This window comes from Streptomyces sp. NBC_00203, assembly GCF_045206325.1.
GTDB lineage: Bacteria > Actinomycetota > Actinomycetes > Streptomycetales > Streptomycetaceae > Streptomyces > Streptomyces lutosisoli.
Window position 1 is genome coordinate 4,583,632 of record NZ_CP108126.1, and the last position, 452,204, is coordinate 5,035,835.

Genomic DNA, 452,204 nt, shown 5'->3' on the forward strand with positions numbered 1-452,204 from the left:
TCGTCCTCCTGGAGGCTGGGTTTCTCCAGGAGGCCGGGAGTCATCCGCGTACTCCTTGCGCGGTCCACAGCACGCTCACGGTCAGCTCCGCGATGCGCCAGCCCCCGGGGGTGCGCTCGGCCCGTACGTCGTAGTGGGCGCCGCCGGTGAACAGCGGGGCGGAGTCGTCGAGCGGGATGTGTATGGCGTGGAGGTTGGCGTGTGCCGTGGCCCGGTCGCCGTCGACGTCGACGGCACAGTTGGTGGCGTAGTGCTGGTTGCCCGCGAAGAACGCCTTGGGGGCGGCCAGGAACTCGGGCAGACCGGTGATGCCCGCGTGGGTGCCGTTGGGCAGGTTCAGCCGGACCTGCTCGGTGAGCAGCGTGCGGTACCAGTCCTCGGTCAGCGGGCCCGGATTGTCGAGTCCGTGGACGAACCGGTCGACCAGAGCGGTCAGTTGGGCCTGGTCCTCCAGGGCGCTCAGCCGCTCCTCCAGTGCGGCGAGCCGGGTGGCCGACGCGGTGTCCGCGGCGGCCGGGAGCGGCGGGGCGGCCGCGGGAGTCGAGGTGAACGAAGCCATGGGGTCTCCTTGTCACGTCTTTTTCGGTCGTCTTCTACGTCTTCTCGGCTTCTCGGCTACGTCTTCTTGGCGCGGCCCGCGTCGGGCGTGCGGAGGGCGGGCGGGGCCGCGTCGCGGGCCAGCAGGCACTCCTCCAGGAAGCCCAGGACCCGCAGGTGGTAGGTGCGGGCCGCCCAGCCGAGGCTGATGTTGTGGCCGGCGTCGGGGAGTTGGTCGACCGTCACCTTCGGCGCGGCCAGCGGGCGGCGCAGCTCGGCGACGGCGGCCTCGTCGAAGCGCCACCACCGCTCCTGCTCGGCGAAGGTGAACCGGACCGGGACCCTGATCCGGGCGGCGAGCGACGGGTACGCGCGCGGCCAGGCCAGTGCCTCGCGCACCTCGGCGGCGGGCACGGCCGACACCAGCGCGCGGCCGAGCCGGAAGGCGTCCGGCGGATACAGCCGCAGGGCGCCCCAGTGCCGCCGCCAGTCGCCGTGTCCGGCGAGCCCGGGCAGCTGGTCGGCGGTGACGGCGAGCCGGGTGCCGATCCCGGAGACGTCCACCCCGAGCAGCTCGGTGCCGTCCTCGTGGGCGGCGGTGGCCAGCGCCAGTTTGCCGCCGTTGGAGTGGCCGACGACGAAGAACCCGGCGCCGACGGAATGGGTGCGGGCGAAGGCTGCCAGCGCGGCGTGCAGGACGCGCGCCTGCTCGGCCAGCGGAAGCCCCTCCGGCAGCCGGTCCGCCGACAGGCCGTAGCCGGGGCGGTCCACGGACAGCACGGTGTAGCCGAGCCCGGCCCCGGTGGCCAGCAGCGACAGCCCCGCGCAGGCCCGGCTGTCGAAGTAGCCGGCGCGCATACCGCTGCCGTGCACGGCGACCACCACGGCGCGCGGCGGGTGCCCCGCCGGCTCGGCGAGCAGCCCGGAGAGCTGGACGCCGTCGGCGTCGAGGACGATGTCGTGAACGGTGGGAGCGGCGACGGTGGAGTGCCGTTCGGGGACGAGCAGTTCACTCACGTCCGGCTCACAGCACCGGTGTGCCGTCCGGACCGGGTCCGTCGGCCCAGGTGAGGTGGAAGCCCCACTCGCGGATCCGCCAGCCCCGGGGGGTGCGGACGGCCTCGCCCTCGCCGTGGCCGCCGATCGCGAACAGCGCGCCGATCCGGTCCGGCGCCTCGGGCGAGGGGTGGTGCACATGCGTGGCGTGCATGTGGCAGCGCACCCGCGCCCGGTCGCCGTCCAGCCGGACCGCGTGGTTCGAGCTCAGGTGGATCGTGCGGTCGAACCGCAGCTTGGCCCGGTAGTGGAACTCGGCGACGCCCGGGATCCCTTCGTGGACGCCGATGGGGAAGTGCAGCCGTACGTCGTCGGTGAAGACGGAGGCCGGCCAGGTCCCGTCGAAGCCGTCCTCGTCCTGGGTGTCCAGCAGGACCGTGTAACGGCCGATCAGATCGCTGATCTCGGCGCGGTCGCGCAGGTCGCGCACCTCGCGGCGCAGGGCCGCGACCTCGTCGGCCAGCGCGTGCGCGGCGGTGGTGTCCTGCCCGGCCGCGGCGCCGGTCAGGACGGGGGTGGGGTGGTGCGGTGCCACGGTCGTCACGTCTTTCACTCCCTCACTCGGTTTCACAGACTGGGGCCGGCGACCGCCAGAAGGGCGGCCAGGGTGATGGCCGCCCAGGTGAGCCGGGCGACCGCGCCCGGCATCACGGGCGCCGCGCGGAGACGGCCGGGGCGGCGGGCGCGGGCGCGGCCCGCCAGCTGCGGGCGACCCGGTGGCCCGGCACCCGCCAGGGGGCCGTCGGGCAGTGCCCCGGTGTCTCCTCCTCGCCGGAGCCGCCGCACGAGCGGGCCATCAGCACCAGCGCGAGCGCGGCGAGTTCCTCGTCGGTGGGCACGCCGCGCTCGACGCGGATGGTGTCGGCGGGCCCGGTGCCGGCCGGGTCGGTGGCGGGGATGGTCACGGGCGGTGTCCTCACGGTGGTCACTGCGGGGGGTTGCCGTGCTTGCGCGACGGCAGGTCGGCGTGTTTGGCGCGGAGCATCTCCAGCGAGCGGATCAGCACCGAGCGGGTCTCGCGCGGGTCGATGACGTCGTCGACGAGTCCGCGTTCGGCCGCGTAGTAGGGGTGCATCAGCTCGGACTTGTACTCGGCGATGCGCTCGGCCCGTACCGCGTCCGGGTCGTCGGCCGCGTTGATCTCCCGCCGGAAGACGACGTTCGCGGCGCCCTCGGCGCCCATCACCGCGATCTCGTTGGTGGGCCAGGCGAGGGACAGGTCGGCGCCGATCGAACGGGAGTCCATGACGATGTACGCGCCGCCGTACGCCTTGCGCAGCACCAGGGAGATCCGCGGGACGGTCGCGTTGCAGTAGGCGAACAGCAGCTTGGCGCCGCGCCGGATGATGCCGTTGTGCTCCTGGTCCACACCCGGCAGGAAGCCCGGCACGTCGACCAGGGTGACCAGCGGAATGTTGAACGCGTCGCAGAACTGTACGAACCGGGCGGCCTTCTCGGACGCCTCGATGTCCAGTACGCCGGCCATGCTGGCGGGCTGGTTGGCGACGATGCCGGCCACCTGGCCGTCGAGCCGGGTCAGGGCGCAGACGATGTTGGTCGCCCAGGCCGGGTGTACCTCGAAGTACTCGCCGTCGTCGACGATCTCCTCGATCACCGCGCGGATGTCGTACGCCTGGCCCGGCTCGGTCGGAACCAGCTCCAGGAGCCGGTCGTTGAGCCGGTCCACGGGGTCGCCCGACCGCTCGACGGGCGCCAGTTCGCGGTTGTTGGAGGGCAGCAGCGACAGCAGGTAGCGCACGTCCTCCAGGCAGTGCTCCTCGTCGTCGTACGCGAAGTGGGCCACGCCCGAGGTGCTCGCGTGCACATCGGCGCCGCCCAGCCCGTTCTGGGTGATCTCCTCACCGGTGACCGCCTTGACGACGTCCGGCCCGGTGATGAACATCTGCGAGGTCTCGCGGACCATGAAGACGAAGTCGGTGAGGGCGGGCGAGTAGGCGGCGCCGCCCGCGCACGGGCCGAGCATCACCGAGATCTGCGGGATGACTCCCGAGGACTTGGTGTTGCGCCGGAAGATGCCGCCGTAGCCGGCGAGCGCGGTGACGCCCTCCTGGATACGGGCGCCCGCGCCGTCGTTGAGCGACACTAGGGGCGCGCCGGCCGCCTCGGCCAGATCCATGATCTTGTGGATCTTCTGGGCGTGCGCCTCGCCGAGCGCACCGCCGAACACCCGGAAGTCATGGGCGTAGACGAAGACCGTGCGGCCGTGGACGGTCCCCCAGCCGGTGACGACGCCGTCGCCGTACGGCTTCTTGTCCTCCAGGCCGAAGCCGGTCGCCCGGTGCCGGCGCAGCGACTCCACCTCGTTGAACGATCCCTTGTCCAGCAGCAGCGCGATCCGCTCGTGCGCGGTCAGCTTGCCCTTGGCGTGCTGGCGTTCGGTGGCGGCGGGGCTCGGGCCGTCCTGCGCGGTGCGCTTGCGGTCGGTCAGCTCGTCGATGCGGTTCCGTATGGTCTCGGTTGCGTCGGGCATGTGGTCCTCCACGGGGTTCAGACGGGGATGGCTGCGGGCGCCGCCGCCTCCAGGGCCAGGCGCAGCCCGGGGACGGTGCCGGTCACCTGGACGTCGGCGCCGGGGGCGAGACGGCGGATCGAGCCGTCCAGCACGGGTCCGGGGCCGGCTTCCACGAACCGCCTGGTGCCCAGGGCCAGGAGCCGCCGCACGGTGTCCGTCCACCGCACGGGTGCGGTGAGCTGGTCGCCCAGGGCCACGACGGCCCGGCCCGCGCTGGTCACCGGCCGGGCGGTGACGCTGGAGACGACGGGCACCTTCGGGTCGTGGAACTCGGTCTCCACGAGCGCCTCGGTGAACTCCGCCACGCAAGTGCCGAGCAGGCCGGAGTGGAACGGCCCGCCGACGGGCAGCCGGGCGGTGCGGGTGGCGCCGGCGGCCTCGGCGGCTCGCGCCAGCCGGTCCACGCCGGCCGCCTTGCCGGACACGACGGTGTGTCCGGGGCCGTTCTCGCAGGCGATCTCCACGAGCCGGCCGGCCGCCGTGGACTCGGCGCACAGCCGTGCCACCGTGGCCGCGTCGAGGCCCTCGACCGCGGCCATGGCGCCCGGCACCCGGTCGCCGGCCGTGGCCACGAGCTCGGCGTGCAGCCGCACCAGCACCAGCGCGTCGGGCCACTCCAGGACGCCCGCGGCGACCAGGGCGGTGTACTCGCCCAGGCCGTGCCCGGCGACGATGTCGGGCCGCACGCCCTCGGCGCGCAGCACCTCCAGGGCCGCGAGGCCGGTCACGAAGGCCGCCGGATGGGCGACCGCCGGGTCGGCGAAGTGGTGGGCGGGGCCCTCCCGGCACAGCCGGGTCAGCGGGATGCCGAGGAGGTCGTCGGCCGCGCGGAAGTACGTCGCGGCGAGGCCGGGCCGGTGCGCGAGCAGGGACTCCGCCATGCCCACGCGGTACGGGCCGAGGCCGGAGAAGACGAAGGCGGTACGGGTCATCCGATCGCGTCCTTTCCGTCGTTCGTGAGGCGGGCCGGGAGGACCGCCGGGGAGGTGACCGGAACCGCCGCGGCGAGGTTCACCCGCACCGCCTCCGGGGCGTCCTCCGTCAGCCAGGCGTCCGAGGCGTCCAGCCAGCGCTCCGGGACGCAGCGCACCCGGGCCTCGGCGGGCGCGGGACGGCGTACGGCGGCCGCGGCCGCGTGGGTCGGGAAGCAGGGAAGGTCGAGCACCGTCCACCCGGCCGGGTGCCTCTCGGCGCGCAGGCCCAGGTAGTCGGCGGCCAGACTGCGGCTCAGACCGGTCCCCAGGCCCTTGAGGTAGGCCTCCTTGCGGGTCCACAACCGGCCGAACCGGCCCTCGCGGTCGCCCGGTTGGGCCGCGGCGAGTTCGGCGCGCTCGTCCGGGTGCAGCGACTGCGCGCAGACGTCGGCCCGCTCCTTGCTCGGCAGTTTCTCCACGTCCACGCCGACGGGTACGGCGGCGACGCCCACCAGGGCCACGCCGGAGCTGTGGGAGAGCGAGAAGTGCAGGGGCGGCGGGTGGTCCGCCACGACGGGGCGGCCGTGCGGTCCGCCGCAGCCGGGGCACGGCTCGCACCCGAACCGCACGTCCTCGGGACGCCGGCCGGTGTAGCGGCCCAGCAGGCGGCGCAGCCCGATATGAGCACTCGCGTAGAGCAGCCCGTCGGCCGGGCGGAGGAAGGCCTCGGCCTTGGACCGCTCCGTGTCGTCGAGTTCGGACAGGTCGAGGGCGCTCACGTCACCGACGGCGGGGCTGCGGATCAGCCACAGGTCGAGCCGGTCGGACGAGACGGTGAACACCGGCGACGGCAGTGCCGTGCCGTACGGCGCCGGTGGAGCGGCCGGGGCCGTCATGCCGGTACCGCAGACCGCTGGTGGGCGCCGTCCGGGCCCAGGGCCGACACAGGCCCCAGCTGCCCCGCCAGGCAGTCGATCAGCTCGGCCGCGCTGTTGGCCCGCAACAGCCGTTGCAGGTCCACGGTGACGTGCAGGGCCGCCTCCAGACGGCACTGGAGTTCGAGCCCGGCGATCGACCCGATGCCGAGGCTGTACATGGTGCGGCCGGTGGTGTCGACGCGGTCGGCGGCGATGCCCAGGAGCCGGCCGATCTCGTCGCGGACGTACCGGTCGAGGCTCTGCCGCCGCTCCTCGGGGGCGAGTGCCGCGAGGCGGGCGGGGTCGGGCGGTTCGGCGGCGGCCGTCCCGTCGATGGTCGCTTCGAAGGTCATCTGGGGTCCTTGGAGTGAGGGTCCGGCTAGGCCCTGTCGTCAAATTCCCGTCGTCCGCCCGGAGGGCGGGCCGGGCGGCGTCTGGTGCGTGCTCTCGGCGTGCCGGGCGGAAGCCCTCGTACTGGACGTACTTGGGCTTTCGCCCGGTGCGGCGAGAGGGGGCACCTCCCACGCCCTTGAGGCAGTGGGGGAGCGTGCCAGGCGTCGCCCGGCAGACGGGAATTTGACGACAGGGCCTAGGTGCCGAAAAGGGGCCGGCCGCCCCCGACGGGGGGTGAAAGGGGCGGCCGGCCCGTCGGCGCGGGGGGAGACCTCGCGCCGACGCCGGGGGCGCGGGCGTGCCGCGCGGCTCAGCCGAGGAGGGTGCCGCCGGTGGCGTCCACGAAGGAGCCGGTGATCCAGCGGGCGTCCTCGGAGGCGAGGAAGGCGACCACGTCGGCGATGTCCTCGGGCTCGCCGACCCGGTTGAACGCGGACAACTGCGCCATCTGCTCGACCACTTCGGGGATGCCGAAGACCGGGTTGTCGTTGCGCGTGATGCCCGGCGCGACGCTGTTGACCGTGATCCCGCGCGGGCCGAGGTACTTGGCGAAGTGCAGGGTCAGCTGCTCGACGGCGCCCTTGGTCATCGCGTACGCGATCTCGTCCGGGTTCGCGACACGCGTCAGGCCGGAGGAGATGCTGATGATCCGGCCGCCGTCCGGCATGTTCTTCAGCGCGCGCTGGACGAGGAAGAACGGCGCCTTGGCGTTGACGGCGAACAGCTCGTCGAACTTCTCCGGCGTGGTGTCCTCCGGCTTGACCCCGCCCATCACTCCGGCGTTGTTGACCAGGATGTCGAGGGCGGTGCCGCCGGTGCGCTCCCGCAGGCCCTCTTCGAGCGCCAGGAACAGCTCGTGGACGTCGCCGGGGACGCCGAGGCGGGCCTGGACGGTGAAGGCACGGCCGCCGTCCTTCTCGATGCGCTCGACGACCTCCTCGGCGGCTTCCTTGCCGGTGGCGTAGTGGACGGCGACGAGCGCGCCCTCCTGTGCCAGGCGCAGGGCCGTGGCACGGCCCATGCCCCGGCTCGATCCCGTGACGAGCGCGGTCCTGCCGCTGAGCTTCGGCATGTCGGTCCTCCAGTTCTTCGGGGTTGCGGTGACGGTCACGGACGGGAGCACCGGTACCGCGGCCGTGGCAGTGACCGCCGGGCGTACGGACGCGGGGCGCGTGGCGGCGGACGGTTCGCCGAACCAGCGCCGCAGCGCGCCGGTGGCTCCCGATGCCGAGGTCCCGGCCCACGCGACATAGCCGTCGGGCCGTACGAGCAGGGCGTCGGTGTCCTCGGGGCCGCCGTCCGCGACGCGCACGAGCTGCGCCCAGGGCGCGGCGGCGGCGCGCAGCGCGGTGTCGCCGTGCGGCAGGACGAGCACGCCCTGCCCGGCGCGCAGCAGTTCGGCGGTGCCGACGGGTGTGCCGTCGACCGTGACGTCGCGGGGCGGCAGCCGGCGCCCGGCCTCGGGACGGTCGCCCGCGCCGGTGTCCGCGTCCGTGCCCGTGTCGTAGGCGATGTCGAGGCCGGAGATCATGCCGGCCAGCCGGGTGCGGACGTTCTCGAACGGGATCAGTTCGGCGAGCACCTCGCGCAGGGCGTTCACCTCGGTGCCGCCGAGCAGCAGCCGGGCCTGGGCGGCGATGTTGCCCAGGACCCGGGCGCCGACCGGGTGCCGTTCGGCGTGGTAGCTGTCCAGCAGGTCCCCGGGGGCGCGCCCGGTGACCTGGGCGGCCAGCTTCCAGCCGAGGTTGACGGCGTCCTGGAGCCCCAGGTTGAGGGCCTGGCCGCCGATCGGCATCTGCCGGTGGGCGGCGTCGCCGGCCAGCAGCAGGGGTCCGCTGCGGTAGGCGGTGGCCTGCCGCGCGGCGTCGCCGAAGGAGTTCACCCACAGCGGTGTGCCGCCGCCGATGTCCTCGCCGGTGACCCGCTTCCACGCGTCCACGACATCGGTGAACTCCGGCTGCCCGGGGCGCGGCCTGGCGCCGAACTCGTGCACCATCACCCGGGTCACGCCGTCGGGACGCCGGGCCGCGATGGCGAGTCCGGCCGGAAGCCGCTCGAACCGCCGGTTGGGTACGTCGATGCCGGCCACGTCGGCGCGCAGCAGCTCGCGTACGGCGTCGGTGCCGGGGAACGCGAAGCCGCCCAGCAGGCGTACGGCACTGTCCTCGCCGTCACAGCCCACCAGGTACGCGGCCCGGAAGAGCGCCGTCCGCCCGTCCGGGCCGCGCACCTCGGCGTCGACGCCTTCGTCGGTGACCGTGACACCGGTCAGCCGGTGGCCGCGCCGCACCTCGGCGCCGAGGCGGGCGGCCCACTCCCCGAGCAGTTCCTCCAGCCGGGTCTGCGGGACCTTCCACTGGCCGGGATACGGGCTGGGCAGGGTGAGGTCGAGCGGGAGGCCGCCGAAGTGGCCGCGCGGCTCGTCCGGGATCTCGCCCAGCGGGTCCAGCAGGCCCCGGCCGTCGAGGATCTCCATGGTGCGGGCGTGCAGGGTGGACGCCCGGGACTCCGTGGTCGGCGCGTCGAGCTGCTCCAGGACCACGACGTCCGCGCCGCCGAGCCGCAGCTCACCGGCGAGCATCAGCCCGACCGGACCCGCGCCGACCACGATCACCTGTGTGGTGATGCAGTCCTGAGCCATCGTCAGGCCCTGGCTTCCGCGTAGTCCTTGGCGTGGCCGAGGGTGGCGCGGCTGTTGGTGCTCAGGGCGTCCTGTACGAACGTCTTCGCGTCCTCGACGGTGGCGTCCGCACCGAGGATCTTCGCGATGTTCTCGGTGTTGATGGTGACGGTGTGCTGCGAGGAGGCGGCGACGCCGTCGGCCGTGTCGGCGAACGTCCAGTAGCCGGTGTGCAGGGTCATCAGCGCGGGCAGCGTGACCTGCTTGTAGGCGATCTTCTGGTGCGGGAAGGTCACCCGGTACGACTTGGTGGTGTGCGTCGAGCCGTCCTTCGCGCGGGTGTCCATCTCCAGCGACTGCAGGCCGGGGGTGTCCTCCTCCAGCCGTACGGTCGCCACGTGCGGCAGCCGCTCGGACCACAGGTGGGCGTCGTTGATGAAGTCGTAGACGTCCTTGGCCGAGCCGGCGATCGGCACGGTGTCCTCGAAGGAGAAGGTCAGGTCCTCGGCGGCGTGGGCGAGTTCGACGTTCGTCTTCAGGGCGGCGAGCTCGGAGCGGGAGTTGCGGTCGACGGCCTCGTCGATCCACTCCAGGCCCTTGGGGTCGTCGTCGACGGCGCGGTAGTCGTGCAGCAGCCGCACCCGGGACTCGGTCGCCGAGACGGGCTCGATGATCCAGGTGCCGCCCATCGCCGCGACCGGCGGGGTGCTGACCTCCTGGCGGAACTCGATGCGCAGCTTCCGCGGGTCCAGGACGCGGCGCGAGGTCCAGTTCTTGGCCTCGCCGTTGGCGGTGGCCCAGATGCGGATGCGCTCGGTGTTCCCGTCCTCCTCGACCTGGTCGACGTAGATGGTGGGCGGGAAGATCCGCGGCCAGTTGCGCACCTCGGCGATGAGACGGTAGACGGCCTCGGCCGGCGCCGAGACGGTGATCTCGTGCTCGACCTCACGGGTGGTCATCGTGAACTCTCCTTGGGCAGGGGGTGGGTCGGGGATCAGAAGTTGCCGAGGCCGCCGCAGACGTTCAGGGCCTGCGCGGTGATGGAGGCGGCGGTGTCGGAGGCCAGGTAGCCGACGAGGCCGGCGACCTCCTCCGGCGTCGAGTAGCGGCCGAGCGGGATCTTCGACTGGAACTTGGCGAGGATCTGCTCCTCGGTGCTGTCGTAGGCGGCGGCGTAGCCCTGGCGGACGCGCTGGGCCATGGGCGTCTCGACGTAGCCGGGGCAGACCGCGTTGACGGTGATGCCGGTCGGGGCGAGCTCGTTGCCGAGGGCCTTGGTGAAGCCGACGACGCCGTGCTTGGACGCCGAGTAGGGGGCGCCGAGCACCACACCCTGCTTGCCCGCGGTGGAGGCGATGTTGATGATGCGGCCGCGGTTCTTGTGACGCATGCCGCCGGTGTTGAGGACTTCCTGGGTCACGCGGAAGACGCTGTTGAGGTTGGTGTCGATGACGTCGTGCCACAGCTCGGCGGGGATGTCGGCGGTGACGCCGCCGCCGCTGCGGCCCGCGTTGTTGACCAGGACGTCGACGGTGCCGAAGCGGTCGACGGCGGCCTGCACGAAGGCCAGGACGCTGTCCTCGGAGCGCACGTCGAGGGTGGTGCCGTCGACGTCCAGGCCTTCGTCCTGGAGCTGCTTGACGGTCTCGGCGACGTTCTCGGCGTCGCGCGCGCCGATGAACACCTGGTGGCCCTGGGTGGCCAGGAGGCGGGCGGCGGCGAGGCCGATCCCGCTGGTGGCGCCGGTGACCAGGGCGACCCGCTTGTCCTGCTGCGACATGGGTGACTTCTCCAAAGGCTCGTGAAGGCGTGAAGGCGTGAGGGACGGAGGGGGAACTGCTGGGAGGGAAAGGGGACGCGGCCGCCGTGCGGGGGACACGGCGGCCGCGCGGGGAGGGGGCCGGGAGGCCCGGGGGCCGGGGGCGTCAGTTGGCGACGAGGGCTTCGAGCTGCGTGTTGATGGCGGTGACGAGCGTCCGCGGGGTGCGGTTGTCGGTGAAGACGTCGTCGTCCAGCGATATGCCGTACTCGCGCTCTATTCGGCCGCCGGTCTCCAGCAGAGCCAGCGATTCGTAGCCCAGCTCCTCGAACTCCGTGTCGAGGATGTCGCCGTCGAGGTCCACACCCTCCTCGGCACCGGCACCCTCCAGGAGGATGCGCTTGAGGTCCTCGATGGTGAACGTCCGCTCGGACATGGGTGTGCCTGCCTTTCTCGCGCCGATGGGCGCTCCGATGTGCTGCATGACGAGTGCCCGCCGCCGGTCGGCGACGGGCACTTCGTTGGAGGGGCGTCCGGCCGGCGGGCGGCCGGAGGTCAGTCGGTCTCGCGGACGACCACGGCGGAGTTGAAGCCGCCGTAGCCGCGGGCGAGGACGAGTGCCGTGCGCACCGACGCGGGACGCGGCTGCCCGACGACCAGGTCGATGTCGTAGGCGGGCGAGCACTCCACGTTGGTGGTGGGCGGGATGATGCCCTCGCGGATGGACAGCACCGCGGAGACCACGTCGACCGGGGCGGCACCGGAGTAGAGCCGGCCGATCATCGTCTTCGGCGCGGTGACCGGGACCCCGCCGGGGCCGAAGACCTTGGTGATCGCGTCCACTTCGGCACGGTCAAGGTCGGGTGTGCCGGCGCCGTCGGCGAAGACGACGTCCACGTCCTCGGCCGCCACGCCGGCGTCGGCCAGCGCCACCTCGATGGCGCGGCGCAGCGCCGGCTCGCGGTCGCTGCCCGGCTTCGGGTCGAACGTGGCGCCGTAGCCCGCGATCTCACCGTAGATGGTGCGGGCACCGCGCTCGCGGGCCGTCTGCTCGTTCTCCAGGATGAGCAGCGCCCCGCCCTCGCCCGGCACATAGCCGTTGGCGTCCGCGTCGAACGGGAGGTACGCGCGCTCGGGGTCGCTGCGGGTGGACAGCCGGCCGCCGGCGATCTGCGCGACCCAGCCCCAGGGGCAGATCGAGGCGTCGAAGCCGCCGGAGAAGATCAGCTTGCTGCCCTTGCGGATCTGCCGCCGCGCCTGCGCGATCGCGTCGAGGCCGCCCGCGTGGTCGCTGACGACGACACCGCTGGGGCCCCGCATGCCGTTGCGGATGGAGATCTGGCCGCTGTTGACCGCGTAGAACCAGGCGAAGGACTGGTACGCGCTCACGTACTGACTGCCCTGGCTCCACAGCTTCTTCAGCTCGTTCTGGCCGAACTCGAAGCCGCCGGACGTCGACGCGGTGACCACGCCCATGTCGAACTCGGGGATGTCCCCGGGCCGTACGTCGGCGTCCTCGAAGGCGCAGTCCGCGGCGACCAGCGCGAGCCGGGTCATCCGGTCGGTCTGCGGGAGGAGCCTGCTGGGCAGGTGGTCCTCGGCCGCGAAGCCGTTGATCTCCCCCGCGAGGCGCGCCGGGTAGGAGGACGCGTCGAAGCGGGTGACGGGACCGATCGCGTTCTTGCCCACGCGGGTCGCGGCCCAGAAGTCGTCCACACCGAGCCCGTTGGCGGTGGCGACGCCGATGCCGGTGATCACTGCCTTGGCAGTCATGCCGCACTCCTTTCCGGACGGGCCAGCACCATCGCGCTCTGGAACCCGCCGAAGCCGCTGCCGACCGTCAGCACCGCGTCGGTGCGGTGCTCGCGCGCGGTGAGCGGGACGTAGTCGAGGTCGCACTCCGGGTCGGGGGTGTGCAGGTTCGCGGTGGGCGGCACCACGTTGTTCTCCATCGCCAGCACCGACGCGGCGATCTCGATCGAGCCGATCGCGCCGAGCGAGTGCCCGACCATCGACTTGATCGAGCTGACCGGCGTGCGGTACGCGTGGTCGCCGAGGCTGAGCTTGAACGCCGCCGTCTCGTGGCGGTCGTTCTGCTTGGTGCCCGAGCCATGGGCGTTGATGTAGTCGATGGACTCGGGGTTCATCCGCGCCTCTCCCAGCGCCACCCGGATCGCCTCGGCCATCTCCCGGCCGTCGGGCCGCAGACCCGTCATGTGGAAGGCGTTGCAGCGGGAGGCGTACCCGGCGATCTCGGCGTAGATGTGGGCGCCGCGCTTCCTGGCGCTCTCCAGCTCCTCCAGCACGAACACGGCGGCGCCCTCACCGAGGACGAACCCGTTGCGGGTGCTGTCGAAGGGGCGCGAGGCGTGCTCGGGGTCGTCGTTGCGCGGCGTGGTTGCCTTGATCGCGTCGAAGCACGCCATCGTGATCGGCGAGATCGGGGCGTCGGTGGCGCCGGTGATCATGACGTCGGCGCTGCCCTCGCGGATCAGCTCGACGGCGTGGCCGACGGAGTCGAGACCGGAGGTGCAGCCGGTGGACACGACGGTGGCCGGGCCCTCGGCGCCGACCGCCCAGGCCACCTCGGCCGAGAAGGAGCTGGGCACGAAGTAGTTGTAGAGGTGCTGGGGCGCGTAGGTGTGGTCGACCAGGTCGAGCCGGCCGTCGTCGCTGACGACCCGGTACTCCTCGTCGAGTCCGGTGGTCGCGCCGACGGCGCTGCCGATGGTGACGCCGGTGCGGTGCGGGTCGAAGCCGGCCAGGGCCAGGCCGCTGTCGGCCAGCGCCTCCCGGGCGGCGACGACACCGAACTGGGCCGCCCGGTCCATCCGGCGTATCTCCTGCGGGGTGAGCCCGTGCAGCTCGGGGTCGAAGTCGGCCTCCGCCGCGACCTGCGAGCGGAACGAGGAGGGGTCGAAGAAGGTGATGCCCCTCGTCGCCGTGCGCCCCTCGCTGAGCAGACTCCAGAAGTTCTTGGCACCGATACCGCCCGGCGCCAGCACGCCGACCCCGGTGATGACAACGCGACGGCTCACTGGACGTGGCCTCCCTTCGTGTCGGTCGTCGGCGGCATCACTGAGCGGCCGACCAGTTGTAGAAGCGGGTGGCCATGGCGTCCTTCGGGGACCGCCAGGTCTCCGGGTCGTAGGCCTCGATGAACGGCTTGAGGTCCTGGCTGATCCCGACGAAGCGGGGATCGGTCTTGGCTTCCTCGATCAGCTCGCCGCCGTTGTCGGTGTCAAAGTCCTGAAGGTGGAAGTACAGGCCGTTGTACGCGAACAGCTGGCGGCGGCGGGTGCCCATGCGGTGCGGCATGTCCGTCCGGTCGAACTCGGCGAACAGGCGGCCCACTTCGGCGCTGGACGCCAGGTCCATGCGCGCCACGATGAGGGTGCTGTGCATGTCTTCTCTCTTCCGTTCTCGTCCGTTGTCACTCGTCCGGGCTGGGTGTGGTGCGGGCGTCATGGGGCGCGGGTCAGCGGCCCGCGTAGGGGCGGTAGAGGCGGATGAAGTCCTCGACGCCGGTGCTGATGAGCTGCTCCGTCTCGTACTCCGCGAGCGGAACGGCACCGTAGAAGGAGCGCGCGACCGCACCGCCGGCGACGAGCTGGATGAAGCGGCCGGCGGCGCAGTCGGCGTCGGCGATGTCGAGCAGTCCCTGGTCGGCGACGCGCTGGAAGCGGCGGGCCAGCTCCCGCTGGGCCTGCCGGGGCCCGGCGGTCTGCCACATCTCCAGCAGACCGGCGGGCAGCCGGGCCGCCTCGGCCTGGAGATGGCGCACGATGGCGAAGTGCTCGGGGAACGTGGCCAGCGGTGTCAGCCAGTCCCGGCCCAGCGCGACCAGGTCCTTCTCCAGGTCGGTGATCTCCGCCAGGTGGCTCTCCGCGATGACCGTCAGCGCGGCCGACAGCGAGGCGGCACTGTCCAGCAGGACGGACAGCAGCAGCTGTTCCTTGTCCTTGAAGTAGTGGCCCACGTCCTCGGTGTCGAGACCGGCCTGCGCCGCGACGGCCTCCAGGGTGGTGTGGATCCAGCCCTCGCGGGCGAAGACGGCGCGGGCCGCGTCCACGAGCGCTCGCCGGTCCTCCGCGGGACCGGCCTGGGCACGTACGAGGGTTGCTTCGGGCGTAGCCATGCGGTGCTCCTTCGTTAGGACGGGTGGGTCACGCGACGGGCGCGGACCGGGACCGGTGTTCGCGGGCGAGCCGCTCCAGAACCGGGACGATCTCGTTGGGGCCCGGCGTGCCGAGCGCCTCCTCGTACAGGTCGGCGGCACCGTCCTGGAACGACGGCTCGGTGAGGACCTGGAGGATCTGCTTCTTCAGCTCGTCCATGGTGGTCGTCTCGCGGTCCACCAGGACGCCCGCGCCGCGCTCGTCGACGTACCGGGCGTTGTCCAGGAAGTCGCCGAAGTGCTTGGGGATGACGATCTGCGGGACCTTGTGCGCGGCCGCGGCCGCGTAGGTGCCGCCGCCCCCGTGGTGGATGATCGCCGAGCAGGTCGGCAGCAGCTGGCCGAGCGGGATGTAGTCGACCGTACGGACGTTGGCGGGCACCGTGCCGGCCTTGTCGAGCTGTACGGAGTTGAAGGTGGCGACGACCTCGACGTCGAGGTCGCCGAGCATCTCCAGCAGCGCGGCGATCGAGATGCCGTGGTTCTCCTGGAAGAACGTGCGCCCGCTGGCGCCCAGGGTCAGGCAGATCCGGGGGCGCTCGGGCGGGGTGCTCAGCCAGTCGGGCACGGTGGCCGGACCGGCGTAGGGCACCCGGCGCAGATGGATGGTGCGCAGGCCGGTCGCCTCGGCCGCCGCCAGCCGGGGCGGCATGAGGTCGATGGTCCACTGCCCGGTCAGGAGCTCCTCGTCGAACTCGTGCCCGAGGCGGTCGAGCGTCGGCTGCATCACCTGCCGTATGAGGTCCTCGTCCAGGCCCGACGCCGGGTCGGCCAGCTGGTCCAGGAACCGCCGGCGCAGCCAGCCCATGCGGTCCAGGCCCCACAGCACCCGGGCGTGCGCGGCCCCGCAGGCGCGGGCCGCGATCGGCGACGCCAGCACGAGCGGGTCCCACAGCACCAGGTCGGGCTGCCAGGCGCGGGCGTGCGCGATGAGGTCGTCGGTGAAGGCCCGGCCGCCCGCGCCGACCGCCTCCTGGGAGTAGTAGAGGGTGAAGGCCGCGAGCACGAAGTTGCGGATGTGGCCGCGCTTGTCGGCGTCGTCGGGGCCCGTGCCGAGACCGAGGGCCTCGGTGATCCGCTCCAGCCGCTCGTCCTGGGCGGTGGCCTGGACGGCGGCCGGGATGTTCACGTTCTCGCCGGCCGGTACCGCGGTCAGCCCGGCCGAGGTGATGTGCTCGACCATGCTGGGGTGGCTCACCACCCGCACCTCGTGCCCGGCGTTGTGCAACGCCCAGGCGAGCGGCACGTTCGGGGTGAGATGGGTGGGCGCGGGCATGGTCGTGATCAGGACGCGCATCGGTTGGTCTCCGTGGTGTGAGGGGTTCAGACCCGGTAGGGGCGGCTCAGCCGGGCGTCGTGGAGCGAGGCCGCCCACCACTGCAACTGGTCGAGCATGACCTTGGCCGCTCCGCTGCAGCCGGGGCCGTCCTTGGGCAGTCCGTCGGGACCGAACTGGTCCCATACGTCCATGAAGCTGACCGAGTCCCGCAGCGTGACCGCGTGCAGCTCGGCGAAGACCGGGTGCAGCTGCTCGATCGCGCGCAGGCCTCCGGACCGCCCGCCGTAGGACACGAAGCCGATCGGCTTGGCGCGCCACTCGGCGACGTGCCAGTCGATCGCGCTCTTGAGGACGGCCGGGTAGGCGCGGTTGTACTCGGGGGTCACGACGACGAACGCGTCGGCGGCGGCCAGCCGCGGGGTGACGGACGACAGCTGCCGTTCCGCCGCCTCGTTCGGCGGCCGGGTGATCATGACGGGCAGCTCGGCCGTGGCCAGGTCGATCACGTCGACCGTGAAGTCGCCGTACTGCTCGGCCTCGCGGACGAACCACTGGGCGACCAGGGGACCGGACCTGCTGTCGTTGCCGCAGGTGGTGAGCACCGCGAGGCGCAAGGGCCGGGTGGGCATGGCGGACACCTTTCGGGAGAGGGCGGGAACGGTCATCGGGCGCTGAGCAGCGGCTCGGTGAACCGCATCGCGGCGGGCTCGAACCGCAGCGCCCCGTGGCCGGCGGCGACGCGGACGTCGCGCCAGACCCGGTTCAGCGGCTGCGTCTCGCGCTGGCCCCGGGTGCCGGCCTCGGCGAACACCCGCTCGACCGCGCCGGCCAGCAGGTCCACCGCGAGGGCACTGTCGAGGGAGGCGCGCCGCAGCCGGTCGTCGTCGTACAGCCCCAGGTCGGCGTTCTCGGCCACCCGGGTGAGCAACAGGGTCGCCGCCTCGATCTCACCGGCCGCGCGGGCGAAGCCGGTCCGGGCGGCGTCACGGGCCGGCAGGGTGCGGGCGGCGAGTTTCAGGGCGCCGCGGGCCGCGCCGAGGACGGGTGAGCCGAAGGTCAGCCCGTTCACGGCGAACAGCGGTGCGGTGTGGAACGGTTCGCGGGACACGGCGGGACGGCCGAGGAACATCTCGTCGCGGGGGAAGGACCGTTGGGCCGGGACGAAGACCTCGTCCAGGGTCAGCGAGTGGCTTCCGGTGGCCCGCATGCCGAGCGTGAACCATGACTCGGTGATGCCGTAGTCGGGTCGGGGCACGGCGAAGAAGCGCGCGCCGTCCCCGTCGTCGGCCAGCAGGAGCGCCCATTCGGAGAACTCGATCCCGCTGACGTAGGGCCAGTCGCCCGACAGGACCCAGCCGCCGTCCACCGCTCGCACGCTGCCCTGGGAGACGAACCCGACGACCACCAGGGTGTCGGGTCCCTTCGCCCACACCTCGGCCTGGCCCTCCGCGGGCAGATAGCCGGAGATGCGGGCGCCCTGCGCCATCAGCGAGGCGACCCATCCGGCGGAGGCGCAGCCCTCGGCGACCGTGGCCACCGACTCCATGAGCTCGGTGAAGCCGACGGGTGCGCCGCCGAGGTGCTCGGGCACGAAACGGCGGGCGAACCCGGCGGTGATCAGTGTCTCGACCACCTCGTCGGAGAGTCTGCGGTCGGTGTCGGCCGTGGCCGCGTGGCGGGCCGCGACCTCGGCGGCGGTCTCGGCCGCGGACAACAGGCCGGTCAGATCGGGCATCGGGCCATTACCTCCGGAGTTCGGATGCGGAAGAGCGGGGTGCGCCGGTCCGCGGCAGGCGGCGCGGGAGCAGTCCGGTGAGCGCGACGAGCAGCCCGAAGGCCGACAGCACGGCGACGAAACGCAGTGCCGCGCCGCCTCCGGACCGCTCGAAGAGAACCGCGGCCGAGGAGACGGCCACGGCGGCGCCCGTCTGGACCGCCGCCTGGAACACACCGCCGGCCATCGGCCGCAGCTCGGCCGGCACCCCGGACGCGGCCTGCATGTTCAGGGGGGCGAAGGCGAGCACGAAACCCGCCCCCACCAGCAGCAGCGTGGGCAGCACATCGACGGCGTACGACTGCGGCGGGTGCTCCCGTGGATAGACCAGGTAGCCGAGCAGTGCGAGGAACGCGCCGGCCGCGATCAGCGGCGGCCCGCCGAACCGGCGCACCATCCGCCCCGACGAGAGCGATGTCAGCGCCAGCGGCAGGCTCGCGGGCAGCAGGGCGAGCGCGGTCACCAGCGGCGACCAGCCCTGCCGGGCCTGCAACTGGAACGTGGCGACGAACAGCAGCCCCAGATAGGAGCCGTTGAACGCCGCGCCGCCGAGCGCGGACCTGATGAGCGGACCGCTGGTGACCGCGGCCGCTTTGACGAGCGGCCGCGGCGCGCGCCGTTCGATGGCCACGAACGCGGCCGCCAGCACCGCCAGGACGGCCAGCGCGATGCCCGTCCGGATCGCCGAGCCCGCCGAGACGATGGCGCAGACGAGCGCGACCAGCGCGCCCGCGAGGGCGGTCGCCCCCGCCGCGTCGAAGCGGCCCGGCTGCCGCGGGCCCGTGGCGGCCGGACCGGCCGGGATGAGCCGCAGACAGAAGGCGAACAGCACCAGGACGACCGGAGCCGGGAACGCCAGCGTCCAGCGCCAGCTCACCGCGGTGAGGACGCCGGACAGTACGAGGCCCGCGGTGAACCCGCAGGCCCCGAAGAAGGAGTAGACGGACACGGCCTTCTGGCGGGCCGGGCCCTCCTCGAAGGCGGTGCTGATGATGGCCAGCCCGGTGGGCGCGGTGAGCGCCACGCAGAAGCCCTTGACGAAGCGGGTCGCCGCCAGTAGCGCGGGGTCACCGGCGAAGGCCGCGACCACGGACGCGGCCGCGAACAGGAGCAGCCCCGCCAGATAGACCCGGCGCCGGCCGAGCAGCTCCACCAGCCGGGTGCCGAACAGCATCAGACCGCCGAAGCCCAGGGCGAAGGCGCTCATCGTCCACTGCACGGCCGTGGGCGACAGACGCAGGTCCGCCGCGATCGAGGGCATGGCCACGACCAGCGTCGACACCTCTAGCGCGTCGATGAGCATGTTGCCCGCCAGCACGATCAGCAGACCCTGCCGGCGGGCGTCCGTCGCAGTCGTCGTCATCCCGGCCTCAGCCAAGGAGGGTGCCGCCGGTGGCGTCCACGAAGGAGCCGGTGATCCAGCGGGCGTCGTCGGAGGCGAGGAAGGCGACCACGTCGGCGATGTCCTCGGGCTCGCCGACCCGGTTGAACGCGGACAACTGCGCCATCTGCTCGACGACTTCGGGGATGCCGAAGACCGGGTTGTCGTTGCGGGTGATGCCTGGCGCGACGCTGTTGACGGTGATCCCGCGCGGGCCGAGGTGCTTGGCGAAGTGCAGCGCGAGCTGCTCGACGGCGCCCTTGCTCATGGCGTACGCGATCTCGTCCGGGTTCGCGAAGTGCGTGAGCCCGGAGGTGATGTTGATGATCCGGCCGCCGTCCGGCATGTTCTTCAGCGCGCGCTGGATGAGGAAGAACGGCGCCTTGGCGTTGACGGCGAACAGCTCGTCGAACTTCTCCGGCGTGGTGTCCTCCGGCTTGACCCCGCCCATGATCCCGGCGTTGTTGACCAGGATGTTCAGCCCGGTCGAACCGGTGCGCTCGCGCAGGCCCTCCTCCAGCTCCAGGAACAGCTCGTGGACGTCGCCGGCCCCGCCGAGCTCGGCCCGCACCGCGAAGGCGCGGCCGCCGTCCTTCTCGATCGCGGCGACGACGTCCTGCGCCGCCTCCTTGTTGCTGCTGTAGTGGACGGCGACCAGTGCGCCGTCGGCCGCGAGCCGCCGGGCGGCCGCCCGGCCCATGCCGCGGCTGGAGCCCGTGACCAGCGCTGTCTTGCCCGTGAGTCCGCTCATGTCCTTCTTCCAAGTCGTGGGTGGGGATGGGGTGCCGATCCGCCGGCCGGGCTCATCGCCCGCGTTCGGCGTACCGCTTGGCGTGGGCGAGCACGGCCCGGCCGGCGCCGCCGAGCGCGTCGCGGACGTACGCGCGGGCGTCGGTGACGGTCGCGTCCGGGCCGAGGACCGCGGTGATGTTCGCGGTGTTCAGCACGACGGTGTGCCGGGCGGACGCGGCCACGCCCGCGGCGGTCTCCTCGAACGTCCAGGAGCCGGTGTGCAGGCTCAGCAGCGCGGGCAGGGTGACCTGCCGGTAGGCGATCCGGCGGTGCGGGAGGCAGACCCGGTGGGACCTGCTGAGGTGAGTCGAGCTGTCCGGGGCCCGGGTCACCGTCTCCAGTGTCTGCAGGCCGGGCTTGTCCTCGTCGAGCCGGACTTCTGTGACGTGCGGCAGGCGCTCGGCCCACAACTGGGCCTCGTTGACGAAGTCGTAGACGTCCTCGGCCGAGCCCGCGATCCGCTCGGTGTCCTCGAACGAGAAGGTGAACTCCTCGGCCAGGTAAGCCTCTTCGACGCTCTTCTTCAGATCGGCGAGTTCGGTACGGGAGTTGCGGTCGACGGCGCTGTCGATCCGTTTCAGTTCCCCGGGGTCGTTGTCGACGACACTGAACGCGTGCAGCAGCCGGACCCTCGACTCGGCCGGGGACAGCGGCTCGATGACCCAGCCGCCGTCCATCGACGCGAGGGGCGGGCCGAATCCGGTGGGCCGGAAGGTGATCCGCAGCCGCTCGGGGTCGAGGGTGCGCAGCGCCGTCCAGTGTTCGAACGACGCCTCGGTGGTGGCCCAGATGCGGACGAGTTCCTGCCCGTCGGCCTCCGGGACCTGCTCGGCGTAGACGGTCCGGGGATAGATCCGCGGCCAGTTGTCCACCTCGGCGATGAGGCGGTACACGGTGGCGGCGGGAGCCGAGACGGTGATCTCGTGCGCGACCTCGCGCAGGTCGGGCTGCGGCATACGGGAAAGCTCCTCGGGTTCCGGCGATCGGCCACCGGGCGGTCGGCGTACGGGCGTTGCTGTGCGCCGGCCGTCCGGTGGCGCGGCCGGCGCCGTGCGGGCGGGGTGCGGAGCGCGGCGGCTCAGCGTGCGGGGCCGAACCAGCGGTCCAGCGCCATCGGCAGGTCGCCGTGGCTGCCCGGTGCCGCCCAGGCGATGTAGCCGTCGGGACGGATCAGGACGGCCGACGTGCCGGCCAGCGCGCTGGTGTCGGCGACGGCGTGCGGCTCTGCGGTCACCGTGTCGACGCGGTCGGCCCAGCCGGCGGACCGGCGCCTGAGCGCCGCGTTGTCCGTCAGGTCGAGCAGGACGCCGCGGCCGCCGTGCAGCAGCTCGGTGCTGCTGGTCTTGAATCCGTCGCCGACCAGCTCCAGGTGCGGCATCCGGCGGCCGAGCAGCGGATGCCGGCCGCCGCCGACGTCGTAGCCGATCTCCAGACCGCTGACCATCGCGGCGAGGTGCTTGCTGACGTCGTCGTACTTGATCAGCTCGTTCAGTACGTCGCGCAGCGGCTGCACCTCGGAGCCGCTGAGGAACAGCAGGCCCTGGGCCTGGGTGTTCATCAGCAGCCGCTTGCCGACCGGGTGGCGCTCGTCGTGGTAGGTGTCCAGCAGGGCCTCGGGGGCCTTGCCGCGGATCACCGCGGCGAGCTTCCAGCCGAGGTTGACCGCGTCCTGGATGCTGGTGTTCATCCCCTGGCCGCCGGCGGGCAGATGGATGTGCGCGGCGTCCCCGGCGAGGAACACCCGGCCGCGGCGGTACTCGGTGGCCTGCCGGGTGGCGTCCCCGAAGGAGCTCACCCAGACCGCCTCGCCGTGCGAGATGTCCTGACCGGTGACCCGCTTCCAGCCCTCGACGACCTCGTCGAAACCGGGCGGGCTGGTACGGCGCTTCGGCGGGATGCCCCGCTCGCACAGGATCAGCCGGGTGACGCCACCCGGCAGCGGGCCGACCATGACCATGCCGCCGGGGTACGTCGTCCCGATCATGGACGGTTCGATTTCGAGGCCCTTGACGTCGGCGAGGAACATCTCCAGGGTCGCCGCGGTGCCGGGGAAGTCGAAGCCCGCCGTCTTGCGGACCAGGCTGCGGCCGCCGTCGCAGCCGACGAGGTAGCGGGCGCGCAGTGTCTGGCTGCCGTCGGGGCCCTTGACCTCGACCTCCACGGCGTCCGGGCCGTCGGTGAGCTCGACGACCTCGTGGCCGCGGCGCAGATCCGCGCCGAGCTCCTTCACCCAGGCTTCGAGGACCGCCTCGGTCTGCGACTGGGGCACGCTCTTGGCCGCCTGGTGCGCGCCCTCCAGCACAGCGAAGTCGACCGGCAGCCCGCCGAAGTGACCCACGTTGCTGGTGGTGATGTCGCCGAACCGGGACAGCAGCCCCCGCTGGTCGAAGACCTCCATCGTGCGGGCGGTGAAGCCCAGCCCGCGTGACTCCCCGGTGCGTTCCGGGAGGCGTTCGACGACGATGGTGTCGACCCCGGCGAGCCGTAGCTCACCGGCGAGCATCAGGCCGGCCGGGCCGGCTCCCACGACGATGACATCAGCGTCCATCGGTGTTGCCTCCAAGGGGTTGGTAGCTGCTCGCAGGAGAGTGCTCACGAGGGCGGTTTAACTCGATCGTGTGATCGTCGGCTCGCGGGCTTGCGGCGCTCTGGGCCGTTCGGGCTACGGTGAGAGTGCGATCTGGGACGCCGGGTACGGCGCCAGCGTGCGGGGCCCCTGCTCCACCGGAGTGATGGTTCAGGGCCTCCTCGTCGCCTCTGGCTGTACCCATATGGCCAGGTCGCGCAGGGAACTGGCCTCCCGGGATCGGACCACGCACAGGATGCGTGTCGCCGCCCCGGGGTTGAGTACGCCGGGGACCAGTGCGCCCAAGACCGTTCGGGGCGTGCGGCTGAGCGGACTCACTCATGCTCAGTCTCCAGGAACGGTTCGTCGGAAGGTCCCGAGTCCGGCACCGTGGCCTTGTTCGGGGACCGGGGAGTGCGCACACCGGCCCGGCCCGCCGCGTCGAGGTCCTCGCGCAGCCGGTCGGCCGGGTAACTCCAGCTGAGCAGCGGCCCGGTCATCGCCGTGGTGATCAGGGCCATGACGAGGAGCATCGCGTAGAGCTTGACGTCGAGCAGGCCCTGCTCCAGGCCCACCGAGAGGATGACGATCTCGGTCAGCCCGCGGGCGTTGACCAGGGACGCCACGACCGCCGAGCCCCGGGGCGGGATGCCGGAAAGACGGGCCGCCGCGTATCCGCCGCCGACCTTGCCGAAGATGGAGATCGCCAGAATCACGCCGAGGACGCCCAGTTGACTCAGGCGCAGCCCGGTCAGGTCGACGGTGAGCCCGGTGACCGCGAAGAACACCGGCAGCATCAGGTGAATCGCCGGCTCCAGCCGTTCCCTGAGGCGCTCCAGGAACGCCTCGGAGCGGGGCATCACCGCGCCGAACACGAACGCCCCGAAGATGTAGTGGATCTGCATCCACTCGGCCGCCCAGGCCGAGGCGAACAGGCCGATCAGCAGGTACGGCAGCGGCTCGGCGGCATCCGCGAGGCGCCGCAGCAGCGGCCGTACCAGACGGAACATCACCAGCACGTACACCGGGGCGAGCAGCAGCCGCCAGGACTCGTGGCCGGAGGCGGAGGCGAGGGCCACCGCCACGGCCAGCAGGGCGTAGGCGACGACATCGATCACGGCGGCCGCGGCGAGGGCGATCCCGCCGATCAGCGTGTGCTGCATACCGCGGTCGGTGAGGATGCGGGCCAGCACGGGGAACGCGGTGGCCGACACCGACACCCCGAAGAACAGCACGAAGGGCAGCGTGCCGCCCTCGGCGTACCGGGGAGCGAGCCAGAGGGCGAAGGAGCAGCCCAGCGCGAGCGGCAGCAGTGTGGCGCCCGCCGCGACCCCGGTGACGACGCGGCCCTTGCCCTGGATGAGGCGGTGGTCCAGCTCCATCCCGACCACGAACATGAACAGGACCAGGCCGACGGCGGCCAGGGTCTTCAGCGGCGGGATGACCGACGTGGGGAAGACCGCGTCGCCGGCCAGGTGGCCGAGCAGCGTCGGGCCGAGGACGATCCCCGCCGCGATCTCTCCGATCACCCTGGGCTGTTTCACGAAGACGGCCGCCGCCCCGAGGAGACGGGCGGCGGCCAGAATGATGACGATGTCGAGGAACAACAGATCTATGGGTGGCATCAGACTCCTTAAGTCGTCCTCCTGCGCCCTCAGTTGAAGATCTGGGCGATGTGTTCGGGTGCTGTCGTACGGCCCCACTTCTGGGCGAGTTCCACGAGTTCCGGAGTCGCCTCGAAGCACTTGTCGTCCCGGTTGCCCCGGTCGAAGGGCTCGGGCAGGCAGGGCGAGGTGGAGATCCGGGCGAAGACCCGCTCGGCGGCCTCGGCCGGGTCGAGCGTGCCCGCCTCGACGGCCTGGCAGGTCTCCCGGGTGAACGTCAGCAGCTCGTGGATGTCCTGGCCGACGGGGTCGGGCAGGCCCGGGTGCTGCCGCTTCTCCAGGTCGCGGAACACCTGGTCGTCGTGGCTGTCGAGGAACCGCCGGTAGGCCTGCTCCAGGGTCACCGTCGGCATGACGGTGGTCGCCTCCCAGACGCGGAGCACCGCGTTCCACAGGTCGTAGTGCCGGAAGCCGACGAAGGAGCTGTAGACGACGTCGTCGTGGACGTCGAACAGACCCTGCTGGAGCACGTCGATGAAGGCGAAGCGCTCGGTCGACCAGTCGCCGTCCTTGGACGCCTCGATCAGCCGCCAGGCGAGGGCGTTGACGACCTCCAGCGTGTTGGTCAGGCCGCGGGAGTACAGCGCGTCGATGAACCCGGCCGCGTGGGAGGTCAGGGTGAAGCGCTCGCCCACAGTGTCGTGGGCGGAGTACTGGAGCCGTCCGGTGCTGACCCAGGGCCGTACCGCCTTGGCCTTCTGGAACTGCTCGGCGATCTCCGGGTAGCGGCGCAGGAAGTCGTCGAACTCCTCCTGGGCGGTGAGGTCGGTCTTGGGGAAGACCCGCTCGTCCAGCGTCAGGCCGACGCTGCACAGCGGGTTGAGCGAGTCCTCCTCGTTGTCGAACGGGATGACCCACAGCCAGCCGCCGTCGAAGACGTGGTGCAGCGTGCCCTCGTGCCACGGGCTGCGGTGCTGGTGCGGCTGGGCAGCCTTCGCGTCGTCGAAGGGCGTCACCCCGACCATGTGGGTGAACATGGAGCGGGAGTGGTGGCGGGCCCGGGTGGGCACGTCACGCAGGCCGAACTTGTCGGCGACCGGCGAGCGGAAACCGCTGCCGTCCACGAGGTAGCGGGCGCGGAACTCCTCGCCCTTGTCCGAGCGCAGCGTGACGCCCTCGGCCGGGTCGACGTCGATGTCCTGGATGCGGGTGCCGCTGAGCGGCTCGACCCCGTAGGAGACCGCGAGGTGGAACAGGTAGGCGTCGACGTCCTGGCGGAACAGATGGCTCTCGGTCCGCTGCCAGGCGGGGATCACCATCTGGTTGATCTGCTCGGGATCGTGCGGGTGCCCCTCGCGGTGGTAGACGAAGCCGAAGTTCGCCTTCTTTCCGCACATCGGGGAGACCTTCTCGATGATCCCCTGGTGGCTGGCGAGCGGCTCCAGCTCGGGCACCGAGTAGCGCTCCGCGATGATCTTCGTGAGTACGGAGGTGTACGGAATCGTCGACTCGCCGACGGCGAACCGGGGATGGACGCCCGCGTCGATCAGCAGCACGCTGACGCCGTTGCGGGCGAGCACGGCCCCGAGCATGCCGCCGGCCATGCCCGAGCCGAGGATGGCTACGTCGTAAACGGTCTCACCCATGTTCAGGCCTTTCCTGAGGAGTGGGGATGTGCCGGTACCGGAGTCGGCCGGTTGCCGGAGCTCAGCGCCGCCCACAGCCCGAGGGTGCCGAGCAGGGCGGCGACGGCTGTGCCGAACTCCCACCACAGGGCGGTGTGGAAGGCGTGTTCGGCGCCTTCGGACAGGCCGCGGGCGACGATGACCGAGAACAGGGCCGCGCCCAGGGCGCCGCCGATCCGGACCAGGATGTTGATCTGCGCGGTGGCGTCGGGCAGCCGGTCCCGGGGGACGATGCCGAACGCGGCGACCATCATCGGGGTGGTGGCGAGGCCGGTTCCCATGCCGAGGCCGAACAGCAGGATCTGGACGAACACCTTGCCGGGGTGGTCGGCCAGCGCGAACGCGCCGGTGACCAGGGTGGTGAGGCCGGCGCCGAGCACGGCGACGGGACCTCCGGTGTACTTGTCGGTCAGCCGCCCGCCGAGCGGGAGCATGATCGCGGTGCCCAGGCCCAGCGGAAGCATCTGCAGTCCGGTGGCGACCACGCCGTCGGAGTGCAGCAGCTGGAAGTAGAGCGGGAACAGCAGCGCGCTGCCGAAGCCCAGCGCCCCGTTGAACATGAAGCCCGTACAGGCCGCCACATAGCCGGGGTCGCGGAACAGCCGCAGGTCCAGCAGCGGCTGCTCACGGCGGGTGGCGTGCCGGACGAAGGCGATCAGGCCCGCGACGCCGATCGCGAGCGGCAGCAGCACCCTGGTCCCGTCCGGGGAGCCCAGCTCGCCCCAGCTGGTGAGCCCGTACACGACCAGCGGCAGCCCGAGGCCGATGTAGCCGTAGCCGGTCCAGTCCGCCTTTGTGGTCGACGCCCCCTTGTCGAGCGGCAGATAGCGCCGCCCCAGCAGGATGGCGATCACGCCGAGCGGTACGTTGATCAGGAACAGCCAGCGCCAGGACAGCGAGTGCAGCATCAGGCCGCCGAGCGTGGGGCCCAGCGCCGGCGCGAGCGTGACGGCGATGCCGAGCCGGGCCATCACACGGCCGAGCCGGCCCGGTCCCACGGCCTGGCCGAGGATCGTCTGGCCGGTCGGGACGAGCAGGCCGGCGGTCAGACCCTGGAACACACGCAGGACGATCAGCGACTCGATGTTCGGGGCCAGTCCGCACAGCGCGGAGATCACCGTAAACGCGGCCAGCGCCCACAGGTACAGCCGGCCCGCACCGACCCGGCGGCCGAGCCAGGCGCAGATCGGCAGCGAGACGGCCAGCGCCAGCAGGTAGCCACTGGCGACCCACTGAGCCGTGCCGATGCCGGCATGGAACTCGCGCTGGATCGTCTCCAGCGCGATGTTGATGAGTGAGGTGTCCAGGCCGCCCGCGAACGCGCCAAGAGCGATCACCCCGGCGAGTCGCCAAATCGCCGGGGTGATCTCCTGAGGTGCTGCGGGCTCGGCCTCTACCCGGGTCACGCGCCCTCGCGCAGCGGCTTCAGCGCCTGCGCCCAGGAAACGGTCTCTTCCAGCATGGTGGTGAGGGTCTGCGCCTGGTGGGCGCCGGGGGTGAACTCGCCGGGCTCCGTCGGGTTGCTGATGGTGAAGTCACCGAAGAGGGACAGGCCGACCTGGGAGCGGACGGTGGCCACCTTCAGCTCGGACAGGATCAGCCGCAGGTGCTCGATGGCGCGGGCGCCGCCCTGGAGGCCGTAACCGACGAAGCCGGCGGCCTTGTTGTTCCACTCGGAGTAGACGAAGTCGAGCGCGTTCTTCAGGACGCCCGGGATCGAGCGGTTGTACTCGGGGGTCACGAACACGAAGCCGTCGTAGGAGCTGATGGCCTCAGCCCACTTCTGAGTGTGCTCCTTGCTGTACTTGCCGAACGCCGGCGGCTGCGGCTCGTCGAGGATCGGAAGGGCGAAGTCTGCGAGGTCGAGGACCTCGAAGACCGCGTCCGGGACCTGCTCGGTACCGACCTTGGCCACCCACTCGGCCACCATCTGGCCCCGGCGGCCCGGGCGGGTGCTGCCGAGGATGATTCCGATCTTGGTCATATGGTTCTGCCTCTTCTTCCGGTTCTGATCTGATCCGCGCGGGATCGACGAAAGGAAATAGATTCACACGGCGCGAATTAACGACAATTCAGCGACGATAGGTTCCATGTTCTTCGCTTCCGGCGACGCCCTCAACAGTTCCGGTTCAAGGATTCCGTCCACTTTTCCAGCGGAAGTACATGAGATACAAGGGAACGTCAGGCGAGGTACAGAGGAATGTCAAGTCCGGTCCGACCAGGCACACTTCGGACGGAGACGGCTGCCGCAGGAGGGGTTCCGCAAGGTTCCGCACCCCTGAAGTCAGTTCTCCGAAATTACTGAGTAGCTTCTTCGGATCTGCCGCCGGAGTCAATGGATTCCAGTTCAGGTGAACGTGAAACAACGTCAGGTGAACGAAAAGCCGCGTGCGGATTCCAGAAGAAGGTCAGGCCCTCCACAGGAGACCCCTCTCCGGGTTGCAGGGCAAATCTCCGTCGAACTAACTTTCCCGCCATGTGGACAACCACGAGTGGGGGATCAAGTGGGGAATGCACCGACAACTACTGAAGGAGCCCGCGCGACCGCCGTGCGGGCATGCGCGGGAGCGGGCTGTACCGGCCTCGAAGTGTCCGGACACGGCCGGCACCTCGCGGCCGCGGGCAGCCGGCTGTGCCCGGTCTGCCGGGAACGGCTCTCCGCGGAACTGGGCCGGCTGCCCGAGCTGTACGAGGCCTGCGGCCGCCGGCTGGCCGGCAGCACCAGCGACCCGGCCCGCCCCAAGACGTCCGGCGGCCCGCTGCCCGGCATGGCGTTCAACGCCGGGGCGGCCGAGGCGCGGACCGAGATCCTGGGCGTGCTCGGATCCTGGGCGGGCGCCGTGGTCAAGGAGCGCCGGGCGCCCGCACCGCGCCGGGCGGTGCTCCCGCTGGCCGCGTTCCTCGACCGGCACCTCGACTGGCTCGCCGGGCACGACGCCGCGGGCGAGTTCTCCGCCGAGGTGGCCCGGCTGGTACGGCGCGCCCGCCGGGTGGTGGATCCCGAAGTACGCCATCAGGTTCCGATCGGCGCGTGCGTGGAGCCCGGCTGCACGGGCTCACTGGCGGCAGTCGTCAGACCCCAGCAGCCACAACTCCCCGCCGTGATCCGCTGCGACCGCGACCCCGCGCACCTCTGGCTGGGCCACGAGTGGCTCCAGCTCAGGCGCCGTCTCAGCGGCATGGTCCCCGAGGCCGGGCCCCAAGACACGGCGGTCACGGCGGACGCGACCACCGAGCGCCCCGCTGCCACGGAGCCGGAACCCGTGCGATGGGTCACCGCGGCCGACATCGCCCGCCTCTGGTCCGTCCCGACCGGCAGCGTGTACCGCCACGCGAGCGAGTCCAAGTGGCGCCGCCGCAGCCGCCAAGGGCGTACGTACTACCACGGCGGCGACGTCATGGAAACGCTGAGGGGACGGGGGGCTGCCGCGTAGGGCCTGTGCTTCGGGTGGGTTCTTCGGGTGCGGGTGGGTGGGGGCGTGTCGCGCCCACGCGGCGGAGCCGCATATCGATACAGCCCCCCGCCCCTGAAGGCGCGGGGCTGCGCCCCTTCGCCCCCGGCCCGCCCCGGTCTTTTAGGGGCGCGGGGAACTGCGCGACAAGCCCCCACCGGCCCGCACCCGACACACAACCGAACGGGGTCGAAGGGGCGGAGCCCCTGGAGGATGGGACGGGTAGGGGCGGCGGGGGCGTCAGTCCTTGATTTCGCAGATCGCGGCGCCGGAGGTGACGGAGGCGCCGACTTCCGCGCTCAGGCCCTTGATGGTGCCGGAGCGGTGCGCGTTGAGGGGCTGTTCCATCTTCATGGCTTCCAGGACGACGATCAGGTCGCCTTCGTTGACTTCCTGGCCTTCCTCGACGGCGACCTTGACGATGGTGCCCTGCATCGGGGAGGCGAGGGTGTCACCGGAGGCGACCGGGCCCGACTTCTTCGCGGCGCGGCGCTTGGGCTTGGCACCGGCGGCAAGCCCGGTGCGGGCCAGCGACATACCCAGCGAAACGGGCAGGGAGACTTCCAGGCGCTTGCCGCCGACCTCGACGACCACCGTCTCGCGGCCCGGCTCCTCCTCGGCCTCCGTGTCGGTGGAGGTCGTGAAGGCGGGGATCTCGTTGACGAACTCGGTCTCGATCCAGCGGGTGTGGACCGTGAACGGCGCGTCCGAGCCGCCCAGTTCGGGGGCGAAGGCGGGGTCGGTGACGACCGCGCGGTGGAAGGGGATCGCGGTGGCCATGCCCTCGACCTGGAACTCCTCCAGGGCGCGGGCGGCGCGCTGAAGGGCCTGCTCGCGGGTCGCGCCGGTGACGATCAGCTTGGCCAGCAGCGAGTCCCAGGCCGGGCCGATCACACTGCCCGACTCCACACCCGCGTCCAAACGGACGCCCGGGCCCGACGGCGGGGCGAAGGTGGTGACGGTGCCGGGGGCGGGCAGGAAGCCGCGGCCGGGGTCTTCGCCGTTGATGCGGAACTCGAAGGAGTGGCCGCGCAGTTCGGGGTCGCCGTAGCCGAGAGCCTCGCCGTCGGCGATGCGGAACATTTCGCGGACCAGGTCGATTCCGGCGACTTCCTCGGTGACGGGGTGCTCGACCTGGAGACGGGTGTTGACCTCCAGGAAGGAGATCGTGCCGTCCATGCCGACGAGGAACTCCACGGTGCCGGCGCCGACGTAGCCGGCCTCCTTCAGGATGGCCTTGGAGGACGCGTACAGCTCCTCCACCTGCGCCTCGGAGAGGAACGGGGCGGGCGCCTCCTCGACCAGCTTCTGGTGACGGCGCTGCAACGAGCAGTCACGCGTCGACACGACCACCACATTGCCGTGGGAGTCGGCCAGACACTGGGTCTCCACGTGCCGGGGCTTGTCGAGGTAACGCTCGACGAAGCACTCGCCCCGCCCGAACGCGGCAACCGCCTCGCGGACCGCCGACTCATACAGCTCGGGGACCTCTTCGAGGGTGCGGGCGACCTTCAGACCGCGCCCGCCACCGCCGAACGCCGCCTTGATCGCGATGGGCAGGCCGTGCTGCTCGGCGAACGCGACGACTTCCTCCGCGCCGGAGACCGGGTCGGGGGTGCCGGCGACCAAAGGCGCGCCGGCGCGCTGGGCGATGTGCCGGGCGGCGACCTTGTCCCCCAGGTCACGGATGGCCTGCGGGGGCGGGCCGATCCAGATCAGTCCGGCGTCGAGAACGGCCTGGGCGAAGTCGGCGTTCTCGGACAGGAAGCCGTACCCGGGGTGGATGGCGTCCGCCCCCGCATCCTTGGCGGCCTGCAGCACCTTGGCGATGTCCAGGTAACTGGTGGCCGGGGTGTCACCGCCCAACGCGAACGCCTCGTCCGCCGCACGGACATGCGACGCGTCCCGGTCCGGTTCCGCATACACGGCAACGCTCGCGATCCCGGCATCCCGGCACGCCCGGGCCACGCGGACAGCGATTTCGCCACGGTTGGCGATGAGCACCTTGCGCACGATGAACTACTCCTCAGTTTCCGGCGGTTGTGTCCGGAGTTTCCGGCGGTGGAAGCGAGCGGCTCTTCAGGCCGCCTGCAGGGTCTTTCGGTACCAGTGCGCGGCGCCCTGGAACTCCTTGTCGAAACCGGCCCCGGGCTCACGGCCGAGGTCGGACCAGAGCGGGTCGCTGTCGAAGAAGTGATCGGTCGTCAGCATGTCCAGTACGGAGGACGACTGACCGTTCGCCGCGAGGATCGTGCGGGCCTGCTCGACCGTCAGCTCCCGTCCCGGCCAGGGAGTCGCCGTGCACTCGGCGACGGCCCGCAGGACGGCGTCCACCGTGACGGGCTCCGGGTGGGCCGCGTGGTAGACGGACGCGGTCAGGGCGGAGAGGGGTGCGAGGGCGGTGCCCACCATGAGCCGGGCCAGGTCCCTTACGCCGATGACGGACATCAGGGAGGGCCAGCCCCCTACCGTGCCGGGCAGGGTGCGCAGGATCCGGGTCAGGCCCGGGCCCACCCAGGTGTCGCCCTCCCCGTAGACCAGGTGGGGCCGCAGGACGATGCCGCCGGCCGAGAGGACGGCGTCCTCGGCGACGGCCCGGGTGCGGGACGTGGGTGATCCGGGATTGCGGGTCAGTTCCCCGGGCCGGCTGCCGCGGAAGACTCCGCGGCCGTAGACGGAAGCGGTGCTGAGATACACGATGCGGGAGACTCCCGCGCGGCGCGCCTCGTCGACGAGGGCGGTCGTACCACGGGCGTTGACGGCCTCGTTGGCCTCGACGGTTCCACCGATCTGCGAGGCGCAGTGGATCAGGACGTCGACGCCGTCGCACACCCCGCGCAGGCTCGCGGGGTCGGCCAGATCGCCGGGGACGACGCGGCGGCCGGAGTCCGGCACGGGCCGGCGGCGCGCCATGACCCGTACGCCGGCCTGCTGCTGCTCCGCTTCGCGGGTCACATGGCCGCCCACGAAGCCGGACGCGCCGGTGATCATGATGGTAGGCATTCGGCACTCTCCAATGAGGTACTCGGCTCGGCGGATGCTCGCTCAGCGGGTACGGCGGCTCAGCGGATGCTCGGCTCAGCGGGTACGGGGCTAGCGGGTACGGGAGCTCAGTGGGTGCGGGGGCTCAATATCATTTCGGCGCCGAAGACGGTCTCCTCCTGCTGCGTGCCGCGCACCCGCACCAGGACGTCGCCCGTGTCGCCGTGCCGCTCGGGGCGCGCCTCGATCCAGCACGGGGCGTCGAACTCGGCGTAGCGCGTGAAGTCGCTCTTCAGGTCGAGGAGGAGGGCGTCGGGCATCCCGGTCGAGGCGTGGGCGGCCTGCCGGGCGGCCTCCAGGAGCACCATCCCGGGAACGTGGTCCACCGGGTGGTCGAAGTAGGTCGGATGAGCGGTGTCGACCCGCAGTTCCCAGCGGTTCCCGGTGCCCGGCACCGGCTCGGCGAGCACGACGTGCCGGGTGCTGGTGTGCCCCACGGCGGCCGGATCGATCGCCGGCAGCGGTGTGCGGCCGGTGGTGGTGGGACGGCCGCCGCGCAGCCGCCGGTGGACGTCCGGGCTCACGCAACGGAAGCCGGCCCCGGCGGTGGCCAGCGCCCTTCCCTCCCGGAGCACCGTGACGTCGTACCGCATCCCGCAGAGCGAGCGGCCCCGGCGGACGATGTCGCGGCAGACCGTGCGCAGTTCGACCTCGGTGGGGACGGCGTCCGCGACGAGGAGTTCGGGTGCGGCGGCGAAGGAGATGTCCCCCATCAGGAACTGGTATCCGAAGGGCACCCCGAACTCGGCGTGGGCGAGGAGCGAGCCGACCTGACGGACGGACTCGACGACCAGCATGGGGTCCTGGTAGCCGCCCTCCCGGGCGAAGAGCGAGTGGCTGCGCGGCCATTGGGCCTTGACCACGAAGCCCTCCCGGCCGTCGGGGCCGTGGAGATCGTCGGCCTCCCAGCCGGTGAGGAGGACTTCGGAGACAGCGGCGCGATGGACGTACTCGCGCGGCACCGTGGTGGTCAGTCGGGGCAGAGTCTTCAGATCCCGCATGTGCAGCACTCCTGTCAGTTTCCGGGCAGGGGGTAGCACTCCGGACATCGGCACCCCCCTTGGCCGACGTCTTCTGCACCGCCAAGATACAGACAGGTCAGTTCGTTTTTTCAAGTAAAGATTTGCCCCTGTCACCCCATGCGACACTCCACTCCAGGCGAGTAGCGGCGAATTGCCCGATTCGTTCCGTCAGGCCTTCAAAACAGGCAGCTCAGTACGGTTGCGATGGAACTCCGCCACTGACGCAACCCGCCGACCCAGAAGTAACCCACCGTGCTTGACCTCGGCAGAAGCCCGGAAACACCGTGCTGTCACTGCTCACGACGCACCAGGTGAGCCCCGACACAGGGGCGCGGAGGCGGGCTAATCATGGTTGACAATCAGACAAGTCTGTTTGGTATCTTCGCTGCTGTGAGCGTTCAGCAGTCTGTGATGACGAGGCTGTGACTCAGGAGGGGCAATGAATCGGCAGGCCGTGGATGTACTCGAACCAACAACGGAGCACTACCAGCCACACCGACCCGCGATCGCCGCGGCCGGGGGGGCAGGGGCGACCGCCCCACAGGGCGCGAACCGGGAAGGGGTGCTGCGGGTACTGGTCGTGGAGAACGACGCACGGGCCGCCGACACACTCCTCAAGGGCCTGCTGCGCCAGGGCTACGCCGCCCAGAGCGTGGGTACGGGAGCCCAGGCGCTGCGGGCTCATCACGACGCCGACCTGGTGCTGCTCGACCTCGATCTGCCCGACCTGGACGGCCTTGAGGTGTGCCGCGGCATCCGCGCGGTGAGCAACACCCCGATCATCACCGTCACCGCGCGCGGCTCCGAACTCGACCGGGTGCTCGGCCTCCAGGCCGGCTCCGACGACTACCTGGTCAAGCCGTACGGCTTCCGCGAGTTGCTGGCCCGGATGGACGCGGTGATGCGCCGGGTGCGCTCGCAGCAGAGCTCCACCGCGCGGATCATCGACCACGGGCCGCTGCGCATCGACGCGGGCGCCCGGGTGGCCACGCTGGACGGGGAGCAGGTCGACCTGACCCGCAAGGAGTTCGACCTGCTGTACCTGCTGGCCTCGCAGCCCGACACCGTCGTCCCGCGGCGCCAGATCATGGCCCAGGTCTGGGACGACTCATGGTCCCCGCACGGCCGCACCGTCGACACCCACGTCAGCACCCTGCGCGGCAAGCTCGGCGCCAGCGAATGGATCACCACCGTCCGGGGCATCGGCTTCCGGCTCGGACACCCCTAGGCACCCTGGGCTCACCCGGGTCCCCGCCCCGGAGGCCGCGCCCCACCGAAGTGTCACCCTGCCGCCGCCGACATCCCGCACCGTCGCGGCAGTCGCGACAGCGCGATACAATACAGACTAGTCTGTTAATTCAGGGTGAGGATCTGGCATGGCTCAGCAGGAACGCGGTAAGCGGTCGCGGCAGTCGATCCTGGAGGCTGCTGCGCAGGTGTTCGACGAGTGCGGCTACGACGCCGCGAGCACCAACGACATCCTCGCCAGAACCGGCCTCACCCGCGGTTCGCTCTACCACCACTTCCCGTCCAAGGAAGCCATCGCGCTCGCCCTGGTGGCAGCGCACGGCGAAGCCCTGGCGGTTCCCGACCAGCCGGTGAAGCTCCAGGCCGTCATCGACCTGACCATGCAGTTCGCCAGGCAACTCCAGACCGACCCGGTCCTGCGCGCCAGTGTGCGCCTCGCGGTCGAACAAACGTCCTTCTCCGTCCCGCCGGAGACCGCCTACGAGCAGTCCAGCGTGGCCATTCTCGGCCTGCTGCAGGAAGCCGAGGAGCGGGGCGAGATCCTGCCCGGCGTGGATGTGCGCGAGGCCGCGTCGACCATCGTCGGCGCCTTCACCGGTCTCCAGATCATGTCCCAGGCGTACACCAAGCGGGAGGACCTGCCCGAACGGACCGGTGTGTTCTGGCGCTTCCTGCTGCCGGGCCTGGCCATCCCGGGCCTGATCGGCCGACTGCGTACGACTCCGCCGCCGGTCGACACCGAGAGCTGAGGACCGGCCGAGAGCCGAGGGCCGGCCGGGTGTTGCCGGCCGGCGCGCACGGCTGAGGCCAGGTCGCCGGTCGGCACCGAGGCCTGAAAGCCGCGGGCTGAGGGCTGAGAGCTGAAAGCCGCAGGCTGAGGGCCGAAGCCGCGGACTGCGGACTTACGGGTTGCGGTTCGGCCGCGACGGCTGCCTGCGCCCGGGGGTCGGGGGCCCGGGCCGGGCCGGAAGGCAGGAGCCGGACAGAGGGGGCCGGAGGCCAGCGGCCTGGGCCGAGGCCGGCCGCACTCAGTCCTGAGCCCCGCTACTCCCCGTCTGTGCTGTAGAGCGGCCGCAGCAATTCCCACAGCCGCCGCGAGGTCTTGGCGTCCCACCACACATCGTCGCTGTATCCCAGCGACTCCAGCCCGGCGGCCACCACCACGGCGAGATCGGCCAGATCGGTCAGTTCCTGCGCCGGTCGTACGACGTCCTGATAGGTGTCGGAGACGCGCTGGTGAACCATCGTCAGCAGATCGTCGCGCAGTCGTGGCGGCCCGGCCGACCCGTCCGCCGCGAGCCGCATCCCCGCCCGGACGACCTCCTCCGTGCGCAGGGCCTCGCCCAGAGCGGCGAGGAAACGCTCCGGGGCGTCCGCCGCCGGACCCTCGAACGCCTCCTCCGTCAACGCGACGACCCGGCTGCGCGCCTGCGCGTACACGGCGGCCGCCAGGGCCGCGGTGGAGGGAAAGTGGTGATAGAGGGCCCCTCGGCTCACGCCCGCCCGGTGGCAGATGTTGACCAGGCCCGCGTCGGAGGGCTGGCCGTCCGCGATCAGTTCCGCCGTGGCGCGGACGAGTGCCTCACGGGTGTGCTCGGACCGCGTCTGCATCGGCTGCACCCGCCCTCTCTTCTTCAAAGCACGAGCAATACATGGAAAACACGGAAAACACGAAAAACATGGACATCCCGAACACGCCGAACCGGCCCCCGCGGTGAAGCCAAATCATACAACCATGCCTGTTTCGGATGGCAGCCCTGCGACGCAACTCCTTTGAGCAGCCTCTGAGACTCCGTTAAGTACGACCACGGCGAGACACCCGCCCACGCAAGGCCCACCTGCTCGACAGTCCGCACCTCACACAATTCAGACTGGTCTGTTTGTTATGTGCTGGGTGGCGGCAGGCAGCGGAGGAAGGGTGTTTCGTGGGGCGCCCGAGGTCGGCACGGTGTGGTGGCCGGCCCGCAGTCCCCACCCTGACTTACTCGACAGCTGCCATCGCCCCAACCGCTACACTGTCGGCGGTGGCACGGCCGTTACATCAACCACGCCGCCACACAACTGGCGAGACCTCGTCTGCATCGATCCGCTCACCCGCGGACCAATTGCCAGACACGGTTTCCGACAGATCCCCGCCTTCGTAGCTCAGGGGATAGAGCACCGCTCTCCTAAAGCGGGTGTCGCAGGTTCGAATCCTGCCGGGGGCACAACGCATTGCCGGCCTGACCTGGGGTTTCTCCCCAGGGAGGGCTCCTACTCGGCCTCGGACTCCTCGTCCGGGGCCATTTGCGTGAGCGGTGCGTGAGCGGACGGAGAGTTGATCTCCGAAATTCCTCCCGACGGATCAGCATCATCTGGCACGGACTCCGGGCCGGGATACTCCGCGTCGTCGGGCTCGGCCTCCGCTTCGGAGGCGGGGTTTTCGGAGGTGGCGCGGGCGCGCGGAACGAGCCGGGCTGCGGCCTCGGCGATCGCCAGGTCCGCCTCGGGGAGCAGGCTCGTGTACGTGTCGGCCGTGATCGTGATCGAGGAGTGGCCGAGCATCTCCTGGATGTCCTTCAGGTCGGCCCCGGCCGCGTGGGCGAGGGTCGCGGCACCGTGGCGCAGGTCGTGGAGCCGGACCGGCGGGAGGTCAATCTCCTCGTACAGCTCGATGAACCGCCGTGTGACGTTGGCGGGGTGGAGCATCTCTCCGTTTTCCTTGGTGAAGACGCCTACGTTCCATCACGGTCTCCTCGTCGTCGGACAACCAACCGGCGGCTCGTTCCCTGACCGGCGGGCAGAACTTGTAGGTCGCGGCAGACCGCATCCCCTCACGAACCGGGCCGGGCATGGTCGCTGGCGCCGTGGCGTTCGTCCTCGTCCCTGGCCAGCATCGACAGCAGGCAGGCCACGGTCACGCCCTCCTCGGCCGGGTGGCGCAGCACCTTGTCCGGGTCGATCCTGTACAGATTGGAGCGGCCGTGGCGGGTGTGGGAGAGGTATCCGTCCTGCTCCAGGTCCGCGATGATCTTCTGGACGGCCCGTTCCGTGAGCCGGCATCGCGCCGCGATATCGCGGACCCGCGCGTGGTGGTTGTCGGCGATGCTGGCCAGCACGCGCGCGTGATTGGTCAGAAACGTCCACCCCGTGTGCGGCTCGGGCACTCCATGAACTTCCGTCACGACTCCATGTTACGACCACACGTTCACGCACCCAAAAACACGAAGATTAATTCGTGTAGGGGTTGACGTGTCACGCAGAGGCGGCTGAGCCTGGAGAAGAACAACCCGGAGGACCGGAGGAGGCGAGCATGACGACGCTACCGTCCCCGGACACACCGCTCGCCAGCGACGAAGCCGACCGCACACCGCCGTCCACCGGCGCGCTGCCGGTGCAGGCAGGGCCGGCCGGGATCCGCGTGACCGTCACCGTGAGCGGAGAGTTCTGCCTCGACAACTGCCAGAGCCTCCGGCACGCCCTGCGCGATGCAATCATGCGGTCGGCCGAGGGTGTGGACCTGGACCTCAGCGAACTTCACTTCGCGGACTGCTCTGGACTCAACGTGCTGCTGGCCGCTCGCCGCGACGCAGTCGCGGCGGGGAAGACGGTCACCGTCACCACGGCCAGCCCCGCCGTCGAACGACTGCTGACCTATACCGACACCCACAGCCTCTTCTCCCCCGCCCACGAGCATGCTGACCCGCCCGCCCGAAAGCCCGGGCCGCCGCGCGAAGAAACCGACGACGACCTCCTGCGGACCGAAGTCGTCCAGCTGAGGCACGCGCTGCGCACCCACCCGGACATCGACCTGGCACGCGGCATCTTCATGGCCTCTTTCGGTCTGAACCCCGACGAGGCGTGGCAGGTACTGGTCACAGCGTCCCAGAACACCGGCGGCGGACCGGCATTCGCTGTCAGGGAGGTTGGGGCCGGCGGGATCTGAGCTGCTGGGGTCGGTCTTGAGAGTCCGATGCTGAAGCCGGGCTTGCGTTCCGGATCTCATGCGTCGGCGCCTGCCGCAGGGAGAAGGCCCAAAGCCCGACTATGAAGCACCAATTAACACAAATTGGGAACACAGCGGATATCGCCCATCCATGAGGAGGTCGGTCAGATGTCTACCGGCATGCTTTTGGCGATCGTCATTCCCGTCGCAGTGGTCGTCGTACTGATTGCCGCGGCCTTGGCTCTTTTCCTGCGGCACCGGGCTCTGCGCCAGCGCTTCGGCCCCGAGTACGAACGGACCGTCGACGGCGCCGACAGCAGGCTCGCCGCCGAGCGGGAGCTCAGCGCACGCGAGAAACGGCACGACAAACTCGACATCAAGCCTCTGCCCGACCGTCTCCGCGAGCGCTACTCACTGGACTGGGACCACGTGCAGCACGAGTTCGTGGACCGGCCCGAGGACGCCGTACACGACGCGGACCATCTGGTGACCTCCCTGATGCAGGACCGCGGCTACCCCACCGAAAGCTACGACCAGCAGCTCAAGGATCTCTCCGTCGAGCACGGCCGCACCCTCGAGCACTACCGAGCCGCCCACGAGATCGACACACTCAGCGCGAGTCACAAGGCCACCACCGAGCAACTGCGCGGCGCCATGGTGCACTACCGGGCGCTGTTCGACGAACTTCTCTCCGACGGCGGCCAGACCCGCCACGCCCCGGCCTGACCTTCGGGCAGCCGGGACCGAACGGACACGGAGGAGACATGCAACGCGACGACACACCGCACACTCGTGACAGCGGGCTGTCCACAGAGGACCTCGCCCAGCCCGGCAAGGCCGACGCAACGTCGAACACGACTCCACCGCCCCCGGTCTACCCGAGCGAGGGCGACGACAGAACGGATGCGGCCGACGACCTCGCGTCCCGCGACGGGGCCACCCCCGCGGCGGACGAGGCGGCGGGCGCACGGACCACAGACGCCGACGAGATGCCGCAACTGCTGACATCGCAGGACGAGGAAGGCTTCCGTAAGGAGTGGGAGAACATCCAGGGTGCCTTCGTTGACGATCCTCGCCAGGCGGTACAGGCCGCGGACAACCTGGTCGCCAAGGTCATGCAGACGCTCGCCGCGACGTTCGACGAGCACAAGAAGGACCTCGAAGAGCAGTGGAGCCGAGGCGAGCAGGTCGACACCGAAGCTCTGCGCAGGGCCCTGCGCCACTATCGCTCGTTCTTCAACCGCCTGCTCACCACCTGACAAACACACCCGTGAGGCGAGGCGCAACGGGTCCAGGAAGTGAACGGCATCTCGCCTCACAGCGGCCGGCACACCGGCCAGAGAGAAAGAAGAACGCCGTGATCGCACTTGGCATCATCCTGCTCGTCGTCGGATTCGTCCTGAACATCGGCATCCTGTGGACAATCGGGATCATCCTGCTCCTCATCGGAGTCGTCCTGTTCCTCCTCGGCTCCCTCGGCCACGCGGTCGGCGGCCGACGCCACTACTGGTAGAGCACGCCTGTACAACTTCCCTTCCAGCGACGCCGGCCTGCCCCCGAGACACCGACGCGGTTCGTCAGGAGTTCGCATCCTGGGACTGTTCTGCACCGGCCTCCCAGCCTGGGTCAGCAGCGCATTGACGACGAGCGCGGCCGCTGGCGGACCTTCCGCCGCTGTTGCCACGGCGGTCTGGGACGAGCCGTCACACGCCTGTTCCTCCCCTGTACCGCGTGGCGCTGATCAGGAAGAACACCGCCACACGGCACGGCCAGGACCCCCCGATAAGGGTTCGATCCCACTCCTGAAGCGGGTGTCGCAGGTTCGAATCCTGCCGGGGGCACTGGCGTGACCAGGCACGATGCACCAGAAAGGCCCCTCGGAAGTGATCTCCGCGGGGCTTTTTGGCTTGCATGGGAACGAAGGGGAACGTGCCGTCACGCAGCGCACTGCGCGGGAACCCTGGGTGACTCCCCCGGTTTCGTCCCCCTCTCGCACGGCCGCCGCTGGCACGCCCCCGTCCGCATCGGCGCCCTCGAGCCCGACAAGGGCTCCGCGGTCGTCCTCTACAACGTCCTCTCCGAGCACCTGTCGGCGTCACACGCGCCGGCGTCCGCAACTGACGACCCGAGCCGACGACTTGGACCGTGTCCTACGTGGTGAGGCGGACGAGTCGCTTGTTGCAGCAGAGGGCGGCAGCGAGACCGAGAAAGGCCAGGTAGTTGCCGGGATTGCGTTCGTGGCGAGGGCTCAGCGCCGGTAGCCGGACAGCCAGGACATCGTTCGCTCGATGACCCGGCGGCGTCGCCCTGACCAGCCGCCGATAGCCGACATCGGCCTGTCCGGCTGGGCGAAGGATCGGTCGTCCAGGCTCGCGCCCGCCTTCTTGCCCCGATGGCCAGGCGCCAGACGCGGGCTGTCTCCTCGTCGGCGACGCCGGAGCGCAGGGCCGCTCGCAGGTTCGTCTCCTCGCGGGCGAAGAGGCAGGTGCGGACCTGGCCGTCGGCCGTGAGGCGGGTGCGGTCGCAGGCGGCGCAGAACGGACGGGTGACGGAGGCGATGACTCCTACGCGTTGCGGGCCGCCGTCCACCAGCGAGCGTTCGGCCGGGGCCGAGCCGCGTTCCCCCTCCCCCTCCGCGGTGAGGCCGAAACGGGTGCGCACGGAGGCCAGGATGTCCCCGTCCGCACCTTCACCCCGCTCCTCGGCGCGGAGATTCTCCTGGAGCCGCGAGCAGAACTGACCCTCACCGTCGACCCCGCCTTCGCACACGGCTTCCTGGTCGACACGGGCGAGGTCCACTTCGCCGACGCCCCCTGAAGCCCGCCGAACTGGGCCACCTGGAACCCGGCACCGCCCACCTGTCCAACTCGGGCGGGGCCATGGGGACATCGTGCGGGCCCGGGAGGAGTGGATGGGGGAGTTGGGCGGGCCTCGGGGCTGCCTCCGGTGCCTGAGCTGCCCGCCGTCACCGGCGTCCGCCGGGCCCTGGCGACAGTGAGCCGGGCGACTGCCGCACCCTCTGCATGGACAGAACCTACGCTTTGCGGTCCTGGTACCGACGGTGCCGGCCACCACCGCCGTCGCCGGTCTGCGGGTGGTGCGGTGGGCGGCTCTCCTGGCGCGTTGGCATAGGGCCGGTTGCCCAGGAATCTTCGGCCCCCTCGTCGAAACCAATCACCTCCTCGCCGTACAGATCCTGCAGCCAATTGGATTGGTAGACGGTGTCGAGATAGCGCTCGCCGAGGTCCGGGGAGATGGCCACCGCGGTGAGTTCACACTCGTCACCATGGTCGGCCAGCCAACGCATGGCGCCGCTGACGACCGTGCCGGTGGAGCCGCCGAACAGGAATCCGTGTCTGGCCAGACGATGGCAGGCACGGATGGTGTCCGTCTCCTCGACGTGTATCACCTCGTCCACGTAGGACTCGTCGAGCAGCGGCGGGCGCATGCTCATGCCGAGACCGGGAATCATGCGGCGGCCAGGCGCACCACCGAAGATCACCGAGCCTGCGCTGTCCACCGCGACGATCCGCACGGGCCGGTTCCACTGGCGGAAGTAGCGTGCGCAGCCCATCAGAGTCCCGGTGGTGCCGGCGCCGACGAACAGTACGTCCAGGCGCGGGAAGGCCTGGGCGATCTCCGGCGCCGTCCTGCGGTAGTGCGCCATCCAGTTGCCCGGATTGGTGTACTGGCTGAGCCACACATACCGGTCGTCGGCATCGCACAGCGCGCGGACGTGGTTGAGGCGTGCGCCCAGGAAGCCGCCGTTGGCGTCCAGGTCGGAGATGGTGAGCACCCGGCTGCCCAATGCCTCCATCAGAAGTCTGGTCGACAGGTTGCACCGGGAGTCCGTCACACACAGGAACCGGTAGCCCTTGCTCGCCGCGATCATGCTCAGCGCCACGCCGAGGTTGCCCGACGAGGACTCGACCAGGATCGAGTCCGGCTTGAGGACTCCGTTCCGTTCGGCGGTCTCCACCATCTCGGTCGCGGCCTTCAGCTTGATCGAACCGGCGAAGTTGAAGCCCTCGCACTTCAGGAACAGGGAGCGCCCGTAGATGGGCTCAAGGTCGACATAGAGCTGTCCTTCGTTGAAGGCATGGGGAGCGGATATGACGGGCACGGCGGCCTCCTCCTCATCTGCAGCAGGACCTTCTCCAGAGCTGAAAGCGCTCTCGGACGGTCATCCGTACCGGCGCATGTCATGGAAGAAGTCGTCGATGACGTGCAGCTCTCCGGAGCGGACCACCTCGTCGTAGACGTACTTGCCGACCGCGAGGTCGAGCACCCCGAGGCCGAAGGGCGAGAACACCACCGGCCGGCCCGCCGGCACCGCCACCCGGCCCGCCATCACGTCGTCCAACGTGCCCTGCAGGAAGTCCCGGTTGCCGGTGAGCTGCTCGGCCAGATGCGGCGAGGTGTCGGCCTTCAGACAGTGCTCGACGTCGTCGACGATGTTGGTCGAGGCGAGAACGATCTCCGGCGCGAGGTCGCGCAGCGACACGTGCAGCACCACGGGATTGTGCGAGAACCACGCAGGGTCGCTGACGTGCGGCTCACCGGCGACGGTGGCGAAGACCACCAGGTCGCTGCAGCGGATCAGCTCCTCGGCGTTGTCGTGCACCGTGATCCGGCCCGCGGTGCCCGACTGCTCGAGGTAGCAGCGGAACCCGGCCGCGCTGTCGGCGGACAGGTCGTGTACGCCGATCTCGTCGAACGACCAGCCGCTGCCTGCCAGGAACATGTGGATGTAGCGTGCGATCAGCCCCGTCCCGAAGAACCCGACGCGCGTGGGCCGCGGCCGGCCCCGGCTGAGCCGGTCCGCAGCCAACGCCGCCGACGCGGCCGTCCTGGTGGCGCTGATGATGGAACTCTCCAGGCAGGCGAACGGGTAGCCGGTGTCCTGGTCGTTGAGGATCAGCACGGCGGACGCCCTTGGGATGCCGGCCTGTACGTTCTCCGGGAAGCTGGAGATCCACTTCAGGCCGTCCACCCCTACGTGCCCGCCGATCGAAGCCGGCAGCGCGATGATCCGGGAGGACGGGCGGTCGGCGAAACGCAGGAAGTACGACGGCGGGTTCACCGAGTAACCCGCGCCGTGCAGCCGGTAGGTGGCCTCGACCAGGTCGACGATCTGCTTCTCGCGCCCCTCCAGCACCTGCTGGACCTGGGCACCGGAGATCACCGCGAAGGGTCGCACGGTGTGCTGCTCGGTTGTCGTGGACGCCGTCACGGCGGTGGTGACGGTGGTCGACAGTTGGTTGCCCGTCATCGGACGGTCACCTCGAAGTTCGGCGAGCAGTCGGACAGTCGTACCGAGTCGGCCATCGCGACGAGCACCTCGCGCGATCCCTCGAAGGGCTCCCGGCTGTGCGCGGTGCGGATGTTGTCGACGAGCATCAGGTCGCCGGCCTGCCACGGCTCGCGTGCGGTGTTGGCCTCGTAGACCTTGTTGAGCAGAGTCACCACGTCCTCGCCGATCGGGTCACCGCCTCCGAAACGGGTGTTGAACGGCAGCCCGTCGGCGCCGTAGACCTCGACGAGGTACTCGCGGACCTCGGAGGCCAGCGTCCACTCGTTGAGGAACGCGATCTGGTTGAACCAGCAGCGTCGGCCGGTGACCGGATGGCGCATCACGGCGCTGCGGCGCTGCCTGGTGCGCAGGCCCCCGTCGGGTTGCCAATCGAACTCGATCGCATTGGCGCGGCAGTAGCGTTCGACGGCGCCCCGGTCGTCGGTGCCGAAGACCTCGATGAGGGACGACCCGATCTCGTCGTTGTAGCTGCGGGTGAGCAGCCAGCCCTCCCGCTCGAACCGCTCGGCCAACTCGGTGGGCAGCTCCTCGAGCACGGTCGCCGCGTCGGCCACTCCGGTCGCCCCGCCCTCGGTGGGCGCGGTGAGGCAGGCGAAGAGCATCAGGCCGGGGAACTCCAGCGTGTAGCTGAGTTCGTGGTGCATGCACATCGGCTGGTTCGGCGGCCACTGCGCGGAGGAGTACACACCGTCGGCGTAGGTCCGCCGGGGCGCGAAGGCCTCCCGCTCCGTCATCAGCCCGGTGCTCAGCCGCTCGAAGACCGCACTGGTCCCGGCCACGTCGTGCAGTCCGAGGCCGCGGATCAGGACGCAGCCCTGTTCGGCGACGACGGCGCGCAGCGCGTCCCGGTGCTCGGCCGCCCAGCCCGGCGCGTCGCCGGGGGGCTCGGTCCGCAGTATCGGAGGCCGGCCGGGTTGGAGCTCGACGTCGTCGAGCAGCGACGCCGGGGATGTGGAGGACATCGTGGTTTCCTTTCGGTGTGCGGCTGTGTGCGGCTGTGCCGCTGTGTGCCGCTCAGGCAGAAGGCAGCAGTTCGGCGGTGCGCAGCACGGCCTGCGCTGCCTCGGTCGGACAGGTGCGGGGGAAGTAGTGGCCGCCCTCGGCGAGTTCGTGCAGGTCGACGCGGACCGCGAGGAGCTCCCAGTCGCGGTGGCGGTGCGGGTGACCGGTCGTGATCGGGTCGTCGGCGGCGACGACCACGGTGACCGGCGCGGACAGTTTCACCGCCGGGGGAGTGTTGAGGAGGCCGGTGAAATAGCGGTGTGCGGACACGCAGTCGTGCCGGTAGGCGGCACCGACATGCTCGGCACGCTGCGCATCCAGCTGATGGAGTCCGGTGTAGTCGCTGTCCGCGCTCAGTTTCGCGGCGATCGCGGCGTTGCTCTGTCCGGTCAGCTCGGTGACGGCGTTGCACCGGTCTGCGGCGTTGCCGAGCAACTGCGCGCCGACGAAGACCCGTTGGACATCCACCCCGCGCTCCTCCAGCTGTCTGGCCGTCTCCAGGGCGAAGGCCGCGCCCGAGGAGTGACCCCACAGCAGGACTCGGGGCAGGCCGCGTTCGGCGATCTCGGCGACGACCTGCGCGACCACGTCTGCCATCGGAGCGAAAGGCTCGCCCTCGGCGCCCACATCGTGACCGGGCAGCTCAACGGCGTAGACCGCGATCCCACTGCCCCGCAGCGCCTTGGCCATCGGCTGAAAGTTCACCGCGTTGCCGCCGGCGTAGGGAAAGCACACCAGGGCACCGGTCGGCGCACTCTCCGGTTCGTACAGAGACTGAAGAAGTTCGGAGGGTCGATCACACCTGCCGTCGACCAGCGCGGCCAGATCGGCGAGGACCGGATGGCGGGTCACGTCCTTGAGCGACACCGCGCGCTCCAGGGCGATGGCCAGCTTCACGGCCGACAACGATGTCCCGCCCCGGTCGAAGAAGTGGTCCCGTCGACCGATTCGGTCCTGCGGGATGCCGAGCACCTTCGCCCAGGCGCCCGCCAGCCATCGCTCGGTCGGCGTACCCGGAGCGTCGTGGTCTTCCTTGTGGCCTCCGAGGACATCGAGCTCTCCCGCGAGCACCGCCAGTGCCCTCTTGTCGGTCTTGCCGTTGGCGGTCAGCGGCAGGCTCTCCAGCCAGTGGAAGGCCGACGGCACCATGTACTCCGGCAGCGACCCACCCAGCCGGTCCCCCAGATCCCCGACCGAGAGCGACCCCGGGCCGGAGCAGAAGGCCACCAGGTGCGTGCTCCGGTCGGGCCGCTCCACGACCACCACCGCACCGTCGCGGACACCGGGCACCCGCAGCAGTGTGTTCTCGATCTCGCCGATCTCGATCCTGAAGCCACGGATCTTGACCTGGGTGTCGCGGCGCCCGAGGAACTCCAGCTTGCCCTCGGGCAGCCAGCGGCCGTGGTCGCCACTCCGGTAGAGCCGGGCGCCCTCGCGGTGCGGATCGGGCATGAAGGCCTGCTTGGTGCGGTCCGGATCGTTGACGTATCCGCGGCCCACGCAGATGCCGGAGAAGACGATTTCGCCGGGCGCGCCGAGCGGCACCGGTGACAGCTGCTCATCGACGACGTAGATGTGCACGTTGCTGATGGGGGGACCGAGCGGGACCCGTTCACGGGCCGGTACCCGGTCCATGACCTCGTGGTTGGTGTCGTCGGAGGTCTCGGTCAGGCCGTACGCGTTGACCAGCCTGATGTCGGGCTCGGCCGCGAACCAGCGCTGCGTGAGCTCCTTCTTCAACGCCTCACCGGTGACGGACACGCACCGCAGGTCAGGCAGTTCGCGCGGGTGTTGCTCCAGATAGGTCAGTACGACCTCGAGGTACGACGGCACGACCTGGAGCACGGCGACCCGGCTGCGGACGATCTTGTCGACGAACCGCTGGACGTCCAGGATCACCTCCTGCTCCACCAGCACGGTCCGCCCACCGACCAGGGGCGCGGACACCAGTTGCCACAGCGAGATGTCGAAGCACTGGGGGGCGGTCTGGGCCACCACCTGCCCCTCGTCGATTCCCAGGTCTTCGATCTTGGCGTAGAGGTGGTTGAGCATGCCCGCGTGCTCGCACATCGCGCCCTTGGGCTCTCCCGTGGAGCCGGAGGTGAAGTAGATGTAGGCGAGTTGGTCCGGCGCGACGGCGATGCCCAGGTCGTCGCCGCCGTGGCCCTCGTCGTACGCCGTGCCGACGAGGAGCTTCCGGACCCCCGGCAGCGAGCCCAAGGCCTGGTCGAGCGAGTCGGTGCTGCCAGGTTCGGTGAGTACGAGCCCGCACTCGGCGCGGGAGAGCATGGCCGCGATGCGGTCGGCAGGGAAGTGCGGCTCGACGGGCAGGTACACGCCTCCGGCCTTGAAAACCGCGAGGACCGCTGCCATCCAGTCCAGGTTTCTTCCGGTCACCACCGCGACGACACCTTCGCGCCGCAGTCCCCGCGTCAACAGGGCTCGTCCCAGCTGGTTGGCACGTGTGTTGAGTTCCCCGTAGGTCCACTGCCGGTCGCCGTGCACGGCGACCACGGCATCCGGACGTACCCTCACCTGCTGCTCGAACAGCTCGTGCATCCGGGCGTCCGGCAGGGCACGGGGCGGTCCGGACAGCCCTTCGAGCTGGAACCGGCGCTCCTCGGTGGACAGCAGGCTCTGTCGCGCGTGCTCCGCGTCCGGATCCGCGGCGATGAACGTGAGCGCGGCGAGGTGGTAGCCGGCGATCCTGGCGGCGTGGTCCGCGTCGAGTACGTCGGTCCGGTACCGCAGTCGCAGCACGGCCCGGCCACCGTGCTCCGAGAACCCCACCCACAGCACGGTGTTTCCGTCTCCGGCGAGATCGCCGCCGCCCGTCGGACGAAGACCGGAGGCCGGATGCGGATCGAAGACGGTCTCGATCGACGCTTCGGACAGGCCCAGTTCGCGCCTGAGTGCGTCGACCGGAAAGTCCTTGTGCGACAGCAGTTCCGACGCGACGCGATGGGCGTCGACCAGCAGTGCCCGCCACGACTCGGGTGCCGTCGTGAGCCGACAGGGCAACGGCCGGCCGCCCTCCTCGGCGACGTAGCCGGTCGTGACGTCGTGCTCGCCGGCCAGCGTGGCGACTACCTTGGCGTGCATGGCCAGCATCACGGAGCCGAGGGGCATGGTGAGGTCCTTGGCCAAACGGCGCAAGTCGTCCATGACGTGGTCCGGGATCGTGGCCTCGTGCTCATCGACGCCCGTCATCGGATGGAGCGTCCACCGCGGGATCGTGGTGGATCCACCGGCGACGAGTACACCACGCCAGAACTCCTGGTCCGTCTCCACTTGCGTTGCCATCGATCAGTCCCTCTTCACTCGCCGTGGCCGGCATGTCTGTCACCGCAGACCAGGGCGGCTCCACTGTCGTCGTTACCGGGCGCGGGGGCATCTCTCGTCTCCGTGGCCGGGTTTCCACCCCACCGCGCGTGCTGCGGGACTTCCTCGCCCTTCATGAGAAAGGAGTCGGGCGCAAGCACTGAGCCGTCACCCATCGTCACGCCGTAGTGGACGTGGGAGCCGACACCGAGGGTGCATCCGTCGCCGATCGTGCTGCGGTCGGACTTAAAAGTGCCGTCCTCCTGCGAGTGACACTGGATTTTGCTCCCCGCATTGAGGGTGCAGTCGTCACCGATGGTGGTGAGCATCCGCTCCGTCAGATAGCAGCCGTCATCGAAGACCCTGCTGCCGAGCCGAACACCCAGGAGCCGCCAGATCACGTTCTTGAAGGGGGTGCCATTGAAGACGTTGAGGTAATGGTCAGGCACCTTCCACAGACGCTCGTGCCACCAGAAGTACGGGTCGTAGATGGAGCACAACTGCGGTCGCAGTCCGCGGAAGGCAACGATGGCGCGCTCCACCAGCACGAAGTAGAGCGGGGTGAATACCAGCGTGAGCACCAGGAACACCACGATCGGTACATGTCCGAAGGAGTCGTACAGATCGATATTCGCGAGGGCGAGCAGGGTCAGCACGAAGAAGTACAACCACCGCACGAGCAGAAAGAGGATCATCGACCGGATGTTGTAGCGGTTCTTGGCGGCGAGATTGCGGCGCAACTCGCTTCCGGTCCGCATGTCGTCGAATCGGAGGTCGCGCTCCACCGACCGGGGAATCTCGAAGCACGGTGAGCCGAGCAGGCCCACTCCCTCGCGCACCTCGCCGTCGAGCGGAATCATCACCTTCGTCGCGAGGAGGCAGTTGTCGCCTGTCTTCGCACCGGACGGATACGCGATGTTGTTCCCGAGAAAGTTGTGCTGCCCGATCGTCGCCCGGGACACCCGGAATGACGTGCTCGAGAAGTCGGCGTTCACGATCGACAGGCCGTCGGCGACCATCGTGCCGCTGCCCACGGAGCAGAGGTACGGGTTTTCGTGCTGCACTTCGGTGCCGAAGTTCGACCCCGTCTGCTCCACCCGGGACAGGTCGTATCCAAGGCCACGCAGATAGTGGACGATGTAGGAGCTGTCGCCGAACAGCCAGGTGAAGAACTTCACGTTGGTGATGCGTGCGATCGCCCGGTGCGTCGAGTAGTGAAAGCCGTACAGCGGATAGACCCTGTCCGGCTTCACGACCCGGTTCAGCAGGCGCGGAACAGTGAACAGAACGGCGACGCCCACGACGACGAGGCCGAAGAACAGGACGCACGAGACGAGCAGCGCGTCGACGTAAAGCTCCGGCGACGCGATGCCTGCCGTGCCCGGCCCCAGCCGTTTGCTCAGCGCCGGGACCTCCGTCAGCAACATGTACAGTCCCCCGACGGCCAGCGGCACAAAGAGGAAGAACATCTGCCCCAAGGCGGCGAGGCCGAAGCCGGCCCGGCGCAGGGGGCCGCACCTGGCGGGCGGGATCCTCACGTAGTCGACCTCCGTGCGCTGCGCCGGAGATCCGTGCCACCGCTGGCCGTCCGGGACCGTTTGGCCGCTGTACAGCGAGGACGTATGACCGAGCTGCGCCCCGTCACCCATCGACGTGTCGATGTCGAGCACGGTCTTCTCACCGATGAACACATCTCTGCCGAGGGTTACCGGGCCCGTCTGGATACGGCCGGCGTGCGCCCGGTAGCAGGGGAAGAAAGAGTCCTTGCGGATCACCGTACCGGCGCCGATTGTGAGCAGGTCGGAGCAGACCGGAACGTTGCGGGAGAGGATCGTGACACCCCTGCCGATGCGTGCACCGAGTGCCCGCAGGTACAGCACGTAGAGGGGGTTGCCGATGAAGAAGACCATCGGGTTGGCATGGAGCAGCACCTTGACGGTCCAGAAGCGCAGATAGGTCAGGCCCCAGACCGGGAATGCGCGTGGTTTCCACCGGCCGACAAGGATCCATTTGGCCGCGATCGGGAAAGTGCACGCGCTGACGAAGGCGGCGCCGCCGAAGACGGCCGAGCGGATGTAGACGTCGACCAGGTTCGAGCCGGCGGATATCCATGCATAGCCGCGTGCGGTGAGCATTGCGACGAGGAAGGAATATCCCAGGAAGAGCAGGAACTGCAGCGTTCCGCAGAGCGTGTACTGCAGTGTGCCGGCCCGAGTCATTTCCTCCGACGACGCCGGAACCTGCGAGCTGACCGGGGCGGGTGTGGCACCGGTACCGGCACCGACTCCGGGATAGGTGTCGACGAGCGCCGTCGCCAGGCTGCGGATCGTCGGGTAACGGTAGATGTCTTTCATCGAAACCGATGGCAAGTCCGTTCGCTTCCTGACGCGTGCACAGAATTGAGCCATCACCAATGAATTTCCGCCGAGGTCATTGAAGAAGTTACTGTCGACCGACACCTGCTCGACGCACACGACCGCGGCGAGCACCTCGGCGAATTTCCTCTCGGTCTCCGTCGGCTGGATGTTTTCTGACTGCGAGGTGTTGTCCGTCGGACCTTTCTTTCTGTGCTCGGCGACCGAGGATTCATCCGGGGCGGACGTCAGGTAATCGGCAGACCTCTCCAGCATGCAAGCTCCTTGAGAAAAATCTGATCACCGTCGGCACGTTCGGCCGACGACCGGTTTCCTCGCGCCGAGTGCTGAGCGGACAAAACAATTCAGGCGCCGCGATCTCGTGAATTGGCGACTTCACGAAACCATCACGCCCTTAGTTTCCGTTGCCCACCGGCCGGGCGCCACTCGCCTCGATCGCGGCGGCACGACATCGGGACTCATCGGTGCCCGGGGGCCAGGTTCCATGGGCCCAGCGCCTGTCATGCAGGCCAGGTACGTGTTACTGCATACAGGTGGCGTGGACCTGGTCCGCGGGGGAGCTGAGCCGGTACTCAGCCGGGAGTTCAACGGATCACTCGTGATTCCTGCAGGTGGTGCGGAGCGGTGGCGCGTGGGTGAGAGCAGTGGGTTCGGCGTGCGGGACTTTTGCGTACACCTCTATGCGTTTTTTGTGGCCCTTGTACATGCCGCTCGATTGGCTTTTCTCAGCGAAGGGCAATGCACGGAATTCGATGCCCTCGTCCAGCTCGTCCGGCGTCATCATGATCTTCCGGTTCCTGCGCTGTGCTGCAGCCATGCGCGCCTCTCTTCGACTGACATCCGGCCCGGATCCGAGTGGCCGAGGCACTCGGCTCGGGCCTTGTTGGCTGGGCACAGTGACGTCACGGACGCCGCGGGGCCGGGGTGGGTAGCGTCGCTGTCGCACGAGCGCGACTACGTCGGCCGGTCCGAGATCGGCCTGAGCTATTGGGCTGGCAGATGAAGCTCAGGCCACACCTGTGCCCGGCGGCCCAGGCAGCGTGACCGCGCAGCTGACCGAGGACCCCGACACCCTGCTGCTCAGTACAGCAAAGCACCAGTTCAGGAGCCCTCCCGTCCAACGGACGGGAGGGCTCCAGTGCTTGCAGCACACATGCTCCGCCCCCTGAACCTGGCCGGCCGATCCGGTGACTCGGTCACGGCCTTCGTCCGCAACCCGGCGGCCCTGGGTGACCTGGCCGAGCGGGTCACGCCGGTCACCGGCGACGCCACCTCACAGCGCGACCTCGCAGCCGCCGCGATCGGGCACGACGCGATCGTCTCCGCGCTCGGCAGGGGCAATTCGGTGCGTGCCGACGGCCTCTTCACGCGCGCCTCGGCCGCAGTGATCGGCGCCGCAAAGGAAGTGGGTGTCTCCCGCCTGGTGTGGCTGTCGTCGTTCGGTGTCGGCGACACCTTCGACTGGTCGAGCACCCCGCAGAAACTGATCTACAGCACGCTGCTGCGGTCGATCTACGCCGACAAGGAGATCGCGGACGAGAGCATCCGCTCCAGCGGGCTGGACTGGACCGTGGTCTACCCCACCAGGCTGACCCACGGCCCCGCCATAGGCACCTACAGCGCGGGCGACCGGCTGCCGATGAAGGGCAACCCGACGATCAGCCGCGCGGACGTCGCCGCCTTTATGCACCAGGCAGCACACGGCAGTGAGTGGATCAACCGCACCGCGGTGATCTCCGACTGAGCGTCCACCGCCGCCGACCATGACAGTCGTTATAGAACGATGTAGCCTCAGCTTCTATAACGACTGTCATAGGAGGATGCCGTGACGATCATTACCGTGAACGCCCCCAAGGGACGCCTGGACCTGGAGCAGCGCCGCGAGCTGGCCGAGACGCTGACGGACGCGGTGCTGGTGCCCGAGGTGGGGCAACCGGCTCCGGCCGCCCGCGCCGGGTTCCAGGTGCACTTCGTCGAACGCGAGCGGGACATGATGGCGATCGGCGGACGGCTGCTTTCGGACGCCGGTCAGGAACTCGACGCGATGGTGATCGACATCGCGGTCATGGACGCCGCCTGGCAGTCGGACGTACGAGCCCAGGTCATCGAGCGCGTCCTGGCCGCACTGGCGGCGGCCTGCGGACTGGAGAAGCCGTCACCGACGTGGTGGGTCAACTTCCGCGTGATCGACGAGGGCAGCTGGGGCTCGTCCGGGGGTGTGCTGTCGATCCTGCCGCTTCTTGAGAGCGGGGTGTTCACGGAGGAGAGGGTCAAGGCCGTCCGCGCCGCACTGGGTACCTGACGTCGACTGCGACGCACTTCCGGGCATGCATCAAGCCCCCCTGCACGGTCAATCCTTGATCGCGGCGAGGATGAGCGCCTGCAACTGCTCCGCGGCGTGGTCCAAGGGCTGAGCGCTGCGCTTGGCGCGGCACATGGCCACGGTCCCCTCGACGGCCGCGACGACGAGGGTGGCGAGCTGGGCCGCCTGCTCGCGCTCGGCGCCGTGCTCGCGCAGCGAGTTGGCCAGCAGGCTTTCCCAGGTGCCGAAGACGTCAGCCGCGGCGAGCAGGGCGGCCGGCATCTCGTCAGTGGGCGGCTCCTCGATGGAGACGGCGAGAACCGGGCAGCCCGCCCGGAAGTCACTGTCGACGACGATCTTGCGCCACAGGGCGAGGAACGCCTGCAGCCCGGCGACCGGCCCGACCTCCAACTCCTTGCGCAGACGGCGCGCGACCCACTCGCCCGTGTAGCGGACGGCCTCGGAGGCCAACTGCTGTTTGCCTTCGGGGAAGTAGTGGTACGTCGAGCCGAGCGGCGCCCTGGCGTGCTTGGCCATCTCGCGGATGCTCGTCGCGTTCAGACCGCGCCGACTGATCATGTCGGCCGCGCCGGCCACGATCCGTTCGCGCGCCGCCGGGCTGGACTTGGTCACGTACAAGATCCCTTCTGGCCCCACTGGCTATAACAGCCGTCATAGTCTAACGTGACCGCCACTTATAACGACTGTCATAGACCTGTGTCGTCGACCCGAACGAAGACGAACGAAACAAGGAGAGGTATGCCATGCCGATGATCCGGCTCACGGCCCCGGCCGCCGCCCTGACCGAACAAGGCCGCCAGAGCATCCAGCGCGACCTCGCCGCGGTGCTGCTGCGCTGGGAGGGCGCACCCGACACGCCGTTCTTCCGCGCCCAGGCATGGAGCTACCTCACCGAACTGCCGGAAGGCGCCCAGATCACCGCCGAGGACGACGCGCCGCGCTTCCTGGTGGACGTCACCGTCCCGCAGGGGGCCTTGTCCGAGCGCCGTAAGGCCGGCCTGGTCGAGGAGGCGACTAAGACCGTCCTGGCCGCGGCCGGCCTCGGCCCGGACGACGCCCTGCGGGTGTGGGTGCTGGTGCACGAACAGCCCGAGGGCACCTGGGGCGCGGGCGGCTCCGTGATCCGCTACGCCGACCTGGTGGCACTGGCGAAGGGACAGCGCGCCGATGCGTGAACTGACCTATGTCGCCAAGCGCACCGTCGAGTGGCGCGAGGCACCCGACCCGAAACTCCAGTCCGACGGGGAGGCGATCGTCGCCCCGGTGGCCGCCACCTCCTGCGACGTCGACTCCTCCATCCTCGCCGGTCACGGCTTCATCGACCCGCCCTTCGCCCTCGGCCACGAGTGCGTCGCCCGGGTCGTCGAGACCGGCGACGCCGTCACCGCCGTAGCCCCCGGCGACCTCGTCGTCGTCCCCTGGTCCATCAACTGCGGCATCTGCGAGCGCTGCCGGGCCGGGCTGACCGCGCACTGCACCGCCGTCCCCTACATGGCGATGTACGGCGCACCGATCGGCGGCAGTTGGGGCGGACTCTTCTCCGACCTGGTCCGCGTGCCCTACGCCGACGCCATGCTCGTCCCGCTACCGGCCGGCCTCGACCCGGTCGCGATGGCCTCGGCCAGCGACAACTGGTCCCTGGCCTGGCGTCTGGTCGCTCCCCACCTCAAGGCCCGCCCCGGAGCACGCGTCCTGGTCGTCGCCCGCGGCAGCATCGGCCTGTACGTGTGCGACATAGCCCGCGCGCTCGGCGCCTCCGACGTGCTCTACGTCGACCCCGACCCCGAACACCGCACCCTGGCCCGCGCGTTCGGGGCCGCCACCGCCGAGACCCTGGACCCGATCCCCCAGGGCTACGACATCGCCGTCGAGGCCACCGGACGCGTTGACCAGCTCGCGCTGGCCGTCAAATCCCTGACTCCAGAAGGGATTTGCGAGTCGGCGGGCAACCATTTCCGTCCCGGTGAACTGCCACTGCTCGACATGTACCTCAACGGCGTCACCCTGCGCATCGCCCGCGACAACGTCCGTGCCCACATCCCCGACGCCCTCGAACTCGCCGCCTCCGGCAAGGTCACCCCCGAGAAAGTCGTCTCCCACGTCATCGACTGGGAGGACCTGCCGACCGCGCTGCCGGAGAAGCACCTCAAGCCCGTCTTCGTCCGGGCAGATGGCTGAAGACCGCACTCGGCCCGCACCCCACCAGCCCACCCCACCGAGAAACCCGATGCACACTTCCCTCACCGACCCGCCGCCCACTGGCACTGCCACCGACCCCACGCGAGCGACAGCCGAGGAAGAGGAACTGGAAGACCAGAAGGCGGCCATCACCCGCCTCGGCCACGAACTGCGCGCCCTGGTGGAAGCCACCGTCCGCACCGCCGCCTCCCCGGACACCCTCCACCGTGTGGCGGACGGCGTCCGCGCCATCACCAGCCAGCTGACGGGCCGACGGCGGTCGCGGGCGGAGATCCCCGAGGTGGACGAGTTCCCCACAGGGACACGTATCTACAGCCCTGTGACCGGGGCCGGGAGCCCGCTGGCCCCGCCCGTACAGGTGACGCCCACCGCCGACGGCCTGGTGGGTCACTGCACGCTCGGCATCGCCCACGAAGGGCCGCCCGGCTACGGCCACGGCGGCATGAGCGCCATGCTCCTGGACGAACTCATGGGCCGCGCCTGCGCAGCAGCCGGAACGCCCGGCCTGACCGTCTCCCTTCAGATGCGCTACCACCGCCCGGTCCCACTGGAAACGCCCCTGCGGATCCTCGCCCGCGTCACCGGCACGGACGACCGCAAGATCTTCGTGAGCGGGTCGATCACCACCCAGACAGACCCTGACGCGAACCTCGTCACGGCCGACGGGGTCTTCATTGCTCCCGACCTCCACCGCACTCGCACCCTGTTCCCGGGGCTGCAAGCCGAACGGTGACCAGCCGGGCATGCGGCGTATCCCCCGTCGGAAGTTGAGAACTACGGAGGGGAGTTGTCCCAGGCCAGACACCCAGCAGTCGGCGTTTCCACAGGTCACAGCCTTGTCCGGGGAAAACTCCTAAAGCGGGTGTCGCAGGTTCGAATCCTGCCGGGGGCACAGCGCATTACGCCGCTGACCTAGGGTTTCCTCCCCAGGGAGGCGCTCTGTTCGGCCTCGGACTCCTCGTCCGGGGCCGTTTGCGTGAGCGGTGCGTGAGCGGACGGGTTCCTCCTTCTCAGCGCAGTTGCTCGGCCAGTCCGACGATGATGCCCTCCGGGCCGCGGAGGTAGCAGAGCAGATAGCTGTCCTCGAACCGGGCGATCTCGCCGACGAGTTCGGCGCCGTGAGGGCGCAGGCGGGCAACGGTGTCCTTGAGGTCGTCGACGGCGAACATGACGCGGTGCGTGCCCAGAATGTTGTGCGGCCGGTTGCGCGGCCCGGCGCTGATCACCGCGGGGCTGCGGTACTTCGCCAGCTCGAGCCGGCTGTGACCGTCTGGGGTCCGGACCATCGCGATGTCACAGTGGACGCCGTCGAGTCCGGTGCACTGGTCGGCGACGGGGCCCTCGACCTCCGCCCTGCCCTCCAGCTCCATACCGAGTTCCACGAAGAACGCGATGGCGGCATCCATGTCCTCGACGACGATGCCGACGTTGTCCATCCGCTGAATCGCCATGCCGGTTTCTCCTTCTTCCTCGTGCGGCCGGTGGTGGCCGCTGATGTCCCTGGGACGGAGCCGGTGGCACGTTCTCGACATCCTCAGACCGCCGAACTCCGAAAAATCTGGATCGCGCCTCAGGTGAGATTCATCCGGATGTACCAGCCCACCGCCAGCAGTGGTTGCTGCGCTGTGCGAGGTATAGATCAGAGCAAGCATGCTCAGGGAAGTCCCCTGCCGAGACGGTCCTTTGGATGATCGCGAGCAGGCCTTCGGGGAAGACCTCACCTTCAAACGGCCAGGTCAGCTCAGGCTGTATAGATCCCGTGCGGGTGATTCTGACATCCACCGCTGCAATCACCGGCGCCGGACGGAGACGTACACCAGCGCCTCTGTCCGGCCGTCGCATCAGTCGACAGCAGCAGCCGGATCGGGCTCGGATCGAACTCCTAAAGCGGATGTCGCAGGTTCGAATCCTGCCGGGGGCACAGACAGAAGGGCCAGCTCAGGAGGGGTTTCCTCCCAGGCTGGCCCTTTGCCGTTTCCGGTGCCGTGCCACGTCGGTGTCCGTGTAGCTCGGGAAGAGTCGGGCGAGTCCGGCTTGGAGGGCTGCGGTGAAGTCCTTCGCGTACTGCCGGGGCACGAAGACATAGTCAGGGCAGAGGCAGACCTGGCCGCCGTTGAGCATCCGCGTACTGACGATGCGGTGTGCCGCCAGTACGAGATCGGCGCGCGCCGCCTCTGGGCGCGCTGCGTGCATGCGGGCAGAGGGGGGAAACCCCGCCGTGGCTGGGTGGGTCGGTGCTGTCACCAGCCCACCACAGACCCCAGCCCCAGGACCAAAAGCACGACTCCTGCGACCCCGAACTGCAGTCTCATGCGTTCAGGGCTCTTCCAGGGCGTCCCCCATCGGGTCCTGTAACGCGGCGCGAAGACCACGTCTGCCCGGTCCCATACCCACACGTCCACGCCGCGGTAGCCGCAGGCCACCCCGATGAGAGCGCTACCCGCGATCAGTGCGAGCACCCCACGAAGAACCACGCCGTTTCCTTCCCCTGCCCCCCACGACAAGCGTCATCCTCGCGTCCTTGTCGCAGGGGACGCCGAGGTGCCCCGCACGCGCGAAAGAGGCAGCACTTGGAGGCACCACCATTGGTGCCGTGATCGACCTGATAAGGATGAGGCCACAGGCTCAAATCCCATTGGCCCCACCCGCGGAAAGACCCCCGGTCCGGATGGGCCGGGGGTCCCTTTCATGTTCGGCTGACTCGGCCGCCGGAGACGGCCGCTGCTGTCAGCACACCAGGGTGTGTGCCCCGGCCGCCAGGAAGACGACTCCCGCGATGCCGAATTGGATCCGCGTGGTGGTAAGGCTCCACCAGGGCGTTCCGTACCGGGTCCGCCGCCTGAACACTACGTCCGCCCAATCCCACACCCACACGTCCACGCCGCGGTAGCCGCCGGCCACCACGACGAAAGCGCCGCCCACGATCAGTGCGAGCACCCCACGAAGCACCACGGCGTTTCCTTCGCCTCCCCACGACCAGCGTCGCCATCGCGGCATTGTCACAGGGGCGCCGAAGGTGCCCGCACCTGATGCGCTCCGTCGGCCGCTCCGTACAGTGCGCGGGGAGAGGGGCGACGCGACGTGGCTGATCAGAACTGGGACGATGACACCTAGTACCACCGGGCCGTGGGGCGGGCGTGGGTCATGGTGGTGGTCGCCTCGTGTTGCTCGTTGGTGGTGGTCGGGTTCAACCACGGTGGCGAACGGGCACCACGTCGCACAACGGCCCGCTGACCGCTCGGCCTGGTCAGGGGGCCGTCAACCTGTCGTCTTTCGCGAATTGAGCTGCTCCCGGTGTCTTCGCCCACGCTGCCGCCGCGCCACCGGAGTTCCTGCGCGATCAGCAACGGCAGCGGGGCGAAGACCGTTCCCGGCGCCCGTACGTGTGGATCAGGCCGCAAGGACCTTCTGCTTGGCCTGCTGGAACTCCTCCTCGGTGATCGCGCCCTTGTTCTTGAGGTCGGAGAGCTTCGCCAGCTCGTCCGCGTGGCCCGTACCTCCGGCGGTTTCCTTGATGTAGGAGTCGAACGATGCCCTCTGCGCCTTGGCATGCTCCTGCTCGCGCTTGCCCATGTCGCGTCCCCGGGCGATCAGGTACACGAAGATGCCGAGGAACGGCAGGAGGATCACGAAGAAGAGCCAGCCGGTCTTCCCCCAGCCACCCATCGAGTCGTCCCGGAAGATGTCGCCGATGACGCGGAACAGCAGGAACAGCCACAGGACCCACATGAAGATCCACAGCATGGTCCAGAACGCGCCCAGGAGTGGGTAGTCGTACGCCAGGATCAGGTTCTTGCTCATCGTTGTCCTCCTGCCTTGGTCGCGCCTCGCGACGCGACAGACATTTCCTGCCCCCTTGCCGACACCTACCAGCGCCGCGTCAGGCCGCCTGGAACGCCTCCGCGATATGACCCGCTGCCGACACGATCCGGGCGCTGCCCACCACGGGCGCGACCGCGACAAGTGCTCCCTGCACCTTCTCCAGCGGGACGCCGATCGCACCGGCCGCTCCGACATTGAGGAGGTAGGAGGCGGGTGCGGCGTCCATCGCCACGAGCGCGGCGATACGCAGGAGCAGATAGGTCTCCTCGTCCAGACCCGACCGCTCGAACGAGTCGGTCGTCATGTGGACCAGGGTCTCGAACACTGGCGCGTCGCCCGCGGCGAGCGCACCCAGGTTCTCTTCAGGGGTCCTGTTCTCGGTCATCGATGGTTCTCCCTGTCGCGTGGTGCCGACGCCGTGTCAGGCGACTTCGGCGAAGACCCGGCCAGTGCGGAGAAGCGGAAGGGAGAGACCGCGTCCGGCCGTAGCGGATGGGCACGAACTCCCGCAGGCGGTCGCCCGACTCGGCCTCGATGATGTCCAACGGGCCCGGTCGACGATTCGTCTGCGGCTGATACTCCGAGGGGCTCCTGCTGACCTGGTCGCTGCCATGCCACCTCCTGGACGGCGCGGCCCGGGGGGCGCCCGCGCCGTCCGGGCCCTGTTCCCGGCCTCCCTACACCGTTCCACACTCTGATCCGGCAGGCATCTCGGCCACCTGGATCACCGACGTCACCGCCCATCGGGGCAGGTGGTGGCCACTTGCCCCCTCCCGCCCGGAATCGCTCCACCCACCTCACGTCCGCCAATCAGTTGATCTCCATGGCGGGTCGCGGATCCATCCCACGAAGCCGCTGGGACCATTCGCCCATGGCACCCAGGACAGGCACTGCTGAGAGTTCGGCAACGGCGCGCATCGTCCTGGTGGCGCTCGCGGCCGGACAGTTCCTGATGGCGCTCGACAGCTCGGTCATGAACGTCTCGATCGCGACGGTGGCCGAAGACGTGGGTACGACGGTGACGGGGATCCAAGGCGCCATCACGGCCTACACCCTCGTCATGGCGATGTTCATGATCCCCGGCGGCAAGGTAGGGGCGCTGATCGGCCGCAAACGCGCGTTCATGATCGGCTGCTTCATCTACGGCTGCGGCTCCCTCACCACGGCACTCGCGCCGAACCTGCCCGTGCTGCTGCTCGGCTGGTCGTTCCTGGAGGGCATCGGGGCGGCACTCATCCTGCCCGCGATCGTGGCGCTCGTGGCGAGCAACTTCGCCATCGAACGCCGTCCCGCCGCCTACGGTCTCGTCACGGCCGCAGGGGCCGTGGCGATCGCGGTCGGGCCGCTCATCGGGGGTGTCGCGACGACGTACTTCTCCTGGCGGTGGGTCTTCGCCGGTGAGGTCGTGATGGTGTTCGGCATCCTGGTGCTCGCCCGCCGCATCGCTGACGCGCCGGTCGGCGAACGCCCGCGCATCGATCTCGTCGGCACCGTGCTGTCCGCGCTGGGGCTCGGGATCTTCGTCTACGGCGTACTCCGCTCGGACGAATGGGGCTGGTTCCAGCCGAAGCCCGACGCGCCCTCGTGGCTCGGGGTCTCGCTGGTCGTGTGGCTCATGCTGGCCGGTCTGCTTCTGGTCTGGCTCTTCCTCAGCTGGGAGACCCACATGGTGAAGCGGCGCAAGGAACCACTCATCGACCCGGCCATGCTGCACAACAAGCAGCTCAGCGGCGGACTGACGATGTTCTTCTTCCAGTACCTCGTTCAGATGGGCGTGTTCTTCGTCGTACCGCTCTATCTGTCGGTGGCCCTGGGCCTGTCCGCGCTCATGACCGGCGCCCGCATCCTGCCGCTCTCCGTGACGCTGATGGCGGCCGCCGTCCTGGTCCCCCGCTTCTTCCCGGACGTCTCGCCGCGGCGGGTGGTGCGGCTCGGGATCCTCGCGTTGCTCGCGGGCGCGGTGGCGCTGATGGCCGCGCTCGACGTGGACGCCGGTGCGGAAATCGTCACCATCCCCCTTCTGTTGATCGGGCTCGGCATGGGCGCGCTGGCGTCCCAGCTCGGGTCGGTCACCGTGTCCGCGGTGCCTGAAGCACAGAGCGCGGAAGTCGGCGGCGTCCAGAACGCCGTCACCAACCTCGGCGCCTCCATCGGTACGGCACTCGCCGGGTCCATCATGATCGCCGCGCTGACGACCTCCTTCCTCACCAGCGTGGACGAGAATCCGGCGATCCCGGCCGAGGTCAAGAACCAGGCGACTGTCGAACTCCAAAGCGGCGTACCGTTCTTGTCGGACGCTCAGCTCGAGTCCGCCCTCGACGAAGCGGGCACGAGCACCGAGGTGACTCAAGCGGCACTCGACGCGAACGCCGACGCCAGGATCGACGGTCTGCGCGCCGCACTCGCCATCCTCGCCTTCGCCGCTCTCCTCGCGATGTTCTTCACCTCACGGATCCCGGACACCCAGCCCCGTTCGACGAAGCCATAGCGCTGGCCGGCCGGCCTCACTTCTTCCCCTTGGAAACCAGCTTGCGGAGAGGATCGTCGGAGTCGGGCGGGATGTTGTCCCAGGACGTGGCCTTGGGGGCGTCCCGGACCGACCGCAGCGACAGATACGTCACGGCGCTGATGAGGTCACCGTTGTGGGTGCCGCCGAGAGCGGTGGTCTTCTCCTCCAGCGGCAGAGCGGTCTCCGGGTCGATGACGACGCGGCTGCGCACGTCGTCGAGGTCGTATTCGATGGCCACCCCGGCTCGCCCGGCGCTGTCGTGCACGGAACCGACGAGGCGGAGATAGGGAAGTCCGGCGAGTACGTCGTAGAGCGCTGAACGCAGTTCGGGGCTCACCGGGGCGGTGAGCAGGGTGACGATGCCGTTGAAGACCGCCTCCTGCTCGGGCGTGTCCGGGGTGCCGCTGTAGAGATACGCCTTGAGGGCGCGTGGTTCGGTCGGCAGCTTGCGGAGGTCGTCCCACGTGACCTGCCGGCCGGCGACCTGCCATGACATCTGCGCGTTGGGCTCCTTCCCCGCCGGAGTCATCGCGTACTGCCCGTTCCAGGCCCGGCTGATCATTCCCGACCGGCTGAACCAGACCGTGCTCGTGGCAGCGCCGCTCCGGGCCCCGACCACCTTCACGGGCGATCCCCAGCCCGTGGCCGCGCTGTTCTCGCCGGTGATCATCTTCCGGCGCACTTTCCAGTAGGGGGCATCGCTGGTGCGCGCGTCAGCGGCGGTGCTCGCGACCTCGTGAAGGAAGGACGCCGCGTCCGCACTGGCCGCGGGCCGCGTCCCGCCGAAGGGGATCGTCGGAACGGCGACCGCGCCGGCGACGACGGCCGCGACGGCGGCGGAGAGCAGGATGCGGCTGCGGCGCGTCCGGCCGAACCGCCGACGGGGCCGACCGGCGTCCAGGCGCGCGTCCGCGCTGTCGGCGACGGCAGCAAGACGCACCGCGGCCAGTGCGGCATCGACCACCGCGGCGTCGGGCGGGGCGACTTCACCGGCGGCGATCAGGGCGTCCACGCCGGGGAAGTCGAGAACCTCGTGCTCGTTCATGCCAAGTCTCCTGTCGAACGGAGTACGCGGGAGGGCGTGGAAGGTAAGGAGAGTGAGGAGGGCGAAGAGGGTGAGAAAGACGAAGAGGGTGAGGAAGACGAGGGAGATGACGAAGATGAGGAAGGTGAGGAAGGTGAGGCGGACAGGGCGATGCGTGAGTCCTGTCCGGGGCCGGGTTCGAGTGCCTCGCGCAGGCGGTTGCGGGCCCGGTGCAGCCGGGAGCGCGCCGTGCCCGCGGGTATTCCGAGCACGGCGGCGGCCTCGGTCGGGGTGAGCTGCTCCCAGGCGACCAGCAGCATCAGCTCTCGCTCCACGTGCGGGAGCCCGGCCAGAGTGCGGCGTACCAGCGGGGCGAGCGCGGCGGCGTCGAGCCGCTGGTCCACCGCGTGCCACGGGTCGGTCTCCGCCGCCCCACGCCCGGACAGTTCCGGCTCCGCCTCTGGTCGCTCCCGTGCGGTGTGCCGCCAGTGCGCGGCCAGGACGTTTCTGGCCACGCCGAACAGCCAGGTGCGGACGGTGCCGCGGGCGCTGTCGAAGGTCCGGCGGCTCGCGTAGGCCTGGAGCCAGACCTCGGAGAGCAGATCGTCGGCCACGGCGGGCGCCCGGCGCACCAGATATCCGTGGAGCGCCACCGAATGGCGGGCGACCAGCGCTTCGAACGCCGCCGGGTCGCGCGCCGAGCGGGCTAACAGATCGCCCTCGTGCAGATCACCCTCGTCCGGCACCTCGCCGTCCGACTCCGGTTGCCGTTCCGATTCCTGTTTCATGAGGCCCCTTCCGCGACCGCGCCACACGGTCACACCCTCTACTTGTCAGCCCAGGAACCAAGCGTTCGCGGCAACTCCGCCCCCGGCCGCCGGCGACCGGGCACGAAGTAGTCCTCATGCCACGGCGGGCGCGTCCAGCAAGTTGCTGGACGCGCCCGCCGTGACGTGATGGCCGGCCGTCAGGAGGACTTGGTGCCCGCGCGCCGGCGTACGGCCAGGATCAGGAGGGCGCCGAGTGCCGCGGCGACGGCTGCGGCGGCGGTGAGGAGCGGGGTGCCGTTCGAGCCCGTGCTCGCCAGGTTGCCGCCCGTGGAGCTGCCGGTGGAGCTGCTGGAACCGCCCGTGGAGCCGCCGGTCGAGGTGCCGGCCGAGGTGGAGCCCGTCGTGCCCGTGCCGCCGGCGGACTGCGGCTGGGGGTCGTTGTCGTCGCCGCCCGTGTCGGAGCCGCCGGTTGCCGAGCCGCCGCCGGTGGTGGTGCCTCCCGAGCCGGCCTCGCCGGGTACGTCGATGGTGAGGGGCGGCCGTGTCGTTGGCCGCGTTCTTGTCGAACGCCGGGTGGATGTCGTAGACGGAGGTCGCCCTCACCTCGCCCTTGGTGTCCTGCACGGTGTCCTTGAGCTTGAGCGTGAAGGAGTAGGTGAGCTCCTGGCCGACCTCGATGGTGTGGTCGGCGGGCGAGCAGACGTAGCGGGCCTTGCCCGGTTCCGACGGGCCGGTCGGGCCGTCGATCCCGAACGGCTCGCAGTCCTTGGGCACTTCGGTGGCGACGGTGCCGGGCGGGATCTGCACCATGAGTGCCGTCTGGTCGTCGCTCTCCTGGTTCTGGATCCAGCCGGGGCCGTCGTTGCGCAGCGTCGCCTTGACCGTCACGGTGCTGCCGGGAGCCGCCTCGGCCCGGTCACCGACGGCCACGAGGTCCGCCGAGCTGTCCGCGGTCAGGGCCAGGCGCTTGTAGCTGTCGCTGTACCCCTCGTCGGGGGTCTCACCGGTGGGCCCCGTGCCGTACTCGACGGCCTCCATCAGCGCCTTGGGCAGCGCCTTGAACCGTACGGGCGTGGTGACGGAGGCGCCGGGTTCGATGACCGTGTCGAGTTCACACAGCGCCTGCCTCACCTGGTCCTCGATGGTCGAATAGGTGCAGCCCTCGACGGTCTCGGGGAAGTCGAGGCCACGGGTCAGGCGGATACGGAAGGTGACGCCGTCCGCCGCCGTGCCCTTGTTGGTGAGGGTGACGGACTGGTCGTACGTCTCTCCGGGCTGGGGAGTGGCACTCGGCAGCGTCGAGATCACCAGCTCGGGCGTGCCCTCCTCGGCGTGCGCCACGGGGCGACGGCCACGGGGACGACGGCGGCGATCGCGGCAGCGGCCACGAGGTCTGCCGAGGGGCGGAGGTGCTGACGCACGGTTGGTCTCCTCGTCAGGGTCGGTCAGGGGTCGGGACGGCGACCGGGCCACCGTTGGCCACCCGGTCATGTCCTGGACCCCTGGAGGGCCCCTGGGGTTGTAGCGATCCGGGCTCCGAGGTGCCTCTCGCCCGGACCCGGTCAGCTCGGTGAGCTGCCCCCCGTAGTCGCGCGCTGGCGCTGGTCGGACCACTGGCGGAGTTCCTCGGCTCCTACGTTCTCGACGGCGGCGAGGAGGGTCTGGCGGGCCTCTTCGTCGCGGGCCGAGTCGGGGAGCAGCTGGTATCGGTTGATGGCTCTGCGCAGTGCCTCACGGGACTGGGCCGCCAGGACGTAGCGGGGGCCGTGGCCGAACACCTGGCGGAAGCCCGTGAAGAACAGGGCTCCCCCGGCTATGAGGGCCGTCAGCCACGCCGGTGCGCCCAGGCCCGCCGCCACCACCGTGCACGAGGACGTGGTCAGGGCTCCCAGCTCGGACAGGCGGTACCACCGTCGGGCCGAGTCGCGCACCTGCTCGTAGAAGGCCAGGTCGTCCAGGGCCAGGGCAAGGAGCGGATCCGGTGCGGAGGTCCAGCGCTCGGTCTCGCGCGATGGGGCCGGTGCCTGTGTCGGTGTCGGTGCCTGTGTCGGTGTCAGGGGCTGTCTGCGGCGCATGCGCACATCGTGTCCCGGGAACGCCCGGGACGGAACAGGCCGCTGTCGTCCAGCCATGCGGCCAAGGTGTACGGAACGCCCTTACGAGCGACCGAAGTTCACGAGCGTCCTGCCGGGCGCGGGCGCGAGGTCCTCGGCCGGCTCGCCCAGAGCCGCTCCAACACCGGGACGGCGGAAGGCCTGTTCATCTCGGAGAAGGCCGTCGCCAAGCACATCGGCGACATCCTCACCGAGTTGGGCCTTCCGCCGTCCGGCACCGACAACCGGCGCGTCCTCGCGGTCCTCGCGGTCCTCGCCTGTCTGGACCGCTAGCGGCCGGACATCACACGCTCGATCACCACATCACCGGGAGTCTCTCCGGGATGCGCTTCATGAAGCCCGTCCGCCAGACCAACTGCTCGATAGGAACCGCCAGTTGGATGTCGGGCATCCGCTCCAGCAGCACCTCCAGCGCGATCTCCGCGTGCCGCTTCCCCAGGGCCGTCGCCGGGCAGTAGTGGCGGCCGCCGCCGAAGGAGAGGTGCGCGGTGCTGTTGTCGCGGGTGAGGTCGAAGCGGTACGGGTCCGGGAACTGCGCCGGGTCGAAGTTGGCGCCCTCGACCAGCACCAGGACCAGTTCGCCCTTGCGGACCTCCACCTCGCCCAGCCGTACGTCCTCCAGGGCCAGGCGGGGCAGACCGTCGCCGATGGAGAGGTTGACGCGCAGGAGTTCGTCCACGGCGGCCGGGATGCGAGCGGGGTTCGCGGTCAATTCCCTTCCCAGCTCCGGGCGTTGGAGGAGCGACACGAGCGCCATCGCCAGGAAGCCCGAGGTCGATATGACGCCCGCGCCGAACATCGTCACCCCCACCGTCGCGAGCATCTCGTCGGTCAGGTGGGCGTACTCAGGGTCCTCGCGCAGGGCCGCCAGCTCGGACATCAGGCCCGTCGCCGACGGGTCGTCCAGGCGGGCGGTCATGTACGCGATGTCCCGGTCCCAGTTCAGCTTGGCGCCCGTGACCGGGCAGGCGGAGTTCATGAACGCGATGTCCAGGCTGCGCATCAGCCGGGGCGCGTCCGTCTGCGGGATGCCGAGGATGTGGCAGTGCATGGCCGCCGAGTACGGGTCCGTGAAGCCGCCGCGCAGATCCGCGGGGGCACCCTCGGCCAGCAGGCCGTCGACCAGCTCGGCGGCGTACGACCGCATCCAGTCCGTCAGGCCCTCGCTCTTCGGGTTGAGCGCCTTGAGGACGGCCTTGCGCAGCCCGGCACCCGTGATGTTGCCCATGTTGTTGACGACCTCGGGCGGGATCGTCAGGGCGTACTGGCGTGGCACGCCGGGCGCCGAGGTGTCCTTCAGGCTGAAGCGGTCGTCCTCCAGGACCTGCTTGCACAGGTCGTACGAGGAGACCAGCCAGGCCTCGTCGCCCGCGATGGTCCGCACCCGGCGCACCGGGGCCGATGACCGCAACTCCTCGACCTCGGAAGGAAGTTGGTCACCCCGCCACGAGAACGGGAAGTCGATCAGCGTCTCAGCGGTCGCCATCGGTGGCTCCTTCCGTGCCGGCGGGGGTGATGATCGCGTGGCCCTGGTTTCGGGACGCGCGCAGGCCCGAACCACGCGCGTAGAGGAGCTCGGCCATCGGCAGGAGCTGGTGGTAGCAGTTGAGGGAGGACGGGACGCCCAGGATGGCCGGGGTGTCCAGGAACAGCGGGGCCTCGGCGCAGACGTACTGAAGGCAGACCTCGCGCTGCCGCGCGGTGCCCTCCCGTCCGTCGAGGACCTTCGAGGAGAGGAACGCGTCCACGAGGGTGTCGCAGGTCCTGCGGAACTCCCCGTCGGTGTCGAGGAGTTCGCGGATGTGGTCGTGGATCCGCCGGTACGCCGGGTTGTCCACGAAGTCGGACATCGCGTACGCGGCGAGCCCCTCGGCGCCGAACTCCTCGGCGGCGGCGGTCACCTTGGCGCGTACGCCCCGGAGGTTCTTGACCGCCTTGCGGCGGGCGTCGTCGGCTGGGTAGCCCAACGCCTCGTACATGTCCGCCACATGGAGGTCCGTATAGACGAAGTCGACCCGGTCGAAGTGCTCGATCCCCCAGCGGGCCAGGTCGTTGATCCGGCGGGCCGAGAAGTAGCTGTTGCCCGGCGAGACACCGATCACGGCGTGGTCGCCCGCCGCGTGGATGACCTGGCAGTGGGGGGTGTAAGGCTGAACTCTGAAGAGGCCGGAGATCGTTGGCCTGGGAGTGACGTGCCGGCTCTCGGAAACAGTTGCAGTAGTCAACTGGAGAGTGTCCTTCGCGTCGCTAGTCCCAATGGAGCCTCGTGCTCCTGGTGTGGCGACGACGCCGTGAAGTTATCGGGCGGACACGGAGAGTGTCAACGGCGGGCCAGTGCGGGTGGGTGGGGGCTGGTCCAAAAGATTGCGCAGTTCCCCGCGCCCCTAAAAGGGGCGCGGGGAACTGCGCAATCTTTTAGCGGGGGTCTGGGGGCGCAGCCCCCAGGAACGGATGGGACGGGTAGGGGCGGCGGGGGCGAAAGAAACCGGCGGGCGGCCGCCTCAGTACTGGTACACCCTGTCGGTGCCCGGGCCGCCCGACAGGGAGTCGGTCCCCGCGCCCCCGTGCAGCAGGTCGTCGCCGCTGTTGCCGTACAGCTTGTCGTTGCCCGTGCCGCCGTACAGGGAGTCGTTGCCGCGGCCCCCCTGGAGGAGGTCGCCGCCCGCGTTGCCGTACAGCTTGTCCTTGCCGTCGTCGCCGAAGAGGGCGTTGCCGGAACTCGTGCCCGACAGGCTGTCGTTGCCCGTACCGCCGTGGCACTCGGCGTGGCACTTCACGAGCGTGTCGTTGCCCGCGCCGCCGTACGCGCCCTCGTCGTAGACCCCGCCCCCGCCGGCGAGGTGGTCGTTGCCGCCCTGCCCGTAGAGGACGTCCACGCCGTGGCCGGTCAGGGTGTCGTTGCCCGTGCCGCCGTAGATCCTCGTGTACCCGCCACTGGTGTCGCCGGTCGTCGCGGTGTCGTCGCCGTCGCCGAGGTCGACGATCAGGGAGTCGAGGTCGGATGCCGAGGTGTTGGGCTCGGTGACCGTGCAGACCGCCTTGGTGTCGTCGTCGGCGTCCGGGCGGACACAGCCGTCGCCGAGGGCGATCGTGACGGAGTCGTCGAAGGTGTAGATGAAGTCGGAGAGCTGGGACCCCGGGTCGAACGCGCCGAGCTTCCAGGTGATGCTCAGGTTGTTCTTCTGGCCCGCGGCCGCCGTGTAGTAGAGCTTCTGGCCCACGACATTCGCCGTCGCGCTCTTGGCCGACGCGCTCTTGGCGGTCGCGGCGTGGGCCGTCGCCGTCGGGACGGCGACCGCGGCGCACACGGCGACGAGCGCCAGTGCCTTCGGCAAGGCGGCGGCGGCTGCTGCTGTACGGCGGCTGCGGCGAGTGAACATGGTTACCCCTTGGTGTGCCCTGGTGTGTTTCTGCGCGCTCGTGTGCGCTTTTCGGTCACCTCCTTCGACCCTGGCGACCGTGGGGTGGTTGTGACCCGTGTCGCCCAACTCCGCTCAATTCAGGGAGAGTTCACTCTCGCTTGGCTCCCCCTTGGCGCGGACACCTCCCACCGTTGGCGCCAGCGTCAGCGTCACGGCGATCGAGGCGACCGCCATCACCGTCATCGCCGTACCGGGCGAGGTCAGTTGGGCCACTCCTCCCGCCAGCGCCGCACTCGCGCCCTGCATGGTGAGCATCCCCGCCGTGTGCAACCCGAGGGCGTGGCCGCTCAGTTCGTCGGGGATCAGGGCCACCAGACGTTCCTGCTGCATCAGACTCGAACCGAAGCCGATGGAAGCCACCGCTACGGCGGCCGCCGCGACAGCCACGCCCGGCCGGAGCACGAACACCAGATACGGCGTCGCGAGCAGCAGCAGGAACGGGATGCCGAGGCGTGCCCGCAACCGGGGCGGCAGAAGACGGCCCGTCGTCACGTCCCCCACGAACATCCCGAACGCCGCGAAGGCGAACAGCGCGCCCGCCCGGCTCGGCGCGTACGACACGAACAGCGACTCGCAGCCGACGATCAGGCCGTTGGGGATCCAGAGGAGGAGGTAGAGGGTGCGGCGCTCGCGCGAGGAGAACAGACGGGCGTTGGTGCGCCAGGTCGTCGCGATCGAGGGACGGCCCAAGGCGCGCGGGGCGCGGCGGGTCAGGCCGAGGCGGGCGACCACCGCGGCGGCCAGGTACAGCGCGGCCGCCGTGAGGAGCGTGACGCGAGGGGACAGCAGCGCGACCAGGACGCCTCCCGCCCCGTACCCGGTGATCTGCGCGATGCCATGCATCATGTTGAACACCGAACGCCCCAGCAAATAGCCGCTGTTGCCGCCATCTCCGCCATTGCCGCTGTTGGCGCTGTTGGCGTCTTTGGCGAGGATCTCGTTCAGCAGGCCCCACAGCACTCCGCCGCCAAAGGACTGGATCAGTCCGAGAAGCAGGAGCAGGGCGAAGATCGTCCAGACCGGGATACCGGGGATCGACATCACCGCCGTACCGGCCCCGAACGCGAGCGCGATGCCCGCCACGGTCGCCCTCGGCGGCAGCCGGTCCGCCGCCGACAGCATGGTCGTCGCGCCGACGACCTGCGCCAGCGACGGGCCGAACATGCTCAGCGCGGTGAGCAGCGGCGAGCCCGTCGCCCGGTACACGAGGGTGGCGAGCGCCAGACCGCTCACCGTCGAGGCGGCGGCCCTGAAACAGGAGGAGAGGAACAGCGGGGTGAACTCCCGCGTGCGGAAGAGATCCGAGTAGCTGCGCATGGGCGGAGTCTGCGAGGACGCGACGGGCGGCCGTTATTGTTTCGCGCGGACGCGAAACCAAGGGGCTTACGGAGGGCGGGCGGATGGGCTGGTGGCAGGTGAATGCCGACACCCTCGCCGACAGCCGCTTCGTCCTCTCCCCCCTCGCCGAGACCTTCGCGAGCCTGAAACTGCTGCACGCGGGCACCGCCACCCACCCCGGCGAGCGCACCTGGCTGAACGCCCACCTGCCCTCGTACCAAAGGCGCCTGGCCACCGATCCGGTCACCGAGCTGCTGATCCGGTCCGGCCTCGGCCGGGACTGGATCGCCGACTTCCTGACCCCGACCCCGTACGGCGACGAGTCCTTCGAGGCCGAAGTCGCCCGGGTGCGCGAGGCGAAGCCGGAGGCCGCCCGCGCCCACCTCACCCGCTCCGCGCGCGGCCCGCTCCCCGCCGACCTCGCGGACCGCGACGACCTGCCCGAACGCGCCGCCGGTCTCCTCACCTACGTATGGGAGGAATCCGTACGCCCCTACTGGGACCGTCGGCGGCGCATCCTGGAGGCGGACGTGGTCGCCCGGACGGCACACCTCAGTCAGGGCGGCTGGGCGGCGGCCCTGGACGCGCTGCGGCCGGGCACCCGGTGGCTCGGCGACAACCGGCTCCAGGTCAACCTGCACGAGTACCCGCCGCGCGAGATCTCCGGCGCCCAGCTCCTCTTCGTGCCCGTCACGCCGAAGGCCGGGTGGGTGAGCTGGGAGGAGCCGCACCGGTACGCCGTCGTCTACCCCTGCGCGGGCGCCCTGACCGACGTGGGCGGCGAGGCCGTCCCGGAGAGCCTCGGCGCGCTCCTCGGCCCCGCCCGCGCCGGCGTCCTCGTCCTCCTCGACTCCCCCATGTCCACAAGCCAGCTCGTCGCCGTGACCGGGCAGGCGCTGGGCTCGGTCGGACGCCATCTGAAGGTGCTGCTGGACGCTCGGCTGGTGGAGCGGCGGCGGGCGGGGCGGTCGGTGCTGTACTCGCGGACGGCGGCCGGTGAGGTGCTGGTGCGGGCCGCGCAAGGCGCCTGATGCGCGCAATGCAGGTGAGGCGCATGAGGATCAGACGCGCGGCGCTCCCGTCACCGACATCACCAGGGAGTACAGCGACGTGGACGCCGTGATGAACAGGCGGTTGTTCTTCGGGCCGCCGAACGCGATGTTGGAGACCGTCTCGGGCACGAGCAGCCGGCCGATGAGGTCGCCGTCGGGGGCGTAGCAGTGCACGCCGTCCGCCAGGGCGGCGGCCCACAGGCGGCCCTCGTCGTCGAAGCGGATGTTGTCGAAGTGGACGTCGTCCTTGGCCTCGGCGAAGACCTTGCCGTTCGTGAGGGTGCCGTCGTCGTGGACGTCGAAGACGTGGATGCGGGCGGCGCGGGAGTCGGAGACGTACAGCCGCTTCTCGTCGGGCGAGAGGATGACGCCGTTGGGCCCGTCGAAGCCGTCGGCGGCGAGCGTGACCTCGCCGGTCGCCGGGTCGATCCGGTACAGGTTGCGGGCGCCGATCTCGGAATCGGCGCGGTGGCCCTCGTAGTCGCTGGTGATGCCGAAGTCCGGGTCGGAGAACCAGATCGTGCCGTCGGAGCGGACGACCGCGTCGTTCGGGCTGTTGAGCCGCTTGCCGTCGTAGCGGTCGGCGAGGACGGTGACGCTGCCGTCAGGCTCGGTGCGGGTGACGCGGCGGTTGCCCTGCTCGCAGGTGACCAGGCGGCCCTGACGGTCGAGGGTGTTGCCGTTGCTGTGACCGGCCGGGGCGCGGAAAAGGCCGGTCGTGCCGGTGGCCTCGTCCCAGCGCAGGATGCGGTCGTTCGGGATGTCGCTCCAGATCAGCTGACGCCAGGCGGGCACGTAGAGCGGGCCCTCGGCCCAGCGGCAGCCGGAGTGGAGCACCTCCAGCCTGCTGTCGCCGTTGACACAGCGGCCGGTGCGGAAGCGGTCGTCCAGGATCTCGTACAGGCCTTTGACGATGTGGCCGGACATGGTTTCCCCTCAGCAGCATTGATCGGGATCTCATTCAACGTAGCACGCATGTCACCGAACCAGATATGGTCTTTCCATGAAACGAGTGGACGACATCGACCGTCGGCTGATCGCACTGCTTCAGCAGGACGCCACCCAGTCCTACGCCGTGCTGGGCAAGGCGGTCGGCCTGTCGGCGGGTGCCGCGCACGAGCGGGTGCGCAAGCTGCGTGAACAGGGGGTCATCCGGGCCACGACGGTCGACGTCGACCCCGCGGCGCTCGACCGCGGGGTCCTCGCCTTCGTGCTCGTCGACTCGAACATGTGGATGGGCGAGCGGGCCGACGCCTTCGCCGCCGTACCGGAGATCCAGGAGGCCCACGTCATCGCGGGCAGCGCCGCACTGCTGGTGAAGGTGCGCACCGCGACGACCGAGCAGCTCCAGGACGTACTGCGCCGCCTGTACGCGATCGACGGGGTCAGCGGAACGCAGGCGACGGTCGTCCTGGAGACCTTCTTCGAGCGGCCCGTGCACGCTGGTTAGCATCGCTGTATGACTACTGAGAATTCTGTACTTGACGTCGAAATCGGGGCACTCAAGGGCGGTTCGGCCGATCTCGGTCAGTACCGCGGCAAGGCCGTCCTCATCGTGAACGTGGCCTCCAAGTGCGGGCTGACCCCGCAGTATGCGGGCCTTGAGCGGCTCCAGGAGCGCTACGCCGACCAGGGCTTCACCGTCCTCGGCGTGCCCTGCAACCAGTTCCTCGGGCAGGAGCCCGGCACCTCCGAGGAGATCGCCGAGTTCTGCTCCGCCACGTACGGCGTGACCTTCCCGCTCACCGAGAAGGTCGAGGTGAACGGCGACGCGCGGCACGGGCTGTACGAGCGGCTGGTCGGCACCGAGGACGCCGAGGGCCACAGCGGGGACATCCGCTGGAACTTCGAGAAGTTCCTGATCGGCCGGGACGGCGCGGTCGTCGCCCGCTTCTCGCCGCAGACCGAGCCGGAGTCGGCCGAGGTCGTCGCGGCGGTGGAGAAGCAGCTCGCCGGTTGACCTTGCCCCTGGGGCAAGGCCGAGTCTCCATGTCACCGGGCGGAAGGAGCCCGGTGACGGAGGATGTGCTCGTGGACCAGGAACTGCTCACGATCGGTGCGTTCGCCGCGCGGGCCCGGCTCTCGCCGAAGGCCCTGCGGCTGTACGACCGGCTGGGGCTGCTGGCCCCGGCGCACGTCGACGAGGTCAGCGGTTACCGCTACTACCGCGCCGACCAGGCCGAGCGCGCCCGGCTCGTCGCGCTGCTGCGGCAGCTCGACATGCCGCTCGCGCGGATCGCGGAGGTGGTGGCGGCGGAGGGTTCCGCCGCCGCCGGCCTCCTCGACGCGTACTGGGCGGACACCGAGGCGCGGTTCGCCTCGCAGCGGACGCTGGCCGAGTACCTCCGTGGACGGCTGTCCGGGAGGAGTTCGGAGATGTACGGGAAGTTCGTGATCGAGACGGTCGAGGTGCCCGAGCGCGTGGTGCTGACCGAGAAGCGGCACACGCTCGCGGACGAGCTGCCGGTCTGGATCCCGGCCGCGCTGGGGCGACTGGAGGAGGGCGCCCGGGAGGCCGGGGGGATCGCCGGAGACCCCTTCGTCGTCTACTACGCCGAGGTCAGCAACGAGAGCGACGGGCCCGCCGAGTCGTGCGTACCGGTCGCCGATGCGGACGCCGCGCGGGCCTGGGCCGAGGGGCAGGCACGGGCCCGGGGAATCCAGGTCCGTGTCGAGCCCGCCCAGCGCCTCGCCTACGCCCGCATCACCAAGGCCCAGGTCGCCCACCCCCAGATCCTCGCCGCCTTCGAGGCCGTCGAGGCGTGGATCACCGAACAGGGGCTGTCGTACGACGGTCCCTGCCGTGAGATCTACTTCGCGGACTGGGATGCGGCGGGGCCGGAGGACGCGGTGTGCGATGTAGCGTTTCCGGTGAGGTGACGTCGTCGGGGCTGGTTTTCGCCCCCGCCGCCCCTACCCGTCCCATCCCTGGGGGCTGCGCCCCCAGACCCCCCTAAAAGATTGCGCAGTTCCCCGCGCCCCTTTTAGGGGCGCGGGGAACTGCGCAATCTTTTGGATCAGCCCCCACCCACCCGCAGCCAAAGCACAACCGCCAGGTGTCAGCGCAGCTCCTCCGGGCACGGTGTGCCCCGGGGGAGCTGGTAGGGCGCCGCCAGGCGGTAGGTGCCCGGCTTGGGGGCCAGGAGTTCGGTCCATTTGTCGCCCGCCGCGGTCTCCTCCGTGGGCATCAGGCAACCGTTGAGGTTGTCGAACGTCTTCGGCGTGCCGTCCTCACGGTTCTTGGACGCCTCCGTCTCCTGCGGCGGCTGCACACTCTTGCCCTTGGCGTCGACGATGCTGAGCCACGGGGAGTACGGGACGCGGATGAGGATGCGCCCCGCCTTCTCCACCTCGATGGTCAGCTCACCCTGTTCCGCGCTGTCGACGACGGCGTTGGGCTCGGCGAGCTGCGCGGGGTCCGTGACCGCGAAGAGCTGCCAGTTCGCGTCGCCCCAGATCTGCCGGAGGTAAGGCATACCGCGCTGGACGAGCTGGCGTTCGCGTTCGCCTCCGTCGCCGTCCGGTTCGCCCTTCGGCAGCACCACGTAGTGGACGGCCCAGCGCTGGAGCCACTCGTGGTAGTTCGCGGAGTTGAGGGTGTCGTCGTAGAAGAGCGGGTTGCGCTCCATGTCGGCCTGGCGGTTCCAGCCGCGGGCGAGGTTCACGTACGGGGCGAGGGCGGAGGCCTCCCGGTGGGAACGGGCGGGGACCACTTCCACGCGGCCCTTCTCGGCGCCCACCACCTGGAGCTGGTTGACGAGAGGGGCCAGCTCGCGTGCCCAGGACGCCGCCGGAGTCGTATGCACTATGTCGTCGACCGACTTGAAGCCGATCCACCCGTTGAGCCCGACGATGGCGACGACGAGGGTGTACCACTTGCGCGACTTCGGCACCGTGAAGGGCAGGGCCGCCAGCAGCGTGACGCCCCCGAACAGCATCGGGAGCCGGCTGATGTTGGTGCCGATCTGCGAGCTGATCAGCCAGACGAGGAGGACACCGAGGCCGTACACCGCCGCCGTGATCCGTACCGTCTTCCACTCCTTGGGGACCAGGGAGAAGACCAGGACCGCGTACAGGAACGGCAGGATGACCGAGTACCAGGCCATCGGCTGGGTGCCGGAGAACGGGAACAGCCAGGCCGACACGGCCACCACGAGCGTCGGCGCGATCCCGAGGGCGTACGCGCCGGGGCGGCGCTTCTGGAGGAACAGGGCCACCGCCACCAGGCCGACGAACAGTCCGGCCACCGGCGACGCGGCGGTCGCCAGCGCGGCGAGCGGCGCCGCGCACAGGGCCTTCGCCCAGCGTTTGTAGCGCCAGCGGTACGGCCAGCAGAAGACGATCGCCGTCGCACCGAGCGCGAACACGATGCCCAGGCCGTACGTCACCCGGCCAGAGATCGCGTTGCACAGCAGAGCGAAGACGCCCCCGAGAGCCGGCCACAGCGGGTTCTTCACCGCCCGGCTGCGGATCAGGATCATCGTCAGCAGGCCCGCCGAGATGGTCCCGGCGATCATCATCGTCGTACGGACGCCGAGCACCGACATCAGATACGGCGACACCACGCTGTACGACACCGGGTGCATCCCGCCGTACCAGGCGAGGTTGTACGCCGAGTCCGGGTGCCGCCCCACGAACTCCGCCCACGCGTCCTGCGCGGCGAGATCCCCGCCACTGTTCGCGAACGTGAAGAACCAGACGATGTGCAGTACGCCGGAGAGGGCGGTGGCGAGGGTGACGGGGTGCCGGAGGAACCGGCTCAGGCGGGTGCTGTGTGCCGCCTCGGACGCTTCGTCGCGCCCTCCTTCAGGTGCGCGGGCGCGCAGCGGTATTCGCGGGCCCGTTCCTGGTCCCGGATCGGCGTCGTCGGCGTGTGTCGGCTCCGCTGTCGCCACTGCAAGGCACTCCCACTGTCCCGTTTTCCGTTCGGCCGGGACCCGCGGCTCGCGACCAGCCCCGATCTCGCGACGCTAGCACGCACCCCGCTGGTGGGCGCCCGGGTGGGGCGGCATCGGCGGGGTGCGGTGCGTTCTTTCGTATATGTCGTACGTCACCGGTGCGCGGGTCGGTACATCACCGGTGCGTACGTCCGTTCCGTACACCTGTTCCGTACGACTGTTCCATACGGCCGTTCGTACGGAACAGTCGTACGGTCCGTTCAGCCGACGCGGGTCAGCTTGGCGCCGAGGGCGGGCTCGGCGAGGTCCGACTGGAGCGCGACGGGGATCTTCACGGCGTGACTGGAGCCGTCGCCGACCGTCAGCTGGCCGACGACCGTGCCGGCCTTGCCGCTGTGCGGAACCGCCTTGCCGTCGACCAGGCCGACCGACAGCTTGGTCTTCAGACCGGGCCAGCCGACCGCCGTCATGTTCTTGGTGGCGACGACGGGGGTCTGGCCGCCGAGCTGGTCGTCCACATAGCCGACGACCTGGCCCTTCTTCACGACCGTGGCGGAGATCAGGCTCTGCTGGACCTTGTCGATCAGCTTCTGGCTGTTGGTGAGCGCCAGCTGGAGGCTGTCCCAGACCTTGCCGGTGCCGGCGTTCTGGTTCAGGACGGCTCCGTAGACCGTCTGCGTCTTGCCGTTCACGGTCTTGGTGGCGGCCCACACCAGGTTGCCGCCCGCGGGCGTCGACGAGCCGGTCTTCAGGCCGATCACGCCGACCTGCTTCACCAGCAGGTCGTTGTTGTTGTAGATGGTGCTGTCGAGGCCGGGGATCTTGGCGCTGGCCATCCCGACGATGCCGCGGAACACCTCGTCCTGCATGACTGCCTTGGCCAGCTTGAGCTGGTCGGTGGCGGTGCTGACCGTCGTCTTCTCCAGACCGCTCGGGTCCGTGTACGTCGACTTCGTCATGCCGAGCTTCTTGGCCGCGGCGTTCATCTTGGCGACGAAGGTCTTGTTGTCGGAGTCCCAGCGGGCCAGCAGCCGTGCCGCGTTGTTGCCCGAGGGGATCATCAGCATCTGGAGCATCTGGCGCTCCGTGAACTGCTGGCCCTTCGACATCGCCGCCGTCGACTCGTCCGGCAGCTTCGACTCGTCCTCGGCCTGCTGGTCGACGGTGATCTTCTCGCCGCCCTCGTTCCCCTTCAGCGGGTGCTCCTGAAGGATCACGTACGCCGTCATGATCTTGGCGACGCTCGCGATGGGGGCGGGCGACTGCTTGCCCTCCGTGCCGAGGCTGCCGACGCCCTCGACCTCGATCGCCGACTGTCCCTGGCCCGGCCAGGGCAGGTCGAGCGTGCCGCCGTCGAAGGTGTACGTCTCGTCGGCGGTGAGCGTGAGGGCCGCGGCCGGGAGCGGGCGTACCGCCTGTACGACTGCAAAGATCACCGCGAGCAGCAGGACCAGCGGGGTCCAGATCTTGACCCGCCGCACGACCGTCCGGACCGGGGTCTGCGGGGGCGGCGGCGTGTTCGTCAGCTCGGCCAGCAGATCCAGCGGCGGCTTCGGCGGCAACGGCTGCTGGGTGGTGCGCTCGGGGCCGACCTGCGGGAGGGCGGCGGTCGCGTCGGCGGGGGTGCTCGCGGGCCCGGCCGGGGCCTTCGGCTTCGCGGGGGCCGCCGCGTCGAGCGGCTTGAGGGCGACGAACTTGCTGGTGCGCTCGGGGTCGGACGCGGGCTTGGCGGCGGGGGTGGGCTTGCTCGCGGGCTTGGCGGTGGACTCGCCTGCGGGCTTGGCGGTGGGCGGCTTGGTGGCACCGCCCAGCTTGAGCATGGTGGTGGGCTGATCCACGGCCGGGAGCCGAGGGGCCTTGAAGACGGCGGTGGGCTGGTCGACGGGGGGCTCGGGGGTGGAGTCCTTGGCGTCGGCCGGGGTCTTGGCCGCCGCGGAAGCCTTGGCGTCGGCCGGAGTCTTGGCGTCGGCCGCAGCCTTGGCCGCTGCGGAAGCCTTCGGGTCCCTGGAGCTCTTCGCGGCCACGGAGGCCCGCGGGTCGACCGGGCCCTTCGCGTCGGCAGAAGCCTTCTCGTCCTTCGAGTCCTTGGCGTCGGCCGGGGCCTTCGCCGCCGCGGCAGCCTTCGGGTCCGTGGAGGCCCGCAGGTCCACCGGGCCCTTCTCGTCGACAGAAGCCTTCTCGTCCTTCGAGTCCTTGGCGTCGGCCGGAGTCCCGGCAGATGCCGAGTCCTTGGCGGAAGCCGGGGCCTTCGAGTCCGCGGAGTCCTTGGAGGGCGCCGAGGTGGCCTTCGAGGGCTCCTGCGGGGAGTCCTCCGGAGACGCGTCGGAGGGCTCATTGGGCGAGCCGTCCGACGTGCCCTTCGGGCCGGGGGCGGCATCCTTGCCCGAAGTGCCGCCGTCCGCCTCGGGCTTCGGCTTGCCTGCGGGCGCGGAGGCGGCGTCGGAGGCGCTCTTCGCCTCGGGCTCCCCAGCGGCAGAAGCCTCGACGGAGGCAGAGTCCCGCTCCTCGCCGGAAACGCCGTCGGCATCGGCATCGGCATCGGCATCGGCAGGTGACGCCACGTCAGCCGCCCCCGAGTCACGGTCATCCTCGGCGTCGACCGCGGATGCGGCGCTGTCCGTAGCCGCGTCGGAGCCCCTGGAGCCGGAACCCCGTTCCCCGCGCGTCGGCTCGTCGCCGGACGCCGTCGCGTCACCGCCACCCTCGGCGTCCGCCGCGTTGGCGTCGGCGTCGACGTCGGCCGTCGGCTCGGCGGATTCCTCGTCGGCGGCGTCAGACGCGTCGTTGGTGTCCTCCGTGGCCGTGTCGGTCACGGGGCGCCCCGCGGCGGAGTCCCGGCCGTCGCGGCCGGCCGCCGCGGACTCGTCCCCGTCCGCCCCCGCCACCCACGCGGCCACAGCCGCGCGCAGCCGGGAGTCGCCCTCGGGGCCACCCGTGCCGGACTCGGAGGACGCGCCCCCGTCCGACGGGGCATCCTCCGGCGCGGAGGTCCCCTCGGCCTGCTTCAGCGATCCTTCCGCCGCCGCGAGGGCCTTCGTGGAGAACACCGCCGTAGCCTGATCCACCCCGATGGTGGACGCCCGTTCGCGGGCCACCGCCATACGGGGGTCAGCCGCGGCCGGAGCCGAAGCCGCGGCCGACGCGGCGCCCCGCGCCGGACTCGGAACCGCGGCCGGGGTCCCCGGCGTCGCTTCTGCCGACGACGCCGACGACTCGTGCTGCTTCGACCTGTCGGGGGACTCGCCCGCCACCGATGCCTCCTCCATGGGCCGCACACCCTCCGTGCGCCCAACCGAACCGTGAAAACCCGTGAACCGCCGCCCGGACACCGCTGTCCGAACCATGTACCAGTGTCCTGTGTGAGGGCTTAACCCCTGCGGTAGACGAGAACGACATATCTATCGGTTCCACTACGAACCGGTCACGCACCCTCGACAGACCAATGTGAGAGGGGTCACCCTGTCATTCATCCACGCGGGGAGGCATGGATGGGCAGGAGCCGCAGATCAATTCCGGAAGAGCTTCTACTGCTGGCGCTGGACCCGACCACGGGTACCACCGCACAGCCGCAGTCGCTCGACCTCGGTCTGGCCGGAGCACAGCTAGTAGAGCTGGCGCTGGCCGGACGGATAGCCCCAGACGGGGATCGTATCGCCGTGGTGCAGCCACGGCCGACTGGAGACCCAACGCTGGACTGTGCGTTGGAACTGCTTCGCCGACGCGGAGCACCCGTACGCGCGGTGAACTGGATTGGCGGACCCCGACTGGGGCTGCGCCAGACCTATCTCTCGCATCTGGAGAGGTGCGGCATGGTGCATGCCGTGGCCGGCCAGATGTGCGGGGTGCTTCCGACGACTCGCTACCAAGCGACGGACACGGAGATCAGCCGGGAGATCAGGTCCCGGCTGGACACTGCGATCCGCACCGGCGTACCGCCGGACCCGCGGACCGCCGCGCTCGCCGCGCTGGCCCATGCGGTCGGTCTCGGCAAGCACCTGTATCCGGGGAACGAGGGACGCTCGTCCCGCTCCCGGCTGCGGGACCTGATCAGGCATGACCCCATGGGCGGCCTCGTGGCCCACGCGGTCATGGACGTTCAGAACGGTGTGGCCGCACAGCCACGCCGTAACCCGGCACCGGCAGGCCGTCCGGCCAGCGCCGGAGTCAGGTCCGCTCCGGAACCCGCCCGCGGTGTTCCGATGCAACCGCGCCACGGTGCCATGGCGCGAGCTGTGGCCCACTGAGCCGTAGTCCCAGGGCCGCGCGAGCACGACCAGCACCGACGCATGACCGGTACCGACGTATGACCGGTACCACCGCACGATCAGTACCGACGGCACGATCAGGCGCCGCCAGTACCGAAGGCACCGCAGCACGATGAGCACCGCCATTTTCACCTCAGCGCCGCACCGCAGTCCCCAGGATCCGGTTCGGGAGCCGCTGGCTCGCGCGGGGCGATGAGGCCGTACGTCCGGACGACGACACGGCCCCACCGCCCCGCGCGGCCGCATGTGCGCGAGCGCCGACGAGGGACCGGGCAGGCGTACATACACGCCTATACACGCCGGATCCCTGAACTGGCGCGTACCCAGCGCATATCCGCTGTTTCCCAGCGGTAGAAAGCACCTTGGTGGCAGTCTGCTCAACAGCAGATACGCAAAGTAGAGGCCCGCAGCCGGAGGTGCACGTCCCGTGGCGTCCAATGTCAATCCCACCGTCCGGCGGCGCCGGCTGGGCCAGGAGCTGCGCCGGCTCCGTGAGCTCAAGGGCATGACGGCCGAAGAGGTCGCCGAGCGGCTCCTGGTCTCGCAGTCGAAGATCAGCCGTCTGGAGAACGGGCGGCGCAGTATCAGCCAGCGAGACGTCCGCGATCTGTGCGGGGTCTACGAGGTGGACGACCACCGGATCGTCGACTCCCTGATGCAGATGGCCAAGGACTCGCGCCAGCAAGGCTGGTGGCACTCCTTCGGCGACATCCCGTACAGCGTCTACATCGGACTGGAGACCGACGCCGCGTCACTGCGCGTCTACGACCCGCAGGTCGTCCCCGGACTCCTCCAGACCCGGCCGTACGCCGAGTCCCTGATCGCGGGAGCGCTGCCCGAGACCGCGCCCGGCGACATCGACAAGCGCGTCCAGGTACGGCTGAAGCGGCAGGAACGAATCTCCGCCCCGGACAACCCGCTGCGGCTGTGGACCGTCCTCGACGAGGCCGCACTGCGCCGCACCGTCGGCAACCGCTCCCTCATGCGCGACCAGCTGGAACACCTCGTCGAGCAGTCCCAACTGCCGCACGTCACCGTGCAGGTGATCCCCTTCGACATGGGCGCACACCCGGGGTTGAACGGCCAGTACGCGATCCTGGAGTTCCCCGACGCGGCCGATTCCAGCGTCGTCTACATCGAGGGCGTCACCAGCGACCTGTACCTGGAGAAGGCGAACGACGTCCAGAAGTACAGCGTGATGTACGAGCATCTGCGGGCGCAGGCCCTGAACGTGGAGCAGTCGCGTCAGTTCATCGCGGACATCGCGAAGGAGTACGCGCGCTGAGAGGCGTGGGGCGGCCCAACAGGGGTACCCGACGAGAAGGTGCCGGACAATACACCTTCGCCACGTCGGCGCGGAAGACCCCACTGGAATATGCCATCCAGTCGAGTGAATAGTCGCTTCGCCAGCCGATGTTGGCGAGTAGCGTCGATCACGCCACCGAACAACAACGTTGGCGCAATCCGAGCTGCGGGTTCCGGAACGAACCCGCAGCACGGTGACAGCGCGTCGACGGAGACCGGCGGCAGCCACTCACCGATGAACGACTGCTTACTGGAGCGATCATGGCAATTCAGCAGGGTGCCACCGACACGTGGACCAAGTCTTCCTACTCCACCGGCAACGGCGCCTGCGTCGAGGTCAAGTCCCCGGTCCTCGCGGCGATCGACGTACGGGACTCCAAGGTGACCCAGGGCCCCACACTGGCGTTCCCCGCCGACGCGTGGAACGCCTTCGTCGCCGAGGTGAGCCGGGGAGCTTAAGACCTCACCTGACTCATGACCCACCACAACTTCATAAGACTCACTGACAGAGCCCTCTCGACTGGCCCGCCGTCCCGGCCGAGGGGGCTCGGCATTGGCCTCGGCTACCGAAGCAGGTCCACGTACCGATCCGTCCCCGGTACGGTCGGGATGAATGGAGCCACCAACTCCACCCGCCCCAGGCCTGATTCGGCCACCTCCGCATCCAAGCCCGTGAAGAAGCCCTCCCAGCACTCCCGGGGGTCCGCCTCCAGGAACCACAGCAGGGTCAGCCGCGTATCCACACCCTCGACCTGCTTGACGTACGTCATGCGGTCGCCGGGGAGGGGGGTCGGGCGGAAAAGGGTGACCATGGCGGCAGGGGAACCCGCCAGGCGCTTCGGGAGGTGGCGGGAGCGCAGCCACTCCAGCAACTCGGCGCGCTGCTCGGCGGATTCGGCGTCGATGACCTGGACGACCAGGCCCGCGTACAGGTGGTCGAGGGCGTGGAAGTCGCGGGGGCCGGCGGCACCGTCGCGGTAGACGGTGGCCTCGTGGTCCTGGAAGGCCGTGAAGACGTGCGTACGGTCCTGGTAGACGCGGCCGTCGCGATTCAGCCGCTTGTTGATGCCGACGGTCCACTTCATGTGGTCGTCGTAGCGGCCGTCGGTGACCCAGTACGTGGAGATGTAGCAGCCCGCGGTGACGGGCTGGGCGACCGCCGACTTCTCCGGGTAGCGCAGGAGTTGGAGGTCGCGGGTCGCCACCCAGCGGCGCCCCGCGTACATCCAGGGCATCGCCATCGCACCGGCGTAGTAGTGGTCGTCCTCGTACCAGCGGTTGTACGCGTACTCGTGACCCGGGTGCGGTTCGACCATGGTGATCAGGGCGTGGCCCGGGTGGACGCCGTACGGGCCGAGGGCGGCCAGTTCCGCGTAGGTGTCACTGCGAGTCTCCTCCGACATGACGATCCCCTTCCTTCTTCCGCCGGACGCCCATACTCTGACGCTCCGTCAGACAATGCGCCAGACTCCGTACGGGACTCAGGGAGGCCGCCGATGTCACTGCTCGCTGGCAAGACCGTCGTGGTGTCGGGAGTGGGGGCCGGTCTCGGCCATCAGGTCGCGGCGGCCGTGGTGCGTGACGGGGGCAATGCGGTGCTCGGGGCGCGCACGGAGGCGAATCTGGCCAAGGCGGCGGCCGACATCGATCCGGACGGCGCGCACACGGCGTACCGGGCGACGGACATCACGGACGAGGGGCAGTGCGAGTCGCTGGCGGCGCTGGCCCTCGACCGCTTCGGGCGGATCGACGCGGTCGCCCATGTGGCCGCCTGGGACAGCTACTTCGGCGGCCTGGAAGACGCCGACTTCACCACCTGGCAGTCGGTCATCGACGTGAATCTGCTCGGCACCCTGCGGATGACCCGCGCCTGCCTGCCCGCGCTGAAGACACGCGGCGGCTCGGTCGTCATCATCGGCACCCAGTCGTCGGTGGCCGCGCCGAGCCAGGTGAGCCAGGCGGCCTACGCGGCGTCGAAGGGCGCGCTGACGAGCGCGATGTACTCCATGGCCCGGGAACTCGGCCCGCACCGGATCCGGGTCAACACCGTGCTGCCCGGCTGGATGTGGGGCCCGCCCGTCGAGGCGTACGTACAGTTCACCGCCCACACCGAGGGCGTACCGGAGGCGGACGTACTGAAGCGGCTCGCCGAGCGGATGGCCCTGCCCGAGCTGGCCACGGACGGGGATGTGGCGGACGCCGTGGCGTTCCTGGCGTCCGACCGGGCGCGGGCGATCACGGGGCAGTCGCTGCTCGTGAACGCCGGCGAACTCATGCGGTAGGTACGGGCGCGGCTCCCTTCCCAGGCGCACGGGACCCGCATCCCGTACGGCTGTCGGTCTGTCACTGCTGTGTCGTCGCTGCTGTGGGTAGGTCTGACGAAGTGCCCGCTCATCGTGTGTTCCACGTCACGAGCACGACAACAGCCGTACGGGTAAAGTAGAAGCAAAATCGTTCTGCTTTCTGATCTGTGTTCATATCTGTGACCGCAGGAGGTCTTGACCGGCTGGTCGGACCAGCGGTTCAATCCCCGAAGTCCCCGCTCCCGCAACGGGGGCGCCGCCCATGTGCGTACTGGCGAAGTGCCGTCCGGTATCTGCAAGTTCACAAGGCGGACCCCTGGAGGGGGCACATGAACGGTCTCGACTGGGCCGTCCTGGTCGCGTACTTCGGCGTCATGACCGCGATCGGTGTCTGGTCCCACAAGCGTGTGGACGATGTCAGCGACTTCTTCACCGCGGGCGGCAAGATGCCGTGGTGGCTGTCCGGCATCTCGCACCACATGTCGGGCTACAGCGCGGTGATGTTCACCGGATACGCCGGCATCGCGTACACGTACGGCATCACGTCGTACGTCACCTGGGCGCTGCCCATCGCCATCGGCGTGGCCATCGGCGCCAAGGCGTTCGCGCCCCGCCTCAACAGGCTGCGCTCGCGACTGCACGTCGCCTCACCCCTGGAGTACCTCAAGGACCGCTACAACGTGCCGACGCAGCAGGCGCTCGCCTGGTCCGGCATCCTGCTGAAGATCGTGGACGTCGGCGCGAAGTGGGCCGCGATCTCGACCCTGCTCACCGTCTTCACCGGGGTCACCCTCACCCAGGGCATCCTCATCACCGGCAGCATCACGGCCGTGTACTGCACGATCGGCGGACTGTGGGCCGACGCGCTCACCGAACTCGGCCAGTTCGTCATCCAGTTGCTGGCCGGTGTCTCGATGCTGGTCATCGCGCTGAACAAGATCTCCGACCAGGGCGGCCTGTCCAAGGCGCTGGACTCGCCGAAGCTGAACGGTCACGCGGACGGTTTCGCGGGCCCGTATCTGACGGTGTTCTTCATCGCCTATCTCTTCATCAAGCTGTTCGAGTACAACGGCGGCATGTGGAACCAGGCCCAGCGCTACATGGCGACGGGCAGTGCCAAGCAGGCCACGCGGTCCGCCTTCCTCTCCGCAGGGCTGTGGTTCGTATGGCCGGTGATCCTCTTCATCCCCATGTGGCTGTCGCCGCTTCTGGTGACGGCGAAGAAGCCCGACGGGTCGGACGCGTACGGCCTGATGACCGAACAGCTCCTCCCCCACGGCCTGTTGGGCCTGGTGGTCGTCGGCTTCTTCTCCCACACGATGGCCATGTGCTCCTCGGACGCCAACGCCATCGCGGCCGTCTTCACCCGGGACGTGGCGCCGGTGCTGTCGAAGGCCGCGCGAGCCTGGGACACCCGGGCCGGTCTGATCGCGGGGCGCGTCACGACGGTCGCCTTCCTCGGCTTCTCCATGGCGGTCGCGACGCAGGTCAACTCCCCGGCCTTCAAGGACATCATCACGGTCGTCATCAAGTGGGTGGCCGGCCTGATGGGCCCGATCGCGATCCCGTTCATCCTGGGCCTGCTCCGTCCGTTCCGTAAGTCCGGCCCGACGGCGGCCCTGACCAGCTGGGCCTGCGGCCTGCTCGCCTTCTTCTTCGTCAACTACAACCTGGACTTCTCCCAGCGCACCGATGTGAAGCTGGAGTACCAGGTCTCCGTCCCCATGGCCATCTCCCTCGTCCTGTACATCCTCATCGGCTTCCTGAAGCCCGAGGACACGCCGGAGCGGGACGCGATCATCGAGAAGATCAACACCGATGACGACGACGGGGCGATGGGGTTGGCGATCCCGACCCAGGCGGACGGGGCGGACACGGCGAGCCCGTCTGGCGTTTAAGTCGGCGGTGCGTAGGGGTTGTTCTTTGGCTGCGGGACGGTGGGGGCTGGTCGCGCAGTTCCCCGCGCCCCTAAAAGACTGCGCAGTTCCCCGCTCCCCTAAAAGGGCGCGGGGAACTGCGCGAACGGCCCCCACCGTCCCGCAGACGACACACAACCCAGGGGGGGTCTGGGGGCGCAGCCCCCAGGAACGGGATGGGACGGGTAGGGGCGGCGGGGGCGAGGAAGGTTGGGCGGATCGAACCCCATTGCGTCGGTGTGACGATTACAGTGGGCGGGTGCCTCAACTTCGCCTCGCCATGAACCAGATCGACTCGACGGTCGGCGACCTCGTCGGAAACGCGGAGTCGATCGTGCGCTGGACCCGGCACGCGGCCGAACGGGGAGCCCACCTGGTGGCGTTCCCCGAGATGGCGTTGACCGGCTTCCCCCTGGAGGACCTCGCACTGCGGTCCTCCTTCGTGGAAGCAAGCCGCACCGCACTGAACGCCCTCGCGGAGCGACTGGCCGACGAGGGGTACGGGGAACTCCCGGTCGTCGTGGGCTACGTAGACCGCAGCGAGGCACGCCCCGGCGCACCCCAGAACGCCGCCGCCGTCCTGCACCACGGCAAGGCCGTACTACGCCTCGCGAAGCACCACCTGCAGAACTACGGAGTCTTCGACGAGGTCCGGTACTTCGTGCCCGGCGACACGCTCCCCGTCGTACGCGTGCGCGGCATCGACGTCGCGCTGGCGATCTGTGAGGACCTGTGGCAGGACGGCGGCCGCGCGCCGGCCGCCCGGGCCGCCGGGGCAGGTCTGCTGCTCTCCATCAACGGCTCGCCGTACGAGACCGGCAAGCACGGCGACCGCCTGGAAGTGATCCGCAGGAGGGCCCGTGAGGCCGGCTGCACGGTGGCCTACCTGACGATGACGGGCGGCCAGGACGAACTGGTCTTCGACGGCGACTCCATCGTGGTGTCGGCGCACGGTGAAGTCATCGCCCGGGCACGGCAGTTCGAGGAGGGCTGCACGCTGGTCGACCTGGAGCTCCCCGCCGCCGCCGAGGAACCGCCGAGCGGTGCGGTCGGGGACGGGCTGATGATCGACCACCGTACGATCTCGGCCGAGCCGCTGCCGTCGTACGAGGTCGGGGTGCCCGGCCCCGGCGCGCACGTGGCGCGCCTCGATGACGACGAGGAGATGTACACGGCCCTGGTCGTGGGCCTGCGCGGGTATGTCGCCAAGAACGGCTTCCGCAGCGTGCTGATCGGGCTGTCCGGCGGTATCGACTCGGCCCTGGTCGCCGCCCTCGCCTGCGACGCCGTGGGGGCGGCCAACGTGCACGGGGTGGCCATGCCGTCGGCGTACTCCTCGGAGCACTCGGTCGCCGACGCGCAGGAACTGGCCCGGCTGACCGGGCTGAACCTCCGGACCATTCCGATCGCGCCGATGTTCGACGCGTACATGGGGTCGCTGGGGCTGACCGGCCTCGCCGAGGAGAACCTTCAGTCACGGCTGCGCGGCACGGTGCTCATGTCGCTGTCCAACCAGGAGGGGCACATCGTGCTCGCGCCCGGCAACAAGAGCGAGCTCGCGGTGGGTTACTCCACGCTGTACGGCGACTCGGTGGGCGCCTACGCGCCGATCAAGGACGTCTACAAGACCTCCGTCTTCGCCCTGGCCCGCTGGCGCAACCGGACCGCACGGGAACGCGGCCACACCCCGCCGATCCCGGAGAACTCCCTCAACAAGCCACCCAGCGCCGAGCTGCGGCCGGGTCAGGTCGACACCGACTCCCTGCCCGACTATGCGGTGCTGGACCCGATCCTGGCGCGCTACGTCGACCGCGACGAGGGGCGCGCGGCGATTGTGGCGGCGGGATACGACGTCGAGCTGGTCACCCGGATACTGCGGATGGTCGACGCCGCGGAGTACAAGCGACGGCAGTTTCCGCCGGGTACGAAGATCTCCCCCAAGGTCTTCGGCAAGGACCGCCGCCTCCCGATCACCAACCGGTGGCGCGAGTCCGCGTGACGCGGGGTCGGTTGGGTGGGGGTTGATTGTCGGCTGCGGGTGGGTGGGGGCTGGTCGCGCAGTTCCCCGCGCCCCTGGGGTGGGTGACCGTTGTTCTTTGACCGCGGGACGGTGGGGGTTGCTCGCGCAGTTCCCCGCGCCCCTGGGGTGGGTGACCGTTGTTCTTTGACCGCGGGACGGTGGGGGTTGCTCGCGCAGTTCCCCGCGCCCCTGGGGTGGGTGACCGTTGTTCTTTGACCGCGGGACGGTGGGGGTTGCTCGCGCAGTTCCCCGCGCCCCTGACGGCTCGGGGCTGCGCCCCGTCGCCCCCGGCCCGCCCCCGGTCGTTTGTCTTTTGTCTTTTAGGGGCGCGGGGAACTGCGCGACCAGCCCCCACCCACCCGCAGCCAAAGAACCCACCCACCCGGGGTCGAAGGGGCACCCCTCGGTGTCAGCCCCGTGGGTAGCGGGCCAGCCAGCCCGGTGAGGAGCCGCCCGGGCCGTGGAGGGCCGGGCCCTGGGTCATCTCCATCGCGAAGTCGTCGGCGAGGACGAGGATGGTGGGACGGCCCTCCAGCTCGGCCAGCCAGGCCGGTGGGAGGGCAGTCTCGCCGTGCAGAGCGCCCAGCAGCCCCCCGGTGAGCGCACCCGCCACACCGGAGGCCCCACCCTGGTTCACCGCGAGGCACAACCCGTGCCGGATGTCCTCCCCGACCAGCGCGCAGTACACCGCGACCGCCAGCACCCCCTCCGCCGTACCGTCCCCGGCGAGTTCCTCCACCCGCCCCGGCGACGGCATCCCCTGCCGCACGGCGCCCAGCGCGTGCTGGAGCGCGTCGGTGACGGGCTCGTGCCCCGGTCGCGCGGCAAGCACCGCCAGCGCCCGCTGCACGCCCCCGTCGAGGCTCTCGCCACGGGCCAGCGCGTGCACGATCACGGCGTACGCGCCCGCCGACAGGTACGCGGTGGGGTGCCCGTGGGTCTGCGCCGCGCACTCCACGGCGAGCTGCACCACGAGCTGCGGTTCCCAGCCGACGAGCAGCCCGAAGGGCGCGGAGCGGGCGGCGGCCTCGGGCCCGGGCTCGCCGGGGTTCTTGGGCGCGTCCGGCGTGCCCATGGTCTCGTCGCCGAGGCCGAGCAGACAGGACCGGGCAGGGTCGCGGCGGGCGTACAGCCATTCCTCGCGGGCCAGCCAGCCATCGTCCTTGCGGCGCTCGTCGGGCCCCCAGTCGCTCTGGGTGGCCGCCCAGCGGCGGTAGGCCCGGTGCAGGTCGGTCGGCGGATGCCAGGCGCCGGTGTCGCGGCGCACCTGGGCACGGATCAGCCCGTCGACGCTGAACAGCGTGAGCTGGGTGAGGTGCGTGACCGCGCCCCGTCTGCCGTATCCGAAGGCCAGGTCGGTGAGACCCTCCGCGCCGTGCGCCTCCCGGATCTCCTCCAGACTGAGCCCGTCGAGCGGCGCGCCCAGGGCATCACCGACGGCAGCCCCCAGCAGCGTTCCGCGCACCCGGCTGCGGAAGTCCTGCTGTTCGCCACGGCCCCAGACGGCACCGGCTGTCGCACCCACCGAGACCTCCCCAGGAACCGCCCGTACGTCCGACAGCTCAGCACTGTAATCGAACGAGAACGGTCCGTTCAGGGCCTGTAGAAGCCCGGGAAACGATCGGAAGGTCACTCACGCCACAACCGTTTCGTACACCCAGTGGTCAACATGAACGACCAACGTACCGAGGACCAACAACAGGAGTCACCTGTGTCCCACCCCACACACCGTCGTACCGCCGCGGGCTGCGCCCTGCTCGCCGCGCTGCTGACCGCCCCCGTGACCCTGGCCTCCCCGGCCGACGCGGTCACGGCCGCGAAGGCACCGATCGTCGATTTCAACGGCGACGGCTACGCCGACCTGGCGATCGGCGCGCCCGGCGCCACCGTGTCGGGGATCTCCGAGGCGGGCTACATCTCGGTCGTGTACGGCTCGACGGCGGGCGCCGACACCGCTCATCCGAAGCTGATCACCAGGGCCACCAACGGGGTGCCCGGTGGACTCGCGGAAGGGGACGCCTTCGGCGCCCGGACGGCCGCCCGCGACCTCGACGGGGACGGCTACACCGACCTCGTGGTCAGCGGCTACCAGCACCCCGTGGTGCTGTGGGGCTCCGCGCAGGGCCTGAGCGGCGGCGCCGCGTTCGCCGGCACCACGTACCAGGCCGCCCCCGGCGACATCGACGGCGACGGGCACGCCGACCTGGTCGCCAACATCGGCGGCGCCCTGGAGGTCCGCTTCGGCCCCTTCACCCGCGCCGGCGTCCCCGCCCGCACCGACACGCTCGTGTTCGACGACGAGGACGGCCCGCAGGACTTCACCGTGGGCGACATGAACGGCGACGGCAAGGACGACGTCCTCACCACCCACGGCTTCGAGGAGATGTCGTACAGCTCCCGCTACTGGCAGGGCACATCGACCGGCCTCAGCAAGACCGCCAAGCCCACCGGCTACATCACGGTCGGCGGGGTGATCGCCGACGTGAACCAGGACGGCTACGGCGACTTCATCGCCCGCCAGGTCGACCACGTGTCGGAGATGCGGGAGTACGACGCGGGTGCGATCCGCGTCGTCTACGGCTCCTCGGCCGGCCCCTCCACCCGTACCGCGCTGATCACCCAGGACACGGCGGGCGTGCCCGGAGTGGGCGAGGCCGGCGACAACGACCAGAACTACGGCGACCAGTTCGGCTACGCGCTGGCGGCGGGCGACGTGACCGGCGACGGCTACCCGGACGTCGCCGTGGGCGTGCCCGGCGAGGACATCGGCTCCATCCGCGAGGCGGGCTCGGTGGTCCTCCTCAAGGGCGGCGCCTCCGGCCTGACCGGCTCCGGCGCCCAGGCCTTCAACCAGTCCACGTCCGGCGTACCCGGCGTCTCCGAGTCCGGCGACACCTTCGGCGCCTCGGTCCTCCTCGCCGACGTCAACGCCAACAACCGCGCCGACCTCGCCCTCGGCGCCCCCCACGAGGACGGCACCTACCAGGACTCCGGCGCCGTATGGGTCTTCCGCGGCTCGAAGACCGGCCTCACGACCACCAACATCACGTCCTTCGGCCCCAGTTCACTGGGTGCCCCGCAGAAGGGATCCCTGTTCGGCCTGGGCTTCGCACACTGACGGACGACTGACCCACACCCACCTCATCCTGCCTCAGCCGTACCAGGTCACATTGCAGACGCAGACGCACTCGTGACGTGGGGTTCGCACGTCATTCCGCGTAGCGGGCCCGGACCGCGTCGCGCGCCGCGGTGACCTCGGCCAGGCGCGGGGTGAGGCGGGAGAGTTCGGCGCCGGGGCTCTGGAGCAGTTCGGTGAGGATGTCGGTCATGTCCGCCAAGTCGTCCCAGTCGGGGTCCATGGCCAGGACTTCGGCCAGTCCTTGGTCGGCGTCGGTCCAGTCGGCGAGGGCCCAGCCGACGATGCACCGCCCCAACAGGCGTGTCTCCTCCTCCGGTTCGCCCGTGTCCAGAAGGCGTGCCAGCTCACGCCACAGGGGTTCCGCGGCCTCCAGTCGCTCTGGGTGGCCGCCCAGCGGCGGTAGGCCCGGTGGAGGTCGGTCGGCGGATGCCAGGCGCCGGTGTCGCGGCGCACCTGGGCACGGATCAGCCCGTCGACGCTGAACAGCGTGAGCTGGGTGAGGTGCGTGACCGCGCCCCGTCTGCCGTATCCGAAGGCCAGGTCGGTGAGACCCTCCGCGCCGTACGCCTCCCGGATCTCCTCCAGACTGAGCCCGTCGAGCGGCGCGCCCAGGGCATCGCCGACGGCAGCCCCCAGCAGCGTTCCGCGCACCCTGCTGCGGAAGTCCTGCTGTTCGCCACGGCCCCAGACGGCACCGGCTGTCGCACCCACCGAGACCTCCCCAGGAACCGCCCGTACGTCCGACAGCTCAGCACTGCAATCGAACGAGAACGGGCGGTTGAGGGCCCGGAACGGTATGCGGGATGTGACCGGAGTGACCACAAGTGGTCAGGTATCAGCCGTACCAGGTGACATTGCAGAGGTAGACACATGCATGGCGGGGTACGGGCAGAAAGCTGATGAAGCCACGCCCGCCAAGGATGTCGAATTCGCGCAACCCACCCTCGCGGTCGAGGGGTCTGCCGACTTTCACGGAGTCATGGCCGAGCGCAGCCAGTTCGATGGCCAGCCGCTCCACCTCTGCCACCACGCCCGTTGGCAGTCCATCGGTGACGTACTCGACACTTGGGTTGTAGTCCCAGGCCCAGTCAGTCACAGTCCCGCCTCCGCCTCGGCCGCCTCGCGGATCGCGCGGATCTCCGTGATGGCCTCTGCCGGATCCTGCTCCCCCGCGTCCACGATGCGCTCGAGTGCACGGAGCCGGGCGGCGCGTTCCGGGTGGCGCTCGATCGCCACGAACACGGCCCAGGAGTGCACGAAGGCCCGCAGCGGCGCGAGGCTCTGCGTCTGCTGCGCGTTCGTCGTGGCTTCGAAGAGGTGCTGTGTGAGGGCCGGGATCCGGCTCGGCGCGATCCGCGCGACCGCTGCCCGCAGCGCGTCCGGCGTGAGTTCGGGCATGGGGATCAGCGGTCCGTACGGGCCGTCGGTCTGGGCACTCACGGTGACCTCCGGTGCGGATGGGGCGGTCTTCGTACCGTACCGGCGAATTCGGCGGTGAGGTGCTCGGGCAGCGCTCGTCATCGGGCTCACTTCCGGGATTTCGATGCTCGGGGTGTTTTCTACGCCGCCGCCCCGCACGACCGACAGTCGCGGCAGCGGCCAGGACCCGGGGCGCGAAAGGCCCGGTCGCACCCGTCGCAGGTCTGGAACGGGTCCGGACGAAGCGAGCCGTGAGGGGCCGTGCTCCGTGGATGTGGTGCGGCGGGCAGAGGCGGCGGAAGCAGAGCGACGAGGCGGTGGGCGAGGAAGCGCGCCGGATGCCGGATCGGCTCCTGGGGCAGGCCGGTCATCAGGGTTCGCTGCACGACGGTGGCGGGCACTCCTCGCTCCAGCCAGGCGGCGACGGCCGGCGCCAGGCGGTATACATCCCGTTCGGTCAGCAACAGGCGTGAGTCGTAGGCGCGCAGGCCGGAGAGGAGATCGACCGCCGGGCGATGGCTCGGAGGTGCGGCTCTCGGATCCAGGGCAACTGGCAGCGCTACGGGAGCGACGAGAGGACCGGGAGCTGCGGAAGTATCGGCCGTGGGAGCCGCAGCCGAAGGGGCCACGAGCCGTGGCCTGTTGTACGAGATCGTCCGGGTCACCACCCGTCCGGACGGCAGCCGCTCCTTGATGCGGGCCAGATACCCGTGCGCCTCCAACTCCCGCAGGGCGGCGGCGATCCGGATCTCACCCTCGGGGAACCGCGCGGCCAGGGCTTTGATCCCGACGGGGGTTCCCTTGGGCAGCGACTGAATGTGGATGGCCAGACCGATCGCCATGAGGGACAACTCGGGGTGCTGGGCGAGGTGGTTTCCGACCACGGTGAACTGCTCGTGGTGGCGTTCGGTGACGTGGACGATTCCGGGTCCGGAAGGGCCGGACCGGGCGCGCGGGGGCGCGCTAGGCTGCTGTGCAGTCATCGGGAAGGTTCTGCTTCCTTGGTGATGAGGCCCTCGCACTGGGATTGCCGTCCCGGCGGGGGCCGAATTCTTGTGTGCGCCTGCTGTGCGCTTGTTCTGCGGTTGTTTCGCCGACGCTGCACCACAACACGGCTTCCGCGCCAGCCGAGTTGGCGATGTTCACCCCTGCGGGTGATTGCCGGGGTCGGTGGGGCTGGGTTGGTTCTTTCCCCGGTTCTTATTTCTTTGGCGTCGCGCTCGACCGGGTCACGGATCCACGCGATCCGGCGCGAGTTCGGCCCAGACGGTCTTGCAGTGGGCCGGAGCCTCGTCAACGCCCCAACGGTCCGCGTACGCCGCCACCAGCAGCAGCCCCCGCCCCGATTCCGCGCACTCCTCAACCGGGTCCGGGAAACGCGGGACCCGGTCGCCCCGGGCGTCGGTCACGTCGATACGGAGGGTGCTGTGGGCGTCGAGCCGGAGCGTCAGTCTGAAGTCGCGGCCCGGGACGCGGCCGTGCAGGACGGCTTCACGGACCGGTCATGGGAGGCGTCTGTCGAGACCTACTCCGCGTAACGGGACTGGAAGACATCACGGGCTCCGACGACCCGGGCCAGGCGGGATCGGACGAGTGCCGTATCGACGCCGGGGCAACGCGCCAGAAGGCTGAGTGAGTCGGCCAGGTGAGCCAGGTCCTCCCAGTCGTGGTCCACGGCGAGCGCTGCGGAGAGCGACGTGTCGGCCCCGCTCCACTCTCCAAGTGCACAACTGGGCAGTATCCGCCGGGTGTCCGGCGCGTCCGCGTCCGCCGTGGCGGTCCGTGCCTCGCGCCACAGGGGTTCAGCGGCCTCCGCGCCCTCCGTCAGACCCACCGTCAAGGCCAGCCTGACCGCTCCGTCGGGATGGTTCGCGTACAGCCAGTCGGCGAGCTGCCGAGTCCGTTCCCACCGGCCGGTCATGACGTCGGCGGCCCACATGGCGTCGACGTACCAGTAAACGCCCATGGCGGCCATGTTGCCTTTAAGGTCGCCGGTCGAGTGGATGCCTTCCAGCAGTCGCACCGCGTCGTCGTACCGTCCCTGCATCAGCAGGACATCAACGGTTCTGCCGCGCGCCCACTCGGTCTCGTGGCCGCGCTCAACACACTGGCCAAGGTCGGCGAGTGCGGGCTCAAGCCGTCCGATGGCGATGCATGTATTCGCGCGGGCCGCGTACAGGCCCGCCTGGTCCGCGCGAAGGGAGACGGCTCTGTTCAGGTCCCGCAGTGACTCGGAGTACTGCCGCAAGCTCAGATGGTTCCTGCCTCTGGCCCCCAGCACTGCCCAGTCGTCGGGATCGTGCTCCAATATGCGGTCGAGCTGGGCACCCAATTCGGCGTGCTTGCCCAGCGCGGACAGGGCGATGCTCCTGAGGTCACGATGATCGACATTGTCGGGTTCCCGTTCCAGCGCGAGGTCTGCGTCGGCCAGCGCCTCCTCGAAACGGCCGGCCTTGAGGTGAGCAACACTTCGCTGGTGCAAGGCCCGACTACCCGATGATTCAGCCGCGACAGCCAGACCAAGATCGGCGAACCTGCCCTCTTCATCGCCCAGGTCTCCGCGCAGACGAGCACGGTTCAGCAGTGCCCACACGTAGGTGGGCTCAAGCTCGATCGCGCGGTCGAAGGCCGCGAGCGCCTCCTCGAGGCGGTTCAGACGGAGGAGCGCGTCTCCGCGGCCGGCATGTGCCGACGCGTACTCCGCGTTCAGCTCGCAGGCCCTCCCGAGTTCCTCGACAGCCTCCTCATACCGGCCCACCAATCGGTAGGCGTCTCCTCGTTCGGACGCGATCCACGCACTGTCCGGTGCTGCCCGTACAGCACAATCGAGGTCTGCGAACGACTCATCGAACCGCCCCTGGCGGCGGTATACCTCAGCTCTGTGGGCGAGAGCCCACAGATATTCGGCGTCGATCTCCAGTGCTCGGTCAAAGTCCGCGAGCGCCCCGTCGTCGTCCCCGAGGAAGTGCTTGCTGTACCCCCGGCTTGCCCATGCCAACCGATCTGCAGGATCGAAGGTCAGCACACGGTCGAAGGCCGCCACGGCCTCTTCATGACGGCCCAGGTGCTGCAGAACGATGCCCCGGTCAAAGATGATCCAGGCGGTGTCGGGGCGCAATGCGTCGGCACTGTCCAGGTCCGCCAAGGCTGCAGCAGGCTCACGCAGCAGCGCGTGAAAGAGGCCACGCTCGTGGTACGCCCTCGCGGACGTCGGAGCCAGAGCGACGGCCCGATCGAACTCCACGAGCGCCTTCTCGTCCTCTCCCGTCTGCCGCAGTTCCCGTCCCCGCACCATGTGCGCCACGGCCCGGGTCTCCGCGTCGAGGCCTGCCCGGTCCAGCAACAACCCGAGCCCGCTCAGTACAGTGCCCGACTCTCCCGAGACCGCCGCGAGAAGGTCACGCCCCCATGCGCGGAGCGCCTCCGCGTCTGCGTGCTCCCCCGCGTCGGCCAACGCCTGCGCGCAGCCACGCGCCGCGACCGCATCTGCGCGGCAGGCTCCGACGAAATCCGTGAGCACCTGCCTCAGTGCCGTCTGCGGCCGTGCGCACAACAGGTGGTACGACTCTTCAAGCCTCAGCTCACGCCATGGCTCGTCGAGCCACCACTCGTCCGGTTCCAGCCCCTCTTCCGCCCCGGCACGCCATTCCCCGAACACCTCCGCGAGCCGTGCGTGCCGCTCGGCCCACTGCCGCGGCGACCGCGTCCGCTGCAGCCGGAGCATGGCAGTACGCACGACATCGTGGTAGCGGACGCGGCCGACCCGCTCGCTCACGAAGGGCATCCCGCGCAGCCACTCGTACGACCCCTCGGTCTCCCCGTCGTCCACGGTGGCCCGGAACACGTCCTCGTCCAGCTGCCGCGGCAGAGCGCACATGAGTGCGGCCTCCCGCCGCGCCGGATCGCGCTCCCACTTGAGGAAGCGCTCCACTGCGGTGGCCGTGGGGTCGTCGACCACACCCGGATTCTCGGCGAGAGTCGACACAAGCACCGGAAGGCACCCGGACAACCGCAGCACTTCTCGTACGACGCCCTCGTCCACCACTCCTCTCGCCGCCAGGAGTTGGCGTGCCTCGGACTCCGTGAACGGCTCCAGGGCGATCTCGGTGACGAACCCGGCGTAGTCCGCCCAGCGGGCGGGGTCGGGGCCGTGCTGGCCCGCCAGCGTGACGACCACGTTCGCGGGCAGTGCGCCGTACCGGTCCGTGGTGATGAGGTCGAGCAGCCAGGGATCGAGGAAGCGGGCGGTTCGCTCGTAGGTGTCGAAGAACAGCGCGATCCAGGGCGCGTAGCCGGCCACCCGGTCCAGCTCCGAGACGAAGACCGGGGTCAGGGCATTCAGCGGCTCCAGGACCAACTGCACATCGTCGTGATTCCGGAAGCGCGCGCTGAGCGCCGCCCTCAACCGGTCTGTGCCATAGGCCACTTGGGCCGGGTCGATGGCTCCCGCGAATGCGCCCACGCCCGGCACCATGCCCAGTCCGATCACCCCCGCCTGGGCTACGGCCATGCTGCCCGCGGAGGGCGGCTGGGGCGCGCCAGGGTCCAGCACAGCCGACGCCGTCTCCGCCTCATGGCGGCGCTGCCGGTAGGCGGCGAGGAGTTTGTCGAGGGCCTTCAACTCCGCGCCCTGCTTGGCGAACTGCGCACTGATCGCCGCCAACACCTCCGGCACGCTGTTCACGGTCTCGTCCGTGCAGGCGGTGAGCGCCTTGCGCTGCGCAGCCAGGGCCTCCAGTTCACGGACCAGTGAGGACTTGCCGACTCCCGCCGTTCCGTGGACATGAAAGACGAAGCTGTGCCGCTCATCCTCCGGCGAGGTGTCGAAGTTGGCGCGGAAGAGGTCGAGCTCGTTGCGACGGCCGACGAAACCCGCGCGTTTACGGCGCCCGATCAGCTCCTGCATCGACGGTCGCGTCGGCCCCATCCGTCCCACCCCCGTAGCTGGTCCGACTGAATTCTCGCAGAGGGCCCGAGAGCCCGGACAGACACTCGACGATTGACTTCGGAATACGTTCCGAAGTACGGTGGGGCCATGTCCACTCCCACGGTCGCCTTCTCCGAGCTCTCGAAGAACTCGAAGCGTGTCGCGGACACGCTCGACCGGACTCAGCGTGTACACATCACACGCCGGGACGGCGAGGATCTCTACCTGACGACGGCACGCCATGACCAGCAGCGCGAGGAGACGGCGGACATCACGGCCCGCCTTCTGGCCGCCCTCGTGCGCAGCGATGCCGGTGAGCGGGCCATACTGCGGGCGCTTCCCTCAGTCTTTCCGTGGGTTCGTCATCTGTCGGCGGACGAGCTGAAGGAGTTCGTCGCTGAGCTCATCGACGCCACGTACGACGCGGCCCAGCTGGACGTCCATGGCAATCTCCACCGAGTCGTCGTCGAATGGCGCGCGACGGCACGTGTCCTCGCCGACCCCGAGCTCACCGCGCAGCTCACCCGTCGGCTGCCTGACGAGGACCACGGCGAGGTGACCGCGCCGTGAGCCCGAAGCGGGGCGACGACGTCGCCCCACCGCCGGTGGGCGGGGAATGGCGCCTGCGATTCGCGACGAACGAGGCGGCGAAGGGATGGGGCGAGCTGGGCGCGGAGGCGCCGGGCAACACCCGGCGCTGCTTCGAGGCGCTGCGCTGCGACCCGCTGTCCCGAGCGGATCCCGACCGTCAGCACCGGCTGCGCGGTCGTCTGGCCACGGGCAACCTTGGCGGCCAGGAGTATCCCCAGTGGGAGTACGAGGTGACGGCAGGCGGTCGCGTGCGCTATCTCGTCGACGAAACACGCCGCACCGTCCACCTCGTGTACGCGTCTACCCGCCACCCCAAGGACACCGAGTAGCCGTCCTCACGGAGACTCCAACACCGGCAACAGCTCCGGCAGATGCCCGTCGGAAGCCGCAGCCGCCCGCTGCCGCTCCCCCGCCACCTCCCCGTACAACGTCGTCCGCGGCTTCGCCGGACGCCCCGCCGCCTCCGCCACCGCGATGAGGTCCTTGACGGACTTGTAGGAGCCGTACGACGAGCCCGCCATCCGCGAGATGGTCTCCTCCATCAGCGTCCCGCCCAGGTCGTTCGCACCCGAGCGGAGCATCTCCGCCGCGCCTTCCGTCCCCAGCTTCACCCAGCTGGTCTGGATGTTGGGGATGTGGGGGTGGAGGAGGAGGCGGGCCATTGCCACGACCGCGCGGTTGTCGCGGGTCGTCGGGCCGGGGCGGGCGATGCCCGCCAGGTACACCGGGGCGTTGGTGTGGATGAAGGGCAGGGTCACGAACTCCGTGAAGCCGCCGGTGCGTTGCTGGATGTCCGCCAGGGTCCGGAAGTGGCCGAGCCAGTGGCGGGGCTGGTCGACATGGCCGTACATCATCGTCGAGGAGGAGCGGATGCCCAGTTCGTGGGCCGTCGTCACCACCTCGATCCAGGTCGCCGCCGGCAGTTTGCCCTTCGTCAGGATCCAGCGGACCTCGTCGTCCAGGATCTCCGCCGCCGTGCCCGGGATCGAGTCCAGGCCGGCTTCCTTGGCCGCCGAAAGCCACTCGCGGATCGACATGCCCGTGCGGGTCGCGCCGTTCACCACCTCCATGGGCGAGAACGCGTGCACATGCATGCCGGGGACCCTCTCCTTCACCGCCTTCGCGATGTCGAAGTACGCCGTGCCGGGCAGGTCGGGGTGGATGCCGCCCTGCATGCAGACCTCGACCGCGCCCACGTCCCAGGCCTGGGCGGCGCGGTCCGCCACCTGCTCCAGGGAGAGCGTGTACGCGTCGGCGTCCGTGCGGCGCTGGGCGAAGGCGCAGAAGCGGCAGCCGGTGTAGCAGACGTTGGTGAAGTTGATGTTCCTGGTGACGATGTAGGTGACGTCGTCGCCGACGGCCGACTTGCGCACGTCGTCCGCCACCCGGCACAGGGCGTCCAGCGCCGGACCGTCCGCGTGCAGCAGGGCGAGGGCCTCGCCGTCGGTCAGGCGGGTCGGGTCGTCCGCCGCCGTCGCGAGCGCCGCCCGTACGTCCGTGTCGATGCGGGACGGCACCATCCCGGGCGCGGCGGCCTCGCGCAGCGCCTCCCAGTCGCCGTACACCGCGTCAAAGTCGTCGCGGCGGTCGGACGTACGCCCCTCGGTGTCGATCGTGTGGTGCAGGTCGGTGCGGCCGGAGGACGTGAAGGCTTCCTCCGGCTCCTGCCACGGATGCCCCTCGACCACCGCGTCCTCGCGGGCGAGGCCCGTCTCCGGGTCCGCCAGCGCCCGTACGTGCGGCAGCAGCCGCGGGTCCAGCCAGGGCTCACCGCGCTGGACGAACTCGGGGTACACGCAGAGACGTTCCCGCAGTTCGAAGCCGGCGGTGGCCGAATGGGACGCCAGCTCCTCGATCCGCGGCCACGGGCGCTCGGGGTTCACATGGTCGATGGTCAGCGGCGAGACCCCGCCCCAGTCGTCGATCCCCGCGCCGATGAGCCGCCCGTACTCACTGTCGACCAGGTTCGGCGGCGCCTGGAGGCAGGCGCTCGGGCCCATGATGTGCCGGGCCACGGCCACGGTCGCCACCAGCTCGTCCAGTTCCGCGTCCGGCATCCCGCGCATCGCGGTGTCCGGCTTGGCGCGGAAGTTCTGGATGATCAGTTCCTGGATGCCGTGGTACGACCGCGACACGCGGCGCAGCGCGAAGAGTGAGTCGGCGCGCTCCTCGTACGTCTCGCCGATGCCGATCAGCAGCCCGCTGGTGAAGGGGACGGAGGAGCGGCCGGCGTCCTCAAGAACCCGCAGCCGTACGGCGGGCTCCTTGTCGGGGGAGCCGTAGTGCGGCCCGCCCGGCTCGCTCCACAGCCTGGTGGCCGTCGTCTCCAGCATCATGCCCATGCTCGGGGCCACCGGCTTCAGCCGCTGGAAGTCGGTCCACGACATGACACCCGGGTTGAGGTGCGGCAGCAGACCCGTCTCCTCCAGGATGCGGATGGAGATGGCCCGTACGTACGCGATCGTGTCGTCGTACCCGTGCGCGTCCAGCCACTCGCGGGCCTCCGGCCAGCGGTCCTCCGGCTTGTCGCCGAGGGTGATGAGGGCTTCCTTGCAGCCGAGTTCGGCGCCGCGGCGGGCGATGTCGAGGACCTCGTCGGGGGACATGAACATCCCGTGTCCGGCGCGGCGCAGCTTGCCGGGCACGGTCACGAAGGTGCAGTAGTGGCATTTGTCCCGGCACAGCCGGGTCAGCGGGATGAAGACGCTCTTCGAGTACGTGATGACGCCGGGGCGGCCCGCCGCCGCCAGGCCCGCGTCCCGCACCCGCGCTGCGGACGCGGTCAGGTCGTCGAGGTCAGCGCCGCGCGCCTGCAACAGCACCGCCGCCTCGGCGACATCGAGCGCGACGCCGTCCCGCGCACGCTTGAGCGCGCGCCGCATGGAGTTCGCCGTCGGCCCGGTTCCGGGACCGGTTCCGGGAGTCGCGGAAATCGTCATCCTTCGAGCATACGGTCGCGGTGATCAGGCATTACAGGGCCCGGCCGTATTCGTCGGGGGCCGCAGATCGTTACACAGCGCCACTGGCGGGGGGCGTCCGCGCCGACCAGGCATGGAGGCTCAACAGGTGTCGTCCTGCTGTCGTTCTGCGCGACACGTGCCGATTCCCTTCCCGTGCACCTGTGTTCACGGCTGGATACGAGGGTTGTGCGGGCCCCACCCGCACCTCGAATATGTCATGCCACTGTCACGCTCACTCGACACCCCGGGAGCCGCAGCATGTGCGAGGACGACCACGGAAACGTCACGGGAAACGTCGAGGGAATCCTCGTAGCCAGACGCGCGCTGTTCGTGACGGGGGCAGCCGCCGCGCTTACGTTGGGAAGCGTGACCTTCGCGAGCGGTGCCGAGGCCGACGACGCGGCCGACGGCGACCAGGAGACCCGGACGGTGCGCGGCACCCTGCCCATCGGTTCGCCGGACTTCGTGTACGTCCCGGTCGAAGTCCCGCACGGCGTACGGGAGATCAAGGTCGCGTACACCTACGAGAAGCCCTCCGTCCCGGCCGGCACCGCGGGCAACGCCCTCGACATCGGCATCTTCGACGAGCGCGGCACGGAGGCGGGCGGCCGGGGCTTCCGCGGCTGGTCGGGCGGGGCGCGCACGGAGTTCTTCCTCCGCGGCGACGACGCGACGCCCGGCTACATCCCGGGACCGGTCAGGGCGGGGACGTGGCACATCGCGCTCGGCCCGTACACGGTGGCGCCGCAGGGACTGCCGTACGAGATCACAATCACCCTCACGTACGGGGAGCAGGGCGCGACCCCGAAGCCGGTGTACCCGCCGTCGCGCGCGAAGAGCCGCGGCCGCGACTGGTACCGCGGCGACTGCCATCTGCACTCCTGGTACTCGGACGGCCGCCGCACCCCGGCGGAGATCGCGGCGCTGGCGCGTGCCGCGGGCCTGGACTTCATCAACACGTCCGAGCACAACACCCACTCCTCGCACCCTCATTGGGCGGACCAGGCGGGCGACGACCTCCTGATCATGCTCGGCGAGGAGGTCACGACACGCAACGGCCATGTGGTCGCGCTGGGAACCGACCCCGGCACCTTCGTCGACTGGCGCTACCGGGCCCGCGACAACCGCTTCGGCAAGTACGCGCGCCAGATCCGCCGCGCCGGAGGTCTCGTCGTCCCCGCCCATCCGCACGCCACCTGCGTCGGCTGCGGCTGGAAGTTCGGCTTCGGGGAGGCGGACGCCGTCGAGGTGTGGAACGGCCCGTACACCCCCGACGACGAGGTCACCCTCGCCGACTGGGACAACATGCTGGTCGCCTCCGCCCGCACCGGCTCACGGGACTGGATCCCGGCGATGGGCAACAGCGACGCCCACCGCGACCCCGACCCCGTCGGCACCCCCCAGACGGTCGTCCTCGCCGACGACCTGACCCGCGAGGCCATCCAGGACGGCATCCGCGCGGGCCACTCGTACGTGGCCGAGTCGAAGCTGGTCTCCCTGACCTTCACGGCGACTGGTACGAAGGGCGAGCACGCGGGCATCGGCGAACGGCTTCCGGTGGACGCGGACACCCAGGTCACGATCCGCCTGGAGGTCACCGGCGCACCCCGCTGCACGGTGCGCTTCGTCACCGATCAGGGGGTGCTGCTCACGAGCGCGCCGCTGCCGGTGTCCGGGGGCGGGACCGTGGAGTGGAGCACTACGGCGGCGTACGCGGCGTATGTGCGGGCGGAACTGCGGCATGAGGTGGCGGTGGGGGCGCTGCCGGGGGCGTTGGCGGCGTTCACGAATCCGATCTTCTTGGGGCAATGATCAGCGGGCGTGGCTGCGTGATGTAGCGGCGCGGATCGGTGCTCAGGGTCGGTCGCCTACTGTCCGGAGGCGGGCTCCGCCTCCTCCAGCGGGACTTCGCTCACGTGCCGCCACCCCCGCCGCGAGCCTCTTCGAGGGCGGCCATGATCTCCGGCGAGTTCCTGATGCGGACCCTGTGCCGGTACGCCCTGACCACGGCAGCCGCGCCCTCGAAGTCGTTGGTCGGCGAGGCCCCTATGGCAGCCGCCAGCTCCTGCTCGAACCTCTCCCGGTCACCGGGAAACCCATACCGGCTGAGCACACTGCGCAGATCGTCCACGGTCCGGATCTCCGGGAGGGGCATCGCTCCCCAGCCGTGCTCAGGCTGTGCGCTCATGATCTGCTCCTGACGAACGGGCATGGCTCCACCTCCCATCATGGCGCCGCCCGGGTAGGACGGACATCGCACGCCTTGCCCCGTGAAAGACAGCTGCGCAGTCACCGCGCCACCGCCCCTTCGCCACACTCGGCCCACAGCAGCTTCCCGCCCTTCGACGCCCCCAGCTCCCGCAGCACGGCCACACCCCACGCGTCGGCACAGGCCCGCACGAGGGGCAGACCACGGCCGTGCTCTGCCTCCTTCTCGGGTACGTCACCGGGGGCGCCCTCCTTGAAGCCGGGCGGGACTCTCGGATCCGTGTCCCATACGGCAACCCGGAGCCGGCCCGGTTCCGCCGGGAGGATGCGGAGGGCGTACGGGCCGGGTGTGTGCAGGTGGGCGTTGGTGAGGAGTTCCGACGCCAATAGCTCGGCCGTGGGGGTGAGTTCAGTGAGGCTGTGCGCGGCCAGGACCGCGCGGAGGGTGGCCCTCGCGATGCCGGGGGCGCGGGGATCGTGCGGGAGTTGGAGGGTGTAGGACCAGGGCGGGGATACGGTGGCCATGGAAGTCTCCGATCACGAGAAGGAGCGGGAGAGAGGGGAGTTGGGATCTTCGATTCCGGTGCCCAGTGACCGCGGCCGCTCCGTCGAGCGGGGTGCTTCTGGGCGAGGCGCCCGGGAATCAGAGTAGAGGCGCGCAAGGATTGTTTTCACTTGGCGACCGGATTCCTTTAGGGTTCCACTCGTGTGGGTGACGCCTCAACTCGGCACAGCTCAGGGAGAGTTCCGAACATGGCAGGCAGGTCAGCTCCAACAGCCCGACGCACGCGTCTCGGCGTCGAGCTACGCAAGTTGCGCGAGCGTGCCGGGATGACCACCACTCAGGCCGCCGCCCTCCTGGGCACCAGCTCTGGGCAGCTGAGCAACATCGAAGTGGCTCGGTTCGGCGTGAGTGCGGACCGCGTACGGGTGATGGCACGCACCTACTCCTGCACGGAACCGGCGCTGATCGAAGCCCTCGTCGCCATGCTTGGAGAGCGCAGGCGCGGCTGGTGGGAGGAGTACCGCGACATCCTCCCGCCCAAGTTGCTCGACCTGGCCGAGGTCGAACACCACGGCACGAGCCTGCATGCCGCGCACAGCATGCACATCCCTGGCCTGCTTCAGACCGTCGATCACGCACGCGAGATCTACCGGCAGGCCGTGCCGGAGATGTCCCCGCCGGAGATCGAGCACCGCGTCTCGTTCAGAGTCAAGCGCCAGGCCGTGCTCTACCGGGACGACGCCGTCGCCTACCGCGCGGTGATCCACGAAGCGGCCTTGCGCATGAAGTTCGGCGGCGCAGGTGTCGCGCGCGCCCAGCTTCAGCACCTGCTCAAGGTAAGTGAACTCGCCCATGTGTCGATCCGCGTGATCCCGTTCGACGCGGGCTCCTATCCCGGCTCGGGCCAGTCGGTGTACTACGTGAGGGGCCCCGTACCAGCGCTCGACACGGCCCAGTTGGACCAGTCACACGGCCCGGTGTTCATCGACTCCGAGGCCCAACTGGCGCAGTATTGGATGCTCCTTGAACGCCTGGAGGCCACCGCCCTGGACCCGGCCGCATCGCAGGACCTCATCCACGACATCGCCCAGAACCTGTGAAGGGACCCGATATGCCCGCCAGCACCTGGCAGAAGTCGTCCTACTGCGCCCAGGGCGAAGCCTGCCTCCATGTAGCCACCTCCTGGCAAAAGTCGTCCCACTGCGGGCAGGGCGAATCCTGCCTCCACGTCGCCACCACCTGGCAGAAGTCATCCCGCTGCCAGGAGGGTGACGCCTGCCTCCACATAGCCACCACCCCCAAAACAGTCCATCTCACCGAAAGCGGCGACCCCACCCAAGCCATACTCTCGACCAGCCCCGCCACCTTCAGCACACTCCTCCGCACCCTCAAGAAGACACCCGAGTGACCCAAGTGGCGTGATCTATTGGCGTGCCGACCCGTTGTGCGCGGATGCGCCCACACGCCTACGGCAACACCTGGACGTACGCGCGGATCTCCGGCACCAGCACCGAGGGCTGGTTCTCCGACGCCAACCTCAGCGACGGTGGGGCCACCAGCCCCTGCTGACCCCGGTCCCCCACGCTCACTGACCGAGGACGAGCACCACCACGAACAGCACCACCAGCACCCCCAGCCCGATCCCGCCCACCCGAGCGCCGCCCCGGGGAACGAAAATCCCGACGGCCGTCCCCAGGGTGACGAGCGGCACCACACCCCGTGCCACGGTGATCAGCGCGTCGCCGTGGGACGGGGTGCGGACGCCGTCCGGGCAGTCGCCGCAGGCGATGGCGAGCAGCGGGCCGAGCATCCAGACGAAGCCGCCGGTGAACAGCACCAGCAGCGCGAGGGCCGTCCGCCCGGCCCACTCACCGGCGGTGGGTCGAGGCTCGGCGGGGTCTAGGGCGATACCGGTGTTCTCCATGGGACGGACGCTACGGAGCCCGGGCACCGCACGGCATCCGTCGCCGTACTCAGGGGCGTCCCGGCCGTCCACCTGAGTACCCGGCTGTCGGTCAGTGGTCCCCGGGCGTGTTCGAGAGCCGGTCCAGCCACTCCGTCAGCAGACCCCTCTCGGCCGGAGTGAAGGCCGGGCTCGGGGTCTGGCGGATCAGGGCGCCGAGGCGGGTCGCGGTGGCGGGGACGCCGGTCCCGGCCGGGGCGGTCACGGACGACGTACGGGAGTCACGGGAGTCGGTGACGTCCGTGGTGAAGACCGTGGCGTGCACCGCGTCCCGAACCCGCCGCGACACGCTCCTGTCGGTGAACGTCGCCGGGCGGGAGACCAGCATCAGGGCGACGCCGACGTTGGCGGACATGATGATCTGGGCGGCGAGTTCGGGGGCGAGGCGCAACTTGCCCTGTTCGGCGGCTCGTTGGAGGTCGGACGTGAGGATCTGGTGGGACTCCAGGGCCGCGGCGGGCGGGGTGCGCATGGCCGGGGAGTTCATGAGGCGGTAGAGGTTCGGGTTCTGGAGGGCGAACTCGGTGTGGGTGTCCCAGCCGTCGCGCAGGTCCTGGACCGGGTCCGTGCCGGGGGCGCGGTCGCGTTTGGTCGCCAGGTACTTGTCCCAGCCGTTGTCGACGACCGCCGACAGCAGGCCCTCCTTGTCCCCGAAGTGGCGGTAGAGGGCCGGCGCGCCGACGCCCGCCGCCTCGCACACCGCCCGGGTCGAGACGTCCCCGTTCGGGGATTCCGCGACCAGGGCGGCCGCCACTTCGAGAATGCGCGCTTTCGTACTCACGGTAGCGACGCTACCCGAGGTCACAGAGAACCCTCGCGCGCGGACTCCTTGTGCGGGAATCCCTTGTGCGCGGACTCCTTGTACGGGGCCAGCAGGTCCTCCAGGCCTATGCGCGTGAGGAACTCGGCGCGGATGCGGTCCGCTACGCGGCTGACCTCCTCCGAACCGTCGTTCGCGGGGTCGACATGGACCCGGAACGGCCGCTCGCCGTGCGGGGTGTCGACGACCTCGACGATCGCGTCGGCGACGAGCGACACGTCCGCGTCGGCCGGCGCGAGGGCGGCCAGGCGCTCGGCGACCTGGTCCATCAGGCCCGCGTAGCGCTCCTCGTACGCCGGAATCACCGTCTGCTCGGAGGGGTGGCCGCCCGTGGCGAAGTGATTCGTGCCGGAGGTGAAGGCCCCCGGCACCACGATGGTCGTCTCGATGTCGAAGCGGGCCAGCTCGGCGGCGTACGACACGGCGAGCGCGTCCATCGCGGCCTTGGCGGCGAAGTACGGCGCCAGGTAGGGCGGGGTGCCACCCCTGCTGGACGTGGAGCCGACCCACAGCACCAGGCCGTGCCGCTGGGCGCGCAGGTGCGGCAGCGCGGCCCGGTTGACGCGCTGGGTGCCGAGCACGTTCGTGTCGTACACCGCGGCCAGCTCCTCGGGTGTGAAGGCCTCGGTCGGGCCGGTCACCATGTGGCCCGCGTTGTGGACGACGACGTCCAGGCGGCCCGCCTCCGCGAGGATCGCGGCGACGGCGGCGTCGGCCGACTCCTGGGAGAGGACGTCCAGTTCGACCGTACGCAGGTCCACCTGGTGCTCGGCGGCGTACGCCTCGGCCTCGGCGACCCGGCCCGCGTTGCGGCCGGCGGTGTCGCGCATCGCGGCGTAGACCGTGTGCCCGGCGCCGGCGAGGGCGCGGGCGGCCAGGGCGCCGAAACCCGATCCGGCGCCGGTGATGACGATCGTCTTACCCGTAACAGGCATGGCGGAACTCCTTGAGGAGGGAGGAGGAGAGGGGAAGAGAACGGAGGAAGAGAAAAGGGAAGAGGGTGGCGAGGGGGTTACGCGATCCCGCCGTTGGCCCGGACCACCTGGCCGTTGACCCAGCGCCCGGCCGGTCCCGCGAGGAAGGCGACGACCCCGGCGATGTCCTCCGGGGTACCGAGGCGCTCCAGCGGCGGCTGGGCGGCCATCCGCGCGATGGTCTCCTCGTCCTTGCCGTCCAGGAACAGGGCGGTGGCGGTCGGCCCGGGGGCCACCGCGTTGACGGTGATGTCCCGGCCGCGCATCTCGCGGGCCAGGATCAGGGTCATGGCCTCGACGGCGCCCTTGGTGGCGGCGTACGCGCTGTAGCCGGGGATCGCGAGGGCCAGCACGGAGCTGGAGAAATTGATGATCGCGCCGCCCGCGCGCAGCCGGCGCGCGGCCTGCTGGTCGACGACGAACGTGCCGCGGATGTTGGTGCGGTGCATCCGGTCGAGGGCGTCGAGGTCGAGGTCGACGAGCGGGGCCAGGGTCATGACGCCCGCCGCGTGCACGACGACGTCGACTCCGCCGTACGTGGCCTCGGCGGCGTCGTAGAGGGCCGCCACCTCGGTCTCGTCGGCCACGTCGGCGCGGACGGCGATGGCCTGTCCGCCGGTCCCGGTGATCGCGGCGACCGCCTTGCCGGCCTCGACCTCGTTGCCCGCGTAGTTGACGACGACGGCGTACCCCTCGGCGGCCAGGCGCTCGGCGGTCTCGCGGCCGATGCCACGGGAACCTCCGGTGACGATCGCGACGCGGCGGGAAGCGTTGCTAACAGCGGAGGCGGCGGGGGTGGGGGTGCTGGGGTGCTCGCTCATGACGTTGCTCCTTGTCGCAGCTGGGGTAGCGATGTTTCGCTCCCTGACAGAAACAACGCTAACACTTCTGCGTTAGCGACGCTACCGTCGGCCGTAGCATCGCTACCGCGGCCCGACCCCGAGGACGTCGAGCATCGCCCGGGTGGCCGGGCTCGGGTTGAATCGGCTCCACGCCAGGTACTCGATGCGGTGCGGTCCATCGGCCACCGGGACCAGCGCCAGTGCGGGGTCGTCGGCGGCCAGTGGCCGGATGAACGCCGACGGCAGCAGCGCGACGCCGAGCCCGCGCGCGATCAGCCGGGTGATCAGCTCGACGACACCGGCCTCGTACGCGACGTCGCGGACCAGTCCCGCGGCGGCGAACGCCTGGTCGGACTGGGCCCGGGCGGGCGTCCCGGCCACGAAGTCCACGAACGTCTCCTCGGCGATCTCGTGCAGCGCGACCCGGGAAGCGCCCGCGAGCCGGTGCCCGGCCGGCACCACCAGTACGTGCTCGTCGTGATCGAGAACAACGGTTTCCACACCGGACGGCGGTTCGCCCTCCGGCAGGCCGAGGAACGCGATGTCCAGGTCGCCGTTCCGGATCGCCGCCGCCAGTTCGTCGCTGCGTCCGGAGCGGAGGGCGACGCGGACGTCGGGGTGCCGGGCGCGGTACCGCTGCAGCAGCTCGGGTACGTCGACGGCAGCCGTGGTCACGATCACGCCGACCGCGAGCCGGCCGCGCACCACGCCGGTCGCGGCGGCGGCGTCGGCGACGGCACGGTCGGCGGCGGCCAGGCACTCGCGCGCGCCCGCGAGAAACGCCGCTCCCGCGCTGGTCAGCTCGACGCGGCGGCTGGAACGGGCGAACAGCTTGACCCCGAGCTCCCGTTCCAGGCTCGCGATGCGGTGACTGAGGGACGACTGCACCACGGAACAACGCTCCGCCGCGCGCGTGAAGTTGCGGGTTTCGGCGACGGCCACGACGTATCGCATCTGCTGGAGATCCACGCGGCGATCGTTCTCGTTCATAGCTGGTATGGCAAGCATGTGTTGGATTCATGACGCGCTGTGCTGAGACTTCCTCACATGCATTCCTCGACCGAGCGATCACCGGACCGGCCGCGGACCTCGTCCATGACCTCGCCCATGGCCTCGTCCACACAGCGGGCGGCGACCGTCGCGCTGACCGCGCTCGCTCCCGCATCCTGGGGCACCACGTACGTCGTCACGACGGAACTGCTGCCGCCCGGGCATCCGTTGTTCGCCGGGCTGATGCGCGCCCTGCCCGCCGGGCTGATCGCGCTGGCGCTCACCCGGGTGCTCCCGCGAGGGGACTGGTGGTGGAAGGCCGCCGTCCTCGGCGTGCTCAACATCGGCGGGATGCCCCTGCTGTTCCTGGCGGCCGAACGGCTCCCCGGCGGTGTCGCCGCCACCCTCGGCGCTGTCCAGCCGCTACTGGTCGCGGGCCTGGCCGTAGCGGTGCTCCACGACCGGCCGACAGCCTGGCGACTGTCCTGGGGCGCGATCGGCGTGATCGGCGTCGGACTCGTCGTGCTCGGTCCGGGGGCCCGGCTGGACGCCGTCGGAGTGCTCGCCGGCCTCGGACATACGGCCACCATGGCCGGCGGGGTCGTCCTCACCAAGCGCTGGGGCCGTCCGGCGGGGGTCGGTCCACTGACCCTGGCCGGCTGGCAACTGACGGTCGGCGGGCTGCTGTTGCTCCCGCTCACCCTCGCGATCGAGGGGGTGCCGCAGCGGATCGACGCCGGAGCGGTCGGCGGCTACCTGTGGCTCGGCAGCATGGGCGGGCTGATCGCGTACACGCTGTGGTTCCGCGGGATCGGAAAGCTGCCGGTGGGCGCGTCCGCACCGCTGGTGCTGCTGTCCCCGCTGGTCGCGACCGTCATCGGCCTCGCGCTGGGCGAGTCACTGAGCCTGCCGCAGACCCTTGGTTTCGTCCTCGCCCTGGCCGCCTTGCTCGCCGCACAGCTCACCCCCCGAACAGGAGAATTCGATGAAGTCAGGTATGACGATCGCCGTGGTCGGTGCCACCGGGATGGTCGGCAGCCGGGTGATCGCCGAGGCCCGTGCACGCGGACACCAGGTGCTCGCCCTGTCCCGGAAGCCCGCGAGTGACGACCCGAACGTGACACCGGTCGCGGTCGACGTGAACGAGTCGTACGCCGTACGCGAGGCGCTTGCGGGCTCCGCCCCGAACGGCGCGTCGAACGGTGCCTCCCACCGCGCCGCGGACGCCGTCGTGCTGACCGTGCGGACCCTTCCGGTCGACCAGGAGTTCCTGGTCGGCGCTACCCGTACGGTGCTTGACGCCGCCGCACAGCTCGGGATCCGCGTCCTCGTGGTCGGCGGCGCCGGCGCCTTGCGCAGCCCCGACGACCCCGATCTGCTGGTCGCCGACAACCCCGTGTACGTGCCCGCCGAGTGGAAGACGGTCGCCGCTGCCGGGATAGCTCAGCTGCGGGCCTGCCAGGCCCACGCCGGTGCCGACTGGGTCTACCTGAGCCCACCGGCCCTGCTCGAACCCGGTGACCGAACGGGCCACTACCGGCGCGGCACCGACACCTTGCTCGCCGGCGCCGACGGGCAATCGTGGATCAGCGCCGAGGACCTGGCCGTCGCCGTGGTCGACGAACTCGACGCTCCTGGCCCCGAACGCCTCATCACGGTCGCCCACCGCGACGAACACCCGTCGGCGTAAGCCGGTCGACGGGCAGGCCGCCCAGTGCCCGGCCTCGAACCGGGCATGGGCGGCGGCACCGGCACGAACGAGCGTGGTGTTGAGGATCGCCTGAGTGTCGGGCCGCGGCTGGGTTTCGGCTCCCAGGCTCTCCCACGTCGTGGCCGCCGTACGCAGCGCGAGGCCGTGACCGGTCCCCCGTCCCGGTCACGGCCTCGCTGGTGTGGAGGCTGGTCATCCGCGGATCAGCAGCAGCCTCCCGCGGCGGACGGTTCCAACACGTCGAGGCCGGCATCGGCTGAGCCGGTGCAGCAGGTGCTGCCCTGCTGTTTGGCCAGGGCGCCGGCGTCTGCCTTGACGACGTACACCTCCCAGGGCTCCTGGCCGGGGCCGTGGACCCAGACCTTGTCCTGGAGGGCGTAGCAACAGGTGGTGTCGTTCTCCTCGGCCGTGGCCAGGCCCGCCTCGCCCAGGCGGGTGGTGGCGGCGTGGACGGCCTCGGTGCTCTCGACCTCGACGCCGAGGTGGTCCATGCGCGTTGCCTCGCCTGCGGCGCCTTCGATCAGGACGAGCTTGAGCGGGGGCTCGGCGATGGCGAAGTTCGCGTAGCCGTCTCGGAGTTTGGCGGGCTCGGTACCGAAGAGCTTGGTGTAGAAGGTGATGGACGCGGCGAGGTCGGGGACGCGAAGGGCGAGCTGTACACGGGACGACATGGCGAACCTTCCTGTATGGGTGGGGAGTTCAGCAGCCGCCGGACGTGGTGGCCGGGGCGCCGATGCCGATCTGAAGGGTGGCCGGGGCGGCGCAGCAGCCGCCGTCGGACTGTCCGGCGTTCTCCGGCTCGTCGAACAGGCCCGCGCCGCCGCAGACCCCGGTCTCCGGGAGGGTGAGTTCGACGCGCTCGGCTGCCTCCTGGTCGCCCGCGAGCGCGGCGGCGATGGAGCGGACCTGCTCGTAGCCGGTCATGGCGAGGAACGTGGGCGCGCGGCCGTAGGACTTCATACCGGCCAGGTACACACCCTGTTCCGGATGGGAGAGCTCGTTCACGCCATGCGGATAGACCGTGCCGCAGGAATGCACGTTCGGGTCGATCAGCGGGGCGAGCGCGGTCGGGGCCTGGAGGCGCTCGTCGAGACCGAGGCGGATCTCGGAGAGGAAGGAGAGGTCCGGGCGGAAGCCGGTCAGGACGACGACCTCGTCGACCGGGTCGAGGCGCCGGCCGTCCTCCGCCACGAGGACGAGCTGGTCACCGTCGTGGTCCACAGCCTGTGTACGGAATCCCGTGACCGCGCTCGCGTGGCCGGCCTCGACGGCGGCCTTGGCACGCAGGCCCAGGGCGCCGCGGGCCGGGAGCTGGTCGGCTTCGCCGCCGCCGTAGGTGTTCGCGCCGATGCCCCGGCGCAGGATCCACACCGCGTGCGTCCCGTTCCCCTCCTCCTTCGCCAGGTCGGCGAGGTACGCGAGAGCGGTGAAGGCGGAGGCTCCGGAACCGACGACGGCGGTCCGCCTGCCCGCGTAACGGGCGCGTACGGACGGCTCGTTGAGATCTGGGACACGGTAGGAGATACGGCCGGCCGCCGTCTTCTCGCCGAGGGCGGGCAGGCCGTTCGCCCCGACGGGGCTGGGGGTGGACCAGGTGCCGGAAGCGTCGATGACCGCGCGGGAGACGATCCGTTCCTCGCGGCCGTCGGCCCACTGGACGTGCACCGTGAAGGGCTGCTCGGCGCGGCCCGAGTCGACGATGCGGTCGCGGCCGGCGCGGGCGACGCCGGTCACCGTGGCGCCGTAACGGACCTTGCCCCCGAGGGCGTCGGCGAGCGGCTGGAGGTAGCGCTCGGCCCAGTCACCGCCGGTCGGGTAGACCGAGGCATCGGGGCGGACCCAGCCCGTCGGGGCGAGGAGCTTCTCGGCGGCGGGGTCGACGACCTCGCCCCAGGTCGAGAACAGCCGCACGTGCGACCACTCGCGCACGGCGCTTCCCGCGACCGGGCCGGTTTCCAGGACCAGGGGTTCCAGGCCGCGCTCGACGAGGTGGGCGGCGGCGGCCAGACCGATGGGGCCGGCTCCGATGACCACGACGGGCAGCTGGCCGGTGGTGGGCACGCTGTTGAGAGAGACAGCCACGAGGTTCCCCTTTGTTTCGACATCCGTCGATCTCTTGCACCCTCAGCGTCGCACCTGTTTCGACAAGCGTCAACATAGACATTCATCTAATTCATGGGTTCTCGCTCACTGGTTCGACGTGTGTCAACATAGATGCATGTCGAATACGAGGGTGCTGCCGCTGCTGGAACCCGAGGCCCCCGGGGGCGTGGCGCCGTGCTGCCCTCCGCTCACGGAACGACCGCTGACCGCGGAGGAGGCGGAGCGGACGGCGCGGATGTTCAAGGCGCTGGGCGATCCGGTCCGGCTGCGGCTGTTCTCGCTGGTCGCCTCGCACGAGGGCGGCGAGGCGTGCGTGTGCGACATCTCCGATGTCGGCGTCTCGCAGCCGACCGTCTCCCACCACCTGAAGAAGCTCAAGGAGGCCGGGCTGCTCACCTCCGAGCGGCGCGGCACCTGGGTCTACTACCGGGTGGAACCCTCGGTGGTTGCCGCGATGGGGCAGATGCTCGGCAGCGCCATGAGCTGAGCCGGCCGCACGGAGAGCGGATGAGGCCGCTGGTCCTGCGCGCACCGATCGCGCGCGCCGTCTCGCGTGGCGAGCGGCCGCCGCCGATCACCACCACCCGCGAGGCGTGCGTCAGACGGCGGGCTGCTCCTCGGCCGTTCGCTCCGGCATGAAGATCAGCGCCACCAGCGCCAGTCCGACCACGGCCCCGACGAGCTGCATACCGATGAACCCCGCGACCGAACCGGGCGCGATGCCCGCGAAGGAGTCGGTGAAAGCACGGCCGATCGTCACCGCCGGGTTGGCGAAGGACGTCGACGAGGTGAACCAGTACGCGGCGCCAATGTACGAGGCGACCGCAACGGGCGCGAAGCGCAGGCGGTCGGTGCGGGCCAGGCCGAAGATCAGCAGGATCAGCCCGGCAGTCGCGACGACCTCCCCGAGCAGCAGGTGCCCGGCGGAGCGGTCGTGGGTGGACCACTTCACCAGCGGCTCGCCGAACATCGCATCCGCCAGGATCGCTCCCGCGACAGCGCCGACGATCTGGGCGGGTACGTACACGGCCGCCTCGCGCAGGGTGACGCCGGCGCCGCCGCGCCGGGCCGTCCACCACTCGGCGAGGGTGACGGCCGGGTTGAAGTGCGCGCCGGAGACCGGGCCGAGCAGGGTGATGAGGACGCCGAGTCCGAAGACCGTGGCCATGGAGTTGGCGAGCAACTGCAGGCCGACGTCCTTGGTCAGTTCGGTGGCCTGGATGCCGGAGCCGACCACGACCGCGACGAGCGCCGCCGTGCCGACCAGCTCGGCCGCGGCCTTGGCGATCAGCGGGGGAGCCTGGGGCGGGGTGGCACCCGGGGCGAGGTGCGGCTCGGCGACGGGGGTTATGGCGGACTCCCCGGCGCTGACGTGCTCGGTGGCCTCGGTCGCCTCGGTGGCGGTCAACAGGACTCCTCGTTACGGGTCGCCGCAGGGGCGGGGATCAGGGGCAGGACCGCTTGACGTTGTTCTCGGCGGTGGCGCGTGCGGTCTCCGCCAGGTCGGCGAACTGGCCCGCGAGGAATGCGATGACGTCGGGCTTGAGCCGGTAGTAGGTGAACCGGCCGCATGGCTCCGTCTCCACCACCCCGGCCTCCCGCAGCACCTTCAGATGGTTGGAGAGGTTGGTCTGTCTCGCCCCCGTCTCCTCGATCAGGTGGGTGCTGCAGAGCGTCTCCTTGGCCAGAAGGGTGACGATCTGGAGGCGGAGCGGGTCGGCCAGAACCCGCAACAGATCGGTGTCGACCGACGTCAGCATGGACTGATAGTTTCACATCACTCCTGGCTGATACCAGCCCGGGCTGATGATCCACTGACGAAGGAAGAACCGATGTCCTCCAGCCCGCTCTCCTCCGTGCTGTTCGTCTGCGTCCACAACGCCGGGCGTTCGCAGATGGCTGCCGGATTCCTCTCCCACCTCGCGGGCGACCGGATCGAGGTCCGCTCCGCCGGCTCCGTCCCGGGCGACCAGGTCAACCCCTCCGCGGTCGAGGCAATGAAGGAGGTCGGCATCGACATCGCCGACGCCGAGCCGAAGATCCTGACCACCGAGGCCGTCCAGGCGTCCGACTACGTCATCACGATGGGCTGCGGCGACGCCTGCCCGATCTTCCCGGGCAAGAAGTACCTCGACTGGGCGCTGGAGGACCCGGCCGGCAAGGGTGTCGAGGCCGTCCGCCCGATCCGCGACGAGATCAAGACCCGCATCGAGGCGCTGATCGCCGAGATCGACGCCAAGCGGGAGGCGTGACCCCGTGACCGATTCCGGCATGCGCGAGGCCATCGTCATCGGATCCGGGCACGACGGCACGGCATCGGCGTGACTTCGGCCCGGAGATCGGCCTGCTCGGCCGAACCCCCGCCGCCCCGATAGGCTCGCTGATACCCGAACCGGAAGAGCCCCCCATGTCGCGCTACAACGAGATCAAGCACCGGGCCGTCACGACGTTCCAGCGGCGCATCGGCAATCCGGTCGTCAAACGGCTGCCCTGGCAGACCCTCCTGGAGACCACCGGACGCAGCTCCGGGCTGCCGCGCCGGACACCGCTCGGCGGGCGCCGTGTCGGGGATACGTTCTGGCTCGTCTCGGAGTTCGGCGAGAAGTCCCACTACGTACGGAACATCATGGCCGACCCGAAGGTCCGGGTCCGCATCAACGGGCGCTGGCACTCCGGCATCGCCCATCCGCTCCCCGAGGACGACGCCCGCGCCCGCCTCAGGTCGCTGCCCCGGATGAACAGCACCGCCGTACGGGCGCTCGGCACGAACCTGTTGACCGTGCGGGTCGACCTGACCGGCTGAGCGACCTCATCCCGGCCCACCCCGGCCTCACCACAGCCACAGGCCTCATCCCGGCCACACGATCGCCTGCACCTCGCTGTACGCGTGCAGGGCGTACGACCCCACGTCCCTCCCCACCCCGCTCTTCTTGAAGCCCCCGAACGGCGCCTCCATATTGCGGCCGACCGTGTTCACGCCCACCCCGCCGGCGCGCAGCCGGCGGGCGACGCGGAAGGCGCGGGCGACGTCGCCGGACCAGACGTAGTCGATCAGCCCGTAGTCGGAGTCGTTGGCGAGCGCGATGCCCTCCTCCTCGTCGTCGAAGGGGACGACCACAACAACCGGGCCGAAGATCTCCTCGCGGACCACGCGCATGTCCGGGGTGCAGTCGGCGAGGAGGGTGGGGGCGACATAGAAGCCGCGGTCGAGAGCGGGACGTTCGCCGCCCGTGACCACCCGGGCGCCCTCCTTCCGGCCGAGGTCGACGTACGACTCGACCCGGTCCCGGTGTGCCGCCGAGATGACCGGCCCGACGACCGTGCCCGGCTCCCTCGGGTCGCCCACCTTCAAGTAACCGGCGTACACGGCGAGTTGCTCGACCAGTCGGTCGTGCACGCCCCGCTGCACCAGCACCCGGGTCGGCGCCGTGCAGATCTGCCCGCTGTAGAAGGAGAAGGTCGTGCCGATGCCCGACACCGCCGACTCCAGATCGGCGTCGTCGAAGACGACCGCCGCGCCTTTGCCGCCCAGCTCCATCAGCTGCCGCTTCATCCCGCGCCCGCACACCTCGGCGATGCGCTGTCCGACCGCCGTCGAGCCGGTGAAACTGACCATGTCGACGTCCGGGGAGTCGACGGCGGCCTCACCCACCTCCGGACGCGAACCGCTGACCACGTTCACGACACCCGGCGGCGCGCCCGCCGCCTCCAGCGCCTCCGCCATGCGGTACACCGACAGCGGGTCCTGCGGGGCCGGCTTCACGACCACCGTGTTGCCCATCGCCAGGGCCGGGGCGATCTTGCCCGCCGGGTTGGCCCAGGGGTTGTTGTACGAGGTGATGCAGGTGACGACGCCCACGGGCTGGCGTACGGCCACAGCGCCCATCACGGCAGCCTTGCCGAAGGGGCCGGCCTCGTTGATCTGCGGGGGCAGCGGCTGCTCGACGGGCTCGGTCTTCGCGTAGCGCCGGAAGCGGGCCATGCCCACCCCCACCTGCATGCCGCGCGCCGTCCCGGTCGTGGCGCCGCTCTCGGCCTGGGCGAGTTCGGCGTACGGAACGAAGTTGCGCTGGATGATGTCCGCCGCGCGGGAGAGGACGGCGGCACGTTCCTCGGCGGGTGTCCGCGACCACGCCGTGAAAGCCTCGCGGGCCGCGGCCGCGGCCGTGTGCACCTGATCCCGTGAGGCCTCCGGCGCCCGCCCGACAACACCCTCGGTCGCCGGGTCGGTCACCTCGTAGTGCTCGTGGTCGGGCTCCACCCACGACCCGCCGATGAACAGCCGCTGCTCCTGGGTCACTTGGTGCTCACCGTCCGCGTGTCCCGCCCGGAGCGGAGCACCTTCCCGGGCACCGCGCCCGTCACCACGTCACCGCGGATCGCCTCGACCCCGTTGACCCACACGGCCGTTATACCGATCGCCCTGGAGTCGAGCCGCGGACTGTCACCCGGCAGGTCGTGCACCAGGGTGGCCTTTCCGGCGTCGATCCGTTCCGGGTCGAAGAGCACTAGGTCGGCATGGAAGCCCTCCACGATCCGTCCGCGCTCGCGCAGGCCGAAGAGCCGCGCCGGATCGTCCGTCAGCATCTTCACGGCCTGCTCCAGCGTCGCCAGCTTCCGCCCGCGCAGGCAGTCGCCGATGAAGCGGGTGGTGTACGGGGCTCCGCACATGCGGTCCAGATGGGCGCCCGCGTCGGAGCCGCCGAGCATGACGTCCTGGTGCTGCCAGGTCTCGGCGCGCAGTGCCCACGAGCCGGGGTCGTTGTCGGTGGGCATCGGCCACAGGACCGTACGCAGTTCGTCGGCCGCGCAGATCTCGACCAGGCACTCGAAGGGTTCCTGGCCGCGCTCGGCCGCGATGTCGTTGACGACCCGCCCGGTCAGGCCCTCGTTCGCCGCGCTGTACGTGTCGCCGATGACGTACCGCCCGAAGTTGGCGAGCCGCCGGAAGACGCCGGCCTCCTTGGAGCCCGCCCGCCGCAGCATCTCGGCCCGTACGTCCGGGTCGCGCAGCCGGGCGATGCGCTCCGGCACGGGCAGGCCCAGCACCTCGCCCCAGCCGGGGATGAGGTTCAGCGCGCAGAAGGTGCCGAGCGACATGTTCATCGGCGTGAGGATCGGCATGGTGAGCGCGACGATGCGGCCGCCGGCCTTGCGGGCGCGCTCGCTTGCCTCCAGCTGGCGGGGGACGCGTTCGGGGACGGCGGCGTCGATCGTCAGGACGTTCCAGTTCAGGGGCCTTCCCGCGGCGGCGCTCATCTCCACGAACAGGTCGATCTCGTCGTCGCTGAACTGGTCGAGGCACCCGGCGACGATCGCCTCGATCTGGGTGCCCTCGTGCTCGCCCACCGCCTTCGACAGAGCCAGCAGCTCGGCGGGCTGCGCGTGCCGGGACGCGACCGGCTTCCCGTCGCCGTCGGAGTGCGTGGACGACTGGGTGGTGGACAGGCCCCAGGCCCCGGCGTCCATCGCCTCGTGGAAGAGGGCGAGCATGTCCGCGAGCTGGCCGGGGGTCGGCTGCCCGCCCACCGCGTCCGCGCCCATGACGTACCGCCGCAGCGCGCAATGACCCACCATGAAGCCCGCGTTGACAGCGATCCGGCCTTCCAGCGCGTCCAGGTACTCGCCGAAGGAGTGCCAGCTCCAGGGCGCGCCCTCCTCCAGAGCGACCAGGGACATGCCCTCGACCTTGGACATCATCCGCCGTGTGTAGTCGGCGTCCTCCGGCCTGGCGGGGTTCAGCGGCGCGAGCGTGAAGCCGCAGTTGCCGCCCGCGACCGTCGTGACCCCGTGGTTCAGGGACGGGGTCGCGTACGGGTCCCAGAAGAGCTGGGCGTCGTAGTGGGTGTGGGGGTCGACGAAGCCGGGGGCGAGGACGAGGCCGTGCGCGTCCTCGGTCGTCCTCGCCTCCTCGGCCACCGCGCCTACAGCGGCGATGCGGCCGTCGCGTATCCCGACATCGGCGGTGTACGAGGGCGCGCCTGTCCCGTCGACAACGGTCGCGCCTTTGATCAGATGGTCGAGCACGGCGATGCGCCCCTTTCCAGACGTGGGTGGAGGTGCGCCCCCTCAGGGGCGCGGGACTGTATCGATATGCGGCTCCGCCGCGGGGCGCGAGCAACCACAACCGGCCCGCAGTCGCCCACGAACCTCAGACCGCCCCCCGGAACCGCGTAGTCCGATGCACAGGATCCGTGTCGATCTTCGGGATCACGTGCTCGCCGATCATCCGGATCGTCTGGAGGGTCTCTTCCTTGGGGACTCCGACCGGCAGCCCGAAGCTCAGCTGGTCGGCACCCGCCTGCTCCCAGCGCTTGCACTGGGTGAGCACCTCGTCGGGGTCGCCGCAGATCAACAGCTCCTCCTCGATGAGGAGTTCGACGAACTCGGCGTTGTACTCGGGGAGCGTCTCGGGCCAGACGGGGAAGCCCTCGGGGCGCGGGAAGGTGTCGTGGTAGCGGAAGACGAGGGAGGGCAGATAGTGCAGCCCGCCGCTCACCGCGATCCGGATCGCCTCGTCGTGCGTGGGCGCGCAGATCGCGGTGGTCGTCACCATCACGTTGTCGTTGACGAAGTCCCCAATGGGCTCGGCGTCGACGACCGCCGTCTTGTACTGCTCGAGCACCCACTCCATGTCGGAGACCTTCTGCACGCTGAAGCCGAGCACACCCAGACCCTTGCGGGCGGCCATCGCGTACGAGGGCGGCGACCCAGCGGCGTACCACATCGCGGGGTGCGACTTCCCGTACGGCTTGGGCAGCACCTTGCGGGGCGGCAGCTGCCAGTGCTTGCCCTTGAACCCGACGTACTCGTCCTGGAGCCACATCTTGGGGAACTCGGCGATGGTCTCTTCCCAGATCTCCTTGGTGTAGTTCATGTCGGTGATGCCGGGAAGGAAGCCGAGGATCTCGTGCGATCCCGCGCCGCGTCCGGAGCCGAACTCGAAGCGGTTCTCGGTGAGATGGTCGAGCATGGCGACCTTCTCGGCGACCTTCACCGGGTGGTTGACCTGGGCGAGCGGGTTGAAGATGCCCGAGCCGAGGTGGATGCGGTCCGTCGCGTGCGCCAGATAGCCGAGGTAGACGTCATTGGCGGAGAGGTGCGAGTACTCCTCCAGGAAGTGGTGCTCGGACGCCCAGGCGTACTTGAAGCCGGACTTGTCCGCCTGGATGACGTACTCGGTCTCCTCCATCAGCGCCTTGTGCTCCGCGAGCGGATCGGTCTCGGCCCGCTTGCCCACGTATCCCTGTACAAAGAGCCCGAATTCCAAGGAGGTTCACCGTCCCCATCCAGTTACCTGACGCATCGTCAGATTCTTTGAGCCGACTGTTCCACCGCGCGCATGCACCGTCAATACCTGATACGGCGTCAGAGAACGCTGACGCCCGCCAGCCATCCGCCGTCGATCACGAACGGCTGCCCGGTGATGTACGAGGAGTCCTCGCCGGTCAGGAAAAGGACGAGCCGGGCCACCTCCTCCGGCCTGCCGATCCTCCCGAGCGGCACGAGCTTGCGGTACAGCTCGTCGAGCGCCTCCGAGGCCGCCGCGCTGTCGGCGGGGTCGGCGTCCGGGTCGAGCTGGGCGGGGTTGCTCATGGCGGTGTCGACGGCGCCCGGGCAGACGGCGTTGACGCGGATCCTCTTGGCGGCCAGTTCGAGTGCGGCGACCCGGGTCAGCCCGACGATGGCGTGCTTGGTCGCGGAGTACGCCCCCACCCACGCCATCCCGGTGAGCCCCGCGTAGGAGGCGGTGTTCACTATGGTGCCCCCGCCCGCGGCCTCGATCTCGGGCGCGACGGTCTTGATCCCGAGGAACACCCCGACCTGGTTGACCTGCACGATCTGCTGGAACTCGTCGAGGGGCGTGGCGACCAGCTCGTTGAAGCGGAGGATGCCGGCGTTGTTGACGAGCCCGTCGATGCGCCCGTACGCGCTCTTCGCGGCGGCGACGGCCGTGTGCCAGTCGGCCTCCTGGCTCACGTCGAGATGGACGTACCGCGCGCCGATCTCCTTGGCCAGGGCCTCACCCTGGTCGTCGAGCACATCCGCGACAACGACGTCGGCACCCTCCGCCGCGAAGAGCCGCGCCTCCTGCTCGCCCTGCCCGCGCGCCGCACCGGTGATGAGAACGACGCGTCCGTCCAGCTTGCCCATGCCGTGACTCCTTGGTTGAGGTTGCAGCGCGCTAGTCGAGGTGGGGCGCGACCTCGGCGCCGAACGCGGTGATCTGATCGATGAGTTCGGTGCGGCCCCGGCAGCGGAAGCGCACCTGTATCTGGTGCACACCCATCGCGCGGTACGCCCGCAGCGACTCGGCGAGCGCCTCGGGCGCCCCGTGCAGCGTGCGCCGCCCGACGTCCCAGCCGGGCGCACCGACGTACAGCGGCTCGGTGATGGCGCCGACGGTGACGGGGTCCTCGATCCCGGCCTCCGCGCGCAGCCGCTTCAGCCGGGCGATCTGCCCCGGCAGCCGGTCGCGCGGATCGCCCTGCGGAAGCCAGCCGTCGCCGCGGAGCGCGGCCCGCCGCACAGCCGCGGGCGAGGAGCCGCCGACCCAGACGGGCACCCGTTCCTGGGCGGGCCGGGGCCGCTGCCCGAGCCCCTCGAAGTCGTACAACTTCCCATGGTGTACGGGGAATTCGTCGGCCCCGAGCGCCGCCCGCAGGGCGTCGATGGTCTCGTCGAGGACGGTCCCCCGCCGCTCGAAGTCGGCCCCGACCGCCTCGAATTCCTCCTGTACGTGCCCGGCGCCGACCCCGAGGATCAGCCGCCCCTGGCTGAGGTGATCGAGGGTCGCGTACTGCTTGGCCGTGACCAGCGGATGCCGCAGCCCGACGATCGCGACATGACTGAGCAGCCGTACGCGCTCGGTCACGCCCGCGAGGTAGGAGAGGGTGGCGACGGGGTCGTACCAGATGGTGCTCATCGCTCCCGCGAGACGCCGCGGGATGGCGACGTGGTCGCAGCTCGCGAGGTAGGCGAAGCCGGAGCGGTCGGCGGCGCGGGCGATCTCGACGAGGTCGGCGGGACCGGCGCCGGCCTCCCATGGCTCGGCGTAGATGGTGCTCTGCGACTGGACGGGGAGCTGCATCCCGTACGCCAGTCGTCCTTCGGGCAGCACCTGCATGAGCACGCACCCCTATTCCAATAGGTAACTATCTGACGATCCGTCATGTAGCTGGCCTGGCAGCCATCGTCGTAGCTGACGGATCGTCAGACAAGGGGTGTGCGGAATGTCTGCGAGATGGGCGCGGGATGCGCTCGGGGTGCGCTCGGGGTGCTTTACGGCACCCAGAGCCCGTCCGCCGTGAGCCCCAGCAGCTCGATGGCGTTGCGCCGCACGATCCGGTCGACCACGTCCGCGGCGAGATGGCCCATCTGCGCCTCGCCGACCTCCCTCGACTTGGGCCAGGTGGAGTCGGAGTGCGGGTAGTCGGTCTCGTAGAGGACGTTGCCGACGCCGATCGAGTCGAGGTTCCTGAGCCCGAAGGCGTCGTCGAAGAAGCAGCCGTAGACGTGCTCGGCGAAGAGTTCGGACGGCGGGCGGTGGACCTTGTCGGCGACGCCGCCCCAGCCGCGGTTCTCCTCCCACACCACATCCGCGCGCTCAAGGATGTAGGGGATCCAGCCGATCTGCCCTTCGGCGTACATCACCTTCAGGTTCGGGAAGCGCTCGAACTTGCCGCTCATCAGCCAGTCGACCATCGAGAAGCAGCAGTTGGCGAAGGTGATGGTGGAGCCGACGGCGGGCGGGGCGTCGGCGGAGGTCGACGGCATGCGGCTGGAGGAGCCGATGTGCATGGCGATGACCGTGCCGGTCTCGTCGCAGGCGGCGAGGAAGGGGTCCCAGTCGTCGGTGTGGATGGAGGGCAGCCCCAGGTGGGGCGGAATCTCGGAGAAGGCCACCGCGCGTACGCCACGGGCGGCATTGCGGCGTACTTCTTCCGCCGCAAGCGCGGGGTCCCACAGGGGGATGAGGGTGAGCGGAATGAGACGACCCCGGGCGGCCGGTCCGCACCACTCCTCCACCATCCAGTCGTTGTAGGCCCTGACCCCGAGAAGTCCCAGCTCACGGTCCTTGGCCTCGGTGAACGTCTGGCCGCAGAAGCGGGGGAAGGTGGGGAAGCAGAGGGCGGACTGCACGTGGTTGACGTCCATGTCGGCCAGGCGCTGGGGGACGTCGTACGAGCCCGGTCGCATCTGCTCGTACGTGATGACTTCGAGGCGTATCTCGTCCCTGTCGTATCCGACGGCGGTGTCGAGACGGGTGAGCGGCCGGTGCAGGTCTTCGTACACCCACCAGTCGCCGATGGGGCCGTCGTCGCCGGGGCTGCCCATGACGGGCGCGAACTTGCCGCCCAGGAAGGTCATTTCCTTCAGCGGCGCGCGGACTATGCGGGGGCCGGTGTCCAGGTACTTCTTCGGGAGCCGGTCCTGCCAGACGTTCGGGGGCTCCACCGTGTGGTCGTCGACGGAGATGATCTTCGGGAAGGCCGGGCCGGCCGCGGGCGTCTCCATGGTCTCCATACGGCCCACGGTAGCGCTGATCTGACGACCCGTCAGCTACTCGCGAGGTACCCGCCCGCTGTCCGCCCGCTATCGCCCCTCCGCCCGTCCTCCATCCGTCAGGCGCCTGCCCGCCTCCCTTGCCGGGCGCCCGGATTGGTCGAGTGTGTGCGGTTGTGTGGGGAGAGTATGTGAGGACCCTGTGGTGTCCCGTGCGGCTGCCTGTGATCGCCGTCTCGCACGGCTGACGCATCCGCCATGAACAAGGCAAACTGGCCTCGTTGTACTGACGGTTCGGCAGGGGGCAGCGATGGACGGTGTGCCGCGAGTACCGGAGCAGTGGCGTCGCGAGGAATCGGCGGCGTTGCGCTTCAGCGTGCTCGGCCCGGTGCGCGCCTGGCGTGACGAGGAGCCCCTGCCGGCGGGATCCCCGCAGCAACGCGCCCTGCTGGCCGCGCTGCTGCTCCGCGAGGGGCGGACGGCGACGGCCTCCGAGCTCATCGACGCGCTGTGGGGCGACGAACCCCCGTCCCAGGCCCTGGCCGCCGTACGGACGTACGCCTCCCGGCTCCGCAAGGCGCTGGGCCCCGAAGTCCTGGTCAGCGAGTCGGGCGGGTACGCGATCCGGTCCCTCGGCGAGGGCGCGCTGGACCTCGCCCGCGCCCAGGAACTGGCGGCCGAGGCGGAGAAGGCCCGCGCCACCGGTGACCTCTGCCATGCCCGCGAGGTGCTGCGCGACGCGCTCGGCCTGTGGGACGGCGAGGTGCTGGCGAGCGTTCCCGGGCCGTACGCCGAGACACAGCGCGCCCGGCTGGAGGAGTGGCGGCTCCAACTGCTGGAGTGGCGGCTCGACATGGACCTGGAGCAGGCCTGCCACGCGGAGGCGGTCTCGGAGCTGACGGCCCTGACGGCGGCGCATCCGCTGCGGGAGCGGTTGCGCGAGCTGCTGATGCTGGCGCTGTACCGCAGCGGCCGCCAGGCGGAAGCGCTGGCGGTCTACGCGGACACGCGGCGCCTCCTGGCCGACGAGCTGGGCGTCGACCCGAGGGCGGGCCTGAAGGAACTCCAGCAGCGCATACTCCAGGCGGACCCGGGCCTCGCCGAACCGTCGGCCCCGGCCGCCGAACCCGCCGCCGCACCGGTCCGCCCCGCCCAACTGCCCGCCACAGTCACGGACTTCACCGGCCGGGCGTCCTTCGTCCAGGAACTGAGCGACGTCCTGGCCTCGGCGTCGTCCGACGCGGGCCGGGTCATGGCGGTCTCGGCGCTGGCGGGCATCGGGGGCGTGGGCAAGACGACCCTGGCCGTACACGTAGCCCACCAGGCGCGCGCCGCCTTCCCGGACGGGCAGCTGTACGTCGACCTCCAGGGCGCGGGTTCGAGAGCGGCGGAACCGGAAACGGTCCTGGGCGCCTTCCTCCGCGCCCTCGGCACGGCCGACTCCGCGATCCCCGACTCCCTGGAGGAACGCTCGGCCCTGTACCGCTCGGTCCTCGACGGCCGTCGCGTCCTCGTCCTGCTGGACAACGCCCGCGACGCCGCGCAAGTCCGGCCCCTGCTGCCCGGGATGGAGGGCTGCGCGGCGCTGGTCACCTCCCGGGTACGGATGGTGGACCTCGCGGGCGCCCATCTGGTGGACCTGGACGTCATGTCCCCCGAGGAGGCCCTCCAGCTCTTCACCAAGATCGTGGGCCAGGAGCGGGTAGCCTCCGAGCGGGAGGCCGCCCTGGACGTGGTCGCGGCGTGCGGCTTCCTACCCCTCGCCATCCGCATCGCGGCATCACGACTGGCCGCCCGGCGCACGTGGACGGTCTCAGTACTGGCCGCGAAGCTGGCGGACGAGCGACGGCGCCTGGACGAGCTCCAGGCCGGGGACTTGGCGGTGAAGGCGACTTTCGAGCTGGGGTACGGGCAGCTGGAACCGGCGCAGGCGCGCGCGTTCCGCCTCCTGGGCCTCGCCGACGGCCCGGACATCTCCGTGGCGGCCGCCGCGGCGGTGCTGGACCTGCCCGTCGAGGACACGGAGGACCTGCTGGAGTCCCTCGTCGACACGTCCCTGCTCGAGTCCGCGGCACCCGGCCGCTATCGGTACCACGACCTCGTACGCCTCTACGCGCGTGCTTGCGCGGAGCGGGATGAGCAGCCGCCGAGTGAGCGGGAGGCGGCGATGTCGCGGTTGCTGGACTTCTACTTGGCTACGGCGGCGGGGGTTTATGCGATCGAGCGGCCGGGTGAGCGGGTCCTGGAGCACTTCGCGGGCACCGACTGGCCGGGGTTGTCGTTCCCCGACCGCGACCGGGCGTTGGAGTGGCTGTTCAGCGAGTCGAACTGCCTGCTCGCCTGTGCCCAGCAGGCGGCGACGGCCGGACTGCAGCGCAAGGCGGCCGACTTGCTGATGGCCGCGGTGGATCTGGGCGAGTCCGGAGCCAACGCACTCCAGTTCGCGCAAGCCGCCACCGCGGTGAGCGACGCGGCTCAGCGCACCGGAGATCCCTGGGCGGAGGGACGGGCTCGTACGATGCTCTCCCACGTTCACAGCGTCTGCGGACGCTTCGCCGAGGCGGAAGAAGAGGGCGAGCGGGCCCTGCGACTCGGGCTCTCGGCAGACGACCCCGTGGCCTGCGGACAGGCCCCCAATCAGCGGGGCATCATCGCGCTCTACGAGGGTCGCCATGCCGATGCGGAAGCCCATTTCGAGCGCGCGCTGGAGGCCTTCCGCGCCGACGGTAACCAGCCGGGTGCCGCCGCCGCGCTGTGCAACCTCTCTCGTGTCCACCTCGCCACCAGTCGAACGGAGAGCGCCGTAACGCTCGCCGAGTCGGGGATCAAGATCTACGAGCAGGACGTCACGGGCCAGACCCTCCGTCTCGCCAACGGGAAATACGCCTTGGGCCTCGCGCTGACGAGTGCGGGAAGGACCGCGGAAGCACAGTCGGCGCTCCTCGCGGCACTGGACGTGTTCCGCGACAGCAGACAGCGTCTGTGGCACGGAATGACCTTGTTCCGCCTCGCCGAACTACATCTTTCCGACCGCTCACCGGCGCAGGCCGCCGCGCACGCCGAACAAGCCCTCGCGGTGCTGCGCGGGATCGGCGGCGAGTGGCGGCGCGCCAACGTACTCACGGTCCTCGGCCGCGCACTGTCGTTGATCGGGCACATCGATCGAGCTCAGGTGTGCTGGCGGGATTCCTTGCAGATCTTCGAGGACCTCGGCTCCCCGGAGGCCGACGAGGTGCGCTCCCTCATCAGTCCGGCCGCAGTCGCCTGACCTGGGTGCTTCGACCGTTCATCAATCGTTTATCGCGGACCGTCACTCTCATGTGTGCCGGTCCGTCGTGTCGGGGGGCAGACGGCTCGGTCCTCGGCCACACCGTTAGGGTGAACGGCCTTACGAATGCCCGTCCGGCGGCCCTCGGGGGAGTCGCCGGGCGGGCACGTTCAGCACTTCACTGCCCGAAATCAAGGGAGTTGACCGCCATGGCCGACAACACGGACACCGTCAAGCCGGACGACGCGCACGCCACCGACGAAGAGCTCACGACCCTGGACGCCCACGCCACGGACGAAGAGCTCAAGCCCGCGGACGCTCACGCGACCGACGAGGAGATCACCACCCTGGACGCTCACGCGACGACTGAGCGCCCCTTCTAGACCCACACAACACGGGGATCGGCCGCGGCGGCGCGGAGGGGGAGCCGTCGCGGCCGACGTGTGTCCGGCGCACGGCTTCGCCTTCCTCACGGAGGTGAAGGGGTGACCGCGGCTCGCAACCGGTCGACCCCGTACGTCAGATGTCGTCCGGCAGGAGCCGGAACGCCCCCTGACCCGTGAGCGGGCGCATCATGCGGAAGTGGCGGTCGGTCGTGAAGATGTCGGCAGTCTGGAAAGCGGCGGCCAGGACCACGTTCATGGCGTCCGCAAGCCCGACTCCCTTGCCTCCGCCGGCATCTTCGTAACCGCGCATTACGGCCATCGCCCCACGCAGATGCGGCGCCGACTCCGCGACCTCGAAGCGCCGGGCCTCCACCTGACCCGCGATGAAATCCAGGGCGTTCATCGACGCTCTGGGACCCACCCGCTCCGTGAGCAGATAGTCGAGTTCGGTGAGGACCATCGGCGAGACGACGAGATGACCGACGCGGGCGAGCGCCTCCCGGTGTGCCGCATGACGCGTGTCCTTCGGCGTGAACAGTCGATAGAGCGCGTTGGTGTCGGCGATGGCCACGGGAATCGAAGGCCCGGGAACGTCAGTCATCGCCCGCACCCATCCCCCGCAGCGTCTCGTCGATCTCGTCATCGCTGAGTGCCGGACCACCCAGGTCGGGGAGGTCGAGCAGCCCCATGGGGTCAGTCCTGAAGGCGTAGACGGGGCTCCCCGTCCGGACCCCGTCACGGACTCCGTGGGGAACGATGTCCCCTATCGGCACGCCATCTTTGGTGATGGTGACGGTCTCCCCCGCCTCGACCCGGGCCATGACCCGCGAGGTCTGCTGGTTGAGCTCCCGGAGCGGGATTTCCCTGTGCCTGCCCATACTCATCAGCGTACTACGCGTTCTACACCCCTCGCCAAGTGTCCCGGGGAACCTTGATCAACGCCCCCGAGTGCCACAGGCACGCGGTCACGCGGCCAGCCCCAGCACCAGCGCCCCCACCACCGGCGCCGCGTACACCAGCGGGAACGGGATGTGCGAGTACCAGCGCGCCCGGGCCACAGTGATCGCCGCTCCGGTGAAGTACAGGACCAGGCCGATCCCGGCCGCGACGCCGAGCGGCGGTACGAACAGGCCGACCAGCAGGCCCACGGACCCCGCCGCCTTGGCCGCACCGAGCCAGGGCCACCACGAGCGGGGGACGCTGTAGTCGGTCAGGGCCTGGACGACCCACTGGGCGTGGAAGAGGACGGCGCCGGCCGAGTAGCCCGACATGGCGGCGGCCAGGATGGTGACGATGATGTGGGCAGTGGACATGGGGGATGCTCCTTGTCAGGGGGCCGGGGCGGGGTTGATCCGATCCGCCCGGGCTGGTGTGTCCGTCCGTCACTGGATTGACACCGGGGGGCGTACGGGTGTGACACGACGGCCGGAAGTTTTTTCGACAGCCTCAGTCACAACCTCGGGGCCCGCCTGACCCATCTGGCCCTCACCATCCCCTCACTGCCCCCGCAACTCCCCCTTCACCACCTTCCCGCTCGCGTTCCGCGGCAGCTCCCCCACGAACTCCACCACCCTCGGCACCTTGTAGTTCGCCATCTCGCGCCGAGACCACGCGATGAGGTCGTCGGCGGTCAGTACGGCCCCCGCCCGGCGGACCACGTACGCCTTGCCCACCTCGCCCAGGCGGCCGTCCGGTACGCCGATCACCGCGACGTCGGCCACGTCCGGGTGCAGACCGAGGAGTTGCTCTATCTCGGCGGGGTAGGCGTTGAAGCCGCCGACGATGAACATGTCCTTGATGCGGTCGGTGATACGGAGGTTGCCGGCGTCGTCGAGGACGCCGACGTCGCCCGTGTGCAGCCAGCCGTCGGCGTCGAGGACCGTCGCCGTGGCGTCCGGATCCTCGAAGTAGCCCTGCATGACGTTGAATCCGCGGACCAGGACCTCGCCCGGGGAGCCGAGGGCCGCCTCGACCCGTATCTCCGTGTCCGGGATCGCCCGGCCCGAGGTCGAGGCGATCACCTGCGCCTCGTCTCCCCGGCGGCACATGGTGACGATGCCGCTCGCCTCGGAGAGGCCGTACGCCGTCAGGACCGTGTCGATCTTCAGCTCCGACTTCAGGCGTTCCACCAGGCGCAGCGGAACCACCGCCGCGCCCGTCACCACCAGACGGAGCGCCGAGAGGTCGTACGCGTCGCGGGAGGGGTGGTCCAGGAGTGACTGGTGGAGGGTGGGCGGGCCCGGGAGGACCGAGATGCGCTCCGACGCCACGTTCGCCAGCACCGTGTCCACGTTGAACACCGGCTGCGGGATCATCGTCGCGCCGCGCATCAGGCAGGCGACGATGCCCGCCTTGTAGCCGAAGGTGTGGAAGAAGGGGTTCACGATCAGGTAGCGGTCGCCCTCGCGCAGGCCCGCGAGGTCGCTCCAGATCGCGTAGCCGCGCAGTGTCTGGGCGTGGGTGATCAGGGCTCCCTTGGGGCGGCCCGTCGTGCCCGACGTGAAGACGATGTCCGAGGCGCAGGAGCCGGACACGGTGTCCCCCCGCTGCCGTACCTCCTCCGCTCCCACGCCCTCCCCGCTCGCCAGGAAGTCCTTCCAGGTACGGAAGTCGGCGGGGGCGTCGTCCGCGAGGACGACCACCTGTTCGAGGTGCGGGAGGCCGGGCAGGGGGCCCGCACCCCCCTCCCCTTCCGATGAAGCCCGCCGCAGCGACGCCACATACGACGTCCCCAGGAAGGTCCCCGTCACGAACAGCAGTTTCGCCCGGCTCCGGGAGAGGACGTACGCCGCCTCCGTGCCCTTGAACCGCGTGTTCAGCGGCACCAGCACCGCCCCCGCCGACACCGCGCCCAGCGCCGAGACGATCCAGTCGAGGGTGTTCGGCGCCCAGATGGCGACGCGGTCGCCGAGCCGTACCCCGTTCGCGACGCAGGCCGCCGCCGCACGTTCCACACGGGCGCCCAACTCGGCGTACGAGACCCGTGTTCGGCCCTCGACGACGGCCTCGCGCTCCGCGAACCGCGTCGCCGCCGACCGCACCAGTCCCGGGATGCTGCCCCACTCCAGGTCTCCGCGCATCGCCCGCCTCCCACCGGCCCAAGCACACTAGCTGACTGACCGTCAGATTAGCTGTAGCCTGACGCCCTGTCAGCAGCCGGGACCGTCTGCGGAGGTGCACCCATGCCGGGGATCAAGGACGCCACAGCCGTCGTCGGGATCGGGCAGACCCCCTTCGCCAAGCAACTTCCCGAATCCGAGAAGGCCTTGGCCTGCCGGGCGATCCTCGCCGCCCTCGACGACGCCGGGATCGCACCCGCCGAGGTCGACGGGCTCGCCTCCTACACCATGGAGGAGACGGACGAGGTGGAGGTGGCCAAGGCCGTCGGGCTCGGCGACCTCACCTTCTTCAGCAAGGTCGGGTACGGCGGGGGCGGCTCCTGCGCCACCGTCGCGCATCTCGCCGCCGCCATCGCCGGCGGGCAGGCGACGGTGGGAGTGGCCTGGCGGTCGCGGAAGCGGGGGTCCGGGCCCCGGCCGTGGAAGAACACCGCCGTCCAACTCCCCACCCCCGCCCAGTGGACCCGCCCCTTCGGCCTCCTCCGGCCCGCCGACGAGATCGGCATGCTCGCGCGCCGCTACATGCACGAGTACGGCGCCACCCGCGACCACCTCTTCAACGTCGCCCTCGCCTGCCGGAACCGCGCCAACCAGAACCCGGCCGCGATCATGTACGAGCGGCCGTTGACCCGCGAGATGTACATGACCTCCCGCTGGATCAGCGAACCCCTCTGCCTCTTCGACAACTGCCTTGAGACAGACGGGGCGTTGGCCTGCGTGATCGTCTCCGCCGAGCGCGCCCGCGACTGCCGCCGACGCCCCGTCTACGTCCACTCCGCCGCCCAGGGCCTGCCCGCCCAGCACCACGGCATGGTCAACTACTGGAACGACGACCCGCTCACCGGCCCCGCCTGGACCGCCGCCCGACACCTGTGGAAACAGGCCGACTTCACGCCGGACGATGTCGATGTGGCGCAGATCTACGACGCGTTCACGCCTCTCATACCGCTCTCCCTTGAGGGATACGGCTTCTGCGGGAGAGGGGAAGGCGCGGCCTTCACGGAGGGCGGCGCGCTGGAGATCGGCGGGCGGCTGCCCGTCAACACCGGCGGGGGCGGGCTCAGCGAGGCGTACGTGCACGGCTTCAACCTCATCAACGAGGGCGTGAAGCAACTGCGCGGGACCAGTACGGCCCAAGTCCCCGGTGCCACCACCTGCCTGGTCACGGCGGGCGAGGGCGTACCGACGTCCGCGCTTCTACTCCGGGCCTGAGGAGCCGCCACCATGACCACCATCAACGCCACGAGCACCACGGACGCCACGAGCGCCACGGCCTCGGACCAGTCCCTTCTCTCGCCCGTCCCCGACGACGACGGCGCCCCCTTCTGGGAGTACGCGGCCCGGGGCGAACTCCGGGTCCAGTCCTGCGCCGACTGCGGCGAGCTGCGCTTTCCGCCCCGGCCCTGCTGCCCGCACTGCCACTCCTTCGCGAGCGAGTGGCGGGAGATGAGCGGCAGGGGAAAGGTCTGGTCGTACGTCTTCCCGCATCCGCCGCTGCTTCCCGCCTACGCGGAGCAGGCCCCGTACAACGCGATCGTGGTGGAACTGGCGGACGCCCCCCGGATACGGCTCGTGGGGAATCTGGTGAGCGGTGCCGGTGAGGCCCTCAACTCCGTCCCGCCGGAACGGATCCGGATAGGGGCGCGGGTGCAGGTGGTGTTCGCCGACGTGAACGGTGTGGCCGTGCCCCGCTGGGTTCTGGAGCGGCCGTGAGCGGCGGGCTGCGCGTCACCGCCGACAAGGACACCGGCGTCGCCGTCCTCACCCTCGACCGGCCCGCGAAGCTCAACGCCATCGACCTCGACACGGCCGCCGAACTCGCCGCCGCCTGGCGGGAGTTCCGGTTCGACGACACCGTACGAGCGCTCGTCGTCACCGGGGCGGGCACGCGGGCCTTCTGCACGGGGATCGACCGGGACGTCGTCGTGCCGCAGCCCGACTCCCCCTACATGGTGGACGATCCGCTCGTCGCGATCGGGCCGAAGGCGAACGACCTGTGGAAGCCCGTGATAGCCGCCGTGAACGGGATCGCCTGCGGGGGTGCCTTCTATCTGCTGGGGGAGGCGGAGTTCGTGGTGGCCGACGAAGCGGCGACCTTCTTCGACCCGCATACGACGTACGGGATGGTCAGCGCGTACGAGTCGATCTACATGGCGCAGCGGATGCCGTTCGGGGAAGTGGCGCGGATGGCGTTGATGGGGACTGCCGAGCGGGTGTCGGCGCGGCGGGCGTACGAGGTGGGGATGGTGTCGGAACTCACCGCGCCCGGTGCGGCGTTGGGGGCGGCCGTCGATTGTGCCGCTGTCATCGCCTCGTATCCGGTGGAGGCGGTGCAGGGGACGGTGCGGGCGTTGTGGCTGGCCAAGGAAGCGGCTCGGGCGCAGGCCCTCGCGCATGCGCCGCAGCTCGTGTCGCTCGGGAATCTGCCGGGGGAACGGCAGGCGGGGCTGTTCACGGCCCGCCGCCCCGGATTCCGCCTGCGGTGACCCCCGGTGGCTCCGCGTGGCGGGTTCGTCGCACGCGGCGTAGCGTCTGCATCGAGACGGCCGCCGTCCGAAGCCCCCTTCCGTGCCCGGCACGACGGCCGTCACATCCCTGGGGGCTGCGCCCCCAGACCCCCAAAAGATTGCGCAGTTCCCCGCGCCCCTTTTAGGGGCGCGGGGAACTGCGCAATCTTTTGGACCAGCCCCCTCACGTCGTGCGAGCCGTCCCCGTCCCCTTCTCCGCGTCCAACGCGTACACGCACCGGTCCTTGCTGCACGCGTACACCACACCGTCCTTGACCACCGGAGCCCCGGTGATCTCACCCCCGGTCGCCAGCTTCCAGCGGAGTCGGCCGTCGTCGGACTTCAGGGTGTACAGGAGATGGTCGGTGGAGCCGAAGTGGATGCGGCCGTCGGCGACGGCGGGGGCGCCGACGAGGTCGCCGCCGGCCTGGAAGCGCCACTTCGGTGTGCCGGTGACGGCGTCGAGGGTGTACAGGCCCTTGCCGCTGCCGACGTGGACGTGCCCGGCGGCGACGAGCACCGGCTCGATGGAGGCGCGGGACTCGGTGGCGATGCGCCAGCGGTCGCGGCCGTCGGTGGCGTCGAGGGCGTAGACCGTGCCGAGGTAGTCGGCCAGGTACACGCCGCCGCCCGTCACCGCCGGGCCCGGCGCGAAGGTGGGCGGACAGAGGAAGACCGCCGGGGCCTCGAAGTGCCAGCGGACATGCCCGCTCGCCACGTCGACGGCGAGGACGCGGGTGCCGGCGGAGAGGTAGACGTAGCCGTCGGGCGCCTGGGTCAGACGGACCGGAACGCCGCCGCAGGAGGCCGCGTCGCCGATCGGGTACGACCAGCGCTCCTCACCGGTACGGGCCTCCAGGGCGCGCAGCCGGGCGTCCTTCCAGACGTACACCGTGCCGTCGTGGATGGCGGGCCCGGCCTCCGGGGACTCGAAGTCGGTCTGGGCGCCGGTCAGCTCCCAGAGTTTCTGGCCGTTGGAGGCCTCCCACGCCTGGACTCCGCCACCGCGCGTGCCGGTGACGACCGTCCCCCGGTCGGCCTTGAGCGAGTACACCCAGGCGTCCGTCGACAGGCGCCAGAGGTCGTCTCCCTCGCGGGCGTCCAGCGCGAACAGCGTGGGGCCGTCCGACGCGTGGATACGGCCGTCCGCGACCGCCATCGACCACGCCACGTCGCGCGTCTTGAAGCGGCGTCGGCCGGTCGCGACGTCGAGGGCGTGGACCTCGAAGGAGGTGACGTAGACGAGGTCGCCGGCGACCGAGGGCGTACCCCAGACGTCGTTGGACATACGGAAGCGCCAGGGGCGCCAGCCGGAGGGTGAATCGGGCGCGGGGGGCGCGACGGTGGGCGCGGGCGCCGGATCAGCACCGTTCACGCCGGCGCGCGGCCGGGACCAGGACGCCGCGAGCCCGGCTTCCGGAGGGGGCGCCTTCACGGCGGCCGCGCGGGTGTCCGCGACGCGCGGGCCGGGGCCGATGGGCACCTGGGCGCCCGCGAGGCGCACCGGGCCGGTGTCGGGCGCCCCCACGGGCACAGGCGCGTGCGAGGGGGGTGCGGGCACGGGCGCGCGCCCCCCACCGCTCCGTCCACTCCCCCCGGAGGAAGGCTTCACGGGCGGACGGCCGCCGCGGCGCGTCTCGATCAGGCCCACCGCCCGCTCGGGCAGCCACGCCGACGCCGTACCGCTGTCGTCGGAGCCGGAGCCGAAGAGGTGGGGCGCGAGCTGGGCCTGGAGGTCGGCCGGGTTGGGACGCGCCGTCGCCTCCATCTGCATGCAGGACTCGATGAGCGGGCGCAACTCGGCGGGCAGGCCTTCGAGGTCCGGGCCCTCGCGCAGCAGCATGAACACCGTCTCGACCGGGTTCGCGCCATGGAAGGGCGCGTGGCCGGTCGCGGCGAACACCAGCATCGATCCCAGCGAGAAGACGTCGCTCGCGCCGGTCACGCTGCGCGAGTCCTTCGCCTGCTCGGGGGACATGTACGCGGGCGTACCGACGGCGACGTTCGTCATGGTCAGACGGGTGTTCGAGACGCCGGACGCGATGCCGAAGTCGATCACGCGCGGCCCGTCCTCGACGACGAGGACGTTGGAGGGCTTGAGGTCACGGTGGACGAGACCCGCGCCATGGATCGACTGGAGGGCCTCCGCGACGCCCGCCGCCAGCCAGCGCACCGCCTGGGCCGGGAGCGGCCCGCACTCGTTCACCATTTCCTCGAGCGAGGGCGCGGGGACGTACGCGGTGGCCAGCCACGGCACCGCGGCGCGCGCGTCGGCGTCGACCACGGCCGCCGTGTAGAAGCCGGACACGGCGCGGGCCGCCTCGACCTCACGCGAGAAGCGGACCCGGAACAACTGGTCCTCGGCGAGCTCCGTCCTGACCGTCTTGATCGCCACGCGCCGGCCGGAAGCCGAGCGCGCGAGATAGACCAGGCCCATGCCGCCCGCACCCAGCCGTCCCAGCACCTCGAACGGCCCGATCCGCCGCGGATCGTGCTGCGTCAGCTGATCCACCACTTGCCTGTGCCACCTCCCCGTACGAGCCACGTCATCCACGTATGAACGCGGCCCAGTGCAGCGTCTCACCACCGCACCGCAATGGCGGCACGCACCCCGATTCTTCCTGGCCGAGCCACAGGTTGCGAACCAGGGGGCGGATCGGGGTGTCTCGGGACATACCACCCGATCCTTGGGTGTCACCACGCCCATGTTCAGGCTGAAACGCGACTGTTCACCGTTGAAGTACAGCGCATCGCCGTTGAAATACGGCGCATCACCGTTGAAGTACGGCCACTCACCGCTGAAGTACGGCGAAGGACGCCCCCTGATTGTCCGTGACGACGGCCACCCGTCCGTACGACGTGTCGAAGGGTGTCGCCTGGACACGGCCGCCGAGCCGGTTCACCGTCCCGAGTACCGCCTCACAGTCCTCGACGCCGAAGTGGACGAGGAAGTGGGGCGGCATTTCGGCCGGGAAGACGTCGGAGACGGGGGCGCGGCCGAAGTCGGGGGTCGCGTCGGGTCCGAAGAGGGCGTCGTGGAAGAGGGTGCCGTAGAAGCGGTCGACGGCCGTGGTGTCCCGTGCGTACAGCTCGGCCCAGCAGAAGGTGCCCCGCTGGTGCCGCTTGCCGAAGCCGGGGTGGGTGCCGGCCTGCCAGAGGCCGAAGACAGCGCCCTCGGAGTCGGCCGCGAGGGCCATCGTGCCCAGCTCGCCGGAGAGGCCGACCGCCGTCGGGGTGGTGATGACCTGCCCGCCCGCGTCCATGATCCGCCGGGAGAGCCCGATGACGTCGGGCGTCGCGAAGTACACCGTCCATACGGTGGGCATCCGGCCGTCCAGCTTGGGCGTGAGCCCGGCGACGGGCTCACCGTCGAGGTGTGCCAGGCCGGACGGGCCGTATCCCTCCGCGAAGGTCCAGCCGAAGAGCTCGCCGTAGAAGCGCTTGCCCGCCTCCACATCGGGGAGCTGCGCGTCGACCCAGCAGGGCACGCCCTCGGTGAAGTCGGCGAAAACGGCTGATTCGGCCATGCGGCCAAGCTAACGGCCCTTCACGCATCCCGCAGAGCAGAGGCACCCACCCCCGTGAACCCCACGAACGCCCGTGAATCTCTCCCGTGCACTCTCGTGAACCCTCGTGAACCCCCTGCGTACCCACGTGCCGAACGGCCACACCCCATTTGCAGTCGGCCGAATCGCGCTCCGATCACCCCTCGGTAAGCTGACGGCATGACAGGACAAGTGCGTACCGTCGACGGCCGCGTGGCCGGACGGCGTGGGCAGGCGACTCGGCAGAAGCTGCTCGACTGCCTCAGCGAGATGCTCAGCTCCTCGCCCTACCGGGACGTCAAAGTCATTGATGTCGCCCGGAAGGCGGGAACTTCGCCTGCGACCTTCTACCAGTACTTCCCGGACGTCGAAGGCGCCGTCCTGGAGATCGCCGAGCAAATGGCCGCGGAGGGCGCCGGGTTGACCCAGCTGCTCGAAGGGCGTTCCTGGGTCGGCAAGGCCGGCTGGCAGACCGCGCAGGAACTCGTCGACGGCTTCCTGGATTTCTGGCGCAGGAACGACGCGATCCTGCGGGTCGTCGATCTGGGCGCCGCCGAGGGCGACAAGCGGTTCTACAAGATCCGTATGAAGATCCTGAACTCCGTGAACAACTCCCTTACGGACACGGTCACCGAGCTCCAGTCCAAAGGCAAGGTCGACAAGGACGTGAACCCGGGGGCGATGGCCGGTTCCCTTGTCGCCATGCTCGCGGCGGTGGCCTCGCACCAGAAGGGATTCCAGACGTGGGGCGTCAAGCAGGCTGAACTCAAGCCGAATCTCGCGCTGTTGGTGCACCTCGGCGTGACCGGTAAGAAGCCGACGAAGTAACGCTTCGCTGCGCCCTTGCCCCTTGCCCCAACTGCCTCGTTTCTTCTTGTCCCAACTCCTGTCATACAGGCGGCAGTCCACCGGTGTGGACTGCCGCCTGCTGCGCTGTACGGGCGGTCACGAAGGCACCGGCCGGTCACGAAGGCGCCGGCCGGTCACGCGGGCAGCGGCCGGTCCGTCACCACATGCTTCATCACGAGCGTCGACGTCAGCCGCTGCACACCCGGCAGCGTCGCCAGCCGGTCGTCGTAGAGCCGCTGGAAGGCCGCGAGGTCGGCGGTGGCGACCCGCAGCAGATAGTCCGGCTCCCCGAAGAGCCGTTGCGCGTCCAGTACGTGCGGGATGTCGGCCAGCGCGCGCTCGAAGTCGGCGACGGTGTCCCGGTCCTCCTGGCGCATCGAGACGAAGACCAGCGCCTCGAAGGTCAGGCCCACGGCGGCCGGGTCCACCACCGCGCGATAGCCCCGGATGGCACCGGACCGCTCCAGCTCCCGCAGCCGCCGATGGCACGGCGAGACACTGAGCCGCACCCGCGCGGCCAGCTCCGTCACGGTCAGCCGCCCGTCCTGCTGGAGCTCGGCAAGAATTTTCCGGTCTACGGCATCCATGGGGCAGATCTTCCCCCAGAAACCGCGATCATGGGCAAACTTCGAAAACACCTTTGGGGCAATCGCGCCTAATGTCCCCCGTATGAATTGGGGAATGAACGCGGGACTGGTCACGGCCTTTCTCGCCCTGGATCTGCTGCTGGTGTGCGTACCGGGCGCCGACTGGGCGTACGCGATCTCCGCGGGACTGCGGGACCGCTCCGTGCTCCCGGCGGTCTCGGGACTCGTCGCCGGGTACGCGGTCCACACCCTGCTCGCGGTGGCCGGGCTCGCGGTGCTGGTGGCGGGGTCACCGGGACTGCTCACCGCGCTGACGGTGGCGGGGGCGGCGTATCTGGTGTGGCTGGGGTGGGGCGTGCTGCGCAGGCCCGCGACACCGGGGGCGTCCGCCGACACCGCCGCGGCCTCACCCGTACGCACGTTCCTGCGCGGCGCCGGCATCAGCGGCCTCAACCCGAAGGGCCTCCTGCTCTACCTCTCCGTACTGCCGCAGTTCCTCAGGCCGGCGGCCGGGGCCCCGGTGGCCGCGCAGACCGCCGTGCTCGGCGCGGTCCACATGGTCAACTGCGCCGCCGTCTACCTCACCGTCGGCGTGCTGGCCCGCGCCGTACTGCGGGCCAGGCCGGCCGCGGCCCGCGCGGTGGCCCGCACCTCCGGCGCGGCGATGCTCGGCATCGGCGGGTTCCTGCTGGTGGAGCGCCTGGCCACGCTCTGACACGGACGCGAGCTCTTGACGCGGACGAGAGCGCCTGACACGGGCGAGAGCGCCTGAGGCGGCGGCGCCGTCGATCGTGCGAGGCGATCAGCGCCGTACGATCCGGAACAGCCGGATCTCCCGGTCGATCCGCGCCTGATATGTGGCGTACGGCGGCCAGAACGCCAGCACCGCCTTCCACGCCGCGTCCCGCTCCTCCCCCTGAAGCAGATGAGCGGTGACGGCGATATCCTCGCCCTTCCAGCTGATCTCGACGTCCGGATGGGCGAGGAGATTGGCCGTCCACGCCGGATGGTCCGTACGCCCGAAGTTGGAGCCGATGAGGATCCAGCCGGACGGACCACCCGCACCATCCACACCACCCGCACCACCCGCACCGATGCCCTCGGGCATGCAGGCCAGCGGTGTCCGCCGTTCCAGCCCGCTCTTCGCGCCCCGCGCGGTGAGGATGACACCCGGCAGCATCTGTGCGCTGAGCAGCACCTTTCCGCGTGTGAGCCGGTGTACGGCCCGGTCCAGGGCGGGGATCAGATGCGGCGCGATCTTCGCGAAGGTCCGGGTCGAGGACACCTTCTGCACCAGTCGGACTCCGGGGGCCATCAGACCGTCACCTCGCCGCCGTCGAAGAGACGCGCGGCGTCGGCGGCGTACCCGCGCAGCCGGTGGACCGGCCCGAAGAGCAGTTCGTCGCCGGACGCGCGCTTGAAGTAGAGATGGGCCTCATGCTCCCAGGTGAAGCCGATGCCGCCGTGCAGTTGGATGCCTTCGGAGGAGGCGGTGCGGAGCGCCTCCAGCGCCTGGGCGAGCGCCAGTCCGCCGACGTTCTCTCCGTGCGCGGTCGCCCAGGCCGCGTAGTACGCCGCCGAGCGCGCCGCCTGCACCGCCACGTACACATCGGCCAGCCGGTGCTTCACCGCCTGGAAGGAGCCGATCGCCCGCCCGAACTGCTCGCGTTGGCGTACGTACTCGACGGTCCGCTCCAGCGCACGGTCGGCGGCGCCCACGGCCTCCGTGGCGAGCACGGCGGCGGCGGTGTCCCCGACGGCGGCGAGCGCACCGGGAACGTCGGGCTTGTCAGGCCTATCGGGATCGTCGGGCTCATCCTCGCCGAGCAACTCGGCTTCCACGTCCCGCAGTTCGATCCGGGCCTGCGGCCGTGTCTCGTCCAACGACGTCTGCCGCGCCCGCACGAGCCCCTCGGCACCCTCCCGCACCAGGAACAGCAACGTCCGCGACCGAGCGAATCCCCCTGTGTGCGCGGCCACCACAAGCAGCCCCGCACTATGTCCGTCGAGCACCTGTGCCGCCTGCCCATAGAGGCGCCACACACCCTCGACCCGCCGCGCCTGTACGCCCCCGGCGCGCCCGCCGCCCGCCCAGTCCCCCCGGTTGTCGCCGACCAGGCCGAGCGCGGTGGCCAGCCCGGCCCCCGGTACGGCGAGCGCGGCGGTCAGCTCGCCCGAGGCGAGGCGCGGCAGCAGTCCGGCCCGCTGGGATGCGCTGCCGAGGGCCAGGATCAGCGGAGCGGCGAGCACGGCCGTGGACAGCAGCGGCGAGGGGGCGAGGGCGCGCCCCGACTCCTCGCAGGCGAGGGCGAGTTCGGTCACCGAGCAGCCGACACCGCCGTACGCCTCGGGAAGGGCGAGCCCGGGCAGCCCGAGCTGCCCCGCGAGCGCCTCCCAAAGACCGCCGTCGTACCCGGCGGGGGTCCGCACGGCGGCCCGCGCCTCCTCCGGACCGCAGCGTTTGAGGAGGAGTTCCCGGAGGGTGCGGCGGATCTCGTCCTGTTCGGCGGTGAAACGGGCGTCCATGGGCGGGCTCCTCGAATCCATCCCGGATCTGACGGGCCGTCATGTTAGGGCGAGGGGTCGCAGATGCACAGGGGTGCGACCGCCTCCCGGCGGGGATCTCGCGACAGGTTCCCCAGCGGCGATCTCCCGACAGCGACCTCCCGGCAGGGCACTTATCTGATGTACCGTCAGATTTATGACGACGCCAGGAACTCCAAGGACTTCCGGTCAGCGCATATCGGATCGGACTTCCGGTCGGCACATGTCGGCTCAGGCTTCCGGTCGGCGCAAGGTCGCCGTCGTGGGCGTAGCCCTCTCCGACTGCGGCCGCGTCGACGAGGCGACCCCGTACGCCCTGCACGCCCAGGCGGCCCGCCGTGCGCTGGCCGACTCGGGCCTGGACCGTTCGGTGATCGACGGCTTCGCGTCGGCGGGCCTCGGCACACTGGCCCCCATAGGAGTAGCCGAATACATGGGCCTGAAGCCCACGTGGGTCGACTCCACCTCTGTCGGCGGCTCCACCTGGGAAGTCATGGCGGCGCACGCGGCCGACGCGATCGCGGCGGGCCACGCGAACGCCGTCCTGCTCGTGTACGGGTCGACGGCGCGCGCGGACATCAAGGCGGGGCGGCGCACGGGCAATCTGTCCTTCGGCGCGCGGGGGCCCTTGCAGTTCGAGGTTCCGTACGGCCACACGCTCATCGCCAAGTACGCGATGGCCGCACGCCGCCATATGCACCAGTACGGCACGACGCCGGAACAGCTCGCCTCGGTCGCGGTCCAGGCCCGCGCGAACGCGGCGGCGAACCCGGAGGCGATGTTCCGCGACCCGATCACCGTCGACGACGTCCTGTCCGGCCCGGTGATCGCGGACCCCTTCACCAAGCTGCACTGCTGCATCCGCTCCGACGGCGGCGCGGCGGTGCTGCTGGCGGCCGAGGAGTACGTACGCGACTGCCGTACGGACCCGGTGTGGATCCTCGGCACCGGCGAGCACGTCTCGCACACCACCATGTCCGAGTGGGCCGACTTCACGGTGTCCCCGGCGGCGGTCAGCGGCCGGCTCGCGTTCGAACGCGCCGGGGTCCGCCCGGACGAGATCGACTTCGCCGAAATCTACGACGCCTTCACCTACATGACCCTCGTGACCCTGGAAGACCTCGGCTTCTGCGCGAAGGGCGAGGGGGGTCCCTTCGTGGACGCCGGGAAGGGACGGCTACTGGTGAGCGGGGAGCTGCCGGTGAACACGGACGGAGGCGGCCTTTCGGCCCAACACCCGGGCATGCGGGGCCTGTTCCTGCTGGTGGAGGCCGTACGGCAGCTGCGGGGCGAGGTGGCGGAAGAGCGGCAGGTACGGAGGCCCGACGGGGGTTTGCCGCAGCTGGCCGTGGCGTCCGGGACCGGGGGCTGGTTCTGTTCGTCGGGGACGGTGGTGTTGGGCCGGGGGTGAGGTTTCTGGGCCTCTGAGTCTCTGCCTCCACTTCTAATCCAGGCCGCCACTTCGGCGCACGAGGATGCGCCCCTCCGCCGTACCGATCAGCAGGTCGCCGTTCGGGGCGACGGTCAGGCTGCACGGAGTGAAGGCGTACGGGCCGTAGGTGTCCTCGTCGGTGGTCGTCCCGCGGTGGATGACCTTGCCGTCGTCCGCGCGCAGGGTCAGCAGTTCTTGCCCGCCGGTCACCACGTGGACGAGCCCCTCGTGGGTGTCCACGCCCGTCACCCGGGCGTCCGTGGGGCAGGTCCAGACGATGTCGCCGTGCGGGAGGGCGCGGCGCAGGAGACGGGCGTTGCGGCGGTTGACGAGGACGGAGTGGACGAGGCCCGGGCCGAGGCTGTCGTGGACGTACACGGCGGGGCCGCCCATGACGTAGTCGTCCGGCGCCGCGTCCTCCAGGAGCGGGAAGAGCGGCTCGATCCCCTTCGGCGTGGCCTCGACGACCCACTTCTCGCTGTTCTCCTCCTGGTTCTTCTCCTCTGCGCCGTAGAGGAAGAGCAGGTGGGGCGAGCGGCGCACGCGGAAGTCGAACGAGCGGTCGCACTCGCCGAGTTCGAGGGTGGCAAGCTGCTTGCCGGAGGGCGTGTACACACGGCTTTCGTACGGTGGCCAGCGCGCCGGCGGGAACAGGTCGCGGGAGTCGCGGGCCACCCAGGCGCCGTCCGCACGCGCCGTGATGGCGACGGGGAAGTCGAGGCGGTGTTCCGCGAGTTGGGTGCCGTCCGTGAGCGCGATGCGGCGGAGCAGCGTGCTCCGGTCGTCGCTCGTCCCGACGAGGACCGTGACCCAGGCCGTCTCCTCGTCCGGCGTGACGTACAGCTGCCCGCCGGAGCGGTGCGGGAAGTCGTCCGGCTCCGGCACCGACCACAGGAGCTCGCCCTCCGCCGACCAGCACTCCAGGAGCGTGCCGCAGCGCAGGGCGGCGATCACGCGGCCGTCGGTGAGCGCTTCCACGGCGACGACCTCGTCACGGCGGTTCCAGGTCCGCCCCGCCCGGTCCGCCAGGTCGGCCAGCGGGGGCCTCGGGGGGACCGGGTCCCAGGCCGACGGGCCGTCGTCGTCCACGGGGGTGCGCGGCCCGAAGGCGAGCCCGCCCGCCGCCGCGTCGTCCAGGCAGCCGCGCCAGTCGTCCCGTTCGGCGACGCACGTCAAGTAGGCATCGGAGCCGTCGCGTTCGTAGGCGTGGTCCGGTTCCGCGACGGCGATCTCCAGACGGCGCTCGTCGATCCAGTGCAACGCCGTCACACCCACCTCGTCGAAGGGTACGGCGGTACGGCGGCGGGTCCCCGGCTCGTAGAGCACCAACTCCCCACGGCGGTACGACTCGTCGCCCTCCTCCGTGGCGATGGCCAGCAGCGGGAGGGCGGGGTGGAAGGCGAGTCCCTCAATGCTCTGGTCCAGCTCCACGAGGTGCCAGAGGGAGAGGTCGGCGGTGCGGTAGATCCCTACCTGGGACCTGACGGCACGCGCGCCGATGTAGCTGCTGGCCGCGATCCACTCACCGTCGGCACTCACATCGACGGTGAAGGCGTGGCCCATTTCGGGGAAGGGGTGGTCCGGGATGACGGGCATGAACAGATCGTTCACCTCTTCGGGCTTGTGGATCAAACTGGTGGATCAGACTCGGCTTAGGGGTGGGTCGCCAACCGGGGGGCTGGTGCCGTGGGTTCAGCACAGGTGTGGATACCTCTGGTGGGCGTGGCCGTCGGCGGTGGGCTGTCCTACCTCGCCCAGGAGGGCATCCGCATCGCCGAGCCGCGCAAGCGCGCGACCGATCCGCTCGCCACCCCCGCGGAATGGCTCGAAGCCGCGCGGAGCCTCATCGACCGGCTCTGGGTCTGCGAACGGATGATCAGGGTCTTGTTCGGCGACGAGTTCTTCCAGCGGGCCTGGGACTACGCCTCGGCCGTGGATCACGTCATGTGGGAGCACCAGCTCTCCGACGAGGAGATGTGGGACCGCCTGCGCGAGCACCAGACACGCTTTCTGAACGCGGCGCGGCGCGAGGTCGCCTGACAGGTCCGGTGTGTCCAGGGGCTCCCGGGTCTCCGCGGACTCCCCGACTCCCGGGGCCATACTCGGCACATGGAACCGGATCTTCATGAGCTGCTGAGATCGCTGCGGGTGTGGGACACGGAGCTGCCCTCCTTCGACCCGGGCGCCGCCCCCGACGAGCCGTTGCCTCTGTTCGCCCGGTGGTTCGCGGAGGCGGTGGCCGCCGGGCAGACGGAACCGCACACGGTGTCGCTGGCGACAGCAGACGAGGACGGGCTGCCGGACGTACGCACGGTGATGCTGCACGGGGCCGACACGACCGGCTGGTCGTTCGCCTCGCACGCGACCAGCCGCAAGGGCCGACAGCTCGCCGCCCGGCCGTACGCGGCGCTCGGCTTCTACTGGCCCGCGCAGGGGCGCCAGATCCGGCTCCGCGGCCCCGTCACCGTCGCGCCGCCGGAGGAGGGCCAGGCGGATCTGCACGCGCGTTCCACGGGGGCACTGGCCGCCGCGCTGGTGGGCCACCAGAGCGAAGTCCTGCCCTCGGAGGACGAATTGGCGCGGGCGTCGGACGCGGCCTGGGACCGGGCCCGACGGGAGCCGGACGCGCCCGCACCCACCTGGACCCTCTACCGCCTGCGCCCGGACGAGGTGGAGTTCTTCCAGGGGGATGCGCGGCGAAGGCATCTGCGCCTCGACTACCGCCGCACGGAGGGTGGTTGGGTCAAGGAGCTGCTGTGGCCGTGACGTCGGCCGCACCGTCCGCCGTAACGTCGTCCGCCGTAACGTCGTCCGCAACGTCGGCCGTGAAGTCGTACGTGGCGAAGTCGACGACCGGACGGTAGCCGAGGCGCTGGTACAGCCCGTTGCTGGTCGGGTTGGCGAGGTCGGCGAAGAGAAGCACCTCGTCGGCGCCGGCGGCGAGGGCAGCGCGACTGACCTCGGCCGTGGCGGCACCGGCGTAACCGCGGCCGCGCAGGTGGGCCGCGGTGTAGACGGGCGCGACGCGGATCTGCCCGGCGATGAGGTCGGTGCGGCCGGCCATGGAGACAGGGGTGCCGTCGGGGGTCTCCCAGAGGGTGGCGCCGCCGTAGGAGAGCCGGTCGTCGGCCCAGGCGCCGCTGTCACGCGACCCGTCCTCACCGATGATCTCGGCGAACTCCCCGTACCACTGGGCGAGTCGGGCCCTGTCCGGCTCCGTCGCGACCCTGGCCCGGCCGGGCGGGGCGGGTTCGTGCGGTGTCAGGGTGCCGAGACGGTACAGCCGCTGGCGCTCGCGCAGTGTGACCGTGGCTCCCGTACGCCGCTGCCAGGCCTCGGCGAAGGCCGCGGTGGTGTCACGGTCGCCGAAGACGCCGGACGGGCTGTGGCCGAGGTCCGCCAGCAGGGCGGCGAGGACGTCGGTGTCCTCCTCGGAAAGGGGCGTGAGGTTCAGCGGATACGGCGGCGTCCGGAAGAGGGTCGCCCGCACGGCCCCCTCCCGCTCCAGAAATCCGAAGACAGGCGCTTCCTTCCCGTACCCGTCCATCCCGCGCCGCCGCAAGGCGTCCGTCACCGTCAGCGGCACGGTGTGCATCGCGGGCCGCGAGCGCAGGAACTCCCCGGCCCGCCCGAGAAAGACGTCCAGGTCATGGGTGAGCCGCCAGCCGGACGCGACGTCGTACGCAACAGATTCCATGTCAGATGATCCCGTGGGCCCGGGAGCCTGCGCCTCCGATTTACGGACGCCCGCGAACGAACGATCGCGTACGAACGACCGCCGCCCGGAGTCAAAGGAGTCAGGGCGCCGGCGGCTCAGGATCTGTCGCCAGCCGTCCGTGCAGATGTACGTCCCGGAACGCGTCGTGCCGTCCCGCCTCGAACATCGCGCCGCGCAGCGTCCCCTCGTACCGGAATCCGCAGCGTTCGGCGACGCGGCAGGAGATGTCGTGGTCGATCGCGTGGCCCAGGTCCAGGCGGTGCAGGGCGAGGTCGGTGAAGGCGTAGCGGGCGGCGAGGGTCAGGGCGCGGGCGGCAACCCCGCGGCCGCGGGCCTCCGGCAGGACCCAGTAGCCGACGCGGGCGCAGCTCAGGATGTGGTTGATGTCGTTGACGCCGACGTGGCCGAGCAGTTCGCCGGTGTCCGCGTCGGTGACGCAGAAGGAGACCGAGGTGCCGCGCTCCGCGCTGTCGGTGCGTGCGAGGAGCGACTCACGGGCGCCGTCGATGTCCCGGATGAACCTGAGCGGCGTGTTCCAGCGCTGGAACTCCGGATCGGACAGTCCCCGCAGGTACGCCGATACGTCGGCGTCGGACTCCGCGTTCCAGGGGCGCAGCCGCAGACCGTGGCCGTGCAGCTCGGGGAAGGGGTGGGCGGCGAACTGTTCGTGGACTTCGGACATCCAGCCATTGAAACGCGTCGGCCCGCTCGGGTCACACCCCGGGCGCCCCCGGCTCACGCCCAGGGCGCCCGAGACGCCCAAGGCGCCGCATGAGTGCCCTGAGGAGGCTCTGCCTTTATGGGAATCCCTCGAAGGGCGCGGAGGTGCAGAGGAGGCGCCCGCGCACGGGGAACGCGCGGGGCGCGAAAGGTACGGATGAGGCGCGCGGGGCGCGAAGGGCGCGCGCTACCTCGGTCGGAACACCGGCACGCCCGCGCGGAAGGTGACCTCCAGCTCCATCCCGATCCGCAACGCGCCCCCCGCTCCCCCCTCGACCCCCTCGCACTCCACCACCTCGGTCATCATCCGCGGCCCCTCCTCCAGGTCGACGACGGCGGCGACGTACGGCACGCGCTCCCCGAACGGCGGGAGGTCGTTGCGGTGCACGACGGACCAGGTGTAGAGCGTGGCGCGCCCGCTCGCGCGCTGCCAGCTCACGCCGTCCTCGCTCCAGCAGTGCGGGCAGAACTCCCGGGGATAGTGGTGGACACGGTCGCAGGCAGCGCAGTGGCGGAGGAGCAGCCGCCCCTCGGCGGCCGCGTCCCAGTAGGGCCGTGTGAAGGCGTCGGCCTCGGGCAAGTCGAACCGATCGGCCCCCGCACCACTACTCCCACTCCCACTCCCACTCCCACTCCCACTCCCACCCCGCACCGCCCCGCTCACTGGAACAACCCGAACGCGTCGTCCAGCGACCACGTCTGCCACGACATCCCGAACAGCCCGACGACCGAGATCAGCGCCATCATCGAGTTCTGCCCCTGCTCGGCCCAGTCGTGGATCATGAGGACGAGGTAGAGGACGTTCAGCAGAAGCCCTCCGACCAGGGCGACCGGCGTCAGCAGTCCGGCCACCAGCCCCAGTCCGAGCGCCAGCTCCGCGTACACGACGACGTACGCCATCGTCCGTGGCCGCGGCGCCACCACCACATCGAACCCGGAGCGCACGGCGTTCCACCGGTGCTTCGCCGCGACGTCCACCGCCCACGCGATCCCGGTCCCCCGCTCGAACCAGTCCTTCTTGTCCTTGTGCCGCCAGCTCTCCAGCCACCACAGCCCGAGCCCGATCCGCAGCACGGCCAGCCACTCCGCGCCGCTGAGCCAGATCGTGTCCATGGCCGAACCTCCTGCCGCACGCGGTATCTGACGGTACGTCAGTTCAGCGCACGGAGACACGCCGGCGCAAGAGGCGTACACCGTCGACTCCCCGCCGCCGCGCGAGGCGTACGCGCCCTCTCCTCCACGCCCCCACCACAACCAAGTGACCTACGCCACCAGCCCCACCCACTCCTCCTACAGCCGTGATCAGTTCGCAACCGATTCCGGTCTTGACCGAGACCTATCAAGTGAGGACGTGATTACGCTCGCGCTCATGGCCGACTCGACTGCTTCCTCGACACCCCGCACGGTGCCGTCCCACGAAGACCGCCCCGTGTACGTGATCGGCGGCGGCCCCGGCGGGCTCGCGGCGGCGCACGCGCTGCGCGCGCAGGGCGTGCGGGCCGTCGTGCTGGAGAAGTCCGACAAGGTCGGGGCGTCCTGGCGGCGCCACTACGACCGGCTGCATCTGCACACCACGCGGCGGCTGTCCGCGCTGCCGGGGCTGGCGATGCCGCGCGCGTTCGGGCGGTGGGTGTCGCGCGACAACGTGGTGCGCTACCTGGAGAAGTACGCCGAGTACCACCAGCTGGAGATCGTCACGGGCGTCGAGGTCTCGCGCATCGAGCCCGCCCCGGGCGGCGACGGCTGGCTGCTGCACGCCACCGGCGGGCGCGAGCTGACCGGCAGCGCGGTGGTCGTCGCCACCGGCTACAACCACACGCCCCACGTGCCCGACTGGACCGGCCGCGACACCTACACCGGCGAACTCCTGCACGCCGGCGACTACCGCAACCCCGCCCCCTACGCCGGCCGCGACGTCCTCGTCGTCGGCGTCGGCAACACGGGCGCGGAGATCGCCGTGGACCTGATCGAGGGCGGCGCCCAGCGCGTACGACTGTCCGTGCGCACCGCGCCGCACATCGTGCGCCGCTCGACGGCCGGCTGGGCCGCCCAGTTCACAGGCATCGTCGTACGCCGGCTGCCGGTGGGCCTCGTCGACAAGCTCGCCGGGCCGATGGCCAAGCTGAGCGTGCCGGACCTGTCGGCGAAGGGGCTGCCCCGCCCCGACACCGGGCTGTACTCCCGCGTCAACGAGGGCTCCATCCCCGTCCAGGACGTCGGCCTCATCGACGCCGTCCGCAAGGGACAGGTCGAGATCGTCGCCGCCGTGGACGGTTTCGAGGACGGCAAGGTCGTCCTCGCCGACGGCGACCGGATCGGCCCGGACGTGGTGATCGCCGCGACGGGTTACGTACGTGCCCTGGAGGGCGTCGTCGGCCACCTCGGCGTGCTCGACACCCGCGGGCGCCCGGTGGTGCACGGCGGGCGCACCCCGAAGAACGCCCCCGGCCTGTACTTCACCGGCTTCACCAACCCCATCAGCGGCATGTTCCGCGAACTCGCCCTCGACGCCGAGAAGATCGCCAAGGCGGTCGCCCGCACCACGGCACGCAAGCCCGCGCCCGCCGAGCGGTAACCCTCCCCTCCCCTTTCGCCTTCCTCTCCCTCTCCCTGTCGTACGAACTCTCAACTCCTTGATGTACGCGGCTTGTTACGCGTGCGTCAGATGTGCCGAGAGTGCTGTACCGAACCAGCCACGGGGACCAGAATGCGAGCCCTGCTCACTTTCCGGTTCCAGCTCCCTCCACCTCTCGTACTCGACTCGTATCGACGGAGGATGAAACGTGGCACGTGAAAGACAGCTCTCCCGGCAGCCCTCGTCCCGGCTCACCCGGCGTTCCCTGCTCGGCGGCGCCGCCGTGACGGGGGCGGCCACCCTCGTCGGTGCCGGCGCCGGCACCGCGGCCGCCGCGACCCGCGACGCCGATGTCGCCGTCGTCGGCGCCGGGCTCGCCGGGCTCACCGCGGCCCGCGACCTGGTCGCGGCCGGCAAGTCCGTGGTCGTCCTGGAAGCACGCGACCGCGTCGGCGGCCGGGTCGTCAACCTGAAGCTGACGAACGGCGGTTTCACCGAGGGCGGCGGCGAGTTCATCGGCCCCACTCAGGACCGCATCAAGGCCCTCGCCGACAGCCTGGGCGTGGCGACCTTCACGACCTACAACACCGGCAAGAACCTCCTCTACAAGGACGGCAAGAAGACCGCCTACGCCACCGACGGCCTCCTCGGCTCCGTCCCGCCCATCGATGTCGCCGGGCTCGCCAACGCCGCCATAGTGCAGGCCGAACTCGACGACATGGCGGCGCAGATCCCGGTCGACGCGCCCTGGACCGCCGCCAAGGCCGACGAGTGGGACAAGCAGACCTTCGAGAGCTGGCTGAACGCCAACGCCGTCATCCCCTCCGCGAAGTTCCTCTTCGACGTCGCCTGTACGTCGGTCTTCTCGGCCCAGCCCCGTGAACTCTCCCTCCTCTACGTGCTGTTCTACATAGCCGCCGCCGGCAACGAGTCCAACGCCGGCACCCTGGAGCGCCTCACCGAGACCGCCAATGGCGCCCAGGAGTCCCGCTTCGTCGGCGGTTCCCAGCAGGTGCCGATCAAGCTCGCCGCGGCCCTCGGCAGCCGGGTGGTGCTCAGCGCCCCGGTCCGCTCCATCACCCTCTCGGGCAGCAAGTACCTGGTCGCCGCCGACGGGCTCACGGTCACCGCCCGCCGTGTCGTGGTCGCCCTGCCGCCACCGCTGGCCGCGCGCATCGCGTACGACCCGCTGCTGCCCGCCGACCGCGACCAGCTCAGCCAGCGGCTGCCGATGGGCTCGATCGGCAAGGCGATCGCCGTCTACGACACCCCCTTCTGGCGCGCCGACGGTCTCAACGGCCAGGTCGTCAGCGACACCGGCATCGTCCGCTCCACCTTCGACAACTCGCCCCCCGACGCCTCCTACGGCGCCCTGATGGGCTTCATCGAGGCCGACGAGATGCGCGCGTTCGACGCCTCGACGGTCGACGAGGTGAAGGCGGCCGTCCTGAAGGACTACGCCACCTACTTCGGCGACAAGGCCAAGTCGCCCACCTCCTTCGTACTCCAACGCTGGGACAACGAGGGCTTCTCCCGTGGCGGCCCGGTCGCCTACGCCCCGCCCGGAGTCCTCACCGAGTACGGCCCGGCCCTGCGCGGGCCCGTCGGCGGCATCCACTGGGCCGGCACCGAGACCTCCACCTACTGGAACGGCTACATGGACGGCGCAGTCCGCTCCGGCGAGCGGGTGGCGAAGGAGGTCCTGGCGGCCCTCTGACGGCCCTGGGACACCGCTGAGACGCCGCTGGGACGCCCCTCGCGCGGCCCACAGGCGGCCCACAGGCGGCCATCGGACGGTTCCACCTTCCTCCGCGGCGGGTACGTACCAAGTGCCCGCCGCACGCCTTTTCGCGCCCGGCGCTCGAACACTCCGCACTCGCTCCAGCCTCGCTTTAGCCTCGCTCCACCCCCGCTCTACGCCTGCTCCACCCCCGCTCCCCCTCCCCCGTGCGCAGCCTTTGCCTGCACAACAGTTCCTGACACGGCGTCAGTTAAGTAATCTGACACTGCGTCAGTTAAAAGTTGGCTGTCACACAGGAGCGGGCGGACCGATGCTTGGATCAACCCACGGCACCCTCACCACCGACTCCCGCCGGGCCCGGGTCATCGCCTGCGGCGAGCAACCCTCACCGGTCGTGCACGGCCGCCCGGCCGAGGTCGACGACCTGGACGTCAGCGGGCGTCCGCTGTACGCCGACGTACCCGACCTGGACCGCTTCTTCCGTCCCGAGTCCGTGGCCGTCATCGGCGCCTCGGACGCCGAGGGACGGCCGAACACCGGTATCACCCGGCAGTTGATCGCCTGGGCCGAGCGGGTCGGCGCCCGGCTGCACCCCGTGCACCCGACCCGGCCGGCGGTCTTCGGCATACCCTGCTCCCCTTCCGTCGCGGACCTGCCCGAGCAGATCGACCTGGCCGTGCTCCTCGTCGGCGACCCCCTTCCCCTGATCGGGGAACTGGCCGAGGCCAAGGTGAAGTTCGCGGTCGCCTTCGCCTCCGGGTTCGCCGAGACCGGAGCCGAGGGCGCCGCCGAGCAGACCCGCCTGGCCGCCGCCGTCCGCCGCTCGGGCCTGCGGCTGCTCGGGCCCAACACCAACCTCAACGCCTTCGAGAAGTTCCGCGACGACCTCGACGGCCCGGCCATCGCGCTGATCACGCAGTCCGGGCACCAGGGGCGGCCGGTGTTCGCGATGCAGGAGCTGGGTGTGCGGCTCTCCCACTGGGCACCCACCGGCAACGAGGCCGACCTGGAGACCGCCGACTTCATCTCCTACTTCTCCGAACAGTCCGAGGTCGGTGCCATCGCCTGCTACGTCGAGGGGCTGAAGGACGGCCGCTCCTTCCTGCTCGCCGCCGACCGCGCCGCCCGGCGTGGAGTACCCGTCGTCGCCGTCAAGGTCGGCCGCACCGAGACCGGCGCCCGCACCGCCGCCTCACACACCGGCAAACTGACCGGCGCCGACACGGTGGTGGACGCCGCGATGCGACAGTACGGCGTGATCCGCGTCGACGGACTCGACGAACTCCAGGACACCGCGGCCCTGCTGGCCCGCGCACGCACCCCGCAGGCGGACGGCGTCGTCGTCTATTCGATCTCGGGCGGCACGGGCGCGCACTTCGCGGACCTGGCGAGCGAGGCCGGGCTCTCCCTGCCCACACTGTCCTCCGGCAAGCAGACCGAACTGCACCAGTGGATACCCGAGTACCTGAACGTCGCCAACCCCGTCGACAACGGCGGCCACCCCGTCGGCGACTGGCGCGGCCGGAAGATCATCGACGCGATCCTCGCCGATCCGGAAGTGGGGGTGCTGATCTGCCCGATCACGGGCCCCTTCCCGCCGATGAGCGACAAGCTCGCACAGGACCTGGTGGACGCGGCGGAGCAGACGGACAAGCTGGTGTGCGTGGTGTGGGGGTCGCCGGTCGGCACCGAGGCCGCGTACCGCGAGACGCTGCTCGGGTCGTCGCGGGTCGCCACCTTCCGTACGTTCGCCAACTGCATCACCGCCGTCCGCGCCTACCTGAACCACCACCGGTTCGTCTCCGCGTACCGCTCCCCCTTCGACGAGGCACCTCGCACCCCCTCGCCCTCCTTCCGCAAGGCGCAGGCGCTGATGCGTCCCGGCCAGCAGCTGAGCGAGCACGCGGCCAAGCAGCTGCTGCGGGCGTACGGGATCCGCGTGCCGCGCGAGCAGCTGGTGACCAGCGCGGCGGCGGCCGTGCGGGCGGCGAGCCTGGTCGGCTACCCGGTGGTGATGAAGGCCTCCGGCGCCCAGATCGCCCACAAGACCGAACTCGGCCTGGTGAAGATCGGGTTGACCTCCGCCAGCCAGGTCCGCGACGCCTATCGCGAGCTGACCGACATCGCGCGCTACGAAGGGATCACGCTCGACGGGGTGCTCGTCTGCCAGATGGTCGAGCGCGGCGTCGAGATGGTCGTCGGCGTCACGCACGACCAGCTCTTCGGGCCGACCGTGACCGTCGGACTCGGTGGCGTCCTCGTCGAGGTACTGCGCGACGCGGCCGTCCGCGTGCCGCCGTTCGGCGAGGACCAGGCGCGGGCCATGCTGTCCGAACTGCGGGGGCGGGCGCTTCTCGACGGGGTGCGCGGGGCTCCGCCCGTCGACGTGGACGCCCTGGTCGAGGTCGCCCTCCGGGTGCAGCGCATGGCGCTCGAACTCGGCGACGACATCGCGGAGCTGGACATCAATCCGCTGATGGTGCTGCCTCGGGGGCAGGGGGCGGTGGCCCTGGACGCGTTGGTGGTGTGCCGCTGAGCGGGCGCGCACCGCCCAGCTCCAGCGCAGAAGGCCCACCACTCCCCGTACGAAACGGAGTACCCCCATGTCCGACTCCCCCCGTGAATCCAGCGATTCCAGCGATACCCGTGAATCCCCTACATTCCGTAAGTCCCGTGAGACCCGTGAGAGCCCTGGATCTCCCGAACTCCCCGAAAAGTCCCTCGACTCATTGATACTTCACGCCACTGACAACGCCGTCTCGTGGATCACCCTCAACCGGCCCGAGGCGATGAACGCCCTCACCTGGGACCAGCGGGAACGCGTGATCGCGCTGCTCGCGGAGGCGTCCGCCGACCCGGGTGTACGGGCCGTCGTGATCACGGCGACAGGCCGCGGCTTCTGTGCGGGCGCGGACCTGCGGGGCGGGCCGCCCGCCGGGGAGCGGGTGGCCGGGGATGTCGCCCGGACCATCCGGCTCGGCGCCCAGCGGCTGATCGCCGCAGTACTGGACTGCGAGAAACCGGTGATCGCGGCGGTCAACGGCACGGCGGCCGGGATCGGCGCGCACCTCGCGTTCGCCTGCGACCTCGTACTGGCCGCGGATTCGGCCCGGTTCATCGAGGTGTTCGTGCGCCGCGGGCTCGTCCCCGACGGCGGCGGGGCCTATCTGCTGCCCCGCCTGATCGGTCCGCAGCGCGCGAAGGAGTTGATGTTCTTCGGCGACGCATTGACGGCCGCGGACGCGGAACGGCTCGGCCTCGTCAACAGGGTCGTACCGCCGGAGGAGCTGGAGAAGACCGCCCGGGAGTGGTCCGAACGCCTCGCCGCCGGCCCGACTCGCGCCCTCGCCCTCACCAAACAGCTGGTCAACGCCTCCCTCGACACCGACCGCACGGCCGCCTTCGCCGCGGAGGCGGCCGCGCAGGAGATCAATATGACGACGGCGGACGCCAACGAGGGGGTCGCGAGTTTCGTGGAGCGGCGGAGCCCTCAGTACAAGGGCCGGTAAGTCGGTCCTGACGAGAGGATGAGTCAGTCCCGACGAGAGCTTGTCCTCAGTCCCGCTTCAGGATCCGCAGATCCCCCGAGTCGGGGTCGCCGAACAGCACGAACAGCTCGGGACGGCGTTCGCTGCCGCCGATGGTCCAGTACGTGTCGTGGCCGCAGTCCTTGATGCGTACGACGACACCGTCCCGCTGCGAAGGGTCGTCCACGTCGGCGTACGGGGCGTAGCGGCCCTCGGTCTCGAGGAACCAGCTGCCGGTCCCGGCGCACCGTATGAAGTCCTTGGTCCTCACGTCCTGGAACTCGGGCTCGGCGGGGAGAGCGGTGAGTTCGGCCCGGCCGCCGGCGCGAAGCCGCAGTACGGCCCCGCCGTCGCCCCGCCAGACCCCGGCGAGCTGCCCGGCGGACAGCTGTGGGGGCTCGTACTCCTTGATGAGTCCCGTGGACAGGCCCACCCCACCCGCGAGGGCGACCAGCACGCACGCTCCGAGGGACGCGAGTGCCGAGCGGATCCAGATGCGGCGGCTGCGCGGGGCGCGGCCCGTGGCGCGCTCCCGCCGGCGGACGTACGCGACGGCCAGCGCGGGCAGGACACCCGACGCGGCGATCAGCAGGGCGGGGGTGCCGGTGGGCGAGAGGCCGCCGAGCGCGACGGCGACGGCTGCCCAGAGCGCGCCGAGCAGGACCGCGAACGCCAGGTGCCAGGCAGTCTCGGGACCGCGCACGCGCCGGGTCGCGAGGCGGGCGAGCGTGGCGGCAGGCATCGTGTGCGCCGCCGCGTGCAGCAGGCCCAGGGCGGCGAGGAGCGGCGGGCCGAACACGAGCATGCACAGCAGCCCGACGGCGGCGAGTCCACCGCCGGACCCCGCGCCGTGGGTGTCGTCGTCGAATGTCCCGACCCACCAGATCGCGCAGGCCACCGCGAGCTGCGCGGCGCAGACCGCCGCGGCCACGTTCAGTTCGGCGTTCGCCCAGCTCAGCAGGGAGCGCTTGGGCCGCCATGTGTTTCCCCACCCCATGGGGCGAAAGATAACGCGGGGCGTGGTGCGGGTCCGTGGGAGGGGTGGGAAGGGGTGGGAGGGGTGCAAGCACGGCATCTCGCCCCTTCCCAACTGATGCCCAGCACAGCTCTTCCTATCTGACACCCCGTCAGCTTCAATGGTTGATGTGATGGGACACGCAGGGATGGCCGCCGCCGCCGTCCGCTACCTCAGGTCGGCCGGGGCCCCCACCGTCGCGGGGCCCGTCGAGGTGTTGCCGCGCCCGGATCTGCGCGCGGTCGGAGACGACGAACGCGCACCGGTCGATCAGACCGAATTCCGCCGCGTACTGGGGAACTTCGCGACCGGCGTGACCGTTGTCACCGCACCGCCCACCAATGGCGGAGGCGGAGAAGGAGCGGGTGACGGTGCAGGCCCGGCCGGCTTCGCCTGCCAGTCCTTCTCCTCCCTCTCCCTCGACCCGCCGCTGGTCTGCTTCATGGTCGGCCGTACGTCGACGACCTGGCCCCGGATCGCGCGCGCGGGCGTCTTCTGCGTGAACGTCCTCGGCGCCCACCAGGGCGACCTGTGCCGCGGCTTCGCGGTGAGCGGCGCGGACAAGTTCGCCGGGGTCGTGTACGACGGGGCGCCGGTTTCCGGCTCCCCCCGCCTCGCGGGCGCCGCGGCCTGGATCGACTGCACGATCCACGCGGTGCACACGGGAGGGGACCACCTGATCGTGGTGGGCCGGGTGGACGCGCTCGGGACCGGCGACGGCGACATGGCGCCGCTGCTGTTCCACAAGGGGCGGTTCCTCTAGGCGACTGCCTGGTCAGGCCAGGGCCGCCGCCACCCGAACCGGCCGGCGCCGGATCACCAGCGCCATCAGCGCCGCCACCGCGCACAGCGCGCCCGCGGAGTACCAGACCACGTTGTACGAGCCGAAGACATCCCGTGCGACACCGCCGAGGAAGGCGACAAGGGCGGCGCCGACCTGGTGGGAGGCGAGGACCCAGCCGAAGACGATGGCGCTGTCCTCGCCGTACTGCTCGCGGCACAGGGCCAGGGTGGGCGGGACGGTGGCGACCCAGTCGAGGCCGTAGAAGACGATGAAGAAGATCATCGGGGGGCGCACGGTCGGCTCGAGGAGCATCGGGAGGAAGAGGAGCGAGATGCCGCGCAGCGCGTAGTACACCGCCAGCAGCCGGCGAGGCTCGAAGCGGTCGGTGAACCAGCCGGAGGCGACCGTCCCGACCACGTCGAAGACGCCGATGACCGCGAGCAGCGAGGCGGCCGCCGTGATCGGCATGCCGTGGTCGTGGGCGGCGGGCACGAAGTGCGTCTGGACCAGGCCGTTCGTCGAGGCGCCGCAGATCGCGAAGGTGCCGGCCAGCAGCCAGAAGGGGCCGGTGCGGACCGCCTTGAACAGGACGGTGACCGTACGACGGGCCGCGCCCGTCACCGGCGCGGGCTTGGGTACGAACTCCGGCGCGCCGTACGGCTTCACGCCCACGTCCGCCGGGTGGTCCCGCAGCAGCAGCCATACGAAGGGGACGACCGCGAGGGCCGCGAGGGAGACGGTCACCGAGGCGGGACGCCAGCCGTGCTCCGTGACGATCCACGACAGCAGCGGCAGGAAGATCAGCTGACCCGACGCCGAGGCCGCCGTCAGGATGCCCGTCACCAGGCCCTTGCGCTCCGTGAACCAGCGGTTGGTGACCGTCGCCGCGAACGCCAGCGCCATCGAGCCGGAGCCGAGGCCCACCAACAGGCCCCAGCAGAGCATGAGCTGCCAGGCCGCCGTCATCCACACGGTCAGCCCGGAACCGACCGCGATCACGGTCAGGGCGACCGCCACCACCCGCCGGATGCCGAAGCGGTCCATCAGCGCGGCCGCGAACGGTGCCGTCAGCCCGTACAACGCGAGGTTGATCGAGACCGCCGCGCCGATCGTGCCGCGCGACCAGTGGAAATCGTGGTTCAGCGGATCGATCAACAGCCCCGGCAGCGAACGGAACGCCGCCGCGCCGATGATCGTCACGAAGGCCACGGCTGCCACGAACCACGCACGGTGGATACGGGGATCGGAGGAACGGGCGGATCGGGGTCGGGAATCCTCCACGACCTCGGTGGCCTCGCTGGCTTTGGTCGCCTCGATGGCCTCGGTGGCTCCGGCGGCTCCGGCGGCTTCGGTTGTCTGGGTCACGACATAGAGCTTCGGGGATACGATCCCGGCGAACCACTGGCCGGAAGGACAGCATTCGCTAGGATCGGGCCATGGCCACTCAGGGTACCTACCGTCGGCACCGCATCGTCGTCCTCGCCCTCGACGGGTTGCTGCCCTTCGAGCTGGGCATCCCGCAGCGCATCTTCGGCAAGGCGCGCGACACCGACGGACAGCCCCTGTACGACATCGTCACCTGCTCGATCCGGCCGCCCGGCCCCGTCGAGACGGACGCCGACTTCGCCGTCCTCATCGCGAACGGTCCGGAGGCGCTGGCCACCGCCGACACCGTCGTCGTCCCCGCCTCGTACGAACTCGGCCCCGTCCACGACGAAGGCGTCCTCACCCCCGAACTGGCCGCCGCCCTCGCCCACATCCGCCCCGGCACCCGACTCGTCTCCATCTGCACCGGTGGATACGTCCTCGCCGCCGCCGGCTACCTCGACGGCCGCCCGGCCACCACGCACTGGATGCACGCCGAGCACTTCCAGCAGCTCTTCCCGAAGATCCAGGTCGACGCGGACGTGCTCTTCATCGACGACGGGGACATCCTCACCTCCGCCGGTGTCGCGGCCGGGATCGACCTGTGCCTCCATCTCGTACGCCGGGACCACGGCGCCGCCGTCGCCAACGACGTGGCCCGCCGCACCGTCGTGCCGCCGCACCGCGACGGCGGCCAGGCGCAGTACATCCAGCGCCCGGTGCCGGAGGCGCAGGCGGCCACCACGACCGCCGCCCGGGCCTGGGCGCTCGGCCGCCTCCACGAGCCGATCCAGCTGCGCGACATGGCCGAACAGGAGTCGATGTCCGTACGCACCTTCACGCGCCGTTTCCGCGAGGAGGTCGGCATCAGCCCCGGGCACTGGCTCACCCAGCAGCGTGTCGAACGGGCCCGGCACCTGCTGGAGTCCAGCGACCTGTCGATCGACCAGGTGGCACGGGACGCCGGCTTCGGCACGGCCCAGTCGATGCGGCAGCATCTACAGGCGGCGCTCGGGGTCACACCTACTACGTATCGGCGTACGTTCCGGTCGGTGGGGGGTTTTTCGCCCCCGCCGCCCCTACCCGTCCCATCCCTGGGGGCTGCGCCCCTAAAAGGGGCGCGGGGAACTGCGCAATCTTTTGGACCAGCCCCCACCCACCCGCAGCCGACACACAACTAAAACGTCAGGACCGCCCTCGCCACCCTCCCCTCATGCGCATCCTCCGCCGCCTTGTCGAAGTCCTCCACCGGATAGGTAGCCGTCACCAACTCGTCCAGGAGCAGGCGGCCTTCGCGGTACAGCTCGGCGTACAACGCGATGTCGCGTTGCGGGCGGGAGGAGCCGTAGCGGCAGCCGAGGATGGACTTGTCCAGGTACATGGAGGAGACGAGGAAGGAGGCCTCGGCGGTGGCCGGGGGGACTCCCAGGAGAACCGCCTGGCCGTGGCGGTCGAGGGAGTCGATGGCCTGGCGGATGAGTTCGACGCGGCCTACGCATTCGAAGGCGTGGTGGGCGCCGGTGGGGAGGATGTCCTTCACTGCCTCGGTCGAGGTCAGGAAGTGGGTGGCGCCGAACTGCCGGGCCACGGACTCCTTCGCCGGGTTGGAGTCGACCGCGACAATGGTGAGGGCGCCCGCGAGCCGGGCGCCCTGGATGACGTTGAGGCCGATGCCGCCCGTGCCGATGACGAGGACGTTGTCGCCCCGGTCCACGCGGGCGCGGTTCAGTACCGCCCCTACGCCCGTCAGGACGCCGCAGCCGATCAGCGCGGCGGACGTCAGCGGGATGTCCTGGGGAATCCGGACCGCCTGCACCGCCTTCACCAACGTCCGTTCCGCGAAGGCCGAGTTGGACGCGAACTGGTAAAGCGGCCGGCCGCCCCGCGCGAACGGCTGCTGCGGCATCCCGATCGCCTTGCGGCACATCGTCGGCCGCCCCCGGTCGCACTCGGCGCAGGCCCCGCAGTTGGCGAGCGTGGACAGCGACACATGGTCGCCGGGCTGGACATGGGTGACACCCACACCCACCGCCTCCACCACACCCGCACCCTCATGGCCAAGCACCACAGGAACGGGGAACGGTATGGTCCCGTCCACCACAGAGAGGTCGCTGTGGCAGAGCCCGGCCGCGGAGATCGCGACCAATACCTCTCCGGGTCCTGGATCCCGTATCTCCAGATCGTCCACGACCTGGGTCCGCTGTCCGTCGAAGATCACGCCTCGCATCGCGACTCCCTCAGCCCTTGGGCTCCCTAGGCAGGCCGAGCACGCGCTCGGCGATGATCGTGCGCTGAATCTCGTCCGAGCCGCCGTAGATCGTGTCGGCCCGACTGAACAGGAACAGGTGCTGGAACGCGTCGAGTTCGTACGGTGCCGCCGTCGACCAGTCCGCCGGGCCCACCGCCGCCCCGGCACCCCGCACCAGCACCGCCAGCTCGCCCAGCCGCCGATGCCAGCCGCCCCACAGCAGCTTCGCCACGCTGGGCGCCCCCGCGCCGCCCGCCTGACCGCCGTTCCCCGAACTCCCGAGCGTGCGCAGGGCGTTCCACCGCATCGTGCGCAGCTCGGCCCACTGGTGTACGAGCCGGTCGCGTACGACGGGATCGGCGACGGCGCCGTTCGCGACGGCCGTCTCCACCACCCGGCCCAACTCCTGGGCGAACCCGATCTGTTGGGCCAGCGTCGACACGCCTCGCTCGTAGCCGAGCAGGCTCATCGCGACGCGCCAGCCGTTTCCCTCGCCGCCGACCACATGCTCGGCGCGGGCCACCGCCCCGTCGAAGAAGACCTCGTTGAACTCGCTCGTGCCGGTCAGCTGGCGGATCGGGCGGACCTCGACGCGGCCCGGCTGGTCCATCGGGACGAGCAGGAAGGACAGGCCGTGGTGGCGGGTGGAGTCGGGTTGCGTACGGGCGAGCACGAAGCACCAGTCCGCCTCGTGGGCGAGGGACGTCCAGATCTTCTGGCCCGTGACCCGGTAGGAGTCGGTGTCGGTGCCGCGGTCGTGTACGGCAGCGGTGCGTACGCCCGCCAGGTCCGAACCCGCTCCCGGCTCGCTGTATCCCTGGCACCAGAGTTCCTCACCGCGGGCGACGGGGGGCAGGAAGCGGGCCTTCTGTTCCTCCGTCCCGTGGGCGATGAGGGTGGGGGCCAGCAGGTTCTCGCCGATGTGTCCCGAGCGGGCGGGTGCCTTCGTCCGGGCGTACTCCTCGGCCCAGACGACCTGTTGGGTCAGGCTCGCCCGCCGGTTTCCATACCCGTCCTCACCCCACCCGAGCCCGATCCACCCACCCCGCCCGAGCTCCCGTTCCCATTCCCGACGGTCCACGTCCCCACCACCGAGACGCGCCCGCAACCAGGCCCGCGCCTCGCCCCGGAACACCTCGTCCTCCGACCCGAATCCAAACTCCACGCTCGCCACCTTCGCGTTGTCTCGCCCCCGCCGCCCCTACCCGTCCCATCCCCCAGGGGCTCTGCCCCTTCGACCCCGTTCGGTTGTGTGTTGCCTGCGGGTGGGTGGGGGCTGGCCCAAAGGATTGCGCAGTTCCCCGCGCCCCTTAAGGGGCGCGGGGAACTGCGCGAGCAACCCCCACCCACCCGCAGCCGACACACAACCCAGGGGGGCTGGGGGCGCAGCCCCCAGGAACGGGATGGGACGGGTAGGGGCGGCGGGGGCGAAAACCTGCCCCCCGGATCTACGCATTGGGCCGCGCCCCCTCCCCCGCAGCCCGAGCCATCGCCTCCACCCCCTCCAGCAACGGCATGGGATCCACCCCCACCGTCCCCGGCAAGAAGTCCGCGATCCGCTCCGGCGTCCAGGCGGCCCCCTCCGCATACCCCGCCCGCAGCTCCCGCGGCTGCGCCCACACCGCGATCTTGGGTCCGGCGATGGTGTACACCTGCCCGGTGATCCGTTCCTCCCGCGCACGGTCGGAGAGCAGGTACACCACCAGCGCGGCGACGTCCTCCGGCTCGCCTATCTCCTTGAGCTCCATGGGGACGTTGGCCGACATCCGGGTGCGGGCGACCGGTGCGACCGCGTTCGCCGTGACCCCGTACTTGTGCAGTCCCAGCGCCGCGCTGCGGACGAGCGAGATGATCCCGCCCTTGGCCGCGCTGTAGTTGGCCTGGGAGACGGACCCCTGATGGTTGCCGCTGGTGAAGCCGATCAGCGTCCCCGAGCCCTGCTTGCGCATCACCGCGGAGGCGGCCCGGAAGAGCGTGAACGTGCCCTTGAGGTGGGTGGCGACGACCGGGTCCCACTCCTCCTCGGTCATGTTGAAAAGCATCCGCTCGCGCAGGATCCCGGCCACGCACACCACGCCGTCGATCCGTCCGTACGACGCCAGCGCGGTGTCGACGACCCGCTGACCGCCCGCCATCGTCGAGATGTCGTCGGCGACGGCGACCGCGTCGCCGCCCGCCGCCTCGATCTCCTTGACGACGGCGTCGGCGATCGAGCTCGTCGGCTCGGCGCCGTCGATGGAGACTCCGTAGTCGTTGACGACGACGCGCGCGCCCTCGGCTGCCGCGGCCAGCGCCACGGCACGGCCGATCCCCCGCCCGGCCCCCGTGACGGCGATGACCTTGCCTGCCAAGAAGTTCCCCACGCCCGGCCCCTTCCCGCAGTTTCTGACGGTCCGTTAGATTCAACTCGGATTCTACGACCCGTCAGATACCTGGAGACAAGCCCCCGGGGAGGACTCATGTCACTGCCGGCCGAGTTTCACGAGATCGCCAAGCGCGTGAACAACTGGGGGCGTTGGGGGGCCGACGACGAGATCGGGACGCTGAATCTCATCACCGACGAGGTCGTACGGGAGGCCGCGGCCTGCGTCCGGAGCGGGCGCCGCGTCCCGCTCGCGCTCCCCCTCCAGCAGGACGGCGTGCAGACCGGGATGATCCCCGGGCGCGTCAATCCGCTGCACGCCATGGTGCAGATCAACCAGGAGATCTTCGGGCCGGGCACGGTCGCGTGCAGCGACGACGCGGTGACCATGGGGCTCCAGGCGGGGACCCACTGGGACGCGCTCACCCATGTCTCGCACTCCGGAAAGATCTACAACGGCCGCCCGGCCGACACGATCACCCCGCACGGCGGCGCCGAGTTCAGCGGCATCGACAAGCCGCGGCACATCGTCTCGCGCGGTGTACTGCTCGACGTCGCGCGGGCGCGGGGTGTCGAGCGACTGGAGGGCGGGCACGCCGTGACGCCCGAAGACCTGGACGCAGCCGAGGAGTTGGCGGGTACGCGGGTACGGGCCGGCGACATCGTCCTCGTACGGACGGGGCAGATCCAGGTGTATCTAGCGGGCGACACACACGGGTACGCGTATCCGTCGCCCGGGCTGTCCGTGCGCGCCCCGGAGTGGTTCCACGCGCGCGATGTCGCGGCGGTCGCGAACGACACCCTCACGTTCGAGATCTTTCCGCCCGAGATCGAGGATCTATGGCTGCCCGTGCACGCGCTCGACCTGGTCGAGATGGGGATGCTGCAGGGCCAGAACTGGAATCTCGAAAAGTTGTCCACAGCCTGTGGAGAAGAAAGCCGCTACGCCTTCCTGCTGTCGGCGATGCCCGAACCCTTCGTGGGCGGCACGGGCACACCGGTGGCACCGGTCGCCCTGCTGTAGTCGGCCGTGACCCCGGCCAGTCGCCAACAAGGGTCGGGTGGCGGCGCGCCGATGCTCGCCCCGAGCACGGCACCGCGCGCCGCCATCCGGCTCCGGCGTACCCGCCCTGCTCCTCTGGCCCTGTAGGAGCCGACGCCGAATCGCGACTCACACTCGCCGAGGGCTCCCGTCACCGGAACCCTCGCCGTCCCCTCGCGGCGAATCGCTGAACACAAGCGTGATCAAACGGACACGTCACGTCAACACCCGTTCGGGGAATTATCACTTAACGTCCCATTTATGACGGCGCGTACTGAAGCACGCCAGGGCGCATTCAGCCGCGACCGTGGCCCCGTGCGGGCGGTTCGTGCATACATGCACGAACCCGCGCACCCCTGCCTCCGGGGAGCCCCCGGGGAGTCCTAGACCGCCTCGTACGCGAAGTCCTCGTACGCCGGATACGCGGCCCCCGCCGAAGCGCCCGGAGCGCAGCGGTCCACCTCGCACCAGATGCGCTTGCCGGCACCCTCGGGCATCCAGCCCCAGCGGTCCGCGAGGCCGTCGACGAGTTCCAGGCCGCGGCCGTTGGTCTCGTCGCCCTCGGCATGCCGGGGGACCGGGGGCCGGGCGCTGGAGTCGGCCACCTCAAGACGGACGGTGGCGGCCTCGCCCCCGCCCGGCAGGGACAGCCGGAGCACGGCCGGACAGCCGGTGTGCACCACGGCGTTGGTGACGAGTTCGGAGACGAGCAGGATCAGCGTCTCGGCGAGCGGTTCGTCGGCCCCTATCCCGGACCCGGCGAGCCTGGAACGGGCCCACCTCCGGGCTCGCCCCACCTCTGCGGGGTCGGGCCGGATCTCCAGCTGCACTTGAAGCACCTGCACCGCTCACACCATCCGAACCGGCGGACACATCGCCTCGCGCCTCACAAGGGCCACGATCGTAGCCATTTTCTGCATGGCCAGAACAAGGATCACGGAAAGTGATTCCCTTGCGAGACAGCATGGTTGACGTACAGTCACCCCAACAAGCGCTTCGGGCATATTCCAGCGCGAAGGAGTACGCGTGCGGCATACTGTGCGACGCTCGCCACGGGGAGTCGAACAGGCAGGCGCGGGGGTCCGCCCTGCCCCGCGAGCGGCACGCATCGCCGGGTCCGGAGCCGCCTCAGGGGCACCTCCGGGATGGCTCAGCCTCAGAACCACTCGCATCCCACACAAGGTACCGGAGCTCGGCGCCGACTCCAGGCCGTGACAAGTCACGCGTAGGACACAACCCGATATCAACGCTCCGTAATTCCGGTATGCCACGATCCGCGACATTCACGTGAGCCCTTCCCGCTCCATGCCTGCACAGAGGCCTTACAGCCCGCCCCGGCGAGAAGATCGTCGGCCAGCATCTCCTCACTCTCCGTAACTCCGCCCGCACGCTGCGTCCGCAGCCATGCCCTCTTGAGGAACAGATGGACGCCGGACTCCCAGGTGAAGCCCATGCCGCCGTGCACCTGGAGGCAGTCGCGGGCACCGCGCACGGCGGCCTCGTCGGCGAGCAGCCGGGCCGCCGCGACATCCACCGGGTCGGCGGTCACAGCGGCCGCGTAGACGGCCGCACGCGCCACCTCCACCCGCACCAGCAGCTGCGCGCACAGGTGCTTCACCGCCTGGAAGGCCCCGATCGGCTGCCCGAACTGCTCCCGTGTCCGGGCGTGTTGCACGGCCAGCTCGCAGGTACGGGCGGCGGTGCCGAGCTGTTCGGCGGCCGTGAGGAGTGAGGTGAGGAGTACGGCTTCGGGGTCGGCCCCTGGCGACACGGCTACGGGGTCCGACCCTGCGGATCCGGCCCCGGGCGGTACGGCGGCGGGCACCCGGTGCACCGGAGTCAGCGGATCCACCGACCTCAGCGGCTCGGCGCCGGTCGCGTCCCCTCGTACGGCATCGGCCTGGTCCAGCCACTCCACCAGTACCCCGTCGACGGCGGTCACCACGGCCTCGCCGGTGGCCGCCCCGTCCACCGCGCCCGCCGCGAGGTGCGTCGCGATCAGCGGGCCGGGCAGCAGGACCCGGCCCGCCTCCTCGAAGGCCAGCACCGCTTCCGGGAGGCCGAGTCCGACCCCGCCGTCCGATTCCGGCAGCCGCAGCGCGAAGAAGCCCGCCTCGCCGAGCTCGCGCCACAGCGCCCGGTCGAGGTCCGGCGACCCGGCGCCGGCGGCGGCCCGTAGCTCGTCAGGGCCGAAGCGCGCGGTCAGCAGCTCGCGCACGCCCCTCTTCAACGCCCGCTGATCGTCCGTGAGTTGGAGGTCCACGTCGGAGAGTTCACCGTCCCTTCGGAAGGCCCAGGATCCGCTCGGCCACGATGTTCCGCTGGATCTGCGAGGTGCCGGCCGCGATGGTGTACGACAGGGACGAGAGCCGGTCGAGGGTCCACTCCCGCCCCAGGTCGAGCGCCTCGGGGCCGAGGACCTCGGCGGCGGCGTCGTACAGCTCCTGGCGGGCGTGCGAATACCGCAGCTTGAAGACCGAGCCGCCGACGCCGGGCACTCCCCCGCTGCGCTGCGCCTCGCTGACGTTCCACTGCGTGAGCCGCCACAGCGCCCGGAACTCGGCGTTCAGCCTGCCGAGGCGGCGGCGCAGTACGGCATCGTCCCAGCGGCCGTTCCCGCGCGCCTCACGGGCGATGTCGCCGAGGACGCGGCGGCAGGCGACGACCTCTCCGACGAAGGCGGTACCGCGCTCGTACGACAGGGTCACCATGGTCACCCGCCAGCCGTCGTTCTCGGCGCCGACACGGTGGGAGACGGGTATGCGCACCTCGTCGAGGAAGACCTCGGCGAACTCGGTGGAGCCCGCGAGCGTCCGCAGCGGCCGGACGGTGATCCCCGGCGCGTCCATGGGCATCGCGAGCCAGGAGATGCCGCGGTGCTTGGGGGCGGTGGGATCCGTCCGGACCAGCAGCTCGCACCAGTCCGCGACCTCCGCGTGGGAGGTCCAGATCTTGGACCCACTCACTACGTAGTCGTCGCCGTCCCGCCACGCGCGCGTGCGCAGCGCCGCGAGGTCCGAGCCGGCGTCCGGTTCGCTGAAGCCCTGGCACCAGACCTCCTCGCCGCGCAGCACGGGCGGCAGCCAGCGCGCCCGCTGTTCGGCGCTCCCTTCGGAGGCGATGGTCGGCCCGGCGTGCAGCAGCCCGACGAAATTGGCCCCTACGTAGGGGGCGCCCGCCTTCTCCGTCTCCTCCAGGTAGATGAGGTGCTGCGTCGGGGTGGCGCCCCGGCCGCCCGCGTCGACGGGCCAGTGCAGACCGGCGTACCCGGCGTCGTACAGCATCCGCTGCCAGCCGAGGTCGTACGCGCGTCTGCCCGGCCAGTCGTCCGGGGACGGCTTCGGGGGCAGCGAGGGGAGCACCTTGGCGAGCCACTCGCGCAGCCGTGCCCGGAACTCCTCCTCCTCGGCCGTGTCCGCGAGATCCACTACAGGTCCAGGTCCAGCATGCGGATCGCGTTGCCGCGCATCAGCTTGAAGACCGTCTCGTCGTCGAGGCCCTTCACATGGTCGAGGGCGACCTCCTTGGTGTGCGGGAAGGTCGAGTCGACGTGCGGGTAGTCGGTCTCGAAGGTGGCGTTGTCGCGGCCGACCACGTCCAGGGACGCCACGCCGTGCTTGTCGCGGAAGAAGCAGCAGAAGATCTGCCGGTAGTAGTACGTCGACGGGGGCTCGGGGATGAGGTCGCGGACCCCGCCCCAGGCGCGGTGCTCCTGCCAGACGTCGTCGGCGCGCTCCAGGGCGTACGGGATCCAGCCCATCTGCCCTTCGGAGTAGGCGAGTTTGAGGCGCGGGAACTTCACCAGTACCCCGCTGAACAGGAAGTCCATCATCGAGGCCATCGCGTTGTTGAAGCTGAGCGAGGCCTGTACGGCGGGCGGTGCGTCGGGCGAGGCGGCGGGCATCTGCGACGACGAACCGATGTGCATGTTCACGACCGTGCCGGTCTCCTGGCAGATCGCGAAGAAGGGGTCCCAGTAGCCGGAGTGGATGGAGGGCAGCCCCAGGTAGGTGGGGATCTCCGAGAAGGTCACGGCTTTCACGCCCCGGGCCGCGTTGCGGCGGATCTCGGCGACCGCCAGATCGATGTCCCACAGCGGGATCAGACACAGCGGGATCAGCCGGCCGCCGCTGTCGCCGCACCACTCCTCGACCATCCAGTCGTTGTACGCGCGCACACAGGCCAGGGCCACTTCCTTGTCGTGCGCCTCGGCGAACGTCTGCCCGCAGAAGCGCGGGAAGGTGGGGAAGCAGAGGCTGCCCTCGACGTGGTTGAGGTCCATGTCCTTGAGGCGCTCGGCCGGGTCCCAGCAGCCGCGCCGCATCTCCGCGCGCGTGATGCCCTCCAGCGTCATCTCGTCGCGGTCGAAGCCGACGGCGGCGATGTTGCGCTTGTACGGGAACTTGAGGCCCTCGTAGACCCACCAGTCGGTGGGCGGACCGTCCGGATCCATCGTGATCCGGTATTTGCCGCCCACGTAGGCGAGTTCACCGATTCCGGCGGTGAGGGGCTGCGGCCCGCGCTCGCGGTACTTCCGCGGCAGCCAGGTCTCGAAGAGGTGCGCGGGCTCGATCACATGGTCGTCGACGCTGATGATGCGGGGCAGTTCGGTCATGGTTCCCCTCCGCCTGGCGTACACATCTGATGACCCGTCAGATTCATGTCACAAGCAGGCTAGCCCCGCACCTATGGACCGACAAGGCGGAGAGCCCTACGCTCTGCCACGATCTGACTGTCCGTCAGTTGCAGGGGGTTGAAGTGAACGACACCGCACACGCCCTGGGGTCCGCGCGCACGCTGTGGGAGCTCGTCGCGCGCCGCGCCGACCTCACCCCCGGCCGGCCCGTCCTCCTCCAGGACGACCGCTCCCTGAGCTTCGGCGAACTGCGCGCCCGCGCCGAGCGGGTGGCGGCGGGCCTCTACGACATGGGGGTACGCCCCGGCACCGTGGTCGCCTGGCAGCTGCCCACCCGTATCGAGACCGCGCTGCTGTCCTTCGCGCTGGCCCGCCTCGGCGCCGTACAGTCCCCGGTCATCCCCTTCTACCGCGATCGCGAAGTCGGCTTCGCGCTACGGGAGTCCAAGGCCGAGTACTTCGCCGTACCGGGCGAGTGGCGCGGCTTCGACCACACGGCGATGGCGCGGCGGCTCGGTGCGAAGGGCGTCTTCGAGGCGTACGACAGGCTGCCGGACGGCGACCCCGCCGTGCTGCCCGCCCCGCCCTCCGAGGGCACCTCGGTCCGCTGGATCTACTGGACCTCCGGCACCACCTCCGACCCCAAGGGCGTACTGCACACGGACCGTTCACTGATCGCGGGCGGCTCGTGCCTCGCGCACGCGCTGCACCTGTCGGCCGACGACGTGGGCTCGATGGCCTTCCCGTACGCGCACATCGCCGGACCGGACTACACGGTGATGCTGCTGCTGTACGGCTTCCCGGCCGTGATGTTCGAGCACTTCGCGCTGCCCGCCGCCCTGGACGGCTACCGCAGGCACGGGGTGACGGTGGCGGGCGGCTCCACGGCCTTCTACTCGATGTTCCTCGCCGAGCAGCGCAAGCAGCCCGGGAAGCCGGTCATTCCGACGCTGCGGCTGCTCGCGGGCGGCGGGGCGCCGAAGCCGCCCGAGGTCTACCACTCCGTCGTACGGGAGATGGGGGTGCAGCTCACCCACGGGTACGGGATGACGGAGGTCCCGATGATCACGATGGGGGCGCCGGACGACACGGTCGAGAACCTGGCGACGACCGAGGGCAGGCCGCCGGAGGGCATGGAGATACGGATCGTGGACGGGAAGGGCGCGGCTCGGCCGTACGGCGTCGACGGGGAGGTACGGCTGCGGGGCGAGGCCGTCTGCCAGGGGTATCTGGACCCCGGGCAGACCGTCGCGGCCTTCGACGCGGACGGGTTCCTGATCACCGGGGACGTCGGGCATCTGACGGAGAGCGGGCATCTCGTCCTGACCGGGCGCCTGAAGGACATCATCATCCGCAAGGGCGAGAACATCTCCGCCAAGGAGATCGAGGACCTGCTGCACCAGCACCCGGCCGTCGGCGATGTCGCCGTGATCGGGCTGGCGGACGCCGAACGCGGGGAACGGGTCTGTGCCGTGATCGAGGCGGCCGAACAGTCTCCGGGGGCCGGGCAGTTGACCCTGGAGGCCGTCGTCTCGTATTTGCGCGCGGAAGGGCTGTCCGTGCACAAGCTGCCGGAGCAGTTGGAGGTGGTGGACGCCCTTCCGCGGAACGAGACACTGCGGAAGGTGCTCAAGTACAAGCTGCGCGAACGGTTTTCGGGGCGGTCGGGGACCGCCCAGGACGCGCGGCCGTCGGGTCCTACTCCGGCACCGTGAAGTAGCGGGCGAACGCGCTCACGACCTCCGCCTCGCCGACCCGGCCGTCGGAGTCCGCGTCGAGGGCGGCGGCCGCGACGGCGGCGACGGCGTCGCTCACGCCAAGGGCCTTGAGGACGCGCGTGGTCTCCTCGACCGTGGCCGCGCCGTCCCCGTCGGTGTCCGCGACGGCGAGGGCGGCGTGCAGGAAGGGGCGGGCGATCTCGGCGAACCGCTCGGGGTTGTCGTGCAGCCGCTTCACCGCGCCGCTGACGAACTCCTCGCGGGTGATCCGCTGGTCGCCGTCCCGGTCCGCTATCCCGGCCATGCCCTGCCAGAACGCCTCAGCGCCGACATACAGGGCCTGGCCCTTGTCGGAGCGGGCCGTCGTACCGAACTCGGTGAGGACCGCCTTGGTCGCGGCGTTGAAGTCCTCCCGGTCGATGTAGCCGTTGCCGTCCTGGTCGAAGCCGGCGAACCGGGCGGCAATCCTGCGCTCGTACTCGGTGCTGACCATGGTGTGTTCGGACCGCCTTACATCTCAGCCGGACTCTCAGCCGGACTGGGGTTCATCTGGGACGGAGCGTACGACGCCGGGACCACCGCGGGAGCGGGAAAACGACGGTTGTACCAAGACTGCGGGAATTCTGGGACAACCGTGTGGCCGTGTGTCGCGGGACGAGTGAGGGGAGTCACGCCGACAGGGGACACGCGGGGAGACAGGGGGCATCACGCCGACAGGGCAACAGACGGACGGCTGCATCACGCCGACAGGGGCATCACGCTGACGGGGACATCACGCGGACAGCGGGCTCGACTCCTCCCCGACGGCCGTGGCGACGTCCGGGTACACGTCGAAGAGGCGGCGGACGCCGAGGGCCGCGAGGACACGGTTGACGTGGGAGCCGTCGGTCGCGCCCCGGGCCGGCAGGATCAGCCGCAGCCGGCCCTGGCAGGAGCGGATCAGACGGCGGGTGGCGATGAGCACGCCGACGCCGCTGGAATCGCAGAAGAAGACCTCGGAGAGGTCGAGCACGAGACTGCGGCGGCCGTCGGCCACCGCGCCGTGCACCCGTTGGCGCAGTACCGGCGACGTCACGAGGTCCAGCTCGCCCGACACCCGCAGCACGGCCCACTCGCCCTCTTCGCCGTCTTGGCCCTCGGTCACCTTGAGCGTCATCGCAACGCCTCCCGCTCGCCTCGCCCACCGAAAACGGAAGCTGTTCCTTCGCTTCCCTTCAGCGCGGCTGCCCCGCCCTCGTTCCATGAAACACCGGTCCGCGAAAGAAGAAACGCCGGTCTACGGTCGAAAATGCAGGGCGAGCGAGCTATTTCGGACGTGAACGGTCTGATTCGATCGGATTCGATGGGGAAGACGGTTGGCTTCTACCATTCTCGGCCTGTCCAGGGGCGCACATTGACGCAAAGGGGCGTGCGCTGTCGGACGTGCCGACTACATTCGGGACAGTGGTGCACACAGGCTGGACAGCAGCAGCGCACACGCACCGAGCACAGGGGCAGCAGACAGCGACAGAGGCAGGGACAGGCGCCGGGCACGAGCAGGGGTGAGGGGGCCGCATGGCGAAGAGGGACGCACCGCCCCGCTGGGACCGCAGGATGCAGCAGCGGCTCGCACGCGGGGAGGCGGCGGCGCTCGGTGAGCTCTACGACCGGTTCGCTTCGCTCGTGCACGGCCTCGCCCACCGCGTGCTCGGCGACGAGCGGGCCGCCGACCGCATCACCCGCGAGGTGTTCGCCCATGTCTGGGAGAACCCCGACGCCTACGACCCCAAGCAGGGCCCGATGCGTTCCTGGGTCGCCGCACTGACCCACCGCCTCGCCGTGCAGCGGCTGCGCGCGACCGAGACCGCCGCGCTCGCGCTGGGCGGCGGGGGCACCACCGAGGAGCTGGAGCGGAAGGTCCGCAGCGCCTCCGTCGCCGCCCGCGCGGACTACATCGTCACGTCCATGCCCGCCCCGCTGCGCGCCGCCCTGGAGCTCGCGTACTTCCAGCGCCGCGACTACCGCCAGGCCGCCGCCGACCTCGGCGTCACCGAGGACGAGGCCCGCCGCCGGCTCCGCCTCGGCCTCCAGCTCCTGTCCACCGCCCACGACACCGGGCCCTCCGGCGCACCGCCCGAATACGGGGGTGGTGCGCGATGAGCGGAGGAGCGGACCGTTTCGAGGCGTTCGACGAGCACGACGAACGTGAAGGACATGAGGGATATGAGGGACATCAAGGTCCTGAAGGCCATGAGGAGGAGAGCGGTGCGTACGAGGGCCGCGCGGACGCCGGAGGCGGCGTAGAGCCGGACGGGGCCGCCGCGGCAGCCGGCGGTGGGCCCGCGGGACCCCAGGGACCCGGCGAACCCGGCGGGCCCGCTCACGGCGGCGGTGAGGAGCCGGAGTCGGGGAGACCCCCGCGCATACCGCTGCCGCGTACGTCCGTCGAGGACACCGGGCTGCCGCTGCCCGAACCGGCCGCCGCTCCCGGACCGGCGCCGCTCGTCCTGGAGCACCGGGTACTGAAGTCGCTGCTCGGCGCGTGGGCGCTGGCCGCCTGCTCGGCGGAGGAGACGGCGGCTGTCGAGGAGCACCTCGGGGAGTGCGGTTCCTGCGCGGACGAGGCGCTGCGGCTGCGCGAGGCGGTCGGACTGCTGCACCCGGCCGAGAGCCTCGACCTCGACCCGACGCTGCGCACCCGCGTCCTGGAGGGCTGCCTCGGCCGGCGCCCGCCGCGGATTCCGGTGCCCGAATGGGCCGCTGCGTACGACGCGGAGACCGCCCGGCTCGACGCGCTGCTGCAGGACATAGGCGGCGCCGAGTGGCATGCGCCCGTGCGGCTGCGGTGGTTCGAGGGCGACGGTCCGGTGAGCCGCCGTACGACGGTCGCCGGGGTCATCGCCCATCTGCTGAGCGTCGACGGTCTGGTCGCCGTCGCGCTGGGCCTGGAGGACCCGCTCGGCCCGACCGGCTCGCCCACCGGGGAACCGACCCCCGAGGGCCGCACCGAGGCATTCTGGCGTGCCTCGCACTTCCCGCCTACCCGGTCCGTACGGCTGCCTTGGCGGGAGCAGAGCCACAACATCGTCCGTACGGTGTCGTTCACGGGAGCGAGCACCTCCCAGGCGGGCGGCGCCGCCGGGGGCGAGGGAGGGTCCGGCCGGCTCACCGTGCCGTACGGCGGGTTCGAGCTGCCGCTCAGCGACTCGATGCTGGACCGGGCCTTCGAGTGCTGGGTACACGCGGGCGACATCGCGGACGCCGTGGACTACCCCTACGAGCCGCCCGCCCCACGCCACCTCCACCGCATGATCGACCTCGCGGCCCGGATGCTGCCCGCGTCGCTCGCCGAGCGCCGCCGGGCGGGCCTGTCGCCCGCGCCGGCCGGCCATCACCTCGTCGCCGCGGGGGCGCCCGGGCGGAGCCTGCGCCTTGAGATCGAGGGGTCCGGGGGTGGCGAGTGGCTGATCCCCCTCGACTCCCCCGGAGCGGTGGGCTCCGCCGAGCGGGAGGTCGCCCATGTCGCGCTGGACGGTGTCGAGTTCTGCCGCCTCGCAGCGGGGCATGTGTCACCCGAGGAGGCTGCCGCGGGGCAGGACGGGGACCGGGGGGCGATCAGGGATGTGCTGTTCGCCGCGGCGTCGTTGAGCCGGATGTAGGGGGCCGCCGGCGGGTTTTCGCCCCCGCCGCCCCTACCCGTCCCATCCCTGGGGGCTGCGCCCCCAGACCCCCGCTGAAAAGATTGCGCAGTTCCCCGCGCCCCTTTAAAGGGGCGCGGGGAACTGCGCAATCTTTTACACCAGCCCCCACCCATCCGCAGCCAAAGAACCGGCCCACGGGGTCTGGGGCGGAGCCCCAGGAACGGGATGGGACGGGTACGGGCGGCGGGGGCGAAAAACGCTACGCGAAGATGACCGTGCGGCGGCCGTTCAGGAGGATGCGGCGCTCCGCATGCCACTTCACCGCCCGCGCCAGCGCCTGACACTCCACGTCCCGCCCGATGGCGACCAGCTGATCGGGAGTCACCCCGTGGCCGACACGTTCGACCTCCTGCTCGATGATCGGCCCCTCGTCGAGGTCGGCCGTCACATAGTGCGCGGTGGCCCCGATCAGCTTCACACCCCGCGCATGCGCCTGGTGATACGGCTTCGCACCCTTGAAGCTAGGCAGGAAGGAGTGGTGGATGTTGATGATCCGGCCACTGAGCTGCTTGCACAGGTCGTCGGAGAGGACCTGCATATAACGGGCGAGGACGACCAGTTCGACGTTCTCCTCTCGAACCAGCTCCAGCAGCTCCGCCTCGGCCTCGGCCTTCGTATCCCTCGTCACCGGGATATGGCGGAACGGAATGTCGTACGACCCCACCAGCTCGGCAAAGTCCGTGTGGTTGGAGACCACGGCGGCGATCTCCACCGGCAGCGCCCCGATCCGCACCCGGAAGAGCAGGTCGTTCAGGCAGTGGCCGAACTTGCTGACCATGAGGACGACCCGCATCTTGTCCTCGACCCGGTTGATCTGCCAGTCCATGTGGAAGGAGTCACCGATCGCCGCGAAGCTCGCGCGCAGCTTCTCCACGGTCACCGGCGCTTCCGCCGAGAAGTGGACCCGCATGAAGAACAGTCGCGTGTCGTGGTCGCCGAACTGCTGACTGTCCTCGATGTTGCAGCCGGTCATGAAGAGGTAGCTCGACACGGCGTGCACGATGCCCGGCTTGTCCGGGCACGAGATGGTCAGGACGTACTGCTCGGCGGCGGGTGCGGCCCCGCGGACGGACTGCTCATTCATGCAGGACAGGTTCCCACACCGGGTGCCTGGGGCGGGCGGCCGTCCCGCCACCCGGACGCCCTCCGAGAAGCCCCCCGCGCCGGGGTACGCCGACCCGAGCCGACGTACAGCCCACCCACGCCGACCTACGCCGACCTACGCCGACCTACGCCGACCTACGCCGACCGCGTCAGGATCCGCAGTACCTCAAGCGTGCGCGGCTGGGCATCGGGATCCTCCCCGTCGCTCACCGCCAGCCGTACGTGCGCGTCGCGCGCGGCGCGGACGGCCTCCGGCCACGCGGGGTGGTCGAGGTACGCGGAGACAGGCGCGTCGGGCCCGACCTGATGCATGATCCGCAGGACGCGCAGCACGGCGGAGTCGACGAGGGCCGCCTCCTGGGAGTCGCGGAAGATCGTGCCGACGTATTTCTCGGCCGACCAGTTGTCCAGCCAGGTGTCCTCGACCAGGCGGTACACGGCGTCGGTGACGTCCCCGTACCCGTCGACGCCTGCGAGCCAGACGCCCCGCTGGAAGTCTGTGTCGGAAAGCATGTGCAGCGCGGAGCGCACATTGCTGCGCCAGCGCCACCACGGCATGTCGTTCAGTGGCATGCCGCCCATGGTGGATGAGCGACGCCCGCGACGGGAAGAGTTCTCCGAACCTTGCACGGTCACCGATCGTACGTTCCCGGCGAAAAACCGATCATCGGCCCCCGCAATTCACCTCTGCGTCACCTTTTATTGACCAACGGTCACTCCCCGGTTAGCGATGTGACGGAATCGTGCGTGTCCATGACCGGCAGGCGACGCACACGCACGAGCTCACCCGTCCTCCCCCGGCCCGTCAAGGCCACGTTGCTGTCCGCGGGCGCGCTGGTCGCGTGTGCGTCGATCGCGGTCGGATGCGGGGTCATCCCTGGTGCCACGGGGGGCTCCGGGGACGACCCCGTCACCGTCATGACCTGGGCACCCGAGAAGACCGCCGCGACCAACAAGCCCGGTATGCCCGCGATGGCGAAGGCCTACGCCCGCTGGATCAACTCCCAGGGCGGCATCAACGGCCACCAGCTCAAGGTCATCACCTGCAACGACCACAACGACTTCGTGGACGCCGCGAAGTGCGCCCAGCAGGCGGTCGACGAGAAGGTCGTCGCCGTCGTCGGCTCCTACAGCCAGCACGGCCGCTCGTTCCTCACCCCGCTGGAAAGCGCCGGCATCCCGTACATCGGCGGCTACGGCGTCACCAACGACGAGTTCACCAGCCCCCTCTCCTACCCCGTCAACGGTGGCGAGCCCGCGCTGCTGGCCGGCCTCGGCGAACAGCTCGGCAAGGACTGCGGCCCGGTCGCGCTCGCCCGCCCCGACACCGCCGCCGGCGACCAGCTCCCGGTGCTGCTCGACTCCGGCCTGAAGTCGGAGAGCCACCCGTCCGCTTCGGACCAGCGGGCCGCCGAGGACGCGACCGAGTACTCACGGCAGACGCGGCAGGTGCTCGAGCGCGCGACCAGCGACCCGCTGAAGCGGGGCTGCGTGGTGCCCGCGCTCGGCGACCGCACCGACACGTTCATGGACTCCTTCCGGCGCGACCGCGAGAACTACCCGGCGGTGCGCATGGGCACCGTCCTCGGCAGCATCGACCAGTCGCAGATCGACGCCACCGGCGGCAAGTCGAGCCCGTACGAGGGCTCGTACGTCACCAGCTGGTACCCGAACGCGAGCGACCCCCGCTGGGACACCATGCGCAAGGTGATCAAGGAGCAGGCGTTCGGCGACAACCGGATCGATCCCGCGGACGCCGGAGTGCAGACCACCTGGATCGCGTACACCGTGCTGAAGGCGGCCATCGAGTCGCTCGACGGCGGCGAGGTGTCCGCGCGGACGATCCAGCGCGCCCTCGACGACGGCCTCAAGGTGACCACGGGCGGGCTCACCCCGACGCTCAGCTGGCGCTTCGAGGATCTGATCGCGGCCGTCGACTTCCCGCGCCTCATCAACGCCGACGTCACCTTCCAGCTCGTACGCCAGGGTCAACTTGTGTCGGCGCGGCGCGGGTTCGTCAATGTGTCGAAGAGTCTGGAGAACGCCGACTAACGCGGACTGAGGACCTTGGGGACCTTGCGGCCCCCAAGGGTTCAGAGACGGTCAGAGGGGTTCAGCGACGGTCGACGGTTCAGACGGGTTCAGCGACGGTTCAGAGCTGGGTCCGCGCCCGCTGCGTCAGGCCGTACGTCGACGCGATGGAGTTCCACAGCTTCGCGGCCTTCTCCTTCGCCGTGGACGCGGTGCCGCTGGCCCGGTTGCCCGCCTGGGTCTGCCCGGTGGTGCGGGCGTGGCCCTTCCGGCAGCCCTTCTTGCCGGCGACCTGGTCGGCCCAGGCGGCGTAGTGGTTGTCGGCCGACGCGGAGGCCTTCCAGCCGTTGGTGAGCGCGGTGGTCAGCTCGGCGTGGTTCGGGAGCTTGTCGACGGGGAGGGAAGCGAGCCGGGTGACCAGCTCGCCGCGCTGCTTGGCCGCGTCCCGCAGATCACTGGCCGCCTGGCCCAGGTTGTCGCACGCCTTCACGTCCGCCACGGCGTTGATCACCGCGTCGCGGCTGTTGCTGCTGTCCGCCAGGAGCTTGTCCAGCTCGACGGCCTGCGCCTTGGCCGGGTCGGTGGACGGCGACGCCGAGTCCTGGGTCGTGGGAGCCGTCGCCGACACGGTCTTGCTCTTGTCGTCCTTGCTGCCGTTGTCGCCGCCGCCGCTGAGCAGGGCGCCGGCGCCGATGCCGAGCACGGCGATGCCGATGCCGACGGCCGCGATCACCGGGACACGCGACCGGCCGCGGCCCCCGCGTCCGCCACCACCGTCACCGTCGGGCGCTCCGCCGCGCCGTGCGGCGGCCCGGCCACCCGGCGCGCCGGGGGTGTGCGCCCCGTACGGAGCCTGCGCGCCGTATGCGCCGGGCGCGCCCTGTGAGGGCTGGGCGCCGTACGGGGCCTGCGCGCCGTATGGGGGCTCCGGCGCCGACGGGTCGAAGCGCGGCAGCTGCTGCGTCGACGCGGGCCCCTCCGGCTCACTGCGGAACAGGCTGTCGAACTCCGCCGGGGGCTGCCTGTCCTCCGGCGCGCCCGGGCGTATCCCGTACGGCGCACCGGCCGGCTGCGCGGGCACGGGAGCGATGTACTGCGTGGCCTCGGCGTCCGGGTGCGCGGCGGCGGGCAGCGGCCCGGCGGCACCACCCTGCGGCGCCTGCCCCAGGAACTGCGTCGCCTCCGCCGGCACCTCGGGCGGCAGCGCACCCGGGCCCACCGGCGGGATGTACTGAGTGGCCCCCTCGTCCACCGCGGCGGCGACGGGCGGGATGTACTGCGTCGCCCCCTCGTCGGCGCCCGGGGCGGGCGGGATGTACGGGATGTACTGGGTCGCGCCGTCCTCGGCGGGCGGCAGCGGCAGCCCCGCGCTCACGGGCGGCAGCGGCGCCGGCTGCGCGGCGGGCGGCAGGGAGTGCGAGGGGACCGACGGTCCGGCGGCGCCGTACGGATCCTGCGCGGCCTGCGGGAGGGCGTTCCCGGCGTGCGAGGGCTGCGCGGCCTGCTGGCCAGGGGCGCCATACCCGCCGTACCCGCCCCCCGCGTGCGCCTCCGGCGCGAAACCGTTCTGCGCGCCGTACGACGGTGCCTGCGCGCCCTCGGGCGGCAGTGGCCCGGCGCCGGGCGCCGCCTGCGGCGCGAAGCCCTGCGGCTGCTGAGCCCCGTGCGGGCCCGGCTGCTGCTGGTACCCGTTCACGTCGGGCTGCTGCTGAGGCGCCCAGCCCTGCGAGGCGTCGGGAGTGCCCCACTCCGGGGCGGGGGCGGTGGACCGGGGCGGCTCGGCGGCCCCCCAGGTCTGGGTTCCGTCCACCGGCGCTCCCCAGCCCTGGCCGGGCTGCGGGGCGGGGGCGGCCGGCTGTTCGGGGCCCCACGGCTGGCCCCAGGCCTGACCGCCCGCCGGGGTCGTACGGTCGCCCGTCATACCCGGCAGCAGGGGCTCGCCACCGTCGGAGGGCAGCACGATGCCTTCGCGCGCGGGTCGCGCCGAGGGCTCCTCGCCCTGTCCACTCTGCGTCACCGGGACTCCTACGAATGGGGGACCTTCGGAATCGTCGGCTCACGCTACCGGGTCCCCACAACCCGGTGCCACGCAGCACAGGGCGTGACCCCGTCCCCTGTGACACGGGTAACGAAACCGCCCCCCTGTGCGCTGTATCAGTCCCCACTCACTCCCGGCGCCCACGTTTCCCCCGCGTTCACGCCCGCGCACGCCATATGTTCATGAACGCCCGCGCCAAACACTCATGCGGGGCGCCCGCGCCAGATACTCACGCCGGGCGCCCGCGCCGAACACTCGCGCCAGGCGCCCGCAGCGGACGCGCACGACGGGCGCCCACACCACCCGTTCAAGCGGGCGCACGTGCCCTGAGCCAGCGCGGGGCGCGCACGCCATACACGCATGCCCCTCGCCGTACGTGCACGCCCCTCTCCCTGCGTTCACGCCGCCGCCTGCAACTCCAGCCGCGCCCCGAACTCCCGTACCACCGGCTCGTCCCGGTACGGCTCGAGCCGCTGCTGGAAGTCGTCGAGATACTCGGCACCGCGGTTGGAACGGAGGGTGCTCAGCAGCTCCACCGCGCGCAGACCCGTGTGGCAGGCCTGTTCCACCTCGCGCTGCTGGACCTGCGCCGTGGCGAGCAGCACGAAGCCGATCGCGCGGCGGCGGGCCCGCGACTCGGGGAGCCCGGCGAGGGACTCCTCCGCACACCGCGCGGCGGCCTCCGCCTGTCCCAGGTCCCGGTGGCAGTGCGCCAGCTCGTCGGCCAGGTAGGCCTCGTCGAAGTGCGCGATCCACGCCTGGTCGTCCCCGGAGGCCGGGTCGGCCGACTCCAGGGCGCTGACCGCGCGCCCGGACGCCAGCTGGGCGGCGCGCGCATCGCCCATGAGCGCGTGCCCGCGCGCCTCCGCGGCGTAGAACATCGACTCCGCGCGCGGTGTCACACGCCCGCGCGCCCCCTCCTGCGCCGCGCGCGCCAGCTGCGCGATCTCGCGCGGGTTGCCGAGCTGGGCCGCCAGGTGGCTCATGGACGCGGCGAGCACATAACCGCCGTAGCCACGGTCACCGGCCGCCTGCGCGAGCCGCAGCGCCTGGATGTAGTACCGCTGGGCGAGCCCCGGCTGACCGGTGTCGATGGCCATGTAGCCGGCGAGTTCCGTCAACCGCGATACAGCGGCGAACAGTTCACGCCCGACCGCCTCCCGGTAGGAGCCCGCGAGCAGCCCGGAGACCACGCTGTTGAGGTAGTGCACGACGACCGGGCGCACGTGCCCGCTGCCGTACTGGTGGTCCAGGTCGGTGAGCGCCTGGGTCATCGCGCGGACCGCCGCGACGTCCGAGAGCCCGACGCGCGGGCCCGCCGAACGCGCCACCTGCGAGTCCGGCGCGGAGATCAGCCAGTCGCGGCTCGGCTCCACGAGCGCGGAGGCGGCGACGGACGAGCCGGACAGGAAGTCCCGGCGCCCCACATCGCTGCGCCACAGCTCGCAGACCTGCTCGATGGCCCCCAGTACGGTCGGCGAGAACTGGAGACCGACGCCGGACGCGAGGTTCTTGCCGTTGGCCATGCCGATCTCGTCGATCGTGACCGTACGGCCCAGCTTGCGGCCCAGTGCCTCGGCGATGATGGCCGGAGCCCGTCCGCGTGGCTGCTGTCCGCGCAGCCAGCGCGCCACGGACGTCTTGTCGTAGCGCAGATCGAGACCGTGCTCCGCGCCGCACATGTTGACCCGGCGGGCCAGCCCGGCGTTGGAACAGCCCGCTTCCTGGATGAGCGCCTGCAACCGTTCGTTCGGTTGCCTGGCGACGAGAGGCCTTGCGGCCATGGCGTACCCCCTGTGGCTGCGGTGCCTGCCCACGCACCGAGTTGACGTGTCTTCACCGGCCAACCGCACCGAAAGAAGTCGGCCATGAAGATCAATGCCCCGCAGAGATGCCGAAGATGCGAGACATGTGAGGATTGCCGGGGTAAAGGCGGTTGCCCAACCCCTCCCCTGGTTACCCACACCCCGCTGTCGTTGCCCATGCGCGCCCCCACACGTGCATCCATGCGCCCCACGTGAGGAATCGATGCCCCTCCCCCGCGCGCGTGTCCCCCGTAACCCGAGGTGGACCCGGGAGTTGAGTTCAGCGTGGAAGAGACCATCGCAGGCACCGAGACCGCACAGATCCCCAAGCAGCGCGGCGAATCGCTGCAGGACACCGCCGTGCGCTATGCCGAGGAGCGCCACTGGGACGTGTTCCCCGGCACCTGGCTGGAAGCCGTCGACGGGGTGCAGCGCTGCTCCTGCGGCGAGCCCGCGTGCGCCGCGCCCGGCGCGCATCCGGCGCGCGAGGACTGGGCGTCACAGGCGACGGGCAGTGCGACCGTCGCGCGCCGGATGTGGTCGAAGCAGCCGTCGGCGTCGATCCTGCTGCCCACGGGGCGGACGTTCGACGCGATCGATGTGCCGGAGACGGCCGGGTTTCTCGCGCTCGCCCGCATGGAGCGGATGGAACTGACGCTCGGGCCGGTGACCTGCACGCCGGACCGGCGCATGCACTTCTTCGTGCTGCCCGGTGCGGCGGCGAAGGTTCCGGATCTGGTACGGAAGTTGGGGTGGCCGCCCGCTTCCCTCGACCTGGTCGCCCTGGGCGAGGGCTCGTACGTGGCCGGCCCGCCGACTCGGTTCGGCTCCCGGGGTGCCGTGCAGTGGGCTTGCCGGCCGACTCATGCGAATCGGTGGCTGCCGGATGCGGAGGAGTTGATCTCGCCGCTTGCCTATGCGTGTGGGCGGGAGCGGTAGGTAGGGGGCGCGGTCTGTCCTGCCTGGTTCGGTTGGTTGGCGGGTGCGGGTTGTGTGTGGTTGCTCGCGCCCCGCGGCGGAGCCGCATGAGGGCACAGCCCCGCGCCCCTAAAAGCAGGGCGGTGGCCCTTAGGCTGCCTACATGAGTTTGGGAGCTGAGGACCACGCCGCGCCCGCTGTACGTGTCCGGGGGCTCTGGAAGCGGTTCGGGGAGCAGGTCGCCGTCGCCGGGATCGATCTGGAGTTGCCCGCGGGGCAGTTCATCGGGCTCGTCGGGCCGAACGGGGCGGGGAAGACCACCACGCTGTCGATGGTGACCGGGCTGCTCAGGCCCGATCAGGGCACCGTCGAGGTCGTGGGCCACGACGTGTGGCGCGACCCGGTGGAGGTGAAGGCGCGCATCGGCGTCCTGCCGGAGGGGCTGCGGCTCTTCGAACGGCTGTCGGGGCGCGAACTGCTGGCGTACACCGGCCGGTTGCGCGGTCTGCCCGGTGCCGAGGTCGACAAGCGGGCCACCCAGCTCCTGGACGTCCTCGACCTCGCGGGTGCCCAGCACAAACTCGTCGTCGACTACTCGACGGGCATGCGCAAGAAGATCGGCCTGGCCTGCGCCCTCCTCCACAACCCCGAAGTCCTCTTCCTCGACGAGCCGTTCGAGGGCGTCGACCCGGTCTCCGCGCAGACGATCCGCGGCGTCCTGGAGCGGTACACGGGATCGGGCGCCACGGTCGTCTTCTCCTCCCATGTGATGGAGCTGGTCGAGTCGCTGTGCGACTGGGTCGCCGTCATGGCCGCGGGGCGCATCCGCGCACACGGCCCGCTCGCGGATGTACGCGGTAGCGCCCCCTCGCTCCAACACGCCTTCCTGGAACTGGTCGGCGCGAACGCGCGCTCCGCCGGGACCGACCTCGACTGGCTGGGCGGCGGGGCCGCCCGATGAGCCCGCACGCGAGCGTGAACACGGGCACAGGCGCCGGTTCGGGCGCCGACCCGGGCACGGGCGCAGGGTCGGGCACGGGCGCCGGCTCGGACACGGGCACGGGCGCCGGCTCGACGGCCACAGCCGCACCCCGCACCTCCACCGCGTCGATCACCCCCGTCGTCGTACGGCTGAAACTGTCGCTCCTGCGCAACGGGCTGCGGCAGTCGGCCGGACGGCGGGCCGCGTACGTCACCTCCGTCGTCCTCGTCCTCCTCTTCGCCGCCCTCCAGCTGATCGGCCTGATCGCGCTGCGCGGAAACGCGCACGCCACCGCCGTCGCCGTACTCCTGGTGGCGATTCTGGCGCTCGGCTGGGCCGTGATGCCGCTGTTCTTCCCCAGCGGCGACGAGACGCTCGACCCGACGCGCCTGGTGATGCTGCCGCTGCGCCCGCGTCCGCTCGTCCGGGCGCTGCTCGTGGCCTCGCTGGTCGGCATCGGGCCGCTGTTCACCCTGTGCCTGCTCGTCGGTTCGGTCATCTCCGTGGCGCACGGCACTGCGGCGTACGTCACCGCCGTCGTCGCCGTGGTCGTGGCCCTGCTCGTCTCCGTGGCCCTCGCACGGGCCGTCGCGGCCGCCAACATCCGGCTGCTGTCCAGCCGCAAGGGCCGCGACCTGGCCGTGCTCAGCGGCCTGGTGATCGCGATCGGCGCGCAGCTCGTCAACTTCGGGGCGCAGCGGCTCGGTGCGGCGGGCGGCCTGTCGCAGCTCGACCCGGTGGCGGACGTCCTGCGCTGGGTGCCGCCCGCGTCGGCGATCGGCGCGGTGGATTCGGTGAGCGAGGGGTCGTACGCGGCCGGGGTCGTCCAACTGGCCTTGAGTGTGGCCGCATTGGTGGGGTTGCTGGCGCTGTGGTCCCGGCACCTCACCCGGCTGATGACCTCGCCGGACGGGTCGACGTTGCAGGCGGCGGAGCCCGCCGCGCGGGAGAGAGGTTCGTCGGGGCTCGGCCGACTGCTGCCGTCCGGGCGCACCGGGACCGTCATGGAGCGCAGCCTGCGGTATGTGTGGCGCGACCCGAAGACCAAGGCGGCGTGGGTGACGTCGCTGGCCATCGGGCTGATCGTGCCCGTGTTCAACGCCCTGCAGGGCACCGGGTCGATCTACTTCGCGTGCTTCGCGGCGGGGATGCTCGGGATCCAGATGTACAACCAGTTCGGGCAGGACACGTCCGCGTTCTGGATCGTCGCGATGACGATCTCGTCCACGCGCGACGCGTACGTCGAACTGCGCGGGCGCGCGCTCGCCCTGCTGGTGATCACCCTGCCGTACGCGACCCTCGTGACCGTCCTGACGACCGCGATGCTCGGCGACTGGCCCCGGCTGCCCGAGGTGCTAGGCCTCTCCTTCGCGCTGCTCGGCGCGATGCTGGCGACCGGCGCCTGGACGTCGGCCCGCTTCCCGTACTCGATCCCGCAGGAGGGCTACAAGAACGTGGCCCCCGGGCAGGCGGGCCTCGCCTGGATCGCCGTCTTCGGCGGCATGGTCTCGGCGGCGCTGCTGGCCGCCCCCGTCATCGCCCTCACGATCTGGCTGAACGTGAGCCGGGACGGGGACGAGTGGACCTGGCTGCTGCTGCCGCTGGGCGCCGGGTACGGGGCCCTGATCACGGTGGCCGGGCTGCGGCTGGCGGCGCCGCGGACGGCCCGGCGGCTGCCGGAGATCCTGGCGGCGGTCAGCAAGGGCTGAGAAGCGTCGCAGGAGCCGCAAGAGCCGCAGGAGTAGCAGGAGTAGCCGCAAGAGTCGCGGGAGCCGCAGGACACGAGCTCAGGGGTCAGGACACCAGCTCAGGGGTCAGGGGGTCAGGACTCCGTCGAGAAACGGCTCGATGGCCGCGCGCCACGCCTCCGGCTGGTCGTAGTGCACGAGGTGGCCGGCGTCGGCCACCTCCGCGTACTGGCCGTGCGGCAGGACGCGGACCATCTCCTGGGACTCGGCGCGGCCCAGCTCGCCGTCCAGGCCCCGGACGACCAGGGCGGGGCAGCGGACCTGCGCGAGCTCCTCCCAGTGGGCGTCGTACACCCAGGTCTGGCGGGACTTGAGCATCTGCTCCGGTTCGAAGACCGGACGCCAGCCGTCCGGCGACTCGTGCATCACCTCGGCGTAGAACTCGCCGCGGGACGGGTTCGGGCGTTCCACCCAGGGGTCGTCCTCGCCGAACCACTTCCGTACGTCGGCGAGCGTGGCGAAGGGGACGGGCCAGGCCTTGAACCAGTCCTCCCACTCGCGCTGCGACGCGGCACCTAACGCCGACGCCCGCATGTCGCAGATGATCAGGCCGTGCACGAGATCGGGGCGCTTGGCGGCGAGCTGCCAGGCGGTCAGCGCGCCCATGGCGTGGCCGATGAGGACGGCCGGGGCGAGGCCGAGCTGTTCAAGAGCGGCCTCGGCGTCCTCGACGTACGCCTCGCGCGTGTACTCCGCCTCCGGCGCCTTGTCGCTCTGGCCGTGGCCGCGCTGGTCGAGGGCGACGGCGCGGTGCCGCTCGGAGAGCCAGCGGGCGGTGGACGCCCAGTGCGAGGCGCGGCCCATGAGGCCGTGCAGCAACAGCACCCCGGGGGCCTCCGCGGCCTCACCGGTCCGCTCAGCCCTGTCCAGCCCGTCCATCCCGAGGCCCGCCTTGGGAGGATCGGCGAACTCCCAGGCAGCCAGGCGTACGCCGCCCGCCCCCGTCACGTCGATGCGCCGCACCATCGGTAATGGCACCCCCCTAGCTCGCTCGGACCGGCTCGCTCCCGCTCGAACCGGCCGGTCCACTCGTACCGCTTCCTACCGCTGTCGTACCGCTGCTCCTGCTGGTGTGCTGCTCTACGTGTACCCCTGCTACGCCGCCAATTTATCGAATGGGGTTTCGAAAATGGCCTTCCTGGCTGCAACACCCCTCGTTCGAGTGACCACGCTCAGGGATTGACCGCCGCCGCCGAGGGGAGATCTTCAGCGGGAGGCGGACCGCTCGGGGAAAACGGTCCGAGGGGAATGACCCTGGGAGCTCGGGGCTCCGGGTCAGCACAGGGGAGGACAGGCCCCGGCGCCATCTGGCGCCGGGGCCCTCTCCACATCTACGGCACATCCTCCCCGCCCCCTCCCCAACCGCGCGACATCGCTGTCGGACACGGTCAAGAGCCCTCAGGTCATATGCCTCTCGCGACAGCCTCGCACGCAAATGGTCCCGGCGCTGCGATTCCGCACACTGAATCTTGGTTTCGGTGAGGTCGAAAAAACGGCACAACTGCCTCCGCTGTCCCGGGAGTTGACACGCCCGGCGCGGGGTGCTCGGCGTGCGCCCGGGAGCCGACGTGAGGGGTCAGCGGATGCCGGCCCCCTCCGTCGACGCCCGGGAGCTGCCCCTCGCGGGTGCCGGAAGTCAGTGACCCCGCGGGCGCCGCCGCCACTCGGCGACACCCCTGCGGGTACCGCTAGCGCTTGGCGACGAACACATGGGAGGCGATGTCCGCCTCCAGCTCCGCGGCCTCGCCCCCGCTGCCCACGAGAACCCCGCCGGCCGACTCGGTCACGCTCACCACGGAGCCGGGCTGCACGCCCGCCCGCCGCAGCGTGTACATCAGCTGCGCGTCCGTCTGAATCGGCTCGCCGATACGCCGTACGACCACGGTCTTGCCGTCGAGACCCGGGTCGAGCTCGGCCAGCGACACCATGCCCTCGTCCAGGAACGGGTCCGCGCCGTCCTTCTCGCCGAGCTCTTCGAGTCCCGGGATCGGATTCCCGTACGGCGACTCGGTCGGGTGGCGCAGCAGCTCCAGCACCCGCCGCTCCACCGCCTCACTCATCACGTGCTCCCAGCGACACGCCTCGGCGTGCACCTGCTCCCACTCCAGACCGATCACATCGACGAGCAGGCACTCCGCGAGGCGGTGCTTGCGCATGACACGGGTGGCCAGCCGCCGCCCCTCCTCGGTGAACTCCAGGTGCCGGTCGCTGGCGACCGCCACCAGGCCGTCGCGCTCCATCCGCGCCACCGTCTGGCTGACCGTCGGCCCGCTCTGGTCGAGCCGCTCCGCGATCCGGGCGCGCATGGGGACCACGCCTTCCTCCTCCAGCTCGAGGATGGTGCGGAGATACATCTCCGTGGTGTCGATCAGTCCGGACATACGTGCCCCTCGATTAGCTCTGCCGGAGACTCGATGGTCCACCGGCGTGTGCGCTGGCCCTGAACTCAATTCTGACGCATACCACTGACAACCGTGCCTTGCCGGTGAAACCACGCGGTAACGGCTGCCTCCGCGGCTGCACGGGCACCGGGGCTCGGCCGGGGCGGATGCGAACGGCGCCCCGCGCCCAGTGTCGCCCCTGCGGGCCGTATTGACAGGGCACTGGTCCAGACCGCAACGTGATCCGCGACACCACGCCCAACCGACTCCGACGCGACTTCTAAGGGGCTTCGCCGATGAGCGACAGCAAGCTGGCCGGGCAGTTCTTCGACGCCGCGATCGGCCTGTTGCAGCGGGTCCGTGACGAGGACGCCGGGGACATCGAGGCGGCCGGCACCCTGATCGCCGACACCGTCGCGGACGGCGGCCGGCTCTTCGCCTTCGGCGCCGGACACTCCTCGCTCGCCGCGCAGGACATCGTCTACCGCGCGGGCGGCCTCGCCCTGATGAACCTGCTCGCCGTACCAGGCGTCGTCGGCGTCGACGTCATGCCCGCGACGCTCGGCTCCGCCCTGGAGCGGGTGGACGGCCTCGCGAGCGCCGTCCTGGACTGCAGCCCGGTCCGCTCCGGCGACCTACTCGTGATCATCTCGCTCTCCGGCCGCAACGCGCTCCCCGTCGAAATGGCCATGAACGCCCGCGCGCTGGGCCTGAAGGTCATCGGCGTCACCTCGGTCGCCTACACCTCCGAGACGAAGTCCCGGCACGTCTCGGGCACGTACCTGAAGGACCACTGCGACATCGTCCTCGACTCGAAGATCGCGGTCGGCGACGCGGAACTCACCATCGACGCGATCGAGGCCCCCTTCGCCCCCGCCTCCACAGTCGTCACCACGGCCCTCCTCCAGGCCGTCATGGCCACGGCGGCGGGTGCCCTGGCCGACCGGGGCATCGAGCCGCCGCTCCTGCGCTCGGGCAACGTCGACGGCGGCCACGAGTGGAACGGCCGCGTGATGACGGAGTACGGGGACCGGATCTTCTACCGGCGCTGAGCCGGATCACTCAGACAGTCGGACAGTGGGGCAGGTACCGCCTCAGGCAGACAGTGGGGCAGGTCCCGCCTCAGGAAAGCCCCACCAGCCCTTCCAGATCCAGCGCCATCGCGATCCGTACGGCCACATCCTCCGCGTACGTCGCATCCGCCCGCTCGAACTGGCTGCGCCCCGCCCCCCGCAGAAACGTCACGACGCCCAGCGTCCGCCCCCGGCTGCGCAGCACCGCGCACAGGGCGTGCACCGAGTCCTGCGGCCACTGGCGCGCCACGGCCCACTCCCGCGCCTGTTCGGCGTCGGCGGCGCCCGCGCTGGCCCGTACGGACCCGGCGCGCTCCACGCACTGCACAGCGGGGTGCCCGTCCCCGTAGCGCACGGGCAGCCCTGCCTTCCCGGTGAGCACACTCGGCCCCGGCGCCCCGGCAGGCGTGGCGGCGGCCCGTACGAGCCGCACAGGCCCCTCGCCGTCTCTCACCGAACCCCCCGCCACACGGTCGATCAGCGCATGATCCGCGAACCCCGCGAGCGAGAAGTCGAGGTGGACCGTGGCGGCCTCGCCCGGGTCCTCGCACTCGGCCGCGGCCCGTGCCGCCCGGTGCAGCTGATTGGCCCGGAACCGCAGCAGCGCCGCTTCCTGCTCGGTCTGCTTGGACTCGGTCACATCCTGGAAGAGCCACCCGACACCCAGCGGAACCGGTTCCTCCGTCAGCGGCGAGGCGAGCCGCAGGAACCCACTCCGCCAGCACCGCCGCTTCTCGCCCTCCGGCGTCCGCACACTCACCCACATCTCGGCCGGCGCGGGCGGCGCACCCTCGGCCAGCACATGGGTCAGCGCGCTCTCCAGCTCCTCCACGCCCTGCGAGAGCAGCTCTCCGAGAGGCCGCCCGAGCACGGCCGTACGCCCCGTCCCGAGCGCCCGGGCCGCATGAGCGTTGACGACGGCGGGCCGCAGATCGGCATCCACCAGCACCACACCCCAGCTGGCGTCCTCGAACAACGCCTCGCTCAGCGCGATGGACCGCTCCAGATCGATCTGGGCATGCACCTCGCTGAACGCGCAGTACACCCCGGCGGGCTTGCCATCGGGACCGCGCACGGCGGCCGACTGCGTCCGTACCAGCACCCGCCCGCCGTCCTTGGTGAGGAGGGCGAACTCATGCACCTGCCGCCCGGGCGCCTGCATGACGGACAACAGCCGCCCTTCCACTTCCTCCGCGTCCGCGGTCCGCACGGCCCACCCGGCGAACCCGCGCCGCCCCACGGCCTCGGCCGCGGTCCACCCCAGAATCCGCTCGGCCTCCCGATTCCAATGGGTCACGACACCATCGGCATCAAAAGCACACAGCGCCGCGTCCATCCCGTCCAACAACGCGGCAAGCAGATCGGAACCATCCCGATCGGGCTCGTCCGGCCCCAGCTCATCGGTGGTCCCACTACGCCGGGAAGCACTCACCTGGACCCCCTGCAGGCTGCGTCCGCGTGTACGGCGCGACAGTTCGCTCACTCGTCATCATTCAACTCGAACGTGACCCAGCCCACACCGGGTTCCCCAAAGATTGGACGAAATCGTTGTACGCCGGAATCCCGCCCCGCCCGCCCCAGCAGACCCCCTCACCGATCGCCCGCCTCCCCCTGGACGCCCAGCTCAGCGCCCTCCGCACGACGCTCTCCCACAACGACGTACTCCTGAAAATCCTCGAACGCACCGCCACCCTGAACCTCCCCCACTGGTACCTCACCGCCGGCTGCCTCTTCCAGACCGTCTGGAACGTCGTCACCGGCCGATCCCCCACCCACGCCATCAAGGACTACGACGTCTTCTACTTCGACGCCACGGACCTCTCCTGGGAGGCCGAGGACACGGCGATCCGCGCCGGCCGCGAGGCCTTCTCCGACCTCCCGGCAGACGTCGAGATCCGCAACGAAGCCCGCGTCCACCTCTGGTACGAGCAGAAATTCGGCGTCCCCTGCCCGCCCCACGACTCCGTGGAGTCAGCGATCGACTCCTTCGCGTCGACGACGTGCTGCCTGGGGGTGCGACTGGAGCCGGACGGCCAGTGGCGGGTCTATGCGCCGCATGGGCTGGCCGACGTCTTCAACCTGGTGGTGCGGCCCAATCCGGTGCTGGCGCCTCGGGAGGTGTACGAGACGAAAGCGGAGCGGTGGCGGGAGGCGTGGCCGGAGTTGCGGGTCATGTCATGGCCCCGACCTGCGGGGCGCGACCCTCTTCCCCGCCCTCGCGAAGCTTTCGAAAAAAGCGGTTGATCGGTGACCGATCGGTTCCTAGGGTGTGGTGCACACGAGAGAGGAGGTGGTTCGGCAGATGTATGCAAACCGGACGCGTGAGGTGGCTGCGGGCTAGCGGCCCGTCACCACATCCAGTGCGGTGCCGGACCAGCGCGTGATACGAGCGTGCAGCCGGCCCAATCTCCAGCAGTCACCCGACCCGCGGGCTCGCCGGTACGTCCGGCCGGCTCCCTTGCCGTGAGGCGAGGGAACCCGAGCTCGCGGGTCGTCTGCGTTTTCGGGGGAGTGCACGGAGTGTGAGGTGGGGCACAGGCGTTTGGGGTGGGCCGCAGTAGTCTTGGGGCATGCTTCCGATGCTCGTTCGACGCCGACACGTGGACTACGTGCGCGTCACGAGCATGGGCTGTCGGCGCTCTGCCTGACCCAGCCCCCTTCTGCTCTGCTCTGAATCTCTTCCACTTGGCACCCGTGGCTCCCGCCCCACCCCTTGGCGGCTGCCCGGGCACCCGTACACCCTGCGGACGCACTCATGACGACGAACACGTCTTCCTCCCCGTACCAGCAGCTTCCGATCATTGATCTCGCCGCGGCCGACCGCGGTCCCCAGTCCCGTGCGCTGCTGCACGCGCAGTTGCACAGTGCCGCCCATGACGTGGGGTTCTTCCAGCTTGTCGGGCATGGGGTGAGCGAGGGTGAGACCGCTTCCCTGCTGCGGGCCATGCACCGGTTCTTCGCGCTTCCCGAGGCCGATCGGCTCGCGATCGACAACGTCAACTCGCCGCATTTCCGTGGGTACACGCGTACGGGAGACGAGCGGACGGGTGGGAGCCGGGACTGGCGGGATCAGTTGGACATCGGGGCCGAGCGGCCTGCTCGGATACCCGGGGCGAGTGAGCCCGCCTATTGGTGGCTGGAGGGGCCGAACCAGTGGCCGGCCGCGCTGCCGGAGCTGCGGGTCGCGGCGCTGGCGTGGGTCGAGCGGCTCAGTTCGGTCGCGGCGCGGCTGCTGCGTGAGCTGCTGGCCGCGATTGGGGCGCCCGCCGATTTCTATGAGCCCGTCTTCGGCTCGCGCGCCCATCCGCATCTGAAGCTGGTGCGGTATCCGGGGAGCGCGGGTGACGGCGCCGATCAGGGTGTCGGTGCGCACAAGGACTACGGGTTTCTGACGCTGTTGCTCCAGGATCAGGTCGGGGGGCTTCAGGTGCAGCGGGAGGATGGGCTGTTCCATGAGGTGCCGCCGCTGCCGGGGGCCTTCGTCGTCAACCTGGGTGAGCTGCTGGAGGTGGCCACCAATGGGTACTTGGTCGCGACGAATCACCGGGTGGTGAGTCCGCCGGGGGCCACCGAGCGGTTCTCGGTGCCCTTCTTCTACAACCCGCGGCTTGACGCCCGGGTCGAGCCGTTGCCCTTCCCGCATGCCTCCGCCGCGCCCGGCGTCACCGACGATCCGGCGAATCCGCTGTTCGCCGAGTACGGGTTCAATGAGCTGAAGGGCAAGCTGCGGGCGCATCCGCTGGTCGCCGCCCGTCATCACGCGGAGTTGCTCACGCCCGCGTGATGACCGGCGTACGTCGGGGATTGCGACGGGGATTACGACGGGGGCATGGCCGTCAGTGGGCGATGTCCCCGTAGCCCACGATGTCCTGGGGGCTGCGGGTGCCGGGGCCGATGTAGCGGGCCGAGGGGCGTACGAGGCGGCCCGTGCGCTTCTGTTCCAGGATGTGCGCGGACCAGCCGGCGGTGCGGGCGCAGGTGAACATCGAGGTGAACATGTGGGCCGGGACCTCGGCGAAGTCGAGGACGATGGCGGCCCAGAACTCGACGTTCGTCGCGAGGACGCGGTCCGGGCGGCGGGCGTGGAGTTCGGCGAGGGCGGCCTTCTCCAGGGCTTCGGCGATCTCGAAGCGGGGGGCGCCGAGTTCGCGGGCGGTGCGGCGGAGCACTCGCGCGCGCGGGTCCTCGGCGCGGTACACCCGGTGGCCGAAGCCCATGAGGCGTTCGCCCTTGTCGAGGGCCTGCTTGACGTAGGCGTCGGCGTCTCCGGTGCGTTCGATCTCCTCGATCATGCCGAGGACGCGGGAGGGTGCGCCGCCGTGCAGGGGGCCGGACATGGCTCCCACGGCGCCGGAGAGGGCGGCGGCGACGTCGGCGCCCGTCGACGCGATCACGCGTGCCGTGAAGGTGGAGGCGTTCATGCCGTGTTCCGCGGCCGATGTCCAGTAGGCGTCCACGGCCGCCACGTGCTTGGGGTCGGGCTCGCCGCGCCAGCGGATCATGAAGCGTTCGACAACGGACTGGGCCTTGTCGATCTCGCTCTGCGGGACCATGGCCCGGCCTTGGCCGCGGGCGGACTGGGCGACGTAGGAGAGGGCCATGACGGCGGCGCGGGCGAGGTCCTCGCGGGCCTGCTGCTCGTCGATGTCGAGGAGGGGTTTGAGGCCCCAGACGGGGGCGAGCATGGCGAGTGCGGACTGGACGTCGACGCGGATGTCGCCGGAGTGGACGGGGATCGGGAACGGTTCGGCGGGCGGCAGGCCGGGGTTGAAGGCGCCGTCGACGAGGAGTCCCCAGACGTTGCCGAAGGAGACGTGGCCGACCAGATCCTCGATGTCGACGCCCCGGTACCGGAGTGCGCCGCCCTCCTTATCCGGTTCGGCGATCTCCGTCTCGAACGCGACGACTCCTTCGAGTCCGGGTACGAAGTCGGACATCAGGCGGCTCCTCGTGATGTGTGCGACAGATGGTGTTGTGGGGGCGTACATGCTGTACGTGGCGTACAGCATGTACGTGGCGTTCGTGACCATGTGCCAGGCGTGGGTGACGGTCGACGGTCGTTCGTCCGTCCGTGCCGGTCCGGTTCCACGGTCGTTTTCGAAGGCTCTCGAAGGCTCCAGGAAGCTCTTCGAAGAGTCCTCACCGACTCGCGGTCCGAAGCGGTCACCCCGGTGATGCCCCGTGCGGCTGGCGGTCACCCAACCGGAACGGCAGCAGCACGATATCCCTGAGTGCCACCTTTGGGGAGAGTGCGCGGCACTCAGTGCCACTCAGTGATGAAGCACACGCCCGTCGGAGGCGAGCTGCGCAGGGCAATCGGGGGCAGGGCGCACAGGGCGATCGGGGGCGAGGGTGCATACGGCAGGATGACGGCGTGACCGACCGCTTCCCGGATGAATCCGCCGCCGAGCCCCTCGTCCAGCGCGCAGCCGAGGCAGCCGAGGACGACGCCGAAGAATTCGCCGCCGACCCCGCCGCGATGCGTGCGCACTATCGCGCCGAGGGTCTGGACGAGGCGGACCTCGCCCCGCACCCGATGGACCAGTTCGCCCGCTGGTTCAACCAGGCGGCGCAGGCCGCGATGCACGGTTTCGTGCACGAGCCGAACGCGATGGTCGTCGCCACGGCGGACGCCGAGGGCCGGCCCAGCTCACGCACGGTGCTGCTGAAGCAGTACGACGAGCAGGGCTTCGTCTTCTACACCAACTACGACTCGCGCAAGGCCCGCGAGCTGGCCGAGAACCCGTACATCTCGCTGCTCTTCCCGTGGCATCCGATGGCCCGCCAGGTCATCGTCACCGGCACGGCCCGGCGCACCGGCCGCGACGAGACCGCCGCGTACTTCCGCACCCGCCCGCACGGCTCCCAGCTCGGTGCCTGGGCCAGCGCCCAGTCCTCGGTCATCCACTCCCGCGCCGAGCTGGACGCCTCGTACGCGGAGCTGAGCGCCCGCTACCCGGAGGGCGAGCAGGTCCCCGTCCCGCCGAACTGGGGTGGTTTCCGTGTCGCCCCGCAGTCGGTGGAGTTCTGGCAGGGGCGCGAGAACCGTCTCCACGACCGTCTCCGGTACGTGGCTGAGCCGGACGGCAGCTGGCGGGTGGAGCGGCTCAGCCCCTGAGCCCGGCCGACGACCCGGCTCGGCACGACTCGTCCCAGCACGACCCGTCTCAGCCGAGCGCCTCCTCCATCAGCGCCCCCCACTGCTCCACCACCCGCTCGCGTCGCCCCCCGTCGTCGGTGAGGAGGTTGGCGAGGCCCAGGCCACGGGCCATGTCGAGCAGGCCCTGGACGGTTTCGCGTACGCCCGGCCGGGATTCGTCGGCGGCGAGGAGGTCGACCGCTATGCGGTGCGTCTCGCGGCCGACGCGGGCCTCGAGTTCGGTGACGCGGGGGCGGAGCTGTTCCTCATTGGAGGCGGCGACCCAAAGGTGGAGGGCGGCGCGGAAGAGGGGGCCGGTGTAGAGGTCGACGAGGGCGGCGACGACGACGCGGCGGTCGGCGGCGCCGTCGGGGAAGAGGGCGCGCAGGGCGGTGGAGCGTTCCTCGGCGACGTATTCGACGGCCGCGGTGAAGAGGTCCTCGCGGGTCGGGAAGTGGTGCTGGGCGGCGCCCCGGGAGACGCCGGCGCGTTCGGCGACGACGGAGACCGTGGAGCCCGCCCAGCCGTGTTCGGCGAGGCAGGACACGGCGGCTGCCAGGAGCCGCTGCCGGGTGGCCCGGCTGCGGTCCTGCTTGGGGACATGCGGAAGACGCGCGCCGTTCGGCACGTTCTCCGGAGCGCTCACACCACCCATGCGGGATCCCGTCGTTCGAGGAAGGCGGTCATCCCCTCGCGGGCCTGCGCGGAGGAGAACAGCCGGGCCGAGAGCGCGGTCAGGTCGGCCGCGTCCCGGTCGAAGGTTTCCAGCACCTTAGCCGTGAGCAGCTGTTTCGTCTCGGCGAGGCCTTGCGGGGAGGCGCGGCGCAGACCGTCGAGGACGGGGGCGAGTACGGCGTCGACGTCGTCGCCGGTGGCCGTCAGGAGCCCGGTGCGGACCGCCTCCGCGGCGTCGAAGCGTTCGCCGGTGAGGTAGTAGCGGGCGAGGGCGCGGGGGTCGGTGCGGGGCAGCAGGGGGAGGGAGATCACGGCGGGCGCGACGCCGATGCGTACCTCCGTGAAGGCGAAAGTGGCCTCTGCGGAGGCGGCCGCGATGTCGCAGGCGCCGAGCAGGCCGAGTCCGCCCGCCCGCACATGTCCGGTCACCCGGGCCAGCACCGGTTTGCGCAGCTCGACGATCTGCCGCAGCAGTCCGACGAGGGCGTCCGGGTGCGGCGGGTCGCGCAGATCGGCGCCCGCGCAGAACGTGTTCCCGGTGTGGGTGAGGACGATCGCGCGTACGTCACTGTCCTTGCCGCACCGGGTGAGGCCGTCCGCCAGTTCGCCCACGAGCACGGCCGAGAGGGCGTTGCGGTTGTCGGGCGAGTCGAGGGTGAGGGTGGTGACGGCGCGTTCGTGCGCCCTGTGGACAACGGTCACGACAGGCCCCGCAGTTCCCGGCGCAGGATCTTCCCGGAGGCCGCCCGGGGGATGCCGTCGATGAAGGTGACCTGGCGGACCCTCTTGTACGGGGCGACGCGTTCGGCGACGTACATCATGACCTCTCCTTCGGAGAGGTCGGTCGCGGACGGCTGGCGGACCACGTAGGCGCGGGGGACTTCGTTGTTGTCCTCGTTGTAGACCCCTATGACGGCGGCGTCGGCGATCGAGGGGTGGGTGAGCAGCAGGGCCTCCAGTTCGGCGGGGGCGACCTGGAAGCCCTTGTACTTGATGAGTTCCTTGACGCGGTCGACGACGAACAGCCAGCCGTCGGCGTCCATGTAGCCGACGTCTCCGGTGTGCAGCCAGCCGTCCTTGTCGATCATCGCGGCGGTGTCGTCGAGGCGGCCGAGGTAGCCCTTCATGACCTGGGGGCCGCGGATGGCGATCTCACCGGCCTCGCCGACGCCCAGGTGTGTGTCGGGGTCGTCGAGGGAGACGATGCGCATCTCGGTGCCCGGTACGAGCTTGCCGACCGTCCCTGGGGGCGCGTTCTCAGCGTCCAGGGGGACGAGGTGGGTGCAGGGCGACAGTTCCGTCATGCCGTAGCCCTGGCCGATGGGCGGCAGTCCGAGCCGCTGAGCGCACGCGACGGCGAGCTTGGCGTCCAGGGGTGCGGCGGAGGAAATGATGTACTTCAGGGACGACAGGTCGTACTGCGCGACGGCCGGGTGCTTGGCGAGCGCGAGGACGATCGGCGGGGCCACGAAGAGGCCGCTGATGTGGTGTTTCTGGATGGCCGCGAGGAAGGTGTCCAGGTCGAAGCGCGGCAGTACGACGACGGTGGCGCCCTGCCTCAGGGGCGCGTTCATCAGGGCCGTCAGCCCGTAGATGTGGAAGAAGGGCAGCACGGCGAGGATGCGGTCGCCTTGGCCCATCGGCAGCAGGGGCGAGAGCTGCGCGAGGTTGGTGGCTATGGACCGGTGGGTGAGCATCACGCCCTTGGGGATGCCGGTGGTACCCGAGGAGTACGGGAGGGCGGCGATGTCCGCTACGGGGTCGATGTCGATCCGCGGTTCGGGCGCGGTGGTGCCGAGCAGGTCGACCAGCGAGCGATGCCCGGGCGCGCTGTCGCAGACGAAGATCTCCCTTACGCCGCCCGCGAGTTCAGCGGCGTGGCGTGCCGTGTCCAGGAGGGGTGAGACGGTCACGATCCAGCTCGCGCCGGAGTCGCGCAGCTGCTTGGCGAACTCCTCGGGCGTGGCGAGCGGGTGCACGGTGGTGACCGAGGCCCCCGCGCGCGTGGCCGCGTAGAACGCCGTCGGGAAGGCGATGGTGTTCGGGCTGTGCAGGGCCAGTACGTCGCCCTTGCGGACGCCGGTTTCGGCGAACGCGGCGGCCAGCCGGCGGTGGAACACGTCCAGTTGGCCGTAGGTGAGCGTGGTCCCGTCGACGCCGTCGATGAGCGCGGGTGTGTCGCCGCGCTCGGCGGCGCGGCCGAGGACGGCCTCGTGGATGGGTTCCTCGACGGCCGGGACATCTGCGTACTCGCTGCGGAACACGGTTCCTCCTAGTACGGCGTTGTACAACCTTGAACGGCCTAGTACGACTTGGGCAGGCCCAGGGTCTGGTGGGAGACGTAGTTGAGAATCATCTCCCTGCTGACCGGTGCGATACGAGCCACGCGCGACGCCGTAATCAGTGAAGCGAGGCCGAACTCGCGGGTGAGGCCGTTGCCGCCGAGGGTGTGCACGGCTTGGTCGACGGCCTTCACGCAGGCCTCGCCGGCCGCGTATTTGGCCATGTTGGCGGCCTCCCCGGCCGCGACGTCGTCCCCGGAGTCGTACAGGAACGCCGCCTTCTGCATCATCAGCCGGGCGAGTTCGAGCTCGATGTGGGCCTGCGCGAGGGGGTGGGCGACGGCCTGGTGGGCGCCGATGGGCGCCTTCCAGACGGTGCGTTCACGCGCGTACTCGACGGCCCTGTTCAGCGCGTAGCGGCCCATGCCGATCGCGAACGCGGCCGTCATGACGCGCTCGGGGTTGAGCCCGGCGAAGAGCTGGAGCAGGCCCGCGTCCTCGTCGCCGACGAGGGCGTCGGCGGGCAGCCGTACGTCGTCGAGAGTGAGCTCGAACTGCTTCTCCGCGCCGTGCAGTTCCATGTCGATACGGCGCCGTTCGAAACCGTCGGCGTCGCGCGGGACGATGAACAGGCAGGGCTTGAGGCTGCCCGTCCTCGCGTCCTCCGTGCGGCCGACGATGAGTGTCGCGTCGGCGATGTCGACGCCGGAGATGAACACCTTGCGGCCGGTGAGGAGCCAGGTGTCGCCGTCGCGGCGGGCCGTGGTGGTGATCCGGTGCGAGTTGGAGCCCGCGTCGGGCTCCGTGATGCCGAAGGCCATGGTGCGGGTGCCGTCGGCCAGGCCAGGGAGCCATTGCCGCTTCTGGGACTCGGTGCCGAAGCGGGCGATGACCGTGCCGCAGATCGCGGGCGACACGACCATCATCAGCAGCGGGCAGCCTGCGGCGCCCAGTTCCTCCAGCACGATGGAGAGTTCGGCTATGCCGCCGCCTCCACCGCCGTATGCCTCTGGCAGGTTGACGCCGAGGTAGCCGAGCTTGGCTGCCTCGGACCAGAGTTCGTCGGGGTGGGCTTCTTCGGCGACGACCTTGGTGAGGTAGTCGCGGCCGTAGCGTTTGCCTAGGGCGGCTACGGCTGAGCGGAGTGCCTTGTGCTCTTCGGTTTCCGTGACTGGGCTCAATTAGGGGCTCCTGGGGCCGTTTTGACAGTGCGGGCTGTTCTTGGCTGAGCGCGCAGTTCCCCGCGCCCCTAAAGGGGCGCGTCCTCCTGGACCACGGCCAAAAGGGTGCCGACCTCCACCTGCTGGCCGGGAGTCGCGTGCAAGGCCGTGAGCGTGCCTGTCGCGGGGGCGGAGATCTTGTGCTCCATCTTCATCGCCTCCAGCCACAGGAGGGGCTCTCCGGCCCGTACAGCGGCTCCTGCGGACAGGCCCTCCGATACCCGGACCACCGTGCCGGGCATCGGTGCGAGCAGTGAGCCGGGGGCGTGGTGCGTGGCCGGGTCGGGGAAGCGGGGCAGCGCGGTGAGGGTGGTGGTGTTCACGAAGATCTGGTCGTCGTATCGCGTGACCTCGAACGTCCGCCGGACGCCCGCCACTTCGAGGACGACACGGCGGGCGCCGGCGTGCACCACGCGCACCCCGTGGGCTTCGGCGGTCAGGCCCTCGCGGGTGTGCCGGTAGCGGACCTCGTGCTCCTCCCCCGCCATGAGGTAACGCTTGATCTGCGGCTGGGAGGGGAGGTTCCGCCAGCCGCCGCCGAACCGCGAGCGGCCGTGGGCGTCCGCGAGGGCGGCCGCCAGGGGCGCGTACGGGTCCGGGAGGACCGTCGTGAGCTCGGGCAGGTGGCGGTCGTAGAACCCGGTGTCCATGCGGGCGCCGGCGAACTCCGGGTGCCTCAGGGACCGTACGAGCAGGTCCCTGTTGGTGACCGGGCCGTGGATCTCGGCGCGCTCCAGGGCCGCGCTCAGCTTGCGGACGGCCTGTGCGCGCGTGGGGGCGTGGGCGACGGCCTTGGCGAGCATCGGGTCGTAGTGGATGCCGATGGGGTCGCCGTCGGTGTAGCCGGTGTCGAGGCGGATGCCGTCCGGGACGGTGAGGCGGTGCAGGGTGCCGGTCTGCGGGGCCCACGCGCGTGCCGGGTCCTCGGCGTACAGGCGGGCCTCGATCGCGTGGCCACGCGCGCGTGGAGGGTCGCTTTCGAGCGGCTCGCCCTCAGCGACACGGATCTGGAGGGCCACGAGGTCGATGCCGAAGACCGCTTCCGTGACGGGGTGTTCGACCTGGAGGCGGGTGTTCATCTCCAGGAAGTGGGCCTTGCCGTCGGCGACCAGGAACTCGACCGTCCCGGCGCCCACGTAGTCGACGGCTCGGGCGGCGCGTACGGACAGGTCGTAGAGGGTTTCCGTGAGGTCGTCGCCGAGGCCGGGCGCCGGGGCCTCCTCGATGACCTTCTGGTGGCGGCGCTGGAGGGAGCAGTCGCGGGTGCCGAGCGCCCACACCGTGCCGTGCGTGTCGGCGAGGATCTGCACCTCGACGTGCCGGCCGCCCTCTACGTAGGGCTCGACGAAGACCTCGCCGTCGCCGAAGGCGCTGAGGGCCTCGGCGCGGGCGGCCGTCAACTCGGCGTCCAGGTCGGCGAGTTCCCGGACGACGCGCATGCCGCGTCCGCCGCCGCCCGCGGCCGCCTTGACGAGGACCGGGAGGTCGTCGGCGGTGACCGTCTCCAGGGGGGCGAGACCCATCAGTTTCTTGGCGCGCGTCTTGGAGGCCATCGCCTCGATCGCCTCGGGCGGCGGGCCGATCCAGACGAGGCCCGCGTCGAGGACGGCCCGCGCGAAGCCGGCGTTCTCGGAGAGGAAGCCGTACCCGGGGTGCACGGCGTCCGCGCCGGCGCTCAGGGCCGCCTTCACGATCAGATCGCCGCGCAGATACGTCTGCGCGGGAGCCGCGCCCGGCAGCCGTACCGCCGCGTCGGCCACGCGTGCGTGGAGGGCGTTCTCGTCGGCGTCCGAGTACACGGCGACCGTTCGGATCCCCAACTCACCGCAGGTGCGGAAGACACGGCAGGCGATCTCGCCCCGGTTGGCCACAAGGATTGAGCTGATCACTGAGGAGACCTCACATCCGGAAGACGCCGAAGCCACCGCGCGCGCCCTCGTAGGGCGCCGTGTGGATCGCGGACAGGCACAGGCCGAGAACGGTGCGGGTGTCGCGCGGGTCGATGACCCCGTCGTCGTACAGCCGCCCGGACAGGAACATCGGCAGCGACTCGGACTCGATCTGCTGCTCGACCATGGCGCGCAGCGCCGCGTCCGCGTCGTCGTCATACGGCTGCCCCTTCGCCGCCGCCGACTGCCGGGCGACGATCGACAGGACGCCCGCGAGCTGCTGGGGGCCCATGACGGCCGACTTGGCGCTGGGCCAGGCGAACAGGAAGCGCGGGTCGTACGCGCGCCCGCACATGCCGTAGTGACCGGCTCCGTAGGAGGCGCCCATCAGGACGGACAGGTGCGGGACCCGTGAGTTGCTCACCGCGTTGATCATCATCGCGCCGTGCTTGATGATGCCGCCCTGCTCGTACTCCTTGCCCACCATGTAGCCGGTGGTGTTGTGCAGGAAGAGCAGCGGGATGTCGCGCTGGTTGGCGAGCTGGATGAACTGGGCGGCCTTCTGGGACTCGGCGCTGAACAGCACGCCTTGGGCGTTGGCGAGGATGCCGACGGGGTAGCCGTGGAGCGTCGCCCAGCCGGTCGTCAGGCTCGTCCCGTAGAGGGGCTTGAACTCGTCGAAGTCGGAGGCGTCGACGATGCGAGCGATGACCTCGCGCGGGTCGAAGGGGTGCTTCAGGTCGCCGGGGACGATCCCCAGGAGCGAGTCCTCGTCGTACTTGGGAGGGACCGCCGGGCCCGGATCGCGGTACGCCTTGCGGTGGTTGAGGCGGGCGACCACGCGCCGGGCCTGCCGGAGGGCGTCCTGCTCGTCGACGGCGAAGTAGTCCGCGAGACCCGACACGCGCGCGTGCATCTCGGCACCGCCCAGGGACTCGTCGTCGCTCTCCTCGCCGGTGGCCATCTTCACCAGCGGCGGCCCGCCCAGGAAGACCTTGGCCCGCTCCTTGACCATGATCACGTGGTCGGACATGCCGGGGACGTACGCGCCGCCGGCGGTGGAGTTCCCGAAGACGACCGCCACAGTGGGGATTCCGGCCGCGGACAGCCGGGTGAGGTCGCGGAAGATCGCGCCCCCGGGGATGAAGATCTCCTTCTGGGACGGCAGATCGGCGCCACCGGACTCGACGAGGCTGATGCAGGGCAGCCGGTTGGCGAGCGCGATGTCATTGGCCCGCAGGGCCTTCTTCAGGCTCCAGGGGTTGCTGGCACCGCCGCGCACGGTCGGGTCGTTCGCCGTGATCAGGCACTCCACGCCCTCGACGACCCCGATCCCGGTGACCAGCGAGGCGCCGACCGCGTACTCGCTGCCGTACGCGGCCAGCGGCGACAGCTCCAGGAACGGCGTGTCGGGGTCGAGGAGCAGCTCGATCCGCTCCCGGGCGAGCAGCTTGCCGCGCTGCCGGTGCCGGGCGACGTACTTCTCGCCGCCGCCCACGAGCGCCTTGGCGTGCTCGGTGTCCAGCTCGGCGAGCTTGGTGAGCATGGCTTCGCGGTGGGCGGTGTAGTCGGGGCCGCTGATGTCGAGCGCGGAGGAAAGGACGGTCACAGGAAGGTCTCCGGTATGTCCAGGTGTCGGGAGCGGAGCCATTCGCCGAGGGCCTTGGCCTGGGGGTCGAAACGGGCCTGGGAGGCGACGCCCTCGCCGAGGATTCCTTCCACGACGAAGTTGAGGGCGCGGAGGTTGGGCAGTACGTGCCGGACGACTTTCAGAGGGCGGCTTTCCGGCACCAGACTCTGAAATCTTTCCGTGGTCAGTTGATGGGCCAGCCATCGCCACGCGTCATCCGTGCGCGCCCAGACACCGACATTGGCGTTCCCGCCCTTGTCACCGCTGCGGGCGCCGGCGACAAGGCCGAGAGGCGCACGGCGGGTCGGTCCGGTCAGCGGCAACGGTTCGGGCAACGGCGGTTCTTCGGGCGTCTCCAGTACGCGGGTGTCTTCGACCGGAGCCACAGGCACCCGGCGCCCGTCGTGGAGGACCGCCACATGGTCGACGGCGCCATGGGGGACGTACACATCCTCGAAGACCCCATAAGGCGAGCCCGGCCCAGGTGGCGCTATCACATGGAATCCGGGGTAGCTCGCCAGCGCCAGTTCGACGGCGGCTCCGCTCAGCGCGCGGCCCACCGCGTTCTGGTCCGCGTCCCGTACGACGAGCCGGAGCAGTGCGCTCGCGGTTTCCTCGGTGGGGGCGTCGGGGTGGTCGGTGCGGGCGAGATCCCACCGCGCCTCCGCCGGGCGGGACTTGGCGGTGGCGAGTGCGGTGTCCAACTGGTCGCGGACGAGGGCGGCCTTGCGCTCGATGTCGAGCCCTGTCAGGACGAACACGACCTCGTTGCGGAAGCCCCCGAGCCGGTTGAGGCCGACCTTCAGGGTGGGCGGCGGGGCCTCGCCGCGAACTCCCTCGATCCGGACCCGGTCGGGGCCCTCCTGGGTCAGCCGGACCGAGTCGAGCCGGGCGGTGACGTCGGGGCCCGCGTACCGGGCGCCCTGCGTCTCGTACAGGAGCTGTGCGGTGACCGTGCCGACGTCGACGAGGCCGCCGGTGCCGTCGTGTTTGGTGATGACGCTCGTGCCGTCCTCGTGGAGTTCGGCGAGCGGGAAGCCGGGGTGGCGGAGGAGGGCCGGGTCGTGGTCGGCGAAGAAGGCGTAGTTGCCGCCGGTGGCCTGGGTGCCGCACTCCAGGACGTGCCCGGCGACGACGGCGCCCGCGAGCCGGTCGTGGTCCCCCGGTCCCCAGCCGAAGTGGGCGGCGGCGGGCCCCGTCACGAGTGCCGCGTCCGTGACCCGCCCCGTGACGACGATGTCCGCGCCCTCGCGCAGACACGCGGCGATACCGGCGCCGCCGAGGTAGGCGTGCGCGGCGAGACTTCCCGGGTACCGGTGCGTCAGGTCGTCGCCCTCGACATGGGCGACGCGCACCGGGATGCCGAGCCTGTCCGCCAACTCCCGCACGGCGTCGGCGAGTCCGGCCGGGTTGAGGCCGCCCGCGTTCGCGACGACGCGCACGCCACGCTCGTGCGCGAGGCCGAGGCACTCCTCCAGTTGGCCCAGGAAGGTCTTGGCGTACCCGCGCTTCGGATCTTTCAGCTTGTCGCGGCCCAGGATGAGCATCGTCAGCTCGGCGAGATAGTCGCCGGTGAGGACGTCCAGCGGACCGCCGGTGAGCATCTCGCGCAGGGCGTCGAAGCGGTCGCCGTAGAAGCCGGAGGCGTTGCCGATACGCAGTGGCGGTCGCACGGCGGTCACCGCCCGGTCCCCTTCGGCTCGCGCGGCTCCCGCGGCTCGGGTCCAGACTCCTTCGGCCCGCGTCCGGCCCCCGGCGGGCCCGCGAAGGCCTGGGCGATGTCCAGCCATCGGTCGGCGTCGGGACCCTCCGCACGTACGGCCAGGTCGGCGCGGTGCGCCCGTTGGGTCACCAGCAGGCAGAAGTCGAGGGCCGGGCCGGTGACGCACTGGGCGGCGTCCGCCGGGCCGTACGTCCACAACTCGCCGGACGGAGCCACAAGTTCCACGCGGAACTCCTCGGCGGGCACGGTGAGCCCTCGTACCCCGAAGGCGAAGTCACGAGCCCGCACCCCGATGCGCGCCACATGCTTCAGCCGGTCCGTGGGTGCGCGCATCACACCCAACGCATCGGCCACGTCCTGTCCATGGGCCCAGGTCTCCATAAGACGGCCGGTGGCCATAGAGGCGACCGACATGGGTGGGCCGTACCAGGGAAACCGCGTTCCCGTGGGTGCCGCGCGCAGGGCCTCCTCCAGGGCGGCCCGCCCCGACCGCCACTCGGCGAGCAGTCGGGCCGGCGGCAGCGCCGCGCCCTCCTCCGCGCCCTCGTCCACGAATCCGTCCGGCGCGGCGAGCGCCTTCTCGACCTCCTTCGCGAAGGCCTCCGCGTCGGTCACGGCGAGCAGCGCGGCGCGGTCGGTCCAGGCGAGATGGGCGATCTGATGGGCGATGGTCCACCCGGGAGCGGGCGTGGCGACCGCCCACCGCTCCTCCCCCAACTCCCCCACGAGTCGGTCGAGTTCCTCACTCTCCGCACGCAGATCGTCGATCACGAACGACGGGTCGGACACGATGCGCTCCCTCGGGGCACGACGTTGTGTGTCCCGGAGCATGGCAGCGGCCACAGAAACAATCAAGCATGCTTGCATTAATTGACGCAGATGCCGCTACAGACGCGGTAGATGCGGGGACTTCGTCATGCCCAGGTCACCCCACTAGGCTCTGCGGCCATGCTTCCCTCTCCACCCCCTCCGCCCCCTCCGCCCGCTCACCCCGCCCCCGACGCCACCGTCTACCGCTTCGGGATGCGTCGGCTTCGGACCGGACTGCCGGGCACGCTGATCGCACTCTGTCTCGCGCCGCTGCCGCTCGTCGTCACGGCGGCGAAGGGCGGGGCGGGCGTCGGGCAGTGGATCTTCGCCGGGGTGTGGCTGCTGCTCCTGGGCGGGTTGGGCGTGCTGATGGCGTACGTGCTGTGGACGCGGCGCGGGACGCTGCTCGCCTTCGACGCGTACGGGGTGTGGTGGCGGCACAGCCGGGAGCGGCAGACAGTGGTCCCGTGGCAGTCGCTGGCCGGGGTCGGGCTGTACTGGGCGCACAAGGGCAACGCCAGGGCCGGCCAGAAGATCATGAGCCTTGAGCTGTGCCCGTACGGCGATGTCGACGACGCCGATCCCCTGCTCAAGCCACTCGTCGTGCGGGACCAGCCGCCGCGCCCCGGTCTGCCGGACCGCCGCTACCGGATCGCGATCCCGATGTTCGCCAGCCGCCGTTGGGGTCGCGAACTCGCCGCGGCCGCGTACGCGCGGGCGCCGCAGCTTTGGTTCGGGGAGCACGAGCGGCCGTACGGCTATATGGGTGTGCTCAGCTCCGCCCGGTCCGCCCGTGATCAGGTGCGCTAAAAGTCGGACGGGTGGCTGCCCTGGCCGTCCAGCCCCTTCGCCTTCCCCCGTCCCACCTGCGTCCGCACCGCCCCCATGCTGGCCGCGATAACGAGGGCGATCGCGGCGGCCTCCGTCGCGGAGAGGGCTTGATGGAGGACCAGGAAGCCGGCCGTCGCGGCGACCGCCGGTTCCAGGCTCATGAGGATCGCGAAGGTGGAGGCGGGCAGGCGGCGCAGGGCGAGGAGTTCGAGGGTGTAGGGGAGAACGGAGGAGAGGACCGCCACGGCCGAGCCCAGGGCGACCGTCGTCGGGTCCAGCAGTTTCACGCCCGCCTCCGCGATGCCCAGCGGGAGGAACACCAGGGCCGCGACGGCCATCGCGAGGGCCAGTCCGTCGGCCTGAGGGAAGCGGCGGCCCGTACGCGCGCTGAAGACTATGTACGTCGCCCACATGGCGCCCGCCCCGAGGGCAAACGCGACACCTGTGGGGTCCAGGCTGCTGAAGCCTCCACCGCCGAGGAGGAAGACACCGGCGAGAGCGAGTCCGGCCCAGAGCGTGTTGATCAACCGTCGGGAGGCCAGGACCGAGAGGGCGAGGGGGCCGAGGACCTCCAGGGTGACCGCCGGGCCGAGCGGGATTCGGGCGACCGACTGGTAGAAGAGCCCGTTCATCGCGGCCATCGTGATGCCGAAGACGACGACCGTGCCCCAGTCGGTGCGGGAGTGGCCGCGCAGCCGCGGGCGGCAGACCACCATCAGCACGATCGCCGCCGCGAGCAGTCGCAGGGTCACGACACCCAGCGCACCGGCCCGGGGGATCAGCGTCACGGCCAGCGCCCCGCCGAACTGCACCGAGATCCCACCGGCGAGGACCAGACCCACCGGCCCCAAGGAACCTCGCCGGCGCGGGCCGCCCGGCGTGGGCACGGGTGCCGTCGCGGGGGCGGTCGAGGCCGGGGAGGACGGGGCGGCGCTGGGGGTGTTCACGGGGCCTTCCAGGGTTCCGGGACATCGACTCGGGGTTCGTTCATCATGCTGCACCTGCCAGTCCAGGGTAATGGACTCTGTCAGGTGTGTGAACCCGTTATACGACTGTCCCGGGGCGCCGGAGGCGGAGAGCGGGCGGGCAGGGCCGTCAGGCGCCGGTCCAGGGCGCTTCGTCCCGGAAGAGGGGGCGCCCGTCGGAGAGGTGATCCGGGACCAGGTGATCCGGGACCGTGTCCGGGTACGCGTACCAGCCTTCGGCGACCGGGAAGCCGCCGGCGACTCCCTGCGGTCCCTCCGAGTAGTACGCCGGGTAAGCCGCTGAGGCCGGGGAAGCCGAGAGGTACGCCGGGTCCCCGTACACGGCGTTCCCGTACACGGCGTTCCCGTACGCACCGTGCTCGTAGGCGGCGTTGCCGTACGGCACATCCCCGTACCCCGGAACCGAAACCGGAACCGGAACCGCGACCGGCACCCCAGTCACCCCCACCCCCTCCACGAACAGCGGCAGCCGCAGCTCCCCCGTGTCCATGAGCGCGTTGTTCTGGGAGCGGTGCAGGCGGGAGTACGCGCCGCCGCGGGACAGGAGCTCGTCGTGGCGGCCCGTCTCGACGATGCGGCCGTGGTCGACGACGAGGATGCGGTCGGCGTCGGGGGCGAGGTTCAGGTCGTGCGTGATCATGATGGTCGTACGGCCCGCCATCAGGCGGCGCAGCGGTTTGACCACGCGGCGCGCGGCCATCGCGTCCAGGCCGGTCGACGGCTCGTCGAGGACCAGGACGGGTGCGTCGCGCAGGATGGCGCGGGCGATGGCGAGCCGTTGCAGCTGGCCGCCGGACAGCCGGGCCGAGTTGGGGTCGATCCTGGTGTCGTAGCCCTCGGGCAGACTCATGATGAACTCGTGGGCGTCGGCCGCCCGCGCCGCCTCCACGATCGCCTTGTCGCTCGCACCCGAACGACCGCACGCGATGTTCGCGCGGACGGTGTCGTGCAGGACCAGGGTCTCCTGCGGCAGCAGCGTGACGTACTCGCGCAGCCGCGCCAGCGGGAAGTCGCCGACCGGTACGCCGTCCAGGAGGACCGAGCCGGAGTCGGGGTCGTAGAAGCGCAGCAGAAGCTTGGAGACGGTGGACTTGCCCGCGCCGCTCGGGCCGGTGATGATCACCAGCTCGCCGGGGCGCACGTCGAAGGTCAGTCCCCGCAGGGCCACCGTGTCCGCGCCGGGGTAGCTGAAGGAGACGTCGCGCACCTCCACCGCGCCGTCGGGCCGGCCGAGCGTGCTCTGCGCCGAACGCGCCGGATCGGCGACGGCGGGCCGGACGTCCAGGATCTCGATCAGCCGCTCGGCACCGGCGGTCGCCGCCGTCACCGTGAGGCCGAGCTGGGCGAGCCCGCGCACGGGCGGGTAGAGGTAGCCGAGGAACGCGGCGAACGCGAGGAGCTGGCCGAGGGTCATCCGGCCGCCGGAGATCTCCCACGCGCCCAGGCCGATGACCGCCAGCACGCACACCGTCTCGATGACCTGGACCAGCTGCTCGTACAGCTCGTTGAGGCGCGAGGACCTCACCGAGGCCCGGAACCAGGCGGTCGCCTCCTGGTTCAGCCGCCGCCGCTCCGCGTCCCGACGGTCGTAGGCCTGCGTCAGCACGATGTTGCCGAGCGACTCCTCCACCACGGAGGTGATCGCGCCGTCCGCGACCCGGCCCTCGCGGGAGACGGACTTGATGCTGCCGGAGAAGCGCCGGGCCGCCAGCCAGAACAGCGGCGCTAGGACGAACGTCGCCACCGCGAGGTCCCAGCGCAGCCAGAACGCGGCGGCGGCGTAGAACACCGCGCTGAAGACGGCCGACGCCGCGCCCACCAGTCCCGACACGACCATCGTCTCGATCGCCTCGACGTCACTGGTCAGCCGGGACAACAGGTCGCCCTGCCGGTGCCGTTGGAAGAAGTGCGGCGGCAACTGCTGTATGTGGTCGAAGACATGCTCGCGCAGCCGCATCACGAAGCGCTCGGTGACCCAGGCGGCGAGGGAGTGGCCCGCGTAGCCGACGGCCGCGCCGACGACGGCGACGCCCAGCCATTCGGCGGCCGGGCGCCAGAACGCGCTCAGCGAGCCCTGTTGCAGCGCGTGGTCGGTGAGTTCGCTGAAGAGCAGGATCGCGGCGGTCTCGGCGAGCGCGGCGAGCACCGTGCACAGCCAGACGACCATCAGCCGGCCGCGCAACCCCTTGGTCAGGGGCCAGAAGCGACGGAAGGCGGTACGGGCGGGGATCGTCGGGGTGTCGGCGTCATACCCCTCCTCGCCATACCCCTCCTCGTCGTACGATTCCTCGAATTCAGCGAGCGCACTCATGACCCTCCTATAACCCCGGTCGAGGGCACAATTGAATTCACAGCAGGTAAGGAAAGAAATAAGGAAAGGAGGGCCGACGGTGTACCGTCGGCCCTCCTTTTCATCGCCCTAGCGGTCGTCGAACTTGGGCAGCGGCTTCGGCGCGTGCTTCGGCTTGGGCTTCGGCTTCGGCGGGGGCGGGAGCAGCTTCGACTTGGGCTTGGGGGGCAGCGGGGCAAGCTTCTTGAAGCTCATGCCAACTCCTTGAGGATTTCAATGGCGCAAGGGTGCAATGGTGCGAGAATTCTCTACGGAAACTGACGGGAATTCTTGGTCGTCACCTCGAATTTCCCCGCCGCCCGACATGAAGGAACCTACACGGGTGCCGCACCAAGGCGCAGTCAAAAACGGCAAAGGGGAACTGTGAATCGCCTTATGAAACCTGAGGGTTGGCTTAAAAGCCTGAGTGCTGGATGTCCGCCGCCGGGGCCCGGGGGCCTCAGCGGCGCGCCATGTACAGGTCCAGCGCCTTGTGCAGCAGCCGGTTGATCGGGAAGTCCCACTCGCCGAGGTACTCGACGGCCTCGCCGCCCGCGCCCGCCTTGAAGCGGAGGAGGCCGAGGAGGTGGTTGGACTCGTCGAGGGTGTCGGTGATGCCGCGGAAGTCGTAGACGGCGGCGCCCAGTTCATGGGCGTCGGTCATCATGCGCCACTGGACGGCGTTGTTGGGCTGGACCTCGCGCTTGCGGCTGGTGGAGGCGCCGTAGGAGTACCAGACATGGGTGCCGACGGTCAGCATGGTGGCCGCCGCGAGGACGTCGCCCTCGTGGTGGGCGAGGTAGAGCCGCATGCGGTCGGGGTCTTCGGCGGTCAACGCGGTCCACATGCGCTGGAAGTAGGGCAGCGGGCGCGGGATGAAACGGTCGCGTTCGGCCGTCTCCACGTACAGCTCGTAGAAGGCGGGCAGGTCGTCGTAACCGCCCCGCACCACCTGCACGCCGGCCTTCTCGGCCTTCTTGATGTTGCGCCGCCACTGCTGGTTGAGACCCCGGTGGATCTCCTGCGGCGACCGCCCGGCGAACGGCACTTGGAAGACGTAACGCGGCTGTCCGGCCGCGAAGCCGTCCTCGCCGCCCGGCTCGGTCCGCTGCCATCCCATGCGGCTCAGCCGGTCGGCGACCTCGACGGCACCCGGCTCGTGCGCCGTCGCCTCCACGTCCCCCAGCTTCCGCGCCACCGGATCGGCGATCGCCGCCTTGACCGCGTCCGCGCTCCATCGGCGTACGACGACGGGCGGGCCCATCTTCACCGAGAACGCGCCGCGGCTCTTGAGGTACGTGAGCATCGGTGCGAGCCAGCGTTCGGCGAGATCCGCCGCGTGCCAGTCGATGACCGGGCCCTCGGGCAGATAGGCGAGGTACCGCTTCACCTTCGGCAGCGGGCGCAGCAGCACAAGGCCCACCCCGACCAGGGTCCCGCCCCCGTCTCCGCCTGCGCCTGCGCCTCCGCCTCCGTTGTCGTCGAACCATCCCAGGCTCTCCGCCCGCCAGTCCGGCTTCACATCGCCCCACGACGGCACCTGCATATGGCTGGCCGAGGGCCGCGTCCTGACGAACGCCAGGTGTTCTTCACGGGTGATCGCCTGGAGGCGGAGACTCATGCGCGGCACTCCTCTTGGGGGGTAGTGGACCTTCCAGCGTACTTACGGGTGTTCGCCGCCCCCGGCAGACTTACCGCCGGTCGTCAGCCCTTGCCCCGGCCTCTCTCGTCAGCTGTCGTCAGCCCCTCCGCCAGCACCTCCGCCAGATGCCTCCCCTTCCGCCCCGCCAGCTGCTCCACCTGTGTACGGCAGGAGAAGCCGTCCGCCAGGATCACCGTGTCGTCACTGGCCTCCCGTACCGCCGGGAGCAGTTGCTCCTCCGCGCAGGCCGCCGAGACCGCGTAATGGCCCCTCTCGAAGCCGAAGTTGCCCGCGAGGCCGCAGCAGCCGCCCGCGAGGGTGCCGGTCAGGCCCGCCGCCTCGCGCAGCCGGCGGTCGGCCGCGTCGCCGAGGACCGCGTGCTGGTGGCAGTGGGTCTGGCCGACGGCCTGGCGGTTCACCGGTGGTGGTGTCCAGTCCGGGGCGAGGCGTTCCAGGGCCTCGGCGAACGTCAGCACCGCCGCCGCCAGACGTGCCGCGCGGGGATCGTCGTGCAGCAGCTCCGGGAGGTCGGTGCGGAGGGCGGCGGCGCAGCTCGGTTCCAGGACGACGACGGCGGGGGGCCGCGGGTAGAGGTCCGGGTCGAGGAAGACGCCCATCAGGTCGAGCGTGCGGCGCATCACCGTACGGGCGCGGTCCAGTTGGCCGGTGGAGACATATGTCAGACCGCAGCAGACCCGGCCGCGGCGGCCCACCGACCACGGGCTCGTGTGGACCGACACGCCGTACCCCGCGGCCGTCTTCCTCATCGCCACCGCCGGCGTCAGCAGTACGCCCACCCCCGCCGCCTCCAGCACCCGCACGGCCGCCTGCCCCACGGACGGCGAGAGGTACTCCGTGAAGGTGTCCGGCCACAGGAAGGCCATCTCACGCGGGCCCCCACGGCCCTCGGCGAAGGGCCCCTCGCCGTCGTCCTCGCCGTCGTCCTCAACGCCGTCGTCCTCAACGCCGTCATCCCTCGCGCCGTCATCCCCCGCGCCGTCATCCTCCACGCCGCCGGGAAACTCGTCCGCCCTCTCCTTCATCATCCGCTGCACCTGCTCCTTGAACCGCCGCCCCCACCACCGGCTGAACGTCTCGGGCGCCAGGCGCGGAATCTCCCGTTCGGGCGCGATGCCGCCCAACCGCTTGGCGACGGCGGCCAACGGACGTACGGAAGCAAGGGAGTTGACCAGCCACGCCGAGTGCGTCCGGGTCACCGCCGCCAGCCACACCGGCAGCCGCCCCATCACGTAGTGCGCGGCGGGACGTCGCCGGCCCTCGTAGTGGTGGTGGAGGAACTCCGCCTTGTACGTGGCCATGTCGACGCCGACCGGGCAGTCGGACCTGCATCCCTTGCAGGACAGGCACAGGTCCAGCGCGTTGCGGACCTCTGTCGAGCGCCAGCCGTCCGTCACGACCTCGCCCGCGAGCATCTCGTGCAGCAGCCGCGCCCGCCCGCGCGTGGAGTGCTCCTCCTCGCCGGTCGCCCGGAAGGAGGGGCACATGACGCTCCCCGAAGTGCTCTCCGTCGTACGGCACTTGGCGACCCCCACGCATCTGCGGACCGCGGCCGAGAAGTCCCCGCCGTCCGCCGGGTATCCGAACTCCACGTCCACCGGCTTCGGCGGCAGCACCGCGAACCGCAGGTTCTCGTCCAGCCGGTGCGGCCGTACGAGCATTCCGGGGTTGAGCAGGCCGTCGGGGTCCCAGAGGTCCTTGGCCCGCTCGAAGAGGCCGACCATCTCGGTGCCGTACATCCTGGGCAGCAGTTCGGCCCGCGCCTGGCCGTCCCCGTGCTCGCCGGACAGGGAGCCGCCGTGGGAGACGACCACGTCGGCGAGCTCCTCGGAGAAGCGCCGAAAGCGGCTCACGCCCTGTGGCGTCATCAGGTCGAAGTCGATGCGCACGTGGATGCAGCCGTCGCCGAAGTGCCCGTACGGCGTGCCGCGTAGCCCGTGGGCCGTCAACAGGCTCCGGAAGTCGCGGAGGTAGGCGCCGAGCCGGGCCGGCGGCACCGCGCAGTCCTCCCAGCCGGGCCAGGCCTCGCTGCCGTCGGGCATCCGGGTCGCCGTACCGCTCGCGTCCTCGCGCAGCCGCCACAGGGCTCGCTGACCCGCCGGGTCGGTGACCACCACGGCGTCCAGGACATCCGCGGCCCGCACGATCGCGTCCGCACGCGCGCGTGCCTCCGCCTGCGAGGCGCCGCCCGTCTCCACGAACAGCCAGGCGCCGCCCCGGGGCAGCCCCGCGTCGGCCGGCACGAGGTCCGCGGCCATCCCCTCCACCGTCAGCGGCGCGTGCGCCAGCAGCCCCGCGGCCGCCTCCGCCGCCGCGCTCTCGTCCGGGTACGCCAGCACGGCCAGCGCCCGCGCGCGCGGCGCCTCCACCAGTCGTACGACCGCCTCGGTCAGCACCCCCCAGGTGCCCTCGGAGCCGCAGAAGGCGCGGGCGACGTCCGCGCCCTTCTCGGGGAGCAGGGCGTCCAGGGCATACCCGGAGATACGGCGCGGAAGGTCAGGGAAGCCGGTGCGCAGGCGCGCCAACTCGCCCTCCACCAGGGCCCGGAGGCCGTCCGGCGCGCCGGCCCAGTGCTGCCCGAGCGTGGCGCGAGCCCCCTGTCCGGTGACGACGGACAGCTCCCGCACGCTGTCCGCCGTCGTGCCCCAGGCCACCGAGTGGGACCCGCACGAGTTGTTGCCGATCATTCCGCCGAGGGTGCAGCGGCTGTGGGTCGCGGGGTCGGGGCCGAAACGCAGGCCGTGCGGGGCGGCGGCGTCCTGGAGGCGGTCCAGGACGACGCCGGGCTGGACCACGGCCGTACGGCTCTCCGCGTCGAGGGACACGATCCGGTTCATGTGGCGGGTGAAGTCCAGCACGACGCCCGTGCCCGTGGCCTGCCCGGCGATCGAGGTGCCGCCGCCGCGCGGCACGACCGGCACGCCGTGCGCCCGGCACACGGCGAGGGCCGCCGCCACGTCGTCGGCGTCGCGCGGGGACACGACACCGAGCGGGACGCGCCGGTAGTTGGACGCGTCCATGGTGGTCAGCGCCCGCGCGGTCGCGTCGAAGGCGACCTCGCCGCGCACGGCCTTCGCCAGCCCGGCCCGCAGCCCTCCGAGATCCGTCATCCCCCCAGGATGCCGCCGGGCACCGACAGCGACGGTCAGCCGCACCCGCGAATTCCGTCCGGATCATGAAACCGCTTCCAGAACCTTCCCAATTCGATCACGAACTCTCATATAGTGACCGCCAGTTGAGCACCAGGTGTCGCTTCTCGCCCAGGACACGACCGAGGACACGGCTTCTTCCAGGACCCGACCGAGGACACGTTCTCTTCCAGGACACGACCGAGGACCGATTGATGACCGCCCCCATCCCCTCAGGCGAACGACCCACCCTCCGCGCCGTCGCGCCCGCTCCGCTGATAGCCGCCGTCCCGGCCGCGCTCGCGGTGGCCGCCGCGGTCGCCCTGGCGCCCGACTCGGTGCGCGCCCCCCTCGCCTGGGGCGCGGGCGCGGCCGCGATGCTGCTGTGCGCGGCCGTCGCGGTGGCCGCCCGCGCCACGCAGACGGCGAAGCTGGTGCGCCGCCGCCTGGACGCGGTGACCCAGGACGCCGGACGGCTCCTTCAGGAACGGGCCCGGCTGACCGAGGAGTTCCACCAGGAGCGGGCCCGGCTGGCCGACGACTCCGCCCGCGAACGGGCCCGCCTGACCGAGGCGGCGGCACGGGAACGCGCGCAGCTGACCGAGGCCGCGACGCAGGAACGCGCCCGCCTCACCGAGGAGTTCGCCGCCGAGCGGCAGCACCTCACCGGCGAACGCAGCCGCCTCGCCGAGGAGAACGCCCGGCTGACCGAGCGCGCCCGGCGGGCCACCGGCGACCGCGCCGCCGCCATCTCCGCGACCGCCAACGCGGCGGGCCGGATGCAGGCCCTGGCCACCGGCATGCTCGCCGACCTGCGCACCATGGAGGAGCGGCACTCCGACGAGGAGGTCCTCGCCGACCTCCTCCACCTCGACCACCGCACCGCACAGGCCGGCCGCCTCGCCGACTCCGTCGCCGTCCTCACCGGCGCGCGCTCGGGCCGCCGCTGGGCGCGCCCCATCGTCATGGAGTCGATCCTGCGCGGCGCGATGGGCCGCATCGGCGGCTACCAACGCGTGCGCGTGCACTCCGCCAGCGACGCCGCCGTCGCCGGACACGCCGCCGAGGGCGTCATGCACGCCCTCGCCGAACTCCTCGACAACGCCGCGAACTTCTCGCCGCCGACCGCCGAAGTGCATGTGTACGTCGAGGAGGTCCCGGCCGGCGTCATCGTCTCCGTCGAGGACAGCGGCCTGGTCATGGGCGACGTCCAGCTGCGCCGCGCCGAGCGCGCGGTGTCCGGGGACGCCGGAAGCACCGCCGGGCTCGGCGGGCTCACCGGCACCCGGCTCGGCCTCGCGGTGGTCGGCCGGCTCGCCCGCAAGCACGGTCTGAAGGTGTCCTTCCGGCCCTCCGCGCGCGGCGGCACGGGCGTCCTGGTGCTCATCCCCCAGGACCTCCTCACGCTTCCCACCGCCCCCCTGCCGGCGGACCCCGAGCAGGCCGCGACGGCTCCCCTGAACCCTCAGTCCCTCATCGAGGACTACACCGTGGAGCCCCTGCTCCAGGCGACCCGGCCGTCCAATGCCTCCCCTGCTTCCCCGGCTTCCGAGGCGTCCCAGGTGTCGTACGCCGCCGCCCGCGCCGCCGGCGACCTCGACCCGGACCCGGTCCCCACCCACGACTCGCCCCGGCACGAGCCGGTTCCCCCGTCGGCCGACAACCTCCCCAAGCGCCGCCGCGGCCGCACCCTCGCGCACGCCGAGCGCAGCCGCGCGCACGCCACGCCGCCCCAGGCCGACCCGGAACCCCGTACCGCCGACACCTCCAAGGCGAGGGCGGCGGCCCGCTTCAGCAGCTTCCGCCAGGCGGTACGCGGCACGGCGGCGGGCGCCGAGGACGCCGTACGAGACGCGGCAGGACAAGAAGAAGCCGTACGGGACGGCGTACAGGACAAGGAAGCCGTACGGGCCGACGAAGCCGTACGGGACACAGCCCCCGCCACCCCCACGAACTCACAGCCGCAGCCGCACTCGCACGCGCACCCGGAAGGCGACACCACCCCATGACCGGCACCACCACCGCCGACGAGAAGCTCTCCTGGCTCATCGAGGGCCTCCTTGAGCGCACCCCGGGCGCCCGGCACGCGCTCGTGCTCTCCCGCGACGGCCTGAAGTTGTGCCGCACCCCGGAACTCTCGGTCGACCAGGCCGACCAGCTCGCCGCGATCGCCGCCGGTATCCAGTCGCTGTCCCACGGCGCGTCCATGGAGTTCGGCGACGGCAGCGGGGGTGTGCGTTCGGCCATGGCCGAGTTCTACGGCGGGGTCCTGTTCATCGTGGAGGCGGGCGACGGAGCGCACCTCGCCGTCGTCACCGCCGAGGACGCGGACGCCGGTCTGGTCGGGCACAACATGAGCGAACTCGTGGAGCAACTCGGCGAACACCTGAGCGCGCCGCCCCGTACGTCATGAGCCGTCCGGGCAGGGACGACGCGCCCGACCGGCTGTACACCCTCACCGGAGGGCGCAGCCGGTCCGGGCCCGACACCCCCTTCGACCTGGTGACGCTGGTGGTCGCGGAGTGCGATCCGGTGCTGGGGATGCAGTCGGAGCACGCCGCGATCCTGCGGATGTGCGACCGGCCGACGGCGGTCGTGGAGATCGCCGCGGAGCTGAAGCTCCCGGTGTCCATCACCCGCATCCTGCTCGCCGACCTGCTCGCCGCGGGCCGCGTCAGCGCCCGCCACCCGCAGCCCACTGTTCCTTCCGGTCTTCCCGACCCCGACATCCTGGAGCAGGTGCTCGTTGGACTCCGTAACCTCTGACGCGCCTACGTCCTCCCCGACGGACGGCGCGCGTACGCCCCTGGAGGCGTCGGCCGACAACGGCCTCAAGATCGTGGTCGTCGGCGGCTTCGGCGTCGGCAAGACGACCCTGGTCCGCTCCGTGAGCGAGATCCGTCCCCTCAACACCGAGGAGACGATGACGCAGGCCGGCGAGGCGGTCGACGACATCAGCGAGGTGCGCGGCAAGTCCGCGACCACCGTCGCCTTCGACTTCGGCCGCATCACGCTGGACGCCCGCAATGTGCTGTATCTGTTCGGCGCGCCGGGGCAGGAACGCTTCTGGTTCCTCTGGGACCGGCTGTTCTCCGGCACGCTCGGCGCGGTCGTCCTCGTCGACACCCGGCGCATCGACGACTCCTGGTACGCCATCGACCGGCTGGAGCACCACGGCACCCCGTTCATCGTGGCCTGCAACGACTTCGGCGGGCCCACCCACACCCCCGCGCAGATCCGCGAGGCCCTCGACCTCGACCCGCATGTCCCGCTGCTCGACTGCGACGCCCGTTCACGGGAGTCCAGCAAGCGGGTGCTGATCACCCTGGTCGAGCACCTCAAGTCTCTCTCCATCCCACGATCACCGGAGTTGGCGCTGTGACCCCCGCCCCCGTGCCCCTCAGCGGGCCCCGGTTCCAGACCGAACCCGCCGAGCTGTACCGGGAGATGCGGCGCGACCACGGTGCCGTGACACCGGTCGTGCTGGACGGCGACATCCCCGCCTGGCTGGTGCTCGGCTACCGCGAGCTGCACCAGGTCACCGGCGATCCCGTGCTGTTCAGCCGGGACTCCGACCTGTGGAACCAGTGGGACCACATCCCCGACGACTGGCCGCTGCTGCCGATGATCGGCCGCAAGCAGCCCTCCATCCTCTACACGGTCGGCGAACGCCACCGCGAGCGCGCCGCGATGATCAGCGACGCGCTCGAAGCCGTCGACCCCTTCGAACTGCGCTCCCACGCCGAGAGGTTCGCCGACGAACTGATCGACGCTGTCTGCGCGAAGGGTGAGACGGACATCGTCGGGGACTACGCGGCACTGCTGCCCGTCCGCGTCCTCGCCACGCTCTACGGCTTCGCGGAGGAGCAGGGCCCCGGCCTGGTCACCGCCCTCAACGACATGATCAACGGGCGGGAGGGCGCGCTCGCGGGCCAGCAGCACCTGGCCGCCTCCATGGCTCAGTTGCTGGCCGACCGGAAGGCCGAGCCGGCGGACGACGTCGTCTCGCGGATGCTCGCGACGGCGAATTCAGGAGAAGGCTCCGGCTTCTCCGACGAGGAGATCGCCCAGGACCTCATGGTCATGATGGCCGCGGGACACCAGCCGACCGCCGACTGGATCGGCAACTCGCTGCGCCTGATGCTGACGGACGACCGTTTCGCGGCGTCGCTCTTCGGCGGCCGGCACAGTGTCGCCGAGGCCATGAACGAGGTCCTCTGGGAGGACACCCCCTCCCAGAACATCGCCGGCCGCTGGACCTCCCGTGACACCCAGCTCGGCGGCCGCCGTATCCGCGCCGGTGACCTGCTCATCCTCGGCCTCCAGGGCGCCAACTCCGACCCCCAGGTCCGCACCGACGGCTCCGCCCTCACCGGCGGCAACAACGCCCACTTCTCCTTCGGCCACGGGGAGCACCGCTGTCCGTTCCCGGCGCAGGAGGTCGCGGAGGTGATCGCGCGCACGGGCATCGAGGTCGTACTGGACCGGCTGCCGGACATCGACCTGGCCATCCCCGCCGAGTCCCTGACCCGGCGCCCGTCCCCCTGGCTGCGGGGGCTGAGCGAACTGCCCGTGAGGTTCACCCCCGTACCCGCGCTCTGAACGCTCGGAACGCTCGGAACGCTCGGAACGCCAACGCACCCGGCCGGACCGTCTTCCGGCCGGGGTCGGGGGGTGCCCCCGGGAAGACCCAGCACTCCGAACCCCGAACCCTGAACCCCGAACTCCGAACTCCGACCCCGCCCCTTGGAGGCACCCCCGCATGACCACCGGTACCGAAGAGACCCGTATCGCGCTGGACCCCTTCGTCACCGACCTGGAGGGCGAGAGCGCCAGGCTGCGCGCGGCGGGCCCGCTCGCGGCCGTCGAGCTGCCGGGCGGCGTCCCGGTGTGGGCGGTCACCCGCCACGCGGAGGCGCGCGCGCTGCTCACAGACCCCCGTCTGGTGAAGGACATCAACGTCTGGGGTGCCTGGCAGCGCGGCGAGATAGCCCCGGACTGGCCGCTGATCGGGCTCGCCAACCCCGGCCGTTCCATGCTCACCGTCGACGGCGCGGACCACCGCCGGATGCGCACGCTGGTGGCGCAGGCGCTCACCCCGCGCCGGGTGGAGCAGATGCGCGAGCGGATCTCGAAGCTGACGCAGGGCCTGCTGGACGGCCTGTCGTCCGCTCCGGCTTCCGACGGTGTCGTCGACCTGAAGGCCGACTTCGCCTACCCCCTCCCCATGTACGTCATCGCGGACCTGATGGGCATAGACGAGGCGAAGCTCCCCCGTCTCAAGGAACTCTTCGAGAAGTTCTTCTCGACGCAGACCCCGCCCGCCGAGGTCATCGCGACCCTCACCGAGCTGGCCGGAATCATGGCGGAGACGGTCGCCGCGAAGCGCGCCGAGCCGGGCGACGACCTGACCTCCGCCCTGATCCTCGCCTCCGAGGACGGCGACCATCTCACCGACGAGGAGATCGTCTCCACCCTCCAGCTGATGGTCGCGGCGGGCCACGAGACCACGATCTCCCTCATCGTCAACGCGGTCGTCAACCTGTCCACGCACCCCGTCCAGCGCGCCCTGGTCCTGGCCGGCGAGGTCGACTGGTCGTCGGTCGTCGAGGAAACCCTGCGCTACTCCACCCCGACCTCCCACGTCCTCATCCGCTTCGCGACGGAGGACGTGCCCGTCGGCGACAAGGTCCTCCCGGCGGGTGACGCGCTGATCGTGTCGTACGGCGCGATCGGGCGGGACGAGCAGGCCCACGGGCCTTCGGCCGGCGACTTCGACATCACGCGCACATCGGAGAACCGGCACATCTCCTTCGGCCACGGCCCGCACGTCTGCCCGGGCGCGGCGCTGTCCCGCCTGGAGGCGGCGGTGGCCCTGCCCGCCCTGTACGAGCGCTTCCCGGCCCTCGACCTGGCGGTCCCGGCGTCGGAGCTCCGCAACAAGCCGGTGGTGACGCAGAACGATCTGTTCGAGCTGCCGGTGCGGCTGACGACGGGCTGAGGCGGGGCACTTCTCGCCCCCGCCGCCCCTACCCGTCCCATCCCGTTCCTGGGGCTCCGCCCCAGACCCCGTTCGGTTGTGTGTCGGCTGCGGGTGGGTGGGGGCTGGTCGCGCAGTTCCCCGCGCCCCTGACGGCTCGGGGCTGCGCCCCGTCGCCCCCGGCCCGCCCCGGGTGCTGTTGTCTTTTGTCTTTTAGGGGCGCGGGGAACGGCGCAATCTTTTAGGGGGGTCTGGGGGCGCAGCCCCCAGGAACGGGATGGGACGGGTAGGGGCGGCGGGGGCGAATCCCCCCAACCGTCACCCCCGCCCCGTCTCACCCGACGGACGACGTTTCGCCCAGGTTTCCTCAAACGGCTAGGCTCCCCACCGTGGCTGATATCGAGATCCCCGCTGACATCAAGCCCGCCGACGGACGATTCGGCGCGGGCCCCTCCAAGGTGCGTACGGAGGCGCTCGACGCGCTGGCCGCCACCGGTACCTCCCTCATGGGTACGTCCCACCGCCAGGCCCCGGTGAAGAACCTGGTCGGCAAGGTGCGCGAGGGCATCTCCGAGCTGTTCTCCCTCCCCGAGGGCTACGAGGTCATCCTCGGCAACGGCGGCTCCACCGCGTTCTGGGACGTGGCGACCCACGGCCTGATCGAGAACAAGTCGCAGCACCTGAACTTCGGCGAGTTCAGCTCCAAGTTCGCCAAGGCCGCGAAGCTCGCGCCCTGGCTGGCCGAGCCCACGGTCATCGCGAGCGACCCCGGCACGCACCCCGAGCCGGCCGCCGAGGCGGGCGTCGACGTCTACGCCTTCACGCACAACGAGACCTCCACCGGTGTCGCCGCCCCCATCAAGCGGGTCGCGGGCGCCGACGAGGGCTCCCTCGTCCTGGTGGACGCCACCTCCGGCGCCGGCGGCCTCCCCGTCGACATCGCCGAGACCGACGTCTACTACTTCGCCCCGCAGAAGTCCTTCGCCTCCGACGGCGGCCTGTGGATCGGCGTGTTCTCCCCGGCCGCGATCGAGCGCGCCGAGCGCATCCACGCCTCCGGCCGCCACATCCCGGAGTTCTTCTCGCTCCCCACGGCGATCGACAACTCCCGCAAGAACCAGACGTACAACACCCCGGCCCTCGCCACCCTCTTCCTCCTCAACGAGCAGTTGGAGTGGATCAACGGCCAGGGCGGTCTGGCGTGGTCCGCGGGCCGCACCAAGGACTCGTCGACCCGGCTGTACTCCTGGGCGGAGGAGTCCAAGTACGCCACCCCGTTCGTCACCGACCCGGCCAAGCGCTCGCAGGTCATCGGCACGATCGACTTCGACGACGAGATCGACGCCGCCGCCATCGCCAAGGTCCTGCGCGCCAACGGCATCGTCGACACCGAGCCCTACCGCAAGCTCGGCCGCAACCAGCTCCGCGTCGCGATGTTCCCGGCGATCGACCCGGCGGACGTCGAGGCGCTGACGAAGTGCATCGACTACGTGATCGAGAAGCTGTAACCCTTTCTTGTACGTCGATGGGGGCGCCCTGCGTGTGATCGCGCGGGGCGCCCCTTTCTCATGTCACCGTCGGGCTCACGCCCGCGTCAGGCTCACGTCGCCGTGCACGTCACCGTCGGCGTTCCCCCACCCCCCGGCGCTCCCCCGAACCCGAAGCTCACCGAACCCCCCACCGGCACACCGCCGTTGTGAGCGGCGTTCACGGCGGTGACGGTGGAACCGCTCTGTGTGTACGTCGCGTTCCACATGTTCGTGACCTGCTGCGAGCCGGCCCAGGTCCAGGACACCTTCCAGGAAGTCATCGCCGTCGTCCCGGTGTTGGTCACCTTGACGTCGGCGTTGAAGCCGCTGCCCCAGTCGCTGCTGACGGTGTAGGCGGCGGCACAGGACGCCCCCGTACTTCCACCGCCACCGCCGGTCCCGCCCCCGGTACTCGGGAACCCCGGTGCCTTGACGCTCGCCAGATACCCGTCCTTCACCGTGTCCACGCTCACCCAGTCGTCCTTCAGAATCCCGCCCGTGTCACCGGAGTTGGGATTCCACGACCAGAACGTCCACTGGAAGGAGTCCGCCCCGTACGTCGACGTCGGCCGCAGGTAACTCACCAGCGCCGCCAGCCACTTCTGGTCCACCGTCGACGTCAGCGTCGTACCGAACTCGCCCACCCACACCGGGGCGATGTTCTGCTTGAACAGATAACCCCAGTACTTGTCCCACACCCCCGGCATGTTGTCCGGGAACGACGGATCGCTGAACCAGCTCTGCTGCGCGACGCTCGTCGCGTAGTCGTGCGCGGAGTACACGACCCTGTTCGCCACGTTCAGCTGCACCGGGTACTGCCCGGCACCCATCAGGTTGCCGCCCCACCAGCCGGAGACACCCGCGTACGTCTGCACGCCCTCCACGAAGATCAGCAGATCCGGGTTGACGGACAGGACGGCGTTCCCGGCCCGTTGCGCGGCCAGCCGCCAGTCCGTCGCCGTGTCGCCGCAGCCCCAACAGGCGGGATCGTGCGGCTCGTTGTGCAGGTCGATGCCGATGACGGTGTCCTGGCCGACATAACGGGTCGCCAGGGCCTTCAGGTCAGTGATCCACGCCGACTCCGGGACGGCGGAGGTGTACCAGAGCGCCGACTGGCCGCCCGCGTCGGGCCGGTGCCGGTCGAGGATGACTTTGAGGCCGTCCTGACCGGCGTACGACACGATCTTGTCCATGATCTGGAGGGAGCCCAGCCCTTGCAGGTCGGCGTTCTTGCCGCTGGAGAAGTCGATGCTGTTGGGGACCGTGCCGCTTTTGAAGATGTCGTCGCTGTAGGGCAGCCGGATCGTGTTGTAGCCCAGCGACTTCATCTGGTCGATCATGCTCTTGTAGTCGCGTGACCAGAGGCCGTGGACGACGTAGTTGCCGGTCTCGAAGCCGAACCAGTTGATTCCGGCGATGCGTACGGGCTGACCCGCGGCGTCGAGGATCTGGCGGCCGCTGGTGTGCCAGTAACCGGCGCCGGGAGCCGCGGCGGCGCCCGCCGACTGGACGCCCGCCAGCGGTAACAGGAGCGCGGCGGCAGCGACGCACAGCGCTCTTCGCAAGCTGCGGAACATGTGCGGGTTCCTCTCGGGAAGCGCGGCCCCGGAACAGGATGGGAGCGCTCCCATGCGCCACGCACCCTCCATGGAAGGCAATGATCATGAGCACGTCAAGGCTTCTGACAGGGGGCGGCCCTCGCGAGGGTGACAACCACGGCGATCAGTGCCTCTATGGAAGGTATGAGTAGTGCACCGACTCCGAGTCCCGAACTCGCACCGCTCGCCCGGCAGTACGCCGTCCTGCTGACGAGCCACAAGAAGGACGGCACAGGCGTCGGCACCCCGGTGAACATCGCCGTCGAGGGTGACCACGCGTACTTCCGCACCCCGGGCAGCACCTGGAAGGTCAAGCGCCTGCGCAACAACCCGGAGGTGGAGATCGCCCCCTCCACCTTCCGCGGCGCGCCCACCGGGCCCGAGATCCACGCCCGGACACGGCTGCTCGACCACGGCAGTGAGGAGGACAAGCACGCGGCGAAGCTGCTCCGCCACAAGTACCCGTTCATGCAGGGCGTCTTCGTACCGCTCGCCCACAAGGTGATGCGGACGCCGACGCTGCACTACGAAGTACGGCCCATGGCCGAGTGACTCAGTTCCGGCGCAGCAGCCGCCTGAACCCGAACAGGACGGCGAAGGCGGCCGCGACCGCGATCGCCCCGACCTTGAGGCCACCGCTCATCCCGCTGCCGTCGCCGCCACTCCCGCTCGCCGAACCGCCGCCCTCGGAAGGCGACTTGGACCCGGACCCGCTGGACCCGGGCGCGTTCTCCGGCTGCACACCGCTGTCGGCGCCCTCGCTCCCGTACATGAGCTTCGACCCGTCCGCGCTGTACGTGATCGACTCGCCCTGCCCCTGCAAGGGAACGTTCAGCCGCCCCTGCCGCTTGATCTTCCCGCCGTTCCACGTGTACGCGATCCCGCCGAAGTACCCGCGCACGGCGAGCTGCTTGCCGTCGGGCGAGAAGGCTCCGTCGGTGACCCAGAGATCGATGGTGGCGACGGGCTTGAAGACGTTCGTGCCGGTGGAGGAGAGCTGGGCGGGGCCCTCGTAGAGGTGGCCGCCGTCCTCGTCCTTGTCGGCGATGTAGACGCGCCCGGTCTTCGGGTGCACCATCAGCGCCTCCGCGTTGCGGGGCCCGTCCGCGTACTTCACGACGTACTGCGTGGCGTGGATCGTCTGGTCCTTGAGCACCTTGGGCTCGGGCAGCTTGTAGATCCAGACGTACGGCCACTTGCCGCCGAGGTTGTCGCCGATGTCGCCGACGTAGAGGTCGCCGTCGGGCCCGATGGAGATGGCCTCGACGTCACGCGGGGCACCGACCCCGGTCATGGTGATCGTGGCGACGGTCTTTCCCGTGCTGCTGTCGACGGCGTACAAGTAGGCCCCGTCGTCGCTGTCGTTGTGGGTCCAGTAGATGCCGGGGTGGGCGTGCGAGGCGGCGAGGCCGCTGGACTCGGTGATCCTCGGGTCCTTGATCGTGAACCCGTCGTCCCCGCTGTCCGCGACGGCCGGCGCCGCCAGGGCGACGACAAGGACGGCTACGGCTCCGGCGAGGAACGAAGGCGATCGGCGCATGGCCCAAGCCTGCCATCCCGGCCGACCGTTCACGTCACCCCCGCCCACAGCTCACAGGTCCGGCCCGGCGCGTGTCCAGCCTCACACCCCCACGGCCCGGGACACCCCCGCTGATCGTCCATGATGAGCGGATGCTCAGGTTCATGCCCGTCGGCGACTCCATGACGATCGGTAGCGCGGGCGAACACACATGGCGTTACCGAATGTGGCAGCACCTGCGCGCGACGTGCGGGGGCCCGTTCAAGATCGTCGGCCCTCGCGAGACGCTCTACGACAAGGCGACGGACTCCCCCGACTCGTACGAGTACGCCGACCCGGACTTCCCCCGCGCCCACCTGGCCGGCTGGGGCGAGGGCTGGCTCCACATGGCCCCGCTGATCGGCGAGGCGGTGCGCGCACAGCGGGCGGATGTCCTGCTGGTCTCCCTGGGCCTGATCGACCTCGGCTTCTACACGAACGCGGCCCAGACGGCGGAGAACGCCCGCACCTTCATCGCCGAGGCCCGCGCCGCGAACCCCCGCGTCCGCATGGTCCTGCTCCCGGTGATACCGAACGTCCGCGCCGAGTCCGACGCCCCCTTCGCCGCCGAGGTCGCCTCCTTCAACGAGCTCCTCGCCAAGACGGTCGCCGACCTCGACGAACCCCGCTCGCCGCTTCTGCTGGCGTCGCCGCCGGCCTCGTACGACATCACCTTCGACACGTACGACGGCACACACCCCAACGCGAGCGGCGAGCACAAGATCGCCGAGGGGTTCGCGGAGGCCATGTACCAGGCGTGGGACCTGGGCGAGCCGTACACGGCCGAAACCGCCTGACCGAATCCCGGCGTGCCCTGGTCACCGTGCGTATCGTTGTACTGCGCGGCTGCACTCGACCGGGTTGCGGCCGGGGAGGAGCGCCAACATGACCGTCGTAGAGAACGACAGGATCGCCATGGCCACCATCAACGAACAGATCCTGGACGAGATGTTCGACCAGATGACCGTCCCCGAGGGCTATAAGGCCGAGATCGTCGAGGGGGCCGTCTACATGTCGCCGCAGCGTCACGTTCACTGGCAGACCATCCGCAAGATCGTTCGGGCGCTGGAGGACACGTTCGGTCCGGATGTGCTCGTGGCCTCGGATGAGCGCATCGACTTTCCTGGGCACCTGAATGGTTTGGCGCCCGACGTGGCAAAACTGCGCGACAACGCCGAGCTGGACTGGAAGGGGCACTGGCGCCATCAGGATGTCGAGTTCATCGCCGAGGTCATCTCCAAGGACACGGCCAAGAACGACTACGGCCCCAAGAAGACCGCGTACGCGCTCGCCGAAGTTCCCGTCTACCTGATCGCCGACCCGTACGTGGGCAAGTGCCGCCTGTTCACCCAGCCCAAAGACGGCGACTACGTCAGCGACCTCTCCATCACGTACGGCGGGGACGTCGACATGACCACCCTCCTCGGCCTCACCCTCAACACAGGCGAATTCCCCCGCGACTAACCCGCGGAGCGTATGGCACGATTCCGCGATGATCGCCAACTCCCCCATACCCCCCGTCGTCCCGGCGGGCCACATGGCCCAGCACCCGCAACCGGTGCTCGAACTCCCCCACGAGCTGGGCCTGGAGCTGCGCCCCTGGCGCCCGGGTGACGCCGACGCCCTGCTGGCCGCCGGTCAGGACCCGGCCATTCGCCAGTGGAACCTCTTCCACGTGGCGTCACCGGAGGAAGCCCGCCAGAGGATCGAGCGCATGCACGAGCGCTGGCAGGCCGAACAGGGCGCGATCTGGGCGATCGCACGGTCGGACGGTGACGGCGAGGCCCTGGGGCTCATCGGCTGGAACGGCATCGACCTCACCGGCGGCAGCGCCGAGATCGTCTACTGGATCCTGCCCGCGGCCCGTGGCGGCGGTGTCGCCGTCGAGGCCGTGAAGCGCCTCAGCGGGTGGGCCCTGGAGGAACTCGGGATGCACCGGCTGCGGCTGTGCCACTCGGTGGCCAACCCGGCGTCGTGCCGTGTGGCGGCCAAGGCCGGATACGCCCTCGAAGGCACCCAGCGCGGCGCGCTGCTGCACGCGGACGGCTGGCACGACCTGCACCTGCACGCGCTCGTCCAGGGCGACCCGTTGGGCGCGGGATGACACCGGGTATGTCCTGAGTCCGGCTAGGTCCGGACGGCGGTCACCAGCGCGAAGGAGAGGTACTCGCCCGCGTCGGCGGTCAGCATGTCGATGACGGGCTGGTGCGCGGCCCGCCCCTCCGGCAGGTGCTCCGCGCATGCCCGGGTCCACAGCAGCCAGTCCCGCCAGGCGTCCTCCTGGAGCCGCGCGGACGTCACCGTCACCAGCTCGGTGATCTCCCACTGGAACCGCCACCACTCGGCGGTGTGCCAGGCGATCGCCTCCCATCCGACCAGGGCCTTGATGTGCGCGGGAATCGCCCCCATCTCCCGGACCTCGCGCGTCAACGCAGGTGTGGCGATGCCCAGTTGGCCGCCGGGGCGCAGGAATCGCACCAGGTACGGCAGGTAGTTGTCCGCCGTGCCGAAGTACTCGAACGCGTCGATGCTGACGATCGCGTCGAAACTCCCCTCCTCGAAGGGGAGTTGATGCGCCTCGGCCCGTACGGCCTCCACCTGGCCGTCGACGCCCGCCGCCGCGAAGACGGCCGCCGCCTCCTCCGCCCCGACCCACCAGTCGGCCGCGACGACATCGACGCCGTACTCCCGTGCGAGGAACACCGACGTCGCCCCCTTCCCGGACCCGAGGTCGAGAACCCGCATGCCCGGCCGCAGGTCCAGGTCCCGTGCGAGGTCCTCCAGCAGCCACAGGGGGTTCGGGCCCATGTCGAGGCCGAGCAGCCAGGCGGGGTCGTAGGCGGAGGAGCGGGGATAGCGGTCCGGGCGTACGAGTGCGCTGAGTGCGTCGGATGCGGTCACGGGGGACGAGCCAAGCGGATCAGGGGGTGCGGGACAACTGGGTTTCGCCGGACGGGAGTCGGCCGATGTCCCGCTCGCCCCGCTCGCCCCGCTCGTCCCTCTCGTCCCTCTCGTCCCGCTGTTCGGCGTGCGGCGGCAGGTGGTCCTCCGCCCAGTACGCCAGGGCGGCGAGCGGGATGAGGAAAGCCCGGCCGTGTGCGGTGAGGGCGTACTGGGAGCGGGCCGGTGGGCCGGGGTGGACGGTGCGGGTGAGGAGGCCCGCGGTGGCCAGTTCGTGGAGGCGGTCGGCGAGCATGCGGTCGCTGATGCCGGGCACTCGCTCGCGTATCTGGCCGAAGCCGGCCGGGCCCTTGGCGAGTGCGGCGAGGACCAGGCCGTTCCAGCGCTTGCCGAGGAGGGCGAAGGCCCGGGTGAGGGCGGCGATGGCCGACGGGGGTTCTGGCGATGGTTCCGGCGACGGTTCGGGGGGCGGTTGGTCGCTCATCGGGTACTCCCAGCGGCGCGATGACCGTGCCCCGCCGCCCGCGCGGGACGGCGGGGCACGGTCTTCGCGCCGGTTCGTCGTAGTGGGGTGAACGTCAGCCCATGTGGACGGGGGCCGCGCCCTCGACGTGCTGCTGCTTCCCGGCGTTGACGGCCAGGGCGGTGACGAGCAGTCCCGCCAGGAACATGCCGGCGGCCGCGGCGAACGCCACGGTGTAGCCGTGGGTCACCGCGTCACCCGCCTTGGCGACCAGGGCGAAGTCCTTGGTGGCCAGGCCCCGGTAGAGGGACCCGGCGGCCTCGGGCAGCTGGTCGTCGGCCGCCGACGTGGAGAGGGTCGACAGGACGGCGAGACCGAGGGCGCCGCCGATCTGCTGGGCGGTGTTCAGCAGCGCCGAGGCGATGCCGGTGTCCTCGTGCGACACGCCGCTCACCGCGCCGAGGGTCATCGGCACGAAGCTCATGCCGAGCCCGAGGGCAGTGACGAACATGGCGGGCATCAGATGCCCGGCATACGACGAGTCCGGCTCCAGCGTCGCGAACCAGAACATGCCGACCGCCGCCACCAGCAGCCCCGGACCGGCGATCACGCGCGGAGCGAGCTGGGCGACCAGCTTCGAGCTGACACCCGCGGCCACCGCCATTCCAAAACTGAACGGCAGATAGGCGAACCCGGTCTTGACCGGGCTGTAGCCGAGAATCAGCTGCATATACAGCGTGAGGAAATAGAAGGTGGCGAACATACCGGCGCCGATGAAGAGCATCGTGGCGTAACTGCCCCACCGGTTACGGTCCTTGAACAGCCGCAGCGGCATCATCGGGTTCGTGATCCGCGCCTGGAGCACCAGGAAGGCGACCAGCAGCACGGCCGCCGCCGCGAAGGAGGCCAGCGTGAGCCCGTTGGTCCACCCGTGCTCACCGCCGCGCGTGATGCCGTAGACGAGGGCGATCAGCCCACCCGTGCCGGTGATGGCGCCGGGCACGTCGAGGCGCCCCGGGTGACGCTCGGCCTCGACGAGGGTCCGCGTCCCCGCCAGCACCGCGAGCCCGATGGGGATGTTGACGAAGAACACCCACCGCCAGTCCAGTACGTCGGTGAGCGTGCCGCCCAGCAGCAGCCCGACGGTGGCGCCGACGCCGCCCATGGCCGCGTACACACCCATGGCCGTGTTGCGCGGCTTGCCCGCCGGGAACGTCGTGGTGATCAGCGCCAGCGCACTGGGCGCGGCCAGCGCGGCGCCGACGCCCTGCAGAATACGGGCGGCGATCAGCAGGCTCTCGTTCGGCGCGAGCCCTCCGAGCAGCGAGGCCAGCGTGAAGACGGCGATACCGGCCTGGAACATCTTCCGCCGCCCGAACAGGTCACCCGCCTTGCCACCGAGCAGCAGCAGCCCGCCGAAGGCCAGCGCGTACGAGTTGACGATCCACGCCAGGTTCGCGTCGGAGACACCGAGGTCGGTCTGGATGGCGGGCAGGGCGATGTTGGTGATCGTGGCGTCGAGAACGACCATCAGCTGGGCCGCGGCGATCACGACGAGGGCGAGTCCGAGATGTCGGCCGCCGGAAGCGGGGCCGGAGCCGGATGTATCCGGTCCCGCGGGGGCGGCGACAGCCGTGCTGTCAGCAGACGCAGACATGGAAATACTCCAAAGGTGGGCTGGAAACATTTCCCCGGAGAGAGAAAGCGACCCGAAAAGTCAACTTCCATTCCGAGAGAGAAGCCGGGGCGAACGGAATCCGATGAAACGGGACGCCCACACAATGCAATCCGGGGTGAGGTGCCGATACGGCACAACTCGACCCCGGGACGAGTCTCCACCCTAACAGCCACGGCCCGTTGGAGCCGACGCATTTCTCGGCAATCCAATGTGGTGATTCTCGCGCTTGACGAACCCCAAGGTTTTGTGAGCACAGCAATAAAGCGGCGCGGAATGTGTTCACACTTTCCCGGAAAAAGCAAAGTGGCGCCCTTGCGTCGAGCGTGCTCTCTTGCCTTGAGCGTGCTCTAAGGAGTTGGCTGAGGAGTCATGAAGTACACGCAGCTCGGACGCACGGGACTCAAGGTCAGCCGACTGGTTCTCGGCACGATGAACTTCGGTCCGCAGACCGATGAGACCGACAGCCACGCCATCATGGACGCGGCGCTGGCCTCAGGGATCAACTACTTCGACACCGCGAACGTGTACGGCTGGGGCGAGAACAAGGGCCGTACGGAAGAGATCATCGGAAGCTGGTTCGCCAAGGGCGGCGACCGCCGCGACAAGACGGTCCTCGCCACCAAGGTGTACGGCAACATGGCCGCCGACGGCGACCCGTGGCCCAACCACGACAAGCTCTCCGCGCTGAACATCCGGCGCGCGGTCGACGCGTCGCTGAAGCGGCTCCAGACCGACTACATCGACGTCTACCAGTTCCACCACATCGACCGCAGCACGCCCTTCGAGGAGATCTGGCAGGCGATCGACACCCTCATCCAGCAGGGCAAGATCCTCTACGTCGGGTCCTCCAACTTCCCCGGCTACAAGATCGCCCAGGCCAACGAGACCGCCGCCCGCCGCGGCGGCACCATCGGCCTCGTCAGCGAGCAGTGCCTCTACAACCTCGCCGAGCGGCGCGCCGAGATGGAGGTCATCCCGGCCGCGCAGGAGTACGGGCTCGGGGTCATCCCCTGGTCACCGCTGCACGGCGGTGTACTGGGCGGGATCATCAAGAAGGAGGTCAAGGGCGGGCGCCGCGCCTCCGGCCGGGCCGCCGACACCCTCGCCAACCCTTCCTCCCGCGCGCAGATCCAGTCGTACGAGGACCTGCTCGACAAGCACGGCATCGAGCCCGGCGAAGCCGCCCTGGCCTGGCTGCTCACCCGCCCCGGCATCACCGGCCCGATCGTCGGCCCCCGCACAGCCGAACAACTCGACTCCGCCGTGAGGGCCGTGGAACTGGAGCTGAGCGACGACCTGCTGACCTCGCTCGACGAGATCTTCCCGGGCCCGGGCCCGTCGCCGGAGGCGTTTGCTTGGTAGAGGCACCTTCTTACGGGGCGCGGGGAAGAGCGTCCCGTAAGGGGGCGCCCCTTTAGGGGCGCGGGGAACTGCGCGACCAGCCCCCACCGGCGGGCAGCCAAAACACCACACCCGCAGCACTCTGGCGCGTTACCTGACCGCCGCCGCCACAGCCACCACGACGAACATCAGCACAAGCACACCGGCCATGATCCGGTTACGGGTCTTCGGGTTCACACCATCGAGGTTAACCGCCCCCCGTTCCGGCTCCCGTTCCGGCCCCCAGCGCCCAGCTCGCCAGCGTCTCGTAGCGAGGCTGTTCCCCCCGCACCCCCGACTTCGGCAGATGGCTGCGGACGAGACACAGCTCACCCACCGTCCACTCCCGCCCGGCAAAGGCGCCCAGGACAGCGACGTACGCCTTGAAGTCGGCGTCGGCGCGGCTGCGGGCCACCGTCAGATGCGGGCGGTAGCGCCGGTGCTCCCCCGTCGCGACGCCCGCCTTCCTGGCCGCCGCCTCCGCCCGGTCGGCCAGCAGCCGCAGGGCCGTGACGTCACCCTCCGCGCCCACCCACAGCGCCCGTCCGCCGAAGTGGCCGCCGCCGCGCAGGGCGAGCGGGAACGGGTCCGTACGGTGGGCCGCGCGCGCCAGCCGTTCCGAGAGGTCCGGGACGATCTCCTCGTCCACCTCACCGTAGAAGGCGAGCGTGAAGTGCCAGCCGGGGCGGCCCGTCCAGCGCAGGTCGTGCGCGCCCGGCAGCCGCTCCAACTCATCGACTTCCGTGGCGAGTTCGCGGATCACGTTTTCCGGTGGCAGCACCGCCGCAAAGAGTCTCATGACGTCACCCTTCCAGGGAATGGATCACCGGGCGACCCTCCCCGCACCATGGAGGTATCCACGTACATAGGTGGATGTGTACGTCGACGGGGGGGAACGTCGTATGCCCATGCTCGGGATCCTGCTGCTCCTGGTCTGCTCGGCGGCGGCCACCGCGGCGCTGTTCGCCGTCGCCCGGGTCGTGCCGCTGGCGAAGCGGAAGCCGAACAACGAGGTGCTGGGGTTCGTGTACGCGCAGGTCGGGGTGATCTACGCGGTCGTCCTCGCGATGGTGGTCGTCGGGGTGTGGGAGTCCCGCTCCCAGGCGCACGAGAACACGTACACGGAGACGAACGCCCTGCTCCAGATCGCCTGGTTCAGCCGTACGCTCCCGCAGCCGGACCGCACCCGCCTCGCCGCGCTGACCGAGCGGTACACCGGCACGGTGATCCACGAGGAGTGGCCGCTGCTGGCCGATCAGCGGGACGATCCGAGAGCCTGCGCGCCCACGCCGGCGTGGTGTTCTCCCTCGCCTTCACCGTCGGCGTGATGCTCCTCATCGTCTATGAGTTCAACTACCCGTTCAGCGGCCCGCTCAAGGTCGGCCCGTCGGCGTTCCAGCTGCCCCTGGAGCGGATAAGGGCGGTTACTTAGCCGCTGCTCAGCCCAGTACTCAGCCCACCGCTTAGCCCGCGCGAACGGCTCGCCGTCTAGCCTGCTGCGATGGGTTCACCGGAGATGCGAAAAGGCGGCGTCGAGGACCTCCCCGCGATACTCGGCATGCTCGACGGCGCGGTGGCCTGGCTCGTCTCCCAGGGGCGCACGGGCCAGTGGGGCAGCCGGCCCTGGTCGACGCACCCCGAGGCCGTGGAGCAGATGCGGCGGATCCTTGCCGAGGGCACCCCGTGGATCGCGGAGATCGACGGCGAACCGGCGGGCACGATGACGCTGACCGGGCGGCCGGGGCCGGAGGTCGCCCCCGCCGGCGAACCCGAGCTGTATGTGCACTCCCTGGTCACCGACCGCCGGTTCGCGGGGCGCGGGGTCGGCGGCGCGCTCCTCGCCCATGCCGTCGACGAGGCGCGCCGCCATGGCGTGTCCCTGCTGCGGCTCGACTGCTACGCGGGCGGCGACGGCAGGCTCGTCGCGTACTACGAGGGCAACGGCTTCACGCCGACGCAGGCGTTCACCGTCGGCGACTGGCCGGGCCAGGTGCTGGCCCGGCGCGTGTAGTCCGCCGGTCCGGCCAAGGCCCGGCCGAGGTCGCCCGGAGGTGTCCGGTCTACGCCGCCGCCGTGGCCAGCTCCCGCTGTTCCTTCGGGACGAAGCGGACCTGCGGGTGGCCGTGGTGCCAGCCGACCGAGAGGCGGAGGCCGCCGACGCGGGACAGGACCAGGCCGATGGTGACCGCGGCCGCCGCCGAGATCAGGCCGCCGAGGGCGAACCCGACGCGCGGGCCGTAGGCGTCGGTGACCCAGCCGACGAGGGGCGCGCCCAGGGGTGATCCACCCATGAAGACCATCATGAACAGCGCCATGACACGGCCGCGCATGGCGGGGTCGGTGGCCATCTGGACCGAGGTGTTCGCGGTGACGTTGACCGTCATCCCGAAGATCCCTATCGGGATCATGAGCAGGGAGAAGAGCCACAGGGACGGGGCCACGGCAGCCACCACCTCCAGCAGGCCGAAGGCCACGGCCGCCGCGATCAGGACGCGCAGCCGGGCCGTGCCGCGACGGGCGGCGAGCAGCGCGCCGGCCAGCGAGCCGAGCGCCATCAGCGTGTTGAAGAGGCTGTACGCGCCGGCGCCCGCGTCGAAGATGTCGTCCGCGTACGCCGACAGCCAGACCGGGAAGTTGAAGCCGAAGGTGCCGATGAAGCCGATGAGGACGATCGGCCAGATCAGTTCGGGGCGGCCGGCGACGTAGTGGAGTCCCGCGCGGAGCTGGCCCTTGCCGCGCGGCGCCCGCTTGACCATGTGCAGTTCGCGGGAGCGCATCAGCAGCAGGCTCGCGAGGGGAGCCACGAAGGACAGGCCGTTGAAGAGGAAGGCCCAGCCGGTGCCGACGCCGGTGATCAGCAGGCCCGCCACCGCGGGGCCGACCAGGCGGGCGGACTGGAAGTTCGCCGAGTTCAGGCTGACCGCGTTCTGCAGCTGGCCCGGGCCGACCATCTCGGCGACGAAGGACTGGCGGGCCGGGTTGTCGACGACCGTGGCCATACCGACGGCGAAGGCCGCCAGGTAGACGTGCCACACCTGGACATGGCCGGAGAGGGTGAGGAAGGCGAGGGCGAGGCCGGTGAGGGCCATCGCCGTCTGGGTCACCAGCAGCGTGGGCCGCTTGGGGAGACGGTCGACCAGGACACCGCCGTACAGCCCGAAGAGCAACATCGGCAGGAACTGCAGCGCGGTGGTGATACCGACCGCGGCGGACGAGCCGGTCAGGCTCAGCACCAGCCAGTCCTGGGCGATCCGCTGCATCCAGGTGCCGGTGTTGGAGACGACCTGGCCCAGGAAGAACAGACGGTAGTTCCTGATCTTCAGCGAGCTGAACATCGAGGACGAGGGGGAGGAGCCGGTCGATCCGGAGGAGCCGGGCGATCCGGTGGCGTCGGGCGAGCCGGTGGCGCCGGAAGAGTCGTCGGACACGGAAGAGCCGGCGGACCTGGAAGAGTCAGCCGACACGGAAGCTCCGGTGGAACGGTCGGGGGCGGGCAGGGAGTCGTGGGCGGCTGGTGCGGGGGCGGAATCTGCTCCGGGTCCCGTACTCAACAGGGCTCGCCTCCTAGGCAGTCGTTGACGTCGGCGTCGTGGGAGGGCGTCGGCGCTCTTCTTTTCTCGGCGGCTTCCTCGGAGGCTTTCTCGTAAGCCTTCGTGGAAGCCTTCGTGGGAGCTTCTTGGCGGCGGCCCTCCCGGGAGAGAGCCGCCAGGGGTCACAGTTGTGCGAGCTTCTCCAGGACGGGGGCGGCCTCGCGGACCTTCGCCCATTCGTCCTCGTCGAGGGCCTCGACCAGTCCGGCCAGGAACGCGTTCCGCTTGCGGCGGCTCTCTTCGAGCATCGCCTCGGCCTTGTCGGTCTGGGTGACGACCTTCTGGCGCCGGTCCTCGGGGTGCGGCTCCAGCCTGACAAGCCCCTTGGCTTCGAGCAACGCGACGATGCGCGTCATCGAGGGCGGCTGCACATGCTCCTTGCGGGCGAGCTCGCCCGGCGTGGCGGTGCCGCAGCGGGCGAGGGTGCCGAGCACCGACATCTCGGTGGGGCTCAGCGACTCGTCGACCCGCTGGTGCTTGAGTCGACGCGACAACCGCATCACTGCGGAGCGCAAGGCGTTCACGGCGGCCTCGTCGTCGCCATGGGTGAGGTCAGGCATGTTCTTTAGCGTAACTCATTACTCTCGCTAAAGACCACCGCATTGCCCGTGAACCGCGCCACTGAACCCCGACATCACTCATATGAGTGAGCCCGCCGCGGAAAGTGACCCGTCGCCCGCCGGGGTACGGCGACCCTCGACTCCATGGGGACCAGCGTGCTCAGCCTGCGGATAGACGGGGAGCTGCTCGACCGGCTCCGAAACCACGCCGCCAAACGCGGAATGAGCGTCCAGGACTATGTCGTCGGGACGCTCATTCGCGATGACTTCGACGAGCGGTTCCAGACCGCGGTCGAGGAGACGGAGAAGTTCTACGGGGTCACGTGAGCCCGGAACACCGGGGTACGTGAGGCCCGTACGCCATGACCGGTCAGGTCAGACCCAGCGCCGGCATCAGGTAGTAGAAGCCGAACACCGCCGCGACCACGTACATCGCGACCGGGACCTCGCGGCCACGCCCGGCGGCGAGGCGCAGCACCACGAAGGTGATGAAGCCCATGCCGATGCCGTTCGTGATCGAGTACGTGAACGGCATCATCATCATCGTCACGAAGGCCGGCATGGCGATCGTGTAGTCCGCCCAGTCGATCTCCTTGACCGAGTGGGACATGATCAGGAAGCCGACCGCGATGAGCGCGGGCGTGGCGGCCTGGGACGGGACCATCGTGGCGACGGGGGTCAGGAAGAGGGCCACGGCGAAGAGCGCGCCGGTGATGACGTTCGCGAAGCCGGTGCGGGCTCCCTCGCCGACGCCCGCCGTGGACTCCACGAAGCAGGTGGTGGCCGAGGAGGAGGTGGCGCCGCCCGCGGCGACGGCGATGCCGTCGACGAAGAGGACCTTGTTGATGCCGGGCATCTGGCCCTCCGCGTCGGTCAGCTTGGCCTCGTCGCTGATGCCCATGATCGTGCCCATCGCGTCGAAGAAGGTCGACAGCAGCACGGTGAAGACGAAGAGGGTGCCGGTCAGCACGCCGACCTTGTCGAAGCCGCCGAAGAGGCTGACCTTGCCGACGAGCCCGAAGTCCGGGGTGGCGACCGGGTTACCGGGCCACTTCGGGGTGGTCAGACCCCAGGACGGAATCGTGGCGACGGCGTTGATGATCACCGCGACGACCGTCATCGTGACGATCGAGATCAGGATCGCGCCGGGCACCTTGCGCACCATCAGCGCGAGCGTGAACAGCGTGCCGAGGATGAAGACCAGCACGGGCCAGCCGTTGAGGTGACCGTCCGAGCCGAGCTGGAGCGGCACGGTCGTCTGCGCGGCGTCCGGGATGCGGGTGACGAAGCCGGAGTCGACCAGGCCGATCAGCATGATGAACAGGCCGATACCGATCGCGATGCCCTTGCGCAGGCCGAGCGGCACGGCGTTCATGACGCGCTCACGCAGACCGGTGGCGACAAGGAGCATCACGATGAAGCCGGCCAGCACCACCATGCCCATGGCGTCCGGCCAGGACATCCGGGGGGCGAGCTGGAGCGCGACGACGGTGTTCACACCGAGGCCCGCCGCCAGTGCGATCGGCACGTTGCCGATGACGCCCATGAGAAGCGTGGTGAAGGCCGCGGTCAGGGCGGTCGCGGTGACCAGCTGGCCGTTGTCCAGGTGGTTCCCGTACATGTCTTTCGCGCTGCCCAGGATGATCGGGTTCAGCACGATGATGTAGGCCATCGCGAAGAAGGTGGCGAAACCGCCGCGGATCTCGCGCGGGATGCTGGAGGCCCGCTCGGAGATCTTGAAGTAGCGGTCGAGGGCACCCTGCGCGGGCCGGGGCTCCGGCTGCTGGGGGGCGGAGGCCTTGGTGGCGGCCGAGGTGGACATGCGTGACCTCAAACGTGCAGGGGGATGGGGAAACGTGATCAAGTCTGGCCAGCGTTTGATCACCAACAGGTTTCCCCCATGTTGCTGTTGGTGCTTCGTACGAATACAACTGGCCAGACTCAGGCTGTTTCAGTATGAACATATGAGGTCGAATTCGCTATCTCCGCGCGTAGACACTTGGTATACAAGGGCGGCACGGGTGCCCGCGACCGCCGGTCCGGGACCCTCGTAAGCTGTGCACATGGCGAAGTGGACCCCCAAGCACGAGGCGCCGGAGCCCCTGGAGGGCCCGATCGTCGCCACCATCACGGGTGGCACGATTCTTTGGTTCGTCCTCTTCCTGGCGCAGCTGCCGTTCTACGGCTGGTTCGACGACCACGGGCACCTGTGGTGGCTGTGGACCTGCCTGGCCGGCGCGGGTCTCGGCCTGATCGGCATCTGGTACGTCCGGGGCCGCGACGCCGCACTCAAGCGGGCCGCCGCCGAGGCCGCCGCCGAAGCGGAGCGCTCGGCCCCTGCTGCGGAGTAACCAGCTCCCCCTACACCCACGGCATCACTCACCGCCGCCGCCGTCCTCCCCTGGTCGGATCTTTGGCGCACTCGGCAGGTGAAGCCGTATATCCGCACGTACCGTCGAATGCATGACGCACATCGACGCGGGCGCCGAACTCGATCCCGTTCACCCCGTGCCCATACCGCCCTCGCGGCGGGTGCGGGGACTGTCCGCCGCCGAGGTCGCCGAGCGGATCGCGCGGGGCGAGGTGAACGACGTCCCCGTGCGCAGCAGCCGCTCCCTGCGCGAGATCGTCAAGGCCAACGTCTTCACCCGCTTCAACGCGATCATCGGCGTGCTCTGGCTGATCATGCTGTTCGTGGCGCCGTTCCAGGACAGCCTGTTCGGGTACGTGATCATCGCCAACACCGGGATCGGCATCATCCAGGAGTGGCGGGCCAAGAAGACCCTGGACTCGCTCGCGGTGATCGGCGAGGCGAAACCGACCGTACGCAGGGACGGGGTCGCCACCGAGGTCACTACGTCGGAGATCGTGCTCGGGGATCTGATCGAGATCGGGCCCGGCGACAAGATCGTCGTCGACGGCAGCTGCGCCGAGGCCGACAGTCTGGAGATCGACGAGTCACTGCTCACCGGTGAGGCCGACCCGGTGGTCAAGCACCCCGGCGACGAGGTGATGTCGGGCTCCTTCGTGGTCGCGGGCGGCGGCGCCTTCACCGCGACGAAGGTGGGCCGGGAGGCCTACGCGGCGCAGCTGGCCGAAGAGGCCTCGCGCTTCACCCTCGTCCACTCCGAGCTGCGGTCCGGTATCTCCACGATCCTCAAGTACGTGACGTGGATGATGATCCCGACCGCGATCGGCCTGGTCATCAGCCAGCTCGTCGTCAAGCAGCACGATTTCAAGGAATCCATCGCGCGGACGGTCGGCGGAATCGTGCCGATGGTCCCCGAGGGACTGGTCCTCCTCACCTCCGTGGCCTTCGCGATCGGCGTCATCCGCCTTGGCCGAAAACAGTGCCTCGTGCAGGAACTCCCCGCCATCGAGGGCCTCGCCCGCATCGACACCGTCTGCCTGGACAAGACCGGCACCCTCACCGAGGGCGGCATGGACGTCACCGAGCTGCGGCCGCTCCAGGGCGCCGACGAGTCGTACGTAGGCAGGGTCCTCGGCGCGCTCGGCGAATCGGACCCGCGGCCGAACGCCTCCCTCCAGGCGATCATCGCCGCCTACCCGGACAGCGAGGAGTGGCGCTGCACCGAGTCGCTGCCCTTCTCCTCCGCCCGCAAGTACAGCGGGGCGTCCTTCAGCGAGGGCAACGGTGAGTCGAGCACCTGGCTGCTCGGCGCCCCCGACGTCCTGCTGCCCACCGGGGACCCGGCGCTCGCCGAGACCGAGCGGCTGAACGAGGCCGGACTGCGGGTGCTGCTGCTCTCCCGCGCGACCCGCGATCTGGACGGCCCGGAGGTCAAGCGCGACGCCAGGCCCACCGCCCTGGTCGTCCTGGAGCAGCGGCTGCGCCCGGACGCGGCGGAGACCCTGCGCTACTTCGCCGAGCAGGACGTCAAGGCGAAGGTCATCTCCGGCGACAACGCGGTGTCGGTGGGCGCGGTGGCCGGGAAGCTCGGGCTCACCGGCTCCGTCGTGGACGCGCGCCATCTCCCCGACGAGAAGGAGGAGATGGCGAAGTCGCTGGACAAGGGGACGGTGTTCGGGCGGGTCACCCCGCAGCAGAAGCGGGACATGGTGGGCGCGCTGCAGTCGCACGGGCACACGGTGGCGATGACGGGCGACGGCGTGAACGACGTACTGGCCCTGAAGGACGCCGACATCGGCGTGTCCATGGGCTCGGGCTCGGAGGCCACCCGGGCGGTGGCCCAGATCGTCCTCCTCAACAACAGCTTCTCGACGCTGCCTTCGGTGGTCGCGGAGGGCCGCAGGGTCATCGGGAACATCACCCGGGTCGCGACCCTCTTCCTGGTGAAGACGGTCTACTCGGTGCTGCTGGCCATCCTGGTGGTGTGCTGGCAGGTCGAATACCCCTTCCTGCCACGGCACTTGACCCTTCTCTCCACCCTGACCATCGGCATCCCGGCCTTCTTCCTCGCGCTCGCCCCCAACAAGGAGCGCGCGCAACCCCACTTCGTACGGCGGGTCATGCGGTACTCGATCCCGGGCGGGGTCGTAGCCGGAGTGGCCACCTTCGTGACGTATCTGATCGCCCGTCACTACTACACGGGCGAGGGTTCGTTGGACGCGGAGACGAGCGCCGCGACGCTGACGCTCTTCCTCATCTCGATGTGGGTGCTCGTGATCATCGCCCGGCCGTACACCTGGTGGCGGGTCTGCCTCGTCGCCGCGATGGGCGGGGCGTTCCTGCTGGTGCTCGTGGTGCCGGGCCTGCAGCACTTCTTCGCGCTGAAACTGGTCGGCGAGACGATGCCGTGGATCGCGGTGGGGATCTCGGTGGTGGCGGCGGCCGCCCTGGAGTTCCTGTGGAGGTGGGTCGACCGCCGCGTTCCCGCTTAGCGCTCGGCAGCAGCGGGGAAGCCGGCGCCGTCTTCACCTGCGGGACCGTTGTGGCTGGTCGCGCAGTTCCTCGCGCCCCTAATGGGCGCCACTAATGGGGCGCCACTGACGGGGCGCTCGTCTACTGCACGTCGATGGCGTCGCCCGTGGCGTTGACCGCCGGGGTCGTCGAGGTGCCCGCGAAGGAGTAGCGGTAGTTGCCGTCGACGGAGGCCGTGACCGTCGTCTTCAGGGCGCCGCCGGTGGTGGTCTTGATCGTCTTGACCGTGGTGTAGGTGCTGCTGCCCTTCTTCTTGAACTGCAGCTTCACCGGCTGGCCGACGTAACCGGAGTACTTGCCGGCCTCCCAGTTGGCGCGGGTGAGGGCGCCGGTGACCGTGATGGTCTTGCCCTTCTTCACCGGCTCCGGGGAGGCGTTGACCGTCAGCTTGGAGGCCTTCTGGAGCTTGAAGCTGCCCGCCTTCTCCGTCCAGATGAAGTTGGAGTCGTCGCCGTTGGCGTCCACCCAGGCGTCGACGTACCAGGTGCCGGCCTGGTCGTTGGTGACGTCGTACACCCGCGGGTCGACGGTGAAGGAGCTGGAGCAGGTCGACGTCGTGGCGTTGGCGGCGACGCACTTCACCGAGGAGGTGGTGAGGATGCCGTAACCCGGGCCGTTGAGCGTGATGTCGGCGCTCTTGATGCCCTGGTCGTCGGTGGCCGTGACGGAGACGGTGAACGTCTTGACGCTGGCCGCGCCGATGACGACGTTCTTGCCGCCGTTGACGACGACCTTGGTGATCGCGGTGTCGCCCTGGACGCCGTCCGCGAAGGCCGCGGGGGCCAGAGCGGCGCCGGCCGCCGTGAAGGCGGTGAGCAGGGCGACGGTGGTGGTGCGCTTGCGCATGGCTGTTTCCCCCCAGGGAATGTCGGGCGGCGCATCCCCATGAGCGCCGCCGGGAGGTCACGGCCGAAGGGCCATGACCGGAAAAACGCGGTTTCCCCGCACCCCTGGATGGGGCGCGGGGAAACCACATGGAATTCGCGACTACGGCCGACTGCCTCTGTCGCTGCTACTGCTGTTGTTGCTGTTGTTACTACTGCACGTCGACGTAGTCACCCGTGGCCTTGACGGCCGGGGTGGTCGCGGTGCCCGCGAAGGAGTAGCGGAAGTAACCGTCGACGGAGGCCGTCGTGGTCGTCTTCAGGTTGCCCGTGCTGTCCGTCTTGATGGTCTTGACGGTGGTGTAGGTGTCGCTGCCCTTCTTGCGGAACTGCAGCTGCACCGACTGGCCGGTGTAACCCGCGTACTTGTGGGTCTCCCAGTTGGCGCGGGACAGCTTGCCCGTCACCGTGATGGTCTTGCCCTTCTTCACCGGCTCCGGCGAGGCGTTGACCGTCAGCTTGGAGTAGCGCTGCAGCTTGGTGGTGGCCAGCGCGTCCTGCTCGACGTAGCCGACCTTGCTCCAGTCGACGTCGTCGGCGGTGATGTCGACGCCGTTGAGCGCGACCGCGTAGCCGATGGCCTTCCAGGTGGTGGCGTCGGCGTTGACCAGGTCGGTGTCCGGGTAGACGTCGATGGTGCCCTTGCAGGTGGCGGCCGTCGTCGAGGTCGCGGTGCAGACCGGGAGGTCGTCGCCGAACAGGATGCTGTCCGGCTCCTCGTAGGAGCCGCGGTAGATCTCCATGTCCAGGATGAAGTCGTCGGCGGTGATGTCGACGTCGGCGGCGTGCGTGATGTTGAAGGTGACCGGGGCGGTGACCTTGTTGGCGATGCCCGCGACGATCGGCTTGCCGTTGTTGACCTTCACGGAGGAGAAGGACAGGTCGAGAGCGTACGGCGTGCCGGTGTCGGCGGCCGAGGAGGTGCTGAACGCGGTCTTGCCGGACGCGGCGCGGGCGGCTTCCTGCACCTTGGCGACGTCCGCGCGGGAGGCGGCGGAGGCGTCGGCGGCGTGGGCGCCCGGAATGGCGAAGGCGGAGAGGGCCAGGGCGCCGGAGACGGCGGCCACGGTGGCACGTATGCGCATGCGATCCCCAAGTGGAGAAAGGGGCCCCGGTGGTGGTCGTTCCTCACGGCTCGTCGTCGCACGGGGCCCAAGTGATGGTGGAGTCTGTTGACTCAGGTGATCAGATCTGTGACGCGAGTGAATGGTTGTACAGGATTTGAAGACTTTGTGAGCGGATTACCAAACTCACAGCAAGCGGTTCACCAACGGGGCAGCCTGCGGCGCGGCAACCGGCGGCGCCCGGCACCCTCCGGGCATCGGGCGCCGCCGGCTCTCGGCTCGGTCAGTCGAACCAGCGGTCGCGCGCCAGCTCCTCGGTGCGGGACGGGTCTTCGAGCAGCGCCGCGACCTCGAAGCGGCGCGGCCACTGCCCCGCCGCCCAGGCGAGCCCGGCGGCGACGCCCTCCAGGGTGGAGGCGTGCAGCACACCGTCCCGCGTCCGCCGCCAGTCCAACTCGGTGCCGTCGACGACGAGTTCGTCGTGTTCGACGTACGAGGTGGGCGTCGAGGGTCCGAGCAAGACCCTCACAGACTCCGGAACATCGTGCTCGGCACCCTCGGAGGTCACTTCCCCCGTCACCGACTCGCTCAGCCGCCGCACCTGGAACAGCTCGGCGAGATCGGCGGCGCGCGACGGCCGTACGGGAAGCAGCGGCATCCCTTCGGTGAAGGGCAGCAGGTCGGGCGAGTCCACGACCACGGCGTCGGCCGCGTCCACCACGCGCACCGCACCGTCGACGACGGCCCGCAGCTCGTCCGGCAGGGTCACCTGCTCGGGGTCGAGGTCGGCCAGAAAGCCGTAGAGGGCGTGCAGTTGGGCGCCGGAGACCTCGCGGTCGGGATCGGCGAGCCGGTCGAGCAGCTCGGCGGCGCCCCCGGGCTCGTCGAGGAGGGCGGCCACGGAGGTCCGCACCCCCAGCGCCCGCAGCACCTGCTCGTCGTCGAAGCCGGTGGCGTCGGCGGCGTCGTACAGACCGTGCAGGAGCGGATCGCTGCCCTCCGCCCGCAGTCCGGCCGGGCGGCGCCCGTCGAGGACGGGGTGCCCACGCAGCCACCAGGCCGCGTAGGGCCGGACGATCTCGTGCGTGCCGTCCGGCAGCAGGATGCGCACGGGCTGGGTCAGCGCGTCCCGCAACGGCGGCCGGGACAGCAGGGCGAGGGCCTGCGGCCACCGCTCGTCGTCCACCAGGTCCAGATCCCGTACGGCGACGATCTCGGTGGCGACCGGCGGCACCGGCGCGTCCGGCAGCCGGTCCAGGACGTCCTCGCACCACACGTCGATGGCGTCGAGGAGGCCCGCGTCATCGGGCTCGGCAAAGTCGGAGTCGCGCGGCTCCAGCTCGTCCGGGTCGAGGACGAGGTCGGTGGCGCGTACGAGGGCGAAGTTGGCGAGGACGCCACAGGCGGCGAGCGGCTGCTCACCCCAGCGCTCGGCCAGCTCACCGTCCACGAAGGCCAGTTCGTCCTCACGCATGACCTGGGCGAACGGGCTGCCGGGCAGCACGAGTTCGCCCGCGGGTGCGAGTTCCCCTTCCTCGTCCGGGAGGGCGAGGGCGCCGAGCCAGGGCTCGTCGCCGGGTTCGAGGCCGGCGTCGCGGACGAGCGCGAGAACGGTGTCCGCCAGCTCCTCCGCGTCCAGGGTGTCCTCGTCCCAGGCCGCGCCCTCGTCGTCGAGCGAGGCGGCGACGGCGGCGCGCACCTGCGGGGTGGTGAGCACGGCGCGGGGCGTGGCCGGGAGGGCGCCCAGCTTCTCCAGGAGCGGGTGGGCGGCGTCCGGGTGGGCGACCTTGAGTCCGAGCCGGGCGAGGCTGTCGGAGGTGGCGGCCCAGGTGTCGTCGGGGGTGGGCCCGTCCGGGACAGGCAGCAGGACCTGCCGGGGGCCGATGGTCGTACGCCCGTCGGCGAGCGGCACCGGCAGCCCGGAGAGCCGGTCGGGGTCGACCCCGGCGAGGCTGTCGTACAGCCTGCGCCACCAGCCCGGATCCTTCTCCAGTCCGGCCAGCCGGTCGACGGCCTCGGTGAGCGGGACACGGGCGACACCCAGCGTCCGCAGCTCCACCCGGCGTTCGAGCCCGGCGGGCAGCAGGCTGGGCAGCACCTCGGCGAGGACGTGGACGGTCTCGGCGCCCGCGCCCTCCACCACCTCGGCGTCGCGGGGCCGCAGGGCGGCCGGGTTCTCCGACACGCTGGTCTCGGGCCAGTCGTCGGGGGTGTCCGGAGCGCTGACCGGCGGGGCGGCCGGCGGCAGGAAGGCGGTACGGGGCAGCCGGTCCAGGATCGCCTGGCGCAGCGTGCCGTCGAGCTCGCCCTTGCCGAGCGGGCCGGGCACGAGGTCGATGATCCCGGTGCCCACCGGGCGCCAGGCGGCGAGCAGTTCGGCGTACGCGTCCGCCGCGCGCTCCACGAGGAAATCGGTGAGCGGGCCGGGGGCGGCGTGCCGCCGGGTGGTGTCGAGCGGGAGGGAAGCGATGAGGAGGGCGGGGACGCCGAGGGGCTCGTCGCTGGGGGTGGGCGCGTGCACGACGGGGCTGGTGCGGGGGCGGGCGGGGGCGCCGTCGGCGTCCACCGGGACGGCCCAGGTGACGGACCAGTGCGGGCGCAGCCGCTCCTCGACCGGGCGGTCGGCGAGGAGGGCGGCGTCGAGCGGGCCGTGGTGGGAAGCGACGCGGTAGCGGGTGCTGCCGTCGCGGGAGTCCTCGACGGTGACGCCGTCCTCATGGCCGCGCCGCAGCAGCGTACGCACCTCAGAGTCACTGTCCCCGACCTCGACCAGGACTTCGTCGAGGCCGGGGAGGGCGAGCAGGAGGGCGTCGTCGATGTTCCGCAGCAGCCGCTCGGCGAGATCCTGGGCGGCGGGGTCCCGCAGCGGCAGGATGACAACGGTGTCGTACGACTCCGGGGCGGTGCCCTCGGCGGCGAACGGCAGCCGGAGCAGCGGCACATGGCCGTCGCGGCGGCGGATCTCGTCACCGAGACCGGGGCTGTGCCGGGCGGTGTCGCCGGCCAGTTCACGGGCCTCGGCGAGGGACCAGCGGACACCGCCGTGGCGGCCGACCACGGCGGGCTCGTCGGTCACCGCGAGGACGGCGGCGAAGCCGACGCCGAAGCGGCCGACGGCGGTGTCGTGGGCGTCGCGCTTGGCGGACGCGCGGAGCGTGGAGAGCGACTCGACGCCGGTCGCGTCGAGGGGGGCGCCGGTGTTGGCCGCGGCGAGCACGCCGTCGCGGAGGGTGAGCCGGAGCCGGCCGGGAACGCCGGCCCTGGCCGCCGCGTCGGCGGCGTTCTGGGCTAGCTCGACCACGAGCCGGTCCCGGTACCCGCCGAGGACCAGGTCCTCCTCGGCGTTGGCGTCCTCGCGGAACCGGGCCGGGCTGGTCGCCCAGGCGTCCAGCACGCCGCGTCGCAGGCGGGCCGTCCCGAACGGGTCCGCGCCCTCGGCTGCCGGCCGCACGAACTTGCTCACGGTTCACTCTCCCTCTCGCCTGGCGCGACCGCGAGTGCAGCGCTCGGTCGCGGCATGAAGGTACCGCGCGCCGGGCCGTGCTCCGCCCCGGGTTCTCGCCCCCGCCGCCCCTACCCGTCCCATCCCCAGGGGCTCCGCCCCTTCGACCCCGGGGGTTGTTCGTCGGCTGCCGGCCGGTGGGGGCCGTTCGCGCCCACGCGGCGGAGCCGCATGTCGACACGGCCCCGCGCCCCTAAAAGGGGCGCGGGGAACTGCGCAATCTTTTGGGGGTTACGAGTGGCCCAGCTCCGCCGAGGTTTCGTCCGTTGTGATCGAGACCGAACCGGAATCGGGGGACGGGCGGAGAGGGAAGGGGTCCACGCGGGTTTCGTCGATCACCGGCGGAGCCGGGCGCGGGGGCTTCGGCATGACGGCGGCCTCGGAGTGCCCGCCACAGCCGTACGAGAGGGACACGACATGCCCATCGGCGGGCGAGAACTCATTGGCACAGACACCGAACGCCTGTCCGAGCGAGCCCCCGATGGGGTTGAGGAAGCCACAGCTGACGCACGACGCGGGCGCGGCCTGCGCCATCGCCGTCTTCGGCCCGTACCCCTCCTCCCACCGATCGGCCGCCACATGCAGCCCGTACCGGGACAGGACCCGCGCACGACGCAACCCCAGCTCCTCGGCCACCGCCGCGATCGACCCCCGCCGCGGCGCGACCGGAAGCGTCGCGGGCGCCCCGCCCGTCACCTCCGCGTCCTCCGCCTCCACCAGCTCGGCCATCTCCTCCGAGACCGGCGAGTTCGGCGGCGGCTCGTCCTCGCCGGTGAAACCGGGTTCGAGGCGGAGATCCTCGGCGTCCGTGGGCAGCAGGTCCCCCGGGCCCATGTCACCGGGGCGGAGCCGCTCGCTCCACGGCACCCACTCGGGGGCGAGGAGCGATTCGGGGCCGGGCAGCAGCACGGTTTCGTCGAGCGTGACGGCCTTGGCCCGGGAGGCCCGGGCGACGGTCACCGCCCAGCGCCACCCCCGATACCCCAGGTCCTCGCACTCGAAGAAGTGCGTGACAACGCGGTCCCCTTCGGAGACCAGCCCCACGTGCGCGCCGACGACGCCGGGTGCGGCGGCCTCCTCGGCTGCGGAGCGGGCGAGGTCGACTGCCTCGGCGCACAGGCGGTCGGGGGTGCGGCTTCGCGTGGTCGCTGCGCTCACAGGTATCGCTTCTCTCCTACGCCGTCTCACGGGTGCGCCATTCCTCCGGCGGGGGTGCGGACGGAGCGGACCGGAGGGCCGCGTCGACGTCCGCGCCCGATCGCACTCGGGCGCACCTACGCCATCCATTCTGCGGGATGGCCGAGAGGCGCGCGGCCGAGAACAATCGCCGCATGCGCGCTACGCACGCTACCTTCTCCTGGGCCCTGGGCCCACACCGGCGGCCCTCTTCGGCGCTCCGCGCCACATTCTCCGGCACTGCGCGCCGGTGTTTCGCGCCCCCACAACCCGTCTCGGCCGGCCGCAAAGTCGCCCACCAGGACACGCCGACGGCCTCCCCTGCCACGCGCCCCCGCCGCCCCTACCCGTCCCATCCTCCAGGGGCTCCGCCCCTTCGACCCCGGGGGTTGCGCTTCGACCGCGGGCCGGTGGGGGCTTGTCGCGCAGTTCCCCGCGCCCCTAAAAGATCGCGCAGTTCCCCGCGCCCCTTAAGGGGCACCCGCAGTCGGCGACGCACCGAAGGGGCCGGGCCGGTACGTCCAGCCCGTCGCTTACGTGGTTATGGGCAAGTTCATGCTGTGGAAGCAGGCAGCAATGCCCACCGGCGACGGGCTGGACGTACCGGCACGGCCCCGACCCACCCACCAACGCCGCACGCGCCCCCCTATACGCGCGGTAACCGCACTACGCACCCCCATCTCGGGGCACTATGACGGAGTGGCAGCCGCAAGGTCGCCCCAGGGAGCAACCGGAATCGGTGGCACCAAGGGCAGCAGCCGGAGTGGCGGATCGGGCCGGATGAGCGGGTCCGTCCGCGCGGTCGGCCGTGCCCTGCACTTCCCGGTGACCGGAACGGCACGCGGCATCCGCAAGGCCACGCACGCCCACGGAGCCGGCGAGTCCGGCCTCGGCAAACTGATCGAGCTGCACGCGGTGAACGGCGCCGGCGACGTCATGATCACCGTCGCCCTCGCCTCCACGGTCTTCTTCTCCGTCCCCACCGACGAGGCCCGCGGCCGCGTCGCCCTCTACCTCGCCATCACCATGGCGCCCTTCACCCTCCTGGCCCCCGTGATCGGCCCCCTCCTCGACCGCCTCCCCCACGGCCGCCGCGCCGCGATGGCGGCCGCGATGCTCGCCCGGGCCTTCCTCGCCCTGATGCTCTCCAGCGCGGTCGTCACCGGCGGCATCGAGCTGTACCCCGCCGCACTCGGGGTACTGGTCGCCTCGAAGGCGTACGGGGTCGTACGAAGCGCTGTCGTGCCACGCCTCCTGCCACCCAAGTTCTCCCTGGTGAAGGCCAACTCCCGGGTCACCCTCGGCGGGCTCTTCGCCACCGCCGTCGCCGCGCCGATCGGGGCGGGACTCCAGATCCTCGGCCCGCGCTACCCGCTCTACGGCGCCTTCGTGATCTTCATCGCGGGCACGTTCCTGTCGTTCACGCTGCCGCACAAGGTCGACTCGGCGAAGGGCGAGGACAAGGCGCTCCTGGCCGCGGACGAGGAGCACCTGCACGGACCGCGCCAGAAGAAGGCCCCGCGCCCGGGGCTCCGTACCGTCGGCACGGCAGTCACGCACGCGCTCGGCGCCAACGCCTCCCTGCGCTGTCTCTCCGGCTTCCTGATCTTCTTCCTCGCGTTCCTGCTGCGCGAGCACCCGCTCACCGGCGAGAGCGCGGCGGTCTCGCTCGCGATAGTGGGCGTGTCGGCGGGCGCGGGCAACGCGCTCGGCACGGCGGTCGGAGCTTGGCTGAAACAGCGCGCTCCGGAGATCATCATCGTGACGGTGGTGGCGTTCGTACTGGCGACGGCGATCCTCGCCGCGCTGTTCTTCGGGGCGGCCTTCGTGGCCTGCCTCGCCGCGGTCGCCGGCTTCGCGCAGGCCCTCTCCAAGCTGTCCCTGGACGCGCTGATCCAGCGGGACGTCCCGGAACTCGTCCGTACGTCCGCGTTCGCCCGCTCAGAGACGCTGCTGCAGATGGCGTGGGTCCTCGGCGGCGGCATCGGCATCGCGCTGCCGCTCAACGGCACGCTCGGCCTGTCCGTGGCCGCCGCGATCGTCGCCACGGGCTGGCTGACGACCGTACGGGGGCTGCTCAGCGCGGCACACCACGGCGGACCCGCCCGGCAGCGGGTGGCGTGAGCGGCACGGCCACGCGGGGGCCGCGGGCGGCACGCCGTACCCCACGTGGGGAGACCACTGGACCTGCCCGATAGCCTTCGGCCATGACCTCCCTGCCCCGCGGCAGAGCCGCTAATGCACGCAGCGTTGCGCGCCGCCGTCGCGCCGTCGCCGCTGTCGGCGCCGTTTCCGCCGGACTTCTCACCCTGTCCGCCTGTGACAAGCCGACGCCGCTGGCCACGATCACGGTCGGCAAGAACTCGGTGAGCTCCGAGACCGACTGCTACAACGACGGCAAGGAGGTGTCGACCACGGACCTGGCGAAGTGCCTCAAGTCCAAGGACATCAAGTCCATCAAGGTCGACCCCGACGAGACCGTCCGGTTCGGTGTGGACCCGAAGATCGCGGACAAGGGCTGGACGATCCTGATGAACGGTCAGCCGCTGACCGACTCCAGCAAGAAGACGTACCGCACGATCCCGGGCAGCGTGTTCTTCAACGCCCAGTACGGCGCCAGCGGCAACTCGACGCTCGTCTCCATCAAGGAGGGCGAGAAGACGGTCACCGGCCTGTGGTCCTTCAAGCTCAAGAAGGACTCCTGACCACGTCTTCCGCCGTCGTACGTGTCCTGGTAGCCACCGCGGTCCCCGCCGAGCGGGACGCGGTGGCCGGGGCGTTCCCCGCCCCGCCCCGTGAGGTCCGGATCCCCGGAGTGACACTCCACCGCTCGGGCGGTTACGACCTGCTCGCCGCCGGTGTGGGCCCCGCTCTCGCCGCCGCCTCCACGGCCACCGCGCTCACCGCGGCGGCACTCGAAGGCACCCCCTACGCCCTGGTCGTCTCCGCCGGGATCGCGGGCGGTTTCCAGCCGGACGCCCCCGTCGGGTCACTCGTCGTCGCCGACGACATCACCGTGGCGGACCTGGGCGCGGACACCGCGGACGGCTTCGTCCCGGTCACCGCGCTCGGCTTCGGGGCCGTCAGCCACCGTCCACCGGAATCACTCGTACGAGACGTCGTGGCGGCCACGGGTGGACGCGCCGGGACGGTGCTCACCGTCTCCACCGTGACCGGCACCGCCGCCCGCGCCGCCGAGCTGCGCGCACGTCACCCCCGCGCCCTCGCCGAGGCGATGGAGGGGTTCGGGGTCGCCGAGGCGGCCGCCACGCACGGTGTGCCCGTACTGGAGCTCCGCGCGGTCTCCAACCCGGTCGGCCCGCGCGACCGCGCCGCCTGGCGCATCGGCGACGCGCTCGCCGCACTCACCGAGGCTTTCGGGAAGCTCGCACCCGTACTGGAGGGTTGGAACGGACATGACCGCACTCACTGAGCCCGTGCAGATCGCGTACTCGCCCTGCCCGAACGACACGTTCGTCTTCGACGCCTGGGCCCACGGCCGGGTGCCGGGCGCGCCCGCGCTCGACGTCACGTTCGCGGACATCGACATCACCAACGGCATGGCCGAGCGCGGTGAGTTCGATGTGCTGAAGGTGTCGTACGCCGTACTGCCGTACGTCCTCGACGAGTACGCGCTGCTGCCGTGCGGGGGCGCGCTGGGGCGGGGCTGCGGCCCGCTGGTGCTCACTCGCGAGGCGGACGCGGACCTGACCGGCCGTACCGTCGCCGTGCCGAGCGAGAGGTCGACGGCGTATCTGCTCTTCCGCCTCTGGGCCGCGGACACGGTCCCCGGCGGGGTCGGCGACATCATCGTCATGCCGTTCCACGAGATCATGCCGGCCGTCCGGGACGGGAAGGTCGACGCGGGACTGGTCATCCACGAGGCGCGTTTCACGTACCAGAACTACGGGCTGCACAAGCTCGCCGACATGGGCGAGCACTGGGAGCGGACGACCGGGCTGCCCATCCCGCTGGGCGCGATCATCGCCAAGCGCTCGCTGGGCGACGACACGCTGAAGCTGCTCGCCGAGTCGGCCCGCGCCTCGGTCCGCGCCGCGTGGGACGACCCGGAGGCCTCCCGCCCGTACGTCCTGGAACACGCCCAGGAGATGGACCCGAAGGTCGCGGACCAGCACATCGGCCTGTACGTCAACGAGTTCACGGCGGACCTCGGCGACGACGGCTATGCCGCGATCCGGGGACTGCTCACCCGCGCGGCGGCCGAGGGGCTGGTGCCGCCCCTCGGCCCGGATGCGCTGAACTTCCCGTAAGTGCCCTGCGTTGCCCTGCGTTGTCCGCTGGATGTCTATACGTCGAGCTGGTCGGCGACCGCTCGCAGCAGGCCCGCGATCTTCTTGCCGGAGGCCTTCTCGGGGTAACGGCCCTTCTCCAGCATCGGCGTGATGTTTTCGAGGAGGGTCGTCAAGTCCTGGACGATGGAAGCCAGTTCGTCCGGCTTGCGGCGCTGCGCGGCCGCCACGGAGGGGGTCGGGTCCAGGATGGTCACCGAAAGCGCCTGGTCGCCGCGCTGACCGGCGACGACGCCGAACTCCACGCGCTGGCCGGGCTTGAGAGCTTCGACTCCGGCGGGCAGGACCGAGGAATGAACGAAGACGTCGCCGCCGTCGTCGCGGGAGAGAAAGCCGAAGCCCTTCTCACTGTTGAACCACTTGACCTTGCCGGTAGGCACGTCTGTCCTCGTCCTCGTACTCGTCGGAAACTGCTCTGAAAACTGCTGGGCGGTTGCAGGGGCAACTGCCCTTAAACGGCTCTGGATAGCACTACAGCGGGTCGTCGGACCCGCCGGTACCAAGGCTAATGGTCCGGCGGCTGGTGACAAGACGTCGCTGGATTGTTCCTTCGCGCTGGGAACTACCCTGGTCCGGTGCGTGACAAAACCCAAGCGAATTCCCCTGAAGCCGGTGACCGGCTGATCCGTGCCGGTGCCATCGTCTTCTTCATCGGAGCCGTGGCCACACTGGTCACCGTGGCACCGCTGCTGCTCGGTACGACTCCTTTTCCGACATACATGTTCGGCTTGAGCATGTTCATGGGTGTCGGATTCCTGTTGGCCGGAGCCGGGGTGCTCCAGTCCATCGCGGAGGGCCGCCGCCGCGCACGCGCGGCGCGGAGCTAGCGCGGGCGAGATTCGGTCAGCAGTCGGGTCGGCTGTAGTTCTCCAGCCACGCCGGGAACTCCGTGAGATCGGCGAGGACGACATCGGCGCCCGCCGCGCGCAGCTCGTCGGCATCGCACGGGCCGGTGGCCACGGCGACGGCGTACGCGCCGGCCGTGTGCGCGCCGCGTACGTCTCCGGTGTGGTCGCCGACGTACACGCTCGCGCCGTGCTCGCGCAGCGCCTCCGCCTTCTGCTCGGCCCACAGGTTGCCGACGACCTCGTCCGCGTCGATGCGCAGATGCTCCAGGTGCAGCTTGGCGTTGGGCTCCCACTTCGCGGTGACGACGACGGCCCGCCCGCCCGTCGCGTGCACGGCCGCGACGACCTCCCGGGCGCCGGGCATCGCGAGTGTGCCGGTGATGGCGTGTGTGGGGTACATCTCACGGTAGAGATCCGCGACCGCCGGGACCTCGTCCGCCGGGAACCAGTTGACGAGCTCGTCCGCCAGCGGCGGCCCGAGCCGCGTGACCGCCAGATCGCAGTCGATGTACGTCCCCGTCCGCGCGGAAAGTGCCTGATAGCAGGCGCGGATACCGGGGCGGGAGTCGATCAGGGTCATGTCGAGGTCGAAGCCGACGGTCAGCGCGCGGGAAGTCATATGGGCCATTGTGCCCAGGCCGGAGCCGAGGGAGCCCACGGCCCAAAGGGTCAGCGTCGGCGCTGTGAGCGCCACACCAGGTACAGGGCGGAGGCCACGGCCGCGCCGCGGACGACCCAGGGCCAGGTCTCGGTGACCGCGTCGTTCATGTGTCCCTCGGCGATGGGGGCGCCCCAGCGGCCGTTCGTACGGCCCCACAGCCAGACGATGCCGGCCGTGGCGGCCAGGCCGGGCAGTACGAGGACCGCCCACTTCGACTCGGCGGCGGTCAGCCGGCGCGAGGCGTAGGCGATGAGCCAGCCGAGGCCCAGGGCGAACCAGTTGCCGAGGGCGGCGCCCGCGACGAGGAGGGCGGCGGCGAGGAGGAGGAGGGGGTTGCTCCAGCCGCTGAGGCTCGGGAGGCGGCGGCGACGCGCCGACCTCTCCTCCACATCCTCCAGCTCGCCGTCCGGAACCGCTTCCGCCTGCTTGGCCGGCTGCTTGGTGGACTGCTTGGCCGCCGGCTTCGGTTCCTCGGCGGGCTTCTCCCCGGACTTCTCCTCGGGCGGCGGCTTGAGCAGTTCGGGGATCTCCACGCCTCCGACGAACCCCGGCACGCTGTCCCCGAGCCCGAACGGGCTGCTGTCCACGCGCCACCAGTCCGGCTGGGTGGCGCTGTCGCCCAGCTCCTGCGCGCTCGCGAGGTGCGGCGGGGAGGGGGCGTCGGCGTTCTCGGTGGGTTCCGGTTCCGCGGGGCGCGGCCTCGGGACGACACGGCGCAGGCCCTTGGGACGGCTTTCCGGTTCGACGGCGCGCTGGGTGGGGACGGCGGCCCACGGCTGCGTCCCGGGCGCGGCGTCGTCGCTGCGGCCGGCTGCCGTGACGATCTCGTCGGGGGTGCCGAGGCGGGCGAGGATGCGGCGGACGGCGGCGGGGCTGTCGACGGGTGTCTTCGCCCTGCGGCGGTCGATCTCGTTCCGCAGCTCGCTCACCAGCCGCATCCGTGTCGCCGACGGCAGCTGCCGCTGCTGAGCCAGGTCTCCGACCCGGCTCAGGTAGTCGAAGACAAGCTGGTCACTCTCAATCCCCACGAAGTCCCCTCCGGGGCGGGCACGTTGAATACCCCGTGCCGACGAAGGTACCGGTTTTCCCCTCGCCCCCAGACCCCCGCTTAAAAGACTGAACTGAAGAGAGTCGGCTGCGGGTGGGTGGGGGCTGGTCGCGCAGTTCCCCGCGCCCCTAAAAGACAAAAGACACGGGGGCGGGCCGGGGGCGACGGGGCGCAGCCCCGAGCCGTCAGGGGCGCGGGGAACTGCGCGACCAGCCCCCACCCACCCGCAGGCGAAACACAACCCCCGGGGTCGAAGGGGCGGAGCCCCTGGGGGATGGGACGGGTAGGGGCGGCGGGGGCGAAGGACTCCCCCTGCGCAAGTCAACCGCTACCGTTGACAGGATGAGCACCGAGACCGCTCCGCGTTCCCTGGCGGAAGCCCTCCGCACGCGGGACGACACCTCACTGTCCACGCTCCTCAGGTCCCGCCCGGACCTGATCACCCCCGTCCCCACAGACCTCACCCAGCTCGCCACCCGCGCCGGCACCCGCGCCTCGGTCGTCCGCGCCCTGGAACGCCTGGACCGCTTCGCCCTGCAGACGGCGGAAGCCCTCGCCGTGGCGGCGGACCCGGCTACGTACGACGAGCTCATGGGCCTGATGGCCGGCGACGACCGCGACCCGGCGGTCATGGCGGCGTTCCCGCGCGCCCTCGGGACGCTCCGCGAGCAGGCCCTGGCCTGGGGCCCCGACGACCGCCTCCGCCTCGTACGGACGGCGCGGGAGCTGCTCGCGCCGTCCCCGCAGCACCCGTCCCCGACGGGTCTGGGCCCGACGGTCGCCGAAGCCACGGCGGGTATGTCTCCGGGCCGCATCCAGGAGATCGTGGCGGCGGCCGGGCTGCCCACCACCCACGACTCCGTGTCGGCCGTCGCGTCGCTCACCGGCCTGTTCACGGACCGGGCGCGGATGTCGGCGCTGCTCGACGACGCGCCCGCCGAGTCGGTGGACGTGCTGTCGCGGCTGGTGTGGGGGCCGCCGTACGGCCAGGTGACGGCCGACCCGGCGCGGCATCTGCGCTGGCTGATCGACCGCGGGCTGCTGCTGCCGACGGCGCCCGGCACGGTCGTACTGCCCCGGGAGGTCGCCCTGCATCTGCGGGCGGGCCGCGCGCACCGGGCGGCGGAGCCCGTGGCGCCGGCGGTCGAGGCGGCGCGGACCCACCGTCCACAGGTTGTGGACGCCGCGGCGGCCGGCCAGGCGTACACGACGCTGGCGACCATCGAGGAACTGCTCAAGGACTGGCACGAGGGCGGTCCGGCGGTGCTGCGCGCGGGCGGGCTGAGCGTGCGGGACCTGAAGCGGACGGCGGTGGCACTGGACCTGTCGGAGCCGATCGCCGCGTTCTGGGTCGAGCTCGCCTACGCGGCGGGGCTGTTGGCCTCGGACGGCGAGGCCGACGAGCGGTACGCGGCGACGCCCGGGTACGACGAGTGGCTGGAGCTGCCCGCCGCCGAGCGCTGGGCGCGGCTCGCCTCGGCGTGGCTGGCGGCGACGCGGACGGCGGGGCTGGTCGGCGCGCGGGACGCGAAGGACCGTACGCTCTCGGCGCTCGGGCCCGGCCTGGACCGCTCCGCCGCCCCCGAGGTCCGCCACCGCGTGCTGACCCTCCTCGCCGCGCTTCCCGAGGGCGCCTCCCCCACCGCGGACTCCGTCCTCGCCCGTCTGCACTGGGAGCGCCCCCTGCGGGGCGACCGGTCCGCCTCGGACGACCTGCGCACCCGGCTGGCCCGCTGGACCCTGTCCGAGGCAGAGCTGCTGGGGATCACGGGCCGGGGGGCGCTGTCGGCGCAGGGGCGGGCCCTGCTGGGGTTCCCGTCGCCGTCAGCCTTGGCAGGCGAGCCCACCGGCCCCGGCGACAAGCTGCCCGCCCACAAGCGGCACCACGCCCTCCCCGAGACCGCTCACTCCCCCGCCGAACAGGCCGCGGCCACCACCCGGGCCGCCCGGCTGCTCGCCCCCCTCCTCCCGGAGCCGCTGGACCACGTCCTCCTCCAGGCGGACCTGACCGCGGTCGCGCCGGGCCCCCTGGAGCGCCCCCTGGCGGACACACTGGGCGTCCTCGCGGACGTGGAGTCGAAGGGCGGCGCGACGGTCTACCGCTTCACTCCCGCCTCGGTACGCCGCGCGCTGGACGCGGGCCGCTCGGCGTCGGACCTGCACGCGTTCCTCGCCGCCCACTCCCGCACACCGGTCCCGCAGCCGCTCGCGTATCTCATCGACGACGTGGCGCGCAGGCACGGCCATCTGCGGATCGGCGCGGCGTCGGCGTACGTCCGCTGCGACGACGACGCGCTGCTGAACGAGATCCTCGCCGACAAGCGCTCGCAGGGTCTGCGGCTGCGCCGCCTGGCGCCCACCGTCCTGGCCGCCCAGGCCGACCCGGCGGCCCTCCTCGAAGGCCTCCGCTCGATGGGCTTCGCGCCCGCCGCCGAGTCCGCCGAGGGCGATGTCCTGATCACCCGCGCGCACGCCCACCGCACCCCGCCGCGCACCGCCCCCGAGCCCGTCCCCGAGGGCCCTCCGGTCCCCGACGCCACCCTCCTCGGCGCCGCGATCCGCGCCATCCGCGCCGGCGACCTGGCCTCCACGACCCCCCGCAAGCAGGACGCGGCCACCGACCACCCCGGCAACGGCGAGCTCCCCCGCACCAGCTCCGCCGAGACCCTCGCCACCATGCAGGCCGCCGTCCTCACCGGCGAATCCCTCTGGATCGGCTACGTCAACGCCGAGGGCGCCGCCACCCAGCGCGTCATCGCCCCGATCCGCGTCGAGGGCGGCTTCGTCACGGCGTACGACCACACGGCGGACGAAGTCCGCACGTATCCGCTGCACCGGGTGACGGGGGTCGCGGAGCTGGCGGACGACCAGGCCTGAACCCGGACCGCCGACGACGCGGACGCCGACGTCCTCTACGCGTGGGGACGTATGGGGACGCGTGGGGGAAGACACAGCCCCTCGGGTTCTGAGCCGGATGGGGCACACTGGACGTTTGGCCGGGCATCCGCGCTGGGATGCCGGCACGCAGAAAGGGACGGGTGTGAACGGACCCCTCATCGTCCAGAGCGACAAGACACTCCTGCTGGAAGTCGATCACGAGCTGGCGGACGCGTGCCGGCGGGTCATCGCGCCGTTCGCTGAGCTGGAGCGGGCGCCCGAGCACATTCACACGTACCGGGTGACGCCGCTGGGCCTGTGGAACGCGCGGGCCGCGGGGCACGACGCCGAGCAGGTCGTCGACGCGCTCGTGGAGTTCAGCCGCTATCCCGTGCCGCACGCGCTGCTCGTCGACATCGCCGAGACGATGGACCGTTACGGGCGGCTCACGCTGAGCAAGGACCCGGCGCACGGGCTCGTCCTCACCAGCACCGACCGGCCCGTGCTCGAAGAGGTGCTGCGCTCAAAGCGGATCGCGCCGCTGGTGGGCGCCCGGATCGACCCGGACACCGTCGCCGTACACCCGTCCGAGCGCGGGCAGATCAAGCAGACGCTGCTCAAGCTGGGCTGGCCGGCCGAGGACCTCGCCGGATACGTCGACGGGGAGGCACACCCCATCGAGCTGGCCGAGGACGGCTGGGCGCTGCGCCCGTACCAGCGGCAGGCCGTGGAGAACTTCTGGCACGGCGGCAGCGGGGTCGTCGTCCTGCCCTGCGGTGCCGGGAAGACGCTCGTGGGGGCCGGGTCCATGGCGCAGGCCAAGGCCACCACCCTCATCCTCGTCACCAACACCGTCTCGGCCCGGCAGTGGAAGCACGAGCTAGTGAAGCGCACGAGTCTCACCGAGGACGAGATCGGCGAGTACAGCGGTACGCGCAAGGAGATCCGGCCGGTCACCATCGCGACGTACCAGGTGCTGACGACCAAGCGGAAGGGGATCTATCCCCATCTGGAGCTCTTCGACTCCCGCGACTGGGGGCTCATCGTCTACGACGAGGTGCATCTGCTGCCCGCGCCCGTCTTCAAGTTCACCGCCGATCTCCAGGCGCGCAGGCGGCTGGGCCTGACCGCCACCCTGGTCCGCGAGGACGGGCGCGAGTCGGACGTCTTCTCCCTCATCGGGCCCAAGCGGTTCGACGCGCCCTGGAAGGAGATCGAGGCACAGGGGTACATCGCGCCCGCCGACTGTGTCGAGGTCCGCGTCAATCTCACCGACTCCGAGCGGCTCGCCTACGCCACCGCCGAGACCGAGGAGAAGTACCGCTTCTGTGCCACGACCGCCACCAAGCGGAAGGTGACCGAGGCGCTGGTGCGGAGGTTCGCGGGGCAGCAGATCCTCGTGATCGGCCAGTACATCGACCAACTCGACGAGCTGGGCGAGCACTTGAACGCGCCCGTCATCAAGGGCGAGACCAGCAACGCGCAGCGCGAGAAGCTCTTCGACGCCTTCCGGGAGGGCGAGATCAGCGTCCTCGTCGTGTCGAAGGTCGCCAACTTCTCCATCGACCTGCCCGAGGCGACCGTCGCCATCCAGGTGTCCGGCACCTTCGGGTCACGGCAGGAGGAAGCCCAGCGGCTCGGGCGGGTGCTGCGCCCCAAGGCCGACGGCCACCAGGCGCACTTCTACTCCGTCGTCGCCCGCGACACCATCGACCAGGACTTCGCCGCCCACCGCCAGCGCTTCCTGGCGGAACAGGGGTACGCCTACCGGATCATGGACGCGGACGAGTTGCTCACCGACTCCGGGACCGGGGCCGAGACCGGGACCGAGACCGAGACGGACAGCTGAGCGAGCAGCAGCAACCCCAGTAGGGGGTACGGCGCCGCCAACGGCTGCTGCCACCAGGGGAGTCGGAGGTCCAGGTCTCCCTGGTGCGGGATCAGCCAGAGAGTGCGGGCCGCGAAGACCGCGGTGACGGTCGCGGCCTGGCGGAGGCGGCCGTCCGCGTACAGCACGGCGATCAGCGGGACGCACCACACCCAGTGGTGCGACCAGCTGATCGGGGAGATCAGGAGGGCCGTGAACGCGGTCCCGAGAATGCCCCAGCGCTCGTTCCCGGCCCAGCGCTCGTTCCGGGCCCAGTACTCGTTCCCGGCCCGGTACTCGTCCCCGGCCCCGTACTCGTCGCCGGCCCTGCGGGCCGCCAGCCACAGGCCCGCGCACCCGACCGCCGCCGCGGGCAGCGCCCAGGCGAGGCCCGGTGCCGGCTCCCCCAGGGCGCGGGCGATCAGCCCCTGAAGCGACTGGTTGTCGACGATCCATGCCTTGCCGACGCGGCCGGTCTCGTACAGCCGCCGGGTCCAGAAGCCGACGCTCGCGGCGGGCAGCGCGAGCGCGCCCAGCAGGACGGTCGCGGCGAAGGCCGACGCGGCGCCTGCCGCCTCCCGGCGTCGGCGCCTGAGCAGCAGGTACGCGATGAAGACGGCGGGCGTGAGTTTCACCCCGGCGGCGATGCCCAGCGCGATGCCCTTGCCGGGGGCGCCGGGCGGCCGGGTCAGGTCCCAGAGGATCAGGCAGACGACGGCCAGGTTGATCTGACCGAAGAGGACGGTCTGGAAGACGGGTTCGAGCCACAGGGCGAAGGCGGTGGCGGCACAGAGCGCCGGGAGTCGCACCGGAAGTCCCGCGAAACGGCAGGAGAGCCGGACCAGCACCGCCAGCAGGCCCACGTTTCCGACGACGAAGGCCACCTTGAGGGCGCCCGGCGCGAGCCAGGCCGTCGGCATGAAGAGAAGCGCCGCGAAGGGCGGGTACGTGGCGGGCAGCTGCCACTCGGTGACGGTGAACCCGTAGAGATCCGTGCCGTTCAGTACGGCCGCGCCCTCGGCCCGGTAGACCAGCGCGTCGGCCATGGGGGCGCGCGTGACGACGCACAGCGCGCAGAAGGCGGCGAAGGAGAGGGCGAGCAGGGTGACTTCCATGCGTGACGATACGGTCACTTTCCGCTGAAGCACGGAGTGACCCTAGTGCCGGGGGACTTCGCCCCGGCGGACGGCTCACCGGCGTCGTACGCCCGCTTCCTCTCCGTACTCGCCGAGGAGCACCACGCTGAGTGCCGCGCCCGCGAACACCTTGACGGCGCGCACGGCGTCGCCGAGACGGTGGCGGTGGTGGGTGGAGGTCGCGGCGGTCGCGCCGCTGGGGAGACCGGGGTGGACAGGGCCTGGGGTGAAGGTAGCTGCGCTCATGTATCCATGGTGGAACTCCGAGCCCCCGATGGCGTCGGTCTTCGGACCGAACCTCGGTGGCCCCCTCGTACACCTGCGGACCGCCCGCCGTACGCCTCACGACGGACCCCGACCCCTAGGGTCCCCGGGGGCACACCCCTGAGACCGGCCCTGGGCGGCCGCGGAAGACCACCGGTCCCGGGCGTCCGTGGAAGACCACCCGGTCCCGGACCGTGGAAAACCATTCGCCCCCACATCCTCCCGTGACCTAGAATCTCCGCTCTTGCCCGCCTCCTGTCACGGAGTGCCGCTGTCCGGCCGGAAACCGGACGGCATCCAGGAATCACCCACGCAGCAGGTCCCCGGAGGCAACCCCCGTGTCCACCCCGTCCGACGATCCCCTCTCCCGCGAGCAAGCCCACCTCGGCCAGTCCCGCGCCGCCCTGCGCGCGATGCGCGAGGACGTCGAGAACCTCGACATCCGCGATGTCACCGCGAACTGGGTGAACGCCGCGGTGCTCCAGCGCCAGATGGACGAGCGCATCAAGGCCCTCGCCGACCTCAGTCACACCCCGCTGTTCTTCGGGAGGCTCGACTACCTGCACCCGCCGGGCGCCGACAAGGCGGAGGGCGCCGAGGGCGAGCGCTTCTACATCGGGCGGCGGCATGTGCACGACGCCGAGGGCGACCCGATGGTCATCGACTGGCGCGCGCCGGTGTCGCAGCCGTTCTACCGGGCCTCGAAGAAGAACCCGATGGACGTCGGGCTGCGCCGCCGTTTCGGATACACGGGCGGCGACCTCACGGCGTACGAGGACGAGCACCTCTCCGACCCCGCCGAGGCCGCGGCCACCAGCAAGCTGCTCCAGCAGGAGATCGAGCGGCCGCGCGTCGGCCCGATGCGCGACATCGTGGCGACCATCCAGCCCGAGCAGGACGAGATCGTACGGTCCGGACTGTCCGGCTCGGTCTGTGTGCAGGGAGGCCCCGGTACCGGAAAGACCGCCGTCGGCCTGCACCGCGTCGCGTATCTGCTGTACGCCCACCGGGAGCGGCTCGCCCGCACCGGCACCCTGGTCATCGGGCCGAACAAGTCCTTCCTGCACTACATCGAGCAAGTCCTCCCGGCTCTGGGCGAGTTGGAGGTCAAGCAGGCGACCGTCGACGACCTCGTCGCCCACGTCGAGGTACGCGGAAGCGACGACGCGACCGCCGCCGTCATCAAGGGCGACGCCCGGATGGCGGAAGTGCTGCGGCGGGCCGTGCGCTCCCATGTGACCCTGCCGGCCGAGACGGTCGTCGTCGTGCGCGGTTCGCGGCGCTGGCGGGTGGCGGCGTACGAACTGGAGGAGATCGTCCGGGAGTTGCTCGACCGCGACATCCGGTACGGCGCCGCCCGCGAGGCCCTTCCGCAGCGGATCGCACACCTCGTGCTGGTGCAGATGGAGCGGTCGGGCGAGGCGCCGGACGACCGGGTGCAGGATGCCGTCGCCCGCAACACCGCCGTGAAGGCCGCGGTCAAGGCGATCTGGCCGCCCGTCGACCCCGCCAAACTCGTCCTGCGGCTGCTCTCCGACGCCGACTTCCTCGCCGTACACGCGGAGGGGCTCCTCGACGAGGACGAGCAGAAGGAAATCCTCTGGCAGAAGCCCGCGCGGAGCGTCAAAGCCGCCAAGTGGTCCCCCGCCGACGCCGTGTTGATCGACGAGGCCACCGACCTCGTGCAGCGCACGCACTCGCTCGGGCATGTGGTGCTCGACGAGGCGCAGGACCTCTCCCCGATGCAGTACCGGGCCGTCGGCCGGCGCTGCACGACCGGTTCGGCGACCGTGCTGGGGGATCTGGCGCAGGGGACGACCCCGTGGGCGACGCGGAGCTGGGACGAGGCGCTGCGCCACCTCGGCAAGGACGAGGCCGTGATCGAGGAGCTGACGGCGGGCTTCCGCGTGCCCACCGACGTCATCACATACGCGTCCCGGCTGCTGCCGCACATCGCGCCCGGGCTGACCCCGGTGGCGTCGGTGCGGGAGAACCCGGGCTTCTTCGAGGTACGGGCGCACACCGGCGCGGCCGACACCGAAGTCATGGGGGCCGTACAGGAGTTGCTGCGCAACGAGGGCTCCACCGGTCTGATCGCCGCCGACGCCCGCATCCCCGTCCTCGCCGAGGCGCTGGCGGCGGCCGGGCTGACGTATCTCGGCCCGGGCGAGGAGACGACGGCCGAGACCCGGCTCACCCTCGTACCGGCCTCGCTCGCCAAGGGTCTGGAGTACGACTACGTGGTCCTGGACGAGCCGCAGGCCGTGGTCGACGGCGAACCGGACGAGCGGACGGGCCTGCGCCGCCTGTACGTGGCCCTGACCCGAGCGGTCTCGGGCCTGATCGTCACGCACGCGGCGCCGCTGCCGCCCCAACTCGCCTGATCAGGCAGGGAAGTCGGGCAGGGATTCGGGAAGCGCCTTCAGCAGCGCGTCCAGGAGGCCGGGGAACCGGGCGTCGAGGTCGTCACGGCGCAGCCGCACGAAGCGGTTGCGGCCGACGGCCCGCGTCGAGGTGAGCCCGGCCTCACGCATGATCCGCATATGGTGCGAGACGGTCGACTTGTGCAGGTGGCCGACGCCGAGCACGTCCGGGGCGCAGCTGAACTGCTCGCCGGTCGCGTACTTCTTCAGCAGCCACAGCCGCACCGGGTCACCGAGCGCGTGCAGCACCTTGACCAGCTCGATGTCGTCCGCGTCGGGCTGCGGCAGCCACTCGCCTTCCTCGTCCTTCACGGACTTCACGGGCACGCCTCTCTCCACCTCTCCCCCCTTACCGTTTGACAATCATCCAACAGTCTTTATTGTTTGACCAACGTCAAACCGTTCACGGACTCTTGGGGGACCCCCGTGCGCCTACGACTGCTCCTGCTCGCCCTCGGCACCTTCGCCGTGGGCACGGATGGCATGGTCATGGCCGGCATCCTGCCGCTCATCGCCCGCGATCTGAACGTCTCCATCACGGTCGCCGGACAACTGGTGACCGTCTTCGCCCTCTCGTACGCGGTGCTCGCGCCCGTGCTCGCCACGGCAACCGCCCGCTGGCCCCGCCACCGCGCCCTGCTCACCGCACTCGCCGTCTTCAGCGTCGCCAACGCCCTTACGGCACTGGCTCCCTCGTACGGCGTCCTGCTCGCCACCCGGGTACTGGCCGCCGTCGGCGCCGCGCTCTACACGCCGACGGCCAACGCCGTCGCCACCTCGCTCGTACCGCCCGAGCGGCGCGGGCGGGCCATCGCCGTGGTGATGGGCGGGCTGACCGCCGCCACCGCTCTCGGGGTTCCGCTGGGCACCTGGATCGGCCGCACCGACTGGCGGCTGACGATGTGGCTGGTGACGGCGCTCGGGCTGGCCGCGTTCACCGGGCTCGCACTGATGCTGCGCGAACTGCCGCAACCCGTCGGCGGGTTGAGCCTGCGCGAGCGGCTGACGCCGCTCGCCAACCCCCGCGTCCTGGGTGCGGCCCTCACGACGTTCCTGGTCTTCCTGGCCTTCCAGACGACCTACATCTACTACACGGTGGCCACCTACCCCGCGACCGGCGGCGATCAGGACCGGCTGACGCTGCTGCTCCTGGTCTCCGGATTCGCGTCCGTGGGGGGCGGCCAGCTCGGCGGGCGGCTGGTCGACCGGTGGGGGTCGCGACCAGTGATCCTCGCCTCGGGTGCGGCGTACCTGGCGCTCGCCACCGCCTTCCCCTGGACGCTCCAGTCCCTGCCGACCGCGCTGGCGTCCTCCGCGCTCACCCCACTCGTCGGCTGGTCCATCGCCGTCGCCCTCACCGCCCGCCTCGCCTCACTCGACCCGGCGAACGCTCCCCTGCTCATCTCCCTCAACAGCAGCGCGCTGTACTTGGGCATCGCGGCGGCCGGCGGCACCGGAAGCCTCGCGATCTCGATGTTCGGAGACCGCTGGTTTCTGCTGGCGGGAGCGGGGCTGGCGGCGCTGGCGGTGGCCGTGGCGGCGTTCACGACACGGGAAGCGCGCCCGGCCCGGACCCCGGCGAAACCCGCCCCGGTCCGGGCCTGAGACAGGGGTGGCCGCGGCGCCCATGAGCACCGCGGCCACCTCACCTCAACTCCCCTGTCGTACGGGGGTTGTTACTTGAACTTCTTCCACATGGCCTGGTAGACCGCCTTGGCGTCCGTGCCGAGGCGCGGCCCGGTCAGCGCACCGTTGCCGCCCAACGAGGTGTTGGACACGAGGTAGTTGCGGCCCTTGTGCGACATGTACCAGGGGCCGCCCGAGGCGCCGCCGGTCATGGTGCAGCCGACCTGGTACTCGGCCGGGTACTTGCTCGGGTAGCTGGTGCCGAGCACGTAGCGCTTGGTGGCGCCGCGGCAGTCGTACATCTTCGAGCCCTCGTAGGGCGAAGCGGCGGGGTAGCCGCGGACCTTCATGTTCTTGACCTTGTTCGCCGCCGGGGCGTTGAACCACACCGGCAGGGCCGCACCGACCTGCTGCTGAAGCGACTTGTGGCCCTTGGGCTGCTTGACGTGCAGCACGGCGTAGTCGTACGTGGAGGCCCAGGTGCCGCTGTGGCCCGAGCCGCCCTTGATCCAGTTGTTGGACGTGATGGCCCAGTCGGCCCAGTAGCTGCCGTACGGCGAGACGCTGCGGGAGTTGGCGTTCTGGACCGCCTGCTGGATGTTCAGGTTGGCCTTGTTGTTGAAGGACGGGTAGAAGGCGATGTTGCGGTACCAGCCCGCGCCCTTGCCGCCGTGCACGCAGTGGCCCGCGGTCCACACCATGTTGGACTTGCCCGGGTGCGCGGGGTCGGAGACCACCGCGGCGGAGCACACGTACTCGCCCTCGGGGGTGCTGAAGAACAGCTTGCCCACGGCCGCCGCGTAGTGGTGGTACGTGGACTTCACCCGCGTGGCCTTGTACTTCTTGACGTGGCCGTCGGGCTCGTAGGCGTAGACCGCGCCGCCCGAACCGGAGCTCATGTTGGTCGACTTGGCGACGGTCGGCATGTCACCGGTGATCTCCTTGGCCGCGGCGATGCGCTCCGGCGTCCAGAAGTCCTCGATGTACGGGTTGGCGAAGTCCTCAGCCTTGGATGCCCAGTTGCTGTAGTCCTTCCACCCCCCGTTCTTCCACTTGTCCAGGTCGGCGCCGCTGAGGTCGGTGGGGATACCGGCGGGCAGCTTGTAGCCCCCGATGGAGACGCCGCTGTCGTCCCCGCCGGTGTCGACGTTCTTGTCCGCCTGCGCGGACGACGAGGGCGCCGCGTCGGCCGAGTCGTCCTTCTTGCTGTCACAGGCCGTGGTGGTGACCATGATGGCCGCGATCACCGCTGCGGCGGCCGCGAGCGAGCGGCTGCGTATGGATGGCATGGAGCGTTGTCCCCCTGTTGCTGTGCACGTGCGCATTTGTCATGCCCCGGCTCACCGAGGCTTCCCTAATATGCACGCACGGGGGCGGCCCGTGATCGCCACGAGACCCTCAACACACAACAACTACCGGGCAGATACGGTTCCGTGACCTCGTTCGTCCGGCTGCGGGCCGGTGGGGGCTGGTCGCGCCCACGCGGCGGAGCCGCATATCGACACAGCCCCGCGCCCCTTAAAAGAACCCGGGGCGGGCCGGCAGCTGTTTAGGGGCGCGGGGAACTGCGCGACAAGCCCCCACCGTCCCGCACCCAACACACAACCGAACGGGGTCGAAGGGGCAGAGCCCCTGGGGGATGGGACGGGTAGGGGCGGCGGGGGCGAAAAACACCCCGGTGCCCCCTACGCGTCCAACGCCACCCGCCACTCCCGTACCGCATCCACCGAGACCGGCCCGGCCCAGCCGCGGGGGCGCGCGGCGCCGCCGATGTGGAAGGCGTCGACCCCCGCGGCGCGCAACGGCGCCACATGGTCGAGGCGAAGGCCCCCGCCGACCATGATCCGCGGCTCGTAGCCGGGCTCACCGCTACGCCCGGCCTCGGCGACAAGCGTGGAGAGGCCGTCGTCCACCCCCTCGGGGGAGCCGGCCGTGAGGTAAGCGTCGAGGCCCGGCAGGTCGGCGAGCTGCTTGCGCAGGGCGTCACGGTCGGCGGCACGGTCGATCGCACGGTGGAAGGTCCAGCGGCAGCCGTCCAGCTCGGCAACGATCCGCTCCACGGCGGCGAGGTCGGCGCCGCCGTGCTCGTCGAGAAACCCGAGCACGAACTCGTCCGCCCCGGCGGCGCGCATCTGCCTGGCGACGCGTACCAGCGCGTCGACGTCCCCCGCGGCGAAGCCGTCCGCCAGGCGGAGCATCACGCGCAGCGAGATGTCGACGGCGGCGCGGATCCCGACGAAGTTCTCGACCGGCGGAGTGAGTCCGTCGGCGGCCATGTCGGTGACCAGCTCCAGCCGGTCCGCACCTCCGGCCTGGGCGGCGACCGCGTCCTCCACGCCGAGGGCGATCACCTCCAGGACTGCGCGCTTGCTCATAGGACCTCTTCCCCTTGGGCGGCTACAGGTCTAGTCCAATCCAAGAGTACGCCGAGATGCCACTCCCCCGCGAGAAGATCGCCGCGAGGTGTCCGGGCCCGCGGGGAATCCGGCCCGCGGGGAATCCGGTCACCTCCGAAGAAGTCACCCTTCGAAGACGTCACGCCCCGAAGACGTCACCCACCGAAGATGTTGAGCTCCCCCTCCTCCGCCCCAGCCAGCTCGTACCGTGCCCCCTCCAGCGGACGCCCCGAGTACAGCCGTACGAGGGTGGCGGCGTCGCCGATGTAGCGCGCGGGCGTCCGCGCCCCGGACACCTCGCCCAGCCGCAGCGGCTCGTCCACATCGTCCAGGTCGGCGTGGAGCGGCAGGTGCCCCTTCTCCCGGGTGATCCGCGCGAGAAGGGTGAGCGCGTGCGGCAGCCCGTCGCCCACGTACGCCCCCGGCTCCCCGAAGACCTCCCGTACGTCACCGGCGTGCACCCACTCGCCCAGCGCGACCGGGTCAAGCACACCCCCCGCCTTGGCGATCACCGGTCCGGCTTCCGTCATCCCGCGCTCCAGCTCGTCGATGACCTCACCCATCGACCAGCCGCCGCGCTCGGCGATGTCCCGGTCGTTGCACTCCGGGCTGAACACGCCCTTCTCGAACCGGCGGTCCACCACCCGGATCAGCGCGGCCGAACAGTGCGCGAGCACGTCCCGCACGGTCCACCCCGGACACGCGGTGGTGGCCAGCGCGAAGTCCTCGTCCGGCCTGGCCCGCAGCAGCGGTATCAGCGCGTCACGCTCGATGGTGAGAAGCCGTCCGGGCAGCTCGGGGTCGCGTACGTCGTGTACGTCAGCAGGAGTCATGGACTTCACGCTAGGGGCTCCGGGGCAGCGCGCGGGAGAAGCGGGAGAATAGGCGCATGGTCGATCTCGATGCCCTGCGCACCCGCTGGACCCGTGCCCTGGAAGAAGCCCGGGCGTCCGGCGGCGGCCCGGACCCGGTCCCCTACGCCGACAACCTCCTCACCCGCTGGCAGGAGGCGCAGCGCCACTACCACACCGTCACGCACCTCAAGGCGGTCCTCGACCACATCGACGTACTGGAGAAGCACGCGGACGACCCGGACCTGGTGCGGCTGGCCGCCTGGTTCCACGACGCCGTGTACTTGCCCGACCGCTCCGAGAACGAGGAGCGATCCGCCCGCCTCGCCGAGCGCGCGCTCCCCGAGGCCGGGGTGTCCGAGGAGAGGACCGAGGAGGTCGCCCGCCTGGTCCGCCTCACCGTCACCCACGACCCGTCCGACGGCGACCGCAACGGCCAGGTCCTGTCCGATGCCGACCTGGCGATCCTGGCCTCGTCCCCGAACGCGTACGCCGCCTACACCGCCGCCGTCCGCCAGGAGTACGCCTTCGTCCCGAACGACGCCTTCCGCGAGGGCCGCGCCGCGATCCTGCGCCAACTCCTCGACCTGCCCCGCCTGTTCCACACGCCGTACGGGGCGGCGGAGTGGGAGGCGACCGCGCGGTACAACATCGGCGCCGAACTGGAGCTGCTCACAAGCTGACGGTTCACCGGTCCCCCCGCGCATCCGACTGACCGTTTACCTGCTCAACTGCCCTTCCGAACCCTAAGGTTGGTCCAGCCACCGCGCGGGGGAAGGACCGGGGATGAACCAGGGAACGGACCAGGGAACGGACCAGTCGAACGAACTCTCGGAGCAGACTCTGCCGTTCTGGGTCAGCGTCACGGAAGACGGTGACGACGGGACGGGCGGGTCGGACTCGATGGGGCTGTTCGGCCGCGACAGCGAAGCCGTCCTGCGCTCGGTTCCGCTGGGCCCCCTGCGCAAGAACCTCGCGGCGACCGTCGACGCCCTCCAACAGCTCTTCGCCGACGCCGCGGCCCGCGGCGGCACCCTCCCGCTCGCCGAGGCCCAGCTCTCCTTCCAGGTCACCGCGAGCGGCGGCATCCAGCTCATCGGGACCGGCCAGGTACAGGGCACCCGCGGGCTGACGCTCGTGTTCAAGCGGCCTTCCTGAGAGCGGTGCCACGTTGGCTCGTTACAAGGCTCTGCTCATCGGGGTCGCCCAGTACGAAGCCCCGGGAATCAGCCCGCTGCCCTTCGTCCACGACGACCTGGACCGGATGGCGACCGCTCTGTCGGCGCGGGGTTTCCACCAGGTGCACCTGGCCCAGGCTCCATGGTTCACACCCAACGTGATCAATGGCGAGGTGACGGGTTTCCTGGCCTCGGCCGAACCCGGTGACCGGCTGCTCGTCGTCATGAGCGGCCACGGCGTGCACTCCGAGGGCAGGGACTACCTGGTTCCCGAGGACATCCGCCCGGCGCTGTCCCCTTTCACCGCCGGATGCGTCGAGATCGACTGGCGTGACGAACTGGAAAGCACCCGCGCCAGCCAAGTGGTCTTCCTGATCGACGCCTGCCGCGAAGGCATCCGCAACGACACGATGAACACGTCGGCCTGGTCGAACCGCAAGATCGCCGCCGCGCTGCGGCGCAAGGCCGCCTACGTCTACGCCTGCTCACAGGCGGAGGTGGCCCGCTACGTCCGCGACACGGACACCGTCCGGGACGGCCATGACGTGGGCACGAAGCCGGCGGACACCTTCAGCCTCTTCTCCCGGACGGTCACCGACCTGCTGGCCGGCCCGGTGAGCACCCTGCGCGAGTTCAAGCCGGCCGCCCAGGAGCGCATCGACGCCCTGCACAAGGCGTACGGGAAACCCGGCGCACCGCAGCACGTCCGCGTGCTCACCGAGGACGACCACGACGACTTCACGGTCTTCCCTCCGGCCGAAACGACCATGGGCCTGAGCGGTGCCGAGCGGACCTGGGCCGAGACGGTCATGGCCCATCCGGCCTGGAAGCTCACCTCCCCGGCCCGGGCCGCGAGCGTCGACACGCTCAAAGAGGTCTGCGGTCTGCTCGCGGGACGGTACGGCCGTGCCTGCGCCGCCGCCGAACCCAAGATCGCCGACGACCCCTGGTACGACAGGGAGCTGGCCGACCGCACCACGGAGCGGGTCGGCTTCCTGCTGCTCCGCCTCGCCGAGGAGACCGAGCTCTCCCCGACCGAGGCCGCGCTGCTGGCCGTACTGCCCTTCGCGGCCCAGGCCCACTGGGCGCAACAGGCGGCCCGTCGGGAACTGCCGGACACCGAACTGAACGACTTCCTCAAGTCGTTCCCCCGTCTGGGCCGCCGACTGCGCACCCTGGAGCAGAAGCCCTCACAGGCCCTCTCCGACATCCGCTGGTGGGGTTTCCACCGCTGGCTGGTCCGGCAGCCGGAAGCGTTCACCCCCGGGTTCCTCACCTGCGACTCCCTGGAGATCCCGGCCGCGGCACCCGCCTGGGTCCGCTCGGAGCTGTCCGCCACCCGGCTGCTGCCCTACCTCAAGGAACAGCGGATCGCCCCCTCAGCCATCCCCGGCAGCACCCGCAGCACCGCACTCCGGGAGGAACGCGAGGTCGCGCCCAGCACCTCGCACGAACACACGGTCCGGGAGCGGCTGGTCTCCGCCCTGCTCAAAGCCGCACACGCACTCGCCATCGACCCGGCCGACCTCCCCGAGGTCCTCGTCGAGCACCTCGGCATCTCCGACAGTGTCTCGATGGAGGACCTGCGGGCCACGCTGCGCCAGTCGCACTGGGTGCCCGCGGGTGCCGGCCGGTCCCTCAACGCGCTGTGCGGACACCCCGCCATCGAGCTGGCTCTCAAGCGGCACGGCGAGACGGTGGACGTACTCCTGCGCGACATCAACAAGGAGGCGGCGAAGCGGGGCAGCTCGCTGGCTCCCCTCGCGTCCCTCCCCGCCTACGCCGACGGCCAGCAGGTACGCCCGAGCGGCGCGGCCCCCGCCGAGCTCTCCAGCGGCATCCGCTTCCGCCTCGCGGACGACCGCGTCCAGGAACTCCTGATGGGCGAACAGCTCTACGGCGACCGGGCATTGGCGATCCGCGAGCTGTACCAGAACGCCTTGGACGCGCTCCGCTACCGCACGGCCCGCACGGAGTACCTCCGTCGGACCGGTGTCCAAGTCCCGGACTGGACCGGCGAGATCGTCTTCAGCGAGGGGACGGACGAACGCGGCCTGCCCTACCTGGAATGCGCCGACAACGGCATCGGCATGGGCGTCACAGAACTGAGCCGCGCCTTCGCCCAGGGCGGCTCCCGCTTCGTGGACCTGCCCGAATACCTGGAGGAGGGCGCCCAATGGGCCTCCCTCGACCCGCCGGTCGAACTGGTACCGGTGAGCCGCTTCGGCCTCGGCGTGCTCAGCTACTTCATGATCGCCGATGAGCTGTCGGTACTGACCTGCCGCCTGGACCGCGAGGGACGCCCCGGCCGCCTGCTGAAGGTGACGATCGCGGGGCCCGGGAATCTGTTCCGGGTCGAGGATCTGGGGGCTGGGCAGGAGGCGGGGACCAAGGTGCGGTTGTACGGGGCTCCGGAGCGGCGGATTCCGTCCAGTGGTGGGGAGTTGGGGAAGCATCTTTGGGTTTCGCCCTATGAGGTGCGGGCGCCGAAGGGGAAGGGGGTGCGGAGGTGGGAGGCGAAAAAGCTGGTGGTCGAGGCGACGAGCCGTAGCAAGATGTCGTGGTCGGCCTCTGCCCCCGATTTCGGCGCAGGCCCCTCGTTGACGAGGTCCACGCCGTACGTATGGTCCGAGGAATTGGGCCAACACGGACTCCATGCAGCATCGGGGGGACCGGCGAGGCCTGGGTCCGCGGTGGCCTGTCGGCAGGACGGCCTGTGGTGGACGGACTACAATGGGGCCGTTCTGGTGGACGGGATCGCCAACAACACCACTCTGTTCGGACGAGTGGTCGATCTCCAGGGTGCGGAGCAAGCCACCCTGTCCGTCGACCGCAAGAAGCTCAGCCGGTACGACACTCAATGGGTGCGCGACCAGTGCCTTGCGGCTGTCGACGACTTGATCGACGCACCCGGACTGCTGTCTCCCGCATGGCTCGACAGTCTGCTCGGGGAGGACCCCGAGCTGGCTGAGGCAATCGCCATCCGCGCAGCGGAGAGGGAGGCCTCCTGGAGGAGCTACGACTGGACACTCGATGTGAGCAGGACCGGTTTCTTTCCACCGGATCTGCTGTTCCTGCCCACCGTCACCGGTTCTTTCCCATGGCCCAGGGGCAGCCATGACACCGTCGCGGCGCTCATGATTCTCTGTGTGCCGGAACCTGTCCTCCGTTGGCGACTACGGGCCCTCCACCCCGATCTGCCGGCAGACAACCTGCCGGTCGCAAGACCGTCGGATCTGACATTGCTCTCCCTTGGAGACCCGCGGAACTGGGCAGATGCTCTCCAAACGATCACCAGTTCGTACGCCGAAGCACACAGACCCGACGGCACCTCGCGCGATCGCCCGTACCCACAGCGAGACGATGAACCGCCCGAGCTGGTGCAGCTGGCGCGTCTCCCGCAATGGCGCCCCGACCGACTCACCCTGTCGTGCCCGGATTTGCTCGCCACAGCCGCGCGCTTGTGGCGCGCCCCTGGCCAGGTCGCCAGTCGGCTGCACGAAATGGGCTACGCGATCGCGGACTTGGGCTCATTGACAGCAGCCTCTGTCGACGATCTGGCCCTCTTGGTTCCGGACAGAGATCTGCGTGCCCCCCTTCACCATGACCGCTGGCAGCCTTCCCCCGAAGAGTTCCTCCTCCCTGGCGCGTGCGTCCCGCTCGCTCATCTCTACGCACAAGATCACCCACTGGAGGCAGCTCGGCGCCTGGAGGAGCTGGGGTACACACTCCCCTCGCGCGCCTTCGATCACCTCGGTGGCCGGAGCGGGGCCAGTCAAGCGGACCAGGACATCGCCCGGGCCCTGCTGCGTTATCCCGGTGCCCTGCCGACCTCGGCGGCAGAGGCCAACTGGATCAGCCGTGGCCAACTCCTCTTCACGGCGGCACTCACGCGATCCCAGCCCGAGGCCGTGGCGAAGAGAGTGACCGAGCTCGGCTTCATCGTGCCCGACCTCACAGAACTCCCCGAGCTGACAGAGCTTCACCGGAGTCTGGCCAAAGTGGGCATACGGACCCGCCGGACCCCCGAGGGCGCGGTCTCCTTGGTGTCGATCGGCTTTCACGTCGCGTACGAAAGCCAAGAGGCGCTCCAAACAGCGCTCGCCGACTTCAGTATCCAAGTCGGAGATTCCGCCGACGCCGACGCGACCTGGATGAGCCCTAGCGAGCTACTCCCCCTCGTCATGCCCACCTACCTACGCGTGGCCGCCACCCTCACCAACAAGTCCGTCGAAACCCTCAAAGATTGGTACCGGGCCAGCGGCTACACCCGAGACTTCCCCGAAGACCCCGCCCACGACCAGCTCCTCATCCGCGCCTTCCAAGCCCCCGACTCCCTCGACCCCCACCCCGGTCAGGGCCGCCAAGCCACCCTCGCCGAAATCGCCTCCGCCGCCCTCATGCTGCGGCGCCCCTTCCGCGAGGTGGCCGCCAAGGCCACCGAGCTCGGCTTCCACCACGAAGCCGAAAACTGGTTCGACGCCGACCACTGAACGCCGTACGAAGGGGACATGGCCCCAACTCCCCGCCCCCGCATGCCCCTGGCCGTCTACATCCTCGCCCTCTCCGTCTTCGCCCTGGGCACCAGCGAGTTCATGCTCTCCGGGCTACTGCCCCCCATCGCGGAGGACATGGACGTCACCATCCCCCAAGCCGGCCTGCTGATCTCGGCGTTCGCGATCGGCATGGTCGTAGGCGCGCCCCTCCTCGCGGTGGCGACGCTCAGACTCCCCCGCCGCACCACCCTCGTCGCCCTCATCACCGTCTTCGGGCTCGGCCAGGTAGCAGGCGCCCTCGCCCCGACCTACGGCGTCCTGTTCGCGTCGCGTGTCATCAGTGCTCTCGCCTGCGCGGGGTTCTGGGCGATCGGCGCGGCGGTGGCCGTCGCGATGGTGCCGGGGAACGCGCGGGCGCGGGCGCTGGCCGTGATGATCGGGGGGCTGTCGATCGCGAATGTGCTGGGGGTGCCCGCCGGGGCCTTCCTCGGCGAGGGGCTCGGCTGGCGGTCGGCGTTCTGGGCCGTCGCCGCCGCCTCGGCGATCGCGCTCCTCGGGGTGGTCACGCTCATCCCCCGCATCCCTCTCCCCGCCCAGAAGCCGCAGCTCAGGCGCGAGGTGCGTATCTTCCGTGACCGGGAGGTCTGGCTGTCCATCGGCGTCATCATGCTCGGCGCCGCCGGTGTGTTCTGCGCGTTCAGTTATCTCGCGCCGCTGCTCACGGATGTCGCCGGGCTCGACGACGGGTGGGTGCCCGCCGTGCTCGCGCTGTTCGGGGTCGGCGCGCTCATCGGGACCACGATCGGCGGGCGGTTCGCCGACGCGCATCTCTTCGGCGTGCTGATCAGCGGTATGGCGGCCGACACCGTCATCCTCGTCGGGCTCGCCCTCTTCGGGCAGTACGCGATCGCCGCCGTGGTGCTCTCCTTCCTCCTCGGGATCGCCTGCTTCTACACCGCCCCCGCGCTGAACGCCCGGATGTTCAACGTCGCCGCGGCCGCCCCCACCCTGGCCGGGGCCACGACCACGGCCGCCTTCAACCTGGGCAACACCTGCGGGCCCTGGGTCGGCGGCACGGTCATCGACGCCGGGTACGGCTACACCTCCACCGCGTGGGCGGGCGCGGCCATGACCACCCTCGCCATCGGCGTGGCCGTCGTCGCACTGCGGCTGCATCGCCGTACCCGGAACTCGCGCGTCGTGACCAGGGCGGGCGGCGCGAACAAATCGGTACGTACGCAAGCGTGATCCGACCTATCCTCGCCCGCATGGGAGACATGGGCGGGGACATGGGCCGGGACGTGGGCGGGGACAGGGCAGCGGACCAGATGGTGGACCGGGTGACGGAAGCCGTCGCGGGGAGCGTGGCGGTGTTGCGCGCCGCGGTCGCGGCCGGGACCGACTGGGACAGCGTCAAGGCGGGGCGCCTGGAGTGGAGTTGCCGGCAGACCGCCGAGCACACCGCCGGCGCTCTCATCGCGTACGCGGGGCAGTTGGCCGGACGGGCCACGAAGGCGTACGTCCCCTTCGAGATCGTGATGGAGGACGACACCGACAGCGCGGGCGTCGTCGACGTGCTCGAGACGACCGGCGCCCTGCTCACCGCCACCATCCGTACGACACCCCGCGAGGTGCGCGCCTTCCACCCGTACCCGTTCCGCAGCGCGAACCGCGAGGGCTTCGCCGCGATGGGCGTCGCTGAGGTCCTGCTGCACACGTATGACATCGCCGAGGGACTCCAGCTCGCCTATGAACCCCCGGCCGCGCTCTGCGAATGGGTCCTCACCCGGATCTTCCCGAGCGTCCGGCCCGAGCCCGACGCCCCCTGGCGCACCCTCCTGTGGGCCACCGGTCGCGGCGAACTGCCCGGCCGCGACCCGGTCACCGAGTGGCGCTGGTCCAACAACCTGGTGATCGAGTCCGAGCGGCTCACGCTCCAGGGGGTCACCCCGGCGGCCGCCGCCGATCTGAGCGCGGGCGGCACCGGCGGCTTCGAGTGGATCGAGGGCGGCCCGTTCGAGGGCACGCGGGATGCCGCCGGGATGGTCGTGAAGGCGTACGAGGGCGGGGTGCACCGGCCGGAGTGGGGCATGTTCGTGCTCGTACGGCGGGAGGACGGCCGCGCGGTCGGCGGGATGGGCTTCCACGGCGTCCCCGACGAGGAGGCCCGCGCCGAGGTCGGCTACGACCTCGCGGAGAACGCCCGCGGCCACGGCTACGCCACCGAGGCCCTGCGCACCCTCGCCGCCTGGGCCCTGGCCCGCGACGACGTCAAGCTTCTCTTCGCGGCCATCGACCGGGCCAACACCCCGTCCCAGGGCGTCATTTCGCGCGCCGGGTTCAAGCGGGTGAGCGAGGACGTGGAACAGTACGCGTACGAGCTGCACGGCATGGACCGGTCCCTGCGGCTGTACGCCCGGGAAGGCTGAGGCCCGCCCCCCGATCGCCGGTCAGCTTCCGCTACTTCTGCTACTTCCGCTACTTCCCCGGATGTTTCCGCCGGCGCAGCCCCGCCCCGTACAGCAGCCGCACCACCTCGCGGCTGCTGACCCGTACCGCGCCCGCGCGCACGGCGTCCTCGTAGCGGTGCGACGGGATGTCGTAGTGGTCGCGTTCGAAGGCGCGTGGCGGGGCGCCCAACTCGGCCGCGAACGTGTGCAGTTCGTCGTACGAGACATCGCTGATCAGGTGGGACCACAGGCGGCCGTGCCCGGGCCAGGTGGGCGGGTCGATGTAGACGGTCACGAGGACGGGGCCCCGCCGGCCGCGGAGCCCAGGGAGCCCACCGACGCGACCTTCACGCCGGCCTTGTGGCACACCCAGTGCGGGTCGGGGCCCAACTCGGGCTCGACGTCGAGGGCGTGCGGGTCCCCGGAGCCGCAGACGGGGCACAGCGGCCACCGCCCATGGCGCTCCAGCAGGGCGTCCTGGACGTCCTGGGCGACGAGCCCGGCGACGTAGTCCCCGCCCTCCGGCCACTGCTCGACCCACCAGCGGCGCTGCACCACCGACTCCTCGACCAGGGAGACGACGTCCGCCTCGGCGACCTGGCCGGCGACCAGATCGGCGAGCACGAGGGCACGCGCCGCGTGCAGCGACTGCTCCATGGGGCTGACGGGGTTGCCGGGGTCGCCGGTGGGGTCCATGTCCCCATTGTGCGCACCCTTGACCGTATGACCCAAAGGAAAATATCTTTCAAGAGTGACCCAAGACGTGAAGGAAATTTTCGCGGGAGAGGCGCCGCCCGCCCCCGCCGCCCTCGCGGCCAAGGTGCGGACACTCGCCCCCTCGATGACCCGCTCCATGCAGCGGGTCGCCGAGGCCGTCGCCGGCGACCCGGCCGGCTGCGCGGCCCTCACGGTCACCGGCCTCGCCGAGCTCACCGGCACCAGCGAGGCCACGGTCGTGCGGACGGCCCGTCTCCTCGGCTACCCCGGGTACCGGGATCTGCGCCTGGCGCTCGCCGGGCTCGCCGCCCAGCAGCAGTCCGGGCGCGCGCCCGCCGTCACCGCCGACATCGCGGTCGACGACCCGATCGCGGACGTCGTCGCGAAGCTCGCGTACGACGAGCAGCAGACCCTCGCCGACACCGCCGCCGGACTCGACACGGTCCAGCTCGGCGCGGCGGTCGCCGCGCTCGCGGTGGCCCGCCGCATCGACATCTACGGAGTCGGCGCGTCCGGGCTCGTCGCCCAGGATCTCGCCCAGAAGCTGCTGCGCATCGGGCTCATAGCCCACTCGCACAGCGATCCGCACCTCGCCGTCACCAACGCGGTGCAGCTGCGCGCCAAGGACGTGGCGATAGCCATCACGCACTCCGGCTCGACCGGCGACGTGATCGAACCGCTCCGGGTCGCCTTCGAGCACGGGGCGACGACGGTCGCGATCACCGGCCGCCCGGGCGGGCCCGTCACGCAGTACGCGGACCACATCCTCACCACGTCGACGGCCCGCGAGAGCGAGCTGCGGCCTGCGGCCATGTCTTCTCGTACGAGTCAGCTGCTGGTCGTGGACTGTCTGTTCGTGGGGGTCGCCCAGCGGACGTACGAGACGGCGGCGCCGGCGTTGTCCGCGTCGTACGAGGCGCTGGCGCACCGGCACACTCCGCGTGGCGGACGATAACTTCACGTAAAGGCGCGTGAGACGCGTAAGGCGCGTAAAGCAATAAAGGCGCGTAGAGCACGAAAAGCGGGACAACGGGGATGAAGTAGCTGGGAGACCGCGGGCCGGTAGTAGCCGGTCGCGCAGTTCCCCGCGCCTCTGAACGGGGCGCGTTGACGACACCCTCAGCAGAAAGAGCCGCTCCCCTCATGACCTCCATGTCCAACCACCGTGATCTTCGTGCCGAGTTGGAGGCGCTGACGACCGAGGCGTTCCGCCCGGAGCTCGCCGAGATCGATCAGCTGCCCACGCTGGAGATCGCGTCGCTCATGAACGGCGAGGACGCGACGGTGGCCGCCGCCGTCGCGCGGCGCCTCCCGGTCATCGCCGCCGCCATCGACGACATCGCCGCCCGGATGGCCCGCGGCGGCCGGCTGATCTACGCGGGCGCGGGCACCGCCGGCCGCCTGGGTGTCGTGGACGCCTCCGAGTGCCCGCCCACCTTCAATACCGACCCTGCGCAGGTCGTGGGCCTGATCGCGGGCGGTCCGACCGCGATCGTCACGTCGATCGAGGGCGCCGAGGACTCGAAGGAGCTGGCCGCCGCCGACCTGGAGAAGCTCGCCCTCATCCCCGACGACACCGTGGTCGGCATCTCCGCCTCCGGCCGCACCCCGTACGCCATCGGTGCCGTCGAACACGCCCGTGCGCGGGGCGCGTTGACGATCGGCCTGTCCTGCAACGCGCACAGCGCGCTGGCCGCGGCGGCCGAGCACGGCATCGAGGTCGTCGTCGGCCCGGAGCTGCTGACGGGCTCCACCCGCCTCAAGGCCGGCACGGCCCAGAAACTCGTCCTCAACATGCTGTCGACGATCACGATGATCCGTCTGGGCAAGACGTACGGGAACCTGATGGTCGACGTTCGCGCCTCGAACGAGAAGCTGCGGGCCCGCTCCCGCCGCATCGTGGCGCTGGCGACGGGCGCCTCGGACGAGGAGATCGAGCGGGCCCTGGCCGCCACGGACGGCGAGGTGAAGGAAGCGATCCTGACGATCCTGGGCGGGGTCGACGGGCCGACGGCCGCCCACCTTCTGGAGGAGAGCAAGGGCCACCTGCGCGCCGCGCTGGCGGCGGCGACCGGCTGACCAGCACTCTCGGGGGGTGCGCACACCGGACACCCTCACCGCCGAAGCGATCCTCCCCCTCGTGGGCGGCCCCGCGAACGTCACCTCCGTCGCCCACTGCATGACCCGCCTGCGACTCGGCCTGCGCGACGGCAGCCTCGTACAGAGAGACGATCTACGAGCGCTGCCCGCCGTACTGGGCCTGGTCGCGGACGACGACGACACGGACCAGCTCCAGATCGTCCTGGGGCCGGGCACCGTCGCGCGCGTGACTCCCGAGTTCGAGGCGCTACTCACCCCCACTCCGACAGTCACTGAACTGGCCGCCAGAGGCGCCGAGTTGAAGGAGGCCCAGAAGCAACGCAACTCCACCCCCCTCAAGCTGGCCCTCCGCCGCATCGCGAACATCTTCGTCCCGCTCATCCCCGCACTGATCGGCTGCGGCATCATCGCGGGCCTCAACGGCCTCCTGCTGAACCTTGGTTGGCTCCCGGCCCTCACCCCCGCGCTCACCGCCATCGCCTCCGGATTCATGGCGCTGATCGCGGTCTTCGTCGGCTACAACACGGCGAAGGAGTTCGGTGGCACGCCCATTCTGGGCGGCGCGGTGGCGGCGGTCATCGTGTACGCGGGGGTCGCGAAGGTGACGGTGGCCGGGATGACGCTCGCGCCCGGCCAGGGCGGCGTCCTCGGTGCGCTGGCCGCCGCGCTGCTGGGCACGTATGTCGAGAAGTGGTGCCGCGGCCGGGTCCCGGCGACGCTGGACGTCCTCGTCACCCCGACCGTCACGGTCCTCGTCACCGGCCTGGTGACGCTCTACGCCCTGATGTACGCGGCCGGAGAGCTCTCCTCCGCCATCGGCACGGCGGCGAACTGGCTCCTGGACCACACGGGCGCCTTCGCGGGCCTGATCCTGGGCGGCCTGTTCCTGCCCCTCGTCATGCTCGGCCTGCACCAGGCCCTGATCCCCATCCACACCACCCTCATCGAGCAGCAGGGCTACACGGTCCTGCTCCCCATCCTGGCGATGGCGGGCGCCGGCCAGGTCGGCGCGGCAGCGGCGGTCTACGTCCGCCTCCGCCACGACACCTCCCTCCGTACGACGATCAGGTCCGCCCTCCCGGCCGGGCTGCTCGGCGTGGGCGAACCCCTGATCTACGGGGTCTCACTCCCGCTCGGCCGCCCGTTCCTGACCGCCTGCGCGGGCGGCGCGGCGGGCGGCGCCTTCGTCGGCTTCTTCGCGACGCTCGGCGACAAGGTGGGCGCGACAGCGATCGGACCGTCGGGCTGGGCCCTGTTCCCGCTGCTCGCGGGGAACAGGGGGCTGGGGACGACGGCGGCGATCTACGGGGGCGGGCTGCTGACGGGGTACGCGGTGGGGTTCCTGGCGACGTACTTCGTGGGCCTGCACTCCGTGGCGCTGCCCAGTGACGCCTCTCACGGATGATCGTTTCCCCGGTCATGAAGATCACGCAGAAGACACTCGCGGCCACCGCCCTGGCCCTCTCCGCCTAGCCCTCGCCCTGGCCGCACCCGCGCACGCGGACGACGACACCAACTTCGGAGGAGGGGTGAACGCGGCAAGCAACTCGGACTCCTCGGCGGCGACTGTGTGCCTCCAGGAACTCGCCGTGGTCCCCGTGGGCGCGCCCTGGGCCGGCGACACCGCCAACAACTGCTCGAACGGAAACGTCCTCGACCACTCCTGACCGGCTGGGCGAGGGCTTCGCGACGGCCGGCCGGGGGCGTTGTCAGTGGGGCGTGCGAGGGTGGAGGAATGAACCACGCACAGCTGACCGCCCTCGGCCGGGCCCTGCGCGTCCTCGGCGAGCACGGCGACGCGCTGACCGCCGACACCCCCGACGCGAAGCTGCACGAGGTCAAGGCCGATCTGAAGCGGGCCCTGGACCTGCTGGACGAGACGGTGACGACGGCGGCGCCCACGACCCGCTGCGCCGAGCATCCGAACGGCCCGGTGGACGAGAGCGCCCCCGACCGCTGCCTGCTCTGCGAGACCCGCCGCCGCGCCGCCCGCCGCACCGAGGTCAATGACGCGTACGGGCACGGCCGCGCCCCCGCCCCGGACGAGACCCCGGAGCGCTCGATGTCCCGCTACGGCATCCGCGGCGACCGCCCCCAGCCCCAGCAGCGCTGGCTCCCGGAGGTCTGGAACGGTCAGGCGTGGCAGCTCTGCGGCACCCCCCGCCGAGACCGCCAGGAGGCCGAGCGCTACCTGGCCGCCGAGCGCCGCACCCCGCGCCCGGGCATGGCCTACCGCCTGGTCCACGAGTTCACGGACTACGAGGTGCTGCGCATCTGGGGCACGCCGGTGAAGGTGGACATCGAACCGATGGGCAACCTGTAGCCGCCCCCTAAGGAGGCGAGCGATTGGCAGATGTGTGCCGCGCTGGGCCCGTGTTCTGCGGCAATCTGCGGCACGGATCTGCCAATCACCGACCCTTGGCGCGAACGCCGGCTCACGGCAGCCGCCCCTCCGCGTTGAGCCGCCGGACCCGCGCCCGCAGCACGTCACCCGGCGGCGCCTCGCCGAGCGCGTCCGCAGGACAGTCCCACTCAAGGCCACCGCCCAGGGGTCGCAACTGTACGTAACCGCCCTCGCGCCCCATGACCTGGCCGAGCCGCCCGTCCCGTACGTCGATCACGTACTCCTCGGTCACGAGTCACCTCCGGCGGCCACCCCGCGCAGCACTGCGGTCAGCTTCTGCGCCGTGCCCACGTTGCAGCGGCCGAGCGCGACCAGGGCGAAGGGTTCGTCGCTCACGCCGGTGACCGGGTCGACCCGCAGCGACGGCAGCACGACGCCGACCCCGACGAGGGCTGCGCGCAACTCCTCGACGATCTCCTCGGTGGGCCGCACCCGCTTACTCGACGTCATCTCCATTGCCCTGTTCCCTCCACGCTGAGTGTTCCTATTTCACACACAGCGTGGCGATCTGCTGTCTAACCTGGCCAGAGATGGCGTCCCAACAACCCCACCTGTGTGACAGGGAGTTGCCATGTCAGGCCCGAAGGATCTCGATCCGTCCTCGTCGCCACGCGCCCTGCTGGGCGCCGAGCTGCGCCACGCCCGCGAGAAGGCGGGCCTCAGCCAGGAAGAGCTGGGCGGGCGACTGTTCGTCAGCGGCTCGTTCATCGGCCAGTTGGAAGCGGGCACCCGGCGGATGCAGCCGGAGTACGCACGGATGCTGGACGAAGTCCTGGGTACGGAGGACTTCTTCACGCGTAACTGCGGGGCCGCGGCCAAGTCTCGCTATCTCGAGCAGTTCGCGGAGGCGGCGGAGGCGGAGACGTTCGCAACGGCAATCCGGCAGTACGCGCCGCTGCTGATCCCAGGGCTACTCCAGACACCGGCGTACGCACGGGCCGTAAATCGCGCTTACGCGCCGACGGCACCGGAGGAGGTGATCGACGAGTGGGTGGATGGCCGGATGGAGCGGACCCGCCTTCTCAACAACCCAACAAAGCCGTTGTTGTGGGCGGTGCTTGACGAGGCAGCGCTACGCCGGGAAACGGGTGGCCGCGCGGTGATGGCGGAGGCCCTGCGCCACGTCGCCGGTCTGGCCCACCGAAACCGGGTCATCGTGCAGGTGCTGCCGTTCAGCGTGGGAGCGCACACCTCGATGGACGGCTCGCTGAAGCTGATGGAGTTCGAGGACGCCCCTCCGCTGGTCTACCTCGAAGGGGTCGGCACCGGGCGGCTGGAGGACGACCCGGCCACCGTCAAGCAGCACAAGCTCGCTTATGAACTCCTCACCGCCTCGGCCCTCTCCCCGCAGAAGTCCCTGGCCCTGATCGAGGCACTGGCGCAGGATTACAGCCATGTGGAACTTCCCTGACTACGACCTGAGCACGGCCATATGGCACAAGTCCAGCTATAGCGGGGGCGGCGGGAGCAACTGCCTTGAAGTCGCCCGCTGGCGCAAGTCGACGTACAGCGGGGGCGGCGGCAACGATTGCCTGGAGGTCGCCGACGGGCACCCCACCCTCATCCCCGTCCGCGACTCCAAGAACCCCCACGGCCCGAAGCTCGCGTTCCGGACCGCCGCCTGGGCCGCATTCATCGCGGACGTCAAAGACTCGGCCCAGGCGGCCCATTGAGCGGCAGCCCCCGTGACGACGAACCGGTCTTCGTCAGAAGCAAGTGGGGCACGAACCGGTACGTCTACAACCCGAACAACCCCCTGGGCCTCGTCCTGATCATCGGCTCGCTGCTCTTCGCGGCGGGCGGCATGTACTACCTCCGGGCAAGCTCGTCCCACCCGGACACCAGCTGGAGTGAGGGCGAGCTGCGCTCGGCGGTGCACCAGGCGGCGCAGGACCTGGAGAAGGAACCGCAGTACACCGACGCGTACCTGGGCTACGGCGAGACCATCAAGGGCGCCGTGGAACAGACCGGAAAGGGACCGTCGTACGGAGTCAGGGTCTCCACAGGCCCGTACGACTACACGGTCACCGGCGACGGAACGGACGCGAAGTTCTGCATGCAGGTCATCGCGACGCAATTCAACGAGCCGAACGCGAGCGTGAGCGCGAAGCTCTCCATCGACGTCACCGACGGCGGCTGCGGATGATCCGAGGCTGACGACAGACCGCCCGAAGCTCAAGCCCCCAGCTCCGAGCCCTCTTTTCAAGGAACGGGAGGCGGGCCTCAACCCGCCCTCCCTCCCTGCGAGTTGACTTGACGCGATCGGCTTGCCACGCACAGTGACGAGGAGCTAGCGTGCCCGCATAACGAACAGCCCCCGCCAGGTGCTACCAACACCTGCGGGGGCTTGACCTCCGAGATCGGAAAAGGCGATCCCGTGGCTGAAGCCAACTTTAGGCACTGTCCGGCGGATCATGTGGCCGTGTTGGCACCAAGTTAGTTTTTGCGGGCCGGACTGCGCCCGGTTGCGAGGCGTTTCTGCCCCTCGGGCATGGGCAGGACTGCCAGTGCGGTGTCTGCAATGTTCCGCAGCGTCTCCGGGTCCAGGCCGGCCTTGCCTACCGCCTCGATACCGCGGACCACCGTCAGCAGCAGTGCCGCCAACCGCTCCGGATCCGCAGCGCTATCGATGTCGCCGTGGCGCTGGGCGGCGCTGATCTCCGTCCGCAGCAGGGTCAGCAGTGCCGTCATGGTCTCGGCCGACCGTCCGGCGACCGTCGGATCGTGCTGGGCCAGTTCCGCCGCGCCCTTGGCCAACAGGCACCCGCGGCGCTCGGTGTCGGAGGCGGTGTTCTCCGCCATTAGGTGCACGTATCCCGACAGCCGGGCCAAGGCCTCTGCGTCCGGGCCACCTGCCAGCCGCCCTTCGGCCACCTCAACGACTGCGGTGCACCAGTCGCCAAACACACGGTGGAACAGCTTGCCCTTGTCGCCGAATGCGCCGTACAGGCTGCCCTTGCCCAGGCCGGTCGCCTGGGCGATGTCGTCCATCCGGGTTCCTGCATAGCCGGTCGCCCAGAACTGTTCCCGGGCCCGCTCCAGGACTTGGCGTTCGTCGAATGCGCGTGGTCTCGGCATGGTCTCAGCCTATCCATTCTTGACTCGATCGTCCATTACTGGCTACGTTATGGACGATCCATTCCACAACTGAAGGGGTTCGACATGCCAGGCGTGCTGCACGAGAAGGTGGCCGTGATCACCGGAGGGACCAGCGGGATCGGGCTGGCCATCGCCCACCGCTTCGTCCGGGAGGGCGCACGGGTCTTCGTGACCGGCCGGGACATCGACCGCCTCGAAGCGGCAGTCAAGGAGATGGGTCCTGCGGCCACCGGCGTACGATCCGACGTCTCGGTCCTGGCCGACCTGGACGCGCTCTACGCGCGAGTCCGCGAGGAGGCCGGACGCATCGACGTGCTGGTGGCCAACGCGGGAATCGTCGCGGACGCCGCGCTCGGCGCCCACACCGAGGCGAACGTCGACCTGACACTCGCCGTCAACGTCAAGGGCCCACTATTCACCGTCCAGAAGGCGCTTCCGCTGCTGGCGGAGAACGCCTCCATCCTGGTCATCGGCTCAAGCAACAGCGTGCGCCCCAATGAGCACCTCGAGGTCTACAGCGCCTCGAAGGCAGCGTTGAGCAACCTCGTGCACAACTGGGCCCGGCAATCGCGAGAGCGTCGATTCCGGGTCAACGTCCTCAGCCCGGGACCCACGCGGACCCCTGCCCTGCTGCGCGCCGCGGGGCCGGACGTCGACCGGTTCGCCGAGGCCGTCGTGCCACTGGGGCGGCTGGCCGACGCCGAGGAAATCGCCGAGGCCGCCCTCTTCCTGGCTTCGGCCGCCTCGTCGTTCGTCACCGGCGCCGAACTCTTCGTCGACGGCGGCTACACCCGGGCCTGAACGACGGCCGGTGGTGCGCATCCGGTTCCCTCGAAGCGATGGGGCGCACTCCCGGCCGCGCGTGTGCGTCGTACGAGGCCCAGTACGCTCGAAGCAACGAGATCGTGGCCGCGGCCGCTTTGGATGACGTCGGCCGCCACCCCGACTGCCGCTCCGGCAACGCCGACCTCCGCTGGGTGCTCATCCATCTCGTCGAGGAGACCGGACGGCACGCGGGGCACGCGGACATCGTGAGGGAGCTGCTTGACGGGGCGAAGGGGTACTACTAGGTCTCTCCGGTGGGTCACGACCGGAGCCAAAGTCGGATCGAGGCAACGGTGACGGTGCCGTAGAAGACGTAGGCGCGTTTGTCGAACCTCGTCGCCACAGCCCGGAAGCTCTTAAGGGCATTGATCGTCCACTCCACCTCGTTCCTGCGTTTGTAGATCGTCCTGTCGAAGCCAGCGGGCCGACCGCCCTTGCTGCCTTTGTGCTGTCGGTTGGCCCGCTGGTTCTTCGGTTCGGGGATCGTGTGCTTGATCTGGCGTCGCCGCAGGTAGCGGCGGTTGCGGCGGGATGAGTAAGCCCTGTCTCCGCCGAGGTGGCCAGGCCGAGTCCGCGGTCGCCCGCCATCCCGGCGGGCGACACGGACACGCTCCATGACCGGGATGAGCTGCGGAGCGTCGCCCCACTGCCCCGGGGTGATCAGCAAGGCGAGTGGGCGGCGTCCGCCCTCACCGGCAAGGTGGATCTTGCAGGTCAGGCCGCCCCGTGAGCGTCCCAGGCCCTCATCGGGGCGGTGCTGCAGGGGCGTGTGTCTTTTCCCGGAAGCCGCGGGGGTTTCTTACGTGCTCCCGCAGCGTGTTGGTGGGCCCGGCAGGAGGTGGAGTCCACGCTCACCATGGACCAGTCGATGCGGCCTTCCGCGTCAGCATCGGCGAGGACAGCCGCGAAGAGCTTGTCCCATGTGCCATCCGCTGACCAGCGCCGATGCCGCTCGTACACGGTCTTCCACCGACCGAAACGCGCAGGCAGATCCCGCCACGGTACCCCGGTGCGCTGCCGGAACAGAATCCCGTTGATCACCCTGCGATGGCTCTCCCAACGGCCCCCGCGCTGACCGGACTTCGGCAGATGCGGCTTCAGCCGGGCCCATTCTTCATTTGTGAGATCTCCGCGCCCCATGAGCATGCCAACGAACCAAGGCTGCGGCAGTCACAAGATCCGCCGGACACGGCCTAGTGCTGCCCCCCGCTCTGCGCACGCCCTCCCCCACCCTCTGGCCAATCCGGGCTACGGAAAGCTCAACGCCCCGGACCAACTCCCCCGCACCCAGCACGACTTCGCACACCTCCCGCCCCGCGAAGCAGCCATCGCCGCGTACATCGACCGCCTCCCCGGCGGCGCCGACATCTCCGTAAAAACGCTGGCCAAGCACCTCCCGTACGGCCAATGCGCCTTACGCACGGCCCTCAACAACCTCCACCGGGCAGGGCACTTGCGCCGGGGCCGCGAACATCTGGCCGACTCGGGCAGCCCGCGCTGGATCACCCGAACGTGGTTCTCGCGAACGGCGCGGGACGACGACTGGTGGGCGGCGTTCACGCGGGGCGACGTACCGCAGGAGCCTTCGGAACGCCGGCGCCCGACGCGCTCCCGGGCGTACATCCTGCTCGCGGCCCTCGGCCGTACGACTCCCGCTCTGTCCCTGTCGCACGCCGACTGCGCGGAACTGGCCCCGCTGGTCGCGGACTGGTTCGCGCGGGGAGCCACCGACGAGGCCGTACTGCATGCCCTGACCGCAGGTCTCCCGGTCCCGGTGCACAGCCCGGCGGCGCTGGTCCGCAGGCGCCTGACCAGCAAGCGGCCGCCAGAGCCCGCGCCCCGCCCTCCGCTCCGCGTACTGGAGTGCGCGAAGTGCGGCATCCCGGGGCGACCGGAGGCGCTGCCGGGCGGCATCTGCGGCGCGTGCCGGGGCGAAGCAGCCTCGCGTCCGACCGCCCCGCTGACGTCCGCCGCAGTGCACGCCCACGCCGCCGCGACCCGCGCGGCGATGCTCGACCGAAGTGAAAGGCCGCGCGTATGACGGCTCCAACGGTCCGGAAGGACACAGCCGGGGCACCATGGTGGGAAGGAGGCGACACCACGATGACCTTTGGCACCAGGCGCCCGCAGATGTCCACGGACGACTTCGAAGAGCTGGCCGGCAAGGCCCCGAAGAACGTCGAGCTCGAATTCCTCGACGGACGGCTGTACGTCAAGGGCGACCACATCGAGATCGAGGACTTCGAAGAACTCGCCCGCAGGGCCCCCGAGGGCGTCAAGCTCGAACTCATCGACGGAAAGCTAGAGGTCAAGCCGATGCCCGACCAGCGCCACCGGGCCGTTGTGATGTGGCTGATCCGGCTGTTCATGCAGGAGCGTCCCGAACTGGCCCTGTACCCCGAACAAGGTCTCAAGGTCGGCGCCTACCGCAAGGGCCACGCCTCTGCCGACGCCGCGTTGGCGCCGCTCGATCACTTCATCGCCCAGGAGGGCGACTGGGCCGACCCGAAGGGCGTTCCGATGGTCGTCGAGGTCACCTCCCGCGACCGCGACACCGACCGGCGCGACCGCATCGACAAGGTCCGCGGTTACGCGGAAGCCGGCATCCCCGTCTACCTCCTCATCGACCGGGACAACGACACGCTCACCGTGTACAGCGAGCCGACGAAGAGCGGGACGTACCAGCAGAACCCCCGCTATCCGTACGGGGCTGTCATCGAGCTCCCCTCCCCCGTGAACTTCACCCTGAACACCGAGAAGCTCAAGGACTACGCCGACTGAGTGAAGCAAAACCCCAGGGCGGCCTCCCCCCGCGAGAAGCGGAAGGGCGACCGCCCTGGGATCAACGACCGAAGACGCTTACGCCTTCACCCCGGAAACCTCCGCGACCTCGGCCTGCTCCCCAGACCCCCCGGCCGCCGGCGCCGCCTGCGCGGCACCCGCCGCCCGCTGGCGCGGCAGGAAGGACGCGAGGACGAAGGCGAGGAGCGCCGCACCCGCGCCGAGTGCCATGACCATCTTGAAGCCGTTCTCCGACGGCAGGGCGGAGCCGCCGAAGCTGGTGGTCATCTGCGCCAGGATCACGCCGGCGAGCGCGCTGGCGACCGAGGTACCGATGGACCGCATCAGGGTGTTGAGGCTGTTCGCCGCGGCCGTCTCGGAGGCGGGCACGGCGCCCATGATCAGGGCGGGCATCGCACCGTAGGCGAAGCCGACGCCGGCGCCGATGACACAGGACACCAGGACGAGGTGCCAGATCTCGGACATCAGCACGATGTTGAGGCCGTAGCCCGCGGCGACGATGAGCGCGCCGAGCATCAGGGTGGCCTTCGGGCCCTTGGTCTTGGAGATGGCGGCGGACAGCGGCGCCATGGCCATCATGACCAGGCCCTGCGGGGCCATGACCAGGCCGACGGTCATCATCGACCGGCCGAGGCCGTAGCCGGTCTGCTCGGGCAGCTGGAGCAGCTGCGGCAGGACCAGGGACATCGCGAACATCGAGAAGCCGAAGGCGATCGAGGCGAGGTTGGTGAAGAGGACCTGACGGCGGGCGGTGGTGCGCAGGTCGACCAGCGGGTGGGCGGTGCGCAGCTCGTACCAGCCCCACACCAGCAGGACGACGACCGCGACCGCGAACAGGCCGAGGGTGGTGCCGCTGCCCCAGCCCCAGTCGGCGCCCTTGGAGACGGCAAGGAGCAGGGAGACCAGGCCGACGGCCATACCGGCCGAGCCGAGCAGGTCGAAGCGGCCGCCGGTGCGGACCTTCGACTCGGGCACGATGACGAGAACCAGCACGAGCGCTGCGACGCCGAGGGCGGCCGAGGTCCAGAACAGGACGTGCCAGCTGAAGTTGTCGGCGATGAACGCGGCGGAGGGCAGGCCCAGGGCGCCGCCGACGCCGAGGGAGGCGCTCATGATGGCGGTGGAGCCGGTGAGGCGCTCGGCGGGCAGGTTGTCGCGCATGATGCTGATGCCGAGCGGGACGACGGCGGCCGCGAGGCCCTGCAAGGTCCGGCCGATGATCATCGGGACCAGGGACTCGCTCAGCGCGGCGACCACCGAGCCGGACACCAGCAGGACGAGGCTGACCAGCAGCATGCGGCGCTTGCCGAACATGTCGCCGAGGCGGCCCGCGACCGGGGTGGCCACGGCGGCGGCGAGCAGGGTGGCCGTGATCGCCCACGCCGTGTTCGACGCGGAGGCGTCCAGGTACTTCGGCAGCTCCGGGACGATCGGGATCACCAGGGTCTGCATCAGCGAGACGACGATTCCGGCGAAGGCCAGCACCGCCACCATGGCGTTCGACCGCACCGGGGCGGCTCCGCCGGCGTCGGCGGGTCGGGCAAGGGCTTCGGACATGGCGGGGCCTCCGGGGCGAGCAAGGTTGCTTGACTTACTCAACCATAAGCCCAATTGATTGACTTAAGCAAGGGAAACTTTGGGGAGGGGGTCAGCCGTTCCGTTGGGTTGTGTGTCGTCTGCGGGACGGTGGGGGTTGCTCGCGCAGTTCCCCGCGCCCCTTAAGGGGCGCGGGGAACTGCGCAATCTTTTTTTGGGTCAGCTCAGGGTGCGGAGTGCTGCCGCGTCGTACGGCGCCAGGTCACCGAAGCGTCCGTCGAGGACCTTCGCCGCCCACTCCGGGTCCTGGAGCAGGGCGCGGCCGACGGCGACCATGTCGAACTCGTCGCGGTCCAGGCGGTCGAGGAGGTCGTCGATGCTCTTGACCGGGGACCCCTCCCCCATGAAGCCCTTGATGAAGTCGCCGTCCAGCCCGACCGAGCCGACGGTGATGGTGGGCTTGCCGGTCAGCTTCTTCGTCCAGCCCGCGAGGTTGAGGTCGGAACCCTCGAACTCCGGCAGCCAGTAGCGTCGCGTCGAGGCGTGGAAGGCGTCCACCCCGGCCGCGGCGAGCGGGGCGAGGATCGCCTCCAGCTCCTCCGGCGTCTCGGCGAGCCGGGCACCGTACGCCTCCTGCTTCCACTGCGAGTAGCGGAAGATGACGGGGAAGGACGGCGAGACCGCGGCACGCACCGCGGCGACGATCTCCGCCGCGAACTTCGTACGGGCCACGAGGTCACCGCCGTACGCGTCCGTGCGGCGGTTGGTGCCCTCCCACAGGAACTGGTCGAGCAGGTAGCCGTGGGCGCCGTGGATCTCCACGCCGTCGAAGCCGATGCGCTCGGCGGCGGCCGCGGCCTCGGCGAACGCCGCGATGACGTCGTCCAGGTCGGTCTGGGTCATGGCCTTGCCGGTGGCCTCGGTGGCACCGATGCGCAGGCCGGAGGGGCCGACCGCGGGGGCCTCGGCGAACGGCGGCTGGCCCGCCTCGCGCACCATGCCGATGTGCCACAGCTGCGGCACGATCTTCCCGCCCGCCGCGTGCACGGCGTCGGCGACCTTCGCCCAGCCCGCGAGCTGCTCCTCACCGTGGAAGCGCGGGATGCGGTCGCTCTGCCCGGCCGAGTCGTGGCCCACGTACGTGCCCTCGGTGACGATGAGGCCCACGCCCGCGGCGGCGCGGCGGGCGTAGTACGAGACCACGTCGTCGCCGGGGACACCGCCCGGCGAGAACGCCCGGGTCATCGGCGCCATCACGATCCGGTTGGGGACGGTCAGGCCGTTCAGGGTGACGGGGCGGGAAAGGATCTCGGCGGCGCGCGAGGCGGGGGCGGTGGCAGTCACGTACGGGGCTCCTCGGAGAGGTCCATCAGACATCGAGCAGACGGGGATTCGGATGTGTCGGGGATTCCGGACGGTATGTGCATGTGCATCGACCATCCGTGAACGTCAACCGTCTCGTCCACCAGGGCATTCCGCCGCCCCACCGCTCTCCTCTGTGACCCCGGACACGCCCGAGGGCGGCACCCCCTGGGAGTGGGGGTACCGCCCTCGGAACGTAAGGACAGAGATCAACCAGGGCCGTTGAGGCCGAGTCGATCAGAAGTCCATGTCACCGCCCGGCATGCCGCCCGGGGCGGCCGCGCCGGCCTTCTCGGGCTTGTCGGCGATGACGGCCTCGGTGGTGAGGAACAGCGCGGCGATGGAGGCGGCGTTCTGCAGGGCAGAGCGCGTCACCTTCGCCGGGTCGATGATGCCCTCGGCGATCATGTCCACGTACTCACCGGTGGCGGCGTTCAGGCCGTGACCGATGGGCAGGTTGCGGACCTTCTCGACGACGACGCCACCCTCGAGACCACCGTTGACGGCGATCTGCTTGAGCGGGGCCTCCAGGGCGAGACGCACGGCGTTGGCGCCGGTCGCCTCGTCACCCTCGAGCTCCAGCTTCTCGAACACCGCGGAGGCCTGGATGAGGGCCACGCCACCACCGGCGACGATGCCCTCCTCGACGGCCGCCTTCGCGTTGCGAACGGCGTCCTCGATGCGGTGCTTGCGCTCCTTGAGCTCGACCTCGGTGGCGGCACCGGCCTTGATGACGGCCACGCCGCCGGCCAGCTTCGCCAGGCGCTCCTGGAGCTTCTCGCGGTCGTAGTCCGAGTCCGAGTTCTCGATCTCGGCACGGATCTGGTTGACGCGACCGGCAACCTGGTCCGCCGAGCCCGAGCCGTCGACGATCGTCGTCTCGTCCTTGGTGATGACGACCTTGCGGGCGCGGCCGAGCAGGTCGATGCCCGCGTTCTCCAGCTTGAGGCCGACCTCCTCGGAGATGACCTCGCCGCCCGTGAGGATGGCGATGTCGCCGAGCATGGCCTTGCGGCGGTCACCGAAGCCCGGGGCCTTGACGGCGACGGACTTGAAGGTGCCACGGATCTTGTTGACGACCAGGGTCGACAGGGCCTCGCCCTCGACGTCCTCGGCGATGATCAGCAGCGGCTTGCCGGACTGCATGACCTTCTCGAGAAGCGGCAGCAGGTCCTTGACGTTGCTGACCTTCGAGTTGGCGATCAGGATGTACGGGTCGTCGAGGACGGCCTCCATACGCTCCATGTCGGTGGCGAAGTACGCCGAGATGTAGCCCTTGTCGAAGCGCATACCCTCGGTGAGCTCCAGCTCCAGACCGAAGGTCTGGGACTCCTCGACGGTGATGACGCCTTCCTTGCCGACCTTGTCCATCGCCTCGGCGATGAGCTCGCCGATCTGGGTGTCGGCGGCGGAGATGGAGGCCGTGGAAGCGATCTGCTCCTTGGTCTCGACATCCTTGGCCTGCTCAAGGAGGGCACCGGAGACGGCCTCGACGGCCTTCTCGATACCGCGCTTGAGAGCCATCGGGTTGGCGCCGGCGGCTACGTTGCGCAGGCCCTCGCGGACGAGCGCCTGGGCGAGAACGGTCGCCGTGGTCGTACCGTCACCAGCGACGTCGTCCGTCTTCTTGGCGACTTCCTTGACCAGCTCGGCGCCGATCTTCTCGTACGGGTCCTCGAGCTCGATCTCCTTGGCGATGGAAACACCATCGTTGGTGATCGTGGGGGCGCCCCACTTCTTCTCGAGGACGACGTTCCGGCCCTTGGGGCCAAGGGTGACCTTGACGGCGTCGGCGAGCTGGTTCATCCCGCGCTCGAGACCGCGCCGTGCCTCCTCGTCGAACGCGATGATCTTGGCCATGTGAAGTGGTCCTCCCGGACGGGGTGGATTGCTCCGGATCGCGCCCGCGCCCGCGACGGACGGCCTGCAGCCCTTGTGGTTCCTTGCCCCACCGGCCTGCGGACCTCACTGGCCCGATCCAAGTTCTGTCACTCTCACTGGGAGAGTGCTAACGCCAATGATTAGCACTCGACCCCTGCGAGTGCAAGCGCCTCTCACGAACGAGAAGGGGCCGCAGGACATGACCGGACACGCACGAGGGGCCCGCATCCCAGGTGGGATGCGGGCCCCTCGGCGTGAGTGCGTCGGTGGCCGATCGCGCCGGATCAGACGGCGAGCTTGACCATGTCCGCCTGCGGACCCTTCTGGCCCTGCGAGATCTCGAACTCCACTCGCTGACCCTCTTCAAGGGTGCGGTAGCCGTCCATCTGAATCGCGCTGTAGTGCACGAAGACGTCCGCACCACCGTCGACCGCGATGAAGCCGTACCCCTTCTCCGCGTTGAACCACTTGACGGTGCCCTGAGCCATGCCTAACTCCCCTATTACTGGCCCTTGCACAGATCCACACTTCGCGGATCCGGGTCAGACCTCACCCCCCAACGATTGGGGGTGTGCGCCGGAACGCGTCGACCGCGGCTGAATGTATCTGTCCAACTGCCGTCTGCAACAGGTCAATCGGACGAGAATTCTGGGCATCGCCGATCGGGAAAATGCGGAGGACTCGCGAAGATTCAGGGCAAGTCGGGCCCCGTATATGCCATAAAAGGCTCAAAAAGATGGGGCACTTTGGCTACTTCTTGTCGGGTCTCGCACAGGTACTCATATGCGTCCGGCATGAATAGCGAAGCGGGTTCCCCAACTGTACCCCGCTCAACCATGCAGAATTGCCCCCTCCGTTTCTCTCACGGAGAGGGCAATTCGATGAACACTGCGTATTCGGCGTTACCGAGGGTAGCGATCAGCCTCCGGCGACGGCCGGGATGATCGAGACGCCCGCACCGTCCGGCGTAGCCGTCTCCAGCCCCTGCTCGAACCGCACGTCGTCGTCGTTGACGTACACGTTGACGAAGCGGCGCAGCTTGCCCTGGTCGTCCAGCACGCGCGCGGCGATACCCGTGTGGTTCTTCTCCAGGTCGGCGATGACCTCGGCGAGAGTCCCACCCTCGGCACTCACCTCGGCCTTGCCGCCGGTGTAGGTGCGCAGGATGGTGGGGATGCGAACGTTGACGCTCATGCCTTGTGACCTCCGGTCAGGTGGAGCGCCCCAAAGGGGCGCGGGACTGCATCGATATGCGGCTCCGCCGCGGGGCGCGACCAGCCCCTACCGGCCCGCAGACGAAAACGGCTATGCGAGGCCGGCCTCGCGGAACGACTCCAGGTTGGGGCGAATCGTCGCGGTGAGCCCCGTACCGGCCACCGCATCCAACGTCTTGAGACCATCGCCGGTGTTCAGCACAACAGTCGTCAGCGTCGGGTCCAGCAGCCCGTTCTCGATCAGCTTCTTCGTCACGCCGACCGTCACACCGCCCGCCGTCTCCGCGAAGATGCCCTCGGTCTGCGCCAGCAGCTTGATCGCCTCGACCACCTGCTCGTCGTTCACATCCTCCACGGCCCCACCCGTCCGCCGCGCGATATCCAGCACGTACGGCCCGTCCGCCGGGTTGCCGATGGCCAGGGACTTGGCGATGGTGTTCGGCTTCTGGGGGCGTACGACGTCGTGGCCGGCCTTGTAGGCGACGGACACCGGCGAGCAGCCCTCGGCCTGGGCGCCGAAGATCTTGTACGGCTTGTCCTCGACGAGCCCGAGCTTGATCAGCTCCTGGAGGCCCTTGTCGACCTTGGTGAGCTGGGAGCCGGAGGCGATCGGGATCACCAGCTGGTCGGGGAGCCGCCAGCCGAGCTGCTCGCAGATCTCGTACGCGAGGGTCTTGGACCCCTCCGCGTAGTACGGCCGCAGGTTGACGTTGACGAAGCCCCAGCCCTCGCCGGCGGGGTCGCCGATCAGCTCGGAGCAGAAACGGTTCACGTCGTCGTAGTTGCCCTCGATGCCGACGAGCTCACCGCCGTAGATCGCGGCCATGACGATCTTGCCCTGCTCCAGGTCGTGCGGGATGAACACGCAGGAGCGGAAGCCGGCGCGGGCGGCGGCGGCACCCACCGCGCCGGCGAGGTTGCCGGTGGAGGAGCAGGAGAGGGTGGTGAAGTTGAAGGCGCGGGCGGCCTCGATGGCCTGGGCGACGACACGGTCCTTGAAGGAGTGCGTCGGGTTGCCGGAGTCGTCCTTCACGAAGAGCTTGCCGGCGTCGACACCGAGCTCGCGCGCGAGGTTGTCGGCCTGGACGAGCTTGGTCCAGCCGGGGTTGATGTTCGGCTTCTCGGCGACGTCCGCGGGGACGGGCAGGAGGGGCGCGTAACGCCAGATGTTCGCGGGACCCGCTTCGATGCGCTTGCGGAGTTCTTCGGTTTCGTAGGCCGAGAAGTCGTACGCGATCTCCAGCGGGCCGAAACACTCCTCGCAGGCGAAGACCGGGCCGAGCGGGACGCGGTGACCGCACTCGCGGCAGGAAAGCGCGGCGGCCGGACCGAGGTCCACGGAGTTGGCCGAGTCGGCGGAGATTCCGGTGTTCGTGGTGCTTGCAACTGTCTGCGCAGCCATGGAGGCGAGGCCCTTTCTCCTCATCTTCCTCACAGCGCACTTCGCCGTGAGACGGATTTGGCACCTTCCCGAGCCGGGAGCCTCGCGACGACAACGTAGTCGTACGAGACCGGCTGGAGGGTTGCCGGGGCTTCATCGGGCCGTATCCCTCTGCCCCTCTGGATGAGCGGTATTTGATTGTTGAACTGTTGAACACAGTACGGGCTGATGATCCAGGACATGCGATGGTCATCCGCGTTGTTCAAGACTGTAACCGAAGGCCAGGACAGTTGAGATAGTCGTCCGAACCGCGAGATGGATCACACCGTGAGACACCGGGTGATCAGACAGTGAGGAGCCGCCTGTGCTGGAAGAAGTCGAGCGCTGGCTGAGCACACGCTCCTGGTCCGTTACCGACCGCCCGCTCCACAAGCTCATGGCCGCCAAACGCACCTCAGGATCGACGGTCAGCGTAGTGCTGCCCGCCCTCAACGAGGAGGAGACGGTCGGCGAGATCGTCGCCGTCATCCGCCACGACCTGATGCAGCAGGTGCCCCTCGTCGACGAGATCGTCGTCGTCGACTCGGGCTCGACCGACCGCACCTCCGAGGTCGCCGCCGCCGCGGGCGCGCGCGTCGTGCACCGCGACGAGATCCTGCCGCGGATCCCGACCGTGCCCGGCAAGGGCGAGGTCCTGTGGCGGTCGCTGCTCGTGACGAGCGGGGACATCGTCTGCTTCATCGACGCGGACCTCAAGGAATTCTCGTCCGACTTCGTCTCCGGGATCGTGGGCCCGCTGCTCACCGACCCGGGCGTGGACCTGGTCAAGGCCATGTACGACAGACCGCTGGGCGGGGCGGCGGGCCAGGGCGGCCGGGTCACCGAACTCATGGCGCGCCCCCTGCTGAACATGCACTGGCCGCAGCTCGCGGGCTTCGTGCAGCCGCTCGGCGGCGAGTACGCGGCCCGCCGCTCCCTGCTCGAACAGCTGCCGTTCCCCGTCGGGTACGGCGTCGAGCTGGGCATGCTCGTCGACGCCCTGCACCTCGTGGGCCTGGACGCCCTCGCCCAGGTCGACGTCGGCGTCCGCAAACACCGCCACCAGGACGGCCAGGCGCTGGGCCGCATGTCCGCCGCGATCTACCGCACGGCCCAGCTGAGGCTGGCCCGCGGCCACATGATCCGCCCGTCCCTCACCCAGTTCGAGCGCGGCAAGGAGGGTTTCGAGCCGCGCACGTACTCGGTGGACACGGAGGAACGCCCCCCGATGTCCGAAATCGCCGAGTACAGGAAACGAAGGGCCGCGTAGACCGGGCCCCGTCAGGGGCGCGGGGCTGTGACATTTGCGGCTCCGCCGCGGGGCGCGACCAGCCCCCACCGGCCCGCGGGTCGCATACGGCCGAAGTGAACGTTTGAGCGTTTAGGCGGGGGGCTAGATTTCGAGGCATGGCTTCAACGCAGGGCGGAAAAACGCAGGGCGCCCACCGCATCCTGGTCGCGTCCAACCGCGGCCCGATCACCTACGAGGTCGACGAGAACGGCTCGCTGAAAGCCAAGCGCGGCGGCGGCGGGCTGGTCTCGGGCCTGTCCGCGATCGGCCCGGACGCGGGCGCCCAGTGGGTGTGCTCGGCACTCGGCGACGGTGACCGCGAGGCGGTGCGGCGCGGGGTGGGCGAGGACGGCGTACGGATGCTGGACATCGACGCCACCGTGCACGCCGACGCGTACAACGGCATCGCGAACTCCGTGCTCTGGTTCGTCCACCACATGCTGTACCAGACGCCGCTGGAGCCGGTCTTCGACGCGGAGTTCCGGCGCCAGTGGGCGTCGTACGAGGCGTACAACCGGGCGTTCGCGGAGGCGCTGGCGGAGGACGCGGCTCAGGGTGCCGTGGCCGTCGTACAGGACTACCACCTGACCCTCGTCCCCGGGATGCTGCGCGAGTTGCGCCCCGACCTGCGGATCGGGCACTTCTCGCACACTCCGTGGGCGCCGGTGGACTACTTCCGGATGCTGCCCGACGACATCTCCGAGCAGGTGCTGCGCGGGATGCTGGGCGCGGACCGGCTCGGGTTTCTCACCCGCCGCTGGGCGGACGCGTTCACCGCGTGCGCCGACGAGCTCGTCGGCGGGCTCGGCGACACCCGCGTCGGGGTGCACGGGCTCGGCGCGGACGCCGACTTCCTGCGGCGCCGCTCGAACGAGGCGGACGTCGCCGAGCGGATGGTGACACTGCGCGAACAGATCGGCGAGGGCCGGAAGACGATCGTCCGGGTCGACCGGACCGAGCTGTCGAAGAACATCGTGCGCGGGCTGCTGGCGTACCGGCAGCTGCTCGACGATCACCCGGAGTGGCGCGAGCGGGTCGTGCACGTCGCGTTCGCCTACCCGTCCCGCCAGGATCTCGCCGTCTACCGGGACTACACGGCCGAGGTGCAGCGGGTCGCGGACGACATCAACTCCCGTTATGGGACGCCGGGTTGGACCCCGGTGGTGCTGCACGTCAAGGACGACTTCGCGCGCTCGCTGGCCGCGTACCGGCTCGCCGACGTGGCCCTCGTCAACCCCATCCGGGACGGCATGAACCTCGTCGCCAAGGAGGTGCCGGTCGTCTCCGACGAGGGGTGCGCGCTGGTGCTGTCGCGGGAGGCGGGGGCGTACGAGGAGCTCGGCGAGGACGCGCTCGTCGTGAACCCGTACGACGTCATCGGCACCGCGCGGGCGCTGCACGAGGCGTTGTCGATGCCGCCGCACGAACGGGCCGAGCGCACCAAGCGGCTGGCCGCCGCGGCGACCGCTCTGCCGCCGGCCCAATGGTTCCTGGAGCAGCTGCACGAGCTGGAGGCCTGAGCGGTCCGCCGACACAGGCGCCAGTCAGCCCAGTCAATCCAGTTGAGCCGCGAGCGCGGACAGCAGTCGTACGACACCGGCCGGGCCGTCCACCACCAGGTCGGCCCGGTCGGCGAGTTCGGCGACCTCGGAGCTGCCGCTACAGACAAGGAGGCCGGGGATGCCGTCGGAGCGGAGCTTGTCGACGGCGGCGAAGGCGGGCAGGTCGCCCAGGTCGTCGCCGGCGTAGAGGACGGATTCGGCGCCGATCTCGCGGACGTACTCCAGGAGGGCGACCCCCTTGTCCATGCCCGGCGGGCGCAACTCCAGGACCATCCGCCCCGGTTCGACGATCAGGCCGTGGCGGGTGGCCAGGTCGGTGAGGGGTTCGCGCAGGGCTTCGAAGGCGGCCTGGGGGTCGGACGCGCGGCGCGTGTGCACCGCCATGGCGCGGCCCTTCTCCTCGATCCAGGTGCCCTGCCAGGCGCCGATCCTGTCGAGGCATCCGGGCAGCTCGGCGCGGACGGCGGCGACGCCGGGGTGCGGGGCGGGGGCGTTGACCGTGCCGCTCACGGCGTCCCAGCGTTCGGCGCCGTAGTGGCCGAGGACGACGAGGTGTTCCAGGCCCGGTACGCCCGCGAACCCGCCGTGGCGGACCGCTACGCCGGCCGGGCGGCCGGTGACTACGGCGACGGAGGCGACCTTGGGGGCGAGGGTGGCGAGGGCGGGGACCGCGGCGGGGTGGGCGCGGGCCTGTTCCGGGTCGGGGACGATCGGGGCGAGTGTTCCGTCGAAGTCGAGTGCGATCACTGCCCTTGCGGGCCGCGCGAGGATGGCGTCGAGGCCGTCGCGTCCCGCGGGCGTCGCGGGTGTCGGCAAGGAGTCCGTGGATTCCGCATGGCTGCCCATGTGCCGACCCTATCGGCGCGGTTCCCTGCCGGGGGTGGTTCGTCGGCTGCGGGTGGGTGGGGGCTGGTCGCGCAGTTCCCCGCGCCCCTAAAGACAAAAGACAAAAGACCGGGGGCGAGCCGGGGGCGGGCCGGGGGCGAAGGGGCTCAGCCCCGAGCCGTCAGGGGCGCGGGGAACTGCGCGACCAGCCCCCACCCACCCGCAGCCGACCCACAACCGAACGGGGTCGAAGGGGCGGAGCCCCTGGAGGATGGGACGGGTAGGGGCGGCGGGGGCGAGAAACTCCTCAGCGTTCTCCCCGGCGGGAGTCTCTGACCCTGCGGAGGCGGTTCACCGTTATCGGGTCGTGGGCGAGGGCCCTGGGGTCGTCGAGGAGGGCGTTGAGGAGCTGGTAGTAGCGGATAGGGGGCAGGCCGAGCTGCTCCCGGATCGCGCGCTCCTTGGCCCCCGGCCCAGGGAACCCGCGGCGCTCCATGGCAAGAATCCCCTGCTCCCGCGACGTGAGGTCCTCCATGCCCATGGACAGCACCGTAGCCCCCGCCACTGACAGCGTCACCCCGCGCTGTCCGCCATGATCCCCTCGTTCTGGAGCGAGCCGAGAACCCCGGTCGGGCTGCCACCAGAGCTCACGGCCTTGGCGATCTGCTCCTTGATGTCGGCGCTGATCTTGGCCCAGGACGTCTTGCCGACGGGGTACAGCTCGGCGGAGGGGAGCTCGTCCAGGAACGGGGCGAGGTCCTGGTCGTCCTGGTCGCCGGCCATCGTGTCGGACGCGGACGAGGTGACCGGCAGCAGGTCGTACTCGTGGGAGAAGGCGAGCACGTTCTTGTCGTTGTAGACGAAGTCGAGGAAGTCGCCGACCTGCTTGCCGTGGCCGTTCTTCTTGAAGGCCATCATCCAGTCGGCGACACCCATCGTGGCCTTGGTCCTGCCGTCGATGCCGGGCATCGGCACCATGCCGAACTTCACGCCCTTCTTGGCGGCCATCTGCATCAGCGTGGGGTGCCCGCTGAGCATCCCGACCTCGCCGCGCGCGAACGCCTCGAACGCGTCCGCACGGTTCAGCTTCGCGGGAGCGACGGGCCCGGTGAGCCCCTTGCCGACCAGTTCGTCCCTGAGCCAGGTGAACGTCTTGATGTTCTCCGCCGAGTCGATGGCGTAGGCGCCGACGTCGTCGGTGTACCCGCCACCGCCGCTCAGCAGCCACTGCATCGTCTCGGCCTGCGCCTCCTCGGGCCCGAGCGGCAGCGCGTAGGGGAACTTGACGCCCTTGGCCTTGAGCACCTTGGCGTCGGCGGCGAGCTCGCTCCAGCTCTGCGGCGGGGTGAGGCCGGCCTCGGAGAACAGCGTCTTGTTGTAGAAGAGCAGCCGCGTGGAGGACGCGAACGGCATGCCGTACTGGGTCTGGCTCGCGTCCGTGAGCTGCGGTACGAAGTTGGCCTCGACGGGTATGGAGAGCAGGTCATCCACCTTGTAGAGCTGCCCCTTCGCTGCGTAGTCGGCGTACGCGCCGATCTGCGCCATGTCGGGCGCGTGGCCCGCCGCGACCATCTCCTTGACCTTGCGGTCGACGTCGGTCCAGGAGTAGACGCTGACCTCGACCTTGACCCCCGGGTGGTCCGCCTCGTACTCCTTGACCAGCTTGTCCCAGTACTTCTGGGAGCTGTTGGCCGAGGAGTCGCCGTAGTCGGCGGCCACCAGCTTGAGGGTCACCTCCGAAGAACCGTCCGAACTGCCGCAGCCCGCGAGTGTTGCTGTCATGCCCATGGCAAGCGCCATCGCGATCAGTCCTGTCCTACGCCGCTGCACTGCTCTGTCTCCCAACCCCCGGCCAGCACGCGCCGACCCCTGGCCGACCTGGCCGCATTTGCTTGTGCGTCCGTTGCATCCGTCTCGGCATGCGGATATAAGGTCTACACCACGTGAGTGGACTAGACCTCTCCTGGGGTAAGGGGCGACACTGTCCCCCGTGAGACATGTCATCGCCCTCGATGTGGGCGGCACCGGGATGAAGGCCGCCCTCGTGGGCGCCGACGGCGACCTGCTTTACCAGGCACGCCGGGCGACCGGCCGGGAGCGCGGTCCGCAGGCCGTCGTCGAGACGATCCTCGGCTTCGCCGCCGAGCTGCGCGCGTACGGCGCGGAGCACCTCGGCGGGCCCGCCGTCGCCGCCGGAGTCGCCGTCCCCGGCATCGTCGACGCCGCGCACGGCATCGCGGTGTACGCGGCCAACCTCGGCTGGAGCGACGTCCCGCTGCGCCGGCTGCTCGGCGACCGGCTGGGCGGCATACCCGTCGCGCTCGGGCACGACGTGCGCACGGGCGGGCTCGCGGAGGGCCGGATCGGCGCGGGGCAGGGGGCTGACCGGTTCCTGTTCGTCCCGCTCGGCACCGGGATCGCGGGCGCCATCGGCATCGACGGCGGCGTCGAGGAGGGCGCACACGGCTTCGCGGGCGAGATCGGCCACATCGTCGTACGCCCCGGAGGGACCCCGTGTCCGTGCGGGCAGCACGGCTGTCTGGAGCGGTACGCGTCCGCGGCGGCCGTCAGCCAGGCCTGGGCGGAGGCGTCCGGCGATCCGGAGGCGGACGCGGCGGACTGCGCGAAGGCGGTCGACTCCGGGGACCCCCGCGCCGTACGGGTCTGGCAGGAGGCCGTCGACGCGCTCGCCGACGGGCTCGTCACCGCGCTCACTCTGCTGGACCCGCGCACCCTGATCATCGGTGGCGGCCTGGCGGAGGCCGGGGAGACCCTGTTCACACCGCTGCGGGCCGCCGTCGAGCGGCGCGTCACCTTCCAGAAGCTGCCGGCCATCGTCCCGGCGGCCCTCGGCGACACGGCCGGCTGCCTGGGCGCGGGGCTGCTGGCCTGGGATCTACTCGAAACCGACATCACCGACCGCTCGGAGGTAACCACCTGATGGCCCCTAGAAAGGTTCTCGCCGGCGCCCGGGTGGTCCTGCCCACCGGGATCGTGGACGGCGGCCGCGTGATCGTCGAGGGCACGCGGATCGCCGGGAGCGGTCCCGCCGACGCGGAGACCATCGACGTACGGGGCCACTGGCTGGTCCCCGGCTTCGTCGACCTCCACAACCACGGCGGCGGCGGCGCCTCCTTCACCTCCGGGACCGTCGAGGAAGTCCTCAAGGGCGTCCACACGCACCGGCTGCACGGCACCACGACGGTCGTCGCCTCCACCGTCACCGGCGACATGGACGGCCTCGCCCAGCGCGCCGGGCTGCTGTCCGAGCTGGCCGAGCAGGGCGACATCGCGGGCATCCACTTCGAAGGCCCCTTCATCTCGCCGTGCCGCAAGGGCGCGCACTCCGAGGAGCTGCTGCGCGACCCGGATCCGGCGGAGGTCCGCAAGCTGATCGACGCGGCGCGCGGCCGGGCCAAGATGGTGACGCTCGCCACCGAACTGCCGGGCGGCATCGCCTCCGTACGCCTGCTGGCCGAGCACGGGGTGATCGCGGCGATCGGGCACACCGACGCGACGTACGAGCAGACGCAGAAGGCCATCGACGCGGGCGCGACCGTGGCGACGCACCTGTTCAACGCGATGCCGGCGCTCGGGCACCGCACGCCCGGTCCGATCGCGGCCCTCCTGGAGGACGAGCGGATCACGGTCGAGCTGATCAACGACGGCACGCATCTGCACCCCGCCTCCCTGGAGCTGGCGTTCCATCACGCGGGCGCCGGCCGGGTCGCGTTCATCACCGACGCCATGGACGCGGCGGGCTTCGGCGACGGCCGCTACATGCTCGGCCCGCTGGAGGTCGAGGTCGCGGACGGCGTCGCCCGCCTGGTGGAGGGCGGTTCGATCGCGGGCTCGACGCTCACGCTCGACCGCGCCTTCAAGCGCGCGGTGACGATCGACCGGCTGCCGGTCGAGGACGTCGTGGCGGCCCTCTCCGCCAACCCCGCCCGCCTGCTCGGCATGGACGACAAGGTGGGCTCCCTGGAGCCGGGCAAGGACGCCGACCTGGTGCTTCTCGACGCCGACTTCGAAATCAAGGGCGTCATGCGCAGGGGCGAATGGGTGGTTGAGCCCCAACTGGGCTGATTGGCCCCTTGCCGACGTACGGCGAATGGCTACCGACGTACAACAATCGACTGTTCAAGCACGGCGGTTGGCCCGCGGGACTGGGCCGACCGCCGTTGTCTTTGACATGATCGAGCCTCCGGACAACCGGACAACCGGTCAGCGCGTTCCGCCGCACACCGAGCGTCCACTTGATGATTCTCTTCGGGGGAGGTCGGCCCAGGTGATCCTCACGGTCACACTGAACACCGCTCTCGACCTCACCTATCACGTACGGTCACTGCGGCCGCACACCTCGCACCGGGTGACCGAGGTGACCGAACGCCCGGGCGGCAAGGGCCTGAACGTGGCCCGGGTGCTCGCCGCCCTCGGCCACGAGGTGACGGTCACGGGCTTCACGGGCGGCGCGACGGGCCGCGCGGTGCAGGACCAACTCACGTACACGCCGGGCCTGGTGGACGCGCTGGTCCCGGTGACGGGATCGACGCGCCGCACGATAGCCGTCGTCGACACGGCGACCGGTGACACGACTCAGCTGAACGAGCCGGGACCGGCGATCACGCCGGCCGAGTGGTCGGCCTTCCAGGAGGCGTACGAGCATCTGCTGCGCTCCGCCTCGGCGGTGGCCCTGTGCGGCAGCCTGCCCCCGGGCGTGCCGGTCGGCGCCTACGCCCAGCTCATACGGGCCGCCCGCGCGTCGGCGGTCCCGGTGCTGCTGGACACCAGCGGCGAACCGCTGCGCCGCGGGGTCGCGGCCCGCCCCGACATCGTGAAGCCGAACGCCGACGAACTCGCCGAACTCACCGGCTCCCACGACCCGTCGCAGGCCACCCGGGACGCCCGCAGGCGCGGCGCGCACACGGTCGTGGCCTCCCTGGGCGCGGAGGGCCTCCTCGCGGCGAACGCGGAAGGCCGCTGGCGGGCCACCCCACCGCGCCGCGTGCACGGCAATCCGACGGGCGCGGGCGACTCGGCGGTCGCGGGCCTGCTGTCGGGGCTGGTGGAGCACCTGCCGTGGCCGGAGCGCCTGGCCCGGGCCGTGGCCCTGTCCGCGGCGACCGTACTGACGCCCGTGGCGGGCGAGTTCGACCGCGCGGCGTACGAGACGCTGCTGGACCAGATAGCGGTGACGGCCGACGCCACGGCGGCGTGACCGCCGGGGCAGCCGGGCCGCCGCTACTCCTTGACCTGGCCCTCCTTCAGGGACAGCTGGTCGAGCAGGACGTTGCAACTGTCGCCGTCCCCGCAGGAGATGGTGATCGTGTTGGTGCCCTTGTTGAGGGTGGGCCAGGCGAAGGTCTTCGTCCAGCCCTTCTCGAAGTCGCCGTCCTCAGCGTGCGCGTAGTTCTTCATGCTCAGCTTGGAGCCGAAGACCTTGCCGTTGACGGTGAGCGTCATCGACTGGTCGTCACCGGCCGCGCTGTAGCGCGCGAAGAGGGTGTAGGCGCCGGTCTTCGGGATGTCGCTGACGGTCCAGGTGACGGAGGCACCCGTGGCGTTCAGGCCCGTCACATAGACACCGCCGTCGGACAGGGCGCCCGAGACGTCCGACGCCGTGGACACGCCGGTGCCCAGGTTCAGCGCCTTCCCTTCGACCTCAGGCAGTTCCGTGGAGGCGCCGGAGCTCTTGGACTCCGACGCGCTCGGCGACGCGCTCTGCGAGGTCGTGGGGCCCGAGCTGACGTTGTCGCTGCTGTTGTCGTCGTCCGAGCCGCCGCCCAGCATGGCGACGCCGATGCCGATCACGACGGCGGCGACCACGGCGATCGCGCCGATGAGGAGGCCCTTGGTGTTGGGGCCGCGCCCGCGCCCGCCGCCGTCACCGGGCAGCGGCTGCCGGCTGGTGGGCGCGCCACCCATCGTCTCGGGGGCCGCGTAGTGCGCGTTCTGGCCGTACCCGGGCTGCTGGCCGTACGCCTGCTGCTGCGGCACCTGGCCGTACTGCGCGGTCGGCGGCTGCTGGCCGTAGCCGGGCTGGGCCTGCTGCTGTCCGTACTGGCGCTCGCCGACCGGCCGCACTCTGTTGACCGAGCCCGGGTAGCCGTAGCCGCCGCCTCCAGGGGGCGGGGTGGCTCCGTTGGCCTGACCATCGGCGTAGAGATAGCCGAACGGGTCGTCGTCCTCGGGCGTGCTCGCGCCGTTGTTGCCGGGCGTCATCCCTAGGTCTCCTCAGCGGGTGCGGTTCAGATGCGTCATACGGATGAAGGGCGAGCCTACCCGCTCTTGCTGAGCCAAACGGGGGGTCTTCACCGCATCAACGCACTGACCTGGGATTTATCCCGCACGCCGATGCTGTTTGGGACGAGACCGTTTCTCGATGTACATCCGTTCGTCAGCGGACTTCAGCACCTCGTCCGCCGTCATGCCGCAGTGTGCCCATCCGATGCCGAAGCTCGCGCCCACGCGGACGGCCCGTCCGTCGACCCGGATGGGCGGAATGATCGCGTTCCGCAGCCGTACGGCGAGGTCCTGGGCGTCGGCCCGGCCGAGCCCGTCGGCGAGCACCACGAACTCGTCACCGCCGAGGCGGGCGACCGTGTCGCCGTCCCGGACGGCGTGGGTGAGCCGTCTCGCCACCTCGATGAGGACCGCGTCACCCGCGTTGTGCCCGAACCGGTCGTTGATCGACTTGAAGCCGTCCAGGTCGCAGAAGAGGACCGCGAGCCCCTTGGCGCCGTCGTCCGTCTCGCCCTCGGGCGCGATCGTGTGCACGTGGTGATCGAAGGCGTCGTACGCCTCGGAGGCGGGCTGGAAGTCGAAGCCGTGGCCGTTGTTGTCGTACGCCGGGTGGCCGTTCCCGTCGTACCCGCCCTGGCCTCCCGGCAGCTCCGCGAACTGCCCGTGCCCGTACGCCGCGTCCAGCGAGGCGACCGCGCCGGGCGGCAGGGACTGCGGGCGCTGACAGAGCCGGGAGCTGAGCCGGGAGCGCAGCTCGGCCGAGTTCGGCAGGCCGGTGAGCGCGTCGTGCGAGGCGCGGTGGGCGAGCTGGAGCTCACGCCGCTTGCGCTCCTCGATGTCCTCGACGTGGGTGAGCAGAAAACGGGGGCCGTCGGCGGCGTCCGCGACGACGGAGTTGCGCAGGTGCACCCAGACGTAGCTGCCGTCGCGCCGCCCGAGCCGCAGCTCGGCCCGGCCGCCCTCGGCGGACGTTCTGAGCAGGGTGCCGATGTCCTCGGGGTGCACGAGGTCGGAGAAGGAGTAGCGGCGCATCGCGGAGGCGGGGCGGCCGAGGAGGCGGCACAGGGCGTCGTTCGTCCGCAGGATGCGGCCGTGCTGGTCGCCGCCCATCTCGGCGATCGCCATGCCGCTCGGCGCGTACTCGAAGGCCTGGCGGAAGGACTCCTCGCTGGCGCGCAGGGCCTGCTGCTCGCGCTCGAGGCGGACGAGGGCGCGCTGCATATTGGCACGTAGACGCGCGTTGCTGATCGCGATGGCGGCCTGGAACGCGTACATCTGGAGCGCCTCACGCCCCCACGCGCCCGGACGCCGCCCGTTGCGCGGCCGGTCCACGGACAGGACGCCGATCAGCTCGCCGCAGCTGGCGCCCGAGACGCCAGGTGTATGCATCGGCGCGAAGAGACGGTCGGAGGGGTGCCACTCGTCCTCGAAGCGGGGCGCGGGACCGTCGGTGTACCACTGCGGTACGTCGTCCTCGTCGAGGACCCAGCCCTCGGTGTGCGGTATGAACCGGAGGTCGCCCCAGGCCTCGCCCATGTTCAGCCGGCGGTCCCAGGAGGCGCGGGAGCCGACACGGCCGGTGATGAGGGCCTCGGCGGCGGAGTTGCCGGCGAGCGCGGCGACGACGAGGTCGCCGTCCGGGCGTACGAGGTTGACACACGCCAGCTCGAAGCCGAGGCCGGTGACCACGCCGTCGGCAACGGTCTGCAGCGTGTCGGCCAGGCTGCGGGCGGTGTTCATGTCCGCCATCACGGTGTGCAGCTGCCGCAGGGTCGCAAGACGGACGTAGGGCTCCGACTCGGTCTCCATGCGCCCTCCCCTCGAGACCTCGCAGCAACTCCAGGGTTCTCTCGGCGTACTAGGTGGTACTAGTTGGTAGCTTCTTGCTCAGCTTCCCCGCCACTGAATCACAGCGCGCTGCCCACTCGGTACACAGGGTCAACAAAATATGGCTCCTGTGACTCAAGTCACAGCTGAAGATGAACAATTGAGTGGGGTTTCTGCATTTTCACCGTGCGTTTACTGAACGCATATTGCGGAGCTGTGCAGAGACTGTGAGCAATTGTGTCCGTTGTACAGGTGCGTTGCCGTCAGCGTCTCGATCGGTGCCTCGGTCGGTATCTCGCTCGGTATCTCCGTCGCTGGTCCTAGGACCAGGCTCGGGCCGAGGTCCGATGTGCCACCCCGGGGGCGGACACTAGCGTTTCGGCGTGCTGAAGACTCCCCCTGCCGCTCCACCCACCCCGTCCGTGCATGCTGAGGGGGTGAGCAACGACGAGTTCCGCGCCGCCATGACCCGGCTGGCCGCGGGCGTGGTCCTGGTGACCGCACACGAGCCCGCGCTGGACCCGGACGGCCCCGGTGGCGAGGACGTCGGCATGACCGCGACGGCCTTCATGTCCGTCTCCCTGGACCCGCCCCTCGTCATGGTCAGCCTGCGCGAGGGCTCCCGCATGGACGACCTGCTCGACGAACAGCCCCTGTGGGCCGTCTCCGTGCTCTCCGAGAGCCAGCGCCACATCGCGGGCCGCTTCGCCATGAAGGGCCGCATCAGCGACCGGCTGCTCTTCGAGGACATCCCGTACGTCCGCGGCGAGGCGTCCGGGGCGCTCCTGGTGTGCGGCGCCCTGGCGACCCTGGAGTGCAGCACCGAGCAGCGCGTGCCCGCGGGCGACCACACCCTGGTCATCGGCCGCGTCCTGACGGCCCAGGTGCCGAGCGCGGACGGGGGTCCGCTGATGTACTTCAAGGGCCGCTACCGGCAGTTGGGCTGAACCCTCGGGCCACTCGGTCACCGGTCGAGGACCGTGACGTCGAGCCCGGCCAGCCGTTCCGGGTCGTTGAGGATGTCGATCACGGCGATCCTGCCCTTTACGACGGTGAAGGCGAGGACGCTGACCGGGCGCCCGTCGGCGACCACCACGAAACCCGCCGCACCGTTGACGAGGGCGGGCCGTGCGATGCGGGCGAGATGCGCGAAGCTGCTCGCTCCCGAGGCCACGGCGATCGCACCGGCGGTCACACCGGCCTCCGAGCGGGCCACGACATCCGGGTCGAGCACCGCGACGAGCGCGTCGAAGTCACCCTCGCGCGCCGCCGCCAGGAACGCCTCGACGACCTCCCGCTGCTGGGCGAGGTCGGGATCCGGCGCGGGCGCCCCGCCCTGGACCCGGCGCCGGGCCCGGCTGGCGAGCTGACGGGACGCCGCCGGCGTACGGCCCACGATGGGCGCGATCTCGTCGAACGGCACGGCGAACAGGTCGTGCAGCACGAAGGCGAGCCGCTCGGCGGGCGCGAGCTGCTCCAGTACGACGAGCAGGGCCAGCCCCACCGAGTCGGCGAGCAGCGCCTCCTGCTCCGGGTCGATCCCTCCGAAGGGGCTGATGACCGGCTCCGGCATCCGCACCCCCGGCTGCTCCTCCAAGGACTCCTCGCCCCGGGTCCGACGGGACCGCAGCATGTCCAGGCAGACCCGCCCCACGACGGTCGTCAGCCACCCCCCGAGGTTGTCGACCCGGGCGGCGTCGACCCGGCTGAGCTTGAGCCAGGCCTCCTGCACGGCGTCATCGGCCTCGGTGAGCGAGCCGAGCATGCGGTAGGCGACGGCGCGGAGATGGCCGCGGTGGGACTCGAAACGGGCGGCGAGGAACTCGGCCTCGCCCTTGCCCGGGAATGCGCTGCCACTCACGTCACTCATGGGTAAACATCTCCTCGTCACGGTCCGTCCCGTCAGTGGGTTGACGGATCGCGGGGAGCGGATGTGACAAGCGGGGGGCTGCGCCCCCAGACCCCCTGGGTTGTGTGTCGGCTGCGGGTGGGTGGGGGCTGGTCGCGCAGTTCCCCGCGCCCCTTAAAAGCACCCGGGGCGGGCCGGCGGTTGTTTAGGGGCGCGGGGAACTGCGCGAGCAACCCCCACCCACCCGCACCCGACACACAACCCCCGGGGTCGAAGGGGCAGAGCCCCTGAGGACTATCCCCAGTCCCGCCCGGAACGGCCCCGCTTGGTGTCCCCGCGCTGCTTCTTCTCGCGCAGGCGGCGTTCGTTGATGCCGCGGGGGATGCGGGTGGCCCGGCGGGGCCTGGGCGGTGGGGCGGAAGCCTCGGCGAGCAGGGAAGCGAGCCGTACGGCCGCGGTCTCACGGTTACGCCACTGGGAGCGGTGTTCGGAGGCCCTGACGCTGATGACGCCGTCGACAAGCCGCCCGGCGAGCTTGGCGAGGGCGCGCTCCTTCCAGACGGGCGGCAGCGCCTCGGTCTTCGCGAGGTCGAACCGCAGCTCGACCTGGGAGTCGCTCGTGTTGACGTGCTGCCCGCCGGGCCCACTGGATCGCGAGAAACGCCACATGAGCTCGGCCTCGGGAAGGGAGACGGAGCCGCGAATGACGTGAGGACCGGACATGGGTCCATGGTCGCGTGTCTGTCCGGTCCACGTCACCCTCTTTTCCGCCCAGAGCGTCTCCGTCAAGAAGGTAAAGAAAGTAAAGGGAGCTGGAACCTTCGGTACCCCTCTTGGCGTTCCTAGAGGTAGCTGTAGCTTCGTGCCCGTACGAAGCCCAAACGTGCGGGCACAGTGTTCGTACGCAACGAGGGAAGGGACTCCCAACAATGGCTGTAAGCCTGTCCAAGGGTGGCAACGTCTCGCTCACCAAGGAGGCTCCGGGCCTGACCGCCGTCACCGTGGGCCTCGGCTGGGACGTCCGCAGCACCACGGGCACCGACTTCGACCTCGACGCCTCGGCCATCGCGGTCAACACCCAGGGCAAGGTCTACTCGGACGCCCACTTCGTCTTCTTCAACAACAAGCAGACCCCGGACCAGACCATCGTCCACACCGGCGACAACCGCACGGGCGAGGGCGCGGGCGACGACGAGGCGATCAACGTCAACCTGGCGGGCCTCCCCGCCGACATCGACAAGATCGTCTTCCCGGTCTCGATCTACGACGCCGAGACCCGCTCGCAGAACTTCGGCCAGGTCCGCAACGCCTACATCCGCATCCTCAACCAGGCCGGCGGCGCCGAGATCGCGCGCTACGACCTCTCCGAGGACGCGGCGACGGAGACCGCCATGGTCTTCGGCGAGCTCTACCGCAACGGCGCGGAGTGGAAGTTCCGCGCGGTCGGCCAGGGCTACGCGTCGGGCCTCGTGGGCATCGCCCAGGACTTCGGCGTGAGCGTCTGACACTGACCGTCGCGCATTTCCCGAGGAGCCCCCGGCCCAGGCCGGGGGCTCCTCGCGTGTCCGGGGACTCCCTGCACGTGCCCGGAACACGGCTTCGGCGGCCCCCGCCCCAGGCACGGACAGCGCGGGCGGCCGGATGTCCGAACCGCCCAACTCTGGCCAAAGCGGCGGAACTTGCGGTGTCATGCCTTCATGGGCAGCGATTCCGGGTGGAGGCCACGAGCGTGGGGGTCACGAGCGTTGAGGCACGTCCTCTCGCTCTCCGTCACGCGGTACGCGCTCGTGATCGTCGTCATCATCGGCGTGAGTCTGTTCCTGCTGGGCCCGGCCGCCTGGCAGATCGCGGGCGACACGGTGCGCGACCTGCCGGCGCGGGAGCGTCCCAGGGCCATCGACGAGGTGCGCCGCACGCTGCTCGTCGCCGTGGGAGGCGCCGCCGGACTGACCGGGCTGGCCTACTCGGTCCGTACGTACTACCTGTCCCGCCGCGGTCAGGTGACCGACCGCTTCGCCAGGGCCACGACCGCGCTGGCCTCCGGGATTCTTGTGGAGCGGCTGAGCGGGATCTTCGCACTGGAACATGTGATGCGGGAGTCACCGCGTGACCACGAAACCGTCGTCCAGATCCTGGCGGCGTTCGTCCGCAGCGAGTCCCCCGTCCGCCCCGGCAGGCCTCCTTCGGCGGTACGAGAGGACGTCGCCGCCGCCATGACCGTGCTGGCCCGCAGGCCTGTGCGGGACGAGAAGAACAACATGGACCTGCGCCGCGCCGACCTCACCGGACTGGAGCTGCTGCCCGACCAGGAAGGGCACAGTCCCCGGCTCTCACAGGCCGATCTGTGCGGCGCCTGGCTGACCGACGCGCGGATGCCCGGCGCCGACCTCAGGGGTGTCTTGCTGGGCGGCGCCGATCTCACCCGGGCCGACCTCCAGGGCGCGGATCTGTCCGAGGCCTGGCTCAGCGCCGCGACCTTGGAGGAAACCAAGCTGCAGAAGGCACGACTGGCCGAGGCAAAGCTCGACGAGGCCGAGCTGTACGGCACTCATCTCACCGGGGCCGTACTGACCGACTGCCGGATGGACCACGCGAAACAGCGCGAAGCCTGGTTCTCCGGCGCGGAACTGACCCGGGCATGGCTCCCGGACGTCAACCTGTACAACAGCCAGGGGCTGACGACGGACCAGCTCCTGTCGGCGACCTGCCTGGAACGCACGACGTTTCCGCAAGGACTGATGTACGACCCTCGGCTACTGGCCCGCCCCCCGGTCTGGCAGGGCGCGTCGTACCAGCATCTGCACGACCACCCGTTTCCCTGGCCGGTCAGCCGAGCAGATCGCGGCGGAGCCGGGCCGCGTCGGAGAAGAGCACGGACCGGATTCCGAGGACCCCTGCGCCCTCGACATTGACCTGGCGGTCGTCCACGAAGACGACCTCGTCCGCGGTGGCCCCCAGGATCTCCAGCGCCGTCAGATAGGCGGCAGGGTCGGGCTTCGCGGCACGGATCTCGCTGCTGCAGACCACCTGGTCGAACGGCTCCAGCCAGGCCAGCGCGCGCAGGGCGGCGGCCAGCGAGAGGGGGGCGTTGGACAGCACGGCCAGCCGCGTGCCCGCCGCCCTCATCTCCGCGACCACCCGCAGCGTCTCCTGGTTGGGGAACAGCCAGCTCTCGACGTCGAGTTCATTCAGGGTGACGATCAGGGCCTCGGGCCAGTCGGCGTCGATCCGGGCCCCGACCCGCTTCCAGTAGTCCCCGCGGGAGAGGTCACCGGCGTCGTACGCCTGGCGTTCGGCCCAGTAGGCCTCCCAGAAGGGCCCGAACTCGGCGTGCGCGACCGCGGCCATCCGCTGCCGCAGCTCCTCCGGCTGATGCAGGCCGAGCACACCGGCGAAGTCGCAGAGCAGCCAGCCGGGTCGGTGCGAAGCCGAAGCGTCCGCCATAGGTTCTCCTTCAGGTTCAGGTTCAGGTTCAGGCCGTCGGGATGTTCAGGTGTCCCCGATGCTGCCAGGCCAGCTTCAGACAGGCGCGTGCCGCGGGCAGGGTGGTCGGGTCGTTCGCGTAGCTCGCGACGGTTTCCTCGTCGAAGGGCAGCCCCTGATAAGGGCGTTTCCTGGGGCCGAAGAGGAAGTGGATCGTGCCCGGGAGACGGTCGTCCTCGTCCAGCAGCCGGCCGCCCGGGCCCTCAAGGTCGCCTTCGTCCACCGAGTTGAACATCTCCGCGAAAACACGGTCGAAGAGCCGCTCGTCGAAGACGCACACCATGAGGATCTCCGGCTTCCACGTGAGCGGGTAGAGCCCGGTTCCCAGGTAGTGGCACTGGGCACCGCCCCCGCGCAGAGCCGACTCCACGGCGGCGTACTCCGGGTCGGACATGAAGTCGACCGGTGTGACGTGCTCCGTCGGATTGATCACGTCGGGGCGCCCGAGGATCTCCTCCATGTACTCCCGGATGATCGTGGACCGCACGTCGAGGTCGGCTCCTCCCACGGTGTGTCCCCCGGTGTCACCGCCGGAGGGCTGGAACTCGCCCGCCGGGACCACGTGGACGGTGCCACGGGCGGTGGCCACCGAGGTACGCCGGTGCAGATAGAAGAGCGAACGGCGCCGTGACGCACGGATGGTGAGCGTGTTGATGCCGGGCGTCGCACACCGGCCGGCGAAGTCGAAGGGCCCCCTCAGGGACTCACGGTAGGGACCGATGATCGAGGCGCCGCCGGACTCCGCGTAGCGCTTGGCGGCCTCGTAGCCGAGCGCCTCGCCCGTGTCGATCCAGTCGTAGTACGACCCCATGGTGAACTGGAGGGCGGTCGAACGGCCCGTCCGCTCCGAGGCCGTCGGATCGAGGCCTAGCAGGCGGAACGACGGAGCGTCGAAGAACATGGGCGGCTTCGCGAACTGGAACACTGCGGCGGAGTACGTGGGGACGCGCATCCCCTCGACGGTCGGCCAGTAGGGCGCCAGCAGCCGCTTGGCCGCGTCGAAGGTGTCGGCGCGGGGCGCGGAGTAGTTCAGCTGAACCTGGTCCAGCGGGAGTGGTCTGCGCGGGATCCAGCCCCGGCGGGTGAGCAGCGGGAGACCGGGAACGGCGATGTCGCCGGACTGCTCCTCAAGAGACTTGGTGATGAGGGGGGCAACCAACTGGCTGACATACGCGTGCAGTTGCCTGAATCGAGCCTCGCGCCAATCGGACGTTCGTCGCCGTGTCATCGGAACTCCTGACAGGAGTCACCCTTCAGCCGGGAGGCAAGCGTGGCAGACACCCTGCCCGGATGCCATCCGCTCGACCGTATCCGCCCGAAGGGGGCGAGATGGCCAATACCCCCCGTCCCTCCCGCCCCCACCGTCGCCCCCGGTAGCTTGCACCGCGTGCCTCTCACCCTCCTCCCACCACTCGATCCCGACGGGGCCGTCTTCCTCGGCACGAGCACATCTACGTGACGCGCGGCCCACACCGCGAACCCCACGGCGACCACCTCGGCGCCGCGCACGCCGAGGACGGAATCCTGAACTGGCGCTGGTGGACGCCGAAAGAGCCGGCCGATACGACGGACGCCCTCTGGCCACCCCAACTCCCCCGACTGCTCGCCGAGTTGGACACATTCCGGCCGCCCGCATAGCGGAGCCGAGCGCACGGATTTCGGATACGAACATGTAAAAAATTGACCGCACCCTGTCAAACAGGGGGTGTCAGGTGTCACCCTCTCCTCGCACTTCCCCTCAGGCCCCACCCTCATGCCCCATGCCTGTGAGTCCGCCGTGGCTCATCTGTGGCTTGTCTGAAGGAGTTCGAGTGAGACTGCACTCCCGTGCCGCGCACACCCCGCGCAAGACCGCACTGCGTGCCGCCGCCCTCGCCGCGTCCGCCGCGATGGTCGTGCTCGCCGTGCAGAACGGGTCGGCCACCGCCGCCCCGGAGCACACCAGCGGGGCGACCGCCCTGCCGCTGAGCACGTCCGCCCGCGTGGCGGCCATCAAGTCGGCCCAGGCCGACGCCGTTTCGACCGCCGGGGAGCTCGGGCTCGGCGCCCAGGAGAAGCTCGTCGTCCGGGATGTCGTCAAGGACGCGAGCGGCACCGTCCACACCCGCTACGAGCGGACGTACGCCGGACTGCCCGTCCTCGGCGGCGACCTGGTCACGCATGTGACGAAGAGCGGCCACCTCAAAGGCGTCGAAAAGGCGGCCAAGGCCCGGATATCCGTCGCGTCCACCGAGGCCGCCGTATCCGCGTCCGCCGCGAAGAAGTCCGCCCTGAGCGCGGCAAGTTCCGAGAAGTCCGCCGCGAAGACCACCTCCACGACCACCCGCAAGATCGTCTGGGCCGTCCCGGCCAAGCCCGTCCTCGCGTACGAGTCCGTGGTCAAGGGCGTGCAGAAGGACGGCACCCCGAGCGAGCTGCACGTCATCACCGACGCCGCCACCGGCAAGAAGCTGTACGACTACGAGGCCATCGACACCGGCACGGGCACCAGCGAGTACAGCGGCACCGTCACCGTCGGCAGCACCGCCTCCTCCTCCGGAGGCTACGACCTGACCGACGGCGGCCGCGGCGGCCACAAGACGTACGACCTCAACGGCGGTACGACCGGCACGGGCACCCTCTTCCACGACGCGGACGACAGCTGGGGCGACGGCACCCCCGCCAACCGCCAGACCGCGGCCGTCGACGCCGCCTACGGCGCCGCGGTGACCTGGGACTTCTACAAGTCCGCGTTCAACCGCAACGGCATCGCCGGCGACGGCAAGGCCGCCTACTCCCGCGTCCACTACGGCAGCGCGTACGTCAACGCCTTCTGGTCGGACAGCTGCTTCTGCATGACGTACGGCGACGGCGTGAGCAACACCCACCCGCTGACCTCGCTCGACGTCGCCGGACACGAGATGAGCCACGGCCTGACCGCCGCCACCGCCGGGCTGAAGTACACCCGCGAGTCCGGCGGCCTGAACGAGGCGACCTCCGATATCTTCGGCACCTCGGTCGAGTTCTACGCGAACAACTCCTCCGACGTGGGCGACTACCTCATCGGCGAGAAGATCGACATCAACGGCGACGGCACCCCGCTGCGCTACATGGACAAGCCCAGCAAGGACGGCGGCTCCGCCGACTACTGGTCCCGCACGGTCGGCCGCCTCGACGTGCACAACTCCTCGGGCGTCGCCAACCACTTCTTCTACCTGCTGAGCGAGGGCAGCGGCGCGAAGACCATCAACGGCGTCAGCTACAACTCGCCCACCTACAACGGCTCCACGGTCACCGGCATCGGCCGCGCCAAGGCCGACCAGATCTGGTACAAGGCCCTGACCACGTACTTCACGTCCTCCACGGACTACGCGGGCGCCCGCGTCGCCACCCTCAAGGCGGCGAGCGACCTGTACGGCGCGAGCAGCGCCGAGTACCAGGCCGTCGCCTCGGCCTGGACCGCGGTCAACGTGAACTAGCCGCTACGGCACACCCGTCACGACCAAGCCGGGCCACCCCTCCTCCTCACGGGTGGTCCGGCTTCCCCTCCCCGTACAGCCAGTCCTTCCAGATCTCCCCGAAGTCCTTGTCGGGCGCCTTCTTCTCGACGTACGCCGTGAAGTCGTCGGTGTCCGCGTTGCCGTGGCGGTGGGTGGCGGCCCAGCCCTGGATGATGTCGTAGAACGTGTCGTCGCCGACGGCCTGGCGGATCTTGTGGAGGACCATCGCACCGCGCTCGTAGACCGGGCTGTCGGAGATGTGCGCCGCGCTGCTGGGCTTCGCCGGGGGAAAGGCCCATACGGCCTCATTGTCGGCGGGGTCGTCGTAATAGTCGCCCTTGTAGAGGGAGTTGAAGATCTCGTCGGCCGTGTCGCCGTCGTGGTCCTCCTGCCACAGCCACTCTGCGTACGTGGCGAAGCCCTCGTTGAGCCACATGTCCCGCCAGGACTTGGGCGTCACCGAGTCGCCGTACCACTGGTGGGCCAGTTCGTGGACGAGGGTCTCGGTGTCGGGGGCGCCGGGGAAGAAGGGCCGGGTCTGGGTCTCCAGGGCATAGCCCGCGTCGTCGCCGCGGTCCACGATCGCGCCGGTCGAGGAGAAGGGGTACGGGCCGAAGTTGTACTCCTCCCAGTCCATGATCTCGGGGATCTGGGCGAGCACCTTCTTGCTGGCCTTCACCTGCGTCGGGTCCACGGCGACGTACACCGGCAGACCGTTCTTCGTAGTCGAGCGGGTGACGTCGTACTTGCCGATCGCAAGCGTCGCGACATAGCTCGCCATCGGCTCGGCCGCGTGCCAGTCAAAAGTCCGACGCCCCTTGGCAGTCGTCTCACTCATCAACTCACCATTGGAAACGGCCTTCAGCCCCTCCGGAACGGTGATCCTGATGTCGTACGACGCCTTGTCTGAAGGATGGTGATTGCCGGGGAACCACGCCATCGACCCCGTCGGCTCCCCCAGCCCCACCGCACCGTCGGCCGTGCGCAGCCAGCCCTCCTCCGAGGTGTCCGGGTCGGTGATCGTCTCGGGTGTGCCCGAGTACCGGACCGTCGCCCGGAACGTCTCCCCCTTGTCGAGGTCGTCGTGCGGGCGCACGGTCAGCTCCTGGCCGGCCCGGTTCCACCGGGCTGCCTTGCCCTCGACGGTGACGCCCTCGACGTCCAGCCCCTTGAGATCGAGGTGGAAGGCACTGAGGTTCTGCGTGGCCCGAGCCGTGATCTCAGCCGTACCGTCGAGGTGCTTGCCGCGCGGGTCGTACGACAGTGTCAGCCCGTAGTGACTGACGTCGTACCCCCCGTTGCCCATCTTCGGAAAGTACGGATCGCGGACACCGGACGCGCCGGGCTTTCCGTGCACGCCACCGCCGCCGCACGCGGTCAGGACGACGGCGAGCGCCAGGGCAAAGGGGACGGTGGCGGAAGATCGGGGCACACCCATGATCCTACGAGGGCATGACACCATCACCTACGTGCTCGACATCGGCTACGCCCTCTCCAACCGCTTCCCGGACCCGCCCCAGACGGACTACCGCCGGGCGGACGTCCACGCACTCCGCCACGACCTGTTCTGCGGCGACGTCTACCTCGCCGACACCAAGGCGGACCGGGAGCTGTCCACAGCCTGGGGATGGGTGCCGGTGCTCGACTTCGCGTGGGCGCTGTGCGACATCGTGGAGCAACTCGACCAGGACCCGCGCGGCAGCCGCGCCTCCCGCCCCCAGCACGCGGAGCTCGACTTCACCGAATCCACCGACCGCATGCTCTTCGAGCGCCGCTTCGGCTGGGTGGACATCGAGGCCGACTGGATGCACCGCGACGAGGAACCGCTGACCTTCTCCCACTCCGAACTCCGCCGCGAGGCCCGCGACTTCCTCCACGACCTCCTCGCCGACCTCACCGACCTGCACGAGCCGCTCCGCGAAAACCCGGCGATCTGGACACTGGAGGCCCGCTTCCCCAGACTCTCCTAGGACCGTCCAGAGGAGAGCGAAGACAGGGCGAGAACGCCCACCCCCACACACCGCCACCCACTGACGGCACCAAGCGACCGGGTGCCGGGCGCAGGGCGCAGGGACGCACACCCCCACGCACCGGCGGCCGCTGACGGCGCCGAGGGGCCGGGTCGGGGGTGTCCGCCCGCAGCGGATGGCGCGTCAACGCCGGCTCCTTGAAACCCCACCGATTCCGCGCCAGACCGAGGACGGATACCCCCGACCCGGCCCCGCCCCACGCACCACACCGCGCGCCCCCACACCGCGCGCCCCCACAACGGCGGCGAACCCCGAATCAGCCCTCTCCGCCACCCTCCACCCGAATCCCCATAGTCGCGGCCAACACCGGTGCCAGATCCAGCAGTTGCCCCGCACTGATCACCGCCCCCGCCAGCCGGTCCACCCCCCGCGCGATGTCCAGCTCCGCCGCCCCGCGCAGATCCACGTCCGTAAGCGTCGCCGACGTGAAGTCCGCCCCCTTGAGGACGCAGTCCACGAACTCGACACGCTCCAGGCGGGCACCCCCGAAGTCCGGCTCGACGAGGACACATCCCTCGAAGACGACGTCCTTGAGCCGGGCCTTGCGCAGGTTCAGATAGTCGATCTTGCCGCCGCGGACCAGGACACGCTCCAGCACGGAGCCGTGCAACTGCACCCCGCCCAGCCGGGCGTCCACCACCTCGACATCACGCAGCGTCGACTCGGCGAGATCGGTGCCCACGCCCCGTATGCCCATCAGGACCGAGTCCAGGACACGCGCATGGTGCAGCCGCGTCTCGTCCAGCGCGCACCCCGTCAGCGCGCAGTCCATGAAGCGGGCGCCCCCGCCGTCCTGCCCGACGAAGTCCACCTCCCGGAACTCCAGCCCGTCGTAATCCCCGTCCGGCTCCAGCCCGAAGCCGTCGTACGACTCCAGCGCCGGCAGCCGCACCTCCGGCCGCCGCGCCGCCTTCACCCCGGCCCCACCGGCCGCACCGCCACCGCCACCGCCCGCTCGCCTCACCATGCCCCCATCCTGCACGCCCCCACTGACAACCCCCCTGACCTGCAAAGACAAAGAGAATCCGGCACCGATGTCACATTCCGGTGCCCTCAACCAGTCGTACTCACAGAAAGGCGACCCGAGCAGGACCCAAAAAACGACCCCAAGCACGGCCCCAAACAGAGGGAGACCCCAGCCATGCACCACCTCACCGTCATCGGCGGCGGCTTCGCCGGCCTCACCGCAGCGATCACCGCCGCCGAAGCCGGTGCCAAGGTCACCGTGTACGAAGCCCACCACACCCTCGGCGGGCGGGCGCGGACCGCCGAAGGCCCGTACAAGACCAACGAAGGCCCCCACGCCCTCTACAGCGGCGGCCCGCACTGGACCTGGCTCAAGCAGCGGGACCTGATCGGACCGCTCGCCCCGCTCCCGCCCTTGGAAGCCGCCCGGCTGCGGCTGCACCACAAGGGCACCCTGCGCCGCACCCCGCCCTTCGCCATGCTCAAGCTGCTGCGCCGGACCTCCCAACAGGCCCCCGTGGACGTCGACTTCCTGACCTGGGCCACCGAACAGGCTGGAGAGGAAGGCGCCCGGGCCGCCGCGCACTACTCCGCCGTCGCCCTCTTCCACCACGACCCCGGTTCCCTCTCCGCGGCGTTCGTGCAGGAACGGCTGCGCCGCGCCACGAAGCTGCCCCCGGAGGCGCACTACCCGAGGGGCGGCTGGGCGAGTGTCATCGACCGGATGGCCGCCCGGGCATGGAATCTCGGCGTGCGCATGGAGACCCTGGCCCGGATCGACGCCCTCCCCGTCGACCGGGGTCCCGTCATCGTCGCCACCTCCCTCGCCTCCGCCCGCCGCCTCCTCAAGGACGACTCGCTGACCTGGACCAGCGGCCGCACCGCCCTCATCGACCTGGCGGTCCGCACCCGCCGCGGCGACGCGTTCGCCGTCTCCGACCTGGACGCGCCCGGCTGGATCGAGAGGTTCACCGCGCAGGACCGCACCCTCGCCCCGGCCGGGGAACAGCTCATCCAGGGCCAGATCCCGATCGCCCCGCACGAGTCCCGAGCTGACGGCGCCGTCCGCGCCGAGCGCCTCCTCGACCTCGCCTTCGAGGGCTGGCGCGAGCGCGTCACCTGGCGGCGCGAGGCGGTCGCGGGCGGCCGTACGGGCGCGGTCGACCTGCCCGGCACCAGCTGGCGCGACCGGCCCTCCATCGACCGCGGCGACGGCGTCTATCTGGCGGGCGACCAAGTCGCCGCACCTGGCGTGCTCTCGGAGGTCTCCTTCAACAGCGCGCTGGAAGCGGTCGCCCTGGCCTTCAGGATCCGCGAACGCCTTGACCTCAAGCATGCTTGAGGTTGAAAAGTGGGCCTTCTACGAACCCTCGCGAACTTCGGCGAACCCCAGGGGAGCCCACCCATGCAAGCCATCCGCCTGCACGCCTTCGGCCCGGCCGAGAACCTCACGCACGAGAAGACCGAGGATCCCGAGCCGGGCCCCGGCCAGGTCCGTATCGCCGTGGCCGCGGCGGGCGTCCACCTCCTGGACGCGGCCCTGCGCGAAGGCATGCAGGGCCCGGCCCCCGCACCCACTTCGCTGCCGACGATCCCCGGCCGCGAGGTCGCCGGAACCGTCGAGTCCCTCGGCGAGGGCGTCGCCGCGCTCTGGCTCGGCAAACGCGTCGTCGCCCACCTCGGCTTCGCCCCCGGCGGCTACGCCGAACTGGCCGTCACCGACGTCGACCGCCTCCACGAGATCCCCGAGAACCTGGACTTCGCCCAGGCCGTCGCCATGATCGGAACAGGTCGTACGGCCATGGGGATCGTGCAGTTCGCCGAGCTCGGCCCCGATTCCGTGGCCGTCGTCCCCGCCGCCGCGGGTGGCATCGGCACCCTGCTCGTGCAGTACGCGCGGCACGCGGGCGCCACCGTGATCGGCCTCGCCGGCGGCCCGGAGAAGGTGGCCCTGGTGCGCGAGAACGGCGCGGACCTGGCCGTCGACTACAAGGACACCACCTGGCCGGAACAGGTCCGCGCCCACCTCGGCCCACGCACGGCCACAGTCGTCTTCGACGGCGTCGGCGGCGATGTCGCCCGCGCAGCCATAGGCCTCCTGGGCCCCGGCGGCCGGCACCTCGTCTTCGGCTGGTCCGGCGAGGGCATCCAGGGCGGCGAGCCGCTGATCATCGAGGGCGTCACCGAACAGGTGCTCGGCCCCGTGATGCTGCGAAAGGCGGGCGGCCCCAGCCCCGTACGCACCCTGGAGCTGCGCGCCCTCACCGAAGCGGCCGCCGGCCGCCTCACCCCGGCCGTGACCCGCTTCCCGCTCGCCGAAGCCGCCGCCGCCCACCGGGCGCTGGAAACCCGGGGCACGATCGGAAAGGTGGTGCTGGAGCCATGACCAGCCATGGAACCGAAGGTGCGACCAGCCATGGAACCGAAGACGCGATACGCCGCGGACCCAAAGACGCGATACGCCACGAACCCAAAGATGCAATACATCCCGATTCATGGTCTTCTGACCAGGTGAGCGTCACCCGAACAGGTGAACCTGAACCCGGGGCTCCCGAAGGTGCCGACCCCCGCCGCTGGTGGGGCCTGGTGGTCATCGCCCTCGCACAGCTGATGGTCGTCCTGGACGCGACCATCGTGAACATCGCGCTCCCTTCCGCACAGCGCGATCTGGGCATGTCCGACGGCAACCGCCAGTGGGTGATCACGGCATACACGCTGGCCTTCGGCGGCCTCCTGCTGCTCGGCGGCCGGATCGCGGACCTGGTCGGCCGCAAGCGCACCTTCATCTTCGGTCTGATCGGCTTCGCCGCCGCTTCCGCGCTGGGCGGCGCCGCCACCAGCCCCGGCATGCTCTTCGGCGCCCGCGCGCTCCAGGGCGCCTTCGCCGCCGTACTGGCCCCCTCCGCGCTCAGCCTGCTGACCATCACGTTCACCGACCCGAAGGAGCGCGGAAAGGCCTTCGGCGTCTACGGCGCGCTGGCGGGCAGCGGTTCGGCGATCGGCTTCATCGCGGGCGGGCTGCTGACGGAGTACCTGAACTGGCGCTGGTGTCTGTACGTCAACATCCCCATCGCGATCATCGCGGTCTTCGGCGCGCTCGCACTACTACCGGCCCACCCGGGCCACAAGGATGTCCGGCTCGACGTACCCGGTGCGGTGCTGGGCTGCGGCGGACTCGTCGCGATCGTCTACGGGTTCAGCGAGGCGGAGCCGCGCGGCTGGACGGACCCGCTGGTCCTGGCCCTGCTCGCCGGGGGCGTCGTACTGCTCACGATCTTCGTGTGGTGGCAGAACAGGGCCCCGAGCCCCCTCCTCCCCCTGCACATCGTCAAGGACCGCAACCGCGCGGGCTGCTTCCTGACGATGGCCCTCGCCGTCATGGGCATGTTCGGGATGTTCCTCTTCCTGACCTACTACCTCCAGGTCGTCCTCGGCTACTCGCCGGTGAAGACGGGCATGGCCTACCTGCCCCTGACGGCCGCGATCATCACCGGCTCGACGCAGATCTCGGCCCGGCTGATGAGCCGCGTGGCGCCCCGCATGCTGATGGTCCCCGGCATGGTCCTCGCGGCATCCGGAATGCTGGTCTTCACCCAGCTCACGACCCACTCCGCGTACGCGAGCCACATCATGCCCGGCATGATCCTGATGGGCCTCGGCATGGGCCTGACCTTCATGCCGGTCTTCGCCACCGCCACCGCCGGAGTCGCCCCGCAGGACGCCGGCGTCACCTCAGCGACCGTCAACACCTCGCAGCAGGTGGGAGGTTCGATCGGCACGTCCCTCCTGAACACCATCGCCACCACCAGCAGCACGGCGTACATCGCCGCCCACCTCCACGACCCCGCCCAGCAGGCCCTGATCACGAAGGAGGGCATCGTCCACGGCTACACCGTCGCCATCTGGTGGGCCGTCGGCATCATGCTCCTGGCCGGCCTGGTCGCGGGCCTGATGGTCACGGCGAAGCCCCCCCAGCGCGCGCCCGCGGGCACACCCGTACCCGAGCCGGTGACCTGAACCGGGCGCCGGTGCCGCCCGGCGCCACGGGTGTGGTCAGTGCCGCCCGGCCACCCGGTCCGCCACCTGGGCCAGTCGCGACGACTCCGCGCTGTGCGTGGTCAGTTCGCGGCGGTCGGCCGTGCGGTACGTCGCGTACATGCCGTGCACGCCGATCCAGCGGAACGGCTCCGGCTCCCACTTGCGGACCTTGTGGTTGACCCACGGGAGGCCGGTCAGTTCCGTCGCGCCGGACTGGCCGGAGTCCTGCTGGACCAGGTCGCGGAGGGTGCGCGCGGCGAGGTTGGTGGTGGCGACGCCGGAGCCGACATAGCCGCCGGCCCAGCCGAGGCCCGTGGAGCGGTCCAGGGTCACCGTGGCGCACCAGTCGCGCGGCACACCGAGGACACCCGACCAGGCATGCGCGACCTCCACCCCGGTCAGGGACGGGAAGAAGCGCACGAGGATCTCGTACAGCGCCTCGATGGTCGCGTCCTGCGTACGGCCGTCGTTGTCGATGCGCGAGCCGAAGCGGTACGGGACTCCTCGGCCGCCGAGCGCGATGCGGTCGTCGGCGGTGCGCTGCGCGTACATGTACGCGTGCGCCATGTCGCCGAGCGTCTCGCGCCCCTCCCAGCCGATGGTCTCCCACTGCTCCGCGGTCAGCGGCTCGGTCGCGATCATCGACGAGTTCATGGGCAGCCAGGTGCGCTTCTGGCCCTTGAGGCCCGCGGTGAAGCCCTCGGTGCAGCGCAGGATGTACGGCGCGCGGACGGTCCCGTACGGCGTCACCGCGTGCTTGGGCCGGATCTCCGTGACCGGCGTCTGCTCGTAAACGCTCACGCCGAGCGCCTCGACGGCCGCCGCGAGCCCCTTGACGAGCTTCACCGGGTGCAGCCGCGCCCCGTGCGGAGTCCAGGTCGAGCCCACCGCGTCCGCGACCCGGATCCGCTCGGCGGTCTCCTTCGCGCCGTACAGCTCACGGTCCTTCTCGCCGTACGACAGCTCTTGCGCATGGAAGTCTTTGAGCCGCGCCAACTGAGCGGGTGTGTAAGCGACTTCGAGTACGCCGCCCTGGTGGATGTCGGCGTCGATGCCCTCCTCGGCGGCGACCCGCACCACCTCGTCGACCGTCTCGTTCATCGCCTGCTGGAGACGGACGGCCGCCTCCTTGCCGTGCAGCTTCGCGTACCGGTCGCGCCCCGCGATCCCGTTGTACAGCCACCCGCCGTTCCGCCCCGAGGCCCCGTACCCGCAGAACTTCTGCTCCAGGACGGTGATACGGAGGAAGGGTGCCGCCTTCTTCAGGTAGTACGCGGTCCACAGCCCCGTGTAGCCGCCACCGACGATGACGACGTCGGCGGTCGCGTCACCGGGCAGGGGCTCCCGCGTCTCGGGAAGGCCGTCGTCCGCGTACCAGAAGGAGATGCCGCCATTGACCGTGCTGCTGCTCATGGCCGGGACGTTAACCCCTCGGAGCGGCCACTGTCTCCTTCGGATTCCATGCTTTTCCACGGCCTCTGACCAGCGGATAGCACGCCAGACCGATCACCACCGAGATGAAATGCCCGAAATCGGTGAAGGTGGGGCTGGAGAACATCGGCAGCCCGTAGACGGCGAGAACCACCACCAGATACGGATACCTCCAGGGCGCCGCGATCCGGTACGTCAGGATCGCGATCACCCCCGCCAGCGCGTAACTCACCCCGACGTCCAGGGTGTTGACCGCCGAGTGCGGAGCGACCCCGTGCCGGATCGCGAGCAGCAGCGCCCCCTCGCTGATCAGCGTCGCCAGGACATGCGCGGCCACACAGACGGCCAGCCACCGCGCGGTACCCAGCCAGCGCTCCGCCGGCGCGTGGAAAACGCCGTACAGCACGGCATACGGCAGCCAGTGCCCGCCATCGATCCACATCGCACTGGCGATCAGCACCCGCACCGGATTGTTCGACAGCTCGTGGATGTTGGTGGACCGCTGCCGCAGGAACTGTTCCTCGAACTCCGGCGACATCTGATGCACAGCCACCGTGGTGACGAAGAGGATCCCCAGCCAGACATACGTACCGGGGGCACTACGCACGTACGTCCACACCCTGTGGAGGCCCCGGCTAATTCGCATGACTCGATTCCCGCACGCCCTTAGTGTCCCGCACGTGATCGACATTCCGGATGAGCTGGCGGCCACACAGTTCAAGTACAACGGGGCTGCGGGACGGGACTTCATCGCCGGGCTGCCGGCGCTGGCGGCGGAGTTCCTGGAGCGGTGGGGGCTGCGGATCGAAGGGCCCTCGATGTGCGGCATGTGCGCGCTGGTGCTTCCCGTGGTCCGGGCCGACGGGAGCCGGGCCGCACTCAAGCTCCAGTTCCTGGACGAGGAGTGCGCCGGAGAACCGGTCGCCCTGAGGGAGTGGGACGGCGACGGGGCCGTACGGCTGCTGGAGTACGACGACGACACGGGCACCCTGCTGCTCGAACGGCTGGACGCCGCGCGGATACTGACGTACCTGCCGGACTCGCGGGAGGCGGCCCTGGTCATCGCACGGCTGCTGGCACGGCTGACGGCGGCACCGGCCCCCGAGGGACTGCGACGGCTCGGCGACCTCACGACGGCGATGCTGGACCGGGTCCCCCAGGCCCTGCGACGCATCCCCGATCCCGCGGACCGCCGGCTGATCGAGGACTGCGCGGCGGCCGTACGCGAGGTGGCGGCCGAACCCGGCGACCGCCTCCTGCACTGGGACCTGCACTACGACAACGTCCTCGCCGCCGACCGCGAGCCCTGGCTCGCCATAGACCCCAAACCCCTGGCGGGCGACCCCGGCTTCGAACTCTTCCCCGCCCTGGACAACCGCTTCGACCCCGACGAGATCCGCTGGCGCTTCGACGCGATGACGGACGTACTGGCCCTCGACCGGCAGCGGGCCCACGCCTGGACCCTCGGCCGCGTCCTGCAGAACTCCCTCTGGGAGATCGAGGACGGCCGCCCCCTGGCCCCGGACCACCTGGAAATCGGGCGGCGCCTGCGCGACACCATCAACTTCGGTTAATTAAAGACGCTTTCGTGAAAACTTCCACCGAATCGCACTCACTCTTTTGCCTCACATCTGAAGGAGGGGAGCAGCGTTAGCGGAATATGACGAAAGCACGCCCTCTTGGCCCAACGCCCTCCGGAACGACGGCGGAGAGCCTGGCCGCGTCCCGCGCGGTGACAGTCGGGCGATACACCTATACGCCTGCCGCCGCGTACTCATCGCCTGACGCTTGTAGCACTTTGCACGGAGACGGCGCACGGGTCGAACTGCGGGCCACCGAGTCGCTGTTCGGTGATTTCCTGAAGGTGCTGGACGTGGTTCAGGAGGAACTCAACCAACGGTGGAACGACCAGGCGCTCTCCAGCCACTGCGCGGCCCTCGCGTGATGGGGCGGAATTTCCATGAATAACGAATATCAAGATCTCCCCTTCGCCCGATATGAAAAACATCCCGAATACCCCATCGGGACGGGTACGGCCCGGCACAGCGATTCTGTCGACGCCCTGTACGAACAGGGCTGGGACCCGGTCGAGGAACTCACCTACCTCCTGCAGGATGCCGCGACGGCGGAGCATGAGACCACCGTGCCGTCACCTCGCGGCGAGCCGTCGTGCGGCGACGGCTTCGCCAGTGACCCGATGGACAACCTGGTACAGATCACTGCCGAGTTGCCGCCCCTCCGGCGTTCCTCGACCGGACATCGGAAGGTGCGGGTCCGCAAACCCCGCTTCACATGGCTGCAGACCGTCAGCTTCGTGATCGCCGCGTTCGCCGCCGTCATCGTTTCGATGGTGAGCGTCTTCGGTGGCATGGTGGCCTACACGCCTCTGCGGCACATCGCGTCCGCCACGCAGAGCGGCACGGGCCCCTGGTGGCCTCTCCTGGTCTACGGCCCCTGGATGGTGGCCTCGCTCTCCATCCTGCGAGCTGCCCTGCATCAACACCGGGCTGTGCACTCGTGGTCCGTGGTTCTGCTGTTTTCCTCCGTCGCCATGGTGTTTTGCGTGGCCGACGCCGACAGAACCTTCATCGGTGTAGCCGCAGCTGTCGTACCGGCCCTCGCGTCCCTGACCTGCTTCCAGCAATTGGTCCGTCAGATCACGCTGACCCGACCACCTCGCCAGAGCGTGTCCCGCCATCGACAGCGCTCCGTCAGCGCATCTCCGGAGCGCCTCGGAAACAAGAGTGATTCCGCCACAAGAAAACCGCCTCGCGCCTGATTCGACGCGACCGCCTTCCCGGCCATTTTTCCTTGCTGAACCCCTGGAATATCCCCCTCCAGGGGTTGATTGGATCTCTGCGCTCAAAATCTCGCGCCGGCCTGCGTCGAGCACTGTTGTCTCGGCCTGATCGATTCCATCGGCGGCACGCATTGACACAAGGCGGAGATCCTGGGGTTGCAGCGGAAGGACGCTGCCCCTGACAAGCGGACGGACGTGCGGGTGGCGTCGCGCCCCGCACCGTCATGGAGATCCTGGGGCACCCGCGGATCGCGGGGACGTGTCCAGGCAGTTCATGGAGCCTCCTGTCGGATTCGAACCGACGACCTACGCATTACAAGTGCGTTGCTCTGGCCGGACTGAGCTAAGGAGGCCTGCACGCGCGCGTGGTGCACCCGCCGCATACGTGCCCGAGCAGTGTACCCACGTCACAGCGGGCCCCTGTCGAAAATTTCCGCGAAGTTCACAGGGCCTCGGGTACTGACAGACCGAGTGAACGGCAGGTACCGTCCTGACCCAGTTCACTCTTGTGGACTACACCACGCATCACCGCTAGGGAACCTTCCGTAGCGGATCACCACCTTTACTCGGATCGTCCGGCACGTTCCTGCCGGTGAAGGGGGCCCCTCACCATGGCCACTGTTTCGTTCGACAAGGCGACCCGGATCTACCCGGGCACCGAGAAGCCCGCCGTCGACGCTCTGGAGATCGACATCGAGGACGGCGAGTTCCTCGTCCTCGTCGGTCCCTCCGGCTGCGGCAAGTCCACCTCGCTCCGCATGCTCGCGGGGCTCGAGGACGTGAACGCCGGCGCCATCCGCATCGGTGACCGCGACGTCACGCATCTGCCGCCCAAGGACCGGGACATCGCCATGGTGTTCCAGAACTACGCGCTCTACCCGCACATGACGGTCGCCGACAACATGGGCTTCGCGCTCAAGATCGCAGGCGTCAACAAGGCCGAGATCCGCCAGAAGGTCGAGGACGCGGCGAAGATCCTCGACCTCACCGACTACCTGGGCCGCAAGCCGAAGGCCCTGTCCGGCGGTCAGCGCCAGCGTGTCGCCATGGGTCGCGCCATCGTGCGTGAGCCCCAGGTGTTCCTCATGGACGAGCCGCTGTCGAACCTCGACGCCAAGCTCCGTGTCTCCACCCGTACGCAGATCGCCTCGCTGCAGCGCCGCCTCGGCATCACCACCGTGTACGTCACCCACGACCAGGTCGAGGCCATGACCATGGGCGACCGGGTGGCCGTACTCAAGGACGGTCTTCTCCAGCAGGTCGACTCGCCGCGCAACATGTACGACCGCCCCAAGAACCTCTTCGTGGCCGGCTTCATCGGCTCCCCGGCCATGAACCTGATCGAGGTCCCGATCACCGACGGCGGCGTGAAGTTCGGCAACAGCGTCGTCCCGGTCAGCCGTGAGGCGCTGAAGGCCGCCGCCGACAAGGGCGACCGCACGGTCACCGTCGGCGTCCGTCCCGAGCACTTCGACATCGTCGAGCACAACGGCGAGGCGGCCAAGTCGCTGTCGAAGGACACCGAGGACGCCCCGGCCGGTCTCGCGGTCTCCGTGAACGTCGTCGAGGAGCTCGGCGCCGACGGCTACGTCTACGGCTCCGCCAAGGTCGGCGACGACCTCAAGGACCTCGTCGTCCGCGTCAGCGGCCGCGCGGTCCCGGACAAGGGCGCCACGCTGCACGTCGTGCCGCGTCCGGGCGAGATCCACGTGTTCTCGACCTCCACGGGCGAGCGTCTCTCCGACTGAGGCCCCGGGGCGCCCGAGCCAATCGGTGGGGTTCGACACCCCGTAAGGGTGGAATTCACCCAAGTTGACGAAGAAGGCCCCGCAGCCTGCTGCGGGGCCTTCTTCGTTGTCGACAAATACCCCGGCAAGCCGGTCATTTCGATACGTGTACGTCAACTCGCTACCCCACAAAAGCCATTCCCGTATCCCCCGAACTGATTACTAAATGTCGCCAAATCATCACCCCGCGCTACCCTCACTCGCGTGAAGCACTCCACCACTAACCAACGGACCCGGCGTGGCCGTGGCCCCGCCCGCCGGGTCGGCCGCACCCTCGCCTTCGTTCTGCCTGTCGTCCTGGTGCTCTCCGGGACCCTCGCGGTCACCCGAGTCAACTGGTCGGGGAACCCCTCGAACTCGGTGCTCACCGCGTCCGAGGCGACCTCGTCGGATGTCTCCACCCGAGCCGTCTCCCGGGCCCCGCAGGACGTCCTGCGCGACAAGCTCCTGCTGGAGCTCCAGGAGAAGAACCCGGGCGTCGCGCTCACCCACCTCCAGGAGGCCGTGAACGGGCGTCCCTCGCTCGCGAAGCACTGCGTCTCCATCGCCCGGGCCCTGGGCCGCGCCGCGGTCCGCGCGTACGGCCCGACGCGCGCCCAGTCCTTCGCACGCCCCGTCTGTGACACGTCCTTCGCCTCGGGGGTCGCGGCCACCCACTTCTGAGCCGCTTACCTCCCACCGCCACAAAAGGGCTGATTCCGGGCCGTCGGGTAACGGCTGATTAAGGAACGGTTGCCGCCAGAAGCCGCGAGCGGGGCGCGACGTACAGTTCGGTCATGACCGATCCGAACGCCGCGTCGCGCCCCGTTCAAGCCGTTGTGCTGGCCGGTGGCCAGGGCTCCCGGCTGCGCCCGTACACCGACGACCGGCCCAAGCCGATGGTCGAGATCCCCGGCACCGGGACCCCGATCATCGGCCACCAGCTGACCTGGCTCGCCGAAGAGGGCGTGACCGACGTCGTCGTCTCCTGCGGCCACCTCGCCGAGGTCCTGCAGAAGTGGCTGGAGTCCGCCGACCTCCCCGTCAACGTCACGACGGTCGTCGAGACGGAGCCCCTCGGCCGCGGCGGCGGCCTCAAGTACGCCGCCGCGCACCTCCCGCACCCGGACCAGCCCTGGTACGCGACGAACGGCGACATCTGGACCCGTTTCTCGCTGCGCGACATGGCGGACTTCCACACCGAGCGCGACGCCGTGGCGACCCTCGCCCTCGCCCGTCCCCGCATCCCGTGGGGCGCCGTCGAGACGGACGACTTCGGGCGCGTGACGGACTTCATCGAGTCCCCGCCGACCACGTACGAGATCAACGCGGGCGTCTACGTCTTCTCCGCCGAGTTCGCCGACCTGCTCCCCGAGCGCGGCGACCACGAGCGCACCACGTTCCCGCACCTGGCCCGCGAACGCCGCCTGGCCGGCTTCTCGCTCCCGCAGGGCGCGTACTGGCGCGCCATCGACACGGCGAAGGACCTCACGGAGGCGGCGAAGGAACTGGCGGCGCTGGGCCGCTGACCCTTCGACCCCGTTCGGTTGTGTGTCGTCTGCGGGTGAGTGGGGGCTGGTCCAAAAGATTGCGCAGTTCCCCGCGCCCCTTTTAGGGGCGCGGGGAACTGCGCAATCTTTTTAGCGGGGGTTACCCGAGAAGACCACCCACAAGCCCCGGCTGCCCCGTGGACCCACCGGTACCGCCGCTCGGAGACCCACCGGTGGAGCCGCCGCTCGACGTGCCCCCACTGGACGTCGGCCCCGCACTGGTGCTCGGCGCCTGATTCGCCGGCGACGACTGCTGAGGCGGAGCCTGCGCGCCGCCCTGCGTCTGGCTGGGCCCACTGCTGGCCGTGCCGCCGGTCTCACGGACCGCCCCCGGCGTGGTGGCCGCCCCCGACGGCGACGAGGAGCTGCCCTGGGTGGGCGACTCGGAGGCCGACGGCGTGGCCTTCTGGTGCCGCTTGCCGGGCGTCTCGGGAAGCGGGGAGCCGGGCAGTTCGTTGCGCGGAGCCTCGCCGGGCCCCGGCACGACGATTCGGTCGGCGTCGCGGACGGCGCCGCCGAGGAGCGAGCCGATGAGCAGCGTGAGGCCGATGGCGACGGTCGTGACCAGCGCGCCGCGGCGCAGCACTCGGTGCCGCAGTTCCCAGATGTCGGTGCGTGGCCCGAGGGTCCGCCAGGCCTCGCTCGCGAGGCGTCCGTCGACGGAGTAGACGGGGGCGCCCGCGATGATCAGCGGGGACCAGGCGGCGAGGTAGATGATGTCCGGCGCGTCGTACGCGGGCACCGTCTTCCAGCTGACCGTCACGATGAGCGCCGCCGACAGCATCGCGCCGACGACGGCGGCGACCCGCTGCCACAGCCCGAGCACCGTGAGGACGCCCACGATGACCTGGAGGAAGGCGATGACGAGCCCGGAGCCGACGGGGTGCTGGAGCGCGAACTGCCGCAGCGGCTCGGCGACTTCCCAGGGGTGCAGCGTGTTCAGCCACTTCACCATGGAGCCGCGCTTGCCGCCGTCGAAGTAGACGGGGTCGCAGAGCTTGCCCATGCCGGCGTAGATGGAGATGAACCCGAGGAAGACGCGCAGCGGGAGCAGCACCACGCCGAGGTTCATACGGCGGCCGGGGTAGTACGCGTGCCGGACGGGGTCGGCGCCGTGCCGCTTGGCCGGTGAGTCGAGCTCGTCGCCGTCGTCGCCGTCGTACGCGTCGTCCTCGAACTCGTCGCCCGCGTACCGGGGTTCGTCGTAGGCGCTGTCCACTGTGCGCATGTGCGGCAGCAGCCGGGGCTTGCCGGACTCGTGACTGCGCTGGCTGCCGACGAGGGGCGTCTCGACCGTCTCGACGGTCAGATCGCGGTCGTAGCCGCCGTGTTCGTCGATGCGCGGGATGACCTGGGTCGCGCCGGCGTCGCCCGCCGGGTCGGCGGAGCCGTGGCGCAGGCTCGTGCTCCGCACGGCCTGGAGCAGCCGGTGGGCGCCGGTGTCGTCCGGGGCGGACTTCCCGCTCCAGACGACGGGGGCGCGGCGGCGGGCCCCGGCGGCCGGACCGGCCGCGCCCGCTCTGCCCGCCGTACCGACGACGGGGATCCGCGCGGTGTCGTCGCCGGGACTCAAGTGCCGCGCGATATGCGGGGATTGGCTCCGCGACGCGACTCCTAGCTGCACGCGGAAGCTCGCATGATTGACGATGACCTGCGCCGGATCGCTCGGCACCTTCACCATGCTCAGCGCGGGAGCGTCGTCGAATCCCGACGAGCGGTCCCCCGTGGGTGTGCGGGGTGTTCTGGTGTCCACACTCATCTAACCGAGTGACGTGTGTTTAGGACACTGCTTTGACTGCGCCGATCTGTCCGGACCGCGTCAAGGTCATCCCGAACATCCCGATTACCCCACGGGGGTGACTACGCACACATGTGTTCAGGTGCGCAGTCGTCATGCTCAGACGCGTCGCCGCGACGCCTCGTACAGCACAACTCCCGCCGCCACACCGGCATTCAGCGACTCCGTGCCGCCCGGCATCGGGATCCGTACACGGAAGTCACAGGTCTCGCCGACGAGCCGCGACAGGCCCTTGCCCTCACTCCCGACCACGATGACGACGGGACCGCCGAGGGCCTCCAGCTCACCGACCTCCACCTCGCCGTCCGCGGCGAGACCGACCACGACGAGGCCCGCCTTCTTGTACGACTCAAGGGCCCGGGTCAGGTTGGCGGCGCGGGCGACGGGCGTACGGGCCGCGGCGCCGGCGGACGTCTTCCAGGCACCGGCGGTCATGCCGGCCGCGCGCCGCTCGGGCACGACCACACCGTGGCCGCCGAAGGCGGAGACGGAGCGGACGACGGCACCGAGGTTGCGCGGGTCGGTCACGCCGTCGAGGGCGACGATCAGCGGGTCCCTGCCCTCGTCGTACGCGGCGGCGGCGAGGTCCTCCGGGTGCGCGTACTCGTACGGCGGGACCTGGAGGACGAGACCCTGGTGGTTGAGCCCGTTGGTCATGCGGTCGAGCTCGGGACGCGGCGCCTCCATGAGGTGGATGCCGCCGCGCTCGCCCGCCAGCTGCAGCGCTTCCCGAACCCGCTCGTCGTTGTCGATGAACTGCTGGACGTACAGCATCGTCGCGGGCACGCCCTCGCGCAGCGCCTCCACGACGGAGTTGCGCCCGACGACCATCTCGGACGTGCCCTTGCCGCCACGGCCGCCGCGCGGGGCGGGACGGCGCACGGCCTGCTTCGCCTTGGCGCCCGCGATGCGGTTCTTCTTGTGTCCCTTGCGCGCCTCGGCGGGCGGGGTCGGGCCCTTGCCTTCCAGGCCCCGGCGTCGCTGGCCGCCACTGCCGACCTGCGCGCCCTTCTTGCCGGACATGCGGCGGTTGTTAGCGGCCATGACCTACCTGTCTGTGTGTGAGAGCTGACGCTCTACTGAGGAGAGCTGACGCTCTTCAAAATGCGTACGTCTATGAAGTGTGCCGCCCGGAGGCCCGGGCGGCACAATCGATCAAGGTCGACGGGGGTCGACGGCGGGTCGGCCGGAGCCGACACAGCGGGCGCTCAGCGGGGGCCGAGCGTCCAGCGCGGCCCCTGCGGACCGTCCTCGATGACCAGGCCCGACTGGTTGAGCTGGTCGCGGATGGCGTCCGCGGTCGCCCAGTCCTTGCGGGTCCGGGCGGCCTCGCGCTGGTCGAGGACCATCCGGACGAGGGTGTCGACAACGCCGTGCAGGTCCTCGCCGCGGTCGCCCTCGCCGACCCACTGCGGGTCGAGCGGGTCGAGCCCGAGGACGCCGAGCATGGCCCGCACCTCGGCCAGCCGTGCCACGGCGGCTTCCTTGTCGTCGGCGGCGAGGGCGGAGTTCCCCTGCCGCACGGTGGTGTGCACGATGGCGAGCGCCTGCGGCACGCCCAGGTCGTCGTCCATGGCCTCGGCGAAGGCGGGCGGCACCTCGGCGGCGGGCTCGACGACGCCCCCCGCCTTCTCGACCACGCGCTGCACGAAGCCCTCGATACGCGCGAACGCCGACTCGGCCTCGCGCAGGGCGTTTTCGCTGTACTCGATCATCGAGCGGTAGTGCGGGGTGCCGAGGTAGTAGCGCAGCACGATGGGCCGCCAGTGCTTGACCATCTCGCTGACGAGGACCGAGTTCCCGAGGGACTTCGACATCTTCTCGCCGCTCATGGTGACCCAGGCGTTGTGCACCCAGTACTTGGCGAACTCGTCGCCGAAGGCCTTGGCCTGGGCGATCTCGTTCTCGTGGTGCGGGAAGATCAGGTCGAGCCCGCCGCCGTGGATGTCGAACGCGGAGCCCAGGTACTTGTGGGCCATGGCCGAGCACTCGAGATGCCAGCCGGGACGCCCCCGCCCCCACGGCGTCTCCCAGCTCGGCTCACCGGGCTTCGCTGCCTTCCACATGGCGAAGTCACGCGAGTCCCGCTTGCCGGTCTCGCCCTCGCCGGAGGGCTGGAGCAGGTTGTCCAGCTCCTGGTTGGACAGCCGGAGGTATTCGGGGAAGGACCGTACGTCGAAGTAGACGTTCCCGTCGGCCTCGTACGCGTGCCCGCGCTCGATGAGCCCGCGCATCATCTCGACCATCTCGGTGATGTGGCCGGTGGCGCGCGGCTCGTAGGAGGGCGGCAGGCAGCCGAGCACGGCGTACCCGTCGTTGAAGGCCCGCTCGTTCTCGTACCCGATCGACCACCAAGGGCGGCTCTGCTCGGCCGACTTGGTGATGATCTTGTCGTCGATGTCGGTCACGTTGCGGATGAACGTGACGTCGTACCCGCGGTGCTCGAACCAGCGGCGCATGATGTCGAAGTTCAGCCCCGAGCGGATGTGCCCGATGTGGGGTGCGGCCTGCACGGTGGCGCCACACAGGTAGATCGAGACGCAACCCGGCACGAGCGGGGTGAAGTCACGGATCTGCCGGGCGCTGGTGTCGTACAGGCGAATCGTCACCACTCCAGGGTAGTGGCCCCTGGGTAGTGCCCCGCGACCCTTCCGACCCAAGCAGCACGTATTCGTGACATACACCTGACTACGTGTGTGTCGGGTGCGGGTGGGTGGGGGCTGGTCCAAAAGATTGCGCAGTTCCCCGCGCCCCTTTTAGGGGCGCGGGGAACTGCGCAATTGGCGGCGGGGGCGAAGAACCACCCGGCCTCAGCCCACGCGTACGACCAACGCCGTGGCCACAGCCATCAGCCCCTCGTCCCGCCCCGGAAAACCCAGCCCGTCCGTCGTGGCCCCGGACACCGACACAGGCGCCCCCACCGCATCCGACAGAATCTTCTGCGCCTCGTCCCGCCGCTTCCCGATCTTCGGACGCGGCCCGACCACCTGCACAGCGACATTCCCGATGACGAATCCCGCCGCCCGCACGATCCGCGCGGCCTCCGTCAGCAGCGTGACCCCCGACGCCCCGGACCACTCGGGCCGCCCGGTCCCGAAGTGCGCCCCGAGGTCACCGAGCCCCGCCGCGGAGAACAACGCGTTGCACGCCGCATGCGCGACGACGTCCGCGTCGGAGTGTCCGGCGAGCCCGGGCCCCTCGCCCTCCCACAACAGCCCGGCACACCACAGCTCACGCCCTTCCTCGAAGGCGTGAATGTCCGTGCCGATCCCGACGAGCGGAATCACCGGCCCAGCGGCTGCCTCAGAACCCATCGTTCAGCCTCCGCCGCGCGAGAACCGCCTCCGCCAGCACAAGATCCAACGGTCGCGTCACCTTGAACGCCTCCTCGTGCCCGGGCACCACCACAACCCGCAGCCCCAGCTGCTCGACCATGCTCGCGTCGTCGGTCACGTTGTCGGTGACGGTCTCGTGGGCCCGTACGAGCGTCTCGCGGTCGAACCCCTGCGGCGTCTGCACGGCCCGCAACCGCGCCCGCTCGGGCGTGGCCACGACGGGCTCGGGAGCACCGGGGACGGCCGCGGGCTCGACCTCCTTGACGGTGTCGGCGAGCGGCAGTGCGGGGACGACGGCAGGAGCCCCGTCCCGTACGGCCTCGATGACGGCGTCCACGGTGTCGACGGGCACGAGCGGGCGGGCCGCGTCATGTACGAGGACGATGTCGATGCCGGGCGGCAGCGCGTCGAGCCCGTACTTCACGGACTCCTGGCGGCTGTCGCCCCCGGGGACGACCAGGAAGTCGGTGCGCTCGGGCAGCGCGTGCGCGTCGAGCAGCGTCTTCACCTCGGCCGCGCCCTCGGGCGGGGCCACGACGACGACCAGCGAGACGGCGCGGGACGCGGCCATCGCGCGGACCGCGTGAATGAGCATCGGCGTGCCGTTCAGCGCGCGTAGCGCTTTGGGGGCGCCCGGGCCGAGGCGCACGCCCCTGCCGGCGGCCGGAATCACGGCCGCGGTACGTGCCCCCGACGGCGAAGGGCGCGAAACGTCAGACATCGGTTCCTGTCAGGTTTGTGTGCTCGGCCGGTATGGGTATGGCCTGGGCGTGCCCCCTGCTCGTAGAGCTGGGGGTGTGCCGGGCGCGACGCTTGACCGGGGACCCTTCCGTGACATCCGGTCGAGCGAACTGCCCGGGCCCGGCATGCCAGGTAGGGGATATGCGGGTACGCGGGTATACGTATACCGAGTGAACATCCGGTATACCGAATGGGCGCGGGTATGAACATGCCGCAGCGCCCGGCGACAGCAATTGCGTCATCGGGCACCGCGGCATTTCATTGCGCAGCTGCGCGGGCCTGCGTCAGGACGCGAGAACCTCGTCGAGCAGGGCCTCGGCCTTGTCCTCGTTGGTGTTCTCCGCGAGGGCGAGCTCGCTCACCAGAATCTGGCGGGCCTTGGCGAGCATGCGCTTCTCACCGGCGGAGAGTCCACGCTCGCGCTCACGACGCCACAGGTCACGGACGACTTCCGCAACCTTGATGACATCGCCGGAGGCGAGCTTCTCCAGATTTGCCTTGTAACGACGCGACCAGTTCGTGGGCTCCTCGGCGTACGGCGCGCGCAGCACCTCGAAGACCCGGTCCAGCCCGTCCTGACCGACCACATCACGCACGCCGACGAACTCCGCATTGTCCGCTGGCACACGTACCGTCAGGTCGCCCTGGGCGACCTTCAGCACCAAGTAGGTCTTGTCCACGCCTTTGATCTGGCGAGTTTCGATAGCCTCGATCAGCGCGGCCCCGTGATGGGGATAGACCACGGTGTCGCCAACCTTGAACGTCATGTGACAGGTACCCCTTCCGTGGCTATCCAGGGTAACACGGATACGGCGTCTTCTGAATGGCGTTTTCGCAGGTCAGGGCATATCTCGGGGCTTGACAACCGCAACAGGAACGTGCTGCGAGGGGCGATCGGAAGGGGGTATTCGCAGGTCGGAGCCGCTGTCCACGGGAAGAGAAACGCGCACGTTACACACAACGGAAGCCCCTGACCAGGGCCTGAACGTACCGGTTTGTCCAGCTCCAAGAGCGCGACTTCCGCTACTCCGTTCGGTGACCGGAGTCGAGTACGAGACGAATCCGGAATTGATCAAGACGGCCGATGATCAACCGCTTGAACAGCCGGTGATCAATTTTCGGGACCGCCATGCATTCCTTACGCGCCCTTACGACTCCTTACGGGAAAATCCGCAAGTCGATGCCGGGGGTACTTATGTGAATGGCGGACGAGTGCGCGCCCAAAGTAGCCGATGAGCCGGAGGAACGGTGTGCGACGGACGGGGCGCACACCGGGCGCAAGGAAGCCCGGCGGTGCGCGGACGACACCCCCGGCCAGTACGCGGACGACAGCCCCCGGCCGGTGCGCGAATGACAGCCCGTCGGTGCGCGGAAGACAGCCCGTCCTCGGTAAGAGGCGGGTCGGGTGCGGTGGCATGGGAACGGCTCGGTAACCTAAGGCCGCTGACAGACCCTTAGGGCGGCTTTACAACGAAGTCGTCCTGCTTCGCCCACGTTCAAGGAGTTGCCGCCGCCGTGAGCAGCAGCCTTCGACGCGGCGCCCTCGCCGCCGCCGCCATCGCGTTCTCGATCGCCTCGCTCGCCGCGTGTGCGGCCGGCAACGACGCCCAGACGCTTGAGGTGAAGCCTGACAACGCGGCGACCACCGTCGGCGACATCAAGGTCCAGAACGCCCTGGTCATCACCCAGCCCAACACGACGGCCACGGGCCCGGCGGTGATCTCCGCGACGCTGTTCAACAACGGCAGCACCGACCAGACCCTGGACTCGATCAGCGTCGGCGGTGACGGCACCGCCGAGATCACGCCCGCCGACGGCAAGGGCACGCTGACCATCCCGGCCGGCGGCTCCGTCGTCCTCGGCGGCAAGGGCAACGCCTCCGCCGCGCTGACCAACCCCGGTGAGGCCGTCAGGGACGGCAACGCCCAGAAGGTCACCTTCGGCTTCAGCAAGACCGGTGCCGTGAGCCTGCGCGCCTTCGTCGTCCCGGCCGAGAGCTACTTCACCAAGTGGGGCCCGAGCGATATCCCGGCCGCGCCGGGCGCCTCGGCCTCCGCGACCACCGGGCCTTCCGAGTCCGTCTCGGGCTCCCCGTCCGACTCCGTCTCGGAGACGCCCACGGACGTGGCGTCGTCGAGCACGACGGTCGCGGGCACGGCCACGGCGAACGCCTCGGAGTCGGCTTCCGGCAACTGACCGGCGTACGCCGGGATCAACCTCGTACGCCGAGATCATCCTCGTACAACGCGCGAAGGGCGGGACCCCTCCAGGGGGTGCCGCCCTTCGTCGTGCCTCACGCGCGCGTGGAGGCCGGTTTACGGCTCGAACTTGTACCCAAGGCCGCGCACCGTCACCAGATACCGCGGCGCGCCCGGGTCCGGCTCGATCTTGGCGCGAAGCCGCTTGACGTGGACGTCGAGGGTCTTGGTGTCACCGACATAGTCGGCACCCCAGACCCGGTCGATGAGCTGCATGCGGGTCAGTACGCGGCCCGCGTTGCGGAGCAGCATCTCCAGGAGGTCGAACTCCTTCAGGGGGAGGTCGACCTTGGAGCCGGAGACGGTGACCACGTGGCGGTCGACGTCCATGCGGACCGGTCCGGCCTCCAGGGCGGCCGGGGTGACCTCCTCGGGCTCGCCTCGGCGGCGGAGCACGGCGCGGATGCGGGCGACGAGCTCACGCGACGAGAAGGGCTTCGTCACGTAGTCGTCGGCTCCTATTTCCAGCCCCACGACCTTGTCGATCTCGCTGTCCTTGGCGGTGACCATGATCACCGGAACGTTGGAGCGGCCGCGCAGCTGGCGGCAGACCTCCGTGCCGGGCAGCCCCGGCAGCATCAGGTCGAGGAGGACGAGGTCGGCGCCGTTGCGCTCGAACTCGTCGAGTCCGTCGGGCCCGGTGGTCGCGATGGCGACCTCGAAGCCCTCCTTGCGAAGCATGTACGACAGGGCGTCGGAGAAGGACTCCTCGTCCTCGACGACGAGCACACGGGTCACGGAAGGACCTCCGGAGCGGGAAGCGGTTCGTACGGGGATGTGACGGTGGTCGTCCCGTCAGGCTGCTCGGTCTCGTCCTCCTGGTCGAGTCCGGGCATGTGGTGATCGGTCAGGCGGTCGCGGGCCGCACCCGCCTCCGGCAGCCGCAGGGTGAACGTGGAGCCCTGACCCTCGGAGCTCCACACCGTGACCTCCCCGGCATGCGAGGCGGCCACGTGCTTGACGATCGCGAGACCGAGGCCTGTACCGCCCGTTTGGCGGGAGCGGGCCGGGTCGACGCGGTAGAAGCGCTCGAAGACGCGCTCCCGGTCCTTCTCCGAGATGCCGATGCCCTGGTCGGTCACGGCGATCTCGATGAGGTCTCCGCCGGGCGCGGTCACCCGGCGCGCGGCTATACCCACCCGGGTGCGGGCGGGCGAGTAGTTGACGGCGTTCTCGACGAGGTTTCCGAGGGCGGCGGCCAGCTGGCCCCGGTTCCCCCAGATGCTCAGGTCGGCGGTGCCGCCCGCGGCCATGGTGATCTGCTTGGCGCCGGCCTGGTGGCGGCAGCGGTCGACCGCCTCGGCGACGAGTTCGTCGACGCGTACGGGCTCGGCGTCCTCCAGGGGGTCGTCGTTCTGGACCCGGGAGAGGTCGATGAGCTCCTGTACGAGGTTGGTGAGCCGGGTGGCCTCTATCTGCATGCGTCCGGCGAAGCGCTCGACGGCCTCGGGGTCGTCGGAGGCGTCCATGACGGCCTCGGAGAGGAGCGAGAGCGCGCCCACCGGGGTCTTGAGCTCATGGCTGACGTTCGCGACGAAGTCGCGTCGTACGGCCTCGATGCGCCGGGCCTCGGTGAGGTCCTCCACGAGCAGGAGCACCAGCCGCGACCCGAGGGGCGCCACACGTGCGGAGACGGCGAGGGCTTCTCCCCTCCCCGTCCCGCGCCTCGGCAGATCCAGCTCCACCTGGCGTATCTCCCCGTCGCGACGGGTGTCACGCGCCATCTGGAGCATCGGCTCGACGGCCAGCTTGCCGCCGCGCACCAGCCCGAGGGCGTACGCCGCCGAGCTGGCCTTGACCACGGCGTCCGCCTCGTCGAGCACGACCGCCGAGGACCGGAGCACGGACAGCACGGTGTCGACACCGGGCGGAAGCACCGGGTCCGTGTGCAGCGACGTGCGGGTCGGGCGTTTCTGGTCGCGCTCGCTCCAGCGGAACGCCAGCATGGCGATGACACCGGTCAGTACTCCGGCGATCGCTGCCGCTGCGGCGACCGCCGCGTTCACGTCCATGCACCCAGGTTAGGCATGTCGTCGCCGCTGGCCACAGCCATCCGGGTGCGAGCTCGAACACTCGTCGCCCAGAGTTCACCTAGGAGCTAGTGATGGTTCATTTGGGATGCCGGAAACGGACGCGTACGGGCCGGAACGTGGGAGCGTGGGGTTCACAGCGCCCGTTTCGACAGGCTCTGGCTCCCCGGAACCCCTGATGAAGACGTAAGAGAAGACGTAAGAGAGGGACAACCTGATGCGGGACGCGTACCACGAGGAACTGGACTCGATCGGCGAGGGCCTGGTCGAGATGGCCCGGCTCGTCGGGTCGGCGATCGGGCGCGCCACGACGGCCATCCTCGACTCCGACCTGAAGCTGGCCGAGAGCGTCATCGCGGCCGACCAGAAGGTCGACGATCTTCAGCACGAGCTGGAGGCCCGGGCGATAGCCCTGCTGGCCCGTCAGCAGCCGGTGGCGACGGACCTCCGTATCGTCGTCACCTCGCTCCGTATGTCCGCGGACCTGGAGCGCTCCGGCGACCTGGCCCAGCATGTGGCGAAGCTGGCCCGGCTGCGCTTCCCCGAGCGCGCGGTCCCGCACGACCTGCACGCCACGGTCCTGGAGATGGGCCAGCTCGCGCAGCGCCTGATGGCGAAGGCGGCCGAGGTCGTCATCACCAAGGACGTCGACCTCGCCCTCCAGCTGGAGCAGGACGACGACGAGATGGACCTCCTGCACCGCACGCTCTTCCAGCACCTGCTGGACGACCGCTGGAAGCACGGCATCGAGACGGCCGTCGACGTGACCCTGCTCGGCCGCTACTACGAGCGTTTCGCCGACCACGCGGTGTCGGTCGCCAAGCGCGTGGTGTTCCTGGTGACGGGTGAGCACGCGGACGAGCTCCAGGCGGACATCCAGCCGGTGACGGGGGTGGAGGGGGCCTGACTGCCCGCTCCGGGGGCGCGTACAAGCCTCTGTGCGCCGAGTGTGCGCCGTTGATACGCCCGCCCCAGTGGGCATGCAATGGGTGCCAGGAGCTGTGCGGTGCAGTGTGCCTCGCACACCTTCGTGCCTGAAGGAGGGACCCATGGCCGAATCCCCCAGCACGACCGATCCCACGCAGAACGGTGACACCGAGCAGCCCGCCGAGATCAAAAGCCTCCCCTTGTTCGGCGCCTGCGGCTGCGGCTCCGGCTGCGGGTGCGGGTGCCAGTCGGGCAATCCGTGCCAGTGCGGCTGATCTCGTACGACACCGAAGGGCCCCGCTACGTGTAGCGGGGCCCTTCTTCGTCGAAGGTCGCCCCCGCCGCCGTAAAGGCGCAGCATGGAGGAGAGGAAACGATGTGAGAGGCGACGCATAAGGACGCATAGGGACATAAGAAGGAGGTGGGGAGGCCATGACGCAGTTCATGGACGTCCACCACGGAATGGCGGGCATCACCGCAGATCAGCTCATGCAGGCGCACAAGGCCGACCTCGCCATCGAGAAGGACGAGGGCGTGCACTTCGAGAGGGCCTGGGCGGACCCGGAGTCCGGCACGGTGTACTGCCTCTCCTCGGCCCCCTCGGCCGAGGCGGTCCAGCGCATCCACGAACGCACCGGCCACGCGCCGGACGAGATCCATCCGGTGCCGCTGTCGATATGACGGCCACGGTCCCCATGACCACGGGCCACCACCGGCCCATGAACCCTTGCCCTTGAACCCATGACCCAATAACCGTGTGACGGGGTGGGGCCCTGACCTGCACAATCCGGCCATGGGAACGGACATAGACGGGTTCATCGAGGTCAGAAGCACGTACATCGACTTCACCGAGCCCGATGACGACGAGCCCGATGAGAGCGGCGGCCTTTGGGTTTCCGTGCACGACGGCCCCTCGTCGGCGGTCACGGTCACCGTGCCGCTGTTCTCCCCGCCTCCGGGATGGGTCGGCGAGCAGCACGCACTGCTCTCTCGTATCCGTGAGGTCTATCCGCGCGAAGTGGTCGAGACGTCATCGGGTGCCTACGAGTGGCGGCGCGACCGCGACTGACGGGCCCGCCCGGAGCTGCCGTCCGGAACCACCCCCACTGCCGTACGGCAACCACTGCCCTCGCCTGTAGACAGATGGCCGGGCGCGGGGCGCCGATCAGGTGAACTGACAGCCGGGTGCAGGAACCCAGGAGGCGGTTTCCCGGGCTGCGAACTCATGATGGCCGTATGCCTTCTGACTCCACTGACCGTGGCTCCGGCCCGTCCCGACGCTCTCTTCTGCGGGATTCAGCGGCCGTGTCCGTGCTCGCCACCGTCTCGGGGCTGGGACTGGCGGGCTGTTCCGGGGACCGGACCACGGAAGCCGCACCGGCCACTCCGAGCCCCGTCAAGTCATCCGGCTCCGCGCTCACCTCCAACGGTTACGGTCACACGCCCGCGGACTACGAACGCGTCGGCATCAAGCCCAACCAGGTCCAGGTCTGGGAAGACGGCTTCCGCAGTGCCGACATCAACGACAATCCCGACGCCTACGAGTGGTGGTACGCCGACTTCATCGGTGACGACGGCACGGTGGTGGTCTTCCTGCTGGAGACCCGGGTCAACGACGGCTTCCTGCCGGAACCGGGCGAGGCGGGTCGCAAGCCGACCGCCTCGCTCATCGTGACCGAACCCGACGGCACCAGCCACGCCGTCCAGCAGTCCTACGCGTGGGATCAGTTCAGCGCCTCGACCAAGAGCTGTGACGTCAAGGTGGGGCCCTTCACGCTCTCCGGCGACCTGAAGACCTACCAGCTCCAAGGCGAGGCGAACGGTACGGGCCTCGATCTGACGCTCACCAGTCTCGTGCAGCCCTTCCGTCCGGGAACCGGCGTCATGTTCCTGAACGACACGGACCAGTTCCAGGGATGGCTGTGCGCGGTGCCGTCCGGGAAGGCCACGGGAACGATCACCGTGAACGGCAAGCAGAGCTCGTTCACGGCCGCCGGCTACCACGACCACAACTGGGGCAACCGCCCGTACCCGTTCTTCGCGGAGCACTGGCGCTGGGGCCGAGGCAGCGCCGGCAAGTACGCAACGGTCGGGTACGCCACCTATCTGCGGTCCGACTACGGCTCCGCGTTCATCCCCGCCGTGGTGGTTGACGACACGGAGACGGGCGAGCGGGTGTTCTCCTCCTTCAGCCCCAAGAACGTCACCGTGAAGGAGAGCGCCCCCAAGCCCCCGCCGAACCCGGCCTACTCCAAGGACTACTACAGCAGCGTCCGCTGGGACTACTCGGAAGGCGTCGGTCACCCTCACGGACACCAGTCAGCGGCTGGTAAGCCGGGACCTCTCCGCCAACGCCACCCAGACACAGCAGGACACCCTGAAGAAGCTCGGGATCGACGGCGTCTGGTACACCCGCTACGGCGCCAACGCCGCTATCGACCTCAACCTCCCCGGCACCCACTTCTCCGGCACAGGTGAGGGTGTACTGGAAAACGCCCAGTTCGGCCTCAGCTCCTCCCCGCCGAAGACGTCCCCCAGCAGCTCCCCGTCCTAGAAAGTCGGTTAAGGCGGCCTGGACCAGGCCGGTCGTGACCTGTGGGCGTACGGACCGGATGCCACCGTCTTGGACATGGCGCGGCCGAGTGCGCGTTCGCGATGTGGTTACCGTGGCCGTTCGCCGAACGATGGCACCAGAGGCCCCAGAGTGGTCCCCGGACATGAAAATGCCTCCCATCCACGCTGTCCGCGCAGGTGGGAGGCATGATCGCGAAACCTACTTCTTCTTGCCCTGGTTCTTGACCGCCTCGATGGCGGCCGCGGCCGCCTCCGGGTCGAGGTAGGTGCCGCCCGGGTTGACGGGCTTGAAGTCGGCGTCCAGCTCGTAGGCGAGGGGGATGCCCGTCGGGATGTTCAGGCCCGCGATGTCGGCGTCGGAGATGCCGTCGAGGTGCTTGACCAGGGCGCGCAGCGAGTTGCCGTGGGCCGCGACCAGGACCGTGCGGCCCGCGAGGAGGTCGGGGACGATGCCGTCGTACCAGTACGGGAGCATGCGGACGACGACGTCCTTCAGGCACTCCGTGCGGGGGCGCAGCTCCGGCGGGATCGACGCGTAGCGCGGGTCGTCCGACTGGGAGAACTCCGTGCCGTCCTCGAGCGCCGGCGGCGGGGTGTCGTACGAGCGGCGCCACAGCATGAACTGCTCCTCGCCGAACTCGGCGAGGGTCTGGGCCTTGTCCTTGCCCTGGAGGGCGCCGTAGTGGCGCTCGTTCAGGCGCCAGGAGCGGTGGACCGGGATCCAGTGGCGGTCCGCGGACTCCAGCGCGAGCTGGGCGGTTCGGATCGCGCGCTTCTGGAGCGAGGTGTGGACCACGTCGGGCAGCAGGCCGGCGTCCTTGAGCAGCTCACCGCCGCGCACTGCCTCCTTCTCGCCCTTCTCGTTGAGATTGACGTCCACCCAACCGGTGAACAGGTTCTTCGCGTTCCATTCGCTCTCGCCGTGGCGGAGGAGGATCAGCTTGTACGGTGCGTCGGCCATGCGTACGAGCGTAATGGAAGCCTTCGTCCCCTCGCTCGCCCGCCCGCAGACCGGACAGTTGACGGCATCTGTTAATTGAGTGGCTCCCCGACAGCCCCGACTCGTAAGTTGTGCACACCGCCTGAGCCGCTTACGTCCGTGGGGGACCAGCCATGCCATTCGCCGTCATGAGACGCGCTGCCCGAGAGACCGTCTCGGGGCTCCCCCGGGAGTTCTGGTGGCTGTGGACCAGCACACTCGTCAACCGGCTCGGTGCTTTCGTCGCCACCTTCATGGCGCTGTACCTGACGCTCGACCGCGGCTACTCCGCCTCGTACGCCGGTCTCGTGGCGTCGCTGCACGGCCTCGGCGGCGTCGTCTCCTCGCTCGGCGCCGGCGTGATGACCGACCGGCTCGGGCGCCGGCCCACCCTGCTCATCTCCCAGCTGTCGACGGCCTTCTCCGTCGCGCTGCTCGGCTTTATGCACCACCCAGTGGCGATCGCCGCCGTCGCCTTCCTGGTGGGCATGGCTTCGAACGCCTCGCGGCCCGCCGTGCAGGCGATGATGGCCGACATCGTCCGGCCCGAAGACCGCGTCCGCGCGTTCTCCCTCAACTACTGGGCCATCAACCTCGGCTTCGCCGTCTCCTCCATGGCGGCCGGTTTCATCGCCGAGTTCAGCTATCTCGCGGGCTTCCTCATCGAGGCCGGCATGACCCTGATCTGCGCGCTCGTCATCTTCGCGAAGCTGCCGGAGTCCAAGCCGGTCCTTACGGCCAAGGCCGCCTCCGAACCCGCCGTCGGCCTCGGAACCGTCCTGCGCGACGGGCGCTACATGAGCGTCGTCGGGCTGTCCTTCCTCGTCGCCCTCGTCTTCCAGCAGGGCTCCGTCGGGCTGCCGGTCGCGATGGGCGCGGCGGGCTTCACCCCCGCCGACTACGGCATGGCGGTCGCCGTCAACGGCGTACTCATCGTCGCGCTCCAGATCCCGGTCACCCGTTTCATCGAGCACCGGGATCCGAAGCGGCTGCTCGTCATCTCGTCCCTGCTCGCCGGGTACGGCTTCGGGCTCACCGCCTTCGCCGGCTCGGTCGGCGTCTTCGCCCTCACGGTGTGCGTGTGGACCCTGGCGGAGATCGTCAACGCGCCCATCCAGACCGGCCTGGTCGTCCGCCTCTCCCCGGTGCACGGCCGCGGCCGCTACCAGGGCATGTACACCCTGTCCTGGTCCCTCGCCGCGCTCGTCGCCCCGCTGATGTCCGGCGTCGTCATCGACCGGTTCGGCGCGGAGTGGCTGTGGGGGCTGTGCGCGGTGGTGGGTACGGCGGCGGGGGTCGGGTATGGGGTGCTGATGCGGGGGCTTCCGGCGGAGAACCCCGCCAAGCCTGTCGTGGAGACCCCGGCTCCGGCGCGGGCGGAGGTCGCCCCCTCCTGACGGCCGGCCCTCTCAGCACTAAGGGTGCATCCGCGCCCCCTTCATCACCTTGTCCACTGCGTTCTTCGGCCCGTACACCGCGAGCCCCACAAGGTCCAGCTCCCCCGTCGGTACGGCCCGCACGGCCGCCCGGTTGTCGCGGTCGTTGCCGGTGGTGAAGAGGTCGGACGTGAAGGCGGCTCGGGGCAGGGCGCGGGACAGCACGCGCGCGTGGGCTGCCGTCAGCGTCTCCTTGGTGCCCTCGAAGACGAGGACCGGCTGGCGGAACATCGGCAGATAGGCGACCTCGTCCGCGTCGGCGTACGGCTCTCCGATCACCTCGGGAACCGCCGTCCCCAGGCCGCTGACCAGGAAAGCGGTCACATTAAGTCGTTGCCAGGGCTCCAGGTCCTCCCGCAGCAGTATGGCGATCTTGGTGTCGAAGCGGATGGGCTGCTCACTCATGCACTGAGACTGTCCGACGCCGTACGACCTCGTCTTGTACGTTCTTTGCATGGCCCCTCAGGCCCTTCCGGCCCCTCAGCGGGAGATCACCGCGTGGCGCCCGCACGTCCCGGGTGTCGTGGAGGTCTTCCACGCCCACTACACCGAGTACGCGTATCCCATGCACGTACACGAGGCGTGGACGCTGCTGATCGTCGACTCCGGTGCCGTGCGGTACGACCTCGACCGGCATGAGCACGGCACCCCGCACGACACGGTGTCGCTGCTGCCGCCGCACGTGCCGCACAACGGGTCGCCGGTCACCGAGCACGGTTTTCGCAAGCGGGTCCTGTATCTCGACAGCACGCATCTCGCCGAGGAACTCATCGGGCCCGCGGTAGACGGGCCCGACGTGGTGGATCCCGTACTGCGGCGCCGCGTCGGGCAGTTGCACACGGCGCTCGGGCACCCCGGGGACGAGTTGGAGGCCGCGAGCAGGCTGACCCTGATCGCCGAGCGGCTGCGCGGCCATCTGCGCCCCCGGATCAGCGCGGAACTCCCGCGCGCCGACCCTCCGCTCGCGCACCGTCTGCGCGAACTCCTCGACGCACGCCTCGTCCAGGGCATCGCCCTCGACGAGGCGGCCGCGCTCGTGCACGCCCATCCCGCCCACCTGGTACGGGCGTTCAGCGGTGCGTACGGCATCGCCCCGCACCAGTACCTGATGTCCCGCCGCGTCGACCGCGCCCGCCGGCTCCTCCTGGAGGGCGGAAAACCGGCCGAAGTGGCCACGGCGACCGGCTTCTACGACCAGTCCCATCTGACGCGTCACTTCAGGCGGTTGGTGGGGGTCTCCCCCGGCCGCTATCGCTCCAGCTCGCGCTGAGCCTCGTACAGATTGCGCGGGCGTACGACGTCGGTGGTGCCGTACAGCTCCACGCGCGCGTGGAGGTCTCCGGTGAAGTCGGGTACGTCGGTCTGGTCGAACTCCGTCACCTCGTTGACGCCGACGGTGGCGGAGTAGGGCGCGAGGCCGTCGATCTTCATCAGGCCGGCGCGGGCGTTGGTGACGCGGATGTTCCAGTGGGTGAAGCGGGCGCCGAACAGCGGTCCCGCGCTGGCGTCGCCGCCGTGGCGGCCGTTGTTGTTCACCGTGATGTCCGTGCGGACGTTGGCGAAGGGCATGCCGCGGTGGGAGTCGAAGGTGCCCATCTGCATGTCGCCGCGCGACCAGACATTGGAGGAGGACAGGCCCTCGACGTTGATGCCGTGGAGCTGGGTTCCCGCGGGGGCCGGCACCGTGCGCTGCTCGATCGTGAAGTCCTCGATGAGGTTGTCGTGCGAGCCCTCGCGGCAGAAGTACGGGTGGTGCGAGCCGCGGCCCGCGACCGTCGTACGGCGCAGGGTGCAGGCGGAGGCGGCGACGAGGCCGAAGCCGTTGTCCACATGGCGTACGACGATGTCGTCGGCCCAGCAGTCGTACGCGCACTGGAAGACCACCCCGTTGTAGCCCTTGTCGAGGAGGTGCGGGGACTGCGGGGTTTCCACGGCCTCCAGGGTGAGGCCCTCGACTCCCGAACCGGTCAGTTCCTGTACGTGGGTGGTCAGACGCGGGTCCCATTCGGGGCGTACGTCGAGCGGGAGGGGCCGTTCGAGGGTGACCTTGCGGCCGTGGACGTGCGCGATGCGGACGGGCCACTCGTAGGGGACGTACGACGTCAGTTTCGTCTTGTCGTCCCAGTAGTACGCCTCGGGGCCCGGGCCGCCGCCCGCCATGTGCTCCAGGAGCGTGTGGCCGGCGTCGTCGGCGAGGCGCAGGAGGACCAGCCCGCCCGGCTTCAGCGCGGAGGCGTCGGCGACCGTCACCGTCCAGGAGCCCTGACGTGCGGGTTCGACCGTCGTCAGCGTCTGCCACTCGTCGCGCTTGTTGCCGGTCCAGCCTTCGAAGGGCCAGGCCTTCGCCTTGATGGCGGTCGTCAGCGTCGTGAAGCGGTCCGTCGGGCAGAACCAGATGAGTCCGCCCGCCCAGGACCAGGACGACTTGTCGCCGCCGTAACGGGATCCGTAGACGCCGATCAGCTCGGTGAGGTTCTTGGTCGCGTACAGCTTCGTACGGTCGCTGCCGGCGCCGCGCAGTACGACGTTCGAGTGTCCGACGCGGATCAGGTCGTCGATGCGGAAGGTGCCGGGCGGGATGAGAACCGTGCCACCGCCGGCCCTTCCGGCGGCAGCGATGGCACGGTTGATCGCGGGGGCGCAGTCCGTGGTGCCGTCGTCGGCCACGGCTCCGTAGTCGCGTACGTCGACCACGACAGGGCGGCGGGGGAAGCGCTTCGCCCCGCCGCCGCGGCCGGACCTGCCGACGTACGGGATCTGCGGGTGGGTGAAGGGGGTGCGGGTGAACTCCCTCCAGAGGGCCGGCACTTGCCCTTGTGGCGCGGATGGTGCGGCCGATGCGGATGGTGCGGATGGTGCGGCGGCTGTCGCCGTCCCGCCGGTCACGGCGACGGCCACGACGGCTGTGGCGCCGCCGAGCAGGCTGCGTCTGGTGATGCCCGAATACCCGTTGCCGGTATGCGCGTTGCCCGCATGCGCCTTGCCCGTATACCCGTTGCTCATACCCGTCCGCCCTCCATCGCCTTCCATGGATGTGAACGACGTTCAGATCTGCGTCGGCGGTGAGCATGCCACGGGGACCCCAGGCTGGGAAGGGGGCACGCAGCTGCTAATCAGTGGGCGAGGGAGGTCAGTTGGCGGGACGCTGAGTCAGATGCGTGAACGCGTCCAGGTTGCGGGTCGACTCGCCGCGGGACACCCGCCAGGCGTACTCCTTGCGGATCGCGGAGGCGAAACCGAGCTCAAGGAGCGTGTTGAACGATCCGTCGGCGGCCTCCAGGACCGAGCCGAGGAGGCGGTCGATCTCGTCCGGGGTGACGGCGGCCAGCGGCAGTTTTCCGGTCACATAGATGTCGCCGAGGGAGTCGACCGCGTAACCGACCCCATAGAGCTTGAGGTTGCGCTCCAGGAGCCAGCGGTGGACGCCCGGTTCGTTCTCGTCGGGGTGGCGGATCACGAAGGCGTTCAGCGACAGCGAGTGCCTGCCGACGATCAGCGAGACGGTGGTCGACAGCTTCCGGGTGCCGGGGAGCTTCACCACGTAGTGGCCGCTCTCGGGGCTCTCCCATTCGAGTTCGGCGTCCTTCAGGACCCCCTCGACGACCTGCGCCGCCTGCTGTACGTCAGCCATGGTGGGAGCGTACGCGACGCCTGTGGGCCTGCATCGCCGCCGTGTAGACGTCCGCCGTGGCCGCCGCCGCGGTGTCCCAGCCGAAGTGCTCCGCGTGGCGCGCGGCGGCGGCTCCCATCCGTGCCGCAAGCGTCTCGTCGTCCGCGAAATCACGCAGCACGCGCGCGTAGGCGGCGGGATCGTGGCCCTTGACCAGGAAGCCGGTCTCCTGGTGGCGCACGGCGACGGGCAGCCCGCCGACCTCGGCCGCGAGCACCGGCGTACCGGCCGCCTGTGCCTCTATGGCGACCAGTCCGAAGGACTCGCTGTACGAGGGCATGACCAGCACCGAAGCGGCCCGGAACCAGTCCGCGAGCTGCTCCTGCCCCACGGGCGGCCGGAAGCGTACGACGTCGGCGACACCGAGCCGCGCGGCGAGCTTCTGCAGCCCCTCGGGCTTGGCGAGACCGCTGCCGCTGGGACCGCCCACTATGGGGACCACAATGTTCGAGCGCAGCTCGGGGCGCTCGTCCAGGAGGACGGCGATCGCGCGCAGCAGCACGTCGGGGGCCTTCAGGGGCTGTATGCGGCCCGCGAAGAGGGGGATCAGGGCGTCCTGCGGGAGGCCGAGGCGGGCACGGGCGGCGGCGCGGCCGTCGGCGGGCCGGAAGCGGTCCAGGTTCACGCCCGGGTGGACGACGGCGACCTTGCCGGGGTCGGCTTCGTAGTGGCGTACGAGTTCGTCGGCCTCCTCCGCGGTGTTCGCGATGAGGCGGTCGGCGGCGCGCACGATCTGGGTCTCGCCGATGACACGGGCGGCGGGCTCGGGGGTGTCCCCCTCGGCCAGCGCGGCGTTCTTGACCTTGGCCATGGTGTGCATCGCGTGCACCAGGGGCGCGCCCCAGCGCTCGGCGGCGAGCCAGCCGACGTGGCCGGAGAGCCAATAGTGGGAGTGCACCAGGTCGTAGTAGCCGGGGCGGTGACCGGCCCAGGCCTGCATGACGCCGTGCGTGAAGGCGCACAGCTGGGCGGGCAGCTCTTCCTTCGCGAGGCCCTCATAGGGGCCGGCGTCGACATGCCGGACGAGGACGCCGGGCGCGAGCTCGACCGTCGGCGGCAGGGCGGCCGTGGTGGCCCGCGTGAAGATCTCGACCTCGATGTTGATCGCGGCGAGACGCTGCGCCAGCTCCACGATGTACACGTTCATGCCGCCCGCGTCGCCCGTGCCGGGCTGGTGCAGGGGTGAGGTGTGTACGGAGAGCATCGCGACGCGACGGGGCCTGCGGTGCAGCCTGAGCCGGGAGGGCGCCGCCGGGGAGCGTCGCCCGAGCCTGCCGACGTACTGGCTCACGTGGCGTTCCTCCTCGCTGCGGGCATGCCTGTCGGAGGGTGCAGTGCGCCCTCCGACAGGGGGAACGCCGGAGGGTGCTGCTCCATTTCCTCTTTGCCGAATCATTACCGGTGGTCGCTCAACCGTTCGAGGGTGGGGTGGGTTGTTGGCCGGCTGCGGGTGGGTGCCCCTTGGGTGGGGGTGGGCTGGGGTTGTTTGTTCGGCTGCGGGTGGGTGGGGGCTGGGCGCGCAGTTCCCCGCGCCCCTAACGGCTCGGGGCTGCGCCCCGTCGCCCCCGGCCCGCCCCGGGTGCTCTTAGGGGCGCGGGGAACTGCGCGAGCAACCCCCACCGTCCCGCAGACGACAGACAACCCAGGGGGTCTGGGGGCGCAGCCCCCAGGAACGGGATGGGACGGGTAGGGGCGGCGGGGGCGAAACCCTTGGGCGCATACCCTCGTGCGTATGACAGCCCGCGCAGCGTCCCGCCCCGTGGGGACCGTGACGCGTGGGACGACGAACCCCAACCGCCTGCGCCGCATGGACCGCTGGATCGCGGCGGTACACGGCGCCGAACTCCGCCGCGCCACCGACCCCGTGGCGGTCGACCTCGGCTACGGCGCCGCCCCCTGGACCGCGGTCGAGCTGCTGGCGCGGCTGCGCACCGTCGCCCCACGCGCGCGCGTGGTGGGCGTCGAGATCGAACCGGCGAGGGTGGCGGCCGCGCGCCCGTACGAGCGCGAGGGTCTCGTCTTCCGGCACGGCGGCTTCGAGGTACCGGTGCAGGGCAGCCCGGCACTCATCCGCGCGGCGAACGTACTGCGCCAGTACGACGAGGAGCAGGTGGCCGAGGTCTGGCAGCGCCTGTGCGCCCGCCTCGCACCGGCGAACCCCGCGACCGGCTCCCGGGGCGGCCTGCTCGTCGAGGGCACGTGCGACGAGATCGGCCGCCGGCACGTCTGGGTCGCGCTCGGCCCGGAGGGCCCCCGCACGGTCACCTTCGCCACCCGCCTCGGCTCCCTGGACCGCCCGTCCGACCTCGCCGAACGTCTGCCGAAGGCCCTCATCCACCGCAACGTCCCGGGCGAACCCGTGCACGCGTTCCTGCGCGACTTCGACCGCGCCTGGGCGGCCGCCGCGCCCTACGCCTCGTACGGCGCCCGGCAGCGCTGGATACGCGCGGTCCGCGACCTGACGGCCGGCTGGCCGGTGGCGGACGGGGTGACGCGCTGGCGGCAGGGCGAAGTCACCGTGCGCTGGGAGGCGTTGTCGCCGCGCATGTGATCGCGGCCCGCGCCGAACGACCATCCGGGACCGATCCAGGCGTCTGACCTGCGGGGAACGAACTCCGTGACTGGTTCGTCACACAGGCGGGGAGATCGTCTTGTGGAGGCGGGTTGGGGGGAAGGGAGTTCTTGCCCGCCTCTGTCGCATTGCGCGCCGACATGGCACGATCCCCCAGGCGTCCGTAAGTTACTGACGGTAAATCAGTTTGGGGGCGGAGTAATGGGATCCGGCAAGCGGAGCCTGACCACGATGGCCATGGCCCTGGCGTGCGCATGTGCCTGCGCAGTGCTGGCGGCACCCGGCGTGGCGTATGCGAGCCCGACACCCACACCGACCCGGACCCCCACGGCGACACCGACACCCGCGAGCAACAAGGACCTTGAAGCCGTCCGCAAGAAGCTCGACAAGCTCTACCACGCGGCGGCGGTGGCCACGGACGCGTACAACGCGGCGGAGGAGAAGGCCCAGAAGCAGTCCGCCGAGATCGTCGATCTGGCCCGCGAGATCGTCAAGGGCCAGGCGAAACTGGACAAGTTGAAGGACCGGGCGGGCGCCGCGGCCCGTGCGCAGTACCGCGGGGGCGGGCTGCCGCCCGAGGCCCGGCTGTGGCTGAGCGACGACCCGCAGGAGTTCCTGGACGGTGCGGGGCGCGTGCGGCAGGGCGAGCACGCGACCAAGGGGCTGCTCGCGGAGATGACCCGCACCCAGCAGGACCTTGAGCAGTACGCGAAGGACGCCTCCACGCAGTGGAAGAAGCTGGAGGCCAACCGCAAGACCAAGGCCGAGGCCAAGAAGAAGATCAAGGAGCGGATCGCCGCCGCCGAGAAGCTGGAGTCCCAGCTGGAGAAGGAGGAGAAGGAGCGGCTGGCGAAGCTGGAGGAAGAGGCCGCCTACCAGGCACAGACCGCCTGGCTGAGCTCCGGCGTCCTCGCGGAGATCAACAGCAAGGCGTCCGAGCAGGGCAAGAAGGCCGTGAAGTACGCGACCGGCCAGATCGGCAAGCCGTACGAGTGGGGAGCCGAGGGCCCGGGGTCGTACGACTGCTCGGGGCTGACCTCCCAGGCCTGGGCGTCCGCCGGACACGGCATCCCCCGCACCTCGCAGGAGCAGTGGAAGCAGCTCACCCGCGTCGACATCAAGGACATGCGCCCCGGCGACCTGATCATCTACTTCGACGACGCCAGCCATGTCGGGATGTACATGGGTGACGGCGCGATCGTGCACGCCCCGAGGCCCGGGCGGACGGTGACGATCACGGGAGCGGGGTCGATGCCGATCCTGGGGGTCGTACGACCGGACGCGTGACGTCTGCCGGGCAGGGGACCGGCGGCGCACTCATCCCATTCCACCCCATCCCGCCCCAATCCCGTGCGGATCGGCGCCGTACTCACCCTGCGTGGAGCGGCCGCGTATCCACGTGAGGCGCCCCAGGTGACGCGCCCCACGTGACGCACCACACGGTTGCCCTCCCGGATCAACCTTCCGGACGTGACCTTCGTCATCCCAGGGGGAACCGCATCCTGTCCAAGTGCGGTACAGGATGCGGCATATGACGGTGGCCGTTTGCCGGACGCCGTGCCGCACACCATTCCGTTGCGGCACCGGCTGGCGCTATGGTCCCCGTCGGTGGGTGTCGAGGACCTTCGCCCCACCACGCCCTCGGGGGGAGGGAAGGAACCCAGACGATGCCCGTACCCGTACCGCGGCAGAGAGCGATCCCGGCCGTGGAGAGTGGTCAGGCTCTAGCCGCGTTCTCGCCCGGCGGCCCCTCCGGAGGCCCGGCCGGCGGCCCGACCCTGGCAGCACCGGCGCCTCGCGCCACCAGCCCTCTCGACAGCACCACCAACCTGACCCTGCTGGTCATCGAGGACGACCCGGCCGGTTCGCTCGGCGTGCCCGACATGCTCGACGCGGCGGGCAAGCCGATCCGTATCCGTACCGCCCGCAACCTCACCGAGGCCGAGCGGCTGCTGACCGACGACGTCCACTGCATCCTGCTCGACCTCGCCCTGCCGGTGTCGGGCCGGGCCGCCGCCGGCGACGACGAGCTGGCCACGCTCAAGCATGTGCTGCGGCTCGCGCCCCGGCACGCCGTCCTCGCGCTCACCGCGTCGGGGGACGCCGAGCGCGGCGCGGAGGCGGTGCGCGTCGGTGCCCAGGACTACCTCTTCCGTGACGAGCTGGACGGACGGCTGCTGAGCCGCGCGATCCGGTACGCGGTGGAGCGGAAACGTTCCGACAAGGCCGAGCGACGGCTCACCGAGTCGAAGCTGCGCGCCCAGGAGAACGCGCGCCTGGAACGCGGTCTGCTGCCGACACCCCTCCTGGAGGGCTCCCCGCTGCGCTTCGCCGCGCGCTACCGCCCGGGCCGCTCCCGCGCGCTGCTCGGCGGCGACTTCTACGACACCGTCCGTACGCCCGACGGAACCGTGCACGCGATGATCGGTGATGTCTGCGGGCACGGGCCCGACGAGGCGGCGCTCGGCGTGGAGCTGCGCATCGCCTGGCGCGCGCTGACGTTCGCGGGCCTGTGCGGAGACGAACTCCTCTCGACCCTCCAGCAGGTCCTGGAGCACGAGCGTGAGAACGACGAGATCTTCGCGACGGTCTGCACCGTGGACATCGCACCGGACGGCCGCCGCGCCGGGCTCTGCCTGGCCGGCCACCCGTCCCCGCTGATCGCCCGCCCGGGCCGGCCCGCCGAACTCCTGCCGTACGAGAACAACGGACCGGCGCTCGGTCTGGTGCCGCACGCCCGCTGGCCGCGGATGCAGGTGGAGCTGGGTGCCGCCTGGAGCCTGATGCTCTACACCGACGGTCTGATCGAGGGCCACATCGGCGAGGGCAAGGAGCGGCTCGGCCAGGACGGCATGGTGGACATGGTCCGCCGTCAGCTCGCCCAGGGGCTGGAGGGCGAGGAACTGCTGCGCGCGGCGGTGAGCGAGGTACGCGAGCTCAACGGCGGGGAGCTGACGGACGACGTGGCGGTGCTGTTGCTGGACCGGACTCCCTGACGGAGGTCAGCGACGGGGGGACCGGACTCCCTGACGGGGGTCAGCGACGGGGTCAGCGGCCGCCGTTGTAGGGGCCGTACGGGCCGTCGCTGCTGCTTCCGCCACGGCGGCCGCGGCCGCCGCCGCCGGAGACCTGGCGGAGGGCGGGGCGGACGTCGACGAAGAAGACGATCGTGGCGACCAGGCCCGCGATCTGCACGAAGAGCATCGGCACCCAGAGGTTCACGGCCACCGTGATGCCGAGGATGATCAGCCAGAACATCTTGTTCTGCTTGTCAGCAGCGCGGTAGGCGTCCTCGCGGGCCACCGCGGCCAACACCAGTGCCACCACGGCGAGCACCAGCATGGCCGTGAAGATCAGCCACATGAAGCCGCCGAATGCCGTCAACAGCACAATGCCCACCGCCCGGGTCGAGTCGTCTCTAAGCCCACCGTACCCGGAGAACGGGCCGGGAACTCTGAGAGTGCCCGGCCCGTCTTCGTACGGCGAAACAGTCTTGCCGTCGCTCGCTTACTTGGCGGGCGACGTCGTCTTCTTGGCGGTGGCCTTGCGGGCCGGGGCCTTCTTGGCGGCCGTCTTCTTGGCCGCGGCGGGCTCGGCGGCGGCCTCGGCCGGCTGCTCCTCGTCCTTGACCTCGACCGGCTCGGCCTTCGGCTCGACGACCGCGGCCAGCTCCTCGATCTCCTCGGCGGCCTCGCCGCGCCAGGTCTTCACGGTCTGCTCGCCGTGCTCGGCGACCTTCTCGTACGTCTCCCGGGCCTTGACGGCGTACTCGGCGGCGACGCCGACACCGCGCAGGGCGAGGTCCTGAGCGGACTCACCGAGCTTCTTCAGGTCGGTGTCGAGGGTGCCGATGAACTCCGTCACCTTGGCCTGGATCGTCTCCTGCGCCTCCTTGGCGCGGGCGGCGGCCTTCTCCTGGACGGCGTTCGGGTCGATGTTCTTCACGGTCTCGATGCGCGCCGGGGCCTCGGCGCGGATCTGCTCCACGATGCCGGGGACCTTCTTGGCCTGCTGGACGGCCAGGTCGGCGGTGCCGGCGAGGAAGTAGAGCGGGGTCGGGTCCGTGGCGGCCTTGCGGATGTCGTCGGTGATGGCCATGGCGATGGTCCTCCGGTATTCGCTTTCAGCTGAGGGTTTGGGTGATCGGCGACGGACCGGCCTGTCGGTGGTCTTTCCGGCGGTGCTGTTCAACTGGCGGTCTGCTGCGGATCGGCATCGCTGCCGTCGGCCGTGCGGGGGCCGCGGGCGGCGGTGTCCTGCGGGTGCTGGGCATCCGATATGTCCTGCGCCGCGCTCTGGTTCGCGTCCCAGTTCGCACCCTGGGCCGCGTCCTGATTCGCGTCCTGCGTGATCTCGAACCCGTTCTCCTTGCGGAAGGACTCGTAGATCTGGAGCAGCACCTGCTTCTGCCGCTCGTTCAGCGTGGGATCGGCGAGGATGACGGCGCGCGTCTCCACCTCGTCCCGGTCCCGCTCGGCGTCGAGGATGCCGGCCCGCACGTACAGCGTCTCGGCGGAGATCCGCAGCGCCTTGGCGACCTGCTGCAACACCTCCGCGCTCGGCTTGCGCAGCCCGCGCTCGATCTGGCTCAGATACGGATTGGACACCCCGGCGGCGTCGGCGAGCTGCCGCAGTGACAGCTGCGCGCTGCGCCGCTGTTCCCGCAGATACTCACCAAGATTGCCGACGTTGAGCGATGCCATGCCCCTACCTTGCACCAACTCCGCTAACTATTGCAAGCACCTTGCTTGCAATAGTGCGCCACGCCACTCGGTCGGGTGTCGCCAGGACCTGTCCGGCGGATCGGATACTGCCGGACAGGCCCCGGGCCGGAAGGACTCAGCGCTTGAGCATGAAGGTGAAGTCGCCCGAGAGCTTGCCGCTCAGGCGGACTGTCGACACGAGGTTCCCCTCGGCGGGCAGTCTCTCGACCTGGGCTCGCGAAGAGCCGAACCCTTCGGCGCTCAGACGCACCGGTCGCACAGGTATCCGCGCCGCAAAACGGACCGAGGCCAGGCCAACCCCGGCACCGGTGCCCACCGGCCGCGGTGCGCCCGATACGGCGGCGGACCGTACGGCGACTGCCAGGCCGGCCGCCCGGTTCGACCCGAGCCGCCCACGTCGCGGCGCCGTACGGCGGGGTCCTGGAGCAGCTCGGCCGGCAGGCCGGGGTCGTTGTCGTGCAGCAGGTTCAGGACCTCGGGCCGTACGGAACGCACGTTCACGATCGGCAGGCAGGTGGGCACGACCACCCAGTTTTTGGACACAGAGATACACCGGTTCCAGTGAGAAGACCGCAGCGAAAAGGGGCACGGCGCACATGTGCGACGCGCGACGGATCAGCGCTCGGGGGGTCTCACTTGGTGTACAACGGCACGTCCTTGGCAGGGCGACTGTGGGCGGGAGAACGGTAACGGCACACGAGGGTGCGGTTCCACGGATTTTCAGGCGGTTGGCGATACCTCGCGGCGTGCACCCGCACCACCCTCGACCCACCGGACATGCCCCTAGTGGCGCCGGCCCGCAGCACAATCACGAAGGTCGACTCGCCCTCCAGGCCGCGAAGAACGGCGGCAGCGCCGACCGGGTCTCCCAGCGGATCAACCTCGATGCCGTCCGGGCCGGAACTTCGCGCGGGCCCGGACGCCGGGTGCGGCGCTCTTCGGGCATTCGCGATCCCCACGGTGAGCGCATCGGAAATCATGAAGCATGCGCCCGGATGACTGGCACCTCACCGAAGACGTCGACGACTTTCTCGCCCGGGCCGGAGGGTTCCTGCGCTCACGGCCCGCCCTGCACGTCACGCCGCTGACAGCGATCCAGAGACTGCGCACACGCGGGGCGGCCGCATACGGCACCCAAGCCCCCCTCTTCGGCCGGCTGGAGCGAGCGGGCGAGGTCCGCGCCACCCTCCACCGCCTCCCGTCCCTCGGCCTGGGCCTCACCCCCCTCACCCCCGAGCAGGCCGACATCCTCGCCGCCCACCTGGCCTCCCTCGGTCACTCCCTTCCCTACGTCAGCGCGACCCACGACACCGCCACCGCTTTCGCCGAGGCCTGGCAGCGGCACACAGGCGCGACGCCGGCACTCCGCACACGGATCCGCCTGTACCGCCTCGGCACGCTCACCCCACCGCAGCCGGTCCCAGCGGGCCGGGGCCGGCCCGTGGGCGAGCAGGACCATGAGCAACTCATGCGCTGGTGCCGTGAGTTCGCCACGGACGTCGGGGAAGCCGTCACCATCGACGCCGGCTCCTGGGCCGGCACACGCTTCGCCGACAAACGCTTCACCTTCTGGGAGAGCCCGGACGGCACGCCCGTCTCCATGGCGGGCGTGAACCCGATGGTCGCCGGCGTGATCCAGGTGGACCCCGTCTACACCCCGGCCCACCTGCGCGGTCGCGGCTACGCGGGCGCCGCGACGGTCGAGGTGAGCCGGGCCGCGCTGGCCGCGGGCGCCACGGACGTCGTGCTGCACGCGAACCCGGCCAACCCCACCAGCAACGCTCTCTACCAGCGCATCGGATACCGCCCGGTCACCGAATGGGCCGTGTACGACTTCGCGTACGCCGAACCGGAGGTCGCTCAGTAACGCGACAGGGAAGCCGCGCCTTGCCTTTACCATTCCCTTCCTCTCCTTGCCGGAGCGGCGGCGGGCTACCTGGCGAGTTCCGCCGGTTCGTCCAGCCGCGTCAGCTTCCGCGGGTTTCTCATCAGGTAGATCCGGGTGACCTGCCCGTTCTCCACCACGAGGCTCACCGCGGTCGGCTCGCCGTCGACCTCGAACCGGCCCGCGGGCGCGCCGTTGAGCCACACCGTCGTCGTCTCGAACGCGGCCGTCACCCGGTCCGCGCGCGCGAGCACCGTCGCCACCAGTTCGGCCCCGTGGAGCGGAGCCAGCGCGGCGGCCGCGAACCCGCCGCCATCGGCGATCAGGACCACGTCCGGCGCCATGACCTCCATCAGCTCCTGCAACTGCCCGGTGCGCAACGAGGCCAGGAACCGCTCCACCACTGCCTGTTGCTCCGACCGGCTCACCCGCGCCCGTGGCCGCCGAGCCGCGACATGCTCGCGTGAGCGCCGCGCGATCTGCCGCACCGTGGCCGAGGACTTCCCGATGGCCTCGGCGATCTCGCCGTACGGCATGTCGAAGACCTCGCGGAGCACGAACACCGCCCGCTCCGTCGGCCCGAGCGTTTCCAGGACGGTCAGCATCGCGATCGACACGCTCTCCGCGAGTTCGACGTCCTCGGCGACATCGGGGCTGGTCAGCAGCGGTTCCGGCAGCCACTCGCCGACGTATTCCTCGCGGCTGCGCGACAACGTCCGCAGGCGGTTGAGCGCTTGCCGTGTGACGGTCCGGACGAGGTACGCCCGCGGGTCACGCACCTGCGACCGGTCGACGTCGGCCCACCGCAGCCAGGACTCCTGGAGCACGTCCTCCGCGTCGGCCGCCGACCCGAGCATCTCGTAGGCGACCGTGAACAACAGGCTGCGATGGGTGACGAACGGATCCTCGGTCATGCCGTCGACGCTACGTCGGAGTTCTCCGGCCGCGCGGCCAGCGGAATCTCGCAGGCATCGGAGAAGCCCTGCGAGGTGATCCCGTTCGCATTGTTGTTCCTGGTCGCCATGTTGACGAAGGCGATGTACGCGGTGAGCTCGACCATCGCGGCCGGGCCGAGCCGGTCGAGCAGGCCCTCATGCAGCTCGTCGGTGACGGTCGGCGGCGTGTTCGTCATCGCCTCGGCGTACTCCAGCACGTCCCGCTCCAGCGGCGTGAACACCTCCGACTCGCGCCAGCGCGGCACCTGGCTCGCCTTGGCCAGGTCCAGGTTCTGGTTCTGCGCCTGGAAGTAGCCGACGTCGAGGCACCAGCCGCAGCCGACCTGTGCCGCGACGGCCATGTGCGCGAACGACTTGAGGCTCGCGTCGGCCGCGTCCCACTCGGCCAGCTTGGCCGAGAACTCCAGGTTGGACGTGGCGACCTTGGGGCTGTGCCACACCACCTCGACGGGCTCGGCCACGGCACCGAGCTGCTTGATCATGTTTTCGCTGAGCTCGGCGGGGAGCTCAGCCTTGGGGACGCGTAGCGCCATGGTGTCCTCCTTGGACAATCTGCCTTGGACATCTGCCTGTTGGGCTGTTCGGCATGAAGACACCGCCGGGCCCGCATATGTGACATCCACGATCGCCACCCACCTGTCCACGCTCCCCATGTCACAGACGCCCGGGCTGTCTCGTCTCCGGAATGAGAGCCAATGCCGGAATCAGGAGGTGAAGGTGATGGTCATGCGGGTGTTCGTGGCAGGCGGGGCCGGGGTCCTGGGGCGGCGGCTGGTGCCGCAGCTCGTGGCCCGGGAGCACCAGGTGACGGCTTCGACGACGAGCGCGGCCAAGCTGGGCCTGCTGGAGCAGCTGGGCGCGGTGGGGGTCGTGATGGACGGGCTGGACGCGGTGTCGGTCGGTGAGGCGGTGGCCGCGGCCCGGCCCGACGTGATCGTGCACCAGATGACCGCCATCAGTCCCGCTCACGCCGGCAAGCCCGATCTGAAGCACCCGGACCGCTGGTTCGCCACCACCAACCGGCTGCGCACCGAGGGGACGGACCACCTGCTGGCCGCCGCCGAGGCGACCGGCGTCTCCCATGTCGTCGCGCAGGGCTACGCCGGCTGGAACGGTATCCGCCAGGGCGGCTGGGTCAAGACCGAGGAGGACCCGCTGGACCTGATGAAGGGAACGGCCGCGCAGGCGGGGATGGAGGCGATACGCCACGTCGAGGAGGTGGTCCTCAAGGCCGGCGGCGCGGTGATGCGATACGGCGCGTTCTACGGGCCGTACGCCATCGACGACCAGGTCGAGCTCATCCGCAAGCGGCAGTTCCCGCTCGTCGGGCGCTCCACCGGCTACAGCTCGTGGGTGCATCTCGACGACGCGGCGAGCGCTACCGTCCTGGCCGTGGAGCAGAGGGCGCGGGGCGTGTTCAACATCGTCGACGACGACCCGGCCCCGGCGAGCGAGTGGCTGCCGTATCTCGCGGCGTGCGCGGGGGCGAAGCGGCCGATGCGAGTGCCCAAGTGGCTGGCCCGGCTGCTGGCCGGGGAACAGGCGGTGGTGATGATGACCGAGGGGCGCGGCTTCTCCAACGCCAAGGCCAGGCGGGAGCTCGGCTGGGAGCCGCGCTACCCCTCGTGGCGCCAGGGCTTCAAGGAGGAACTGGCGTGACCCGGACCGAGGAGTTCGAGGAGCTACGGCCGCTGCTGTTCTCGATCGCCTACCGGATCCTCGGCAGCGTGAGCGAGGCCGAGGACGCGGTCCAGGAGAGCTGGCTGCGCTTCGAGGCGTCCCCGGCACAGCCCGCGTCGGCCAAGGCCTTCCTCTCGGCCGTGGTCACCCGGGTCTCGATCGACGTACTGCGCTCGGCCCGTGTCCGGCGGGAGGAGTACGTCGGGCCGTGGTTCCCCGAGCCGCTGCTGACCGACCCCTACGAGGATCCGGCGCGGTCGGCGGAGCTGGCCGACTCGGTGTCGATGGCGGCCCTGTTGCTGCTGGAGCGGCTCAGCCCGCTGGAGCGCGCGGTCTTCGTACTGCGGGAGGTGTTCTGCTTCGGCTTTCCCGAGGTCGCGTCGGCGGTGGGGAGGTCGGAGGCGGCGTGCCGCCAGCTCGCGGTGCGGGCGCGGCGCCACATGGACGCGGGCCGGCCCCGGTTCGAGGCCGACCGCAGGGAGCGCGAGGAACTCGCCGGGCGATTCTTCGACGCGTTCAGAGAAGGGGACGTCGACGGGCTGCGGGAGCTGCTCGCCGCCGACGTGTCGATGGTCGGGGACAGCGGCGGCAAGGCCCCGCAGTGGGGCAGCGGCATCTTCGGCGCCGAGAACGTGGCCCGGCTGCTCGCCGCGATCGCCACGCCGTTCGTCCGTATCGGCGGCGTGGTGGAGCCGCACGAGGTGAACGGCCAGCCGGGCGCGGTCGTCCGTGACCGGGACGGCAAGGTCGTCAACACCTTGGGGCTCGACATCCTCGACGGACGGATCCAGGCGATCCGCTCGGTGATCAACCCAGACAAGCTCGGGCACGTGGGTCCCGTGGCGGATGCCTGGGCGGTCACCCGCGAGGCGAAAGAGGCACGCCGGCCACCGGTCGACCGGAAGAGCTGACGGCGGCCCTCTGACGACCCTCCGGATCACCGGACCGCCGGGCCACCCGACCACCGGACCGGGCAGGATTCCCGTACCGATCAGGATTCGAGAAGCGCGGGGCACGGAGCCGCAACTAGCCTGACCGTCACAGGCTTCAACGCGCTCCGCCGAGCCGTCCGGCGGTCGCGGCCAAAAACGGACGTACTACTCGCAGCCGGCTACTCGCAGCCGGTCAGGTCGATCCAGGCGACGCCGACGGAGACCGCGAAGGCGGCCCCGCCCAAGAGGCCCACGAGAGGGAGACACGATGAGCATGGCCACGAGGACGGACGCGAAGTCGCCTGCGCCGCACGCCGCTGCCGCCGACAGCCACGACCTGATCCGCGTGCACGGCGCGCGTGTGAACAACCTCAAGGACGTCACCATCGAGATCCCGAAGCGCCGGCTGACGGTGTTCACCGGTGTCTCCGGCTCGGGCAAGAGTTCGCTGGTGTTCGACACGATCGCCGCGGAGTCGCAGCGGCTGATCAACGAGACTTACAGCGCGTTCGTACAGGGCTTCATGCCGACGCTCGCGCGGCCGGAGGTCGACGTCCTCGACGGGCTGACGACCGCGATCATCGTCGACCAGCAGCGGCTGGGTGCCGACCCCCGCTCCACCGTCGGCACCGCCACCGACGCCAACGCGATGCTGCGCATCCTCTTCAGCCGGCTCGGGAAGCCGCACATCGGCTCGCCCAAGGCGTTCTCCTTCAACGTCGCCTCGATCAGCGGGGCGGGCGCGGTCACCATGGAGCGCGGCGGACAGAAGGTCAAGGAGCGGCGCAGCTTCAGCATCACCGGCGGCATGTGTCCGCGCTGCGAGGGCCGGGGCTCGGTCACCGATCTCGACCTCACCCAGCTCTATGACGACTCCAAGTCGCTCGCCGAGGGCGCGATCACGGTCCCCGGCTACACCGGGGGCGGCTGGAACTCCCGGCTCTACAGCGAGTCGGGCTTCTTCGACCCGGAGAAGCCGATCCGCAAGTTCACCAAGAAGGAACTGCACGACTTCCTCCACCGCGAGCCGACCCGGATGAAGATCGCGGGCATCAACATGACCTACGAAGGTCTGATCCCACGGATCCAGAAGTCGATGCTCGCCAAAGACCGGGAGGGCATGCAACCGCACATCCGGGAGTTCGTGGACCGGGCGGTCACGTTCACGACCTGCCCCGAGTGCGACGGCACCCGGCTCAACGAGGGGGCCCGCTCGTCGAAGATCAAGCGGATCAGCATCGCCGACGCCTGCGCGATGCAGATCAGCGACCTGGCCGAGTGGGTCCGCGGGCTCGACGAGCCGTCGGTCGCGCCACTGCTCACCGCGCTGCGGCACGCCCTCGACTCGTTCGTGGAGATCGGCCTCGGCTACCTCTCGCTCAACCGGCCGGCGGGCACGCTGTCCGGCGGCGAGGCGCAGCGCGTCAAGATGGTCCGCCACCTCGGCTCCTCGCTCACCGACGTCACCTACGTCTTCGACGAGCCCACCATCGGCCTGCACCCCCATGACATCCAGCGGATGAACGACCTGCTGCTGCGGCTGCGGGACAAGGGCAACACGGTGCTCGTCGTGGAGCACAAGCCGGAGACGATCGCGATCGCCGACCACATCGTCGACCTCGGCCCCGGCGCGGGTACGGCGGGCGGCACCGTCTGCTTCGAGGGCACCGTCGAGGGGCTGCGGACCGGCGGCACCATCACCGGCCGCCACTTCGACGACCGGGCCACCGTCAAGGAGACCGTGCGGAAGCCCACCGGCGCCCTGGAGATCCGGGGCGCGACGACGCACAACCTGCGGGGCGTCGACGTCGACATCCCGCTCGGGGTGCTCGCCGTCGTGACCGGCGTCGCCGGCTCCGGCAAGAGCTCGCTCGTGCACGGGTCGATCCCGGCCGGCGAGGGTGTGGTGTCGGTCGACCAGGGAGCCATCAAGGGTTCCCGGCGCAGCAACCCGGCGACGTACACCGGACTGCTCGACCCGATCCGCAAGGCGTTCGCCAAGGTCAACGGCGTGAAGCCGGCGCTGTTCAGCGCGAACTCCGAGGGCGCCTGCCCCACCTGCAACGGCGCCGGCGTCATCTACACCGACCTGGCGATGATGGCCGGCGTCGCCACCACCTGCGAGGAGTGCGAGGGGAAGCGGTTCGAGGCATCGGTCCTCGACTACCACCTCGGTGGCCGCGACATCAGCGAGGTGCTGGCGATGTCGGTGACGGAGGCGGAGGAGTTCTTCGGCGCCGGGGAGGCGGCCACACCGGCCGCGCACCGCATCCTCACCCGGCTCGCCGACGTCGGCCTCGGCTACATCACCCTCGGCCAGCCGCTCACCACACTGTCCGGCGGCGAGCGGCAGCGGCTCAAGCTGGCCACCCACATGGCCGAGAAGGGCGGCATCTACGTCCTCGACGAGCCGACCGCCGGCCTCCACCTCGCCGACGTCGAGCATCTGCTCGGCCTGCTCGACCGGATCGTCGACTCCGGCAAGTCGGTCATCGTCGTCGAGCACCACCAGGCGGTCATGGCGCACGCCGACTGGATCATCGACCTCGGCCCCGGCGCCGGCCACGACGGCGGCAAGATCGTCTTCGAGGGCACCCCCGCCGACCTCGTCGCCACCCGCGCCACCCTCACCGGCGAGCACCTCGCGACGTACGTCGGCGCCTGACGGAGGCCCTCACGGACGCAGACTTCGCCGCCCTCAGAAATGAGTCAGCCACTCTTCGAGGGCGGCGAAGTTCGCGTCCGTGAGGCCGTGGCGGTGATCCACGCGGTGCAGCAGTGCTCGCCCCCGGTGGTGGGCGGCGACCCAGGTCCGGTCGGCGTCGGTGATCTCGTCGTCGACCCAGAGGAAGTCGCGGCCGGACGCCCAGTGGACGAGCGCGCGGGTCTTCCAGTGCGGCGCACCCCACTCGGCCTCGTCGGAGTCGGAGGGGTCCGGCCAGCTCACGAACGGCAGTTCCGGCAGGCCGAGCCACGGCGCGACGCACTCGTTCGCGTCAGCCATCCAGGTCGTGGCCCACACCAGATCGCACGGCAACGCCGCCAGTCGCGGGCCATGGGCCGGGTTGATCCTGGTCAGCAGTGGGTTCACCGCGGCCGGCTGTGGCCCGAGGCGTGTCCGGTGCATCGGGGACACCGGGGGTGCCAGGGGCGCCGGGTACGTCGGGTATCCGTCCGGGTACTGCTCCGGCCCTGCCCCGAACGGGATGAGTGGTCCGTCGACGTCGAGGAAGAGAAGTGGACGCGGCGCGTTTCCGTCCATATCCGCAGGATAGACGCGCTCTCTACGGCCCCTCAACCCCGGGACGTCCACTCCTCCCGGAGGAGTCCGAACTCCACGCCGTCGTACCACTCGTCGCCCACCCGTACGCTCTCCCGGCGCCGCCCCTCCTCCACGAACCCGACCGCGCGGAAGGCGCGCAGGGCACGCTCGTTGCCGCTCCAGGTGTCGAGTTCGACGCGGTGCAGTCGCAGGGCGCCGAAGAGGTGGTCCAGCAGGAGGCGGAGGGCCTCGGAGCCGTAGCCGCCGCCCCAGCGGTCGCGTTCGCCGATGGTGATACCGACCGTCGCCCGGCCTGCGAAGGAATCGAGGTCGCGGTAGTCGACCATGCCGATCGCGCGGCCGTCGGCCAGGTCCTCCACGGTGAACGTCTGCTGCGCGCGCGGGTCGTCGCGCAGCCGGACCTCGTGGAAGTGCGCCACCGCCTCCCGGGTGACGGGGCCGAAGAGCGGGTCACCGCCGGTGGCCCAGTGCACGACCTCGGGGTCGTTGCGCCAGCGCACCTGGGCGTCCACGTCGTCGGCGCGCAACGCCCTGAGCCGTACCAGCTTGCCTTCGATCATGCGGTGATCATATGGAGCAGTGCGTGGCGGGGTGGAGGGGTTTTCCGCCGCGCGAACGGCATTCGTGCGCAGGGCAAGCATGATCCGCCGGACAGACCCCAGGCAGCCCTAGCCCACCCGCTCCGCCAAGAAGTCCTCCCAGCTCCGCTTGCCGGTGTCCGCTCCGGCCAGCGACAGGTTGTCGCCCGCGCGGTAGGCACGTCCCGCCTTGCCGGGGATGCGGAGCGGCATCATCGGGCGGCGCTTGCCGCGGGCCTTGAGGTAGCCGCGGGCCAGGTCGTCCAGGCCGTACACCTGGGGTCCGGTGAGGTCGGGCACCAGGCCGGCCGGGCTGCCGAGGGTGAGTTCGGCGATGCGGGCCGCGACGTCGCGCGCGTCGACCGGCTGGAGGCGCAGCCCGCCGGGGACCGGGAAGACCGGCATCTTCGCCATCGTCTGCACCATCTTCAGCGTCAGTTCGTGGAACTGGGCGGCCCGCAGTGTCGTCCACGGCACCCCGGATTCCGCGATGGTCCGCTCGGCGTCCAGCTTCGACCTGAGCCAGGCCAGCGGGACGCGGTCCGCGCCGACGACCGAGATGTACACGAGGTGCCGTACGCCCGCGGTCCGCGCGGCCCGCACCAGATTACGGGTCGCGATGTCGTCGCCCTTGGGGCCGCCCGCGAGGTGCAGGACGGTGTCGACGCCGGTCAGCGCGGCGTCGATGCCCTCGCCCTTCAACAGGTCGACGGCCACGTACTCGACGCCGTCGGCGGCCTCGCGGGCGTGCCGGCTCAGCACCCGTACGTCGCGGCCGGCCTCGCGCAGCAGCGGGACGGCGAGGCTTCCCAGCGTGCCGGTGCCGCCGGTGACCAGGACGGTTGCGGGGGTGGAGGTCATGGCTGCTCCCAGGTTCGTGAGGACGGGAGGTTCGAAATCCCTGTCCCCTCAGCGGGTTCTCGGTGTTCTATTCCTCTGACACCCCGCGCGGAAGGAATGTGACACGGTGGGCGAGAGCGCATGGCTGGCAGAGCGTTTCGAGGAGCACCGGACGCATCTGCGGGCGGTGGCTTACCGGATGCTCGGCTCGGTGAGCGAGGCCGATGACGCGCTCCAGGAAGCCTGGTTGCGCGCCAGCCGTGCCGACACCGACGACGTCGAGAACATCGCCGGGTGGCTGACGACGGTCGTGGCGCGGGTGTGCCTGAACCTGCTGCGCACGCGCGAGCGGCAGCGCGAGGAACCTCTCGACGTACGGCTCACCGACCCGGCCGTCGCCCCGGAGGACGGCGGCGACCCGGAAGAGGAAGCCGTGCTGGCCGACTCCGTCGGCGTGGCGCTGCTCGTCGTCCTCGACACGCTCTCCCCCGCGGAACGGCTCGCCTTCGTCCTGCACGACATGTTCGCCGTGCCCTTCGACGACATCGGCCCGATGCTCGAACGCTCACCCGCCGCCGTACGGCAGCTCGCGAGCCGCGCCCGGCGCCGGGTCAAGGGAGCCTCCCCGCTGCCCGAGGCCGATCTGACCCGCCGGCGCCGCGTCGTCGACGCCTTCCTCGCCGCGACCCGCGGCGGCGACTTCGAGGCTCTGGTCGCCCTCCTCCACCCGGACGTCGTCCTGCACGCCGACACGTTCGTCATCCCCACCCCGGAACCGGTCGTCGTCAGCGGCGCGATCACCGTCGCCAAGGGCGCGATGGCCGCCACCGGCCGCGCCCACTTCACCGGCCCCGCCCTCCTCGACGGAACGGTCGGCCTGGCCATGGCCCCCCTCGGCCGCCTCCGCCTGGTCCTGACCTTCACGCTCACGGACGACGACCTGATCACCGGAATCGACGTCATCGCCGACCCGGACCGCCTCGGCGAACTGGAAGTCGCCGCCCTGGATGCCTGAAAACATGCGCGAAATCGCTTGGACATGCCCGGGCATGGAATAGCCCATTGCATTATGGCCGCACCCGGCATTAGCGTGACTCCCATGACTGCCGGGTCGGCCTTGTGCCGTGAGCGAGTTGGTTGCCCGGCCTCCGAGTGAGGCCGGGGCGGGGTAGAGCCCCGCCTGCGCTTTCTTCGTACGACGTCTTCGTACGACATCTTCGTACGCCTTCCTTGTGCGCACCCCCTGTTGGGGACGGAGCGCGCCTTCAAGCACCACATTCCGCACCGCGGGCTGCGATCAAGCCATATGCGCGCCGCATGCAAGCCGCATGCACGCCGCATTCGCCCCGCGGCAATTCCTCCTGCCCGAAAACAAAAGAAAGCAGCGAATGCCCAACCCCTTCAATCAGCAGGTCATCGATGAATTCCGCGCCAACAACGGACGCGTCGGCGGTTATTTCGAAGGAGCCCGGCTGCTCCTGCTGACCACCACCGGCGCGCGGACGGGAACCCCGCACACGACCCCCGTCGGCTTCTACCCCGACGGCGGCGAGCGCGTGCTCGTCATCGCGTCGGCCGGGGGCGCGCCCCAGCACCCCGACTGGTTCCACAACCTCCTCACGAACCCCCGGCTGACCGTCGAGGACGGTGTCTTCACCTACGAGGCGGAGGCCGTCGTGCTCGAAGGCGCCGAACGCGACGCCGTCTTCGCCCGCGCGGTGGAGGCCGACCCGGGGTGGGCGGAGTACCAGGCGAAGACGGCCCGTGTCATCCCCGTCGTCGCCCTGCACGCGATCCCGAAGGACGGCCCGCCGAACGTCAACGCGGGCTCCATGGCCGACGCCCTGAAGGTCGTCCACGACGCCTTCCGGCGTGAACTCGCCCTGGTGCGCAAGGAGGTCGCGGAGCAGGGGCCGGCCCTCGGCGCCCAGCTCCGCGTCAACTGCCTCACCCTCTGCCAGGGCCTCCACAACCACCACACCGGCGAGGAGCTCGGCATCTTCCCGTTCCTCGCCGGCCGCCATCCCGAACTCGCCCCGGCCCTGGACCGCCTGCGCCAGGAACACGAACGGATCGCCGCCCTCCTCGAAGAGCTCCGCCGGGTTGTCGCTACCGAGGACGCGGCCCCCGGCGACGTACTCTCCGAGGTGGAACGCCTGACCGCCGAGCTCGAAGCCCATCTGACGTACGAGGAAGAGCAGTTGATCCCACTCCTGACCCCAGCGACAGCACCGGCGGCATGGACGGACCCGGCAGCCGGGGCCGTCGAATGATCGCCCTCGTCACCGGCGCCAACCGCGGTATCGGCCACGAAGTCGCCCGGCAGCTGGCCGCCGCGGGGCACACCGTGTACGTCACAGCGCGTTCCGCCGAGGCGGCCAGGGCGGCGGCCGAGGACGTCGGGCCGAACGCCCGCCCCCTGCGCCTCGACGTCACCTCCCCGGCCGACATCGACGCGGCAGCCCGGGACCTCACCGCCCTCGACGTCCTGATCAACAACGCGGCGATCACGTACGACACCTGGCAACGCGCCACCACCGCCGACCTGGACGTCGTACGCGAGGCGGCGGAGACGAATCTGTACGGCCCCTGGCGGCTGACCCAGGCACTGCTCCCCCTTCTCCGTGCCGGCGCACACTCGCGCATCGTGAACGTCTCCAGCGAGGCGGCGTCCCTGGCGAGCATGGGCGGCGGCACCCCGGCGTACTCCGCGACCAAGACGGCCCTCAACGCCCTCACCCGCATGCTCGCCGCCGAGCTGCGCGCCGACGGAGTCCTGGTGAACGCCGTCTGCCCGGGCTGGGTCGCCACGGACATGGGCGGCCCCGGCGGCCGGCCGGTCGAGGAGGGTGCCGCGAGCGTCGTGTGGGCGGCCACGCTCCCGGACGACGGCCCCACCGGCGGCTTCTTCCGCGACGGCGCGCCGATCCCCTGGTGACGGGTGACAGGTAACCGGCCAGTAGCTGGTAGCTACTGGTAACTCACCAGGGAAGCGGGCGTGAGTGCACCACGTCCAGCCGGGACACCGCCCGCGTCAGCACCACGTACAGCCGGTGCAGCCCCCGTGCCTCCGCCTCCGCGACGGCCGCCGGTTCGACGGCCACGACATGGTCGTATTCGAGTCCCTTGGCGAGGGCGGCGGGCAACACCGCGACGCGCGCGCCCAGTTCGTCGGGGCCCGCCGCCGCGATCCCCGCGGCGCCGAGTGCCTCCCGTACGCGGACGACATCCGCGTCGGCGGCGATCACTCCGATGGAGCCCTCGTGCGTGAGCGCGTCGCGCACGGCGGAGACGGTCTCGGGCAGGACGTCGGACACCGCTCGGATCCTCAACTCGCCGTCCCGACGGAGGGATTGAGCGGGCGGCACCGCCACATCCAGCCGGGCCAGCAGCCGGTTGGCGAGTTCCACGACGGCACCGGGCACCCGGAAGCCGGTCGTCAGCGGTACGACCGCGGCGTCCGGCTTCCCCAGGTGGCCGAGGAGGTCGCCCCATTCCCGCGCCGCCCACGGCGTCGTGCCCTGCGCGAGGTCGCCGAGCACCGTCAGCGATCCGAACGACGCCCGCCGTGCGATCGCCCGGCACTCCATCGGCGACAGGTCCTGGGCCTCGTCGATGACCAAGTGCCCGTATCCCTCGGGGTGTTCGACGAGCCCGGCGACCTCGTCGAGCAGGACGAGATCGGCTGCGGACCACCGCGCCGACTTCCACGAACGCGGCGGCTTCGCCCACAGGATCGCCTTCTGCTCGTCCGCGTCCAGGACCCCGTCCGCCGCCGCGGCGAGCGCGTCGGGGTCGGTGAGCAACCCGGCGACGAGCTCCTCCGCACGCACCTTGGGCCACACCGCTTCGACGTACGCGCCGACCGGCCGGGCCCGCGAGATCTTCTGGAGCCAGGCGTTCGTGCACGGCCAGGCGCGCCGTTCGGCCTGCTCCTGTATGTACCGCACGGCCCGCGTCCGCACCCGCTCGCGCCCGACGGCGTACGGGGGTTCCTCGGCGCGTACGTCGTCCACGATGCGACGGAGTACGCCGACGGGGACCCGCCAGCAGTACGAACCGTCCGGTACGGCGAGGGAGTCGGCGGGCGTGCCGATGTTCCCGTACAGAGCCCGGCGCAGCACCTCCGCCATCCGGGGGTCGTGCTTGACGACGGCCGCACGCTCGTCGTCCTCCGCCGTCACCGGGTGCCGGGCGATCTCGTCCCCGATCGTCGACTGCCGTACGCCTGTCTCGCCGAGGGCGGGCAGGACCTCCGAGATGTACGAGAGGAACGTGCGGTTGGGGCCGAGGATGAGCAGTCCGCGGCGGCGGATGCGCTGCGGGTGGGTATAGAGGAGGTACGCGGCCCGGTGCAGGCCCACGGCGGTCTTGCCGGTGCCTGGGGCGCCCTGCACACAGACCGAGGCCGCGAGATCACCTCGTACGAGATCGTCCTGTTCGGGCTGGATGGTGGCGGCGATGTCGCGCATGGGGCCGACCCGGGGGCGCTCGATCTCGCCCGCGAGGATGCGGCCGTCCGACTCCTGGCCCGTGCCGATGTGCTCGTCCTCCAGGCCCGTGAGGTCGGCGGAGTCGCCCTGGCTGCCGGGCGCCCAGCCGAAGCGGCGGCGGACGGCGACGCCCTGCGGTTCACGGGCGCTCGCCTGGTAGAAGGCGCGGGAGACGGGTGCGCGCCAGTCGACGACGAGGGGCGGCGCGGCGGGGTGCTCGGTGATCCTCAGCCGCCCGACGTGATAGCTCAGCCCGGCATGGTCACCGGCCGTCCTGGCATCGCGCCCGAAGTCCAGCCGGCCGAAGAACAACGGCCCTTGGGGCAGCTCACGCAGTTCCTTCGCATGGCTGCGCAGCCGGTACCCGAGCACTTCGGCGTCGGCACCGGAGGCGGAGACGTCTTCGCCGGTGACGACCTGTTCCTCGGCGCCGTCGACCATGGCGGCGAGGGCGGCGCGACAGGTGTCGTGGTAGTCGCGTTCGCGGGTGAGGGACTGGGCGAGGGCAGGGTCGGGGGACGTCATACCGCCCAAGATAACGGAATAACGTAACCGAGTTAAATTTTTTACCCAGTCACTATCAATGAGCGATCGCCATCGATGGGCGGTCAGGCGAGCCCGGGAAGCCCCCGCCCCAGTTGCTCGAACGCACGTTCGGCGGCGGCGACCGCGTCCCCGTAGACCTCGTCGACCCCTTCCCCCGCCGCGACCCTCCGCCAGTTCTCCTCGGCGAGGATGCGGCGTACGGCGATGATCTGCCCGGCGGCGAGCCGCGCGTCGAGGCCGCCGCCCAGGGCCTCGGCGAGGGCGGCCTCGGATCGCTCCAGGTGGGAGTACAGCCGCGCCACCAGCGACGGCGTCCCGTAGAGCAGCCGATAAAAGGCGCGGACGGCCGGATGGTCATTGAGCCCGGTGACGGGATCACGGCGCCGCAGCCCGTCCAGGAAGTGCGCACGGAGAGCGCCGATCACGGACTCACCCTCCGCACGGTCGGCGACCACCCGCGCGGCTTCGTCCTCATGGTCGCCGATCCGGTACAGGACCAGATCCTCCTTGGCCGGGAAGTACCGGAAGAGGGTCGGCTTGGAGATCTCGGCGGCGGCGGCGACCTCGGCGACGGACACGGCGTCGAAGCCCTTCTCCAGGAACAGCCCGATCGCCGTCTCGGAAACCGCCTGGTACCTGCGCTGCTTCTTGCGCTCGCGGAGCCCCATCTCACCCATGCCCCGAGCCTACGCATCCCTCCGGGCGGCCCTTGACCTCAACCGGGCTTGAGGTCGAAGACTGCGGGGACTGCGCAGGAATCGACCCGCTTCCCAGGAGTGACTGATGCGAGCAGTACAGGTGAAGGCGTTCGGCGGCCCCGAGGTCCTCGTCCCGGTGGAGGTCCCGGACCCGGTCCCGGCGCCCGGCGAGGTCCTGATCGACGTGGCGTACGCGGACACGATCTTCGTGGAGACGCAGGTGAGGTCGGGCTGGGGCCTCGACTACTTCCCGGTGACACCTCCGTACGTTCCCGGGGGCGGCGTATCGGGCGTGGTCAGCGCCCTCGGCCCGGACGTGCCCGCCGAGTGGCTGGGCCGCCGGGTCACCTCCTTCGTGGCGGGCAGCTACGTGGAGCGGGCCGTCGCCCCGGTCTCGGCTCTGAGCGTCGTGCCCGACTCCCTGGACCTCCTCCAGGCCGCGGCCCTGGTCCACGACGGCGTCACCGCCATCAGCCTCCTCGAACTGACCGCCGTCGGCCCCACCGACCGCGTCCTCGTCCTCGGTGCCTCCGGAGGCATGGGCACCCTGCTGATCCAACTGGCGCACGCGCGTGGCGCACGGGTCGTCGGGGTGGCCCGCGGAGAGGCGAAGATGGCTCTGGTGCGGGAGTTGGGCGCGGACGCGGTGGTCGACGCCACGGCCCCCGACTGGACGACAGCGGCCCGTACGGCACTTGGCGGCTCACCGGAGGCCGCGGACGTGGTCCTGGACGGGGTCGGCGGCCAACTCGGCGCCACCGCCTTCTCCTTGACGGCGGCCGGCGGTCGCTTCTCGGCCCACGGGGCACCGTCGGGCGGCTTCTCCCCCATCGACACCGCCGAGGCCACCCACCGCGGCATCAAGCTCTTCGGCATCACGGACGTCCAGTTCAGCCCGGCCGACCAGCGCCGCTTCACCTCCGCCGCGCTCACGGAGGCCGCGGCGGGGCGGCTGCGGCCCGTGATCGGTGAGGTGTTCGCGGTGGAGCGGGCGGGGGATGCGCATGCGGCTATTGAGGGGCGGGGGCTGGTGGGGAAGGTCGTCCTGAAAGTGTGATCCCGGCTCTTCCGCCCGGTCAGCCGCCGCCGTGGTCCCCGTGCGGCAACGCGCGCGCGAGATAGGGGTTCGCCGTCCGCAGTGGGGGCAGCCCCAGCGAGGCCATGGCGGTGTCCAGGGTCGTCCCGTACGAGTCCACGGCCCGGTTCACGTTGGGGGCGTCGAGGTCGGCGCGAGCGAGCAGCCGGTCCAGGTCCACATAGGCGGAGCGGACGATCTCCAGCCACCGGTAGACGTGCCAGTCCTCTTCCCAGGCTCTGGTGTACACAACGGGGAGCCTGTTCGCCCAGCGGCGGAACATGCGGACGCGGATCTCGGGCCGGGTGGGCGTGAGATGCATGTGCCGGACCAGGTCGTACAACGGGTCGCCGACCATCGCCCGCTCCCAGTCGATGAGGGTGAGCCCGAACCTGTCGTCGCGGCGCACGAGGTTCCAGGGGTTGAGGTCGCCATGCAACAGGGCCGGCTGCCGCGCTGTCACGTGGTGCCGGGACAGTATCTGGTGCAGCCGGTCGGGGTCGGGCAGCCCCAGTTGCCGTGCCGTTTGCAGCGACCCCTTGGGCAGCTTCCGGACCAGGTCCACCAGCTGTTCCGTCAGCCAGTCGCAGAAGCAGAACCCGAGGTCCGCTCCCAGCGGATCCAGTTCCAGGTAGTCGAGGTCGGTCAGCGCACAGAGCTGGTCCACGAGTCCGTCCGCTTCGTGCGGCAGGAGACCGTGCACCGGGTGATTGGGGGGATGGTCGCCGTCGAGCGGCCCGACGTAGGTGTGGATGGCGAACGGGTCACCCGCCCTGGAGCTCCCATAGAGGCTTTCGCCCAGTGCCAGCACGCGCGGCACCTGCACCGGCAGGCCTGAACGTTCGATGGCCCTGAGGACCGCGTGTTCGCTGAGGAAGCGGGACTCGGTGCGGCGGACCGACGCGAGCTTGCGGCGCACGACGACCGGGCCGCGGAATCCCCGGACGTGCACGACCGAGTTGACGTGCGCGGTGCCCTTGAGTACGCGTTCCGCCGGGACCACCGCCTCGGCGAGCAACGCGCCGAGCACTGCCGACCGGGGGAAATCGGGATGCTCGGGCATCCGGTCGTCCGGTCTCCAGTGCATGACCGGGACGGGACGGGCATCTCTTGCCGTGGTCCGGCCGCCGGCCTGCCGGCGCAGCAGGAGCCGCTCGATCTCGTCCTCGTCGGGCACATGAGGGAGCATCAGTGGTTCGGCGGCCACCACCAGCGCCCTGCGCACCTCCGCCGTCGCGGCGTCCAGGGTCTTCTGGTCGGGCGAGCCGTCCAGGGACTTCGCCGCGCGCATCACGTCGGGGAAGACGGACTGGGCGCGCTCGAAGGCTATGTAATGGCGTAGGTCCGTGGCCAGGCCTTTCACCGCCGCGGGCCGCACGGCCTCAACGCTGTCGACCCACGCGTGGATCACCTCGTCCCACTGGAAATCCGGATACCGCATACGGACCAGATGGGTGGCGAGATCGTGCAGGGGGTCGCCGTAGGTCGCGAGCTCCCAGTCGACGCAGATCAGCGGAGGGTCGATGCCGTAGGACACGATCACGTTGTCCCGGTGCAGGTCCGCGTGGAGCAGGCTGTACGGGCGGCGCGCCATGGCGGGAACCCGCCGGGCGAACTCCGTCATCGCGTCGCCGGACACGCCCAGAGCGGCGAACAGGCCACCGAACTCGGCCCAGTTGGGCCCACGGATCTGCCGGTCCGCGAGATGGGCGAGTGTCCGCAGAAACCCCTGGCTGTCCCGGGAGTCCTGTGGCCAGCAGCCGGGCAGTGACGGCAGATGCTCCTTGCCCACCCGCGACATCTGCGCGAGCAGCTCGGCCAGCGCTCTGACCAGCAGGCTGTCGAGCGGTTTGCCGTTCGGGCAGACGCTCTTGAGCGGTACGCCCTCCACATAGCTGTGGATGGCTGAACGCCCGCGCCTTGCCAGGCATCGCGGCACATGGGGCAGCACGCGCCCGATCCCGTCGAGGAGCTCGGCCTCGTCCCGCCAGGTCCTGATCACCACCGGCAGCGCCTCGAACCGCCGGATCCGCACGGTCACGGGGGTGCCCGCCTCCTGGCCGGGCAGCCGGTCCGCCATGCGCCTCGTCAGCGGATGCACGAAGTTCTGGTTGTGATGGCCCCCGCTCGCCGTCCCGTCCAGCAGCGCCGCGCGGACGAACGAGTCGTACGTGTCGTCGCCGGTGAAGTCCCGGAACAAGGCACGCGGGACAGGAGGTGCACCCACTGGCCGCTCCTCTGTGAGCGAATCCAACATCCAGGGACAACTTGGGTATCACAGATCGCCGTTGCACGGCGCACGTTACAACGCGCGCTCCGTACGGAACTCCTTGTGATCCTGATACCAGCGAACGAGTGACCCCGTGATCTGTCGCATGCCCGGCACTCTTTCGAGCCCCAACGGCTCCGCCGCGGCAGCCAGCACGCGCTGTATCTTGCCGCCCGCACGAGTGAGGAGACGTTCGTCGCCCACCGGCCCCGCGCCCAACGACAGGGACATCCGGATGACATCCGTGAACAGCGACTGGGCCCGCTTGTAGTCGAGCAGTCTGGGCAGATCCTCTTCCCATCCGGCCGAGCTTCCGGGGACGACACCCTCGACGGCGTCCCTCCAGTGCTGCGCCATCCTGCGTTCCTGGGGCCTCGGGTAACGCGTCAGGTAGAGGTGGGTGGCCAGGTCGTAGAGCGGATCACCGAGCATCGCCAGCTCCCAGTCGATCGTCCAGAGACGGTCGTCCCGGTCGACGACGAAGTTCTCGCGATGCAGATCGGCATGCAGGAGGCAGAACGGGCGTTCGGTCAGTCCCGACACATGTTTTCTGAGCCGTTTGAAGGCGTCACCGTCCACTCCGAGGGATCCGAACAGGACCTCGAAGGCACCCAGATTCTTCTGGTACACGCGCTCTTCGGTGAAGCAGATGAGCCGGTCCAGGAAGCCGGAGCTGTCGCCTTCGGTCGCGCGGTCCTGGGGTTCGCAGGTCCGTTCCACGGTGAGAACTTCAGGTCTTACGGCGACCAACTGCCGGAAGAGTTCGACGATTTGGTGGAAGAGAGAAGGGGCGATCGCACGACCGGACCCGTACCGCGCTCCCAGCGTCTCTCCCTCGATGAACCGCTGAAGACCGACGGGCCCCGCCTGGATCAGCTCGGGGATGCCCGTGATGTGTCCCTCAAGAGCGCGGAGCAGCTCCTCCTCCGAGGCGAAGCAACGCCGGTCGAACCACAGCAGGTTGGCGCGCGGTTCACGGCACTTCCAGCGGACCTGCTCAACCGTTTCGTCCCCACCGGGCAGCGGAAACACATAGGTCTCGTGGTGGTAGCCCTGGAGTGGTCCTTCGACCACGCTCGCGTTGCCACTCACCTCAACGGCTCGCTGCCGAGCCAAGGAAGCCGATTCGGACATTGCCCGTTCTCTCGCGTGAGACCGCACCAATGGTGAAGGAGGGGAGAACGGTACTCCCCAGCCGGTGAGCATCGTGCCAGAAGCGATTCCTCTGATCACCTCCGTCCCCTGCGTGAACGTATGAACGCCTGCTCGTGCGAAAGCGGAAGCTTGACGGAGCCGGCACGACTCACCCGCACGGATTCGGCACGAGACGCAGGCCAGGATTCGGCACGACACGCCTGCGCCGATTGGCCGGTGACGGCGTGTCGCACAATCGCGGCGTGCGGGTCCTCGTGGTCCACACTGTCGGGGTGAAAGCGAAGAGGCCCCTGTGGGGCAGACGCGGCGGACAGGACCTGAGGCGGCTCGTGCGCGACGCGGACGCGGTGCTCCTCGATTTCGACGGCCCTGTCTGTGACCTGTTCGGCGACGTGCCGACCGCGCACATCGCCGAGGAGATCAAGGTCATGGCGCGGCTCGAATGGGGCACTCTCGACCGGAAGGTCGAGGACTGCGACGACTCGCACGGGATCCTCCAACGACTCCGGGACATGCTGGACGGGGAGGCGCCGGCGGAGCGCGGCCGGGAGCCTCTGAACCTGGCAAACAACATCGTCACCGGGTATGAATACGCCGCCGTAAATTCCGCCGTTCAGGCCACGGATGTCGAGAACTTGCTGGACGCACTGCTCGACCTCGGCAAGCGCCTGGTCATCGTGAGCAACAACGCCGAAGACCCCATCTGGCAGTACCTCAAGCATGCGGGCCTGGAGTCGAAGTTCGTCGCGGTCCACGGCCGCGATCCGCACGAACCACGTCGGATGAAGCCCGATCCCGACGTGGTGCTCCGCGCACTGGAAGACCTGGACGGACTGGATCCCTCCCGGGCCCTGCTGGTGGGCGATCAGCTCACCGACCTGCGGGCGGCCAAGGCCGCGGGGGTCCACTTTCTCGGATACACCCAGGACAGGAAGCGCCGGCAGCAGATGAGGCGCAACAAGGCGGACGGGGTGGTCTCGTCACACGCTCCGGTCATCGCCGCGGCCCGGGAGCTCCTGGACGACTACTCCGAAAGAAGGGTCCACACCGAGTCGAAGTAGGTCTGCATGCTGTCGACGAAGAAGGAGCCCGGGGAGTCCGGGGCGGCGTCCCGCTCGTAGTGCATGAGATTGGCGCCGATCCCTTCGACGTCGACGGCGGTCAGCTCCTCGCCGTCGTCCAGGACGATCGGGCGCTCGACCACCTGGTACAGCCCGAACAGCGCCTCCGAGCTGTTGAGCAGATAGAACTTGAAGGTCGGCACCACCCGTGTGTGCCGGATCTCCAGGCTGACCTCCGGCACCAGCTTCTCGACCCTCAGTGAGTCAAGGACGTACCTCAGCGAGGACGCCGACCGGCGCGCGATGTCCCACACCCGCTCCACCGGGCGCCGGTCGGACGGATCGTCCTTGGACCGGGGGAAGGGCAGCTCGACTTCCTCGGAAGGCACCAGAACCCGTACGGCGACGCGCTGCGGTGCGCTCCCCGGGTCCGTACGTATGCGCTCCGCCTGCAACCGCACGTGGAGGTCGAGGGATTCGCCGGTCAGCGTGAAGACGTCCAGGCTGACCTCGGCCCGGCCGAAGGCCTTGCTGATGATCGGGCCGAGAGCCATGGGGCGGGGCTTCGCGCTCTGCAGGACCGCCGGCTGTATCCGCTGGGTCTTGACCACGCGGGATCCGCTGCCCTGCCGGGACTCGACCCAGCCCTCGCTCGCCAGGGTCTTCAGCACCCGCTGAACGGTGTCCCGGGAGACGTCGAACTCCTCGGCCAGGAGCCGCTGGGCCGGCAGCGAACTGCCCAGCGCGTACTGGCCGTTGACCATGCGGTTGCGCAGCTCGTCCAGGACACGCCGGAACTCCTTGCCACCCCCGTCACCGGTCCGCTCATCGCCCACATGCCGACCGTACCGCTTCCGACCGACAAGCAAACCAGTTTCAGTCAAATCGGAAGTCCACCTTGACTGCCAGTTAAGGGATCAGCCCAGTCGGGCAAACCAATTTCAAGTCAACCAGTCCAATTGGACGGTTGGTTGATCGAATCAGTGAAGTGTCCGTGAAGTGGACGGGGTGGGGGACATGGTCATCTTTCAGGTGGTGGGTGCGGCCGTCGAGTTCGGGATGGCTCAACTGGTGCAGACGGAGCTGGGGTTCGCGGGTCTGGTCCTGCTGACCCTGGCGCTGGTGGGCGTACGGGCGGGGCATCCGCGACTGGCCGGGTGGGCGGCGTTCCTCTTCGTCCTGCTCACCCTGCAGCTTCAGACCTGACCCCGGAGCACCCGCAGAACCGGCTCCAGCGACCCCACCACGTTCTCGGCTCCCGCGTCCCGCAGCAGCTTCTCCTTGTCCTCGTTACGCGCGTAGCCGAGGAACGGAACCCCGGCCTGCTGGGCGGCGCGGAAGTCCGAGGGGGCGTCCCCGATCATGAGAGCCGCCGGCGGGGCGGCACCCAGGGCGTTCAGGGCCCTGACGAGGCAGTGCGGGTCGGGCTTGAGGCGGTGCAGGTCCCGGGTGCGGCCGTAGATGTTGGGGGCGAAGCATTCGGCGAGGCCTCGGCTCTCGAGGTAGCGAGCGGCGGTGCGCGGGGAGTTGTTGGTCGCCACCGCGAGCCTGGCGCCGACGGCACTCCAGGTACGTATCAGCGGATCCGCGTACGGGGTGGGCCAGGCGGAAGGTGCCGCCTTGAGTTCCTGCTGGGTGAGCCGCTCCTCCAGTTCGGCCACGAGATCGCTGTGCGGATGCCGCCGGTCGACCGCGTAGAGGACCACCATCGGGTCGGGATGGACCCGCTCCTCCTCGGTCAGCAGCCCCCGCAGCCCCTGCCGCTCGAGCCAGTCGACCAGATCCCTGGCCACATCCTCCGCCGAGTGCCCCGCGAACAAACGGCAGATCGGCCCGTCGAAGTCGAAGAGCACGAAGCGGGCGCGGTTGATCACTTCCCGTAGGTTCTCTGTCTCTGTTGCCACCGAATCAGTCTGCGCCGTATCAGAAGTCACTAGGAGAGTGTCAGGTCCGTGGTGATGGTTTCCCAGAGGGCGTCGAACCACTTCTGGGATTCCTCCACGAAGGCGGCGTCCCGCTGGCCGGCTCGCTTCTCGAAGGAGAAGAGGAGGGACTCGGAGCCGAGGGTGTCGTACATGTCCAAGGTGATGTCCGAGTCTCCGTTCTCCACGGTCTCCTCGCGCCTGGTGATCATGTAGTACGCGATGAGCGCCTCCGAGCCGTTGAGCAGGTACAGCTTCACCGGCGGGGTGAACGGCAGGGCGCGGAAGGTCACTCGGACGTCGATGCCGTGCGAGGAGCGCAGGGAGTGGAGGTTGTGGCGCAGGACGTGGCCCTGGGCGTTGCGCTGCTTGAGCCAGCGCTGGTGGACGGGGTCGTCGTCGCCGCGGCCCTCCACCGGGACCGGGAACGCGAGGGTGATGTCCCGGGAGGGCAGCAGGATGCGGACGTCGATCGACTCGGGCCGGATCTTGCCGTCGTGGATCAGGCGGACCGGCTCGCTCAGGGCCAGCATCAGTGTCTCCGCGGTGAGGCAGGCGGCGTCCACGCGGACATGCGGCACGGAGAACGCCTCGGTGAGACGTGGCGCCAGCCCCACCATCGTCGGCTGCGGCTCGTCCCGCATGCGGGGAGCGTCGGCGATCCGCGGCGGGCTGCCCTTGCTGACGTTGGTCAGGAGACCGTCGCCCTGGAGGACGCCGAGGGCTTGACGGACCGTGCCGCGCTCGACGCCGAACTCCTCGGCCAACTCGGCCTGGGTGGGCAGCCGGTCGCCCGCCTTGAGGTCTCCCACGCGGATCCGCTCCCGCAGGACGTCGGCGATCTCCTGGTGTGAAAGCTTTCTGCTGCCGTTCACTGCCACGTTCTCCTGGGTCACGACCAAACGCTACAACTCTCATCCATCTATGGGGAGTTGTTTGAGAGTTGTTTATGACTAGTAGCCAAGTGGGGACAACTTAAGCATAGTTGGTTGCCAACTTGGCCAAGTTGGCGGAAGTTTTGCCTCCCCCTCTGAAGCAGTCTGAAACAGGAGGAACCACCATGCCCGCCATCGCCCTCCTCTCCGCCGTCTTCGTCGTCGGTTTCGAGCAGCTCGTCCAGTGGCACTACGGCCCGACAGGCATCGTCGGACTGCTGCTGCTCAGCATCGGCATCAAGGCCAAGAGCCCCACCTGCAGCTCCATCGGGGCGGTCGTGCTCGCCCTGATGATCGCCGGTCCAGCCCTGTGAGCTGCGAGGATCTCCGACCGGCAGGTCCGGGAGGCCTCAGCTCGTGAGCAGCAGCTCCGAGCTGATGGTCTCCCACAGTGCGTTGAACCACAGATGGGACTGCTCCACGAACGTCGTGTCCCGCAGCCCGGCGCCCTGGGTGAAAGGGAAGAGCATGGACTGGGTGCCCTGGACGTCGTACATCTCCAGGTACACATCGTCGATCTCCTCCTCGCGCTTGGTGAGGGTGTAGTAAGCGAAGAGAGCCTCGGCGCCGTTGAGCAGATACAGCTTCACGGGCGGGGTGAAGGGGAGCGCGCGGAAGGTGACGTTCACGTCGATGCCGTGCGTGGAGCGCAGGGCGAGCAGGTTGTGGCGCAGCACCTGGCCCTGGGCGTTGCGGTTGGCCAGCCAGTTGCGCTGGAGCCGGCCGTCCGCGGAAGCGTCGACGGGGGCCGGGAAGGCAAGGTCGATGTCGCCGCTGGGCAGCAGCACACGGACGTCCACCCTGGCCGGTTTTATTCGCCCCGCGTGAATCTGACGCAGCGGTTCGCCCATGGCGAGGGTCAGCGAGATCGACGTCAGACACAACGCGTCGATCTCCACATGGGGGGCCGCGAAGGCGGCCGCGATCCTCGCGCCGAGCGCCACCGTGGTGGGCTGCGGCGGGGCTTCGGGGCCGGTCAGAGCCCTGGCCAGATTGTCGGCGACGGTCGCTGGGCTCCCCCTGGACACATTCACGAGCAGATGCTCCGACTGCAGGATGCGCAACGCCTGGCGTACGGTGCCGCGCTCGACGCCGAACTCGTCCGCCAGCTTGCCTTGCGTGGGCATGCGCTGTCCCGGCCGCAGCTCACCGGACCTGATCCGGCTGCGCAGTACGTCAGCCACTTCGCGGTGTGACCTCTGGGGCCGTGGTGACCTGTTCCGCCCATTGACGGCGACGCGTTCCGGGTCCACGACCAAACACTACAACTTCCCGCCATCTTTGGGCAGTTGCTTGGTAGGTGGTTATGAGTCGACCCAACGCGGAGATAAGTAAGAGTGAGTTGGTCACCAACTTGAGCAACATGGTCAAACTTCCCGGAGGTTGGCCGCCAGAGTCGCCCTGTCCACCAGGAGGGACCCATGCCGCTCATCGCCCTCGCCGTCGCCGCCCTCGCCGTCGGATTCGAACAGCTCATCCAGTGGGAGTACGGGCCGATGGGCATCATCGCGTTCGTCGCGCTGTCCATCGGCCTCAAGGCCAAGAACACCATGATCAGCGGCATCGGAGCTGTGATCCTCGTGATGCTGCTCGCCCAGTCCGGCTGATCGGACGCCGCCGTCCGGCAGTCCGGCTGACCGGGCTCCCTTCCGGAGGGGAGCCGGGAGCTCGGTCAGTCCGTAACACCGCACAGCACAGCCACAACTGAATGCGCAGCCACAACTGAATGCGACACCGCATCACTACAACTGAATCGCTACGGATCAACGGATCAACAGTCATCAGTCATCGCCCGCACGGAAGGAGTCCCACCCAGCCGAGATCACGAGATCACGAGATCAGAATTTGTCCGGGCACCACGGTCGCCTGGACGTGCGGAGCAGGGCGTCGGCAATGGAGGCGGCGCCCGCTCGTTCTTCCCGCACCCGGCCCAGCGCGGCGAGCCGCACCGCCGACTCGTCGCCCAGCCACAGCGCAGCCAACTCGCCCACATCCAGGACGAGTTCCGCGGCCCGAGTGGTCGGCGCACAGGACGCGCCCTCCGGTCCCGCCTCCAGCCGGTAGCGCCCGGCCGACAGCCCGTCCCGGTCCGTCACCTCCAGGACCAGGCTGCCGCCCGAACCCTCGTACGTACGCGCCTCCAGAGCCCGTACGACATCCAGGATCCGCACCCACAGCCAGTCCGACTGCGTGGTGATGCGGGCGGCGCGCGGATCGGGCAGGAAGCGCGGCAGCAGGTCGTCCGGGGCCCGCCGGCCGGTCTTGACCGCGACGATCCAGTCGATCGAGCAGAGGTACTGCCACAGGGCCCGCTCGGCCGCCGGCGTCACCGCGATCAGCCAGTTCACGCTCGCCGTGTTCAGCGGCTGGTTGGCGTCGCCCCAGTTGTCGTCCGACTCGTACGAGACCAGGCCCTCGACCTCGCCGGTGGCCGAGCGGTACACCGCGAAGAAGGGATCCCTCCACGGCGCGCGGTCCAGGCGCAGCACCCCGGTGCTGACCTGCCACCAGCGCTCGTCGCGGTCGATCGCCCCCGGCCGGCTCCGCCGGAACCGTTCGTGCAGCTCGGGGCCCGCCTTCCGGACGTCCTCGCCGTCCACCAGGTCGATACGGCCGCCGTCCGCCGGGCCCGACCAGCGGGGGTCGAGACCGGCTCGGGGTACGTCGATCGTCCACTCCGCGGTGGTGGTGGCGGGACCGAAGCCGTACCGCCCGTAGATCGGGTACTCGGCGGCGATCAGTGTCGCCACGACGTCGCCCCGCTCCTTCGCCGCCGCGAGGTCGGCCGTCATCATGCGGGTGAGGAGGCCGCGGCGGCGGTGGGTGGGGGTGACGGTGACGTTCGAGATCGCGTCGGCGGGGACGGGGGTGCCGCCCACGGTGGTGAGTTCCTGCGGGAACGATCGGAACGTGGCGACGCAGCGGGGGCCGTCGAAGGCGCCCAGTGTCCGTGCGGGGTCGATGTATGAGCCCCGGTCCTCGACTTCGCTGTCCGACACCGTCGGCGGGCGCAGGAACCCCGTGTTCAGCGCGCGGATCCACTCTCGGGTGTCGGCGGTGGTGATCGGTCGTACGTCGATGGGGGCGGGAGGGGTCATGAAGCCACGCTAGGTGTACGACGGCGGGGTGTCGCGGGGATTCTCGCCCCCGCCGCCCCTACCCGTCCCATCCTTCCGGGGCTCCGCCCCGGACCCCGTAGGCCGGTTCATCGGCTGCGGGCCGGTGGGGGTTGCTCGCGCAGTTCCCCGCGCCCCTAAAAGGGGCGCGGGGAACTGCGCAATCTTTTAGGGGGTCTGGGGGCGCAGCCCCCAGGGATGGGACGGGTAGGGGCGGCGGGGGCGAGGAAACCCCTCAGAACGCCACCCGGATCTCCCCCACCTCCCGGCCCCCACCCACCAGCGGCGCCCGCCCGATCCGAGACACCACCGGCGCCGACACACCCAACAAACCCAGCGCACGGGCGAGGACAGGCCCCAGCGCCCGCCCCCCACCGTCGTCGATCTTGAAGGCGAGGGCACGGCCGTCGGGAAGGGCGACCGCCTGGACGGCCTCCGCGCCCATCTTGGACAGCGCACCCGGAACCTCGCGCATGAGCCAGGTGTCAGGGCGACGCGTACCGGCGACGTACTCGGGATGGGCCCGCATCGCGTCGGCGACACGGCGTTCGGCGGAGCCGGGCGCGGCGAGGACGAAGGAGCGGAAGGCCCGGGCGAGCCCGGTGAGGGTGATGGCCATCAGGGGCGCCCCGCAGCCGTCCGTACCGACCGCGGCGACAGGCTCCCCGGCAGCCTCCTCGACCACGGAGTGGATCAACTGCTGGAGGGGGTGCCCGGGGTCGAGGTACGACTCCGTCGGCCAGCCCCGCAGCGCGCACACCGCGAGCATCGCCGCGTGTTTGCCGGAGCAGTTCATGGTGACCCGGTCACGGACGGCGCCCCCGGCGAGATACGCCTCGGCCTCGGCGGGGTCCAGCGGCAGATCCGGCGGGCACTGCAACTGCGCGGCCGTCAGCCCGTGCTCGGCAAGCATCTTCTGGACCAGATCACGGTGGAAGATCTCCCCGGAGTGGCTCGCGGCGGCGAGGGCCAGGCGCTCCCCCGCCAGGTCGAGCCCCGCGCGCAGCACACCCGCCGCCTGCATCGGCTTGTTCGACGAGCGCGGGAACACCGGCGCCGTCACCGACCCGAGCGCCAGCTCGACCGACCCGTCCGCGGCCAGCAGCACCAGGCTCCCGCGATGACGCCCCTCGACGAAGCCGGACCGTACGACCTCGGCGAGGACGGGCGGCACGGGCTGCACCGGCTGCGCGGGGGTGGATACGGCACGCGCGGCGGAAACGTCGGGTGCGGATACCTCGGGTATGGAGGGGTCTGCGGGTGCGGCGGACATCGGCGGTGGCCTTCCGGAACGGGACCCGCTCAGGCGGCGCCGGCCCGGGCTGTCCCGGACCACGCCCCCACGCCCGCGGAACCAGGTGGGTGGTCGCCCGGCCGGCCGGGGTGTATCCCGGAACCGGAACCCGGAACCGGAACGGGAACCCTGAACCCGGAACCGAAACCCGGCCCCTGAGCCTGAGCCTGACCCAGGACCTGGCCCTGGTGGTCGCCATGCCCGCCGTGCAGCCCCGGGATCGCCGGGGCCGCCGCGTCACATGAGCAGGTCGTCTACTTGTGCTTCGCCTTCACGGTACCTGCGGGCGATCTCGGCGCTGCAATCGTCGGCCGTGCGCTGGAGCTGCTGGCGCCGCCGGGAGACCTGCTGCTCGTACCGGACGAGCCGTCCCATCCCGGCGCCCAGCTCCTCGTCCGTACGGGCGTCCAGGTCGGACAGCTCGACCTCGGCGAGCATGTCCGCGGCCAGCGCCCGGTACTCCTCGCCGTGCGGTGTGCCCACTGTCACATGGCGGGCGGACGAACGGTGCCGGGCGGGTGCGTCCGTCAGGATCTCCGAGAGCCGTTCGACGACCGACGGCTCCCCGGGCCCGACGACCGACAGCCGGCCCGATGCCGGGGAGGGCGCCCGCCGCTTCCCGCGGCGCGCCAGCTCGGCCCGCAGGATGTCGATACGCCCCTGGAGCAGCCGCCGCACATAGCTGAGGTCGGCCTCGTCCCGCTGGGCGTCCCGGCGCAGTGTCCGCAGCTCGGGCAGCCGGAGCACGGCGAGGTCGTGCGGGGCCGGGTCGGCGGACAGCGGGCTGCTGTCGGTGCGCTGCACGGGCGGCCGGGCGGTCACCCCTCCCGTCCCTCCCGTCCGTTCCATCCGTTCCGCCCGTGGGCTCGTACGGGTCAGTGACACGGCTCCAGGCGGCTGCCCAGTACTCGGTGTGCTCATGTGCCTCTACCGTCCCCTCGACCGGCGCGGTCCACCCCACGGATGCACCGCAACACACCGCATCGTGCCACCCCGAGTGGTCGCTATGTGACCGAGTGCCCCCGATCGGCCCCAGATGGGGGGTTGGTGACCCCTGGAAATCACGCGAAGGGACCGCACGGCATGATGGTCCGCATGCGTGCGGTGGTGCAGAGAGTGGACGGCGCGAGCGTCGTCGTGGACGGCGAGACGGTCGGCGAGATCGACGGCGAGGGGCTGTGCGTCCTCGTCGGGGTCACGCACGAGGACACCAAGGAGAAAGCGGCCCAACTGGCCCGCAAACTCTGGTCGGTCCGCATGCTGGCCGACGAGAAGTCCTGCTCCGACATCGACGCCCCGCTGCTCGTCATCAGCCAGTTCACCCTGTACGGCGACGCCCGCAAGGGCCGCCGCCCCACCTGGAACGCCGCCGCCCCCGGCGATGTGGCCGAGCCCCTCGTCGACGAGGTCGTCGCCCAACTCCGCGCCCTGGGCGCGACGGTGGCGACGGGCCGCTTCGGCGCGCAGATGCGCGTCTCGCTGACGAACGACGGCCCGTTCACCGTGCTTCTGGAGATGTGAGCCCCAGGGCCAGGGCAATACACCTAGGGCAACCGGGGCAACCTACGGCTCTACGACGACTTCCTGCGCCGCCGCCGTCGTGTCGGCCACCAGCGGCGCGTCCACGGGTACGTTCCGCTTCACCAGTGCCAGCGCGATCGGGCCCAGCTCGTGATGGCGTACGGACGTCGTGATGAAGCCGATCTTGCGGCCGTCCGGGCCGTCGGCCGCGAGGTGGAGTTCGGTGCCGTGCGGCGGCAGATGCACCTCGCTGCCGTCGAGGTGCAGGAAGACCAGACGGCGCGGGGGCTTGCCCAGGTTCTGCACGCGAGCGACGGTCTCCTGGCCGCGGTAGCAGCCCTTCTGGAGGTGCACCGCGCTGCCGATCCAGCCCAGCTCGTGCGGGATGGTGCGGTGGTCGGTCTCGAAGCCGAGGCGCGGCTGGTGGTTCTCGACGCGCAGGGCCTCGTACGCGAGGAGCCCCACCGCCGGGCCGTGCTTCTCGGTGTCCGCCGCGTACGACTCCAGGTCCGCACGCGGAAGGAAGAGATCACGGCCGTACGGCGTCTCGCGTACGACGACGCCCTGCGGGACCTCGGCGATGGAACCGGCCGGGAGGTGCACGACCGCGAAGTCGGCGGTCCGGTCGGCGACTTCGACCCGGTAGAAGAACTTCATCGACTCCAGGTAGGCGATCAGCGCCTCCTGGGTGCCGGGTTCCGCGTGCATCCACACCGTCTCGCCGTCGTCGACGAGGTACAGCGCGTGCTCGATGTGGCCGTGCGCGGAGAGGATCAGGGCCTCGGTGGCGCGGCCCGCCGGGAGGTCCGTGACGTGCTGGGTGAGCAGCAGGTGCAGCCAGCTGAGCCGGTCCTCGCCGGTGACGGTGACGACAGCGCGGTGCGAGAGGTCCACGAAGCCGGTGCCGTCGGCGAGGGAACGCTGCTCGCGGAACAGGTCGCCGTAGTGCGCGGCGACGGCTTCGTCCACACCCTCGGCGGGAACGGCTCCGGGCAGGGACAGCAGGGGGCTCTTCATATCCACACAGCCTACGACCGAGCAGCCGCCGTATTTATTTCTCGCCGGCGCTACTTCTTCGCCGCGCAGTCCTTGCAGCGGCCGAAGATCGCGAAGTGCTTCATGTCCGTCTCGAAGCCGAACGTGTCGCGGAGCTTCGCGGTGAACTCGGCGGCGACCGAGACATCGGCCTCGATGACGTTCGTGCAGTCGCGGCAGACGAGGTGGATGTGGTGGTGCCGGTCGGCCAGGTGGTACGTCGGCGCGCCGTGCCCCAGATGGGCATGGCTGACCAGGTCCAGCTCCTCCAGGAGCTCCAGGGTCCGGTAGACCGTGGAAATGTTGACCCCCGACGCCGTCTTCCTCACTTCGATGAGGATGTCGTCGGGGGTCGCGTGCTCCAGGGTGTCCACGGCTTCGAGGACAAGCTGGCGCTGCGGCGTCAGCCGGTAGCCGCGCTGCCTCAGGTCGCTCTTCCAGTCGGTGCTCACCACACTGGAAGTCTAGGCCTACTTGAAGAAAGCGATCCCGTCGTCCGGCATGTCGTCCGGCAGGGCCTTCGCCCAGCGCTCGACGTCCTCCGGGGTGACGACCTTCTTCAGGTGCGCCGACATGTAGGGGCGCAGCTCGACCTCGGGGGTCTGCTTCTCGCCGACCCACATGAGGTCGCTCTTGACGTAGCCGTACAGGCGCTTGCCGCCGGTGTAGGGGCCGGAGGCGGCCGTACGGGCGACCGCGTCCGTGACCAGGTCGATCTGCGGCTTCTGCTTGGCCAGCTCGCCGTACCAGATCTCGACGACGCCGTCGTCGCGGACCATCGTGACCTCGACCTTGCGGTCGGCGTCGATGCGCCAGAAGCCGGACTCGGTCTCCAGCGGGCGGACCTTGTTCCCGTCGTTGTCCAGCACCCAGGTGCGGGAGTGGTACTCCAGGAAGTCACGGCCGTCGTGCGAGAACGTGACCTCCTGCCCGAAGTTGCACTTCTCGGAGCCGGGGAAGTCGTGGACGCCCGCGCCGGCCCAGTTGCCGAGCAGGAAGACGAGGGGGACCAGGTCCTTGTGGAGGTCGGACGGGATCTCGATCATGAACTCGGCAATTCCTCGATGGGGGTCAGCGCTGGCCCTGGTACAGCTTCTTCACGGTCAGCCCGGCGAAGGCGAGAACGCCGACGCAGACCAGGACCAGCAGGGTTTCGAAGAAGATCTCCACGGGGTGCTCCTCGGATGAGCGGGTGCGGTAGAGGCGGTACACAAGAGCCGGGCCCCAGCTTACGCGGCTGGGGCCCGGCGCTCTCTGTCAGGTACACCCTGACGGCTCAGCGAGCTCAGCCGAGCAGCTGGCTCTGCAGGATCACCGTCTGCTGGAACGGAACCGCCTGCGCGGTGCCCTTCCGGGACTGGACGATCAGGGCAAGGGTGTCCCCGGCCGACAGATACGCCTGACGGACCTGCTCGGCGCCGTACGGCTTGCTCTCCGTGTACGCGAACCGGGTGATCTCGTCGACCGCCGCGCGCTCCGGGAACTTCTCGTCCCGCTCGGTCAGGGCGGCGCCGCGCACCGCGTACTGCGGTGAGTCGTAGTTCGCGAGCTTGGTGGTGATCACCTCGTCCGCCACGGCCGCGGTGTTGAACTGGAGCAGGTAGATCCGCGTGTGGGTACCGTCCTGCGTGGTCCAGCCGCGGGCGGCGATGTGCCGCACGCCGTAGTCGGTCAGCAGCTGGTCGACGGTCTCCCGGTCCGACTTCTCGGCGAACTGCGCCAGGAAGGTCTTCTTCGCCAGCCAGCCGTCCGCGCCGCGCAGCGCCGCGTCGGCCTTCGCGCCCTTCGGGGCGGGGAGGACCAGCTTGCGCAGGTCGGCGTAGTGGGCGCCGGCCTTGTTGGCGTCGGCGAACGGCGCCGGGCTGCCGGACGGCAGCGGCGGCTTGCTGATCGTCGGGTAGTCCCAGCGCCCGTCCGCCTCCGTCGCCAGACCGGGTACGTCGGTGCGCTCCATCCGCGTGATGCCGTACGCGGCCGACGTACCGACCGCGCCGAAGACCACCACGGCGGCGGTCCAGCGCAGAACGGCGCGCAGGACTCGGCGGTCCTTCTTCACCCGGGGTGCCGGGGGTGCCAGGGGTGCCAGGGGATCGACCGTCACCGGCGGTGCCAGGGGGTCGGCGACCGCGGGCGGCGCCTCGGGCACCGGCGGGACGGCGGCCTGCGGCTCGGCCGGGGGCGCCTGCTCGGCCTGCTCGACCTGCTCGATGTCCTCGGTGTGCTCGGCCTGCTCGACCGGTGTCGTCTGTTCCGTCTGCTCGGTCATACCGCCTCCCCCGGCTCGACGATGCGGTCGAGCTGCTCACGCAGGAGCGACGCGACCCCCTTGGTGTTCAGTGGCTTGGCCGCCTCGGCGGTGACGCTGACCAGCACGTCGCCCTCGTAGGCGGAGCAGACCATCATGTCGAGCTTCTCTGTCTTGTCCTTGGGCGGCAGGAAGCACTTGGCGTTCTTGTGGCCCGCGATCTTCGGCCCCGCGCGGAAGACGTCGAGGGCGTCGAAGAGCTCGTTCTGGAACGTCGACATGTTCTTGATCGCCGTCTTGTCCTCCATCTGCATCAGCTCGATGCTCACGGTGAAGGCGCTGTCGGCGTAGAGCGTGGAGTCGGTCGCGTTCGACGTGCTCAGGTAGCTGCGCATCACCATGCCCTTGGTGTGCTGCTTGTCGATCTGCTTCTCGATCCGCCGCCGCTGGGTGCGGGGCAGACCCCTGATCGACTCCTTGCGCAGCGCGGTGGCCTCGCCCCCGCTGAGCACGGCGTCCGAGCCGAACTCCGCGATGTCCGGACCCCGGCTCCAGCCGTCCGTCTCGTACGGCACAAGCATGGCGGCGAGCCCCGAGGCCGCCTTCGCCGCCTTGGCGTCCTTCTTCGAGGCCTTCGGGAACTTCCAGACCGGCGCACCCGCGTCACGGTCGGCGTCCTGGACGGTCACGACGGTGTAGGCGCTGCCTCCGATGACAGCTCCGACGAGCAGGACCGAGCCGGCGATGGCGGCGATACGGCCACGGCGTACGGGCTTCTTGGCGGGCGCGGGCTCCGGGGCGGGCGTCGCGGACTCCGGTGCGGGCGTCACGGCCTCCGGCACGGAGTGCACAGCGTCCACGGGCTCCACGGGCTCCAGCGGCTCCGGGGTTGTCGGTTGCTCGGTCACAGCCGCTCCATCTGCCGCTTGGCCAGGTCCATGATCTTCGACTTGGAGATCGGCTTCGTGTCGTACACCCAAATCTCCATGGCGATGTCACCGCGCCATGCCTGCGCCTGAGCCTGGTACATCGGCAGGTAGCCGGCCTCCGTCTTGGGCGTGGAGTGGACGTATGCCCTGCCGTCGCTCGTGCCGGGGATGACCCAGCTGTGCGTGTTTCCCTTCGCGTTGGCCCAGTAGTGGCCGTTCTCGGCCGCGTCGGAGGCGGCGAGCTTCTCCTCCTGGCGGTACTGAACGAGCCGGATGTCAACGGTGTACGTGTCGCCCACGCTCCAGCCGGTGGTGGCCGCGCGCCGGAACTCGTCGCCGACCAGATTGCTGAACGCGCCCGCCGGCTTGGTGAACTCCTCCGCGTACTCGGCGATGTCCATCCAGTTGTCGTCGCCCAGCCAGTCGGCGTCCTGCGCTCCCTTCGGCCGCTTGATCAGCAGCTTGCGCAGGTCGCCGTCCGTCTTCACCCGGTAGTCCTGGGCGGCGGACAGCCGCTCGGGGCCCGCGCCCTTGGCCTGTGCGACCACCGGCTGGGACAGCGACGGCAGTTTGGTGGGCTCGCGGTCGGCCTGGACCAGATATCCGGCGCAGGTACCGGCGACGAGCCCGAGCACGGCGGCGGTGGCGATCAACAGGGTCGTACGGCCGCGTCGGCGGGCGCGCGGCGCGGCCGGGTCGAGTTCACCGGAAGTCGTACCAGAATCAACAACCGGTACATCTTCAGGCACGACAGGTGTTTCAGGCACGACAGGTCTTTCAGGCACTTCGGGGCCTTCAGTTACTTCCAAGACGTCCCCCCACAGAACGTGAAGCGAGGATTCCGTATCCGCGCGCACAGGAGACCCATGGCCACTGCATGGGGTTGCACGGGAGTTGATTACGATTCGGACTACCATTCGGGCATGGCGAAGAAGCTCGTGATCAAGGTGACGGCGGGGGCCGATGCCCCGGAGCGCTGCTCGCAGGCGTTCACCGTCGCGGCGGTGGCCGTGGCCAGTGGTGTCGAGGTCTCCCTCTGGCTGACCGGCGAGTCCTCGTGGTTCGCGCTGCCGGGCCGCGCCGCCGAGTTCGAGCTTCCGCACGCGGCACCGCTGCCCGACCTGATCGACTCGGTCCTGGCGGCCGGGTCCATCACCCTGTGCACGCAGTGCGCGGCCCGCCGCGAGATCACGGAGAAGGACGTCATCAAGGGCGTACGCATCGCGGGGGCGCAGGTGTTCGTGCAGGAGGCGATGGCGGACGGGACGCAGGCGCTGGTCTACTGAGGCGTCTACGGCGTCTCAGGGGTATGCGGCGTCCGGCGCTTCCGCCGCGATTGACGGGTGTGCACCCAGAGGCAGAAGGGGTGCCCCGCCGGGTCGAAGAAGACCCGTACGTCCTCCTGGGGCTGATGGTCGGCGAGCTTCGCCCCCTCGGCGAGGGCACGGGCCGTCTCCTCGGCCAGGTCGTCGACCTCGATGTCGAGGTGCAGCATCATCCGCTGGTCGCCGGGCCCTGCGGGCCACACGGGCGGCGTGTAGAGCGGCTCGGTCTCGAAGGCGAGCGCGGTGCCTTCGAACGGCGGGCCGATGAGCACCCAGTCCGGCTCCTCGGCGCGCAGCACATACCCGAGCAACCGCATGTAGAAGTCGGCCAGTTCATGGGCGTCCGGAGCGTCGAACACCACGGTGGACAGTCTCGTACGCGACATGAACGTCCTTCCGCCGCCTGCTACGGCCGCCGCTTCTTCCCGTCCAGCTCGTCCCACCACTCGTCGGACTTGGGATCACCGGACGGGTCGTCCCACCAGCGATCCTCGGGCCCCCGCCGGTTGGCCACCATCGCGGCCAGCGGTGGAATCACCATCGCCACCACACACATCCCCACGGCCACGGGCATCGACCACAGCCGCACCACTCCCCAGGCCAGGACGAAGAGTGTGATGCACGTCCCCATCATGGCGAAGTACACATGCCGCCGTCGCGCGTACATACGTCCAGCGTAGGCCTGGGAAGGCCGTCCGGCGCAGGGGTGGGAGCAGTCCGGTGAGCGGCCGGAACAGCCGAAGGACCGCACCCCGATCCGGTAAGCGTCCAACCCCCGGGGGTGCGGCCCTTCGGCCGTTCAGGTGACTGCCGTCAGGGACGGCGGCCGGTGTTTCAGACGGCGATCGCGACCTCGGCGAGGCCGCCCGTCTGGGCGACGACCGTGCGGTCGGCGGTGCCGCCGGGCACCAGGGCCCGTACGGTCCACGTGCCCTCGGCCGCGTAGAAGCGGAACTGTCCGGTGGCCGAGGTCGGGACCTCGGCGGTGAACTCGCCGGTCGAGTCCAGGAGACGGACGTAGCCCGTCACCGGCTCGCCGTCGCGGGTCACCTGGCCCTGGATCGTGGTCTCACCGGGCTTGATCGTCGAGGCGTCGGGGCCGCCGGCCTTCGCTCCACACATATTTCGATTCCGTTCCTTCAGGCCTTGAGGGTTGCTTAGCCGGGTTACTTGTTGGCGCCGAGCTCGATCGGCACGCCGACGAGGGAGCCGTACTCGGTCCAGGAGCCGTCGTAGTTCTTGACGTTCTGCACACCGAGCAGCTCGTGCAGCACGAACCAGGTGAGCGCGGAACGCTCACCGATGCGGCAGTACGCGATCGTGTCCTTGGCGAGGTCGACCTGCTCGTCGGCGTAGAGCTCCTTGAGCTCGTCGTCCGACTTGAAGGTGCCGTCGTCGTTGGCGTTCTTCGACCACGGGATGTTGCGCGCGGACGGGACGTGGCCCGGACGCTGCGACTGCTCCTGCGGCAGGTGGGCCGGCGCGAGCAGCTTGCCGCTGAACTCGTCGGGCGAGCGGACGTCGACCAGGTTCTGCGAACCGATCGCGGCGACGACGTCGTCACGGAAGGCGCGGATCGAGGTGTTCTGGGCCTTGGCCTTGTAGTCGGTCGAGGCGCGGTTGGGGACCTCGGCGACCAGGTCGCGGGAGTCGAGCTCCCACTTCTTGCGGCCGCCGTCGAGAAGCTTCACGTTCTCGTGGCCGTAGAGCTTGAAGTACCAGTAGGCGTAGGACGCGAACCAGTTGTTGTTGCCGCCGTAGAGGACGACGAGGGTGTCGTTGCCGATGCCCTTCGACGACAGGAGCTTCTCGAAGCCCTCCTGGTCGATGAAGTCACGGCGGACCGGGTCCTGGAGGTCCTTGGTCCAGTCGATCCGGATCGCGTTCTTGATGTGGTTCTTCTCGTACGCGGCCGTGTCCTCGTCGACCTCGACGATGGCCACGCTCGGGTCGTCCAGGTGGTCCTGGACCCAGTCGGCGTCTACCAGGACGTCGCTGCGGCTCATGCTCGTTCTCCTCCGGGGCAGTTGCGGCGGGGTGGTGCGTTGGAGAGGGGTGCGCGGCACGCCTGAGGCGGCGGTACGGCGCGGGGGTGGCCCCGACAAGAGAGGTCGAAGGGCCCGGCTCGCGGAAGGACGAACGCTTCCGCTCAGAAGGTGCGACAGAGCATGGCGGCGACGCGGCACAGGTCTACTGCCCGCCGCTTCGTGAGATCCGCCTGTCGCTTCATGCGTCCGATCGTAGGGACGCACAGGCAGCCATGTCACCGGTGTGTCATATTTTGAGACACGATCGTCCGCAATGTGGGACGAGGAGGGGGGCAGGGCCCTGTCCGCCGGGATTCCGGGGCCCTGTATCCGTCATCACATCGACAGCTGATCTGCTGTACGGACGGGCTCGTCTCGCTCTTCGGACAGCGCCCGGCCGGCTGGCGGGGACGAGCGGGCCCTCGGTACGCCCTCCTACCCGACCAGCTTGACGTCCGAACCCTTCACCGAGATGTCCACGCCGCTCTTCGCCGCCTCGACCTTGTCGAGCTGGATGCCGCCGGGGAGTTCGTCGATCTTCTGCGAGAAGTCGGTGATCGCGCGGATCCGGCCCTCGGCGAGCTCGACGCCCAGCTTGGGCAGGGAGTCCGCGTGCACCTTCACGGTGTCGCCCTTGACGCTGACGGAGCTGAGCACCGACACCGGCTGGGGCAGCTTGGTGCCGAGGACGGTCGCCTCGACCGTGACCTTGATCTTGCCGTTGCCGCCGTCGGAGAGGCCGATGACCTGGGCGGTGACACCGGAGGCGACCTGCGTGGGCTCGGCCTTGGCGGCCTTGAGGAGCTCGGCGTAGGTGATGGAGGCGGTGCCGGTGGCGCTGTTGGCGGTGGCCGAGCTGTAGTCGCTGTTGAAGGCCACGCCGTGCATCTCGGCGTTGAGGTCGTCGATGCGGATCGTGCCGGCGGCGGCGTTCGTGCCGCCCGTCGACGCCTCGTAGTCCTTGATGCCGATCTTGACGTCGTCGAGCTCGCCGCCGACGACCTGGGTGAGGAAGGGGAAGCCCTCGATGGACACGTCGGGGGTGCTGGCCAGGCCCTCGGTGGTCTTGATCTTGTCCGCCGCCTTGTCCTCCGCGAACCCGACCGCCACCCGGTCCGCGATCACGAACAGGCCGCCGAGAACGACGACAAGGATCAGGATTATTCGCAGTGCGCGCATGCTCGGTGTTTCCCCCACCTAGGCCGGCCCCGTCTCGACGACCGAGTGGCCGTCGAGCGAGCCTAACCCCGAACGGCCCCCGGTTCGGGGGCCCTTCGGGGCAGTTGTCGATCAGCTGTGACGATCGGAGAGACGTCGGAGAGCGGCCGGAGAGCGACTGAAGTGCGACTCCTAGCCCAGCGCGCGGCCCAGCAGGTACACCGCCGGGGCCGCCGCCGCCAGCGGCAGGGCCACGCCCGCCGTGAAGTGGACGAAACGGGACGGGTAGTCGTAACTGGCGACCCGGTGGCCGATCAGCGCGCAGACGCCCGCGCCGAGGCCGAGGAAGGCGCCCTGCGTGCCCAGGTCCGTCATCCCGCCGACCGCGATACCGGCGCCCGTGGCGGCCAGCAGCGCGACCGCCACGGAGGCCGCCGTGGGCAGCGGCAGCGCGCGGGCCAGGACGGCCACCGCGACCGCGGCCGCGCCCACCGTGACGGCGTCCGGCTCCGCCGCGAGGTGCCCGGCCGCAATGATCGCCAGCGCCGCCGAGGCGACGGTCGCCATCAGGCCGTACATCCGGGTGTCCGGGTCGGCGTGACTGCGCAGTTGCAGGACGAGGGTGAGCAGGACCCACACGCCGAGGGTGCCGAGGATCGCGGCGGGCGCGTTCTCCCGGCCGGTCACGAGCAGCGCGACGTCCGCGGTCACCGCGCCCAGGAACGCCAGCGCGATGCCCTGCCGGGCGGGCCACATCCCGTTCAGCCGGAACCATCCCGCCGCGGTGACGGCCTGGAGCAGTACGAGGGGTACGACGAGCGCGTACTCCCCGATCGCCGCCGTACCGGACAGCAGCAGCCCGAGCACCGCGGTGAGCGCGGCGGGCTGCATCCCGGGCTCGATGATCGGCGACCGGCCCTCGGCGCGGGCGCGCTGGGCGTCGGTCACGCGAGGGTTGCCGGTGACGGTGGGCGGGCCGTAGCCAGTGGAGTCGGCGGAGTCAGGGGTTCCGTCGGGGACGGTCGCCGCGACGGCTTCCGGCTGCTGAGCCTGCGGCTGCTGCGGGTAGTCCCACCCCTGGACCCCGGCGGCCTGGGCCCCGGCCTGGACCCCGGCCTCCTGCGGGAGCGGCTGGGCCGTGACGCCGTACGCCTGCGGCTCCGCGTAGCCCTGGTGTCCCTGATGCCCCGGGTACCCCTGCGGAGGCAGATACGCCGTGTCCGCGGCGGACACGGGCGCCTGCGCCTGGGTCTCCCAGGTCTGCCCCTCCCACTGCTGGGTGTACTGCTGCCACTCGGGCTGCTGGGCGGGCTGCTGTTGTTGTTGTTGCGACTGCTGTTGCTGAGCCTGCTGATAGGGGTCGTACCCCTCGTACGGAGGCTCGTACGGCTGGTTGCTCATCGTCTCGCTCACCCTCCTGCGAACGGCGGGAGCACCTCGACCGTGCCGCCCTCGGCCAGCCGTACCGTCTCATGCCCGCGGGTCCCCACGGGGTCACCGTCGATGAGGAACGAGCATCGCCGCAGGACGCGGACGAGTTCGCCGGGGTGTCGCTCGCGGGCCGCGTCGAGTGCCTCGGCGAGCGTGCTCGCGTCGTACGGCTCCTCGGGGACGCCTGCCGCGGCCTTGGCGGCGGCCCAGTAACGCACCGTGCCCTTTGCCATCTCGTTCCTCAATCAGCGATCTGGATCTACTGCATCCAGCAGATCCACTGGATCCGAAAGTCTGCGGTTTCTGTGAACACCGTCAGGGTCAGGCTAGCCCGCGTGTGCGACGGCCCAGTCCCCGATACGGGCGAGCAGTTCGTCGTCGGCGGCGTTCTCGGCGTGGCCCATGCCGTGCTCCAGCCAGAGTTCCGCGTGGCCGTCGGACGCCTCGGCCAGCATCCGCGGGTGGTCGACGGGGAAGTAGCCGTCCTGGTCGCCGTGGACGATGAGGAGCGGGGTGGGCGCGATACGGGGAACGCACTCGACCGGGGAGTCCGGAACCGGGTCCCAGTCACGGTGGTGGATACGGGTGCGCAGGCCGACCCGGCCCACGAACCGGCCCTCCGGGCGGGTTACCAGCCAGTGCACCCGCCGCATAGGGGCTGTGCCCCGGTAGTACCAGCGAGCCGGTGCGCTCACCGAAACCACCGCGTCCGTTCGCGCATCCGTGCGCCCCTCGTGCTCCTGATCCCGCTCCCCGTCGCGCTCCCCCGCCGAGCCGCCGTACAGCGCGGCGTGCCGCAGCACCACCGAGCCGCCCATGGAGAAGCCGACGGTGACGATCCGGGTGTGCCCCAGTTCGCGGGCCCAGGCCACGGCCGCCGCGAGATCGTGCACCTCGCGGTCGCCGACCGTGGAGCGGCCGCCGGATCCCCCGTGACCACGGAAGGAGAACGTGACCACCGCCGCATTCCGCGCCAGGACACCCGCCGCGCGGCGCACATGCGGGCGGTCCAGTTCGCCCGTGAACCCGTGCGCGACGATGAACGCCAGGTCACCAGAAGGCCCCGTTCCGGGGTCGTACGCCGCATCGATCGTCACCCCGTCGACCGTGCGCAGAAACCTCCGCAAAGAGGTGCGCGACGTTGTCTCAAGGTGTGGACTATTGAAAGATCGCGCCACTTGACCTGCCGGACCTGAGCTCATGTGGGCTATTCTGCTGGGCAGAGGACTCGGGCAGCGTAGCCCCCGGGTCCTTTTGTGCTTTCGGAAGCGTTGTATACGAAGCGGGAAACCGCAGGTGTACGGGCCGTCGATCGCATGGCGGATCCCAGGGGCGCGGGAGCCGCACGTACAAAAGCAGTGCCGCAAACGTCCTCGCAGGGACCGAGGAGGAACCAGACGTTATGGGCGAGCGAACCGTGCACGAACGTAGGACGACCCAGGCAGGTGGGGCGCGATGAGTTCTCTGCTGCTCCTTACCAATGCCCTTCAGCCGTCGACGGAGGTGCTTCCCGCTCTCGGCCTGCTCCTGCACAACGTGCGAGTGGCCCCGGCGGAAGGACCCGCTCTCGTCGACACCCCCGGTGCCGACGTCATCCTGATCGACGGACGCCGTGATCTCCCCCAGGTGCGCAGCCTGTGCCAGCTGCTGCGCTCCACGGGACCCGGCTGCCCACTGATCCTCGTCGTGACGGAGGGCGGCCTCGCGGCCGTCACCGCCGACTGGGGCATCGACGACGTGCTGCTCGACACCGCCGGCCCGGCGGAGGTCGAGGCGCGCCTGCGACTGGCCATGGGCCGGCAGCAGATCGTCAACGACGACTCCCCCATGGAGATCCGCAACGGCGACCTCTCCGTGGACGAGGCGACGTACAGCGCGAAGCTCAAGGGCCGGGTCCTCGACCTGACCTTCAAGGAGTTCGAGCTCCTGAAGTACCTCGCGCAGCACCCGGGCCGCGTCTTCACCCGCGCCCAGCTGCTCCAGGAGGTCTGGGGCTACGACTACTTCGGTGGTACGCGGACGGTCGACGTGCACGTACGACGGCTGCGCGCGAAGCTCGGACCCGAGCACGAGTCGCTCATCGGAACCGTCCGGAACGTCGGTTATCGATTCGTTACTCCTGAGAAGGTGGACCGCGCGGCGGACGAGGCGAAGGCCAAGGCGGCCCAGCCAAAGCCGGATGATGCGGACGAGACGGCGCACCTCGACGCCACGGCCGACGACGAGATCACAGCGGGGGCACAGGAAGCCGCCGTACGCCCTGCCCAGAGGTAGGTCCATCCGCGTAGACTCCGCGCGTGGCCAAGGTGACTAGGGATGATGTAGCGCGGCTGGCGGGTACTTCGACCGCCGTCGTCAGCTATGTCATCAACAACGGACCGAGGCCGGTTGCCCCGGCCACGCGCGAGCGCGTTCTCGCCGCGATCAAGGAACTGGGGTACCGGCCCGACCGGGTCGCCCAGGCCATGGCATCGCGGAGGACCGAGCTCATAGGCCTGATCGTGCCGGACGCACGCCAGCCCTTCTTCGGGGAGATGGCGCACGCGGTCGAGCAGGCCGCCGCCGAGCGCGGAAAAATGGTGCTCGTCGGCAACTCCGACTACGTCGCCGAGCGCGAGGTCCACTATCTGCGGGCCTTCCTCGGCATGCGGGTCTCCGGACTGATCCTCGTCAGCCACGCGCTGAACGACCACGCGGCCGCCGAGATCGACGCGTGGGACGCCCGCGTGGTGCTGCTGCACGAGCGCCCCGAGGCCATCGACGACGTCGCCGTCGTCACGGACGACATCGGCGGCGGCCAGCTCGCGACGCGGCACCTTCTTGAGCACGGGTACGAGTACGTGGCCTGTCTCGGCGGTACGGCCGAGACGCCCGCGGTCGGTGACCCCGTCTCGGACCACGTCGAGGGCTGGCGCCGGGCGATGCAGGAGGCTGGGATCTCCACGGAGGGGCGCCTCTTCGAGGCTCCTTACAACCGGTACGACGCGTATCAGGTCGGCCTGGGGCTGCTGGCCGGGCCTGATCGGCCGCCGGCGATCTTCTGTTCCACGGATGACCAGGCGATCGGCATTTTGCGGGCCGCGCGGGAGCTTCGCATTGACGTTCCGGGGGAGCTGGCGGTCGCCGGCTTCGACGACGTCAAGGAAGCGGCGCTGACGGACCCGCCTTTGACAACGATTGCATCGGACCGGTCGGCGATGGCTCGGGCTGCGGTTGATCTTGTGCTTGATGATGGGCTGCGGGTTGCTGGGTCTCGGCGGGAGCGGTTGAAGCTGTTTCCGTCGCGGTTGGTTGTACGACGGTCCTGCGGCTGCGAGTAGTCGGGTGTCTGCGGGCCGGATGTGGCTGGTCGCGCAGTTCCCCGCGCCCCTGAAGGGGCGCCCTGGCCCCGCACGGTTGCAGGGCCAGGGCATTTTTAAAACGGCCTAGAACAACAAGTTGTACTGGTTGAAGCCCGTTCCCAGGCTCTTGCGTGAGGCGAAGAGGCTGCTGGACGCCTTGTTGGTGCCGGGGTAGAGCCAGAGCTTGCCTGCGGAGTCGCGGGTGATGATGTCGGCGATGGCGTCGCCCGTGACGTCGCCGTTGGAGACGTACGACGTGAAGTTCCAGCCCGTGCGGGCCTGGATCCGCGTCGCGAACGGGGTCTTCTCGACCTGCGTGCCCCGGTAGAGGTAGAGCACGCCGGAGCTGTTGCGGACGAGGAGGTCGGCGCGGCCGTCGCCGGACAGGTCGCCGTGGCCGAAGATCTTCACGTTCTTCCAGGCCCTGTCGACGACCTTGACGCGACCGTAGAACTGGCCGGTGCCCTTGCCCGGGTAGAGGTAGACCGAGCCGTCGGCGTCCACCGCGACGAGGTCGGGGCGGGCGTCACCGGTCATGTCGCCGGGGATGGCGTACGACTTGTAGCCGCCCCACACCGAGCTGATCTGCATCCACTCGTACTCGCCGGAGGAGTGGTTCAGGTAGCTGCGGTACAGCTTGCCGTCGCCCTTGTCGCGGACGATCAGGTCCTGGTAGAAGTCCCGGTCCAGGTCGGCCTGGAGACCCCAGCTGATGCCCTGCCAGCCGGTGCCCTGGAAGGCGCGGGCCGCGAGCGAGGTGCCCTTGCTGTCCTGCTCGAAGAGGCCGCCGGAGGGCGTACGGGCCAGGATGTCGGCCTTGCCGTCGAAGGACAGGTCGGTGTCGTCGATGCGCGGCTGGGCCGCCCAGGTGTACGAGGCGACCTTGGTGAAGACCGGGTAGGCGCCCGCGGCCGTGCAGCCCGAGACGCCCCACGAGACGATGCCGACGACCTTGCCGCCGACGATCACCGGGCCGCCGGAGTCACCGTTGCAGGGGCTCTTGGTGCCCTCGTCGGTACCGGTGGCCGGGGTGCCGGCGCAGAACATCGAGCCCTCGATGAAGTCGTCCTCACCGAGGACCGTCTGCATCGCGGAGTTGCAGGTGGCGTCGGACTGCACCGTCAGGTCGACCTTGCGCAGTGTGGCCGACAGGTCGGCGCCCTCGGCACCGGAGGTCAGGCCCCAGCCGTAGACGGTGGCGGTCTTGCCCGAGGCGTACGACGCGGAGTCGCCGGCGGCCACCAGCCGCGTCCACTGCTGCTCCAGCGGGCGGTCCAGGGTGAGGACCGCGATGTCGTTCTGGACGGTCGTGGAGCTGTAGTGCGGGTGGTTCCACTGACGGTGGACGCCCGCGACCGTGCCGCTCGTGTCGTCCAGCAGACCGGCGGTACCGGCCACGACGGCGCCGTTCTTCACCCAGTCCAGGCCCGCGACGCAGTGTGCCGCCGTCAGGACCTTGTTCGGGGCGACGAGGGTGCCGCCGCAGAAGTAGCCGACGCCCGCCGTGCTGTCGTAGTAGGAGAGCTGGACCATCCACGGCGCGGAGGAGATCGTCGTCTCGCTGCCGCCGATGATGAACGGCGTCTTCTTGGGGGTCTCGGGGGTCGCCTGGGCCTTGGCGGCCTCGATGACGCGGTCGCGCAGTTCCTTGTCGGAGGCGGCCGGGGCCGGGGTCACGGACCGGGCGGCGCTCGCGTCGGGCAGTCCGGCCGGGTTGCCGGCCGCCGTGGCGGGCTGCGCCGCGAGGGCGCCGGCGCAGGTCAGCGCCAGCGCGAGGGCGGCCGCGGGCAACGCCGTGGCGGGGCGTCTCAGACGGCCGCGCAGGGCACGTATCACTCAGGGCTCCTGGGGTGGTGGGTGCGAGTGGTGTCGTATGAGGCCCGGGGAGGGCGTACGACGCACAGACAGGCCGCCTGGTCGACGACAGCAATGGCAGCGACGACAGCGATCGCTTGCATCGATTCAGGCGTATCCGCGGAGCCCCCCTCCGGCGCGGCGATCGTAGGCCTCACGCGTCCCACCGCACACGGGCTTCACAGCAGGCAGACAAGTATTCGTCGGGCGCCTTCCGTGACATCACCCCCACGCAACCCCCTGTTTTCCGTGCAGGAGCGGGGCTGGAGCGGGCCCGGAGCGTCTTTATATCGGGCATACGAGCTTCTGTCGGGCTTCTCAGCGGGGACTCAGGGAGCTCTCATGATCGGGGGACAGTCTTTTTCCATGACCGAGAGCTTCCGCCGCAGCGGCGAGTACCCCCAGGGCGACAACCAGCAGCCCGCGTACCCCCAGCAGCACGCCTCCTCCCCCGTGAACCCCGAGTGGCCTCCCCCGCCGGCGTACGAGCCGGTCGCACCGGTCGCCGTCGAGCCGGGTACCACCGTGTGGCCGGGCTCCGGTCAGGGTGGCAGCGGCAGCGGTGGCGAGGGTCATGGCGGTGGCGGTGGCTTCGCGGGTTACCCCGGCGCCCCCGAGCCGGCCGCGGCGAGCACCGCGGTCCTCATGGCCGAGCCGGTCCCCGCCACGGAGGCTCCGGCCGCCGCTCCGAAGAAGCGCGCGAAGGGGCCGCTCGCTCTGCTGGCCGCCGTCGCGATCGTCGCCGCGGCCATAGGCGGCGGTACCGCGTACGGCATCCAGGAGCTGACCGGCAAGGACACCACGTCGAGCAGCACCAGCACGACCGTGGTGCCCACCGCCAAGAAGGGCACGATCGCCGGGGTCGCCCAGGCGGTCAGCCCGAGCATCGTCGAGATCAACGCGACCTCGAACGCGGGCTCGTCCACCGGCTCGGGCGTGATCATCACGACCAGCGGCGAGATCATCACCAACAACCACGTCATCTCCGGCGCCTCGTCGATCAAGGTGCAGCTGAGCAACGGCAAGTCGTACACCGCGAAGGTCGTCGGCACCGACAGCAAGAAGGACCTCGCGCTGATCAAGCTGGAGAACGCGCCGTCCGGTCTGAAGACCGCGACGCTCGGCAACTCCGACGGCGTCCAGGTCGGCGACGACGTCGTGGCGATCGGCTCCCCCGAGGGCCTGACCGGCACGGTCACCAGCGGTATCGTCTCCGCGCTCGACCGTGACGTCACCGTCTCCACGGACGAGAGCCAGAGCCAGGACCAGCAGAGCCAGGGCGGCAGCGGCCAGTGGCCGTTCGAGTTCGGCGGCCAGCAGTTCAACGGCGACACCGGCTCGTCCACGACGACGTACAAGGCCCTTCAGACCGACGCGTCCCTCAACCCGGGCAACTCCGGCGGCGCGCTGATCGACATGAACGGCAACATCATCGGCATCAACTCGGCGATGTACTCGGCCGCTTCGGACTCCTCGTCCAGCTCGTCCAGCGCGGGCAGCGTCGGCCTCGGCTTCGCCATCCCGATCAACACCGTCAAGTCCGACCTGGCCTCTCTGCGGGCCGGCGGCTCCGACAGCTGATTCCTGGAGGTTCCCATGATCACGCGCGTCTCCCACACCACCGCGGACAGCGGCCCGGCCGGTTTCACCCTGGCCCTGGAAGTGGCACACGAACTGCACGCCCCGGCGGCCCGGGCGCCCGAGGTGGCGGTCCCGCAGCTGATGGGCCTGCGTATCTCCGCCGCGCACCCGCACCGCCGCAAGGTCCAGCTGCACCGGCTCACCGCGCTCAGCGCGCTGCCGAGCTGAACCGCCGCTTCCCCGGCTGATGCCTTCTTTCCGTCCCCGCCCGCAAACGTGCGAGGCTGAAGGCGTCAGACCCACCGTCCCAGCGCACCCGAGGAACTCCAGCCCATGAGCCCCGCCGATGGCGACCGTGACCCCCAGCGCATTCTGATCGTCGACGACGAGCCCGCCGTGCGCGAAGCACTCCAGCGCAGCCTCGCCTTCGAGGGATACGACACCGCGGTCGCGGTCGACGGCGCGGACGCCTTGGAGAAGGCGACGGCCTACCAGCCCGACCTGGTCGTCCTGGACATCCAGATGCCCCGCATGGACGGCCTCACCGCCGCCCGCCGGATGCGCGGCGCGGGCACCACGACGCCGATCCTCATGCTCACCGCCCGCGACACGGTCGGCGACCGCGTCACCGGCCTGGACGCCGGCGCCGACGACTACCTCGTCAAGCCGTTCGAGCTCGACGAACTCTTCGCCCGCGTCCGGGCGTTGCTGCGGCGCAGCTCGTACACGGCGACCGCGGGCACCGTCCCGGACGACGACGCGCTCACCTTCGGCGACCTCCGCATGGACCTCTCGACCCGCGAGGTCACGCGGGCCGGACGCGCGGTGGAGCTGACGCGCACAGAATTCACGCTGCTGGAGATGTTCCTGGCCCACCCGCGCCAGGTCCTCACCCGCGAGCAGATCCTGAAGGCGGTCTGGGGCTTCGACTTCGAGCCGTCCTCGAATTCCCTGGACGTCTACGTCATGTACCTGCGCCGCAAGACCGAGGCGGGCGGCGAGCCGCGCCTCGTCCACACCGTCCGGGGTGTGGGGTACGTGCTGCGGTCGGGCGGCGCCGAGTGAACAAGGTCCTCCGCCAGTTCCGGTCGCTGCCGATCCGGTCCCGGCTCGCGCTGCTGGTGGCCGCGGCGGTGGCGTTCGCGGTGGCTGCGGTTTCGGTTACTTGTTGGTTCATCGTGCAGGGGAAGCTGTACGACGAGGTCAACGGCGACCTGCGGGCGGCGGCGCGGATGCCGGTGGACGCCGACACCGCCACCAACGTCATCAACAACTGCACCCAGACGCCCAGTAGTCAGACGGGGCTTAACGGTTTCGGCCCGCGGGCCAGGACCATGTACTACGAAATCGTCAAAGCAGACGGCACCGCGTGCGTCTTCGACGACTCGGTAGGCCTGGTGAAGGTCACCGGCAGCGACAAGGAGGTGGCCAAGGACCCGACGCCCGACAGGGGAACCACCCGCAGTGGAACCGACAGCAAGGGAAACTCCGTACGGGCTCTGACCATGCCACTGATGGTCAGCAGGGGTGACCCGCGCAATCGGATCACGGTCCCTGGCTATGCCCTTGTCATCGGCATGCCGCTCAAGAGCACCGAGTCCACTCTCAACGACTTGGCCCTGGTCCTGCTCCTCGTCTCCGGAATAGGAGTATTCGGCGCCGGCGCCGCAGGTCTCTGGATCGCCCGCGCAGGTCTCCGCCCGGTCGACAAGCTCACCGAGGCCGTGGAACACGTGGCCCGCACCGAGGACCTCACCATCCGCATCCCCGTCGAGGAGGACAGCGAGGACGAGATCGCCCGTCTCTCCCGCTCCTTCAACTCGATGACCGCCTCCCTCGCCAGCTCCCGCGAGCTCCAGCAGCAGCTCATCGCGGACGCCGGTCACGAACTCCGCACCCCCCTGACCTCCCTCCGCACCAACATCGAACTCCTCACCCGCAGCGAGGAAACCGGCCGCCCGATCCCCCCGGCGGACCGCAAGGCACTGCTCTCCTCGGTGACGGCGCAGATGACGGAACTGGCGGCGCTGATCGGCGACCTACAGACGCTGTCGCGGTCGGACGCGGCGACGCCGGCCGACCGCGTCGACGTCGTGGACCTTCAGGACACCGTCGAGGCGGCCCTGCGCAGGGCACGGCTGCGTGGCCCCGAGCTGACGATCACGGCGGATCTCCAGCCCTGGTTCGTCCGGGCGGAGCCGCAGGCCCTGGAGCGGGCGATCGTGAACATCCTGGACAACGCGGTGAAGTTCAGCCCCGACGGCGGGGTCATCGACGTCGTACTCAAGGGCGGGGAACTGACCGTCCGCGACCACGGCCCCGGCATCCCCAGCGAGGAACTCCCGCACGTCTTCGACCGCTTCTGGCGCTCCCCGTCGGCCCGCGCACTCCCGGGCTCCGGCCTCGGTCTGTCGATAGTGGCCCGTACGGTCCAGCAGGCGGGCGGCGAGATCTCGCTGCGCCCGGCGCAGGGCGGCGGAACGGTGGCTACGGTACGGCTGCCGGGGGCGGCTACTCCTCCGCCGGAGGCGGTGTAAGAGGCTCAGCTTCTTGCCAGAACACCTCTTCGACCACGATCTGGGGATCTTCGATTCGGCGGACGAAGCTGTACTTCAGCCAGCCGTTTCCGTTGTCGAAGAAGAGGGCGCGGGCTCCTTTCGGGCTATTGGAGCGGATCGGCCTGACCTGCATTCCGTCGGGAAGGGCGGCATCAGTCTCGATACCTCGGAAATAAGGGTCCTTAACGCTGACCAACTCGCCACGCGCGACAAGGACGGTCTCGCGAACGTGGTCAGGCAGTGCCTCGAAGGCAGCAAGAGCAGTGAGCCGCCAGTCCATCTGCCAAGGCGGCCCCATGAAGCCATCGGTCACTCGCCGGGCTCCAAGTCTCGGGCCCGGTAGCGAATCTGTGCCGCCTCTTCGAGGAGCGCATCGGCTTCGGCGGCGTCGGTGCACTCGTAGCAGGCTCGGTGTTCGAGATCCAGCACATGCGCGTCCAGCTTGGGGTCACGGGCAAGGGCATACTCGCCCCACCAGAAGGCGATGAACGCTGGCACAGGGCCAAGGTTGTACGCGTCGGCGATCGCCCACTTCCAGTGGGCGTCGAAGTCGGGGAGGAGCTCGGGGGCATGCTCGGCAATGGCATCGCGCAGCGCCTTCGGCGTCCGCTCGGGCATGGGGGGGATGACCGGATCGGGATCCGCAGCGTGAGCAGCCATGGCCGATGCCCTCCTTCGACGCGTCGTGTCTACGACCATAACCGCCTCGCCTCTTCCCTATCTGTCGTTCACGCCCCGGCCGTCCATTCGACCGGAAGATCAACGATGGGGAGGTGCGACCTCGAACGTCAGGCCTTCTGACCTGCACCACCCGAACGTGTGCACGCCCGCCTCGCCCTTGACCGCGTCCACGACTCCCGATGTCACGGCAACCTTTTCCCCACCGGCGCCGACCAGCAGGTGACTCAAGCCACCGCCCACCTGATCGGAAGCATCCCGTGAGTGAGACCCGCAGCAAGGCCCGCGCTCGTCACCGCCGGCGGAGAACCGCGTTGGTCGTCGGCGTTCCCCTGGCCCTGTCCGCCGCCGGAGCCATGGCCTATGGCGGGGTGTTCGGCATGTTCGGTGCGGACGCGCAGCCGAAAGCGTCGGCCGCGACCACCACTCCCGCCTGGGCCACGGCCACCGCCGACGGCTTCGCCTCCGTCAACGCCCTCGGCCAGAACGGGACTTACGGCGGCCGGGACGGCAAGACCGTCACCGTGAAGACGCTCGCCGATCTGGAGAAGTACGCGACCGCGACCGAGCCGTACGTCATCGTCGTCGCCGCGACCATCACCATGGATCCGGTCGGCAACGAGATCAAGGTCCAGTCGAACAAGACCATCATCGGGTCCGGGACCGCCGGCCAGATCGTCGGCGGCGGCTTCTTCCTCGGGTCCGGCGTGCACAACGTGATCATCCGCAACCTGACGATCCGGGACGCCTACCAGGGCGTCTGGAACGACAAGGAACACGACTACGACGGCATCCAGATGGATGGCGCGCACCATGTGTGGATCGACCACAACGACATCCGGCACATGGCCGACGGGCTGATCGACAGCCGCAAGGACACCACGTACCTGACGGTGTCGTACAACAAGCTGAGCAACGAGAACAAGGCGTTCGGCATCGGCTGGACCGACAACACCACCGCCGACATCACGATCCACCACAACTGGATCCGCGAGACCCAGCAGCGCAACCCCTCCACGGACAACGTCGCCCACGCGCACCTCTACAACAACTACCTGGAGGACGAGCCGGGCACGGACATCACGTCCGCGTACGGCAACTACGCGCGCGGCAACACCAACATGGTGCTGCAGAACAGCTACTTCTCGGGGATGAACAACCCCGTCGTCCGGGACAGCACCGCCACCCTCAAGCAGAGCGGCAACGTCTTCTCCGGTACCAGTGGCAAGAACGAGAGCGGTGGCACGGGCGCGTCCTGGGACCCGAAGAGCTACTACAGCTACACGCTCGACAAGGCGGCCGACGTTCCCGCTCTCCTCAAGTCGAGCTCTGGGCCGAGGAGTTCACTCGGTACGACGACGGCCACGACCACGGGCACGACAACCGCGACCACGGGCACCACCCTCACCGTGGCCGCCGACGGCACCGGTCAGTACAAGACCGTGCAGGCCGCCGTGGACGCCGTACCCGCGAACAACACGGCGCGCGTGACGATCTCCGTGAAGCCGGGCACGTACCGCGAGACCGTCAAGGTCCCGTCCACCAAGCCGCACGTCACCATCCAGGGCACGGGCGGCAGCCGCAAGGACACGGTGATCGTCTACAACAACGCGGCCGGTACGAAGAAGGCCGACGGCACGACGTACGGCACGACCGGCAGCGCCACCGTCGCCGTTGAGGCGGATGACTTCCAGGCCCGCAACCTGACCGTCTCCAACGACTTCGACGAGAAGGCGCACCAGGACATCAGCGCGCAGGCCGTCGCCCTGCGCACCGCCGCCGACAAGGTCTTCCTCGACTCGGTGATCATCACCGGTGACCAGGACACCTTGGAGCTGGACAGCGCGAGCAGTGCCGCACTGGGCCGGGTCTACGTCCGCAACTCCTACGTCGTGGGCAACGTCGACTTCATCTTCGGCCGGGCCACCGCCGTCGTCGACCACTCGGTGATCACCCTGAAGAAGCGCTGGGACGGCAGTTCGGCCGGCTACGTCACCGCGCCCAGCACTCCGGCGAACCGCAAGGGCTTCCTGATCAACAACACCACGGTCAACGGTGATGTGACCGCCGCCAGCTTCTTTCTCGGCCGCAACTGGCACGCGAGCGGCGACGCGACCCTCAAGCCGCAGACCACCGTCCGCAACTCCAGCCTCAGTGCCGCGGTCAAGTCGACCCCCTGGTCCGACATGGGCGGCTTCTCGTGGAAGAGCGACCGCTTCGCCGAGTACAAGAACACCGGCGCCGGCTCGGGCACGGCGACCAGCGACCGCCCGCAGCTGACGGACGCGCAGGCCGCCGGCCAGTCGGTCGCGGCGTGGCTGGGCGACTGGACGCCGACCGCCTCCTGACCCTCACAGGGGCCCGCCTTACGATCTCCCGGTCGCGCGCGTTCGACGCGTGGCCGGGGGAGAGGCACATGAGCGAGTACGGGGCCGGGTCCGGGGACGAGGCCTGGGACGAAGCCGGGCACGGGATCGAGCGCGAGTACCGGAGGCGATGGCTGCCCGGGCGGGTGCTCGCCCTGTGGGCCTTCCTGATGCTGAACTGCGTCTTTCAGCTGACGCGGTCGACCACCGGCGTGGCGGCGGACTGGAGACGGCCGCTCCTCGCGGTGATCGCTGTCCTGGCGTTCGGCAGGCTGGCGCTGTTCATGACGAGGGGCCGCACGCTGGTCACGGGCGACGGTATCCGTGTCCGCGGGGCCGTGACCGAGCGGCGGCGGGCCTGGCAGGACATCTACGACATACGCGTCGAGCCCATACCGCGGAAGTCCTCGTTCGCGCCCCAGTGGATCACCTTCCTGTACGACACCGAGGGCCGCAGGCTCCTCCTCCCGCACGTCAACGACTGGCAACTGGCCGACCCCTACGCCGAGATGACCGACCTGCGCTACGCCGCCACCCGGTACCACGGCACGACCTGGGAGCGGAGTCCGGCGGTGGAGGCGCTGATCCGGCGGCGGGCCGGGCACCGCACCGCCTGGCAGCGGGCCTTCAACGGCGGCCTGATCGTCTGGCTGTGCCTGTTCGTGCTCTGGGTGGTGCTCCTGGTCACCCAGGACGAGCAGCCGACGCTCCTGCTGCTCGCGTGGATCCCGTTGGCCTCCTTCGCCCTCCTCGCCGCCCTCCTGAACTGGCGCTGGGAGTCCCAGATCCCCCGGTCCCTGCGGGAGCCGTAGCCCCGGTCATCGCAGGAGCCGTACCCGTGTCCCCTCCTGTCCCCCGTCTTCCCCCAGCTCACGCTTATCCGCCTGCCAGGTCCAGCACAGCGCCCTGTTACACGTTGGACCGATGGCGCGGAAGATCCTGCTGGCCGACGACGACGCGGCCGTGCGAGAGGGGCTCGATCGGCTGCTCCGGTTCGAGGGGTACGAGACCGTCCTCGCCGGGGACGGCCGCGAGGCCCTCGCTCTCGTGGGCGGGGCGGACGGGCGGCCCGACCTGGTGCTGATGGATGTGACCATGCCCGGGCTCGACGGGCTGGCCGCCACCCGGCGGATCCGGGCCTCCGGGTCCACCGTCCCCATCCTCATGATCACCGGCCGGGACGCGGTCGGCGACCGTATCGTCGCGCTCGACAACGGCGCCGACGACTACCTGATGAAACCGTTCGCGAGCGAGGAACTCCTCGCCCGGGTCAGGGCGTTGCTGCGTCGCAGCCCCCGGCGGGAGCAGGCAGCGGACGCGTCCGCCCCCGCTGCCCGGCTCGCCTTCGAGGACATCGCCATGGACCTGCCCACCCGCACGGTCACCCGCGCCGGGCACCCCCTCGACCTCACCAGGACCGAGCACGCCCTGCTGGAGTATCTGATGCGCCACCCGGCCCGGGTGCTCAGCCGGGCCCAGATCCTCAAGGAGGTCTGGGGCTTCGACTTCGAGCCGACGTCCAACACGCTGGACGTGTACGTGATGTATCTGCGCCGGAAGCTGGAGAGCCACGGCGGACCGCGGCTCATCCACACCGTGCGGGGGCTGGGCTACGCCCTGCGTGCCGTCTGACCAGGAAGGGAAACAGGAAGGGAAAAGGGCCTCAGGAGTCCAGCAGGGTTCCCGGCAGGTCGAACCGCTTGCTCTTCCCCGTGGCGAGGTCCACGCGGGTCACCGTCCTGTCGGCGTAGACGAGCCAGCCCGCCGAGGTGTGGGTGAGGTCCGCGACTCCCGTGAGGCCCTTGACGCGGGCGCGGTGCAGCTCCTTGCCGGTGGTGGCGTCGACCTCCACCAGCACGGTGTCGCTGCCGGTGGCCGCCGCGACCACGACGGACGAGTCCGTCGCCGCCACCGCGTCGGCCCGGCCGCCGTCCACCGAAACCGCCGTTCCGGCGGCGCGGCGGGTGAGAGTGACCTTGACATCGCTGCCGGACTTGCCGGAGGCCGGGGAGCCGACGACGACCGGTCGGCCCGACGGACACACGAGACCGGTGACGTCCAAGCCGCTCGGGACGGCCACGGAGGTGATCTTCCCGTCGGTCAGGTTCGCGACGGAGATCTTGGTGCCACTGCCCGAGCCGCTGCCCAGACAGATCGTGTCCGAGGCCGGGTCGGACGCCGCGAGGCCGATCGTGCCGGGGACCTTCAGCTCGCGCTCGGTGGTCCAGCCGGCCGGGTTGCGGACGAGCACACTGGACTCGGCGGAGCCGCTCGCCGACTTGGCGTCGGACAGCCCCGCGACCTCGGCGACCAGGGTCTTGCCCGGCAGGATCAAGCGCAGCCGCTCGCCGCCCGTCAGGCCGTCCAGGACGTGGTCCTTGCGGTTGATCTCGTACCGCCGGTCGGGCTTGCCGCCCTTGCGCGGAACCGTCAGCATCCAGCGCCCGTCGGCGAGTTGGACGATGTGCGGACTGACCGCGTTGTCGTCGTCGGCCTGCTGGGGAACAACGGCCAGGCTCTCCGCCCGGGACTTGTCGGGGTTGATCCCGACGACCGTCACCAGACCGTCGACCTTGGCGAGCGCGAAGGTCGAGGAGCCCTTCCAGTCCTTGCCCAGATCCACCCCACCCGGCCCCGAACAGGCCGTGGTCAGTGCGGCCGTCGTACCGAGGGCGGTCAGGAGGAGGACGGCCCGGGCGGAACGGCCGAGCCGGGTGCGATGGTGCGGGGCCGGACGGGTCAGCCGTGTGCGGTGGGGTGTGAGTGTCGTGAGGTAACGCATGGGGGGGTGGCTCACCAGTCCTTCATGGCATCTGTGGGGGACATCTTCGCCGCCCTGCGCGCCGGGGCCAGCGAACCCATCGCCACCACCAGCACCGTCAGGGCGAGAAGCAGCAGCAGGGTGCCCGCCGACGGCAGCAGCACCCAGCCCTTGACGTACGGCGCCAGTTCCGCGCTGCCGCGCATCGCGGCCGCGGCGGCGCCGCCGAGCAGGGCGCCGAGCACGGTGCCGATCAGCGCCGCCGCGGCGCCGACCAGCGTCATCTCCGTCACCAGCATCGTCAGCACCGACCTGGTACGGAAACCGACCGCCTTGAGGATGCCGATCTCCTGCGCCCGCTGCCGCGACAGCGCGCCGGTCACGGTGACCGCGCCGACGAACGCCAGCACGCCGAGCACACCGAGCAGCACCTGGCCGACCGTCTTGATCATCTCCAGGACGGCGGGCAGCGCGCTGAGCTGCTGCTGGAGCGTGACCGCCGGATAGCCCAGCTTCTGCACGGACTTCGTCACGGCCGGCACATCCGCCGCCGTCTTCGCGACCACGGTCAGCTGGTCGTAGCCGATCGTGGAGAGATAGCTCTTCTCCGGCTGGCCCGACCGCCGTGCCGCCCACTGGACCACGGTGGAGTCGGCGGCGTACGCGGCGTCCGGGTTGTCGAGCTGCCAGGTCGGGTCGTACACCCCGACCAGACGCGCGTGGCCGGACACCCCGGTGCCCTCGCCCTGCCGTACGAAACGGGTGGTCTCCGTCTCGATCTCCTTGCCCACCAGCTTGCTCAGGTCCACCCCCTGGGAGGCGGCCGGAGCCACGATCTCGCCGGGGCGCAGCGGGAAGAGCTTCGCGCGGACGGACTTGGTGACCGGCGGGGGCACCGCCGGGCGGTAGGTCGTCGCGTACAGCAGGACGGTGTCGCCCGCCTTGGTCATGATCCCGAACGACACCTGCGCCCGGTGCTGCACCGACTCGACGTGCGGCAGCTTCGCGAGCCGGGCGGCGGTGCGGTCGGTCAGCTGCGGGGTGTCGGGGCGGCCGGAGGGGCGGTCGACGGTGATGCCGCGGTTGGCGCTGCTCTCCTTGACGCCCGTGTCGGTGGCCCCCTGCGCCCGGTCGGCGATGCCCAGCGCGCCGAGACAGACGGCGGCGGCGACGGAGACCAGTGCCACCAGGCCGAACAGACGGCGGCGCAGGGCCTTGACGTTGGCCAGCGCCAGACTGAAGACGTTCACTCCGCGCTCCCCGATGTCTTTCCGGCCGTCTCGGCCGCTTCAGCCGTCTCGGCCGTTTCGGTCTTCCCGGCCGGTGCGGTCTGCTCGGCCGCGTCGTTCCCGGGGTTCACGAGCGCGCCCTTCTCCAGGCGGTGCACCACGTCGGCGAATTCCGACACCGCCGGGTTGTGCGTCACCAGGAGCACCGCCCGGCCCTCGTCGGCCAGTTCGCGGAACAGCCCGAGCAGCACGTCCTCGCTCTCCGAGTCGAGGTTGCCGGTCGGCTCGTCGGCGAGCACCGCAGGCGGGTCGTTGATCAGCGCCCGCGCCAGCGCGACCCGCTGCTGCTCGCCGCCCGACAGTTCACTGGGCAGATGGTCGGCGCGCTCCGCGAGCCCGACCCGTTCCAGCAGCACCCGGGCACGCGCCTCGCCCTCGGCACGGCGGCCGGTGAAGGGCAGGACGACATTGCGCAGCGCCGAGTGCTGGGGCAGCAGGTTGTACGACTGGAACACGAACCCGAGCCGGGTGCGGCGCAGATCCGCCAGCGCGCCGTCCGACAGACCGCTCGTGTCGAGGGGACCGGTGCCGTCGGCGCCCGCGCCCGTACCGTCGGTGCCCGTGACGAAGACCCGGCCGCTGTCCGGCGGCGTCAGCAGCCCGAGGATGTGCAGGAGCGTGGTCTTCCCGGAGCCCGAGTGGCCGACCAGGGCGGTCACCTCGCCCCCTCGCACGGTGAGGTCGATGCCGCGCAGGACGTCGACCCTCCTTCCGCGCAGGGTGTAGGACTTGCCCACACCCTCCGCACGCAGCAGTGCGTTCACCGAACTCTCGCTCACTTTCCGTTCCTCGGGGTCCCCGTCGGCAGCCATCCCATGGCACCGTGCAGTTGCCGGTCGAGCGTCCACACGCTCCACGTGGTCTTCAGGTCACAGGCCGAGTCCCCGCCACCGACCTGGTACAGGTTCGGCAGGCCGGGGCAGCCCTGGTACGGCGTGATGCCTCGCCCGAGGGCTTCGCGCAGCGTCACGTCGAGTGCGCCGCCGCCGAGCAAGTATGCCCGGACGACGAGCGCGTACTGGTAGACGGAAGTGAACCGGTCCGGGTTCTGCGCCCACCCCTTCAGGGCGTCGGCGGTGATCCAGGACGGGATGTCGCCGCTCCGGCCGCTGTCGGCGAGCCCGACCGCGACGGTGGCCGCAGCCACCACCCGGTCCGGGGTGTCCAGGCTCCAAGTGCCAGTCTTCGGGTCGCCGACATGGACTCCGGCGTCCGCACAGGTGAGGGCGGTGCGCTGCCACTGGGTGGCGTTCTGCTCGGTGACGGTGGCGGGCAGTACCTGCGGGTCGGCGCACAGCTGCCGCGCCTGGTCGCCCGCGTCGCCCGTGCCACCGGCCGCGGTGACCTTGCGCAGGGCTGCCCGGTTCAGCCGCTCGGCGCCTTCCTGGCCGGCGTCGGCGGACTTCTCCTCGCGGTCGAGGGCCGCCAGCAGCGCGGGATCCCGGCGCGACCAGCCGGCCAGGGCGCGCAGCCGCTGTACGAAGAGGGAGGCGTCCGGGTTGCCGATGTAGGCGTCGGGGTCGCGTACCGTCCCGTCGTCGAGCCGTTCGCCGTCGAGCCGTTTCAGCACCGGCGCGAACACGCTCTCCGGCGAGCCGGCCGCCTTCAGCACATGGACCAGGCGGTAGAGCTGCTCGTAGGGGAGCGTCGCCGCGCCGTCCCGGAGCACCGGCTCCCAGACCTCGCGGTTCACGGCGGGCCGCTTCCCGGCCGCCTCCTGGATCACCACATAGGCGTAGGTGTCGTCGAGGCGGGTCGCCCTGGTGTCGGCGGTGATGTCCGAGAAGTCGTCCGTGCGCGGCGCCGCGATCCGGGTGAGGGCGGCGGGTACGGGCTCCTTCAGCAGCTGGAGCGAGCGGGCCAGGGCGCTGCCCCGGTCCGGCGCCGTGGACTTCCCGGCCAGCGAGCGCAGCCAGTTGACGGTGGTGGCCCGGTCCGCGGCCGGGAGGTCCCGCAGCCGGCCGAGTGCGTCGAGCACTTCGAGGGCGGCCCAGGTGGCGCCGAGACGCGCCGGGTCCCCGTCCTTGCCGAGGGCCGAGTCGACGTACCAGCCGCCCTCGGTACGGGTCTTGTTCACGGCCGCCGCGTCACTCCTGCCCAGCGCTCCGGCGGCGCCGGCCCGCCGCAGCGGGATCATCCAGTCGCGTCCCCAGAGCGAGGAGGTCTCCAGTGCTTCCCGGCGCAGCGACGCGACGCCCGCGGCGGCGATGCTGGTCTTCGGATCACGGCCCAGCTCGGAGAGCGTCCGCAGCGCGTAGGACTGCGCCGCGGGTCCGGCCGGCTCCTGGCGCAGGAACGGGTGGTAGTAGTAGCCGTTCTGCTTACTGACGAGAAGGTCGAATTGCCGGGCGGCGGCGGATTCACGTCGCCCGGGATCATCCGATGTGGATGAGGTGGATGTGCATGAGGCCAGAAGGGCGGCGCACATGGCCGCCCCGACAAACCGGGACGCCAGTCTTCCGCCGCGCGTCACCGAATGGAATTTCACCGAACGCCCCCGTGCGTCTTACTGAATGTTCACCGCTCGCACTCACACGAAAAGGCGCCACACCGCCGGGCCCTGACGGTGTGACACCTTTTGTCAGTCACTTTCCGCGTCTGCTCGGACCGGCTGAACCGAGCGGAAGCGGAAGCGGATCAGGCGGCGCCCGCGTACGCGCACTTCTCGCTGACGTTGATCGCGCTGGTCACCCGGGCCGAACCGCAGCTCTTGGTCGACACGTAGGTGGTGGCACCGCCCGGCTTCATCTGGCCGTAGGTGTCGGAGATGTTGGCGTTGGTGTTCTTCCAGCGCACCTCGCCCAGGGACCGGCTCTTCATCGTGAGCGTGGCCTCGGGGTTCTTGGAGATGGTGATGGAGACGCTGATGCCGTGCGCCTGGAGCTCGGCGCGGTTCTGGATCCACTGCGCCTTGCGCGGGCTGGTGCCCGACATCTTCGTCGACGCCTTCCAGTCACAGGCGGTCACGTAGAAACCGCAGTGCCAGGCGTTGATCGAGATCTTGTTGCCGCCCGGCAGACCCACCGAAGTGGAAGCCGAGGTGGCGTGGGCCGGCGCCGCCGAGAGGACGAGGGCCCCGGTCGCGAATGCGGCCGCGGCACCCGACATCAGGCGCATACGTATGCCCTTGTTCATTTCGATTGTCTCCCCGTACGAGATTTCGAATACGGTTCCCTGGTCAAGGAACCGTGAACGCCTCACGCCTGTATCCCCCAGGCGAAATTGGCGCCCCTCATAGGTACATGACGCGAATCGTGCGGCGCAATCTGGCTGTTCACCGTCAACCATGCCCTTCGTCACACCGTAAAAAGGGAACCCGGTCCCGGGAATCCGCATCAGGGGGCGGGGGAAGGCGAAGAGATCTGACAGTCATTCACCGGGCGGCCCGGGGCGGGGACTTCCGGCATACGGCCGTCACACGGGCACGGTGAACCGGTCGCCCGGGGAGGCCAGCAGCGCGTACGCCCCTCCCCGCGCCATCAGTTCGTCGTGCGTGCCCGCCTCCACGAGCCGGCCGCCGTCCACGACCAGGATCCGGTCCGCGTCGGGCGCCAGCGATAGATCGTGCGTGATCATGATGGTCGTACGGCCCGCCATCAGCCGGCGCAGCGGCTGCACCACCCTGCGCGCGGCGACCGAGTCCAGCCCGGTCGTGGGCTCGTCGAGGACGAGGACGGGGGCACCGCGCAGCATGGCGCGGGCGATGGCGATCCGCTGGAGCTGGCCGCCGGAGAGGATGGCCGTGCCGGGCGCGATCTCGGTGTCGTACCCCTCGGGCAGTGCGCTGATGAACTCGTGCGCGACGGCGTCCCGCGCGGCCCGCTCGATGTCGGCCAGGGAGGCGCCCTGCCGTCCGCACTCGATGTTCTCGCGGATCGTGCCGCGCAGGATGAGGGTCTCCTGGGGCAGCAGCGCCACGTTCTCGCGCAGGAACTCCAGAGGTACGTCGGTCAGCGGGACGCCGTCGAGGCAGATCACGCCGGCCGTGGGGTCGTAGAAGCGGGACAGCAACTTGGAGAGGGTGGACTTTCCGGCGCCGCTGGGCCCGGTGACGATGACGAGTTCGCCGGGTCCGGCCGTGAAGGTCACCTCGCGCAGGGAGTCGTGCCCGGCGCCCGGGTAGCGGAACGACGTGCCGTGGAAGCTGACCCAGCCGCGTACGGGCCATGCGGGGACCGGGGCGACGGGGTCGTTGACGGCGGGCTCGGCGTCCAGGATCTCCTGGAGCCGCTCGGCGCCGGCGGTGGCGGCGGTGAGGGTGAGGCCGAGCTGGCCGAGGTTGCGGATCGGCGGGTAGAGGTACCCGAGGAAGGCGGCGAAGGCGAGCAGCTGGCCCAGCGACATCCGCCCCTGGGAGATCTCCCAGGCGCCCAGGCCGATCACGGCGAGCACGCACACGGTCTCGACGACCTCGACGAACTGCTCGTACATCTCGCTCGCCCGCGCCCCGCGCACGGACGCCCGCATCCAGGCGCGCGCCTCCCGGTCGAGCCGCTTCTCCTCGGCGCGACGGCGGTTGTACGCCTGCGTCAGCACCACGTTGCCGAGCGACTCCTCGACGACCGAGGTGATCGCGCCGTCGGCGGCTCGCTCCTCCTGGGACGCCTTCTTGATCCGTCCGGAGAACCGGCGGGCGGCGACGAGGAAGAGAGGGGCGAGGACGAAGGTGACAAGGGCGAGATCCCAGCGCAGCCAGAGCGCGGCGGCAGCATAGAAGACGGCCGAGAAGGCGGCGGAGACCGTCCCGACGACCCCCGACACGACCATCTGCTCGATGGCCTCGACATCACCGGTGAGGCGCTCGACCAGGTCACCCTGACGGTGCTGCTGGAAGAAGTCGGGAGGCAGGTCCTGAACGTGACGGAAGACACCCGCACGCAGCCTGAGGACGAATCTCTCGGCGGTCCACACGGCGAGCGAATTGCCGAGATAGCCGACGATCGCACCGAGTACGGCGACTCCGAGCCAGGCTCCGGCGGGTCCCCAGAACGCGGAGAGCGAGCCCTCCTTCAACGCATGATCGGTGAGCTCCGCGAAGAGCAGGATCGACGCCGTCTCGGCGAGTGCGGCCACGACCACACACCCGATGATCAGCACCAGCCACTTACGATCGCCGCGTGTCAGCGGCCAGAAGCGCGCGAACGCCTCCCGGACTTCCCGCATGTCAGCTCAACTCCCCTTTCTCGTTTCCCGGTCCAGAACATGGCCGAGGCGGGGCCACCGGAATTCAATTCCGGGGCCCCGCCTCGTAGCGACAAGCGACAGCCGGCGGCTGCTAGCGGCTGCTAGCGGCCCTGACGGCTCACCGGGCGCGGCTTCGGAGCGGCGGCCTTCTTGGCGGCGGGCTTCGGCGCGGGCTTGGCGGCGTGCTTGGCGGCCGGCTTGTGGTGCTTCTTGACCGGGGCGATCTTGTGGAAGCTCATGAGTGTCCCTCTCTCAGCTGCGGTGTGGTCTGCTGCGATGTGGTCTGCTGCGGTACGTCGGCCGACGTCTACTTGTTGCCGACGGGCCGGCGAGCGGCCTGCTTGGCCTGCGGCGCCGCCTTCTTGGCGGGCTGACGAAGCGCCGCCTTCTTCGGGGCGGGAGCGGCCTTGCGGTGCTTCTTGACCGGGGCGACCTTGTGGAAGCTCATGGGGGTTCTCCTTCTTCCCAGTGGGTGTATTCCCTTTGCCGTTTGCGTTGTTCGCTTTCGACATGGAAAACACTACGGGACCCAGAACCCCGAAATCGCCAATTCGCCTTAGACCTCAATGAATTGCGGCTGAAAGAAATTCTTAGAGCGGCGGGGGAACCGACCCGCCGCTCACACAGAATTTATTACGGGCCTCACGTGGAACTTACTGAGGTAATTCAGAGGTTAACTCATTACTTCACGACGGTGATCCGGTTCGCCGCCGGCACCGGATACGGCGTCGTGGCCGACGAGTTGGCCGTCAGGTACCCCTCGAAGGCCGCCAGGTCGTCGCCGCCGATGAGCATGTTCGTGCCCTTGCCGAGTTCGGCGAAGCCGTCGCCGCCGCCCGCGAGGAAGGAGTTCATCGCGACGCGGTAGGTGGCGGTGGGGTCGATGGCCGTGCCGTTGAGCTTGACCGAGTCGGCGACGACACGGGCCGCCCCCGTCTTGGTCAGGTCCAGCGTGTAGGTCAGACCGCTGGAGATCTGGAGGATCTTCGGGGCGGCCTCGTTCGAGCCGCTGACCTGCTGCTGGAGTGCGGTGACGACCTGGGCGCCGGTCAGGTCGACCAGGTTGACCGTGTTGGCGAAGGGCTGGACCGTGTAGGCCTCCCCGTACGTCACCACGCCGTCGCCCTCACTGCCGCTCGCCGCGTAGGTGAGCCCGGCGCGGATGCCGCCCGGGTTCATCACCGCGAGGTCGGCCTCGGGGTCGAGGGACTTGGCGTACGCGAGCTGCGCGTCGGCGATCATGTCGCCGAGCGGGGACTCGGTGCCGGTGTTGCCGATCTCGCCCGCGATGTAGCCGATGGGGCGCGAGGCGATCGGGGCGGAGAGCGTCTTCCACTTGCTGATCAGGGCCGTCATGTCGGCGGCCTTCGCCACGTCACGGGTGACCACGTGGTTCGCGGACTTCACCGCCGTACGGGCGATGTCGCCGGTCCAGCGGTCGTAGGTGAGGGTCGTGTCGGTGTAGAGCCGGCCGAAGGACGCCGCCGAGGTGACCATGCGGGGGTTGCCCGCCGGGTCGGGGATCGTGCACGCGTACGCCTGGTGGGTGTGGCCCGTCACCAGCGCGTCCACGGCTGGCGTGACGTTCTTCGCGATGTCGACGATCGGGCCGGAGATGCCGTCACCGGCGCCGGGGCTGTCGCAGTCGTAGTTGTACGCCGACGACGCGGGCGCGCCGCCCTCGTGGATCAGCGCGACGATCGACTTCACACCCTGGCGCTGGAGCACCTTGGCGTACTTGTTGATCGTCTCGACCTCGTCGCCGAACTTCAGGCCCTTGACGCCGTCGGCGGACACGATGTTCGGCGTGCCCTCCAGGGTGACGCCGATGAAGCCGACCTTGACGCCGTTCTTCTTCCACACCCAGTACGGCTTGAGGATCGGCTTGCCGGTCTTCTCGTCGGTGACGTTCGCCGCGAGATAGGGGAAGTCGGCGCCGGTGAACTTCTCGCTGTCGTCGTAACAGCCGTCCTTCGGGTGACAGCCGCCGTTCTGCAGCCGGGCCAGCTCCTTGGCGCCCTCGTCGAACTCGTGGTTGCCGACGGAGGTGACATCCAGGTCGAGCTTGTTGAGCGCGTCGATCGTCGGCTCGTCGTGGAAGAGCCCGGAGATCAGCGGGGAGGCGCCGACCATGTCACCGGCGGCGGCCGTGATCGAGTACTTGTTGTCCTTGCGGGCCTCGCGCAGGTGCGTCGCGAGGTATTCGACACCGCCCGCGTCGACCGTCTTCGTCGTGCCGTCCGCCTGGAGCTCCGTGACCCGGCCCGAGGAACCGGACGGCGCCTCCAGGTTGCCGTGCAGGTCGTTGAAGGACAGCAGCTGTACGTCCTGGTAGCGGCCGCTGCCCTGGTGGTGCAGGGGCGTCGCCTTGTCCTGACCCGCGCTCGCGGGCATCGCCGCGGCCAGCGCACCGACGGTGGCCAGACCGGCGGCGGCCGCGAGAAGGCGATGGGTGTGTCTGTGCCGTGACGTCTGCGGCATGATTCCCCCCAGTGGGAGCAGTCGGAGTTGTCGGAGCCCTCAGAGCCCTCGGAGCCGTGTCAACTGTGGGACGGCTGTGGCTGCCGTATGGCTTTGCCCGCACTTTAGATTCAACGCGCGTAGCGCAACAGGGGGTCCGCGGTTACCAGTTGGTTGCCACCGGGGTCACTTCACCATGAAAGGGGCAGGCCGTACCCTCATAGCCATGACCAGCGACGACACCGCACCCTCCGGCCTCTCCCGTGCCATCGAGACCTACACCGCGCTCTCCCCGGCCCAGGCCGAGGACGTGCTCCGGCTGCTCGCGGAGGCCGCCCGGGCCGACGGGCAGCAGGCGGTGTCCGAGCAGGGGCGGCTCCAGCTGAAGGGCGGGGCCCGTGAAGGCGTACGCCATCTGCTGCTCACCCTCGGCGACGAGCTGATCGGATACGCGCAGCTGGAGGACACCGACCCGGTCGAGGCCCCGGCCGCCGAGCTGGTCGTCCATCCGGCGGTCCGCGGGCACGGGCACGGGCGGGCGCTGGGCTCGGCGCTGCTCGCCGAGTCCGGCAAGCGGCTGCGGGTGTGGGCGCACGGCGGGCACTCCGCCGCCCGGCACCTCGCGCAGGTCCTCGGGCTCACCCTCTTCCGCGAACTGCGGCAGATGCGGCGGCCGTTGGCGGGCCTCGACCTGCCCGAGCCGAAGCTCCCGGACGGGGTGCACGTCCGCGCCTTCGTGCCCGGACGGGACGACGCCGCCTGGCTCGCGGTGAACGCCGAGGCCTTCGCCCACCACCCCGAGCAGGGCTCCCTCACCCAGCGCGACCTGGACGACCGGATGGCCGAGCCGTGGTTCGACCCGTCCGGCTTCTTCCTCGCCTGGCGCGGCGGCGAACTCATCGGCTTTCACTGGACCAAGGTCCACGCCGAGGAAGGGCTCGGCGAGGTGTACGTCCTCGGCGTCCACCCCGGCGCCCAGGGCAGCGGCCTCGGCAAGGCCCTCACCACGATCGGGCTCCGCCACCTCGCCGCCCAGGCCCTGCCCACCGCGATGCTCTACGTCGACGCCGACAACAAGGCGGCGGTGACCGTGTACGAGCGCCTCGGCTTCGTCACCCACGAGACGGACCTGATGTACCGGACGGAGTCCTGACCGCCGCCACCGCGTCGATCACTGGGCCGCTCGGCTACTTGCTGATCTCCGACAGGCACATCGTGAGCAGCGTCGTGTTCCGGCGGGTCTTCGTGTACTTGAGCTGACCGTCCTCGCACTCGCTCGTCGAGCCGGTCTTCTCCACCTTGTAGGCGGCCGCGCTGTTGGTGCAGTCGACGACCTCCAGGTCCGGGCTGCTCTCGGTGCCGTTGTTCTTCATGCAGTCACCGACCTCGGCGCTGAAGTCGCTGTTGCTGGTGTCGGTGCCGGCCTTGTAGGGCTCGTCGCTCTTCGTGAAGTAGTAGACGCCCGCGCCGATCAGCGCGATCACGAAGACGACGGCCTTGAACAGCGGCGACCGCGAGTTGAACGCGGGCCGCTGCCGCCCGGGCGGCGGCCCCGCCGGCGCCGGGTGCTGCTGGTACGGCGGCTGCCCATAGGGCGGCTGGCCCTGGTAGGGCTGCTGCCCCGGATACGGCTGCTGCTGCCCGTACTGCGGAGGCGGCGGCTGCTGCCCGTACTGCTGCTGGGGCGGATACGGCTGCCCCTGAGGCCCGGGATAGGGCTGCTGGCCATAGGAGTTGTAGCCACCCTGGGGCGGCGGAGGCGTGGACATTCAGGTCCCCCTTGAGCGCGTGCTCACGTCAAGTCAACGATGAGCAAAGGAGGTTACCCGCCACCGCTGTGTGGGTTCCGCCATGCGGCACACGACGACCAGCGCCGCCACGGCCAGGATCCCCGCCCACCGCTGGTGCGCGGCGTCCCAGCGCGGGTCGGTCACCGCCACGAACAGCTCCCAGCGGTCGGGGAGCAGCAGGGCCGCGCCGAGTGCGGTGCCCACCAGCCCCGAGGAGATGGCGATCCCCGGTTCGGCGGTTTCCGTGTACCGCACGGCCAGGGTCGCGGCGGCCAGGGCGAGCACGGCGGTGGCCGCCGCTTCCAGGGTGACCGCGCCGACCGGGGGCCGGCCCTGCTCCGGTACGAGGAGCAGCGCGGCCGTCCACCACAGCGCCGCGAACGGGGCGACGAACGCCATCCGCAGCCCGGTCCGCACCGGGCGCCGGGCCGGCACCGCGGCGGTGGTGTGCCGGGCCGGGTCGTCCAGAAGGAACGCCAGGCCCAGCCCGAAGGCGAGCGCGGCGGCCCGCAGCACGCTGAGGCAGAGCCACCCGTCGGCCGGGGCGGACAACATCCGCGGGATACCGGCGAGCAGCAGCCCCAGGACGGCGCCTGTGGCGAGGGCCCTGCGCGGCAGGGTGCGCCACACCGGTCGCGCGAGGGCGCGGATCAGGGCGTACGGGCGCCGCGTGGCCGGCGTGTCCGGCATACGCTCCGGGGCCGGTGTGCCCGTCCCGGAGGCTTCGCCCGTCACTGCTGTCCGCACGAGTCACCGTCCGATGCCGAGCCGTTCGCCTTCGCGCCGGCCGGGACCCCGAGCAGCTCGGCCACCCGTGCCGTGGACGTCTTCGGGGACGTGAGCTCCGCCCAGTGGGCCTTCACCTTGGGGACGACGTTGTAGCGGGACTTCTCCAGCAGCTCCCGGACGACGCGGGTCTGCTCGGCGCTGAGGGACAGGCCGTTGGTCGGGGTCAGCACCAGACCGGCGCCCTTGACGCTGTCGTCCAGGCGGACGTTCTTGAACGCCTCCATCGGGTCGGGCAGCGCGCCCAGCGCCAGCCACACGGTGGTCACCGCGCGGCCGCCGCAGATCTCGCCGCCGGACTTCTCGTCGCCCGCCACCAGGACCGAGGCGACGCCGACCGCGAACTCCGGGACGCGGTTGCCGCCCCAGCGAGTGCCGACCGTCACGGTGGCCGGGGTGGTGGCCGAGGGGAGCGCCGCGTCGCTGGTCAGCCCGTAGCGGGCGTCGATCCGCTGCCGTACGGTGATCCGTTCGCCTCCGGCGCTGCCGCCCGCGAGGGACTGGACGCGGTCGGCGATCCCGGCCCAGTCGGCGGTGCGGCCGGTCCACTCGGGGAAGGCGCAGTACGTCGACCTGCCGTGCTCGACGCAGGACTGCACCTTCTGCGGGCTGACGGACGCCTTCGTGCGGGCCGCGAGAAGCGCCGCTGAATCGTCCGGCGACTGGCCCACGACGCCCGCGGCGGTGGCGGCGAGCGCGAGGGCGGTGACCGCCGTGACCGCGCGGGTACGACCGCCGCCCAGCAGCACGGCGAGGCACAGCAGCAGCACCACGAGCCCGGTCAGATACAGCGCGTGCCAGGCGGCCGGCCGGCCCAGCAGTTCGGACGGGAAGGGGTCGGCGCCCACTTCGGAGACGGTCGGCCACAGCCACTCCTCCCAGCGCGCGCCACCGGAGGCCGACGAGGCCAGGGTGCCCAGGGCGGCGACGCCGACGACGAAGAGCGGGGCGGCGAACGAGTTGCGGATCAGCCGCGCGGACAGCACGCCGAGGACGCCGGACAGAAGCACCATCAGCGGACCCACGGCCAGTTCGGCAAGTGATCCGTGGCCGACGGCGCCCGGCTTCAGCGCCGCCCAGCTGAACTGGAAGGCGACCACGAGCGCGGTGAGCGCGGCGAGGGGCACGACGGACAGCCCGTGCGCCACCGTACGCCGCCACGGCTCCATGACCAGGACGTCGAGGTGCCGGTCCGTGTCGCGCCGGCGGGAGCGCAGTACGGCCCGGTTGACGCAGACGAAGATCGCGACGGCCAGGAGGAACGGACCGCTCTGGGTGCCCCGGTCGACGTTCTGGAGGACCGGGTAGTCGTCCATGCCCTCCCGGCCGGAGAACAGCTGCCAGCCGGTGTAGCCGACGTACAGCAGGAAGAAGACGAACACCGGGATCTGCATCAGCAGTTCGCGGGCCTCGAAGCGGGCGAGGGCGAGGACGGCGGCCGTCCTGGACGCCTTGGCCGGAGCGGACGGCTCCACCCCCGTGGGGGCCGCCTTCAGGGCCGTGTGTGTGGTGGTGCTCATGCCGCCACCTCCGCGGGCTCGCCGTCGAGGGTGAGCAAGTAGCCGTCCTCCAGGGTCGGTTCGAGGAGGTCGGCGCCCTCGGGCGGATCGCCGACATTGCGGAAGCTGCCTGTGCCCGTGCGCCAGCCGGCCCGTGCGCCCGGGTCGCGTTCCGTGCTGCTCCACACCCGGCCCGCCGCCCGCGCGGTCAGTTCGGCCGGGGTGCCGTCGAAGCGGACCCGGCCGCCGGTCATGACGATCACGCGGTGGCAGAGCATCGCCACGTCCTCGGTCTGGTGGGTGGAGAGCAGTACCGTCCGCCCCTCGCCCGCCTGCGCGATCAATTCCCTGAAGCGCATGCGCTGTTCGGGGTCCAGGCCCACGGTCGGTTCGTCCAGGACGAGGAAGCCGGGGTCGCCGACCAGCGCGGCGGCCAGCGCGACCCTCTGGCGCATACCGCCGGACAGCTTCTTGATGCGCTTGCTCCGGACGTCGGAGAGGTCGACGGCCTCCAGGACGCGCCGTACCTCCTGGTGCCGGGCGGTGCGGTTCGTCATCTCCTTCAGGATCGCCACGTAGTCGACGAACTCGAAGGCGGAGAAGTCGTGGTGGAAGCCGGGTGTCTGCGGCAGATAGCCGAGCGTGCGCCGGACGTCGAGGCGTCCCGCCGTCGTGCTCGGGTCGTGCCCGAGGACCGTGAAGGCACCCCGGTCGGCGGGCAGGGCGGTGGCGAGCACCCGCAACAGGGTGGTCTTGCCGGCGCCGTTGGGTCCGAGCAGTCCGGTGACGCCGTCACGCAGCCGCACGGAGACGTCGTCGAGCGCGACGGTCCCCCCGAAGCGGAGGCTCAGGCCGGAGGCGGAGACAGTGGGGGTCATACGAGCAGTGCTCCTGTCAGAGGAGGAGGACGAGTGGTGGTGGTCGGGGGCGGGGGCGGCGCTCACGCCGCACCCCCGCCGGAGAAGGGCCCGTACGCCGTCGAGGAGTCGAACCGGTCCCGTACGAGATAGAGGAGACCGGCGGCCAGGGCGGCGACCGCCGCGGCGACCGTCTGGCCCGTCGCGGTGAACGGCGCGAGTGTCGCGCCGGACGCGGCCTTCGCGTGGGCCGCCGCCAGCAGCGCGACCCAGGCGCCGCCGACCAGGGAGGGCGCGAGGACCGGGCCGAGACGGGCGGTCAGCGCGAGCCCGGTGCTGGTGAGGGCGAGGGCGGGCAGCAGCCAGGCCAGGGCGTGCAGGCCGTAGGTGGGAAGGGCGAGGGTCGCCAGGCCGTTCAGCCCGAGCCCCGCCGTCAGGACCGCGACCGTGCGGATCATCAGCAGGCGGAAGCCGTGGGTCGGCGTGACGGACACCATCTCGTACGTCGGGTCGAGGGCGGGCCCGTAGGACAGCGCGACCCCGGCGAGCGGGAGCAGCGGTGCGAGGGCCAGGAACAGGGTGGGAGTGGCCGACGTCCGCAGGGAGTAGGACGCCAGCACGGTCATCATCAGGACGGCGGCGACCGCCCCGAGCCAGGAGGCGCGCAGTACGGGGGTGGCCGTCAGCAGCCGCGCGGTGTGGTCGGCGACGCCGATCCGCACCAGCAGGGCTTCGACCAGGCCGGGGCGCGGCGCGTCGAGCTCGGCGTCCAGCCGCTCCCAGCCCGCGTCCAGCGCGACCGGGTCGCTCACCTCGGCCAGGGCCGCCCGGCAGCGCGCGCAGGAGGCGAGGTGGGTGTCGGCGGACCATAGCCGGGGGGCCGCCAACTCGCCCCGCACGTAAGCCTGGAGGTCTTCCTCCGGCACATGCCATGTCATACGCGTGTCGTCGCTCATGCCAACTCCTCCCGCAGCTGCTTGCGTGCACGCAGGGCGCGCGTCTTGACCGTGCCCGGCGGAATGCCGAGCAGGACGGCCGCTTCCCGGGTGCTGAGTCCGTCGATCACCGTGGCCTGGAGTACCGCCCGGAGTTCGGGCGAGAGCCGGGTCAGCGCGCCCGCGAGGTCGCCGTGTTCGACGCCGGCCAGGACGCGCTCCTCGGCGGAGGCCTCGTCGCGGTGGCGGAGGCGGGCCAGCGCCTGCCGCATGCGGCCGCGCGCGCCGTCGCCGCGCAGGGCGTCGATGAGCCGGCGCGAGCCGATGCGCCACAGCCAGCCGGCCGCGTCACCCTCCTCGCGGTAGCGGGCGGTGCCGCGCCAGACCGCGAGGAACGTCTCCTGTACGACGTCGTCGACGACCCCGGCATCGGCGCACCGGCCGCGCAGCCGCGCGGTCAGCCATGGCGCGTACCGCCGGTACAGCTCCTCGAAGGCGCGACGGTCCCCGTCCGCCGCGATGGCCCGCAGCAGCTCCCCGTCGCTTCTTGTTTCCCTCACAACCCCTCATCGGACGAGCCCCACCGATCGGTTCACGGACCGGCCCACAAAATTTCCGGCCCCCAAAAATCTCGCACTTGACGCCGGGCACCATCTTGCACCACCCTTTCACTACTCAATTAGTGAAAGGGTGGTTGTCCGAGTGGTCGAGTACCGCATCGACCGGCGCAGCGGCGTCGCCACCTACGTCCAGATCGTCCAGCAGACCAAACAGGCCCTGCGCCTGGGCCTGCTGGAGCCGGGCGACAAGCTCCCCACGGCCCGCGAGGTCGTGGAAGCCACCGCTATCAATCCGAACACCGTCCTCAAGGCCTACCGCGAGCTGGAGCGGGAGGGCCTGGTCGAGGCCAGACGCGGCCTCGGCACCTTCGTGCGGAAGTCGCTGGGCGCCGCCCCGGCCGACTCCCCGCTGCGAGCCGAGCTCGACGCCTGGGCCGCCAGGGCCCGCGCGGCCGGACTGGACCACGACGACGCGGCGGCGCTCTTCACCGCCGTGCTGGAAGAACACTTCAAGGGAGACCAGGAATGACCCACACCGCCATAGAGGCGGCCGGACTGGGCAAGCGGTTCGGACGGCGGGGAGGCTGGGCGCTGCGCGACTGCTCCTTCCGGCTCCCCGCGGGACGCGTCTGCGCCGTCGTCGGACCCAACGGCGCGGGCAAGTCGACGCTGCTGGCCCACGCGGCCGGGCTGCTCGCTCCCACCGAGGGCTCCCTGACCGTGCTGGGCACCGACCCGGCGGCCGCCCGCGAGCGCGTCGCGTACGTCGCGCAGCACAAGCCGCTGTACCCGCAGCTCACGGTCGCCGACACGCTGCGGCTGGGCCAGGAGCTCAACCCCGGCCGCTGGGACGCCTCCGTCGCCGAGCGGATCACGGCGGCCGGCGACCTCGACCCGCGGGCCAGGATCCGCTCCCTCTCCGGCGGCCAGCGCACCCGGGTCGCACTCGCCCTCGCGCTCGGCAAGCGGGCCGAACTCCTGCTCCTCGACGAGCCGATGGCCGACCTCGACCCGCTGGCCCGCCACGAGCTGATGGGCGTGCTGATGGCCGAGGCCGCGCAGCACGGCACGACCGTCGTGATGTCCTCGCACGTCGTCGCCGAACTGGAGGGCTCCTGCGACTACCTGCTGCTGATCGGCGGCGGCCGGGTGCGCCTGGCGGGCGACCTGGACGACCTGCTGGCCGCGCACACTCTGACCACCGGGCCGGTGCGCGACCTCGCCTCGCACACGGTGGTCGAATCCCGCACCACGGGACGCCAGTTGACCGCCCTCATCCGCCCGCGGGGCCCGCTGCTCCCCACCGACGGCAACCCCGCCACGCCCTCACTGGAGGAGCTCCTCCTCGCGCATCTGCGCAGCCCCGAAGCCCCCGCCCTGATCCTCGACCCGACCCGCACGCCTGCCCAGGAGCCCGCAGCATGACCGCCGTCACCACCGCCCCCTCACCCACGCCGTTCGGCACGGCCCGCGTGATACTGCGGCTGCACCGCCCCGCGCTCTTCCTCTGGACGGGTGGGGTCCTCGCCGCCCTGGTCTACATGCTGTGGGGCTACGGATGGCTCGCGGAACCCGCGGCCACCGCCTACCAGCACCTCAAGGCGTGCGACTACGCGTGCACGTACGACCAGGACGCATACCTCAGCTACAAGGACGCCCTGAAGTACGCCTCGTACATCGTGAGCTTCCTGCCCCTCCTCGTCGCCGCCTGGGCCGGTGCCACGCTGACCAGCCGCGAGCTGGAGAACGGCACGGCACAGCTCGCCTGGACGCAGTCGGTCACGCCCGCCCGCTGGCTCGCCGCCAAGCTGGCCGTCCCGGCCGCGCTGCTCACCGCGGGGACCTCCCTGCTGGTGCTGCTGCACCACCTGCTGTGGGCCGAGGGCCGCCGCGCCGACCTCCTGGGCTGGAACGACATCCTGGTCTTCCAGGCCAACGGCCCGACCACCGTCGCGCTGACCCTGTTCGGGCTGGCCGCGGGCGCCCTCACCGGCCTGCTGCTGCGCCGCTCCCTGCCCTCGCTGGCCGTCACCTTCGTCGTCACGGCGGCCGTCGGCTTCGCCCTCAGCTGGTTCCGCGGATACTTCTGGCCGACCGTCACGGTGACCACCTCGCTCAAGGACGGCCCGTGGTTCGGCGGATCCGTCGTCTCCTACGGCGCGGTCACCTCCAGCGGCGCCCATGTGCCCGTCCCCGACTGCGCCCAGTACTGGAGCGCCGCCAAGGACTGCCGCGCCACGCTCGACCAGCAGCACATCGTGCGCTTCTACAGCGACATGCACCCCTACTCCCACTACTGGCCCCTCCAGCTCACCGCGACCGCCCTCGTCCTCGCCGTCACGGCGCTCGCCGTCCTGCTCTCCTTCCGCCTGCTGAAGCGGCACACCGGCGCCGCGACCGCCACCGCCACACACAAGGAGCCCGCCGCATGACCGCAGCCACCGCCGCGCCGCAGCTCGCCCGGCGCGCCCTCCCGCTCGTCCCGCGCGGCACGGTCCGGGCGGTACTGCGAGTGCACCGCACCGCGCTGTGGGCCTGGTGGGCGCTGGTCGCGGCGGCCTCGGCCGGCCTGCTGTGGGCGTACTGGCTCGGCACCGATGCCGTACGGGAGTTGAGCCACAGGGTGTCTTCGTGCGCCGCCGACACCTCGTGCGTGGACACCACGCTCGACAGCCCGACATACGAGTTCTACGACACGGTCACTTCGCTGGCCACCTCCGCCGTGGCCTACCTGCCCTACCTCGTCGCCGCCTGGGCGGGCGCCGCCCTGGTCGCCCGTGAGCTGGAGAGCGGCACGTCCGCCCTCGCCTGGACGCAGTCCGTCCCACCCGTACGCTGGCTCGCGGCCAAGCTCGCCGTCCCGGCCGCGCTCGTCACCGCCGGCACGAGCGTGCTGGTGCTGCTGCACCGCCTGATGTGGAGCGACGCGCGGGACATCCTCGGCCAGGACTGGTACCTGTCGGACGTCTACCGCTCCAACGGCCCCGTCGCCATCGGCTCCGCCCTGTGCGCCCTCGCCGTGGGCGCCCTCGCGGGCCTCCTGGTCCGCCGTACGCTGCCCGCGCTGGCACTGGCCGTCGTCGTCACCCTGGCCGTACAGAACCTCGGCGACCTCTACCGGGACAGCCTGTGGCCCGCGGTCACCGTCACCGGATCGGCCGCCTCCAACCTCCCCAGCACCGCGCTCCAGCTCGAACACGGCGTGGTCCTCACCTCCGGCAAGCGGATCGGCAACGACCTGGCCTGCGTCGACAACGACACGGCCGGCGACCTCAAGAGGTGCATGAGCAAGAACGGCATCTCCGACCTCTGGGCCACCTACCACCCGAAGTCCCACTTCTGGCCCCTCCAGCTGGTGGAGACCGGCATCCTGCTCGCCGTCGCCGCACTCGCCACCGCCGCCGCCTTCTGGCTGCTGCGCCGCCGTACCCCCTGAAAAAGGCACAGACATGTACGCGTCCCACGGGGGTGGGCGCGTACGAGGCTCCCGGGCGTGTCCTGGACGGATGTCCGTTCATGTAGACGTCCGGGAGCCGCCCCCCGCTATCCCGCACGTCATGTCGCCGTAACCATCGATTCAGACGACCTTGCGACGCTCAACCAATGAAGCCCGCCGTGCCCGAGCCTTCGCCTCCGCCGGAGAACGAGCCCTCGCCGACGACGGGGAGTGAGCGTACGCCAGCGATCCGGAACCGGAATGGGAACTTCCGCATCGCCGCGCTGCCGCTCGCCCTCTCCGACGCGCCGGTCTCGCCCTCAGCGCGGAAGAATGGGTCCATGAACCAGCCCAGCGCCCAGGCACCGGTCCAGCACCCTCAGCCGTCCGTCGGCTCCATAGCCGCTCACCGCCCGCACACCGTGTCGGCGGTGGCCTCCGATCTCGAGCCCGACCTCGACGCCGACCTCGACACGTACGAGGACACGGTGCAGGACGGCATCACCTTGCCGCAGGGCCGCTTCCTGGACCGCGAGCGCAGCTGGCTCGCGTTCAACGAGCGGGTTCTGGAGCTCGCCGAGGACCCGAACACGCCCCTCCTGGAGCGCGCCAACTTCCTGGCGATCTTCGCCAGCAACCTGGACGAGTTCTTCATGGTCCGGGTGGCGGGCCTGAAGCGCCGTATCGCGACCGGCGTGGCCACGAAGTCCGCCTCCGGGCTCCAGCCCCGTGAGGTCCTGGAGATGATCTGGGCCCGCTCGCGCGAGCTCATGGCCCGGCACGCGGCCTGCTACCAGGAGGACGTCGCCCCCGCGCTCGCGGAGGAAGGCGTCCACCTGGTCCGCTGGAGCGAGCTGACCGAGAAGGAGCAGGCCCGCCTCTTCACCCTGTTCCGGCACCAGATCTTCCCGGTCCTCACCCCGCTGGCGGTCGACCCCGCGCACCCCTTCCCGTACATCTCCGGCCTGTCCCTGAACCTGGCCGTCGTCGTACGCAACCCGGTCAGCGGCCACCGCCACTTCGCGCGCGTCAAGGTCCCGCCGCTGCTCTCCCGCTTCCTGGAGGCCTCGCCGAACCGTTACGTCCCCATCGAGGATGTGATCGCGGCCCACCTGGAGGAGCTGTTCCCGGGCATGGAGGTGTTGGAGCACCACACCTTCCGGCTCACTCGGAACGAGGACCTGGAGGTCGAGGAGGACGACGCCGAGAACCTGCTCCAGGCGCTGGAGAAGGAGCTCATGCGGCGCCGCTTCGGGCCGCCGGTGCGCCTGGAGGTCGAGGAGTCCATCGACCGGTACGTCCTCGATCTCCTCGTACGCGAGCTGAAGATCTCCGAGGCGGAGGTGTACCCGCTGCCGGGTCCCCTGGACCTCACCGGCCTCTTCGGCATCGGCTCCCTCGACCGGCCCGAGCTGAAGTACACGAAGTTCATCGCGGGCACCCACCGCGACCTCGCGGAGGTCGAGTCGGCGTCCGCGCCGGACATCTTCGCGGCACTGCGGGAACGGGACGTTCTGCTTCACCACCCGTACGACTCCTTCTCCACCTCCGTCCAGGCGTTCCTGGAGCAGGCGGCGCTGGACCCCGACGTCCTCGCCATCAAGCAGACCCTGTACCGGACTTCGGGCGACTCGCCGATCGTCGACGCGCTGATAGACGCCGCCGAGTCCGGCAAGCAGGTCCTCGTCCTGGTCGAGATCAAGGCCCGCTTCGACGAGCAGGCCAACATCAAGTGGGCCAGGAAGCTCGAAGAGTCCGGCTGCCATGTCGTGTACGGCCTGGTCGGTCTGAAGACCCACTGCAAGCTGTCGCTCGTCGTACGGCAGGAGGGCGACACCCTGCGCCGCTACTCCCACGTCGGCACGGGCAACTACCACCCGAAGACGGCCCGGCTGTACGAGGACCTCGGCCTGCTCACCGCCGATCCGCAGGTCGGCGCGGACCTCTCCGACCTCTTCAACCGGCTGTCGGGCTACTCGCGCCGCGAGACCTACCGCCGTCTCCTCGTCGCCCCCAAGTCCCTGCGCGACGGCCTGATCTCGCGGATCAACAAGGAAGTACAGCACCACCTCGCCGGACGCCCCGCCCATGTCCGTATCAAGGTCAACTCCATGGTGGACGAGGCCCTCATCGACTCGCTGTACCGCGCGTCCCAGGCCGGGGTACCGGTCGACGTGTGGGTGCGCGGCATCTGCGCGGTACGCCCCGGCGTCACGGGCCTGTCCGAAAACATACGGGTCCGCTCCGTCCTCGGCCGCTTCCTCGAACACTCCCGGATCTTCGGCTTCGGCAACGGCGGCGAGCCCGAGGTGTGGATCGGCAGCGCCGACATGATGCACCGCAACCTCGACCGGCGGATCGAGGCCCTGGTCAGGGTCACCGACCCGGCTCATCGCGCCGCCCTCAACCGGCTGCTCGAGACCGGCATGTCCGACACCACCGCATCCTGGCACCTGGGCCCCGACGGCGAGTGGACGCGGCACGCGACCGACGCGGATGGCCAGCCCCTGCGGAACGTCCAGGAGATGCTCATAGACGCCCGGAGGCGCCGGCGTGGCACAGCAGCACCTTGATCCCCCCACCGACCCCACGGCCGGGCCGGTCACCAGTGATGCCCTCGCGGGCTATCTGCGGGCCCAGGCCACGGAGTTCCTCCGTTCGCTGCGCCAGCACCGGGAGACCGGCGCCGGTGCGGCGAGCGGCTCGGCCGAGTCGGTCGCCGCGGCGCGCGCCCTGCGCCGCTCGGCCCGCCGCATCAGCGGCAGCCTCCACACCTTCCGGCCCCTGCTCGACACGGACTGGTCGGAGGGCATGCGCCCCGAACTGGCCTGGCTGTCCGGCACGTTGGCACGGGAGCACGCGTACGGGGCCCGCCTGGAGCGACTGCTCGGCGCACTGAACCGGCTGTCGGGCTCGGCCGCCCTCCCCGCCCAGGCCGCCGGCGCGAACGCGCACACGGCACCCAAGGGCAGTCTGACCGTCGGCGCGGCGAAGGCGGGCGCCCTCCTCGACCGCCAGCTGACCCTCGCCCGCACCCGGGCCCACTCGGCGGCCCTCCAGGCGCTGGGTTCCTCCCGTTTCCACGCCGTCGCCGACAGCGTCGCCGTCCTCGCCAGCGAGGTCCCGCTGACCCCGGCGGCGCCCGCGACCGACCTGCGCCCGCTGGCCGCCGCCGCGGCGGACCGCCTCACCGACGCCGTGAGCGCGCTGCCCCTGGTCACCGCGGGCCACCCCTACAACGCGGAGGCCCTCGTGCACGGCCTCTCCGCCGACACCGCGCCACAGCCCCAGGACGCCCCCTGGCACCAGGTCCGCCTGCTGCTGCGGCTGCACCGCTACGCCCGCGAACTCATGTACGGCGACGAGTGCCCCACCGACGTACGACTCCTCGCCGCGGGCCAGGCCCTGAACCGGCACCGGGACGCGGCGGAGGCGGCAGCGGCCTCGGCCTCGGCGGCCCGCACCCCCCGGATCGCCCCGGCGACGGCCTACGCCCTCGGCGTCCTCCACGCCGACCAGCGGCACGAGGTGGAGGCCGCACGGTTCGCGTTCCAGCAGGCATGGCAGAAGGAAGCGGTACGCACCCTCTGAGGGAGGCCCGATGGCCGACGACACCATCCAGGCGGCGGGCTGCGTCCTGTGGCGCCGCTCCCCGGTCGACGGCGAGCTGGAGATCTGTCTCGTCCACCGCCCGAAGTACGACGACTGGTCCCACCCCAAGGGCAAACTGAAACGCGCCGAGGACCCCCTGGCGGGCGCCCTGCGCGAGGTGGAGGAGGAGACGGGCTACACCGCCGCTCCAGGAGCAGCCCTCCCCACCCTCCACTACGTCGTCGCCGGCCGCCCCAAGGAAGTCCACTACTGGGCAGCCGAGGCAACGACGGGCCACTTCACCCCGAACCGCGAGGTCGACCGCGTCCTGTGGCTCTCCCCCACAGCGGCCCACAGCCACCTGACCCAGCCGAGGGACCGCGACCTAATAGTGTCGCTTTTGAGCACATTCCACCTGGCCTAGATGCAAACGCGCCCCCGAAAGGGGCGCGGGGAACTGCGCGCCCAGCCACAACGCACCCGCACGTAACAACAACCTCACCCCCACGCCACCCCCCGGCTCAACCCCAATGGAATGCGACCGTGAGCGTTCCGTTACCTCACCGCACCGACCGCAGGGGTTCACCCTCCGTTCACTTACGGCCATCAGCCGCTTCACCTGATCTGCCTAATTTCGGCCTTACACGATGCGGAGAACGTCCTGGACGTCTCCCCCGCATTACGGACCGCTTTACACAGACCTCGCACGCCGCCACCAGACGGCGGCTCCTGGAAGGAACTCCCGAAGTGAAGCTTCAGCGCATGAACCGGCGGGCCCTCACCCTCGGTGCTCTCGCCGTCTCCGGCGCCCTGGCCCTCACGGCGTGCGGCTCTGACGACACCAGCGGCGGCACCAAGTCGACCACGGGTGCCACCGCCAAGGCCGGCAACATCGACTGTGGATCCGCCAAGGGCCAGCTCCTCGCGAACGGCTCGTCGGCCCAGGCCAACGCCATCCAGGCGTGGACCAAGGCCTACACGACCGAGTGCAAGGACGTGCAGATCAACTACAAGCCCGAGGGTTCCGGTGCCGGTGTCACCGCGTTCCTCCAGGGTCAGGTCGCCTTCGCCGGTTCGGACTCCGCGCTGAAGCCCGAAGAGGTCACGCAGTCGAAGTCGGTCTGCAAGAACAGCCAGGCCATCGACCTCCCGATGGTGGGCGGCCCGATCGCGATCGGCTACAACGTCCCGGGTGTCGACAACCTGGTCCTGGACGCGCCGACCCTCGCCAAGATCTTCGACAGCAAGATCAAGACGTGGGACGACGCCGCGATCAAGAAGCTGAACCCCGACGCGAAGCTTCCCAGCACCAAGATCCAGGCGTTCCACCGCTCGGACGACTCCGGCACCACGGACAACCTCACCAAGTACCTGATCGCCGCCGCGCCCGACAACTGGAAGTACTCGGGCGGCAAGGCGTGGCAGGCCCAGGGCGGCCAGTCCGCTCAGGGCTCCTCCGGCCTGGCCCAGCAGGTCAAGCAGACCGCGGGCGCGATCTCGTACTTCGAGCTCTCCTACGCCAAGGACGGCATCAGCACCGCCGCCCTGGACACGGGCGCCTCCGCCCCGGTCAAGGCCACGATCGACAACGCCACCGCGGCCATCTCCGCGGCCAAGGTCGTCGGCACCGGCAGCGACCTCTCCCTCAAGCTGGACTACACGACCAAGGCCGAGGGCGCCTACCCGATCACCCTGGTCACGTACGAGATCGTCTGCGAGAAGGGCAACAAGGCGGACACCCTGCCCGCCGTCAAGTCCTTCCTCACCTACACCGCGAGCCAGGACGGCCAGGACTCCCTGAAGGCCCTGGACTACGCCCCGATCCCGAGCGAGATCAACGCCAAGGTCCGCGAGACCGTCGCGAACCTGAGCTGACCCAGCGTGCGGCTCACTCCCTGACGGGGGTGGGCCGCACCGTCCGGTGCACCGCCGCCTGGAGCCGAGGGACAATCTCCCAAGGCTCCGCAGACCGGAGAACCCCAATGGACATATCTACGCAATCATCTGCTCCCCCCACCCCTTCGGGCCGGCCGACCCCGCTGAAGCCGAAGCTCGCGGCCCGAGGCGCCACCCGCCCGGGCGACCGGATCTTCCTCGGCCTGTCCCGGGGCTCCGGCATCCTGCTGCTGGTGATCATGGCCGCCATCGCGGCGTTCCTCACCTACCGCGCGTCCCTGGTCCTCACCAAGAACGAGGGCAACTTCCTCACGACGTTCGAGTGGAACGCCAACAACACCCCGCCGGTCTTCGGCATCGCGGTCCTCGCCTTCGGCACGATCATCTCCTCGATCGTCGCCATGGCCATCGCGGTCCCGATCGCGGTGGGCATCGCGCTGTTCATCACGCACTACGCCCCGCGCAAGCTCGGCGGCACCATCGCGTACGTCGTGGACCTGCTGGCCGCCGTACCGTCCATCGTGTACGGCCTGTGGGGCGCACTCTTCCTGGTGCCGAACCTCACCGGCTTCTACAGCTGGCTCAACGACTACTTCGGCTGGACCGGCTTCCTCTCCTGGGAGGGCGGCGCCCCGCGCACGCTCCTCGCCGTCGGCATCCTGCTGGCGATCATGATTCTGCCGATCGTCACCAACGTCAGCCGTGAGGTCTTCCGGCAGGCGCCCCTGATGCACCAGGAAGCCGCCCTCGCGCTCGGCGCCACCCGCTGGGAGGTCATCCGCATGTCGGTGATCCCCTTCGGCCGCTCCGGAGTGATCTCCGCCTCGATGCTGGGCCTCGGCCGGGCCCTCGGCGAGACGATGGCCGTCGCCACCGTCCTGTCCCCCAGCTTCGAGATCAACGCCAGCCTGCTCGACCCGGGCGGCGGCACCTTCGCCCAGAACATCGCCGCCAAGTTCAGCGAGGCGAGCGAGCAGGGCCGTGACGCGCTCATCGCCTCCGGTCTGGTGCTCTTCGTCATCACGCTGGTGGTCAACGGCGCGGCCCGCGCGATCATCGCCCGCCGCAAGGAGTACTCGGGGGCCAACGCATGAGCCACGCAACCGCCACCGCACCCGCCCCGCGCCCCAGCACCCTGCGCGGCGCCACGCTGCCCAAGTGGTCGGCATGGGCGATCGCCGGCGGCTCCACCGCCGTCGCCGTGGGCATCGGTCTGGGCTTCGGCCTCAGCAGCAAGGTCCAGTGGGGCCTGATCGCCGCGCTCCTCTTCGTCCTCGGTACGTACGTCATCGCCGCCAAGGTCGAGGGCCGCCGCCAGGCGAAGGACCGCGTCGCGACCAGCATCGTCTGGGTCTCCTTCATCCTTGCCGTGATCCCGCTGGCGTCGCTCATCTGGACGACCGTCAGCAAGGGCGTGAAGGTCCTCGACTTCTACTTCCTGACCCACTCCATGGGCATGACCGCCGACACCGAGGCCGGTGGCGGCATCTACCACGCCATCATCGGCACCCTGGAGCAGGTCGGCCTCGCCACCCTGATCTCCGTACCGATCGGCCTGCTCACCGCGATCTACCTGGTCGAATACGGCCGGGGCACGCTCGCCAAGGCGGTCACCTTCTTCGTCGACGTCATGACGGGCATCCCGTCGATCGTCGCGGGCCTGTTCATCCTCAGCTTCTGGATCCTGATCCTCGGCTTCGGCTACTCCGGCTTCGCCGGGGCGATGGCCCTGTCCATCCTGATGATCCCGGTCGTGGTCCGCTCCACCGAGGAGATGCTCAAGCTCGTCCCGAACGAGCTGCGCGAGGCATCGCTCGCGCTGGGCGTCCCGAAGTGGCGCACCATCCTCAAGGTCGTCCTGCCGACGTCGCTCGGCGGCATCACGACCGGTGTGATGCTGGCCGTCGCCCGTATCGCCGGTGAGACCGCGCCCGTGCTGCTCCTCGTCTGGGGCAACCCGCTCATCAACACGGACCCGTTCAACGGCCCGCAGTCCTCGCTCCCGCTGTACATCTACCAGCAGTACCAGAACAGCGGCGGCAGCCCGGCGGCGTACGACCGGGCCTGGGCGGCGGCGCTCGTCCTCATCGCCTTCATCATGATCCTCAATCTGGCGGCCCGCGGCATCGCCCGCTGGAAGGCCCCGAAGACCGGTCGCTGACGCGGCCACTCAGCGACTGATCCGGAATCTGGAAGCGAAGTAACCACCATGGCCAAGCGAATCGACGTAAGCGGACTCACCGCCTACTACAGCGCCCACAAGGCGATCGAAGACATCTCCATGACGGTCGAGCCCCGCTCGGTGACGGCCTTCATCGGCCCCTCCGGCTGCGGCAAGTCGACCTTCCTGCGCACCCTCAACCGTATGCACGAGGTCACCCCCGGTGGCCGCGTCGAGGGCAAGGTGCTCCTGGACGACGAGGACCTGTACGGGAACGGGATCGACCCCGTCGCCGTGCGCCGCACGATCGGCATGGTCTTCCAGCGCCCCAACCCCTTCCCCACGATGTCGATCTTCGACAACGTCGCGGCGGGCCTCAGGCTGAACGGCTCCTACAAGAAGTCCGAGCTCAGCGAGATCGTCGAGAAGTCCCTCAAGGGCGCGAACCTCTGGAACGAGGTCAAGGACCGCCTGAACAAGCCGGGTTCGGGTCTGTCCGGCGGTCAGCAGCAACGTCTGTGCATCGCCCGCGCGATCGCGGTGGAGCCCCAGGTCCTGCTGATGGACGAGCCCTGCTCGGCCCTGGACCCGATCTCCACCCTCGCCATCGAGGACCTGATCGGTGAGCTCAAGGAGCGCTTCACGATCGTCATCGTGACGCACAACATGCAGCAGGCCGCCCGCGTCTCCGACCGCACCGCGTTCTTCAACCTGGCCGCGGTCGGCCAGCCCGGCCGCCTCATCGAGATCGACGACACGGAGCGCATCTTCTCCAACCCGTCGGTCCAGGCGACGGAGGACTACATCTCGGGCCGCTTCGGCTGACCGAGCCGTCCACAAGAACCCCTCGCGGTGCTGCATGGCGGTGCCACCGCGAGGACGAGAAGGGCCCGCCCCTGGCTCCCGGGGGCGGGCCCGCTCGTGTCCGGTTGTCGCAGACCGAGAAGTGGTCGCCGCAGCTCTCGAAGTACATGGATCCGGCCCAGTCGACGTACGAGCCCGACGCAACGGTGTCGACGTCGGCTTTCGCGGCCGCCGCGGGAGACGCCGCGTAGAGGAGCAGGCCCGTGAGAGCCGACGCCACCCCCGCCGTCGCATGGCGCGTTCTATTCGAACACTTGAGCCCAGAAGCTAGCAGCGACCCCGGTGGCGGTATCCGGTTTCCGCGAATGTAGTTGCGCATTCACAGGAATGGCCCGCTCCGGAAGCCGGAGCGGGCCATTCACTGGTGCGGCGGAAGTGCCGGCGGGAGTACCGGAGTACTACAGGAACGCCAGATTCACGACCCAGAAGCTGAGGGCGGCCACCAGCCCCGCCGCCGGCATGGTGATGAACCAGCCCATGACGATGTTCTTGGCGACGCCCCAGCGGACGGCGTTCAGTCGCTTGGTCGCGCCGACGCCCATGATCGCGGAGGTGATGACGTGGGTCGTGGAGATCGGCGCCTTGAAGATGTACGCCGTGGCGAACATGATCGACGCACCGGTCGTCTCGGCGGCGAACCCCTGCGGCGGGTCGAGCTCGATGATCTTGCGTCCGAGCGTCCGCATGATCCGCCACCCACCCGCGTACGTACCGAGGGACAGCATCGCCGCACAGACGATCTTCACCCAGACCGGGATCGGATCGCCCTGCTTCTGAACGTCTCCGATGACCAGGGCCATCACCACGATGCCCATCGTCTTCTGCGCGTCCTGAAGACCGTGACCGAGCGCCATGCCGGCCGCGGACACCGTCTGCGCGATACGGAAACCGCGCTTGGTCTTGTGCGGGTTGGACCGCCGGAACAGCCACATGATCGTGGTCATCACGAGGTAACCGACGAGCAGACCGACGACCGGCGACAGGAACATCGGGATGACGACCTTGTCGAGGACGCCGGACCAGTACACCGTCGTACCGCCCGCCAGCGCCGCGCCCACCATGCCACCGAACAGGGCGTGCGAGGACGAGGACGGCAGGCCGAAGTACCAGGTGATGAGGTTCCAGGTGATCGCGCCGATCAGCGCGGCGAAGAGGATGCCCATCCCCTTGGAACCCTCGGGCGTCTCGATCAGCCCCTCGCTGACCGTCTTGGCGACACCGCTGCCGAGGAAGGCACCGGCGAGGTTCATCACCGCGGCCATGGCGAGCGCCGCCCGCGGGGTCAGCGCCCGCGTGGACACCGACGTGGCGATCGCGTTCGCCGAGTCGTGAAAGCCGTTCGTGTACGTGAATCCGAGCGCGACGCCAATGGTCACGATCAACGCAAAGGTGTCCATGAAGGGGTCAGGACTCCTTGACCGCGATGGTCTCCACCGTGTTGGCCACGTGCTCGAAGGCGTCCGCCGCCTCCTCCAGCACATCCACGATCTGCTTGAGCTTCAGCACGTCCATGGCGTCGTACTTGCCATTGAAGAGATGGGCGAGCAGCTTGCGGTGGATCTGGTCGGCCTGGTTCTCCAGGCGGTTGACCTCGATCCAGTACTCGGTGAGGTTGTCCATGGTCCGCAGGTTCGGCATGGCCTCGGCGGTCAGCTCGGCCGCGCGCGCCAGCACCTCGATCTGCTGCTCCACACCCTTGGGGAGTTCCTCGACCTGATAGAGGACGACCAGGTCGACGGCCTCCTCCATGAAGTCCATGATGTCGTCGAGGGACGAGGCCAGGTTGTAGATGTCCTCGCGGTCGAACGGCGTGATGAACGAGGAGTTCAACTGGTGGAAGATCGCGTGCGTGGCATCGTCACCGGCGTGTTCCGCGGCCCGCATACGCTCTGCGATCTCGGCCCGGCCGGCGGTGTCCGCCCCGAGCAGTTCCATGAGGAGTTTCGAGCCCGTGACGATGTTGTCCGCGGATGCGGAGAACATGTCGTAGAAGCTCGTCTCCCTGGGGGTCAGACGAAAGCGCACGTTGGGGTCCTCGGGGTGCTTCGGTTCGGTCAGGCTGATGCTAGGCGCATCATCCGGCCACGGCTAATGGGCCGTCCCCCAGTGTCGCCCATCGGGCACAGTGATCAGCACAGGGTCCGGCCTCGCCATTGGGCAAGGGCCCTATACCCAGCAAAGTTCGATACCATATACCCACTAGGGGTATCAGTTAACGGTTCAGTCAGCAGGAGGACGCGATGACGACCACCGAGGCCGGCGCGACGACGCCCTCCGGCGAAACCCAGCAAGCCGCACCGGAGATCGTGACCGACCACGACCGCGGTGTCCACGGCTACCACAAGCAGAAGGACGAGCACCTCAAGCGCCTGCGCCGCATCGAGGGCCAGATCCGCGGTCTGCAGCGGATGGTCGACGAGGACGTCTACTGCATCGACATACTCACCCAGGTCTCCGCCTCCACGAAGGCCCTCCAGTCCTTCGCCCTCCAACTCCTGGAGGAGCACCTGCGCCACTGCGTCGCGGACGCGGCGGTCAAGGGCGGCGACGAGATCGACGCGAAGGTCGAAGAGGCGACGAAGGCGATCGGCCGGCTGCTGCGCACGTGAGCGATACATGCCGTACGTGAGGCGTGGCGGGGACCGGGCCACGCCCGGGCTTCGAGGGCAAGGGGGCGGGAGCAGGCGCAGAAGCAGCCCTACTCCTCCGCACCCCGCTCATCCACGCTCATCAGCACGCTCTTCAGCCACTTTCAGCACCTCGTCGATGCTCTCAAGACTGAGCCGGTCCTCACGGGCGGCCGAGGCCGCGATGATCAGGTCGCCGCACAGCTCGATCTCGGCGAGGGCCACGTGGTCCTGAACTGCCGTACCGCCGACCGGAGCCACGTGCATCACCTCTTCCTGCCGTCACCGACTTCCTAGGGTAGGGAGCGGCCTACACACCGCGCATGGCACGGAAGGGCCATTTCCGGCCCCCCAACTCCTCCTAGGGCCCACTCCCCCCGGCCCAGCCACCGTCCGTCTACTGCTCGGCGATCTTCCCGGCGAAGATGTCCCCGGAATCCGGAAGCCGTACGTCTGCGGGGACCCCGAAGTCGTACAGCAAGGTCGTCGAGGCGACCGCGACGGTGCCCTTCTGCCGCCCGTTCACGAAGCTGAACCGGTGGCGGACCTTGCGCAGCCGCCCCTGGTCGTCGAGGTAGGCGTCGAACGGCACTTCGGCGGTGGCGAACCCTTTCGCCGCCGCCTCCAGCGCCAACCGCTGCCCCTTCGACGCACTGCGGGCGGCAACGTGCAGATCGGCGGTCCCGCGATAGTGCCGCACCGGGGTCCCGGCCACCTCCGTCTTCCCCACATACGTCGCCGTCCGCGTCCCCCGCAACAACTCGGCCGCGGCGAACGGATCGGTGGCGCCACCGGTGACGAGGTTCCCGTCCGAGAGACCGGCCGTGTCGACGCGGACCCACTTGTCGGCGGGGACACCGGCACCACGGTTCTTCATGAACAGGGCGCCCGGGGCGAGGAGTTCGGTGATCGGCCGATGCTCGTCGGCGCCCGCAGGATCCTGCGGCAGCAGCACCTTGAACCGCCCCATCTGGTCCTTGAAGTCGTACACGCCCTCACCGCGGATGGTGACCCGCGTCCCGCCGATGGCCATCTCCATGGACGTACGGGCCTTCGCGCTGCCGGCACGCTCCAGCGTGGCCGCCGCGCTGTGCAGCACCGCGACGGACTCGGCACCGGCACGACCGCTCTCGGCGGCGGCCCCGCCACCGGAGCACCCCGCGCCACACACCATCACCCCGGCCACCAAGGCCGCGACGACGACCAGCCCGGCCCGCCCTTCCTCCTGCCCCTGCGCCACCATCGCCTGCCGACCCCCAGCCGGTCCGTCCCGGGCCCTCCCTGTCGTTCCGGTTAACGACGAGTAGGGGCGCTCGTCACGCGGTGGCATCCCCTTCACTTGCCTTGGGTAACGTTGTTGGCGTGGCACAGCAGGACGAGACCAACTCCTCCCCGGAACACCTCACAACGACGGTCGAACAGGGCCGCTTCTGCGTAGCCCGCTGCACCTGCGGCTGGCGAGGCCCGGCCCGCAGAGCCCGCAGCATGGCCCGCACGGACGCGGAGGGCCACGGCGACGGCCCACTGGCGTAGCGGGGCTCCGCCCCAGACCCCGTTCGGTTGTGTTTTGGCTGCGGGTGAGTGGGGGCTGGCCTAAAAGATTGCGCAGTTCCCCGCGCCCCTAACGGCGCCGGGCTGCGCCCCGCGATACCCCGCCCACCCCGGGTTTTTAGGGGCGCGGGGAACTGCGCGAGCAACCCCCACCGCCCCGCACCCGACGAACAACCCCAGTCTTTTCAGGGGCGCGGGGAACGGCGCAATCTTTTAGGGGGGTCTGGGGGCGCAGCCCCCAGGGATGGGACGGGTAGGGGCGGCGGGGGCGAGCACCTCTTGCGCTTCTGCCGCGCTGTAACGATTCTGTGGCGCACACCCGTGGAACCCCCGAGCCCGACGTCCCGTCTCGTTCCACGAAACCCACGGGAGGCGCACATGCAACGGCGTACGTTCATCGGCGGAGCCACCGCCGCACTCGCGGCGGCAGCAACATCGGCATGCAACGGCAACGACACCGCCGCCACCAAGGCCACCGGCACCACCGAAACGACGGGCGCCTCCACCCCCATACGCACATCCACCGCAAGCACAGCCACCGGCACCCGCACAGCAACCGCCACCGCCGCCAACTGGACCGCCCTGTCCAGAGACCTGGACGGCGCCCTGGTCCGCCCCGGCGACCGCAGCTGGCCTGCCGCCCACCAGCTCTACAACACACGCTTCGACAACCTGACCCCCGCCGCCGTCGCGTACATCGCCCACGCGGACGACATCCGCACCACGATGGACTACGCCCGCGCCCACGGCATCAAGGTCTCGATCCGCAACGGCGGCCACTCGTACGCCGGCTGGTCCTCCGGCAACGGCCGCCTGGTCATCGACGTCTCCAAGCTGAACAAGATCCGGGCGAGCGCGAACGAGGCGGTCGTCGGCGCCGGCTCCAAGCTGATCGACGTCTACCGCGCCCTGGCGGCGAAGGGCGTCACCATCCCCGCCGGCTCCTGCCCCACGGTCGGCGTCTCCGGCCTGACCCTCGGCGGCGGCCACGGCGTGGTCTCCCGGGCGTACGGCCTCACCTGCGACAGCCTCACCCAGGCGACCCTGATCACGGCCGACGGCAAGCAGCTCACCGCGAACGCCACCGACCACAAGGACCTCTTCTGGGCCCTGCGCGGCGCCGGCAACGGCAACTTCGGCGTCGTCACCGAACTGCGCTTCAAGACCCACCCCGCGCCGCAGGCCGTGTCGGCGTACATGACGTGGCCCTGGGCCAAGGCCGCCGCCGTGGTGAAGGCCTGGCAGGAGTGGGGCCCGGACCAGCCGGACGAGATCTGGTCGTCCTGCCACATCGCGAACGCGGCGGGCGGCACCCCCACGGTCTCCATCGCGGCCTTCTCGCTCGGCACCTACACCGAGCTCCAGAACGCCGTGGACCGCCTGGCCGACAAGATCGGTTCGCCCGCGCGCAGCGTCTCCCTCAAGAAGCGCTCGTACGAGGACTCGATGGAGGTGTACGCGGGCTGCTCCTCCTTCGCGACCGACGCCCAGTGCCATCTCCCGGGCTCGACACCGGGCCGCTCCCCGCAGGGCGCCCTCGGCCGCGAGACCTACGCGGCCCGCTCGGACTTCTTCGACCGCTCGATCTCGACGGCGGGCATCCAGACGCTCCTCAACCAGATGTCATCGGTGCGAGGCGGCGCGGGCAGCATCGCGCTGACGGCCCTCGGCGGCGCGGTCAACCGCGTGGCTCCCACCGCCACGGCCTTCGTCCACCGCCGCTCCCGCATGCTCGCCCAGTACATCGTCTCCTGGCAGGCAGGCACCTCCGGTACGACAGCCCAGTCCTGGCTGACCACCGCCCACACCGCCATGTCCCGCTACGCCTCGGGCGCCGCCTACCAGAACTACACCGACGCCACCCTCACGGACTGGCGCAAGGCGTACTACGGCGACGCGGCCACCCGCCTCACAACCCTGAAACACCAATACGACCCGAACCGCTTCTTCACCTTCCCGCAGGCGCTGTAGGCCGGTTCTTCGGCTGCGGGTGGGTGGGGGTTGCTCGCGCAGTTCCCCGCGCCCCTAAAAGGGGCGCGGGGAACTGCGCAATCTTTTAGCGGGGGTCTGGGGGCGCAGCCCCCAGGAACGGGATGGGACGGGTAGGGGCGGCGGGGGCGAGGAAACCCCTACGCGGCCAGATCCCGTTCCTCAGGCAGCCGCTCCGCCCGAGCCCCCGGAATCAACGCATCCCGCCCACCGGAAGCCACCCGTGCCCGAATCAGCCGCCCACCCCGCCCAGACCGCTCCACCGCCTTCGTGACAGGTGTCAACAGAGCCATGGCAAGCGGAGACAGCAGCAGAGCAACCGCCGTACCGAGCGCGAAGCCACCAACGACGTCCGTCGGGTAGTGCACCCCCATGTACACCCGGCAGAACCCTTCAAGCAGCGCGAGCCCTATCCCGACCAGCCCGAACTTCCGATGCGCGACGAACAGCCCGACACCCATCGCCATGGTGATCGTCGCGTGATCGCTGACGAAGGAGAAGTCGGTCTTGCCGGAGACCAGGACGTCCAGCCCCTGGTGATCGACGAAGGGTCTCGGTCGCTCCACGAAACCCCGTATCGGCACGTTCACAAGCACCGCGATACCGGCGGCCAACGGCGCCCACACCAGCGCGGCCACGGACGACGCGGCATCCTCAGCACCCCGCCGCCGCACGGTCCACCAGCACCACAGCACCAGCAGAACCATGGCGAGCAGCAGCCCGTACTCACCCACGAACTCCATGCCCCGGTCGAACCAGTGCGGTGCGGCCTTGGCGAGGCCGTTGATGTCGTAGAGCAGGTCGACGTCGGGGTTCGAACCGGATTCGGCGAGTCCAGCCATGGCGCTGCGGCCCCTTCGTCGTCTTTCCTGCGGGCACACCCTTTCGTGCGCCGCTCGATCCACCCCCGTGGTCGTAGAACCGCTAGAACCGCGTCATAGATCAGTGCTACGTCAAAAGGAACGCACAGTCCCCTGTAATACGTTCCACCCTCCACGGAATGATCACTCAGACGTTATCGAAGAGAGACACATCGCCGCAGCTCAGGGGGTGCGTTCACACGGACGTGGGCAGTGCTTTCGCGCCATCTTCGGTCACCCGGGTGGCACCGAAGTAGTCGGGGGTGTCCACGGGGTCGAACCGGATGACGGCCCCGGTCCTGGGCGCGTCGATCATGTACCCGCCTCCCACATAGATCCCCACGTGCCGGATGGCCCGGGAGTTGGTGAGGTCGTCCGAGAAGAAGACCAGGTCCCCCGGCAGCAGCTCGTCCCGCTTGGGGTGCGGCCCCGCGTTGTACTGGTCGTTGGCGACCCGGGGAAGCCCTATCCCCGCAGTCTCGTACGCGGCCTTCGTCAGCCCCGAACAGTCGAAGCGTCCGCCCTGGTCAGCGGTGCCGTTACCGCCCCACAGATAGGGCGTGCCGAGCTTCTTCTGCGCGTACGTGATCGCCGTCGCGGCCTGCTTCGAGGGGTCCACCCGGGTCACGGGCGCGGCGAAGCTCTTCTCCAGGGTCGTGATCGTCTTCACGTAGTTCTGGGTCTCCTTGTACGGCGGCACGCCCCCGTACTTGATGACCGCGTAGGCCCCCGCGTTGTAGGCGGCGAGCATGTTCTCCGTGACGTTCCCCGGCGCGTCCTTCACGTACGAGGCGAGCTGGCAGTCGTACGAGGCGGCCGACGGAATCGCGTCATTCGGATCCCAGACATCGCGGTCGCCGTCCCCGTCGCCGTCGACTCCGTGCGTGGCCCAGGTCCCCGGAATGAACTGCGCTATTCCCTCCGCTTTCGCCGGACTCTTGGCATTCGGATTGAATCCGCTCTCCTGGTACAACTGGGCGGCCAGCAGCGCCGGATTGATGGCGCCGCACAGATTGCCCCACTTCTGCACGAGCGTCTGGTACGCGGCGGGCACAGCCCCCTTGGCGAGCCCGACGGACCCGCCGCCGATCCCGTTGGCGAGGTTCCCGGCGACCATGTAGACGCCGACGACGAGCAGCATCACGAAGCTGATCCCCGCCCCGACGGCAGCGGTCGCTACGATCCATGCCTTACGCACCGTCAACCGCCCCTCGCCGCCCAGGAGTCCGCCGCCGCCAGTCTAGAGGCGGCCACCGCGCGACGGGACGATCACGCACAAGGAGAAACCGCACGTGGCGACCCCGCCCCCGCACCCGAACACGCCCCAGGGCAACCCTTTTGCCCCGCAAGGCGGTTACGCGCCAAACGGGGCGCCGGCATATGGCTCATACGGCACGCAGGACGCGTACGGCGCGCAGAACTCGGCGTACGGCCAGAACCCGTACGCGCAGAACCCGGCGTACGGCCAAACTCCCCACACCCCCGCCCCCGCGGGCGGCTACGCCTACCAGGCCGCCCCGCCCCTCACCCCCGCCTGCCGCATATGCGCCGCGCAGCCCGCCCGGGACATGACCATCCGTCAGCACACGGGGCTGCTGGTCGCGATGCGGTTCTCCAAGATGGAGGGCCCGTTCTGCCGCTCCTGCGCCACGGCGATCCACCGGGAGATGACGACGAAGACGCTGGCGGGCGGCTGGTGGAGCCCGGTGTCGCTGATCGCCTTCACCCCGCTCACGCTCCTGTGGAACGTCTACGTCCGCACGAAGATCAGGAAGCTGCCGCAGCAGGCGATGCAGTCGCCGACGGGGATCGTCATGGACCAGGGCAAGCCGATCGCTCAGCGCCCGCTGGCGTACGTGTTCCTGCTCCTGCCGCTGCTCTGGCTGGCCGTGTATTTCTCGAACTAGGTCACGAGCTAGCCCAGCCCCCGCCGGATCCGCCAGGAGCCCCGCCACTTCGAAGTGGCGGGGCTCCTGGCGGATCCGGCGGCACACACCTTCCGGTCCGGTCTCGGCAGCTCTGCGCGGTCAGTACTTGGCAGCCAGACTGACCTGGGTGCCGCCACCGGCGCCGTCGAGACGCCAGCGCAGGTACTTGTGGTCAGGCGCCGTCGTGGTCGCCGAGACCCAGTGACCCGGGACGATGAGTCCCCGCCAGTTCTCGACCCAGTAGCAGTCGGTACCGCTGCATTCCCACAGGTCGACCGCCAGAGTGGCGTTGCTGGTTCCCTCCGAACCGACGAGCCCTATTCCGACCCCGCTGCCGACGGCACGTCCCGACTGGACGACCGCCCAGTCCCATCCTTGTACGCATGCCTGGGCGGCATTGCAGAAGTTTTCGCGGAACCAGGTCTGTTCATCCGTCGTGCGAAGTGTCGGCTCTTCAGTGCCGGTGCGCTCGCCGGCGGATTGGGTCCCTGCCTCGGGTGGTGCGTCGGCCTTGCCCTCAAGGGAGGGGGCTTGGTCGATCGCGCGACCGCCCTCCACGATCGCCCGGATTCCGGAGGCGAACTCAAGGATCTGTACGGAGTGCTCATCCCCCAGATCCATCGTCGTGCGCACACGCGGAGGGACCCCCCGTTTGGTGTTGGTCTTCGTCATCGTCATCTCAGGCTTCCTCCCTCTGGAACCAGGCACGCGTGGTGACACGTCCTGCCAAGGCGAGTGTGCTGAAGAGGGTTCGCGGGTCACCGGTGCAGCAGAAAGGCTCCGGTAGGTGGCGGCGTCCGATCACGGACTTCCAACCCCAACCCGCACGACGTTCTCTGCTGTTCAGTCTGACATGACGTGCGCCGATACGCTCGCTCACCGGCGGGACACGGATGTGCCGGGCGGAGGGGTACCGACACACACGCTCACGTCACTGTGAAGCGAGCTCGGCCTGACGGTAGAGCGCCGCTTCCTCGGCCCCGAAGACGACGCTGAACGAGACGTCGTCGGTGTCCCCACCCTGCTGGTGCCCGCCGATGATGCCGACGACTTCCCCGTCACCGTTCACCCAGGGGCTGCCACTCGTCCCCCCGGCGAACTCGGGACACTCGATGCGCTGCTGCGTACGGCTGTGGGCGGTGGGCTTGTTGGTGCAGGTGATGGGCGTTTCGAGGGTGTTGGGGTATCCGGTGACGGTGACGGCGGTCGACCCGGTGGCGCGCCCGGAGGCGAAGACGTTCCCGCCCCCGACGACGTCCTCAACGCCCTTCCCGTCCTTCTCCGCGAGGACGGCGAAGGCCACATCGGTGTCCTCGTCCTGCTCGCTCGTCCACCCCTCGGGCACGAAGGTCCCCTGGACCTCCCAGTACCCGTACGGCGCCTTCCCGTCCCGGTACCCGGGCGCGAAGCGCAGGGTCCCGCCCCCGTCGACGCAGTGCGCGGCGGTCACGATGAGATCCCGCCCGGCGCTGTGCACGACGGAGGCGGTACAGAAGTGCCCGCCGCTCCCGTGGAACAGCGCGCCCACGCGGGCGGTCCGGTCGTTGGTCACGGCCCGCGCGGTCACGCCGAACGGTCCCGGACCGGCATCCGCGGCCGCCACGGAGGAGGACGTGACGGCCGCCAGCAGCACGACCGCACCGAGCAGGGCGTGCCGACGGATGCCAGGGGGACGGATGGTGCGTTTCATCGCCCCTCACCCTGCCGCAGGCACGTGAGAAAAACTCTGAGACCACACTAAGAATCACCTATGAGGGCCCTATTGGCTGGACGGCTCCTGACGGGCATCCCCGTTCGTACCCGTACCCGTACCCGCACCAGAACCCGCACCCGAATCCGCGGCCGGCGCCGGACCGCTCGCCGAACCCTCGGGCGCGACCATCGCCCGTACCAGGCTGGCGAGGATCTCGGCACGTTGCTCACTGGTCAGCTCAGCGTCGGCGATGAGCCGCTCCGCGGCGAGGTACCGGGAGAACTCCAGCGGCTGATCAAAGTATGCCCTCAGATGTCCGGCCGCGCTCTCCTGAGACCGCACAAAGGTTCGACTCACGTATCCCGCAAGCCCGGCCGACGTCACGCCGAGGGCTCCCGCGACGATGCTGGCCGTGGTGTTCCGCGCGAAGGCCGCCGCCACGGTGAACGCGCCCAGCAGGACAAATCCCGTCCACATGGCGGTCTGGGCGTTACGGAACGACGCGGACGCCTGCCCGGTGGCGATGCGGTGGTAGAGCTCCAGCCGGGCGTTGGTGACGGACCAGAGGGCGGGGAGAGCGAGGTCCTGTTCCTGGGGCTGCCCGCCGTCGGGCTCGGCTTCGTCTTCGGGCTCGGGCGACGGCCGGGGGGCCGGCCGACGGAGGGCTTCTTCGAGACGGTCCTCGGCGGTGCGGAGGCGGGCTCGGGGTTCCCAGTCGGGGGACTGTTCCCGGCGCGTCACCGGCCGGACGAGCCTGAAGTACCGGAGTCCGAAGATCCCGGCCGCCATCAGCAGCACCATCCCAAAGGACAGGCCCGAGAGGTGCCAGATGGTCAGGGACGACTTCCATTGGACCGCCCGGTACGGCGCCACCAAGACGTCGACCTGGCAGTCGTCCAGTGTCCTGAGCCGGACGGACAGGACCACGAGTCTGGTCGACTCCTTGATCCGCACCGTCTCCGCGACGGCCGACTCAGCTTGGGTACTGGTATGCCAGTAAGGATCGAACGTCCCGGACACCCCGTAGATGTCCACCGTCCCGTCCGCCAGGCAGTCGGCAGGCCGGGGGTTACGCAGACGGAGGGGCAGCCGCAGCCCCGTATTCCCCTCGGGCACCTCCAGGCGCACTTGCGTCGTCTGCCCGTTGGAAAGTGACGGCCCGCCTACCACCGAGCTCCCGGAGAGTTCCGCGGACACGCGACCCCCCGCATCCGCCGATTGCGCGTACGGCCAGATCAACACGATCCCTGCGATCAGACAGCCGGCCGTGGCCACCAACAACTGACCCCGGCTGTCCCGAAACCGCGCGAAGAACCCCCGCACCCCACCGGCGCCCCCACCACTCTCCGGTTCAACCCCCATAGCCGTCCAGCATGCCGATCACCCACCTACGCCGTCCCCGGTTTCGGCACATGCGCACACTCGGCCCACAGCAACTTGCCCCCCTTCGACGCCCCCAGCTCCCGCAACACGGACACGCCCCACGCATCCGCACAGGCCCGCACGAGGTGCAGCCCACGACCATGCTCGGCGCCCTCCGGGGGTACGAGGACGGGGGCGCCCTTCTCCGCGAAGCCGGGCGGCACTCTCGGATCCGTGTCCCACACGGCGACCATGAGCCGGTCCGGCTCCGCCGCGTGGAGTCGCAGGGCGTACGGCCCCTTGGTGTGCAGGTGCGCGTTGGTGAGCAGCTCGGACGCCAACAGCTCGGCGGTGGGGGTGAGTTCGGTGAGCCCGTGGGCGGCGAGGACGGTACGGAGGGTGGCCCTGGCGATGCCTGGGGCTCGGGGATCGTGCGGGAGTTGGAGGGTGTAGGACCAGGGCGGGGATACGGTGGCCATGGAAGTCTCCAATCACGGTGGGGAGTTGGGTGGTTGCTCAGTGACCATGCCGCTCCGTCGAGCGGGGTGCTTCTGAGTGGGGGCCCGAGTTATAAAGTAGCGGCGCACATAAAAGGTCTTACACAGTTTCCGTGAAAATGCTGATCAATCACCCATGTGGGTGATCTGCGGTACGAGAGAGGCGGGCCATCCCGTGAGAAGCAACCCGACGGGTCGTCAACTCCGGTTGGGTACCGAGTTGCGCAAGCTCCGGGAGCGGGCCGGGCTGACCTCCACCCAGGCCAGCAAGCTGCTGGGCGTACAGCAGAACCAGATCAGCAACGTCGAAGCGGGACGCGCCGGGGTGAGCCCCGAGCGGGTGCGCACGCTGGCCTGCCACTACGACTGCGGGGACAAGCCCCTCGTAGAGGCACTCAGCGAAATGGCCACCGAACGCACACGCGGCTGGTGGGAGGAGTACCGCGAGATCCTGCCCGCCGTACTGCTCGATCTCGCCGAGGTGGAGCACCACGCCACGATGCTGCGCACCGCCGTCACGGTGCATATCCCCGGCCTCTTCCAGACCACGGACTACGCCCGCGAAATCTTCCGCCAGGACGTACCCGAGATGTCACCCCCGGACATCGAGCACCGGGTGTCGTTCCGCGTCAAGCGGCAAGCAGTTCTCTACCGGGACTCCCCGACACCACACCAGGCGATCATCCACGAGGCCGCCCTACGCATGAAGTTCGGCGGCCCCTCCGTGACAGGGACGCAGCTCAAGCACCTCTTGAACATGGCCGAACAGCCGCACATCACCGTCCACGTCATCCCGTTCGACGCCGGGACTTTCCCCGGCTCGGGGCAGTCGATCTACTACTCCGGGGGCCCGGTGCCGCAACTCGACACGGTGAACCTGGACCAGTCCCACGGCCCGGTGTTCCTCGACTCCGAGGCCCAGCTCGACAAGTACCGCGTCCTGCTCGACCGCATGGAGGCCACGGCACTGTCGCCCGCCCGTTCACGGGACTTCATCCACAAAGTCATCCAGGACCTGTGAAGGAAGCGAAGATGCCCAAGCTCACCTGGCAGAAGTCGTCCTACTGCGCCCAGGGCAACTCCTGCGTGCACGTCGCCACAGACACCGCCGGCACGATCCAACTCACCGAAAGCAGCGACCCGACCCGAGCGATACTCGGGGCCACTCCCCGCGCCTTCGGCGCCCTCATCCACGTACTGAAGGAGACCCCGCACCGTGGCTGAAGTCCCCCCGAACCTCGACTGGGTCCGCGCCGCCCCGGACGACGCGACGGGCCCCGGCCCCTGGATCGAACTCGCCTTCGGAGACAACGACCTGGTCTACATCCGCGAGACCAGCGACCCGGAGAACGTCGTCACGACCACCCAGAAGAAGTGGGACGCCTTCGTACTGGGCGTACAGGCAGGCGAGTTCGACCACTTCGTAGAGGGCCTGGAGGACGAGGAACCCTCGGCCCCTGCTGAACCCCGCTCGTGAAGTAACCGTCGGGACCGCCCGCTTCATGGCCAGTGTCGTGCTTCCACGCCCCGAGTAAAGGGCGCTACGCGTCGCCTTCGGCGATGGCCCTCCGGGCCACCCTTGACTCGGGGCGCTCCAGCACGGGGGAGAAGCGAGCGGGCGGCCCAGGGGTGAGGGGTTCCCAGGTGGGCTCCCGGCACTCGGGGGTGACCGGCCACCCCCGGCCGATCGAGCGCGATCGCGCCTCGCCGGCACGCCGGGCCGGCTTAGCGGCGAACGGCCGGT

429 protein-coding genes, 2 tRNA genes, 8 pseudogenes and 1 riboswitch (1 of these 440 running past the window's edge) are annotated in these 452,204 nt (G+C 70.3%); of the genes and pseudogenes, 183 read left to right on the forward strand and 256 right to left on the reverse strand.

What is annotated here, in order from left to right:
- The 28 genes and pseudogenes from OG975_RS20445 to OG975_RS20580 form a co-directional block, all read right to left on the reverse strand.
- Positions 1 to 44 carry the 5' end (the start) of a hypothetical protein gene (locus tag OG975_RS20445; RefSeq protein WP_406330733.1) on the reverse strand. It extends 100 nt beyond the left edge of the window, so 44 of the gene's 144 nt are visible here — the first part of the coding sequence; its start codon is at positions 42 to 44; its stop codon lies beyond the left edge, outside the window.
- Positions 41 to 559 (reverse strand): nuclear transport factor 2 family protein, encoded by a 519-nt coding sequence (locus tag OG975_RS20450; protein WP_406330734.1) that lies wholly within the window; start codon positions 557 to 559, stop codon positions 41 to 43. Before OG975_RS20450 ends, OG975_RS20445 begins: the two co-directional genes overlap by 4 nt.
- Positions 560 to 615: 56 nt before the next feature.
- Positions 616 to 1,554, reverse strand: a complete 939-nt coding sequence (locus tag OG975_RS20455; RefSeq protein ID WP_406330735.1) for an alpha/beta hydrolase family protein — start codon at positions 1,552 to 1,554, stop codon at positions 616 to 618.
- Between the two features lie 7 nt (positions 1,555 to 1,561).
- On the reverse strand, positions 1,562 to 2,137 hold the full coding sequence (locus OG975_RS20460) for a nuclear transport factor 2 family protein (protein ID WP_406330736.1): 576 nt from the start codon (positions 2,135 to 2,137) through the stop codon (positions 1,562 to 1,564).
- A 103-nt stretch (positions 2,138 to 2,240) separates the two neighbouring features.
- On the reverse strand, positions 2,241 to 2,498 hold the full coding sequence (locus OG975_RS20465) for an acyl-CoA carboxylase epsilon subunit (protein WP_406330738.1): 258 nt from the start codon (positions 2,496 to 2,498) through the stop codon (positions 2,241 to 2,243).
- A gap of 20 nt (positions 2,499 to 2,518) precedes the next feature.
- Entirely contained in the window at positions 2,519 to 4,084 is a 1,566-nt protein-coding gene (locus OG975_RS20470; protein ID WP_406330739.1) for an acyl-CoA carboxylase subunit beta, read from the reverse strand.
- 17 nt (positions 4,085 to 4,101) lie between these two features.
- Positions 4,102 to 5,058: an ACP S-malonyltransferase gene (locus OG975_RS20475; protein WP_406330740.1), complete on the reverse strand. Its 957-nt coding sequence runs from the start codon at positions 5,056 to 5,058 to the stop codon at positions 4,102 to 4,104.
- The gene (locus OG975_RS20480) at positions 5,055 to 5,936 is read right to left on the reverse strand and encodes a 4'-phosphopantetheinyl transferase family protein (RefSeq protein ID WP_406330741.1); all 882 of its coding nucleotides are present in this window, start codon (positions 5,934 to 5,936) and stop codon (positions 5,055 to 5,057) included. The genes OG975_RS20475 and OG975_RS20480 overlap by 4 nt, the downstream gene beginning before the upstream one ends.
- Positions 5,933 to 6,310 carry an acyl carrier protein gene (locus OG975_RS20485; protein WP_406330742.1) on the reverse strand — a complete coding sequence of 126 codons (378 nt, stop codon included), beginning with the start codon at positions 6,308 to 6,310 and terminating at the stop codon, positions 5,933 to 5,935. The genes OG975_RS20480 and OG975_RS20485 overlap by 4 nt, the downstream gene beginning before the upstream one ends.
- A gap of 350 nt (positions 6,311 to 6,660) precedes the next feature.
- Positions 6,661 to 8,991, reverse strand: coding sequence for an SDR family oxidoreductase (locus OG975_RS20490; protein WP_406330743.1), 2,331 nt, complete (start codon positions 8,989 to 8,991; stop codon positions 6,661 to 6,663).
- A 2-nt stretch (positions 8,992 to 8,993) separates the two neighbouring features.
- A complete protein-coding gene (locus OG975_RS20495) occupies positions 8,994 to 9,929 on the reverse strand; it encodes an aromatase/cyclase (protein WP_406330744.1) in 936 nt (311 codons plus the stop codon).
- A gap of 35 nt (positions 9,930 to 9,964) precedes the next feature.
- Positions 9,965 to 10,750 carry a 3-oxoacyl-ACP reductase FabG gene (gene fabG, locus OG975_RS20500; protein WP_406330745.1) on the reverse strand — a complete coding sequence of 262 codons (786 nt, stop codon included), beginning with the start codon at positions 10,748 to 10,750 and terminating at the stop codon, positions 9,965 to 9,967.
- 145 nt (positions 10,751 to 10,895) lie between these two features.
- Positions 10,896 to 11,165, reverse strand: a complete 270-nt coding sequence (locus tag OG975_RS20505; protein ID WP_327429443.1) for an acyl carrier protein — start codon at positions 11,163 to 11,165, stop codon at positions 10,896 to 10,898.
- Between the two features lie 119 nt (positions 11,166 to 11,284).
- A complete protein-coding gene (locus OG975_RS20510; RefSeq protein WP_406330746.1) occupies positions 11,285 to 12,502 on the reverse strand; it encodes a ketosynthase chain-length factor in 1,218 nt (405 codons plus the stop codon).
- A complete protein-coding gene (locus OG975_RS20515; RefSeq protein ID WP_327429445.1) occupies positions 12,499 to 13,767 on the reverse strand; it encodes a beta-ketoacyl-[acyl-carrier-protein] synthase family protein in 1,269 nt (422 codons plus the stop codon). Before OG975_RS20515 ends, OG975_RS20510 begins: the two co-directional genes overlap by 4 nt.
- A 37-nt stretch (positions 13,768 to 13,804) precedes the next feature.
- Positions 13,805 to 14,134 carry a TcmI family type II polyketide cyclase gene (locus OG975_RS20520; RefSeq protein WP_327429446.1) on the reverse strand — a complete coding sequence of 110 codons (330 nt, stop codon included), beginning with the start codon at positions 14,132 to 14,134 and terminating at the stop codon, positions 13,805 to 13,807.
- A 73-nt stretch (positions 14,135 to 14,207) separates the two neighbouring features.
- Positions 14,208 to 14,867, reverse strand: a complete 660-nt coding sequence (locus OG975_RS20525) for a TetR/AcrR family transcriptional regulator C-terminal domain-containing protein (protein WP_406330747.1) — start codon at positions 14,865 to 14,867, stop codon at positions 14,208 to 14,210.
- 28 nt (positions 14,868 to 14,895) lie between these two features.
- Entirely contained in the window at positions 14,896 to 16,203 is a 1,308-nt protein-coding gene (locus OG975_RS20530) for an activator-dependent family glycosyltransferase (protein ID WP_406330748.1), read from the reverse strand.
- 26 nt (positions 16,204 to 16,229) lie between these two features.
- Positions 16,230 to 16,814 (reverse strand): NADPH-dependent FMN reductase, encoded by a 585-nt coding sequence (locus OG975_RS20535; RefSeq protein ID WP_406330749.1) that lies wholly within the window; start codon positions 16,812 to 16,814, stop codon positions 16,230 to 16,232.
- 32 nt (positions 16,815 to 16,846) lie between these two features.
- A complete protein-coding gene (locus tag OG975_RS20540) occupies positions 16,847 to 17,920 on the reverse strand; it encodes an acyl-CoA dehydrogenase family protein (RefSeq protein WP_406330750.1) in 1,074 nt (357 codons plus the stop codon).
- Positions 17,921 to 17,927: 7 nt separating this feature from the next.
- Entirely contained in the window at positions 17,928 to 19,322 is a 1,395-nt protein-coding gene (locus OG975_RS20545) for an MFS transporter (RefSeq protein ID WP_406330751.1), read from the reverse strand.
- Between the two features lie 7 nt (positions 19,323 to 19,329).
- Positions 19,330 to 20,136 (reverse strand): annotated as a pseudogene (locus OG975_RS20550) (SDR family oxidoreductase); the annotation flags it as partial.
- Between the two features lie 7 nt (positions 20,137 to 20,143).
- Positions 20,144 to 21,088, reverse strand: a complete 945-nt coding sequence (locus OG975_RS20555; RefSeq protein WP_406330752.1) for an aromatase/cyclase — start codon at positions 21,086 to 21,088, stop codon at positions 20,144 to 20,146.
- 122 nt (positions 21,089 to 21,210) lie between these two features.
- The gene (locus tag OG975_RS20560) at positions 21,211 to 22,680 is read right to left on the reverse strand and encodes an FAD-dependent monooxygenase (RefSeq protein WP_406330753.1); all 1,470 of its coding nucleotides are present in this window, start codon (positions 22,678 to 22,680) and stop codon (positions 21,211 to 21,213) included.
- Positions 22,681 to 23,033: 353 nt separating this feature from the next.
- Positions 23,034 to 24,323, reverse strand: a complete 1,290-nt coding sequence (locus tag OG975_RS20565) for a cation:proton antiporter (protein ID WP_406330754.1) — start codon at positions 24,321 to 24,323, stop codon at positions 23,034 to 23,036.
- Between the two features lie 29 nt (positions 24,324 to 24,352).
- Positions 24,353 to 25,948, reverse strand: a complete 1,596-nt coding sequence (locus OG975_RS20570) for an NAD(P)/FAD-dependent oxidoreductase (protein WP_406330756.1) — start codon at positions 25,946 to 25,948, stop codon at positions 24,353 to 24,355.
- A 2-nt stretch (positions 25,949 to 25,950) separates the two neighbouring features.
- On the reverse strand, positions 25,951 to 27,393 hold the full coding sequence (locus tag OG975_RS20575) for a DHA2 family efflux MFS transporter permease subunit (RefSeq protein ID WP_406330757.1): 1,443 nt from the start codon (positions 27,391 to 27,393) through the stop codon (positions 25,951 to 25,953).
- Entirely contained in the window at positions 27,390 to 27,971 is a 582-nt protein-coding gene (locus tag OG975_RS20580; RefSeq protein ID WP_406330758.1) for an NADPH-dependent FMN reductase, read from the reverse strand. Before OG975_RS20580 ends, OG975_RS20575 begins: the two co-directional genes overlap by 4 nt.
- A 604-nt stretch (positions 27,972 to 28,575) precedes the next feature.
- Here OG975_RS20580 and OG975_RS20585 point away from each other — a divergent pair.
- A complete protein-coding gene (locus OG975_RS20585) occupies positions 28,576 to 29,421 on the forward strand; it encodes a hypothetical protein (RefSeq protein WP_406330759.1) in 846 nt (281 codons plus the stop codon).
- Between the two features lie 258 nt (positions 29,422 to 29,679).
- Here OG975_RS20585 and OG975_RS20590 read toward each other — a convergent pair whose 3' ends face one another.
- The 3 genes from OG975_RS20590 to OG975_RS20600 all read right to left on the reverse strand — a co-directional run bounded on the left by OG975_RS20590 (position 29,680) and on the right by OG975_RS20600 (position 33,482).
- The gene (locus tag OG975_RS20590) at positions 29,680 to 31,452 is read right to left on the reverse strand and encodes an acetyl/propionyl/methylcrotonyl-CoA carboxylase subunit alpha (RefSeq protein ID WP_406330761.1); all 1,773 of its coding nucleotides are present in this window, start codon (positions 31,450 to 31,452) and stop codon (positions 29,680 to 29,682) included.
- Positions 31,453 to 31,518: 66 nt separating this feature from the next.
- Positions 31,519 to 32,442: an NAD-dependent epimerase/dehydratase family protein gene (locus tag OG975_RS20595; RefSeq protein ID WP_406330763.1), complete on the reverse strand. Its 924-nt coding sequence runs from the start codon at positions 32,440 to 32,442 to the stop codon at positions 31,519 to 31,521.
- A 107-nt stretch (positions 32,443 to 32,549) separates the two neighbouring features.
- Positions 32,550 to 33,482: a ScbA/BarX family gamma-butyrolactone biosynthesis protein gene (locus OG975_RS20600; protein ID WP_406330764.1), complete on the reverse strand. Its 933-nt coding sequence runs from the start codon at positions 33,480 to 33,482 to the stop codon at positions 32,550 to 32,552.
- A 460-nt stretch (positions 33,483 to 33,942) separates the two neighbouring features.
- Here OG975_RS20600 and OG975_RS20605 point away from each other — a divergent pair, with 460 nt between their 5' ends.
- Both OG975_RS20605 and OG975_RS20610 read left to right on the forward strand, forming a co-directional pair.
- Entirely contained in the window at positions 33,943 to 34,731 is a 789-nt protein-coding gene (locus tag OG975_RS20605) for a response regulator transcription factor (protein WP_406330765.1), read from the forward strand.
- A gap of 148 nt (positions 34,732 to 34,879) precedes the next feature.
- Positions 34,880 to 35,500 carry a ScbR family autoregulator-binding transcription factor gene (locus OG975_RS20610; protein ID WP_406330767.1) on the forward strand — a complete coding sequence of 207 codons (621 nt, stop codon included), beginning with the start codon at positions 34,880 to 34,882 and terminating at the stop codon, positions 35,498 to 35,500.
- Between the two features lie 295 nt (positions 35,501 to 35,795).
- Here OG975_RS20610 and OG975_RS20615 read toward each other — a convergent pair whose 3' ends face one another.
- A complete protein-coding gene (locus OG975_RS20615; protein WP_406330768.1) occupies positions 35,796 to 36,362 on the reverse strand; it encodes a TetR family transcriptional regulator in 567 nt (188 codons plus the stop codon).
- 523 nt (positions 36,363 to 36,885) lie between these two features.
- On the opposite strand from OG975_RS20615, the gene OG975_RS20620 reads away from it, so the two are divergent.
- Positions 36,886 to 36,958, forward strand: a tRNA-Arg gene (locus OG975_RS20620).
- A gap of 46 nt (positions 36,959 to 37,004) precedes the next feature.
- Here the strand turns inward: OG975_RS20620 and OG975_RS20625 are convergent.
- A pseudogene (locus tag OG975_RS20625) lies at positions 37,005 to 37,451 on the reverse strand (tyrosine-type recombinase/integrase); the annotation flags it as partial.
- A gap of 113 nt (positions 37,452 to 37,564) precedes the next feature.
- Entirely contained in the window at positions 37,565 to 37,915 is a 351-nt protein-coding gene (locus OG975_RS20630; protein WP_406330769.1) for a helix-turn-helix transcriptional regulator, read from the reverse strand.
- A 128-nt stretch (positions 37,916 to 38,043) separates the two neighbouring features.
- Here OG975_RS20630 and OG975_RS20635 point away from each other — a divergent pair, with 128 nt between their 5' ends.
- From OG975_RS20635 to OG975_RS20650, 4 genes are all read left to right on the forward strand, one after another.
- Entirely contained in the window at positions 38,044 to 38,676 is a 633-nt protein-coding gene (locus OG975_RS20635; protein ID WP_406330771.1) for an STAS domain-containing protein, read from the forward strand.
- Between the two features lie 168 nt (positions 38,677 to 38,844).
- Positions 38,845 to 39,402 carry a hypothetical protein gene (locus OG975_RS20640; RefSeq protein ID WP_406330772.1) on the forward strand — a complete coding sequence of 186 codons (558 nt, stop codon included), beginning with the start codon at positions 38,845 to 38,847 and terminating at the stop codon, positions 39,400 to 39,402.
- Between the two features lie 38 nt (positions 39,403 to 39,440).
- Positions 39,441 to 39,935: a hypothetical protein gene (locus OG975_RS20645; protein ID WP_406330773.1), complete on the forward strand. Its 495-nt coding sequence runs from the start codon at positions 39,441 to 39,443 to the stop codon at positions 39,933 to 39,935.
- 98 nt (positions 39,936 to 40,033) lie between these two features.
- Positions 40,034 to 40,189 (forward strand): DUF6131 family protein, encoded by a 156-nt coding sequence (locus tag OG975_RS20650; protein ID WP_099053157.1) that lies wholly within the window; start codon positions 40,034 to 40,036, stop codon positions 40,187 to 40,189.
- A gap of 637 nt (positions 40,190 to 40,826) precedes the next feature.
- Here OG975_RS20650 and OG975_RS20655 read toward each other — a convergent pair.
- A pseudogene (locus OG975_RS20655) lies at positions 40,827 to 40,987 on the reverse strand (IS5/IS1182 family transposase); the annotation flags it as partial.
- Between the two features lie 3 nt (positions 40,988 to 40,990).
- Positions 40,991 to 41,355: pseudogene (locus tag OG975_RS20660) on the reverse strand (GTP 3',8-cyclase MoaA); the annotation flags it as partial.
- Between OG975_RS20660 and OG975_RS20665 the strand changes: the two are divergent.
- Positions 41,248 to 41,493 carry a hypothetical protein gene (locus OG975_RS20665; RefSeq protein ID WP_406336792.1) on the forward strand — a complete coding sequence of 82 codons (246 nt, stop codon included), beginning with the start codon at positions 41,248 to 41,250 and terminating at the stop codon, positions 41,491 to 41,493. The pseudogene OG975_RS20660 and the gene OG975_RS20665 sit on opposite strands and share 108 nt — an antisense overlap.
- Before the next feature lie 217 nt (positions 41,494 to 41,710).
- Here the strand turns inward: OG975_RS20665 and sbnA are convergent, their stop codons facing one another.
- The 6 genes from sbnA to OG975_RS20695 form a co-directional block, all read right to left on the reverse strand.
- Positions 41,711 to 42,799, reverse strand: a complete 1,089-nt coding sequence (gene sbnA / locus OG975_RS20670; RefSeq protein ID WP_406330774.1) for a 2,3-diaminopropionate biosynthesis protein SbnA — start codon at positions 42,797 to 42,799, stop codon at positions 41,711 to 41,713.
- A 60-nt stretch (positions 42,800 to 42,859) separates the two neighbouring features.
- Positions 42,860 to 43,948 (reverse strand): 2,3-diaminopropionate biosynthesis protein SbnB, encoded by a 1,089-nt coding sequence (gene sbnB / locus OG975_RS20675; protein WP_406330775.1) that lies wholly within the window; start codon positions 43,946 to 43,948, stop codon positions 42,860 to 42,862.
- On the reverse strand, positions 43,945 to 44,952 hold the full coding sequence (locus OG975_RS20680) for a TauD/TfdA family dioxygenase (protein WP_406330777.1): 1,008 nt from the start codon (positions 44,950 to 44,952) through the stop codon (positions 43,945 to 43,947). Before OG975_RS20680 ends, sbnB begins: the two co-directional genes overlap by 4 nt.
- 52 nt (positions 44,953 to 45,004) lie before the next feature.
- A complete protein-coding gene (locus OG975_RS20685) occupies positions 45,005 to 48,295 on the reverse strand; it encodes a non-ribosomal peptide synthetase (RefSeq protein WP_406330778.1) in 3,291 nt (1,096 codons plus the stop codon).
- Between the two features lie 14 nt (positions 48,296 to 48,309).
- Positions 48,310 to 50,943 carry a Pls/PosA family non-ribosomal peptide synthetase gene (locus OG975_RS20690; protein WP_406330779.1) on the reverse strand — a complete coding sequence of 878 codons (2,634 nt, stop codon included), beginning with the start codon at positions 50,941 to 50,943 and terminating at the stop codon, positions 48,310 to 48,312.
- 337 nt (positions 50,944 to 51,280) lie between these two features.
- Entirely contained in the window at positions 51,281 to 51,505 is a 225-nt protein-coding gene (locus tag OG975_RS20695; protein ID WP_406330780.1) for a hypothetical protein, read from the reverse strand.
- A 336-nt stretch (positions 51,506 to 51,841) separates the two neighbouring features.
- Here OG975_RS20695 and OG975_RS20700 point away from each other — a divergent pair, with 336 nt between their 5' ends.
- Entirely contained in the window at positions 51,842 to 52,432 is a 591-nt protein-coding gene (locus OG975_RS20700; protein ID WP_406336373.1) for an NAD(P)-dependent oxidoreductase, read from the forward strand.
- An 81-nt stretch (positions 52,433 to 52,513) separates the two neighbouring features.
- Positions 52,514 to 52,990 carry a 4-oxalocrotonate tautomerase family protein gene (locus OG975_RS20705; RefSeq protein ID WP_406330782.1) on the forward strand — a complete coding sequence of 159 codons (477 nt, stop codon included), beginning with the start codon at positions 52,514 to 52,516 and terminating at the stop codon, positions 52,988 to 52,990.
- 48 nt (positions 52,991 to 53,038) lie between these two features.
- On the opposite strand, the gene OG975_RS20710 is transcribed toward OG975_RS20705, so the two are convergent.
- Positions 53,039 to 53,623, reverse strand: a complete 585-nt coding sequence (locus tag OG975_RS20710) for a TetR/AcrR family transcriptional regulator (RefSeq protein WP_406330783.1) — start codon at positions 53,621 to 53,623, stop codon at positions 53,039 to 53,041.
- 131 nt (positions 53,624 to 53,754) lie between these two features.
- Here OG975_RS20710 and OG975_RS20715 point away from each other — a divergent pair, with 131 nt between their 5' ends.
- From OG975_RS20715 to OG975_RS20725, 3 genes are read left to right on the forward strand one after another with little or no spacing between them, the layout of a single operon-like run.
- Positions 53,755 to 54,186 (forward strand): 4-oxalocrotonate tautomerase family protein, encoded by a 432-nt coding sequence (locus OG975_RS20715; protein WP_406330784.1) that lies wholly within the window; start codon positions 53,755 to 53,757, stop codon positions 54,184 to 54,186.
- Positions 54,179 to 55,189, forward strand: a complete 1,011-nt coding sequence (locus tag OG975_RS20720) for a zinc-binding dehydrogenase (protein ID WP_406330785.1) — start codon at positions 54,179 to 54,181, stop codon at positions 55,187 to 55,189. The genes OG975_RS20715 and OG975_RS20720 overlap by 8 nt, the downstream gene beginning before the upstream one ends.
- Positions 55,190 to 55,238: 49 nt before the next feature.
- Positions 55,239 to 55,943 carry a PaaI family thioesterase gene (locus tag OG975_RS20725; protein WP_406330786.1) on the forward strand — a complete coding sequence of 235 codons (705 nt, stop codon included), beginning with the start codon at positions 55,239 to 55,241 and terminating at the stop codon, positions 55,941 to 55,943.
- 277 nt (positions 55,944 to 56,220) lie between these two features.
- Here the strand turns inward: OG975_RS20725 and OG975_RS20730 are convergent, their stop codons facing one another.
- From OG975_RS20730 to OG975_RS20750, 5 genes are all read right to left on the reverse strand, one after another.
- On the reverse strand, positions 56,221 to 56,661 hold the full coding sequence (locus tag OG975_RS20730) for a VOC family protein (RefSeq protein WP_406330788.1): 441 nt from the start codon (positions 56,659 to 56,661) through the stop codon (positions 56,221 to 56,223).
- A 487-nt stretch (positions 56,662 to 57,148) separates the two neighbouring features.
- On the reverse strand, positions 57,149 to 57,403 hold the full coding sequence (locus tag OG975_RS20735) for an aldehyde dehydrogenase family protein (RefSeq protein ID WP_406330789.1): 255 nt from the start codon (positions 57,401 to 57,403) through the stop codon (positions 57,149 to 57,151).
- 534 nt (positions 57,404 to 57,937) lie between these two features.
- Entirely contained in the window at positions 57,938 to 58,162 is a 225-nt protein-coding gene (locus OG975_RS20740; protein ID WP_406330790.1) for a hypothetical protein, read from the reverse strand.
- A gap of 438 nt (positions 58,163 to 58,600) precedes the next feature.
- Positions 58,601 to 59,011: an SHOCT domain-containing protein gene (locus OG975_RS20745; RefSeq protein ID WP_406330792.1), complete on the reverse strand. Its 411-nt coding sequence runs from the start codon at positions 59,009 to 59,011 to the stop codon at positions 58,601 to 58,603.
- Between the two features lie 79 nt (positions 59,012 to 59,090).
- Complete coding sequence (locus OG975_RS20750) at positions 59,091 to 59,417, reverse strand: carboxymuconolactone decarboxylase family protein (protein WP_406330794.1); 327 nt, start codon at positions 59,415 to 59,417, stop codon at positions 59,091 to 59,093.
- 486 nt (positions 59,418 to 59,903) lie between these two features.
- Here OG975_RS20750 and OG975_RS20755 point away from each other — a divergent pair, with 486 nt between their 5' ends.
- Positions 59,904 to 61,520, forward strand: a complete 1,617-nt coding sequence (locus OG975_RS20755) for an MFS transporter (protein WP_406330795.1) — start codon at positions 59,904 to 59,906, stop codon at positions 61,518 to 61,520.
- 16 nt (positions 61,521 to 61,536) lie between these two features.
- Here OG975_RS20755 and OG975_RS20760 read toward each other — a convergent pair whose 3' ends face one another.
- From OG975_RS20760 to OG975_RS20775, 4 genes are all read right to left on the reverse strand, one after another.
- Positions 61,537 to 62,586: a CU044_5270 family protein gene (locus OG975_RS20760; RefSeq protein WP_406330796.1), complete on the reverse strand. Its 1,050-nt coding sequence runs from the start codon at positions 62,584 to 62,586 to the stop codon at positions 61,537 to 61,539.
- The gene (locus OG975_RS20765; protein WP_406330797.1) at positions 62,583 to 63,353 is read right to left on the reverse strand and encodes an RNA polymerase sigma factor; all 771 of its coding nucleotides are present in this window, start codon (positions 63,351 to 63,353) and stop codon (positions 62,583 to 62,585) included. The genes OG975_RS20760 and OG975_RS20765 overlap by 4 nt, the downstream gene beginning before the upstream one ends.
- Before the next feature lie 179 nt (positions 63,354 to 63,532).
- Positions 63,533 to 63,862: an LPXTG cell wall anchor domain-containing protein gene (locus OG975_RS20770; protein WP_406336375.1), complete on the reverse strand. Its 330-nt coding sequence runs from the start codon at positions 63,860 to 63,862 to the stop codon at positions 63,533 to 63,535.
- Positions 63,863 to 64,897: 1,035 nt separating this feature from the next.
- On the reverse strand, positions 64,898 to 65,410 hold the full coding sequence (locus OG975_RS20775) for an SLATT domain-containing protein (protein WP_406330798.1): 513 nt from the start codon (positions 65,408 to 65,410) through the stop codon (positions 64,898 to 64,900).
- 9 nt (positions 65,411 to 65,419) lie between these two features.
- Here OG975_RS20775 and OG975_RS20780 point away from each other — a divergent pair, with 9 nt between their 5' ends.
- Positions 65,420 to 65,722, forward strand: a complete 303-nt coding sequence (locus OG975_RS20780) for a LuxR C-terminal-related transcriptional regulator (protein WP_406330799.1) — start codon at positions 65,420 to 65,422, stop codon at positions 65,720 to 65,722.
- Between the two features lie 22 nt (positions 65,723 to 65,744).
- On the opposite strand, the gene OG975_RS20785 is transcribed toward OG975_RS20780, so the two are convergent.
- The 4 genes from OG975_RS20785 to OG975_RS20800 all read right to left on the reverse strand — a co-directional run bounded on the left by OG975_RS20785 (position 65,745) and on the right by OG975_RS20800 (position 70,188).
- A complete protein-coding gene (locus OG975_RS20785) occupies positions 65,745 to 66,935 on the reverse strand; it encodes a cytochrome P450 (protein WP_406330800.1) in 1,191 nt (396 codons plus the stop codon).
- On the reverse strand, positions 66,922 to 67,674 hold the full coding sequence (locus tag OG975_RS20790) for a tRNA-dependent cyclodipeptide synthase (protein ID WP_406330801.1): 753 nt from the start codon (positions 67,672 to 67,674) through the stop codon (positions 66,922 to 66,924). Before OG975_RS20790 ends, OG975_RS20785 begins: the two co-directional genes overlap by 14 nt.
- A 276-nt stretch (positions 67,675 to 67,950) precedes the next feature.
- Positions 67,951 to 68,829 carry a calcium-binding protein gene (locus OG975_RS20795; RefSeq protein WP_406330802.1) on the reverse strand — a complete coding sequence of 293 codons (879 nt, stop codon included), beginning with the start codon at positions 68,827 to 68,829 and terminating at the stop codon, positions 67,951 to 67,953.
- A 114-nt stretch (positions 68,830 to 68,943) separates the two neighbouring features.
- Positions 68,944 to 70,188, reverse strand: coding sequence for an MFS transporter (locus tag OG975_RS20800; RefSeq protein WP_406330804.1), 1,245 nt, complete (start codon positions 70,186 to 70,188; stop codon positions 68,944 to 68,946).
- 83 nt (positions 70,189 to 70,271) lie between these two features.
- On the opposite strand from OG975_RS20800, the gene OG975_RS20805 reads away from it, so the two are divergent.
- A complete protein-coding gene (locus tag OG975_RS20805; RefSeq protein WP_406330806.1) occupies positions 70,272 to 71,240 on the forward strand; it encodes an ArsR/SmtB family transcription factor in 969 nt (322 codons plus the stop codon).
- A gap of 30 nt (positions 71,241 to 71,270) precedes the next feature.
- On the opposite strand, the gene OG975_RS20810 is transcribed toward OG975_RS20805, so the two are convergent.
- Positions 71,271 to 72,188, reverse strand: coding sequence for an SMP-30/gluconolactonase/LRE family protein (locus OG975_RS20810; protein WP_406330808.1), 918 nt, complete (start codon positions 72,186 to 72,188; stop codon positions 71,271 to 71,273).
- A gap of 85 nt (positions 72,189 to 72,273) precedes the next feature.
- Here OG975_RS20810 and OG975_RS20815 point away from each other — a divergent pair, with 85 nt between their 5' ends.
- The 3 genes from OG975_RS20815 to OG975_RS20825 are packed head-to-tail and all read left to right on the forward strand — an operon-like array spanning position 72,274 to position 74,141.
- Positions 72,274 to 72,711: an Lrp/AsnC family transcriptional regulator gene (locus tag OG975_RS20815; protein WP_406336377.1), complete on the forward strand. Its 438-nt coding sequence runs from the start codon at positions 72,274 to 72,276 to the stop codon at positions 72,709 to 72,711.
- A 9-nt stretch (positions 72,712 to 72,720) separates the two neighbouring features.
- Entirely contained in the window at positions 72,721 to 73,221 is a 501-nt protein-coding gene (locus OG975_RS20820; RefSeq protein ID WP_330305295.1) for a glutathione peroxidase, read from the forward strand.
- Between the two features lie 53 nt (positions 73,222 to 73,274).
- Positions 73,275 to 74,141: a MerR family transcriptional regulator gene (locus tag OG975_RS20825; RefSeq protein ID WP_406330809.1), complete on the forward strand. Its 867-nt coding sequence runs from the start codon at positions 73,275 to 73,277 to the stop codon at positions 74,139 to 74,141.
- 179 nt (positions 74,142 to 74,320) lie between these two features.
- Here OG975_RS20825 and OG975_RS20830 read toward each other — a convergent pair whose 3' ends face one another.
- Both OG975_RS20830 and OG975_RS20835 read right to left on the reverse strand, forming a co-directional pair.
- Positions 74,321 to 76,156: an MFS transporter gene (locus OG975_RS20830; protein WP_406330811.1), complete on the reverse strand. Its 1,836-nt coding sequence runs from the start codon at positions 76,154 to 76,156 to the stop codon at positions 74,321 to 74,323.
- A 263-nt stretch (positions 76,157 to 76,419) separates the two neighbouring features.
- Complete coding sequence (locus OG975_RS20835; protein WP_406330813.1) at positions 76,420 to 79,425, reverse strand: serine hydrolase; 3,006 nt, start codon at positions 79,423 to 79,425, stop codon at positions 76,420 to 76,422.
- A 222-nt stretch (positions 79,426 to 79,647) separates the two neighbouring features.
- Here OG975_RS20835 and OG975_RS20840 point away from each other — a divergent pair, with 222 nt between their 5' ends.
- The 3 genes from OG975_RS20840 (at position 79,648) to OG975_RS20850 (ending at position 82,188) form a co-directional block, all read left to right on the forward strand.
- Positions 79,648 to 80,403 carry a GPP34 family phosphoprotein gene (locus OG975_RS20840; RefSeq protein WP_330305299.1) on the forward strand — a complete coding sequence of 252 codons (756 nt, stop codon included), beginning with the start codon at positions 79,648 to 79,650 and terminating at the stop codon, positions 80,401 to 80,403.
- 448 nt (positions 80,404 to 80,851) lie between these two features.
- The gene (locus OG975_RS20845; RefSeq protein WP_327429525.1) at positions 80,852 to 81,709 is read left to right on the forward strand and encodes a helix-turn-helix transcriptional regulator; all 858 of its coding nucleotides are present in this window, start codon (positions 80,852 to 80,854) and stop codon (positions 81,707 to 81,709) included.
- Positions 81,710 to 81,990: 281 nt separating this feature from the next.
- Positions 81,991 to 82,188, forward strand: a complete 198-nt coding sequence (locus OG975_RS20850; protein WP_327429526.1) for a DUF397 domain-containing protein — start codon at positions 81,991 to 81,993, stop codon at positions 82,186 to 82,188.
- A gap of 104 nt (positions 82,189 to 82,292) precedes the next feature.
- On the opposite strand, the gene OG975_RS20855 is transcribed toward OG975_RS20850, so the two are convergent.
- Positions 82,293 to 83,132 carry a hypothetical protein gene (locus OG975_RS20855; protein WP_406330816.1) on the reverse strand — a complete coding sequence of 280 codons (840 nt, stop codon included), beginning with the start codon at positions 83,130 to 83,132 and terminating at the stop codon, positions 82,293 to 82,295.
- 93 nt (positions 83,133 to 83,225) lie between these two features.
- On the opposite strand from OG975_RS20855, the gene OG975_RS20860 reads away from it, so the two are divergent.
- The 3 genes from OG975_RS20860 to OG975_RS20870 all read left to right on the forward strand — a co-directional run bounded on the left by OG975_RS20860 (position 83,226) and on the right by OG975_RS20870 (position 87,947).
- A complete protein-coding gene (locus tag OG975_RS20860) occupies positions 83,226 to 84,011 on the forward strand; it encodes an SDR family oxidoreductase (protein ID WP_406330818.1) in 786 nt (261 codons plus the stop codon).
- A gap of 350 nt (positions 84,012 to 84,361) precedes the next feature.
- The gene (locus OG975_RS20865) at positions 84,362 to 85,930 is read left to right on the forward strand and encodes a sodium:solute symporter family protein (protein WP_381260350.1); all 1,569 of its coding nucleotides are present in this window, start codon (positions 84,362 to 84,364) and stop codon (positions 85,928 to 85,930) included.
- Positions 85,931 to 86,207: 277 nt separating this feature from the next.
- Positions 86,208 to 87,947, forward strand: coding sequence for an NAD+ synthase (locus OG975_RS20870; RefSeq protein ID WP_406330820.1), 1,740 nt, complete (start codon positions 86,208 to 86,210; stop codon positions 87,945 to 87,947).
- Positions 87,948 to 88,377: 430 nt separating this feature from the next.
- Here OG975_RS20870 and OG975_RS20875 read toward each other — a convergent pair whose 3' ends face one another.
- Entirely contained in the window at positions 88,378 to 89,493 is a 1,116-nt protein-coding gene (locus tag OG975_RS20875) for an ADP-ribosylglycohydrolase family protein (protein WP_406330822.1), read from the reverse strand.
- 144 nt (positions 89,494 to 89,637) lie between these two features.
- Between OG975_RS20875 and OG975_RS20880 the strand changes: the two genes are divergently transcribed.
- Positions 89,638 to 91,086 carry an FG-GAP-like repeat-containing protein gene (locus OG975_RS20880; protein ID WP_406330824.1) on the forward strand — a complete coding sequence of 483 codons (1,449 nt, stop codon included), beginning with the start codon at positions 89,638 to 89,640 and terminating at the stop codon, positions 91,084 to 91,086.
- A gap of 91 nt (positions 91,087 to 91,177) precedes the next feature.
- Here OG975_RS20880 and OG975_RS20885 read toward each other — a convergent pair whose 3' ends face one another.
- The 7 genes and pseudogenes from OG975_RS20885 to OG975_RS20915 form a co-directional block, all read right to left on the reverse strand.
- Positions 91,178 to 91,402, reverse strand: coding sequence for a hypothetical protein (locus OG975_RS20885; protein WP_406336793.1), 225 nt, complete (start codon positions 91,400 to 91,402; stop codon positions 91,178 to 91,180).
- A 68-nt stretch (positions 91,403 to 91,470) separates the two neighbouring features.
- Positions 91,471 to 91,818: pseudogene (locus tag OG975_RS20890) on the reverse strand (ADP-ribosylglycohydrolase family protein); the annotation flags it as partial.
- 124 nt (positions 91,819 to 91,942) lie between these two features.
- Positions 91,943 to 92,203, reverse strand: a complete 261-nt coding sequence (locus OG975_RS20895; protein WP_406330825.1) for a hypothetical protein — start codon at positions 92,201 to 92,203, stop codon at positions 91,943 to 91,945.
- A complete protein-coding gene (locus OG975_RS20900) occupies positions 92,200 to 92,547 on the reverse strand; it encodes a DUF6247 family protein (RefSeq protein ID WP_406330826.1) in 348 nt (115 codons plus the stop codon). The genes OG975_RS20895 and OG975_RS20900 overlap by 4 nt, the downstream gene beginning before the upstream one ends.
- 119 nt (positions 92,548 to 92,666) lie before the next feature.
- Positions 92,667 to 93,509 (reverse strand): helix-turn-helix domain-containing protein, encoded by an 843-nt coding sequence (locus tag OG975_RS20905; RefSeq protein WP_406330827.1) that lies wholly within the window; start codon positions 93,507 to 93,509, stop codon positions 92,667 to 92,669.
- A gap of 246 nt (positions 93,510 to 93,755) precedes the next feature.
- Positions 93,756 to 94,016: pseudogene (locus OG975_RS20910) on the reverse strand (ATP-binding protein); the annotation flags it as partial.
- 35 nt (positions 94,017 to 94,051) lie between these two features.
- On the reverse strand, positions 94,052 to 97,453 hold the full coding sequence (locus OG975_RS20915; RefSeq protein ID WP_406330828.1) for a tetratricopeptide repeat protein: 3,402 nt from the start codon (positions 97,451 to 97,453) through the stop codon (positions 94,052 to 94,054).
- Between the two features lie 108 nt (positions 97,454 to 97,561).
- Here OG975_RS20915 and OG975_RS20920 point away from each other — a divergent pair, with 108 nt between their 5' ends.
- Both OG975_RS20920 and OG975_RS20925 read left to right on the forward strand, forming a co-directional pair.
- Positions 97,562 to 98,023 carry a prevent-host-death family protein gene (locus tag OG975_RS20920; RefSeq protein ID WP_406330829.1) on the forward strand — a complete coding sequence of 154 codons (462 nt, stop codon included), beginning with the start codon at positions 97,562 to 97,564 and terminating at the stop codon, positions 98,021 to 98,023.
- Positions 98,020 to 98,373, forward strand: a complete 354-nt coding sequence (locus OG975_RS20925; protein ID WP_406330830.1) for a hypothetical protein — start codon at positions 98,020 to 98,022, stop codon at positions 98,371 to 98,373. The genes OG975_RS20920 and OG975_RS20925 overlap by 4 nt, the downstream gene beginning before the upstream one ends.
- A gap of 6 nt (positions 98,374 to 98,379) precedes the next feature.
- Here OG975_RS20925 and OG975_RS20930 read toward each other — a convergent pair whose 3' ends face one another.
- Entirely contained in the window at positions 98,380 to 100,983 is a 2,604-nt protein-coding gene (locus OG975_RS20930; RefSeq protein WP_406330831.1) for a bifunctional FO biosynthesis protein CofGH, read from the reverse strand.
- A gap of 279 nt (positions 100,984 to 101,262) precedes the next feature.
- On the opposite strand from OG975_RS20930, the gene OG975_RS20935 reads away from it, so the two are divergent.
- Positions 101,263 to 102,816, forward strand: coding sequence for a CehA/McbA family metallohydrolase (locus tag OG975_RS20935; protein ID WP_406330832.1), 1,554 nt, complete (start codon positions 101,263 to 101,265; stop codon positions 102,814 to 102,816).
- Positions 102,817 to 102,916: 100 nt separating this feature from the next.
- Here the strand turns inward: OG975_RS20935 and OG975_RS20940 are convergent, their stop codons facing one another.
- Both OG975_RS20940 and OG975_RS20945 read right to left on the reverse strand, forming a co-directional pair.
- Positions 102,917 to 103,192, reverse strand: a complete 276-nt coding sequence (locus tag OG975_RS20940; RefSeq protein WP_406330833.1) for a hypothetical protein — start codon at positions 103,190 to 103,192, stop codon at positions 102,917 to 102,919.
- 101 nt (positions 103,193 to 103,293) lie between these two features.
- Complete coding sequence (locus tag OG975_RS20945) at positions 103,294 to 103,737, reverse strand: ATP-binding protein (RefSeq protein ID WP_406330834.1); 444 nt, start codon at positions 103,735 to 103,737, stop codon at positions 103,294 to 103,296.
- 228 nt (positions 103,738 to 103,965) lie between these two features.
- Here OG975_RS20945 and OG975_RS20950 point away from each other — a divergent pair, with 228 nt between their 5' ends.
- The gene (locus OG975_RS20950; RefSeq protein ID WP_406330835.1) at positions 103,966 to 104,817 is read left to right on the forward strand and encodes a helix-turn-helix domain-containing protein; all 852 of its coding nucleotides are present in this window, start codon (positions 103,966 to 103,968) and stop codon (positions 104,815 to 104,817) included.
- An 11-nt stretch (positions 104,818 to 104,828) separates the two neighbouring features.
- Complete coding sequence (locus OG975_RS20955) at positions 104,829 to 105,125, forward strand: DUF397 domain-containing protein (protein ID WP_406330836.1); 297 nt, start codon at positions 104,829 to 104,831, stop codon at positions 105,123 to 105,125.
- Between the two features lie 177 nt (positions 105,126 to 105,302).
- Here OG975_RS20955 and OG975_RS20960 read toward each other — a convergent pair whose 3' ends face one another.
- The 5 genes from OG975_RS20960 to OG975_RS20980 form a co-directional block, all read right to left on the reverse strand.
- Positions 105,303 to 105,641: a hypothetical protein gene (locus OG975_RS20960; RefSeq protein WP_406330837.1), complete on the reverse strand. Its 339-nt coding sequence runs from the start codon at positions 105,639 to 105,641 to the stop codon at positions 105,303 to 105,305.
- 91 nt (positions 105,642 to 105,732) lie between these two features.
- Positions 105,733 to 106,461: a TetR/AcrR family transcriptional regulator gene (locus tag OG975_RS20965; RefSeq protein ID WP_406330838.1), complete on the reverse strand. Its 729-nt coding sequence runs from the start codon at positions 106,459 to 106,461 to the stop codon at positions 105,733 to 105,735.
- A gap of 20 nt (positions 106,462 to 106,481) precedes the next feature.
- Positions 106,482 to 107,435, reverse strand: coding sequence for an SDR family NAD(P)-dependent oxidoreductase (locus OG975_RS20970; protein WP_406330839.1), 954 nt, complete (start codon positions 107,433 to 107,435; stop codon positions 106,482 to 106,484).
- A 77-nt stretch (positions 107,436 to 107,512) separates the two neighbouring features.
- On the reverse strand, positions 107,513 to 108,295 hold the full coding sequence (locus OG975_RS20975; RefSeq protein WP_406330840.1) for an SDR family oxidoreductase: 783 nt from the start codon (positions 108,293 to 108,295) through the stop codon (positions 107,513 to 107,515).
- A gap of 102 nt (positions 108,296 to 108,397) precedes the next feature.
- Complete coding sequence (locus tag OG975_RS20980; RefSeq protein WP_406336379.1) at positions 108,398 to 109,285, reverse strand: LysR family transcriptional regulator; 888 nt, start codon at positions 109,283 to 109,285, stop codon at positions 108,398 to 108,400.
- A 78-nt stretch (positions 109,286 to 109,363) separates the two neighbouring features.
- Here OG975_RS20980 and OG975_RS20985 point away from each other — a divergent pair, with 78 nt between their 5' ends.
- Both OG975_RS20985 and OG975_RS20990 read left to right on the forward strand, forming a co-directional pair.
- Positions 109,364 to 110,413: an EamA family transporter gene (locus tag OG975_RS20985; protein WP_406330841.1), complete on the forward strand. Its 1,050-nt coding sequence runs from the start codon at positions 109,364 to 109,366 to the stop codon at positions 110,411 to 110,413.
- Positions 110,304 to 110,996: an NAD(P)-dependent oxidoreductase gene (locus tag OG975_RS20990; RefSeq protein WP_406330842.1), complete on the forward strand. Its 693-nt coding sequence runs from the start codon at positions 110,304 to 110,306 to the stop codon at positions 110,994 to 110,996. Before OG975_RS20985 ends, OG975_RS20990 begins: the two co-directional genes overlap by 110 nt.
- A 224-nt stretch (positions 110,997 to 111,220) precedes the next feature.
- Here OG975_RS20990 and OG975_RS20995 read toward each other — a convergent pair whose 3' ends face one another.
- Positions 111,221 to 111,688 (reverse strand): ArsI/CadI family heavy metal resistance metalloenzyme, encoded by a 468-nt coding sequence (locus OG975_RS20995; RefSeq protein ID WP_406330843.1) that lies wholly within the window; start codon positions 111,686 to 111,688, stop codon positions 111,221 to 111,223.
- 28 nt (positions 111,689 to 111,716) lie between these two features.
- A complete protein-coding gene (locus OG975_RS21000; protein WP_406330845.1) occupies positions 111,717 to 113,099 on the reverse strand; it encodes an NAD(P)-binding domain-containing protein in 1,383 nt (460 codons plus the stop codon).
- A 136-nt stretch (positions 113,100 to 113,235) separates the two neighbouring features.
- On the opposite strand from OG975_RS21000, the gene OG975_RS21005 reads away from it, so the two are divergent.
- Positions 113,236 to 113,607, forward strand: coding sequence for an ArsR/SmtB family transcription factor (locus OG975_RS21005; protein WP_406330846.1), 372 nt, complete (start codon positions 113,236 to 113,238; stop codon positions 113,605 to 113,607).
- 111 nt (positions 113,608 to 113,718) lie between these two features.
- Here OG975_RS21005 and OG975_RS21010 read toward each other — a convergent pair whose 3' ends face one another.
- Together OG975_RS21010 and OG975_RS21015 are read right to left on the reverse strand one after the other, a co-directional pair.
- Positions 113,719 to 114,528 carry an aquaporin gene (locus OG975_RS21010; RefSeq protein WP_406330847.1) on the reverse strand — a complete coding sequence of 270 codons (810 nt, stop codon included), beginning with the start codon at positions 114,526 to 114,528 and terminating at the stop codon, positions 113,719 to 113,721.
- A gap of 37 nt (positions 114,529 to 114,565) precedes the next feature.
- Complete coding sequence (locus OG975_RS21015) at positions 114,566 to 114,880, reverse strand: ArsR/SmtB family transcription factor (protein ID WP_406330848.1); 315 nt, start codon at positions 114,878 to 114,880, stop codon at positions 114,566 to 114,568.
- 72 nt (positions 114,881 to 114,952) lie between these two features.
- On the opposite strand from OG975_RS21015, the gene OG975_RS21020 reads away from it, so the two are divergent.
- Both OG975_RS21020 and OG975_RS21025 read left to right on the forward strand, forming a co-directional pair.
- Positions 114,953 to 115,372 (forward strand): arsenate reductase ArsC, encoded by a 420-nt coding sequence (locus tag OG975_RS21020; RefSeq protein ID WP_406330849.1) that lies wholly within the window; start codon positions 114,953 to 114,955, stop codon positions 115,370 to 115,372.
- A gap of 155 nt (positions 115,373 to 115,527) precedes the next feature.
- Complete coding sequence (locus tag OG975_RS21025; protein ID WP_406330850.1) at positions 115,528 to 115,923, forward strand: nitroreductase/quinone reductase family protein; 396 nt, start codon at positions 115,528 to 115,530, stop codon at positions 115,921 to 115,923.
- A 45-nt stretch (positions 115,924 to 115,968) separates the two neighbouring features.
- Here the strand turns inward: OG975_RS21025 and OG975_RS21030 are convergent, their stop codons facing one another.
- The 6 genes from OG975_RS21030 to OG975_RS21055 all read right to left on the reverse strand — a co-directional run bounded on the left by OG975_RS21030 (position 115,969) and on the right by OG975_RS21055 (position 123,647).
- A complete protein-coding gene (locus OG975_RS21030; RefSeq protein ID WP_406330851.1) occupies positions 115,969 to 117,420 on the reverse strand; it encodes an aldehyde dehydrogenase family protein in 1,452 nt (483 codons plus the stop codon).
- The gene (locus OG975_RS21035; RefSeq protein WP_406330852.1) at positions 117,417 to 119,147 is read right to left on the reverse strand and encodes an amidohydrolase family protein; all 1,731 of its coding nucleotides are present in this window, start codon (positions 119,145 to 119,147) and stop codon (positions 117,417 to 117,419) included. Before OG975_RS21035 ends, OG975_RS21030 begins: the two co-directional genes overlap by 4 nt.
- A 124-nt stretch (positions 119,148 to 119,271) precedes the next feature.
- On the reverse strand, positions 119,272 to 120,390 hold the full coding sequence (locus OG975_RS21040) for an LLM class flavin-dependent oxidoreductase (RefSeq protein ID WP_327429552.1): 1,119 nt from the start codon (positions 120,388 to 120,390) through the stop codon (positions 119,272 to 119,274).
- Between the two features lie 98 nt (positions 120,391 to 120,488).
- Entirely contained in the window at positions 120,489 to 121,274 is a 786-nt protein-coding gene (locus OG975_RS21045; protein ID WP_406330853.1) for an SDR family NAD(P)-dependent oxidoreductase, read from the reverse strand.
- Positions 121,275 to 121,305: 31 nt separating this feature from the next.
- A complete protein-coding gene (locus tag OG975_RS21050) occupies positions 121,306 to 122,247 on the reverse strand; it encodes an LLM class F420-dependent oxidoreductase (RefSeq protein WP_406330854.1) in 942 nt (313 codons plus the stop codon).
- Between the two features lie 155 nt (positions 122,248 to 122,402).
- Positions 122,403 to 123,647 carry an amidohydrolase family protein gene (locus OG975_RS21055; RefSeq protein ID WP_406330855.1) on the reverse strand — a complete coding sequence of 415 codons (1,245 nt, stop codon included), beginning with the start codon at positions 123,645 to 123,647 and terminating at the stop codon, positions 122,403 to 122,405.
- A 289-nt stretch (positions 123,648 to 123,936) separates the two neighbouring features.
- On the opposite strand from OG975_RS21055, the gene OG975_RS21060 reads away from it, so the two are divergent.
- Positions 123,937 to 126,894, forward strand: coding sequence for an AfsR/SARP family transcriptional regulator (locus OG975_RS21060; RefSeq protein ID WP_406330856.1), 2,958 nt, complete (start codon positions 123,937 to 123,939; stop codon positions 126,892 to 126,894).
- A 209-nt stretch (positions 126,895 to 127,103) separates the two neighbouring features.
- Positions 127,104 to 127,277, forward strand: coding sequence for a hypothetical protein (locus tag OG975_RS21065; protein ID WP_330305335.1), 174 nt, complete (start codon positions 127,104 to 127,106; stop codon positions 127,275 to 127,277).
- A 136-nt stretch (positions 127,278 to 127,413) separates the two neighbouring features.
- Here the strand turns inward: OG975_RS21065 and OG975_RS21070 are convergent, their stop codons facing one another.
- From OG975_RS21070 to OG975_RS21085, 4 genes are all read right to left on the reverse strand, one after another.
- A complete protein-coding gene (locus OG975_RS21070; RefSeq protein ID WP_406330857.1) occupies positions 127,414 to 127,851 on the reverse strand; it encodes a PIN domain-containing protein in 438 nt (145 codons plus the stop codon).
- A 22-nt stretch (positions 127,852 to 127,873) separates the two neighbouring features.
- On the reverse strand, positions 127,874 to 128,158 hold the full coding sequence (locus OG975_RS21075) for a type II toxin-antitoxin system Phd/YefM family antitoxin (protein ID WP_406330858.1): 285 nt from the start codon (positions 128,156 to 128,158) through the stop codon (positions 127,874 to 127,876).
- Positions 128,159 to 128,245: 87 nt separating this feature from the next.
- A complete protein-coding gene (locus OG975_RS21080) occupies positions 128,246 to 128,593 on the reverse strand; it encodes a DoxX family protein (protein ID WP_406330859.1) in 348 nt (115 codons plus the stop codon).
- 183 nt (positions 128,594 to 128,776) lie between these two features.
- The gene (locus OG975_RS21085) at positions 128,777 to 130,360 is read right to left on the reverse strand and encodes a FadD3 family acyl-CoA ligase (protein WP_406330860.1); all 1,584 of its coding nucleotides are present in this window, start codon (positions 130,358 to 130,360) and stop codon (positions 128,777 to 128,779) included.
- Between the two features lie 102 nt (positions 130,361 to 130,462).
- On the opposite strand from OG975_RS21085, the gene OG975_RS21090 reads away from it, so the two are divergent.
- From OG975_RS21090 to OG975_RS21100, 3 genes are read left to right on the forward strand one after another with little or no spacing between them, the layout of a single operon-like run.
- Positions 130,463 to 131,611, forward strand: coding sequence for a lipid-transfer protein (locus tag OG975_RS21090; RefSeq protein ID WP_406330861.1), 1,149 nt, complete (start codon positions 130,463 to 130,465; stop codon positions 131,609 to 131,611).
- Between the two features lie 12 nt (positions 131,612 to 131,623).
- A complete protein-coding gene (locus OG975_RS21095; protein ID WP_406330862.1) occupies positions 131,624 to 132,112 on the forward strand; it encodes a Zn-ribbon domain-containing OB-fold protein in 489 nt (162 codons plus the stop codon).
- Entirely contained in the window at positions 132,109 to 132,885 is a 777-nt protein-coding gene (locus OG975_RS21100) for an enoyl-CoA hydratase/isomerase family protein (protein WP_406330863.1), read from the forward strand. The genes OG975_RS21095 and OG975_RS21100 overlap by 4 nt, the downstream gene beginning before the upstream one ends.
- Before the next feature lie 205 nt (positions 132,886 to 133,090).
- Here the strand turns inward: OG975_RS21100 and OG975_RS21105 are convergent, their stop codons facing one another.
- Positions 133,091 to 135,421 carry a PQQ-binding-like beta-propeller repeat protein gene (locus OG975_RS21105; RefSeq protein ID WP_406330864.1) on the reverse strand — a complete coding sequence of 777 codons (2,331 nt, stop codon included), beginning with the start codon at positions 135,419 to 135,421 and terminating at the stop codon, positions 133,091 to 133,093.
- Positions 135,422 to 135,698: 277 nt separating this feature from the next.
- Entirely contained in the window at positions 135,699 to 136,433 is a 735-nt protein-coding gene (locus tag OG975_RS21110) for a VOC family protein (protein ID WP_406330866.1), read from the reverse strand.
- Positions 136,434 to 136,643: 210 nt separating this feature from the next.
- Here OG975_RS21110 and OG975_RS21115 point away from each other — a divergent pair, with 210 nt between their 5' ends.
- A complete protein-coding gene (locus OG975_RS21115) occupies positions 136,644 to 137,279 on the forward strand; it encodes a TetR family transcriptional regulator (RefSeq protein ID WP_406336381.1) in 636 nt (211 codons plus the stop codon).
- A 155-nt stretch (positions 137,280 to 137,434) separates the two neighbouring features.
- Here OG975_RS21115 and OG975_RS21120 read toward each other — a convergent pair whose 3' ends face one another.
- Complete coding sequence (locus OG975_RS21120) at positions 137,435 to 137,887, reverse strand: Lrp/AsnC family transcriptional regulator (protein ID WP_406330867.1); 453 nt, start codon at positions 137,885 to 137,887, stop codon at positions 137,435 to 137,437.
- 94 nt (positions 137,888 to 137,981) lie between these two features.
- Here OG975_RS21120 and OG975_RS21125 point away from each other — a divergent pair, with 94 nt between their 5' ends.
- The gene (locus OG975_RS21125; protein ID WP_406330868.1) at positions 137,982 to 138,602 is read left to right on the forward strand and encodes a LysE family translocator; all 621 of its coding nucleotides are present in this window, start codon (positions 137,982 to 137,984) and stop codon (positions 138,600 to 138,602) included.
- A gap of 87 nt (positions 138,603 to 138,689) precedes the next feature.
- Here the strand turns inward: OG975_RS21125 and OG975_RS21130 are convergent, their stop codons facing one another.
- Together OG975_RS21130 and OG975_RS21135 are read right to left on the reverse strand one after the other, a co-directional pair.
- The gene (locus tag OG975_RS21130) at positions 138,690 to 139,202 is read right to left on the reverse strand and encodes a nitroreductase family deazaflavin-dependent oxidoreductase (RefSeq protein WP_406330869.1); all 513 of its coding nucleotides are present in this window, start codon (positions 139,200 to 139,202) and stop codon (positions 138,690 to 138,692) included.
- Complete coding sequence (locus tag OG975_RS21135) at positions 139,202 to 140,413, reverse strand: acyl-CoA dehydrogenase family protein (RefSeq protein WP_406330870.1); 1,212 nt, start codon at positions 140,411 to 140,413, stop codon at positions 139,202 to 139,204. Before OG975_RS21135 ends, OG975_RS21130 begins: the two co-directional genes overlap by 1 nt.
- A 241-nt stretch (positions 140,414 to 140,654) precedes the next feature.
- Here OG975_RS21135 and OG975_RS21140 point away from each other — a divergent pair, with 241 nt between their 5' ends.
- Entirely contained in the window at positions 140,655 to 141,842 is a 1,188-nt protein-coding gene (locus OG975_RS21140) for a thiolase C-terminal domain-containing protein (RefSeq protein ID WP_406330871.1), read from the forward strand.
- A 33-nt stretch (positions 141,843 to 141,875) separates the two neighbouring features.
- Here the strand turns inward: OG975_RS21140 and OG975_RS21145 are convergent, their stop codons facing one another.
- Positions 141,876 to 143,459 (reverse strand): hypothetical protein, encoded by a 1,584-nt coding sequence (locus OG975_RS21145; protein ID WP_406330872.1) that lies wholly within the window; start codon positions 143,457 to 143,459, stop codon positions 141,876 to 141,878.
- Positions 143,460 to 143,549: 90 nt separating this feature from the next.
- Here OG975_RS21145 and OG975_RS21150 point away from each other — a divergent pair, with 90 nt between their 5' ends.
- Both OG975_RS21150 and OG975_RS21155 read left to right on the forward strand, forming a co-directional pair.
- Entirely contained in the window at positions 143,550 to 143,903 is a 354-nt protein-coding gene (locus OG975_RS21150) for a hypothetical protein (RefSeq protein ID WP_406330873.1), read from the forward strand.
- Positions 143,904 to 143,972: 69 nt separating this feature from the next.
- Positions 143,973 to 144,629, forward strand: a complete 657-nt coding sequence (locus OG975_RS21155) for a pyridoxal 5'-phosphate synthase (protein ID WP_406330874.1) — start codon at positions 143,973 to 143,975, stop codon at positions 144,627 to 144,629.
- On the opposite strand, the gene OG975_RS21160 is transcribed toward OG975_RS21155, so the two are convergent.
- From OG975_RS21160 to OG975_RS21175, 4 genes are all read right to left on the reverse strand, one after another.
- Entirely contained in the window at positions 144,607 to 145,560 is a 954-nt protein-coding gene (locus OG975_RS21160) for a GNAT family N-acetyltransferase (RefSeq protein ID WP_406330875.1), read from the reverse strand. The genes OG975_RS21155 and OG975_RS21160 overlap by 23 nt on opposite strands.
- Positions 145,561 to 145,660: 100 nt before the next feature.
- Complete coding sequence (locus OG975_RS21165) at positions 145,661 to 146,263, reverse strand: GNAT family N-acetyltransferase (protein ID WP_406330876.1); 603 nt, start codon at positions 146,261 to 146,263, stop codon at positions 145,661 to 145,663.
- A gap of 225 nt (positions 146,264 to 146,488) precedes the next feature.
- Positions 146,489 to 146,881, reverse strand: coding sequence for a Zn-ribbon domain-containing OB-fold protein (locus OG975_RS21170; RefSeq protein WP_406330877.1), 393 nt, complete (start codon positions 146,879 to 146,881; stop codon positions 146,489 to 146,491).
- 80 nt (positions 146,882 to 146,961) lie between these two features.
- Entirely contained in the window at positions 146,962 to 147,414 is a 453-nt protein-coding gene (locus OG975_RS21175) for a DoxX family protein (protein ID WP_406330878.1), read from the reverse strand.
- 256 nt (positions 147,415 to 147,670) lie between these two features.
- On the opposite strand from OG975_RS21175, the gene OG975_RS21180 reads away from it, so the two are divergent.
- The 4 genes from OG975_RS21180 (at position 147,671) to OG975_RS21195 (ending at position 154,126) form a co-directional block, all read left to right on the forward strand.
- A complete protein-coding gene (locus OG975_RS21180) occupies positions 147,671 to 148,876 on the forward strand; it encodes a flavin-containing monooxygenase (protein ID WP_406330879.1) in 1,206 nt (401 codons plus the stop codon).
- 208 nt (positions 148,877 to 149,084) lie between these two features.
- Positions 149,085 to 150,593, forward strand: a complete 1,509-nt coding sequence (locus tag OG975_RS21185; RefSeq protein ID WP_406330880.1) for a flavin monoamine oxidase family protein — start codon at positions 149,085 to 149,087, stop codon at positions 150,591 to 150,593.
- A 334-nt stretch (positions 150,594 to 150,927) separates the two neighbouring features.
- Positions 150,928 to 153,153 carry an acetate--CoA ligase family protein gene (locus tag OG975_RS21190; RefSeq protein ID WP_406330881.1) on the forward strand — a complete coding sequence of 742 codons (2,226 nt, stop codon included), beginning with the start codon at positions 150,928 to 150,930 and terminating at the stop codon, positions 153,151 to 153,153.
- Positions 153,154 to 153,220: 67 nt separating this feature from the next.
- Positions 153,221 to 154,126 (forward strand): enoyl-CoA hydratase/isomerase family protein, encoded by a 906-nt coding sequence (locus tag OG975_RS21195; protein WP_406330882.1) that lies wholly within the window; start codon positions 153,221 to 153,223, stop codon positions 154,124 to 154,126.
- A gap of 46 nt (positions 154,127 to 154,172) precedes the next feature.
- Here the strand turns inward: OG975_RS21195 and OG975_RS21200 are convergent, their stop codons facing one another.
- Positions 154,173 to 155,141, reverse strand: a complete 969-nt coding sequence (locus tag OG975_RS21200) for a hypothetical protein (RefSeq protein WP_406330883.1) — start codon at positions 155,139 to 155,141, stop codon at positions 154,173 to 154,175.
- A 151-nt stretch (positions 155,142 to 155,292) separates the two neighbouring features.
- Between OG975_RS21200 and OG975_RS21205 the strand changes: the two genes are divergently transcribed.
- Complete coding sequence (locus tag OG975_RS21205; RefSeq protein WP_406330884.1) at positions 155,293 to 155,922, forward strand: flavin reductase family protein; 630 nt, start codon at positions 155,293 to 155,295, stop codon at positions 155,920 to 155,922.
- 12 nt (positions 155,923 to 155,934) lie between these two features.
- Here OG975_RS21205 and OG975_RS21210 read toward each other — a convergent pair whose 3' ends face one another.
- Complete coding sequence (locus tag OG975_RS21210; RefSeq protein ID WP_406330885.1) at positions 155,935 to 157,308, reverse strand: MFS transporter; 1,374 nt, start codon at positions 157,306 to 157,308, stop codon at positions 155,935 to 155,937.
- Between the two features lie 71 nt (positions 157,309 to 157,379).
- On the opposite strand from OG975_RS21210, the gene OG975_RS21215 reads away from it, so the two are divergent.
- Positions 157,380 to 158,489, forward strand: coding sequence for a GlxA family transcriptional regulator (locus OG975_RS21215; protein ID WP_406330887.1), 1,110 nt, complete (start codon positions 157,380 to 157,382; stop codon positions 158,487 to 158,489).
- Here OG975_RS21215 and OG975_RS21220 read toward each other — a convergent pair.
- The 3 genes from OG975_RS21220 to OG975_RS21230 form a co-directional block, all read right to left on the reverse strand.
- Entirely contained in the window at positions 158,486 to 159,535 is a 1,050-nt protein-coding gene (locus tag OG975_RS21220; RefSeq protein WP_406330889.1) for a Zn-dependent alcohol dehydrogenase, read from the reverse strand. The two genes, OG975_RS21215 and OG975_RS21220, sit on opposite strands and share 4 nt — an antisense overlap.
- 10 nt (positions 159,536 to 159,545) lie before the next feature.
- Entirely contained in the window at positions 159,546 to 160,721 is a 1,176-nt protein-coding gene (locus OG975_RS21225) for an acyl-CoA dehydrogenase family protein (RefSeq protein WP_406330891.1), read from the reverse strand.
- A gap of 283 nt (positions 160,722 to 161,004) precedes the next feature.
- Positions 161,005 to 161,919: an SDR family oxidoreductase gene (locus OG975_RS21230; protein ID WP_327429597.1), complete on the reverse strand. Its 915-nt coding sequence runs from the start codon at positions 161,917 to 161,919 to the stop codon at positions 161,005 to 161,007.
- Positions 161,920 to 162,015: 96 nt separating this feature from the next.
- On the opposite strand from OG975_RS21230, the gene OG975_RS21235 reads away from it, so the two are divergent.
- Positions 162,016 to 162,942: a cyclase family protein gene (locus OG975_RS21235; protein ID WP_406330892.1), complete on the forward strand. Its 927-nt coding sequence runs from the start codon at positions 162,016 to 162,018 to the stop codon at positions 162,940 to 162,942.
- Positions 162,943 to 163,343: 401 nt separating this feature from the next.
- Here OG975_RS21235 and OG975_RS21240 read toward each other — a convergent pair whose 3' ends face one another.
- From OG975_RS21240 to OG975_RS21255, 4 genes are all read right to left on the reverse strand, one after another.
- Positions 163,344 to 163,805: an ATP-binding protein gene (locus tag OG975_RS21240; protein WP_327429599.1), complete on the reverse strand. Its 462-nt coding sequence runs from the start codon at positions 163,803 to 163,805 to the stop codon at positions 163,344 to 163,346.
- A gap of 398 nt (positions 163,806 to 164,203) precedes the next feature.
- Positions 164,204 to 165,223 (reverse strand): acyl-CoA dehydrogenase family protein, encoded by a 1,020-nt coding sequence (locus tag OG975_RS21245; protein ID WP_406330893.1) that lies wholly within the window; start codon positions 165,221 to 165,223, stop codon positions 164,204 to 164,206.
- A gap of 10 nt (positions 165,224 to 165,233) precedes the next feature.
- A complete protein-coding gene (locus OG975_RS21250; RefSeq protein ID WP_406330895.1) occupies positions 165,234 to 166,388 on the reverse strand; it encodes an acyl-CoA dehydrogenase family protein in 1,155 nt (384 codons plus the stop codon).
- Entirely contained in the window at positions 166,388 to 167,575 is a 1,188-nt protein-coding gene (locus OG975_RS21255) for an amidohydrolase family protein (RefSeq protein ID WP_406330896.1), read from the reverse strand. The genes OG975_RS21250 and OG975_RS21255 overlap by 1 nt, the downstream gene beginning before the upstream one ends.
- A gap of 143 nt (positions 167,576 to 167,718) precedes the next feature.
- On the opposite strand from OG975_RS21255, the gene OG975_RS21260 reads away from it, so the two are divergent.
- Positions 167,719 to 169,311, forward strand: a complete 1,593-nt coding sequence (locus OG975_RS21260; protein WP_406330898.1) for a class I adenylate-forming enzyme family protein — start codon at positions 167,719 to 167,721, stop codon at positions 169,309 to 169,311.
- On the opposite strand, the gene OG975_RS21265 is transcribed toward OG975_RS21260, so the two are convergent.
- Positions 169,295 to 169,807 carry an EF-hand domain-containing protein gene (locus OG975_RS21265; RefSeq protein WP_406330899.1) on the reverse strand — a complete coding sequence of 171 codons (513 nt, stop codon included), beginning with the start codon at positions 169,805 to 169,807 and terminating at the stop codon, positions 169,295 to 169,297. The two genes, OG975_RS21260 and OG975_RS21265, sit on opposite strands and share 17 nt — an antisense overlap.
- Before the next feature lie 279 nt (positions 169,808 to 170,086).
- On the reverse strand, positions 170,087 to 170,470 hold the full coding sequence (locus OG975_RS21270) for an STAS domain-containing protein (protein ID WP_406330900.1): 384 nt from the start codon (positions 170,468 to 170,470) through the stop codon (positions 170,087 to 170,089).
- Between the two features lie 398 nt (positions 170,471 to 170,868).
- Here OG975_RS21270 and OG975_RS21275 point away from each other — a divergent pair, with 398 nt between their 5' ends.
- Together OG975_RS21275 and OG975_RS21280 are read left to right on the forward strand one after the other, a co-directional pair.
- Entirely contained in the window at positions 170,869 to 171,453 is a 585-nt protein-coding gene (locus tag OG975_RS21275; RefSeq protein WP_406330901.1) for a sigma-70 family RNA polymerase sigma factor, read from the forward strand.
- Positions 171,450 to 172,952, forward strand: coding sequence for a zf-HC2 domain-containing protein (locus tag OG975_RS21280; RefSeq protein WP_406330902.1), 1,503 nt, complete (start codon positions 171,450 to 171,452; stop codon positions 172,950 to 172,952). The genes OG975_RS21275 and OG975_RS21280 overlap by 4 nt, the downstream gene beginning before the upstream one ends.
- 241 nt (positions 172,953 to 173,193) lie before the next feature.
- On the opposite strand, the gene purU is transcribed toward OG975_RS21280, so the two are convergent.
- Both purU and OG975_RS21290 read right to left on the reverse strand, forming a co-directional pair.
- Positions 173,194 to 174,078, reverse strand: a complete 885-nt coding sequence (purU, locus tag OG975_RS21285; protein ID WP_406330903.1) for a formyltetrahydrofolate deformylase — start codon at positions 174,076 to 174,078, stop codon at positions 173,194 to 173,196.
- 155 nt (positions 174,079 to 174,233) lie between these two features.
- On the reverse strand, positions 174,234 to 174,734 hold the full coding sequence (locus OG975_RS21290; protein WP_406330904.1) for an SCO4402 family protein: 501 nt from the start codon (positions 174,732 to 174,734) through the stop codon (positions 174,234 to 174,236).
- A gap of 117 nt (positions 174,735 to 174,851) precedes the next feature.
- On the opposite strand from OG975_RS21290, the gene OG975_RS21295 reads away from it, so the two are divergent.
- The gene (locus tag OG975_RS21295) at positions 174,852 to 176,150 is read left to right on the forward strand and encodes an ABC transporter substrate-binding protein (protein WP_406330905.1); all 1,299 of its coding nucleotides are present in this window, start codon (positions 174,852 to 174,854) and stop codon (positions 176,148 to 176,150) included.
- 100 nt (positions 176,151 to 176,250) lie between these two features.
- Here OG975_RS21295 and OG975_RS21300 read toward each other — a convergent pair whose 3' ends face one another.
- On the reverse strand, positions 176,251 to 178,146 hold the full coding sequence (locus OG975_RS21300) for a hypothetical protein (RefSeq protein ID WP_406330907.1): 1,896 nt from the start codon (positions 178,144 to 178,146) through the stop codon (positions 176,251 to 176,253).
- A gap of 419 nt (positions 178,147 to 178,565) precedes the next feature.
- The gene (locus tag OG975_RS21305) at positions 178,566 to 179,951 is read right to left on the reverse strand and encodes a transcriptional regulator (RefSeq protein ID WP_406330908.1); all 1,386 of its coding nucleotides are present in this window, start codon (positions 179,949 to 179,951) and stop codon (positions 178,566 to 178,568) included.
- A gap of 306 nt (positions 179,952 to 180,257) precedes the next feature.
- Between OG975_RS21305 and OG975_RS21310 the strand changes: the two genes are divergently transcribed.
- From OG975_RS21310 to OG975_RS21320, 3 genes are all read left to right on the forward strand, one after another.
- Positions 180,258 to 180,911, forward strand: coding sequence for a bifunctional DNA primase/polymerase (locus OG975_RS21310; RefSeq protein ID WP_406330909.1), 654 nt, complete (start codon positions 180,258 to 180,260; stop codon positions 180,909 to 180,911).
- A 142-nt stretch (positions 180,912 to 181,053) separates the two neighbouring features.
- The gene (locus OG975_RS21315; protein WP_406330910.1) at positions 181,054 to 181,851 is read left to right on the forward strand and encodes an ABC transporter ATP-binding protein; all 798 of its coding nucleotides are present in this window, start codon (positions 181,054 to 181,056) and stop codon (positions 181,849 to 181,851) included.
- Positions 181,848 to 183,581 carry a transporter gene (locus OG975_RS21320; protein WP_406330911.1) on the forward strand — a complete coding sequence of 578 codons (1,734 nt, stop codon included), beginning with the start codon at positions 181,848 to 181,850 and terminating at the stop codon, positions 183,579 to 183,581. The genes OG975_RS21315 and OG975_RS21320 overlap by 4 nt, the downstream gene beginning before the upstream one ends.
- 105 nt (positions 183,582 to 183,686) lie before the next feature.
- On the opposite strand, the gene OG975_RS21325 is transcribed toward OG975_RS21320, so the two are convergent.
- Together OG975_RS21325 and OG975_RS21330 are read right to left on the reverse strand one after the other, a co-directional pair.
- Entirely contained in the window at positions 183,687 to 184,586 is a 900-nt protein-coding gene (locus tag OG975_RS21325) for an alpha/beta fold hydrolase (RefSeq protein ID WP_406330912.1), read from the reverse strand.
- A gap of 722 nt (positions 184,587 to 185,308) precedes the next feature.
- A complete protein-coding gene (locus OG975_RS21330; protein ID WP_330305388.1) occupies positions 185,309 to 186,001 on the reverse strand; it encodes a metal-dependent transcriptional regulator in 693 nt (230 codons plus the stop codon).
- Between the two features lie 296 nt (positions 186,002 to 186,297).
- Between OG975_RS21330 and OG975_RS21335 the strand changes: the two genes are divergently transcribed.
- Complete coding sequence (locus tag OG975_RS21335) at positions 186,298 to 187,053, forward strand: SIS domain-containing protein (protein ID WP_406330914.1); 756 nt, start codon at positions 186,298 to 186,300, stop codon at positions 187,051 to 187,053.
- Between the two features lie 70 nt (positions 187,054 to 187,123).
- Here the strand turns inward: OG975_RS21335 and OG975_RS21340 are convergent, their stop codons facing one another.
- Positions 187,124 to 188,506: a PAS domain-containing protein gene (locus OG975_RS21340; RefSeq protein WP_406330916.1), complete on the reverse strand. Its 1,383-nt coding sequence runs from the start codon at positions 188,504 to 188,506 to the stop codon at positions 187,124 to 187,126.
- 116 nt (positions 188,507 to 188,622) lie between these two features.
- Here OG975_RS21340 and OG975_RS21345 point away from each other — a divergent pair, with 116 nt between their 5' ends.
- A complete protein-coding gene (locus OG975_RS21345) occupies positions 188,623 to 189,318 on the forward strand; it encodes a nucleotidyltransferase family protein (RefSeq protein ID WP_406330917.1) in 696 nt (231 codons plus the stop codon).
- Positions 189,319 to 189,829: 511 nt separating this feature from the next.
- Positions 189,830 to 190,858, forward strand: coding sequence for an isopenicillin N synthase family dioxygenase (locus tag OG975_RS21350; RefSeq protein WP_406330918.1), 1,029 nt, complete (start codon positions 189,830 to 189,832; stop codon positions 190,856 to 190,858).
- 52 nt (positions 190,859 to 190,910) lie between these two features.
- Here OG975_RS21350 and OG975_RS21355 read toward each other — a convergent pair whose 3' ends face one another.
- Entirely contained in the window at positions 190,911 to 192,011 is a 1,101-nt protein-coding gene (locus OG975_RS21355) for a citrate synthase 2 (RefSeq protein WP_406330919.1), read from the reverse strand.
- A 542-nt stretch (positions 192,012 to 192,553) separates the two neighbouring features.
- Here OG975_RS21355 and pdxH point away from each other — a divergent pair.
- Positions 192,554 to 193,192 carry a pyridoxamine 5'-phosphate oxidase gene (pdxH, locus tag OG975_RS21360; protein ID WP_406336383.1) on the forward strand — a complete coding sequence of 213 codons (639 nt, stop codon included), beginning with the start codon at positions 192,554 to 192,556 and terminating at the stop codon, positions 193,190 to 193,192.
- Positions 193,193 to 193,241: 49 nt separating this feature from the next.
- Here pdxH and OG975_RS21365 read toward each other — a convergent pair whose 3' ends face one another.
- The 8 genes from OG975_RS21365 to OG975_RS21400 form a co-directional block, all read right to left on the reverse strand.
- On the reverse strand, positions 193,242 to 193,868 hold the full coding sequence (locus OG975_RS21365; RefSeq protein WP_406330920.1) for a TetR/AcrR family transcriptional regulator: 627 nt from the start codon (positions 193,866 to 193,868) through the stop codon (positions 193,242 to 193,244).
- A complete protein-coding gene (locus OG975_RS21370; RefSeq protein WP_406330921.1) occupies positions 193,856 to 194,590 on the reverse strand; it encodes an enoyl-CoA hydratase family protein in 735 nt (244 codons plus the stop codon). Before OG975_RS21370 ends, OG975_RS21365 begins: the two co-directional genes overlap by 13 nt.
- On the reverse strand, positions 194,587 to 196,152 hold the full coding sequence (locus OG975_RS21375; protein WP_406330922.1) for a 4-coumarate--CoA ligase family protein: 1,566 nt from the start codon (positions 196,150 to 196,152) through the stop codon (positions 194,587 to 194,589). The genes OG975_RS21370 and OG975_RS21375 overlap by 4 nt, the downstream gene beginning before the upstream one ends.
- Positions 196,153 to 196,190: 38 nt before the next feature.
- Positions 196,191 to 197,351, reverse strand: coding sequence for an acyl-CoA dehydrogenase family protein (locus OG975_RS21380; RefSeq protein WP_406330923.1), 1,161 nt, complete (start codon positions 197,349 to 197,351; stop codon positions 196,191 to 196,193).
- 68 nt (positions 197,352 to 197,419) lie between these two features.
- Positions 197,420 to 199,279: a biotin carboxylase N-terminal domain-containing protein gene (locus OG975_RS21385; RefSeq protein WP_406330925.1), complete on the reverse strand. Its 1,860-nt coding sequence runs from the start codon at positions 199,277 to 199,279 to the stop codon at positions 197,420 to 197,422.
- 10 nt (positions 199,280 to 199,289) lie between these two features.
- Entirely contained in the window at positions 199,290 to 200,888 is a 1,599-nt protein-coding gene (locus OG975_RS21390; protein WP_406330926.1) for an acyl-CoA carboxylase subunit beta, read from the reverse strand.
- Positions 200,885 to 202,591 carry an acyclic terpene utilization AtuA family protein gene (locus OG975_RS21395; protein ID WP_406330927.1) on the reverse strand — a complete coding sequence of 569 codons (1,707 nt, stop codon included), beginning with the start codon at positions 202,589 to 202,591 and terminating at the stop codon, positions 200,885 to 200,887. Before OG975_RS21395 ends, OG975_RS21390 begins: the two co-directional genes overlap by 4 nt.
- A complete protein-coding gene (locus OG975_RS21400) occupies positions 202,588 to 203,421 on the reverse strand; it encodes a TIGR03084 family metal-binding protein (protein ID WP_406330928.1) in 834 nt (277 codons plus the stop codon). Before OG975_RS21400 ends, OG975_RS21395 begins: the two co-directional genes overlap by 4 nt.
- A 234-nt stretch (positions 203,422 to 203,655) precedes the next feature.
- On the opposite strand from OG975_RS21400, the gene OG975_RS21405 reads away from it, so the two are divergent.
- On the forward strand, positions 203,656 to 204,252 hold the full coding sequence (locus OG975_RS21405) for a hypothetical protein (RefSeq protein WP_406330929.1): 597 nt from the start codon (positions 203,656 to 203,658) through the stop codon (positions 204,250 to 204,252).
- Here the strand turns inward: OG975_RS21405 and OG975_RS21410 are convergent.
- The 5 genes from OG975_RS21410 to OG975_RS21430 form a co-directional block, all read right to left on the reverse strand.
- Positions 204,249 to 205,220, reverse strand: a complete 972-nt coding sequence (locus OG975_RS21410) for an EamA family transporter (protein WP_406330931.1) — start codon at positions 205,218 to 205,220, stop codon at positions 204,249 to 204,251. The genes OG975_RS21405 and OG975_RS21410 overlap by 4 nt on opposite strands.
- 148 nt (positions 205,221 to 205,368) lie before the next feature.
- Complete coding sequence (locus OG975_RS21415) at positions 205,369 to 207,570, reverse strand: ABC transporter ATP-binding protein (protein WP_406330932.1); 2,202 nt, start codon at positions 207,568 to 207,570, stop codon at positions 205,369 to 205,371.
- A 108-nt stretch (positions 207,571 to 207,678) separates the two neighbouring features.
- Positions 207,679 to 207,804 carry a hypothetical protein gene (locus OG975_RS21420; RefSeq protein ID WP_406330933.1) on the reverse strand — a complete coding sequence of 42 codons (126 nt, stop codon included), beginning with the start codon at positions 207,802 to 207,804 and terminating at the stop codon, positions 207,679 to 207,681.
- A gap of 244 nt (positions 207,805 to 208,048) precedes the next feature.
- Entirely contained in the window at positions 208,049 to 209,209 is a 1,161-nt protein-coding gene (locus OG975_RS21425) for a lipid II:glycine glycyltransferase FemX (RefSeq protein ID WP_406330934.1), read from the reverse strand.
- A gap of 83 nt (positions 209,210 to 209,292) precedes the next feature.
- Positions 209,293 to 212,358 carry an FAD-linked oxidase C-terminal domain-containing protein gene (locus tag OG975_RS21430; protein ID WP_406330935.1) on the reverse strand — a complete coding sequence of 1,022 codons (3,066 nt, stop codon included), beginning with the start codon at positions 212,356 to 212,358 and terminating at the stop codon, positions 209,293 to 209,295.
- Between the two features lie 233 nt (positions 212,359 to 212,591).
- Here OG975_RS21430 and OG975_RS21435 point away from each other — a divergent pair, with 233 nt between their 5' ends.
- From OG975_RS21435 to serC, 7 genes are all read left to right on the forward strand, one after another.
- Positions 212,592 to 214,385, forward strand: coding sequence for an ATP-binding protein (locus OG975_RS21435; protein ID WP_406330936.1), 1,794 nt, complete (start codon positions 212,592 to 212,594; stop codon positions 214,383 to 214,385).
- Entirely contained in the window at positions 214,382 to 214,789 is a 408-nt protein-coding gene (locus OG975_RS21440; protein ID WP_406330937.1) for a roadblock/LC7 domain-containing protein, read from the forward strand. Before OG975_RS21435 ends, OG975_RS21440 begins: the two co-directional genes overlap by 4 nt.
- The gene (locus tag OG975_RS21445; RefSeq protein ID WP_327429637.1) at positions 214,786 to 215,142 is read left to right on the forward strand and encodes a DUF742 domain-containing protein; all 357 of its coding nucleotides are present in this window, start codon (positions 214,786 to 214,788) and stop codon (positions 215,140 to 215,142) included. Before OG975_RS21440 ends, OG975_RS21445 begins: the two co-directional genes overlap by 4 nt.
- Positions 215,123 to 215,758, forward strand: coding sequence for a GTP-binding protein (locus OG975_RS21450; protein WP_406330938.1), 636 nt, complete (start codon positions 215,123 to 215,125; stop codon positions 215,756 to 215,758). The genes OG975_RS21445 and OG975_RS21450 overlap by 20 nt, the downstream gene beginning before the upstream one ends.
- Positions 215,755 to 216,978 (forward strand): cytochrome P450, encoded by a 1,224-nt coding sequence (locus OG975_RS21455; protein WP_406330939.1) that lies wholly within the window; start codon positions 215,755 to 215,757, stop codon positions 216,976 to 216,978. The genes OG975_RS21450 and OG975_RS21455 overlap by 4 nt, the downstream gene beginning before the upstream one ends.
- Positions 216,979 to 217,138: 160 nt before the next feature.
- Positions 217,139 to 218,377 (forward strand): cytochrome P450, encoded by a 1,239-nt coding sequence (locus OG975_RS21460; RefSeq protein WP_406330940.1) that lies wholly within the window; start codon positions 217,139 to 217,141, stop codon positions 218,375 to 218,377.
- Between the two features lie 368 nt (positions 218,378 to 218,745).
- A complete protein-coding gene (gene serC, locus OG975_RS21465) occupies positions 218,746 to 219,864 on the forward strand; it encodes a phosphoserine transaminase (RefSeq protein ID WP_406330941.1) in 1,119 nt (372 codons plus the stop codon).
- A gap of 92 nt (positions 219,865 to 219,956) precedes the next feature.
- Here serC and OG975_RS21470 read toward each other — a convergent pair whose 3' ends face one another.
- Positions 219,957 to 221,462, reverse strand: a complete 1,506-nt coding sequence (locus OG975_RS21470) for a cellulase family glycosylhydrolase (protein ID WP_406330942.1) — start codon at positions 221,460 to 221,462, stop codon at positions 219,957 to 219,959.
- A 165-nt stretch (positions 221,463 to 221,627) separates the two neighbouring features.
- Between OG975_RS21470 and OG975_RS21475 the strand changes: the two genes are divergently transcribed.
- A complete protein-coding gene (locus tag OG975_RS21475) occupies positions 221,628 to 222,035 on the forward strand; it encodes a PPOX class F420-dependent oxidoreductase (RefSeq protein ID WP_406330943.1) in 408 nt (135 codons plus the stop codon).
- 1 nt (position 222,036) lies between these two features.
- On the opposite strand, the gene OG975_RS21480 is transcribed toward OG975_RS21475, so the two are convergent.
- Positions 222,037 to 223,023, reverse strand: coding sequence for a WD40 repeat domain-containing protein (locus OG975_RS21480; protein ID WP_406330944.1), 987 nt, complete (start codon positions 223,021 to 223,023; stop codon positions 222,037 to 222,039).
- A gap of 131 nt (positions 223,024 to 223,154) precedes the next feature.
- On the opposite strand from OG975_RS21480, the gene OG975_RS21485 reads away from it, so the two are divergent.
- The 3 genes from OG975_RS21485 (at position 223,155) to OG975_RS21495 (ending at position 225,145) form a co-directional block, all read left to right on the forward strand.
- Entirely contained in the window at positions 223,155 to 223,838 is a 684-nt protein-coding gene (locus OG975_RS21485; RefSeq protein ID WP_406330945.1) for an SGNH/GDSL hydrolase family protein, read from the forward strand.
- Between the two features lie 88 nt (positions 223,839 to 223,926).
- Positions 223,927 to 224,505, forward strand: a complete 579-nt coding sequence (locus OG975_RS21490) for a Uma2 family endonuclease (RefSeq protein WP_406330946.1) — start codon at positions 223,927 to 223,929, stop codon at positions 224,503 to 224,505.
- A 28-nt stretch (positions 224,506 to 224,533) separates the two neighbouring features.
- A complete protein-coding gene (locus OG975_RS21495) occupies positions 224,534 to 225,145 on the forward strand; it encodes a GNAT family N-acetyltransferase (RefSeq protein ID WP_406330947.1) in 612 nt (203 codons plus the stop codon).
- 23 nt (positions 225,146 to 225,168) lie between these two features.
- On the opposite strand, the gene OG975_RS21500 is transcribed toward OG975_RS21495, so the two are convergent.
- The 3 genes from OG975_RS21500 to OG975_RS21510 form a co-directional block, all read right to left on the reverse strand.
- The gene (locus OG975_RS21500) at positions 225,169 to 225,942 is read right to left on the reverse strand and encodes an SAM-dependent methyltransferase (RefSeq protein WP_406330948.1); all 774 of its coding nucleotides are present in this window, start codon (positions 225,940 to 225,942) and stop codon (positions 225,169 to 225,171) included.
- Positions 225,943 to 225,961: 19 nt separating this feature from the next.
- Positions 225,962 to 226,426 carry a winged helix-turn-helix transcriptional regulator gene (locus OG975_RS21505; protein ID WP_406330950.1) on the reverse strand — a complete coding sequence of 155 codons (465 nt, stop codon included), beginning with the start codon at positions 226,424 to 226,426 and terminating at the stop codon, positions 225,962 to 225,964.
- 94 nt (positions 226,427 to 226,520) lie between these two features.
- A complete protein-coding gene (locus OG975_RS21510; protein WP_406330952.1) occupies positions 226,521 to 228,062 on the reverse strand; it encodes an MFS transporter in 1,542 nt (513 codons plus the stop codon).
- Positions 228,063 to 228,452: 390 nt separating this feature from the next.
- Between OG975_RS21510 and OG975_RS21515 the strand changes: the two genes are divergently transcribed.
- Positions 228,453 to 229,445: an aldo/keto reductase gene (locus OG975_RS21515; RefSeq protein ID WP_406330953.1), complete on the forward strand. Its 993-nt coding sequence runs from the start codon at positions 228,453 to 228,455 to the stop codon at positions 229,443 to 229,445.
- A 226-nt stretch (positions 229,446 to 229,671) separates the two neighbouring features.
- On the opposite strand, the gene thpR is transcribed toward OG975_RS21515, so the two are convergent.
- Entirely contained in the window at positions 229,672 to 230,262 is a 591-nt protein-coding gene (gene thpR / locus OG975_RS21520; protein WP_406330954.1) for an RNA 2',3'-cyclic phosphodiesterase, read from the reverse strand.
- 103 nt (positions 230,263 to 230,365) lie between these two features.
- Between thpR and OG975_RS21525 the strand changes: the two genes are divergently transcribed.
- On the forward strand, positions 230,366 to 230,791 hold the full coding sequence (locus OG975_RS21525) for a hypothetical protein (protein ID WP_406330955.1): 426 nt from the start codon (positions 230,366 to 230,368) through the stop codon (positions 230,789 to 230,791).
- Positions 230,792 to 230,964: 173 nt separating this feature from the next.
- Complete coding sequence (locus OG975_RS21530; RefSeq protein WP_406330956.1) at positions 230,965 to 231,474, forward strand: GNAT family N-acetyltransferase; 510 nt, start codon at positions 230,965 to 230,967, stop codon at positions 231,472 to 231,474.
- A 49-nt stretch (positions 231,475 to 231,523) separates the two neighbouring features.
- Here the strand turns inward: OG975_RS21530 and OG975_RS21535 are convergent, their stop codons facing one another.
- A complete protein-coding gene (locus tag OG975_RS21535; protein ID WP_406336385.1) occupies positions 231,524 to 232,798 on the reverse strand; it encodes an MFS transporter in 1,275 nt (424 codons plus the stop codon).
- 377 nt (positions 232,799 to 233,175) lie between these two features.
- Positions 233,176 to 233,613: a MarR family transcriptional regulator gene (locus OG975_RS21540; RefSeq protein WP_327429665.1), complete on the reverse strand. Its 438-nt coding sequence runs from the start codon at positions 233,611 to 233,613 to the stop codon at positions 233,176 to 233,178.
- Between the two features lie 144 nt (positions 233,614 to 233,757).
- On the opposite strand from OG975_RS21540, the gene OG975_RS21545 reads away from it, so the two are divergent.
- A complete protein-coding gene (locus tag OG975_RS21545) occupies positions 233,758 to 233,940 on the forward strand; it encodes a ribbon-helix-helix protein, CopG family (protein ID WP_406330957.1) in 183 nt (60 codons plus the stop codon).
- Between the two features lie 43 nt (positions 233,941 to 233,983).
- Here the strand turns inward: OG975_RS21545 and OG975_RS21550 are convergent, their stop codons facing one another.
- On the reverse strand, positions 233,984 to 235,435 hold the full coding sequence (locus tag OG975_RS21550) for an NCS2 family permease (protein ID WP_406330958.1): 1,452 nt from the start codon (positions 235,433 to 235,435) through the stop codon (positions 233,984 to 233,986).
- 241 nt (positions 235,436 to 235,676) lie between these two features.
- On the opposite strand from OG975_RS21550, the gene OG975_RS21555 reads away from it, so the two are divergent.
- Positions 235,677 to 235,964, forward strand: coding sequence for a DUF2530 domain-containing protein (locus tag OG975_RS21555; protein ID WP_406330959.1), 288 nt, complete (start codon positions 235,677 to 235,679; stop codon positions 235,962 to 235,964).
- A gap of 112 nt (positions 235,965 to 236,076) precedes the next feature.
- Complete coding sequence (locus tag OG975_RS21560; RefSeq protein ID WP_406330961.1) at positions 236,077 to 238,476, forward strand: cation-translocating P-type ATPase; 2,400 nt, start codon at positions 236,077 to 236,079, stop codon at positions 238,474 to 238,476.
- 121 nt (positions 238,477 to 238,597) lie between these two features.
- On the opposite strand, the gene OG975_RS21565 is transcribed toward OG975_RS21560, so the two are convergent.
- The 4 genes from OG975_RS21565 to OG975_RS21580 form a co-directional block, all read right to left on the reverse strand.
- Positions 238,598 to 239,362, reverse strand: a complete 765-nt coding sequence (locus OG975_RS21565; RefSeq protein ID WP_406330962.1) for a calcium-binding protein — start codon at positions 239,360 to 239,362, stop codon at positions 238,598 to 238,600.
- Positions 239,363 to 239,552: 190 nt separating this feature from the next.
- Entirely contained in the window at positions 239,553 to 240,485 is a 933-nt protein-coding gene (locus OG975_RS21570) for a hypothetical protein (RefSeq protein WP_406330963.1), read from the reverse strand.
- Between the two features lie 262 nt (positions 240,486 to 240,747).
- Entirely contained in the window at positions 240,748 to 243,927 is a 3,180-nt protein-coding gene (locus tag OG975_RS21575) for a sacsin N-terminal ATP-binding-like domain-containing protein (RefSeq protein ID WP_406330965.1), read from the reverse strand.
- A gap of 270 nt (positions 243,928 to 244,197) precedes the next feature.
- On the reverse strand, positions 244,198 to 245,124 hold the full coding sequence (locus tag OG975_RS21580) for a DUF3027 domain-containing protein (protein ID WP_406330966.1): 927 nt from the start codon (positions 245,122 to 245,124) through the stop codon (positions 244,198 to 244,200).
- Between the two features lie 717 nt (positions 245,125 to 245,841).
- Here OG975_RS21580 and OG975_RS21585 point away from each other — a divergent pair.
- The 4 genes from OG975_RS21585 to OG975_RS21600 all read left to right on the forward strand — a co-directional run bounded on the left by OG975_RS21585 (position 245,842) and on the right by OG975_RS21600 (position 249,413).
- Positions 245,842 to 247,266: an MFS transporter gene (locus OG975_RS21585; protein ID WP_406330968.1), complete on the forward strand. Its 1,425-nt coding sequence runs from the start codon at positions 245,842 to 245,844 to the stop codon at positions 247,264 to 247,266.
- 83 nt (positions 247,267 to 247,349) lie between these two features.
- Entirely contained in the window at positions 247,350 to 247,847 is a 498-nt protein-coding gene (locus tag OG975_RS21590) for a DUF2771 domain-containing protein (RefSeq protein ID WP_406330969.1), read from the forward strand.
- Positions 247,817 to 248,575 (forward strand): futalosine hydrolase, encoded by a 759-nt coding sequence (locus tag OG975_RS21595; protein WP_406330970.1) that lies wholly within the window; start codon positions 247,817 to 247,819, stop codon positions 248,573 to 248,575. The genes OG975_RS21590 and OG975_RS21595 overlap by 31 nt, the downstream gene beginning before the upstream one ends.
- A complete protein-coding gene (locus OG975_RS21600) occupies positions 248,559 to 249,413 on the forward strand; it encodes a 1,4-dihydroxy-6-naphthoate synthase (protein ID WP_406330971.1) in 855 nt (284 codons plus the stop codon). Before OG975_RS21595 ends, OG975_RS21600 begins: the two co-directional genes overlap by 17 nt.
- A 35-nt stretch (positions 249,414 to 249,448) precedes the next feature.
- On the opposite strand, the gene OG975_RS21605 is transcribed toward OG975_RS21600, so the two are convergent.
- Positions 249,449 to 249,832 (reverse strand): cold-shock protein, encoded by a 384-nt coding sequence (locus OG975_RS21605; RefSeq protein WP_327429679.1) that lies wholly within the window; start codon positions 249,830 to 249,832, stop codon positions 249,449 to 249,451.
- Between the two features lie 195 nt (positions 249,833 to 250,027).
- Here OG975_RS21605 and OG975_RS21610 point away from each other — a divergent pair, with 195 nt between their 5' ends.
- On the forward strand, positions 250,028 to 250,279 hold the full coding sequence (locus OG975_RS21610) for a hypothetical protein (RefSeq protein WP_327429680.1): 252 nt from the start codon (positions 250,028 to 250,030) through the stop codon (positions 250,277 to 250,279).
- Positions 250,280 to 250,295: 16 nt separating this feature from the next.
- On the opposite strand, the gene OG975_RS21615 is transcribed toward OG975_RS21610, so the two are convergent.
- The gene (locus OG975_RS21615) at positions 250,296 to 250,928 is read right to left on the reverse strand and encodes an HAD family hydrolase (RefSeq protein WP_406336387.1); all 633 of its coding nucleotides are present in this window, start codon (positions 250,926 to 250,928) and stop codon (positions 250,296 to 250,298) included.
- 41 nt (positions 250,929 to 250,969) lie between these two features.
- Positions 250,970 to 251,989, reverse strand: coding sequence for a hypothetical protein (locus tag OG975_RS21620; RefSeq protein ID WP_406330973.1), 1,020 nt, complete (start codon positions 251,987 to 251,989; stop codon positions 250,970 to 250,972).
- Positions 251,990 to 252,351: 362 nt separating this feature from the next.
- Between OG975_RS21620 and OG975_RS21625 the strand changes: the two genes are divergently transcribed.
- Entirely contained in the window at positions 252,352 to 254,886 is a 2,535-nt protein-coding gene (locus OG975_RS21625) for a helicase-associated domain-containing protein (protein WP_406330974.1), read from the forward strand.
- Positions 254,887 to 255,049: 163 nt separating this feature from the next.
- Positions 255,050 to 256,735, forward strand: a complete 1,686-nt coding sequence (locus tag OG975_RS21630) for a DNA repair helicase XPB (protein ID WP_406330975.1) — start codon at positions 255,050 to 255,052, stop codon at positions 256,733 to 256,735.
- Here the strand turns inward: OG975_RS21630 and OG975_RS21635 are convergent.
- Both OG975_RS21635 and OG975_RS21640 read right to left on the reverse strand, forming a co-directional pair.
- Positions 256,651 to 257,868, reverse strand: a complete 1,218-nt coding sequence (locus OG975_RS21635) for a glycosyltransferase 87 family protein (protein ID WP_406330976.1) — start codon at positions 257,866 to 257,868, stop codon at positions 256,651 to 256,653. The two genes, OG975_RS21630 and OG975_RS21635, sit on opposite strands and share 85 nt — an antisense overlap.
- A 75-nt stretch (positions 257,869 to 257,943) precedes the next feature.
- The gene (locus tag OG975_RS21640; protein ID WP_406330978.1) at positions 257,944 to 258,135 is read right to left on the reverse strand and encodes a hypothetical protein; all 192 of its coding nucleotides are present in this window, start codon (positions 258,133 to 258,135) and stop codon (positions 257,944 to 257,946) included.
- 431 nt (positions 258,136 to 258,566) lie between these two features.
- On the opposite strand from OG975_RS21640, the gene OG975_RS21645 reads away from it, so the two are divergent.
- On the forward strand, positions 258,567 to 260,537 hold the full coding sequence (locus OG975_RS21645; RefSeq protein ID WP_406336389.1) for a HelD family protein: 1,971 nt from the start codon (positions 258,567 to 258,569) through the stop codon (positions 260,535 to 260,537).
- Here the strand turns inward: OG975_RS21645 and OG975_RS21650 are convergent, their stop codons facing one another.
- A complete protein-coding gene (locus tag OG975_RS21650; RefSeq protein ID WP_406330979.1) occupies positions 260,538 to 260,903 on the reverse strand; it encodes an ArsR/SmtB family transcription factor in 366 nt (121 codons plus the stop codon).
- Between the two features lie 99 nt (positions 260,904 to 261,002).
- Between OG975_RS21650 and OG975_RS21655 the strand changes: the two genes are divergently transcribed.
- Positions 261,003 to 262,181: an MFS transporter gene (locus OG975_RS21655; RefSeq protein WP_406330980.1), complete on the forward strand. Its 1,179-nt coding sequence runs from the start codon at positions 261,003 to 261,005 to the stop codon at positions 262,179 to 262,181.
- 71 nt (positions 262,182 to 262,252) lie between these two features.
- Here the strand turns inward: OG975_RS21655 and OG975_RS21660 are convergent, their stop codons facing one another.
- From OG975_RS21660 to OG975_RS21670, 3 genes are all read right to left on the reverse strand, one after another.
- Positions 262,253 to 263,491, reverse strand: a complete 1,239-nt coding sequence (locus OG975_RS21660) for a trypsin-like serine peptidase (protein WP_406330981.1) — start codon at positions 263,489 to 263,491, stop codon at positions 262,253 to 262,255.
- Positions 263,492 to 263,887: 396 nt separating this feature from the next.
- Positions 263,888 to 264,577 (reverse strand): copper homeostasis protein CutC, encoded by a 690-nt coding sequence (locus tag OG975_RS21665; RefSeq protein WP_406330983.1) that lies wholly within the window; start codon positions 264,575 to 264,577, stop codon positions 263,888 to 263,890.
- A 176-nt stretch (positions 264,578 to 264,753) separates the two neighbouring features.
- Complete coding sequence (locus OG975_RS21670; protein WP_406330984.1) at positions 264,754 to 265,431, reverse strand: maleylpyruvate isomerase family mycothiol-dependent enzyme; 678 nt, start codon at positions 265,429 to 265,431, stop codon at positions 264,754 to 264,756.
- A 56-nt stretch (positions 265,432 to 265,487) separates the two neighbouring features.
- Here OG975_RS21670 and OG975_RS21675 point away from each other — a divergent pair, with 56 nt between their 5' ends.
- From OG975_RS21675 to OG975_RS21695, 5 genes are all read left to right on the forward strand, one after another.
- Positions 265,488 to 266,132: a hypothetical protein gene (locus OG975_RS21675; protein ID WP_406330985.1), complete on the forward strand. Its 645-nt coding sequence runs from the start codon at positions 265,488 to 265,490 to the stop codon at positions 266,130 to 266,132.
- A gap of 103 nt (positions 266,133 to 266,235) precedes the next feature.
- On the forward strand, positions 266,236 to 266,607 hold the full coding sequence (locus OG975_RS21680; protein WP_406330986.1) for a hypothetical protein: 372 nt from the start codon (positions 266,236 to 266,238) through the stop codon (positions 266,605 to 266,607).
- A gap of 13 nt (positions 266,608 to 266,620) precedes the next feature.
- Complete coding sequence (locus OG975_RS21685) at positions 266,621 to 271,120, forward strand: caspase family protein (RefSeq protein WP_406330987.1); 4,500 nt, start codon at positions 266,621 to 266,623, stop codon at positions 271,118 to 271,120.
- A gap of 42 nt (positions 271,121 to 271,162) precedes the next feature.
- Positions 271,163 to 272,371, forward strand: a complete 1,209-nt coding sequence (locus OG975_RS21690) for a Cmx/CmrA family chloramphenicol efflux MFS transporter (RefSeq protein WP_406336391.1) — start codon at positions 271,163 to 271,165, stop codon at positions 272,369 to 272,371.
- 80 nt (positions 272,372 to 272,451) lie between these two features.
- Positions 272,452 to 273,552 carry a GNAT family N-acetyltransferase gene (locus OG975_RS21695; RefSeq protein ID WP_406336393.1) on the forward strand — a complete coding sequence of 367 codons (1,101 nt, stop codon included), beginning with the start codon at positions 272,452 to 272,454 and terminating at the stop codon, positions 273,550 to 273,552.
- A 49-nt stretch (positions 273,553 to 273,601) separates the two neighbouring features.
- On the opposite strand, the gene OG975_RS21700 is transcribed toward OG975_RS21695, so the two are convergent.
- Positions 273,602 to 273,868 (reverse strand): DUF4031 domain-containing protein, encoded by a 267-nt coding sequence (locus tag OG975_RS21700; RefSeq protein ID WP_406330988.1) that lies wholly within the window; start codon positions 273,866 to 273,868, stop codon positions 273,602 to 273,604.
- Positions 273,865 to 274,269, reverse strand: a complete 405-nt coding sequence (locus OG975_RS21705) for a hypothetical protein (RefSeq protein ID WP_406330989.1) — start codon at positions 274,267 to 274,269, stop codon at positions 273,865 to 273,867. The genes OG975_RS21700 and OG975_RS21705 overlap by 4 nt, the downstream gene beginning before the upstream one ends.
- Positions 274,270 to 274,324: 55 nt before the next feature.
- Between OG975_RS21705 and OG975_RS21710 the strand changes: the two genes are divergently transcribed.
- The 5 genes from OG975_RS21710 to OG975_RS21730 all read left to right on the forward strand — a co-directional run bounded on the left by OG975_RS21710 (position 274,325) and on the right by OG975_RS21730 (position 278,713).
- On the forward strand, positions 274,325 to 275,245 hold the full coding sequence (locus OG975_RS21710; protein WP_406330990.1) for a MurR/RpiR family transcriptional regulator: 921 nt from the start codon (positions 274,325 to 274,327) through the stop codon (positions 275,243 to 275,245).
- 188 nt (positions 275,246 to 275,433) lie between these two features.
- On the forward strand, positions 275,434 to 276,369 hold the full coding sequence (gene murQ, locus OG975_RS21715; RefSeq protein ID WP_406330991.1) for an N-acetylmuramic acid 6-phosphate etherase: 936 nt from the start codon (positions 275,434 to 275,436) through the stop codon (positions 276,367 to 276,369).
- A gap of 16 nt (positions 276,370 to 276,385) precedes the next feature.
- Entirely contained in the window at positions 276,386 to 277,795 is a 1,410-nt protein-coding gene (locus tag OG975_RS21720; RefSeq protein ID WP_406330992.1) for a PTS transporter subunit EIIC, read from the forward strand.
- A 124-nt stretch (positions 277,796 to 277,919) separates the two neighbouring features.
- On the forward strand, positions 277,920 to 278,057 hold the full coding sequence (locus OG975_RS21725) for a hypothetical protein (RefSeq protein ID WP_406330993.1): 138 nt from the start codon (positions 277,920 to 277,922) through the stop codon (positions 278,055 to 278,057).
- A gap of 68 nt (positions 278,058 to 278,125) precedes the next feature.
- Positions 278,126 to 278,713, forward strand: coding sequence for a hypothetical protein (locus OG975_RS21730; protein ID WP_406330994.1), 588 nt, complete (start codon positions 278,126 to 278,128; stop codon positions 278,711 to 278,713).
- A 112-nt stretch (positions 278,714 to 278,825) separates the two neighbouring features.
- Here OG975_RS21730 and OG975_RS21735 read toward each other — a convergent pair whose 3' ends face one another.
- Positions 278,826 to 279,026, reverse strand: a complete 201-nt coding sequence (locus OG975_RS21735) for a hypothetical protein (RefSeq protein ID WP_406330995.1) — start codon at positions 279,024 to 279,026, stop codon at positions 278,826 to 278,828.
- The gene (locus tag OG975_RS21740; protein WP_406330996.1) at positions 279,023 to 279,244 is read right to left on the reverse strand and encodes a hypothetical protein; all 222 of its coding nucleotides are present in this window, start codon (positions 279,242 to 279,244) and stop codon (positions 279,023 to 279,025) included. Before OG975_RS21740 ends, OG975_RS21735 begins: the two co-directional genes overlap by 4 nt.
- A 121-nt stretch (positions 279,245 to 279,365) precedes the next feature.
- Between OG975_RS21740 and OG975_RS21745 the strand changes: the two genes are divergently transcribed.
- From OG975_RS21745 to OG975_RS21755, 3 genes are read left to right on the forward strand one after another with little or no spacing between them, the layout of a single operon-like run.
- Complete coding sequence (locus tag OG975_RS21745; RefSeq protein ID WP_406330997.1) at positions 279,366 to 280,205, forward strand: Scr1 family TA system antitoxin-like transcriptional regulator; 840 nt, start codon at positions 279,366 to 279,368, stop codon at positions 280,203 to 280,205.
- A complete protein-coding gene (locus tag OG975_RS21750) occupies positions 280,189 to 280,467 on the forward strand; it encodes a DUF397 domain-containing protein (RefSeq protein WP_406330998.1) in 279 nt (92 codons plus the stop codon). Before OG975_RS21745 ends, OG975_RS21750 begins: the two co-directional genes overlap by 17 nt.
- Complete coding sequence (locus OG975_RS21755; protein WP_406330999.1) at positions 280,464 to 280,940, forward strand: hypothetical protein; 477 nt, start codon at positions 280,464 to 280,466, stop codon at positions 280,938 to 280,940. Before OG975_RS21750 ends, OG975_RS21755 begins: the two co-directional genes overlap by 4 nt.
- A 290-nt stretch (positions 280,941 to 281,230) precedes the next feature.
- Here the strand turns inward: OG975_RS21755 and OG975_RS21760 are convergent, their stop codons facing one another.
- Positions 281,231 to 281,872: a TetR/AcrR family transcriptional regulator gene (locus tag OG975_RS21760; RefSeq protein ID WP_406331000.1), complete on the reverse strand. Its 642-nt coding sequence runs from the start codon at positions 281,870 to 281,872 to the stop codon at positions 281,231 to 281,233.
- 84 nt (positions 281,873 to 281,956) lie between these two features.
- Between OG975_RS21760 and OG975_RS21765 the strand changes: the two genes are divergently transcribed.
- Positions 281,957 to 282,694 (forward strand): SDR family NAD(P)-dependent oxidoreductase, encoded by a 738-nt coding sequence (locus OG975_RS21765; protein ID WP_406331001.1) that lies wholly within the window; start codon positions 281,957 to 281,959, stop codon positions 282,692 to 282,694.
- 41 nt (positions 282,695 to 282,735) lie between these two features.
- Positions 282,736 to 282,963: pseudogene (locus tag OG975_RS21770) on the forward strand (DUF664 domain-containing protein); the annotation flags it as partial.
- 14 nt (positions 282,964 to 282,977) lie between these two features.
- Here OG975_RS21770 and OG975_RS21775 read toward each other — a convergent pair.
- Positions 282,978 to 283,858 (reverse strand): IS5 family transposase gene (locus OG975_RS21775; RefSeq protein ID WP_406336395.1). Its coding sequence is split into 2 segments (ribosomal slippage): positions 282,978 to 283,498 and positions 283,498 to 283,858, totalling 882 coding nucleotides; the frame shifts between segments, so codons are not numbered across the junction.
- A gap of 94 nt (positions 283,859 to 283,952) precedes the next feature.
- On the opposite strand from OG975_RS21775, the gene OG975_RS21780 reads away from it, so the two are divergent.
- Together OG975_RS21780 and OG975_RS21785 are read left to right on the forward strand one after the other, a co-directional pair.
- Positions 283,953 to 284,759, forward strand: coding sequence for a hypothetical protein (locus OG975_RS21780; RefSeq protein ID WP_406336397.1), 807 nt, complete (start codon positions 283,953 to 283,955; stop codon positions 284,757 to 284,759).
- A 62-nt stretch (positions 284,760 to 284,821) separates the two neighbouring features.
- Positions 284,822 to 285,499 carry a Uma2 family endonuclease gene (locus tag OG975_RS21785; protein ID WP_406331002.1) on the forward strand — a complete coding sequence of 226 codons (678 nt, stop codon included), beginning with the start codon at positions 284,822 to 284,824 and terminating at the stop codon, positions 285,497 to 285,499.
- 78 nt (positions 285,500 to 285,577) lie between these two features.
- Here OG975_RS21785 and OG975_RS21790 read toward each other — a convergent pair whose 3' ends face one another.
- The 6 genes from OG975_RS21790 to thrC all read right to left on the reverse strand — a co-directional run bounded on the left by OG975_RS21790 (position 285,578) and on the right by thrC (position 292,915).
- A complete protein-coding gene (locus OG975_RS21790; RefSeq protein ID WP_406331003.1) occupies positions 285,578 to 287,077 on the reverse strand; it encodes an MFS transporter in 1,500 nt (499 codons plus the stop codon).
- A gap of 198 nt (positions 287,078 to 287,275) precedes the next feature.
- Positions 287,276 to 288,400: an NADH:flavin oxidoreductase gene (locus OG975_RS21795; RefSeq protein WP_406331004.1), complete on the reverse strand. Its 1,125-nt coding sequence runs from the start codon at positions 288,398 to 288,400 to the stop codon at positions 287,276 to 287,278.
- Positions 288,401 to 288,655: 255 nt separating this feature from the next.
- Positions 288,656 to 290,278 (reverse strand): chaperonin GroEL, encoded by a 1,623-nt coding sequence (gene groL / locus OG975_RS21800; RefSeq protein WP_330305466.1) that lies wholly within the window; start codon positions 290,276 to 290,278, stop codon positions 288,656 to 288,658.
- Positions 290,279 to 290,583: 305 nt separating this feature from the next.
- A complete protein-coding gene (locus OG975_RS21805; RefSeq protein WP_005315736.1) occupies positions 290,584 to 290,787 on the reverse strand; it encodes a cold-shock protein in 204 nt (67 codons plus the stop codon).
- Positions 290,788 to 291,217: 430 nt separating this feature from the next.
- On the reverse strand, positions 291,218 to 291,493 hold the full coding sequence (locus OG975_RS21810) for a MoaD/ThiS family protein (RefSeq protein WP_327429709.1): 276 nt from the start codon (positions 291,491 to 291,493) through the stop codon (positions 291,218 to 291,220).
- Between the two features lie 111 nt (positions 291,494 to 291,604).
- Positions 291,605 to 292,915: a threonine synthase gene (gene thrC / locus OG975_RS21815; protein WP_406331005.1), complete on the reverse strand. Its 1,311-nt coding sequence runs from the start codon at positions 292,913 to 292,915 to the stop codon at positions 291,605 to 291,607.
- A gap of 17 nt (positions 292,916 to 292,932) precedes the next feature.
- Positions 292,933 to 293,084, reverse strand: a riboswitch (SAM riboswitch).
- 174 nt (positions 293,085 to 293,258) lie between these two features.
- Between thrC and OG975_RS21820 the strand changes: the two genes are divergently transcribed.
- Together OG975_RS21820 and OG975_RS21825 are read left to right on the forward strand one after the other, a co-directional pair.
- A complete protein-coding gene (locus tag OG975_RS21820) occupies positions 293,259 to 294,203 on the forward strand; it encodes a glucosyl-3-phosphoglycerate synthase (RefSeq protein WP_327429711.1) in 945 nt (314 codons plus the stop codon).
- 137 nt (positions 294,204 to 294,340) lie between these two features.
- Complete coding sequence (locus OG975_RS21825) at positions 294,341 to 295,744, forward strand: trehalose-6-phosphate synthase (RefSeq protein ID WP_406331006.1); 1,404 nt, start codon at positions 294,341 to 294,343, stop codon at positions 295,742 to 295,744.
- Positions 295,745 to 295,777: 33 nt separating this feature from the next.
- Here the strand turns inward: OG975_RS21825 and otsB are convergent, their stop codons facing one another.
- From otsB to OG975_RS21840, 3 genes are all read right to left on the reverse strand, one after another.
- Positions 295,778 to 296,632, reverse strand: coding sequence for a trehalose-phosphatase (otsB, locus tag OG975_RS21830; protein WP_406331007.1), 855 nt, complete (start codon positions 296,630 to 296,632; stop codon positions 295,778 to 295,780).
- 286 nt (positions 296,633 to 296,918) lie between these two features.
- Positions 296,919 to 297,152, reverse strand: a complete 234-nt coding sequence (locus tag OG975_RS21835; RefSeq protein ID WP_406336399.1) for a DUF3263 domain-containing protein — start codon at positions 297,150 to 297,152, stop codon at positions 296,919 to 296,921.
- Between the two features lie 32 nt (positions 297,153 to 297,184).
- Complete coding sequence (locus OG975_RS21840) at positions 297,185 to 298,399, reverse strand: ABC transporter substrate-binding protein (RefSeq protein ID WP_406331008.1); 1,215 nt, start codon at positions 298,397 to 298,399, stop codon at positions 297,185 to 297,187.
- Positions 298,400 to 298,601: 202 nt separating this feature from the next.
- On the opposite strand from OG975_RS21840, the gene OG975_RS21845 reads away from it, so the two are divergent.
- From OG975_RS21845 to OG975_RS21855, 3 genes are all read left to right on the forward strand, one after another.
- Entirely contained in the window at positions 298,602 to 299,552 is a 951-nt protein-coding gene (locus OG975_RS21845) for an ROK family protein (RefSeq protein ID WP_406331009.1), read from the forward strand.
- Positions 299,552 to 300,697 (forward strand): N-acetylglucosamine-6-phosphate deacetylase, encoded by a 1,146-nt coding sequence (gene nagA / locus OG975_RS21850; protein ID WP_406331010.1) that lies wholly within the window; start codon positions 299,552 to 299,554, stop codon positions 300,695 to 300,697. Before OG975_RS21845 ends, nagA begins: the two co-directional genes overlap by 1 nt.
- 202 nt (positions 300,698 to 300,899) lie before the next feature.
- Positions 300,900 to 301,829 carry a 1-phosphofructokinase family hexose kinase gene (locus OG975_RS21855; RefSeq protein ID WP_406331011.1) on the forward strand — a complete coding sequence of 310 codons (930 nt, stop codon included), beginning with the start codon at positions 300,900 to 300,902 and terminating at the stop codon, positions 301,827 to 301,829.
- A 23-nt stretch (positions 301,830 to 301,852) separates the two neighbouring features.
- Here the strand turns inward: OG975_RS21855 and OG975_RS21860 are convergent, their stop codons facing one another.
- Both OG975_RS21860 and cdgB read right to left on the reverse strand, forming a co-directional pair.
- On the reverse strand, positions 301,853 to 302,833 hold the full coding sequence (locus OG975_RS21860; protein WP_406331012.1) for a CBM35 domain-containing protein: 981 nt from the start codon (positions 302,831 to 302,833) through the stop codon (positions 301,853 to 301,855).
- Positions 302,834 to 302,950: 117 nt separating this feature from the next.
- Positions 302,951 to 304,663: a diguanylate cyclase CdgB gene (gene cdgB, locus OG975_RS21865; protein WP_406331013.1), complete on the reverse strand. Its 1,713-nt coding sequence runs from the start codon at positions 304,661 to 304,663 to the stop codon at positions 302,951 to 302,953.
- Between the two features lie 455 nt (positions 304,664 to 305,118).
- Between cdgB and OG975_RS21870 the strand changes: the two genes are divergently transcribed.
- The gene (locus tag OG975_RS21870) at positions 305,119 to 305,628 is read left to right on the forward strand and encodes a flavin reductase family protein (RefSeq protein ID WP_406331014.1); all 510 of its coding nucleotides are present in this window, start codon (positions 305,119 to 305,121) and stop codon (positions 305,626 to 305,628) included.
- A 17-nt stretch (positions 305,629 to 305,645) separates the two neighbouring features.
- On the opposite strand, the gene OG975_RS21875 is transcribed toward OG975_RS21870, so the two are convergent.
- Together OG975_RS21875 and arfB are read right to left on the reverse strand one after the other, a co-directional pair.
- The gene (locus OG975_RS21875; protein WP_406331016.1) at positions 305,646 to 306,551 is read right to left on the reverse strand and encodes a sigma-70 family RNA polymerase sigma factor; all 906 of its coding nucleotides are present in this window, start codon (positions 306,549 to 306,551) and stop codon (positions 305,646 to 305,648) included.
- 273 nt (positions 306,552 to 306,824) lie between these two features.
- Positions 306,825 to 307,253, reverse strand: a complete 429-nt coding sequence (arfB, locus tag OG975_RS21880; protein WP_406331017.1) for an alternative ribosome rescue aminoacyl-tRNA hydrolase ArfB — start codon at positions 307,251 to 307,253, stop codon at positions 306,825 to 306,827.
- A gap of 206 nt (positions 307,254 to 307,459) precedes the next feature.
- On the opposite strand from arfB, the gene OG975_RS21885 reads away from it, so the two are divergent.
- Both OG975_RS21885 and OG975_RS21890 read left to right on the forward strand, forming a co-directional pair.
- A complete protein-coding gene (locus OG975_RS21885; protein WP_327429723.1) occupies positions 307,460 to 308,035 on the forward strand; it encodes a TerD family protein in 576 nt (191 codons plus the stop codon).
- Between the two features lie 240 nt (positions 308,036 to 308,275).
- Positions 308,276 to 309,442, forward strand: coding sequence for a pentapeptide repeat-containing protein (locus tag OG975_RS21890; RefSeq protein ID WP_406331018.1), 1,167 nt, complete (start codon positions 308,276 to 308,278; stop codon positions 309,440 to 309,442).
- On the opposite strand, the gene OG975_RS21895 is transcribed toward OG975_RS21890, so the two are convergent.
- Both OG975_RS21895 and OG975_RS21900 read right to left on the reverse strand, forming a co-directional pair.
- Complete coding sequence (locus OG975_RS21895; protein WP_406331019.1) at positions 309,357 to 309,974, reverse strand: HAD-IA family hydrolase; 618 nt, start codon at positions 309,972 to 309,974, stop codon at positions 309,357 to 309,359. The genes OG975_RS21890 and OG975_RS21895 overlap by 86 nt on opposite strands.
- A 28-nt stretch (positions 309,975 to 310,002) precedes the next feature.
- Entirely contained in the window at positions 310,003 to 311,241 is a 1,239-nt protein-coding gene (locus OG975_RS21900) for a hypothetical protein (protein ID WP_406331020.1), read from the reverse strand.
- A gap of 227 nt (positions 311,242 to 311,468) precedes the next feature.
- Here OG975_RS21900 and OG975_RS21905 point away from each other — a divergent pair, with 227 nt between their 5' ends.
- On the forward strand, positions 311,469 to 311,651 hold the full coding sequence (locus OG975_RS21905; protein ID WP_406331021.1) for a hypothetical protein: 183 nt from the start codon (positions 311,469 to 311,471) through the stop codon (positions 311,649 to 311,651).
- 251 nt (positions 311,652 to 311,902) lie between these two features.
- The gene (locus OG975_RS21910) at positions 311,903 to 313,471 is read left to right on the forward strand and encodes a M4 family metallopeptidase (RefSeq protein WP_406336401.1); all 1,569 of its coding nucleotides are present in this window, start codon (positions 311,903 to 311,905) and stop codon (positions 313,469 to 313,471) included.
- A 46-nt stretch (positions 313,472 to 313,517) separates the two neighbouring features.
- On the opposite strand, the gene OG975_RS21915 is transcribed toward OG975_RS21910, so the two are convergent.
- Positions 313,518 to 314,930, reverse strand: a complete 1,413-nt coding sequence (locus tag OG975_RS21915; protein WP_406331022.1) for a M1 family metallopeptidase — start codon at positions 314,928 to 314,930, stop codon at positions 313,518 to 313,520.
- Between OG975_RS21915 and OG975_RS21920 the strand changes: the two genes are divergently transcribed.
- On the forward strand, positions 314,929 to 315,462 hold the full coding sequence (locus OG975_RS21920; protein WP_406331023.1) for a hypothetical protein: 534 nt from the start codon (positions 314,929 to 314,931) through the stop codon (positions 315,460 to 315,462). The two genes, OG975_RS21915 and OG975_RS21920, sit on opposite strands and share 2 nt — an antisense overlap.
- Before the next feature lie 316 nt (positions 315,463 to 315,778).
- Here the strand turns inward: OG975_RS21920 and OG975_RS21925 are convergent, their stop codons facing one another.
- Positions 315,779 to 316,489: a pentapeptide repeat-containing protein gene (locus OG975_RS21925; RefSeq protein WP_406331024.1), complete on the reverse strand. Its 711-nt coding sequence runs from the start codon at positions 316,487 to 316,489 to the stop codon at positions 315,779 to 315,781.
- 174 nt (positions 316,490 to 316,663) lie between these two features.
- On the opposite strand from OG975_RS21925, the gene OG975_RS21930 reads away from it, so the two are divergent.
- From OG975_RS21930 to OG975_RS21940, 3 genes are all read left to right on the forward strand, one after another.
- Complete coding sequence (locus OG975_RS21930; protein ID WP_406331025.1) at positions 316,664 to 317,830, forward strand: NAD(P)-binding protein; 1,167 nt, start codon at positions 316,664 to 316,666, stop codon at positions 317,828 to 317,830.
- Positions 317,831 to 317,893: 63 nt separating this feature from the next.
- Entirely contained in the window at positions 317,894 to 318,874 is a 981-nt protein-coding gene (locus tag OG975_RS21935) for a zinc-binding dehydrogenase (protein WP_406331026.1), read from the forward strand.
- A gap of 125 nt (positions 318,875 to 318,999) precedes the next feature.
- The gene (locus OG975_RS21940) at positions 319,000 to 320,505 is read left to right on the forward strand and encodes an MFS transporter (protein ID WP_406331027.1); all 1,506 of its coding nucleotides are present in this window, start codon (positions 319,000 to 319,002) and stop codon (positions 320,503 to 320,505) included.
- Positions 320,506 to 320,541: 36 nt separating this feature from the next.
- Here the strand turns inward: OG975_RS21940 and OG975_RS21945 are convergent, their stop codons facing one another.
- Together OG975_RS21945 and OG975_RS21950 are read right to left on the reverse strand one after the other, a co-directional pair.
- Positions 320,542 to 321,939, reverse strand: coding sequence for an NAD(P)/FAD-dependent oxidoreductase (locus OG975_RS21945; protein ID WP_406331028.1), 1,398 nt, complete (start codon positions 321,937 to 321,939; stop codon positions 320,542 to 320,544).
- Between the two features lie 10 nt (positions 321,940 to 321,949).
- Positions 321,950 to 322,603, reverse strand: a complete 654-nt coding sequence (locus OG975_RS21950; protein WP_406331029.1) for a rhomboid-like protein — start codon at positions 322,601 to 322,603, stop codon at positions 321,950 to 321,952.
- Here OG975_RS21950 and OG975_RS21955 point away from each other — a divergent pair.
- The 3 genes from OG975_RS21955 (at position 322,602) to OG975_RS21965 (ending at position 324,736) form a co-directional block, all read left to right on the forward strand.
- Positions 322,602 to 323,531: an aminoglycoside phosphotransferase family protein gene (locus OG975_RS21955; protein WP_406331030.1), complete on the forward strand. Its 930-nt coding sequence runs from the start codon at positions 322,602 to 322,604 to the stop codon at positions 323,529 to 323,531. The genes OG975_RS21950 and OG975_RS21955 overlap by 2 nt on opposite strands.
- 224 nt (positions 323,532 to 323,755) lie before the next feature.
- A complete protein-coding gene (locus OG975_RS21960; RefSeq protein ID WP_406331032.1) occupies positions 323,756 to 323,902 on the forward strand; it encodes a hypothetical protein in 147 nt (48 codons plus the stop codon).
- Between the two features lie 15 nt (positions 323,903 to 323,917).
- Entirely contained in the window at positions 323,918 to 324,736 is an 819-nt protein-coding gene (locus OG975_RS21965) for a DUF2637 domain-containing protein (RefSeq protein WP_406331033.1), read from the forward strand.
- 296 nt (positions 324,737 to 325,032) lie between these two features.
- Here the strand turns inward: OG975_RS21965 and OG975_RS21970 are convergent.
- Positions 325,033 to 325,110: transfer RNA gene (locus tag OG975_RS21970), tRNA-Thr, on the reverse strand.
- 258 nt (positions 325,111 to 325,368) lie between these two features.
- Here OG975_RS21970 and OG975_RS21975 point away from each other — a divergent pair.
- The 3 genes from OG975_RS21975 (at position 325,369) to OG975_RS21985 (ending at position 328,052) form a co-directional block, all read left to right on the forward strand.
- Positions 325,369 to 326,505 carry an ABC transporter ATP-binding protein gene (locus tag OG975_RS21975; RefSeq protein WP_406331034.1) on the forward strand — a complete coding sequence of 379 codons (1,137 nt, stop codon included), beginning with the start codon at positions 325,369 to 325,371 and terminating at the stop codon, positions 326,503 to 326,505.
- Between the two features lie 243 nt (positions 326,506 to 326,748).
- A complete protein-coding gene (locus OG975_RS21980; RefSeq protein WP_406331035.1) occupies positions 326,749 to 327,207 on the forward strand; it encodes a hypothetical protein in 459 nt (152 codons plus the stop codon).
- 113 nt (positions 327,208 to 327,320) lie between these two features.
- On the forward strand, positions 327,321 to 328,052 hold the full coding sequence (locus OG975_RS21985) for a nucleotidyltransferase family protein (protein WP_327429744.1): 732 nt from the start codon (positions 327,321 to 327,323) through the stop codon (positions 328,050 to 328,052).
- A 121-nt stretch (positions 328,053 to 328,173) separates the two neighbouring features.
- Here OG975_RS21985 and OG975_RS21990 read toward each other — a convergent pair whose 3' ends face one another.
- The 6 genes from OG975_RS21990 to OG975_RS22015 form a co-directional block, all read right to left on the reverse strand.
- Positions 328,174 to 329,832, reverse strand: coding sequence for a DoxX family protein (locus OG975_RS21990; RefSeq protein ID WP_406331037.1), 1,659 nt, complete (start codon positions 329,830 to 329,832; stop codon positions 328,174 to 328,176).
- 138 nt (positions 329,833 to 329,970) lie between these two features.
- The gene (rlmB, locus tag OG975_RS21995; protein WP_406331038.1) at positions 329,971 to 330,915 is read right to left on the reverse strand and encodes a 23S rRNA (guanosine(2251)-2'-O)-methyltransferase RlmB; all 945 of its coding nucleotides are present in this window, start codon (positions 330,913 to 330,915) and stop codon (positions 329,971 to 329,973) included.
- Between the two features lie 164 nt (positions 330,916 to 331,079).
- Complete coding sequence (gene cysS, locus OG975_RS22000) at positions 331,080 to 332,480, reverse strand: cysteine--tRNA ligase (RefSeq protein ID WP_406331039.1); 1,401 nt, start codon at positions 332,478 to 332,480, stop codon at positions 331,080 to 331,082.
- A gap of 201 nt (positions 332,481 to 332,681) precedes the next feature.
- Positions 332,682 to 333,185: a 2-C-methyl-D-erythritol 2,4-cyclodiphosphate synthase gene (gene ispF, locus OG975_RS22005; protein ID WP_406331041.1), complete on the reverse strand. Its 504-nt coding sequence runs from the start codon at positions 333,183 to 333,185 to the stop codon at positions 332,682 to 332,684.
- Positions 333,175 to 333,927, reverse strand: coding sequence for a 2-C-methyl-D-erythritol 4-phosphate cytidylyltransferase (ispD, locus tag OG975_RS22010; protein ID WP_327429749.1), 753 nt, complete (start codon positions 333,925 to 333,927; stop codon positions 333,175 to 333,177). The genes ispF and ispD overlap by 11 nt, the downstream gene beginning before the upstream one ends.
- Positions 333,928 to 334,231: 304 nt before the next feature.
- The gene (locus tag OG975_RS22015) at positions 334,232 to 334,714 is read right to left on the reverse strand and encodes a CarD family transcriptional regulator (RefSeq protein ID WP_003953493.1); all 483 of its coding nucleotides are present in this window, start codon (positions 334,712 to 334,714) and stop codon (positions 334,232 to 334,234) included.
- Between the two features lie 748 nt (positions 334,715 to 335,462).
- On the opposite strand from OG975_RS22015, the gene OG975_RS22020 reads away from it, so the two are divergent.
- Positions 335,463 to 336,143, forward strand: a complete 681-nt coding sequence (locus OG975_RS22020) for a DUF461 domain-containing protein (RefSeq protein WP_406331043.1) — start codon at positions 335,463 to 335,465, stop codon at positions 336,141 to 336,143.
- A gap of 119 nt (positions 336,144 to 336,262) precedes the next feature.
- On the opposite strand, the gene OG975_RS22025 is transcribed toward OG975_RS22020, so the two are convergent.
- A complete protein-coding gene (locus OG975_RS22025; RefSeq protein ID WP_009340348.1) occupies positions 336,263 to 336,943 on the reverse strand; it encodes a response regulator transcription factor in 681 nt (226 codons plus the stop codon).
- Positions 336,940 to 338,217 carry a sensor histidine kinase gene (locus tag OG975_RS22030; protein ID WP_406331045.1) on the reverse strand — a complete coding sequence of 426 codons (1,278 nt, stop codon included), beginning with the start codon at positions 338,215 to 338,217 and terminating at the stop codon, positions 336,940 to 336,942. Before OG975_RS22030 ends, OG975_RS22025 begins: the two co-directional genes overlap by 4 nt.
- A gap of 235 nt (positions 338,218 to 338,452) precedes the next feature.
- On the opposite strand from OG975_RS22030, the gene phoU reads away from it, so the two are divergent.
- From phoU to OG975_RS22055, 5 genes are all read left to right on the forward strand, one after another.
- Positions 338,453 to 339,142: a phosphate signaling complex protein PhoU gene (phoU, locus tag OG975_RS22035; RefSeq protein ID WP_369260357.1), complete on the forward strand. Its 690-nt coding sequence runs from the start codon at positions 338,453 to 338,455 to the stop codon at positions 339,140 to 339,142.
- Positions 339,143 to 339,284: 142 nt separating this feature from the next.
- Positions 339,285 to 339,437 carry a hypothetical protein gene (locus OG975_RS22040; protein WP_327429753.1) on the forward strand — a complete coding sequence of 51 codons (153 nt, stop codon included), beginning with the start codon at positions 339,285 to 339,287 and terminating at the stop codon, positions 339,435 to 339,437.
- A 157-nt stretch (positions 339,438 to 339,594) separates the two neighbouring features.
- Positions 339,595 to 339,843: an SCO4226 family nickel-binding protein gene (locus OG975_RS22045; RefSeq protein WP_406331047.1), complete on the forward strand. Its 249-nt coding sequence runs from the start codon at positions 339,595 to 339,597 to the stop codon at positions 339,841 to 339,843.
- A 76-nt stretch (positions 339,844 to 339,919) separates the two neighbouring features.
- On the forward strand, positions 339,920 to 340,231 hold the full coding sequence (locus OG975_RS22050; protein WP_406331048.1) for a DUF5959 family protein: 312 nt from the start codon (positions 339,920 to 339,922) through the stop codon (positions 340,229 to 340,231).
- 236 nt (positions 340,232 to 340,467) lie between these two features.
- The gene (locus OG975_RS22055; protein WP_406331049.1) at positions 340,468 to 341,640 is read left to right on the forward strand and encodes a lipocalin-like domain-containing protein; all 1,173 of its coding nucleotides are present in this window, start codon (positions 340,468 to 340,470) and stop codon (positions 341,638 to 341,640) included.
- Between the two features lie 295 nt (positions 341,641 to 341,935).
- Here the strand turns inward: OG975_RS22055 and OG975_RS22060 are convergent, their stop codons facing one another.
- Positions 341,936 to 342,697 carry a phosphoglyceromutase gene (locus OG975_RS22060; protein ID WP_327429761.1) on the reverse strand — a complete coding sequence of 254 codons (762 nt, stop codon included), beginning with the start codon at positions 342,695 to 342,697 and terminating at the stop codon, positions 341,936 to 341,938.
- Between the two features lie 152 nt (positions 342,698 to 342,849).
- On the opposite strand from OG975_RS22060, the gene OG975_RS22065 reads away from it, so the two are divergent.
- Positions 342,850 to 344,112, forward strand: coding sequence for an MDR family MFS transporter (locus OG975_RS22065; protein ID WP_406331050.1), 1,263 nt, complete (start codon positions 342,850 to 342,852; stop codon positions 344,110 to 344,112).
- Between the two features lie 18 nt (positions 344,113 to 344,130).
- Here the strand turns inward: OG975_RS22065 and OG975_RS22070 are convergent, their stop codons facing one another.
- The gene (locus tag OG975_RS22070) at positions 344,131 to 344,607 is read right to left on the reverse strand and encodes a DUF2000 family protein (RefSeq protein ID WP_406331051.1); all 477 of its coding nucleotides are present in this window, start codon (positions 344,605 to 344,607) and stop codon (positions 344,131 to 344,133) included.
- Between OG975_RS22070 and OG975_RS22075 the strand changes: the two genes are divergently transcribed.
- Positions 344,606 to 345,421, forward strand: a complete 816-nt coding sequence (locus OG975_RS22075) for an AraC family transcriptional regulator (protein WP_406331052.1) — start codon at positions 344,606 to 344,608, stop codon at positions 345,419 to 345,421. The genes OG975_RS22070 and OG975_RS22075 overlap by 2 nt on opposite strands.
- Here the strand turns inward: OG975_RS22075 and OG975_RS22080 are convergent.
- From OG975_RS22080 to mshA, 3 genes are all read right to left on the reverse strand, one after another.
- Positions 345,400 to 347,154: a glycosyl hydrolase family 28-related protein gene (locus OG975_RS22080; protein ID WP_406331053.1), complete on the reverse strand. Its 1,755-nt coding sequence runs from the start codon at positions 347,152 to 347,154 to the stop codon at positions 345,400 to 345,402. The two genes, OG975_RS22075 and OG975_RS22080, sit on opposite strands and share 22 nt — an antisense overlap.
- 127 nt (positions 347,155 to 347,281) lie before the next feature.
- Positions 347,282 to 347,782 (reverse strand): YbjN domain-containing protein, encoded by a 501-nt coding sequence (locus tag OG975_RS22085; protein ID WP_381259476.1) that lies wholly within the window; start codon positions 347,780 to 347,782, stop codon positions 347,282 to 347,284.
- Positions 347,775 to 349,112 (reverse strand): D-inositol-3-phosphate glycosyltransferase, encoded by a 1,338-nt coding sequence (gene mshA, locus OG975_RS22090; protein ID WP_406331054.1) that lies wholly within the window; start codon positions 349,110 to 349,112, stop codon positions 347,775 to 347,777. Before mshA ends, OG975_RS22085 begins: the two co-directional genes overlap by 8 nt.
- 441 nt (positions 349,113 to 349,553) lie before the next feature.
- Here mshA and OG975_RS22095 point away from each other — a divergent pair, with 441 nt between their 5' ends.
- The 3 genes from OG975_RS22095 to OG975_RS22105 all read left to right on the forward strand — a co-directional run bounded on the left by OG975_RS22095 (position 349,554) and on the right by OG975_RS22105 (position 353,389).
- A complete protein-coding gene (locus OG975_RS22095; protein ID WP_406331055.1) occupies positions 349,554 to 350,372 on the forward strand; it encodes a class I SAM-dependent methyltransferase in 819 nt (272 codons plus the stop codon).
- A gap of 222 nt (positions 350,373 to 350,594) precedes the next feature.
- The gene (locus OG975_RS22100; protein WP_406331056.1) at positions 350,595 to 351,680 is read left to right on the forward strand and encodes an NlpC/P60 family protein; all 1,086 of its coding nucleotides are present in this window, start codon (positions 350,595 to 350,597) and stop codon (positions 351,678 to 351,680) included.
- Positions 351,681 to 352,060: 380 nt separating this feature from the next.
- Positions 352,061 to 353,389 (forward strand): PP2C family protein-serine/threonine phosphatase, encoded by a 1,329-nt coding sequence (locus tag OG975_RS22105; RefSeq protein WP_406331057.1) that lies wholly within the window; start codon positions 352,061 to 352,063, stop codon positions 353,387 to 353,389.
- Positions 353,390 to 353,441: 52 nt separating this feature from the next.
- On the opposite strand, the gene OG975_RS22110 is transcribed toward OG975_RS22105, so the two are convergent.
- From OG975_RS22110 to OG975_RS22125, 4 genes and pseudogenes are all read right to left on the reverse strand, one after another.
- The gene (locus OG975_RS22110) at positions 353,442 to 353,783 is read right to left on the reverse strand and encodes a DUF2516 family protein (protein WP_406331058.1); all 342 of its coding nucleotides are present in this window, start codon (positions 353,781 to 353,783) and stop codon (positions 353,442 to 353,444) included.
- A gap of 117 nt (positions 353,784 to 353,900) precedes the next feature.
- The gene (locus OG975_RS22115) at positions 353,901 to 354,491 is read right to left on the reverse strand and encodes a hypothetical protein (protein ID WP_406331059.1); all 591 of its coding nucleotides are present in this window, start codon (positions 354,489 to 354,491) and stop codon (positions 353,901 to 353,903) included.
- Positions 354,492 to 354,580: 89 nt separating this feature from the next.
- Positions 354,581 to 355,096, reverse strand: coding sequence for a helix-turn-helix domain-containing protein (locus tag OG975_RS22120; RefSeq protein ID WP_406331060.1), 516 nt, complete (start codon positions 355,094 to 355,096; stop codon positions 354,581 to 354,583).
- A gap of 136 nt (positions 355,097 to 355,232) precedes the next feature.
- Positions 355,233 to 355,660, reverse strand: a pseudogene (locus OG975_RS22125) (DUF1062 domain-containing protein).
- 442 nt (positions 355,661 to 356,102) lie between these two features.
- On the opposite strand from OG975_RS22125, the gene OG975_RS22130 reads away from it, so the two are divergent.
- Positions 356,103 to 356,984: a GNAT family N-acetyltransferase gene (locus OG975_RS22130; RefSeq protein ID WP_406331061.1), complete on the forward strand. Its 882-nt coding sequence runs from the start codon at positions 356,103 to 356,105 to the stop codon at positions 356,982 to 356,984.
- A gap of 65 nt (positions 356,985 to 357,049) precedes the next feature.
- Here the strand turns inward: OG975_RS22130 and OG975_RS22135 are convergent, their stop codons facing one another.
- Positions 357,050 to 357,916 carry an RNA polymerase sigma-70 factor gene (locus OG975_RS22135; protein WP_406331062.1) on the reverse strand — a complete coding sequence of 289 codons (867 nt, stop codon included), beginning with the start codon at positions 357,914 to 357,916 and terminating at the stop codon, positions 357,050 to 357,052.
- Positions 357,913 to 358,491: a carboxymuconolactone decarboxylase family protein gene (locus tag OG975_RS22140; protein ID WP_406331063.1), complete on the reverse strand. Its 579-nt coding sequence runs from the start codon at positions 358,489 to 358,491 to the stop codon at positions 357,913 to 357,915. Before OG975_RS22140 ends, OG975_RS22135 begins: the two co-directional genes overlap by 4 nt.
- A gap of 187 nt (positions 358,492 to 358,678) precedes the next feature.
- Here OG975_RS22140 and OG975_RS22145 point away from each other — a divergent pair, with 187 nt between their 5' ends.
- The 3 genes from OG975_RS22145 (at position 358,679) to OG975_RS22155 (ending at position 363,235) form a co-directional block, all read left to right on the forward strand.
- The gene (locus tag OG975_RS22145) at positions 358,679 to 359,617 is read left to right on the forward strand and encodes an NAD-dependent epimerase/dehydratase family protein (RefSeq protein ID WP_406331064.1); all 939 of its coding nucleotides are present in this window, start codon (positions 358,679 to 358,681) and stop codon (positions 359,615 to 359,617) included.
- Positions 359,614 to 360,549 (forward strand): RNA polymerase sigma-70 factor, encoded by a 936-nt coding sequence (locus tag OG975_RS22150; RefSeq protein ID WP_406331065.1) that lies wholly within the window; start codon positions 359,614 to 359,616, stop codon positions 360,547 to 360,549. Before OG975_RS22145 ends, OG975_RS22150 begins: the two co-directional genes overlap by 4 nt.
- Positions 360,550 to 360,838: 289 nt before the next feature.
- Entirely contained in the window at positions 360,839 to 363,235 is a 2,397-nt protein-coding gene (locus tag OG975_RS22155) for an ATP-binding cassette domain-containing protein (RefSeq protein ID WP_406331066.1), read from the forward strand.
- Between the two features lie 33 nt (positions 363,236 to 363,268).
- On the opposite strand, the gene OG975_RS22160 is transcribed toward OG975_RS22155, so the two are convergent.
- From OG975_RS22160 to OG975_RS22170, 3 genes are all read right to left on the reverse strand, one after another.
- Positions 363,269 to 363,832 carry an HAD domain-containing protein gene (locus tag OG975_RS22160; protein ID WP_406331068.1) on the reverse strand — a complete coding sequence of 188 codons (564 nt, stop codon included), beginning with the start codon at positions 363,830 to 363,832 and terminating at the stop codon, positions 363,269 to 363,271.
- Positions 363,833 to 363,864: 32 nt separating this feature from the next.
- Positions 363,865 to 364,413 (reverse strand): GNAT family N-acetyltransferase, encoded by a 549-nt coding sequence (locus tag OG975_RS22165; protein ID WP_381259516.1) that lies wholly within the window; start codon positions 364,411 to 364,413, stop codon positions 363,865 to 363,867.
- A gap of 108 nt (positions 364,414 to 364,521) precedes the next feature.
- Positions 364,522 to 365,292, reverse strand: coding sequence for an SDR family oxidoreductase (locus OG975_RS22170; RefSeq protein WP_406331069.1), 771 nt, complete (start codon positions 365,290 to 365,292; stop codon positions 364,522 to 364,524).
- Between the two features lie 106 nt (positions 365,293 to 365,398).
- Between OG975_RS22170 and OG975_RS22175 the strand changes: the two genes are divergently transcribed.
- The 3 genes from OG975_RS22175 (at position 365,399) to OG975_RS22185 (ending at position 368,209) form a co-directional block, all read left to right on the forward strand.
- The gene (locus OG975_RS22175; RefSeq protein WP_406331070.1) at positions 365,399 to 366,286 is read left to right on the forward strand and encodes a sigma-70 family RNA polymerase sigma factor; all 888 of its coding nucleotides are present in this window, start codon (positions 365,399 to 365,401) and stop codon (positions 366,284 to 366,286) included.
- 373 nt (positions 366,287 to 366,659) lie between these two features.
- Positions 366,660 to 367,544 carry a nitroreductase/quinone reductase family protein gene (locus tag OG975_RS22180; protein WP_406331071.1) on the forward strand — a complete coding sequence of 295 codons (885 nt, stop codon included), beginning with the start codon at positions 366,660 to 366,662 and terminating at the stop codon, positions 367,542 to 367,544.
- The gene (locus OG975_RS22185; protein ID WP_406331073.1) at positions 367,511 to 368,209 is read left to right on the forward strand and encodes an SDR family NAD(P)-dependent oxidoreductase; all 699 of its coding nucleotides are present in this window, start codon (positions 367,511 to 367,513) and stop codon (positions 368,207 to 368,209) included. Before OG975_RS22180 ends, OG975_RS22185 begins: the two co-directional genes overlap by 34 nt.
- 43 nt (positions 368,210 to 368,252) lie before the next feature.
- Here OG975_RS22185 and OG975_RS22190 read toward each other — a convergent pair whose 3' ends face one another.
- Both OG975_RS22190 and OG975_RS22195 read right to left on the reverse strand, forming a co-directional pair.
- The gene (locus OG975_RS22190; RefSeq protein ID WP_406331074.1) at positions 368,253 to 370,289 is read right to left on the reverse strand and encodes a HelD family protein; all 2,037 of its coding nucleotides are present in this window, start codon (positions 370,287 to 370,289) and stop codon (positions 368,253 to 368,255) included.
- Between the two features lie 83 nt (positions 370,290 to 370,372).
- Positions 370,373 to 370,987 (reverse strand): TetR/AcrR family transcriptional regulator, encoded by a 615-nt coding sequence (locus OG975_RS22195; protein ID WP_406331076.1) that lies wholly within the window; start codon positions 370,985 to 370,987, stop codon positions 370,373 to 370,375.
- A gap of 106 nt (positions 370,988 to 371,093) precedes the next feature.
- Between OG975_RS22195 and OG975_RS22200 the strand changes: the two genes are divergently transcribed.
- On the forward strand, positions 371,094 to 372,065 hold the full coding sequence (locus tag OG975_RS22200) for a zinc-binding dehydrogenase (protein ID WP_406331077.1): 972 nt from the start codon (positions 371,094 to 371,096) through the stop codon (positions 372,063 to 372,065).
- Between the two features lie 19 nt (positions 372,066 to 372,084).
- On the opposite strand, the gene OG975_RS22205 is transcribed toward OG975_RS22200, so the two are convergent.
- Positions 372,085 to 374,310 (reverse strand): aminoglycoside phosphotransferase family protein, encoded by a 2,226-nt coding sequence (locus tag OG975_RS22205; protein WP_406331079.1) that lies wholly within the window; start codon positions 374,308 to 374,310, stop codon positions 372,085 to 372,087.
- Between the two features lie 75 nt (positions 374,311 to 374,385).
- Positions 374,386 to 375,444, reverse strand: a complete 1,059-nt coding sequence (locus tag OG975_RS22210; RefSeq protein ID WP_406331080.1) for a phosphotransferase — start codon at positions 375,442 to 375,444, stop codon at positions 374,386 to 374,388.
- Positions 375,445 to 375,779: 335 nt separating this feature from the next.
- Between OG975_RS22210 and OG975_RS22215 the strand changes: the two genes are divergently transcribed.
- Positions 375,780 to 376,568, forward strand: coding sequence for an HAD family hydrolase (locus OG975_RS22215; RefSeq protein WP_406331081.1), 789 nt, complete (start codon positions 375,780 to 375,782; stop codon positions 376,566 to 376,568).
- Here the strand turns inward: OG975_RS22215 and OG975_RS22220 are convergent.
- Positions 376,532 to 377,404, reverse strand: a complete 873-nt coding sequence (locus OG975_RS22220; protein WP_406331082.1) for a GntR family transcriptional regulator — start codon at positions 377,402 to 377,404, stop codon at positions 376,532 to 376,534. The two genes, OG975_RS22215 and OG975_RS22220, sit on opposite strands and share 37 nt — an antisense overlap.
- Positions 377,405 to 377,585: 181 nt before the next feature.
- Here OG975_RS22220 and OG975_RS22225 point away from each other — a divergent pair, with 181 nt between their 5' ends.
- On the forward strand, positions 377,586 to 377,774 hold the full coding sequence (locus tag OG975_RS22225; protein ID WP_406331083.1) for a hypothetical protein: 189 nt from the start codon (positions 377,586 to 377,588) through the stop codon (positions 377,772 to 377,774).
- Here OG975_RS22225 and OG975_RS22230 read toward each other — a convergent pair.
- Together OG975_RS22230 and OG975_RS22235 are read right to left on the reverse strand one after the other, a co-directional pair.
- A complete protein-coding gene (locus OG975_RS22230) occupies positions 377,765 to 378,553 on the reverse strand; it encodes an HAD family hydrolase (protein WP_406331084.1) in 789 nt (262 codons plus the stop codon). The two genes, OG975_RS22225 and OG975_RS22230, sit on opposite strands and share 10 nt — an antisense overlap.
- Positions 378,502 to 379,392 carry a GntR family transcriptional regulator gene (locus OG975_RS22235; protein WP_406331085.1) on the reverse strand — a complete coding sequence of 297 codons (891 nt, stop codon included), beginning with the start codon at positions 379,390 to 379,392 and terminating at the stop codon, positions 378,502 to 378,504. Before OG975_RS22235 ends, OG975_RS22230 begins: the two co-directional genes overlap by 52 nt.
- A 158-nt stretch (positions 379,393 to 379,550) precedes the next feature.
- On the opposite strand from OG975_RS22235, the gene OG975_RS22240 reads away from it, so the two are divergent.
- The gene (locus tag OG975_RS22240) at positions 379,551 to 379,739 is read left to right on the forward strand and encodes a hypothetical protein (protein ID WP_327429795.1); all 189 of its coding nucleotides are present in this window, start codon (positions 379,551 to 379,553) and stop codon (positions 379,737 to 379,739) included.
- 36 nt (positions 379,740 to 379,775) lie between these two features.
- On the opposite strand, the gene OG975_RS22245 is transcribed toward OG975_RS22240, so the two are convergent.
- A complete protein-coding gene (locus OG975_RS22245) occupies positions 379,776 to 380,684 on the reverse strand; it encodes a winged helix-turn-helix domain-containing protein (protein WP_406331086.1) in 909 nt (302 codons plus the stop codon).
- Positions 380,685 to 380,846: 162 nt separating this feature from the next.
- On the opposite strand from OG975_RS22245, the gene OG975_RS22250 reads away from it, so the two are divergent.
- Positions 380,847 to 381,032: a hypothetical protein gene (locus tag OG975_RS22250; protein WP_327429797.1), complete on the forward strand. Its 186-nt coding sequence runs from the start codon at positions 380,847 to 380,849 to the stop codon at positions 381,030 to 381,032.
- A gap of 231 nt (positions 381,033 to 381,263) precedes the next feature.
- Here OG975_RS22250 and OG975_RS22255 read toward each other — a convergent pair whose 3' ends face one another.
- From OG975_RS22255 to OG975_RS22265, 3 genes are all read right to left on the reverse strand, one after another.
- Complete coding sequence (locus OG975_RS22255; RefSeq protein WP_406331087.1) at positions 381,264 to 382,523, reverse strand: GNAT family N-acetyltransferase; 1,260 nt, start codon at positions 382,521 to 382,523, stop codon at positions 381,264 to 381,266.
- Between the two features lie 253 nt (positions 382,524 to 382,776).
- On the reverse strand, positions 382,777 to 383,814 hold the full coding sequence (locus OG975_RS22260) for an asparaginase (RefSeq protein ID WP_406331089.1): 1,038 nt from the start codon (positions 383,812 to 383,814) through the stop codon (positions 382,777 to 382,779).
- 258 nt (positions 383,815 to 384,072) lie between these two features.
- Positions 384,073 to 384,756, reverse strand: coding sequence for a hypothetical protein (locus OG975_RS22265; protein WP_406331090.1), 684 nt, complete (start codon positions 384,754 to 384,756; stop codon positions 384,073 to 384,075).
- 174 nt (positions 384,757 to 384,930) lie between these two features.
- Here OG975_RS22265 and dtd point away from each other — a divergent pair, with 174 nt between their 5' ends.
- Positions 384,931 to 385,356, forward strand: coding sequence for a D-aminoacyl-tRNA deacylase (gene dtd, locus OG975_RS22270; protein WP_327429801.1), 426 nt, complete (start codon positions 384,931 to 384,933; stop codon positions 385,354 to 385,356).
- Positions 385,357 to 385,398: 42 nt separating this feature from the next.
- Here the strand turns inward: dtd and OG975_RS22275 are convergent, their stop codons facing one another.
- From OG975_RS22275 to OG975_RS22300, 6 genes are all read right to left on the reverse strand, one after another.
- The gene (locus tag OG975_RS22275; protein WP_406331091.1) at positions 385,399 to 386,373 is read right to left on the reverse strand and encodes a YgfZ/GcvT domain-containing protein; all 975 of its coding nucleotides are present in this window, start codon (positions 386,371 to 386,373) and stop codon (positions 385,399 to 385,401) included.
- 50 nt (positions 386,374 to 386,423) lie between these two features.
- The gene (locus OG975_RS22280) at positions 386,424 to 386,846 is read right to left on the reverse strand and encodes a Fur family transcriptional regulator (protein ID WP_330305548.1); all 423 of its coding nucleotides are present in this window, start codon (positions 386,844 to 386,846) and stop codon (positions 386,424 to 386,426) included.
- 15 nt (positions 386,847 to 386,861) lie between these two features.
- The gene (locus tag OG975_RS22285) at positions 386,862 to 387,437 is read right to left on the reverse strand and encodes an FABP family protein (RefSeq protein ID WP_406331092.1); all 576 of its coding nucleotides are present in this window, start codon (positions 387,435 to 387,437) and stop codon (positions 386,862 to 386,864) included.
- Positions 387,438 to 387,676: 239 nt separating this feature from the next.
- A complete protein-coding gene (locus tag OG975_RS22290; protein ID WP_406331093.1) occupies positions 387,677 to 388,657 on the reverse strand; it encodes a hypothetical protein in 981 nt (326 codons plus the stop codon).
- Positions 388,654 to 389,544 carry a hypothetical protein gene (locus OG975_RS22295; RefSeq protein ID WP_406331094.1) on the reverse strand — a complete coding sequence of 297 codons (891 nt, stop codon included), beginning with the start codon at positions 389,542 to 389,544 and terminating at the stop codon, positions 388,654 to 388,656. Before OG975_RS22295 ends, OG975_RS22290 begins: the two co-directional genes overlap by 4 nt.
- Positions 389,541 to 390,314 carry a hypothetical protein gene (locus OG975_RS22300; RefSeq protein ID WP_406331095.1) on the reverse strand — a complete coding sequence of 258 codons (774 nt, stop codon included), beginning with the start codon at positions 390,312 to 390,314 and terminating at the stop codon, positions 389,541 to 389,543. The genes OG975_RS22295 and OG975_RS22300 overlap by 4 nt, the downstream gene beginning before the upstream one ends.
- 174 nt (positions 390,315 to 390,488) lie before the next feature.
- Here OG975_RS22300 and OG975_RS22305 point away from each other — a divergent pair, with 174 nt between their 5' ends.
- Positions 390,489 to 390,851 carry a DsrE family protein gene (locus OG975_RS22305; RefSeq protein ID WP_406331096.1) on the forward strand — a complete coding sequence of 121 codons (363 nt, stop codon included), beginning with the start codon at positions 390,489 to 390,491 and terminating at the stop codon, positions 390,849 to 390,851.
- 5 nt (positions 390,852 to 390,856) lie between these two features.
- Here OG975_RS22305 and OG975_RS22310 read toward each other — a convergent pair whose 3' ends face one another.
- From OG975_RS22310 to OG975_RS22350, 9 genes are all read right to left on the reverse strand, one after another.
- Positions 390,857 to 391,276, reverse strand: coding sequence for a VOC family protein (locus tag OG975_RS22310; protein ID WP_406331098.1), 420 nt, complete (start codon positions 391,274 to 391,276; stop codon positions 390,857 to 390,859).
- Positions 391,277 to 391,296: 20 nt separating this feature from the next.
- Positions 391,297 to 391,557 carry a DUF3099 domain-containing protein gene (locus tag OG975_RS22315; protein WP_406331100.1) on the reverse strand — a complete coding sequence of 87 codons (261 nt, stop codon included), beginning with the start codon at positions 391,555 to 391,557 and terminating at the stop codon, positions 391,297 to 391,299.
- Between the two features lie 167 nt (positions 391,558 to 391,724).
- A complete protein-coding gene (locus tag OG975_RS22320; RefSeq protein WP_054232391.1) occupies positions 391,725 to 392,012 on the reverse strand; it encodes a DUF1416 domain-containing protein in 288 nt (95 codons plus the stop codon).
- Positions 392,013 to 392,056: 44 nt separating this feature from the next.
- Positions 392,057 to 392,896 carry a sulfurtransferase gene (locus OG975_RS22325; RefSeq protein WP_406331102.1) on the reverse strand — a complete coding sequence of 280 codons (840 nt, stop codon included), beginning with the start codon at positions 392,894 to 392,896 and terminating at the stop codon, positions 392,057 to 392,059.
- 143 nt (positions 392,897 to 393,039) lie between these two features.
- A complete protein-coding gene (locus OG975_RS22330) occupies positions 393,040 to 393,120 on the reverse strand; it encodes a putative leader peptide (protein WP_350310325.1) in 81 nt (26 codons plus the stop codon).
- A gap of 232 nt (positions 393,121 to 393,352) precedes the next feature.
- Positions 393,353 to 394,096 (reverse strand): DUF2993 domain-containing protein, encoded by a 744-nt coding sequence (locus OG975_RS22335; protein ID WP_406331104.1) that lies wholly within the window; start codon positions 394,094 to 394,096, stop codon positions 393,353 to 393,355.
- Between the two features lie 171 nt (positions 394,097 to 394,267).
- Complete coding sequence (locus tag OG975_RS22340; protein WP_406331106.1) at positions 394,268 to 395,476, reverse strand: hypothetical protein; 1,209 nt, start codon at positions 395,474 to 395,476, stop codon at positions 394,268 to 394,270.
- Between the two features lie 8 nt (positions 395,477 to 395,484).
- Complete coding sequence (locus OG975_RS22345) at positions 395,485 to 395,739, reverse strand: MoaD/ThiS family protein (RefSeq protein WP_330305558.1); 255 nt, start codon at positions 395,737 to 395,739, stop codon at positions 395,485 to 395,487.
- 93 nt (positions 395,740 to 395,832) lie between these two features.
- A complete protein-coding gene (locus OG975_RS22350) occupies positions 395,833 to 396,708 on the reverse strand; it encodes an alpha/beta hydrolase family protein (RefSeq protein WP_406331108.1) in 876 nt (291 codons plus the stop codon).
- 253 nt (positions 396,709 to 396,961) lie between these two features.
- On the opposite strand from OG975_RS22350, the gene OG975_RS22355 reads away from it, so the two are divergent.
- Positions 396,962 to 397,780, forward strand: a complete 819-nt coding sequence (locus OG975_RS22355) for a response regulator transcription factor (RefSeq protein ID WP_330305560.1) — start codon at positions 396,962 to 396,964, stop codon at positions 397,778 to 397,780.
- Positions 397,781 to 397,803: 23 nt separating this feature from the next.
- A complete protein-coding gene (locus OG975_RS22360; RefSeq protein ID WP_406331109.1) occupies positions 397,804 to 398,826 on the forward strand; it encodes a LacI family DNA-binding transcriptional regulator in 1,023 nt (340 codons plus the stop codon).
- Between the two features lie 105 nt (positions 398,827 to 398,931).
- Here OG975_RS22360 and OG975_RS22365 read toward each other — a convergent pair whose 3' ends face one another.
- Complete coding sequence (locus OG975_RS22365; RefSeq protein WP_406331111.1) at positions 398,932 to 400,683, reverse strand: trypsin-like serine protease; 1,752 nt, start codon at positions 400,681 to 400,683, stop codon at positions 398,932 to 398,934.
- Between the two features lie 384 nt (positions 400,684 to 401,067).
- Here OG975_RS22365 and OG975_RS22370 point away from each other — a divergent pair, with 384 nt between their 5' ends.
- The 4 genes from OG975_RS22370 (at position 401,068) to OG975_RS22385 (ending at position 404,819) form a co-directional block, all read left to right on the forward strand.
- Complete coding sequence (locus OG975_RS22370) at positions 401,068 to 402,282, forward strand: S1C family serine protease (protein WP_406331113.1); 1,215 nt, start codon at positions 401,068 to 401,070, stop codon at positions 402,280 to 402,282.
- Between the two features lie 15 nt (positions 402,283 to 402,297).
- Positions 402,298 to 402,510: a hypothetical protein gene (locus OG975_RS22375; RefSeq protein WP_406331115.1), complete on the forward strand. Its 213-nt coding sequence runs from the start codon at positions 402,298 to 402,300 to the stop codon at positions 402,508 to 402,510.
- Positions 402,511 to 402,615: 105 nt separating this feature from the next.
- A complete protein-coding gene (locus OG975_RS22380; protein WP_330305565.1) occupies positions 402,616 to 403,347 on the forward strand; it encodes a response regulator transcription factor in 732 nt (243 codons plus the stop codon).
- Positions 403,344 to 404,819: a sensor histidine kinase gene (locus OG975_RS22385; protein ID WP_406331116.1), complete on the forward strand. Its 1,476-nt coding sequence runs from the start codon at positions 403,344 to 403,346 to the stop codon at positions 404,817 to 404,819. Before OG975_RS22380 ends, OG975_RS22385 begins: the two co-directional genes overlap by 4 nt.
- Here OG975_RS22385 and OG975_RS22390 read toward each other — a convergent pair.
- Together OG975_RS22390 and OG975_RS22395 are read right to left on the reverse strand one after the other, a co-directional pair.
- Positions 404,794 to 405,153: a hypothetical protein gene (locus tag OG975_RS22390; protein ID WP_406331117.1), complete on the reverse strand. Its 360-nt coding sequence runs from the start codon at positions 405,151 to 405,153 to the stop codon at positions 404,794 to 404,796. The two genes, OG975_RS22385 and OG975_RS22390, sit on opposite strands and share 26 nt — an antisense overlap.
- Entirely contained in the window at positions 405,150 to 405,500 is a 351-nt protein-coding gene (locus OG975_RS22395) for a DUF6247 family protein (RefSeq protein WP_406331118.1), read from the reverse strand. Before OG975_RS22395 ends, OG975_RS22390 begins: the two co-directional genes overlap by 4 nt.
- Before the next feature lie 278 nt (positions 405,501 to 405,778).
- On the opposite strand from OG975_RS22395, the gene OG975_RS22400 reads away from it, so the two are divergent.
- The 3 genes from OG975_RS22400 to OG975_RS22410 all read left to right on the forward strand — a co-directional run bounded on the left by OG975_RS22400 (position 405,779) and on the right by OG975_RS22410 (position 409,516).
- The gene (locus OG975_RS22400; protein ID WP_406331119.1) at positions 405,779 to 407,866 is read left to right on the forward strand and encodes a pectinesterase family protein; all 2,088 of its coding nucleotides are present in this window, start codon (positions 405,779 to 405,781) and stop codon (positions 407,864 to 407,866) included.
- A gap of 68 nt (positions 407,867 to 407,934) precedes the next feature.
- Complete coding sequence (locus tag OG975_RS22405; RefSeq protein ID WP_406331120.1) at positions 407,935 to 408,696, forward strand: PH domain-containing protein; 762 nt, start codon at positions 407,935 to 407,937, stop codon at positions 408,694 to 408,696.
- A 112-nt stretch (positions 408,697 to 408,808) separates the two neighbouring features.
- Positions 408,809 to 409,516 (forward strand): response regulator transcription factor, encoded by a 708-nt coding sequence (locus OG975_RS22410; RefSeq protein ID WP_406331121.1) that lies wholly within the window; start codon positions 408,809 to 408,811, stop codon positions 409,514 to 409,516.
- A 31-nt stretch (positions 409,517 to 409,547) separates the two neighbouring features.
- Here the strand turns inward: OG975_RS22410 and OG975_RS22415 are convergent, their stop codons facing one another.
- The 9 genes from OG975_RS22415 to OG975_RS22455 all read right to left on the reverse strand — a co-directional run bounded on the left by OG975_RS22415 (position 409,548) and on the right by OG975_RS22455 (position 419,599).
- Positions 409,548 to 410,681: a hypothetical protein gene (locus OG975_RS22415; protein ID WP_406331122.1), complete on the reverse strand. Its 1,134-nt coding sequence runs from the start codon at positions 410,679 to 410,681 to the stop codon at positions 409,548 to 409,550.
- Positions 410,678 to 411,895 (reverse strand): ABC transporter permease, encoded by a 1,218-nt coding sequence (locus tag OG975_RS22420; protein ID WP_406331123.1) that lies wholly within the window; start codon positions 411,893 to 411,895, stop codon positions 410,678 to 410,680. The genes OG975_RS22415 and OG975_RS22420 overlap by 4 nt, the downstream gene beginning before the upstream one ends.
- Entirely contained in the window at positions 411,892 to 412,713 is an 822-nt protein-coding gene (locus OG975_RS22425; RefSeq protein WP_406331124.1) for an ABC transporter ATP-binding protein, read from the reverse strand. Before OG975_RS22425 ends, OG975_RS22420 begins: the two co-directional genes overlap by 4 nt.
- Positions 412,710 to 414,362 (reverse strand): hypothetical protein, encoded by a 1,653-nt coding sequence (locus OG975_RS22430; protein WP_406331125.1) that lies wholly within the window; start codon positions 414,360 to 414,362, stop codon positions 412,710 to 412,712. Before OG975_RS22430 ends, OG975_RS22425 begins: the two co-directional genes overlap by 4 nt.
- 209 nt (positions 414,363 to 414,571) lie before the next feature.
- On the reverse strand, positions 414,572 to 415,069 hold the full coding sequence (locus OG975_RS22435; protein WP_406331127.1) for a hypothetical protein: 498 nt from the start codon (positions 415,067 to 415,069) through the stop codon (positions 414,572 to 414,574).
- Positions 415,070 to 415,348: 279 nt separating this feature from the next.
- On the reverse strand, positions 415,349 to 417,097 hold the full coding sequence (locus OG975_RS22440; RefSeq protein WP_406331128.1) for an ABC transporter ATP-binding protein: 1,749 nt from the start codon (positions 417,095 to 417,097) through the stop codon (positions 415,349 to 415,351).
- A gap of 122 nt (positions 417,098 to 417,219) precedes the next feature.
- Positions 417,220 to 417,357 carry a hypothetical protein gene (locus OG975_RS22445; RefSeq protein WP_327429828.1) on the reverse strand — a complete coding sequence of 46 codons (138 nt, stop codon included), beginning with the start codon at positions 417,355 to 417,357 and terminating at the stop codon, positions 417,220 to 417,222.
- A 68-nt stretch (positions 417,358 to 417,425) separates the two neighbouring features.
- The gene (locus OG975_RS22450; protein ID WP_406331129.1) at positions 417,426 to 417,566 is read right to left on the reverse strand and encodes a hypothetical protein; all 141 of its coding nucleotides are present in this window, start codon (positions 417,564 to 417,566) and stop codon (positions 417,426 to 417,428) included.
- A 233-nt stretch (positions 417,567 to 417,799) separates the two neighbouring features.
- Positions 417,800 to 419,599, reverse strand: coding sequence for a bifunctional metallophosphatase/5'-nucleotidase (locus OG975_RS22455; protein WP_406331130.1), 1,800 nt, complete (start codon positions 419,597 to 419,599; stop codon positions 417,800 to 417,802).
- 205 nt (positions 419,600 to 419,804) lie between these two features.
- On the opposite strand from OG975_RS22455, the gene mshD reads away from it, so the two are divergent.
- Positions 419,805 to 420,731 carry a mycothiol synthase gene (gene mshD, locus OG975_RS22460; protein ID WP_406331131.1) on the forward strand — a complete coding sequence of 309 codons (927 nt, stop codon included), beginning with the start codon at positions 419,805 to 419,807 and terminating at the stop codon, positions 420,729 to 420,731.
- 34 nt (positions 420,732 to 420,765) lie between these two features.
- Here the strand turns inward: mshD and OG975_RS22465 are convergent, their stop codons facing one another.
- The 6 genes from OG975_RS22465 to OG975_RS22490 form a co-directional block, all read right to left on the reverse strand.
- Positions 420,766 to 421,347 carry a hypothetical protein gene (locus tag OG975_RS22465; protein ID WP_406331132.1) on the reverse strand — a complete coding sequence of 194 codons (582 nt, stop codon included), beginning with the start codon at positions 421,345 to 421,347 and terminating at the stop codon, positions 420,766 to 420,768.
- Between the two features lie 33 nt (positions 421,348 to 421,380).
- Positions 421,381 to 422,058 carry an ABC transporter gene (locus OG975_RS22470; RefSeq protein ID WP_406331133.1) on the reverse strand — a complete coding sequence of 226 codons (678 nt, stop codon included), beginning with the start codon at positions 422,056 to 422,058 and terminating at the stop codon, positions 421,381 to 421,383.
- Positions 422,059 to 422,099: 41 nt separating this feature from the next.
- The gene (locus OG975_RS22475) at positions 422,100 to 423,674 is read right to left on the reverse strand and encodes an ABC transporter permease (protein ID WP_406331134.1); all 1,575 of its coding nucleotides are present in this window, start codon (positions 423,672 to 423,674) and stop codon (positions 422,100 to 422,102) included.
- Positions 423,671 to 424,531, reverse strand: a complete 861-nt coding sequence (locus OG975_RS22480; RefSeq protein ID WP_406331135.1) for an ABC transporter ATP-binding protein — start codon at positions 424,529 to 424,531, stop codon at positions 423,671 to 423,673. Before OG975_RS22480 ends, OG975_RS22475 begins: the two co-directional genes overlap by 4 nt.
- Positions 424,532 to 424,593: 62 nt before the next feature.
- Positions 424,594 to 425,448, reverse strand: a complete 855-nt coding sequence (locus OG975_RS22485) for an anti-sigma factor family protein (protein ID WP_406336403.1) — start codon at positions 425,446 to 425,448, stop codon at positions 424,594 to 424,596.
- 14 nt (positions 425,449 to 425,462) lie between these two features.
- Entirely contained in the window at positions 425,463 to 426,005 is a 543-nt protein-coding gene (locus tag OG975_RS22490) for an RNA polymerase sigma factor (RefSeq protein ID WP_406331136.1), read from the reverse strand.
- Positions 426,006 to 426,147: 142 nt separating this feature from the next.
- Between OG975_RS22490 and OG975_RS22495 the strand changes: the two genes are divergently transcribed.
- The 12 genes from OG975_RS22495 to OG975_RS22550 all read left to right on the forward strand — a co-directional run bounded on the left by OG975_RS22495 (position 426,148) and on the right by OG975_RS22550 (position 438,144).
- Positions 426,148 to 426,534, forward strand: coding sequence for a GntR family transcriptional regulator (locus tag OG975_RS22495; RefSeq protein ID WP_406331137.1), 387 nt, complete (start codon positions 426,148 to 426,150; stop codon positions 426,532 to 426,534).
- A complete protein-coding gene (locus OG975_RS22500) occupies positions 426,531 to 427,430 on the forward strand; it encodes an ABC transporter ATP-binding protein (RefSeq protein ID WP_406331138.1) in 900 nt (299 codons plus the stop codon). Before OG975_RS22495 ends, OG975_RS22500 begins: the two co-directional genes overlap by 4 nt.
- Positions 427,427 to 428,437: an ABC transporter permease gene (locus tag OG975_RS22505; RefSeq protein ID WP_406331139.1), complete on the forward strand. Its 1,011-nt coding sequence runs from the start codon at positions 427,427 to 427,429 to the stop codon at positions 428,435 to 428,437. The genes OG975_RS22500 and OG975_RS22505 overlap by 4 nt, the downstream gene beginning before the upstream one ends.
- Complete coding sequence (locus OG975_RS22510; RefSeq protein WP_406331140.1) at positions 428,434 to 429,441, forward strand: hypothetical protein; 1,008 nt, start codon at positions 428,434 to 428,436, stop codon at positions 429,439 to 429,441. Before OG975_RS22505 ends, OG975_RS22510 begins: the two co-directional genes overlap by 4 nt.
- 341 nt (positions 429,442 to 429,782) lie before the next feature.
- Positions 429,783 to 432,014 (forward strand): RNA degradosome polyphosphate kinase, encoded by a 2,232-nt coding sequence (locus OG975_RS22515; RefSeq protein WP_406331141.1) that lies wholly within the window; start codon positions 429,783 to 429,785, stop codon positions 432,012 to 432,014.
- Entirely contained in the window at positions 431,995 to 433,032 is a 1,038-nt protein-coding gene (locus tag OG975_RS22520; RefSeq protein ID WP_406331142.1) for a CHAD domain-containing protein, read from the forward strand. The genes OG975_RS22515 and OG975_RS22520 overlap by 20 nt, the downstream gene beginning before the upstream one ends.
- Positions 433,033 to 433,042: 10 nt before the next feature.
- The gene (locus OG975_RS22525) at positions 433,043 to 433,456 is read left to right on the forward strand and encodes an NUDIX hydrolase (protein WP_406331143.1); all 414 of its coding nucleotides are present in this window, start codon (positions 433,043 to 433,045) and stop codon (positions 433,454 to 433,456) included.
- A 323-nt stretch (positions 433,457 to 433,779) separates the two neighbouring features.
- The gene (gene pstS / locus OG975_RS22530; protein WP_406331145.1) at positions 433,780 to 434,907 is read left to right on the forward strand and encodes a phosphate ABC transporter substrate-binding protein PstS; all 1,128 of its coding nucleotides are present in this window, start codon (positions 433,780 to 433,782) and stop codon (positions 434,905 to 434,907) included.
- 107 nt (positions 434,908 to 435,014) lie between these two features.
- Positions 435,015 to 436,022 carry a phosphate ABC transporter permease subunit PstC gene (pstC, locus tag OG975_RS22535; protein ID WP_406331146.1) on the forward strand — a complete coding sequence of 336 codons (1,008 nt, stop codon included), beginning with the start codon at positions 435,015 to 435,017 and terminating at the stop codon, positions 436,020 to 436,022.
- A complete protein-coding gene (gene pstA, locus OG975_RS22540; RefSeq protein WP_406331148.1) occupies positions 436,019 to 437,089 on the forward strand; it encodes a phosphate ABC transporter permease PstA in 1,071 nt (356 codons plus the stop codon). The genes pstC and pstA overlap by 4 nt, the downstream gene beginning before the upstream one ends.
- Before the next feature lie 48 nt (positions 437,090 to 437,137).
- Positions 437,138 to 437,914, forward strand: a complete 777-nt coding sequence (pstB, locus tag OG975_RS22545; RefSeq protein WP_406331149.1) for a phosphate ABC transporter ATP-binding protein PstB — start codon at positions 437,138 to 437,140, stop codon at positions 437,912 to 437,914.
- A gap of 104 nt (positions 437,915 to 438,018) precedes the next feature.
- The gene (locus tag OG975_RS22550; protein WP_406331150.1) at positions 438,019 to 438,144 is read left to right on the forward strand and encodes a hypothetical protein; all 126 of its coding nucleotides are present in this window, start codon (positions 438,019 to 438,021) and stop codon (positions 438,142 to 438,144) included.
- Between the two features lie 207 nt (positions 438,145 to 438,351).
- Here the strand turns inward: OG975_RS22550 and OG975_RS22555 are convergent, their stop codons facing one another.
- Both OG975_RS22555 and OG975_RS22560 read right to left on the reverse strand, forming a co-directional pair.
- On the reverse strand, positions 438,352 to 439,350 hold the full coding sequence (locus OG975_RS22555; RefSeq protein ID WP_406331151.1) for an anion permease: 999 nt from the start codon (positions 439,348 to 439,350) through the stop codon (positions 438,352 to 438,354).
- Between the two features lie 7 nt (positions 439,351 to 439,357).
- Positions 439,358 to 439,978, reverse strand: a complete 621-nt coding sequence (locus OG975_RS22560) for a DUF47 family protein (protein ID WP_327429850.1) — start codon at positions 439,976 to 439,978, stop codon at positions 439,358 to 439,360.
- Between the two features lie 215 nt (positions 439,979 to 440,193).
- Here OG975_RS22560 and OG975_RS22565 point away from each other — a divergent pair, with 215 nt between their 5' ends.
- A complete protein-coding gene (locus OG975_RS22565; protein WP_406331153.1) occupies positions 440,194 to 440,562 on the forward strand; it encodes a metal-sensitive transcriptional regulator in 369 nt (122 codons plus the stop codon).
- A gap of 108 nt (positions 440,563 to 440,670) precedes the next feature.
- Here the strand turns inward: OG975_RS22565 and OG975_RS22570 are convergent, their stop codons facing one another.
- Positions 440,671 to 440,847, reverse strand: a complete 177-nt coding sequence (locus OG975_RS22570) for a hypothetical protein (RefSeq protein ID WP_406331154.1) — start codon at positions 440,845 to 440,847, stop codon at positions 440,671 to 440,673.
- 130 nt (positions 440,848 to 440,977) lie between these two features.
- Positions 440,978 to 441,823, reverse strand: coding sequence for a hypothetical protein (locus OG975_RS22575; protein ID WP_406331155.1), 846 nt, complete (start codon positions 441,821 to 441,823; stop codon positions 440,978 to 440,980).
- 119 nt (positions 441,824 to 441,942) lie between these two features.
- Between OG975_RS22575 and OG975_RS22580 the strand changes: the two genes are divergently transcribed.
- Complete coding sequence (locus OG975_RS22580) at positions 441,943 to 442,113, forward strand: hypothetical protein (protein ID WP_406331156.1); 171 nt, start codon at positions 441,943 to 441,945, stop codon at positions 442,111 to 442,113.
- Positions 442,114 to 442,509: 396 nt separating this feature from the next.
- Complete coding sequence (locus OG975_RS22585) at positions 442,510 to 444,102, forward strand: FAD-binding protein (protein WP_406331157.1); 1,593 nt, start codon at positions 442,510 to 442,512, stop codon at positions 444,100 to 444,102.
- Between the two features lie 158 nt (positions 444,103 to 444,260).
- On the opposite strand, the gene OG975_RS22590 is transcribed toward OG975_RS22585, so the two are convergent.
- Positions 444,261 to 444,962: a phosphatase PAP2 family protein gene (locus OG975_RS22590; protein ID WP_406331158.1), complete on the reverse strand. Its 702-nt coding sequence runs from the start codon at positions 444,960 to 444,962 to the stop codon at positions 444,261 to 444,263.
- Between the two features lie 214 nt (positions 444,963 to 445,176).
- Positions 445,177 to 446,184 carry an NlpC/P60 family protein gene (locus tag OG975_RS22595; RefSeq protein WP_406331159.1) on the reverse strand — a complete coding sequence of 336 codons (1,008 nt, stop codon included), beginning with the start codon at positions 446,182 to 446,184 and terminating at the stop codon, positions 445,177 to 445,179.
- Between the two features lie 88 nt (positions 446,185 to 446,272).
- On the opposite strand from OG975_RS22595, the gene OG975_RS22600 reads away from it, so the two are divergent.
- Positions 446,273 to 446,887 carry a hypothetical protein gene (locus OG975_RS22600; protein WP_406331160.1) on the forward strand — a complete coding sequence of 205 codons (615 nt, stop codon included), beginning with the start codon at positions 446,273 to 446,275 and terminating at the stop codon, positions 446,885 to 446,887.
- A 120-nt stretch (positions 446,888 to 447,007) separates the two neighbouring features.
- Here OG975_RS22600 and OG975_RS22605 read toward each other — a convergent pair whose 3' ends face one another.
- From OG975_RS22605 to OG975_RS22620, 4 genes are all read right to left on the reverse strand, one after another.
- Positions 447,008 to 447,586 carry a hypothetical protein gene (locus OG975_RS22605; protein WP_406331161.1) on the reverse strand — a complete coding sequence of 193 codons (579 nt, stop codon included), beginning with the start codon at positions 447,584 to 447,586 and terminating at the stop codon, positions 447,008 to 447,010.
- A gap of 253 nt (positions 447,587 to 447,839) precedes the next feature.
- The gene (locus OG975_RS22610) at positions 447,840 to 448,598 is read right to left on the reverse strand and encodes a trypsin-like serine peptidase (RefSeq protein WP_406331162.1); all 759 of its coding nucleotides are present in this window, start codon (positions 448,596 to 448,598) and stop codon (positions 447,840 to 447,842) included.
- 69 nt (positions 448,599 to 448,667) lie between these two features.
- Positions 448,668 to 449,717, reverse strand: coding sequence for a hypothetical protein (locus tag OG975_RS22615; protein WP_406331163.1), 1,050 nt, complete (start codon positions 449,715 to 449,717; stop codon positions 448,668 to 448,670).
- Between the two features lie 272 nt (positions 449,718 to 449,989).
- Positions 449,990 to 450,442, reverse strand: coding sequence for an ATP-binding protein (locus OG975_RS22620; RefSeq protein WP_406331164.1), 453 nt, complete (start codon positions 450,440 to 450,442; stop codon positions 449,990 to 449,992).
- Between the two features lie 193 nt (positions 450,443 to 450,635).
- On the opposite strand from OG975_RS22620, the gene OG975_RS22625 reads away from it, so the two are divergent.
- The 3 genes from OG975_RS22625 to OG975_RS22635 are packed head-to-tail and all read left to right on the forward strand — an operon-like array spanning position 450,636 to position 451,937.
- Positions 450,636 to 451,481, forward strand: a complete 846-nt coding sequence (locus OG975_RS22625; protein ID WP_406331165.1) for a helix-turn-helix domain-containing protein — start codon at positions 450,636 to 450,638, stop codon at positions 451,479 to 451,481.
- 11 nt (positions 451,482 to 451,492) lie between these two features.
- Positions 451,493 to 451,684 carry a DUF397 domain-containing protein gene (locus OG975_RS22630; protein WP_406331166.1) on the forward strand — a complete coding sequence of 64 codons (192 nt, stop codon included), beginning with the start codon at positions 451,493 to 451,495 and terminating at the stop codon, positions 451,682 to 451,684.
- The gene (locus OG975_RS22635) at positions 451,677 to 451,937 is read left to right on the forward strand and encodes a DUF397 domain-containing protein (protein ID WP_369260454.1); all 261 of its coding nucleotides are present in this window, start codon (positions 451,677 to 451,679) and stop codon (positions 451,935 to 451,937) included. The genes OG975_RS22630 and OG975_RS22635 overlap by 8 nt, the downstream gene beginning before the upstream one ends.
- Positions 451,938 to 452,204 lie beyond the last annotated feature (267 nt).

Excerpts from the sequence above, each read along its gene's own strand:
- OG975_RS20735 (WP_406330789.1), bottom strand. The coding sequence starts at position 57,403 with ATGCACGCAGCGCGCCCAGAGGCGGCGCGCGCCGATCTCGTACTGGCG.
- OG975_RS21200 (WP_406330883.1), bottom strand. The coding sequence starts at position 155,141 with ATGGGGTGGGGAAACACATGGCGGCCCAAGCGCTCCCTGCTGAGCTGG.
- OG975_RS22445 (WP_327429828.1), bottom strand. The coding sequence starts at position 417,357 with ATGAGCTTCCACAAGATCGCCCCGGTCAAGAAGCACCACAAGCCGGCC.
- groL (WP_330305466.1), bottom strand. The coding sequence starts at position 290,278 with ATGGCCAAGATCATCGCGTTCGACGAGGAGGCACGGCGCGGTCTCGAG.
- sbnB (WP_406330775.1), bottom strand. The coding sequence starts at position 43,948 with ATGACGGGCAACCAACTGTCGACCACCGTCACCACCGCCGTGACGGCG.
- OG975_RS21280 (WP_406330902.1), top strand. The coding sequence starts at position 171,450 with ATGAGCGGAGGAGCGGACCGTTTCGAGGCGTTCGACGAGCACGACGAA.
- OG975_RS21325 (WP_406330912.1), bottom strand. The coding sequence starts at position 184,586 with ATGGTGCGGCGCATCGACGTGACGGGGGCGGGCGGCGTACGCCTGGCT.
- OG975_RS20730 (WP_406330788.1), bottom strand. The coding sequence starts at position 56,661 with ATGGCGATTCAGCGGATGGACAACGTCGGCATCGTCGTCGAGGACATG.
- OG975_RS21350 (WP_406330918.1), top strand. The coding sequence starts at position 189,830 with ATGACGACGAACACGTCTTCCTCCCCGTACCAGCAGCTTCCGATCATT.
- OG975_RS20545 (WP_406330751.1), bottom strand. The coding sequence starts at position 19,322 with ATGACGACGACTGCGACGGACGCCCGCCGGCAGGGTCTGCTGATCGTG.
- OG975_RS20865 (WP_381260350.1), top strand. The coding sequence starts at position 84,362 with ATGAACGGTCTCGACTGGGCCGTCCTGGTCGCGTACTTCGGCGTCATG.
- OG975_RS21145 (WP_406330872.1), bottom strand. The coding sequence starts at position 143,459 with ATGCCCGTCATCCCGGACCACCCCTTCCCCGAAATGGGCCACGCCTTC.
- OG975_RS21165 (WP_406330876.1), bottom strand. The coding sequence starts at position 146,263 with ATGTCCGAAGTCCACGAACAGTTCGCCGCCCACCCCTTCCCCGAGCTG.
- OG975_RS20535 (WP_406330749.1), bottom strand. The coding sequence starts at position 16,814 with ATGCCCACCCGGCCCTTGCGCCTCGCGGTGCTCACCACCTGCGGCAAC.
- OG975_RS21235 (WP_406330892.1), top strand. The coding sequence starts at position 162,016 with ATGTCACTGCCGGCCGAGTTTCACGAGATCGCCAAGCGCGTGAACAAC.
- pstC (WP_406331146.1), top strand. The coding sequence starts at position 435,015 with ATGGACATATCTACGCAATCATCTGCTCCCCCCACCCCTTCGGGCCGG.
- OG975_RS21190 (WP_406330881.1), top strand. The coding sequence starts at position 150,928 with ATGCTTGGATCAACCCACGGCACCCTCACCACCGACTCCCGCCGGGCC.
- OG975_RS20785 (WP_406330800.1), bottom strand. The coding sequence starts at position 66,935 with ATGGCGACCGCTGAGACGCTGATCGACTTCCCGTTCTCGTGGCGGGGT.
- OG975_RS22435 (WP_406331127.1), bottom strand. The coding sequence starts at position 415,069 with ATGAACAAGGGCATACGTATGCGCCTGATGTCGGGTGCCGCGGCCGCA.
- OG975_RS20510 (WP_406330746.1), bottom strand. The coding sequence starts at position 12,502 with ATGACTGCCAAGGCAGTGATCACCGGCATCGGCGTCGCCACCGCCAAC.
- OG975_RS21420 (WP_406330933.1), bottom strand. The coding sequence starts at position 207,804 with ATGAGCTTCAAGAAGCTTGCCCCGCTGCCCCCCAAGCCCAAGTCGAAG.
- OG975_RS20855 (WP_406330816.1), bottom strand. The coding sequence starts at position 83,132 with ATGTCGGAGGAGACTCGCAGTGACACCTACGCGGAACTGGCCGCCCTC.
- OG975_RS21130 (WP_406330869.1), bottom strand. The coding sequence starts at position 139,202 with ATGGCCCCCGGAGTCCGACTGGTGCAGAAGGTGTCCTCGACCCGGACC.
- OG975_RS22500 (WP_406331138.1), top strand. The coding sequence starts at position 426,531 with ATGACCCACACCGCCATAGAGGCGGCCGGACTGGGCAAGCGGTTCGGA.
- OG975_RS21930 (WP_406331025.1), top strand. The coding sequence starts at position 316,664 with ATGCACCACCTCACCGTCATCGGCGGCGGCTTCGCCGGCCTCACCGCA.
- OG975_RS22485 (WP_406336403.1), bottom strand. The coding sequence starts at position 425,448 with ATGACATGGCATGTGCCGGAGGAAGACCTCCAGGCTTACGTGCGGGGC.
- OG975_RS21670 (WP_406330984.1), bottom strand. The coding sequence starts at position 265,431 with ATGACTCCTGCTGACGTACACGACGTACGCGACCCCGAGCTGCCCGGA.
- OG975_RS22085 (WP_381259476.1), bottom strand. The coding sequence starts at position 347,782 with ATGGCTGACGTACAGCAGGCGGCGCAGGTCGTCGAGGGGGTCCTGAAG.
- OG975_RS22605 (WP_406331161.1), bottom strand. The coding sequence starts at position 447,586 with ATGACGATGACGAAGACCAACACCAAACGGGGGGTCCCTCCGCGTGTG.
- OG975_RS21160 (WP_406330875.1), bottom strand. The coding sequence starts at position 145,560 with ATGGAATCTGTTGCGTACGACGTCGCGTCCGGCTGGCGGCTCACCCAT.
- OG975_RS22265 (WP_406331090.1), bottom strand. The coding sequence starts at position 384,756 with ATGAGCACACCGAGTACTGGGCAGCCGCCTGGAGCCGTGTCACTGACC.
- OG975_RS21875 (WP_406331016.1), bottom strand. The coding sequence starts at position 306,551 with ATGAGTGACGTGAGTGGCAGCGCATTCCCGGGCAAGGGCGAGGCCGAG.
- OG975_RS21660 (WP_406330981.1), bottom strand. The coding sequence starts at position 263,491 with ATGCCATCCATACGCAGCCGCTCGCTCGCGGCCGCCGCAGCGGTGATC.
- OG975_RS21020 (WP_406330849.1), top strand. The coding sequence starts at position 114,953 with ATGTCCTCCAGCCCGCTCTCCTCCGTGCTGTTCGTCTGCGTCCACAAC.
- OG975_RS20755 (WP_406330795.1), top strand. The coding sequence starts at position 59,904 with ATGGCACCCAGGACAGGCACTGCTGAGAGTTCGGCAACGGCGCGCATC.
- OG975_RS22100 (WP_406331056.1), top strand. The coding sequence starts at position 350,595 with ATGGGATCCGGCAAGCGGAGCCTGACCACGATGGCCATGGCCCTGGCG.
- OG975_RS21275 (WP_406330901.1), top strand. The coding sequence starts at position 170,869 with ATGGCGAAGAGGGACGCACCGCCCCGCTGGGACCGCAGGATGCAGCAG.
- OG975_RS20750 (WP_406330794.1), bottom strand. The coding sequence starts at position 59,417 with ATGACCGAGAACAGGACCCCTGAAGAGAACCTGGGTGCGCTCGCCGCG.
- OG975_RS21180 (WP_406330879.1), top strand. The coding sequence starts at position 147,671 with ATGGCCGACTCGACTGCTTCCTCGACACCCCGCACGGTGCCGTCCCAC.
- OG975_RS20685 (WP_406330778.1), bottom strand. The coding sequence starts at position 48,295 with ATGGCAACGCAAGTGGAGACGGACCAGGAGTTCTGGCGTGGTGTACTC.
- OG975_RS21060 (WP_406330856.1), top strand. The coding sequence starts at position 123,937 with ATGGACGGTGTGCCGCGAGTACCGGAGCAGTGGCGTCGCGAGGAATCG.
- OG975_RS22060 (WP_327429761.1), bottom strand. The coding sequence starts at position 342,697 with ATGGCCGACGCACCGTACAAGCTGATCCTCCTCCGCCACGGCGAGAGC.
- murQ (WP_406330991.1), top strand. The coding sequence starts at position 275,434 with ATGACCTCCATGTCCAACCACCGTGATCTTCGTGCCGAGTTGGAGGCG.
- OG975_RS20820 (WP_330305295.1), top strand. The coding sequence starts at position 72,721 with ATGACTACTGAGAATTCTGTACTTGACGTCGAAATCGGGGCACTCAAG.
- OG975_RS22185 (WP_406331073.1), top strand. The coding sequence starts at position 367,511 with ATGGACGGACCCGGCAGCCGGGGCCGTCGAATGATCGCCCTCGTCACC.
- OG975_RS21075 (WP_406330858.1), bottom strand. The coding sequence starts at position 128,158 with ATGGGCAGGCACAGGGAAATCCCGCTCCGGGAGCTCAACCAGCAGACC.
- OG975_RS22275 (WP_406331091.1), bottom strand. The coding sequence starts at position 386,373 with ATGAAGAGCCCCCTGCTGTCCCTGCCCGGAGCCGTTCCCGCCGAGGGT.
- OG975_RS21750 (WP_406330998.1), top strand. The coding sequence starts at position 280,189 with ATGTGGAACTTCCCTGACTACGACCTGAGCACGGCCATATGGCACAAG.
- OG975_RS20960 (WP_406330837.1), bottom strand. The coding sequence starts at position 105,641 with ATGGAGAACACCGGTATCGCCCTAGACCCCGCCGAGCCTCGACCCACC.
- OG975_RS21985 (WP_327429744.1), top strand. The coding sequence starts at position 327,321 with ATGACCGATCCGAACGCCGCGTCGCGCCCCGTTCAAGCCGTTGTGCTG.
- OG975_RS21690 (WP_406336391.1), top strand. The coding sequence starts at position 271,163 with ATGCCCCTGGCCGTCTACATCCTCGCCCTCTCCGTCTTCGCCCTGGGC.
- OG975_RS20690 (WP_406330779.1), bottom strand. The coding sequence starts at position 50,943 with ATGCTGGAGAGGTCTGCCGATTACCTGACGTCCGCCCCGGATGAATCC.
- OG975_RS21625 (WP_406330974.1), top strand. The coding sequence starts at position 252,352 with ATGAGCACCGAGACCGCTCCGCGTTCCCTGGCGGAAGCCCTCCGCACG.
- OG975_RS21510 (WP_406330952.1), bottom strand. The coding sequence starts at position 228,062 with ATGTCTGCGTCTGCTGACAGCACGGCTGTCGCCGCCCCCGCGGGACCG.
- OG975_RS22345 (WP_330305558.1), bottom strand. The coding sequence starts at position 395,739 with ATGGCAAAGGGCACGGTGCGTTACTGGGCCGCCGCCAAGGCCGCGGCA.
- OG975_RS22350 (WP_406331108.1), bottom strand. The coding sequence starts at position 396,708 with ATGAGCTCAGGTCCGGCAGGTCAAGTGGCGCGATCTTTCAATAGTCCA.
- OG975_RS22310 (WP_406331098.1), bottom strand. The coding sequence starts at position 391,276 with ATGTCGCGTACGAGACTGTCCACCGTGGTGTTCGACGCTCCGGACGCC.
- OG975_RS21515 (WP_406330953.1), top strand. The coding sequence starts at position 228,453 with ATGAAGTACACGCAGCTCGGACGCACGGGACTCAAGGTCAGCCGACTG.
- OG975_RS21255 (WP_406330896.1), bottom strand. The coding sequence starts at position 167,575 with ATGACCGAACTGCCCCGCATCATCAGCGTCGACGACCATGTGATCGAG.
- ispD (WP_327429749.1), bottom strand. The coding sequence starts at position 333,927 with ATGTCTGACGTTTCGCGCCCTTCGCCGTCGGGGGCACGTACCGCGGCC.
- OG975_RS22410 (WP_406331121.1), top strand. The coding sequence starts at position 408,809 with ATGGCGCGGAAGATCCTGCTGGCCGACGACGACGCGGCCGTGCGAGAG.
- OG975_RS22135 (WP_406331062.1), bottom strand. The coding sequence starts at position 357,916 with ATGACCGAGGATCCGTTCGTCACCCATCGCAGCCTGTTGTTCACGGTC.
- OG975_RS21540 (WP_327429665.1), bottom strand. The coding sequence starts at position 233,613 with ATGCCTGACCTCACCCATGGCGACGACGAGGCCGCCGTGAACGCCTTG.
- OG975_RS21090 (WP_406330861.1), top strand. The coding sequence starts at position 130,463 with ATGCCGGGGATCAAGGACGCCACAGCCGTCGTCGGGATCGGGCAGACC.
- OG975_RS22260 (WP_406331089.1), bottom strand. The coding sequence starts at position 383,814 with ATGTCCGCCGCACCCGCAGACCCCTCCATACCCGAGGTATCCGCACCC.
- OG975_RS22455 (WP_406331130.1), bottom strand. The coding sequence starts at position 419,599 with ATGCCGCAGACGTCACGGCACAGACACACCCATCGCCTTCTCGCGGCC.
- OG975_RS20540 (WP_406330750.1), bottom strand. The coding sequence starts at position 17,920 with ATGCCCGATCTGACCGGCCTGTTGTCCGCGGCCGAGACCGCCGCCGAG.
- OG975_RS22340 (WP_406331106.1), bottom strand. The coding sequence starts at position 395,476 with ATGAGCAACCAGCCGTACGAGCCTCCGTACGAGGGGTACGACCCCTAT.
- OG975_RS20470 (WP_406330739.1), bottom strand. The coding sequence starts at position 4,084 with ATGCCCGACGCAACCGAGACCATACGGAACCGCATCGACGAGCTGACC.
- OG975_RS21635 (WP_406330976.1), bottom strand. The coding sequence starts at position 257,868 with ATGGAAGTCACCCTGCTCGCCCTCTCCTTCGCCGCCTTCTGCGCGCTG.
- OG975_RS21445 (WP_327429637.1), top strand. The coding sequence starts at position 214,786 with ATGAGCCGTCCGGGCAGGGACGACGCGCCCGACCGGCTGTACACCCTC.
- OG975_RS21695 (WP_406336393.1), top strand. The coding sequence starts at position 272,452 with ATGGTGGACCGGGTGACGGAAGCCGTCGCGGGGAGCGTGGCGGTGTTG.
- OG975_RS22190 (WP_406331074.1), bottom strand. The coding sequence starts at position 370,289 with ATGACGTCCCCCGACCCTGCCCTCGCCCAGTCCCTCACCCGCGAACGC.
- mshD (WP_406331131.1), top strand. The coding sequence starts at position 419,805 with ATGACCAGCGACGACACCGCACCCTCCGGCCTCTCCCGTGCCATCGAG.
- OG975_RS20450 (WP_406330734.1), bottom strand. The coding sequence starts at position 559 with ATGGCTTCGTTCACCTCGACTCCCGCGGCCGCCCCGCCGCTCCCGGCC.
- OG975_RS21945 (WP_406331028.1), bottom strand. The coding sequence starts at position 321,939 with ATGAGCAGCAGCACGGTCAATGGCGGCATCTCCTTCTGGTACGCGGAC.
- OG975_RS21120 (WP_406330867.1), bottom strand. The coding sequence starts at position 137,887 with ATGGATGCCGTAGACCGGAAAATTCTTGCCGAGCTCCAGCAGGACGGG.
- OG975_RS22255 (WP_406331087.1), bottom strand. The coding sequence starts at position 382,523 with ATGACCCCTCCCGCCCCCATCGACGTACGACCGATCACCACCGCCGAC.
- OG975_RS21015 (WP_406330848.1), bottom strand. The coding sequence starts at position 114,880 with ATGCTGACGTCGGTCGACACCGATCTGTTGCGGGTTCTGGCCGACCCG.
- OG975_RS22515 (WP_406331141.1), top strand. The coding sequence starts at position 429,783 with ATGAACCAGCCCAGCGCCCAGGCACCGGTCCAGCACCCTCAGCCGTCC.
- OG975_RS21175 (WP_406330878.1), bottom strand. The coding sequence starts at position 147,414 with ATGGACACGATCTGGCTCAGCGGCGCGGAGTGGCTGGCCGTGCTGCGG.
- OG975_RS21600 (WP_406330971.1), top strand. The coding sequence starts at position 248,559 with ATGACCGCACTCACTGAGCCCGTGCAGATCGCGTACTCGCCCTGCCCG.
- OG975_RS22040 (WP_327429753.1), top strand. The coding sequence starts at position 339,285 with ATGGCCGAATCCCCCAGCACGACCGATCCCACGCAGAACGGTGACACC.
- OG975_RS21295 (WP_406330905.1), top strand. The coding sequence starts at position 174,852 with ATGACCGGCAGGCGACGCACACGCACGAGCTCACCCGTCCTCCCCCGG.
- OG975_RS20935 (WP_406330832.1), top strand. The coding sequence starts at position 101,263 with ATGTGCGAGGACGACCACGGAAACGTCACGGGAAACGTCGAGGGAATC.
- OG975_RS22510 (WP_406331140.1), top strand. The coding sequence starts at position 428,434 with ATGACCGCAGCCACCGCCGCGCCGCAGCTCGCCCGGCGCGCCCTCCCG.
- OG975_RS20560 (WP_406330753.1), bottom strand. The coding sequence starts at position 22,680 with ATGGACGCTGATGTCATCGTCGTGGGAGCCGGCCCGGCCGGCCTGATG.
- OG975_RS20835 (WP_406330813.1), bottom strand. The coding sequence starts at position 79,425 with ATGGAGGAGGCATCGGTGGCGGGCGAGTCCCCCGACAGGTCGAAGCAG.
- OG975_RS20570 (WP_406330756.1), bottom strand. The coding sequence starts at position 25,948 with ATGGGTGAGACCGTTTACGACGTAGCCATCCTCGGCTCGGGCATGGCC.
- OG975_RS21910 (WP_406336401.1), top strand. The coding sequence starts at position 311,903 with ATGGTCGTGCTCGCCGTGCAGAACGGGTCGGCCACCGCCGCCCCGGAG.
- OG975_RS22470 (WP_406331133.1), bottom strand. The coding sequence starts at position 422,058 with ATGCCGGACACGCCGGCCACGCGGCGCCCGTACGCCCTGATCCGCGCC.
- cdgB (WP_406331013.1), bottom strand. The coding sequence starts at position 304,663 with ATGGAGACCGAGTCGGAGCCCTACGTCCGTCTTGCGACCCTGCGGCAG.
- OG975_RS20635 (WP_406330771.1), top strand. The coding sequence starts at position 38,044 with ATGACGACGCTACCGTCCCCGGACACACCGCTCGCCAGCGACGAAGCC.
- OG975_RS22200 (WP_406331077.1), top strand. The coding sequence starts at position 371,094 with ATGCGAGCAGTACAGGTGAAGGCGTTCGGCGGCCCCGAGGTCCTCGTC.
- OG975_RS21065 (WP_330305335.1), top strand. The coding sequence starts at position 127,104 with ATGGCCGACAACACGGACACCGTCAAGCCGGACGACGCGCACGCCACC.
- OG975_RS22140 (WP_406331063.1), bottom strand. The coding sequence starts at position 358,491 with ATGGCGCTACGCGTCCCCAAGGCTGAGCTCCCCGCCGAGCTCAGCGAA.
- OG975_RS21840 (WP_406331008.1), bottom strand. The coding sequence starts at position 298,399 with ATGGGCATGACAGCAACACTCGCGGGCTGCGGCAGTTCGGACGGTTCT.
- OG975_RS21470 (WP_406330942.1), bottom strand. The coding sequence starts at position 221,462 with ATGTTCCGCAGCTTGCGAAGAGCGCTGTGCGTCGCTGCCGCCGCGCTC.
- OG975_RS21085 (WP_406330860.1), bottom strand. The coding sequence starts at position 130,360 with ATGCGCGGAGACCTGGAGTGGGGCAGCATCCCGGGACTGGTGCGGTCG.
- OG975_RS21740 (WP_406330996.1), bottom strand. The coding sequence starts at position 279,244 with ATGACGTCGAGTAAGCGGGTGCGGCCCACCGAGGAGATCGTCGAGGAG.
- OG975_RS21265 (WP_406330899.1), bottom strand. The coding sequence starts at position 169,807 with ATGGTCAGCACCGAGTACGAGCGCAGGATTGCCGCCCGGTTCGCCGGC.
- OG975_RS20695 (WP_406330780.1), bottom strand. The coding sequence starts at position 51,505 with ATGGCTGCAGCACAGCGCAGGAACCGGAAGATCATGATGACGCCGGAC.
- OG975_RS21055 (WP_406330855.1), bottom strand. The coding sequence starts at position 123,647 with ATGGAGACCATGGAGACGCCCGCGGCCGGCCCGGCCTTCCCGAAGATC.
- OG975_RS21920 (WP_406331023.1), top strand. The coding sequence starts at position 314,929 with ATGATCCTACGAGGGCATGACACCATCACCTACGTGCTCGACATCGGC.
- OG975_RS22575 (WP_406331155.1), bottom strand. The coding sequence starts at position 441,823 with ATGGTGGCGCAGGGGCAGGAGGAAGGGCGGGCCGGGCTGGTCGTCGTC.
- OG975_RS22440 (WP_406331128.1), bottom strand. The coding sequence starts at position 417,097 with ATGCGGGAAGTCCGGGAGGCGTTCGCGCGCTTCTGGCCGCTGACACGC.
- thrC (WP_406331005.1), bottom strand. The coding sequence starts at position 292,915 with ATGGCTGCGCAGACAGTTGCAAGCACCACGAACACCGGAATCTCCGCC.
- OG975_RS21560 (WP_406330961.1), top strand. The coding sequence starts at position 236,077 with ATGACGCACATCGACGCGGGCGCCGAACTCGATCCCGTTCACCCCGTG.
- nagA (WP_406331010.1), top strand. The coding sequence starts at position 299,552 with ATGGCCCCTAGAAAGGTTCTCGCCGGCGCCCGGGTGGTCCTGCCCACC.
- OG975_RS21475 (WP_406330943.1), top strand. The coding sequence starts at position 221,628 with ATGAGTAGTGCACCGACTCCGAGTCCCGAACTCGCACCGCTCGCCCGG.
- OG975_RS21490 (WP_406330946.1), top strand. The coding sequence starts at position 223,927 with ATGACCGTCGTAGAGAACGACAGGATCGCCATGGCCACCATCAACGAA.
- OG975_RS22095 (WP_406331055.1), top strand. The coding sequence starts at position 349,554 with ATGACAGCCCGCGCAGCGTCCCGCCCCGTGGGGACCGTGACGCGTGGG.
- OG975_RS21825 (WP_406331006.1), top strand. The coding sequence starts at position 294,341 with ATGGCTTCAACGCAGGGCGGAAAAACGCAGGGCGCCCACCGCATCCTG.
- thpR (WP_406330954.1), bottom strand. The coding sequence starts at position 230,262 with ATGAGACTCTTTGCGGCGGTGCTGCCACCGGAAAACGTGATCCGCGAA.
- OG975_RS21730 (WP_406330994.1), top strand. The coding sequence starts at position 278,126 with ATGAACCACGCACAGCTGACCGCCCTCGGCCGGGCCCTGCGCGTCCTC.
- OG975_RS20700 (WP_406336373.1), top strand. The coding sequence starts at position 51,842 with ATGCTCCGCCCCCTGAACCTGGCCGGCCGATCCGGTGACTCGGTCACG.
- OG975_RS21950 (WP_406331029.1), bottom strand. The coding sequence starts at position 322,603 with ATGCGAATTAGCCGGGGCCTCCACAGGGTGTGGACGTACGTGCGTAGT.
- OG975_RS21925 (WP_406331024.1), bottom strand. The coding sequence starts at position 316,489 with ATGGTGAGGCGAGCGGGCGGTGGCGGTGGCGGTGCGGCCGGTGGGGCC.
- OG975_RS21320 (WP_406330911.1), top strand. The coding sequence starts at position 181,848 with ATGAGCCCGCACGCGAGCGTGAACACGGGCACAGGCGCCGGTTCGGGC.
- OG975_RS21935 (WP_406331026.1), top strand. The coding sequence starts at position 317,894 with ATGCAAGCCATCCGCCTGCACGCCTTCGGCCCGGCCGAGAACCTCACG.
- OG975_RS21270 (WP_406330900.1), bottom strand. The coding sequence starts at position 170,470 with ATGACGCTCAAGGTGACCGAGGGCCAAGACGGCGAAGAGGGCGAGTGG.
- OG975_RS22285 (WP_406331092.1), bottom strand. The coding sequence starts at position 387,437 with ATGATCGAGATCCCGTCCGACCTCCACAAGGACCTGGTCCCCCTCGTC.
- OG975_RS22195 (WP_406331076.1), bottom strand. The coding sequence starts at position 370,987 with ATGGGTGAGATGGGGCTCCGCGAGCGCAAGAAGCAGCGCAGGTACCAG.
- OG975_RS21415 (WP_406330932.1), bottom strand. The coding sequence starts at position 207,570 with ATGAGTGCGCTCGCTGAATTCGAGGAATCGTACGACGAGGAGGGGTAT.
- OG975_RS22610 (WP_406331162.1), bottom strand. The coding sequence starts at position 448,598 with ATGAAACGCACCATCCGTCCCCCTGGCATCCGTCGGCACGCCCTGCTC.
- OG975_RS22405 (WP_406331120.1), top strand. The coding sequence starts at position 407,935 with ATGAGCGAGTACGGGGCCGGGTCCGGGGACGAGGCCTGGGACGAAGCC.
- OG975_RS22145 (WP_406331064.1), top strand. The coding sequence starts at position 358,679 with ATGGTCATGCGGGTGTTCGTGGCAGGCGGGGCCGGGGTCCTGGGGCGG.
- OG975_RS20800 (WP_406330804.1), bottom strand. The coding sequence starts at position 70,188 with ATGCGCAGCTACTCGGATCTCTTCCGCACGCGGGAGTTCACCCCGCTG.
- OG975_RS21505 (WP_406330950.1), bottom strand. The coding sequence starts at position 226,426 with ATGAGCGACCAACCGCCCCCCGAACCGTCGCCGGAACCATCGCCAGAA.
- OG975_RS21590 (WP_406330969.1), top strand. The coding sequence starts at position 247,350 with ATGACCTCCCTGCCCCGCGGCAGAGCCGCTAATGCACGCAGCGTTGCG.
- OG975_RS22585 (WP_406331157.1), top strand. The coding sequence starts at position 442,510 with ATGCAACGGCGTACGTTCATCGGCGGAGCCACCGCCGCACTCGCGGCG.
- OG975_RS22565 (WP_406331153.1), top strand. The coding sequence starts at position 440,194 with ATGACGACCACCGAGGCCGGCGCGACGACGCCCTCCGGCGAAACCCAG.
- OG975_RS20915 (WP_406330828.1), bottom strand. The coding sequence starts at position 97,453 with ATGGGGCCGACGCGACCGTCGATGCAGGAGCTGATCGGGCGCCGTAAA.
- rlmB (WP_406331038.1), bottom strand. The coding sequence starts at position 330,915 with ATGGCCGCTAACAACCGCCGCATGTCCGGCAAGAAGGGCGCGCAGGTC.
- OG975_RS20945 (WP_406330834.1), bottom strand. The coding sequence starts at position 103,737 with ATGGCCACCGTATCCCCGCCCTGGTCCTACACCCTCCAACTCCCGCAC.
- OG975_RS20850 (WP_327429526.1), top strand. The coding sequence starts at position 81,991 with ATGGCAATTCAGCAGGGTGCCACCGACACGTGGACCAAGTCTTCCTAC.
- OG975_RS21640 (WP_406330978.1), bottom strand. The coding sequence starts at position 258,135 with ATGAGCGCAGCTACCTTCACCCCAGGCCCTGTCCACCCCGGTCTCCCC.
- OG975_RS22325 (WP_406331102.1), bottom strand. The coding sequence starts at position 392,896 with ATGAGCCGCAGCGACGTCCTGGTAGACGCCGACTGGGTCCAGGACCAC.
- OG975_RS20860 (WP_406330818.1), top strand. The coding sequence starts at position 83,226 with ATGTCACTGCTCGCTGGCAAGACCGTCGTGGTGTCGGGAGTGGGGGCC.
- OG975_RS21990 (WP_406331037.1), bottom strand. The coding sequence starts at position 329,832 with ATGAGTGTGGACACCAGAACACCCCGCACACCCACGGGGGACCGCTCG.
- OG975_RS22105 (WP_406331057.1), top strand. The coding sequence starts at position 352,061 with ATGCCCGTACCCGTACCGCGGCAGAGAGCGATCCCGGCCGTGGAGAGT.
- OG975_RS21975 (WP_406331034.1), top strand. The coding sequence starts at position 325,369 with ATGGCCACTGTTTCGTTCGACAAGGCGACCCGGATCTACCCGGGCACC.
- OG975_RS22165 (WP_381259516.1), bottom strand. The coding sequence starts at position 364,413 with ATGATCGAAGGCAAGCTGGTACGGCTCAGGGCGTTGCGCGCCGACGAC.
- OG975_RS22170 (WP_406331069.1), bottom strand. The coding sequence starts at position 365,292 with ATGACCTCCACCCCCGCAACCGTCCTGGTCACCGGCGGCACCGGCACG.
- OG975_RS21790 (WP_406331003.1), bottom strand. The coding sequence starts at position 287,077 with ATGTCCGAAGCCCTTGCCCGACCCGCCGACGCCGGCGGAGCCGCCCCG.
- OG975_RS20680 (WP_406330777.1), bottom strand. The coding sequence starts at position 44,952 with ATGTCCTCCACATCCCCGGCGTCGCTGCTCGACGACGTCGAGCTCCAA.
- OG975_RS22290 (WP_406331093.1), bottom strand. The coding sequence starts at position 388,657 with ATGACCGAGCAGACGGAACAGACGACACCGGTCGAGCAGGCCGAGCAC.
- arfB (WP_406331017.1), bottom strand. The coding sequence starts at position 307,253 with ATGTCCGGTCCTCACGTCATTCGCGGCTCCGTCTCCCTTCCCGAGGCC.
- OG975_RS21480 (WP_406330944.1), bottom strand. The coding sequence starts at position 223,023 with ATGCGCCGATCGCCTTCGTTCCTCGCCGGAGCCGTAGCCGTCCTTGTC.
- OG975_RS21885 (WP_327429723.1), top strand. The coding sequence starts at position 307,460 with ATGGCTGTAAGCCTGTCCAAGGGTGGCAACGTCTCGCTCACCAAGGAG.
- OG975_RS20920 (WP_406330829.1), top strand. The coding sequence starts at position 97,562 with ATGTCCACTCCCACGGTCGCCTTCTCCGAGCTCTCGAAGAACTCGAAG.
- OG975_RS21680 (WP_406330986.1), top strand. The coding sequence starts at position 266,236 with ATGAACCAGGGAACGGACCAGGGAACGGACCAGTCGAACGAACTCTCG.
- OG975_RS21405 (WP_406330929.1), top strand. The coding sequence starts at position 203,656 with ATGCGTCGGCTTCGGACCGGACTGCCGGGCACGCTGATCGCACTCTGT.
- OG975_RS20475 (WP_406330740.1), bottom strand. The coding sequence starts at position 5,058 with ATGACCCGTACCGCCTTCGTCTTCTCCGGCCTCGGCCCGTACCGCGTG.
- phoU (WP_369260357.1), top strand. The coding sequence starts at position 338,453 with ATGCGGGACGCGTACCACGAGGAACTGGACTCGATCGGCGAGGGCCTG.
- OG975_RS21440 (WP_406330937.1), top strand. The coding sequence starts at position 214,382 with ATGACCGGCACCACCACCGCCGACGAGAAGCTCTCCTGGCTCATCGAG.
- OG975_RS20720 (WP_406330785.1), top strand. The coding sequence starts at position 54,179 with ATGCGTGAACTGACCTATGTCGCCAAGCGCACCGTCGAGTGGCGCGAG.
- OG975_RS21050 (WP_406330854.1), bottom strand. The coding sequence starts at position 122,247 with ATGCAGGTGCTGCCCGAAGGACGACTGGCGTACGGGATGCAGCTCCCC.
- OG975_RS22070 (WP_406331051.1), bottom strand. The coding sequence starts at position 344,607 with ATGCAAAGAACGTACAAGACGAGGTCGTACGGCGTCGGACAGTCTCAG.
- OG975_RS20880 (WP_406330824.1), top strand. The coding sequence starts at position 89,638 with ATGAACGACCAACGTACCGAGGACCAACAACAGGAGTCACCTGTGTCC.
- OG975_RS20615 (WP_406330768.1), bottom strand. The coding sequence starts at position 36,362 with ATGCAGACGCGGTCCGAGCACACCCGTGAGGCACTCGTCCGCGCCACG.
- OG975_RS21545 (WP_406330957.1), top strand. The coding sequence starts at position 233,758 with ATGGGGACCAGCGTGCTCAGCCTGCGGATAGACGGGGAGCTGCTCGAC.
- pstA (WP_406331148.1), top strand. The coding sequence starts at position 436,019 with ATGAGCCACGCAACCGCCACCGCACCCGCCCCGCGCCCCAGCACCCTG.
- OG975_RS21155 (WP_406330874.1), top strand. The coding sequence starts at position 143,973 with ATGGAACCGGATCTTCATGAGCTGCTGAGATCGCTGCGGGTGTGGGAC.
- OG975_RS22590 (WP_406331158.1), bottom strand. The coding sequence starts at position 444,962 with ATGGCTGGACTCGCCGAATCCGGTTCGAACCCCGACGTCGACCTGCTC.
- OG975_RS22075 (WP_406331052.1), top strand. The coding sequence starts at position 344,606 with ATGGCCCCTCAGGCCCTTCCGGCCCCTCAGCGGGAGATCACCGCGTGG.
- OG975_RS21760 (WP_406331000.1), bottom strand. The coding sequence starts at position 281,872 with ATGCCGAGACCACGCGCATTCGACGAACGCCAAGTCCTGGAGCGGGCC.
- OG975_RS22505 (WP_406331139.1), top strand. The coding sequence starts at position 427,427 with ATGACCGCCGTCACCACCGCCCCCTCACCCACGCCGTTCGGCACGGCC.
- OG975_RS22180 (WP_406331071.1), top strand. The coding sequence starts at position 366,660 with ATGCCCAACCCCTTCAATCAGCAGGTCATCGATGAATTCCGCGCCAAC.
- OG975_RS22465 (WP_406331132.1), bottom strand. The coding sequence starts at position 421,347 with ATGTCCACGCCTCCGCCGCCCCAGGGTGGCTACAACTCCTATGGCCAG.
- OG975_RS21570 (WP_406330963.1), bottom strand. The coding sequence starts at position 240,485 with ATGCGCATACGTGCCACCGTGGCCGCCGTCTCCGGCGCCCTGGCCCTC.
- OG975_RS21665 (WP_406330983.1), bottom strand. The coding sequence starts at position 264,577 with ATGAGCAAGCGCGCAGTCCTGGAGGTGATCGCCCTCGGCGTGGAGGAC.
- OG975_RS20525 (WP_406330747.1), bottom strand. The coding sequence starts at position 14,867 with ATGGCTACGCCCGAAGCAACCCTCGTACGTGCCCAGGCCGGTCCCGCG.
- OG975_RS22305 (WP_406331096.1), top strand. The coding sequence starts at position 390,489 with ATGGCGAAGAAGCTCGTGATCAAGGTGACGGCGGGGGCCGATGCCCCG.
- OG975_RS20985 (WP_406330841.1), top strand. The coding sequence starts at position 109,364 with ATGCATTCCTCGACCGAGCGATCACCGGACCGGCCGCGGACCTCGTCC.
- OG975_RS21745 (WP_406330997.1), top strand. The coding sequence starts at position 279,366 with ATGTCAGGCCCGAAGGATCTCGATCCGTCCTCGTCGCCACGCGCCCTG.
- OG975_RS22555 (WP_406331151.1), bottom strand. The coding sequence starts at position 439,350 with ATGGACACCTTTGCGTTGATCGTGACCATTGGCGTCGCGCTCGGATTC.
- ispF (WP_406331041.1), bottom strand. The coding sequence starts at position 333,185 with ATGGGTTCTGAGGCAGCCGCTGGGCCGGTGATTCCGCTCGTCGGGATC.
- OG975_RS20975 (WP_406330840.1), bottom strand. The coding sequence starts at position 108,295 with ATGAGCGAGCACCCCAGCACCCCCACCCCCGCCGCCTCCGCTGTTAGC.
- OG975_RS20745 (WP_406330792.1), bottom strand. The coding sequence starts at position 59,011 with ATGAGCAAGAACCTGATCCTGGCGTACGACTACCCACTCCTGGGCGCG.
- OG975_RS21135 (WP_406330870.1), bottom strand. The coding sequence starts at position 140,413 with ATGGACGCCCGTTTCACCGCCGAACAGGACGAGATCCGCCGCACCCTC.
- dtd (WP_327429801.1), top strand. The coding sequence starts at position 384,931 with ATGCGTGCGGTGGTGCAGAGAGTGGACGGCGCGAGCGTCGTCGTGGAC.
- OG975_RS21080 (WP_406330859.1), bottom strand. The coding sequence starts at position 128,593 with ATGTCCACTGCCCACATCATCGTCACCATCCTGGCCGCCGCCATGTCG.
- OG975_RS20775 (WP_406330798.1), bottom strand. The coding sequence starts at position 65,410 with ATGCGCCGCAGACAGCCCCTGACACCGACACAGGCACCGACACCGACA.
- OG975_RS20795 (WP_406330802.1), bottom strand. The coding sequence starts at position 68,829 with ATGTTCACTCGCCGCAGCCGCCGTACAGCAGCAGCCGCCGCCGCCTTG.
- OG975_RS21365 (WP_406330920.1), bottom strand. The coding sequence starts at position 193,868 with ATGGGTGGTGTGAGCGCTCCGGAGAACGTGCCGAACGGCGCGCGTCTT.
- pdxH (WP_406336383.1), top strand. The coding sequence starts at position 192,554 with ATGCGTGCGCACTATCGCGCCGAGGGTCTGGACGAGGCGGACCTCGCC.
- OG975_RS20950 (WP_406330835.1), top strand. The coding sequence starts at position 103,966 with ATGGCAGGCAGGTCAGCTCCAACAGCCCGACGCACGCGTCTCGGCGTC.
- OG975_RS22430 (WP_406331125.1), bottom strand. The coding sequence starts at position 414,362 with ATGTGCGCCGCCCTTCTGGCCTCATGCACATCCACCTCATCCACATCG.
- OG975_RS22335 (WP_406331104.1), bottom strand. The coding sequence starts at position 394,096 with ATGCGCGCACTGCGAATAATCCTGATCCTTGTCGTCGTTCTCGGCGGC.
- OG975_RS21140 (WP_406330871.1), top strand. The coding sequence starts at position 140,655 with ATGTCGGCTCAGGCTTCCGGTCGGCGCAAGGTCGCCGTCGTGGGCGTA.
- OG975_RS22115 (WP_406331059.1), bottom strand. The coding sequence starts at position 354,491 with ATGGCCATCACCGACGACATCCGCAAGGCCGCCACGGACCCGACCCCG.
- OG975_RS20605 (WP_406330765.1), top strand. The coding sequence starts at position 33,943 with ATGAATCGGCAGGCCGTGGATGTACTCGAACCAACAACGGAGCACTAC.
- OG975_RS20725 (WP_406330786.1), top strand. The coding sequence starts at position 55,239 with ATGCACACTTCCCTCACCGACCCGCCGCCCACTGGCACTGCCACCGAC.
- OG975_RS21330 (WP_330305388.1), bottom strand. The coding sequence starts at position 186,001 with ATGTCCGGACTGATCGACACCACGGAGATGTATCTCCGCACCATCCTC.
- OG975_RS21205 (WP_406330884.1), top strand. The coding sequence starts at position 155,293 with ATGGGACACGCAGGGATGGCCGCCGCCGCCGTCCGCTACCTCAGGTCG.
- OG975_RS21355 (WP_406330919.1), bottom strand. The coding sequence starts at position 192,011 with ATGTCCGACTTCGTACCCGGACTCGAAGGAGTCGTCGCGTTCGAGACG.
- OG975_RS20640 (WP_406330772.1), top strand. The coding sequence starts at position 38,845 with ATGTCTACCGGCATGCTTTTGGCGATCGTCATTCCCGTCGCAGTGGTC.
- fabG (WP_406330745.1), bottom strand. The coding sequence starts at position 10,750 with ATGTCGCAGCAGGACAAGCGGGTCGCCCTGGTCACCGGCGCCACCAGC.
- OG975_RS20930 (WP_406330831.1), bottom strand. The coding sequence starts at position 100,983 with ATGACGATTTCCGCGACTCCCGGAACCGGTCCCGGAACCGGGCCGACG.
- OG975_RS21220 (WP_406330889.1), bottom strand. The coding sequence starts at position 159,535 with ATGCGAGGCGTGATCTTCGACGGACAGCGGACCCAGGTCGTGGACGAT.
- OG975_RS21835 (WP_406336399.1), bottom strand. The coding sequence starts at position 297,152 with ATGGGCATGGAGGACCTCACGTCGCGGGAGCAGGGGATTCTTGCCATG.
- OG975_RS21965 (WP_406331033.1), top strand. The coding sequence starts at position 323,918 with ATGAATAACGAATATCAAGATCTCCCCTTCGCCCGATATGAAAAACAT.
- OG975_RS20905 (WP_406330827.1), bottom strand. The coding sequence starts at position 93,509 with ATGACTGCACAGCAGCCTAGCGCGCCCCCGCGCGCCCGGTCCGGCCCT.
- OG975_RS21215 (WP_406330887.1), top strand. The coding sequence starts at position 157,380 with ATGGCCACTCAGGGTACCTACCGTCGGCACCGCATCGTCGTCCTCGCC.
- OG975_RS21860 (WP_406331012.1), bottom strand. The coding sequence starts at position 302,833 with ATGACGCCCGGCAACAACGGCGCGAGCACGCCCGAGGACGACGACCCG.
- OG975_RS22355 (WP_330305560.1), top strand. The coding sequence starts at position 396,962 with ATGAGTTCTCTGCTGCTCCTTACCAATGCCCTTCAGCCGTCGACGGAG.
- OG975_RS21125 (WP_406330868.1), top strand. The coding sequence starts at position 137,982 with ATGAACGCGGGACTGGTCACGGCCTTTCTCGCCCTGGATCTGCTGCTG.
- OG975_RS21005 (WP_406330846.1), top strand. The coding sequence starts at position 113,236 with ATGTCGAATACGAGGGTGCTGCCGCTGCTGGAACCCGAGGCCCCCGGG.
- pstB (WP_406331149.1), top strand. The coding sequence starts at position 437,138 with ATGGCCAAGCGAATCGACGTAAGCGGACTCACCGCCTACTACAGCGCC.
- OG975_RS22160 (WP_406331068.1), bottom strand. The coding sequence starts at position 363,832 with ATGGACGGAAACGCGCCGCGTCCACTTCTCTTCCTCGACGTCGACGGA.
- OG975_RS21915 (WP_406331022.1), bottom strand. The coding sequence starts at position 314,930 with ATGGGTGTGCCCCGATCTTCCGCCACCGTCCCCTTTGCCCTGGCGCTC.
- OG975_RS20970 (WP_406330839.1), bottom strand. The coding sequence starts at position 107,435 with ATGCCTGTTACGGGTAAGACGATCGTCATCACCGGCGCCGGATCGGGT.
- OG975_RS22155 (WP_406331066.1), top strand. The coding sequence starts at position 360,839 with ATGAGCATGGCCACGAGGACGGACGCGAAGTCGCCTGCGCCGCACGCC.
- OG975_RS20810 (WP_406330808.1), bottom strand. The coding sequence starts at position 72,188 with ATGTCCGGCCACATCGTCAAAGGCCTGTACGAGATCCTGGACGACCGC.
- OG975_RS20600 (WP_406330764.1), bottom strand. The coding sequence starts at position 33,482 with ATGCGGGATCTGAAGACTCTGCCCCGACTGACCACCACGGTGCCGCGC.
- OG975_RS22045 (WP_406331047.1), top strand. The coding sequence starts at position 339,595 with ATGACGCAGTTCATGGACGTCCACCACGGAATGGCGGGCATCACCGCA.
- OG975_RS21615 (WP_406336387.1), bottom strand. The coding sequence starts at position 250,928 with ATGGCCCATATGACTTCCCGCGCGCTGACCGTCGGCTTCGACCTCGAC.
- OG975_RS22525 (WP_406331143.1), top strand. The coding sequence starts at position 433,043 with ATGGCCGACGACACCATCCAGGCGGCGGGCTGCGTCCTGTGGCGCCGC.
- OG975_RS20495 (WP_406330744.1), bottom strand. The coding sequence starts at position 9,929 with ATGACCACCCGTGAGGTCGAGCACGAGATCACCGTCTCGGCGCCGGCC.
- OG975_RS20520 (WP_327429446.1), bottom strand. The coding sequence starts at position 14,134 with ATGCACAGCACCCTCATCGTGGCGCGCATGGACCTGGCGTCCAGCGCC.
- OG975_RS21765 (WP_406331001.1), top strand. The coding sequence starts at position 281,957 with ATGCCAGGCGTGCTGCACGAGAAGGTGGCCGTGATCACCGGAGGGACC.
- OG975_RS21805 (WP_005315736.1), bottom strand. The coding sequence starts at position 290,787 with ATGGCTCAGGGCACCGTCAAGTGGTTCAACGCGGAGAAGGGGTACGGC.
- OG975_RS20760 (WP_406330796.1), bottom strand. The coding sequence starts at position 62,586 with ATGAACGAGCACGAGGTTCTCGACTTCCCCGGCGTGGACGCCCTGATC.
- OG975_RS21110 (WP_406330866.1), bottom strand. The coding sequence starts at position 136,433 with ATGGCCGAATCAGCCGTTTTCGCCGACTTCACCGAGGGCGTGCCCTGC.
- OG975_RS20645 (WP_406330773.1), top strand. The coding sequence starts at position 39,441 with ATGCAACGCGACGACACACCGCACACTCGTGACAGCGGGCTGTCCACA.
- OG975_RS21025 (WP_406330850.1), top strand. The coding sequence starts at position 115,528 with ATGTCGCGCTACAACGAGATCAAGCACCGGGCCGTCACGACGTTCCAG.
- OG975_RS22330 (WP_350310325.1), bottom strand. The coding sequence starts at position 393,120 with ATGAAGCGACAGGCGGATCTCACGAAGCGGCGGGCAGTAGACCTGTGC.
- otsB (WP_406331007.1), bottom strand. The coding sequence starts at position 296,632 with ATGGGCAGCCATGCGGAATCCACGGACTCCTTGCCGACACCCGCGACG.
- OG975_RS20840 (WP_330305299.1), top strand. The coding sequence starts at position 79,648 with ATGGGCAGGAGCCGCAGATCAATTCCGGAAGAGCTTCTACTGCTGGCG.
- OG975_RS22375 (WP_406331115.1), top strand. The coding sequence starts at position 402,298 with ATGATCACGCGCGTCTCCCACACCACCGCGGACAGCGGCCCGGCCGGT.
- OG975_RS21550 (WP_406330958.1), bottom strand. The coding sequence starts at position 235,435 with ATGTCCACCTCGGCCGCCACCAAGGCCTCCGCCCCCCAGCAGCCGGAG.
- OG975_RS22030 (WP_406331045.1), bottom strand. The coding sequence starts at position 338,217 with ATGGACGTGAACGCGGCGGTCGCCGCAGCGGCAGCGATCGCCGGAGTA.
- OG975_RS21565 (WP_406330962.1), bottom strand. The coding sequence starts at position 239,362 with ATGCGCAAGCGCACCACCACCGTCGCCCTGCTCACCGCCTTCACGGCG.
- OG975_RS21485 (WP_406330945.1), top strand. The coding sequence starts at position 223,155 with ATGCTCAGGTTCATGCCCGTCGGCGACTCCATGACGATCGGTAGCGCG.
- OG975_RS21425 (WP_406330934.1), bottom strand. The coding sequence starts at position 209,209 with ATGAGTCTCCGCCTCCAGGCGATCACCCGTGAAGAACACCTGGCGTTC.
- OG975_RS20715 (WP_406330784.1), top strand. The coding sequence starts at position 53,755 with ATGCCGATGATCCGGCTCACGGCCCCGGCCGCCGCCCTGACCGAACAA.
- OG975_RS21955 (WP_406331030.1), top strand. The coding sequence starts at position 322,602 with ATGACTCGATTCCCGCACGCCCTTAGTGTCCCGCACGTGATCGACATT.
- OG975_RS20995 (WP_406330843.1), bottom strand. The coding sequence starts at position 111,688 with ATGTCGTCCCGTGTACAGCTCGCCCTTCGCGTCCCCGACCTCGCCGCG.
- purU (WP_406330903.1), bottom strand. The coding sequence starts at position 174,078 with ATGAATGAGCAGTCCGTCCGCGGGGCCGCACCCGCCGCCGAGCAGTAC.
- OG975_RS20480 (WP_406330741.1), bottom strand. The coding sequence starts at position 5,936 with ATGACGGCCCCGGCCGCTCCACCGGCGCCGTACGGCACGGCACTGCCG.
- OG975_RS21430 (WP_406330935.1), bottom strand. The coding sequence starts at position 212,358 with ATGACGGATCTCGGAGGGCTGCGGGCCGGGCTGGCGAAGGCCGTGCGC.
- OG975_RS21315 (WP_406330910.1), top strand. The coding sequence starts at position 181,054 with ATGAGTTTGGGAGCTGAGGACCACGCCGCGCCCGCTGTACGTGTCCGG.
- OG975_RS22250 (WP_327429797.1), top strand. The coding sequence starts at position 380,847 with ATGCCGCTCATCGCCCTCGCCGTCGCCGCCCTCGCCGTCGGATTCGAA.
- OG975_RS20610 (WP_406330767.1), top strand. The coding sequence starts at position 34,880 with ATGGCTCAGCAGGAACGCGGTAAGCGGTCGCGGCAGTCGATCCTGGAG.
- OG975_RS22120 (WP_406331060.1), bottom strand. The coding sequence starts at position 355,096 with ATGGCATCGCTCAACGTCGGCAATCTTGGTGAGTATCTGCGGGAACAG.
- OG975_RS21335 (WP_406330914.1), top strand. The coding sequence starts at position 186,298 with ATGAGCGACAGCAAGCTGGCCGGGCAGTTCTTCGACGCCGCGATCGGC.
- OG975_RS21495 (WP_406330947.1), top strand. The coding sequence starts at position 224,534 with ATGATCGCCAACTCCCCCATACCCCCCGTCGTCCCGGCGGGCCACATG.
- OG975_RS20565 (WP_406330754.1), bottom strand. The coding sequence starts at position 24,323 with ATGCCACCCATAGATCTGTTGTTCCTCGACATCGTCATCATTCTGGCC.
- OG975_RS20990 (WP_406330842.1), top strand. The coding sequence starts at position 110,304 with ATGACGATCGCCGTGGTCGGTGCCACCGGGATGGTCGGCAGCCGGGTG.
- OG975_RS22630 (WP_406331166.1), top strand. The coding sequence starts at position 451,493 with ATGCCCAAGCTCACCTGGCAGAAGTCGTCCTACTGCGCCCAGGGCAAC.
- OG975_RS21195 (WP_406330882.1), top strand. The coding sequence starts at position 153,221 with ATGTCCGACTCCCCCCGTGAATCCAGCGATTCCAGCGATACCCGTGAA.
- OG975_RS20530 (WP_406330748.1), bottom strand. The coding sequence starts at position 16,203 with ATGCGCGTCCTGATCACGACCATGCCCGCGCCCACCCATCTCACCCCG.
- OG975_RS22380 (WP_330305565.1), top strand. The coding sequence starts at position 402,616 with ATGAGCCCCGCCGATGGCGACCGTGACCCCCAGCGCATTCTGATCGTC.
- OG975_RS20485 (WP_406330742.1), bottom strand. The coding sequence starts at position 6,310 with ATGACCTTCGAAGCGACCATCGACGGGACGGCCGCCGCCGAACCGCCC.
- OG975_RS21525 (WP_406330955.1), top strand. The coding sequence starts at position 230,366 with ATGCCCATGCTCGGGATCCTGCTGCTCCTGGTCTGCTCGGCGGCGGCC.
- OG975_RS20595 (WP_406330763.1), bottom strand. The coding sequence starts at position 32,442 with ATGCCTACCATCATGATCACCGGCGCGTCCGGCTTCGTGGGCGGCCAT.
- OG975_RS22370 (WP_406331113.1), top strand. The coding sequence starts at position 401,068 with ATGACCGAGAGCTTCCGCCGCAGCGGCGAGTACCCCCAGGGCGACAAC.
- OG975_RS21435 (WP_406330936.1), top strand. The coding sequence starts at position 212,592 with ATGACCGCCCCCATCCCCTCAGGCGAACGACCCACCCTCCGCGCCGTC.
- OG975_RS21645 (WP_406336389.1), top strand. The coding sequence starts at position 258,567 with ATGCGCGAGGACGTCGAGAACCTCGACATCCGCGATGTCACCGCGAAC.
- OG975_RS22395 (WP_406331118.1), bottom strand. The coding sequence starts at position 405,500 with ATGGCTGCTCACGCTGCGGATCCCGATCCGGTCATCCCCCCCATGCCC.
- OG975_RS20955 (WP_406330836.1), top strand. The coding sequence starts at position 104,829 with ATGCCCGCCAGCACCTGGCAGAAGTCGTCCTACTGCGCCCAGGGCGAA.
- OG975_RS22080 (WP_406331053.1), bottom strand. The coding sequence starts at position 347,154 with ATGAGCAACGGGTATACGGGCAAGGCGCATGCGGGCAACGCGCATACC.
- OG975_RS21095 (WP_406330862.1), top strand. The coding sequence starts at position 131,624 with ATGACCACCATCAACGCCACGAGCACCACGGACGCCACGAGCGCCACG.
- OG975_RS22015 (WP_003953493.1), bottom strand. The coding sequence starts at position 334,714 with ATGACGTTCAAGGTTGGCGACACCGTGGTCTATCCCCATCACGGGGCC.
- OG975_RS21705 (WP_406330989.1), bottom strand. The coding sequence starts at position 274,269 with ATGGACCCCACCGGCGACCCCGGCAACCCCGTCAGCCCCATGGAGCAG.
- OG975_RS22240 (WP_327429795.1), top strand. The coding sequence starts at position 379,551 with ATGCCCGCCATCGCCCTCCTCTCCGCCGTCTTCGTCGTCGGTTTCGAG.
- OG975_RS22320 (WP_054232391.1), bottom strand. The coding sequence starts at position 392,012 with ATGTGTGGAGCGAAGGCCGGCGGCCCCGACGCCTCGACGATCAAGCCC.
- OG975_RS21675 (WP_406330985.1), top strand. The coding sequence starts at position 265,488 with ATGGTCGATCTCGATGCCCTGCGCACCCGCTGGACCCGTGCCCTGGAA.
- OG975_RS20805 (WP_406330806.1), top strand. The coding sequence starts at position 70,272 with ATGGGCTGGTGGCAGGTGAATGCCGACACCCTCGCCGACAGCCGCTTC.
- OG975_RS21810 (WP_327429709.1), bottom strand. The coding sequence starts at position 291,493 with ATGAGCGTCAACGTTCGCATCCCCACCATCCTGCGCACCTACACCGGC.
- OG975_RS20555 (WP_406330752.1), bottom strand. The coding sequence starts at position 21,088 with ATGCCGCAGCCCGACCTGCGCGAGGTCGCGCACGAGATCACCGTCTCG.
- OG975_RS21530 (WP_406330956.1), top strand. The coding sequence starts at position 230,965 with ATGGGTTCACCGGAGATGCGAAAAGGCGGCGTCGAGGACCTCCCCGCG.
- OG975_RS20505 (WP_327429443.1), bottom strand. The coding sequence starts at position 11,165 with ATGTCCGAGCGGACGTTCACCATCGAGGACCTCAAGCGCATCCTCCTG.
- OG975_RS20490 (WP_406330743.1), bottom strand. The coding sequence starts at position 8,991 with ATGGCTCAGGACTGCATCACCACACAGGTGATCGTGGTCGGCGCGGGT.
- OG975_RS22065 (WP_406331050.1), top strand. The coding sequence starts at position 342,850 with ATGCCATTCGCCGTCATGAGACGCGCTGCCCGAGAGACCGTCTCGGGG.
- OG975_RS22130 (WP_406331061.1), top strand. The coding sequence starts at position 356,103 with ATGCGCCCGGATGACTGGCACCTCACCGAAGACGTCGACGACTTTCTC.
- OG975_RS22475 (WP_406331134.1), bottom strand. The coding sequence starts at position 423,674 with ATGAGCACCACCACACACACGGCCCTGAAGGCGGCCCCCACGGGGGTG.
- OG975_RS21460 (WP_406330940.1), top strand. The coding sequence starts at position 217,139 with ATGACCACCGGTACCGAAGAGACCCGTATCGCGCTGGACCCCTTCGTC.
- OG975_RS21785 (WP_406331002.1), top strand. The coding sequence starts at position 284,822 with ATGACCTTTGGCACCAGGCGCCCGCAGATGTCCACGGACGACTTCGAA.
- OG975_RS20940 (WP_406330833.1), bottom strand. The coding sequence starts at position 103,192 with ATGAGCGCACAGCCTGAGCACGGCTGGGGAGCGATGCCCCTCCCGGAG.
- OG975_RS22620 (WP_406331164.1), bottom strand. The coding sequence starts at position 450,442 with ATGGCCACCGTATCCCCGCCCTGGTCCTACACCCTCCAACTCCCGCAC.
- OG975_RS20580 (WP_406330758.1), bottom strand. The coding sequence starts at position 27,971 with ATGACCAAGATCGGAATCATCCTCGGCAGCACCCGCCCGGGCCGCCGG.
- OG975_RS21895 (WP_406331019.1), bottom strand. The coding sequence starts at position 309,974 with ATGGCGGACGCTTCGGCTTCGCACCGACCCGGCTGGCTGCTCTGCGAC.
- OG975_RS21305 (WP_406330908.1), bottom strand. The coding sequence starts at position 179,951 with ATGGCCGCAAGGCCTCTCGTCGCCAGGCAACCGAACGAACGGTTGCAG.
- OG975_RS22450 (WP_406331129.1), bottom strand. The coding sequence starts at position 417,566 with ATGAGCTTCCACAAGGTCGCCCCGGTCAAGAAGCACCGCAAGGCCGCT.
- OG975_RS22480 (WP_406331135.1), bottom strand. The coding sequence starts at position 424,531 with ATGACCCCCACTGTCTCCGCCTCCGGCCTGAGCCTCCGCTTCGGGGGG.
- OG975_RS22570 (WP_406331154.1), bottom strand. The coding sequence starts at position 440,847 with ATGCACGTGGCTCCGGTCGGCGGTACGGCAGTTCAGGACCACGTGGCC.
- OG975_RS21555 (WP_406330959.1), top strand. The coding sequence starts at position 235,677 with ATGGCGAAGTGGACCCCCAAGCACGAGGCGCCGGAGCCCCTGGAGGGC.
- OG975_RS21535 (WP_406336385.1), bottom strand. The coding sequence starts at position 232,798 with ATGTTCAGCTCGCTGAAGATCAGGAACTACCGTCTGTTCTTCCTGGGC.
- OG975_RS21045 (WP_406330853.1), bottom strand. The coding sequence starts at position 121,274 with ATGGGCAAGCTGGACGGACGCGTCGTTCTCATCACCGGTGCGGCGCGC.
- OG975_RS22225 (WP_406331083.1), top strand. The coding sequence starts at position 377,586 with ATGGTCATCTTTCAGGTGGTGGGTGCGGCCGTCGAGTTCGGGATGGCT.
- OG975_RS21900 (WP_406331020.1), bottom strand. The coding sequence starts at position 311,241 with ATGACACGGCGACGAACGTCCGATTGGCGCGAGGCTCGATTCAGGCAA.
- OG975_RS20765 (WP_406330797.1), bottom strand. The coding sequence starts at position 63,353 with ATGAAACAGGAATCGGAACGGCAACCGGAGTCGGACGGCGAGGTGCCG.
- OG975_RS22315 (WP_406331100.1), bottom strand. The coding sequence starts at position 391,557 with ATGTACGCGCGACGGCGGCATGTGTACTTCGCCATGATGGGGACGTGC.